368 protein-coding genes, 20 tRNA genes, 2 pseudogenes and 3 riboswitches (2 of these 393 only partly in view) are annotated in these 461,373 nt (G+C 31.0%); of the genes and pseudogenes, 296 read left to right on the forward strand and 94 right to left on the reverse strand.

From position 1 onward, the window contains the following. The 12 genes from CLOCEL_RS05180 to CLOCEL_RS05230 all read left to right on the forward strand — a co-directional run. Positions 1–58 carry the 3' end of a helix-turn-helix domain-containing protein gene (locus CLOCEL_RS05180; protein ID WP_010076355.1) on the forward strand. The gene continues 1,166 nt to the left of window position 1, outside the view, so only the last 58 of its 1,224 coding nucleotides appear in the window; its start codon lies beyond the left edge, outside the window; it ends in the stop codon at positions 56–58. Positions 59–199: 141 nt separating this feature from the next. Beyond that, positions 200–694, forward strand: coding sequence for a hypothetical protein (locus CLOCEL_RS05185; protein ID WP_010076354.1), 495 nt, complete (start codon positions 200–202; stop codon positions 692–694). A gap of 155 nt (positions 695–849) precedes the next feature. Continuing rightward, positions 850–1,200 (forward strand): thioredoxin family protein, encoded by a 351-nt coding sequence (locus CLOCEL_RS05190; RefSeq protein ID WP_010076352.1) that lies wholly within the window; start codon positions 850–852, stop codon positions 1,198–1,200. A 187-nt stretch (positions 1,201–1,387) separates the two neighbouring features. Further along, entirely contained in the window at positions 1,388–2,545 is a 1,158-nt protein-coding gene (locus tag CLOCEL_RS05195; protein ID WP_010076351.1) for a U32 family peptidase, read from the forward strand. A gap of 6 nt (positions 2,546–2,551) precedes the next feature. Further along, complete coding sequence (locus CLOCEL_RS05200) at positions 2,552–3,295, forward strand: DNA-methyltransferase (RefSeq protein WP_010076350.1); 744 nt, start codon at positions 2,552–2,554, stop codon at positions 3,293–3,295. A 51-nt stretch (positions 3,296–3,346) separates the two neighbouring features. Continuing rightward, positions 3,347–4,678: a serine hydroxymethyltransferase gene (locus CLOCEL_RS05205; RefSeq protein ID WP_010076349.1), complete on the forward strand. Its 1,332-nt coding sequence runs from the start codon at positions 3,347–3,349 to the stop codon at positions 4,676–4,678. Between the two features lie 174 nt (positions 4,679–4,852). Continuing rightward, entirely contained in the window at positions 4,853–5,380 is a 528-nt protein-coding gene (ribA, locus tag CLOCEL_RS05210; protein WP_010076348.1) for a GTP cyclohydrolase II RibA, read from the forward strand. Positions 5,381–6,054: 674 nt separating this feature from the next. Continuing rightward, positions 6,055–6,252 (forward strand): hypothetical protein, encoded by a 198-nt coding sequence (locus CLOCEL_RS05215; RefSeq protein WP_029169262.1) that lies wholly within the window; start codon positions 6,055–6,057, stop codon positions 6,250–6,252. A gap of 316 nt (positions 6,253–6,568) precedes the next feature. Next, complete coding sequence (locus CLOCEL_RS05220) at positions 6,569–7,675, forward strand: glycosyltransferase family 2 protein (RefSeq protein ID WP_242655223.1); 1,107 nt, start codon at positions 6,569–6,571, stop codon at positions 7,673–7,675. A gap of 22 nt (positions 7,676–7,697) precedes the next feature. After that, on the forward strand, positions 7,698–9,071 hold the full coding sequence (locus CLOCEL_RS05225; protein WP_010076345.1) for an MATE family efflux transporter: 1,374 nt from the start codon (positions 7,698–7,700) through the stop codon (positions 9,069–9,071). Between the two features lie 169 nt (positions 9,072–9,240). Beyond that, complete coding sequence (locus CLOCEL_RS22725) at positions 9,241–9,318, forward strand: hypothetical protein (RefSeq protein WP_157629760.1); 78 nt, start codon at positions 9,241–9,243, stop codon at positions 9,316–9,318. A 144-nt stretch (positions 9,319–9,462) separates the two neighbouring features. Further along, a complete protein-coding gene (locus tag CLOCEL_RS05230; protein ID WP_010076344.1) occupies positions 9,463–11,661 on the forward strand; it encodes a glycoside hydrolase family 3 N-terminal domain-containing protein in 2,199 nt (732 codons plus the stop codon). A gap of 366 nt (positions 11,662–12,027) precedes the next feature. Here the strand turns inward: CLOCEL_RS05230 and CLOCEL_RS05235 are convergent, their stop codons facing one another. The 3 genes from CLOCEL_RS05235 to CLOCEL_RS05245 form a co-directional block, all read right to left on the reverse strand. Next, positions 12,028–12,336 (reverse strand): hypothetical protein, encoded by a 309-nt coding sequence (locus tag CLOCEL_RS05235; RefSeq protein ID WP_010076343.1) that lies wholly within the window; start codon positions 12,334–12,336, stop codon positions 12,028–12,030. Next, a complete protein-coding gene (locus tag CLOCEL_RS05240; RefSeq protein WP_010076342.1) occupies positions 12,297–12,503 on the reverse strand; it encodes a hypothetical protein in 207 nt (68 codons plus the stop codon). The genes CLOCEL_RS05235 and CLOCEL_RS05240 overlap by 40 nt, the downstream gene beginning before the upstream one ends. Positions 12,504–12,661: 158 nt before the next feature. Then, the gene (locus CLOCEL_RS05245) at positions 12,662–13,603 is read right to left on the reverse strand and encodes an IS982 family transposase (protein WP_010077629.1); all 942 of its coding nucleotides are present in this window, start codon (positions 13,601–13,603) and stop codon (positions 12,662–12,664) included. 351 nt (positions 13,604–13,954) lie between these two features. On the opposite strand from CLOCEL_RS05245, the gene CLOCEL_RS05250 reads away from it, so the two are divergent. After that, positions 13,955–14,473: a GNAT family N-acetyltransferase gene (locus CLOCEL_RS05250; RefSeq protein ID WP_010076341.1), complete on the forward strand. Its 519-nt coding sequence runs from the start codon at positions 13,955–13,957 to the stop codon at positions 14,471–14,473. A gap of 41 nt (positions 14,474–14,514) precedes the next feature. Next, a complete protein-coding gene (locus CLOCEL_RS05255) occupies positions 14,515–15,162 on the forward strand; it encodes a chloramphenicol acetyltransferase (protein WP_010076340.1) in 648 nt (215 codons plus the stop codon). A gap of 178 nt (positions 15,163–15,340) precedes the next feature. Here CLOCEL_RS05255 and CLOCEL_RS05260 read toward each other — a convergent pair whose 3' ends face one another. Continuing rightward, the gene (locus tag CLOCEL_RS05260) at positions 15,341–15,715 is read right to left on the reverse strand and encodes a pyridoxamine 5'-phosphate oxidase family protein (protein ID WP_010076339.1); all 375 of its coding nucleotides are present in this window, start codon (positions 15,713–15,715) and stop codon (positions 15,341–15,343) included. 207 nt (positions 15,716–15,922) lie between these two features. Between CLOCEL_RS05260 and CLOCEL_RS05265 the strand changes: the two genes are divergently transcribed. After that, positions 15,923–16,426 (forward strand): RrF2 family transcriptional regulator, encoded by a 504-nt coding sequence (locus CLOCEL_RS05265; protein WP_010076338.1) that lies wholly within the window; start codon positions 15,923–15,925, stop codon positions 16,424–16,426. Between the two features lie 164 nt (positions 16,427–16,590). Continuing rightward, positions 16,591–17,451, forward strand: a complete 861-nt coding sequence (locus tag CLOCEL_RS05270; RefSeq protein WP_010076337.1) for an effector binding domain-containing protein — start codon at positions 16,591–16,593, stop codon at positions 17,449–17,451. A 369-nt stretch (positions 17,452–17,820) separates the two neighbouring features. Here CLOCEL_RS05270 and CLOCEL_RS05275 read toward each other — a convergent pair whose 3' ends face one another. Together CLOCEL_RS05275 and CLOCEL_RS05280 are read right to left on the reverse strand one after the other, a co-directional pair. Beyond that, positions 17,821–18,765, reverse strand: a complete 945-nt coding sequence (locus CLOCEL_RS05275) for an IS3 family transposase (RefSeq protein ID WP_341271460.1) — start codon at positions 18,763–18,765, stop codon at positions 17,821–17,823. After that, positions 18,732–19,016 carry a transposase gene (locus tag CLOCEL_RS05280; protein ID WP_013291642.1) on the reverse strand — a complete coding sequence of 95 codons (285 nt, stop codon included), beginning with the start codon at positions 19,014–19,016 and terminating at the stop codon, positions 18,732–18,734. The genes CLOCEL_RS05275 and CLOCEL_RS05280 overlap by 34 nt, the downstream gene beginning before the upstream one ends. A gap of 102 nt (positions 19,017–19,118) precedes the next feature. Between CLOCEL_RS05280 and CLOCEL_RS05285 the strand changes: the two genes are divergently transcribed. From CLOCEL_RS05285 to CLOCEL_RS05395, 23 genes are all read left to right on the forward strand, one after another. Then, positions 19,119–19,502 carry an HIT family protein gene (locus CLOCEL_RS05285; protein ID WP_013291643.1) on the forward strand — a complete coding sequence of 128 codons (384 nt, stop codon included), beginning with the start codon at positions 19,119–19,121 and terminating at the stop codon, positions 19,500–19,502. Positions 19,503–19,761: 259 nt separating this feature from the next. Next, positions 19,762–20,214: a GNAT family N-acetyltransferase gene (locus CLOCEL_RS05290; protein ID WP_013291644.1), complete on the forward strand. Its 453-nt coding sequence runs from the start codon at positions 19,762–19,764 to the stop codon at positions 20,212–20,214. Between the two features lie 86 nt (positions 20,215–20,300). Continuing rightward, entirely contained in the window at positions 20,301–20,624 is a 324-nt protein-coding gene (locus tag CLOCEL_RS05295) for a hypothetical protein (RefSeq protein WP_010076334.1), read from the forward strand. 261 nt (positions 20,625–20,885) lie between these two features. Continuing rightward, positions 20,886–21,395, forward strand: a complete 510-nt coding sequence (locus CLOCEL_RS05300) for an AAA family ATPase (protein ID WP_010076333.1) — start codon at positions 20,886–20,888, stop codon at positions 21,393–21,395. A 103-nt stretch (positions 21,396–21,498) separates the two neighbouring features. Beyond that, the gene (locus CLOCEL_RS05305; protein ID WP_010076332.1) at positions 21,499–21,891 is read left to right on the forward strand and encodes a VOC family protein; all 393 of its coding nucleotides are present in this window, start codon (positions 21,499–21,501) and stop codon (positions 21,889–21,891) included. Positions 21,892–21,931: 40 nt separating this feature from the next. Next, entirely contained in the window at positions 21,932–22,393 is a 462-nt protein-coding gene (locus CLOCEL_RS05310; protein WP_010076331.1) for a GNAT family N-acetyltransferase, read from the forward strand. 103 nt (positions 22,394–22,496) lie between these two features. Next, positions 22,497–22,952, forward strand: coding sequence for a GNAT family N-acetyltransferase (locus tag CLOCEL_RS05315; RefSeq protein ID WP_010076330.1), 456 nt, complete (start codon positions 22,497–22,499; stop codon positions 22,950–22,952). A gap of 98 nt (positions 22,953–23,050) precedes the next feature. Next, positions 23,051–23,809 (forward strand): sugar phosphate isomerase/epimerase family protein, encoded by a 759-nt coding sequence (locus tag CLOCEL_RS05320; RefSeq protein ID WP_010076329.1) that lies wholly within the window; start codon positions 23,051–23,053, stop codon positions 23,807–23,809. Between the two features lie 94 nt (positions 23,810–23,903). Beyond that, a complete protein-coding gene (locus CLOCEL_RS05325) occupies positions 23,904–24,596 on the forward strand; it encodes a cadmium resistance transporter (RefSeq protein WP_242655224.1) in 693 nt (230 codons plus the stop codon). A gap of 401 nt (positions 24,597–24,997) precedes the next feature. After that, the gene (locus CLOCEL_RS05330) at positions 24,998–25,321 is read left to right on the forward strand and encodes a PadR family transcriptional regulator (RefSeq protein WP_010076327.1); all 324 of its coding nucleotides are present in this window, start codon (positions 24,998–25,000) and stop codon (positions 25,319–25,321) included. A 2-nt stretch (positions 25,322–25,323) separates the two neighbouring features. Continuing rightward, positions 25,324–25,677 carry a DUF1048 domain-containing protein gene (locus CLOCEL_RS05335; protein WP_010076326.1) on the forward strand — a complete coding sequence of 118 codons (354 nt, stop codon included), beginning with the start codon at positions 25,324–25,326 and terminating at the stop codon, positions 25,675–25,677. Positions 25,678–25,850: 173 nt separating this feature from the next. Continuing rightward, positions 25,851–26,375, forward strand: a complete 525-nt coding sequence (locus CLOCEL_RS05340) for a P-loop NTPase family protein (RefSeq protein WP_010076325.1) — start codon at positions 25,851–25,853, stop codon at positions 26,373–26,375. Positions 26,376–26,680: 305 nt separating this feature from the next. Next, positions 26,681–27,145: a hypothetical protein gene (locus CLOCEL_RS05345; RefSeq protein WP_010076324.1), complete on the forward strand. Its 465-nt coding sequence runs from the start codon at positions 26,681–26,683 to the stop codon at positions 27,143–27,145. 335 nt (positions 27,146–27,480) lie between these two features. Beyond that, positions 27,481–28,335 (forward strand): AraC family transcriptional regulator, encoded by an 855-nt coding sequence (locus tag CLOCEL_RS05350; protein ID WP_010076323.1) that lies wholly within the window; start codon positions 27,481–27,483, stop codon positions 28,333–28,335. 67 nt (positions 28,336–28,402) lie between these two features. Beyond that, entirely contained in the window at positions 28,403–28,726 is a 324-nt protein-coding gene (locus tag CLOCEL_RS05355; protein ID WP_010076322.1) for a YciI family protein, read from the forward strand. 286 nt (positions 28,727–29,012) lie between these two features. Continuing rightward, positions 29,013–29,597, forward strand: a complete 585-nt coding sequence (locus tag CLOCEL_RS05360; RefSeq protein WP_010076321.1) for a hypothetical protein — start codon at positions 29,013–29,015, stop codon at positions 29,595–29,597. Between the two features lie 355 nt (positions 29,598–29,952). Further along, positions 29,953–31,341, forward strand: coding sequence for a 6-phospho-beta-glucosidase (locus CLOCEL_RS05365; protein WP_010076320.1), 1,389 nt, complete (start codon positions 29,953–29,955; stop codon positions 31,339–31,341). 231 nt (positions 31,342–31,572) lie between these two features. Next, on the forward strand, positions 31,573–34,611 hold the full coding sequence (locus CLOCEL_RS05370; RefSeq protein WP_010076319.1) for a TIM-barrel domain-containing protein: 3,039 nt from the start codon (positions 31,573–31,575) through the stop codon (positions 34,609–34,611). A 532-nt stretch (positions 34,612–35,143) separates the two neighbouring features. Further along, the gene (locus CLOCEL_RS05375) at positions 35,144–35,782 is read left to right on the forward strand and encodes a hypothetical protein (protein ID WP_010076317.1); all 639 of its coding nucleotides are present in this window, start codon (positions 35,144–35,146) and stop codon (positions 35,780–35,782) included. A gap of 180 nt (positions 35,783–35,962) precedes the next feature. After that, on the forward strand, positions 35,963–36,607 hold the full coding sequence (locus CLOCEL_RS05380; protein ID WP_010076316.1) for a hypothetical protein: 645 nt from the start codon (positions 35,963–35,965) through the stop codon (positions 36,605–36,607). Beyond that, positions 36,600–37,283, forward strand: a complete 684-nt coding sequence (locus CLOCEL_RS05385; protein ID WP_010076315.1) for a LytR/AlgR family response regulator transcription factor — start codon at positions 36,600–36,602, stop codon at positions 37,281–37,283. Before CLOCEL_RS05380 ends, CLOCEL_RS05385 begins: the two co-directional genes overlap by 8 nt. 158 nt (positions 37,284–37,441) lie before the next feature. Then, a riboswitch (SAM riboswitch) is annotated at positions 37,442–37,544 on the forward strand. A 299-nt stretch (positions 37,545–37,843) separates the two neighbouring features. Further along, a complete protein-coding gene (locus CLOCEL_RS05390; RefSeq protein ID WP_010076314.1) occupies positions 37,844–39,520 on the forward strand; it encodes a C45 family autoproteolytic acyltransferase/hydrolase in 1,677 nt (558 codons plus the stop codon). Continuing rightward, positions 39,514–40,455, forward strand: a complete 942-nt coding sequence (locus CLOCEL_RS05395; RefSeq protein ID WP_010076313.1) for a S66 peptidase family protein — start codon at positions 39,514–39,516, stop codon at positions 40,453–40,455. Before CLOCEL_RS05390 ends, CLOCEL_RS05395 begins: the two co-directional genes overlap by 7 nt. A 132-nt stretch (positions 40,456–40,587) precedes the next feature. Here the strand turns inward: CLOCEL_RS05395 and CLOCEL_RS22220 are convergent. From CLOCEL_RS22220 to CLOCEL_RS05415, 5 genes and pseudogenes are all read right to left on the reverse strand, one after another. Continuing rightward, positions 40,588–40,758: pseudogene (locus CLOCEL_RS22220) on the reverse strand (kinase to dihydroxyacetone kinase); the annotation flags it as partial. A 196-nt stretch (positions 40,759–40,954) separates the two neighbouring features. Then, a complete protein-coding gene (locus CLOCEL_RS05400) occupies positions 40,955–41,344 on the reverse strand; it encodes a bacteriohemerythrin (RefSeq protein WP_010076312.1) in 390 nt (129 codons plus the stop codon). A 352-nt stretch (positions 41,345–41,696) separates the two neighbouring features. Beyond that, a complete protein-coding gene (locus CLOCEL_RS05405; RefSeq protein WP_341271460.1) occupies positions 41,697–42,641 on the reverse strand; it encodes an IS3 family transposase in 945 nt (314 codons plus the stop codon). Further along, the gene (locus CLOCEL_RS05410) at positions 42,608–42,892 is read right to left on the reverse strand and encodes a transposase (protein WP_013291642.1); all 285 of its coding nucleotides are present in this window, start codon (positions 42,890–42,892) and stop codon (positions 42,608–42,610) included. Before CLOCEL_RS05410 ends, CLOCEL_RS05405 begins: the two co-directional genes overlap by 34 nt. A 190-nt stretch (positions 42,893–43,082) precedes the next feature. After that, a complete protein-coding gene (locus tag CLOCEL_RS05415) occupies positions 43,083–43,988 on the reverse strand; it encodes a LysR family transcriptional regulator (RefSeq protein WP_010076311.1) in 906 nt (301 codons plus the stop codon). A gap of 199 nt (positions 43,989–44,187) precedes the next feature. Between CLOCEL_RS05415 and CLOCEL_RS05420 the strand changes: the two genes are divergently transcribed. From CLOCEL_RS05420 to CLOCEL_RS05430, 3 genes are all read left to right on the forward strand, one after another. Beyond that, positions 44,188–44,562 carry an ArsR/SmtB family transcription factor gene (locus tag CLOCEL_RS05420; protein WP_010076310.1) on the forward strand — a complete coding sequence of 125 codons (375 nt, stop codon included), beginning with the start codon at positions 44,188–44,190 and terminating at the stop codon, positions 44,560–44,562. 3 nt (positions 44,563–44,565) lie between these two features. Beyond that, on the forward strand, positions 44,566–44,931 hold the full coding sequence (locus CLOCEL_RS05425; RefSeq protein ID WP_010076309.1) for a NifB/NifX family molybdenum-iron cluster-binding protein: 366 nt from the start codon (positions 44,566–44,568) through the stop codon (positions 44,929–44,931). Between the two features lie 273 nt (positions 44,932–45,204). Then, complete coding sequence (locus CLOCEL_RS05430) at positions 45,205–45,879, forward strand: HAD family hydrolase (RefSeq protein WP_010076308.1); 675 nt, start codon at positions 45,205–45,207, stop codon at positions 45,877–45,879. On the opposite strand, the gene CLOCEL_RS05435 is transcribed toward CLOCEL_RS05430, so the two are convergent. Further along, positions 45,845–46,690, reverse strand: a complete 846-nt coding sequence (locus CLOCEL_RS05435; RefSeq protein ID WP_010076307.1) for an aminoglycoside 6-adenylyltransferase — start codon at positions 46,688–46,690, stop codon at positions 45,845–45,847. The two genes, CLOCEL_RS05430 and CLOCEL_RS05435, sit on opposite strands and share 35 nt — an antisense overlap. Before the next feature lie 238 nt (positions 46,691–46,928). On the opposite strand from CLOCEL_RS05435, the gene CLOCEL_RS05440 reads away from it, so the two are divergent. The 4 genes from CLOCEL_RS05440 to CLOCEL_RS05455 all read left to right on the forward strand — a co-directional run bounded on the left by CLOCEL_RS05440 (position 46,929) and on the right by CLOCEL_RS05455 (position 50,190). Beyond that, positions 46,929–47,393: an NUDIX domain-containing protein gene (locus CLOCEL_RS05440; RefSeq protein ID WP_010076306.1), complete on the forward strand. Its 465-nt coding sequence runs from the start codon at positions 46,929–46,931 to the stop codon at positions 47,391–47,393. A 49-nt stretch (positions 47,394–47,442) separates the two neighbouring features. Next, positions 47,443–47,976 (forward strand): CDP-alcohol phosphatidyltransferase family protein, encoded by a 534-nt coding sequence (locus tag CLOCEL_RS05445; protein ID WP_010076305.1) that lies wholly within the window; start codon positions 47,443–47,445, stop codon positions 47,974–47,976. Positions 47,977–47,990: 14 nt separating this feature from the next. Beyond that, a complete protein-coding gene (locus tag CLOCEL_RS05450; protein ID WP_010076304.1) occupies positions 47,991–48,488 on the forward strand; it encodes a P-loop NTPase family protein in 498 nt (165 codons plus the stop codon). Between the two features lie 343 nt (positions 48,489–48,831). Continuing rightward, positions 48,832–50,190: a DUF6271 family protein gene (locus tag CLOCEL_RS05455; protein ID WP_242655225.1), complete on the forward strand. Its 1,359-nt coding sequence runs from the start codon at positions 48,832–48,834 to the stop codon at positions 50,188–50,190. 269 nt (positions 50,191–50,459) lie between these two features. Here the strand turns inward: CLOCEL_RS05455 and CLOCEL_RS05460 are convergent, their stop codons facing one another. Then, positions 50,460–50,813: a response regulator gene (locus CLOCEL_RS05460; protein ID WP_010076302.1), complete on the reverse strand. Its 354-nt coding sequence runs from the start codon at positions 50,811–50,813 to the stop codon at positions 50,460–50,462. 380 nt (positions 50,814–51,193) lie between these two features. Further along, complete coding sequence (locus tag CLOCEL_RS05465; RefSeq protein WP_010076301.1) at positions 51,194–51,754, reverse strand: DUF6143 family protein; 561 nt, start codon at positions 51,752–51,754, stop codon at positions 51,194–51,196. Positions 51,755–52,099: 345 nt separating this feature from the next. On the opposite strand from CLOCEL_RS05465, the gene CLOCEL_RS05470 reads away from it, so the two are divergent. The 4 genes from CLOCEL_RS05470 (at position 52,100) to CLOCEL_RS05485 (ending at position 56,189) form a co-directional block, all read left to right on the forward strand. Next, positions 52,100–52,537: a MarR family winged helix-turn-helix transcriptional regulator gene (locus CLOCEL_RS05470; protein WP_010076300.1), complete on the forward strand. Its 438-nt coding sequence runs from the start codon at positions 52,100–52,102 to the stop codon at positions 52,535–52,537. Between the two features lie 311 nt (positions 52,538–52,848). Then, a complete protein-coding gene (locus CLOCEL_RS05475; protein WP_010076299.1) occupies positions 52,849–54,219 on the forward strand; it encodes an MATE family efflux transporter in 1,371 nt (456 codons plus the stop codon). Positions 54,220–54,487: 268 nt separating this feature from the next. Beyond that, complete coding sequence (locus CLOCEL_RS05480) at positions 54,488–55,021, forward strand: sigma-70 family RNA polymerase sigma factor (RefSeq protein WP_010076298.1); 534 nt, start codon at positions 54,488–54,490, stop codon at positions 55,019–55,021. Positions 55,022–55,058: 37 nt separating this feature from the next. Then, entirely contained in the window at positions 55,059–56,189 is a 1,131-nt protein-coding gene (locus CLOCEL_RS05485; protein WP_242655226.1) for a DUF4179 domain-containing protein, read from the forward strand. Between the two features lie 195 nt (positions 56,190–56,384). Here CLOCEL_RS05485 and CLOCEL_RS05490 read toward each other — a convergent pair whose 3' ends face one another. Further along, positions 56,385–56,771, reverse strand: a complete 387-nt coding sequence (locus CLOCEL_RS05490; RefSeq protein ID WP_010076296.1) for a VOC family protein — start codon at positions 56,769–56,771, stop codon at positions 56,385–56,387. 260 nt (positions 56,772–57,031) lie between these two features. Here CLOCEL_RS05490 and CLOCEL_RS22730 point away from each other — a divergent pair, with 260 nt between their 5' ends. From CLOCEL_RS22730 to CLOCEL_RS05550, 13 genes are all read left to right on the forward strand, one after another. Then, the gene (locus tag CLOCEL_RS22730) at positions 57,032–57,178 is read left to right on the forward strand and encodes a hypothetical protein (RefSeq protein WP_010076295.1); all 147 of its coding nucleotides are present in this window, start codon (positions 57,032–57,034) and stop codon (positions 57,176–57,178) included. Positions 57,179–57,282: 104 nt separating this feature from the next. After that, positions 57,283–57,852 carry a DJ-1/PfpI family protein gene (locus CLOCEL_RS05495; RefSeq protein ID WP_010076294.1) on the forward strand — a complete coding sequence of 190 codons (570 nt, stop codon included), beginning with the start codon at positions 57,283–57,285 and terminating at the stop codon, positions 57,850–57,852. Between the two features lie 136 nt (positions 57,853–57,988). Next, entirely contained in the window at positions 57,989–60,064 is a 2,076-nt protein-coding gene (gene glgX / locus CLOCEL_RS05500; RefSeq protein ID WP_010076293.1) for a glycogen debranching protein GlgX, read from the forward strand. Positions 60,065–60,084: 20 nt separating this feature from the next. Further along, the gene (locus CLOCEL_RS05505; protein WP_010076292.1) at positions 60,085–62,214 is read left to right on the forward strand and encodes an AGE family epimerase/isomerase; all 2,130 of its coding nucleotides are present in this window, start codon (positions 60,085–60,087) and stop codon (positions 62,212–62,214) included. 338 nt (positions 62,215–62,552) lie between these two features. Further along, the gene (locus tag CLOCEL_RS05510) at positions 62,553–63,032 is read left to right on the forward strand and encodes a hypothetical protein (RefSeq protein ID WP_010076291.1); all 480 of its coding nucleotides are present in this window, start codon (positions 62,553–62,555) and stop codon (positions 63,030–63,032) included. Further along, on the forward strand, positions 63,022–63,888 hold the full coding sequence (locus CLOCEL_RS05515) for a tetratricopeptide repeat protein (RefSeq protein ID WP_010076290.1): 867 nt from the start codon (positions 63,022–63,024) through the stop codon (positions 63,886–63,888). The genes CLOCEL_RS05510 and CLOCEL_RS05515 overlap by 11 nt, the downstream gene beginning before the upstream one ends. Positions 63,889–63,911: 23 nt before the next feature. Next, positions 63,912–65,303 carry an ATP-binding protein gene (locus CLOCEL_RS05520; RefSeq protein WP_010076289.1) on the forward strand — a complete coding sequence of 464 codons (1,392 nt, stop codon included), beginning with the start codon at positions 63,912–63,914 and terminating at the stop codon, positions 65,301–65,303. Positions 65,304–65,628: 325 nt separating this feature from the next. After that, positions 65,629–67,047: a cysteine--tRNA ligase gene (cysS, locus tag CLOCEL_RS05525; protein WP_010076288.1), complete on the forward strand. Its 1,419-nt coding sequence runs from the start codon at positions 65,629–65,631 to the stop codon at positions 67,045–67,047. Positions 67,048–67,226: 179 nt separating this feature from the next. Beyond that, complete coding sequence (locus CLOCEL_RS05530; protein WP_010076286.1) at positions 67,227–68,357, forward strand: DUF2920 family protein; 1,131 nt, start codon at positions 67,227–67,229, stop codon at positions 68,355–68,357. A 227-nt stretch (positions 68,358–68,584) separates the two neighbouring features. Beyond that, a complete protein-coding gene (locus CLOCEL_RS05535; RefSeq protein WP_010076285.1) occupies positions 68,585–69,151 on the forward strand; it encodes a hypothetical protein in 567 nt (188 codons plus the stop codon). Between the two features lie 260 nt (positions 69,152–69,411). Then, positions 69,412–71,046 carry an ABC transporter ATP-binding protein gene (locus CLOCEL_RS05540; RefSeq protein WP_010076284.1) on the forward strand — a complete coding sequence of 545 codons (1,635 nt, stop codon included), beginning with the start codon at positions 69,412–69,414 and terminating at the stop codon, positions 71,044–71,046. A 124-nt stretch (positions 71,047–71,170) separates the two neighbouring features. Further along, positions 71,171–72,262, forward strand: coding sequence for a PRK06851 family protein (locus tag CLOCEL_RS05545; RefSeq protein WP_010076283.1), 1,092 nt, complete (start codon positions 71,171–71,173; stop codon positions 72,260–72,262). A 128-nt stretch (positions 72,263–72,390) separates the two neighbouring features. Continuing rightward, entirely contained in the window at positions 72,391–73,050 is a 660-nt protein-coding gene (locus tag CLOCEL_RS05550) for a suppressor of fused domain protein (RefSeq protein ID WP_010076282.1), read from the forward strand. Between the two features lie 243 nt (positions 73,051–73,293). On the opposite strand, the gene CLOCEL_RS05555 is transcribed toward CLOCEL_RS05550, so the two are convergent. The 3 genes from CLOCEL_RS05555 to CLOCEL_RS05565 all read right to left on the reverse strand — a co-directional run bounded on the left by CLOCEL_RS05555 (position 73,294) and on the right by CLOCEL_RS05565 (position 76,539). Beyond that, positions 73,294–74,388, reverse strand: a complete 1,095-nt coding sequence (locus tag CLOCEL_RS05555) for an SGNH/GDSL hydrolase family protein (protein WP_010076281.1) — start codon at positions 74,386–74,388, stop codon at positions 73,294–73,296. Positions 74,389–74,676: 288 nt separating this feature from the next. Continuing rightward, complete coding sequence (locus CLOCEL_RS05560; RefSeq protein WP_010076280.1) at positions 74,677–75,978, reverse strand: DUF4179 domain-containing protein; 1,302 nt, start codon at positions 75,976–75,978, stop codon at positions 74,677–74,679. Continuing rightward, positions 75,979–76,539: a sigma-70 family RNA polymerase sigma factor gene (locus tag CLOCEL_RS05565; RefSeq protein WP_010076279.1), complete on the reverse strand. Its 561-nt coding sequence runs from the start codon at positions 76,537–76,539 to the stop codon at positions 75,979–75,981. It lies immediately after the preceding gene. Positions 76,540–76,764: 225 nt separating this feature from the next. Here CLOCEL_RS05565 and hsdR point away from each other — a divergent pair, with 225 nt between their 5' ends. From hsdR to CLOCEL_RS05590, 5 genes are all read left to right on the forward strand, one after another. Further along, positions 76,765–80,022, forward strand: coding sequence for a type I restriction-modification system endonuclease (gene hsdR / locus CLOCEL_RS05570; protein WP_010076278.1), 3,258 nt, complete (start codon positions 76,765–76,767; stop codon positions 80,020–80,022). A 17-nt stretch (positions 80,023–80,039) separates the two neighbouring features. Continuing rightward, complete coding sequence (locus tag CLOCEL_RS05575) at positions 80,040–80,774, forward strand: Fic family protein (protein ID WP_010076277.1); 735 nt, start codon at positions 80,040–80,042, stop codon at positions 80,772–80,774. Between the two features lie 137 nt (positions 80,775–80,911). Continuing rightward, positions 80,912–82,330 carry a class I SAM-dependent DNA methyltransferase gene (locus CLOCEL_RS05580; RefSeq protein ID WP_010076276.1) on the forward strand — a complete coding sequence of 473 codons (1,419 nt, stop codon included), beginning with the start codon at positions 80,912–80,914 and terminating at the stop codon, positions 82,328–82,330. 2 nt (positions 82,331–82,332) lie between these two features. Beyond that, positions 82,333–83,706 (forward strand): restriction endonuclease subunit S, encoded by a 1,374-nt coding sequence (locus tag CLOCEL_RS05585; protein ID WP_010076275.1) that lies wholly within the window; start codon positions 82,333–82,335, stop codon positions 83,704–83,706. A gap of 191 nt (positions 83,707–83,897) precedes the next feature. Next, complete coding sequence (locus CLOCEL_RS05590) at positions 83,898–84,917, forward strand: Rpn family recombination-promoting nuclease/putative transposase (protein WP_010076274.1); 1,020 nt, start codon at positions 83,898–83,900, stop codon at positions 84,915–84,917. Positions 84,918–84,929: 12 nt separating this feature from the next. Here the strand turns inward: CLOCEL_RS05590 and CLOCEL_RS05595 are convergent, their stop codons facing one another. Continuing rightward, positions 84,930–85,424, reverse strand: a complete 495-nt coding sequence (locus tag CLOCEL_RS05595) for a hypothetical protein (RefSeq protein ID WP_010076273.1) — start codon at positions 85,422–85,424, stop codon at positions 84,930–84,932. Between the two features lie 284 nt (positions 85,425–85,708). On the opposite strand from CLOCEL_RS05595, the gene CLOCEL_RS05600 reads away from it, so the two are divergent. The 12 genes from CLOCEL_RS05600 (at position 85,709) to lepB (ending at position 95,652) form a co-directional block, all read left to right on the forward strand. Beyond that, the gene (locus CLOCEL_RS05600) at positions 85,709–86,356 is read left to right on the forward strand and encodes a response regulator transcription factor (RefSeq protein ID WP_029169260.1); all 648 of its coding nucleotides are present in this window, start codon (positions 85,709–85,711) and stop codon (positions 86,354–86,356) included. A gap of 106 nt (positions 86,357–86,462) precedes the next feature. Beyond that, positions 86,463–87,329 (forward strand): sensor histidine kinase, encoded by an 867-nt coding sequence (locus CLOCEL_RS05605; protein WP_242655227.1) that lies wholly within the window; start codon positions 86,463–86,465, stop codon positions 87,327–87,329. 360 nt (positions 87,330–87,689) lie between these two features. Continuing rightward, positions 87,690–88,445 (forward strand): ABC transporter ATP-binding protein, encoded by a 756-nt coding sequence (locus CLOCEL_RS05610; RefSeq protein WP_010076270.1) that lies wholly within the window; start codon positions 87,690–87,692, stop codon positions 88,443–88,445. Next, complete coding sequence (locus CLOCEL_RS05615) at positions 88,445–90,439, forward strand: ABC transporter permease (protein WP_010076269.1); 1,995 nt, start codon at positions 88,445–88,447, stop codon at positions 90,437–90,439. The genes CLOCEL_RS05610 and CLOCEL_RS05615 overlap by 1 nt, the downstream gene beginning before the upstream one ends. 236 nt (positions 90,440–90,675) lie before the next feature. After that, a complete protein-coding gene (locus CLOCEL_RS05620; RefSeq protein WP_010076268.1) occupies positions 90,676–91,029 on the forward strand; it encodes an Rpn family recombination-promoting nuclease/putative transposase in 354 nt (117 codons plus the stop codon). A 184-nt stretch (positions 91,030–91,213) separates the two neighbouring features. Next, entirely contained in the window at positions 91,214–91,750 is a 537-nt protein-coding gene (locus tag CLOCEL_RS05625; RefSeq protein WP_010076267.1) for a GNAT family N-acetyltransferase, read from the forward strand. Positions 91,751–92,003: 253 nt separating this feature from the next. Further along, positions 92,004–92,252 carry a hypothetical protein gene (locus CLOCEL_RS05630; RefSeq protein ID WP_010076266.1) on the forward strand — a complete coding sequence of 83 codons (249 nt, stop codon included), beginning with the start codon at positions 92,004–92,006 and terminating at the stop codon, positions 92,250–92,252. Continuing rightward, positions 92,249–92,452, forward strand: coding sequence for a hypothetical protein (locus CLOCEL_RS05635; protein WP_010076265.1), 204 nt, complete (start codon positions 92,249–92,251; stop codon positions 92,450–92,452). Before CLOCEL_RS05630 ends, CLOCEL_RS05635 begins: the two co-directional genes overlap by 4 nt. Positions 92,453–92,631: 179 nt before the next feature. Continuing rightward, the gene (locus tag CLOCEL_RS23060; protein WP_010076264.1) at positions 92,632–92,778 is read left to right on the forward strand and encodes a hypothetical protein; all 147 of its coding nucleotides are present in this window, start codon (positions 92,632–92,634) and stop codon (positions 92,776–92,778) included. A gap of 190 nt (positions 92,779–92,968) precedes the next feature. Further along, the gene (locus CLOCEL_RS05640) at positions 92,969–94,108 is read left to right on the forward strand and encodes a sensor histidine kinase (RefSeq protein WP_010076263.1); all 1,140 of its coding nucleotides are present in this window, start codon (positions 92,969–92,971) and stop codon (positions 94,106–94,108) included. Continuing rightward, complete coding sequence (locus CLOCEL_RS05645; RefSeq protein WP_010076262.1) at positions 94,101–94,829, forward strand: LytR/AlgR family response regulator transcription factor; 729 nt, start codon at positions 94,101–94,103, stop codon at positions 94,827–94,829. Before CLOCEL_RS05640 ends, CLOCEL_RS05645 begins: the two co-directional genes overlap by 8 nt. 274 nt (positions 94,830–95,103) lie before the next feature. Continuing rightward, positions 95,104–95,652, forward strand: coding sequence for a signal peptidase I (lepB, locus tag CLOCEL_RS05650; protein ID WP_010076261.1), 549 nt, complete (start codon positions 95,104–95,106; stop codon positions 95,650–95,652). Positions 95,653–95,899: 247 nt separating this feature from the next. Here the strand turns inward: lepB and CLOCEL_RS05655 are convergent, their stop codons facing one another. Both CLOCEL_RS05655 and CLOCEL_RS05660 read right to left on the reverse strand, forming a co-directional pair. Further along, a complete protein-coding gene (locus tag CLOCEL_RS05655) occupies positions 95,900–96,949 on the reverse strand; it encodes a galactose ABC transporter substrate-binding protein (protein WP_010076260.1) in 1,050 nt (349 codons plus the stop codon). A gap of 96 nt (positions 96,950–97,045) precedes the next feature. Continuing rightward, positions 97,046–98,104, reverse strand: a complete 1,059-nt coding sequence (locus tag CLOCEL_RS05660; RefSeq protein ID WP_010076259.1) for a substrate-binding domain-containing protein — start codon at positions 98,102–98,104, stop codon at positions 97,046–97,048. Between the two features lie 571 nt (positions 98,105–98,675). On the opposite strand from CLOCEL_RS05660, the gene CLOCEL_RS05665 reads away from it, so the two are divergent. The 5 genes from CLOCEL_RS05665 (at position 98,676) to CLOCEL_RS23065 (ending at position 105,239) form a co-directional block, all read left to right on the forward strand. Beyond that, a complete protein-coding gene (locus CLOCEL_RS05665) occupies positions 98,676–102,554 on the forward strand; it encodes a glycosyl hydrolase (RefSeq protein WP_010076258.1) in 3,879 nt (1,292 codons plus the stop codon). A gap of 237 nt (positions 102,555–102,791) precedes the next feature. Next, complete coding sequence (locus CLOCEL_RS05670) at positions 102,792–103,220, forward strand: polymorphic toxin type 47 domain-containing protein (protein WP_010076257.1); 429 nt, start codon at positions 102,792–102,794, stop codon at positions 103,218–103,220. A gap of 22 nt (positions 103,221–103,242) precedes the next feature. Further along, the gene (locus CLOCEL_RS05675; protein ID WP_010076256.1) at positions 103,243–103,671 is read left to right on the forward strand and encodes a DUF6756 family protein; all 429 of its coding nucleotides are present in this window, start codon (positions 103,243–103,245) and stop codon (positions 103,669–103,671) included. Between the two features lie 562 nt (positions 103,672–104,233). Continuing rightward, entirely contained in the window at positions 104,234–104,380 is a 147-nt protein-coding gene (locus tag CLOCEL_RS22735) for a hypothetical protein (protein ID WP_010076255.1), read from the forward strand. Between the two features lie 712 nt (positions 104,381–105,092). Then, positions 105,093–105,239, forward strand: a complete 147-nt coding sequence (locus CLOCEL_RS23065; protein ID WP_010076253.1) for a hypothetical protein — start codon at positions 105,093–105,095, stop codon at positions 105,237–105,239. A 105-nt stretch (positions 105,240–105,344) separates the two neighbouring features. On the opposite strand, the gene CLOCEL_RS05685 is transcribed toward CLOCEL_RS23065, so the two are convergent. Next, entirely contained in the window at positions 105,345–106,373 is a 1,029-nt protein-coding gene (locus CLOCEL_RS05685; protein ID WP_010076252.1) for a hypothetical protein, read from the reverse strand. A 332-nt stretch (positions 106,374–106,705) separates the two neighbouring features. Here CLOCEL_RS05685 and CLOCEL_RS05690 point away from each other — a divergent pair, with 332 nt between their 5' ends. The 5 genes from CLOCEL_RS05690 (at position 106,706) to CLOCEL_RS23860 (ending at position 115,763) form a co-directional block, all read left to right on the forward strand. After that, positions 106,706–107,866 carry an iron-containing alcohol dehydrogenase gene (locus tag CLOCEL_RS05690; RefSeq protein ID WP_010076251.1) on the forward strand — a complete coding sequence of 387 codons (1,161 nt, stop codon included), beginning with the start codon at positions 106,706–106,708 and terminating at the stop codon, positions 107,864–107,866. A gap of 35 nt (positions 107,867–107,901) precedes the next feature. Beyond that, positions 107,902–109,137, forward strand: a complete 1,236-nt coding sequence (locus CLOCEL_RS05695) for an MFS transporter (protein WP_010076250.1) — start codon at positions 107,902–107,904, stop codon at positions 109,135–109,137. 990 nt (positions 109,138–110,127) lie between these two features. Further along, positions 110,128–110,781: a hypothetical protein gene (locus CLOCEL_RS05705; RefSeq protein WP_013291647.1), complete on the forward strand. Its 654-nt coding sequence runs from the start codon at positions 110,128–110,130 to the stop codon at positions 110,779–110,781. 469 nt (positions 110,782–111,250) lie between these two features. Continuing rightward, positions 111,251–113,293: a carbohydrate-binding domain-containing protein gene (locus tag CLOCEL_RS05710; RefSeq protein ID WP_010076247.1), complete on the forward strand. Its 2,043-nt coding sequence runs from the start codon at positions 111,251–111,253 to the stop codon at positions 113,291–113,293. 379 nt (positions 113,294–113,672) lie between these two features. Further along, complete coding sequence (locus tag CLOCEL_RS23860; protein WP_010076246.1) at positions 113,673–115,763, forward strand: carbohydrate-binding domain-containing protein; 2,091 nt, start codon at positions 113,673–113,675, stop codon at positions 115,761–115,763. Between the two features lie 223 nt (positions 115,764–115,986). Here CLOCEL_RS23860 and CLOCEL_RS05720 read toward each other — a convergent pair whose 3' ends face one another. Both CLOCEL_RS05720 and CLOCEL_RS05725 read right to left on the reverse strand, forming a co-directional pair. Continuing rightward, complete coding sequence (locus tag CLOCEL_RS05720) at positions 115,987–116,673, reverse strand: DUF4956 domain-containing protein (protein WP_010076245.1); 687 nt, start codon at positions 116,671–116,673, stop codon at positions 115,987–115,989. After that, entirely contained in the window at positions 116,667–117,422 is a 756-nt protein-coding gene (locus CLOCEL_RS05725; protein WP_010076244.1) for a polyphosphate polymerase domain-containing protein, read from the reverse strand. The genes CLOCEL_RS05720 and CLOCEL_RS05725 overlap by 7 nt, the downstream gene beginning before the upstream one ends. Before the next feature lie 452 nt (positions 117,423–117,874). Here CLOCEL_RS05725 and CLOCEL_RS05730 point away from each other — a divergent pair, with 452 nt between their 5' ends. The 4 genes from CLOCEL_RS05730 to CLOCEL_RS05745 all read left to right on the forward strand — a co-directional run bounded on the left by CLOCEL_RS05730 (position 117,875) and on the right by CLOCEL_RS05745 (position 124,885). Further along, on the forward strand, positions 117,875–118,807 hold the full coding sequence (locus tag CLOCEL_RS05730; protein WP_010076243.1) for an alpha/beta hydrolase: 933 nt from the start codon (positions 117,875–117,877) through the stop codon (positions 118,805–118,807). A gap of 587 nt (positions 118,808–119,394) precedes the next feature. After that, positions 119,395–121,011: a phosphoenolpyruvate carboxylase gene (gene ppcA / locus CLOCEL_RS05735; RefSeq protein ID WP_010076242.1), complete on the forward strand. Its 1,617-nt coding sequence runs from the start codon at positions 119,395–119,397 to the stop codon at positions 121,009–121,011. Between the two features lie 253 nt (positions 121,012–121,264). Then, the gene (locus CLOCEL_RS05740) at positions 121,265–122,587 is read left to right on the forward strand and encodes a cellulase family glycosylhydrolase (protein ID WP_010076241.1); all 1,323 of its coding nucleotides are present in this window, start codon (positions 121,265–121,267) and stop codon (positions 122,585–122,587) included. A 606-nt stretch (positions 122,588–123,193) separates the two neighbouring features. After that, positions 123,194–124,885, forward strand: a complete 1,692-nt coding sequence (locus CLOCEL_RS05745; protein WP_010076240.1) for a methyl-accepting chemotaxis protein — start codon at positions 123,194–123,196, stop codon at positions 124,883–124,885. A gap of 109 nt (positions 124,886–124,994) precedes the next feature. Here CLOCEL_RS05745 and CLOCEL_RS05750 read toward each other — a convergent pair whose 3' ends face one another. Both CLOCEL_RS05750 and CLOCEL_RS05755 read right to left on the reverse strand, forming a co-directional pair. Beyond that, complete coding sequence (locus CLOCEL_RS05750) at positions 124,995–126,368, reverse strand: glycosyl hydrolase family 18 protein (protein ID WP_010076239.1); 1,374 nt, start codon at positions 126,366–126,368, stop codon at positions 124,995–124,997. Between the two features lie 81 nt (positions 126,369–126,449). Further along, positions 126,450–127,733, reverse strand: a complete 1,284-nt coding sequence (locus CLOCEL_RS05755) for a hypothetical protein (RefSeq protein ID WP_010076238.1) — start codon at positions 127,731–127,733, stop codon at positions 126,450–126,452. A 438-nt stretch (positions 127,734–128,171) separates the two neighbouring features. Here CLOCEL_RS05755 and CLOCEL_RS05760 point away from each other — a divergent pair, with 438 nt between their 5' ends. The 10 genes from CLOCEL_RS05760 to CLOCEL_RS05805 all read left to right on the forward strand — a co-directional run bounded on the left by CLOCEL_RS05760 (position 128,172) and on the right by CLOCEL_RS05805 (position 136,882). Next, positions 128,172–128,927 carry a CPBP family intramembrane glutamic endopeptidase gene (locus CLOCEL_RS05760; RefSeq protein WP_010076236.1) on the forward strand — a complete coding sequence of 252 codons (756 nt, stop codon included), beginning with the start codon at positions 128,172–128,174 and terminating at the stop codon, positions 128,925–128,927. A 178-nt stretch (positions 128,928–129,105) separates the two neighbouring features. Beyond that, positions 129,106–129,951: a hydrogenase small subunit gene (locus CLOCEL_RS05765; protein ID WP_010076235.1), complete on the forward strand. Its 846-nt coding sequence runs from the start codon at positions 129,106–129,108 to the stop codon at positions 129,949–129,951. 14 nt (positions 129,952–129,965) lie between these two features. Continuing rightward, positions 129,966–131,366 carry a nickel-dependent hydrogenase large subunit gene (locus CLOCEL_RS05770; RefSeq protein ID WP_010076234.1) on the forward strand — a complete coding sequence of 467 codons (1,401 nt, stop codon included), beginning with the start codon at positions 129,966–129,968 and terminating at the stop codon, positions 131,364–131,366. Next, entirely contained in the window at positions 131,363–131,884 is a 522-nt protein-coding gene (locus CLOCEL_RS05775; protein WP_242655228.1) for a hydrogenase maturation protease, read from the forward strand. The genes CLOCEL_RS05770 and CLOCEL_RS05775 overlap by 4 nt, the downstream gene beginning before the upstream one ends. Next, complete coding sequence (locus CLOCEL_RS05780; protein WP_010076232.1) at positions 131,877–132,119, forward strand: hydrogenase maturation nickel metallochaperone HypA/HybF; 243 nt, start codon at positions 131,877–131,879, stop codon at positions 132,117–132,119. Before CLOCEL_RS05775 ends, CLOCEL_RS05780 begins: the two co-directional genes overlap by 8 nt. Position 132,120: 1 nt before the next feature. Beyond that, positions 132,121–132,900 (forward strand): hydrogenase nickel incorporation protein HypB, encoded by a 780-nt coding sequence (hypB, locus tag CLOCEL_RS05785; protein ID WP_010076231.1) that lies wholly within the window; start codon positions 132,121–132,123, stop codon positions 132,898–132,900. A 357-nt stretch (positions 132,901–133,257) separates the two neighbouring features. After that, the gene (locus tag CLOCEL_RS05790; protein WP_010076230.1) at positions 133,258–133,497 is read left to right on the forward strand and encodes a HypC/HybG/HupF family hydrogenase formation chaperone; all 240 of its coding nucleotides are present in this window, start codon (positions 133,258–133,260) and stop codon (positions 133,495–133,497) included. Next, positions 133,494–134,666, forward strand: a complete 1,173-nt coding sequence (gene hypD, locus CLOCEL_RS05795) for a hydrogenase formation protein HypD (protein WP_010076229.1) — start codon at positions 133,494–133,496, stop codon at positions 134,664–134,666. The genes CLOCEL_RS05790 and hypD overlap by 4 nt, the downstream gene beginning before the upstream one ends. A gap of 37 nt (positions 134,667–134,703) precedes the next feature. After that, entirely contained in the window at positions 134,704–135,708 is a 1,005-nt protein-coding gene (gene hypE, locus CLOCEL_RS05800; protein ID WP_010076228.1) for a hydrogenase expression/formation protein HypE, read from the forward strand. Positions 135,709–135,790: 82 nt separating this feature from the next. After that, a complete protein-coding gene (locus tag CLOCEL_RS05805) occupies positions 135,791–136,882 on the forward strand; it encodes a galactose ABC transporter substrate-binding protein (RefSeq protein WP_010076227.1) in 1,092 nt (363 codons plus the stop codon). A gap of 1 nt (position 136,883) precedes the next feature. On the opposite strand, the gene CLOCEL_RS05810 is transcribed toward CLOCEL_RS05805, so the two are convergent. Then, positions 136,884–138,368: a methyl-accepting chemotaxis protein gene (locus tag CLOCEL_RS05810; RefSeq protein WP_010076226.1), complete on the reverse strand. Its 1,485-nt coding sequence runs from the start codon at positions 138,366–138,368 to the stop codon at positions 136,884–136,886. 453 nt (positions 138,369–138,821) lie between these two features. Between CLOCEL_RS05810 and CLOCEL_RS05815 the strand changes: the two genes are divergently transcribed. Then, a complete protein-coding gene (locus CLOCEL_RS05815) occupies positions 138,822–139,952 on the forward strand; it encodes a S41 family peptidase (protein WP_010076225.1) in 1,131 nt (376 codons plus the stop codon). A gap of 323 nt (positions 139,953–140,275) precedes the next feature. On the opposite strand, the gene CLOCEL_RS05820 is transcribed toward CLOCEL_RS05815, so the two are convergent. Next, a complete protein-coding gene (locus CLOCEL_RS05820) occupies positions 140,276–140,680 on the reverse strand; it encodes a hypothetical protein (protein WP_013291648.1) in 405 nt (134 codons plus the stop codon). Between the two features lie 348 nt (positions 140,681–141,028). Between CLOCEL_RS05820 and CLOCEL_RS05825 the strand changes: the two genes are divergently transcribed. From CLOCEL_RS05825 to CLOCEL_RS05840, 4 genes are all read left to right on the forward strand, one after another. Next, entirely contained in the window at positions 141,029–141,721 is a 693-nt protein-coding gene (locus CLOCEL_RS05825; RefSeq protein WP_010076223.1) for a response regulator transcription factor, read from the forward strand. A gap of 31 nt (positions 141,722–141,752) precedes the next feature. Further along, positions 141,753–143,003, forward strand: coding sequence for a HAMP domain-containing sensor histidine kinase (locus tag CLOCEL_RS05830; protein ID WP_010076222.1), 1,251 nt, complete (start codon positions 141,753–141,755; stop codon positions 143,001–143,003). A 110-nt stretch (positions 143,004–143,113) separates the two neighbouring features. After that, positions 143,114–143,797, forward strand: coding sequence for an ABC transporter ATP-binding protein (locus tag CLOCEL_RS05835; protein WP_010076221.1), 684 nt, complete (start codon positions 143,114–143,116; stop codon positions 143,795–143,797). Next, positions 143,794–146,472 carry an ABC transporter permease gene (locus tag CLOCEL_RS05840; RefSeq protein ID WP_010076220.1) on the forward strand — a complete coding sequence of 893 codons (2,679 nt, stop codon included), beginning with the start codon at positions 143,794–143,796 and terminating at the stop codon, positions 146,470–146,472. Before CLOCEL_RS05835 ends, CLOCEL_RS05840 begins: the two co-directional genes overlap by 4 nt. Positions 146,473–146,758: 286 nt before the next feature. On the opposite strand, the gene CLOCEL_RS05845 is transcribed toward CLOCEL_RS05840, so the two are convergent. Further along, positions 146,759–147,436 (reverse strand): cadmium resistance transporter, encoded by a 678-nt coding sequence (locus CLOCEL_RS05845; protein ID WP_010076219.1) that lies wholly within the window; start codon positions 147,434–147,436, stop codon positions 146,759–146,761. Positions 147,437–147,782: 346 nt separating this feature from the next. Here CLOCEL_RS05845 and CLOCEL_RS05850 point away from each other — a divergent pair, with 346 nt between their 5' ends. From CLOCEL_RS05850 to CLOCEL_RS05865, 4 genes are all read left to right on the forward strand, one after another. Then, positions 147,783–149,021 (forward strand): pectate lyase family protein, encoded by a 1,239-nt coding sequence (locus CLOCEL_RS05850; protein WP_010076218.1) that lies wholly within the window; start codon positions 147,783–147,785, stop codon positions 149,019–149,021. Positions 149,022–149,313: 292 nt separating this feature from the next. After that, positions 149,314–150,366, forward strand: coding sequence for a LacI family DNA-binding transcriptional regulator (locus tag CLOCEL_RS05855; RefSeq protein ID WP_010076217.1), 1,053 nt, complete (start codon positions 149,314–149,316; stop codon positions 150,364–150,366). 523 nt (positions 150,367–150,889) lie between these two features. Next, positions 150,890–152,308 carry a glycosyl hydrolase family 8 gene (locus CLOCEL_RS05860; RefSeq protein ID WP_010076216.1) on the forward strand — a complete coding sequence of 473 codons (1,419 nt, stop codon included), beginning with the start codon at positions 150,890–150,892 and terminating at the stop codon, positions 152,306–152,308. A gap of 40 nt (positions 152,309–152,348) precedes the next feature. Further along, on the forward strand, positions 152,349–153,476 hold the full coding sequence (locus tag CLOCEL_RS05865) for a dockerin type I domain-containing protein (RefSeq protein WP_010076215.1): 1,128 nt from the start codon (positions 152,349–152,351) through the stop codon (positions 153,474–153,476). Between the two features lie 581 nt (positions 153,477–154,057). Here CLOCEL_RS05865 and CLOCEL_RS05870 read toward each other — a convergent pair. From CLOCEL_RS05870 to CLOCEL_RS05880, 3 genes are all read right to left on the reverse strand, one after another. Further along, positions 154,058–156,619: a pyruvate formate lyase family protein gene (locus tag CLOCEL_RS05870; RefSeq protein ID WP_010076214.1), complete on the reverse strand. Its 2,562-nt coding sequence runs from the start codon at positions 156,617–156,619 to the stop codon at positions 154,058–154,060. Between the two features lie 14 nt (positions 156,620–156,633). Next, positions 156,634–157,530, reverse strand: a complete 897-nt coding sequence (locus CLOCEL_RS05875; protein WP_010076213.1) for a glycyl-radical enzyme activating protein — start codon at positions 157,528–157,530, stop codon at positions 156,634–156,636. Positions 157,531–157,648: 118 nt separating this feature from the next. After that, the gene (locus CLOCEL_RS05880; protein WP_010076212.1) at positions 157,649–158,338 is read right to left on the reverse strand and encodes a YukJ family protein; all 690 of its coding nucleotides are present in this window, start codon (positions 158,336–158,338) and stop codon (positions 157,649–157,651) included. 500 nt (positions 158,339–158,838) lie between these two features. Here CLOCEL_RS05880 and CLOCEL_RS05885 point away from each other — a divergent pair, with 500 nt between their 5' ends. The 4 genes from CLOCEL_RS05885 to CLOCEL_RS05900 all read left to right on the forward strand — a co-directional run bounded on the left by CLOCEL_RS05885 (position 158,839) and on the right by CLOCEL_RS05900 (position 170,624). Next, entirely contained in the window at positions 158,839–159,939 is a 1,101-nt protein-coding gene (locus tag CLOCEL_RS05885; RefSeq protein WP_010076211.1) for a response regulator, read from the forward strand. A gap of 226 nt (positions 159,940–160,165) precedes the next feature. Next, on the forward strand, positions 160,166–162,784 hold the full coding sequence (locus CLOCEL_RS05890) for a cohesin domain-containing protein (protein WP_013291649.1): 2,619 nt from the start codon (positions 160,166–160,168) through the stop codon (positions 162,782–162,784). A 139-nt stretch (positions 162,785–162,923) separates the two neighbouring features. Beyond that, complete coding sequence (locus CLOCEL_RS05895) at positions 162,924–166,613, forward strand: hypothetical protein (RefSeq protein ID WP_010076208.1); 3,690 nt, start codon at positions 162,924–162,926, stop codon at positions 166,611–166,613. Positions 166,614–166,730: 117 nt separating this feature from the next. Then, the gene (locus tag CLOCEL_RS05900; RefSeq protein ID WP_013291650.1) at positions 166,731–170,624 is read left to right on the forward strand and encodes a cohesin domain-containing protein; all 3,894 of its coding nucleotides are present in this window, start codon (positions 166,731–166,733) and stop codon (positions 170,622–170,624) included. A 217-nt stretch (positions 170,625–170,841) separates the two neighbouring features. Here CLOCEL_RS05900 and CLOCEL_RS05905 read toward each other — a convergent pair whose 3' ends face one another. The 3 genes from CLOCEL_RS05905 to CLOCEL_RS22585 form a co-directional block, all read right to left on the reverse strand. Further along, complete coding sequence (locus tag CLOCEL_RS05905) at positions 170,842–176,217, reverse strand: OmpL47-type beta-barrel domain-containing protein (RefSeq protein WP_010076205.1); 5,376 nt, start codon at positions 176,215–176,217, stop codon at positions 170,842–170,844. A 95-nt stretch (positions 176,218–176,312) separates the two neighbouring features. Next, positions 176,313–176,403: riboswitch (cyclic di-GMP riboswitch) on the reverse strand. Between the two features lie 574 nt (positions 176,404–176,977). Further along, complete coding sequence (locus tag CLOCEL_RS05910; RefSeq protein WP_013291652.1) at positions 176,978–182,788, reverse strand: OmpL47-type beta-barrel domain-containing protein; 5,811 nt, start codon at positions 182,786–182,788, stop codon at positions 176,978–176,980. 542 nt (positions 182,789–183,330) lie between these two features. Then, on the reverse strand, positions 183,331–183,501 hold the full coding sequence (locus CLOCEL_RS22585) for a hypothetical protein (RefSeq protein ID WP_010076202.1): 171 nt from the start codon (positions 183,499–183,501) through the stop codon (positions 183,331–183,333). Positions 183,502–183,955: 454 nt separating this feature from the next. Here CLOCEL_RS22585 and CLOCEL_RS05915 point away from each other — a divergent pair, with 454 nt between their 5' ends. After that, a complete protein-coding gene (locus tag CLOCEL_RS05915; protein ID WP_010076201.1) occupies positions 183,956–184,363 on the forward strand; it encodes a secondary thiamine-phosphate synthase enzyme YjbQ in 408 nt (135 codons plus the stop codon). A 53-nt stretch (positions 184,364–184,416) separates the two neighbouring features. Here the strand turns inward: CLOCEL_RS05915 and CLOCEL_RS05920 are convergent, their stop codons facing one another. The 5 genes from CLOCEL_RS05920 to CLOCEL_RS05940 are packed head-to-tail and all read right to left on the reverse strand — an operon-like array spanning position 184,417 to position 188,891. Then, positions 184,417–185,121: an ABC transporter ATP-binding protein gene (locus CLOCEL_RS05920; protein ID WP_010076200.1), complete on the reverse strand. Its 705-nt coding sequence runs from the start codon at positions 185,119–185,121 to the stop codon at positions 184,417–184,419. Between the two features lie 2 nt (positions 185,122–185,123). Beyond that, positions 185,124–185,882, reverse strand: a complete 759-nt coding sequence (locus tag CLOCEL_RS05925; RefSeq protein ID WP_010076199.1) for an ABC transporter ATP-binding protein — start codon at positions 185,880–185,882, stop codon at positions 185,124–185,126. A 3-nt stretch (positions 185,883–185,885) separates the two neighbouring features. After that, on the reverse strand, positions 185,886–186,842 hold the full coding sequence (locus CLOCEL_RS05930) for a branched-chain amino acid ABC transporter permease (RefSeq protein WP_013291653.1): 957 nt from the start codon (positions 186,840–186,842) through the stop codon (positions 185,886–185,888). Between the two features lie 9 nt (positions 186,843–186,851). Next, entirely contained in the window at positions 186,852–187,727 is an 876-nt protein-coding gene (locus CLOCEL_RS05935) for a branched-chain amino acid ABC transporter permease (RefSeq protein WP_010076197.1), read from the reverse strand. A 21-nt stretch (positions 187,728–187,748) separates the two neighbouring features. Next, complete coding sequence (locus CLOCEL_RS05940) at positions 187,749–188,891, reverse strand: ABC transporter substrate-binding protein (RefSeq protein WP_010076196.1); 1,143 nt, start codon at positions 188,889–188,891, stop codon at positions 187,749–187,751. 334 nt (positions 188,892–189,225) lie between these two features. Here CLOCEL_RS05940 and CLOCEL_RS05945 point away from each other — a divergent pair, with 334 nt between their 5' ends. From CLOCEL_RS05945 to hcp, 7 genes are all read left to right on the forward strand, one after another. Continuing rightward, a complete protein-coding gene (locus CLOCEL_RS05945) occupies positions 189,226–191,046 on the forward strand; it encodes an ABC transporter ATP-binding protein (protein ID WP_010076195.1) in 1,821 nt (606 codons plus the stop codon). After that, positions 191,039–192,856: an ABC transporter ATP-binding protein gene (locus CLOCEL_RS05950; RefSeq protein ID WP_010076194.1), complete on the forward strand. Its 1,818-nt coding sequence runs from the start codon at positions 191,039–191,041 to the stop codon at positions 192,854–192,856. Before CLOCEL_RS05945 ends, CLOCEL_RS05950 begins: the two co-directional genes overlap by 8 nt. A gap of 254 nt (positions 192,857–193,110) precedes the next feature. Next, complete coding sequence (locus tag CLOCEL_RS05955; RefSeq protein ID WP_010076193.1) at positions 193,111–194,850, forward strand: flavin monoamine oxidase family protein; 1,740 nt, start codon at positions 193,111–193,113, stop codon at positions 194,848–194,850. A gap of 458 nt (positions 194,851–195,308) precedes the next feature. Continuing rightward, positions 195,309–195,542, forward strand: coding sequence for a DUF2249 domain-containing protein (locus CLOCEL_RS05960; RefSeq protein WP_010076192.1), 234 nt, complete (start codon positions 195,309–195,311; stop codon positions 195,540–195,542). An 86-nt stretch (positions 195,543–195,628) separates the two neighbouring features. Then, complete coding sequence (locus CLOCEL_RS05965; RefSeq protein ID WP_010076191.1) at positions 195,629–196,264, forward strand: MBL fold metallo-hydrolase; 636 nt, start codon at positions 195,629–195,631, stop codon at positions 196,262–196,264. A gap of 197 nt (positions 196,265–196,461) precedes the next feature. Continuing rightward, positions 196,462–197,217 carry a DUF438 domain-containing protein gene (locus tag CLOCEL_RS05970; RefSeq protein ID WP_010076190.1) on the forward strand — a complete coding sequence of 252 codons (756 nt, stop codon included), beginning with the start codon at positions 196,462–196,464 and terminating at the stop codon, positions 197,215–197,217. A 203-nt stretch (positions 197,218–197,420) separates the two neighbouring features. Then, on the forward strand, positions 197,421–199,124 hold the full coding sequence (gene hcp / locus CLOCEL_RS05975) for a hydroxylamine reductase (RefSeq protein ID WP_010076189.1): 1,704 nt from the start codon (positions 197,421–197,423) through the stop codon (positions 199,122–199,124). 296 nt (positions 199,125–199,420) lie between these two features. On the opposite strand, the gene CLOCEL_RS05980 is transcribed toward hcp, so the two are convergent. Next, on the reverse strand, positions 199,421–200,362 hold the full coding sequence (locus CLOCEL_RS05980; protein ID WP_010077629.1) for an IS982 family transposase: 942 nt from the start codon (positions 200,360–200,362) through the stop codon (positions 199,421–199,423). 239 nt (positions 200,363–200,601) lie between these two features. Between CLOCEL_RS05980 and CLOCEL_RS05985 the strand changes: the two genes are divergently transcribed. Then, positions 200,602–201,315, forward strand: a complete 714-nt coding sequence (locus CLOCEL_RS05985; RefSeq protein ID WP_010076188.1) for a Crp/Fnr family transcriptional regulator — start codon at positions 200,602–200,604, stop codon at positions 201,313–201,315. Between the two features lie 233 nt (positions 201,316–201,548). Next, a complete protein-coding gene (locus CLOCEL_RS05990) occupies positions 201,549–201,782 on the forward strand; it encodes a DUF2249 domain-containing protein (protein WP_010076187.1) in 234 nt (77 codons plus the stop codon). A 246-nt stretch (positions 201,783–202,028) separates the two neighbouring features. Here the strand turns inward: CLOCEL_RS05990 and CLOCEL_RS05995 are convergent, their stop codons facing one another. Continuing rightward, positions 202,029–203,261 (reverse strand): FprA family A-type flavoprotein, encoded by a 1,233-nt coding sequence (locus tag CLOCEL_RS05995; RefSeq protein ID WP_010076185.1) that lies wholly within the window; start codon positions 203,259–203,261, stop codon positions 202,029–202,031. A gap of 369 nt (positions 203,262–203,630) precedes the next feature. On the opposite strand from CLOCEL_RS05995, the gene CLOCEL_RS06000 reads away from it, so the two are divergent. From CLOCEL_RS06000 to CLOCEL_RS06025, 6 genes are all read left to right on the forward strand, one after another. Then, complete coding sequence (locus CLOCEL_RS06000; protein WP_010076184.1) at positions 203,631–205,319, forward strand: methyl-accepting chemotaxis protein; 1,689 nt, start codon at positions 203,631–203,633, stop codon at positions 205,317–205,319. Positions 205,320–205,493: 174 nt separating this feature from the next. Next, entirely contained in the window at positions 205,494–205,976 is a 483-nt protein-coding gene (locus tag CLOCEL_RS06005) for a QueT transporter family protein (protein ID WP_010076183.1), read from the forward strand. 2 nt (positions 205,977–205,978) lie between these two features. Further along, the gene (gene queF / locus CLOCEL_RS06010) at positions 205,979–206,461 is read left to right on the forward strand and encodes a preQ(1) synthase (RefSeq protein WP_010076182.1); all 483 of its coding nucleotides are present in this window, start codon (positions 205,979–205,981) and stop codon (positions 206,459–206,461) included. Then, entirely contained in the window at positions 206,461–207,129 is a 669-nt protein-coding gene (queC, locus tag CLOCEL_RS06015) for a 7-cyano-7-deazaguanine synthase QueC (RefSeq protein WP_010076181.1), read from the forward strand. The genes queF and queC overlap by 1 nt, the downstream gene beginning before the upstream one ends. Positions 207,130–207,509: 380 nt before the next feature. Next, positions 207,510–207,791, forward strand: coding sequence for a two-CW domain-containing protein (locus tag CLOCEL_RS06020; protein WP_010076180.1), 282 nt, complete (start codon positions 207,510–207,512; stop codon positions 207,789–207,791). Between the two features lie 86 nt (positions 207,792–207,877). After that, positions 207,878–209,131 (forward strand): methyl-accepting chemotaxis protein, encoded by a 1,254-nt coding sequence (locus tag CLOCEL_RS06025; protein WP_010076179.1) that lies wholly within the window; start codon positions 207,878–207,880, stop codon positions 209,129–209,131. A gap of 100 nt (positions 209,132–209,231) precedes the next feature. Here the strand turns inward: CLOCEL_RS06025 and CLOCEL_RS21975 are convergent, their stop codons facing one another. Together CLOCEL_RS21975 and CLOCEL_RS21980 are read right to left on the reverse strand one after the other, a co-directional pair. Continuing rightward, positions 209,232–211,370, reverse strand: coding sequence for an Ig-like domain-containing protein (locus tag CLOCEL_RS21975; RefSeq protein ID WP_013291654.1), 2,139 nt, complete (start codon positions 211,368–211,370; stop codon positions 209,232–209,234). Positions 211,371–211,669: 299 nt separating this feature from the next. Further along, on the reverse strand, positions 211,670–215,320 hold the full coding sequence (locus CLOCEL_RS21980) for an Ig-like domain-containing protein (RefSeq protein ID WP_013291655.1): 3,651 nt from the start codon (positions 215,318–215,320) through the stop codon (positions 211,670–211,672). 336 nt (positions 215,321–215,656) lie between these two features. Between CLOCEL_RS21980 and CLOCEL_RS06055 the strand changes: the two genes are divergently transcribed. Continuing rightward, the gene (locus tag CLOCEL_RS06055; RefSeq protein WP_010076174.1) at positions 215,657–216,241 is read left to right on the forward strand and encodes a nitroreductase family protein; all 585 of its coding nucleotides are present in this window, start codon (positions 215,657–215,659) and stop codon (positions 216,239–216,241) included. Positions 216,242–216,397: 156 nt separating this feature from the next. On the opposite strand, the gene CLOCEL_RS06060 is transcribed toward CLOCEL_RS06055, so the two are convergent. Further along, positions 216,398–217,492: a GIY-YIG nuclease family protein gene (locus CLOCEL_RS06060; protein ID WP_010076173.1), complete on the reverse strand. Its 1,095-nt coding sequence runs from the start codon at positions 217,490–217,492 to the stop codon at positions 216,398–216,400. 365 nt (positions 217,493–217,857) lie between these two features. On the opposite strand from CLOCEL_RS06060, the gene CLOCEL_RS06065 reads away from it, so the two are divergent. The 5 genes from CLOCEL_RS06065 (at position 217,858) to CLOCEL_RS06085 (ending at position 223,425) form a co-directional block, all read left to right on the forward strand. After that, positions 217,858–218,754, forward strand: a complete 897-nt coding sequence (locus CLOCEL_RS06065) for a D-alanine--D-alanine ligase (protein ID WP_010076172.1) — start codon at positions 217,858–217,860, stop codon at positions 218,752–218,754. Between the two features lie 17 nt (positions 218,755–218,771). Continuing rightward, positions 218,772–220,220: an aminotransferase-like domain-containing protein gene (locus tag CLOCEL_RS06070; RefSeq protein ID WP_423200072.1), complete on the forward strand. Its 1,449-nt coding sequence runs from the start codon at positions 218,772–218,774 to the stop codon at positions 220,218–220,220. A 165-nt stretch (positions 220,221–220,385) separates the two neighbouring features. Then, a complete protein-coding gene (locus CLOCEL_RS06075) occupies positions 220,386–221,441 on the forward strand; it encodes a DUF4474 domain-containing protein (RefSeq protein ID WP_010076170.1) in 1,056 nt (351 codons plus the stop codon). Between the two features lie 203 nt (positions 221,442–221,644). After that, on the forward strand, positions 221,645–222,544 hold the full coding sequence (locus CLOCEL_RS06080; RefSeq protein WP_010076169.1) for a metallophosphoesterase: 900 nt from the start codon (positions 221,645–221,647) through the stop codon (positions 222,542–222,544). Positions 222,545–222,858: 314 nt separating this feature from the next. Then, positions 222,859–223,425, forward strand: coding sequence for a TetR/AcrR family transcriptional regulator C-terminal domain-containing protein (locus CLOCEL_RS06085; RefSeq protein WP_010076168.1), 567 nt, complete (start codon positions 222,859–222,861; stop codon positions 223,423–223,425). Positions 223,426–223,833: 408 nt separating this feature from the next. Here the strand turns inward: CLOCEL_RS06085 and CLOCEL_RS06090 are convergent, their stop codons facing one another. Both CLOCEL_RS06090 and CLOCEL_RS06095 read right to left on the reverse strand, forming a co-directional pair. Further along, positions 223,834–224,103 (reverse strand): hypothetical protein, encoded by a 270-nt coding sequence (locus CLOCEL_RS06090; protein WP_010076167.1) that lies wholly within the window; start codon positions 224,101–224,103, stop codon positions 223,834–223,836. Positions 224,104–224,184: 81 nt separating this feature from the next. Then, on the reverse strand, positions 224,185–224,454 hold the full coding sequence (locus CLOCEL_RS06095; protein ID WP_010076166.1) for a hypothetical protein: 270 nt from the start codon (positions 224,452–224,454) through the stop codon (positions 224,185–224,187). 674 nt (positions 224,455–225,128) lie between these two features. Between CLOCEL_RS06095 and abc-f the strand changes: the two genes are divergently transcribed. Continuing rightward, complete coding sequence (abc-f, locus tag CLOCEL_RS06100) at positions 225,129–226,775, forward strand: ribosomal protection-like ABC-F family protein (RefSeq protein ID WP_010076165.1); 1,647 nt, start codon at positions 225,129–225,131, stop codon at positions 226,773–226,775. Between the two features lie 140 nt (positions 226,776–226,915). Here abc-f and CLOCEL_RS06105 read toward each other — a convergent pair whose 3' ends face one another. The 9 genes from CLOCEL_RS06105 to CLOCEL_RS06145 form a co-directional block, all read right to left on the reverse strand. Then, positions 226,916–227,812: an ABC transporter substrate-binding protein gene (locus CLOCEL_RS06105; RefSeq protein ID WP_010076164.1), complete on the reverse strand. Its 897-nt coding sequence runs from the start codon at positions 227,810–227,812 to the stop codon at positions 226,916–226,918. Positions 227,813–227,973: 161 nt separating this feature from the next. Then, positions 227,974–229,695 carry a S8 family peptidase gene (locus tag CLOCEL_RS06110; RefSeq protein ID WP_010076163.1) on the reverse strand — a complete coding sequence of 574 codons (1,722 nt, stop codon included), beginning with the start codon at positions 229,693–229,695 and terminating at the stop codon, positions 227,974–227,976. Further along, entirely contained in the window at positions 229,692–231,503 is a 1,812-nt protein-coding gene (locus CLOCEL_RS06115) for a S8 family peptidase (protein WP_010076162.1), read from the reverse strand. The genes CLOCEL_RS06110 and CLOCEL_RS06115 overlap by 4 nt, the downstream gene beginning before the upstream one ends. 77 nt (positions 231,504–231,580) lie before the next feature. Next, positions 231,581–233,317 (reverse strand): S8 family peptidase, encoded by a 1,737-nt coding sequence (locus CLOCEL_RS06120; RefSeq protein WP_010076161.1) that lies wholly within the window; start codon positions 233,315–233,317, stop codon positions 231,581–231,583. Further along, positions 233,314–235,128 carry a S8 family peptidase gene (locus tag CLOCEL_RS06125; RefSeq protein WP_010076160.1) on the reverse strand — a complete coding sequence of 605 codons (1,815 nt, stop codon included), beginning with the start codon at positions 235,126–235,128 and terminating at the stop codon, positions 233,314–233,316. Before CLOCEL_RS06125 ends, CLOCEL_RS06120 begins: the two co-directional genes overlap by 4 nt. Before the next feature lie 101 nt (positions 235,129–235,229). After that, positions 235,230–236,165, reverse strand: coding sequence for an ABC transporter substrate-binding protein (locus CLOCEL_RS06130; protein ID WP_010076159.1), 936 nt, complete (start codon positions 236,163–236,165; stop codon positions 235,230–235,232). Between the two features lie 49 nt (positions 236,166–236,214). Next, positions 236,215–237,255, reverse strand: a complete 1,041-nt coding sequence (locus CLOCEL_RS06135; protein ID WP_010076158.1) for a galactose ABC transporter substrate-binding protein — start codon at positions 237,253–237,255, stop codon at positions 236,215–236,217. 115 nt (positions 237,256–237,370) lie between these two features. Further along, positions 237,371–238,447, reverse strand: a complete 1,077-nt coding sequence (locus CLOCEL_RS06140; RefSeq protein WP_010076157.1) for a galactose ABC transporter substrate-binding protein — start codon at positions 238,445–238,447, stop codon at positions 237,371–237,373. 121 nt (positions 238,448–238,568) lie between these two features. Beyond that, positions 238,569–239,651: a galactose ABC transporter substrate-binding protein gene (locus CLOCEL_RS06145; RefSeq protein WP_010076156.1), complete on the reverse strand. Its 1,083-nt coding sequence runs from the start codon at positions 239,649–239,651 to the stop codon at positions 238,569–238,571. Positions 239,652–239,948: 297 nt separating this feature from the next. Between CLOCEL_RS06145 and CLOCEL_RS06150 the strand changes: the two genes are divergently transcribed. Both CLOCEL_RS06150 and CLOCEL_RS06155 read left to right on the forward strand, forming a co-directional pair. Then, on the forward strand, positions 239,949–240,848 hold the full coding sequence (locus CLOCEL_RS06150) for a peptidoglycan recognition protein family protein (RefSeq protein WP_010076155.1): 900 nt from the start codon (positions 239,949–239,951) through the stop codon (positions 240,846–240,848). Between the two features lie 165 nt (positions 240,849–241,013). Beyond that, positions 241,014–241,631 (forward strand): cyclase family protein, encoded by a 618-nt coding sequence (locus CLOCEL_RS06155; RefSeq protein ID WP_010076154.1) that lies wholly within the window; start codon positions 241,014–241,016, stop codon positions 241,629–241,631. Positions 241,632–241,711: 80 nt separating this feature from the next. Here the strand turns inward: CLOCEL_RS06155 and CLOCEL_RS22225 are convergent, their stop codons facing one another. The 3 genes and pseudogenes from CLOCEL_RS22225 to CLOCEL_RS06165 form a co-directional block, all read right to left on the reverse strand. Beyond that, positions 241,712–241,846, reverse strand: coding sequence for a cyclic lactone autoinducer peptide (locus CLOCEL_RS22225; protein WP_010076153.1), 135 nt, complete (start codon positions 241,844–241,846; stop codon positions 241,712–241,714). A gap of 3 nt (positions 241,847–241,849) precedes the next feature. Further along, a complete protein-coding gene (locus CLOCEL_RS06160) occupies positions 241,850–242,506 on the reverse strand; it encodes an accessory gene regulator ArgB-like protein (RefSeq protein WP_010076152.1) in 657 nt (218 codons plus the stop codon). 499 nt (positions 242,507–243,005) lie between these two features. After that, positions 243,006–243,946, reverse strand: a pseudogene (locus tag CLOCEL_RS06165) (IS982 family transposase). A 233-nt stretch (positions 243,947–244,179) separates the two neighbouring features. Between CLOCEL_RS06165 and CLOCEL_RS06170 the strand changes: the two are divergent. After that, a complete protein-coding gene (locus CLOCEL_RS06170) occupies positions 244,180–244,725 on the forward strand; it encodes a biotin transporter BioY (RefSeq protein WP_010076151.1) in 546 nt (181 codons plus the stop codon). A gap of 151 nt (positions 244,726–244,876) precedes the next feature. On the opposite strand, the gene CLOCEL_RS06175 is transcribed toward CLOCEL_RS06170, so the two are convergent. Continuing rightward, positions 244,877–246,685, reverse strand: coding sequence for an ABC transporter ATP-binding protein (locus CLOCEL_RS06175; protein WP_010076150.1), 1,809 nt, complete (start codon positions 246,683–246,685; stop codon positions 244,877–244,879). Then, on the reverse strand, positions 246,675–248,528 hold the full coding sequence (locus CLOCEL_RS06180) for an ABC transporter ATP-binding protein (RefSeq protein ID WP_010076149.1): 1,854 nt from the start codon (positions 248,526–248,528) through the stop codon (positions 246,675–246,677). Before CLOCEL_RS06180 ends, CLOCEL_RS06175 begins: the two co-directional genes overlap by 11 nt. 346 nt (positions 248,529–248,874) lie before the next feature. Between CLOCEL_RS06180 and CLOCEL_RS06185 the strand changes: the two genes are divergently transcribed. From CLOCEL_RS06185 to CLOCEL_RS06210, 5 genes are all read left to right on the forward strand, one after another. Beyond that, complete coding sequence (locus CLOCEL_RS06185; RefSeq protein ID WP_010076148.1) at positions 248,875–249,696, forward strand: Cof-type HAD-IIB family hydrolase; 822 nt, start codon at positions 248,875–248,877, stop codon at positions 249,694–249,696. Between the two features lie 250 nt (positions 249,697–249,946). Beyond that, on the forward strand, positions 249,947–250,894 hold the full coding sequence (locus CLOCEL_RS06190) for a glycoside hydrolase family 43 protein (protein ID WP_013291657.1): 948 nt from the start codon (positions 249,947–249,949) through the stop codon (positions 250,892–250,894). A 1,251-nt stretch (positions 250,895–252,145) separates the two neighbouring features. Beyond that, positions 252,146–253,510, forward strand: coding sequence for an ABC transporter substrate-binding protein (locus CLOCEL_RS06200; protein ID WP_013291658.1), 1,365 nt, complete (start codon positions 252,146–252,148; stop codon positions 253,508–253,510). Positions 253,511–253,608: 98 nt separating this feature from the next. Then, the gene (locus CLOCEL_RS06205) at positions 253,609–254,547 is read left to right on the forward strand and encodes a carbohydrate ABC transporter permease (RefSeq protein WP_010076142.1); all 939 of its coding nucleotides are present in this window, start codon (positions 253,609–253,611) and stop codon (positions 254,545–254,547) included. A 26-nt stretch (positions 254,548–254,573) separates the two neighbouring features. Continuing rightward, the gene (locus CLOCEL_RS06210) at positions 254,574–255,455 is read left to right on the forward strand and encodes a carbohydrate ABC transporter permease (RefSeq protein WP_010076141.1); all 882 of its coding nucleotides are present in this window, start codon (positions 254,574–254,576) and stop codon (positions 255,453–255,455) included. A gap of 248 nt (positions 255,456–255,703) precedes the next feature. Here the strand turns inward: CLOCEL_RS06210 and CLOCEL_RS06215 are convergent, their stop codons facing one another. Further along, positions 255,704–256,771 carry a uroporphyrinogen decarboxylase family protein gene (locus CLOCEL_RS06215; RefSeq protein WP_010076140.1) on the reverse strand — a complete coding sequence of 356 codons (1,068 nt, stop codon included), beginning with the start codon at positions 256,769–256,771 and terminating at the stop codon, positions 255,704–255,706. A 47-nt stretch (positions 256,772–256,818) separates the two neighbouring features. Further along, positions 256,819–257,493, reverse strand: a complete 675-nt coding sequence (locus CLOCEL_RS06220; protein ID WP_010076139.1) for a DUF1638 domain-containing protein — start codon at positions 257,491–257,493, stop codon at positions 256,819–256,821. Positions 257,494–257,951: 458 nt separating this feature from the next. On the opposite strand from CLOCEL_RS06220, the gene CLOCEL_RS06225 reads away from it, so the two are divergent. Genes CLOCEL_RS06225 through CLOCEL_RS06235 form a run of 3 tightly spaced genes read left to right on the forward strand, consistent with a single transcriptional unit; the run spans position 257,952 to position 261,332 of the window. Beyond that, the gene (locus CLOCEL_RS06225) at positions 257,952–258,608 is read left to right on the forward strand and encodes a corrinoid protein (protein ID WP_010076138.1); all 657 of its coding nucleotides are present in this window, start codon (positions 257,952–257,954) and stop codon (positions 258,606–258,608) included. A 29-nt stretch (positions 258,609–258,637) separates the two neighbouring features. Beyond that, on the forward strand, positions 258,638–259,660 hold the full coding sequence (locus CLOCEL_RS06230; protein ID WP_010076137.1) for a methylcobamide:CoM methyltransferase MtbA: 1,023 nt from the start codon (positions 258,638–258,640) through the stop codon (positions 259,658–259,660). 4 nt (positions 259,661–259,664) lie between these two features. Then, positions 259,665–261,332 (forward strand): ASKHA domain-containing protein, encoded by a 1,668-nt coding sequence (locus tag CLOCEL_RS06235; RefSeq protein ID WP_010076136.1) that lies wholly within the window; start codon positions 259,665–259,667, stop codon positions 261,330–261,332. A gap of 221 nt (positions 261,333–261,553) precedes the next feature. Here the strand turns inward: CLOCEL_RS06235 and CLOCEL_RS06240 are convergent, their stop codons facing one another. The 3 genes from CLOCEL_RS06240 to CLOCEL_RS06250 form a co-directional block, all read right to left on the reverse strand. Next, positions 261,554–262,459, reverse strand: coding sequence for an ArsR/SmtB family transcription factor (locus CLOCEL_RS06240; protein WP_010076135.1), 906 nt, complete (start codon positions 262,457–262,459; stop codon positions 261,554–261,556). A 211-nt stretch (positions 262,460–262,670) separates the two neighbouring features. Next, entirely contained in the window at positions 262,671–263,729 is a 1,059-nt protein-coding gene (locus CLOCEL_RS06245; protein WP_010076134.1) for an aldose epimerase family protein, read from the reverse strand. 52 nt (positions 263,730–263,781) lie between these two features. Beyond that, positions 263,782–264,882 carry a GntR family transcriptional regulator gene (locus CLOCEL_RS06250; protein WP_010076133.1) on the reverse strand — a complete coding sequence of 367 codons (1,101 nt, stop codon included), beginning with the start codon at positions 264,880–264,882 and terminating at the stop codon, positions 263,782–263,784. A 698-nt stretch (positions 264,883–265,580) separates the two neighbouring features. Here CLOCEL_RS06250 and araA point away from each other — a divergent pair. The 4 genes from araA (at position 265,581) to tkt (ending at position 270,536) form a co-directional block, all read left to right on the forward strand. Continuing rightward, positions 265,581–267,050: an L-arabinose isomerase gene (gene araA, locus CLOCEL_RS06255; protein ID WP_010076132.1), complete on the forward strand. Its 1,470-nt coding sequence runs from the start codon at positions 265,581–265,583 to the stop codon at positions 267,048–267,050. 64 nt (positions 267,051–267,114) lie between these two features. Next, positions 267,115–267,819: an L-ribulose-5-phosphate 4-epimerase gene (locus CLOCEL_RS06260; protein ID WP_010076131.1), complete on the forward strand. Its 705-nt coding sequence runs from the start codon at positions 267,115–267,117 to the stop codon at positions 267,817–267,819. Between the two features lie 69 nt (positions 267,820–267,888). After that, positions 267,889–268,536: a fructose-6-phosphate aldolase gene (fsa, locus tag CLOCEL_RS06265; RefSeq protein WP_010076130.1), complete on the forward strand. Its 648-nt coding sequence runs from the start codon at positions 267,889–267,891 to the stop codon at positions 268,534–268,536. Positions 268,537–268,562: 26 nt separating this feature from the next. Next, positions 268,563–270,536 (forward strand): transketolase, encoded by a 1,974-nt coding sequence (gene tkt / locus CLOCEL_RS06270; RefSeq protein WP_010076129.1) that lies wholly within the window; start codon positions 268,563–268,565, stop codon positions 270,534–270,536. Positions 270,537–270,711: 175 nt separating this feature from the next. Here the strand turns inward: tkt and CLOCEL_RS06275 are convergent, their stop codons facing one another. The 3 genes from CLOCEL_RS06275 to CLOCEL_RS22230 all read right to left on the reverse strand — a co-directional run bounded on the left by CLOCEL_RS06275 (position 270,712) and on the right by CLOCEL_RS22230 (position 271,848). Further along, positions 270,712–271,272, reverse strand: a complete 561-nt coding sequence (locus CLOCEL_RS06275) for a manganese catalase family protein (RefSeq protein WP_010076128.1) — start codon at positions 271,270–271,272, stop codon at positions 270,712–270,714. A gap of 20 nt (positions 271,273–271,292) precedes the next feature. Next, positions 271,293–271,547, reverse strand: a complete 255-nt coding sequence (locus tag CLOCEL_RS06280; protein ID WP_010076127.1) for a spore coat protein CotJB — start codon at positions 271,545–271,547, stop codon at positions 271,293–271,295. Positions 271,548–271,689: 142 nt separating this feature from the next. Then, a complete protein-coding gene (locus tag CLOCEL_RS22230; RefSeq protein ID WP_010076126.1) occupies positions 271,690–271,848 on the reverse strand; it encodes a spore coat associated protein CotJA in 159 nt (52 codons plus the stop codon). Positions 271,849–272,027: 179 nt separating this feature from the next. On the opposite strand from CLOCEL_RS22230, the gene CLOCEL_RS06285 reads away from it, so the two are divergent. The 24 genes from CLOCEL_RS06285 to gdhA all read left to right on the forward strand — a co-directional run bounded on the left by CLOCEL_RS06285 (position 272,028) and on the right by gdhA (position 300,992). Next, the gene (locus CLOCEL_RS06285) at positions 272,028–273,683 is read left to right on the forward strand and encodes a hypothetical protein (protein WP_010076125.1); all 1,656 of its coding nucleotides are present in this window, start codon (positions 272,028–272,030) and stop codon (positions 273,681–273,683) included. Between the two features lie 197 nt (positions 273,684–273,880). After that, complete coding sequence (locus CLOCEL_RS06290) at positions 273,881–274,456, forward strand: hypothetical protein (RefSeq protein WP_010076124.1); 576 nt, start codon at positions 273,881–273,883, stop codon at positions 274,454–274,456. 461 nt (positions 274,457–274,917) lie between these two features. Beyond that, positions 274,918–275,274 carry a DUF6514 family protein gene (locus tag CLOCEL_RS06295; RefSeq protein WP_010076123.1) on the forward strand — a complete coding sequence of 119 codons (357 nt, stop codon included), beginning with the start codon at positions 274,918–274,920 and terminating at the stop codon, positions 275,272–275,274. Between the two features lie 227 nt (positions 275,275–275,501). Further along, entirely contained in the window at positions 275,502–276,128 is a 627-nt protein-coding gene (locus CLOCEL_RS06300) for a germination lipoprotein GerS-related protein (protein ID WP_010076122.1), read from the forward strand. A 7-nt stretch (positions 276,129–276,135) separates the two neighbouring features. Continuing rightward, positions 276,136–277,296 carry an alanine racemase gene (gene alr, locus CLOCEL_RS06305; RefSeq protein ID WP_010076121.1) on the forward strand — a complete coding sequence of 387 codons (1,161 nt, stop codon included), beginning with the start codon at positions 276,136–276,138 and terminating at the stop codon, positions 277,294–277,296. Between the two features lie 115 nt (positions 277,297–277,411). Next, positions 277,412–277,732 carry a hypothetical protein gene (locus CLOCEL_RS06310; protein WP_010076120.1) on the forward strand — a complete coding sequence of 107 codons (321 nt, stop codon included), beginning with the start codon at positions 277,412–277,414 and terminating at the stop codon, positions 277,730–277,732. Beyond that, positions 277,692–278,042 carry a type II toxin-antitoxin system PemK/MazF family toxin gene (locus CLOCEL_RS06315; RefSeq protein ID WP_010076119.1) on the forward strand — a complete coding sequence of 117 codons (351 nt, stop codon included), beginning with the start codon at positions 277,692–277,694 and terminating at the stop codon, positions 278,040–278,042. Before CLOCEL_RS06310 ends, CLOCEL_RS06315 begins: the two co-directional genes overlap by 41 nt. A gap of 498 nt (positions 278,043–278,540) precedes the next feature. Beyond that, entirely contained in the window at positions 278,541–279,365 is an 825-nt protein-coding gene (locus CLOCEL_RS06320) for a transketolase (RefSeq protein WP_010076118.1), read from the forward strand. Further along, the gene (locus CLOCEL_RS06325) at positions 279,365–280,303 is read left to right on the forward strand and encodes a transketolase family protein (RefSeq protein WP_010076117.1); all 939 of its coding nucleotides are present in this window, start codon (positions 279,365–279,367) and stop codon (positions 280,301–280,303) included. Before CLOCEL_RS06320 ends, CLOCEL_RS06325 begins: the two co-directional genes overlap by 1 nt. A gap of 160 nt (positions 280,304–280,463) precedes the next feature. After that, complete coding sequence (locus tag CLOCEL_RS06330; RefSeq protein WP_010076116.1) at positions 280,464–281,330, forward strand: YitT family protein; 867 nt, start codon at positions 280,464–280,466, stop codon at positions 281,328–281,330. A 239-nt stretch (positions 281,331–281,569) separates the two neighbouring features. After that, positions 281,570–282,256 (forward strand): cell division ATP-binding protein FtsE, encoded by a 687-nt coding sequence (ftsE, locus tag CLOCEL_RS06335; protein ID WP_010076115.1) that lies wholly within the window; start codon positions 281,570–281,572, stop codon positions 282,254–282,256. Continuing rightward, on the forward strand, positions 282,246–283,133 hold the full coding sequence (gene ftsX, locus CLOCEL_RS06340; RefSeq protein ID WP_010076114.1) for a permease-like cell division protein FtsX: 888 nt from the start codon (positions 282,246–282,248) through the stop codon (positions 283,131–283,133). Before ftsE ends, ftsX begins: the two co-directional genes overlap by 11 nt. 112 nt (positions 283,134–283,245) lie before the next feature. Next, positions 283,246–284,379: an acyltransferase family protein gene (locus CLOCEL_RS06345; RefSeq protein WP_010076113.1), complete on the forward strand. Its 1,134-nt coding sequence runs from the start codon at positions 283,246–283,248 to the stop codon at positions 284,377–284,379. Positions 284,380–284,650: 271 nt separating this feature from the next. Further along, entirely contained in the window at positions 284,651–285,853 is a 1,203-nt protein-coding gene (locus tag CLOCEL_RS06350) for a S41 family peptidase (protein ID WP_010076112.1), read from the forward strand. Between the two features lie 25 nt (positions 285,854–285,878). After that, positions 285,879–287,132 carry a PDZ domain-containing protein gene (locus tag CLOCEL_RS06355; protein WP_010076111.1) on the forward strand — a complete coding sequence of 418 codons (1,254 nt, stop codon included), beginning with the start codon at positions 285,879–285,881 and terminating at the stop codon, positions 287,130–287,132. Between the two features lie 127 nt (positions 287,133–287,259). Then, positions 287,260–287,895, forward strand: a complete 636-nt coding sequence (grpE, locus tag CLOCEL_RS06360) for a nucleotide exchange factor GrpE (RefSeq protein WP_010076110.1) — start codon at positions 287,260–287,262, stop codon at positions 287,893–287,895. Between the two features lie 19 nt (positions 287,896–287,914). Next, positions 287,915–289,573, forward strand: coding sequence for an Hsp70 family protein (locus tag CLOCEL_RS06365; RefSeq protein ID WP_010076109.1), 1,659 nt, complete (start codon positions 287,915–287,917; stop codon positions 289,571–289,573). A gap of 27 nt (positions 289,574–289,600) precedes the next feature. Next, positions 289,601–291,094, forward strand: coding sequence for an Hsp70 family protein (locus CLOCEL_RS06370; protein ID WP_010076108.1), 1,494 nt, complete (start codon positions 289,601–289,603; stop codon positions 291,092–291,094). A 114-nt stretch (positions 291,095–291,208) separates the two neighbouring features. Next, positions 291,209–292,012 carry a shikimate dehydrogenase gene (aroE, locus tag CLOCEL_RS06375; RefSeq protein WP_010076107.1) on the forward strand — a complete coding sequence of 268 codons (804 nt, stop codon included), beginning with the start codon at positions 291,209–291,211 and terminating at the stop codon, positions 292,010–292,012. 21 nt (positions 292,013–292,033) lie between these two features. Further along, positions 292,034–293,512, forward strand: a complete 1,479-nt coding sequence (locus CLOCEL_RS06380; protein WP_010076106.1) for a hypothetical protein — start codon at positions 292,034–292,036, stop codon at positions 293,510–293,512. Between the two features lie 26 nt (positions 293,513–293,538). Continuing rightward, complete coding sequence (locus CLOCEL_RS06385) at positions 293,539–294,402, forward strand: methionyl aminopeptidase (RefSeq protein ID WP_010076105.1); 864 nt, start codon at positions 293,539–293,541, stop codon at positions 294,400–294,402. Positions 294,403–295,285: 883 nt separating this feature from the next. Beyond that, positions 295,286–298,327 (forward strand): glycoside hydrolase family 98 domain-containing protein, encoded by a 3,042-nt coding sequence (locus CLOCEL_RS06390; RefSeq protein ID WP_010076104.1) that lies wholly within the window; start codon positions 295,286–295,288, stop codon positions 298,325–298,327. 336 nt (positions 298,328–298,663) lie between these two features. Next, positions 298,664–298,852, forward strand: a complete 189-nt coding sequence (locus tag CLOCEL_RS06395; protein ID WP_010076103.1) for a hypothetical protein — start codon at positions 298,664–298,666, stop codon at positions 298,850–298,852. 796 nt (positions 298,853–299,648) lie between these two features. Beyond that, positions 299,649–300,992, forward strand: coding sequence for an NADP-specific glutamate dehydrogenase (gene gdhA / locus CLOCEL_RS06400; protein ID WP_010076102.1), 1,344 nt, complete (start codon positions 299,649–299,651; stop codon positions 300,990–300,992). A 182-nt stretch (positions 300,993–301,174) separates the two neighbouring features. On the opposite strand, the gene CLOCEL_RS06405 is transcribed toward gdhA, so the two are convergent. Beyond that, entirely contained in the window at positions 301,175–303,601 is a 2,427-nt protein-coding gene (locus CLOCEL_RS06405) for a glycogen/starch/alpha-glucan phosphorylase (protein ID WP_010076101.1), read from the reverse strand. A 259-nt stretch (positions 303,602–303,860) separates the two neighbouring features. On the opposite strand from CLOCEL_RS06405, the gene CLOCEL_RS06410 reads away from it, so the two are divergent. Further along, a complete protein-coding gene (locus CLOCEL_RS06410) occupies positions 303,861–304,118 on the forward strand; it encodes a hypothetical protein (RefSeq protein WP_010076100.1) in 258 nt (85 codons plus the stop codon). A 183-nt stretch (positions 304,119–304,301) separates the two neighbouring features. Beyond that, entirely contained in the window at positions 304,302–305,144 is an 843-nt protein-coding gene (locus CLOCEL_RS06415; RefSeq protein ID WP_010076099.1) for a DegV family protein, read from the forward strand. 160 nt (positions 305,145–305,304) lie between these two features. Here the strand turns inward: CLOCEL_RS06415 and CLOCEL_RS06420 are convergent, their stop codons facing one another. The 3 genes from CLOCEL_RS06420 to CLOCEL_RS06430 form a co-directional block, all read right to left on the reverse strand. Continuing rightward, positions 305,305–306,390 (reverse strand): hypothetical protein, encoded by a 1,086-nt coding sequence (locus CLOCEL_RS06420; protein WP_010076098.1) that lies wholly within the window; start codon positions 306,388–306,390, stop codon positions 305,305–305,307. 9 nt (positions 306,391–306,399) lie between these two features. Next, positions 306,400–307,443: a phosphodiester glycosidase family protein gene (locus tag CLOCEL_RS06425; RefSeq protein ID WP_010076097.1), complete on the reverse strand. Its 1,044-nt coding sequence runs from the start codon at positions 307,441–307,443 to the stop codon at positions 306,400–306,402. 234 nt (positions 307,444–307,677) lie between these two features. Then, on the reverse strand, positions 307,678–308,088 hold the full coding sequence (locus CLOCEL_RS06430; RefSeq protein ID WP_010076096.1) for a hypothetical protein: 411 nt from the start codon (positions 308,086–308,088) through the stop codon (positions 307,678–307,680). Positions 308,089–308,357: 269 nt separating this feature from the next. Here CLOCEL_RS06430 and CLOCEL_RS06435 point away from each other — a divergent pair, with 269 nt between their 5' ends. Next, positions 308,358–308,810 carry a DUF6465 family protein gene (locus CLOCEL_RS06435; protein ID WP_010076095.1) on the forward strand — a complete coding sequence of 151 codons (453 nt, stop codon included), beginning with the start codon at positions 308,358–308,360 and terminating at the stop codon, positions 308,808–308,810. Positions 308,811–308,977: 167 nt separating this feature from the next. Here the strand turns inward: CLOCEL_RS06435 and CLOCEL_RS06440 are convergent, their stop codons facing one another. Then, complete coding sequence (locus CLOCEL_RS06440; protein WP_013291660.1) at positions 308,978–309,433, reverse strand: GNAT family N-acetyltransferase; 456 nt, start codon at positions 309,431–309,433, stop codon at positions 308,978–308,980. 375 nt (positions 309,434–309,808) lie between these two features. On the opposite strand from CLOCEL_RS06440, the gene CLOCEL_RS06445 reads away from it, so the two are divergent. Together CLOCEL_RS06445 and CLOCEL_RS06450 are read left to right on the forward strand one after the other, a co-directional pair. After that, a complete protein-coding gene (locus CLOCEL_RS06445) occupies positions 309,809–311,533 on the forward strand; it encodes a P-loop NTPase fold protein (protein WP_242655229.1) in 1,725 nt (574 codons plus the stop codon). A gap of 80 nt (positions 311,534–311,613) precedes the next feature. Beyond that, positions 311,614–312,681, forward strand: a complete 1,068-nt coding sequence (locus CLOCEL_RS06450) for a mannose-1-phosphate guanylyltransferase (protein ID WP_010076092.1) — start codon at positions 311,614–311,616, stop codon at positions 312,679–312,681. A 157-nt stretch (positions 312,682–312,838) separates the two neighbouring features. Here the strand turns inward: CLOCEL_RS06450 and CLOCEL_RS06455 are convergent, their stop codons facing one another. The 4 genes from CLOCEL_RS06455 to CLOCEL_RS06470 form a co-directional block, all read right to left on the reverse strand. After that, complete coding sequence (locus CLOCEL_RS06455; RefSeq protein WP_010076091.1) at positions 312,839–314,203, reverse strand: L,D-transpeptidase family protein; 1,365 nt, start codon at positions 314,201–314,203, stop codon at positions 312,839–312,841. 110 nt (positions 314,204–314,313) lie between these two features. Next, the gene (locus CLOCEL_RS06460) at positions 314,314–315,684 is read right to left on the reverse strand and encodes a L,D-transpeptidase family protein (RefSeq protein ID WP_010076090.1); all 1,371 of its coding nucleotides are present in this window, start codon (positions 315,682–315,684) and stop codon (positions 314,314–314,316) included. A gap of 545 nt (positions 315,685–316,229) precedes the next feature. Next, entirely contained in the window at positions 316,230–316,916 is a 687-nt protein-coding gene (locus CLOCEL_RS06465) for a CpsD/CapB family tyrosine-protein kinase (RefSeq protein ID WP_010076089.1), read from the reverse strand. 9 nt (positions 316,917–316,925) lie between these two features. Next, complete coding sequence (locus CLOCEL_RS06470) at positions 316,926–317,606, reverse strand: YveK family protein (RefSeq protein ID WP_010076088.1); 681 nt, start codon at positions 317,604–317,606, stop codon at positions 316,926–316,928. Positions 317,607–318,207: 601 nt separating this feature from the next. Between CLOCEL_RS06470 and truA the strand changes: the two genes are divergently transcribed. The 4 genes from truA (at position 318,208) to CLOCEL_RS06490 (ending at position 322,057) form a co-directional block, all read left to right on the forward strand. Then, entirely contained in the window at positions 318,208–318,945 is a 738-nt protein-coding gene (gene truA, locus CLOCEL_RS06475) for a tRNA pseudouridine(38-40) synthase TruA (RefSeq protein WP_010076087.1), read from the forward strand. 372 nt (positions 318,946–319,317) lie between these two features. Beyond that, complete coding sequence (locus CLOCEL_RS06480; protein ID WP_010076086.1) at positions 319,318–320,346, forward strand: 3-deoxy-7-phosphoheptulonate synthase; 1,029 nt, start codon at positions 319,318–319,320, stop codon at positions 320,344–320,346. 521 nt (positions 320,347–320,867) lie between these two features. Beyond that, complete coding sequence (locus tag CLOCEL_RS06485) at positions 320,868–321,491, forward strand: PDZ domain-containing protein (protein ID WP_010076085.1); 624 nt, start codon at positions 320,868–320,870, stop codon at positions 321,489–321,491. Between the two features lie 11 nt (positions 321,492–321,502). Next, positions 321,503–322,057: a hemerythrin domain-containing protein gene (locus tag CLOCEL_RS06490; RefSeq protein ID WP_010076084.1), complete on the forward strand. Its 555-nt coding sequence runs from the start codon at positions 321,503–321,505 to the stop codon at positions 322,055–322,057. 62 nt (positions 322,058–322,119) lie between these two features. On the opposite strand, the gene CLOCEL_RS06495 is transcribed toward CLOCEL_RS06490, so the two are convergent. Together CLOCEL_RS06495 and CLOCEL_RS06500 are read right to left on the reverse strand one after the other, a co-directional pair. Continuing rightward, positions 322,120–323,142 carry an LCP family protein gene (locus CLOCEL_RS06495; RefSeq protein ID WP_010076083.1) on the reverse strand — a complete coding sequence of 341 codons (1,023 nt, stop codon included), beginning with the start codon at positions 323,140–323,142 and terminating at the stop codon, positions 322,120–322,122. Between the two features lie 13 nt (positions 323,143–323,155). Then, positions 323,156–324,361 carry an alanyl-tRNA editing protein gene (locus tag CLOCEL_RS06500; RefSeq protein WP_010076082.1) on the reverse strand — a complete coding sequence of 402 codons (1,206 nt, stop codon included), beginning with the start codon at positions 324,359–324,361 and terminating at the stop codon, positions 323,156–323,158. 405 nt (positions 324,362–324,766) lie between these two features. Here CLOCEL_RS06500 and CLOCEL_RS06505 point away from each other — a divergent pair, with 405 nt between their 5' ends. The 33 genes from CLOCEL_RS06505 (at position 324,767) to CLOCEL_RS06660 (ending at position 374,525) form a co-directional block, all read left to right on the forward strand. Beyond that, on the forward strand, positions 324,767–329,533 hold the full coding sequence (locus CLOCEL_RS06505) for a CehA/McbA family metallohydrolase (protein WP_010076081.1): 4,767 nt from the start codon (positions 324,767–324,769) through the stop codon (positions 329,531–329,533). Between the two features lie 431 nt (positions 329,534–329,964). Further along, positions 329,965–335,436, forward strand: a complete 5,472-nt coding sequence (locus CLOCEL_RS06510) for a rhoptry family protein (protein ID WP_010076080.1) — start codon at positions 329,965–329,967, stop codon at positions 335,434–335,436. Positions 335,437–335,845: 409 nt separating this feature from the next. Then, positions 335,846–335,986 (forward strand): hypothetical protein, encoded by a 141-nt coding sequence (locus CLOCEL_RS22740; RefSeq protein ID WP_010076079.1) that lies wholly within the window; start codon positions 335,846–335,848, stop codon positions 335,984–335,986. After that, positions 335,967–341,135 carry an RCC1 domain-containing protein gene (locus tag CLOCEL_RS06515; RefSeq protein WP_242655230.1) on the forward strand — a complete coding sequence of 1,723 codons (5,169 nt, stop codon included), beginning with the start codon at positions 335,967–335,969 and terminating at the stop codon, positions 341,133–341,135. The genes CLOCEL_RS22740 and CLOCEL_RS06515 overlap by 20 nt, the downstream gene beginning before the upstream one ends. Before the next feature lie 222 nt (positions 341,136–341,357). Further along, entirely contained in the window at positions 341,358–341,612 is a 255-nt protein-coding gene (locus CLOCEL_RS06520) for a hypothetical protein (RefSeq protein WP_010076077.1), read from the forward strand. Between the two features lie 375 nt (positions 341,613–341,987). Then, positions 341,988–342,314, forward strand: coding sequence for a hypothetical protein (locus CLOCEL_RS06525; protein WP_010076076.1), 327 nt, complete (start codon positions 341,988–341,990; stop codon positions 342,312–342,314). 130 nt (positions 342,315–342,444) lie between these two features. After that, entirely contained in the window at positions 342,445–343,041 is a 597-nt protein-coding gene (locus CLOCEL_RS06530; protein ID WP_010076075.1) for a hypothetical protein, read from the forward strand. Between the two features lie 538 nt (positions 343,042–343,579). After that, positions 343,580–344,797: an argininosuccinate synthase gene (locus tag CLOCEL_RS06535; protein WP_010076074.1), complete on the forward strand. Its 1,218-nt coding sequence runs from the start codon at positions 343,580–343,582 to the stop codon at positions 344,795–344,797. An 18-nt stretch (positions 344,798–344,815) separates the two neighbouring features. Next, positions 344,816–346,195 carry an argininosuccinate lyase gene (argH, locus tag CLOCEL_RS06540; protein ID WP_010076073.1) on the forward strand — a complete coding sequence of 460 codons (1,380 nt, stop codon included), beginning with the start codon at positions 344,816–344,818 and terminating at the stop codon, positions 346,193–346,195. Between the two features lie 302 nt (positions 346,196–346,497). Continuing rightward, complete coding sequence (locus CLOCEL_RS06545) at positions 346,498–346,974, forward strand: DUF4342 domain-containing protein (RefSeq protein ID WP_013291662.1); 477 nt, start codon at positions 346,498–346,500, stop codon at positions 346,972–346,974. A gap of 236 nt (positions 346,975–347,210) precedes the next feature. After that, complete coding sequence (locus tag CLOCEL_RS06550; protein ID WP_010076070.1) at positions 347,211–347,900, forward strand: response regulator transcription factor; 690 nt, start codon at positions 347,211–347,213, stop codon at positions 347,898–347,900. After that, a complete protein-coding gene (locus CLOCEL_RS06555; RefSeq protein WP_010076069.1) occupies positions 347,890–349,401 on the forward strand; it encodes a sensor histidine kinase in 1,512 nt (503 codons plus the stop codon). The genes CLOCEL_RS06550 and CLOCEL_RS06555 overlap by 11 nt, the downstream gene beginning before the upstream one ends. 217 nt (positions 349,402–349,618) lie before the next feature. After that, positions 349,619–350,041 (forward strand): DUF5104 domain-containing protein, encoded by a 423-nt coding sequence (locus CLOCEL_RS06560; RefSeq protein WP_010076068.1) that lies wholly within the window; start codon positions 349,619–349,621, stop codon positions 350,039–350,041. A 757-nt stretch (positions 350,042–350,798) separates the two neighbouring features. Beyond that, a complete protein-coding gene (locus CLOCEL_RS06565; RefSeq protein ID WP_010076066.1) occupies positions 350,799–351,365 on the forward strand; it encodes a DUF5317 family protein in 567 nt (188 codons plus the stop codon). 119 nt (positions 351,366–351,484) lie between these two features. Further along, positions 351,485–352,120 (forward strand): accessory gene regulator ArgB-like protein, encoded by a 636-nt coding sequence (locus tag CLOCEL_RS06570; protein ID WP_010076065.1) that lies wholly within the window; start codon positions 351,485–351,487, stop codon positions 352,118–352,120. Positions 352,121–352,136: 16 nt separating this feature from the next. Beyond that, the gene (locus CLOCEL_RS06575) at positions 352,137–352,271 is read left to right on the forward strand and encodes a cyclic lactone autoinducer peptide (RefSeq protein WP_010076064.1); all 135 of its coding nucleotides are present in this window, start codon (positions 352,137–352,139) and stop codon (positions 352,269–352,271) included. A 590-nt stretch (positions 352,272–352,861) separates the two neighbouring features. Continuing rightward, a complete protein-coding gene (gene ilvN, locus CLOCEL_RS06580) occupies positions 352,862–353,374 on the forward strand; it encodes an acetolactate synthase small subunit (RefSeq protein WP_010076063.1) in 513 nt (170 codons plus the stop codon). 30 nt (positions 353,375–353,404) lie between these two features. After that, the gene (cimA, locus tag CLOCEL_RS06585; RefSeq protein ID WP_010076062.1) at positions 353,405–355,000 is read left to right on the forward strand and encodes a citramalate synthase; all 1,596 of its coding nucleotides are present in this window, start codon (positions 353,405–353,407) and stop codon (positions 354,998–355,000) included. A gap of 152 nt (positions 355,001–355,152) precedes the next feature. Beyond that, positions 355,153–356,235, forward strand: coding sequence for a 3-isopropylmalate dehydrogenase (gene leuB, locus CLOCEL_RS06590; protein WP_010076061.1), 1,083 nt, complete (start codon positions 355,153–355,155; stop codon positions 356,233–356,235). 5 nt (positions 356,236–356,240) lie between these two features. After that, positions 356,241–357,899 carry a dihydroxy-acid dehydratase gene (ilvD, locus tag CLOCEL_RS06595; RefSeq protein ID WP_010076060.1) on the forward strand — a complete coding sequence of 553 codons (1,659 nt, stop codon included), beginning with the start codon at positions 356,241–356,243 and terminating at the stop codon, positions 357,897–357,899. Positions 357,900–357,916: 17 nt separating this feature from the next. After that, positions 357,917–359,578, forward strand: coding sequence for a biosynthetic-type acetolactate synthase large subunit (gene ilvB / locus CLOCEL_RS06600; protein WP_010076059.1), 1,662 nt, complete (start codon positions 357,917–357,919; stop codon positions 359,576–359,578). 30 nt (positions 359,579–359,608) lie between these two features. Then, a complete protein-coding gene (gene ilvC / locus CLOCEL_RS06605) occupies positions 359,609–360,613 on the forward strand; it encodes a ketol-acid reductoisomerase (protein ID WP_010076058.1) in 1,005 nt (334 codons plus the stop codon). Between the two features lie 345 nt (positions 360,614–360,958). Then, positions 360,959–361,870, forward strand: coding sequence for a branched-chain amino acid transaminase (locus CLOCEL_RS06610; RefSeq protein ID WP_010076057.1), 912 nt, complete (start codon positions 360,959–360,961; stop codon positions 361,868–361,870). A 414-nt stretch (positions 361,871–362,284) separates the two neighbouring features. Further along, positions 362,285–365,530, forward strand: coding sequence for a DEAD/DEAH box helicase (locus tag CLOCEL_RS06615; protein WP_242655231.1), 3,246 nt, complete (start codon positions 362,285–362,287; stop codon positions 365,528–365,530). A 30-nt stretch (positions 365,531–365,560) separates the two neighbouring features. Then, complete coding sequence (locus CLOCEL_RS06620; protein ID WP_010076055.1) at positions 365,561–366,820, forward strand: magnesium transporter; 1,260 nt, start codon at positions 365,561–365,563, stop codon at positions 366,818–366,820. Between the two features lie 127 nt (positions 366,821–366,947). Beyond that, positions 366,948–367,520 carry a serine O-acetyltransferase EpsC gene (epsC, locus tag CLOCEL_RS06625; protein WP_010076054.1) on the forward strand — a complete coding sequence of 191 codons (573 nt, stop codon included), beginning with the start codon at positions 366,948–366,950 and terminating at the stop codon, positions 367,518–367,520. 39 nt (positions 367,521–367,559) lie between these two features. Further along, positions 367,560–368,540, forward strand: a complete 981-nt coding sequence (gene queG / locus CLOCEL_RS06630) for a tRNA epoxyqueuosine(34) reductase QueG (RefSeq protein ID WP_013291663.1) — start codon at positions 367,560–367,562, stop codon at positions 368,538–368,540. Positions 368,541–368,663: 123 nt separating this feature from the next. Next, positions 368,664–369,365, forward strand: a complete 702-nt coding sequence (locus tag CLOCEL_RS06635; RefSeq protein ID WP_010076052.1) for a lysophospholipid acyltransferase family protein — start codon at positions 368,664–368,666, stop codon at positions 369,363–369,365. Between the two features lie 4 nt (positions 369,366–369,369). Further along, positions 369,370–369,999: an endonuclease III gene (gene nth / locus CLOCEL_RS06640; protein ID WP_029169252.1), complete on the forward strand. Its 630-nt coding sequence runs from the start codon at positions 369,370–369,372 to the stop codon at positions 369,997–369,999. 84 nt (positions 370,000–370,083) lie between these two features. Then, the gene (locus CLOCEL_RS06645) at positions 370,084–372,198 is read left to right on the forward strand and encodes an alpha-amylase family protein (protein WP_010076050.1); all 2,115 of its coding nucleotides are present in this window, start codon (positions 370,084–370,086) and stop codon (positions 372,196–372,198) included. 239 nt (positions 372,199–372,437) lie between these two features. After that, on the forward strand, positions 372,438–372,974 hold the full coding sequence (locus tag CLOCEL_RS06650; protein ID WP_010076049.1) for a rubrerythrin family protein: 537 nt from the start codon (positions 372,438–372,440) through the stop codon (positions 372,972–372,974). An 11-nt stretch (positions 372,975–372,985) separates the two neighbouring features. Continuing rightward, positions 372,986–373,954: a hypothetical protein gene (locus tag CLOCEL_RS06655; protein ID WP_010076048.1), complete on the forward strand. Its 969-nt coding sequence runs from the start codon at positions 372,986–372,988 to the stop codon at positions 373,952–373,954. 202 nt (positions 373,955–374,156) lie between these two features. Beyond that, positions 374,157–374,525 carry a hypothetical protein gene (locus CLOCEL_RS06660; protein WP_010076047.1) on the forward strand — a complete coding sequence of 123 codons (369 nt, stop codon included), beginning with the start codon at positions 374,157–374,159 and terminating at the stop codon, positions 374,523–374,525. A gap of 20 nt (positions 374,526–374,545) precedes the next feature. On the opposite strand, the gene pssA is transcribed toward CLOCEL_RS06660, so the two are convergent. Beyond that, the gene (pssA, locus tag CLOCEL_RS06665; protein ID WP_010076046.1) at positions 374,546–375,070 is read right to left on the reverse strand and encodes a CDP-diacylglycerol--serine O-phosphatidyltransferase; all 525 of its coding nucleotides are present in this window, start codon (positions 375,068–375,070) and stop codon (positions 374,546–374,548) included. 251 nt (positions 375,071–375,321) lie between these two features. Between pssA and CLOCEL_RS06670 the strand changes: the two genes are divergently transcribed. Beyond that, on the forward strand, positions 375,322–376,233 hold the full coding sequence (locus CLOCEL_RS06670) for a YegS/Rv2252/BmrU family lipid kinase (RefSeq protein ID WP_010076045.1): 912 nt from the start codon (positions 375,322–375,324) through the stop codon (positions 376,231–376,233). Positions 376,234–376,704: 471 nt separating this feature from the next. Continuing rightward, positions 376,705–376,956: a hypothetical protein gene (locus tag CLOCEL_RS23440; RefSeq protein ID WP_242655232.1), complete on the forward strand. Its 252-nt coding sequence runs from the start codon at positions 376,705–376,707 to the stop codon at positions 376,954–376,956. A 69-nt stretch (positions 376,957–377,025) separates the two neighbouring features. On the opposite strand, the gene CLOCEL_RS06680 is transcribed toward CLOCEL_RS23440, so the two are convergent. Next, on the reverse strand, positions 377,026–379,047 hold the full coding sequence (locus CLOCEL_RS06680) for a YgiQ family radical SAM protein (protein ID WP_049785857.1): 2,022 nt from the start codon (positions 379,045–379,047) through the stop codon (positions 377,026–377,028). 250 nt (positions 379,048–379,297) lie between these two features. Between CLOCEL_RS06680 and CLOCEL_RS06685 the strand changes: the two genes are divergently transcribed. Then, positions 379,298–380,635 carry a GH1 family beta-glucosidase gene (locus CLOCEL_RS06685; protein WP_010076042.1) on the forward strand — a complete coding sequence of 446 codons (1,338 nt, stop codon included), beginning with the start codon at positions 379,298–379,300 and terminating at the stop codon, positions 380,633–380,635. Between the two features lie 122 nt (positions 380,636–380,757). Here the strand turns inward: CLOCEL_RS06685 and CLOCEL_RS06690 are convergent, their stop codons facing one another. Further along, the gene (locus CLOCEL_RS06690; protein WP_010076041.1) at positions 380,758–381,360 is read right to left on the reverse strand and encodes a carbohydrate binding domain-containing protein; all 603 of its coding nucleotides are present in this window, start codon (positions 381,358–381,360) and stop codon (positions 380,758–380,760) included. 248 nt (positions 381,361–381,608) lie between these two features. Between CLOCEL_RS06690 and CLOCEL_RS06695 the strand changes: the two genes are divergently transcribed. Both CLOCEL_RS06695 and CLOCEL_RS06700 read left to right on the forward strand, forming a co-directional pair. Beyond that, positions 381,609–382,688: a transglutaminase domain-containing protein gene (locus CLOCEL_RS06695; RefSeq protein ID WP_242655233.1), complete on the forward strand. Its 1,080-nt coding sequence runs from the start codon at positions 381,609–381,611 to the stop codon at positions 382,686–382,688. 234 nt (positions 382,689–382,922) lie between these two features. Continuing rightward, positions 382,923–383,621, forward strand: coding sequence for a hypothetical protein (locus tag CLOCEL_RS06700; protein ID WP_010076039.1), 699 nt, complete (start codon positions 382,923–382,925; stop codon positions 383,619–383,621). Positions 383,622–383,702: 81 nt separating this feature from the next. Here the strand turns inward: CLOCEL_RS06700 and CLOCEL_RS06705 are convergent, their stop codons facing one another. Further along, the gene (locus CLOCEL_RS06705; RefSeq protein WP_010076038.1) at positions 383,703–385,499 is read right to left on the reverse strand and encodes a MutS-related protein; all 1,797 of its coding nucleotides are present in this window, start codon (positions 385,497–385,499) and stop codon (positions 383,703–383,705) included. A gap of 321 nt (positions 385,500–385,820) precedes the next feature. Here CLOCEL_RS06705 and CLOCEL_RS06710 point away from each other — a divergent pair, with 321 nt between their 5' ends. The 5 genes from CLOCEL_RS06710 to CLOCEL_RS06730 all read left to right on the forward strand — a co-directional run bounded on the left by CLOCEL_RS06710 (position 385,821) and on the right by CLOCEL_RS06730 (position 390,402). Then, entirely contained in the window at positions 385,821–386,672 is an 852-nt protein-coding gene (locus tag CLOCEL_RS06710) for a flavodoxin domain-containing protein (protein ID WP_010076037.1), read from the forward strand. A gap of 51 nt (positions 386,673–386,723) precedes the next feature. Continuing rightward, on the forward strand, positions 386,724–387,011 hold the full coding sequence (locus CLOCEL_RS06715) for a GNAT family N-acetyltransferase (protein ID WP_010076036.1): 288 nt from the start codon (positions 386,724–386,726) through the stop codon (positions 387,009–387,011). A 155-nt stretch (positions 387,012–387,166) separates the two neighbouring features. Further along, a complete protein-coding gene (locus CLOCEL_RS06720) occupies positions 387,167–387,784 on the forward strand; it encodes a DNA-3-methyladenine glycosylase (RefSeq protein WP_010076035.1) in 618 nt (205 codons plus the stop codon). A 238-nt stretch (positions 387,785–388,022) separates the two neighbouring features. Then, a complete protein-coding gene (locus CLOCEL_RS06725; RefSeq protein ID WP_010076034.1) occupies positions 388,023–389,855 on the forward strand; it encodes an LTA synthase family protein in 1,833 nt (610 codons plus the stop codon). Between the two features lie 22 nt (positions 389,856–389,877). Beyond that, a complete protein-coding gene (locus CLOCEL_RS06730; RefSeq protein ID WP_010076033.1) occupies positions 389,878–390,402 on the forward strand; it encodes a hypothetical protein in 525 nt (174 codons plus the stop codon). 92 nt (positions 390,403–390,494) lie between these two features. Here CLOCEL_RS06730 and CLOCEL_RS06735 read toward each other — a convergent pair whose 3' ends face one another. Beyond that, entirely contained in the window at positions 390,495–392,105 is a 1,611-nt protein-coding gene (locus tag CLOCEL_RS06735) for a DEAD/DEAH box helicase (protein WP_010076032.1), read from the reverse strand. A 371-nt stretch (positions 392,106–392,476) separates the two neighbouring features. Here CLOCEL_RS06735 and rd point away from each other — a divergent pair, with 371 nt between their 5' ends. The 11 genes from rd to CLOCEL_RS06790 all read left to right on the forward strand — a co-directional run bounded on the left by rd (position 392,477) and on the right by CLOCEL_RS06790 (position 404,732). Then, on the forward strand, positions 392,477–392,635 hold the full coding sequence (gene rd / locus CLOCEL_RS06740) for a rubredoxin (RefSeq protein WP_010076031.1): 159 nt from the start codon (positions 392,477–392,479) through the stop codon (positions 392,633–392,635). Continuing rightward, positions 392,636–392,815 carry a DUF896 domain-containing protein gene (locus tag CLOCEL_RS06745; protein WP_010076030.1) on the forward strand — a complete coding sequence of 60 codons (180 nt, stop codon included), beginning with the start codon at positions 392,636–392,638 and terminating at the stop codon, positions 392,813–392,815. 560 nt (positions 392,816–393,375) lie between these two features. Further along, complete coding sequence (locus CLOCEL_RS06750) at positions 393,376–394,305, forward strand: ABC transporter permease (RefSeq protein ID WP_010076029.1); 930 nt, start codon at positions 393,376–393,378, stop codon at positions 394,303–394,305. Positions 394,306–394,322: 17 nt separating this feature from the next. Further along, positions 394,323–395,276, forward strand: a complete 954-nt coding sequence (locus CLOCEL_RS06755) for an ABC transporter permease (RefSeq protein ID WP_010076028.1) — start codon at positions 394,323–394,325, stop codon at positions 395,274–395,276. A 10-nt stretch (positions 395,277–395,286) separates the two neighbouring features. After that, on the forward strand, positions 395,287–396,312 hold the full coding sequence (locus CLOCEL_RS06760; RefSeq protein WP_010076027.1) for an ABC transporter ATP-binding protein: 1,026 nt from the start codon (positions 395,287–395,289) through the stop codon (positions 396,310–396,312). Further along, entirely contained in the window at positions 396,305–397,282 is a 978-nt protein-coding gene (locus CLOCEL_RS06765) for an ABC transporter ATP-binding protein (RefSeq protein WP_010076026.1), read from the forward strand. Before CLOCEL_RS06760 ends, CLOCEL_RS06765 begins: the two co-directional genes overlap by 8 nt. A 767-nt stretch (positions 397,283–398,049) precedes the next feature. Further along, positions 398,050–399,696: a peptide ABC transporter substrate-binding protein gene (locus CLOCEL_RS06770; protein ID WP_010076025.1), complete on the forward strand. Its 1,647-nt coding sequence runs from the start codon at positions 398,050–398,052 to the stop codon at positions 399,694–399,696. Positions 399,697–399,868: 172 nt separating this feature from the next. Continuing rightward, the gene (locus tag CLOCEL_RS06775) at positions 399,869–400,981 is read left to right on the forward strand and encodes a metallophosphoesterase family protein (protein WP_010076024.1); all 1,113 of its coding nucleotides are present in this window, start codon (positions 399,869–399,871) and stop codon (positions 400,979–400,981) included. Further along, entirely contained in the window at positions 400,978–403,212 is a 2,235-nt protein-coding gene (locus tag CLOCEL_RS06780) for an ATP-binding protein (RefSeq protein ID WP_010076023.1), read from the forward strand. The genes CLOCEL_RS06775 and CLOCEL_RS06780 overlap by 4 nt, the downstream gene beginning before the upstream one ends. Before the next feature lie 214 nt (positions 403,213–403,426). Next, complete coding sequence (locus CLOCEL_RS06785) at positions 403,427–404,008, forward strand: P-loop nucleotide/nucleoside kinase family protein (protein ID WP_010076022.1); 582 nt, start codon at positions 403,427–403,429, stop codon at positions 404,006–404,008. Positions 404,009–404,387: 379 nt separating this feature from the next. Then, positions 404,388–404,732, forward strand: a complete 345-nt coding sequence (locus tag CLOCEL_RS06790) for a cupin domain-containing protein (RefSeq protein WP_010076021.1) — start codon at positions 404,388–404,390, stop codon at positions 404,730–404,732. Between the two features lie 242 nt (positions 404,733–404,974). On the opposite strand, the gene CLOCEL_RS06795 is transcribed toward CLOCEL_RS06790, so the two are convergent. Next, positions 404,975–405,655: a Crp/Fnr family transcriptional regulator gene (locus CLOCEL_RS06795; RefSeq protein WP_010076020.1), complete on the reverse strand. Its 681-nt coding sequence runs from the start codon at positions 405,653–405,655 to the stop codon at positions 404,975–404,977. Between the two features lie 342 nt (positions 405,656–405,997). Here CLOCEL_RS06795 and CLOCEL_RS06800 point away from each other — a divergent pair, with 342 nt between their 5' ends. After that, positions 405,998–407,341, forward strand: a complete 1,344-nt coding sequence (locus tag CLOCEL_RS06800) for a glucose-6-phosphate isomerase (protein ID WP_010076019.1) — start codon at positions 405,998–406,000, stop codon at positions 407,339–407,341. Positions 407,342–407,390: 49 nt separating this feature from the next. Here CLOCEL_RS06800 and CLOCEL_RS06805 read toward each other — a convergent pair whose 3' ends face one another. Continuing rightward, positions 407,391–407,783, reverse strand: coding sequence for a hypothetical protein (locus tag CLOCEL_RS06805; protein ID WP_010076018.1), 393 nt, complete (start codon positions 407,781–407,783; stop codon positions 407,391–407,393). A 151-nt stretch (positions 407,784–407,934) separates the two neighbouring features. On the opposite strand from CLOCEL_RS06805, the gene CLOCEL_RS06810 reads away from it, so the two are divergent. Further along, positions 407,935–408,375 (forward strand): YaiI/YqxD family protein, encoded by a 441-nt coding sequence (locus CLOCEL_RS06810; RefSeq protein WP_010076017.1) that lies wholly within the window; start codon positions 407,935–407,937, stop codon positions 408,373–408,375. A 113-nt stretch (positions 408,376–408,488) separates the two neighbouring features. Here the strand turns inward: CLOCEL_RS06810 and pulA are convergent, their stop codons facing one another. Further along, on the reverse strand, positions 408,489–410,627 hold the full coding sequence (pulA, locus tag CLOCEL_RS06815) for a type I pullulanase (RefSeq protein ID WP_010076016.1): 2,139 nt from the start codon (positions 410,625–410,627) through the stop codon (positions 408,489–408,491). Positions 410,628–410,805: 178 nt separating this feature from the next. Between pulA and CLOCEL_RS06820 the strand changes: the two genes are divergently transcribed. The 8 genes from CLOCEL_RS06820 (at position 410,806) to CLOCEL_RS06855 (ending at position 422,345) form a co-directional block, all read left to right on the forward strand. Further along, positions 410,806–412,809 (forward strand): triple tyrosine motif-containing protein, encoded by a 2,004-nt coding sequence (locus CLOCEL_RS06820; protein WP_010076015.1) that lies wholly within the window; start codon positions 410,806–410,808, stop codon positions 412,807–412,809. A 5-nt stretch (positions 412,810–412,814) separates the two neighbouring features. Continuing rightward, entirely contained in the window at positions 412,815–413,585 is a 771-nt protein-coding gene (locus CLOCEL_RS06825; protein WP_010076014.1) for a lytic transglycosylase domain-containing protein, read from the forward strand. Between the two features lie 114 nt (positions 413,586–413,699). Beyond that, positions 413,700–414,425 (forward strand): pseudouridine synthase, encoded by a 726-nt coding sequence (locus CLOCEL_RS06830; RefSeq protein ID WP_010076013.1) that lies wholly within the window; start codon positions 413,700–413,702, stop codon positions 414,423–414,425. Positions 414,426–414,742: 317 nt separating this feature from the next. Beyond that, positions 414,743–417,004 carry a DNA helicase PcrA gene (gene pcrA, locus CLOCEL_RS06835; RefSeq protein WP_010076012.1) on the forward strand — a complete coding sequence of 754 codons (2,262 nt, stop codon included), beginning with the start codon at positions 414,743–414,745 and terminating at the stop codon, positions 417,002–417,004. Between the two features lie 32 nt (positions 417,005–417,036). Further along, positions 417,037–419,028 (forward strand): NAD-dependent DNA ligase LigA, encoded by a 1,992-nt coding sequence (gene ligA, locus CLOCEL_RS06840; RefSeq protein WP_029169248.1) that lies wholly within the window; start codon positions 417,037–417,039, stop codon positions 419,026–419,028. A gap of 98 nt (positions 419,029–419,126) precedes the next feature. Then, positions 419,127–419,429, forward strand: a complete 303-nt coding sequence (locus CLOCEL_RS06845; RefSeq protein ID WP_010076010.1) for a hypothetical protein — start codon at positions 419,127–419,129, stop codon at positions 419,427–419,429. A 191-nt stretch (positions 419,430–419,620) separates the two neighbouring features. Next, positions 419,621–420,919, forward strand: coding sequence for an alkaline phosphatase family protein (locus CLOCEL_RS06850; RefSeq protein WP_010076009.1), 1,299 nt, complete (start codon positions 419,621–419,623; stop codon positions 420,917–420,919). A 145-nt stretch (positions 420,920–421,064) separates the two neighbouring features. Then, positions 421,065–422,345: an MFS transporter gene (locus CLOCEL_RS06855; protein ID WP_010076008.1), complete on the forward strand. Its 1,281-nt coding sequence runs from the start codon at positions 421,065–421,067 to the stop codon at positions 422,343–422,345. 50 nt (positions 422,346–422,395) lie between these two features. Here the strand turns inward: CLOCEL_RS06855 and CLOCEL_RS06860 are convergent, their stop codons facing one another. Further along, positions 422,396–422,620 carry a hypothetical protein gene (locus CLOCEL_RS06860; protein ID WP_010076007.1) on the reverse strand — a complete coding sequence of 75 codons (225 nt, stop codon included), beginning with the start codon at positions 422,618–422,620 and terminating at the stop codon, positions 422,396–422,398. Between the two features lie 396 nt (positions 422,621–423,016). Then, positions 423,017–424,264: a hypothetical protein gene (locus CLOCEL_RS06865; protein ID WP_242655234.1), complete on the reverse strand. Its 1,248-nt coding sequence runs from the start codon at positions 424,262–424,264 to the stop codon at positions 423,017–423,019. Positions 424,265–424,527: 263 nt separating this feature from the next. Between CLOCEL_RS06865 and CLOCEL_RS06870 the strand changes: the two genes are divergently transcribed. The 26 genes from CLOCEL_RS06870 (at position 424,528) to tnpA (ending at position 430,206) form a co-directional block, all read left to right on the forward strand. After that, complete coding sequence (locus CLOCEL_RS06870) at positions 424,528–425,502, forward strand: AIR synthase family protein (protein ID WP_010076005.1); 975 nt, start codon at positions 424,528–424,530, stop codon at positions 425,500–425,502. 160 nt (positions 425,503–425,662) lie between these two features. Then, positions 425,663–426,277 (forward strand): XTP/dITP diphosphatase, encoded by a 615-nt coding sequence (locus CLOCEL_RS06875; protein WP_010076004.1) that lies wholly within the window; start codon positions 425,663–425,665, stop codon positions 426,275–426,277. 2 nt (positions 426,278–426,279) lie between these two features. Beyond that, entirely contained in the window at positions 426,280–426,756 is a 477-nt protein-coding gene (locus tag CLOCEL_RS06880) for a metallophosphoesterase (protein ID WP_010076003.1), read from the forward strand. Positions 426,757–426,846: 90 nt separating this feature from the next. Continuing rightward, a tRNA-Pro gene (locus CLOCEL_RS06885) sits at positions 426,847–426,922 on the forward strand. A gap of 4 nt (positions 426,923–426,926) precedes the next feature. Further along, positions 426,927–427,000 (forward strand) — tRNA-Gly (locus CLOCEL_RS06890). An 87-nt stretch (positions 427,001–427,087) separates the two neighbouring features. Further along, positions 427,088–427,164 (forward strand) — tRNA-Arg (locus CLOCEL_RS06895). Positions 427,165–427,171: 7 nt separating this feature from the next. Then, positions 427,172–427,247, forward strand: a tRNA-His gene (locus CLOCEL_RS06900). Positions 427,248–427,254: 7 nt separating this feature from the next. Further along, positions 427,255–427,329: transfer RNA gene (locus tag CLOCEL_RS06905), tRNA-Gln, on the forward strand. 4 nt (positions 427,330–427,333) lie between these two features. Then, a tRNA-Lys gene (locus tag CLOCEL_RS06910) sits at positions 427,334–427,409 on the forward strand. A 9-nt stretch (positions 427,410–427,418) separates the two neighbouring features. Beyond that, positions 427,419–427,502: transfer RNA gene (locus CLOCEL_RS06915), tRNA-Leu, on the forward strand. A gap of 21 nt (positions 427,503–427,523) precedes the next feature. Continuing rightward, a tRNA-Gly gene (locus CLOCEL_RS06920) sits at positions 427,524–427,598 on the forward strand. Positions 427,599–427,679: 81 nt separating this feature from the next. Further along, positions 427,680–427,753: transfer RNA gene (locus tag CLOCEL_RS06925), tRNA-Gly, on the forward strand. A gap of 8 nt (positions 427,754–427,761) precedes the next feature. Beyond that, positions 427,762–427,838: transfer RNA gene (locus CLOCEL_RS06930), tRNA-Arg, on the forward strand. Between the two features lie 3 nt (positions 427,839–427,841). Then, a tRNA-Pro gene (locus CLOCEL_RS06935) sits at positions 427,842–427,917 on the forward strand. Positions 427,918–427,979: 62 nt separating this feature from the next. Continuing rightward, a tRNA-Gly gene (locus tag CLOCEL_RS06940) sits at positions 427,980–428,053 on the forward strand. An 8-nt stretch (positions 428,054–428,061) separates the two neighbouring features. Further along, a tRNA-Arg gene (locus CLOCEL_RS06945) sits at positions 428,062–428,138 on the forward strand. A gap of 7 nt (positions 428,139–428,145) precedes the next feature. Continuing rightward, positions 428,146–428,221, forward strand: a tRNA-His gene (locus CLOCEL_RS06950). 7 nt (positions 428,222–428,228) lie between these two features. Then, positions 428,229–428,303: transfer RNA gene (locus CLOCEL_RS06955), tRNA-Gln, on the forward strand. Between the two features lie 4 nt (positions 428,304–428,307). Further along, positions 428,308–428,383: transfer RNA gene (locus CLOCEL_RS06960), tRNA-Lys, on the forward strand. Positions 428,384–428,392: 9 nt separating this feature from the next. Next, positions 428,393–428,476: transfer RNA gene (locus CLOCEL_RS06965), tRNA-Leu, on the forward strand. 21 nt (positions 428,477–428,497) lie between these two features. Beyond that, positions 428,498–428,572, forward strand: a tRNA-Gly gene (locus tag CLOCEL_RS06970). A gap of 64 nt (positions 428,573–428,636) precedes the next feature. After that, a tRNA-Gly gene (locus CLOCEL_RS06975) sits at positions 428,637–428,710 on the forward strand. A 23-nt stretch (positions 428,711–428,733) separates the two neighbouring features. Then, a tRNA-Arg gene (locus CLOCEL_RS06980) sits at positions 428,734–428,810 on the forward strand. 133 nt (positions 428,811–428,943) lie between these two features. Beyond that, entirely contained in the window at positions 428,944–429,099 is a 156-nt protein-coding gene (locus tag CLOCEL_RS22745; RefSeq protein ID WP_010076002.1) for a hypothetical protein, read from the forward strand. Further along, entirely contained in the window at positions 429,096–429,548 is a 453-nt protein-coding gene (locus CLOCEL_RS06985; protein ID WP_010076001.1) for an RCC1 domain-containing protein, read from the forward strand. The genes CLOCEL_RS22745 and CLOCEL_RS06985 overlap by 4 nt, the downstream gene beginning before the upstream one ends. A gap of 184 nt (positions 429,549–429,732) precedes the next feature. Further along, the gene (tnpA, locus tag CLOCEL_RS06990; RefSeq protein ID WP_013291570.1) at positions 429,733–430,206 is read left to right on the forward strand and encodes an IS200/IS605 family transposase; all 474 of its coding nucleotides are present in this window, start codon (positions 429,733–429,735) and stop codon (positions 430,204–430,206) included. A 140-nt stretch (positions 430,207–430,346) separates the two neighbouring features. On the opposite strand, the gene CLOCEL_RS06995 is transcribed toward tnpA, so the two are convergent. Further along, positions 430,347–431,225 (reverse strand): hypothetical protein, encoded by an 879-nt coding sequence (locus CLOCEL_RS06995; RefSeq protein ID WP_010076000.1) that lies wholly within the window; start codon positions 431,223–431,225, stop codon positions 430,347–430,349. A gap of 437 nt (positions 431,226–431,662) precedes the next feature. On the opposite strand from CLOCEL_RS06995, the gene CLOCEL_RS07000 reads away from it, so the two are divergent. From CLOCEL_RS07000 to CLOCEL_RS07080, 17 genes are all read left to right on the forward strand, one after another. Further along, positions 431,663–432,661 carry a DUF4885 domain-containing protein gene (locus CLOCEL_RS07000; protein WP_010075999.1) on the forward strand — a complete coding sequence of 333 codons (999 nt, stop codon included), beginning with the start codon at positions 431,663–431,665 and terminating at the stop codon, positions 432,659–432,661. A gap of 308 nt (positions 432,662–432,969) precedes the next feature. Next, positions 432,970–434,292 carry an MATE family efflux transporter gene (locus tag CLOCEL_RS07005; RefSeq protein ID WP_010075998.1) on the forward strand — a complete coding sequence of 441 codons (1,323 nt, stop codon included), beginning with the start codon at positions 432,970–432,972 and terminating at the stop codon, positions 434,290–434,292. Positions 434,293–434,437: 145 nt separating this feature from the next. Beyond that, complete coding sequence (locus CLOCEL_RS07010) at positions 434,438–434,878, forward strand: GatB/YqeY domain-containing protein (RefSeq protein WP_010075997.1); 441 nt, start codon at positions 434,438–434,440, stop codon at positions 434,876–434,878. A 159-nt stretch (positions 434,879–435,037) separates the two neighbouring features. Continuing rightward, positions 435,038–435,139: riboswitch (purine riboswitch) on the forward strand. Positions 435,140–435,240: 101 nt separating this feature from the next. Further along, positions 435,241–435,816, forward strand: coding sequence for a xanthine phosphoribosyltransferase (locus CLOCEL_RS07015; protein ID WP_010075996.1), 576 nt, complete (start codon positions 435,241–435,243; stop codon positions 435,814–435,816). 60 nt (positions 435,817–435,876) lie between these two features. Further along, a complete protein-coding gene (locus CLOCEL_RS07020; RefSeq protein WP_010075995.1) occupies positions 435,877–436,986 on the forward strand; it encodes a BMP family ABC transporter substrate-binding protein in 1,110 nt (369 codons plus the stop codon). Positions 436,987–437,227: 241 nt separating this feature from the next. Beyond that, positions 437,228–438,760: an ABC transporter ATP-binding protein gene (locus CLOCEL_RS07025; protein WP_010075994.1), complete on the forward strand. Its 1,533-nt coding sequence runs from the start codon at positions 437,228–437,230 to the stop codon at positions 438,758–438,760. Further along, positions 438,753–439,829 (forward strand): ABC transporter permease, encoded by a 1,077-nt coding sequence (locus CLOCEL_RS07030; protein WP_010075993.1) that lies wholly within the window; start codon positions 438,753–438,755, stop codon positions 439,827–439,829. The genes CLOCEL_RS07025 and CLOCEL_RS07030 overlap by 8 nt, the downstream gene beginning before the upstream one ends. Next, positions 439,829–440,755 (forward strand): ABC transporter permease, encoded by a 927-nt coding sequence (locus CLOCEL_RS07035; protein WP_010075992.1) that lies wholly within the window; start codon positions 439,829–439,831, stop codon positions 440,753–440,755. The genes CLOCEL_RS07030 and CLOCEL_RS07035 overlap by 1 nt, the downstream gene beginning before the upstream one ends. Before the next feature lie 715 nt (positions 440,756–441,470). After that, the gene (locus CLOCEL_RS07040; RefSeq protein WP_010075991.1) at positions 441,471–442,703 is read left to right on the forward strand and encodes an ammonium transporter; all 1,233 of its coding nucleotides are present in this window, start codon (positions 441,471–441,473) and stop codon (positions 442,701–442,703) included. 316 nt (positions 442,704–443,019) lie between these two features. Beyond that, on the forward strand, positions 443,020–444,903 hold the full coding sequence (locus CLOCEL_RS07045) for an LPXTG cell wall anchor domain-containing protein (RefSeq protein ID WP_010075990.1): 1,884 nt from the start codon (positions 443,020–443,022) through the stop codon (positions 444,901–444,903). 723 nt (positions 444,904–445,626) lie between these two features. Then, positions 445,627–446,949: an NHL repeat-containing protein gene (locus CLOCEL_RS07050; RefSeq protein WP_010075989.1), complete on the forward strand. Its 1,323-nt coding sequence runs from the start codon at positions 445,627–445,629 to the stop codon at positions 446,947–446,949. A gap of 689 nt (positions 446,950–447,638) precedes the next feature. Further along, positions 447,639–448,889 carry an NHL repeat-containing protein gene (locus CLOCEL_RS07055; RefSeq protein ID WP_010075988.1) on the forward strand — a complete coding sequence of 417 codons (1,251 nt, stop codon included), beginning with the start codon at positions 447,639–447,641 and terminating at the stop codon, positions 448,887–448,889. A 342-nt stretch (positions 448,890–449,231) separates the two neighbouring features. Continuing rightward, positions 449,232–450,896 (forward strand): O-antigen ligase family protein, encoded by a 1,665-nt coding sequence (locus tag CLOCEL_RS07060; protein ID WP_242655235.1) that lies wholly within the window; start codon positions 449,232–449,234, stop codon positions 450,894–450,896. A gap of 31 nt (positions 450,897–450,927) precedes the next feature. Continuing rightward, on the forward strand, positions 450,928–451,509 hold the full coding sequence (locus CLOCEL_RS07065; protein WP_010075986.1) for an LURP-one-related/scramblase family protein: 582 nt from the start codon (positions 450,928–450,930) through the stop codon (positions 451,507–451,509). A gap of 288 nt (positions 451,510–451,797) precedes the next feature. Then, complete coding sequence (locus CLOCEL_RS07070; RefSeq protein WP_010075985.1) at positions 451,798–452,547, forward strand: ComEA family DNA-binding protein; 750 nt, start codon at positions 451,798–451,800, stop codon at positions 452,545–452,547. Between the two features lie 128 nt (positions 452,548–452,675). Then, positions 452,676–455,252 carry a P-type ATPase actuator domain-containing protein gene (locus tag CLOCEL_RS07075; RefSeq protein WP_013291666.1) on the forward strand — a complete coding sequence of 859 codons (2,577 nt, stop codon included), beginning with the start codon at positions 452,676–452,678 and terminating at the stop codon, positions 455,250–455,252. Positions 455,253–455,318: 66 nt separating this feature from the next. Further along, entirely contained in the window at positions 455,319–457,118 is a 1,800-nt protein-coding gene (locus tag CLOCEL_RS07080) for a ComEC/Rec2 family competence protein (protein WP_010075982.1), read from the forward strand. Positions 457,119–457,308: 190 nt separating this feature from the next. Here the strand turns inward: CLOCEL_RS07080 and CLOCEL_RS07085 are convergent, their stop codons facing one another. The 3 genes from CLOCEL_RS07085 to CLOCEL_RS07095 all read right to left on the reverse strand — a co-directional run bounded on the left by CLOCEL_RS07085 (position 457,309) and on the right by CLOCEL_RS07095 (position 460,209). Continuing rightward, positions 457,309–458,076 carry a tetratricopeptide repeat protein gene (locus CLOCEL_RS07085; RefSeq protein WP_010075981.1) on the reverse strand — a complete coding sequence of 256 codons (768 nt, stop codon included), beginning with the start codon at positions 458,074–458,076 and terminating at the stop codon, positions 457,309–457,311. Between the two features lie 35 nt (positions 458,077–458,111). After that, entirely contained in the window at positions 458,112–459,062 is a 951-nt protein-coding gene (locus CLOCEL_RS07090; RefSeq protein WP_010075980.1) for a polysaccharide deacetylase family protein, read from the reverse strand. A gap of 283 nt (positions 459,063–459,345) precedes the next feature. Beyond that, entirely contained in the window at positions 459,346–460,209 is an 864-nt protein-coding gene (locus tag CLOCEL_RS07095) for a LysR family transcriptional regulator (protein WP_010075979.1), read from the reverse strand. Positions 460,210–460,333: 124 nt separating this feature from the next. Here CLOCEL_RS07095 and CLOCEL_RS07100 point away from each other — a divergent pair, with 124 nt between their 5' ends. Then, positions 460,334–461,373, forward strand: the 5' portion of a protein-coding gene (locus CLOCEL_RS07100; RefSeq protein ID WP_010075978.1) for a hydratase. It continues 1,171 nt past the right edge of the window; the window shows 1,040 of its 2,211 coding nt (coding positions 1–1,040); its start codon is at positions 460,334–460,336; the stop codon falls past the right edge of the window.

Genomic DNA, 461,373 nt, shown 5'->3' on the forward strand with positions numbered 1-461,373 from the left:
TACCCAAAGAACTTATGACTTTGATAAGTTGGAAAGGCAGCTTTTGGGCTGGAGCTAGTAATTTTTAAGGTGCAAAACTATTAAGCATAATATTTACAAAAGAAGAGAACCTATTTTGCTTATTAACCTGGGATAGTTTTAAATTTATGTTATTATTTGTATATATGGATATAATTAATATGAATGGAGGATGGGTTTTATGAGAAAATTATTATTGGTTCTAATTGGTGTAATGTTATCGTGTCTTATAGGGGGTACTGGAAAAGCTGTAGGAGATGAAAAAATAGCAGAAGATTTTGTTAAAGCTCAAGGCTATGATATTATTACCCCAAAAGGAGAAATAAATAAATATGTATTAGAAAAAAGTAAGCTTCATGGAGGAACAGAAACAATTCCATATCAGCAATCATGGGGTGTACAAACTGTAGGACCAGACAGCTATTTTGGTAAAGAAATAATTATATATGGATTTATTGTAAAAAACCATCCTCTAGAAAAGAAAGATAAAAATGTGCAAAATGGAGTAGCGGTAAATATCATGCTATCAGACAGTAAAGTTATTGGAGGTTATTCTTATCCTAATGAAGATATTGTTGGAGCATATAGTTCTTTAGATGGAAAAACATTAGAAGAAGTCACTGGATTAAGTTTTCAGCAATGGCAAGATAATTGGAATAAGAAATATAGAAATTAGACAATGATAACATCTCATATTGCAATGCAGTACATGTTAGATGTTGTCTTTAGTTGCATTTTTAAAATGGATTACGAAAGAAATATTGATTATATACAAAGGGTTAATGATATTATTGATGACAGGGAACTTAATGAGTAAGGAGATGAGCTTTGATGTTGAAAATAAATAGTAATGAAGATATTAAAAAGCTTATTAGTGATAATGAAATAATCATTATATATTTTAGCAATAAGGTTTGTGGAGCTTGTGATGTTATCAGAAATAAGGTTGAAAGTATATTAGAAGCTTATCCTAAGGTAAAACTTATTGATATTGATGGTGAAGAACAAATAGAATTAGCAGCACTAAATAATGTTTTTTCCTTTCCATTATTGATACTTTATGTTGATGGTAAGGAAGTAATCAGAGTTGGAAGGAACGTTAACTTGCTAGAACTAGAGAATACTATTAAGAGATATTATGATTTGGTGTTTTACAATATTAAAAAAGAGAAGAGTTTTTAAAAGCCCCAGGGTGTGTGGAAGTCAGAAATAGCTTTTTAGGATAATCAATTAGACTTTAAGATTCAAAGTATTTACAGTAAAAAAAATACTTGACAGGAAGACTGTTTTAAATTTAATATATTATTGTTATTATTGTCAAAATTTTAAATAATAATAATATTTATACTTTTTATAAGGGGAAATTATTATGAAACTAAGTGTACCTTTTAATGGTGATATTTCTTTGATTGACAATTTGAGAGATAAAGAGATCTGCATGTTTTATGGGCAGATTTCAGAAGAGGCTTTTGGTGGAGGACGATCTAATATTGGTAAATATGACCAGGAAAATTTAAAAAAATTTGTCGAGGAAATCAAACGCAATTCCATTAAGTTTAATTATATATTGAATGGAAATTGTTTTTCTAATTTGGAATTTACAGATGATGTGAAAAGGAAGTTGTATAACAAATTGCAGTGGCTGGAAGAAATTGGAGTGCATATGGTAACATTCAGCAATCCATTTTTTATAAAATTCTGTAAAAAATATTTTCCAAATTTAAAAATTAGCCTATCTGTTATTGCTCGTGTCAACGATTTAAAGCAGTTACTATTATGGGAGCAAGAAGGTGTTGACCATATTACTTTATCGAAAGATATAAATAGAGATTTTGAGACATTAATGAAAATGAAAAAGTACTCAAATATGGAGCTTCAACTATTGGTCAATGATCCTTGCTTACCTTCTTGTCATCTAAATAATTACCATAATCAGATTACTTCATATGCAAGTCAAAGTATTCTTTCAGACGCAAAGATGAATCATGTAAGTTTTTGCACTTCCCAATGTAGGAAAAGTATGCTTGAAGACCCTACAAATATTATTAGGGCTATGTGGATAAGGCCAGAGGATATAAAGGTTTACGAGGAAATTGGCATTAGTTCTTTTAAATTGGTTGACAGAAAAGAATCTGTCAATTGGATTGAAAGAGCAGCGAAAGCATATATAAACAGAAAATATTCAGGAAATCTAGCTGATTTAATGAGTTTTTTCTCTTTGAATAAAGGCAATGGAGAGTTAGAACCTGAGCGCAATTCTGAAAAAATTGATATTGAAAAAATGGATTGGATAACAATTCCAAAGGAACATAAAATAGATTTTAGATTCAAACCTTTTATTGACAATTCAAAATTAGATGGATTTATTGATCGTTTTGTTAAAATGAGTTGTAGAAATCAACCTTGTTCTGTTTGTGGATATTGCTCAAAATTTTCAGAAGCGGTTAGTATAGATTACAATGACCAAGAAGTGGTTTTACACAACCAAGACCATTATATTGATAAGTTACTAGAAAAAAAGAGGTGAATCTAGGTGAAGCAGGATATTTCATCACTTAAAGACAAATTCGAATTAAAGGTTTCATCTAGTGAAAACCTTAATTTCATTTTAAATAATTCTTTAGATCTAGTTATAACATCTCCTCCATATAATATTGGAACAGATTATACAGGTTCATCAGATGATAAAAGCCTCTATGGATATGAAACATTTATAAAAAATGTATTCAAAGAATGCTATGAAAAGTTAAAAATGGATGCATATTGTATAGTGAATATTCCAGAAAATATAAAAACTAAAAACGAAGTCTGGTACTATCCGAAAATTTACAGTTCAATTTTAAAAAATATAGGATTTTCACTTATTTCAGTACATCCATGGTTTAAATTATCTTTAGATGGTGAATTATTTACAAGCAAAAAATGGGAAGAAGGTAAAGTGTGCAAAGATTCTCATGTTCACTCTGTTACGGAATGGTTTATGATTTTTAAAAAATCTAATCAAAAGGAGGAATTTAAAATAGGAGAAGGTTTTACATTTACTCCATATAAGACACCATTGCATCCAGCTGCATGGCCTGTAGCATTAATAGAAGAATTGATCAAAAATTACTGTCAAGTTGAAGGTAAAGTTCTGGACCCTTTTGCTGGCATTTGCACTACTGGATTAGCTTGTGTTAGAAATAATAGATGTTTTATTGGTGTTGACATCTCTAAAGATTATATAAGTATCGGTAGTAAGCTTTTAAATGAAGAAATGTTAAAATTAAAAAAATAAATATTCATAAATTAGAAAAACTATAATAATTGTAGAAAAGGTACTGTTGATATGAAAAACAAAGAGTTATTTTCCAAAATAAATGAATTAATTGCTTCTTATGATCCGATGGTGGCAGAAATTATTTCTGCAGAGAGCTATCGGCAAAGGAATACTATTTCTCTTATTCCTTCTGAAAATTATGTGTCTGCTCAGGTAGCATTGGCATTAGCCTCATCTTTTACAAACAAGTATTCCGAAGGATATCCACATGTTTGGAAAGAAGGTGTCTTAATTGATAAAAATGGAAGGTACTATCAAGGTCAGAAAAATACTAATAAAATTGAAAAACTAGCTATCCAAAGAGCACTTGAATTATTTACAGATATTCCCTCAGATTATCATGCTAATGTACAGGCTACCAGCGGTGCACCTGCCAATCTTGCAGTGATAGGAGCTTTTTTAAAGCCTGGTGACACGTTGATGGGACTTGCCCTTGATTTTGGTGGGCACTTGACTCATGGACACAAAGTAAGTGTTACCAGTCATTATTACAATGCTGTTCATTATAAATTAAATGAAGATGGAAAACTAGATTATGATGAAATTGAAAAATTGGCTGAAAAGTACAAACCAAAGCTTATAATTTCTGGAGCTACTGCATACACGGGAAAGATTGATTTTGAGCGATTTGGAAAAATTGCAAAAAAAGTAGGTGCTATTTTATTAGCAGATATTTCGCATATTGCTGGTCTATGTGTAACTGGCGAGCATCCACATCCGTTTCCACATGCAGATGTAATTACTTCTACTACACACAAAATTCTTAGGGGACCTCGAGCAGGTATTATTGTATGCAAAAAAGAATATGGTCCCCAAGTAGATAAAGCTCTTTTTCCAGCATTGCAAGGCGGACCACATATGAATACAATTGCAGCTATGGCTGTTGCATTTAAAGAAGCTTTATCTGATGAATATAAGGCATATACACAGCAGGTTGTTAAAAATGCAAAGGTATTGTCAGAAAAATTAAAAGAATACAATTTTAAACTGATTTCAGATGGAACAGAAAATCATCTAATTCTTTTAGATGTTATAAACAATAAAAATGGTATTTCTGTAAAGAATGCAAGTTGGTTTGCTGAACGATTAGAATTTGCTGGAATTGTGACTAATAAAAATACAGTTCCTGGAGATGCTAAACCATGGAATCCTTCCGGAATAAGAATTGGAACACCAGCAGTTACTACTTTAGGTATGAAAGAGAACGAAATGGTCAAAATAGCTGAATTGATAAGGTTAACTGCATTACATGCAGAAGATGATTCGAAACTGACTGAAGTAAAAGCTGATGTAGAATTATTAGTTAGCAAATTTGCACAAAATAGTAATTTCATTATTTAAAAAAAATTTTTATTTTCGAGCTAAAATTTCTAAATTCTGATGGTGGAGAATTATTTCACGAATATCAAATAATTCTTTCTACTATTAGAATACTGTTTATTTATAAATAATTGCAACAACATGTATGTTGAAAGTTTATGATTATAAATGAAATAAGATACGAGGATGTTATTAATGCCGAATAATTATTTGAAAAAGTCAGAAATATTTACTTTCCCCACAGAATATGCTCTTTTCAAAGCACAGGTATTTATTTTAAAAGATGGAACAATGCCAGTAGTTGTATCTTTAAATCAAGATCATTTAAGTTTGAATGATATACTAGTACGAATTCATTCTGAGTGCTTTATGAGTGAAGTATTATCATCAATACGTTGTGATTGTGCAAGTCAATTAAAAGAGTCTTTAAAAAGAATTGCTTCAGAGGGGCAAGGAGTGCTTTTTTACCTTAGACAAGAAGGAAAAGGAATGGGGTTATTTAATAAAGCCAAAGCATATTATTTGCAGGAAAAATATCAATTGAGCAATTATGAAGCCGACAAGATGGCAGGTTTTCCTGAAGATACTAGAGATTATGCATTTGTGGTTGAAGTATTGAACGAGATGAATATTCATTCAATTCGTTTACTAACCAATAATGATGAAAAAATCAGATATTTGAAGGAAAATGGTATCAATGTTCAAAAGACTTCTTTGGCGTAACTTGCTGTAAATCCATAAATATCACGATAAGGATTTACAACACTAAATCGATTGGCTTTCATTATGTTTATTAACATCAATCTAATGGACACTTAAATAGTAGGATTTGAGATGATGCCCATGATATAAAAGTCCTCCTCTTGTAATGATTGAGGTTTTGTTAGCCAAAGTCAATTAGAGGAGGACATTATTTATGTATTGTAATGAAAAATTAATACAAAAACAGTAAATTATCAAATCGCTTTATTTTTATTAAGTAATGATAGTAAGTTAAACTTTGCTAACTTGGTACAGATAATAACATTACAAATTTGGGAGAAATTAATAAAATTACTACTATTGAATTTTTGCAGTTTATTGAATGGAATTTTTAGAATATTCAACTCTGCATTCTTTTCTCTGTATCTGGGCCAAAGAAAAAGTTGAGGTAAAAACACTTATGACAGTTGAATCTAGTGCTTTAAGAATCTCCCACCCTCCTAGAAATGAACGTACCCTTTGATGAGTTTTTATTTTAGGAAACATATCCTCAAATACTTTTGGAGCAAGATTGCTATTTGCAAAGCTCTGATAAGTAAATAATTCTCTGATAAAATCAATTCCAAGACTGTATAAAAATTAGATGATTATAAAGGATGAAAGTCACCAATATCAGCAGTTATGGGAGAGTAGAGATGATGGAAATTAAGTGGAAATTAGTTCTAAGGTTCAAGGAAGGTAGTGTTGCTAGGGAGTTCGACATACTGAAAGCACTTGATGGAGATGCAAATAAAAATTGCAAATTGATTAATGAAATCGGCTATAACCACAGGATATTGAATGATATTGAGGCAGAAATGGATGATGATGCTAAAAATAAGAGAGCTGAATAAAAGCATAAAACAAATATCCTCAAGTCTGTTAGAATCGTTACGGACGCGCTTACTAACAACTGCTGAGGATACTCTTAACAGAGTGAGCCGCATGCAAATACGGTTCATTTAATAATATTATTTAATCAGGGTGCTGATAAAAACAAAAGGCTTTTATAAAATTGAAGTTAAAATAGACGGTCTACACATATAAAAATAATGTCATCTTACAAGTCAGACAGAGACTCACTTCCCCATGGTTTGTAGTTATTCGTAAGCCATATGGGCATGATTATAAAATAAAGCTCAAAAGCACCTTTTCATTACGTTCTGTGCATTGAGCGAAGCGAAAGGAATGGTTATAAAAATGAATGATAGACCATTAGTTAGTATCATTATACCAACATATAATAGAGAAAAATTGATATCAAAGGCTATTGATTCAGTTCTAAATCAAACATATGATAAATGGGAATTAATTGTTGTAGATGACAAAAGTACCGATAATACAAAAAAAATAGTTATGGATTATTCAAAAAAAGATGACAGAATTAAATACTTGTTGAACAATGGTAAAAAGGGACCGGCTGCAGCAAGAAATTTGGGGATAAATAATTGTAATGGTAATTTTATAGCTTTTTTAGATTCAGATGATGAATGGTTTAATAATCACATAGAAGAAAGTATTTATTTTCTAGAAAAAGAAGATGTTAATGTGTGTTTTTCACTATGGATTGAAAAAGATCTTAATGGAAATCAGCATAAATATTTAAGTAGTTCTGAGGACTTGGTACGAATAAACAATGCTAAAAAAGCTATGAATCTGGATATTACAAATGAAAGGATTATTTTTCCGGCACCTGATTTCTTTGAATATACTAATATATATGACTTGTATTGTTTTCACACTAACACTATGGTTGTTAAAAAAGATGTTGTAAAAAAGGTTGGTATGTTTAATGAGAGTCTTTTAGCTAGTGAAGACTATGAATACGCTATGAGAATTTTTCACGAGCATTCATTTTGCTTAATTCGAAATTATCATTTTATCTATAATCAAGGCCAAGATAACATACATAATTTTATTGATAGAAGAGCTCTTGAAATTGAGCAACTTTTTAATAAAAATATTGCAAATAAAATAACTTTTTGTGGAATTTATAAGTGTGAAATGATTAAATCAATTAAGAAGTTAGTTAAAAATTCAACTAAAATTTTAAATAAAGATAGATTTATTCAATTTTCTAATGAAAAATTAGCTATGAAGTACTATACTTTAGCAGTTTTAAATAAAAATCAAAATTCATTGAAGTCTATTATATTTCTTATTAAATCCATGTATTATAAATATTCTAGTAGGAAGATAAAGTGTTTGCTACATTTTATTTTCCCATTTATGTTTAAGGACCTAAAATTTACTAAAGATGAATTATGGCTGTACTAATTAATAGAAAAGGATATTGATTATGTTATGTAAAATAGAAACTAATAAAAAATTTTTAAAAACACTTATTGTTATTGTACTCCCGATTTTACTACAAAATGTTATTTCTTCATCACTTAGTTTTATTGATATGTATATGGTTGCACAATTGGGAGAGACTGAAGTAGCAGCAGTAGGTGTTGGAAATCAAATATATTTTTTGTTTTTAATATTAGCTTTTAGACTTGCTGATGGAGTATCGGTATATACAGCACAATTTTGGGGTAAAAAAGACTTAGAAAAAATAAATACAACTTTAGGAATTGGAATAGTTTTTGCAGTTTTAGTATCTATAGTTTTCTCTACATTAATTATTATTTTTAGTAAAGATATTGTTAGTATTTATAGCAAATCACCACAGGTAATAGAGATGGGAACAAATTTTACTAGAATTGTTTCTATTAGTTTTATTATGTTGGCACTAACTCAGGTATATAGTTCGATGCTTAGAAGTACAAAACATATAAAGATACCAGTTATAGCTAGTATCATTGCTGTTGTGTTAAATTCGGTGCTTAACTACTTTTTGATATATGGAAGGGGTATATTCCCTAAGATGGGTGTTGAAGGTGCAGCAATTGCAACTTTAATTTCTAGAGGTGTCGAAACAATAATTGTTTTAGGTTACTGCAAAAAATGTCCTATAATTGGTTCATTAAAAGAAATGTTTAAATTTACAAAAATACAAGTTATAGGATACCTAAAAACTACAATACCACTAGTTGGACAAGGTGTTGGTTGGGCATTAGGAGTTAATATGTACAGTGCAATTTATGGAAATATTAGCACTGAATCATTTGCAGCATATAGCATTGCAGGTACAGTTGAACGTATTTGCTTAATTGTTTTTACAAGCATTGGTTTGGCTAGTTCCATAATAATAGGTAATAGTATTGGTTCAAATAGAAATGATATTGCTAGAAATTATTCAAAAAAGATCATCTCTATTTCAGGCGTATTAGCTTTAGTAGTTTCAGCTTTAGTAATTTTACTAAGGAATAATATTGGTGAGATTTATAATATCAATTTGGAAACAAAAACCTATTTAAATAATTTATTGTTTGTTATGGCTATTATACTAATAGCTAAGGCAATAAATATAGTATTTATAATGGGTATTTTAAAGTCAGGTGGAGACACATTTTTTATTATGTTAGTAGATATTGGAGGAGTTTGGCTTGTTGGTATTCCTATTGCTTTAATTTCAGCATTTATATTTAGGTTGCCAATTTATTATATAGTAGCATTAGTAGCAATAGAGGAAATAGTAAAAATGTTTTGTTGTTTTTATAGATTTTTTTCAAAGAATTGGATTAGAAACTTAACAGAGATTGAACAAAAATCAATTGAAAACTGATAGATAATACTATAAAAGAATAGAATTTTGCTGCTAGTTGCACATTAAAAAAATTGATTGCACTATTATGTTGAAAGGTTGACTTCTAATTTGAGCTCCATTCTATGCATGAGTGAATGGAATGAAATGAAGGAATACAAATATTTAAAAAAGTGAAACCAGTGATCAAGTGCATTTATATGTGAAAGTACCGCCAAAGGTTATAATATCCGATTTTATGGGATATTTAAAAGGGAAAAGTGAATAAATTATATTTACAAGTTTTCGGAATTTAAACAAAAAGAAAAAACACACTTTTAGGCAAGAGGTTACTTCGTTGACACTGAGGAGAGAAATGATGGACAAATAATAAAGAAAATCCCTATTATTATTTATGAAGTGAGGAATCGTGATGCTATCAAATAACAAAGATATTGAAGAATCAAATTTTATAGATTCTCTGATTGGAAAAATGACAATAAGAGAAAAACTAGGTCAAATGTATCAAATATGTATTGAAGCTAATAACGAAAATGTAGCATTTAATTTAGAAGATGATAGATCGTTGGTTAAAAAAGGTTTTGCTGGTTCAGTAATAAATCTAGTAGATCGAAATTTAATACAAGAGTACCAAAAAATCGCTGTTGAAGAGAGCCGATTAGGAATACCGCTTATTTTTGCACGTGACATAATTCATGGCTTCAATTTAATTTTTCCGATACCTTTGGCTCAAGCTGCTTCATGGAATCTGGAACTTGCTGAAAAGGCAGCGGCTATTACTGCAAAAGAGGCTACTATATGCGGGATTAGATGGACATTTTCCCCAATGATAGATGTTTCTAGAAACCCAAAATGGGGCAGAGTAGCTGAAGGCTATGGTGAAGATGCATTCCTTGTATCCTCGTTTGCACAAGCGGTTATTCGGGGATATCAAGGTGAAAATTTGTCAGATCCTTCATCCTTGGCAGCTTGTTCTAAACATTTTGTTGGTTATAGTGCAACTGAAGACGGAAGAGATTATAATGTTACTCCAATTCCTCCGAGAGAACTGAATGATGTATATTTGCCACCTTTTCTCTCCAGTGTGAAAGCTGGTGTTGCAACTATTATGGCAGGTTTCAATGATTTGGATGGGATACCAATGTCCGGAAACAAAGAACTTCTTAAAAAGTTATTACGCGATGAATGGAATTTTGATGGAGTTGTTGTTAGTGATTTTAATTCAATTACTGAGATGATTTTTCAAGGGTTTTGTCAGGATGGTAAGGAAGCAGCATTAAAATCAATTGAATCTGAAATTGATATTGAGATGGTAAGCTTAAATTATATGAATTTTATAGAGAAGCTTATTGAAGAGGGATATATTGACACTGAACTAGTGAATAAGTGCGTTAGACGAATTTTGAACTTAAAACATAAATTAGGTCTTTTCAAAAATCCTTATTCAAATAATAATTTTACTGAAATAAATTCTGATTTTGATAATAATGTTGCATTAGAATTAGCAGAGCAAAGTCTTATATTGCTTAAAAATAACGCATCATTTCTTCCTTTGAAGGATGATGTGCAGAAAATAACTGTAATTGGACCTCTTGCTGATAGTAAAATTGACCAAATGGGATGTTGGTCTATGGATGGTGATATAGATAGAGTCGTTACTTTTTATGAAAGTATTAAGTCATATTGCTTAGAGCAAAATATAGAGTTATATTACGATTCTATTCTTCCAGATTGTCGTGTCTCATTTGAAACCATTGATGATGTGACTGTAGAACATATTCGAAGGTCTGATGTTGTTATTGTGGTAGTTGGTGAAGATTCACTGATGAATGGCGAAAAACATTGCCGTGCATATCTTTCATTACCATTAGGGCAATCAAAGATGCTTGAAAAAATAGCTGAAATAAATAAAAATGTAGTAACAGTTGTATATGCAGGACGGCCATTGATAATTAAAGATATCTTGTCAAATTCCACTTCAGTTTTGTATGCTTGGCACCCTGGTTCAATGGGGGGCAAGGCTGTTACAAATATATTGTTTGGTAAATCGTCTCCTTCGGGGCGCCTACCAATATCATTTCCAAGAGCAGAGGGGCAAATTCCAATATATTATTCTCATAAAAATTATGGTCGACCACCTCTAGAGCGCCCAATCTCAGTAAATGATGGCGATTTTCATAATTCTATAGGGTGGACTTCAGAGTATTTAGATATTAACCATAAACCATTATTCCCTTTTGGGTATGGAATGAGTTATACCAAATTTGAATACTCTGAGATTAAATTGAACAAAATTATTTTAGATATCGATGATTCTTTAGAGGTTTATATTAATGTAAAAAATGTCGGTAGTGTTGATAGTTATGAAGTTATTCAGGTATATATAACCGATGTTGTAGGATCTGTAACAAGGCCTCAGAAAGAGTTAAAAGCATTTGAGAAGGTATTTATAAAACAGGAAGAAATAGTGCAATTAAAATTCAGTATCCCAGTTAAAAGCTTTAAATTCACTGATATAAACGGAGACTTTGTTGTTGAACCTGGTCAATTTAAGGTATGGGTTGGAAGCAATTCTGAAGAATGTTTGAATATGGAGTTTTATGTTAAATAATAATGTTTTGGTCAACTATTTTTGATTGTTAATTCTTAAAAGGTATCGCTCCATCCCAATCTGCGTACTGGGTAAACAGGAGGATAGAGTGAAAGAGGGAACACCCAATGAACAACTTACACAAAAGTATTTTAGGTAAGAAAGAGAATGTGAAACTTTATAGGCATTTGCTAATAATAACCTATTTTGTTTAGTATATCTCGAAAAGCCAATAATACTTTTGTGTCAGGTGTGTATAGTAAAAAAAATGACCACTTTTGTGTTTTGAGTAGAGTAATGTGAAAATTTTTCTGTAAACAACATTATTGAATAGTTATTTTTATGATATTGAGGTTACTAAGGTGACCTTCTACATTTCAATTTTCCCTACATTTTTCGAGATAACATTAACATACAAGCAGGGACCCTTGCCTCAAAAATAGAGTTGTCATATTCAATAAATCCAAAAGTTTCATAAAGATGCTTTTCTTTTTGCAAAGGTTCTATATTTCCTCTTAAAACATTTGCGGTAATATGTTTTGAGCAATCTAATTGTTTTAATGCAAAATCAATTAACTTTGCCCCAACGTTTAAAAAATCAAATTCTTCAAATACTCCCAAGAAAGTTATTCTATTGTAAGTTCGTGAAAAAGCAACTATCCCCATAGATTTTTTTGAATTATCATTAATCGCCATGTATGCTTCATTTTTTTGTATTTTGAATTCATATATAAATCAAAGCCTTCATAGAAAATGTTTATATCTGAAATTAAATTTTCAACTATTTTGTCTGATTCATGAGCAAGATTAAGCCAAGTTTGACAATCAGCAAAAGATAAATTTTGAATTACTATGTTATCCATGTTCGTTACTCCTAATTGTTTATTTGAAATATAGTAGTCCACAGTTTTTTAGTTGGTTAACCTGTTGTGCTAGCAGATAAGTTTTCATTAAAAGGATATTTATACCATGATTTTAGGCAGTCCTATCCTATTGTCTCATATACTGTTTTTGGAAATTATTATCCGAATACTAATTCTTTAATCTTTGATATTTCTATACCTATATTAAAAAATTTATTTATAAAATAGCAAAGATTATGAGCTAATATTTTATTTGATATTCTTGTGGCAAATCCCCAAGTTGATTTTGTAAGAACCCTCTGCATATTTAATTGCTCGGAGAGCTGAGAAAAAGTAGTTTCTACTCTACGACGAGCCTTGAATATCAACTGCCTAAAAGGTTTTAAAAGTTTAGTTTTACTATTGTTACGATTTATTGTTAAAAGACGAATGTACCTTGTTTCTTTTAATTGCGAAGCAACTTTTTGACCTATATATCCTTTATCACCTATTAGTATATCAATCTCTGAATTAGCTGTGAGTTCCCAGACGACATCTCTGTCATCAATATTTGCTGCTGTTACAGTAAAATCTGTGATATAGCCATCGAGGGCTACTAAAGCATGTAATTTGAATCCATAATATGTTTCTTTTTTCGAAGCGCATCGCCCGTAGGCAGCCTCCGGCTTAAAAGCTTTATGGAAATGAGCTCTCCCAAACTTACACACAGGAATTGGCATACTATCTGCAATTCTCATTCGGTCATATTGATAGTTAAGAAATTTCGTTAACTCTTTACGAATTTCATCAATGACTCGAAATAATGACTTTCTAACTCTATGAAACCTCGGCCTACTACAAAAGTTGGGAAATAAGTCTCGTAGGTTTTTAGAGCAAAATCCAAACCATGCTTTTTCAGAGTCAATGGTTAAGAGTTCACCTACTAAAGAAATCGTAATTATTTCGCTATCAGTCATTACTGATTTAGCGATGTTACGACGATTTTTAATAAATGTTGGAGTTACTTTTTGGTAAAAGTCATCAATTATAACATAAGTGACAACAATAAAATCTTTTAAGTCATTTATTGTTATGGTAGAATCTTTATTAAACTCTGGCATATAGGTTAGCCTCCTATCATTAGATTAGTGGTGTTTTTTAATGATAGGTTAGCAAATATGCTGGAGTTTTTCTATTTGTAAGTATTGCCAGCGTATTTAACTAGCACAACGGGTTTGGTTAATTAAATTATATATCAGGTGGTAGTGAAATTGTGGATATTTATTATGAATTATACATTTAATTATTTAGTTTTTCTATAGTAGAGCCTATCTTTTGAGTAGGTTAAAGAATGCTGTTGAAAATAAATATTCTATAAATATACATAAATGGATGTGTGATGTATAATCGAATTATGGCACAATCGTAAGATAAGATGAAGAAAATTTACTTGCTTAATATGGGGGAATAAAGTGGAAAGTAACAAAGTAAAATTAAGAATACCTAAATTTCAAGAGTTAAAATATAGAAAAAAACTTTTAGCAGATAGAGAAACAATGTCCTATAATATAGGATATGGAAATAATGCTGAAACAGGATGTATAGAATTTAACGAAAACGCTTGGAAGGATTGGTTTTCACTATGGGTTGATAATATGCCAGAAAGATATTATGCGTATATCATCAAAGTTGATCAAGGTATACCTATTGGTGAGGTTGCTTTACGCTATGTTAGTGAAAAAAATTCTTACTGTGTTAATATAATAGTTGAAGCAAAATATAGGGGAAATGGATTTAGTGAACAAGCACTAATATTGTTAGTTGATAATGCTTTTAGAGTGTTAGGAGTAGATAAAATCTTTGATGACTTCCCAAAGTCAAGAATATCGGCAGAAAAAGTGTTTAAGAAAGTTGGGTTTAAAAGAGTTGCAGAGGATATTGTAGAGTTAACGAAGCAGGACTACTTAGCTAAAACAAATGATATAAAATAAGTCATATTTTTCTTAATAAAACCTAAGGGAGTGGATAAATTATGGGCTTTAATATAATTGATATGAATACTTGGGCTAGGAAGGAATGCTTTAATCATTTCTTTAATAATGCAAAGTGTACATACAGTATAACCGTCAATATTGACATTACAAATCTTTATAATTATACAAAAACTAATAAGTTGAGGTTTTATCCGACCTTTACATGGGTTGTTTCAAAAGTTATAAATAGCTACCAAGAATTTAAAATGGCATTTGATGAAGAAGGTAGCTTAGGATTCTTTGATGAAATTGGTCCAAGTTATTCTGTATTAAATGATAAGACTAAAGTAATGAGTGATTTGTATACGTCATTTAATAGCATATTTGAAAATTTTTATAAAGATATGGAGAATGCTTTAAACCGTTATAAAGAGGATAATACTTTTACTACAAAGTTTCAAAATAACTTTTTTATTGTTTCATGTCTGCCTTGGTTTAATTACACATCTTTTAATGTAAACAATGAAGGAAGCACTCCTTTTCTGTTTCCAATGGTAACATGGGGGAAGTTCTTTGAAGAGGATGATAAAATTATTATGCCAGTAACTATTCAGGTTCATCATGCAGTTGCTGATGGATACCACTGTTCATTATTCTTTTCAGATCTAAAAGAAATATCATTAAATCCGGAACAATATTTGAAGTAAACTCAAAAACATTTATACAATACCTATTTATATTAAGAGACGGCACATTTTAGATTGATACTAAAAAGATGCGGTCTCTTTTCTTATAATATTTATTAATAACTAAATAACTCTGATTATAGCTCCAAGGCTTATTTTTAAATGTATTTAAAGTACTTTAGTTAATAAATTTAAAAGCTTAAAGCAATTGTTTTGCAGATGTAACTGTTATCTCTAAAACTCTATTTAAAAAGGGGTATTTTTCTTTCATCATAGTAAAATCTGGGCCAGTTGTAAGAAAATTTGCAGTACCACCAACTTGAAAACCTGTTCCTTGGTAATTATTATGGCCCATAACTTCCCTAGCGCCTAGAGTGACCTTCACTTTGTTATTAGAATTTACATCATTTTCTGTACTATGCATTCCAGCTGCAGGGATTAAAATTCTTTCATCATCTGTTACCACTAGATAGGAATTCCAAGTGCAAGTTACATGTGCTTCCTCTGTTCCCCATGATACTATTGAAACTACGCCTTCGTGATTTAATACCTCATAAAATTTTTCTGTAAGCATCTTATATTCCTTCTTTCTGTGAATTGTGGATAAATGTTATCGTGGACAACACTTGTCTTTAATAAGAATACAAATTTCTTCTCGTTTTGTCAATAAGAATATTTTCCCAAGGAATATAGATTTAATGCTGTGTGATTATCTTGAATGATAAAAAATAATAGGATAATATTAATAAAAGGCTATATATTAATCAAAGGAGTATAATAAATGAAATTTTCAGTAGGAGTGGAATATGCAATACATTGCTTATTATATATGGTAAACTCAGAAGAAGGTACATCTGTGGGAATAAGGGATTTAGCTACATTTCAAGGTATCTCGGAAACTTATTTATCAAAGGTATATGCAAAATTAAGTAAGTCAGGAATAGTAAAATCTATACCAGGCGTAAAAGGTGGTTATGCACTAGCTCGTAGTGCAGAGGAAATAACATTTTGGGATGTTGTTGAAGCAGTAGAAGGAAGTGAACCATTTTTTCAATGTGCAGAGATTAGACAAAAAAATATATTATTAGATAAGGATAATTTACCAGATACACACACTAAGTGTCCTTGTTTAATAAAAGTTGTAATGCTAGAAGCTGAAGATGAAATGAGAAAATATTTAAGTAATAAGACATTGGCATGGTTGTACAATCAAGTGTATAATAAAATACTTCCAAAAGAGATGGAAGAAGCAACAATTCAATGGTTTAATAATAAAAAAAAGTAGTGATAAGGTGAACTACACCTTAATAAAGTTTCTTATTTATGATTGTTGTAATTTTCGGAAATGCTTTTAATTCATATGATTAATCCTGCAAATTCTTATAAATAATGTCGGGTAGCTTTCCACTACCTTTGTTATCATTTAATCAGGAAGGAGGTCTTAGGAGTATGGATTTATTAACACAACTGAATCTGGCTATGGATTATATTGAAGAACACATATGTGATGATATTGCACTTGCAGATGTTTCTGAAGTTACGACTTATTCGTCGTATCATTTTGGTAGATTATTTTACTATATTGCTGAAATGCCGCTATCTGAGTATATAAGAAAACGAAAGCTGACACTTGCAGCGATGGAATTGCAAAGCAATGATGTAAAGGTAATTGATCTTGCTGTTAAATATGGTTACGATAATGCTGACAGTTTCACACGGGCATTTGTGAGACAGCATGGTGTAACGCCTACAGTGGGACGGCAAACAGGTGTTATGTTAAAAATATTTACTCCTTTAACCTTTCAAATTAAAATTAAAGGAGTGCAGGAAATGAATTGGAGAATTGAACAAAAAGAGGAGTTTGAGATTTTCGGCATTGAAAGAATTTTTCGGAACGATGATGTAGGAAAAATACCAGATTTTTGGACAGAATGCCAGAATAATGGTAGTTATGAAAGATTATTTGAAGATGCAGGAGGAAATAGAGGGGGTAAAGATGCCTGCGTTATCAATGCTATATGCGGTCATATTGAGCCGGATGCTAATGAGTTCCCATATATGCTTTTTGCAGAAAAAAAAGAGGGTTGCAGGATAGATGGCTATAAAACTGCTAAGATTTCTAAGCACACTTGGGCAGTTTTTCGTTTAGATGGTCTAAAAGACCATGATGATTGCAAGATACCTGAGCTTTTTCAACGAGCATACAGTGAATGGTTACCGTCATCGGGATATGATAAGGCAAAAGGTCCTGATATGGAGATTTATGGTGATGACTTTGAAGAAGTATGGATACCGGTAGTTAGAAAGTAGATTAAATAAACCTACTAATAAATAAAATATTATATAAATTACCTCGTCATCTTCTTATATAACGAACTAATGAAGAAGCCATATAACTTATTGTTATAGGCTTCTTTTTGTTTTGGTATAAAAGTAACATTACTCTTGAAGATATCCTATCTTTTAATTGTGTTTAAGAATGATGATGAAAATAAAAATTCAACAAATATACATAAATAGGTGTTTAATGTATAATTAAATTATGTCACAATCGTAATTAAGTGTGAACTACAGATTATTTATATAATCTGCTTATGAACTTTTTGGAGGAATTGATAAATGGACACTGGTCCTATGTCAAGATTTAGTACAAGTTAAAATGAGAAGTTTATCCTCATATTAACTCGCCAATAGCATTCCTTGCTTTTTTGCTTTTTCATACAGCTTTTCAAAATCATCTGGCGACATATAGTCGCAATGACTGTGAATACGTTGTGTATTATAGAAGGCTTCAATATATTCAAATACTAGGCGATATGATTGTCTATAATTACAGATTTTGAATCTATTCAACCATTCTCTTTTGATTAAGGAATGAAAGGATTCGATACAAGCATTATCCCATGGAAAGGCTTTCTTAGAATAGCTTAGTTGCATTGTTTCAGTAGCTTTCCGGTATTCATTTGAAACGTATTGACTTCCTCGATCACTATGTAAGATAAGTGGTTCCTCAGTATTTCTTCTTGCTTTGGCTTTGTTAATTGTTTCTATCACACATGCTGCTTCCAAAGTTTCTGAAAGCGTCCATGCGATGATTTTCCTTGAATATAAATCCATAATGCTGGTTAGATAAACAAACCTTTCTGTTGTCCAAATATAAGTTATATCACTACACCAGACGGCATTTGGGCGTTCAGGGTTAAATTGTTCATCAAGAATATTTTGAAGTTCATTACTGAAATCAGAATCTTTGGTTGTTACTGTCCAAGGTTTGATCCATTGAGCCTTGATTCCTAGTTCTTTCATATACTTGCCAACAGTACGCTGAGAAATGATTTCTCCATCCTGTTGTAGCTTTTTTGCAATTTTGGGTGCACCATAGTTTTGTTTGGAATCATCGTAAATATCCTTAATTTTTACTTTAACAGCCTCCTTACGTTTTTGCGTATCAGAAGGCATATGTTTCTGCCATGCACGATAACCAGACCGTGAAACACCCAATATTTTCAGCATTCCAGAGACGGAAACCTGGCGGTTTTCTTTCATGGCAGCTTCCGTCTTTTCAGAAACTTCTAGGTAAAGAGCTTCTGTTATTTTCCCAGAATGCTGATGGCTTTTTTTAATACATCAAGAGCATCCTGAGTATCACGCAATTCACGTTTTAAACGAGCAATTTCTTTTGCCTCATCGGAAGAATAATTGCCAGAGCCACGGCTTTCTATATCGCCAGTTTCTCGCAGTTCTTTCTGCCATCTGGAAAGAGTTTGCTGACTAATGCCAAGATTCTTAGCACACCCAACTAGTCCTAATTCTTTGTGATCTTGATAATATTGAATTGCATCAAGCTTAAACTGTTTGTCTAAATGTTTTGCCATAATGAGATCCTCCTTGGATACAATACCATTATTGTATCATATTACATATATAGGATTTTCTCATTTTAATTTGTACTATTTAGATTCTAGCACCACACAAAAATAAATTGTAAATGTTGTAATTATGCCGAAAATTTCAAATGGGTTTTATTTGAGAATGATACCACAGTTTGTGTTGCTGATGAAAATAATATTTTAATCGGTTCTTGTTACATAATACCCAAAAATCATAAGGAAACACCTTTTGATTTATCTGATAAAGAGTGGGCTGATACTAAAAATATGATTAATACTGTTAAGGAATACCTTGAAAGAAGATATAAACCAGATGGATATAATCTTGGTTGGAATGTTGGGGAAACAGGCGGCCAGTTTGTATTTCATGCACATTTACACTTTATTCCACGGTATAAAGATGAACCGTTGGCTGGTAAAGGCATTCGTCATTGGTTCATGCAAGAAGAAAATAAACGTAATAATGAATAGTATAAGCATAATCTACAGTAAACTTAATACACAATATTCTTATATAACGAACTAATAAAGAAGTCGTATAATTTATTGTTATAGGCTTCTTTTTATTTTACTACAATAGAAATACTGTTCTTAAAGGTAGACTATCTTTTGCCTAGGTTAAAGAATGATGATAGAAGCAAATGTTCCATAAGTATTCATAATTAACCACTTAATGTATAATGAAATTACTTGGAAATTGTAAGATAATACGAAGAACGGGGATGATTTAATATTTGAACACCTAGCAGACCATAAAGAATATTTAGATAATGTAATAGAGTGGCTTTGGAAAGAATTTGGTAATGAAGATAACTATGGTTTTTGGGAAAGTATAGTGAAAAATAGTTTGAGAAAAAATCAATTACCCTTAACATTTATTGCACTTATGGATAATCAGTTGGTAGGAACTGTAGGTTTATGGAGAAGTGATTTATTAAGTAGACAAGACCTTTATCCATGGTTGTCAGCATTATTTGTTAAAGAGCAATATAGGGGTAAAAATATTGGACAAGAGTTACAGAGATTTTTAATTGATTATTGCAGAGAAAAGGGATATGAAGAACTTTTTCTTTATACGGACATTTGTAATTATTACGAAAAAACTGGATGGCAGTATCTTGATGATGGTATTGAATACTCTGGTGAAAGTATAAAAATATACAAGAAAGAACTAAGTGAGTAATGGATACAATTTACTGCAATCGTACAGTATTGTGAACTTAAGATTAAACTGTGAAGTTAGAAAACTTATATAATGGGAGGTGTATTATGGAAAAATTAAAACATTCAAAACTCGGAATTGTATCTTTTTTATTAGCATTTATTCCTATCATCTATTCTTTTATTCAAACAATAATAGACGTGTTGTCACCAATAAATACAGATTTTAATAAAGCTTTGGCCATTTCTTATTTTATAATGAATTTTATGTTTGCTATATCTTTGGTTAGTTTTGTACTTGGCATTATTGGAATTACTCTAAAAGGTTATAAGAAAAGCCTAGCAATAAGTGCAGTGATAATAAGTGGATTAACTTTATTGGTACCAATTATTAGTTCGATAAAAAGCATAATAAAAATATTGAACATGTAAGATTTTTTATCAGAAAATTGTAATTTATTTTACAACATTCCTATATAACGAACTAATAAAGAAGTCATATAATTTATCGTTATAGGCTTCTTTTTATTTTGCTATAAAAATAACATTACTTTTGAAGGTAGCCTATCGTTTGTCTAGCTTGAATGATGGTAATAAAAACAAATATATCATAAGTATTCATAATTAACCATTTGATGTATAATAAAATCACTTGGAAATTGTAAGGAATTATATATACGGGAGAAAATAATAATGAAAAAATTAGTGATTTTATGTGCTACTTGTGGAGTAGGAAAATCTACAGTAAAGGACTATTTGAAAGAAAAAAGCACATTAGGGACATTTGTATTTTATGATAGTGATGATATGGGATTAAATTGGCATGATTATAAGGACGAGCCGGATGGTGCAAGAAAATATAATGCAGATTGCTTGAAAAGTGCTAATTATAGGGCAAAAGCCAAGAATATATTATTCTTTAGCTGTATGAACCCATTGGAATACGAGGAGATGCCATCAATTGAAGGCATTACAAAAACTTATTTCATAAATCTTCAATGTAGTGATGAGCAATTATATAAGAGATTAAAGGGAAGACCTAAAGAGAGAATGACTGATAGTGACGAATTTATTGAATCACAAGTTGAGTATATGAATTGGTTTAGAGCTAATCCCCATCATATGGATTGTGTTATTGATAATACGAATCTTGCTGTGGAGGAAACTGCTACATTGATAGAGAATTTTATAAAAAAGTTGTAGAGTTAGTTCTTTAAGGCAGTTGCAATCTTCTTAATGAAATTACTTGGAAATTGTAAGTAGATATTGATGTAAAGATTATTTATATAATAAGAGGGGTGTAGAGATGAAACTGGGAGCAACGTTATATATTAAGAACACAGTTGAAGCCGTAGAGTTCTATAAGGAGGCTTTTGGAATGACTTTGGGATATAATGAGAAATTTCCAGACGGAACCTTTATGCATGCGGCGTTACTTAAAGATGGACATGAAGTATTTGCCGTAAGCGAGTCTAGAAATGATGATTTCCTTAAGGTTATGCTAGCATCATCATTAAAAGAGTCTCGTCCCACTATGAGTTATGGAATTAACTTTGATAACGAAGAGGAAGTAAAAAAGGCATATGCTATGTTAATAGACGGAGGAACAGTGCTTTTTCCCCTAGGATCACTTCCTTGGAGTTCTTGTTGTGCTGAGGTGGTAGATAAATACGGTGTATATTGGTACATAACTGTATAGAGATTTAATTAGGTAAAAACATGAGAAAAAGGTGATTTGGATGTGTAAAGTCAGAAGTGTTACTTTAGAAGATAAGGTAAGCTTAGTTCAATTAGTAAAAACTATGTTAGGAGATGAAAATTTAGAGGAAACTGCTAAGTTAGTGGTAGAAGATTTCTTTAATAATACTCAATACAAAGTTTTTGTAATTGAAGAACTGAATATAGTAAATGGATTTGGAGTTCTTAAGTTTGAATCTTTTGAAGGTGCAAATGCTGTGGCTGAAATCGTCTGGTTAAAGGTAGATGATGAGCACAAAAGAAAAGGCTATGGAAAAACGTTAATTTTATTTATGGAGCAATACGCAAAAGAAAATAATATCAGAAAGATATATTTGAAAACGGGAATTGATAATAAGGCAGCTATCTGTTTTTATATTATGCAAGACTATAAATTTGAAGCTCGAATGTTGGATTTTGGTTGCAAAGGTCATGACAATTATTATTTTGCCAAAGATATATGATCAGTTACAGTCTTTGAGGTATCTTAAAAAGCTAAATATAGTTTAAGTTTGTAACTTTCATATATGACTAAATAAAGAAACTGTATAACAAAGGGGGAGTTTTATGTATCATATTGAACAGTTTGAAAAGAAAATGCAAAGCCAGGTTACGGAATTTTATGAAAAATGTTTACCTGAATCAGGTCGTTTATTTGACCCAGAAGGGGTACATAAAGCTCTTACTGAAATAGAAAAAAACTATGACTTTTTTTTATGTTTATTTGATGGATCTATAATTATTGGAACTATAGCCGTAAATAGATTAGATGAAAAGAAATGCGAACTTCGGTCGGTTTATTTGTTGAAAGAATATCACGGTAAAGGACTGGGAACGAAAATGATGAAGGAAGCAATTTGCTATGCAAAAGCTTGCGGGTTTCATGAGATGTATCTTGATACAATAAGTAGTACAAGTCAAAGAGCAATTAGAATGTATCAGAGCTATGGTTTTATTAATACAGAAAAATATAAAAATACAATACGTTCTGATATATTTATGAAATTAATACTTAAAGAATAGATTATGAGTGATTGTGGTGCATTCTTCATATTGGAAAGCCTAAAGAAAATGCTTTTATGAAAAGCGATCACAATCATTTTCCCTTGGAGGTAATTGTAATGAAAGAAATAGTATTATGTGATGATGGCGAATATTTAAGAGTTGCTAAGTTATGTGAAAAATTTAATGTTAATGTAAATATTGATGCATTTAATGATCCTGAATTTTTTAATAATAATCCAAATGAAATAGAAAAACAATTAAAAATATATAAGAATACAAAGGTTTCCTCAATCCATGGTACTTTTACTGATTTATGTTTTGGGAGTAAAGACAGCCTTATTAGAGAGGTAGCAAAGAAGAGATTTGAATATTCCTATGAAATATCTCGTAAATTAGGTTGCAAACACATAGTTCTTCACCATGGTTACGTACCTGGAACAAGTTATCCGCCAAATTGGGTTAAAAGAAGTAAAATATTTTGGGATGACTTTTTAAGGGATAAAGATGAAGAAACAGTTTTTCATATAGAAAATCTCCTTGAACATACTCCTGACTTGATTTCTGAGATAGTATCAACAGTAGACGATAAGCGGTTGAATATATGTCTTGATGTAGGACATGCTAATTGTAATTCAAAAACATCTGTTTTAGAATGGATTAAAAAACTTAATAAACAAATAGGCTTTGTTCATTTACACAACAACTATGGTGAGCAAGACGAGCATTCAGGATTTGAAAAAGGTACAATTGATTTTTTAGAAATTTGCAATGCTTTAGAGGACTACGCTCCAAATGCAATTTGGGGTATAGAAACCAATATAGATGATATGGAGGATTCTATAAAATGGCTTATAGAAAATAAATATTTAAATTAGTGTGATGAAAGTAATACTTAGAGAATAGCTTAGATGCAAGGAAGATTGGTTATGGAAAACTGCTATTATTAATTAAAACATATAAGTGGAGGGAATGTATTTGTTTAGTACAGTAATAACAGCTTTTATTTCATTTGTAAGTACAAATATTGATGATATACTTGTACTCATGCTGTTCTTCTCACAAATAAATAATATTATGAAGACGCGTCATATCATTATTGGACAGTATTTAGGAATAGGAACTTTAACAATAATAAGTATAGTAGGGGCTTTAGGTATATCAATAATTCCCCATGAATATGTAGGCTTACTTGGATTAATTCCTATATATCTAGGAATAAAAGCATATGCTGACTATAAAAAAGAAAGTAAGTACAAGAAAAATATAGAGAATCAGGAGAATAAAAACGACGAAAATAATAAGTTAGAAGAAACTACTGATATAAAGGAAACGCGTATAATAACTTTTATCAAAAATTTTATTAATCCAAGTGTTTTTAAAGTAGCCAGTATAACTTTTGCTAACGGCGGAGATAATGTTGGAATTTACGTACCACTTTTTACAAGTATGAACTTAATAAGTATTTTTACAACTGTGGTAATGTTTGTATTTCTTACAGCACTATGGTGTTTTATTGGTAAAAGGTTATCAGAATATCCTTTTGTTCAGAGGAATATCGAAAAATACAAGCACATCTTCATTCCAATAATATTTATAGGATTAGGATTTTTTATTCTAATAGAAAGTTGTACAATAACTTTTATTTATAAGAAAATATTTTGAGTTAATGTGCAATATTTTTATATAGCGAACTAATAAAGAAGTCATATAATTTATTTTATAGGCTTCTTTTGTTTTGCTATAAAAGTAACGTTATTTTAACCACTGAGGTAACTACAAGGTATGCCAACTATTTATATTGTTCCTAGAAAATTTTCTTATAATTGTTTCAGTTTCAGTTATTCCAACAGGGAATACTGCATCATACTTCATCCTTGGGTAATAGCACTGTCGTATAAATTATTAATTGATAGGTCAAAATAGAATAATTATATATTACATAGGGAAATATTTTGATTCCTCAAAAAATGCACCTCTTGACAGGTACGCTATTCTGTAATACTATATAGTAGTAGTAAGTAATACTGAATACAAGTTATACAGAATAGCAAGGAGGAATTACATTGGAAAACCTTACAGAAATGCTGAAAGGTGTACTAGAGGGCTGTGTACTTGAAATAATCAGCCACGAGGAAATTTACGGTTACGAAATCACAAGGCGGTTGAATGCTCTTGGATTTTCAGACGTTGTAGATGGGACAGTCTACACTATCTTGGTACGTCTTGAAAAAAATAAACTCGTTGACATAGAAAAAAAACCGTCTGATATGGGACCACCACGAAAGTTTTTCACCCTCAACGACGCTGGGCGTGAGGAATTGAAGATGTTTTGGGAGAAATGGGAATTTGTATCGTCAAAAATAAATCAGTTAAAGGAGGAACAGTAATTATGTTAGAACTATTAAAAAAATTGGTCGGGGATAAAAAAGAGTATAAGCAACAGATGGCAAGGGTAGAAATGTTACCTGAAGACTATAAGTTCGTATTTGAAAAAATCCAAAAATACATGTGGAATTTTGCAGCAGGAGAGGGCTATGATATGTTGAAGATCCATTATGAATTGATAGATTTGTTCGAAGTCGGTGCAGCGGAAGGTAAACAAGTTTTAGAAATCACCGGGGAGGACGTGGCAGCATTCTGCGACGAACTTTTACGAAATGCCAAGACATATACGGAAAACTGGCGCGAGAAGCTTAACAGCGATATAATGAAAAAATTAGGGAAGGAGAATGATTCCAAGTGACTAATTTAGTCATGACCATAAAGTTTTTGAAAAAATCTTATAGTAAAATATAAGTACTAATCCTTTCAAGGGGAATATTTAGTTCTAGTCCAACTTATAGTATTTCTTTAGGTTGGAAAGAGTAAGGTTCATAGAACTTAACAAATGGAACTGATAAAGCGGGAGAGTAATGGATGAAAATTATAATAATTGGGTGTCCAGGTGCAGGGAAATCCGTATTAACAAAAAGGATTAATGATTTTCTGCATTACCCAGTTTTGCATTTAGATAAAATTTATCACACTGGCGGAAAATCGCACATAACAAGAGATGAATTGGTCAAAAGAGTAAGTGATTTTACAAGTATGCATGACAAATGGGTTGTTGATGGAAATTATATTTCTACACTTGAAATGAGGGTTAAGTTAGCTGACACAATAATAGTATTGAATATACCTTCAGAAATATGTGTAGCCAACGCTTGTAAAAGGGCTGAGGAAAATATCAAGCAAGGTATAAATAGGGATGACATGGCGGAAGGCTTTGATCATACAGTTACAGAAGAATTTCTTAATTTCATTAAAAATTTTGAAATGGATACATTGCCGAGAGTTAAAGCTATATTAAAAAATTTTCCTGATAAAAATATAAAGTTTCTAAGCAACTATAGAGAAATAGAAGAATTTACAGAAGATTTGAGAAAAAAATATACCGAATAAATTGCTAAGCAATAATTTAAAAAGAGTTGTTAGCATAGGACTTATGGGTTGATTAGTTTTGAATCTTTGTATAACGAACTAATAAAGAAGTCGTATAATTTATTTTATAGGCTTCTTTTGTTTTGCTATAATAGCAAAATTATTTTTAAAAATAGCATATCTTTTGTCTATGTTAAAGGGTGATGTTGAAAACAAATATTCACAAATATACATAAATATCCACTTGATGTATAATGAAATTACTTGGAAGTTGTAAGAAAATGTGAATCAAAAATTATAAAAATAAAATGCAGGAGGATCTTTGCATGCAAAATGTAAGAATAATAAAGATACCAGAATTAAAAATGGTAAGTTCGGGAGCAATAACTAACATAGAACAATTAGAGGCATTTGATAATTGGTGGTCGTCAATAGATGTAAATCAGTATATTACACCTCGTGACTTTATGTGGTATAACGAGAAAAAAAGATATATGGAATGGGTTTTTGCTATACCTGATAATTGTATAGATTTTGGTGGTTACCAGCTTGTGAATTTTCCAGGCGGTCTTTATGCTGTTGCGACATCGAAAGACGCTGATGAGGACTGTAAAACTGCCAGAGAAGAAATTTGCAAATGGGTATCTGAAAGTGGTTGTTTTCAATTAGCAACAGAAGAAAATGATAATGAAATACGTTATACAATGTCTCATGTGATAACCCCAAAAGTCTTTAAAGAAAAGCTTGGATATCACTTAGCTGATAATTTTGTTCCAATCGTAGTAAAGTAATTTATCACTTTCTTATATAACGAACGAATAAAGAAGCCATATAATTTATTGTTATAGGCTTTTTTGTTTTGCTGTAAAAACAACATTATTCTTAAAGGCAGCCTATCTTTTAGCCATGTTAAATAGTGATTTTGAAAACAAATATTTCATAAATATACATGATTATCTATATAGTGTATAATAAAATTACCTGGCAATCGTAAAAAAGTGCGAACTTGAGATTATTTATAATAATATTCAGAATAATCTTTTAAATAATAACCCACAAATACTTGCAAATATTATCGAGTTTTTATCTTTAACCTATATTATACTTGGTGTGAAAGGATGAGCATATGGATACTCTTGAAAATATGAAAAATGCCATTGATTATATCGAAAATAACCTTAACAACGAAATTGAATATGCAAAGATTGCACAAATAGCATTGTGTTCCCAATATCACTTTCAGCGCATGTTTGGTTTCCTTATCGGCGTACCTCTGTCTGAGTATATTCGCCGTCGTCGACTTACTCTTGCAGCCTTTGATTTGCAGAATAGCAACGAAAAGATAATTGATATTGCTCTAAAGTATGGCTATACTTCACCGGATTCCTTTTCTCGTGCATTTATGGCAGTGCATGGAATAAATCCCTCAAAAGCAAGGGAAAATGGAATATCTCTAAAGGCGTATCCACGTGTAACGTTCTCGTTATCATTAAAAGGAGTTGTCGAAATGAACTATAGAATTGAGAAAAAAAATTCGTTTACTATTGTAGGCGTAAAGGAAAGATTTTCACATCTTGAAGGTTTAGGTGAAAACATCGGAAGAATGTGGAGTGAGACATCACCAGAGACCTTTGGACAAATTGCTGAACTGGGAGACACTGAACCCTATGGTTTATTAGGCGTGTACAGTGGAATGTATGAGGACAATACAACTGACTATTATATCGCCACTACAACGACAAAAAGCTGTCCCGAAACATTGTCTAAGCTTGAAATACCATCTCTTACATGGGCGGTATTCGAAATAACTGGTCCTATGCCTACAGCTATGTCAGAAGTATGGGGACGGATTTTTTCCGAATGGTTCCCTACATCCGGTTATGAGCATGCAGAAGCGCCAGAAGTGGAGTGGTACTCGAAAGGTGATTTGAGTGCAACTGACTACAAAAGCGAAATTTGGATACCAGTTATTAAAAAATGAAGTTATATTACTTCGCAATCGTAAGGTATTGTGTGTTAGTAAAATTATATTTATAAGGAGCATTAATATGAAAGATAAAAAGCATTATATTTTAAAGTCATTGCCCACAAGACCAACTTTTCCACAAGATATGACGGCAGAAGAAAGAGAAATCATGCAACAGCATATCACTTATTGGGAAGACAAAGCTGAAAAGGGGATAGCTATTGTGTTTGGACCCGTTTTTGACCCAAAAGGTGGGTATGGGCTGGGAGTTATTGAAGTAGATGAAGAAGAACAAGTTCATGCTCTTATCAAAGACGACCCTGCTGTTAAAGCAGGTTTACAAAAGCCAGAGTTTTATTTAATGGGTGCAGTGCTTCCTAAATGGTGGCACAGGATTGAGAAATAATAAAAAATATTGATATATAGCGAACTGATAAAAAAGTCATATGATTTTGGGTATAATCAATTGGATTTGGTTTATTCAGTTGCGATAATCCAATGGATACCAGGAGAAATCGATTTTCCCAAAGTGTATAATATATTAAGCATTGAAAAAGGTTAATATGATTGAATAACTTAGGATAATATGATTGAATAACTTAAGATAATATGATTGAATAACTTAAGATAATATAAATAGATGAGCGGAGTTTTTTAGATTCATCTATTTAAGAGAAAGGACGATATAAATTTTGACTAAATTTAAACCAAAGTATAGTAGAAAAAATATAATAGGGTATATAGTTGCTATATTTTTATCTATTGTAGCAATATATCTTTTCATTGATAGTGATTATAAGGAATTTAAAGTATTACTTTTTCCATTAATGATGATAGTTTATTTTATTATTCACACTAGATACATGTTAATAAAGAATATAATATTTGATGATTCTATTCATGTAGAGAGATTTCTATGGCGGGAAACGGTAATTCAGTATGATAAGATAGAACATATTACCTTTGCAAGTTTAAAGGCGGGAAGAAAGAAAGTTCTATTTCAAGGCATCATTAATCAAGATGAATTAATAAAGATTTTAACTGAGAAGGTTAATGAAGGAAGAATAAGTGTTAATAATGAAGAGAATGAAAATGTAGCAACTAAGCAATATATCAATATGAAGCTTGGAGTGATATTGTTTTTATTACTTTTTATAATACAAGGTATATCATCAGTTTTTCCATATCATTTGATTAATAGTCTTATTGATGGATTTATAGTTTGGTTAATAATTTATCTAATATATTACTTTATAACAAATAGAAAAATTGATTAGTTAATAACATGCAAAGGTTCTTGATATCAAGAGCTTTTGTTGTTTTTTGAGAAATATTATAGGAGTGTTATATTAATTATTTCCGGTTAACTTTATAAAGAAGTGCACCATTTAGTTTTTCAATTTTTTCTCTTAGTTTATAGTAGTTTAGTTCTTATAAAAAATCAATTAGTCCTTAATTTCGCAATATTCTTAAAGTAATTTTATCTTTCAAGCAAAAAGTCTCAGAAAGTTTCAAAAAAACTTCCGTAAGATAATAATCTTTAAAAAAAAGAGTCAGAGTAGCGTATTCCCATAGACGTAGGAGGCTTTAATAGATATATTATAAGTAAACGTGGTTTATGGAGGGATTATTATGAAGAAGCAAATAAAAATCGCAACAATCGGAGGGGGAAGCAGTTACACTCCAGAATTGATGGAAGGTTTTATTAAGAGGTATGATGAACTTCCAATAAGTGAAATATGGTTAGTTGATATAGAAGCTGGAAAAGAAAAGTTAGAGATTGTGGGGAAGCTATCACAGCGCATGTGGGATGCAACGCCATATAAGGTAAAGGTGTTTACAACCTTAAATAGAAAAGAAGCTTTAGTAGGTGCAGATTTTGTAACAACGCAATTTAGAGTTGGGTTATTAGATGCAAGAATCAAAGATGAAAGAATACCAGCATTGCATGGAATGTTAGGGCAAGAAACAAACGGCGCTGGTGGGATCTTTAAAGCTTTTAGGACAATTCCTGTGATAAAGGAAATTGTGGAGGATATGAAGGTATTATGTCCTGAGGCTTGGCTTATTAACTTCACTAATCCTAGTGGGATTATTACAGAAGCAGTTATTAAACATTTTGGCTGGAAAAACTGTATTGGCTTGTGTAATGTACCAGTGAATTCAATGATGAGTGAACCTAGAATCATCGGAAAGGATCTTTCACAATTAAACTATCAGTTTGCTGGGTTAAACCACTTTCATTGGCATAAGGTTTTTGATGAAGAAGGTAAAGAAGTTACAGCTCAGTTAATAGATCATATTAATGAAAAAGATGGGGGAACTCCAGCAAATATTTTTGAAGCTGAATTTTCATTGGAATTATTACATTCTATGAACTTATTGCCTTGTGGATATCACCGTTATTATTATTCAGAAAAAGAGATGTTGGAACATAGTCTAGAGGATTTTAGAAAAGGTGGAACTCGTGCGGAACAAATGAAAGAAGTAGAGGCAGCTCTTTTTGAAGTATATAAAAATCCCGACTTGAATAAAAAGCCTGAAGAATTACAGAAACGTGGTGGTGCATATTATAGTGATGCTGCTTGTGAATGTATAAGCGCAATATACAATAATAAAGGAATTCGAATGGTTGTAAGTACAGAAAATAATGGGGCTATACCTTGCCTAGATTCAGATTCTATAGTTGAGATTTCTTCAATAATTTCTGCAAAAGGTGCAGAGCCAATTGCTTGGGGTAAGATGGAGTCCTTTGAAAAAGGATGGCTTCAGCTTATGAAAGCGATGGAAGAATGCACAATAACTGCTGCTTTATCTGGGGATTATGGAATGGCATTGCAGGCTTTCATGGTAAATCCATTAGTTCAAAAGGGAAGTGAAGCAATAGAAGTGTTGAATGAATTGCTGGTAGCACATGAAAGATATCTCCCACAATTTAAAGAAAAGATTGCTGAGTTAAAGAAACAGGGAGTAGAATCAAAGGATTCAGTTGTAGTAGAGCTGATGAAAAATGGATACTAAAAAGTTTTTGACACTGTTTTAAAAAACATAATAAGCTTGTTCAGTAAAACTCTATTATTTTTAATCCTCACAGGAAATAGTTTGCAAAGACCTTGAGGGGAAGGTATACTACGACAATTATACTCTAATAAGAATGGTAAAATAATGGTTAAATTATTTACAAATATTGTAAATTTGGTTATTATAGGATACAATTAAATTCATGCGAGTTATTTATGAAAGGATGTTAATATGAATTTAGTTGAAAGAAAATATCAGTTCGTGAAAGTAGAGGACTTTTTTCAAGGCTACAAGAATTGGCACAGAGTTTTGAAAGCATCACAGGCAAAGGTAGAGGAAAAAGATATCACTGTTTCTGTTACAAGCGACATAGGTACTCATACAATGATAATACAATTTGTTAGAGAAGATGTATTCAGATTAAGATTTGATCCTGGAAAAGCTGACTATTCTTCATACAACACTCGATCAGTTATATTAGATGATTTTGATAAATTAAGAGATGGGCTCCCTGATTATAAATTAAATGTTACAGAGGATTCAAAAGGAGTTCAATGTACTACAGTGAATTCATCTTCAAAATCAATTATGAAAATAACGATAAATTATGAACCTTTCTCAATAGATATCTATGCCTTTGATGAAAAAGGCCAATTTAAAGTGCTCTCAACTGCTAGTGAAGGTTTGTATTTCACTGAAAATGGTTTTCCTGATGAGTACTCCATTATACAAGCAATGGACAAAAGTGTTACAGCTAAGTATATAGGTTTTGGAGAGCATGGAGGAATACAACTTGCAAAAAATACTACACAGCTTACGTACTTTAACTATGATAATATGAAGTACTCACAGATGTATAATAATGGACCATTAGAAAGCAAAGAGCCATTATATCATTCAGATCCATTTTTTATGGAGTTCTATGGTGTACCAGATAAAAAAAGCGTATATGGGATATTTATCGATAATCCTTCAGAAGTCTGTATGGATATTGGATATATGAGATCTACAGGCTATATGTTTGGTACAAGATTTGGGTCTATGGATTATTATTTCATCCTTGGAGAAACAGCTACAGATATTATTGATGGTTTTACAGAAATCGTTGGAAAGTCACGTTTGAAACCTAGATATGCTCTTGGATATCATCAAGGTTGCTTTGGTTATGATAACAGAGAAAAGGTAGAAGCTGCTGTTTCTGCTTATAGAAGCAAGGATATAGACATCCCTCTTGATGGAATTCATATAGATGTAGACATTCAAAGGAACCATAAAACCTTTACTATAGATGCAAAAGATAAATTTCATAATCCAAAAGAGATGTTTTCTAATTTAAGAGCACAAGGGGTTAAATGTAGTACGAATATCACGCCAATCATTAATATGGAAAATCCTGAAGATGCAGGTGATCCTGAAAATAATCCTACGTATAAAAGTTTCTATGAAGGAATAGAAAAGAATTATTTTATTGTTGATAATCGTTCAGAGAGTGAAGATTTTGATGCTAAAAATTATCATTATTATGAATTTGGAAATCTAACTACTTCTGTTGCAGATAATAACTTTAATAATGGAAAACCATATATCGGAGGAATTAATTATGGTGGTGGTATTAGATTCAAAGGCCATTATCCTGATTTCGGAAGAAAAGAAGTAAGATATTGGTGGGGAAAACAATATCAATATTTGTTTGATATGGGTCTTGAAATGGTATGGCAGGATATGACTACACCAGCTATAGCGCCACTTCAACGCGATTATAATTTTAATGAAGAACCTAAATATGGTTATGGTGACATGAAGTCATTTCCTGCAAGATTAAATATCACTGATGATTTTGTAAAAGCCTTTGAAAATGATGATATAGAAACTAATTCATATTCTAAAACTCCATTTATCAAAGCGTGGAATCTATATTCATATAACTTACACAAAGCAACTTATCACGGATTAAATCATTTAAATGGAAGAGAAAATAAAAGAAACTTTATAATCGGTAGAGGAAGCTTTGCTGGAGCTCATAGGTTTTCAGCTTTATGGAATGGTGACAACGCTTCAACTTGGGATTTTATGAGGATAAACATATCTCAATGTCTTGCTTTGGGATTAACAGGTCAAGCTATGTCAGGTCAAGATATCGGTGGCTTTGAAAAAGGAAGTGATGGAGAGAAGTGGATAGATCCTGAACTTTTAATTCGATGGACATCTATGGGAGCCTTTTTACCATGGTTCAGAAATCATTATAATGGAAAAGCAGAAATAGGAAAGCAATTTCAAGAACCTTATAAATTCAAGGATGTAAGTGAAAGTGATAAAGGAAGCTACAAATATATGTATGATGCAGTTCTTCCTATATGTAAATATTTTATAGAACTTCGTTATAGATTAATGCAGCTTTTCTATGATAGATTGTTTGAGAATACTTTAAATGGTATGCCTATTTGTAGAGCAATGTTTCTAGCCAGTGATGATGATTCTTTATTTAATGACAAAATTGATTTTATAAGTAATGAATTCTTTGTTGGAAATGACCTTTTAGTAGCACCAATTACCTCAAAAGGACAAGGGAACCGTGATGTGTATCTGCCTATAGGAAATAGTTGGTATCAGTTTATGGATAGCAGAAAGCCACTTTTGGATGCAATTGAAGGTGGCACTACATTAAATATCGATGCGAGTATAACTGATAAAAATGCATGGGATCCAAATCACATACCTTTTACGGTACCACTTTATGTTAGAGCTGGAGCAATAATTCCTACAATAGAACGCGAAAGATATGTTGGAGAATTAAACAGTAAGGGCCTTCCTAATCCAATAACTTTAAATATTTATCCATGCAATGAAGGGGTAAAAGGAACATATACCATGTACCTTGACGATGGAGTTAGCCGTTCTTCTGCTGCAAAGACTATCAATGGTGATGAGGTTGCCAATGAAGAATATAGACAAACAGATATTACTCATCAGTATATTAGTAATAATGTTAGAGAGATAATTATAGAACGCAAACATGATAAATATACTCCTAAATATGAAACTTATTTCTTTGTGGCAATACTTCATGATGATAAAAAGACTCTTAATAAAGTTACAATAGGAGAAGAAACTATAGCTAAGATATCAAATGGAACTTTAGGTGAAAGGTCAAGTACCTTAAAAACTTCAGCTACTAACAGTTGGTACTATAATGAAGAAAATCATATAAGTTATATAAAGGTTTTTGATACTGATAAATTAATCAACATAACAGTTGAATATATGAACTAATACAAATAAAGACGTAAAATCTCTGAAATGAACAGAATTAATTGTTCATTTCAGAGGTTTTTTATGTAGTAACAATTGAGCAGTGTTACTGTTGATTGTTTCCAGTCAATAAAAAGATTATAGTGATATATTATAATTACCTACTATGTATAACAAACCAACTATTATAGTTCATAAACGAAATCAATTATTTTTCCTTTTCCTAAAACTCTTCCACCAGTTTGAATAAAAAAAGTATTGCCTTTTTAACATGGTCTTTAACCCATTCATATGCTTCTTTATTGATAGTGGGCATTCGAATTAATAATCTATAATTTTCTCCACGTTTAAGTCCTTTAATTTTTTTATCAAATACATATTCTCCTGAAGACAAGAGATTATTTCCATTTGTCCATCCATGAACTAAAGAAAATTGCTATATGTGCTATGAATTTGTAGTTCATGCCAACCTAATTGTGTTTCATTTTATAAGTAATATAATGGGAATATATCAAGGAAATACAATAAAGGATCTATTAAGGAGGATTTAAAAATGGAGAAATCAAAAAAACTATTTGTTATTGGAAAGAGACCAACAAGGACAATGATAATTGTTACAGCTGTATTAGCTATTATTGCAGGGCTAGAAGCAGGTTTCTATTTATGCAAACTATGTAAGGTGGAGGATTATAAAATATCAGCACCTATAGTTATTTTAGCAACTGCGGCAATCTTTTTCTTGATTTATGTTCCAACAATAGCAAACTGTATAAAACATTGGGATATAAGTGAAAAGTATATAGAGCTTTACAGAGTTAATAAGTATGGGACTCAATGGAAGTATGTATATGGCATATTAATTGGTAAAGAAGAAAAGTTTGCAGACAAAATAGAATTAAGTGAAATTAAAAGTATCAAGCTTTATTGGACTACAATGTTTAGTTATATGGTAATGATGATGCACCCTATTTTTTTCCGCGTCACTTTAAAAGACGGAACCGTTATAAAGTTTCTTTCATTAGTAACTTCAAATGATAAAAATTATGTAGCAGCTGTAAAACATTTAAAAGAAAAATGCAATATAGAAATAGAGGATGAGCATGATTTGCTATCTGTAATAGAGGATCCAAATAGAAGCCTTAATGAATATATAGATGAAATTGAAAGAGCAAGTGTTAAGGCTAAGAGGTAATTCAAAGGAACTCAGCGATGAGTTCTTTTTCTTTTTAGAATTTATGGATTTAAGATGCAAGCATTATTGAGAGTTATATATTTTAAGAAATTACAGACATGAGCAAATGTTGCATTTAATGTATAATAAAGAATGAGATTGAATTAAAATACATAAATGCAACTACAAAGGAGTGATTGATTGAAAAAGTCAAAGAAATTATTTGTTGTTGGAGATAAAAGTTCAAAGACTGGAATAATTTTTATTTCGTTAATAACATTTTTTTTCGTAGCAGTACAAATCGGAAATAGTGCCAATACTTTAATAGGATTCAATAAAAATTGGGGCATTTTTGCAGGAATTTTATTTGTGATAATAGGAGTTTTTGAAATACCTGTAGTGGTAGCAACGTGGAAACATTGGGATATAAGTGAAGAGTACTTGGAATACTATGATAACAATGATTATTTCCAGCAATGGAGATACTTAATTAGTATTTTCAAAGGCAGAGAGGATGTCTGTGCATTCAAAATTAGATTAACGGAAATTAAAAGTATTAAAATCTATTGGAATAGGCAGTATGCACATTATTCAACTATAAATTATACGATTTATTTCGGTGTAGCTTTGAAGGATGGGTCGATTTTAACTTTTCGATCATTAATTGGTTCAGATAAAAAGGGGTTTTTAGATGCCTTAAATTATTTAAAAGAAAGATATTTTATTGAAATAGATGATGCGTATAACGTACTAGGTGTACTAGCAGATCCTAACCAAAACCTCCATGAATATATCCAAAAAATCGAAAAGAATAGATTTTTGGGGGAGGGAATGAAGGATGATTAAGATTATTTTAAGTTTAAAAAATCAAGACTTAAAGAGCCTTTTAAAATCTGAAATTCAAAAATCTTTAAGGGATTATCCCAAAAAGATTATTTTTGCTCATGAGGATTATATTAAAGATGATTCAAATAGCGAGAACTTATTATTTTTCTTTGAATTAGTGGATAGCAGTGATATTAAGAAGGCTGAGCTGATGAAGGAAAGAAATGAGGCTGATTGTATTATTTTCTTAAGTGAAGATGAAACTTTAGTTTTTAAATCCCTAAGGGTAAAGCCTATACAGTTTATTCGTCTGAATAATTTTGATGAAGATTTCAAGAATATGATTGAAGTATTAATAGACTACTTACAAAATACCGATAGAGTATTAACTTTAAAATCTGGGACAACTATCTTTAGACTTAATGTGAAAAGTATTATTTTTATTGAATCCTTTGGGCATTATTTATCTTTCCATGCTATTAATGGAAATTATCAAGTTAGAGGTAAGCTATCAGATATTATAGAAGAAATCAATAATCCATATTTTATAAGAACTCATAAGTCTTATATTGTTAATATTAGCTTCGTGGAAAGGGTATTATCAGATAAGTTGATCTTAAAGAGTGATCTTGAGGTTCCAATAGGAAGAAATTTCAAGGATGAAGTTATAGAAAGTTATCATAAATTTGCTACATAGAATACAGGTACATTAACTATTATAAGTAAATGTGAAAACATATTGACAAAATAGAAAAATGTGGTTATAATAAAACACATAAAACATATAAGTTTACTAGAGAAAAGTATTAAGGAACTAAAGTAAAAAAAGCCCTTTTAAAAAAAATGATATTATTAACCTTATCAAGAGAAGCCGAGGGACTGGCCCTAAGACGTTTCAGCAACCACACTTTAAAGTGATGGTGCTAAATCCAGCAGATTAAATTCTGAGAGATGAGGATGAATTTTTAATTAGACTGTTTTTATGAACAATATCCATCTAATTCAGATGTTTTTTTTTTATAAATAACATAAATTCAAATAACGTCTTACATTGAATCCATATGGCGCTTATAAATTTAATTTAGATTTTCAATTTTAATATATAGAATTTCAAAAGTAGTTAAATGTTTTATAAAGATATTTGCTTTAGAAAGAAGTTGTTCCTAAAAGTTTAGATATAGATTCACCTTTCACCAAGGATATTAATATGATATTAGTATGCAAAAAGTGAAAGTGGAGAATCGGGGTGTCTATGGAATGGTAAGGAGCAATAATAATTACCAAGGCAACAGAAACTACCGGAGTAAAAAGGATTATCAAGAGACGAGCGGTTATTCTAGTAATTATCAAAGTAGTAGAAGTTATAAAGGCAATAATGCTCAGCAGAATAACGATGTCCAGCAAAATGGTAATGCTGAGCAAAGTAACAATGCTTACAGAAGTAATAATACTCAGCAAGGCCACAACAATATGCATCAAAGGAACAAAACTAAACAAAGCAACAATACACAGCAAGGTAGTAAAAAAAATCAAAACAATAAACCTTATGAAGGCTATCAGCAACGTAAAAGTAAGAATTGCCCGGACAATATTCATTATTTTGGTAAAGGCTACAGATTTGAGAGAAACGGTTGGATATATATTCACATTGAAGGAGAACCATATAAGCGTGGTTTTCAGCATGGATTCTTACTTGCAAAAGAAATTAAGGAAATTATGGATAACTTAAAGTTCCTAACTTACTGGAATACAGGTAAGGAGTGGAGTTTTTTTGTTAAGGAAGCAGAAAGACAGTTTACGAATAGGCTTGATATAGAGTATTTATATGAAATAAAAGGTATAGCTGATGGCGCATATAAGGCAGGGGTACAAGTAACTTGGCAAGAAATTCTTGCATGGAACGGTTATGGTGAACTTATAGATTTTTGGTGGCCTTATAGGAATAATGGGGTAGTTGGTAGCAATTTAGCAAGAGCCAAAGGCCGTTGTTCAGCTTTTATTGCCACTGGTTCTGCTACAAAAAATAAAAAAATACTTTTAGCACATAACACTTGGGAGAACTTTGAAACTGGGCAGTATCTCAATATAATTATAGACATTGTACCTAAAAGAGGTAATAGGATTTTGATGCAGACGGCTCCAGGATATATAGATAGCTTTAGTGATTTCTTTGTCACAGGTTCAGGACTTTTAGGCGCGGATACAAGTATTGCTGGTTTTATGAAATATAATCCTAACGGAATCCCTCAGTTTGTGAGAATTCGTAAGGCTATTCAATATGCTGATGATATGACTGGTTTTGTTGATATTATGAAGGAGAGAAGCAATGGTGGATACACTAGTATGTGGCTCCTAGGAGATATAAAAACTAATAAAATTCTTCGATTTGAACAAGGTCTAGAGTACTATAATGTAAAAACTTTGGAGGATGGCTATTTCATTGGATTTAATGCACCAGAAGATCCGAGAATCCGCAATTTAGAAGTGGAAAACAGTTGTTATACAGATATTCGTGATCATCAAGGAGCAAGAAGAGTTCGACTTACACAACTACTGGAACATCAGTTAGGAAAGTTGGATATAGAAGCAGCAAAGGATATTTTAGCTGATCATTATGATGTTTACTTAAATCAGAGAATACCGTCTTCTAGAACTATTGATGGTCATTATGAATTGGATGATCAAAAGTATCCAAGTCTTGCAGGGTCACCACCACCATTTTCACCTCAAGGCACATTAGATGGGAAGATAATAGATAGCGATCTCGCTAAGATGATGGCATTTTGTGCTAGGTGGGGAAATTCCAGTGGCATGCCTTTTATTACTCACGATTATTTTGCGAATCATCCTCAGTGGAATCATTTAAAGGGGCATCTTAAGGATAGATTTACTGAGAAGTGGAGCAAGTTCAGGGTTGGTGAAGGTGGATGTTAAAACCTAAAAGACTTAAGACTGGGGATACCATAGGTATTGTGTCGCCTGCAACAGGAATGGATAAAAGTGATATCTGGCGAGCTGTTGAAGCTTTTGAAGGCTATGGTTTTAAGGTGAAGGTGGGGCAACATGCTTACGATAATTATTACTATCTTGCAGGTTCAGACAAAGCTAGAGCAGCGGATTTAAATACTTTTTTTGCTGATCCATCAATCGATGCAATCTTCTGTAGCCAAGGCGGTTATGGTTCCCCAAGAATACTAGATGAAATAGATTATGAAGTTATAAGACAGAATCCTAAGATATTTATAGGTTACAGCGATATAACTGCACTTCATCTTGCAATTTATAAGAAAGCAGGACTTGTGACCTTCCATGGACCTAATGCCACTGGAATTTATGGTGAATATGCCACAAAATACAGAATGGGATATCTTTTCAAGGCCCTTTGCTGTGAGCGGCCAATAGGGAAAATTATAATGGCTGATCCAGATAAATATCTAGTTAAGGTTACTCCAGGAAAAGTAAGTGGAAAAACTATAGGTGGGAATTTATCATTGATCTGTGAGCTTATTGGTACTCCTTATGAAGTTAATACGGAAGGAAAAATATTATTTTTAGAAGAGATTGGCTCGGATATTCAAGATATAGACAGTAGATTGACACAGCTTTTGAACACGGGAAAACTACAAGCAGCATCTGGCATCGTCATAGGTGAGTGTACTGATTGTACTTCAGATATATATGATAAGGGCAGAACTTTGGAAGACTTGATTTTTGATAGAATAGGAAACCTTGGTATACCAGCCATTTGGGGACTTCCAATAGGACATACCCATGACCTGGCTACGATTCCTATAGGAGTAAATGCCACTTTGGATGCAACAAAGGGGGAGTTTATTATTCTAGAGACTGCCACGGAGTACTATTCATAAGATGATAAATAGCCATGAAAAGAATTAATTTTTGTTATGACTGTGGGTATCTATAAAAGCCTAGATAATCTTTTGGTGATTAGCTAGGCTTTTTTTAGGTTCTTAGATTGTAGTGCATGGCCATATTTTGGTCTAACCATGAAGACCATTGATTTGGAGTTCCATATTTTCTATAACAACATCATAAATATCACCTAATGAAGCGCAATATTCAAGGACTTTCCATGGCGTATTTGTGTGAAAGTGTATTTTTATCAGCTCATCATCTCCAACTGCAAGTAAACTATCACCTTCAATGTTTTTGAATTGGGACGTAAAAACACCGCAAAATTCAATTTTTAATAATGCGATGTTTAATAATTATTCGATTTTTATTGTTGTGTCGTTAAATTAAGAATATATTCACTAGATATAGCAAAGCTTTACTATGAATTACTTTTTTCTTTGTATCTGGGGTCGAGGAAATTCTCATTATTGCAAGTGTTAAGCTTGGGGTGAATTATTTTCCTATAAGTTTGTCATTTGAAAAAATATGTTCTATTAACCAATCATTTAAAAGTTGTAAAATATTTATTATGTATTGATCTTGGTTTTGATCAATCTTTGAAAAATCTACATCGTTAATTCTTTTTATAAATGCTTCATGCTCAACTTTTTGAGTAAACATTCTTTTATAGTTAATACTTTTCATGTATTCTTCTTCAGCTTTAAAATGAAAGGCAGTATAATTTTGAAGCTTATGTATTAACTCTACTATCTTATTATATTTATCAACTACATAATCATTTTTTAATAATTCATAAGCTTCATTTGCTATTTCAAAAAGAACTTTATGCTGTTCATCAATGAAAGCTATTTCTGTTTTATATTCATCTTTAAATTCATACAATAGGTATTACCTTCTTTCGATATAATGATATAATGTTATGATTGTATTTTATTAATGATAATATACAAATTAAATAATAAAGACCTTATGAATTATAGGCTCACCTTTTTCTGTTTTGCCAAGAGTAACTTCCATTACACTCTCTTTTTATACCCTTTTATCCTGGTATATCTCTATTCTTATCTACACTTATATTCTTATCTACACTTATATTCTTATCTACACTTATATTCTTATCTACACTTATATTATTATTTACTATCTATACTATAATCGCTAAAGATACATAATTAATCTCTTTGGTCCTATGTCAAGATTTAGTACAAGTTAAAATGAGAAGTTTATCCTCATATTAACTCGCCAATAGCATTCCTTGCTTTTTTGCTTTTTCATACAGCTTTTCAAAATCATCTGGCGACATATAGTCGCAATGACTGTGAATACGTTGTGTATTATAGAAGGCTTCAATATATTCAAATACTAGGCGATATGATTGTCTATAATTACAGATTTTGAATCTATTCAACCATTCTCTTTTGATTAAGGAATGAAAGGATTCGATACAAGCATTATCCCATGGAAAGGCTTTCTTAGAATAGCTTAGTTGCATTGTTTCAGTAGCTTTTCGGTATTCATTTGAAACGTATTGACTTCCTCGATCACTATGTAAGATAAGTGGTTCCTCAGTATTTCTTCTTGCTTTGGCTTTGTTAATTGTTTCTATCACACATGCTGCTTCCAAAGTTTCTGAAAGCGTCCATGCGATGATTTTCCTTGAATATAAATCCATAATGCTGGTTAGATAAACAAACCTTTCTGTTGTCCAAATATAAGTTATATCACTACACCAGACGGCATTTGGGCGTTCAGGGTTAAATTGTTCATCAAGAATATTTTGAAGTTCATTACTGAAATCAGAATCTTTGGTTGTTACTGTCCAAGGTTTGATCCATTGAGCCTTGATTCCTAGTTCTTTCATATACTTGCCAACAGTACGCTGAGAAATGATTTCTCCATCCTGTTGTAGCTTTTTTGCAATTTTGGGTGCACCATAGTTTTGTTTGGAATCATCGTAAATATCCTTAATTTTTACTTTAACAGCCTCCTTACGTTTTTGCGTATCAGAAGGCATATGTTTCTGCCATGCACGATAACCAGACCGTGAAACACCCAATATTTTCAGCATTCCAGAGACGGAAACCTGGCGGTTTTCTTTCATGGCAGCTTCCGTCTTTTCAGAAACTTCTAGGTAAAGAGCTTCTGTTATTTTCCCAGAATGCTGATGGCTTTTTTTAATACATCAAGAGCATCCTGAGTATCACGCAATTCACGTTTTAAACGAGCAATTTCTTTTGCCTCATCGGAAGAATAATTGCCAGAGCCACGGCTTTCTATATCGCCAGTTTCTCGCAGTTCTTTCTGCCATCTGGAAAGAGTTTGCTGACTAATGCCAAGATTCTTAGCACACCCAACTAGTCCTAATTCTTTGTGATCTTGATAATATTGAATTGCATCAAGCTTAAACTGTTTGTCTAAATGTTTTGCCATAATGAGATCCTCCTTGGATACAATACCATTATTGTATCATATTACATATATAGGATTTTCTCATTTTAATTTGTACTATTTAGATTCTAGCACCACTTTTCCTCTTTTACAAATTGTTGTTTATATGTTAGTTAAGTGAAAAAGTCAGGAGATAATGAGTTAAGGTTTGTATGTGGATATCTTGAATTTTTTACAAGTTATCTGGGGATAAAACTAAATCCACAAAGGCATTGGCAGCATGAGAAAGTGGAATATTCTTAAGTTTTACCATGCCTATTGCTCGGTGAGGAATCGCTGGCAATAGGTTTCTTGCAAAAACAGTTTCATTATCAACCATAGGCTCTACAAACTCCATTATTACAAAAGCAACGCCTAAATTTATCTTAGCAAATTTTATTAGCAAATCAGTACTATCAAGTTCTATTGTAGGAGTCAATGTTAAGTTATTTTTCTTTGCATACTGATCTAACAAATTTCTTGTATTGCTGGATTTCTCTAGCATCAATAATGGGTACATCTCTAAAGTTTTTATATCAAATTCCCCATTAAAAAGTTCTTTAAATTTAGTTCCAAAAACAAGGCAATCATGAATAGGAATAGACTTGATAATATCAATATTTTCATCAAGTGGGATAGGTAAATTCACAAAGCCTAAATCTATGACTCCTTTTTTTAACAGCTCAAGAGTTTCCTTTGTGGTTCTATTAATTACCTTTATCTTAATTTTGCTATGAAGATCGTTATATTTATCTAAGTAGGGTAACAAAAAGCCACTTATTATGGAATCACTGGCACCGATATTCACTTCGCCCGAATCTAAATGAATCAATTCTTCGTATTTTTGCTCTGCTGTATCGATAAGGATCATAGCTTTGCTTAAATATGAATAAAAAATTTCTCCTTCACTGGTAAGCCTAACGCCCTTTGGATAACGAATAAATAGGATGCAGCCTAGTTTTTCTTCTAATGCTTTTATTGCCATACTGATGGTAGGCTGAGTTACAAATAATTCTTCAGCTGCTTTGGTAATGCTGTTATACTTAGCTACTGTACAAAATATTTTATAGGAATCTAGTGAAATATTATATCTACTCATCTTAAAACCTCGAATATAAATTTTATTTATGGATTATATAAATAATATCAATTCTATTTATATGAAGCAACATAATGCAATGGGAAATAAGAAGTGTTACCATCATAAGAAGAATTAAATTAATAATAACTTATTGATATATTAGGTTAAGTAATATATAATTTAGTTAAGTGATTACTTAAGTAAAATGGAGGCTTCGATGGAACAAATAGTGAAAGTGTTTAAAGCATTAGGCGATGAAACACGATTAAAAATTTTAATAATTGTGTCAAAAAGAAATATATGTGCAAAAGGGATTGCAAGACATTTAAATATATCCGAAGCAGCAGTATCTCAGCATATAAAAATTCTTAAGGATGCAGGAATAATCGTTGGAGAGAAAAATGGATATTTCGTAAATTATAAACTTCAAAAGTCTGTATTTTTAGATCTGAAAAAATTTATTGATGAAGCCTCTAATGATTTTCATTTAAGCTACTTTAACATTAATGAAAGCTCTTTTGATATTTGTAACAAGTCATGCCAGCGAAAGAAAACTAAATGTTGTGAGAAAATAAAATTTGAAGGAGAATGAAAAATGAAAATTTGTATTCCATTAAAAGAGGATAAAGGATTAGAAAGTATACCATATAACCACTTTGGTTCTGCGCCAATATTTATGATTTACGATAGCGAAAATGCAGAAGTAAAAGTTATTCCAAATAGTGATCTTAATCATCAGCATGGAATGTGTCACCCAGAAAAAGCACTAGGGGGAGAAAAGGTAGATGCAATACTGGTAGGTGGTATTGGTGCAGGAGCATTAAGCAAATTACAAGCTAAAGAAATTAGAGTATATAAAGTTGATGATAGTACTGTTCTAAATAACATTAACTTGCTAAAAGAAAATAAGCTAACTGAGTTTTCAGTAAATCATAGTTGTAATCATGATTGTGCACACTAAAATTTAATTTGTTATTTTTAAAAAAGATAGGTTAAAAACTATCTTTTTTATTTTTAAGCATTTTATATAGATGTTATGATTACAAATTTACGTTTATTTTATCAACATTACATGGATTTAATATAGAAATATTATGAGAGCTTATATAATTTTTAATTTATCAAACTAGATATAAAAGTTACTTATGGATTATATAAATAATATCAATTTTATTTATATGGGGCGACATAATATAATAGCTATTAGAAAATATTTAGCTAGGGGGAATTAAAGTTGAAAGATTATAAATATATACTATTCGATTTAGATGGGACGTTAACAGATTCTAAGGTTGGGATAGCAAAATCCATAAAGTATGCCTTAGCTAAATATAATATAGAAGTAGAGAACTTAGAGTCTTTGGAGTCGTTTGTAGGACCGCCATTAATGGAGAGTTTTAAAGAACACTATTCTTTTAATGATGAGAAAAGTAGAGAGGCTCTTGAATATTATAGAGAGTATTTTTCGAAAAAAGGAATCTTTGAAAATGAAGTGTATCCAGAAATTCAAAGCTTATTAGAGAAGCTAAAGATGAAAGGTAAAATCCTAATTGTTGCTACATCCAAACCGACTATATACGCAGAAAAAATACTTAAGTATTTCAATTTAGAAGGATATTTTGACTTTATTGTAGGTAGTAATCTTGATGGCACAAGAAGTTCTAAGTCAGAAGTGATAAGTTATATTATTTCAGAATTAAATATCAAAGATTTAGGTAAGGTAGTTATGATTGGTGATAGGAAGCACGATGTAATTGGCGGAACTAAAAACCATATCCATACAATTGCCGTTACCTATGGATATGGTTCCTATGAAGAGTTAAAAGAAGCTAAGCCTACATACTTTGCTAATACACCTAAGGAGATACTTGATATTATTCGAAATCCTCAGAAGCCATTCTCTTATTAAAGTATGAAATCACTTGGTCAGCTATTGTATCAGGATAATCAATACCTTTTGTTTTGCAAGTTTCTTTTGCGTCATCTCTGAATAGAATCATACTACTTTTTATGGCAGCTTCTAAATCACTGAAATTTGCATTTGCAAAATATGATGTTAAGTGTTGTTGCTTTTCCTCAGGAAGGCAATGTTTTACTTTGCTTTCCCAGGAACCCCAGTCTAAGGTATCATATTGGCTTAGTAATAAATCTATATGTGAATGAAACAATATATCGATATTTTTTAGTAATTTAAATATATCCTTTCGCTTAAAATATTTTATAAGCATCTCTGTATGAAACCAATATGTATCCATAGCTCTTACTGGGTCAGGGATATAATTTTCTGTACTATAACCTCTAGCGAGAAACTCAGCTACCTCTCCAGTTCTATCAAAAATTATATTATCTTTTGTGCAACCTTTGCAGTGCTGTCTACACATCCATTCCTCAGGATAATCAGCGTTAATTATAAAAAAATCAAGCTGATGCAAGTTAGTCCCTAAGCGAATTACACTACAATAATTTTTGAAGTGAGCATCATTAAAGTCTTCACCCCAGAAAATTAAAAGTTCATCAGAAGCTTCAGCAAAAATCTTTGGAATATCTGCTGCAAATTCTTCAAAGTCTTTATCTGACACCAAAAAAACAGGATCATAATCGGAATAAATATCTTCTGACCCTCTACTTATAGAGCCATAGTGCCAGCCACCCTTGCAGCGGTTATCTTCTTTCAATATTTCTACTACTCTTTCAAAAGCTAACTCTAAATCTTTGTGCATAATCAACTCTCCCCTCAATACGTATATTAATATATTACTACTTTAAGCATTGAAAGTGTTGTGGTTTTTTTACTGGAAATTATAATGATTTTATATAGTAGAATACCTTATTTGCATAAATCGGTATTTCTATTGGTGTGTAGGAATTTATTTGGATTAGTGTTAATATTAACATATAAGCATTTATTTGAATTACTATTAGCGTTAATATATAAGGCACTGAAGGGATCATGATAAAATGATTATAGTTGAGAATAAAAGTGGACATCAATTATTGGAATTCATACAGATTTCAGAAGAAGCGTTATTGCAAAGCAGTGATTACAAACCAATTACTGGAGCTTTTGCATTTATAAAGTGTAAAGATAAGTATTTAGTAGCATATAACAAATGGCGAAAGCAATGGGAGTTCCCAGCTGGTAAAATAGAAGAAGGTGAAACCCCTAAGGCGTGCGCATATAGAGAATTGTTTGAGGAAACAAATCAAAAGGTAAATAACCTTCAGTACAAAGGACTATTTAAGATATATGATAAAAATAAACAACAGATTAGATATAGAGCTACATATTTTGCTGAAATAGATGAAATAAGAACCTTTGCAGAAAACGAAGAGATGAATGAAATTCTTCTTTGGGACTTAAAAACTGATATTGGATATTTTGATGAAGTGGACAAAAGAATGTTAGAGCTGATTCTTATATAAATATTAGGATGTGTTTTAAATATAATCCTTTAATTTGCGAGGAAATATAATGAAAAGTATACCAAATACCCTATCTATATTAAGGATTTTAATATCTATAATCCTATTATTTTTAAAACCCACAACCACATTGTTTTTGCTTGTATATTCTGTTTGCGGCTTTACCGACATTATGGATGGATATATAGCAAGAAGAACTAATTCTGCAAGTAATTTTGGTTCAAAACTTGATAGTCTTGCTGATATTGTTTTTATGGGGGCTGTTATTGTTGTTTTTTTACCAATATTATTGATTCCAATTAAGCTATTAATGTGGATAATAGTGATTGCTTTTGTTAGAATTGCTTCACTATTGGTGGTGTATTTTAAATATCATGCATTTGCTATACTTCATACGTATGCTAATAAGGCAACTGGCCTTTCTCTATTTTGTTTCCCATATTTATATATGGCTGTTGATATAAATATTTTAGGATTTATAATTTGTACTATTGCAAGTGTAGCTGCAATTGAAGAATTGGTGATAAATATAACTTCAAAAGAATTATCAAGGGATATTAAAGGAGTATTTAAAAAACCTTAACTAAGGAGATACCAATGAGTAAAATTTATATAATCGGAATAGTAGCTAGCGGAAAAACTACATTGGCTAGAAGGGTGTCACAAGAATTGAATATACCTCATCATGAATTAGACTGCATTGTATGGAATGAAACTGATGCGGGACGATTTAAACGAACTCCAGAAGAACAAGTGGAAGTTATTGAGGATATCGATAGAATCGGTGCTTGGATTATTGAGGGTACATATAGATCAAGCTGTCATTGTTTATTTGACATGGCAGATAAAATAATTTTTCTTGATACACCTCTCTGGAAGCGAAGATATCGTATTTTATCGAGATTTATTAAGCAGCAATTGGGTATTGAAAAATGCCATTACAAGTCAAACTTAGAGATGTTAAGAGCCATGTACAAGTGGACATCAGATTTTGAGAAAGACAGGCCGGAATTTGAAAATAGGTTGAAGCCATATATGGATAAAGTGGTTATTATAAAAGATTCATCTAGTTTAAATATTAATTTGCTAGGATAGTCATAGGAAAAAGTAGTGTTAAATAAAAAGTTATAAAAATAAATGTATAAACTCCAGCAGTATAAACCTATTGAGGTCATACGGCTGGAGTATTTTATTTAGCTAATTCTAATAGATGAGAATAGTATTTGTTTAATGTCCTTTTAATCAGAATGAAAGTGTTGATGAAGCTGATAGGTCAAGAGTAGAGGACATTGAAAGCATGGTGATGCCTTAAATAGGTATTATGATAATTTTGTACAATAAAATATTAATATTAACATATAAGTGTTTTTCTAAATTACTGGTAATATTAATATATAATTACAAAGGAATATAATAAAATTTACTAATGAAATGGAGAATGTCAAAAGTGAGTGTTTTTGCGATTCCAACAAATAGAATAATTGATACTGCAGTTATTTCTGCATCTAATGAAATATACGCAGCAAAAGAATATATTAATGAGGATATAAAATTAGTTATTGTGGACAATAGTACAAGTAGTATACTGGAGCATAATACTAAGTTTTTAAAAGATTTTAGCAATATTTCACATATGAAAATAATGCATTTAACCTTAGAGAATCAAATAAAAATTATAAAAGAAATTTCCATAATAAGTGGAGTGGAATTGGATGAATTAATGGATCTCCTGTTACCTAAGGGCTGTGATTATGGAAGAATATCAAATATGATATATTTAATTGTTACAATGCTGGGAAGCGATGTTTTCTTTCGTAGAGATTCGGACTGTAATGTTAGAAAGATTCCTAAAGATCAATATCCAATTTTACAAGAGGTTAAGTATTTAGGCAAAAAAATAAATACAGTAAAAAAACATTTAAGCAATTCTATCATTGCAGATTCATTTGGTAAAGAAGAGATATTAGTTGTTGGCGGTGATTACTTTGGTGAATGGAACCTAGATGTAAAGGATCTAAAAGATAGAGATGAAAACATTATAAGAAATTTGGTTAAGTTAAATGATATTGAAGAAGCGTTAATAGACGATTATATTGAAGTAAAATATTCAGAGATGATTAATAAAAATGCTGAAAAGCCTGTATTAATATCTGTTTATAATCAAAAAGGACCTAATAAGTTTTTGTCAAAAGAGATACATCGATATCCAGAGTGTGGTAACATTTCAATGAAAGATGTATTTAAGTGGATTCCAAGCTTTGTTGGGTTAAATGGAATTGCCTTTGATTATAATACTCAGCAACTAAGCTCATTTCTAAAAGTACCTATTTTGTATCATTGTAATAAAATTAATCATGACTATGATAATGGAAGGAAGGAAATAGAGGCTTTGAAACCATATTGGAAAGGTATAATAAAGCAAAATGATCTTAGCTTGCTCACTACAAAATTTAGCCATAAGCTATTTGATAAATTAAGTTTCAATAATAAAATTAGTAATTTTAATCAGATGAAAAAATTAGCAAACAAAGATATACCTGATTTTTTTGAAGAATCTTTTTATAGTATTAGTACAAAAGAAAGAATTGACAGAATTGATGCACTTATAAATGATGTATTGTTATCATCAAAAATTGATAAGTATAAAGTTATAGCAGAATATTTATCGGAAAATAAATTCGATATACTTGACGAGTTAAATAATGATTACCATAAAAGTGTAAAGCTTCATCGATTATGGCCTAAAATAATGGAGGCTTCTACATATGTATTAAAGAAAGGAATGTTATTAAAATAATACATTGAGATTAGAGGTTAAAAGAGTGAAGTGTATAAAAAGGTGTCTTAATGCAAAAATAATAAACACATAATAGACTAATTGAGAAGTAAACTGTACTCTGTAGGAGAGACACAAAAAATAGATTGTGTAGCTTACAGGATACAGTTTATTCTTTTGCTAAGTAAGCCTATTGAGTTGTGTTGACAGAATATAAAAGTCGCGAAGGTTATCTGCTTTAGTTTATTATATAAGAAAATATTTCCTAATAATTAAAAATGATAATATATTTAAATGTTGTTTAAGGTTTTGATTACATGATCCTCTTGAAAAGGCTTAACCAAAAAGGATTTTGCACCAATACTTATAGCCTTTTTTACATTAGATTCTTGCCCCATAGCTGAAACCATAACTACTTTGGAGTTTGGGTCAAGGTTTCTTATTTCCTGTAATGCTGCTAAACCATCCATTTGCGGCATTGTAATGTCTAAGGTTACAATGTCAGGATGTAATTTTTCATATGCTTTTACTGCCTCGGCGCCATTGCCAGCTTCTCCGACTACTTCAAATTGATGCTTTTCTAAAATGTTTTTAAGCATTACTCTCATAAAAAGAGCGTCATCAACTATAAGAACTTTTTTCATTTTTACACCTCATTCATATAGAGTTATTGCATAGAAGGAATTAAATACAAGGACCTGTAAATATATTTCCACTATATTATTTGATTTGCTATTATATATTAGATATCTACAGTTAAAAGAAAAATTATACCTATTATTTTTGTGTTCTATCAGAGATATATGTATATAAGCTTTGATAAAAGTTCTTCAGCAGGTATGTTCATTTTTCAATATGCTATAGAGGTTTAATGAAGTCTAAATAATGGAACCTATATATAACTTATAAAGTTTCGTGGCTATTGCACAGAATTTCAACTGTAGCTTCATTATTAAATGTATATAAAAAACATATAAAGACTGCAACGATAAATTAATAAATAAGGTTACAGTCTTTGAAAATATTAGGAATCAATTTTTTCTTCGTACCAACCGAAGGCAACAGTACCAGCGGTAAGTGTATGCGGTGTTGATGGAGCTGACAAGGAAATAATAAATGATCCACCAGGAGGAAAAATAAATTTGCCATCTTCTTCGTCGGCAACTGTAGAGGAAGCAGGAACGAGTCTATCATAAGCATTAACCCCGCCTGTAGGTGAGCCATTAACATTGCCTGCAGAAAACAATCTTACTCTTGGTTTTGGCGGAGGAGAAATAGTTGTGTTGGCAGGAGTCACTAATGGTGATTCTACAGGACATCCTTTTGGAACAGCATTAAACCATATTTCTGCTAGTAAAGGTGGGCCGCCTAGGTTTGTTGCAGTCCATACATAAAGGTGGAGATTGACACCAGAATTTCTAGGATTTATGAGGCCTGCCCAAGCACTTTTACCGCGACCAAAGGCAATGTTATCTGCGGAGCCTACAAAGTATTTTCCTTGGAGTGAAAGGTATAAAGGATAAGGTATGGTAGTTATTTCAGGGATTAAATTTGTTAAGCCAGGCGTATTTTTTAAATTACTCATTAGTTTCATCTCCATATTGATAGCTATAATCTTTTTTTAGATATAGCATAATTTATATTTTTATCTTATATTAATATATAATTGAAAAATTACTAATGTTACGATTGTTACGGTAAAGTTAATATTTATAAAATATGATGCTCTTTGATTATATGATATTACCGTGATATATTAGTTCATAGGCTACATATTACAGTGGTTGCTTTGAATATAAAATCAAAAAGATTATCATGATATGTTACTCCATAGTCAATGAGATAGAATTTGTTTTTTCCATTACTAGCATTGCAAAAGAATTTTAATGGTGTTATTCTTATATAAGAAACAGTTAGGAGGCTAACTATTATGCTACAAAAACCAGAAATATTTATTGAGTATTGGATTAATAATCTTGGAAGGGCCTTGAATAAGGTTTCAGATAAAAAACTTCATAAGTATGGAATTACATCTTCACAAGCTGCTGTTTTATATCAACTTTGGAGTAAGGAAGGACTTACTCAAAAGGAGATTCAAGAAAGCTTAAATTTGACTGCTGCCTCAGTTTCAGGACATGTGGAAACTTTGCTAAGTAAGGAACTTATATATAGACAGCAAGATAACGAGGATTATAGGTGTAAGAGATTATATCTCACAGAAAAAGGCAAGGAACTTAGAATGTGCAGTTTAGAAACAATAAGAGAAATTGAAGATGCTCTTTCTGTTGGGTTTTCTGAGGAAGAAAAAGTAATTTTCACAATATGGTTGAAGAAGGTATACAACAATATCAAAGCTATAAATACATAGGATTAATAAAGAAAGTGTGTATTTTTTTTGACAAAATACTTAGGTAACTAACTAAAATGACATGTCGAATATACTTCCTAGGTAATTTGTTATCTTTTTTATGAATCCAGGTTTTATAGAAAGTTATTTAATTAAGTGACGAAATTTTAATAGGATAATCTAGCTGCTTAAAACAAATAAATAGATTAAAAGGAAAGCTGTATTCAAAAGTAGTCTTTTCTATGAAGCTATGTAGTCAAAGTAAAAAAATAAGTCGGTGCAAAGAATTTAATGTTCTTATCACTAGATATATAGGAAAGGAAGTAAGTAATATGGACGAATCAAAAGATTTAGGTACGAAAAATATAGGGTCACTTCTTTGGAAATTTTCTATACCAGCGGTTATAGGAATGATGGTAAATGCCTTATACAGTCTTGTTGACAGAATATTTATCGGTAGAGGCGTAGGCTCCATGGCACTTTCAGGAGTAGCAGTAACTTTTCCTATTACTAATATAATTATGGGAGTAGGACTATTCGTTGGTGCAGGCTCTGCTGCGGTAGTCTCTATAAAATTGGGACAGAAAAAGCTCAAGGAAGCTGAGAAAATTGTAGGGAATGCTTTTATTCTTACTATTATATTATCATTGATTGTTACAGTTGTTGGAATTATATTTTTAGACCCAATATTAAAATTATTTGGTGCCAGTGCAGAGACTATGCCTTATGCAAAGCAATTTGCTAGAATATTATTATTAGGTGTAGTTCTTCAAAATATAGGATTTGGTTTAAATCCTATAATCCGTTCAGAAGGTGACCCAAAGACTGCTATGAAAACTATGCTTATAGGTGCTGTACTAAACTTTATAATGAATCCTATATTCATTTTTATATTTAAGTTTGGTGTAGTTGGATCAGCAATGGCAACTATTATTTCACAGGCAGTTTGCTCTATCTGGATATTGAGATATTTTACAAAGGGAAAGAGTCTATTAAAGATTAAGAAAGAAAATATGAAATTAGAAAAACAAGTTGTTAAAGAAATAGTGTCCATAGGAGTGTCTCCACTTATTATGCAGGTATCAGCTAGTTTTGTTACATTTATAATCAATACAAGCCTTATTAAATATGGTGGAGATTTAGCTGTAGGAGCTTATTCACTTATAATGAGTATTGCTACATTGATAATGATGACTATGTTAGGTGTAAATCAAGGAACTCAACCTATAATTGGATATAACTACGGAGCAAAAAATATTAGTAGGGTTAAGAAAACTTTGCTAAATGGAGCTATTGTAAACACTATTATATCAACAATCGGGTGGTTATTAGTTCAATTATTCCCTGTTAAAATAATAAGTATCTTTAACTCAGCTGATACTGAACTTATAGATATGGGATCAAAGGGGCTTTCAATATTCCTATTGATGTTCTTCATGGTAGGTTCGCAGACGTTATTTGTGAATTACTTTCAATCTGTTGGAAAAGCAAAGCACTCTATGTTTATGAGTTTATTAAGACAGGTTGTAATATTAATACCTTTAGTACTTATACTTCCAAAATTCTTTGGTTTAAATGGAATATGGATTGCAGGACCAGTGTCTGACTTTATTTCATCAATAATATCTTATGTGCTTATAGCTCGTGAAATTAAGAAACTAAATGATATAAAAGATATAAGATCAGCAGAGTTAGTTGGCTAAAATAGAATAATTAAATAAAAACTAGTATCCTCAATGTTTAATTAAGGGCACTAGTTTTTTTATTTTTATAGATTCAAATATAAAGCTATCTAAAGATAATATTAAATAAAATTTGTTTACAAAGGGATAAAGTCATGAAAATTGTTTTTTACCCTTTATTAAATGATAATGGAAGAATTGTATAAAATAATATATAAGTTAATGATAGAAATAGATGTTAGTATCCGAAATAGTAAATATAAGAGCGTGTGCGAAAGGAGAAATATTGATGGATGAAGAAATCGTGGCGTTAATAAGAAAGAGAAATGAAAAAGGAATAGAGATACTTATAAATGAATATGCACCACTTATAAAAGCTATCGTAAAAAAACATCTATATAATCTTGGACAATATCATGAGGAGTGTATCAATGATGTTTATCTTGGGGTATGGAACAATATACATAGCTTTGATAAGGAGAAAAATATCCTTAAAAATTGGGTGGCTGCAATAACAAAATATAAAACTATTGATTATAAAAGAAAATATCTAAAAGACATACAGCAGGTAGATATCTCGGAGTTAAATATTGAGAGTAATTTTAATTTAGAAAAGGAAGTATTACAAGATGAGATAGCAGAGGAGACGGAACAGTTACTTAAGACACTTTCACCTAAGGATAAAGAATTATTTATAAGGCTCTTTATGGATGAAGATTCTGTTCAGGAAATAAGCAGAGATTTAAATATGAAGCCAGCGGTTCTCTACAATCGAGTATCTAGAGGAAAAAGTAAGCTAAGGAGTTTATTTTCTAGAACATAGAATTAAGGTTTTGTATTTTTTCACAACATTAGAAGAGATGGAGGTAGTTGTAGTGAAGGAAGAATATAATTTATTAAATGGAGTAGAAATAGATTTTTCTCAATATAAAGAAGAAGAAGTGGACGAGATTGAAAAGAAAAGAATGATGAAGAAGTTTAAAAAAAGTAATAAGAAGGAAGTAAAGTTCAGAAATAAAGCAATTATAACTGCAGTTGTAGCTTTATTGATAGCGGCAAATATGAGTATGACAAAGAACAATGAAAATGTATTTGGTTTTGTGGATAATTTTAAATATAGTATATCTAATTGGCTAGGACTAAAGGATGAAAACAATAAGTATACTGCTAAAATACATAAAACAGTCGAGGAAATTGGGACAAAAGTTGCTGAAGATCAAGTTGTTCCAGAAGAGTCTAAGCTAGTGCTTACGTTAAATGAATTTTTTACAGATAATAATAGGGTGGTTGTAAACTTTGATATCAACATGAATAAAAAAGAGTTGGATAATCAATGTTTTGACCTTGTACCGGATCTATATGTCAATGGTGAGGAGCGGTATAAAAATAGTATCGATAGTTTTAAGACTGTTGGACCGATGGGGTATTCTGTAAAGCTAATTAAGAAGGATGAAAATAGTGGTGAAGAAATAAATAATGTGGGTATAGAATTTTATGTAGATGGACTAAATTTGACAAAGAATGAAAATATAAAGCTAGTATTTTCTATCCTAGCTATTAAGAAGGGCATTGATGAAAAAAAATTCACATTCGATTTTAAGTATGATGTAAGTAATTATAAGAAGGATTGTAAGGTGGTTGAAGTAAATAAAACTATCAATATAAACGGAAGTACACTTCAAATAGATAAAGTTATTGTAGCACCAGATAGAATAAGTATAGAAGGAACTGAGAACGGATTTTCCAAAGCAACTAGCACATTGGATCAAATATGTTCATACGACATTTATGATCAGAATGGCCAAAGGGTTGGATTAAAACTACCTATAGGTTACGGTGCTTTTTTCCATAGAAATGGAAGTGAAATAACTAGCTTAAAGATTGTTCCATGGACATATCAACAGATAGAGACAAATAACATTAAGGTTGATGATGGCGGAAAAACAATATATATAGCAGAGGATCAAACAATATTTGTTGATCTTAAATAGCGTTAATTAGTCCACAGATTTTTGAAATATTTTCAGAAATTTGTGGACTTTTTTATTTTATTTTTAAGATCTGTTAGATAATAATATTGGAATATGGATATGCTTAAAGGATGGATGTAATTTTCCCTCCTTTTAAATTTGCAATTTAGAAATATAACGAAGTAAAATAACTTCTGATAATGCTCATTAGCTTTATCAAATTGCAATCCACCAACACACTCCAAATTTATCTATAACAGTCGCACAACATTTGCTCCATGGAACTTCCTGAATGGGATTAATAATAACACCGCCATTACTCAAAATATTAAAGGCATTACAAACCGCATCTTCGCTTCCCATTTCAAAAACATTAAACGTCATAGTTTCCCATTTCATTTTGTGAACTATGTTTATATCACAAGGATTTGCCGCTTCACTTAATGCTAAAAATCCTTCACCATCTACAGATAATTCACAGTGTGCATAAGCAGTTTTATCATCATTTCTCACTTCAAATGTAATTTCTGCACCAAAAGCTTTGCAATACATTTCTGCCGCTTCAAAACTATTTTTCACATAAACTTGAGTATAGTTTTTCATATTTTCCCTCACAAACCCAATACAAATAATTTATAGTTCGCTTTATATAACTATTGCGAACCATTGATAATGGTAATATTATACATCATATATTTGCTTAATATCAATATCTTTGTCTAACAGAGCTTATTTTTAAAATGGTATAAATAATGAAATTTATAAAAAGAGAAAACGTATTCTGAAATTAAATTGTTAATAATTAGTAAAAACCAGCATTTTTATACTGTCTAGTAAATATATTAACCCTGTAGGGAGTTGCGGTGATTATAGATTTTCAAACCTTTGAAGAAGCTAAAAGTAGGATTAGAAAATCTAAAGAGCATCCCGAAATCAAAGGAATTAACTTTGAGGAAAAATTAATGACAGGAGGGAATTACATAATGGTAAAAAGGTTTTACAGCGGCTAGGTTAACAGATTCATTGAAAAAGTGTTGTAGTTAATCTAGAGAATTAAAGTTAACATACAATTCTTCAAAGGCTTAATAAAAGATTTATGTTTGGAGGACAAATAATGAAGCTAGTAGGAAAAAAAATTGCTGTGCTTATAGAAAGTGATTACTTTGAAAAGGAAATCTTCTATTACCAGTTTAGATTTTTAGAAGAAGGCGCAGAATTACATTTTCTAACACGTCTTTGGGGGCAAAAGCAGTTAGAATTTAAAGGCCATGAATATCAAGTGCCATTTACTTGTAGTGAAAGCTTTGAAGACATCAGTGATGAAGAATTAAGCAGTTATGATGCGATTATCATTCCTTCGGGGATTGTTTCAGATAGATTGAGATATACAGAGGATATAAAGAAAACTCCTTTGGCATCAGATTTTATGAAAAGAGCCTTCGAAAATAAAAATATCTTAAAAGGGATAATCTGCCATGGTATGTGGTTAATGTCTCCTGTTATTGAAGTAATTGAAGGTAGAAATGTTACAGTCCACAACAACTTAATATCCGATGCGAAGAATTACCACTTAAATTATGTTGACGAAGATGTGGTGGTGGATGGTGATCTTGTAACCGGTAGAACTGGTGGTCACTGTCATCTTTTCGCGGCTAAAATAATTGAAATGCTAAGTTTTAAATAAGTTTCATTTAAAAGTAATTCCAAATAATTTTGTTTTAAAGTGGTTGCACATAAGTTTTGGTTAAAAGAGATTTTAAGTAAGCTTTTATTTAAAATGAATTTCAAAGCAAGTTCATAAGGAGAGGAATATTACAGTTATGGAATATGAAATCGACAAAGGGTTTCAATATCCTTTTGGAGCAACGGTTAGGGAGGATGGAGTAAATTTTTCAGTTTTTTCTGAGAATGCTTCTTCAGTAGAATTACTGTTATTTAACTCCAATACGGATATTAAGCCTTTTCAAATAATAACTTTAGATAATAAGAATAATAAGACTTTTTCCGTGTGGCATGTTTTTGTTAAAGGGCTTAAACCTGGTGTCTTTTATGGTTACCGTGTTGATGGACCACAAAACGTTAATGAGGGTCACAGATTCAATAAAAATAAAGTTTTGATTGATCCTTATGCTAAAGGTAATTGTAATGATTTATGGGATCGAGGAAGAGCTTGTGATACTAATGATAACCTTGATGTATCTATGAGAAGTGTTGTAATAGATGTGGATACCTATGACTGGGAAGATGATCAGTTAGTTAACATACCTATGAAGGACACGATGATTTATGAAATGCATGTTAGAGGTTTTACTAAATCTGAAACATCAAAGGTAGAAAATCCAGGGACATTTCTTGGCATAATAGAAAAAATTCCTTATCTCAAAGATTTAGGAATCAATGCAGTAGAATTATTGCCAGTGTTTGAATTTGATGAAAAGGAAGTTTTAAAGGTTACTGAAGAGAGAAAAAAGCTAGTTAATTATTGGGGCTACAGTACTATGGGTTTTTTTGCACCTACATCAAATTATTGTGTAAATCCTGAGTTTGGTAAGCACTTAAATGAATTCCGAGACATGGTTAAAGCTTTGCATAAGGCTGGAATTCAAGTGATTCTTGATGTTGTCTTTAATCATAGCAATGAAGGTAATGATAAGGGGCCAGTAATTAATTTCAAAGGTTTAGATAACAGCATTTATTATTACCTAAATCAAGATTCAAAGGAATATTATTTTGATTATTCTGGTTGTGGCAATACCATGAACTGTAATCATCCAATCATGCAAAAATTTATAATTGATTGCTTAGAATTTTGGGTAGAAAAAATGCATGTTGATGGTTTCAGGTTTGATGAAGGGTCTATCTTATCTAGAGGCGAAGATGGCACTCCGTTAAAGCACCCTCCAGTATTGTGGGGAATAGAATTATCCGAAAAACTAGCCAACGCAAAGCTTATTGCAGAAGTGTGGGATGCTGGTGGTTTAATAGAACAAGGAAATTTCTCGGGATATAGGTGGGCAGAATGGAATGGTAGATTCCGTGATGATGTAAGACGTTTTGTAAGAAGTGATCCAGGCCTTGTTGGAGCTGTGGCAAACAGAATAGCTGGTAGTGCTGATGTATTCCAAGCAAATAGACATAGTCCACTTAACAATATAAATTTTGTGTGCTGTCATGATGGTTTTACTATGATGGATCTTGTTTCTTATAACAATAAGCACAACGAAGCTAATGGAGAAAACAATAATGATGGGATAAATGAAAATTTTAGCTGGAATTGTGGTGTTGAGGGGGAAACCGATAATCAAGAGATTTTAAAGCTTAGAAAGCAACAGGTTAAAAATTACCTTGCCATTTTATATATTTCTATAGGGATTCCTATGTTACTATCAGGTGATGAATTTGGTAGAACCCAAAAAGGTAATAACAACGCTTATTGTCAAGACAATGAAATCAATTGGAACAACTGGGACATTGCTGAAGAAAACAGTGATTTAGTAAGGTTTGTACAACAGATGATTCTATTTAGAAGGAATAATTCCGCTCTAAGAAGAGATTCGTTCTTTACAAGCGAAATTAACGAAAGGGGACTAGCTGATATAACCTGGCATGGAACAAAGGTAAATTCTCCAGGGTGGAATGATCCAGAGGCAAGAGTTTTAGCTTTTACTATTGGAGCTTTTGAAGAAGATCAGCCAGACATACACGTGATGATGAATATGTATTGGGAAACACTTGAATTTGAAATCCCTGATGTCCAGGGGCGACGTTGGTATAGAGTTGTTGATACTGCATTGCCTTCACCAAGTGACATAATCGAGAAGGGTAAGGAATTGCTTATAACTGACGGCAATTTCAAGGTGTTACCAAGAAGTATTGTAATATTAATTTCAAAATAAGGTATGTTAGGAGAATTAAAATGGACAAAATGCATTTCCCTTTTTCAGATACAATTTCAGGATACGTAACAAAATCTGATTGGAGCAAAGACACTTTTACTATGAAAACTTCTGATGGACGTGAATTTGATGTAAAGCTTACTCCAACAGTTTATGCAGAAGTTGTTAGGAATCTAGGTGAACCTTATATAGATTGTACAGGTCAAATTAGAGATTTACTTGTTTCTGAAAGATTTTTACATGTATATGGTGTTTTCTACCCAGAAGCTGGCACATATAATTTTGAAGCAAAACATATAGTTATATTTGATGAAGATGTACAGAAATTTAGATTTGAAGAACAAGATTGGTGGGTAAAGCAGATTACAGCTTTAGGTGACTTTTATTTAAAAGCTGAATTTAATGATGGCGAAGTTGATTATAGCAAATATCAAACTAATTTAAATCTTGAGGGAGAAGAAGTTGGGGATATTAAACGCCAAGAAACCGATACTATCTCTAGACTTGTTTATGGTTTTGCTACAGCTTACTTGATGACTGGTGAAGATCGTTTCATTGAGGCTGCTGAAAAAGGGACAAAATATTTAAGAGATCATATGCGTTGCGTTGATGAAAATGAAGCTGCTGCATATTGGTATCATGCAGTTGTTCTTCAAAAGGATACAGAAAGGAAAGTATTTGCTTCAGAGTTTGGTGATGATTACGATGCAATTCCAGCTTATGAGCAAATCTATGCCTTAGCTGGTCCAACTCAAACGCTAAGGGTAACTGGTGATGTGAATATAGCAAAAGATATAGAAATGACCGTTAACTTTATGGATAAATACTTCCTTGATACTGAAAAAGGTGGATATTTCTCTCACGTAGACCCAATTACCTTTAACCCAAGAAGTGAACGTCTTGGCAAAAATCAATCAAGAAAGAATTGGAACTCAGTAGGGGATCACGCTCCTGCATACCTTATAAATGCATATCTAGCAACTGGCAGTGAAAGATATAAAAAGATGCTTCAGGATACTGGAAATACTATAACTGCACATTTTGGTGATTATGAAAACAGCCCTTATGTTCAAGAAAAATTCCATGAGGATTGGAGTCATGATTCTACTTGGGGATGGCAACAAGATCGTGGAGTTGTTGGACATAACTTAAAAATTGCTTGGAACCTTATGAGATTAAACAGCATAGAAGAAAATGAAAAATATGTTCAGTTTGCAAAGAAAATAGCTGTTGAAATTCCTAAGGTTGGATATGATAAACAACGTGGCGGATGGTTTGATGTAATGGAACGTAAGCTTCATGAACAAGAAGAATTCCATCGATTTGTATGGCATGATAGGAAAGCTTGGTGGCAACAAGAACAAGGGATTCTTGCTTTCTTGATTTTACACGGAATATTAAAGGACGAGGAATATTTAAAATATGCAAGAGAATCAGAAGCCTTCTATAATGCTTGGTTCTTAGATACTCAATCTGGTGGAGTATATTTTAATGTATTAGCAAACGGTCTTCCATATTTAGTAGGTGATGAAAGATCAAAAGGAAGCCATTCAATGAGTGGATACCATTCCTTCGAGCTTTCTTATTTAAGCCAAGTATACACTAATCTCTTAATCACTAAAAAGCCAATGGACTTATATTTTAAGCCATATCCAAATTCCTTTAAAGATAATATTTTACCGGTATCACCAGATCTTCTTCCAAAGGGAAGCATAAAGATTGATAAGGTATGGATTGATGGCAAGGAATATAAAGATTTTGATGCTGAAAATTTAACTGTTAAGCTTCCAGAAAGTGATGAAAGATTAAAGGTTAAAGTAAGTTTAATACCTACCTCAGGAATTGGAGGCTTTGATGCATCTATTGATGAGAAGGGTAGAGAAATTAAAATTACTTTATCAGGTGCTATGAACAGTTCTATTTTAGCCTCCTTTGGTAATACCTTAAAAAATGTTGTAAGAAAGAATCCTATAAAACTTGTTTTTGTAATGGAAGAGGTAACTTCAATTACTCACGACGTAGCAAGAGAAATAGTATTCGCTTGTCAAAAATTAGAAGAAAGTGCTGTAGTTGAAATTATAGATGCTAACAATGAGATTAAAGCTGCTTTTGATGCATTAGAATTTTCAGAAAGAGTTAAATTTATATAATATACAAAAGAACCTTGTAAATAATTAATATTAATGAAAATTTACTTCTTAATCAAAAATTACAAAGAAAAGTTTTAGTTCTAGCCATAAAACTTAATCTTTAGCCCGCAGATTTCATTTATAGAGATTTGTGGGTTATTTTTATAGAGAATACAAGGAAGCTGTTCTAAAATTTTTATTTAAAATTCAAATAAGAGATATTATAATTAATGTAGCTAATATTTCATATATTTATATATTTTAGAATTGCCCTAGAATAAGAAAAATGTTGATGATTATTTACTGGGTTATGTGAGATAATATATAGGACATAAAATTATTGCGAAGGGGAGAAGTGAATGAGAAAAGATCTTTTCAATGAGACCTTAACAGAAGCTGGTGAGAATAAAATAGAGATTTATGATCTTCAAAAGATGTTCTTTGTAGCATTTTTAGGAGGTATAATACCTACTGCTGTTCTTGGAATCCGTGATGCAAAAAAACTAAAACTTAGCAAAAACATAATGATACTATTAAGTGTTTTAGCAGCAATAATACTTATCGGTAAATTAGCAATGTACATAAAATTTCTTGCTAGTGGAGTACAGGTTAATAGGACAGATTTTAAGAGTGGAAGATTATATAGTAAAATAGCTGTTATAATTTTTTATTTGATATATTACAAATTAATTAAAGATAAATACCATACTCATATAGCAATGGGTGGAAAAATAAAACCTATATTAAAGGATGCAATTATTTGGTCCCTTGTTGGAGGTTTAGCTGAAATGATATTTGTTGGGATATTTGTAGGGGGAAGAATGATTTATGGAAGCTAAAGAAAGGTTATATAGTCAAGTATCACATTACATAGAAATCAATAGATATGAAAAAGCAAAAGAAAGCTTATACGAGATACTTGCTATAGAACCAAATTCTCCTAGAGCATTGTTCCTATTAGCTGTTTGTTTATATAATATAGATAAATATGAAGAATCATTTAAGGTTTGTGAAGAAGCACTAAGAAATAATTACAGTAGAGAAGAGTGTTATTTTTTACTGGGGATTAACTATGAAGCCTTGGAGAAATATCCACAAAGTGAAAGGAATTTTCTAGAGGCTTTAAGGATTAATCCACAATGGGCTCAGGTAGTTGCTGCATATAGTTTATTGATGCTTAGGACAGGGAACCATAAAAAAGCAGAAGAACTTATGAAGGAGGCGGCTAGATTAGATCCAAACGGAAATGAAATTATGGATTATAAGCTTAGATATTATTACTATGTAAATAATAAAGAAATGCATAGTGAAGCCTTAAGAAAATATATAAGAGATTCATCGGATGAAATAAAAAAATTTTTACATTTATCTATTAATGACCTTCAGAAAAAAAACTATAAATCTGCAAAAGAAAATTGTAAACAAGCTTTCTTATTAGATCCAACTAATGAATATATTTTGTTATTACTGAAGAAACTTGATTTTCAAAGCAGCAAATGGTATATGCCTATAGTTCTAATTGAAAAAGTAGGTGGTCCAGCTGTGCTATGGGTTGCAATGATAGTAACTTTATTAATTTTAAGAACCTTAAAATTATATTCATTAATGATAGTGGTTGCAGGGATTTACATACTTTTATGTTTATATTCATACGTAATAAGCTTTATATATAATAGGAAAAATTTAAAAATATAAGATATGTGATTATAGGTGGCAATGTGGATAAGATAGATATAATTAATAAGATAATTGAAGAAGTACCTTTAAGCCCATATGCTTGGTATTTGCTTGGTACAGAGCAACTAGAAAAAAATATGACTGGAGATGCGCTTGTTTCCTTTTCAGAAGCGTTAAAATATTGTAATGATAATTTGAAAATAGATATTTTTAACAAGCTAAGTAATTTGAGTAACAATAATAATGTTAAACAAGAAAAGGATACTGTAGATAAGCAGACCATAGAAGAGAATTATAAAGTCAATGAAGAAGCCAAAGGAAGTCCTAATGAAGAAAGTAATTACATAAAAACCGATAATAAAGCTGATGAAGGTAATTATGGTAAAAGTAATTATAATGAAGATAATTACAGTGAAGGCAATTATGATAAAGGCAATTACAATGAAGATAATCACAACGAACATAATTATAGTGATGGTGATTATGATGAAGAAATTGACGAGAAAAACAATGTGATTCCTTTTGACGTTTTCCACGGTGGTGGTGATAATTCAAAACAGAAGAAGAATGAAGAAAAAGTAACCTTTGAAGATGTAGGGGGACTTGAAGATTTAAAAGAAACTATTACAATGAAAATAATAAAGCCTTTCATAAATCCAGGAATTTTTCAAAAGTTCAATAAAAAATCAGGTGGAGGAATTTTGCTTTACGGACCTCCTGGTTGTGGAAAAACTTTTATAGCAAAAGCTACAGCAGGTCAATGTAAGGCTAGGTTTGAAGCTGTAAGTATTACGGATATTTTAGATCCGTACATAGGTATGAGTGCTAGACATATGAAGAATATCTTTGATAATGCTAGAGAACACAAGCCATGTATTCTCTTTTTCGATGAAATAGATACTCTTGCCTATAGTAGAATAAAGATGCAATCAGAGCATTTACGATCCTTAATAGATCAGTTTCTCTCTGAAATGGATGGTATAAATATCAATAAAGATAAACTCCTTGTAATTGGAGCTACAAACATGCTTTGGGATGTAGACAATGCTTTTAAAAGGCCAGGGAGATTTGATAAAACAATTTTTGTACCACCACCAGATGAAAAAGCTAGAGAAATTATATTTAAGTTAAAGCTAAAGAATAAACCTGTGAAAGAAATAGATTACAAAATATTAGCTAAGAATACAGAGCTATATTCTGGTGCAGATATAGAAAACGTAGTAGAAGTAGCTACAGAATTTGTAATAGATGAGATTATTAAAACTGGAGTAGAAAGAGAAATTACTACAAAGGATTTGATGAAGGCAGTGCAAGGCACAACTGCCTCCACTAAGGAATGGTTTAGAACTATGAAAAATTACGTTAAATATGCCAATGAATCAGGACAATATGATGATGTAGAAAAGTTCATAGATAAAAGCAGAGGCTTATAATATAGAAGTGTAGGAAGTTCATAAATAAAAGTAAGAGCTTATAGAATAGGTATAGAAAAGTTCATAGATAGAAGCAGAGGCTTATAATATAATTATATAAAGAAGATTATACATAGATGTATAGAAAAAAGTTACAAATAAAAGCAAAATTGTGCAATATAATGGTATAGAAAAGCTTATAAATGGCAACAAGGGTTTATAATATAATAGTATAAGTTTATAACTAAATATATAGGTTCTAAGACAGAATTATTTTATTAAGTAATTATATAAAGTTGACATAGAAATATAGATAGTTAAAGACATCTGTAAAGGAGAAGAAAGAGTGAAGGATTTTAATTTTTATAATACGCTAACTAAAAAAGTTGAGAAGTTTATACCAAATGAAGAAGGAAAGGTGAAAATGTATACCTGTGGACCAACAGTGTATCATTATGCACATATTGGAAACCTAAGAAGCTATATCATGGAGGATATATTAGAAAAATATCTAAAATATATAGGCTACGACGTAAAAAGAGTTATGAACATTACTGACGTTGGACATTTAGCTAGCGATGCTGATGTTGGTGAAGATAAAATGCTTAAGGGTGCAAAGCGAGAAAAGAAAACGGTATTAGAAATAGCTAAATTTTATACTGATGCATTTTTCGCTGATTGCAAAAAGTTAAATATCGATATCCCTGAGATTATAGAGCCTGCAACTAATTGTATAGAAGATTTTATTAATATGATTTCAGAACTTTTAAAAAAGGACTATGCTTATATAGCTGGTGATAATGTCTATTTTGATACATCAAAGCTTGATAGCTATCATGTTTTATCAAATCAAAGCGAAGAAGAGCTTATGGTTGCAGTTCGTGATGATGTTGAAGAAGATACAAATAAGAGAAATAAGAATGACTTTGTACTTTGGTTTACAAAATCCAAATTTGATGACCAAGAATTAAAATGGGAGAGTCCTTGGGGCGTAGGATATCCAGGCTGGCATATTGAATGTTCAAGTATCAGTATGAAGCATCTTGGTGAATATATAGATATTCATTGTGGTGGTATAGATAATATTTTTCCACATCATACAAATGAAATCGCTCAAAGTGAGGCTTTTGTAGGACACAAGTGGTGTAATTATTGGTTCCACATTCATTATTTAAATGATAAAACAGGAAAGATGAGTAAATCTAAGGGTGACTTTTTAACAGTTTCACTATTAGAAAGTAAAAATTACAATCCATTAATATATAGAATGTTCTGTCTGCAATCTCATTATCGTAAACCATTAGTATTCAGCTATGAAGTATTAGATAATGTAGTTAGTGCTTATAACAAGCTTATAAAACGTGTTGGAGATTTAAAAGATGAAGGAGAATTAGACCAAGCAAAAGTAGCAGAGTATACAGAGCAGTTTACTAATTTCTTGGGAAATGACCTAAATACAGCTTCTGCATTTACGGTTATATATGATTTGCTAAAGGATGACATAAGCGATAAAACAAAGTTACATTTAGTAAAAGATTTTGATAGAGTATTATCTATTGGCTTAACAAATATTGATAACAATAAAATACAAGAAATAGATAAAGACCTTGAAGAATTTGTTACAAGTAAAATCGAAGAAAGAAATGAAGCTAGAAAAAGAAAAGATTTTGCTAGTGCTGATGCTATAAGACAAGAACTTCTTGATAAGGGAATTGTAATTAAAGATAGTAAAGAAGGAACTACTTGGGATTTAATAAATAGCTAAAATAGTGATTTAAAATATAAAAAAGTAGAATGTATAAAGATATATGAGGAAAGAAGCTGTTTCTAAGGTATGAAAAATACTTTAGGGACAGCTTTTATTTTTATGAATAATATTACTAAGCAAATGGAGAGTATAACAGTATATGTGCTACTAATTATTGCATCTGAGGAGGAAGAAAATTGTCTAAAGACTATGAAATTCAGGTAAAAGGACACAAAAGCATTTATGCAAAGGAAGCTGAAAGTGATACAAATGCTTCTAGGAAAATTAAAATATACTTTTCTACTCCAAGTTATGAAATGAACGATGATACAGGGGTTTTGCTTTTGATTTCTGGGTTTGGAGCTAGTACTAACTCAAAGGTATATAAAAAGATGAGGAAAGAATTTGCGGATAAATATAATTTGGTAACTATACAATGTGATTATTTCGGTAATGAGTTTATGCAAACGGAATTTTTAAGTGGGAATTATTCTCTGCAACAGATAGATTTAAATAAGATGAAGAATAGTCTTTCTGAGGAAGATTATAGTAGAATGTTTGATGAAGGGGCATTAGTATTAACGCAGCTTTTAGACGTTAACTTTACACAGGAAAACACTATTGTTTTAAAAAAGATTCAAAATGAAAGTATACATAATTTCAATGATATGGGAATAATGCAAGCTATAGACAATATAACAGCAGTCTTAACTGTATTAGCTATTATTTATAATAATAATGTTAAAATAAACACAAAAAAGATTATAGCTATGGGACAATCACATGGTTCATATTTAGGATATCTAAGCAATAGACTTTGTCCTAATTTATTTCATTATATTCTAGATAATTCGGCTTGGGTGTATCCAAGTTATATTGATGGTGGAAGAAGTTTGGTAAGAAAAAATGGAAATCTCACAATTGTCACAAATTACGAGTATTTTGCCAAGAAAAATAATATTTCTTTTAAGTTTTTAGATTTAAAGAGAATGTATCAGAATTTTAATAATCAGTGCAAAATAGTATGTTATCATGGTGCTGAAGATCCACTTATTACTTTGGAGAATAAGCAGAGCGCAGTGAAGGACATAGAAAATCTTGTATTCAATAAGATAACTCCTGAGAAAGTAGATGGAAAGGTATTTACTAATTGCGTCCATGGACTAGGAGCAGATTTTCTTAATTTATTTGATACCTTTTATAAGAGTTATGTTGAACCAGAAAAATCAAAGGGAGATACCTTGGAATTTGATAATTATGTAGAATTTCAACAATTATCTATTGATTATACATCTGGATTGCCAGTTGTAGAGCTAAGAAATAGTTAATAGTTTAAATAATATTAGCTTAAATAAGTATTATAGTATAACAAGCTTTTACCAGGTGAAAGTATTATAAGCAAAACAATACAATAAGTTAAAAAAGTATTACAAGTTAAAAAGCTATAAGTTAAAAAATATTACAAGCTTAAAATATCATAAGTCAAAGATACTACAAGTTTAGAATATTATAAGTTAAAAAAGTTACAGGCTAGAAAAATGTAAATGGAGGAACTATGAAGAAAAAAATATTTTTAAGTGTATTTATCGCTATAGGGATTTTTGCAGGAGGATGTAGTAATGAGAATTCTAAGGAAAGTACGAAAAATGAAGTCAATCAATTGATAGATACAACAGATAATACTAAAAATAATGATAATAATTCTGAGGATGCAAATAAAGCGCAAGAAAACTTAAAGGTTCAAGAAATTTGGAGTGGTAATTGGCAAAAAGGTCAAGGTGGAACAGAGGGAGCATCTGGAGCAATTACTATATCTGAGGTTAATGAAAAGCAATTTAAATTTTCTCTAAATGCTTCATTTGTAACCAAATCCAAGGATGCAGAGGGCAAAGAATTTTTGAATCCCCATGAAGGTCAAATTCAAGGAATAGCCTATCTTAATTCTAACAGTGAGGCCTACTACACAGATAAAGAATTTCCAGATTATAAGATGATATTCACAAGTAAAGGCAAGACTATAAGTGTTCAGGAGGTTAACACAAAAACTAATGATGATTACGGTAGCTCACCAAATGCTGGAGTAAATGTGAGATTTTCTGGTGACTATTCAAAAAAACAATAAGCATATTTGTTAATAGTATATTTTCTAGTAAGTTTCATTGATGTTTTAGGATTAGCTACTATTTGTTTATATACGATAGGATTTTTGATGGACAGTTCCAAAATGAAAGTTTACATATTCCTCAAGTTGGAATTGCCATCTTGTTTTTTAGTAGGCATATCTCCATTAATTGTGAATTTAGTATATTTATCTCTAGTTTTTTAATATCTTCTTCTATATAATCAGTATATACATAATTGTTTTGGAAGGGAATGATAAATATGGGTAAGCTAAGTAACCTGCTAAAGCTGAAACCTTTTATTAAAAAATATTATTTGATTTTCTGGGCTGGAATCGTAGGTATGATATTTTGTTCTATTATAGCTACTCCAGTTCCATACATAATAGGTACAATAATGGACAAGGTGCTTATTGGAGAGAAAAGCTATAAGGAGTTTTACATTTATATTGGAGTAATAGCTGTATTATATATTTTAAGATACATAATAGCTATTGCATCACAATATATGTTTGTAAAAATCAATAACTTAGTAGTTAATGAAATGAGATATACTGTAATGGAAAAGGTAATAGCTTTACCTATGAACTATTTATCAAATACGGAAAAGGGGTATGTGCAAAGTAGAATAGCTGAATGTAGTTCTATTGGAAATGTTTTTTCGCCTGGAGTTGTAGGAATATTTTTAAGTATATTTGATGCAGTATTAGCAATCGTGACGATGTTCTCTATAAATTATAAATTGGCAATAGTAATTTTAATTTTAGCACCAATATTTTTCTTTGCATCAAAAACTTCAGCTGAGGGTTTTATGAAAAGCACAAAGGATATGTTAGAATCCAGTGCAATTTTAAATGGAGAATCTTTTGAAATAATCAACGGTATCGAGGATATAAAAGTTCTTAACGGAAAAAGACAGCATCTTAGTAAATTTAAAAGCAGGCTTGGAGAAGTTATAAAAAGTAGTATAAAACAAAGTAAATCGATGATTTTATTTATAGAGAATATCACAGCTATAAATGACTTTGGATCACTTTTAGTATTATTTATTTCAGGAATAATGATTTTAAAAGGGAACTTCACCATAGGACTTTATACTTCATTTTCTTTGTATATGGCAAAGATTTTTTCTTGTACTCAAGGGTTAGCGACTATAGGAACCACCTTAAAGCCTGTTTGTTTGAGTATTGAAAGGTTATATGAACTTTTAGATATGAAGGATGAAAATAGTGGTAGATCTGAAAAGTTAAATGGGAAAATAGAAAAGATTAAGTTTGATAATGTTAATTTTAAATATAATGAGAATTCAAAAGAAGTTTTAAATTCTCTAAGTTTACATATAAACAAGGGTGAAAAAGTTCTGATAAAAGGAGAAAATGGCTCTGGAAAATCAACGATTATTAAGTTGTTGCTTGGTTTATATACTCCAGCAAAGGGACAAATATTATATAACGATATAGACTCAGCAGTTATAGATATTAAGAGTATAAGAGAAAGAATAAGCATTGTATCTCAGAATATATTCTTATTTAAAGGAACTGTATTAGATAATATATTGTACGGGCAAAACGAGAAAAATCGTAAAGATGTAGAAAAGCTTATAGATCAATTAAAGCTCCAAGAATATATAAACAGATTTCCGCAGGGTTTAGATACAGAAATAGTTCAGAATACTGCTGGGGTTTCTGGGGGACAAGCTCAAGTTATAGCTTTTATTAGAGCGTTACTTTCTCAGAAAGATGTGATAATACTAGACGAACCTATTTCAAATGTGGATGCTGAAACAAGAGATATAATCTTAGAAATTTTAGAGAAAAGAGATTTCAATGGAATCTTAATTGTTGTATCTCACTTTATCGAGGGAATGGATTTTATAAATAGAACTATAGAAATATAACCCCATGGCTAACATGGATATATCAACTTAAAAATATAAAATTATGGCTATAAGTAACTTAATAGTGAAGCCTCTCATAAAATAATTATGGGTAAAAAAGGATGAAAGCGTAGGAGGATAAGCTATGGGTGCAAAACATTTTTTTGTTTGTGGAAATACAGCTAAGGGATTCTGCAACCTTTTTAACGATAATATAAAAAACTTAAGAAAAATATTTATTCTAAAGGGTGGTCCAGGTACAGGAAAGTCAACTCTAATGAAAAAAATAGGGACTGAGATGGAAAAACTTCAATATGACGTTGAATATATACATTGCTCATCTGATCCAGATTCTTTAGATGGAGTTCTTATTAACAAGTTAGGTGTAGGAATTGTTGATGGAACAGCACCTCACGTTATTGAACCAACAGCACCAGGTGCTATTGAAGAGTACGTAAATTTAGGAATTGCTTGGGATACGGATAAACTAGCAGTTCGTACAAAAGAAATACTAGAGATACAAAATAATATAAAGCCCTGTTATGAAAAAGCCTATGAAGAGTTTGCTAAAGGCTTAAAGGTTCATGATGAATGGGAAAAAATCTATATTGAAAATATGGATTTTTCAAAGGCCAATAAATTTACAGAAGAAATTATTAAAAAGTTATTAAGTGCTATTCATTTAAATAAAACAGCTTCTATTAAGCATCGTTTCTTTGGTGGTTCTACACCTTATGGTGCAATGGATTTTGTAGAAAATATTACAGAGAATATTGCAAAACGTTATTTTATCAAGGGTAGACCAGGTACAGGTAAATCAACTATGCTAAAGAAAATATTGAAAGAATCCGAAAGCAGAGGAATAGATACAGAAGTTTATCATTGTGGTTTCGATCCAGATAGTTTAGATATGTTACTTTTCCCAGAATTAAGTCTTTGTATATTTGATAGTACAGCACCTCATGAATATTTCCCACAGCGTGATGAAGATGAGGTCATCGATATGTATAAGGAATTAGTTAAAGATCAGACAGATATAACTTATGAGATTGAACTTACAGACATTGTTGCTAGATATAAAGCTTGTACAAATGAAGGAACCAAACATCTTGCAACTGCAAAAACTTATCATGATGAATTAGAAAAATTTTATATAGATGCTACTGACTTTAAGAAAATTGATAAAATTTACGAAGAACTCTATGACAAAATTATGAAATATCATAAAGAAGTATAAAATCATCATTTTAATTGGTATTATGTAAAAATACTATGGTTAATCCAACACAAAATAGACATAGTTAATGTGGATTGGATAACAATAAAAATATAACAGAGAGTAAAACACCAAGGGAGATTTTTAAAATGACATTAGATGAATATATGATTCACTTAAAAGAAGATCAGGGTTGGGCACCAGGCTGGGAAAGTATAGATGGAGAGTTTGAAAAAATTTATGGAAACCAAGAGGCGGAACATTTTGCAACAAACCTTACAGCACGTTCACTTTTGGGAGGAAATGAATATTTAGACGGATATAGTATATATAAATCTCCCAAAGGATATAGACATATAGTAACTTATGGTTTAACAGAACTTTATGCTGATGAAAAGGCTTTTGGAGGAGAATATAGTAAGTGGGGGTACGAAATGACTGTAAAACTCCTAGCAAAGGATACGGAGGAATGTATGTGGGCAATTAGTATGTTAAGTAATCTTGCTAGGTATACTTTTACTTCTCAAAAGTATTTTCAGCCATATCAATATATAGCAGGTAATGGAGAGCCTATAAAGATTGGCTCAAATTCAAAGATAACTGCATTGGTAGTAGTTAACGATACGGAATTAACTACTATTGATACAGTTCATGGGAAAGTAGGCTTTATGCAGCTTGTTGGTATTACTGAGCGGGAATTAGAAATCATTAAGGAAGATAGAGCGCAGGTTTTTGAATTAATCGAACTGATGAAAGAGGATAATCCCATGTTAGTAATAGATTTATCGAGGACTAAGAGTTATTTATAATAACATGAAATAATAACTATAAAGTTATAATGACAAACTCAAAGCTACAACAAGAAACTAAAGGTTATAATAATAAACATCAAAGCCACAACAAGTCAGAAGGCTTTCGTGAGAATTTATTAATGTAGAAAATTATAGGATTTAATTTTAAAGTTTTTCATCTAATAAATTTTAAATTTTTTCAATATATAAGAGCTACCTGAACGTAGGAGTGAGTCCTAGAATTCAGGTAGCTCTTGAAATTTACCACTTCATAATTTTTTTAACTTCTTCTATTAAGCGTTTAGACATTTTATCGTGAGTTATTTCAACAGGATGCCAATCAGCACCAATACCATCACTTTCAAGTTGAACTTCAAAACGCATAGAGTGGACTTTTGTATCGTTAGTTTCTCTTGCAAATTCCATTACAGCTTTTTCAACAGCAGGACATAAGTCTTGTCCCATTGCTCCTAAGGTACAGATTATTTCTGAGGTTGGATTGCAAGCTTTTACTTGACTTAGCAAGTTATAATATTCAGTCGTGAACTTTTCAATTCTTTCATCAATGCCTTTTGTATAACTATTATCATTTGTTCCTAGGTTTATTATGATTAAATCAGGAACGTAAGTAGAGTTGTCCCAAACTTCAAAATCAGTTTTCCCCATGTTTCTGTCAAAGGCTGCATCGGTATATTTATATAACATAGGCATTAACCATTCATCGTTAGCCTCGTCAACTTCAGTCCAAGAAGAAATTATACCTATACCACTCCAAGAAACACAACGGAAGTCAGCATCAAAATGTCTAGCTGTTTTTGCAGCATAGGCAGACCAAGGATTTTCTTGTGCAGTAGTAAAGGTGTCTACATTCCAAACTCCTTCAATACCATAGCCACAAGTAATAGAGTCGCCTATAAATTCGATTTTATGTTCTTTGTTTTTTGTAGGCTTTATTGGTTCTACAGCCTCAACTATGATTTCCTTAATGCCTGCATAAGCAAAGGCTACTTCTGATACCTTCATAAGGCGTATTTTAACTGGTTTACAGGTATCGCTATTGTATAACTCATAAACAGCTTCCTCTGTGTCTAGTGGAAAACGCTTACTTGGTGTTTCTTCATCGTCAACGAAAACTGCAACCCAAGCCTTCAGTGAATCTTCCCATTTAGATTTATCAGAACATAAAACAGCACTAACCTTTGTGCCAGTAAATTCAAACTCAACTCCAGAGCAAGAATAATTTATGTATCTGATGTCATCGACACTTTTAGTTCTCCCTAGGATTTTAACGTTGTCTTCATTAGCTTTGAAGGTCATGGTTTTAATTTCTTTAGTATTGCCAAAAGATGATTGCATGTATAAACTCCCCTTATTTATAAAAATGTTTTGGTAATATATATTTTATATAGTCTAAAATGTTGTTTAGTTAAATGTACTCTTGAACTATAATACCATTTAGAAAATTTTTCAATAGTACTTTTTATGGTTTTTTCATGTAGTTTTTTCACTTTTATAATCATTTATATATTCCTGTGATGCTTCAACATTAAATTTATATAATATTGATAAGCTTTTAAATTATAAGATATATAGACTTACTAAGGAGGATTTATAGCATTTGCAAATCTTGGTGTAACATAAAAGTTATTTAAGGTCTATTGTAACTTTGGAAGCTTCATCTAATTGATAAAATTCCTCAATTCGAGATGTACCAATTTTATATTTTTTATTCTTGGAAACCCCTTTAAAGCACATTACAAAGTCATGTTGATTTTCTGGCGATACTTGAATATAAGAACTTTTATTTTTTAAGAAATTTCCTTGACTATCATATAAACCTAAATATTCAGATTGGATTAATGGTATTTTTCCTTCAGCTGTATAGAAAACTTTAAGAGTATCGTCTTCCCATTCAAATTTCTTGACCACTAGTTTTCCAAGTTCTCCTTGGGATAATTCTAATGGTAAGCTATTCATATCATATAGTCTTGGATTAGCTACAAAATCGTCATTACAACTAAATGGTAATAAGGTTAGTGATTTTATATCATCATGTAAAAATGCTTTAAAGTGGAGTTCACTACTAAGTTCATTACGAGAAGTGCTAGTTTCTCTTATCATATTACCTTTATCATCAAATAAAAAGAAGTAAAACTTAAAAAATTTAGTTATTTCTATTTCTATACTAGTTGATAAAGGGGAGGAATTTATGCGTTTAATAGTTAAAGGTTCTTTCCCTAGAGTAATGGTTTTATTTAGTTCATAAGTTTTTGTAGCTTTATGAACTTCTTCTTTATTTACCTGCATGTTAAACTTCCAGCTACCTTTTAACATATCTAGAGCTGAAATATCAAGATCCAAATAGAATATATCAGAAAGGTTACTTCTCATTATATTGAGATGTATTAATCCATCATATTGATTATCATTTATGAATTTTCCATTGCCAAAGTTGTCAGAAGGAATACTTTCTCCATCGACCTTAAAGGTTGCAAGGATGTCTCTAGGATATTGTATTAAATCAGTTAATTTATCATCACTGATAATTGAATATGCAATAAATAACTCATTATCATCACAGACAATTTCCTTTACAGTAAAAGTAACACCTTTATCGTAAGCTGATAAGTTAACATTGCTAGAGTACTTGGCATAATTAACATGATTGCCTCTTAAAGACTGATAAGTCTCGATTATTGATTTTTGTACCACAGAGGCAAAGGTAGAGTTATTTATAGAAAATGTCCCAATGGATATCAATAAAATCGCTGCTGTACCATAGTTAATTAATTTTTTCTTTTTAAATAGCTTTTTATCTATTCTTTGCTTTATCCTTTTTGAGGTGGTTTCGTCTAATTGAAAATCGTCGTAAATATTCTCATCTGTATCAGCATAATTTAATAATTCGTATATATCCTTTTCATCATGTTTAACTGAAGTTCTCATCTAATTACCTCCCATGATTTCGTTCCATTTATTTTTTATAGATTTTCTGCCACGAGTTAACCGATTGTCAACAGCACTTCTTCTTAGCTGAAGATCTTTAGCAATATCAATTATTTTTTGGTCTAAAAGATATCGTCTTATAAAAATTTTTTTATCGGTTTCTTCCATATCGCTGATTAGATTATAAACAGTGTTAAGGTCATTGTTTTGGATAATTATGTCCTCGGTACTCGTATCTCCATTAGTTATAGAATCTTCTAGTTCAACTATCTGAGGATTTTTAGTAGCTTTTCTTAGATAGTCTATTGCTTTATATTTGGAAACAGCTACAAGCCATTTATCAAAGGTAGTGATTTCAGAATTATATTTTGAAGCATTAATCCAAATGCCAACAAAAATATCACTAACGCATTCTTCTATATCCTCATGACTAGTGACGTCTCTTAAGACATTGATTACTATTTTATAGACTAGTCCAATATATTTTGAATAAATATAGTCCAAGGCTTTAGGGTTTCCTTTCTTTAGTTCAACTGCAAAATTATCTTCATTAATCTTCATTGTGTATACCTCCTGAAGAGCTCTTCAATAAATAAATACGAAATATATAGTGATTTCTATCAGATGAAGAAAAAAGTTTTTAATGGAACAAGATTACAAGGAGATTATACTATAAGTTAGAAGTTTTAATTTACATTTATCAAAATATATGGGAACTAGTCTCAATTTAAGATATAATAAAGCTATGTTGTATTATGATAATATTTGTAAAGCGGAGGGGATAGAATGAGTAACTTCACCTTTTTAAAAGAAAAATGGCCTATACTTGAAAACTTAGGTAGGTTAGCAGAAAGAAACCTCTATATAGATTCAAACACTACATTTATTAAATGTGGTATGTTTGGTGAAATTGTGGTTCAGTATATGTTCTCTATGGAAAAGATAGATTATACCTCAATAGCTGATGATAATAATCATAACAATAGAATTAAGTTGTTAAAAAAGGAAGATTTAATTCCAGAAGATATAGATAATATACTTCATATGCTTAGGATAAAAAGAAATAGTGCTGCTCATCAAGGGTACGAGGATGTGGAAAAAGCAAAAGTACAATTGGAGCTAACCTTTAAGTTGGCTGTTTGGTTTATGCAGACCTATGGAGATTGGGAATTTGAACCTAAAGAATTTGAAGAACCAAAAGAAAATGAATACGGTGAAAATATTATTGATATAGCAAAGGCATATGAGGAAAAATACAAAGCTTTAGAAGCTGAATTAAATATATTAAAAACACAAGAAAAGGACAAGGGACAATTAGAAAAGCGTAAAGAACAAGGAAAAAACGCTAGCAAGAAAATTGATTTAACTGAAGCTGAAACAAGAATAATAATAGATTCTCAGTTAAGAAGTGCTGGATGGGAAGTAGACACTATTAACCTTAGATATTCAAAAGGAACAAAACCACAAAAGGGAAAGAACTTGGCTATTTCAGAGTGGCCCACCTATTCAGAAGATAAAGGACATGGAGCTGTAGATTATGCTTTATTCATTGGGGAAAGGTTAGTTGGATTTATAGAAGCTAAAAAATTCTCTAAAGATGTGGCAGGGACTATTATTGAAGCTAAAACTTATGCCAAAGGAGTAAAGGAAGAACATACTGATTATGTAATTTCCAAGTGGAATGAATATAAGGTACCATTCTTATTTTCAGCTAATGGAAGGAAGTATATAAAAGAGATTGAAGACAAGAGTGGAGTACATTTCTTAGATTGTAGAGATAAAAAAAATAATCCAAAGGTGCTTCAAGGTTGGTATTCGCCAGAAAAGCTTGATGATATGCTTAATGAGAATATAGAAGAGGCAAATAAGAGTTTAGATGAACTAAGTTTTGAATTTTTGCAATCAGAAAATAGTATAGGACTTAGATACTATCAAGTGGATGCTATAAAAGCAGTTGAAAAAGCAATTATAGAAGGAAAAGAAACTGCCTTAATAACTATGGCTACGGGAACAGGAAAGACAAGAACTGTATTAGGCTTAATTTATAGATTGATTAAGACAAATAGATATAAAAGAATTCTTTTTTTAGTTGATAGAACTTCATTAGGTGACCAAGCTATGGACACCTTTAAGGAAGTAAAGCTAGAAGATTTAAAAACATTAAACCAAATCTATAATATTAACGGACTTGATGAAAAACTTATTGATAAAGAAACAAAAGTTCATATATCAACTATACAAGCTATGGTGAAGAGAATAATGTATAACGAAGAGGAAACTAATATACCAACTGTTGGAGATTACGATTGTGTAATAGTTGACGAAGCTCATAGAGGTTATACTTTAGATAAAGAAATGAGTGATTCAGAAGTCCAGTGGAGAGATAATAAGGATTTCCTAAGCAAGTATAAGAAGGTAATTGAATATTTTGATGCATTCAAGGTTGCCCTTACAGCGACTCCAGCACTTCATACCTCCATGATATTTGGAACCCCAGTATATAACTATAGTTACAGAGATGCCGTTATTGATGGATATCTTGTAGATCATGAACCACCGCATCTTATAGAAACTGAGCTTACTAGAGATGGAATTCACTATAAAAAGGGTGATAAGGTAGCTAAATATAATAAATTTACTGGTGAACTAATCAATGGAGCAGAACTTGAAGATGATGTAGAATTTGAAATAGATCAGTTTAATAAGAGAATTGTTGTTGAAGCGCATACAAGAGCTGCACTAGAAGAAGTGGCAAAATATATTGATCCAGAAAATGATGAAGGAAAAACTTTGATATTTGCAGCCAGTGATGCTCATGCAGATATGATAGTTAGAGTGCTAAAAGAAATTTTTAAAGAAACCGTTGGTGGCGTGGATGATAATTCTATCCTTAAGATAACAGGAGCTATAAAAGATGCAGACTTAGCTATTAAAAAGTTTAAAAATGAGACTTATCCGAAGGTGGTAGTTACTGTTGATTTATTATCTACAGGAATTGATGTACCTAAGATTGATAAAATCGTCTTTTTAAGAAGGATAAAATCAAGAATACTTTATGAACAAATGCTAGGCAGAGCAACTAGGTTATGTGATGATATTAATAAAACTCATTTTGAGATTTTTGACTGTGTGCGTTTATACGAAGCACTTAAAGATATGACTAATATGAAGCCGGTGGCAGCAAATCAAAATACAAGCTTTAAAATATTAAAAGAAACCTTAGAAAGAACAGATAGTAAAGAAGAAAAAGAACAGACAATAAAAAAGGTAATAGCAAAGCTTCAAAGAAAAAAGAAATTAATTGATGAAAATGAAAAGTTAATCTTTAAGAATCTTTGTAATAATAAAACTCCTGAAGAATTTATAAAGGACCTTAAAGAAGGGGATATTGAGGTTGCAACAAAAGCTATTATAAGAAATAATGCATTAATTGAATATTTAGATGAAAAGTATTCTAGTGATGAAATTATAATTATTTCAGACAAAAAAGATAAAGTTGTATCACATGCAAGAGGTTATGGAAAAGGCAAAAAGCCACAGGATTATATAAATGAATTTAAAAAGTACATTGAAGAAAATAAAAATACTATTCAAGCTTTAGAAGTTGTTTGTACAAGACCACAGGAATTAACAAAGGAATCTCTAAAGCAACTTAAAGCTATATTAGATAAGGACGGTTTTAATGAGGAATATTTAAAGACAGCTTGGAAAGACTTAAAAAATGAAGAAATAGTAGCGGATATCATTGCTTTTATAAGACAACAAGCTTTAGGCAGTCCATTAGAATCTAATGAGGAAAGAGTGAAGAGGGCAATTACAAAAATAAAGAAGGAATATAAATTAACAAAACCTCAAGAAAATTGGATTACTAGAATAGAGAAGGTAATGCTAAAAGAGGTAGTGATAGATAAAGAAACCTTAGACACTGGAAGCTTTAAAACTCAAGGTGGTGGATTTGACAGACTAAATGAAAAGCTGTTTAATAGTAATTTAGGAGATATAATAAAAAAAATAAAAACATATATGTTCGAAAGCATAGGCTAGATGTTGGAAGGTGAGATATGTTAAAAAAAATAGATGATAAAAAAAGTATTTTAGATAGTAAAAGGCCTCTAAAAAAAGAAGTTATAGATAATTTAAAGAAATATTTTGATGTAGAATTAACTTATAATTCTAATGCAATAGAAGGAAATACTTTAACTATAACTGAAACTAAAGTTATCTTAGAAGATGGAATTACTATAGGTAAAGGAAAGACCTTAAGAGAACATTTAGAGGTAATAAACCATAAGGAAGCAATAGATTATATTGAAGATATTGTAAAACAGAACATAGATATTTCCGAAAGAACCATTAAGGATTTACATTATATAATATTAAAAACTATAGATTCTAAAAGTGCTGGGCAATATAGAAATGCAAATGTTCTTATAAGTGGTAGTAATCATAGACCAGTAGAGCATTTCTTGGTTCCTGAGAAAATGAATGAGCTTGTTCAGTGGTATAATGATAATAAGGGAAAATTACATCCAATAGAACTAGCAGCAGAATTTCACTTTAGATATGTATACATTCACCCATTTATCGATGGCAATGGAAGAAGTGCAAGGCTTCTTATGAATTTGATTCTTATGAGAAGTGGTTATCCAATATCCGTTATTAACAATGAGGATAGAGATGAATATATGAAAGCTTTAGAAATAGCCAGTACAACAGGCGATAAAAAAGACTTTATAAACATTGTAGCTAAGGCTGTAGATAAAAGCTTAGATACGTATTTATATATTACTCAATAAGTAATTGCGCTAAATAACTAGTTATGATGGTGTGAAATAATTTATGGATACAAACAGCCGTAATGCTAAAACCTTTAAAGTTGGAGCTACGGCTGTACTAAGTTATGTAAAAGAATAGGAAACAGGAGAAAACAACAATGAATACACAAGAAATAGTAAGCAAACTTTGGAACCTTTGTAATGTACTAAGAGATGATGGGATAACTTATCATCAATATGTAACAGAATTAACGTATATCCTTTTCTTAAAGATGGCAAAAGAAACAGGTGCAGAAGATAAATTGCCTCAAGGCTATAAATGGGATGATTTAAAGACTAAGAGTGGAATAGAGTTAAAAACTTTCTATAAAGAATTATTAAATCATTTAGGAGAAGAAACTACAGGAATAGTACAACAAATATATCAAGGTTCAGCTACTAATATAGAAGAGCCAAAGAACTTAGAAAAAATAATCACAACTATAGATGGTCTAGATTGGTATTCTGCTAAGGAAGAAGGTCTTGGCAATCTTTATGAAGGCTTATTAGAAAAAAATGCGTCTGAAAAAAAATCAGGAGCAGGTCAATATTTTACCCCAAGAGTTTTAATAGATGTAATGGTTAAGTTAATAGATCCAAGACCAGGTGAAAAATGTAACGACCCAGCAGCTGGAACCTTTGGCTTTATGATTGGAGCGGATCATTATCTAAAAGAAAAAACGGATAATTATTTTGATTTAGATACAGATTTAGCAGAATTCCAAAGAACTAAAGCTTTTTCAGGCTGCGAATTAGTTCATGAAACCCATAGATTAGCCCTTATGAATGCTATGCTTCATGGTATAGAAGGTAATATAATCCTTGGAGACACCTTAACTAATGTAGGAAAGCAAATGAACCAGTTAGACGTGGTACTCTCGAACCCTCCTTTTGGAACAAAAAAAGGTGGTGAAAGGGCTACAAGAGATGACTTAACTTACATGACCTCAAACAAGCAATTAAATTTTTTGCAACATATATACAGAAGCTTAAAAGCTGATAACAAAGCAAGAGCTGCAGTAGTTTTACCTGATAATGTTTTATTCCAAGAAGGTGACGGGACAAAGATAAGAGAAGACTTAATGGATAAGTGTAATCTTCATACAATTCTAAGACTACCAACAGGAATCTTTTACGCTCAAGGGGTTAAGACTAATGTACTTTTCTTTACAAGAGGAAAAGAAGATAAAGGTAATACAAAGGAAGTATGGTTCTATGATCTAAGAACTAATATGCCGAGCTTTGGTAAAACAAATCCATTAAAGGAAACACATTTTGAGGACTTTATAAAAGCATACACTGCTGATAATAGAGAGGCAGTAGAAGATGAACGTTGGAACAAATTCACTAGAGAACAAATCAAGGAAAAGAATGATAACCTAGATTTGGGTTTAATAAAAGATGATTCAATCTTAGACTATGAAGACCTGCCAGACCCAATAGAAAGTGCTGAAGAAGCAGTGGCAAAGCTAGAAGAAGCAACGGACTTACTTATGAGCGTTATCAAAGAATTAAGGGCTCTTGAAAGTGAGGAATAGTAATGGCTAAGAAGAATTTGACTTTAGAAGAAAAGCTAGAAGATGCTATTGTTAAGGATGTTCCTTATGAGGTGCCGGAGAATTGGGTGTGGAGTAATTTAAAATCAATTGCTGATTTAGTAACTGGAAATACGCCATCTAAGAATAACGAAGAATTTTATGGAGGTAAAATTCCATTTATAAAACCAACTGATTTAAATCAAGGCAGAATATTAAATTCATCAACAGAGACTTTATCTAATATAGGTGCAACTAAGGCAAGAATATTGCCAAAGGGGAGTACTGCAGTATGTTGCATAGGTGCAACAATTGGTAAAGTTGCTTATCTTAATGTAGAAGGCGCAACAAATCAACAAATTAACTCAATAATTCCTAAGAAGATTTATAATTTATATGTATATTATTACACTTTGTCATCATACTTTCATGATACGTTGATAGAAAATTCATCATCAACTACGTTACCAATTATAAATAAAAGTAGAATGGGTGAATTACTTATACCACTCCCACCATTAAAAGAACAACAAAGAATTGTTAACAGAATAGAAAATCTTTTTGAAAAATTAGATAAGGCTAAGGAATTGATAGAAGAGGCTAGAGAGGGCTTTGAGAAGAGGAAGGCTGCTATAACATCAAAAGCATTTAGGGGAATATTAAATTATAGAAAAGGTGAAAAAGTTAATCCTATAAATGAAGGGTTTTATAAGCTACCTTATAACTGGAAATGGACAAAATTAGAGGATATATGTGAAAAAATAACTGATGGTACTCATAATAGTCCTAAGTCTTACGAATATGGAGATTATAAGTATGTTACAGCTAAAAATATTAAAGAATGGGGCATTGACCTATCAAGTATTACGTATGTAACCAAAAAAGAACATATCCCTATATATAAGAGATGTGATGTTAAATACGGTGATATATTATATATAAAAGATGGAGCCACAACAGGAATAGCGACTATTAATGAACTAACTGAGGAGTTTTCATTACTTTCTTCGGTTGCATTGATAAGAGTAGGGAAGTGTATTGATAACAAATACCTTTATTACATTTTAAATTCTTTTGAAATTAAAAAAAGAATCCTTGAATCTGTAAAAGGGGTAGCAATAACTAGGCTTACTCTTAAGAAGATTAATGATATTATAATACCGTTACCACCATTAGAAGAACAAAAAGAAATAGTAAAAATCCTAGACAAACTTTTAGAAGAAGAATCAAAAATAAAAGAACTCACTCAACTAGAAGACCAAATAAACTTAATTAAGAAATCAATCCTGGCAAAAGCCTTTAGAGGTCAGCTTGGAACTAATTGTGAAGAAGATGAAAGTGCATTAGAATTGCTTAAGAAAATACTAAGCAGAAGTTAAAAGGAGAAAAAAAGTGCTAATCCTGATGAGGGAGCACTTTTTTCTTTATTTTTAACTTCGATATCAAGATAAGGAAAGTTAAGAATAGAACTTTGAATAGTGGTGCGAATAAATGTTCGCATCAATGTCAATAATCATATTATAGCAGCTATTTTAAACAGATATACAAAATGATAAAATAGAGGTGTAATATGAGCCAAAGTAATGAAAAAAATAATAAAGATAAAATTAGAATAGTAAATAAAAAGAACAACCTTCATGATAAAAGCTATAAGGACTTATTTTCAAATAAAGAAACGTTTTTAAGTCTTATACAAACCTTTGTAAGCAATACTTGGGGAAGTAAACTAACGAAAGAAAACTTAGTTTTAGTAGATAAATCTTATGTGCTTTCTGATTATGAGGAATTAGAATCAGATATAGTTTATAAGGCAAGGATAGGTGACCATGAGGTTTTCTTTTATATGCTCTTAGAATTTCAAAGTTACGTAGATTATAGAATGCCAATAAGGTTGCTTTTATATATGATTGAAATTTGGAGAGAAATTCTTAAAAATACTAGTGAAAAGGAATTTAAAAGAAAAAGTTTTAGGCTACCTGCTGTAGTTCCAATAGTAGTTTACAATGGAGAGAAAAATTGGACTGTAGCTAGAACCTTGAAAGAAGTTATAAGTAATAGCGATATTTTTGGCGAGAGTATTTTAGATTTTAGATATGAATTTTTAGATGTTAATAGATTTAAAAAAGATGAGTTATATGAAAATCAAAATATTGCATCAGCAATTTTCCTATTAGATCAAAGTATAAGTAGAATAGAATTTTATAATAGACTAAAGGATATAGTAATAGAATTTAATAAGCTAACCGTCGAAGAAAAAGCCCAATTGAAACATTGGCTTGTTAATGTAAATTCAGAGGAAAATAACTATAAAGAAAATATAGAAAAAATATTCAGTAGTAATAAAAGGGAGGTTGAGATAATGACTTCAAATATTTCGAAAGGGTTAGAAAAGCTAAAAGAAGAGGGGAAGATAGAAGGAAAAGCAGAAGGAAAAGCAGAACTTTTGATTAAACAATTGAATAAAAAATTTAAATTACTGCCAATGGAATATGAGAAAAAAATTAAAGCTTTGCCAGAAAAAATCCTTGATGATATAGCGACGGATATATTTTCTTTAGAAGAAATAGATGAGCTAAAAAAATATTTTTGAGCTCATCATATTTTAGGACATTTGAGAATTAATTTTTTCCTGTAATTCTTTATTTGTTTCAATAGAGTACATCTTTTTTAGATATTTCTTTGGAAATATTACTTTTGACCATGTATTATTACTATCTAAAGGCTCTTTGTGATTCACTACAGAATACATACCCTCTGAGTCCATTTTAACAACAATTACTAAGGGGTTAGAGCCACCAGAATTTCCTGCATGGAATAAGGTTTCTAGGTATACATATTTAAGACCAAAGACTTCATCTATGCCATAAATTTTATGAGCCTCGTACTTTTTCATTGAGACTACATTGCTCCAGTTAAAATAGTTATTTTTTATGTAGTCTGATATAACTAAATCTAAATCTGCCTTGTCCAAATTTTCTGAGTATACAGTTTCATTCCTTGTAGGCGTATAATACCTAAGAAAACATAAGGTTCCCAATGAAATTATAATAACTGATATTATGGTAATTAAGGATATTTTAATAAGTTTTTTATTCAAAATAACACTCCTTATTTTTTATTCCTTGTCGATATCTCTGAGGAGTAAGTTCCACTAACTAAATCGAAGATTTAGAGTGTCACTTAATATAGATGCTTTGCATAATAGAATCTTGAAAGCAATGACATAGTTTTATTGTACTTGCCTATAGAATAAATATCAAGTTTTAACAAAATGTATCAGATGCTTAGTAAAACTATATTGTTGTGTTATAATTTTATAGAAAATCTAACTTGTGCAATAAAATTTTATAAAGAGGATACTATGAGAAAAAATTATTATTAATAGAAGACGATATTAAGCTTATAAAGTACATGGAGGAATATTTAAGTGCCTATGATTATCTAGTAGAAACCATAAAAGATTTTAATAATATCGAGGAAGAAATATATATAGCAGAAAGCGATTTAATTCTTTTAGATATAAATCTGCCTAAATTTGATGGGTTCTATTTTCTAAAGGTTATAAGAAAAAAGCTAGACACTCCTGTAATTATAGTTTCTTCAAGAAGTGAAGAAGGAGAGCAAATTAGAGGGATAGATTTAGGTGCTGATGATTATATAACTAAACCCTTCAGTATGGGAATACTTTTGGCAAAGATAAATGCTGTTTTAAGAAGAGCTAATAATCAAAATGAAAATGTTATAGAGGTTAATGGAATAAAGCTTTTCTGTGAGAGTATGGAGTTAAAGGTAAAGGATAAAGCTATTTCTTTATCAAAAAATGAGTACAAACTTCTTAAGATATTTTTCAGCAGTTACGAAAAAGTTGTTGCAAGAGAGGATTTACTAGAAACCTTGTGGGATGATGAGGAATTTGTTGATGACAATACCTTAACAGTGAACATAACAAGATTAAAGAAACGGCTTAAGGAAAATGGAATACAGTTAACAATCGAAACAAAGAGAGGTGTTGGTTATGTCCTTAGGTAAGCTAATTAGAATTACCTTAAGAAAGGAGAAGGCAGCAATCTCTCTTTATTTATGCAGCTGTATTTCTGTAATGCTGTTTTATTTTTTCTTATATGAAGGTCAGTTTATGTTATATCCATTTTTGATATGTTTATTTTGTCTAGTGGTTTATTTAATATATAAATTTTTAAGCTATAGAACTTTTTATAGAAATGTTAAAGAGATAAAGACAAGTCCTGCTTATAGTAAAGGTGATGATAGTGTCTTTGAAGAGGTCTTTGATGAAATTAGAGATATACATAATGAATACATCTCAAAAATCTATAGTTTAGAGAGTAAGAATGAGGAAAAGGATAAACTGCTTACAGAATGGATTCATAACATGAAAACTTCTGTTGCAGTGATAGATTTAGCTGTAGAAAAGCTTCCAAATAGTGAGGTTGTTAAGGATATAAGGGATGAAAACTCCTTGCTTCAAAAGAATTTAGAAGAAGTGTTAAACATATTTAGGCTTGGAGAATTCTCAAAGGATTATGTGCCAGAAGAGATTAATTTAAAGGCATTAGTGAAGGAATGTATTAATTCTCAAAAAAGAAACTTCATCTATGCAAAGGTGTTTCCAGAGGTGGATATTCCGGAGAATTATTTTATATTATCAGATAAAAAGTGGAGCAAGTACGTTATTGGCCAGATTATAAGTAATGCTATAAAGTATTCAATAGCAGAAAGCAAAGTACGTTTTTATGTAGAAGAAAGTGACGGTAATATTACACTTCATATACAAGACTTTGGTATTGGAATAAGAAAAGAAGAATTATCTAGAGTTTTTGAAGCTTTTTTTACTGGAAGTAATGGACGAAAGGAAGAGAAATCTTCAGGAATAGGACTTTATATGTGCAAATGTATTTGTGATAATCTAAATGAAAAAATACAAATAGATTCAGAGGTTTCAAGGGGTACAACTGTTAGCATATCCTATTTAAACAAGTCTTAGCTTAACATTTTTAAAGAAGTCTTAAGCTAACATTGCTATCAATGTTTATAGTATAAAGTTAACATAAATGAAAGTAGAAACTATTCAAAGGTTGTCTTGGTTGTTTAGTGGCGGCAAAGCTGGTAAGAAAGCCACAATTTCATTACATAGTTATAAATTGCTTATATAGTTTAGAAGGAAACCTTTCAACAATGTAAGGTTAGGTAAGTAAAATCAATTTGAGGATATAAAGAAAGAGAATATACTTTAGATAAATAAAGAAATTGTTATCCAGGGACGTAGTGGCTGTTAACTCCCACTAGGGAGTGTTACGGATAGTAGCCATCGGATAAAGTTTTAAAGAGAGATGAGGTTATTAATATGAAGGTCTTAGAGAGTAAGAAAGTAACTAAAGTATATGATGCATTTAAAGGTGCCCAAGCAATAAAGGCACTTAATGATATATCTTTCAAGGTGGAGGAGAAGGAATTTTTAGGGGTAATGGGTCCAAGCGGAAGTGGTAAGACTACCCTTTTAAATATTCTAGCTGGCATTGATAAAGCTACTTCTGGGGAAATTTTTATAGATGGGAAAAATATTCTCACTATGAAAAAGGATGATTTAGCTATTTTCAGAAGGAATAATATTGGATTCATATTTCAAGATTTTAATCTTTTAGACAGCTTAACAGTGAAAGAAAACATAGGATTTCCATTAACCGTAGATAGAGTAAAACCAAAAATCGTAGAAGAGAAGGTCAACAAGTTAATAGAATATTTTGGTTTAAAGGATATTGCTAATAGCTATCCATATAACATCTCAGGTGGCCAAAAACAAAGAGTGGCAGAGGCTAGAGCCTTAATCAAGGAACCCAAAATAATATTAGCCGATGAACCTACAGGAAATTTAGATTCTAAGTCATCGATGAACATTATGGAAAGTTTTAAAAAGATTAATGAAGAAAAAAATTCAACTATAGTTATGGTAACCCATGATCCTTTTGCAGCGTCCTTTTGTAAGAGAATTATATTTATAAAGGATGGAACCATTAAGCTTGAGATAAACTCTAACGGAAACAGGAAGGAGTTTTTTGACAAGGTAATAGAGGCTCAACTAGTGATAGGAGGGCAAGAATAATGGATTTTTCTTCAATGATAATAAAGAATATCAAACACAATATAAAGAATTATACGGCATACCTCCTTGGAAACACTCTAATTCAGTGGATTCTATTTATGTTTTTTACCTTAGTTTTTAGTGAAGAATTTATGGAAGTTGCCTCAGTTATGAGGTTAAAAGGTAATTTTATATCAGTAGTTGTACTTATGGTAGCTTTTTCAGTAGTATTTATAATCTTTACAACAGTTTCTTTCACCAAATACAGAGGAAAAGAGTTTGGCGTTTATTTTACCATTGGTTTGACATCAAAGGAGATAATAAAAATACTCTGCTATGAAAATATAATAATTTCCTTGTTATCATTTATATTTGCAACTGTTAGCGGAAGTGTATTTTCAAAGCTCTTCCATATGGCTATAGGAAAAATATTAAAGCTTGATAATATATCTATTTCTTTAAGTATAAAAGCTTATGGAACAATACTTCTAATTTCTACTGCAATATTTTTATTTACTACAATCTATCAAATAATATTTTTAAAAAGATACTCAGTTATCAATATTTTAAAATCTAAAGTAAAGAAGGATGTAGGAAGCACCAGAATTATTTTGGGAATCATCGGACTTATAATTTTTATAGCCTCTATTATTACTTTTAAAATGTCTATTAAGCAAATGGTAAAGGATGATGGTAATTTACTAGTTGCGTCTATAATAGGGACAGTTGTATCTGTTTATTTAATAATAGGCTTTTCAATGACTGCGGTAGTAAAGGTACTTAGAAAGTTCAAGGGTATCTATAATAACAACATTTTATTTCTTAATTCTCTTTTACATAGATTCGCATCCTATAGAGCGGTTTTATATGTGGTTACATTAATGGTTTCAGGGGCGATGATTTTTATATCTATTTCTTATGGTATGTATAAGTTAACAGAAAAACGAATTAATGATAACTGCCCTTATGATATAGGTTTTATGGTTGATAATGATACTGCTAAAAATAAAGATATAAAAGCAATAGCTACAGAGCAGTTAGGAGAAGTCAAAAATTATATTCAGCTTGAAGGCTTAAATGTTCTTAACATCGCAGTTTATCAAGATATCTGTTCCGTTAATGATAGTAATATGTGGGTTATAAGTGAAGAAAACTATATAAGCTTAGGTAAAAAGCAGCTTGATTTAAGTAGCGGAGAAGTTCTTTATTCTCATATAGAGGAAGAAGGGAGATTTTTTCATTCAGACATGATTTTTGATTTAGCTAAAAAAGTACCTGGAGATGAGAAACTGCCCGTAAGCCTTCATCAAAAAACACCTTTAGATGAATATAAAAAGAAACGTACAGAAGATCAATATATGTATGTATCAAAAGAAAATCAAAGAGAGCAAGTAGCTGCAACGGTGAATAACTTTCAAAGCAAAATTTACAGTAGATGGGACATTATTGTTGTTAATAACGAAGATTATGAAATGATGAAAGAAAAGCTTGGAGAAGCAGCAGTTACTTATGATGTTTTAATCAATTTAAAGGATAATCAAAGCTACGAGGGGTTAAAGAAGAGTTTAAATAATAAGCTTGGAAAAAAGGTAAGTGATACCTTGACGATAAAAAAAGAGAAGAATCAATATACTGTGAAAGAAAATGGTTTTATGTTGTTCTTGTTTAGTTCTATGGGAATGATGTTCTTAATAGGTAGTGCAGCAGTGCTATATTTTAAGACTATCACTTCTATTGAAGAAGATAGAGAAAGAAGTAAACAATTGATAAAACTTGGCTTAACTACTAAAGAAATCAACAAGCTAGCTATGAAGGAATTAGGAGCAGTATTTCTTGTACCACCAATCATCGCTTTATCATGCATAGGATATTTCTTTTATACAATATTCAGTGTTGTCAATGAAGGAAAGTATATGTGGGAAAATATTCGTGTAGTCTTTGTTGTATATTCCATCATACAAATCATATTTTACATTTTGACTAGTAACAGGTACAAAAAACAGATTAACAAATAGTACACTCATGATTAGGTAAAAATATAGAAAGTTAGAAGTGTTTAAATAATAGATAAGAAATCAGTGCTCTTGTTATGACGGTGAGCACTTTTTTCTTTGCTTTTAACTTTTATAATAATGATATTAATCATATATGGTTGGAGAATGGTGCGAATAAATGTTTGTATTGGTGTCAATAATCATATTATAGCAGCTATTTTAAAGAGATATACAAAATGATAAAATAGAGGTGTAATATGAGCAAAAGTAATGAAAAAAATAATAAAGACAAGATTAGAATAGTAAATAAAAAGAATAACCTTCATGATAAAAGCTATAAGGACTTATTTTCAAATAAAGAAACGTTTTTAAGTCTTATACAAACCTTTGTAAGTAATACTTGGGGAAGTAAACTAACGAAAGAAAACTTAGTTTTAGTAGATAAATCTTATGTGCTTTCTGATTATGAGGAATTAGAATCAGATATAGTTTATAAGGCAAGGATAGGTGAGCATGAGGTTTTCTTCTATATGCTTTTAGAATTTCAAAGCTATGTAGATTATAGAATGTCCATAAGATTTATTGGTTCAATCCCATACCTCTCATACTGACACAAAATTAAAGGATTTTAGGATTAGAGAAGCAATCTATGTATAATACATGTAAAATATTTTAAGTTATACCTCTACATGTTGTATAATAAAGTAAATAGAGAATTGTAGATTTTTGTGGCACAATGGTAAGAAATGTGAAGCGAAGAAAGTTTATATAATATACATCATGAGGAGGAGTTTTATGAAGAACCCATATGAAATATGCCCTACTTTTGAAACAGAAAGTTTTATTTTAAGACTCGTTTCAGAAGAAGATTCCGAAGGTCTACTTAAATGTTATTCTGATAGTAAGGCACAAAAAATTTTTAACTCTGATAGGTGTACAGGTGATTTTTGTATTTACACAATTGAGGATATGTTACAATGTACTAAAGCTTGGCTTTGTGCATATTCTCAACAAGAATTTATACGCTTTGCAATTATAGATAAATCACTATCTAAAGCTATTGGAACAGTAGAAATGTTTGGTTATGCTGGTAAATATAAAATTAAAACGGGAATACTCCGAGTTGATGTTTCTTCTGAATACGAAAATGCAGATTGCTTAAACGAAATATTTAGTGTTTGTAACGAGAACTTTTTTGATTTGTTTGAGGTTGATATGATTGCAACTAAGGCAATACCTCAAGCTGTTGAAAGGCGGAATACATTATTAAAAATTGACTTCTGTGAAGGCAATGCATATGAAGGAGAGCACTATTTTTTGCGTTCAAAATAAACATAATCTACAGTAAGTTTAATACATAATATTACTAATCACTACCAGTAGAATATGAGGAAAAAATTAAAGCTTTACCTAAAAAAATCCTTGATGATATAGCTATAGATATATTTTCTTTTTAAGAAATCTAAGACCTTAAAAAATATTTTATATGTTAACTAGTAATAAGTACAAAAAACAGATTAACTTAAATTAAGGTATAATGAGAATATACTGGGTTGCTGAGGATTTTCAGTGGAAGGGTGAAAATATGAAATGGAGTGAAGTTAGGGAGTTATATCCAAATCAATTTGTTAAATTTCAAATTTTAGAATTTCATGAAGATGAATCCATAAAATATGTTGATGATGTTGCTATAATCAAGGCGATTAAGGATGCTAGAGAAGCTATGAAAGAATTTGCAAAATGTAAAAGTTCTCAATTGGTGTATAGTACAAATCATGAGGAAGTAAGAATTGAAAAAATCAAACATATTGGAATCAGAAGGAGTATAAAATGAAAATCAAATTACAGCAAAAGAATGGACTAATATATACTTCTGTTGATTTATTTTGTGCTAATATTAAGCTAGACAATTTAAAAGTAGATTTTCGAGAGATAGATCCTTATGAAAGAGTTAATGGTTTATTAGGTTTAGACTTTCTTAGAAAAGCAGGAATTATATTAGATTTAGCCGATTGTGTAATGTATAAAAAGTAGTGTTAAAAGTTAAAACAATCTAATTATAGCATAACCGTAAAAATATTTTCCCAACCGTAAACTTTAGGAGCCCTATATTCAATTTAAGCAACATAATTGCGTCATAAGCAAAAAATAAATACAAGCATCTCTTTTAAACTATTATTATATTATAAAGCAGTTTAAAGGAGATGTTTTTTATGATATTTAAAAATGATAAGACTAGAAAAATATTTAGACTTTCTGTTGCTGTTATTTTTATAGTAAGTGGTATCTTTAGTTTACCTAAAGGGTTGTTTCTCATTGGAGCAGGGTGTTTGTATGGATACAAGGGTATTTTTGGTTAATATGGATCAAGCTTTAAGTATCCGATTAGTAGCATGGATATAGGGGTATTTTCCATTAGCACCAATAATAAAAAATCTAATTAATTGTAGCTTCAATATGAGTTTACAATAGGATTATGAGAGTGTTGCTGTGATATAATATATTCTATGGTAATAAAATCCTTATTGACAAATTGGAGGAGAAAAATATATGGCACAGCTCTCTTTAGCTGTTATCATTTTTATACTTATGTATGTAAAGTCAAGAAAATTTAAAATTTCTTTTTTTATGGGAATATTTTTTATACTTTCAGGGCTATTTTCTATGGTTATTTCACAGACTTTACAAGGGCTTACTAATATCCCAGACAACATGATAGGAGTGGTACAGTTTTTATTTACAGCTGGACTTGCTTATGGCATGAGCTTTATAATCACAAAGATATATGATAAATACCCAGTTGAAAATGAAAAACTTATTGAGTATAGTACATATTTTGTGTTTTTGAGTTTTCTTGTGGTTTATATGTTTATATATTTGTTTGCAATTGCAATTATAAAGCTAGATTATGTAAGTATAGTATTTACCATAATATTATTGGCTTTCATAATATTATGTTTGATAATTTACAAGGAAAGTTTAAAAGGTAAATATGAAAAAACTCAGGCTGAAAATGATAATAAGCACCTTGAACAATATTCGGAATTGTTAGAAGGTATGATGAAGGAATTCAGAAGCTTCAAACATGATTACAACAACATATTAACTACTATAAGTGGCTATCTGCAAACTGATGATTTAGAAGGCTTAAAAGAGTATTTCGATAAAGAGATTTATCCATATTCAGCAGATATGAGTAAAGCAAATATACGCCTAGCCTTATTAGGAAATATAAAAATAAAGCCTCTTAAAGGGATTCTTGCAGCAAAGTTAATAGAAGCTATAAACTATGAGATCAATGTATTTATTGACATAGAAGAAAGTATCGATAATATTAATATGAATGTGGTTGATTTATGCAGGATAGTAGGAATCTTACTGGATAATGCTATAGAAGGAGCAAGGTTAAGTGGAGAAAAGAAATTAGATTTTGGCATCATTAATAAGAATAATACTGTGGTATTGATAATAAATAATAGCTGTAAAAAGGATGTTCCAGAAATCCAAGAAATATTTAGAGTAGGTTTTACAACAAAGGGAGAAGGTCATGGCATAGGACTTTCAAATGTACAAGAAATTATAGACTCCAAATATCCAAATGTAACGTTAAACAGTGAGATTGATAGAGATTTAGGCGTTTTTAAACAAAGGCTTTTAATAAGAAATCATAAGGAGAACCATAATGCTTAAGGTGATTATAGTTGAAGATAATGAAAAACAGAGAAAGTCAATTACTGAAATTATTGAAAACACTATTATCAGAGAAAAGCTTGATGCAAAAATAATAGTAAGTACCAGTAAAATTAATGAGGTGACAGCTTGCATTAAAGAGATAGAAGGAAATTTTATCGCATTTTTAGATATAGATTTAAAACAGAACATAAATGGCATAAAGCTTGGGCAATATATCAGAGAAAAGTGGCCAAACTGTTTTCTGGTTTTTATAACAAGTCATTCAGAAATGAGTTATCTTACCTTTGAGTATAAACTAGAAGCTTTAGATTTTATTATTAAGGATAATGTAGCTCAGATGAGAGGTAGAATAGAGGCAGTACTAATGAAGGCTGTAGAAAGAAGTGTAGCAAAAAATCATAAACAAATCCTTAGCGTTGAAACTGATGAAGCTATGATAAATATACCTTTTGAAGAAATAGTGTTCTTTGAGACTGCTACTGCTTCACATAAAATAAGAATTCATGCCAAGGACAGGCAAATTGAATTTTACGGCACTTTATCAGCGGTATTAGAAAAGCTAGATAGTAATTTTTTACGCTGCCATAAAAGTTTTGTTGTAAATAAGAGTCATATAAAAGAGATTGATAAAATAAACAGAAGGATTTTCTTAGATAATGGAGAGGAATGTTTTGTATCCTTTAGATATTTGAGAGAAGTCATAAAGAGTTTGGTATAAGGATGAGTTATAGATACTCATAAACATAGTTTAAATTATTAAAAACCGCATCCCCTGTTCTAAATATATAACCGATTTGTCGGATAGATAGTTTAAATTTTAGTGTTCAATACTTATAAAAAGCTTGAGGTTTGAAATATGGTTTTAAAACATAGTTACAAAATTTATTGGACAACCTGAGAATTATCTATGGTTATCTATAAGCAAAGAAACGGTATTAATCATATATAAATTTCTTTAGGAAGAATAAATTATTAAGAAGGTAGGGATAAATATGGAAAATCAAATACAAAATAGTGTAGAAAAAAGCAAGAGTAAACAGTTTTTATTAGATTGGATTTTGCCAATTACAGCAGCTATAATATTAGCGCTTTTAATAAATAAGTATGTATTCTTTAATATTAAGGTGCCAACAAGTTCTATGTATCCGACTATTATGGAAGGTGATAGACTTATGGTTACTAAAGTTTATAAACCTGAAAAACTAGAAAGAGAAGATTTAGTTGTATTTACTATACCAGAAAATAAGGATAGGCTCATTAAAAGACTTATTGGAAAACCTGGAGATGTAGTAGAGATAGCACAGGATGGAAAAGTTTCTGTTAATGGAGAAAGTCTCGATGAAAGTTATGTAAAAAATCCAGGAGGGATAGCTGGACGTACATATACAGTGCCAGAGGATAGTTACTTTGTATTAGGAGATAATAGGTCTAATTCTCTAGATAGTAGGTATTGGAATCAAAGTAGCTTTGTTAAAGGAGAAGATATTATAGGAAAAGCAAGATTTACTATATATCCTTTTAATAGAATCGGTGGAGTTTAAAAATCATAATCACTAAAATTAAATTTCTTAAAGCAATAGCAATATTTTAAAAAGCATTTCTTTGAAACTAGTATCTATTAATAAGATAAGTTTTGAAGAAATGCTTTGTATTCTTTAAAACTTATCTTACATGAGGTAATTTGAGTAAAACTCGCTGTATTTATATTAAATTTTTTACTAACTATTCAAGGATAGTTTTAATTTTTTCTATATGGCGAGCTTATGTATAAATAAGCTTTACCATTGATTAAGTTGAGGAGAATATTACTCCACGATTAGGTATAGAAATTATGTTTCCCAATGGGCCAATTGTGCAATCAGTGCCTTCAACAGGATTTCGATTGTTAAGCATGTTTATTGTAATCTTGAAGATATTATCAGCAACATAAGCAGTGTCTTGAACGACTGTTCCTGTCATATCTCCTTTTTCTATTAATTCTATAGCTTCTGGTACTCCATCAAAGCCAACTACTGATATATTGCTCATCTTGTTTCCAGCATTATAACCATACTTTTGCAAAGCTTTTATAGCACCAATGGCCATTACATCATCATTAGCAATTATTACTTCGATCCTGTTGCCAAATTGTAAAAAGAAATTGGAAACAGCATCATTGGCTAAGTCTTCTCGCCAATAGCAAACCTTGCTAGCTAGTTCCTGAGTATGTATATTAGAATTATTTATTGCATCAAGGCAAGAGCGAGTTCTTAAGTCTGAATAGACATTACTAGGATCCCCTAGAAGAAGGATATATTGCATAATATTATCTCTATTAGAATCTATCATTCCTCTACTTTTGTTCCAGGCATCCACAAGGATCTGACCTTGCATATTTCCACCTTGTTCTGGATTGGTAGTTACAAAATAAGCTTTATTGTAAGTATTGACCTCAGCTATAGAAGCGTAGCCGATAAAAGCTACGGGGATATTATGAGATTTAATTTTATCCACAGCATATTTAGTATTGCGAGGGTCTACTAAATGTAACACTATAAGATCAACTTTATTTTCAGTTAAGACGGAATTAAGTTGTTCATTTTGTATATTTTGATTTGATTGTGCGTCAAAAAATATAAAATCTACTACAGAACTGTTTACGCTTTCAATTTTTTTTAAATCTTCTTGAAACGATGAAAGAAGATATGCAGTAGTATAACCTAATAATACTCCAACTTTAAAAGGTTTTTCAGTATTTGTACAGGGGATAGTAGTTAAATTAACCTTAGGCTCTGGTATAGCTAATGTTAAGATTAGAAGGCTTAATAAAATTAGTGTTAATTTATGAAATATTTTCATTTTTTTCTCCTTGTATTGTAACTGATGCTGTAGATTGAAAATGATGAATTAATTTGTTAGTGGTGAAGAATTTAATATCTTTATTATGATTTTTTATTATGATTGCAAATAATGTAGATAAGTTATTATCCCATGATTAGGTATATATATTATTTTTCCAGTAGGGTCAATTAAACAGTCCGTTCCTTCAATAAGATTTCTGTTATTTAGTATATTCAAGGCAATTTTAAAAGTATTCATAGCAATATGGTCTGGATTTTGTATAACTGTTCCTGTCATAAGCCTATTTCTTATTAAGGATGAAGCTTCTGGTATCCCATCAAAGCCCACTACAGGAATAACTTTTGTTGGATTTTTATTGTATCCAAACTTTTGCAAAGCCTTAATAGCACCAATAGCCATAACATCATCATTAGAAATTATTACTTCAATCTTGTTACTATAGGTCAATAATAAATTTTCAACAGTATCTTTAGCCATATCTTCACTCCAATAGCAAACCTTTGACGCTATTTCTTGGGTTCCTATATGATGATCATTAAGTGTAGAAAGGCAAGACCTTATTCTTACATCAGTATATATATTGCCAGGAGTACCTAATAGGACAATATACTGCATTATATTATCTTTGTTAATATCTATTTTTGGTTTATCTTTGTTCCAGGCATCCACAAGAATATTACCTTGTAGAATGCCACCTTGTTCTGCATTTATAGTTAACCAATAGGCTTTATTATAAGAATTTATCGGTATTATATCAGCATCACCCATAAAACCTACAGGAAGATTATGACCTTTGATTTTGTCTAAAACATGTTTAGTGTTATTAGATTCCACTAACTCTAATAAAATTAGGTCAATGTTATTTTCTTTGAGTACTAAATCTAGTTGTTGATTTTGTATATCTTGATTTACTTGAGCATCGTAAAAAATAAAGTCAATTTTATCACTATTATCCTTTTCAACTTTTTCTAAGCTTTCTCCTAGTGCAGTTATAATATGTGTACCAGTATGCCCTAATAACACCGCTACTTTAAAAGGTGTTTCCAAGTTTCTACATGGAATACTGTTTGAATTATAAGCCTGTGATGGTATTGTTAAGGCTGAGGATATTAGCAATATATAGATTAAAGTCATCTTATAAAATATTTTCATTTTTATCCCCTTACAGTGTATATATTTCTGCTTACTAAAAAATAATCAATGGAGTATTTATATATAAGTTTAATAAAGAATTTTCATGGGTGTATTGATTTTTTAATATATCCATAGAATTTTGATGAAATTTCAATAATGTAACTTATACATAATAGCTTTATTATACCTAGTTGATAGTTGTGATATACTTTGTGATTTCTTATAACATAAAAGCTTAAGAAAAGATAGGTTATTGCATAATATAACCATATAATTAATTGTACTTTAAGTCCTTTACTCAAATTTTTGTGCGGAGGCTTTTGCATATATGATTCATATAAATACTAAATGTAACAACGAAGTTTACTTAATTTCAGCAAGGTTCTATAGAGGTCAATGAAAATGTTTTCTGAAAAGGTTTAAACACCAGAAAAGATGTTAAGAAATCTGAAAAAACGTTATACTCTTCCTTTTTAAAGTATTTTATAATCATGATAGATGAAAGTTATGGTTTAAAGTGGTATGTAAATGTGTTATAATTTTCATATTAATGTTACTAAAAGAAAATTATATAAAAAGGGGAAAAACAATGGGAATTGGAAGATTTAAAAAGGGTTTAGCAGCACTTGTGGCTCTAGCTTTAACTTTATCTGCAGCTCCAGCTACGGTATTGGAGGTTAAAGCAGAAGGAACTACACAAACAGTTATTTACAGCAATGATTTTGAGGATGCATCAAAACTTCCAGAAAAGAAAACAGCTGCAGATCTTGTAGGTGGTATAAATGGAAGCACTGCATTAGGATTTGATTATACCTTTGATAAGAGCAAAGATTGGGATCAAAAGGATATTCAAATGAATTATCAGTATGCAGATCCTATAACAGCAGGAGCTAAATTATCTGTAGATGTTATATTACCAAAAGACGGTACATATAATGGAACACTTAAGTTACAAGCTGCAACACAATTAGGTGCAAACTGGGCGTGGACAAAAGCCACAGAAGAACAATCCATAGACTTAAGTAAATTTGTTGTTGTTGGTGATTATAAGGTTCAAACTATTCAATTTACATTTGGGGATGAAATTGCATCAATACAAGGATTAAACTCAATTATCGTTCAAGTGGTTGGTAACTATTGTGATTATAATGGTAAAGTTCTTATAGACAACGTAAAGTTAATTGATGGAGTAGCTCCTTCAACTAATAAAAAAGTTTACTATACTAATGATTTTGAAAGTAGTACAAAACTTCCAGAGAACTCAAGTCTTGTAAGTGGTATAAACGGTAGCACTGTATTAGGTTTTGATTATACCTTTGATAAAGGGCAAAGCTGGGATCAAAGAGATATAGAATTTAAATATGAATATGCTGATCCTATAGTAGAAGGTGCTAAGCTTTCTGTTGATGTAATATTACCTAAGGATGCTACTTATGATGGAACATTGGCTTTAAAAGCTGCAACACAAATGGGTCCATCACCTTGGACATGGACTGAAGCTGCTGATGTGCAAACATTAGCTTTGGACAAGTTTACTACTGTAGGTGATTATAAAGTTCAAACACTTACATTTACATTTGGTAGTAAGATAACAGAGAAACAAGGCTTGCATGGAATTTTCCTTCAAACAGTTGGAAAAAATTGCAACTATGCTGGTAAGTTCTATATAGACAATATAAAGCTTATAGAAGGGGAGATTGCTGCACCTACAGAAAAATATGTGTTAAAAACTGTAGAGCCAACTGCGCAAACAAAGGTTGAGCCAAGTAAATTAAACATTCCTAGCACAGTGAGCTTAATTGATTCAAAGTCCATAGCTAATACAGCTAACCTTTATGCTTATTTAAAAGCTGTTGGAGAGTCAGATTATTTAATATTTGGACACCAAAATGATTTACATAGCAAAGCTGGTTCAAGTAAATTATCTAAGTCAGATACAATGGATATGACCGGTTCTATTTCAGGCGTAGTGGGTATAGATTCACTTTCTTTAACTGGGGCAGAACTTCAAGTGCCAGATGGAGATCCAAGATCTGCAGCTACTTATGTAGCAGACCTTAGTGAAAAAGCAGCAAAACAAGGTGCAATCATTACTTTATCTATGCATATGCCTAACTTTGATTTAGTTAAAGAAAAAGGAAAGAAAAAAGATGGTAAATGGGATTTTACCGGATATACACCTAATACAACTACTGGTAATGTAATGCAAAGAATTTTACCAGGTGGAGATTTAAACGAAGTATTCACTAGTTACATGGATATAATTGCTGATTATGCGAATCAATTAGAAGCAAGAGGTATACCAGTGTTATTCAGACCTTTCCATGAAAACAGCGGTGGTTGGTTCTGGTGGGGATCTGCAACTTGTGACCAAGCTGGATTTAGAAATGTTTGGAGATATACAGTAGACTACATGCGTGATGTAAAAGATACTCATAACTTAATATATGTTTATTCTCCAAATGGTACTTTCGAAAATGAAGCGTCTTACTTAGATCGTTACCCTGGTGATGAGTATGTTGACGTAATGGCAATGGATTTATATAATCAAAATCCAACCCTTACGGATAATTTCCCTACTATTTTAGCTGATAACATGAAAATGATAGATGGAATAGCTGCTAAACATAATAAGGTTACAGCAGTTTCAGAAGCTGGTATCCTTTGTACAGGTTTCAATGGTATGAAGGTAACAGGAAACAAGAGAGTTACATGGTTTGAGGATGTGTTAAATACTGTAGCTTCAACAAATGCAGCTTATTTATTAACTTGGGCTAACTTTGGCGAAACATCAGGTATATTTATGCCTTATATGGCTGATGAAACTCATGGTCATGAAATGCTTAACAGCTTTATTAAATTCTATAATGACGAGAAATCAGTATTTGCTGATGGCGTAGGTGATTTTAGTAGTTTAAATGTAACTAATACTGATGCATATACAAATACTACAGGCTTTATGGTTGCTCCTACTTCAGGCTCTCGTATGTTAGAAGCTAGCAAACTGCAAGCTACAGTTAAAAATACAGATAAAGAAGTAAGTTTTGTTCTTAAGAATAGCGATGGAGTAGTTATCAAGACATTAAAAGCTGCAGCTAATGGAACTACTTATACTGCTCAAGTTACAGATGAAATATTAAAAGCTATAGCTCCAACCTTTGGTACTATTGATTTAACTGTAGGTGGACAAGTGTATGATACTGTAAAAGTAATGTTTAACATAAAAGAAGTGCCAGTAAATCCAGCTATGGGTGATGACTTTGAGTACTACTATGGAAATGATGATTTACTAGGAACTCAATGGTCAACTAACTTTGGACCTGGATGTAGCATAACTCCAATGACTACTAACAAAGTTGGAGAGCATAACAACGGAGAATATGGTGTTGCCTTCAAGTACAAAATTTCAACAGAAAAAGCATCTGAAGGTTGGGCTGGTATGACAAAGAATATGGGAAAAGATTGGTCTCCATATGATGCACTACAAATTTGGATAAAACCAGATGGTTATGGTCAAAAGCTAGTAGTTCAAATAACTTCAAAAGGAGAAGATTTTGAAGTTCATCTACCAGAATTTGCTGCTACAAAAGAAGCTAAACTTCTTACAATACCTTTCAGCAAATTTGTTGGAAAGAATAAAGGAATTTTTGATCCAAAGAATATAGATAGAATCGGTGTTTGGTGTAATACAATCATTCCAGAAGGACAAGCGGGAATTACTGTTGATTCAACAATGTACATTGATGACATCAAAGCAGTTAAAACAAATGTAGCTTCAGGAGCACAAGATTTACTAAGTAAATTAGAAGCAGTTAAAGATACAGAAATTATATTTACTCCTGACTCAGATATCATTCCAGTAAATGCTTTCAAGCTTGCAAAACAAAATAATAATAAAATTTTAGTTGTTAAGGATAAAGTTTCTTTCAAATTTGATGATAAAGCAGTATTAGATACTATAATTAATTCAAATTTAGTTGACCTTAAATTAATTTCTAAAGTATTAAAAAATGATACAGTTAAGAAGTTTATAGAAGGACAAGGAGCGAAACTTCTTGCAGGATATAGCTTTGAAAATAATTTAGCAGACGGTAAATTTGGTGGAAAAGTAAATATGAACATCAAGGTTGATCCAGCTTATACCGGAAAAAAATTATTCGTGTATTTTGTTGATAAGAATAGCAAATATAAGCTTGTTGATAGCCCTGTTGTAGCTGAAGGCGGAGATTGTACAGTTTATATAGAACACTTTAGTGATTATGTTGTAACTGATAAAGAGCTAGATCTTTCAGTAGTAAATCCTGGAGTAAATCCTGGATCAAATCCTAGCAATGGTAATGGAATCACAACAACTCTTCCACAAACTGGTTCCCCAGTAGATAAAAATGTACTTTTAGGACTAGGTGCATTAATACTTTTAGCTGGTGCAGCAGTTGTTGGATTAGCAAGAAGAAAAGAAAGAGAATAATTAGGAGAAGTTTTTAAAACTTAGATTGATTTAATATGCCCCCTTTATAGTGGACAGCTAAAATAAGGCTGTTTCTATAGAGGGGGTATTTTATTAACAGTAATATTTTGAGGGTTACATTTCATTATATACCAATGCGGTGGTGGATTAGCGCTAGATTTAACAGGAGTAGGTGCTACTTTTGGAGTATCATTAAATTTAGCTGGTGTAGCCACTGCAATCCATGATGTAGCAGCTTTGGAAGTTTGCGGTACAAATGCAGCTGTTGATATGCAGAAACTGATTTACTTGGCTGAGATGTCAGGTGGGGGAGGAGTTAATACTAAACTAGGAGAAATAACTGGTTATAAATTTAAACAAGGTTCAGATATTGATTTAAGAGGAAATTCAACATTTGATGAAGCGTTAGCGAAAGCGTTTGAAAAAACAGGCTTACAAAAATCGGATTTTAATGTTACTAAGTGGGGAAAAGATAAGTATGGTAAGTCATTTCCAGTTGAATGGAAAGCAAAAAATGGAGCAGAAGTTAGTATAGATATGGGGCATGTTACTGATGGGCCAAATATACCATATATTGGATATAAAACAGGAGGAAAACGCAATAGTGGAGGTGGAACTAGAGGCCATATTTTTGTTGATAATGTTCCAGTAAATAGAGGAAGATAAATTAAAGAAAGGATTAAGGGGAATGTGGACTATTTATGAACAAATCAGAGTCGCGATAAGGGAACTAAGTATTAAAGTTGAAGAATTATCAAAAGAAGAGACAAGTAATATTGTTAACTCAATTATAAAGAAATATGCAGGTAATGAGGAAAGTAAGGTATTCTTATGGGAGAAGTTAACATGTCGCGAATCAATAAACGACAAAGATGCATGGAAATGGATAGATGATTTTATTGATTCAGATGCTATTATGTTTTTTGATCTTGATGATGAAGAAAGATCTTTCTTTTTCTCTAATGGGCATGATATAGTTAATGTGCTGGGAGAAACCTATGCTTTTGAATTTTATATTACAAATAATAAATTTGAATATTTAATATGTTTTAATCATCATGATTATTTAATCTGTAGTGGAACAGCGCAGAATTGGATTCAAGGATATATAAAGTAAATTTTGTTAAAGGAAACCTAGTATTTTATTGATGTAGTACTGGGTTTCTTTTTGTCTTTATAATTATTTTTATGTACAAAAGTAACAAATGGGTACCTTATAAATGTAAGCAGTGGATAAAATAGATTAGTGTATTTTAATAGAATGAATATAGAGTAAAATCAAGAAGAATCTGTACAATGACAAGATACATTAAATACTTAGTATTTTTCATGCTTATAATATATAAATACTATGGAACGAGTGGAAAATTAAAATCTATGTATAGAATTTAATTTTAAAGTATCCACTTAAAGTTAAGTATAAGAAATATACCTTTTATATAGAATCTAAAAATTAACAGTAAGTTAGTGATTAATAAATTAACTTTTGATTGTTACAGGCTTTACTAATTGCTTTCTAATCAATGGCATAACACTTAATGTAACTGATTTCTTCTTTATTTCTTATAATTCTACAATCATCTAAAGAAAAAGTATAGAATTTCAATTAGAAAAAACTATATATAACTATAAATTTTGCTGTTGTAACGTTTATATTAAACTGGCGGAAGAATAGTATATTGCGTAACTATTATGATGTTGTTATTACTAATAAAGATGATGAAGTAGTTACTACAGTGGGAGGCAACACTAAATTATTAAAGAATTGGAAAGATGCCACTAAGATGTTGAATAACAATGGTGGATATAGTTCGTTGCCAGATTAGGAGGTACAATATGCCAATAATTTGCAACATTGAAAAGAATGTTATGTTTGAGTTAGACTTATTAAATGATCGGTATCTGGATATAAAAAAAGAAAGAACAAATTTTGAAAATTGGATCCCCTTTATATTAAAATTAATATTTAGTGATAAAGTCCACAACTATTCTGAGGAACAGGGCCAACATTTACTATTTTTGAAATTGAAAATTTTATAAAAAAACTAGAGGACATAATTGCATTAAAGGGAAAAAACTTGAGTTTAGTAGATATGAATTTTCAAGTAGTGAAGGATATTTTGAGTTTGTAATTTATGACCACTTAAAAGCAAATGAGATTTACATTGAAATTTGGATAAATACTGCATTAAACACTGAAGGCGCAATATTTGGATATGATTATGGGGTTAGATTTGTGACTACCATTGAGTGCTTAGACTGTTTCAAAAAATGAATAAAAAATATATAATCCAATAAAGTTATTTCATAACTTATCAAATTTTATGGTTTTACCACAGTCTTTTAAATGTAGTTTCATTATTGCAACTTATATATATCTAATATAGAAGTAGTAACAACGCAGAGATTAATAATTATCTACAGTAGTAAAAGTAGAAAAAGAAATATATAAGTGGAGAATATCAAAGTAGAATTGATTAGATTTTGAGGATAATATAAAGCCGAATAGTTAAAAATAATCACCGAGAGGTGATATAAATGACTACAAAATACAAAAGTTCAAAAAAGAAAATGGCATCCTTAGGACTTAAGAAAAATGAGAATGGAGACTACACTTATATAGATGAAAATGATAAGAATTCAAAATTTGTGGTGGTAAAAAGAACCCAAGATAGAGAGAAGTGATATCCTCAATTAGCGAGATAAATAAATTTTATATGAAAACAGGGTACCTTTATCAGATTCGATGAAAGGTACCTTTGGTTTTTCTTGAGTATCTTCAGTTAATACTTAGGATGATACTTTTTTGTTTTTCCTAACCACAATAACAATTCCACAAATAATTAGTATCGCAGCTACTGGCAGAATTCCAAACAAACACCAAGAATCACGATTGCTATCGCTATTGCTCATAGGTGTTTGCTCAGCAAACAATAAATTATCTGTTCCATAAGTATGCATATCAATTGCTGTTATAACAGGTAAATTACTTGGATATGGAAGTAAACCATACGGTACATCTTTAGGATCAACATTGGCATATTTTTTTGCATTTTCTTTTTGGAAATCAAGTATAGGTTTTAAATAGTTTTGAAAAATATCACTGACTTTATAAACCTGTGATGCTTTCATGCAATTTGAAACATCCTCAAGAGGAATGAGAAATTCTTCGTTGTTTTGTACAAAATAAATTGAAGTACGCATATCTGTATTCGGTATTGAGGATATTAATTTAATATTTTCAGCCTTTTCAATACCAAGGGATATGATTAAGTTTTTAAGATTTTCATCCTGAGAATATTTTACTAAAGGGTCATCTTTTGAAGTAGCAATTCCAGAACCAACTTCGATCCAACCATTTTTTGCCTTAGCACCTGGCAAGTTTCCTTCTCTTGTAAAAGCTAGTGAATCAACAAATTCATTATTCCCGTTAACATACAGTTTCAAGATACCATAGTCTGGATCAATCATACTTTGCATAGTGCCAGTTGCAATATAAGAATCATACAGCGATTGCAAAATATTTTCAGAGTTTTTAATTCCATAAAGTTTAATGCTTTTACCTCCATGAACATCATTTAGTGATACATTTTTTTTTCTATGTATTGTTGCTGAAGTAACTAACTCTATAAAAACATCATCATTAGCAACGTCTTTGTTAAAAGTTGCATCAGCTTCAGGGGAAAGTGTAATATCACTTACATCAATGGATGTGGAAACCTCCGATGCAGAATTAGATAGTGCAAACGCACTTAATTGACCTGAAAAAGTCAAAGCAAAAACAAGGCAGATAGAAATAATTATTGTAATTTTCTTCATAGTATTTTCTCCTAACATAATATAACAGATTATTTTGTGCTTATATTTATTTAGACTGTAAATTCACTAATATGGTTTTTGTTAAAATACATTTTTACATTTTTGGTTGTTTTTACTTGAAGTTGACCCCGGTGATGGGGATAGAAAAGTAATATGAATAAATTTCAAATGTATATGGAAAAAAGCAAGTAATTAACTATAAAGTATTGACTTAAAGTTAACTATAAGAAGTATAATTTTTATATAGAGGCTAAAAATTAGAGAAGCAGAAAAATTAACAGCAAGTTAGTAATTAGTAAATTAACTAGCTAAGTAGTAAAAGGAGAATGAAGATGGAAAACTTTAGATTTAACGCTTATACAGAAATGTTGTTTGGTAGAGGCCAAATTGAAAAGCTTTCAGAAGTAATAAATAGACATGGCAGAAATGTTTTACTTGTTTACGGTGGTGGAAGCATTAAGAAAAACGGAATATATGATAGAATACAAGAATTATTAAAGGAATCCAATATCTTAGAATTAGCAGGGGTTGAGCCAAATCCAAGAATTGAAACTGTAAGAAAGGGCGCTGAAATTTGCAAAGAAAACAATGTTGATGTGGTTTTAGCTGTTGGTGGAGGAAGTGCTATTGATTGTGCAAAGGTTATAGCAGCTGCACATTATTATCAAGGAGATCCATGGGATTTAGTTACAGACCCATCTAAGATAGGCAAGGTTTTACCGATCGTTACTGTTTTAACTTTAGCTGCTACTGGTTCAGAGATGAATAAAAACGCAGTTATTTCAAAGATGGATACTAATGAGAAGCTTGGAACTGCGTCTCCAAATATGATACCTCAAACTTCAATACTTGATCCAGAATATTTATATACGTTGCCAGCAATACAAACAGCAGCTGGTACTGCAGATATTATGTCTCACGTATTTGAGCAATATTTTAATAAAACAAAAGGAACCTTTGTGCAAGATAAATTTGCAGAAGGCTTACTTGAAACATGTATTAAATATTGTCCTATAGCATTAGAAGAGCCAAGAAATTATGAAGCAAGAGCCAATTTAATGTGGGCAAGTTCTATGGCACTAAATGGACTTTGTGGAAGTGGAAAACAAGGAGCTTGGACTTGTCATCCAATTGAGCATGAATTAAGTGCCTTCTACGACATCACTCATGGAGTAGGTTTAGCTATATTAACTCCTAGCTGGATGAGATACATATTAAATGAAAATACTGTTGATAAGTTTGTTGATTATGCAGTTAATGTATGGCATTTACCAGTGGCTGAAGATAAATATGAAACTGCTAATAAAGGAATAGATGCTACAGAGGAATTTTTTAAAGAGTGTGGAATTCCAATGACTTTAACTGAACTTGGAATTGATACTGCGAACTTTGAACAGATGGCAAAAGCGGCAGTTTTACATGGAGCTTTGCAATATGCTTATGAGCCATTGGATGAAGAGGCTGTAAGAAAGATTTTAGAGATGTGCCTGTAGATACGAGCTGCTACTAAAATTGAAAGCGTGATTATATGATTATAACTAAAGAAGTTAAGGGGAAATTTAATAACCCCTTTATTTCCTTAAAGCACAAGGATTTTAGATATTATTGGATTGGTATGTGCGTTTCTTTGATTGGGACTTGGACGCAAAACATAGCTCAACCATGGCTTGCATATACCTTAACCAATTCACCTTTTTTACTAAGTTTAATCGGAACTCTTCAATTTACTCCTGTACTATTGTTTTCCTTATTTGCAGGAGTAATCATAGATAAGTTTCCTAAGAAACAAATTTTAATCGTTACTCAATTGTCCTCTCTAGTGATTACTCTTGTTTTAGCTATATTAGTATTTACGGGAGAGGTTCAGTATTGGCACATTCTAATTGCTGCGACAGTTCTTGGGTTAGTTAATACCCTTGATATGCCAACAAGACAATCCTTTATTATAGAACTTGTAGGAAAAGAAGATTTAATGAACGCTATTGCTTTAAATTCAATGGTATTTAATCTAGCTAGAATTATTGGACCCGCATTAGCCGGAATAATAATGGGTTATGCAGGAATAGCAATTTGCTTTTTCATTAATGCCATAAGTTTTGGGGCAGTATTAATAAGTTTATTCTTTATAAAGCCAATGGAAACTAAAATCAAACCAACGGATAAAAAGATAATTGGAGAAATAAAGGAAGGGCTTAAATACATCTATAAAAAGAAGATTCTTCTATATACTTTATTTGTTACAGCTGTCATAGGTACTTTTGCTCCAAACTTCAATGTACTTGTTCCAGTGTTTGCTAGAGAAATATTAAATCAAAATGAGACGGGCTTTGGAATTCTTATGTCCTTTATGGGCTTTGGTTCCTTCTTAGGTGCTATGTTTATCGCAACTGTAAGCAAAGGTGGACCTAAAAGATTTATTATTTATGTTGTTCCATTAATTGTAGGAACTTTCTTGGTTATCACTGGCTATACCAATAATTTTTTCATAACTGGAATAGCTCTTGCTGTAACAGGATTCTTTTTTATCACTTATAATTCTAGTTCAAACTCAACCTTGCAACTTAATTCAAGTGATGAATATCGTGGTAGAGTTATGAGTGTTTATACTTTGGTTTTTGCTGGTTCTACTCCTATAGGCAACCTTTATGCGGGATTATTTGCAGAGCATTTTAATGCAAGGATAGGTTTTGCTGCTTGTGGCGGGATAATAATTTTATTAATGATTCCGATCTTTATACATATGAAAATAAGAAGATCAAGTTAATTTTTAGATGCAGACCGTAAAGGTATGCGGTTGGCAACACTCAGCATGCGAATAGCACGGCCAGTAATATGCCCTTATAGGGATAAAGCAAACCACCCGTTTGACGGGTGGTTATGATTTTTATTCAATTTTATTAGCTAAGATTTGTTAATCAAATTGGAGGCAGTAAGAAGATTTTAAACTTCAGCATCATAAATATGACAACTATAATATTTATGATATAGCCAGCTATTAAAGATATAAACTTTTTATAGTTAATTTTTGTTACTTCATTTATATATATAAAGAAATTAATGCCTATTAATATAATAAAGAATATTAAACTATATATAACATTGAATCTAAAATGCTTTGATGTTATAATACTCCAAAAGCCTAAATTGTGTGAATATTGGTGAATACTATATATCATATCATAAATAAATCTGGATATTGCCAAAACAATACCTTGAGTTGAAAAGGTTATAATAATGGTTTTTAAGATATTTTTATGCTGAATAAAATATGAAAATATAATTTGAATAAGCATTGGAATTAAATTATATATAAAAGTGTATATATATAACAGATGACTTAAAACTACAACTGAGAAAATTGTTTCAACACACTCCACGATACTCAACCTCACTTTTACAATGATGTTTGTAATTTTATATAAATTATACCATAAGCGCAAAGCTATAATTGGTAGTTTAAGGATTTATTTTAAATTTATTTCAAAAAGAACATCAAATTCTAAACATGAACCTATGATCTTATTATGAAAAAGTTTGAAAATAAAAAGTTTCTATTCACGACATTGTAAGAATTGATAGATGATAATGTTAATATGGAAAAATAAGAAGGGATTCTCAATGATTATAGATTTGTATTTTTGTTAGATATTTGGATAAATATAGTTTATAATTAATATAACTCCATAGTATTAAGTATATGTAAATGGACGGTAAACAAGTAATATGAAAAAGTGTAAAAGAAAAGGGCGAGAGGATGAAGGCGAAACTAAACAAGGAGTTTATGGATATTTATTCAGCAAAAAAAGAAAAGAAAGAAGTTAGGTCATTAGTACGGTTAATGGTATTCTGTTGCAATTTAATGAATTACATTATTGTGAACACTTTTAACCTAGCTATGTATAATAAATTAATGTCTTGGAACCAGACGATTAACTTTTTTATTATTATGAGCGTGTATAATTTGATTTCTTTAATCTTGTACATTTTTCCAAAAAAATTAGAAGTTTTCATAGATTTATATACAGCTATAACTTACATTGGAACTTCAATTGTATGTTTTTATTTTTCCATGAAAATTTTCATGAAGTTATTAGGCGGAGTAGAAGCCTGTATAATTATTGTTATAAGCATAATAGTATATGTGTTTTTAATTTTTGCAATAATGCGAAATATAAAAGATAAAATGAGAAATGGATTTAGAAAGATAAAAATTAATAAAGGGTTAGTGGGATCAATTACTTCTTTATGTGCAGCTTTAGGAATAATAATTTCAAAAACGACATATAAAGGATCTGATAGATTTACACCAGCTATAGTACTATTAATAATGTCTTATCTATTTACACCTACAATAATAGGAATTCATAAATTTTACTTTAAGGTTAAAAGGCAAAGAAATTGTAAATGATGTTCTGATTTTGTATTTATAAGCATTAATATTCTACTGTTTTATGGTGAAAATTATGTAATATAACGATGATAAGAGCCAATGTTTCTAATGAAGAAGCATTGGCTCTTTTTCAATGCAAAGAAATTGAAAGGTGTAAAGAACAATGGTAAATGAATTTGTACAGAGATTTAAAATGTATCTGGAGGGGACAGTAAGAGTCCTAAAACAATAGAAAGCTATTTATAGAATCATATATTTTCATAATCTTAAAAACTTAAGGTTTCGTTAAGGTTACGATGTTAATATACTTTTAACGGCAAAACATAAGAAGTTAAAAGCCATTCTAAATAGCAAAAAGACATTTAAAACTATAATGATGAAAATGAACAATTATTATAATTGAAAAATATTTGATATCTTTTGTTAGAAAATTGAAGGACTCTTGTACAGAGCTATAAGAGAATAAAAATATTGGAGGAACCAGATTATGAATAAAAAAATTATAACTATATTAATGGCGTTATCTTTATGTATAAGCGCTACAGCTTGTACAAAACAAAGTGCAAATACAACAAGCAATACTCAAGTGGAAGCAACTTCGGCAACTAGCGAAGCTTCAAAGGCTCCAGTGATTTCAAGCATAAATATATCTTCAGGTGAAAGTGAAACTGTGGGAGCAGCAGATACTTTTATAGAACTAAGTGATAAAAGTACAGTCCAAGGAAACGGTGCAACTGTAGAGAATAATCAAATCACAATCACAGCTGCTGGTACTTATAGTATTAAAGGAACTTTGAGTGATGGACAGATAATTGTAAATGCAGGAGATTCCGATAAAGTATATATTATATTAAATGGTGTAAATATAACTTCTTCTAATAGTGCACCAATTTACGTTAAGAATTCTAAGAAAACAATTATTTCATTAGCAGATGGTACACAAAACACTGTTACTGATGGAGCGGAATATAAATTCGAAAGCAATTCTACTGATGAACCTAATTCAGCGATATATAGTAAATCAGATTTAATATTTATAGGAAATGGAGCTTTATCCGTTAAGGCAAACTATAAAAATGGTATTACTAGCAAAGATGATTTAAAGATACAATCAGGTAAAATCACTGTTGATGCTGTAGCTGATGGGGTAAAAGGAAAAGACTCTGTAATTATAGTTAATGGTGAATTAAATGTAACTGCTGGAGAAGATGGAGTAAGGTCAAGTAACGATTCAGATGTTGAAAAAGGCTATGTATTAATCGAAGGTGGAAAAATCAATATAACAGCTACTCTGGATGGTATCCAAGCAGAAACCAACGCTTTAATAAAGGATGGGGATGTTACAATCAGTTCTGGTGGAGGCAGCAAAAATGCTGTTGCTAAAAGCGAATTTGGTATGGGTAATGGAGGTCCAATGAACCAAGGTGAAATGCCAACAGGAGATATGCCACAAGGCGATTTCCAAGGTGAACGTCCAGAACCACCTGAAGGAGGTTTTAAAGGTCAACGTCTAGAGGGAGAAATGCCAGAAGGAGTGCAAGGACAAATGCCACAAGATACACCAAGTGATGATATGAGTAAGCAAGCAGATTCTTCTACTTCAGAAGATGAAACAGTTAGTGCTAAAGCAATAAAAGCAGCTGCAAATATTGTGGTTGAAGGTGGAACTATCACTATAGATTCTTCAGACGATGCTTTTCATTCAAACAACAATTTAGTGGTAAATGCCGGTGATATAAATGTAACATCGGGGGATGATGGATTACATGCTGATTCAACTTTAGTGATTAATGGTGGAACAACAGAAATTACTAAATCCTACGAAGGTATTGAAAGTCAAACTATAACTATAAATGATGGTAAGATTAATCTTGTTGCAAGTGATGATGGTCTTAATGCATCTGGTGGTAATGATGGGTCTTCTGTAAATGGTCGAGTAGGACAGAATAGCTTTGGATCTACAGGAAATGGTTTAATAAACATCAATGGAGGATATTTAACTTTGGATTCTACTGGTGATGGTATCGATTCTAATGGAGCTATAAAAATGACAGGAGGAACTGCCATTGTAAATGGACCAACAAATGATGGAAACGGACCACTAGATTACGATTCAACCTTTGATATGACAGGAGGATATGTTGTATTGGCTGGAAGCTTAGGAATGGCTCAAGCACCAAGTACAAGTTCTACTCAAAATTCTATAAAGGTTAACTTATCAAAGCAAGAAGCAAATACATTAGTACGTATTGAGGATGAAAGCGGAGAAGAACTTCTAACTTTTGCACCAGCAAAACAATATGCTTCAGTTGTTGTATCATCGCCAAATATAAAAACTGGATCAACTTATAAAGCATATATAGGTGGAAGTATAGATTCAACAGCAACCTATGGCTTATATTCAGGTGGAAATTATACAAAAGGAACAGAGGTTGGAAGTGCTAAAGTTTCAAGTGCAGTAACAGAAATAACTCAAGAGGGAGTAACTGTTAGATCTGGTGGTATGGGAGGCAGAGGTCAAAGAAAGTAAACTATAGAGTTTTATAAATAAGTGAGATATGAGAAAAGAGCAAGGTAAATTACCCTGCTCTTTTAGCTTTAAAGAAGTAAAGCTAGAAGTACAATAAAGCCTCACTTAATAATTGGAGTCCATTTTGTAGGCTTCACTTAATAGTTGGAGTATATTGTGCATGCTTTGCTCATTTGTTTATGTATAATTCAAGAGTTGTTAACAGTTTTTTATGTTAAATTTAAGCAAAATTTAAGGAAAAAAAAGTACCATATGTATAAAAGTTGTATATGAGAGTGACTTAAAGATTTCGAAGTCCGAGGAATTGTAAATCTAAGAGCCAGTAACTCATATATTGCTTTTATATTTTAATTTATGAAGAAATTTAGGGGGAGATTTTATGAACAAGAAATTTATCACAATGTTAGCAGCAGCTGCATTAAGCATTACATCAGGGGCAGCACAAGTTGCTTATGCGGCAACAACAAGTACAACGACTAGCACAACTACAACTACTACAGTACCAGTAATATCAAGCATTAATGTAACTTCTGGAAACAGCACTACTGTAGGAGAAGCAAGTACCTTTATACAATTAGGAAGTACTACAACTGTAAATGGTTCAGGAGCAACTGTAGATGGTAGTAAAATCACTATTAGTGCTGCTGGTACATACAGTGTCAGTGGTACTTTAGCTGATGGACAAATAATAGTAAATGCAGGAGATTCAGATAAGGTATACATCATATTAAATGGTGTAAATATTACTTGCTCAAATAGCGCACCTATCAATGTTATCAATGCTGATAAAACAATCCTTTCATTAGCAGATGGCACAACAAATTATGTAACTGATGGATCAACTTATGTATATCCAGATACAACAACTGATGAACCTAGTGCAGCAATCTTTAGTAAAGATGATTTAAAAATTGTTGGTAATGGAGCATTAATTGTAAAAGGAAACTACAATAATGGTATCCAAGGTAAGGATGATCTAAAAATAGAGTCAGGTACTATTAACGTAACTGCTAAGAATGATGGTATTAAGGGAAAAGATTCTCTTGTTATCGTTAATGGAGATATAACAGTTAATTCCGGTGCTGATGGATTACAAGCCACCAATGATACAGATGTGACAAAAGGTTATGTATTAATAGAAGGTGGAAAAATTAATATTACCTCAGAATTAGATGGGATTCAAGGAGAAACAAATACTCTTATAAAGAATGGTAACATAACAATTAAAGCTGGTGGTGGCAATGTAAACGGAGTTGTACATACTGAAAGTTTTGGACCTACGCAAACTACCACAACTACAACCGATACTGTTAGCAATAAAGGTATAAAAGCAAAGGCTAATATAGTAATAGAAGGTGGAACCTTTAACATAGATTCCGCTGATGATGCTTTGCATTCAGATAACAACTTAGTAGTTAGCGGAGGAAATTTTACTATAGCTACAGGAGATGATGCAGTTCATTCAGAATCAACTATAGTTATTAACAATGGAACGATAAATGTAACAAAAGCTTATGAAGGCATTGAAAGCCAAAGCATAACAATAAATGGTGGAAGTTCAAGTGTTGTAACTAGTGATGATGGAGTGAATGCTTCTGGTACTTCACCTATTTTAACTATTAATGGAGGCTACTTATATGTAAATGCCGCTGGTGATGGACTTGATGCAAATGGTTCTATAAAAGTTACAGGTGGTACTGTTGTTGTAAATGGACCTACAGACAATGGAAATGGGCCGCTAGATTATGATGCAACTTGTGTTGTGACAGGAGGATTTTTAGTTGCTACTGGTAGTTCAGGAATGGCACAAGCTCCAAGTACAACATCCACTCAAAATTCTATAAAGGTAAATTTAGCTTCACAAGCAGCTAACACATTAGTTCGTATTGAAAGCAGTACTGGAGAAGAAGTTATTACTCTTGCACCAGCAAAACAATTTTCTTCTGTAGTAGTTACATCCCCATTAATCAAAACTGGAACTACATATAATGTGTATTTAGGAGGCAGTATAACTGGCACTGCAACTAATGGTTTATATACTGGAGGAACTTATACAAAAGGAACCTTAGCAGGGAGTGCCACAATTTCTAGCACTGTAACTAATATAACTCAATCGGGAGCAACAACAGGAGGCATGGGCGGTACTGGTGGCGGAATGACTCGTCCTACAAAACCAGGAACCACCACACCTACAACCACAACATCAGGGAACACAACAACGACAGCACCAACAAACCCTACAACATCAGGTAATACAACAACTACATCATCAGGAACTACAACTACTACAACATATAACCTTGGTGATGTTAATAAGGATGGAAGTGTAAATTCTATCGACTATGCACTTCTTCACAAATTAATTTTAAGTGGTGGAACTAATGCAGATTTAACTGTTTCGGACATGAATAGCGATGGAAAGGTAAATGCACTTGATTTAGCTGTTCTAAAGAAGTTAATTTTAAGTTAATTACAGGAAACTTAAAAATTGTTAATTATTTAATTGTTTAACCTTTATACTAATATTGGCACTTAATTATTTAACCTTTAGGATAATAATAGATAAAAGAAAATAAAATCCTATAAAGTAATACAAAAAGGAGCTAAGCACTAGCAGTTTAACAGCTAACGCTTAGTTCCTTTAGTTATTAAATTATTTGTTTTAATCAATTAATCTATATTAATAATTTTATTTAGAAGGCCTTTTCATTAAAACCAGAAAGTATAAGTGAGATATTTAAGTTTCCATTTCTGCACCTTAGTTCATCGATAAAGCTTTTTTGGTTTATAGTTGGCTTTATATCTATTATGTAATCAAGCTCAAACAATGCACCAAAATCTCTTGTTTTTATTCTTTCTATTTGCCATGAATTTGTATATTTATTTAGAATTTCATTAAATGCGTCATCGTAATTAAGATCCTCAGGAATTGTTATTTTTAAAAGCATAGATTTAGTTTTTGGCACTCCAAAATTTGAGTAATTTAGTATAAACATTAGTGCGCAAAGAACAATTGTAAATAGTGCACCATAACCTATATAGCCCATTCCACAAGCAAGACCTACGCCTAAAGTGAAAAATACATAGGATATATCTTTTGGATCTCCAGGGGCACTTCTAAAACGAATAATTGAAAATGCGCCAGCTAAGCTAAAGGCTCTAGCAATATTGTTTCCAACTAATAAAATGATTATTGCGATTATTACAGGTAACATTATAAGTGTTGTTGCAAAATTGGAGTTATAAGTAGATTTCTTATTAGTTTTGATGTAAGCAAAACTTATTATTACTCCAAGGATAATTGATGCTGCTATAACAAGCAGGGTATTTGTCAAGGTAAGTGATGTTCCATCTGTTGAGGTTAAAATTGTTTCTAACATATTTCTTTTTCGCTCCTTAAGGTAGTATTGTTTTGTGTAGTTAACGAGTATCTCATAAATTCATTACCGTATTTTGAAAAATGAGTATTATAGATCTCGAGTTCAGCAAGGATATTTGTAAACCATATAGGCATTGCTCCAAGAATTTTAACTTCCATTAGATATTGATTATCTTCTAAGATATTATCTCCAAAAAATCCTGCTTCTAAGGTTAAATTGTTTCGTCTTGTAAGAATTTGAGAGTCAAAGGTCAATCTAAAATCATGATCATCTTTACTAAAGAAGGCTTTTCTAGAATAACCAATATAAACTGTTGGGCTAACATCCTTTTTGCTTAGATAGTACTGTATTTCTTTGATTACTTGATTATTAACGTAATCCTCTGATTTAGGGGCTTCTCCTAATTCCAAGAATTTGTGAGCTTCTTCCAAGGTAAGGACAACTCTTCTTTTGTTAACTATCCCATTGATTTTCTTTTTTAGCTCTAAAAATACTTTATCCGTTGGTTTTGTTGGAATTTTGTAGCTTCTTAGTCTAAGTTTTTCTTTATAATAAGGTTTATTGATAGAGTGCCTTATTACATCGCTATTAACGGTATCGTAATAGATGTTATAGATACTGTAATTTTTCCCAGCCTTGCAAAATTCATCTGGATTCATATATTCAAGTAATCTCGGAATCAATTCATCATATTGTTCTTTTGTTAATATAAATTTTTTTTCATAACGTTTAAAAGATTTAATAGCCATATTACCGCCTCCGTCTTTATTTGTGTTATCTATGAACCTAAGTATAATTAGCAAACCTTAAAATTAACTTAATTTAAATATGAAGTTTACATGAACTTAATGTTAATGTGATTTAGATATTTCCTTTGGTGGTTTTTTAGTTAATTATTTTTGGCTTTAACAACAAAGTTAAATATTAAAATAAGCTAAAAGTTTTAATTCTTATATATCTTTCAAATAAAGATTCTTCAAAATGATATACTAATTTTTACAAGATTTTAATAAGTGATGATTTAGTTTCAATAGTGAAATTCGTATATGCGAAAAAATGGGATTAGCTATGAGGAATAAATGAAAAATATAACAAAAACTGTTGCAAGTGGTATAATATTAATTGTATATGAGTTCATAATTTGATACATCTATAAGGTTTTAGCTTAAAATCTTATAGAAAAATTAAGGAGTGTGTAGAGATGAGTAAAAAATATGATATTTATCCAGAATTTCAGAATATGGTTCAATTAGAGATGGAAACAGAGGAAGCAACTTTAGAATTATTTAGACAACTTAATCAAGGTAGTATTGCTCTATTAGAAAACAATAAATCTGATGACGTAATTAAAATAACTAAGGAAAAAATAAAGAGTTATGATGGTGAAGAGATAGAGATTCAAATTTTTGAACCGCAGGATATAAAAGAAAATGCTCCTTGCTTAGTTTATTATCATGGTGGTGGGTTTATGGCGAAAACTTTTGAGCACCATGTAAGACTTATTCGTGAATATACTTTAGGGGTTGGCTGTAAGATTGTACTTGTAGATTATAGAATAGCTTTAGATTACCCATTCCCAACTTGTGTTGAGGATTGTTATTCTGCTTTAAAATGGGTTTATGAAAATGCAGAAAGCTTAAATATTGACACTAATAAAATAGCTGTAGGTGGAGATAGTGCTGGTGGTAACCTTTCAGCAGTTATGTCACAAATGGCACGTGATAGAAAAGGACCAGCGCTTTGTTTCCAAATGCTTATTTATCCTACAACAGCTATTGAAGAAACAGAATCAATGAAGCTGTTTGATGATACACCAGTGTGGAACTGTAACCTTAGCAAATTAATGTGGAAGGTTTACTTAAGAAATGGTGACATGGGAATGAGACCATATTTTGCACCAATAGAAGCAGAAAGCTTAAAGGATTTGCCACCAGCTTATGTAGAAGTAAATGAATTTGATCCTCTAAGAGATGAAGGAATTGAATATGCTAATGCTCTTACTAAAAATGGTGTCAAGGTTGAGCTTGTTCAATTAAAAGGTACAGTTCATGCTTATGATTTAATTGCAGAAAGCAATATCACGAAAGAAAGTGTAAAAAGAAGGATTAATTTACTGAAAGAAGCTTTTAATTAAAAGCTCTATATTGTGATGATAAAAGTGTTACATATACAGTGTTAATCAATATTTACAGCCTTAAGGTTCTATGGTATAATTGATACTTGAATTAGGTATTTTATTTAAAGTTAGTAGCTTGAATGTTCGTATAAAATTCGTATACAGGTTAATTACAGAAATGCAAAATTCGAGTAAAAATCAGTTGCTACAAGAAAAGGTATGTTTGTAAGTAAGAATAGTTAAGAGGGTAAATCTACTTTTATAGGCAGAGATACAAATAAATAAATGCTAAACAATCTTCTATTATGGAGATTGAAATACTAATAACAAGTCAAGAACTAAACCAATAATAAGAACTCTGTTTATTAGTGGAGTAATTGTTATTGGATTTTTTATAAACAGAGTTCTTTGTTCCAGATGGGATCTTTTAACTTCATTTGAAACTTATTAACAGAGTTCTTAGCATCTTTGATGCTTAGAAGTCGTTATCCTTTAGGGGAACTCGCTATCCAGGGACGTAGTAGCCGTTAACTCCCAAGGGGAGTCTTACGGATAGTAAGTCATAGGGTAAACATAATAGATAAAATTTTAAGGGGGCAAACTTAATGAGAAAATATCCAAGATCCATGGCAACGCAGCATCCAGATAATGCGGACAAGTATATTACTATCCAACAAGAACCAGAAGAAGCCATAGGAATGTTAACTCCTCAAGAAAAGGGTGGATTAGGTATTGAAGAAATCATGATAGATTTCGAAGGAAAGCTTACGCCATACCATCAAACATCTCAAATAGCATTAGGACTAATAGGTAATGGGGTAATTCCTGGAAGAGATGTAGCTATAACACCAAGAATACCAAATGCTAAAAAAGAATCTGTTTTTAGACAATTAATTAGCATTATGTCATTGGTAGAAACAAATATTCTTGCATCAGAACATGGCGTAGAGCAAGTTATAAGAGAAACTATTGTACCAATGATTGAAACAGGAGAAGAAATTGTACAAATTCAAGAAAGAATTAATTCTGTTATTGAACTTGGAAACAAAAATTATACTAACAAATTTGATCCAAATAGTATAAGAGTAATTCCTCTTATAGAAAGTGTACCAGCATTAATAGATGTAGATAATATTTTAGATGAATATTATCAAAATTCTCTTAAAAATGGTCATAAAATAGAGAGCCAAAGAGTAATGTTTGCTAGATCAGATTCTGCTATGTCATATGGTATGGTTTCATCAGTTTTATCTGTATTAATAGCAATAAACAAAGCTCATAAATGGGGAGCAAAAAACAGTGTTGATATAGCACCAATTGTTGGTTGTGGTTCATTACCATTTAGAGGACATCTTACTGAAGAAAGCTTAGGAGATTTATATGAAACTTATGCTGGAGTAAGAACTTTCACAATACAATCAGGCTTAAGATATGATTATGGTGCAGAAAAGACGAAAGCTGTTGTAAATAGTTTAAATGAAAATATTCAAAATACTAAACCAAGAGATTTCTCAGAAGAAGATATAGAATTAATGTACGAGATTATAGGAATATTTGCTAAGTATTACCTACAAACATTTACTAAGTTCATTAGTACTGTTGATTTCATTTCAAAGTATATCCCTAAAAACAGAGATAGATTAGCAAGTACTAAAGTAGGTTTACAATATGTAAGAGAAGCAGCTAATGTTAAAGAAATTGCTGACTTAGTTAAAGATGAAAAGCTTAAGGAAGAAATTTTAAGTATAAATACAGAAATTCAATGTAACGTACCAAGAGCTATTTCCTTTACAGCTGCGATGTATACAATAGGCTTACCTCCAGAATTCATAGGTGTAGGAAGAGGCTTACAAGAAGTTAAGGAAAAATTCGGACAAGAAGGAATTGATAAGCTTGTTGAATTCTATCCTCAATTAAAGACAGATTTACTATTTGCATGGAGATACGTAAATGCTGTAGGAGCAAAAGGAATAATTCCAGAAGAAGCTCGTTCAGAGTATAAGGAAGATTTCGCTTTAGCTATGGAATTATTAAATCTAGTAAATGAAATAGATGAAAAAGATAAAAATGAATTCTATCATACATTATTAAAATCAACTAGACCTATAATCATGCATTTAGTGGGAAAAGAAGAAGATATGTTTGATAGTGGTGAAGAAGAGCAGAAGATTTTAAGAGAATGGATTGTTAAGATGGGTAAAATTAGAGGTAGTCTAGGCTAAACCACTAATAGAAACTCTAAATAATAGTTTTTTCAGAATAAAACCGTTAGAAGGTAAAGTTAGAGGAACTGTTGTACTAGTGACTAAAAATGCTAGTACTCAGTTTCTTTTTATATTTAGTTTTTTTCACATAAAAATTTTTAGGATAGAATATGGAAAATATCCATGTATAGTTCTTTTTTCTCCATATTATCAATGTAATCGGTATGATACCATAAAATTGGACAAATAATATATTTTGGAGGATGAAAAAATGAATAAAAGATTATCACGGGGAAAGATATCTCTTTTAGCATCAGTTTTCGTTACCACAACTTTTATGGGGGGAGTAAATGTTCTCGCATCTACAGCTAAGACAGGTATTCGTGACATAACTTCTCAACAAGTTGTTAAGGAAATGAAGGTTGGTTGGAACTTAGGAAATACAATGGATGCTACAGGAGGAGAAACAAATTGGGGGAATCCATTAACAACACATGCCATGATTGACAAAGTAAAAGCAGCAGGCTTTAATACTTTAAGGCTTCCAATAACTTGGGATGGTCATATTGGAGCAGCACCAGATTATGCTATTGATGCAACATGGATGAATAGAGTCGAAGAAATAGCAAATTATGCTTTTGATAATAATATGTATGTTATAATAAATCTTCATCACGAAGATGGATGGCTTAAGCCTTATTATGCCAATGAGGCTGAAGTAAAAGCTAAAATCACAAAAGTATGGACACAAATTGCAAATCGCTTTAAAGATTATGGGGATTATCTAATTTTTGAAACAATGAATGAACCTCGTCCAGTAGGCGCAGCTGATGAATGGTCTGGTGGCTCCTATGAAAATCGAGATATGGTTAATAGATATAATTTAACAGCGGTAAACACTATTAGAGCTACTGGTGGAAATAATGCATTAAGGCACATTATGGTTCCAACTCTTGCAGCAGCAGCACTTAGCACAACAATGAATGATTACATAGTACCAAATAATGATAGCAGAGTTATAGTATCCTTACATATGTATTCACCATATTTCTTCTCTGCAGATCTTACTAGTCAATGGACTACAGCAACTTGGGGAAGTGATGCTGATAAGGCTGCACTAAGTGCTGACTTTGATGCAGTTTATAATAAGTTTGTTAAGAATGGAAGAGCTGTAGTTATTGGCGAAATGGGAACAATCAATAAGAATAATTTAGATTCTAGAGTGAAACATGCAGAATATTATGCTAAAGAAGCAACAGTTAGAGGGATAACTCCTATATGGTGGGATAATGGATATTGTGTTGCTGGAAAAGAGCAAACCTTCGGAATATTTAATAGAAAGAATCTTACTTGGTGTTGTCCAGAAGTTATGCAAGCTTTCATAAGAGGAGCAGGTGCCACACAAACTCAAACTTCTTATTCACTAGGTGATGTTAACAAAGATGGAAAGGTAAATGCTATCGATTATGCAGTGCTTAAATCAATTCTTTTAGGTACAAATACTAACGTTGATTTATCAGTATCAGACATGAATAAGGATGGTAAAGTAAATGCTTTGGATTTAGCTGTTCTTAAAAAAATGCTTTTAAGCTAATGCTTGTACTTGCAAACTTAAATTCTAGTGGGAATATTATAGAATCTTTTAGGTTATAGATGTTAATGGTTATCTTGTATACTGGAGCCATGAAAAACTTTGAAAGTTACTAACTCTACTAAGGTTAAATATATTTGAAAATGAAAAAATAAATATTTTTATTTAAAGAAATAGAGTATCTATAGATTTGATTTTTACAAATCTTAGGTACTCTTTATTTTATTACTGAATACATTACCAAGCACATTTTAAAGAAGTTAAATATAAGTTCTAATAATGTTTATATATTAAATTCATATAAAGTTGATAAGAACAATGTATATATTTAAGTACCAGTATAAAAGATTTTACAATTAAGAAAACATGTATACAAATTTAATAACTTAAATATTATAGAATTTAGCAAAAAAATTCACAAATTTAACTAAATATATCTCTTTCTTAATTGCAACATGATATAGTATAATATTCTAGTGTATCTATAAAAAAATTACAATAAAATATAAAAAATTCGTAAATGTATTAAAATTAACCATATTATTATTTATGGGTGAATTTAAATTTTATATTTAAATTAAATAAAAAACATTATGGAGGGTAAAATTTATGAAATTTAAGATTCGAGGTAAAATTCTGTTAGGGATTATTCCAGCAATAGTATTATTTTGTGTTGCTGTGAATGTTATAATCTTCGTTCAATTTAGTAACTTTATAACTCACAATACCCTTAAGACTAATACAAATTTGAGCATGCAAGTTATCGATGCTAAATATCCTGGAGATTGGAAGCTTAAAGATGATAAGCTTTATAAGGGAGATATTTTAATAAACGATAATTTTGAATTAGTTGACAATATAAAGAAAAGTGCAGGTGTAGAATGTACTATATTTTTAAATGATACTAGAATAAACACTACTATTGTTAAAGATGGTAAGCGATTAATAGGTACAAAAGCCGAAGAGGAAGTATTAGATCAGGTGATTAAAAACGGTAGTGAATATAAAGGAGAAGTAGAGATTTTACAAGTTGAATACAAAACAATCTATGAGCCTATAAAAGCATCTAATGGTAAAATTATTGGTATGTTTTTCGTAGGTATAGAAGAAAAAATAATTGATAAGGATATCGAAGCAATAATATATCCTATCATAGGCTTGAGTGTAGTATTAGTAGTATTAATTTCAGTACTTATTATTCTTTTGACAACTAAAGTTTTAAGTAAACCTATTGATTATATTAAAAAACAGCTTCATATAATATCTACTGGGGATTTATCACAATATGTAGATGAAAAATATCTTAAGAAAAGTGATGAAATTGGAGAAATTGCACATTCTATAAAAGATATGCAACACTCTATAAAGAAGATTGTAAAATCAATATATGAAGGCTCTGATATTACAGATAATCAATCTTCTCACCTAGCGTCTATCGCAGAGGAAATGGCATCTTCTGCTTCAACTGTAAGCAGTTCTATCCTAGATATATCAGGCGGAATAGAAACACAAGCCAGTTCACTAGTTGAAATATCTTCTGTGCTTAATGAATTCGGAAACGGTTTAGACAGCATTATGAATGATATTGAAAATATTAATGGTAGCACAAAAAATATAGGCAGCATGGCTGATTACAGCAATGATAAAATGTCAAAGCTATCAGAAGAAATCAATAACTTTAGCAATTCCTTCAAGAATTTTATGGACAAGATAAAGAGCCTTGGAGATAGCATAAAAGAAATCAATGAAATAACTAGTTTAATAAATAGTATATCAGATCAAACAAATTTATTAGCATTAAATGCAGCTATCGAAGCAGCTAGAGCTGGAGATGCTGGTAAAGGATTTTCTGTTGTAGCAGACGAGATAAGAAAGCTAGCAGAACAAACAAAAGCATCTTCAGAAAAAATAACAAAACTAATAGACAGTGTTAGTAATAATACTAATGAAATGGTAGGAAAAACTTCAATAGATATGGATAACGAACTAAAGAGTCAAATTACAGTAGTAAATGAATCAATAGATTCCTTTAAAAATATTGTTGAGGGTGTAAATAATATATTACCGAGAATGAGTAAGGTGAATGTATCTGCCCATGGCATAAATAAAGAAAAGGATAATATATTAGAAAAAGTTGATGGCATTGCATCCATATCTCAACAGGTATCAGCTTCTTTCCAAGAAATCACTGCTACTGCTGAAGAAATGAGTGCAGCTACTGAAGAGGTAGCAGCTATAGCTCAAAACTTAAGTACGACTACTGAAGAGATGAAGGAAAGTATAAATCAATTTAGCATATAGAATAGAATGTAAAAGAAAAATCCCTGGCAACTTGCTAGGGATTTTTTTGTTGATTAAAGAAGTCTCCTAATTGAATACTGTGAGATTTCTTTAATTCATATCATAATTTTTATCTGTTAAATTTAGTTTTTATGCTTGTCCAATAATCAGCATTTTCAAGTCCAAGTCTCCAGATAGCTATACCAGCTACATCATAAGAATTTACTAAATCAAGTTTGAAGTTTAAGCTATAAGCATTTTCAAACCAAACGCTATGAGATACACCAGATGCATCTGTATAATTGAAGTATGGACATTGAGATACAGAATCCCACTGAATAGTTGCTCCGTAAGTTGTAGCTAAATTATTGATACCATTAATTCCATATGCTTTAGTACCGTTTGAAGACCAATCATAACCATATGCTGCAGTTCCAACTAAGATTTTTTCTTTTGGAATAACTGAAACAGCATATTTAATTACACTTTCTACCCAACCAATTGAAGCCACAGGGCCTGCAGTTCCGCCTGGATAATGTTCATCGTAAGTCATTAAAACCATCTGATCTACATATTTGCCTAGGGCAGCATAGTCGTAAGCGCCAGTCCAAGAATTTGTAAGACTATCAAAAGTTTTTGCTGGAACTGCCATTGAAACATAGAAGCCTTGAGGATGAAGTGTGTTGTATAACTCACTCATAAAGGTTGTTAAGTAGCTTCTGTCAGAAGCATATACACCTTCAAGGTCTATATTTACACCTTTATATCCATTAACTTTTACAATGTTTAAAATATTATTTATAAAAGCTTGTCTATTAACTGAGTTTTGTAATACACTTCTTGCAATATTTCCATCAAAGTTATTTGCAATCATAGCAAGAGTTTTAATGTTGTTGCTATTTGCATAAGTTATTTGATTAGTTGGAACAAGTCCAGTGACATTACCATAAGCATCTGTAGTATAGGTAGCTGTAGCAATTTCATCTAAAGTAGAAGTATTAGTTGTCATTGAGTTATAAGAAGAACTATCTCCAGAATAATAGTAAGTTGTATAGCCTAAAACTAATTTTTTAGCTACTGGAGTAGGTGTTGGTTCTACTGGAACTGGAGTAGGTTCAGGTTCTACAACAATTTGAGCTGTTGTTAAATTTATATGAGTAGAATCTGGGGAAGTTCCATAAGCATTATACGCTCTAACAAAATACCAATACTTTGTGTTTGCTGTTAAAGCTGTATTTTTAAAGCTAGTAGTTGTAACTTTAGTTAATAAAGTATAATTTGAATCATTAGGGGTTGCCCTATATATACTGTAGCCAGTTGCACCAGAAACTCCTTGCCAGGTTAAGGTTGCTTCACTGGTTGTAACTCCAGAATAAGTTAAGGAAGTTGGAGCTGTAGGTGGTGTTCCTGTCTTTCTAGCAGGCTTAGCTGATACAAAACTAGCATTTAGTAAGAACACAGCTATTAGTGAAAAAATCATCATTAGTTTTCTAAAAGATCTCAATATTAAGCACTCCTTTTTTCTCAGAATACTTAATATTTCGATTATCAAAGAAAAAAATGTACAAGAAATTAGAGGAAAAAGTTAATCTATTAAATTCATAATTATCTCGTCTAAAGAAGTATCTCCAAGGGTTGAAGTCAATTTTTTAAATTTTCTATTCATTTTCTTTTTTAAGTTTTTCATATAAATCAACGTAAATGGTGAAAATTCCTCTATAAAATTTATGTAGTCTTTGGAAAAATATTTTCTATTATCTGTCACAGCGAAAATGATTAAATATAAGCAATTATCCTTAATTAAAGTTTTTAATCCATCTACATCAGGGGCAGCAAAACATTCAGCATTGTCTAAGAGCGTTATAATTAGATTAATAAGCTTATTAACTAGAGAATCCAGTGGATAATTTCCCGCTAACTGAGAGAAAATCGTACAATTATTATTTTCTATATCAGATTTTATATCTTGAAGATCATCACAAAGTTGAAGGATGAAGCCATAACCAAAAGCAAAGGTTTCTTCCTCTGTGTTTAGATCCCCCCGTACTAAATAACCATCAGCAAGAACCGAAGTGCCTCCCTTTTCAATAGTTACACTTAAAATGTTTCTTTCATATGGAAGCGATAGCTGTTCTTGTTGTATAAGGCTTTTCCTTTGACCTTCATTAATTGAAAGAAGTCCCTTATAAACCTTTGGGTAACTTTTTCTGCTGAAATTTCTTTCTATATAATCTATTAATTTAAATATCTTTTCTTCATAGGAATTAGCAGTAGAAACATTTTCGCCCTTGATTTTTTTAGTAAGCCTTTTAATAAAAGCTTTTTTCACATCTGTTGAAATGTTTGTATCATCAAGATAATTATCTGTATAAGGATAAAGCATACTATAGCCAAAACTACTAGAAGTAAATTTTATTTCTGAATTAAATATATTTTGAAAAATGTTTACTATCCACATATTCCTAAGGGCTTGGCTTATATCTTTAAAAGAAATATCCTTATCAAAGGTTTTGCTTTCCTTTACAAAGGAGCTTGTGCTTTTAAAGAAGGAATCTGTAATATATTCATCAAAATATTTAAGATTTAATACTGGTTGTGTTCTTATAAGTCTTTTGAAGGTTGCTATTGTATTTTGTTTCCAAAAAGGTCTTTCTTCTAAATTCTTTGGAAAGTTACTTAACATAGACATCACTTGGTCTATTATAGAATCAAAAGCCTTTTCATTACTTTTTTTATCGAAGGAAGATTTTTTAGGAAGTGGCATTTGTGATGTTGTCGGTGTATTCCACCAAATATCGCTGTATAAAGCTATTAGATTATCGATTGTTAAAGATTTATGATTTAAGTTTTTTAAAATTTTCTCTTCCAATTTGAATCTCTCCATTATAAATAATTTGCCTGAATGACTACCATCCGTAGCACGGTAGCGAAGGCTGTTACATCCTTGGATAATGAGGTTTTAATATCAAAGATACTAAGAGTTCTGTTAACCAGCGATTGGTTTATAAATCAATTATATATGAGAAATAAGGAGTTATCTAGCAAATAAAGATTAATTTGCTGTGTACAGCATTAATTATAGCGAAATATAAAGGTATGGAGTTAAATGGAAAACTTAAAGCTGCAATGATATAATGGACTATAATGTAAATATAATATTTAGAAATACTTTTAAAATGTATATTACAATTGAAACTTATATTGAAATTAGTGGGTTTGTAGAGTATCTTACACTAATTGAAGGTGAGGAATTATTGTAATTTATAAGTTATACTAATGTTCATATAAGTAGGAGGGAAATAGTAGTTTGAGAGAATTGTTTAATAAGTATCCAGTAGGTTCCTATTATGTTATTACAATGATAATGAGTTTGATTTTAATATTACCTCATATGATTTTTACCCGTATTGGAGATTATTCTTTTTCCTTTACACAACTTGGACCGTCACTAGCACTGTTAATTTATGTGTATATAACTAAACAGAAGGATATATTAGAAAAGATAAAAAATAATATGATCACTTGTAAGAGTTTAATTTTGTATCCTATTATACTTGTTTCATTTTTTATAGTTATGTGGCTTTGTAATGTTATTTTATCCTTGTATGGTATACCATATAAGCCTTGGAATGGATCTATAATGTTCTACATATTAAATATTTTATCAATGATTATATGTTGTGCTGGTGAAGAGTTTGGGTGGCGAGGTTTTCTATTACCTCTTCTTAATAAAAAGTATTCCTTGTTTACCAGTTCTGTGATATTAGGAGTTATGTGGGGGATATGGCATTTAAACTTAAGCAGTGTGCTAGGATTTTTTATGTATGTTCTTTATATAACAGAGCTTTCAATCATTATGGCATGGATTTATAGTAAGACTAATGCTGATTTGAAGCTTATGATTCTAATCCATTTTTCTTTTAATTTCTTTTCACATGTGTTCACTTGGCAGAGGTTTGTTGCACCTTTATTCGTAATTGAGGCCATAGTCTTTGGAATAATTGCTGGTGTAATTGTGCTATTTAATCTTAAAAGATTTTTTAGTAGTGAAATCTCAGAATAATATTCGATGGTGAAATTTTAAAATAATATTGATAGTGAAATGGCTAACGTTGAAAATAGCGTTAGTCTTTTTGGTGTTTCAAAACGCTGATATAAAAAGAGGATAGATAAATCTAAAGAATAAAAACAACAACTATAAGAATAGAATTAATAAAGTACTAAAATATGAGGGCGATGAAATGTCAAAAAAAATGTGCCCCAAAGAGGTAATTGCAGCTTTAAAAAATACCATAGGCGATAGTAGGCTAAAAAAGATGAATCTTATTTGGTTAGAGGCTTGTGGTTGCTCAGGCAATATTATTTCTCTCTTAAATGCTAATGACCCTGATGTTGGCTATTTGTTAACTGAGATGGTTAAGATAACTTACAATAACAGCATTATGGCTCAGCAAGGTCAGGAAGCTGTTGAGAGTTTTCTTGAAACCCTAGATACAGAATTCATTTTAGTGGTAGAAGGAGCGGTGACTACAAGGGATAATGGAATTTATAACATTATTGCTGAATATAATGGCAAGTTACTTTCAGGCGCTGAAGCAATATCTCTTGCAGCAGGAAAGGCAAAGTATGTAATAGCTGTGGGAACTTGTGCTTCTTATGGTGGCCCAACAGCAACAAAGCCAAATCCATCTTCAAGTACAAGTGTTCCGGATTATTTGGGGACTGAGGTTATAAGAGTTCCAGGCTGTCCTGCAAATCCTCATTGGGTTATTAGTACTATTGCTCATTTAATTTTATTTGGATTGCCAGAGTTGGATACAGAGAAACGACCAGTGTTTTTATATGGAGATACTATACACACTTATTGTTCAAGGAGATCCTTTTTTGACCAAAATATTTTTGCAACAAAGCTTGGAGACAAGGAGTGTTATTTTAAACTTGGGTGCAAAGGACCAATGACAAAGGCAGATTGTCCTCTTAGAAAGTGGAATGACAGGGTAAATTGGCCAGTGGAAGATAATACTCCTTGCATTGGGTGTACAGAGAAGGGATTTCCTGATGAGACAGAACCCTTTGTTAAGTTTTAGATAGGGGTGAGGTTATGAGCGAAAAAATTATAATAAATCCTCTTACAAGAATAAGTGGTTTTTTGCAGATAGAGATTACCATAGAAAATAATCTAGTGACAGAGGCTAAAAATAGAGGGTTCCTTTTTAGAGGTTTTGAAGAAATGCTAAAAGGAAGATCACCTCTTGATGCAATTTATTTTACAGAGAGAATTTGCGGTATATGTTCCACAGCTCATGGATTTGTATCGGCTATTGCTTTAGAAGATGCTTTAAAGGTTAAAGTAGATGAAAATGGAACTATTCTTAGAGAAATAATGCATGGTTGTGAATTTCTTCAAAATCATATAAGGCACTTTTATCAATTCACAATGCCAGATTACGCAAAGATAGATGCTGTTTCAAAGGATGAAGAGAGAAAATATAAGGTAACAAAGGATTATACTAAGATATTTAATAGGCATTATATGGAGTCCTTTAAATATAGCCGAGATGCTCATAAGATGTTGGCAATCTTAGGCGGGAAGGCACCGCATAATCATGGGATTTTTGTTGGTGGCGCAACAATTAATATAGATGCGTCAAGGATAATTGAGCTAAAAGCCTTGCTAAATGGTATAAAAACTTTTGTAAATACTGCAATGTTACCAGATGTAAGAGCTATTTCTTATTATTATAAAGAAGATTTTGTACATGGTCACGGATATACTAATTTTTTGTCATATGGAGCCTTTGACAGTGATGTTCATAGTGATATCAGCTATGTAAAGGCAGGAACTCTTATAGATGATAAATTAGAACCTTTCGATGCAAGTAAGATAAGTGAAGAAATTAGCCATTCTTATTATTCTGATGAAAAAGAAATCTTATCTCAAGGTGATAATAACTGGAAGGTAGATGTAAATAAAAAGAATGCTTATACTTGGGTAAAGGCAGCACGATATAGAAATCTTCCTTTGGAGGTAGGACCTTTAGCAAGGCAATGGATAAGTGGAGAATATAAGAATGGAGTATCCACTATGGATAGGACTATTGCAAGGGTTTTAGAAGCAAAAAAGATATGTGATATATTAGACAAACTTATTGATAGAGTTAAACTTACGCCAACAGTCCAAGAAAAATGGGAAATTCCAGATAGTGCTAAGGGGATTGGCCTTAGAGATACTACAAGAGGAGCCTTGGGGCATTGGATAAATATCGAAGGTAAAAAAATTGCAAATTACAATATAATAACTCCATCGGGATGGAATATTTCTCCAACGGATTTAATGGGGCGTAATGGAGTAGTTGAGAAAGCATTAATTGGGACCTTTGTTGAAGATGTAAAAAATCCATATGAATTAAGTAGGATAATAAGATCTTTTGATCCATGTGTTTCCTGTGCTACTCATATAATCAGTGATAAATATGAAGATTTTATTATGAGGATAGTATGATGATTAAAGTTATTGCAATTGGCAACTTTCTTATGGGTGATGATGGTATAGCACTTAAGGTAATTGATGAAGTTGAAAAAAAATTCTTAAAGGAAAAGGAAAAATTGGAGAACGGAAAGCAACTAGAGGAAATATACTCACAACTAACGTTCATAAAAGCAGAAACAGATTTCAATTTTGCATTAGATAATATTGAAGCAGGGGACTTTTTGTTGATTTTAGATAGCACATTATTAATGTTGGACTACGGAACTATAACAGAAATTCTAATATCTGAATTTCAAAATCATTCAAATTATTCTTTATCAATGCACAACAGGAGCTTACTTTCTTTTATTAAGCATTTAAATATAAAGGTAGAAGGTTTTATTTTAGGGATTGAGGTAGCAAAAGTAGCTTTTAGTTTAGATCTATCTGAAAAATTAAAGGATAAGTTTCAACAGATTTGTGATGAGGCTTATACAATTATAATGGAAAAAAGTTTGGAATATATAAAAAAAGGTAGCAACATTGCATGAAGCGTCAATAGCAGCAGAAATATTAATGATAGTATTTACGAATATTAAAGCTTATAACCTTAAAAGGGTAACTCTTGTCTTAATAAAAGTTGGCACCTTTAACGCTATAGATAAAGAGTCCCTTACCTTTGCTTTTAATGCATTAACAAAAGGAACAGCTTGTGAGGGAGCAACAATCGATTTAGTAACAATTGATGGTTTTGAATTGTTGGTGGAGAAGATAGAGGGGGAATAATATGAAGAGTATAAATATAAATAAGAGGATACTTCAATCTAATACTGAGTTTGCAGAAAGAAATAGAAAGTTTTTTAACGAAAAAGGTATAGTAGCCGTAAATATTTTTGGTTCTCCAGGAGCAGGTAAAACCTCAATCCTTGAAAAAGTAATTAAAGCTATGAAGGAGAAAATTTCTATTGGGGTTATCGAAGGTGATTTATACACTACAAAGGATGGAGAACGAATTGAAGGGCAAGGTATTCCTGTGGTACAGATTAATACTTGTGGAGCTTGCCACTTAGATGCTGCTATGGTAGAAAAATCAGTGGAAACTATGGCTACTTTAGTTAAGAGAAAAGCTATAGAGAAGAGACTTTATGAAGAAATAAAGTATTTTAAAGATTCTGCACCTTATGAAGGTTTAAAGCATTCAAAACAAGAAAAAACTTTTTCACAAGAGGAAGGCATAGCGAATTTAGATATATTGTTTATAGAGAATATTGGGAATTTAGTATGTCCTGCTTCTTATGATTTAGGAGAGAGCAAAAGAATTACCGTACTTAGCATAACAGAAGGTAATGATAAGCCACTGAAATATCCATCAATATTCAAACAGTCTCAAGCTGTGATTTTAAATAAGATTGATATTCTAAAGTTCACGGATTTTGATTTAGAGGAATTCTATAAAGATATATACACTATAAGTAAGGATATAAAAGTATTTTTAGTGTCAGCACGAACTGGAGAAGGAATAAATGAATTGAGTAGTTACCTATTACAGCTTGGCAATGAAGTTTAAAATTCAAATTGACATAAATTTATTTAGATATTTTAGGTGTGGTTAATAGATAATCTTAGAAAATATATCCACACCTACATTTGTTAGTATTTAAGTGTGGAAAGTTATATTTTTAAGAGTAAATATCAATATATTAATTAGAAGCTTTTGGTATCTAATGTCATATCTATTAAGTTTTAAGGATAAGATTACATATGAAGGTAAAGTAGCAAATTATATTTATTGATTAAGTATATCTAAAAATTCAAACGTTTTCAAAGTATGAATATTATTATTTACTCATATAAACCTAAACAATAGATTTATCAAAATAAGAAACTAGGGTGAAAATATAATTTAATAGGGAGGGAATATTTAATGTGTATTGCAGTACCTCTTGAGGTAATAGAAGTTTATAAGGAAGATGCCTTAGTTCAATATAATGGGGTAAAAATGAAAGTAAATATACTTCTGTTGGAAGATGTTAAAGTAGGAGATTATCTTCTTATTCATGCAGGATGTGCTATAGAAAAACTGGACAAGGTGCAAGGTAAAAAGACCCAGGAACTATTCAAGAAGTTATTTGAGGGATCATTTTTTTCAGAGGGCCATCTATGAAATCTTTAGAAATAGATAGAGAAATAAGGATAATGGAAATTTGCGGTACTCATACTACAACGATTTTAAAAAGCGGAATAAGAAAACTCTTGCCACCAAATATAAAGCTAATAAGCGGTCCAGGATGTCCTGTATGTGTAACTAGTCAAGGGTATATTGATGCAGCTATTAATTTAAGTGAAAAAGAAAATTTAATAATAACAACCTTCGGAGATATGCTTAATGTTCCAGGAAGTATTCCCTTTGAAGATAAGGATGGTTTATTAAATAATGAGAATTCAGATAATCCGTCTAATATAAGAAATATTATTCAAGACCAATATGGAGATAAGGGAAATACTTTTATCTTTAAAGATATTAACTTTAATACAAAGGCTAATTCTCTAATGAACCAAAGGGCGAAGGGAAAAGATGTTAGAGTAATATATTCTCCCTTGGAAGCTTTAAATATTGCTAAAAAGAATCCTAATAAAGAAGTGGTTTTTTTAGCAATAGGTTTTGAAACTACTGCTCCTACTATTGCCCTTACTATTGAGCAAGCTTATCAGGAGAATATAAGAAATTTTAGTGCATTTACTTCCTTAAAGACTATGCCAGAAGCTATAAAAGGTCTCATTTCTGATAAAGAAATTAATGTAGATGGAGTTATTTGTCCAGGGCATGTAAGTACTATTATTGGAGAAAATGCATTTAAATTTATGAGTGAAGAACTCCATATGCCATCAGTAATTGCTGGCTTTGAAGATAGGGATGTTTTGATTGCTGTATGCTTATTAGTGGATATGATAAGAGAAAATAAACATGAATTAAAGAATATTTATGGAAGTGTTGTTAAGTTGGAGGGCAATAAAAAAGCTAAGGAATTGATAAACAAGGTTTTAAATGTTGTTGATAGTAATTGGCGGGGCCTTGGAGAGATAAAAAATAGCGGACTTGCTATTTCAGATAAATATAAAGCTTTTGATGCAGTGATAAAGTTTAATATAAAAGTTCAAGAAGCTCTCTCTGCTAGTGGATGTATTTGTGGTTCTATATTGAAAGGTCAAAAGACGCCAGAGGATTGCAAGCTTTTCGGCAAAAAATGTACTCCTTATAGCCCTTTAGGGGTTTGTATGGTTTCAAAAGAAGGGACTTGTGGAATCCACTATAAGTATTTAAATGATCAGTGAAGCTGTACCTAATCTAATATAAGAAAGGAGACTTTATATGGGAATTATTACATTGGCACATGGCAGTGGTGGGAAGAGTACCCACGAACTTATAGGTAAAATTTTTTATAGGTATTTTAATAATGAAGTGCTTCTTCAACAAGGAGATTCAAGTATAGTTAATAATCTAGCTGGAAAAATTGCTGTAACTACTGATTCTTATATAGTAAGTCCTATGTTTTTTCCAGGTGGAGATATAGGCAAATTATCTGTTTGTGGTACAGTAAATGATTTAGCTGTTAGTGGAGCAAAACCACTTTATATAACTGCAGGTTTTATAATAGAAGAAGGCTTAGAAATTAATACCCTAGAAAAAGTAGTTATTTCTATGTCAGAAACAGCAAAAAGTTGTGGTGTGAAAATCATCGCAGGAGATACAAAGGTCGTTGAAAAAGGAAAAGGGGATAAACTTTATATCAACACAACTGGTCTAGGAATTTTTGAAAAGGGTTATGAGATCTCTGATAAAGGCATAGAAGCTGGTGATAAAGTAATTGTAAGTGGTACCTTGGGAGATCATGGAATGACTATACTTAGCCAGCGTGAAGAAATAAATTTTGAAACTGAGATACAAAGTGATTGTTGTTCGCTTCAATGGTTAATAAAAGATATCTTAGAAGTATCAAGCAATATTAAATTTATCAGAGATATCACTCGAGGTGGGTTAGCTACAACGCTTAATGAAGCTGTAGTAGATACAAAGCACAGTATAATTATTGAGGAAAAATCTATTTTAGTGAGAGAGGATGTAAAGTTTCTTTGTGAGATTTTAGGCTTGGACCCTTTGTATATAGCTAATGAAGGAAAGGCAATGGTTATAGTATCAAAAGAGGATGCTGCAAAAGTTCTGTTTACCATGAGAAAAAATCCTCAAGGAAAAGATTCGCAAGTTATAGGAGAAATAGTTAAGGATGATAAAGGTATGGTTTTTGTAAAAACTCATATAAATGGTACAAGGGTTGTGGGAATGGCAGAAGGTGAACTTATACCTAGGATTTGCTAACGTCTATTAAAATGAATTAAATTAGATTCATAATGTGCATAATAAAAGAAAATAACTATTTCAGCAATGAGGAGAACTGAAAATGAGTAAGCTTAAAAATAAAATACTTCTTATTGTGAGTTTAATTATGATTATTACTATATCGATTTGTAATAATGCAATTGTGATAAAAGCTATATCTAATGGTATTAAAACGGAAACCATTGAAGTAGGGGTAGTATTAAATAATTTTTATAATCCGTATAATTTAAGTATTAAGAAAAGCTTAGAAGATATTGCAAAAGAAAATAATAACAATGTTAAATTTACTTTCTTTGATGGAAAAGGTAATGAAGCTATAGAAAATGAGCTTGTAGGAAAGATGTTTAATGAAAACTATAAACTTTTATTAGTTGCTATTGTTGATAAAAGATCAAGTGAACTGGTATCAAACTTTGTTTCCAAGGCTAAAAATAAAAATGTACCAATAATTTTTATTAACACAACTCCTGCTGATATAGATGTACTTAATGGTTATACAAAAGCTCTTGCTATAAATACTGATTCAATACAAGCAGCTACACTACAAGGAAAGTTAATTGTTGATGCATGGAATACCAACAAGAAAAGTATGGACAAAAACAATGATGATATTTTGCAGTATATTTTGATACAAGGGGAACCAGAGAGTTATGCGGCAATTGTACGCAATCAATATGTTATTCAAACAATCAACAATGCAAGAATAAAAACCGAAGAACTTGCAAAAATCTCAGCTAATTGGAATTCAGACATAGCAGAAGCTGCTATACAACCATTATTTTTTAGATACGGTGATAAAATTGAAGCTATAATTTCAAATAATGATTCAATGGCAATAGGTACAATTAAGGCCCTTCAGAAATATGGCTATAACAAAGGCAATAAGATAAAAACTATTCCTGTTTTTGGAATTGGGGCAGTATCAGAAGCACAAGAATTGATAAAAAAAGGTTTTATGGCTGGTTCTGTTCTGCAAAATCCTCGGTTGCTTGCAGAAGCACTTTATACTGTAGGGATGAATTTAATTTTAAATAAACTTCCACTGGAAGGTACAAATTATAAGTTTGATAAAAGAGGGAAAATAATCCTCATACCTTTTGAAGAATATAAAGGTCAAGACAAAAGCCTAAGTCAGATTGATTTAGGCTTTTAACTTATACATTGAATATATTGTTGTTTATGACGTTTTGAAGTTTGTCACTAGAGTCTTTTATTTGTTTTAGAAGGCTATAAATAGTCGCTATATTAGCGTTAAGTTCTTCAGTAGTTGCTAGCAGTTCTTCTGTAGAAGCAGAATGTTCTTCAGCAATGGAAGCTATACTCTCAGATTCCATGTTGATTTTAGAAAATAAGCTAGCCAAGTTATCAATTTTACTAATCTCTTCAGATATAAATTTATTTATATTATTAAAGGAACTTTGGATCATATTAAAGCTATTATTAACCTGTTCGCCATAGGTCTTACCTTCCTTCATGGCTGTATGGCCTTTATTCACCTCAATAAGTACATTTTGAGTTTTTTCCTTTATTTTAGTAATGATTTTATTAATTTGTTCAACAGTACTTCCACTTTGTTCAGCAAGTTTTCTTACTTCGTCTGCTACCACAGCAAAACCTTTACCTGATTCGCCAGCTCTAGAAGCTTCTATCGATGCATTTAAAGCTAAAAGATTAGTTTGCTCTGAAATTTGAGTTATTCCTATAAGAAAATTATTTACCTCATCCATATTATTACTTAGTTCAATAACCGTTTCATAAGATTTTGATACAGATTCACCAATAATACTTATTTGATTAGCCATTATACTAACCTTTTCAGAGCCTTCACGAACCACTTGATTAGCGTTAGATGAAACATCAGCCAGTTGTTTTGAAAAGTTAGTTATTTCAGAGACCTTTCCATCTGCTTCCTTCATCATACGGTTTATATGATTGACGCTCTCAGTCTGACCAACTACACCTTTCGTGATTTCTTGAACAGTTGTTGCCATAGAATTACTTATTTCATGTACTACACCAACATTATCATTACAGTTAGTAATGTCACTATTTAAAGAGTAGTTGCTTGTGAGGATTACATCCATTGTTTTTTCTAATTCCATTAATAGATTTCTAGCTGTTGTTTCTTTCTCATTAGCAGAAAAAATTAATTTTTCACCCCAATCTGTTAAGAAAAATAGACAAAGGTTAATGATAATAATTAGTATCAAGCTTGGTATAAAATCCTCAGGGTTAAATATAGGCTTCACTAAAACTTGCAATATAATTAAAGCAATAAAAATGACAATTCCGTTAATCAGTACTAATAACTTATTTAAATAAAGGGCTATAATACAAAATGATAGCATCAGCAGCAATATGGATGTTGCTATAGAAGGTGCTACTGGAAAACTAGTAAGCGCATAAATTGTAAAAGCTAGTGTTGCAATATACATAACTTTTTTTTCAAATCCCTGCTTTTTAAAAAATGCTATAGATAAAGCGGCGCCTAAAAAGATAGAGATATTTCCTAATAGTGGTATAGGCTTTTTCAATAATATAGTCATTATAAGGGATGTGAGAGCAAAGAAAATCAGTATATATGAAACAATTTTATTAACTTTCTTTACATGAGTTAATAATTCAGGGTTACTATTCATGGTTATCACCTCTAAAACTTTCTTACGGATAAATATTTTCACAAATAGTATGCCCATTATAGACAATTGTACAAATATAATTATAGGCAAGTTTCAATTTTAAAATAAACGTTGATGTACTATATTAAGGAAAATTTATTATGAAGGTAAATTTATATTGATATGTTATAAAAAAGTTAGTATTCTAAACTTATGTATAAATTTAGGTAAAGAATCTTCATATGCTATGTTGATTTTTCAATATGTCAATAGGATTTTGATCAAGTATCGATAATGGAATGTATATTTAAGGAAAAATGTTAAAGGGAATTTAACAGATGTTTCAAAATTGATTCTAAATTTATATTATGTAATGAAAAGCTTGAAAAAAACTTGAAAAAAGCTTTAATTAACATAACAAATATTATTGGGAAAGCATTTATAAGCAATTTGCTAAAAGAGGGGAACATACATATGAAGAATTATAAGAAAATTTTAAAACCTATAACAGCAATATGCATAGTTTTTGCTTGGTTTTTTATTGGATTTAAGGTTCGTGATTATATGATTGGTTCAGATATAAAATATATTAATGAAGCAAAAAGACTTATTGAAAGTAAGTATTATGGGGACATGCCTCAGATGGATTTGAAGTATTTAGCAGTAAGAGGAATGCTTTATAATTTAGGAGATAAGAGAGCGAATCTTCTAACACCAGAAATAGCAGATAGATACCTACAATATATGGACGGAAATTATGGAGTCATAGGGATTTCTAGTGATATGGAAGATGGTTCTTTTGTTGTTAAAGGAGTAAGAAATGGCGGGCCAGCAGAAAAAGCTGGGATTCTTGAAGGAGATAAAATAGTAGAAATTGATGGGTGGAAAGTGCGAAAGGATTCTACATATTCTGAAAATGCCTATAGAATAATCGGTCCTAAAAATACTGCTGTGAAATTAGTAATAGAAAGAGACGGCGAAAATTTAGATTTTCAAGTTAATAGAGTTCAATTTCAGCTACTTGAGGCAAAAATGATCCATGAAAACATAGGTTATATAAAGTTAAGTTCCTTTAATTTGAACGCAGCAGAATTAATGAAAGAAAGTTTACAAGAAATTAAGGAGAGAAACCCTAAGGGAATCATATGGGATTTGAGAGATAATTCTGGTGGGGAGTTAAATACAGCTGTAACAATAATAAATTATTTTCTAAGTAGTGGAAACATAATCACTACTGAATATAAAGATAGGAAAGGAGCAACTTATGCTGCTGATTCTGAAAAAACAATAGTAGATAAGTTTGTGCCAATTGTAGTACTTGTTAATAGCTCCACTATGTCTGCAGGTGAGGTCAGTGCTTCCGCTATACAAGAAAATGAAAGAGGGATTTTAATAGGAGAGAAGACATATGGAAAAGGAACTATAAATTCAACATATCCTTTATCCGACGGAGCTTTAATGGAGTTAACTGACGGTGCTTGGTATTCCGCTAAAATGAATTCCTATAATCTTATCGGTGTTACACCAAATATTGAGCTAAAGGATGAGATAAAAGATAACACTGACGTAATATTGCAAAGGGCTTTAGAAGTACTTAAGAAATAACATGTTATCGTACAAAAATATAAAATCATGTTATAAAAATATAATACTATATATAAATTTTTATAAAAAATCTTCAAGGTTATATTGTTTTTAATATATCTTTAGGATTTTAATGAAGTTTCATTAATGGAACTTATATAAGAAAAAGATTAGCAAAAAAGAGGTTATATAAAGTGAAATAGCTTTATATAACCTTTAATCTATACATAACAATTATATGTGTTCCAATTAAAAATACACATTGATTATATCAAAAGTATACGGATTTAATGTAGAACTAGCATTGTACAATATAGCTTTAAAAAAATATAAAAAATTTAAACCTATTGTCCATCAATTGCTCCGATAGATTCTAATCTGCCAATGGATTCAAGCCTTCCGATAGATTCTAATCTGCCAATGGATTCAAGTCTTCCGATAGATTCTAATCTACCAATGGATTCAAGTCTTCCGATAGATTCTAATCTACCAATGGATTCGAGTCTTCCGATAGATTCTAATCTACCAATGGATTCAAGTCTTCCGATAGATTCTAATCTGCCAATGGATTCAAGTCTTCCGATAGATTCTAATCTGCCAATGGATTCAAGTCTTCCGATAGACTCCAATCTCCCAATGGACTCAAGTCTTCCAATAGAACTTGTTGTGGAAGTGCTTGTGTTTGATAGAGATGTAAATGCTACTACTGATATAAGTGCAGCTCCAGTGAATAAAGCTAATTTTTTCATATGTACCCCCTCCTTTTACAAGTAAATTATATCAAGGGAAATTTGTGGGTTCAATTAAAATTTGTATAAAAATACAAGACTATTTAAGTTTTATAAATTTTTCTCCATTAAATGGGTTAAAAGGTATGAAAAACTATGTCTAAACTTGTAGAGGGATAAATTCATTGTGTAAAGTTATATTGTATTATGTTGTAAAATATGAGCGTTTTTCTATTTGGAAGTATTGTAGAGGTATTTAACTAGTACAATAGATTAAATTAATTTATAATACAATTAGTAAAATATGAGATACTGTATTATGGAGTTTAAAAATGGGATTAAAAGATGTAAACATGAGGAGTGATTTATATGAGCAAGGTTTTATTAGTAGAGGATGATAGTACCTTGGCATTTGGAATAGAATATACATTAAAAAATGAAGGTTTCGATGTTATATTAGCCGATAATTTAGCTAAAGCTAGAAAAGCTTTTGAAACGGAGAAATTAGATATTGTACTGTTAGATGTAACATTACCTGATGGAAATGGATATGAATTTTGCAGGGAAATAAGAAGCAATTCCACAATGGCTATTATATTTTTAACTTCTTGTAATGATGAAGCAAATGTAGTAATGGGCCTTGATTTAGGTGCAGATGACTATATTTCTAAACCTGTTAGGATAAAAGAGTTAATATCAAGAATCAATGCAGTAATGAGAAGAAATGGCAAGGCCGTGGACTATGCAAATATTATTAAATCAGGGAATATAGAGATTAATGTGCTTAAGGGAAAAGTAAAAAAAGCAGGTAAGGAAATCATATTAACTGCTGTTGAATATAGACTTCTTTTAACTTTAATTGAGCATTCAGAGCAAATATTAAGCAGAAACACTATTTTAGAAAAGTTGTGGGATATAGACGGAGAATTTATCGATGATAATACTCTATCAGTATATATTAGAAGATTAAGAGAAAAAATTGAGGATGACGCTTCGGCTCCTGTACATATTCTTACCGTAAGGGGAGTCGGGTACAAGTGGAATTCTAAAGTTAACTATTAAAACAAATCTTTGTAATTGTGGAGGCTTTATCATGGAGGGTATTTTAAAAAATCCTGAGTTAAAATCAGTTGTAATAAAAATGGTTTTATTACAATTGCTTTTAGCAATATTACTATTTTTTGTAGTAAACACTGGATTAGTTTCTTTGAATAATAAAATAATAGATGAAAATGCTGCATTAGTAGGGCATATACTTTCAGAATATCCGCAAATGGAGGATAATATTGCAGGTTATATAACAAAGGGAGCTGATAAAGAGGAAATAGATAATGGAAGACAAGTTTTAAAAGACTTTGGTTATGAAAAGAATATGCCACTTTCACATCAAACAATGTATAAGGATTCATTTATAAATATACCTATTAAGATAGTTTTGTTAGCACTTATTTACCTTATTCCAATAGTACTATTATTGTTTTTTGAATATAGTAGAATATTTAAAAAAGTAAGAACAATTGCTTTTTCTGCAGATAAGGTTGTGGAAGGAGACTTTAGTATAATACGAAAAGAAAATTTGGAAGGTGAGTTTGGAAAGTTAAGCCATAGTTTTGATGTTATGGCTGAAAGATTAAAATTAAATCTTGAAAAACTAAAGGAAGATAAAGTTTTATTAAAAAACATTATTTCAGATATATCCCATCAATTAAAAACTCCTCTTGCTTCTCTTGTAATATTAAATGACAATTTGCTTCAAGATAAAGATATGGGGGAAGAAATTAGGATGGAGTTTTTGAATAGGAGTAAAGCACAGCTAGACAGAATTGAATGGCTTGTTGAAAATCTTCTTAAAATGGCAAGGCTTGAGGCAGATGCTATAGACTTTCGATACGAAAAAATACAATTATCAGCGCCAGTTCAAGCGTCAGTAAATTATTTAAGAGATTTGTGGAAAGAAAAAAATCAAGAAATAAAGATTAACAGTGAAGATAATATGTTTCTTTACGGAGATGAAGAATGGTTAGAAGAAGCTTTAGCCAATATTATAAAAAATTGTGTTGAGCATACAGGTATAGGTGGCAAGATTGATATTGAGTTAAAAGAAACACCTTTATTTAACAGAATAGTAATAAGAGATACTGGGGAAGGTATAGACCCAAAAGATCTTCCACATGTATTTGAAAGATTCTATAGTGGGAATAATTCAGCTAAGGCAAAAAGTGTAGGTATAGGTCTTTCACTATCAAGGCTTATTATAGAAAAGCAAGGGGGCAGTATTTCGGTTAATAGTGTAAAAGGTGAAGGGACGGAGTTTGTGATAACCTTTCTAAAAGGTATCATTTAGAAAAAAGTAATCTTACAAAATAGTAAGGAAGCAATTCATCTTATAGTAAGGTTCATTAGCTATTATTAATGTATAGTAACTTTTAAACTATATGTTAGGAGGAAATAGTAATGGAAATTTTAAAGACTAAAGATTTGTGTAAGAGCTATGGTAGTGGTGATCTAAAAGTAGAGGCCCTTAAAAATATTAATATTTCAGTTAATCAAGGTGAGTTTGTTGCAATAGTTGGAGCAAGTGGTTCGGGAAAGAGTACTTTGCTTCATCTCCTTGGAGGTATCGATAAACCTACCAGTGGAAGTGTAATTGTTGATGGTTCTGATATATATACCTTAGGTGAGAAGGAACTTGCTGTTTTTAGAAGACGTAAGGTTGGGTTTATATTTCAATCCTATAATCTGATTCCAGTATTAACTGCAGAGGAAAATATGGTAATGCCTTTGCTTTTAGACAATAGAACTGCAGATGAAAAGTATTTTGAGGAGCTACTTACTATTTTAGGCCTTCAGGATAGAAGAAATCATCTTCCGTCAGAATTATCTGGAGGACAACAACAAAGAGTTTCTATAGGAAGGGCTATGGTTTATAAGCCTTCAATAATTCTTGCCGATGAGCCTACAGGAAACTTAGACAGCAAAAATAGCAAGGAAATAATAGAGCTTCTTCAGTACTCTGTTAAAAAGTATCATCAAACCTTGATTGTAATAACACACGATTTAAAAATAGCGGCTGTAGCAGATAGGGTAATAACAATTGATGATGGCTGTGTTGTGAAAAATGAGGTGATGAGAGGATGAAGAATTATTCAGAAATCACGAAAAAGTATCTTAAGTTCCAAAAGAGTAGAACCTTACTTAGTATAATTGGTATCATCCTCTCAGTTACATTAATTACATCAGTGGGAACTTTAGCCGTAAGCATAAGAGATAAAATGATTAGAGAAACCAAGCAGGAATATGGAGATTACCATGTGGCGTTTAATGGAATCTCTGGAAATGCTGCAAATAAAGTAATGAATAATTTTGAAGTTCTAAACTATGGTATTATAAGCCGAGAAAATTTTGCAATAATTAATAAAACCAGCGAAAAAGAAATGTCAGAGAACAGATGGGCGGCACCTTATAGGTATTTAAATATTAAAGGCTATGATAAAAATGCAATGGCTATGCTTAAAGTAGAAGCCAAATATGGAAGATTACCCGAAAACTCAAGGGAGATAGCATTAGATCAGTGGATTTTAGAATACATGGAAAACAAACCGCAAATCGGAAGTAAAATAAAATTAACTGTTGGAAAAAGGATAAACACAGAGAATGGTAAAGAAATTGCCGTTAATACACTTGGTGATGTCGATTGGAGCGCTGAAGAAAGATTCCAAGTTGAGGCTGAAAAAGAATATACTGTTGTAGGCTTTTTAGAGAATAAAGGAATATTTCAATCAGATGCATTTATTGCTAAGGCTATAACCTTTGATGATTACAAGAGTATAAGTGATGATAAAAAATATTTCTTATATTTACAAATGAAATCAATGAATAATATAGAAATGAAAGCTGAAAAAATAGCTGCAGGTATTAATATTTCTGATGTTACCAGTGAAAAAGCAGGAAAACTGGAGGCCCCTAATTTTGGAACTAATGATTTTAATATTCAATATAATAATAGTCTGTTAAGTCTATATGGGAAGAGTATATATGAAGGCGTAAATTCTAGTATGTTCTGGGGCTTTATAATTGCATTTGCATTAATTGTTATTTGTACTATAGCTATAATTTATAATTCTTTTAATATTTCAGTTCTTGAGAGGATTTCACAATATGGAACCTTAAGATGTGTTGGAGCTTCAGAAAAGCAGATAAGAAAAATTGTATATAAAGAAGCGTTCTTCCTAAGTGCAATTGGTATTCCTATTGGTCTCAGTTTAGGAACTCTAGTAATGAAGTTTATATTTTATATTATTGGCTTTCTTAGTTTAGGATCTTTTTATGATATTAGAATGGTGATTTCGCCTTTAGTTATTATACTAAGTGGTATCCTTGGAGTTTTTACTGTTTTCATTTCAGCAGTTGGACCAGCTAATCAGGCAGCTAAGGTTTCACCTCTTGAAGCTGTAAAAAATTCAGGTAGTACAAAGGTTGAAAAAATAAAGAAAATCAAAAAATCATTATTTGTAAAATATATATTTGGTATAGAAGGGCAATTTGCAAACAGAAATATAAGAAGGAACAAAACCAGGTTTAGGATAACTGTTTTTTCAATGATAATCAGTATAGTTTTATATATTGTTACGTCTGGAATAATGGGCTATGCCTTCAAAACTGGATTGGCAGAGGTAGGTAAAAGCTATACGTATCATTTCTATAATACTTATGGGTTTTACGATAATCAGCAATCAAATGGTATAGATAAATCAATATATTTAAATATTAAAAATTTTAATTCAGTGGAAAAATCTTATCCCCTTTATATATCTGATTCAACGATACTGCTGCCAACGGAAAAAGTTACCCACAAATATTATGAACTTAGAAAAGATAATTTTGTTGTGAAGGAAGGAAATGCTTATAGGATTGGAGGAAATAGTTTTGTATCTTATGGGGATGAAGGTCTAGAGGAACTAAAGAAAAATCTTAGTGTTGGTACTACTGATAAGGATGTTTTAAATAAAGAAAAGGGAGTTGTTCTAGTAAACACATCTAAAATATATGGAGAAAAAGGTAACAGTGTCGTAACCGATGTGACCAATTATAAAGTTGGAGACGAAATAGAAATAAAGATTGAAAGTGCAGGAGATAATAAGTATAAAAAGGTTAAAATAGTTGGTATAGCTGATAAAAGTATTTTAACTGATAAATATAATGAGAATGCAGGACTAATAATGATAACAACCCCTGAGGTGTATAAAGATGTTACAGGCAAGGATAATATTTCACATATATTTGTTGTAGCTAAGCCCGAGGTTTCACACACTGAAATCACTGAGTATTTTAAGGAAATGCAAAGAAATAATGCGGCTTATGGATATACTGATAATGAGAAAGCTAGCAAGGAAAATAAGGATACAAAGATGATATTAAGTATTTTGCTTTATGGCTTTATATTTGTAGTAGCGTTTATTGGATGCTTAAATATCTCAAACACTATAAGTACCAACTTAATATTGAGAATTAAGGAATTTGCAGTACTTAAGGCAATAGGAATGACCCAGGAGGCTATTAGGAAAATGATATTGTTAGAGGGGTTGTTGTATGGCTTAGTATCTGCATTATACGGAACTATCATAGGAACTATTGTCTACTATATAGTGTTTAAAATACTGGCAGGAGTTTCAGAGATTCCATGGACTATGCCATGGAAAGATATTATAGTGGCTGCAGTTAGCTCTATATTAATAACTGCTATATGGAGTCTATTATCAATGAGAAAAGTTAATTTTGGGATAATAGCTGATGACTTAAGGAAAGAAAACTAAGGTTTAAGTTTAGTTGTTTATAATTTTATATTCAATTTTGTTGTATCTTTCTTTAATAGCGAATAAAAACATGATAAAGACAGCACTAATATATGCGAATATTAGTGTTGTTTTTAATGTTACTTATTATGAGGTTTTCCCGTTTTGTACCTAAAAACGGAAGCAGCTACGCTTTATATAATCCATTTAAAGTAGACAACGTAAATATAAAAACGTGCTACTTGGGAGATAGAGCATATCATTTCTACTTCCATAAATACACTTTAAAAGAATATTATATATAATCTCAAAATATACTCTTATAAATAAAAGTTATTGTACCATTTTCTAGTAGAATAAAAAGTCCTAACCCTATAAATATTATTGGAATGAAGATGTGATTGTATTTTTCGATATTTCTCTGAACAAAAGGATATTCTGCTAAGCTTTTACCAATAAAACACCATAGTGCTGTAAGAAATATAAACATTACTACAGTTACAAAAATACCTATTAAATTCATACTTGTAAAAAGAGGTATATAAATTCCAATGTTATCTCCACCGTTAGCAAAAGTTATACTGGCTACTTTAAAAACACTTGGATTAATAAAGTTTTTGATAAAAGTTATTATACTATTTTCCTTTATATCAGTAGTTTCTTCTAATTTATTATTCTCACCGTTCTGATTTTCTGGATTTTTATTGTCCTTACTTTCTTTTTTATAGTCAGTATATGCTTTTATGCCTAAATATATAGGAACTAATCCAAGTAAGCCTACATATTCATGGGGAATTACTGATATACCTAAAGCTCCCACTATACTTATTGCTGTTAAAGCTCCTATTCCTAAATACTGTCCAATAATGATATGACGTGTATTCATAATACTATTTACTTGTGAGAAAAACAGCATGAGTACAAATATATCATCAATATTTGTACTTACAAATGAAATAAAAGCCGTTATTACTGTACTAAACAAATACTTTCCCCACTTATATGTTTTAGTTAATAATAGCAGTTTTGATGCGTAATAGTTTATAATTGTATACTAAATTATAGCATATGGTAAAATTTATATCACATTTTAATATAGGCTTAAAACATATCTTAAAATAAAAGAGAACCATTGAAACTAAATTAATTTCAAAAGGATATTAGGGATTAGAAACATATTTGTATAACTGCGATTAAAATAGCCTAAGGTCGTTGTTGAAATGTTTTCACTTGTATACAAAATTCACTTTACATATTAAAAAAAGTATATTAATATAAAATTATACAAGAATATATTTACATAAAGTATATTATCTAGGGGGAATGAAAAAATGTTAAAAAGTAAAAAGATTTTAAGTACTATGATTGCGACTCTTGTGCTTAGTGGCGCAATAGTTGGAAACGTTACGACAACTCAAAATGTAAATGCAGCAGTTAGCGGGGAGAAAGCTATTGGTTATGGTGCAAATGCTACTGGTGGTGGAGATACAAAGAATATTTTCTATGTAAACACAAAGAAAGAATTATTAGCTGCAATATCAGCTAAGATAAAAGATGCTAAAGGAACAGTAATAACTGATGCACCAAAAATAATAGTTATACAAAAGGATATTAATCTTTGTAGTGATTCTACAGGTAAAGAATATATTCCAGGAGTTTCAGACCCAAAAACTATGCCATGGAAAAGTGGTTCTGATATGGCTAGCGATGTTATTGTAAGAGTAAAATCAAACACAACGCTTATAGGTAAAGATGGTGGTGTAACACTATCTGGTGGTGGAATAAAACTTGGTACTGGAACAAATAATGTTGTAATTAAGAATATAAGCTTTGAAGATGCTTACGACTTCTTCCCAATATGGAGCAGTAATGAATGGAACACAGAACTTGATAATATGTGTGTAGAAGGGGCTACAAATGTTTGGATAGATCACTGTACTTTTTCTGATGGAAAAAATCCTGAAAAAGCTAAAGGCTGTACAGATAAAAATACTCCAATACACCATGATGGATTATTAGACGTTAAAGCTGGAGCAGATAATGTATCTATATCTCATTGTCTTTTTAAGGATCATTTAAAAGTTGATCTTTTAGGATCTTCAGATAAAGCAGAAAGTAAAGATGGTGGAAAGTTACATGTAACTTTCTATGAAAATTATTATACAAATACTCATGAAAGATTACCAAGAGTAAGATTTGGACATGTTCATGCTTTAAATAATTATTATGAAGCAACTGGACAAGATTCTATTGCTTATGTTTTTGGAATGGGATTAAAGAGTACATTATATTCAGAAGGCAACATATTTAATCTAAATCCAACAGATATGGCTAATAACAAAACTACTGTAATGAGAAGTATGAATACAGGTACACCTACATATTACTTCCAAGAAGCAGGAAGTATCTTAAATGGTAATGTATACCCAACTCAAGTTCTTGGTGCAAGCAAGCCAGCATATGATACAACTGCAAAACCAGGATATAGTTATGTTCCAAAAGTAGTAACAGTAAGCAACTATAAAACTATTGCGCAAGAAATTGTTAATAATGCTGGAGCAGGTAAATAATATATCATTCTAAAGTAACCATAGAATTAATTACAAATGAAGGCCGAGGAGCTATCCTCGGCTATATTATTTTAATTTTAAGAGTATATTCTATAACTTATGAGATGGTGCTATAAATACAAGGTCATCCTCATAGATATTATTTTAAAAGGGGTATATAAAAGTGATAAGCATTTTTGTCTAAGCTAGAAAACAATTATCTATTTTAGAAGGAAAGTATTGAAAAATCGTAAAAAATAATGTAATATTACAATATAAACACGCGTTTACAAAAATAAGAAGGTGAGCTTTGATGAATAGTAATGACATAGCAAAACTTGCAGGGGTTTCAAGGAGCACTGTTTCAAGAGTAATTAATAATTATCCTAATGTTCCAGATGAGACTAGGCAAAAAGTATTAAAGGTAATAGAGGAATATAATTATGTACCACATGCATCTGCTAGAATGCTTGCAGGGGCCCAAAATAGAATTATTGGGCTATTTATTATTGATATGAGACCAGAAATTGATGATAAAGGAAAAAGAATTACAGCATGCCAATATTTTCTCGAATTTACAAGCTCAGTAGTTGAAACTGCTAGTATACTAGGATATAAAGTGCTTGTATTTTTAGTTAATAAGCCAAGTCTATATAAAGAGGTCAAAGAAACTTTTTATGATAATACAATTGCGGCAGGAATATTTATTGGACAAAATAACGATGATCCAATAATTAGAGAAATAATAAGTGCAGGGTACAAAGTTGCATTAGTAGATCAATCTGTTAAATCAGATGAAAGTATCTATAATAAATGCATAATTGTAAATGCTGATAATTATAGTGGAGCTTATAGAGCAACAAAATACTTAATTGATCTTAATCATAAAAGCATTGCTCATATCACTGGCGAAAAAGAAAAAATTTCATCTGTTGAAAGAGTTAAAGGATATAAGCAAGCACTAATAGATGCCAATATTCCTATTGTAAATAGTTTAATTGTTAAATCAGATTTTACAGAACAAGGTGGATATATAGCAGCTAAAAAGTTACTTGCAAAGACACAGCCGTCAGCTATATTTGTAAGTAATGACAATATGGCAATTGGAGCATTAAAGGCTATAGATGAAATTGGATTAAAAGTTCCAGAAGATATTTCAATAGTGGGCTTTGATGACATCGAAGTTGCTAAGTATTTAACTGTACCATTGACAACTATAAAAATTACATTTGCGGAGATGGCTGCAGTTGCTGTAAAGGCGATTGTTAATTTAACTGAAAATAATATAAATTTTTCAGCAAATTATATAGTGCCTGTGGAACTTATAAAAAGAAAATCTTGTATTGAATTAAAAGGTTCTATATAAAAAGCAACGCAGTTATTAGTTTTCTTAGATAAACTTTTTCTGAAAGATCAGCGCAAAACTTGGTTAGTAGTTGAATTAATGCAAAAAGTCTATAGCAAACTTAAGATTTCATCATTTGCATTAATTTAACATATAGCCACAACTTTAAATATATAAACAAGGCTAAAATATATAAACAAGGCTAAAATATATATGTGTTGTTTATTTATAAGAGGTATGCTTAAACTAAAATTTATAGACATATCTTGTAAAGAATATATTTTATCGCTACTTTACACTGGAACATAGATAGAATTAATTTGCTTTAAAATAAACACGCGTTTATAAAAAGTATAATTTGAGTAATTATACTAAGTAGCAACTATGATGAGGGGGATTGCAATAGAAACGATGCAAAGAATATTGCATAAAAGATCGGAGATTCTATCATATTTGTTAATCTATACATAAGTAAGTTAAAAATCAAATTTTATCAAGATTATTATGGATGATTAAGATTAAGAAAACGGGGGTAAAGAAGGATATGAAAAAGATAGGAGCAACACTAGCCATTGCAAGTATAGCAGTAAGCAGTATTTCATCGATAAGTGCCTATGCAGCAGATACTGCAACTAATGGTGCATATTATACAAATACATATAGAAATTTATTTGTTGAATCAGGAAAAACACAAGCACAGGTAGACGAAAAGATTAACAAGATGTTTAATCAATACTTCTATGGAAATGACGATCAAAGGATATATTATCCTGTGGGAACTGACATGGGATACATAAAAGATATAGGAAACAACGATGTAAGAACTGAAGCTATGTCATATGGTATGATGATTGCTGTTCAGTTAGATAAAAAAGATGAGTTTGATAGGATATGGAAGTGGGCAAGAACCTATATGTATCATCCAGATGGACAATTTAAAGGTTACTTTGCTTGGCAGTGTGATACAAATGGTAAAATATTAGACAATACACCAGCTCCAGATGGAGAAGAATACTTTGTAATGTCTCTACTTTTTGCAGCAAACCGTTGGGGAAATGGTTCAGGTATATTTAATTATAAAGCTGAGGCTCAAGGAATAATGGATGCGATGCTACACCAAGCTGATGATGGGGTAGGCGTAAACTTTTTTAATTCTACAAATAATCAAATAGTATTTTGTCCTATTCCGGATGTAGCAACATTTACAGATCCATCATATCATTTACCAGCCTTTTATGACCTTTGGGCTTTATGGGCTGATAAAGATAATGATAGATGGGCTACTATAGCAAAAACTAGTAGAGAATTTTTTAAGAAAACAGTGCACCCAACTACAGGACTTAGTCCAGAATATGCTAACTTTGATGGATCACCAAAGGAAGTGTCATGGATTTCAGGACGTGGAAACTACAGCTATGATGCTTGGCGTACAATCGCAAATAGTTCAGTAGATTACGCTTGGTGGGGAAAAGATCCATGGCAACAAACCTTTGCAAATAATCTTCAGAACTTCTTCTATAGCCAAGGACTTAGCAGTTATGTTGATAAGTATACTGTAAGTGGTACAAAAGTAGGCGTTGACCATTCTGTAGGGGTAGTAGCAATGAATGCTGTAGGAAGTTTAGCAGCTACAAACAGTCATGCTACTGAATTTGTTAATGAATTATGGAATACTTATGCACCTACTGGTACATGGCGTTACTTTAACGGCTCATTATATCTGTTAGGATTATTAGAGTGTAGTGGTAACTTTAAGATATGGAAACCACAACAAGTGAAACCAATACCTTTAGCTGGTGATGTTAATGGTGATGGTAAGGTTAATGCTATAGATCTTGCAGTATTAAAGAGTCATTTATTAGGAAATAATGTAGCTATAAATAAGGATAACGCAAATCTTAATGGCGATTCAGCGATTAATGCAATTGATTTAGCTTTATTGAAAAAGAAGATTTTAGGATAATTATTTTATAAATACCTAAGAGTGTTAGGGGGAAATCTCAATGGTTAAGAAAAAATTATTTATCAAACCATTAATCTTTGCTTTGGCAGTTTCATCTTTAGGAATAAGTCAAGCAGCCTATGCTAATGCAGCAGAACTGAAAATTGGTGCTTGGCCAGGCTCACAGCCAACAGCAAGTAATATTGATACTTTAGAAGCATTACAACAAAGAAATCTAGATTATATACAAACTTTTATTGATTGGAAAACAAATTTTGATGGTGTTAGATCTTGTGCTGATGCAACTTATGCAAATGGTTCTATATTTATGATCACTTGGGAACCATGGCAGTACAATACCGTACAAATAAAAGATGGTGCTGCTGATAGTTACATAAAGAAAATGGCTGATGACATGAAGGCTTATGGTAAAGAACTATGGCTAAGACCATTACATGAAGCAAATGGAAATTGGTATCCATGGGGTATTGGTGATAGTAAAGTTAATACAAATGAAAGCTATATTGCAGCTTATAGACATATTGTTGATATTTTTAGAGCAGAAGGAGCTACTAATGTTAAGTTTGTATTTAACGTAAACTGTAGCAATGTTGGACAAGGTGCTAGTTTTATGGGTCATTATCCAGGGGATGCCTATGTAGATTATAACTCAATAGATGGTTACAATTGGGGAACTACACAATCCTGGGGAAGTACTTGGCAAAGCTTTGATCAAATATTCTCATCTGCCTATAATGCTTTAAAGCCAGTTAATAAGCCAATTTTTATAGCAGAAATGTCTTCAGCAGAAAAAGGCGGAGATAAAGCACAATGGATTACAGATACCTATAATACAATTAAAACTTTCTATGACAAAATATTTTCTGTAATGTGGTTTAATGAGAACAAAGAAACAAATTGGACAATAAATTCTTCAGAGGCTTCTTTAGCCGCTTATATAAAAGCTATTGGAGGCTCAACTCCTACAGCTATTGTTGGAGATATAAATAAGGATGGTAAGATAAATGCTTTAGATTATGCTAAGCTAAAAGCATATTTACTTGGCTCATCTACTGAAACACCTAACATGAATACTTGGGATGTAAATGGAGATGGTAAGCTAAATGCTATAGATTTAGCAATATTTAAGAAATATATATTAGGGCAAATAACTGCCTTCCCAAGATAGGATAAATAAGCTCTCTTCTTTAAATTTAATATAAAATGGGGCTGAAACAAAGTGTTTTTAAAATCTTTGTTTCAGCCCTTCAATTTAATGCTTTTTTAAGTTCTTGGAAATTGGAGTTTCATAGACCATTTGAACTCAGGTAACTGCTTAAACATATATTTTATCGGCTAGTTTTAGTTATCTATCTATTTTTTCTCTCTTGTTTTCTCAATGTCAAATATCTAACTTTACCTATCTTTATGATTTTTCTCTATTTATACATAAAGGTGATTTTTTCTTGAGCTCCTTCTCTCTTTAGGACTCAAATTTTATATTTTTAATTATATGAGCTTGCTAATAATCTTGTACATGATTCATATATACTTATGATTATTGATAGCTTATAAAAACTCTTATCTTTAATACAAGCATCTATACCTAGAGTTCAAATGATTTATCCCTTGTTACTTTATTCGTTTACTTTGTGGTAAGCTTTATAGGTTCAAGATTAATGATAAGGGTTACAGCTTAAAATTACCTATTTTTATTTTTTTAAAGAGATCATAATAAAAGCTACAGATTAGAATTATCATTTGTTATGATTATTCCACAGAAGTAAATGGAAGAGCTCTTTTTATATAATTCTTCTGTTGATCTAAAGTCATTGTTATAAAAGGAGCTTGCCATCCGCCGACTCTAACATTTATATGAGCATATTTTTTCAGTTCTTCTCTAGCATTTTTGTCGCCAGCATTCGCTAAAAGAGATAAATCATAAATTTTTTCATATAGTCTACTGTCACTTAAGGATAAGGTTAACATACCCCCCTTATCTTCTATGAATTGCTCAACTACGGAGGTTAATATTTCATCATCATTATATTCCTCTGCTAAAGATAAATCTGTCATTACACCAGCAGCAAATCTATGTAATTTAAGACCCTTGAATGTAGAAATTACATGACCTATCCCGTTTTTCGCTGTACCAGGTACTGGGCTAAAGTTTGGAGCTAATGGGTCATTACGATCTCTGTCTGCACAAGCTGCTATGCCCATACCTTGTTGTGGATATTGTTCAAAGGTTCCTAAACCAGCAGTAAATCTTATATTGAAATCTTCGCCGAATAATTCTTGAAGTGCTGGGCCATAGTAGCCTGCAACAGTTCTTAATTTTCTTACTTTCATTTCTTCGGCAGGTTCAGGTTTTTTTAGGAATATCATATCTGCGAAAGCTTTTGATGACATTACTGCTTCATAATAGTAATCTAAAATCATCTTAGTTACTTCATTAATTTCTGGATCGTCGTTACCAAACTTTTCACTTTCATATCTAAAGCATTTCTTTATTTGATTATATTTTTCTTGGATTATTGAGTTTTCAGACTTGAAATTCCATCTCATAGCATCTAAAACATCACCTAGTAGGAAATAACCTTTATCAAATACCCATTTCTTTATGGCACATATTGTATTCGCCATGTTAGGTACACCAATTAAAATATTACCTCCTATGCTATATTTAGTACCACCAAAGGATTTATCTCTTCCTTTAGCCATACAAGTTCCAAGTAACGCTGAGAAAAGAGGTGTTGGATTAACAAATTCATCCATTAAGTAGCATTGATATAAACTCATCATTGATTGGTCTACGAAAAATTCTATATGCCCTTTTAATGAAGCTTTTAAATCTTCATAGCTAGTAAGATCTCCAGAAGAGAAACTTAGTTTTCCTCCTCTTAATACACCAGGGTTTGTATCTAAGGTAGCACCTTTGTTTAAAGAACATTCTAAAACAGTCATGCCGTTTATCATTCCAAAGGTCCAATCACTTTCACCGTTTAATATAGGTTCCCAGCAACCGTCAACACAATAGTCATTTGCAAGGCTTTGATATTCATTGATTCTTTCTATAGGTACCTCATTACCAAAGGCATCTCTAGTACCATAAATATGTTTTTCTGTGAAAGCACTTTTTATAGCTGGAATCATTACATCATCATTCAATATAGCTGGGATGTTTTTTGTAGCTTTTAAAGATCTTGCTACTGCTTGGACTAATCTTGGTGAACTATAACTTCCAAGTCTAACATAGATTCCTGGCGTTGAAAGATTTATGTTTTCAAAAGCTTGAAGAATAACATATGTGCAAAGATTAGTAGCATCGTCACCACTTGGAGTTTTACCGCCGACAATGATATTTTGAAGGAAATTATTTAAGCCTGCTCTTTGATCAAGGTAATAAGGATGTGTTCCTAAGGCAGCGTTGTAATCCATATGATCTTGTTCAAGAAGAAACTCTGTAGTAAGATTTAGTCTGCTTGCACACTTTATGATAAAACACTCCATAAGCTCTATTGCGTTTTCTATGTCTGTTTCATGTTCATATAAAAATTTATTTAATACTTGGTCAAGTCTTCCCAAAGAAAGTAAATCTAAGCTACTGTGCAGTGCTACATGATAAAAATAGATACTTTGGAGTGCTTCATGGAAGGTATCAGGCTTTTCCATAGGAATTTTTTTGCAAATTCTTGCTATATCTAAAAGTTCAGCTTGCCTTATTGGATCTTTTTCATAAGCTGCTTTTTCTGTTGCTAATTTTGAAAACTCCTTAGCATATTCAACTACTGCTTCTAAACTCATTTTAACTGCAGTATAAAAATCTATCGAATATTGTTTGAATTTATTTTCCTTATGCTTAAGTTCTTCTAAGTATCTATCACAATCTTCAAGGATTTCTCTAATTCCGCCTTTTAGAAGTCTTTCATAATTAACTGTATTGTGTCCTAGAAGAGAAAGCTCTGTTCTATTAGTGATTGTTGCAGCTCTTTTTTCATCCTCTGTTAAATAGTTTGGAAATACTTTTCCAAGACCATTAGAAGCCATAGGAAGTACGCCGACTATAAGTTCACCATCAGCTATTTCATAACTATGAGTATGCTTTGAAATTTCAGGATTTGTCATGACGGTAAGCATTTCTTTTATGGCATGAGCTCTTCTTATAATTACAGGCTCAGTTGAGTGTTCCTTAGATATGTCTTTTAATTCCTCTTGTCTAAACCATTCCGGAGCTCTGTTTCCCATTGCACGTTGAAATAGTTGGTCTTTGAGTTTTTTTACTCTTTCTGTTGATTTGTATCTTGATAGGTTTGTATGTACTATATTCATTAAAATAATTCTCCTTATAGCCTTGCATTTATATTTGAATTTTTAAAGTAATTCCTTATGGTTTCTAACTGATCTTCTGATGGGGAAGGGTTTCCTTCTAAACCAAAGGGAAGATCCATGGCATTATAATAATGAGGAGCATTTTCGTTGTAAGGTAGTAAATGTATCTCAGGTAGCGAAAATTCCTTCATTAATTCTTTAGTAGTTTTTAATTGTTCCTCAGAGTCTGTATATCCACATATTATAGGGAAGCGAACTAATACTTCTTTATTTATAGATGTGATAAATTCTAGGTTTTCTCGTAGCGTTGAAAGCTTAGGGGAGGTTTTATCTACACCTCGTATGCCGATAAGCCAATAGTCTACAAACTCTGAAACACTTTTATAGTTTTCCAGAGGCAGAAAGCCACTACTTTCTACAGCAGTGTGAATACCTTCTTCTTTGCATAATTTTAAAAGTTCTCTCGCTGCTTTGTGTTGAAGTAGTGCTTCTCCACCACTTAGGGTGATTCCACCAATTTTTTTCAAAAGCTTTAACTGAGGATATATTAGTGAGAATAATTTCGATACCTGAAGTTCTATAGTAGGTAAGAATAAGGGACCTTTTTTAGAACTTAAAGAAGAGTCCATACAAGCTTCTATACATTTTCCACAGCTAACACAGTTTTCTATATGAAGAGTGTGGATTCCATTTGATATTCTGTGAACATCATTTTCGCAGACACTCTCGCAGTTTCCGCAAAGAGAACAACGTTCTTTGTTTAAAAGAACAGGTGAATATTTTCTCCAAGAATGTGGGGAATGACACCATTTACATTTAACATTGCAGCCTTGAAGAAACACTACTAGTCGCGTGCCAGGTCCATCAAATTTGGAAAGCCATGCTATGTCAAAGTATCTTATAGTATCCAAAAGTTAATCAGCTCCTTGTGGTAGTAAGTTTTCTAAAATAGGAATTCAGTCTAAGCTGATTTCCATATGTATTGTTTAATAGGAATTCAGCCTAAGCTCATTTCCATATGTATTAAGTTTAATAAGAATCAAGTCTATGACCATTTCCATCTGTATTAAAAGACTGAGATTGGAATGCAAAGAACATAGCTGTCCATTTATCTGTAGATAAGTCATGGATAAAAAGAGCACCATCTTGATAAATATGATCTTCATTTGAGAAATTTGGTTCGTTTCCTTGATTCATATGGATTTCATGTATCCCATTGCTGCCATCTGGATCAGTATAGGCCATTCCAAAGGCATACACATCAGCATTAGAGGAAATAGCCTTTTGTACATATCCATCGATTATCTTATTTAAACTATCTTCATTACCATTTATGTAGGTTTCTGTGCTCATCTTTGAAGGGTCAAAGAGATTTTCTTTTACATAGTCTAAAGCAATTTTGTATGAAGTATCAGCAGGATGAATAGATGTATGATTATCTCCGAAGGCATTAACAAGATTCGAAGTAATAGGATTATCATAATTTTCATCAATGTAATATAGAACCATTGGAGAATCAGTATCTCTTGATTCTATATTAATTACAATAGTATATTCTTTGTTATTATCAGTATTTGCGATTAAGTGATAGTGTGGATAAGCGTGATGATAACTTTGTCTTACATTATGGGAAGGGCTAGAATTTTTGTAGCTCCAAGGAACTCCTTGAGTTGGTTTACATTTAAGCACAGAATAAATTTGAGTTGATTCACTATACATAATTAGCACCTCTTTTAAAAATTAGATTGAAATGTTCTAAGTTACACATAAAATTCTAAATTTATATCATTATAGATCCCCGTAACATGGTTAAAGATATTTTTGTTACTACCACAAAGAAATAAGGCAATAAATTTGGCAAATAACTTAAGGATAAGGGGAGTCTATAGATTTTTAAGATAAAGTTAAATATTAAATTATTTCAAGCAATTACATTATATTATACTAAAGTAATCTGAACATAATCTGAACATATAACATAAAAATGTTATAATAGTTATAAAAAGATAAAAAATTACGAAACCCATAACAACGAAGATGCGTAATAAAATGAAACTTATATGGTTTTATTTAAGTATCCAATTAAAGCTAAATAAAAAATTATTATTATTTAATGATGGAATACTAGAATTTATTAGTTGAAGTTTTTAAAACTATAGAATACAAGGAACAGATAGTAAATTTATGATGTTATTAGGATTATGAGGGGGCTAATAATTATGATAAGAGCTATTATAGTAGATGATGAAGTTCCAGCTATCGGAAGAATGGCTAATATGCTTGGTGGTACTGGAAAGGTTGAAGTTAAGGGGACATTTACAAAAGCAAGAGAAGCATTAGAAGCAGTTAAGACTATGGATATTGACGTTATATTTCTTGATATCGAAATGCCAGAAATAAATGGTATTACTTTTGCAAATCATATACTGCAATCTCATAGTAATATCAAAGTTATTTTTGTAACAGCTTATATGGAATATGCTGTAGATGCTTTTGATGTAAATGCTGTGGATTATTTGCTAAAGCCAGTGACTAAAGACAGACTTAATAAAGCATTGGCTAAAATTAAGATTACGAATATTAAAGAAGAAGTACATAAGTGGGAAATACAAGTAAGGTGTTTTGGAAAGTTTACTGTAACTAATAAAGAAGGGGTACAAGTAAAGTGGAGGACGAAAAAAGCAGAGGAGTTTTTTGCTTATTTAATTGATAACAGAGGAAAAGCAATTAGTCGTGATAGGATTATGGACGTGCTTTGGTATTCTTTTGAAATGGAAAAGGCGATGACACATTTAAATACAACTACTTATAATATGAAAAAAGCTTTTCAAAATATAGGAGTAAATGATATAGTGAAATATTCAGCAGGTGGCTATCAATTGGATGAAAGCCGAATTGACTGTGATTTATGGAAGCTTCAGGATTTGGTAGATAAAATGGACAAGAGTAGTGTTAATAGTATTAGTGATTATGAAAAGATCATTGATATTTGCACTGGAGGATATTTAAAGGAAAATTATTATGAATGGGCAGAAGAGAAAAGTAATTTTTTTCAAGAACTATATCTGGATATGTTAATCCAATTATCTAAGAAATATGAAGAAGATAAGCAAGGTAATAAAGCTTTAGAGAGCCTTAGAAAAGGAATTATCATGGAACCTTTGAATCAGAGAATCAACAAGGAAGTGGTTGAATTATATTTAAGGATGAAGGATGAGGTTTCTGCTACAAAGCATTACGATACATATAGGAAGAAACTAAAAAAAGAATACGGGATGGATTTTGAAAAAGAAGTTTTTTATGAGTTTGAAAATAATTAAAAAGTACTAGTCAATAAAATAATTATAAAGGTGGTAATCCCTCTGCAGAATTGCAGGGGGATTATCATTTTTTTAGATAAGTATTAATGGAATGTTATTCAAATTTTTACAATATACAACCTAATAAATCTTGAATTTACCATATAGTACATATACAATAAAAAGGTATTGTACCTTAAAATTACAATATTGTAGAAAAAAGAATTAAAAAACGGAGGTAAAATCAATGAAAAGTAAAAAACGCATTTGTACATTACTAGTAGCGATGTTTATGTTTCTAGTTTTTGTAAGTCCTAATGTTGCTTATGCTGAAGTTGGAACTACACAAGCAACTCCAACATTAACTGCAACACCAAATAATGAAGGGAACTATATATCCCTTAAATGGACTGCACCAGATCCATCCAAAAGTTACTCTTATATGATTTATTCAAAGAAATCGACAGAAGCAGAGTTTCAATCTATACCAGCAAAAGGAACAGTTAAAGCTTTGAATATTTATCCCAATCCTGTAAGCAATACAGGGCTATCTGGTGGAGAGAAGGATTTAGATGGAAATTCTATTCCTGATAGTGGTATCCTCAAAACATGGTTAGCGAAAGAGAACATAAATACAATTACTATAGAATCTGTTTCTTTAACGAGTTTTAATAGTAATCCATCCAAATACTTAGCAAAATCTAATGGCAAGTGGAATTATGATTCAGTATTCTATGGTATGTGGAATTTAGATCCACAAAATATGTATCCAAATGATACTGCTATAGAATATTTAAGAACATTTATTAATGATGGAGGAGGATTTATGACTTCACATCACACTATAGGATATATGGGATTAGATAGAGGTGTTAATAAGCTTGCTAAAGAACTGGGAGTTGAAATATTTGGACGTGCTCAAGCCAATATTATTCAACCGTATACGTGTAGAGATGCTAATGGACATTTATTTCCAACCGTATCATTTGAAGTAGATGATCCATCAAGCACTGCTAATGCAGATTGCACCAGTTATTGGAATTCATCAACTAAAGTGCAGTTAGGGAAGAGTGGATTGCTTAACAATTATCCTTTTAAAGTTGGAAACATAGGAGATACCTTTGATATACCTTATCAACATGGGCTTTCTGTTTTTGGAAAAGGCGATATTTGGATGACATCTGTAAATCCTTTAGGGTTTGTTGGGATACCATTCAAAGAAATAACTATATCACCTTCAACAGGAGCAAAAGGAACAAATAACTTCTATCTTCATACTTATAATAACACTGCAATCATTAATAGTGGCCACAGTTTCCCACAAATAACTCAAGCAGAAACTAGAATAATAGCAAATACATTATACTATTTATCTCAAGTAACAAATCAAACATCATGGGATGATCATAAAGGACAAGATGTAGATTCTCCTACTAAGCCCAATATAACAAGGGTTGCAGTTGATAAAGCTGCAAATAAAACAAATATAACCTTTGAGCCTTCAACAGATAAAGGTACTATATATGATTATTATATCCAAGCAAAAGAGTTGATAACTAGTAATAAAACTAATTCAGAAGTAAAATCAACTACTATAACTAGTGGATTAAAAGGATACTCTATAGTAGTAGATAAAAATCCAAGTACAATTCCTGGAAATACTATTACTACTACTTCTCCAAGCTATTCTGTAAATGGAGCATTTACAGAAGATTGTTACATACATGTAGCGGCTGTGGACAATGTTGGTAATGTATCGGAAGTATCACATTACAAATATACTAATCCAGTATTATCAATGACGTTGACACCAAGTACAACAGAGCTTCAAAGAGATCCAGTGACAATAATAGCAGTAGCCACAAGTACTAATATTGCAATTGCAAAAATCCAAACACCAGATGGAAATTGGGTTGATGGAGCAACTGCAAACTATGATGTAAACGAGAATGGAGATTATAAATTCACTGCAGTGGATGAGCTTGGTAATCAAATTACTCAAAGTATCACAATTTCTAATATTATTCCTAAGCCAGTATTATCATTAGCATTGACTCCAAGTATAACTGCTGACACAAATGGTCCAGTGACTATTTCAGCAACAGCAACAAGTACCAATACTAAAATTATAAAAGTCCAAACACCAGATGGTAAATGGGTTGATGGTTCAACTGTAGATTATGTTGTAAGTTCCAATGGAACTTACAAATTCACAGCAGTAGATGAGCTTGGCTATGAAGTTACTGAAAGTGTTGAAGTTAATAATATTTTTAAGGTAGTTTTAAATGTAGAACCAGAAAGAAATAGAATACACTTAAATGAGACAGTAACTGCTAATTTAACTATAGACAATATTAAAGAAATCGCAGCAGAAGATATTAGAATTAAATATGATACAACTAAGCTTCAATTTTTAGGATATGAACAAGTTGACGGAATAAAGTTAATGAAGAGCAGTTCTCAAAATGGTGAATTGAGATTTATTTTAGTAAGTAAAGGCTTATTAAATGTAGTTAACTCCAAAACAATATTATTAAAGTTAAAGTTTAAAGGTATAGCACCAGGAGATGGATTAGTAGATGTTACAAAAGGAAGAGTATCGGATGGTATTTTAATGGAGAAAAACCTTAAGGATGTAGAATGTGGACAAGTTAACATCAATGTAGCAGATGAAGAGTTAATTGACGTTAATGCTGATGATGAATTCTCTCTTCTTGATTTAGGTATCTTAGGAAGACATTTAGGAGAAGACCCAGCAGATCTTCCAGAATACAATGCAGATGTAGTATTAAATGATGCTATCGATGATGAGGATTTAGCAGAAGTAGTTAAATTCATGCTTTTAAATCCTAATTATAATTTCTAATTATAATTTCTAAATTAAAACTCTTACCAAATAAATAGAGTAAATCCTTTTGAATTAATTATTATAGTTCAAGGATTTACTTTATTAACATTCTAGATAAAAGCAAATAAAATAATTATTATTTTAGGAGGTTAATTTAATGAAAACTAAAAAACGTATTTTTACATTGCTAGTGGCAATGTTTATGTTTCTAGTCTTTGTAAGTCCTAATGTTGCTTATGCTGAAGCTGTAACTACACCAACAATTCCAACATTAACTGCAACACCAAATAATGAAGGGAATTATATCTCTATTAATTGGAATATGGCTGATAAGGCTCAATACTATTCTTATATGCTTTATTCTAAAAAATCAAATGATTCACTATTTCAAAGTATACCTTCTAAGAGTAATGTTAAAGTTTTAAATATATATCCTGGCTTAGGAAATAACCTGAAAACATGGATGGAGACTAATGGTTATGGTAAAGGTCTTATTTCTGTCGATCAGGTTGATATAAGTACATTTAACTCAAACCCAAATGATTATCTTAAGGATAGTAGTGGAAATTGGAAATATGATGTTGTATTCATAGGAGCGTGGAACGCAAACGCAACCCAAGATATAACTCAACAGGGGGCTGATTTAATAAAGCAGTTCATTCAATCAGGAAGAGGTTACTTAGGGGGACACGATACAATATGGAGTAATTCTTCTGCCCAGAATACAAGGCAGTTTAGAAATTTCGTTAATATAAAAATTGGAAGTTATTATGAGGGAAACTACTATTATCCTACTGGAGCTGTAGATTTCCCAAGTGCTACTACTTATCCAAGTAATGTAGTTGGTAATCAAGTTGAGATAAATAAAAAAGGGTTATTGACTTCGTACCCTTGGGATATTGGAAGCGTAGGAACAGTATTAAATGTTCCAATATCTCATACTACAGCTGAATTTGCGTATGGAGATGTTTGGTTAAAATATGCAGGTAAAACGGAGACATTATCGACAGATGGATTAGGTGGAACAAACAATTTCTATTTAACAACTTGGAATAACACAGCTCAAATCCAAACAGGACACAGCAATGGTGAAGCTACTCCAGATGAACAAAAAATTTTAGCTAATACATTATTCTATCTAGCTCAAGTAACAGAAGAAACAAATTGGGATGATCATAAAGGTCAAGACTTAGATGCACCTACTAAACCAAATATAACAAGCGTTGTTGTTGATACAGCTAATAATAAAACTAAAATCACTTTTGATTCTTCAAGAGATAACGGTACTACATATGATTATTACGTTGAAGCAACAGGAAAAACTACTGGAACTAAGATGAAATCGGATATTAAAACTACACCTATAACATCTGGATTAAAAGGATATGCTATAGTAGTAGATAAAAATCCAAGTACAGTTCCTAAAGATATTATTACAACTACTTCTCCAAACTATTCTATAAATGGAGCATTTACAGAGGATTGCTACATACATGTAGCAGCTATTGATACTGTTGGTAATGTATCTGAAGTATCACATTACAAATACGTTAATCCAGTATTATCAATGACATTAACTCCAAGTACAACTGAACTACAAAGAAATCCAGTGACAATAACGGCGGCAGCAACAAGTACTAATACAAAAATTACAAAAATTCAAACACCAGATGGCAAGTGGGTTGAAGGAGCAACTGCAAACTATGTTGTAAGTGTAACTGGAGATTATACTTTTACAGCAGTAGATGAACTTGGTAATGAAATTACTCAAAAAATAACAGTTACTATTAAATCTAAACCAGTTTTATCAATGATATTGACGCCAAGTACAACTGAATTACAAAGGAATCCAGTAACAATAACAGCAACAGCTACAAGTGATAATACAACAATTACAAAAATTCAAACAGCAGATGGTAATTGGGTTAATGGTTCAACTGTGAATTATATTGTAAACCAGAGTGGAACTTACAACTTTACTGCTATCGATAGTGATGGAAACAAGATTACTCAAAGTATAGCGGTCACTATTATTCCTAAACCAGTTTTATCAATGCTATTGAAACCAAGTACAACTGAGCTACAAAGAAATCCAGTGACAATAAAAGCAGTAGCTATAAGTAATAATACAGTAATTACAAAAATCCAAACACCTGACGGTAATTGGATTGACGGTAAATTTGCAAGTTATGTTGTAAGTCAGAGTGGGACCTATAGCTTTACTGCTGTTGATGATCTCGGTAATAAAGTTGTTCAAAGTATGACTGTTAATATTATTCCTAAACCAATTTTGTCAATGACATTAACACCAAGTACAACAGAGCTTCAAAGAGATCCAGTGACAATAACAGCAGCGGCTACAAGTGATAATACAAAAATCACAAAAATTCAAACACCAGATGGTAAATGGGTTGATGGTTCAACTACAAGCTATGTTGTAAATGAAACTGGAAATTATATTTTTACAGCGGTAGATGAGCTTGGAAATGAAATTATTCAAAGTATAACAGTTAACATTATACCTAAACCAATATTATCAATGCTATTGACACCAAGTACAACTGAATTACAAAGGAATCCAGTGACAATAACAGCAACAGCTACAAGTGATAATACAACAATCACAAGAATTGAAACACCTGATGGTAAATGGGTTGATGGAGCAACTGCAAACTATACTGTAAGTGAAACTGGAAATTATACCTTTACAGCAGTAGATGACCTTGGAAATGAAATTATTCAAAGTATAACAGTTAAGATTATCCCTAAACCAGTATTATCAATGACATTGGCACAAAGTACAACAGAGCTACAAAGGAATCCAGTGACAATAACAGCAGCCGCAACAAGCACCAATACTAAGATTGTAAAAATCCAAACACCAGATGGTAATTGGGTTGATGGAGCAACTGCAAACTATGTTGTAAATGAGACTGGGGATTATACTTTTACAGCCGTAGATGAATTAGAAAATAAAATAACTGAAAAAATAACAGTTACAATTATACCTAAACCAGTATTATCAATGACATTGACACCAAGTACAACTATCGATACAAACGGTCCAGTGACAATAACAGCAACAGCAGCAAGTACCAATACTAAAATTGTAAAAGTCCAAACACCAGATGGTAAATGGATTGATGGTTCAACTGCAGATTATGTTGTAAGCACCAATGGAACTTACAAATTTACAGCAGTAGATGAGCTTGGCTATGAAGTTACTGAAAGTGTTGAAGTTAATAATATTTTCAAGGTAGTTCTAAATATAGAACCAGAAAGAAATAGAATACACTTAAATGAGACAGTAACTGCTAATTTAATCATAGACAATATTAAAGAAATCGCAGCAGAAGATATTAGAATTAAATATGATACCACTAAACTTCAATTTTTAGGCTATGAACAAGTTGACGGAATAAAGCTAATGAAGAGCAGTTATCAAAATGGTGAATTGAGATTTATTTTAGTAAGTAAAGGCTTATTAAATGTAGTTAATTCTAAAACAATATTATTGAAATTAAAGTTCAAAGGTATAGCGCCAGGAGATGGCTTAGTAGACGTTACAAAAGGAAGAGTATCTGATGGTATTTTAATGGAGAAGAATCTTAAGGATGTAGAATGTGGACAAGTCAACATCAATGTAGCAGATGAAGAATTGATTGATGTTAATGATGATGGTGAATTTTCTCTTCTCGATTTAGGTATCTTAGGAAGACACTTAGGCGAAAATCCAGAAGATCTTCCAGAATACAATGCAGATGTAGTGTTAAATGATGCTATCGATGATGAGGATTTAGCAGAAGTAGTTAAATTTATGCTTTTAAATCCTAACTATAATTTCTAATTAAAACTTTTACCAATAAATAAAGTAAATCATTTTGAATTAATTATCATGGTTTGAGGATTTACTTTATTTATATTTCACATAAAGATAAAATTAATATTTCGGGAGGTCAATTTAATGAAAAATGAAAAGCGTATTTTTACGTTAATATTAGCAATGTTTATGTTTCTAGTTTTTGTAAGCCCCAATGTTGCTTATGCTGAAGCTGTAACTACACAAGCAGCTCCAACATTAACTGCAACACCAAATAACCAAGGAAACTATATATCTCTTAAATGGACTACACCAGATCCAACTAAAAATTACTCATATATGATTTATTCAAAAAAATCAACAGATACGGAGTTTCAAAGTATCCCTGCTAAGAGTAATGTTAAAGTTTTAAACGTATATCCTGGTGTGGGAAATAACTTAAAGACATGGATGGAGACTAATGGTTATGGAAAAGGTTATATATCAGTAGATGAAGTTGATATTGATACGTTCAATGCTAATCCGAATAGTTACTTAAAAGATATTAATGGAAAATGGAAGTATGATGTTATATATGAAGGTGCGTGGGATTCTAATAACTTTAAAGATTTATCTGTAAGTGCTACAAATGCTATAGAAGAATTCATTAAGGCGGGAAGAGGTTATTTAGCAGGGCATGATGCTCTTTATCCTTATATGCCAGCAAGAAATCAGTTGGCTAGCTATTTGAATATTATTCCAACTGACTATTTAATGTATGGAAGCACTTCTGTAAAAATTAATAGAAAAGGGTTGCTTACAAATTACCCTTGGGAAATCGGCGATATAAATACAACGCTATCTGTACCTCTTTCACATACTGGTCAATATGCATCAGGCGATGTTTGGATTAAATACAGTTCAAACTCAATGAATAGTAATGCTGAAATAACTAGTTATAATGGGAAAGCTACTAGTAATAATTTCTATCTAACTACATGGAATAATACAGCAATGATTCAAACTGGGCACTCTAATGGTGAGGCTACTCCTGATGAACAAAAAATCTTAGCAAATACATTATTTTATCTAGCTCAAGTGACAGAAGCAACAAGCTGGGATGATCATAAAGGCCAAGACTTAGATGCACCAAGTAAGCCAAATGTAACAAGTGTTGCAGCTAATAGAGTTACAAATAAAACTAACATAACATTCCAACCTTCTATAGACAAAGGTACTACATATGACTATTATATTGAGGCAAAAGAAGCAACAACTAGTATTAAAACTAATTCGCAAATTAAAACAGCAACTATAACTAGTGGATTAAAAGGATATTCTATAGTAGTAGATAAGAATCCAAGTACAGTTCCTACAAAGACTATTACAACTATCTCTACAAACTATTCTATAGATGGAGCAGTTACAGAGGGCTCTTATGTACATGTGGCATCTATTGATAATGTTGGTAATGTATCTGAAGTATCACATTACAAATACGTTAATCCAATATTATCATTAACATTAACTCCAAGTACAGCAGAATTACAAAGAAATCCAGTGACAATAACAGCAGCAGCAATAAGTACTAATACGACAATTACAAAAATTCAAACACCAGATGGTAATTGGGTTAATGGTTCAACTGCAAAATATGTTGTAAGTAAAACTGGAGATTATACTTTTACAGCAGTAGATGAACTAGGAAATAAAATTACTCAAAAAATAACAGTTACTATTAAACCACAACCAGCATTATCACTAACATTAACTCCAAGTACAAGAGAATTACAAAGGAATCCAGTGACAATAACCGCAACCGCAACAAGTACAAATACTAAAATTGTAAAAATCCAAACACCTGATGGTAATTGGGTTAATGGTTCAACTGCAAGTTATGTTGTAAGTAAGAATGAAGATTATGAATTCACTGCAGTAGATGAGCTTGGTAATGAAATTACTCAGATTATAAAAGTTACAAATATAATTCCTAAAGCAGTATTATCAATGATATTGACACCAAGTACAACTGTGCTACAAAGAAATTTTGTAATAACAATAACAGCATCCGCAACAAGTACGAATACTAAAATTGTAAAAATCCAAACACCTGATGGTAATTGGGTTAATGGTTCAACTACAAATTATATTGTAAGTGAGGATGGGGATTATAAATTCACTGCAGTAGATGAACTTGGCGATGAAGTTACTCAAAGCATAAGAGTTAAAGTTCCTCCTAAACCAGTGTTATCAATGACATTGACACCAAGTACAACTGAGTTACAAAGAGATCCAGTGACAATAACAGCATCCGCAACAAGCACTAATACTAAGATTGTAAAAATCCAAACACCTGATGGTAATTGGGTTAATGGTTCAACTGCAAGTTATGTTGTAAGTAAGAATGAAGATTATAAATTCACTGCAGTAGATGAGCTTGGTAATGAAATTACTCAGATTATAAAAGTTACAAATATAATTCCTAAAGCAGTATTATCAATGATATTGACACCAAGTACAACTGTGCTACAAAGAAATTTTGTAATAACAATAACAGCATCCGCAACAAGTACGAATACTAAAATTGTAAAAATCCAAACACCTGATGGTAATTGGGTTAATGGTTCAACTACAAATTATATTGTAAGTGCCAGTGGATATTATAAATTCACTGCAGTAGATGATCTTGGCGATGAAGTTACTCAAAGCATAAGCGTTGAAGTTCCTCCTAAACCAATATTATCAATGAAATTGACACCAAGTACGACTGAGTTACAAAGAGAGCCAGTGACAATAACAGCATCGGCAACAAGTACTAATACAAAGATTGTAAAAATCCAAACGCCTGATGGTAATTGGGTTAATGGAGCAACTGTAAGTTATGTTGTAAGTGAGAACCGAGATTATATCTTCACAGCAGTAGATGAGCTGAATAATGAAATTACTCAAAGTATAAAAATTACAAATATAATTCCTAAACCAGTATTATCAATGACATTGACACCAAGTACAACAGAATTACAAAGAAATCCAGTGACAATAACAGCAGTAGCAACAAGTACTAATACAAAGATTGTGAAAATCAAAACACCAGATGGTAATTGGGTTAATGGAGCAACTGTAAGTTATGTTGTAAGTGAGAACCGAGATTATATCTTCACAGTAGTAGATGAGCTGAATAATGAAATTACTCGAAGTATAAAAATTACAAATATAATTCCTAAACCAGTATTATCAATGGCATTGACTCCAAGTATAACTGCTGACACAAATGGTCCAGTGACTATTTCAGCAACAGCAACAAGTACCAATACTAAAATTGTAAAAGTACAAACACCAGATGGTAACTGGGTTGATGGTTCAACTGTAGATTATGTTGTAAGCGCCAATGGAACTTATAAATTTACAGCAGTAGATGAACTTGGTAATGAGATTACTGAAAGTGTTGTAGTTAATAATATTTTCAAGGTGGTTCTAAATGTAGAACCAGAAAGAAATAGAATACACTTAAATGAGACAGTAACTGCTAATTTGATTATAGACAATATTAAAGAAATCGCAGCAGAAGATATTAGAATCAAATATGATACAACTAAACTTCAATTTTTAGGATATGAACAAGTTGACGGAATAAAGCTAATGAAGAGTAGTTCTCAAAATGGTGAATTGAGATTTATTTTAGTAAGTAAAGGCTTATTGAATGTAGTTAATTCTAAAACAATACTATTAAAGTTAAAGTTCAAAGGTATAGCACCAGGAGATGGATTAGTGGATGTTATAAAAGGAAGAATATCTGATGGTATTTTAATGGAGAAAAACCTTAAGGATGTAGAATGTGGACAAGTCAACATCAATGTAGCAGATGAAGAGTTAATTGATGTTAATGATGATGGTGAATTTTCACTTCTTGATTTAGGTATCTTAGGAAGACATTTAGGAGAAGACCCAGCAGATCTTCCAGAATACAATGCAGATGTGGTTCCAAACGATGCTATCGACGATGAGGATTTAGCAGAAGTAGTTAAGTTCATGCTTTTAAATCCTAATTATACTTTCTAATTAAAACTCTGATCAATAAATAGAGTAAATACTTTTGGATTAATTATTATAGTTCAAGGATTCACTTTATTAATATTTCAGATAAAAAATAAAATAGTAAATAAGTTTATTGATTAAAGAAAACCCTCTGCAGTTTTGCAGAGGGTCTATTTTTTTAGCTAATATTATAATCTAACATTGCCAGTTGCTTCACTATTATTGTAAAGCATATAGAATATTATAATTTAACATTAACAGTTGTTTCACCAATTACAAGGTATCCATTTACATAGCAGCTGAATTGGATTACTTGTACTGGAGATGTCCAACTAAAGTCTGAACGGTTAAATTTGAATTGACCGTGTTTAGCTTGGTTGTAATAACCATTGTTGCTGTTAAGGGCACTTACACCATTAACTTTTGCAGTGTCAAGGTCAAAACCAAGACCTGCGTATTCCGTTGGCATATCTACACGAACAGTAAATACTCCATTGTTAGCTTTAATATTTTGTGCAGTTACTTGGATGTTAGCTACAATGTATACTGAGAATTGCTTTTCAATTTTAACAGTGTTTCCAGCAGCATCAGTTGCAGTAACAATTACCTTATAAACGCCTGCTTTATCAATTTGGATTGTTGAACCATTTAAAACTTCTTTTCCAAGAGTATCATTTGGAGCAAAAACAAGCATTTTTTCGCTAGCTATACCAGAAAGGTTGTCTGATACAACATAAGATAATTTTAATGTTGAACCAAGTTTATATAAGCCATCTAAGTTCATTGATATTGTTGGAGCAGTTCTATCAATTTTAACGTAAGTTGTTGTAATTGTTTCGATGTTACCAACATTGTCTACTGAATAGAAGCTTACTTTGTGGATACCTTCTCCTTTTACTATGAAAGAAGTTCCTTCAAGGTAATCAGAACCATCGATTGAGTAGAAAGTCTTATAAACACCACTTAAAGCATCAGTAGCAGTTAAGTTTACAGTTACATCATTTTTTGACCAAGTTGTCTTTAAATCTGAAATAGTAACTGGAGCTGAACTATCGATTCTTACATAAACAGTTGTAGTAGGTTCAATATTTCCAGCGTTGTCAATTGAATAGAAGGTTACTTTGTGGATACCTGAACCACTTACTGTCAATGAAGTTCCTTCAACGTAATCAGCATCATCAATTGAGTAGAAAGTCTTATAAATGCCACTTAAAGCATCAGTAGCAGTTAAGTTAATAGTTACATCATCTTTAGACCAGTTATTATTTAAATCTGAAATAGTAACTGGAGTTGAATTATCGATTCTTACATAAACAGTTGTAGTAGTCTCGATGTTTCCAGCGTTATCAATTGAATAGAAGGTTACTTTGTGAACGCCTTCTCCGCTTACTGTGAAGGAAGTTCCTTGAGCAAAGCTTGAATCATCAATTGAGTAGAAAGTCTTATAAACGCCACTTAAAGAATCAGTAGCAGTTAAGTTTACAGTTACATCATCTTTAGACCAGTTATCATTTAAATCTGAAATAGTAACTGGAGCTGAATTATCGATTCTTACGTAAACAGTTGTAGCAGTTTCGATATTTCCAGCCTTATCAACTGAATAGAAGGTTACTTTATGAATGCCTTCTCCGCTTACTGTGAAGGAAGTTCCTTGAGCAAAGCTTGAATTATCAATTGAGTAGAAAGTTTTATAAACGCCACTTAAAGCATCAGTAGCAGTTAAGTTTACAGTTACATCGTTCTTTGTCCAATTCCCATTTACATCTGAAATAGTAACAGGAGCAGTTCTATCAAGTTTAACATAGATTGTTTTTGTTGCTTCGATATTTCCTACTTTATCAACTGAGTAGAAAGATACTTTTGTAATACCTTCAGCACTTATAGCAAATGAAGTTCCTGCTATAAAGGCACCATCGTTTATTGAATAATAGGTATTTGCAACACCTGTTTCAGTGTCAACTGCTGATAAAGTAACATTTACAGAATTTTGGTTTGTCCAATCTGTTTGTGCATTAGCACTTGTAACTGGTGCAGTAGTATCAACAATAAGTTTTGCTAAAACAGTGCTAGATGGTGCTGATTCACCAAAAGAGTTACTGTAAGCGCTAACAAAGTATTGATGATTTGCGTATGAAACATTGTATAGAGTATATGATAAATTATTTAGGTTCTTAACAAGTAGAACTGGGTTACCATCAATAATTTCATATATATTGTATCCATTAGCGTAAGTGATAAAGTTCCAAGAAAGCTGAACTGTTGTTGGATTCACGATCTTAACAGTTACATTTGGAGCTTGCATATCTGGGTATATGATAGTTTCAGTTATTTGATTTGAAGCAACTGATTCACCGAAACGAGTGCTATAAGCAGTTACTATATAGTTGTGAGTAGTTTCTGATACATTGAACGCAGTATAAGTTAATGCTGTTCCTTTATATAGTAATTGATTAACACCGCCTACTACTTCATATACACGATATTCATTTGCCCAAGTAATTTTTTGCCAAGTTAAAGTAATGTTATTTACGTTATAAACATTTCTAGTAACCGTTGGTGCTTGAACTACTGGCCAGATTACTGAAACTTGTATTTGGCTACCTACTGGTGATTCTCCAAAACGAGTAGCATATGAATATACTTCATAAACATAGTCATCAGCTGGAAGATTTGTAAAAGTTACTGCATTAGTAGTAACTGTTTGTTTGAATACTTTTTGTCCGTCTATAATTTGATAAATATTGTAAGCTGTTGCATAAGGTGCTGCAGTCCATTTCAAATTAATGTCATTTCCGTTTAAAATAGTACTAGTTAGGTTAAGTGGAGCTTGCATTGTTGGGAAAACTAAAGTGAAGCTTAAATTACTTCCTGCTGAAGATTCACCAAAACGGTTGCTGTAGGAGTATATTTCGTAGCTATAATCTCCTTCAGGCATATTACCAAATGTTAAAGAAGTAACAGTGTTTGTTAAAGTATATTTTAACACCTTTTCTCCATTTATGATTTGATAAATTTTGTAGTTTGTAGCATATGGTACTGTAGCCCAGCTTAAAGTAAAATAGTTACCGTTAGAGATGACATAAGCAAAGTTAGCTGGAGCTTGCATAACTGGGAAAACTATATTTAATGAAACTGTACTTGCTTGTTGTGATTCGCCAAAACGATCACTAGCAGAAGTTACTTCAAAGGTATAGTCTCCTTCAGGCATATTTGAAAAACCTGCTGTTGTGCCTGTAACGGTTTGCTTTAATACTCTTTGTCCATCAATTATTTGATAAACATTATAAGATTTTGCATAAGTCACTGGACTCCAATTTAGAGTGATGTTATTTCCGCTTGTAATAGTATAAGTTAAGTTATTTGGGTTTAACATTGTTGGGAAAACAACTGAAACAGTTGATTGGCTTCCTTCTACTGTTTCTCCAAAACGAGAACTTACAGCAGTAACATAGTAGTTATGGTCTCCTTCTGAAACATTAGATAAAGTTGCAGATGTAGCAGTTACTGTTGTTTTTAAAACATATTGTCCATCTACTAATTCATAAAGCTTATAGCTATTAGCGTAAGGGACAGCTGACCAAGTAAAAGTTATGTCATTTCCATTCTTAATAGCATAAGTTAGGTTTCCTGGAGCAGCAATAACTGGATGAGTTAATGAAAATGTTGTTTCAGCTCCAACTGGAGATTCACCTAAAACTGCGGATACTGAGTTTACTACGAAATAGTAATCACCTTCAGGCATATTAGTAAATGCAGCAGCTGTTGTAGTAACAGTCTTTTTCAAAACTAATTCGCCATTAATTACTTGATATATTTTATAACTTGTAGCATATGGAGCGGCAGTCCATTTTAAAGTTATATCATTACCATTTGTTATAGTGTAAGTTAAGTTTGTTGGTGCTTGAAGAACTTGTCCGTTCAATGTGAAGGTAAGAGTAAAGCCTTCTGCAGATTCTCCAAAGCGAGTTGAATATGAATGAATTTCATATATATAGCTACCAGCAGTCATGTTTGTATATGATACTGAAGTTGTAGTTACAGTACTTTTTAAAACTTTTTGTCCATTAACTACTTGGTAAACCTTATAGCTTGTAGCATATGGTACTGCATCCCAAGTTAATGTGAAAGATGTAGCACTCTTAATTGCTTGTATAGCGCTTGTTGGTGCCTCCATAACTGGAAGAATTAAAGAAATGTTTGTAGTGCTGCCAGCTGGTGTTTCACCAAAACGGTCACTATATGAAGTAACTTCATAGGTATAATCTCCAGCAGGAAGATTTGCATAAGTAACTGCAGTTGTTGTTACAGTGCTTTTTAAAACTCTTTCTCCATTTACAATCTGGTAAACCTTGTAGCCTTTTGCGTAAGGAATTGCTGTCCATTTTAATGAAATATCATTTCCGTTTGCAATTGAATAGGTCAAATTTTCTGGGGCTTGCATTACTGGCCAAACTAATGATAGGGATGTTTGGCTTCCAGTAGGAGATTCGTTAAATCTACTACTATAAGAGTATATTTCAAAAGAGTAATCACTTTCTGGTAGATTGCTATAAACTGCAGTAGTTGAAGTAGTTGTACTCTTTAAAACTTTTTCTCCATTGATAATTTGATATACATTATAAGCTGTTGCATAAGTCGAAGGACTCCATTTTAGGGTAATGTCGTTCCCGTTTGTAACAGTATAAGTTAAATTACTAGGAGCTTGCATCACTGGTAAAGTTAATGAAAGTGATGTTGCACTTCCAACTTGTGATTCACCAAATCGATCACTAAAGGAATAAACCTCAAAAGCATAATCGCCAGCAGGCATGTTAGTGTAAGAAGCACTTGTAGTTGAAACTGTGCTCTTTAATACTTTTTCTCCGTTAATAACTTGATAAACCTTGTAGCTTGTAGCATAAGGTGTACCAGTCCATTTAAGTGTAATATCATTTCCGTTTGCTATTGTGTAAGTGAAATTACCAGGAACTGACATAACTGGATAAATAACATCTAATTTAGCTTCACTTGATGGAACAGATTCTCCATAAAGAGCGTTAACAGCAGAAACTGAATAAGTATAGCTTCCAGCAACTACATTTGGAATAGTGTAAGAAGTAGTTTTTACTGAAGTAACTAAAGTTTTATCCCCGTTTGTAGAAACTTGATAAACATTATAGCTTTGGGCATATTGAGAACTTGTCCAACTTAATGCTATATCATTTCCATTTTGGATTTTACCAGTTAAAGTTGCTGGTGCAGCCATAGTTGGATAATCAACAGTAGCTGATACTGGTGCACAAGGACCAGACTCACTATCACCACTTGAAGTTGATACAACATAGCTATAAGCACCTTCTGCTTGGTTATTGAAAGTATAGGATGTTGATGTTGTAGTAGCAAGTTGAATAAGCTGACCATCAATAATCCCATATATAGTATAGCCAGTGGCACCATAAACTGAGCTCCAAGTAAGCTTTACATCGCTAGGGGTAGTAAGCTCAAGAGCAAGGTTGCTTGGTGGCAGAAGGTTGGTATTGATAGTTGCTGCAGATACGGTTACAAAAGGGAAGACCAGTTGTAACGTTAATAGCAGTGATGCCAAGAAAAGGCAACTGCTAAGATAATATTTTTTCATTATTGACCCCGCCTTTCTTTGTGAAAAAGGGAAAAGGAAAGGAAAATTTTTCGTTGCAAAAAAATGTATAGTTATCCAACGATAGCTATATTCCTCGTGGTAACCGGCTGCCATCCAACATATAATGTGTGGTACAGGCCCATGGCTTTGCGTCTCATGATTTCCCATGATTTGCCTTTTTCACTTTTTCTTAAGTTTGATATACGGGTTTAATAACCTATATTTTAAACTCCACAATTCTTAATTTTTGTAAGGGCAATAAGGTTAAATAGTAAATTGATTATTTATTCATCTAATGTTTTGATAAAAAAAACACCTTTTAAACATTTGAAATATCAGAACTTCTGGTATTTTAATTCTAATGAATAAATTAAGTGTTTACTAAAGAACCTTATATTAAGTAAATGTCTTGTTAAAAAAGATACGCTATAACTTCGTATATCTGATTATAATTATACAACTGTTTTATACAATAAACAATCAAAAAAATACAAAGTTCGACACGAGGTTTTGGGGGGGGATAATTATTTCAAATGTGACTTGAAAATAGACTCAAGAAATTAAGTGGTTTCAACCTATTATTATAGTAAAAGAAGATGTATTTTTAAGTTTATATTACCAATAAAAACTTTAGGGTCCAATGATTTTTACAATAAAAAGGGGATGCCTATTTGGCACCCCCTTTAATAAAGTAGTATGGAATTACTTGTTAAAAACAAATTATTCCAACAACCTTTCAACTAAGTTTAAATATTTAATTTTAGAAGAAAAGTTTTAAAATTGCCTTTTTAGAAATTTGTTTAGGAAGTTTTTGGGAACATGAAGATTTATTATAATTAGAGTTCCAACCAAATTCTAAAGTTGCATGGAAGTTATAATTTTTATCCCAACAAACATCTATAGTGAAGTATAAGAAGAAAATTTGTACTTCAAGTCTGAAATGTCCACAGCAATGGTCATGGTAAGGACAATCAGGTGTAGTTGGTGTTGGTGGAGTAACTGGAGCGCTAACAGTTACTGTTTTTTCAACAGTAGTGCTGTTTCCAGCTGCATCAGTAACTATAACAGTTACTTTGTAAGTACCAGCCTTATCAAGTTTAATGCTTCCGCCATTAGCAATTTCTGTTGCAACTGTATCACCAGGTTTTAAAACAAGAATCTTTCCACTTAATACTCCAGAAAGAGCATCTTGTGCTGTATAGTTTAATGCTAGTGTAGCATTAAGGTCATATTTATCATTTAGATTCATTGTTACTGTTGGTCCAGTTTTGTCGATCTTAACATAAGTTGTAGTAGTAGTTTCAACATTACCAGCATTGTCAACTGAGTAGAATACTATTTTGTGAGTTCCTTCTCCAGTTACTGTGAAAGAAGTACCTTCAACAAAGTTAGCACCATCAATTGAGTAGAAAGTTTTTGAAACGCCACTTAAAGCATCAGTAGCAGTTAAGTTAACAGTTACATCATTTTTTGACCAACTATCTTTTATATCAGAGATAGTAACAGGTCCTTTGTTATCAAGCTTAACATAAGTTGTAGTAGTAGTTTCAACATTACCAGCATTGTCAACTGAGTAGAATACTATTTTGTGAGTTCCTTCTCCAGTTATTGTGAAAGAAGTACCTTCAACAAAGTCAGCACCATCAATTGAGTAGAAAGTTTTTGAAACGCCACTTAAAGCATCAGTAGCAGTTAAGTTAACAGTTACATCATTTTTATACCAATTGTCAGTTAAATCTGAAATTGTAGTTGGACCTACGTTGTCGATCTTAACATAAGTTGTAGTAGTAGTTTCAACATTACCAGCATTATCAACTGAGTAGAATACTACTTTGTGAGTTCCTTCTCCAGTTACTGTGAAAGAAGTACTTTCAGCAAAGTCAGCATCATCAATTGAGTAGAAAGTTTTTGAAACGCCACTTAAAGCATCAGTAGCAGTTAAGTTAACAGTTACATCATTTTTATACCAATTGTCAGTTAAATCTGAAATTGTAGTTGGACCTACGTTGTCGATCTTAACATAAGTTGTAGTAGTAGCTTCAATATTACCAGCATTGTCAACTGAGTAGAATGCTATTTTGTGAGTTCCTTCTCCTTGTACTGTGAAAGAAGTACCTTCAGTAAAGTCAGCATCATCAATTGAGTAGAAAGTTTTGTAAACGCCACTTAAAGCATCAGTAGTAGTTAAGCTAACAACTACATTATCTTTTGACCAGTTATCACTTATATCGGAGATAGTAATTGGAGTTGAATTGTCTATTCTTACATATACAGTATTAACTACTTCAGTATTTCCTAAGTTGTCAATTGAGTAGAAGGTTACTTTGTGAACACCTTCTCCTTGTACTGTGAAAGAAGTACCTTCAGCAAAGCTTGAATCATCAATTGAGTAGAAAGTTTTTGAAACACCACTTAAAGCATCAGTAGCAGTTAAGTTAACAACTACATCATTATTTGTCCAATTTCCATTTACATCAGAAGTTGTAACTGGAGCTGAACTATCAATTCTAACATAAGTTATAGTAGCAGTTTCAGCATTTCCTGCATTATCTACTGAGTAGAAGGATACTTTATGAACACCTTCTCCTTGTAATGTAAAAGAAGCACCTTCAACAAAGCTTAAGTCATCAATTGAATAGAAAGTCTTAGAAATTCCACTTAGGGAATCTGTAGCACTTAATTTAACAGGTACAGCATTCTTTGACCAGCTTGCATTTATATCTGAAGTTGTGATAGGTGTTACTCTATCAATTTTTATGTATATTGTTTGAACTGCTTCAGTATTACCTGATTTATCAACAGAGTAGAAGGTAACTTTTGTAATACCTTCTTGAGTTATTGCAAATGATGTTCCTTCTACATAAGCACCACCATTTATTGAATAGTATGTTTTTGCAACGCCTGATAGAGCATCAGCTGCTGATAAAGCAACTGTAACTGAACTTTTATTTGTCCAGTTTGCTTCTGCAGTAGCACTTGTAACTGGTGCAACAGTATCAACAATAATAGCTGTCGCTTTTGCAGTAGATAGTGCTGATTCACCAAAAGAATTACTATATGAAGTAACAACATATTGATGAGTAGCAAGTGAAGCATTAGTTATTGTATAAGTTAAGTTGTTTAAGTTTTTTACAAGTAGAACTGGTTTGCCATCTATGATTTCATAGATATTGTATCCATTAGCATAGTTGATAAGATTCCAAGTAAGTTTAACAGAAGTACCATTTACTACTTTTGCAGTTACAGTTGGATTTTGCATAATTGGATATACAATTTTTTCAGTTATTATATTTGATGCTACTGACTCACCAAAACGAGTACTGTATGCAGTCACTTTGAAACTATGAGTAGCTTCAGTTAAATTGTAGCCAACATAAGTTAAGGCAGTCCCTTTATATAATAGTTGATCAACACCGTTTACTATTTCATATACACGATATTCAGTAGCCCAAGTAACTTTTTGCCAAGCTAAAGTTATGTTATTAACATTAGATATAGTTCTAGTTACTGTTGGTGGCTGAACTATTGGCCAAACTAAAGAAATATCTATTGAACTACCTACTGGTGATTCACCAAAACGAGGACAGTAAGAGTAAACCTCGTAGGTATAATTGCCAGCTGGTAAGTTAGTGAAGGTCGCAGTTGTAGTAGTAACAGTTTGTTTTAGAACTTTTTGTCCATCAACAATTTGATATACATTATATGCTGTTGCATAAGTTGATGCATTCCAAATTAATTTAATGTCATTTCCATTTACAATGGTATTAGTTAAATTAGCTGGTTCTTGCATTATTGGGAAAACTAAAGTGAAATCTACTCTGCTTCCGTCTAGTGATTCACCGAAACGGCTACTATATGAGTAAATTTCATAGCTATAATCTCCTTCAGGCATATTAGAGAAACTAGCTGAATTAGTAGTAGCGATTGATTTTAATACTTTTTCGCCATTTACAATTTGATAAATTTTATAGCTTGTAGCATATGGCACGATATCCCATTTTAAGTTGATATAGTTTCCGTTTGTAATGGTATATGCAAAATTGCTTGGTGCAACCATAACTGGGAAAACTAAACTAAGAGATACTTGACTTCCTTCTTCTGATTCGCCAAAACGATCACTGTTAGAAGTCACTTCAAAGGTATAATCACCTTCAGGTGTCATATTAACAAATGATACAGATGTGCCTGTTACTGTTTGATTTAATACTCTTTGTCCATCAATTATTTGATAAACATTATAAGATTTTGCATAAGCAACTGCATTCCAGCTTAGCGTAACATTATTTCCACTTGCAATACTATATGTTAAGTTTTCAGGTTTAACCATAGTTGGGAAGTCAAGTGTAAATGATGTTTGGCTACCTTCTTGTGTTTCGCCGAAACGAGGGCTTACAGCGGTAACAACATAAGTATGATCCCCTTTTGACACATTAGTTAAAGTTGCTGTAGTAGTAGTTACAGTTGTTTTTAGAACATATTGTCCATCTATTAGCTCATACACTTTGTAGTTTATTCCATAAGTCACAGCTGACCAAGTAAGGACTACATCATTTCCATTTTTAAGAGTATAAGCTAGATTTCCTGGGGCATCCATTACTGGAAGGACTAATGAGAAAGTAGTTTCAGCTCCAACTGGAGATTCACCTAAAGTTGTTGATATAGCGTCTACAATAATATCGTAATCGCCACCAGCCATATTTGTAAGAACAACACTTGTAGTGGTAACAGTTTTTAATAAAACTTTTTCTCCATTAACCATTTGATATACTTTATAACTTGTAGCATATGGTACTGCTGTCCATCTTAATGTAATATCATTACCATTTGTTATAGTATAAGTTAAATTTCCAGGAGCATCTAATACTTGTCCATCTAAATTAAATGTAACATTAGCTCCATTAACTGATTCGCCGAAACGAGAAGAAACAGAATAAATTTCATAACTATACTCACCTGGAGTCATGTTTGAAAAAGATAATGTTGTATTAGTTACAGTGCTTTTTAAAACTTTTTCACCATTAACTATTTGGTATACTTTATAGCTTGTAGCATATGGTACTGAATCCCAAGTTAACGAAAAAGAGTTAGCACTCTTAATAGTTTGTATTGCATTTGCTGGTGCTTCCATAGTTGGAAGAACTAAAAATACATTAACAGTGTTGCCTGTTTGTGTCTCACCAAAACGATCACTATAGGAAACAACTTCATATGTATAATCTCCAGCAGGAAGATTTGCATAAGTAACAGTAGTTGTTGCTACAGTACTCTTTAAAACTCTTTCTCCATTTATAACTTGGTAAACTTTATATCCTTTTGCATTAGGAACTGATGACCATTTTAAATTGATATCATTTCCGTTTGCAATAGAATAAGTTAAATTGTCAGGAGCTTGCATTATTGGCCAAACTAATGAAAAAGATGTTTGAGCTCCAGTAGGAGATTCATTAAATCTATTACTATAGGAATATACTTCAAAAGAATAATCTCCTTGTGGCATATTGCTATAAGTTGCAGAAGTCGAAGTAACTGTACCTTTAAGCACTTTCTGTCCATCGATAATTTGATATATATTGTAAGCTGTTGCGTAGGTTGAGGCATTCCATTTTAATGTAATATCGTTTCCGTTTGTAACAGTATAAGTAAAATTGGTTGGTGCCTGCATTGTTGGTAAAGTTAATGAAAGTGATGTTGAACTTCCAACTTGCGATTCACCAAAGCGATCACTAAAGGAATAAACTTCGAAATCATAATTACCAGCAGGCATATTAGCAAAAGAAGCACTTGTGCTTGCAACGGTGCTTTTTAGTACCTTTTGACCATCAATGATTTGGTAAACCTTATAGCTAGTAGCGTATGTTGTAGTAGTCCATCTAAGTGTAATATCATTTCCGTTTACGATAGAGGAGGTTAAATTAGTAGGTGCTGCCATTGTTGGGTGAATTACTTCAGCTTTGGTTTCAGTTGAAACCACAGATTCACCGTAAAGAGGATTAATAGCAGAAACTACATAAGTATAGCTGCCAGCAGGTAAATTAGCAGCAATGTATGAATTAGTATTCACTGAAGATACTAAAGTTTTTGTGCCATCCGTGGCAAGTTGATATACCTTGTAGCTTTGAGCATATTGAGAACTTGTCCAAGTCAAAGATATATCATTTGCATTCTGCACCTTAGAAACTAAGTTTGTTGGTGCAGCCATTGTTGGATAATCAATAGTTGTTGAAACCGGTGCGCAAGGACCAGATTCGCTATCACCACTTAATGTTGATATAACATAACTATAATCACCTTCTGCTATGTTATTTATAACATAGGAGGTTGACGTGGTGGTAGAAAGTTTTGTAATTTGACCATCAAGAATACCGTAGATATTATATCCAGTAGCACCATAAATCGGGCTCCAAGTAAGCTTTACATCACTAGGTGTAGTTAACTCTAATGTAAGATTACTTGGTGGTAAAACTATGGTATTAGATGGGGAACCGAATACGTTTACAAAAGGAAAAACCAGTTGTAACGTTATTAGCAGTGAAACAAAAAATAGACAGCTGCTAAGACGATGTTTTTTCATGATAGATCCCACCTTCCAAAAATATATTTTTTAGATATTTAAAAAAATCTGTCATTATACAAAACTTAATAAATTTAAAATTCTTCATAAAAGTATAATATTTTTTAATGAAGCTTTTATAAAGAATATTGTAATTAATTGTTTTGATATAAATGAAATGTAATTAAATTAAATATCTAATTTAATTATACAATATTTGTATTATATAGACAAACAAATAATTGATGAATATGTGAAAATGTTTACAAATTTTAATCAGATATTAAATTTAGTAATATATGTGTAAATATGGAGAATAAATATATGATTATTAAAAATGAGATAAAAAATATTAAAGGAAAAAGTAATAGAAAATAAACAGTATCATTTAAATTAAAAATGATACTGTTTATTTTCTTTATCAATCAATTTGTGTTGTGGAAGTAATTAGTGTTTAAAATGAGAAAATAATGTGTACTTCAATTTCCACAGATCATTTTGAAAAAAACTTGTTTATAATTTTTATATTTAATATGCAGATGATATTTATGAACTTGATGTGTCTACTTATTGTGGGATAATTTAGATCTCTTCGTATATTTCTTGCCATTAGAATGAGAGCCTAATTTTTCACCATGATCCATGGCTATTTCTGAGCCTACTTCAGAATACATTTTTCTTCTTTCTGCATTAGATTTCGGTCTGTCTTTGATTCTATTTTTGTTATTATCCATGAAAATCCCTCCTAAGAAGTTATAAATTTTAATGGATTAACTTATAGCAGTAGTAGTATTAGTAAAACTACAATTCTGATAGCTTGTAGTGAGGGAAGTTAAAAAAGAACTTTATATTGATACATATAGTTTTTATTTGCTATAAGCTAACATTACTCACTACAGAAATCATTAAATAGTATTCGATTTTAGAATGCATTTTAATCGCTTTTTAGCTTAAATTTTTAAAGAAAATATTCTCAATTTTTATTCGATGTTCACCAGTGATAACACACATATCCTACAAATTGGTGTTAGAAGTTGGTATGCTCTTGGATAACGATTTCTAAGCATCAAAGATGCTAAGAAGTCTGTTAATAAGTTTTAGATTAAGAAAAAAACTTCCCTTGAACATAATAACTCTATTTATGTTACAATAAAACATAATATTACAAAAATAAGGAGGAGGTTTTATATGAAGAGTAATTTGTTCCAGTTTTCAGTATCAACGTCAAAATTTCAAGAATTTGTTGATATTACATATTTGATTAAAGATGCTATAGACAAGTCTGCTATAGAAGAGGGTATAGCAGTTATTTATTGTCCACATACAACTGCAGGTATAACTATTAATGAAAATGCGGATCCAGATGTAGTTAGGGATATGATAGTGACACTGGATAAAGTATTTCCTATAAAAGGAGACTATAGACATTTTGAAGGGAACTCTCATGCACATTTAAAGTCTTCTTATGTCGGTGCAGAGAAAACAATTATTATAAATGATGGAATGCCGATTTTAGGAACTTGGCAGAGTGTATATTTCTGTGAGTTTGATGGTCCGAGAAATAGAAAGGTTTTTGTTAAAATTATTGAAGGATAAAATAAAAATATAGGACTACTGAAAATATTATCAGTTAGTCCTAGGCTTTTTAACTAATCTCCAAGATATGCATTTTTAATACTTTCATCATCAAGAAGAATTTTTGCATCACCAGATTGAACTACTTTACCAGTTTCAAGCACGTAAGCTCTGTTAGCAATAGCCAGTGCCATATTAGCATTTTGCTCAACTAAAAGTATTGTTGTACCAGATTTGTTTATTTGTACTATAGTATTAAAGATTTCTTTTACTACAAGAGGAGCAAGTCCCATAGATGGCTCATCTAAAATAAGCATCGCTGGTCTGTTCATTAAGGCTCTGCCTATTGCAAGCATTTGTTGTTCACCACCAGATAAGGTGCCAGAGCGTTGTTTTTCTCGTTCCTTTAATCTAGGGAACTTTGAAAAAACCATTTCCATATCCGATTTTATAATACCTTTATCTTTTCTTAAATAAGCTCCTAATTCTAAATTTTCTCTTACTGTTAAGTCAGGAAAAACTCTTCTGCCTTCAGGGACGTGAGAAAGACCTAGAGAAACAATTTTATTTGCAGAAATTTTATTTATTTGAGAGTCTTTAAAGGTAATTGCACCAGATTTTATTTGCTCCAGTCCGGAGATTGACCTTAGAATAGAGGTTTTTCCAGCACCATTAGCTCCGATTAAGGTTACTATTTCACCTTGAGAAACTTCAAGAGAAATATCTTTTAACGCATGGATTACACCATAATATAGATTAACGTTATCTAATTTTAGCATTGTTATTCCCCCTCTCCTAGATAAGCTTCGATTACCTTAGGATTATTTCTAATTTCCTCGGGAGTACCTTCCGCAATTTTTTTTCCGTAATCAAGTACTGCAATCCTATCACAAATACCCATTACCAGTTTCATATCATGCTCAATCAATAAAATAGATATATTAAACTTATTTTTGATCCAATTTATAAGATTCATAAGTTCTATGGTTTCTTGAGGGTTCATACCAGCAGCTGGCTCATCCAATAATAATAGAGATGGTTCTGCTGCTAGAGCTCTAACTATTTCGAGTTTTCTTTGTTCTCCATAAGGAAGGTTCTTAGCATACTCATTAATTTTGCTATCCAATGAAAATGCTTTTAATAGTTCTATGCTTTTATTAGTAATTTCAGCTTCCTCTTTTTTATATTTTGGAGTTCTAAAAATAGAATCTAAAAGGTTGTACCTAATCATATAATTGAAACTAATCTTAACATTATCAAGTACTGTAAGGTCAGAAAATAATCTTATGTTTTGAAAAGTTCGTGCTATTTTCTTTTTAGTAATATTAAAAGGTTTAAGACCATTAATATTTTCGCCAAGATAAGTAATGGTTCCGCCAGTTGGATTATAAACTCCTGTTAACATATTGAATACAGTAGTTTTACCAGCTCCATTAGGTCCAATTAAACCAACAATTTCTTCTTTTTTCAAGGTTAGGTTGAAATCAGATACTGCTTTTAATCCACCAAAGGCAATTGAAAGATCTTTTATATTCAACATCTATTAATTCTCCTTTCCAGCTTTAGCTTTTTTCAAGTTCTTAAATATTTTCAAGGATACTTCTTTGTTTCCAAGTAATCCTTGAGGTCTAAATATCATAAGGAGTATTAATGCTAACGGATATATAATCATTCTGTAATCATTTAGGTCTCTTAGGAGTTCTGGTAAGAAGGTTAATAATATTGTTGCAAGAACTGAACCTGAAAGCGAGCCCATGCCGCCAAATACTACAAAGGTTAAATAATCTATTGATTTATTAAAATCAAATAGAGTTGGTTGAATATAACCTATATAATGAGCATAAAGTCCACCAGCTATTCCAGCAAAAAAGGCTGCTATGATGAAGGCGAGAATTTTATATTTAAAACTATGTATTCCCATAGATTCTGCAGCAATTTCATCTTCACGTACTGAGAGCATGGCTCTTCCTTGTGATGAATGTATTATATTATAAATAACGATAATGGTAATTGTCATAAAAATCAATATAATCAGTAGATTAGATTTTAATGGTATACCTGTTAGGCCACGTGCACCTCCAACAAAATCAATATTCATAATTATTATTCTTATTATTTCACAAAAAGCTAAGGTCGTTATGGCAAAATAATCTCCTGTAAGCTTTAAAGTAGGATATCCAATTAATGCAGCAATAATACTAGCGACTATGGCTCCAGCTATAATTGAAATTACCAATGGAGTTCCTAGTTTTATAGTGATTACTGCAGAAACGTAAGCACCAATTGACATAAAGCCTGCATGTCCCAAACATAGTTGACCTGTGAAACCAACGATTAAATTAAGAGAAACTGCCAATATAATATTAATTAGTGTAAGATTAATAATCCCTGCATAATAATTACTTATGATTTTTGATTTAATGAGTCCAAATAAAAGAAAGTATATTACTATAGAAGATAATAAAATTAACAGAGGTTTGTTCTTTAAAAGCTTCTTCATATCCATCACCTAAACTTTCTCTCTGTTTTTTTTGCCTAGCAAACCAGAGGGTTTAATTAAAAGTATTGCTACTAAAACTCCAAAAACAATTGCATCTGAAAATTTTGTTGATATATAACCTTTAGAAAAGGTTTCAAGAAGTCCTATACAAATCCCACCAAGAAGAGAACCAGGAATACTCCCAATACCTCCAAGAACTGCTGCTACAAAGGATTTAAGACCTGGCATAACGCCCATATAAGGAGTAATACTAGGATAAGATATAGCAACCAGAACACCAGAAATTCCTGCTAGAGCAGAACCAACAGCGAAGGTAAAAGAAATTGTATTGTTAACATTTATACCCATCAAGGAAGCTGCTTCCATATCTTGAGAAGAAGCACGCATTGCTTTTCCTATTTTAGTTTTATAAACAATGAATTGAAGAACAATTACAAGTAAAGAAGAAACCACAAACATCAATATTGTTTTCCATTCGATTTCTATAGGTCCTATAGATAAAACTCCTGCATTAATTAAATCAGGAAAGGGCTTTGGATTTGAACCTACTAAAATCCTCATAGCGTTTTGTAGCAATAAAGATATTCCTATTGCGGTAATCAACAAAGTAATTCTCGGTGAATTTCGTAAGGGTTTATAAGCAATTTTTTCGATTATTATACCTGCCAAAGCAGATACTAACATTGCGATTAATAAAGTTGGTATCAGTGGTAAACCTAAGGTAGTAGCAGAATAGAAGCCTGCGAAGGCTCCTATCATATATATTTCACCGTGTGCAAAATTAATAAGCTGGATAATACCATATACCATGGTATATCCTAATGCAAGTAAAGCATACACACTACCTAAAGCAAGTCCATTTACAAGTTGTTGTAAGAATTCCATCACATAATTCTCCTTATTATCTTAAGAATTAACTTTTGTAACTAAAACTTTTTTATCTCCATCAATTTTGATGATAGCAGCTGTTTTTATAGCACTTCTATCGCCACCGAATTTAATGTTTCCAGTAACACTGTCTAACTCTATAGAAGCTAATGCATTTTTGATTGCTTCTCCGTCAGTATCATTAGCCTTTTCAATAGCTTTTACTAGGATTTTTGATGAATCATATCCAAGGGCTGCAAAAGCATCAGGTTCTTTGTCGTATTCTTTTTTGTAAGCATCTACAAAGGTTTTTACTTTTTCATCTGTATCAGCAGAATAATAATGGTTTATATATAATGCACCATTAACAGAATCCCCACCGATTTTAATCAAATCTTCTGATTCCCATCCGTCTCCGCCTAAGAATTGAGATTGTATTCCTATATTTCTTGCTTGTTTTGCTATAAGACCAACTACATTATAATAATCAGGTAATACTAGGACATCAGGATTTGCAGTTTTAATTTTTGTTAATTGTGCTTTAAAATCTGTATCCTTATCATTATAAGTAAGGAATTCTGATACATTTCCGCCTTCAGATTCAAACTTTGTTTTAAAGGCATCAGCTACGCCTTTCGAATAATCTGAACCAGAGTTATATAGAACAGCAGCTGTTTTCTTTTTTAAGGTTTCCGAAGCATATTTACCTAAAACTTCTCCTTGGAAAGAGTCAATAAAACAACCTCTGAACATATATTCTCCGCCTACTTTTGTAATAGTTGGCTCAGTTCCTGTAGGGGTAAGCATTGGGATTTTTTTTGCTGTTGCATTTGGCGCTATAGCGAGAGTTGCACCAGAAGTAACGCCGCCAAGAATAGCGACTACCTTTTCATCATCAACAAGTTTATTGAAAGCTTGGGTCGCAGAATTTGGTTCTGCTTGATCATCTTCAAAGACAAATTGAATTTTTTTACCATTGATGCCCCCTGCATCATTGATTTCTTTTTCAAGTAAAGATGTTCCTTCCTTAACGGATATACCATAAGTTGAAGCAGCACCAGATAGAGGTCCAATTGCACCTATTTTAATTAAGCTGTCGTTAGATTTTTTTTCGCCACAACCTGCTAATAATGTCATTGTCATAGCTGAGATCAAGATACCAGCAACTATTTGCTTTTTCATAATAATTCCTCCTTATTTTACAGCACTATAATTCCTTGTTTTCAACTTATTTGTTATAATGGAATATGAGTACTTAAAATGAAAATTTTGTGTTATGGACATAATAACATATTAAGGTGTAAACTACAATAAATCAAAATAAAGGTAATGTTACAAAATTGACTGGTATTTTTATATTAACTATTTACTTAGTTAATATAAAAATTTATTATAAATATTAGTAATGGAAACTTAGATAATAAATAAGTATTTATTTTTATAGATATAAGAATTGAATTTTACATAAAAGTCAAATTGATAAGATGAAGATGGAGTTGAAAAGGGTGGTGATTTTATGAAAGAGAAGAATGAACAAAAGGTTAGCAATTTTAATAATATAGGCTATATATTAAAATTGCTTTGGGAAGCATCTCCTTTTCGAATATTCGCAACAATTTTTAGGATAACAGCAGAGCAACTTTTTTATGTTTTCTTTTTTGTTTATTTGACACAATACATATTTACAGCTATTGAAACTAACTCTAGCTATTATGAATTAATTCTTTTTATTGGCTTTGGATGTATATGTCACATAGGAATACATATACTTTCTGCTTGGTATACCTACTATACTGCAAGGAATGATCCTAAAATCTATAAGCACATATTTGATAAGATTATTCTAAAGGCACAAGATATGCCTTTGGTTAAATTTGAGCAACCAGATTTTTATGATAAATTTACAAGAGCTTTAGATGAAGCAATAGACAGAGCTTTTAAAACTCTTGATTCTATAGCAAGAATATGTGCTTCAGCAATCGCTGTATTATGTACATCGATGATAATTATTAATGTTGATTGGATTTTATTGCTTTTTGTATTTTTTCCAGTGGTAAGTAGTCTTTTGGTTGCAAGAGCTAGTAGTAAGCTTTGGTATCAGATGAGCTTAGAAAAAACACGTTCAAATCGTGTTGTAGGATATACAAAGAGAATATTTTTTGAAAAGAAATATGCTGGAGAAATAAGGCTCTACAATATAAAAGAACTGCTTTTTAGAAAGCATAGAGAAGCCTTTGATAATCTATATGAAATAGACGTTAAGATTCGCAAAAAGTTAGCAATTTATTCAATTATAAATCAGTTAGTTTTCTATGTGCTTATGTTCTTTGGCTCAATAATTTATATTGCATATCGAACAACTAGTGGTAATGATGTTTTAATTGCCCCGTATATTGCTATGATTAATGCTATTGGTGCAGTTTCTTATAATATTGAAGGAGGAATAAGAGAAGTTATTGAGCTTACAAAGCAAGGTGCTTTTATACAAAATCTTCGAGAGTTTCTTGAATATCAACAGGAAAATAAACAGGGAAGATTGATTCCTATTGCAGAGCCTATTGACGACATTGAATTAAGGAATGTCAGCTATACCTATGAGGGGGCTAAGGAGCCTGTAATAAATAATCTTTCTATGCATATTCACAAAGGTGAAAAAATAGCCTTAGTTGGACATAATGGTGCAGGGAAAACTACTATTGTAAAATTATTAATGGGGCTTTATCAAGTAACTGACGGAGAAGTTATTGCTGGTGGTAATAACATTTTAAACTATGATAGTAATGAATATTATCAGCGTTTTGGCGTTGTTTTTCAAGATTTTCAGATATTCGCACTACCCCTTGTACAAAATGTTTTAATGAAGTCTCCTATAAATGAACAGGAAATAAAAAGAGTGGAAGAGGCTCTTGAAAAAGCTCAGTTTGGAGAGAAGCTTCGAGAATTGCCTAAGGGGCTTGATACAATGCTTACAAAGGAATTTGATGAAGAGGGCATGGGCTTATCAGGAGGAGAAGCGCAAAAGATTGCAATCGCAAGAATATTTGCTAAGGATTATGATATGGCAATTTTAGATGAACCTTCAAGTGCATTAGATCCAATTGCTGAGTTCAATATGTACAACAATATGATGGAGGTTGCTAAAAATAAGACGGTAATTTTTATTTCTCATAGATTATCCTCTGCAAGAATGGCAGATAAAATATATATGCTTGAAAAAGGAAGAATAATTGAGCAAGGAACCCATGAAGAATTGATGACTTTAAATGGGAAGTATGCAGAAATGTTTAATTTGCAAGCAGAAAATTATAGAGAAGAGGAGGCGATGAAATATGAATAATCATATAGAACGAGAAAAAATTCCTTTTAAAAAGATTATTTCAAATAATTTATTCGTATTTCGCTATGCCTTGTCTATGAATCCAAAGGTAATTATCTTTAGCTTTTTTACTAATATCATAACAACGGTGGGATTTTCTTTATTCTCTACCTTAATGCTAAAAATGGTGATTGATGCAGTAATGGCTAAAAAGACCTTTAGAGAAATATTGACGATAATTCTAATTGGAATGACAGCAATTATAATTTTAGAAGTGTTTAATATTTGTACAAATCAATATTTTGAGGCAAAGATAACTAATATTTCAGGAAAGATTCAGAGGGTTTTTATTAAAAAGGCGGCTCGTATTGATCTTATGTGCTATGATAATCCTAAATATTTTGATGACTATGTAATTGCCGCAGCTCAAGCTGAGGAAATGCTAGGGCTATGTGTTACTAGTCTTTCATCATTGATTTCATCCTCTATTGCAGTGTTAACTATATCAGGAATCATATTTACTATTAATCCTATCATTACAGTTTTTCCTGTTACAGGGTTCTTTGTAAATCTATTTACTAGATATCAGATTATTAAAACAGAATATGAAATGAATATGGCAAAAAAGATTGTAGCTAGAAAAAGTGATTATTCTAAACGTGTATTTTATCAGCCTGAATATGCTAAAGAAATAAAATTGTCTGGAATAGCAACGCCCTTGCGAAATCAATTTGATGAGTCAATTGAAGAACAAAGAACCGTTGCAAAAAAATATGGAATAAAGATAGCTGTGTATTCTTTAATTAATTGGATTACTGTATTCACTTTTTTATCCTTCTTTTGCTTGCCTGCTTATTTAGGGTATCTAGCACTTGTTAGAAAAGAGATTGCTCTTGGCGATGTCGCTTCAATGAATACAGCAGCAAATTCTGTTCGTGGTCGTTTAGATCAATTAAATTATGTTTTTGCTGACATTCAAAAGGTTGGATTATATGCTGAGAGGTTTAGAAAGTTTGTTGAATATGAGGTTAACATTGAAGAAAGCAAAGGTACAAAAGAATTACCTTCAGAGCTTTCAATCATTGAGATAAAAAATATGAGCTTTAAGTATGATGGCAGTGAAAATTATGCTTTAAAAAATATTAATATTACAATTAATCCAAAGGAGAAAATAGCCCTTGTAGGTCATAATGGCGCTGGAAAGACAACCTTCGTGAAATTGTTGATGAGACTTTATGATGTAACAGAAGGTGAAATTACATATGGAGATTCTAATATAAAGGATTTTTCTATAAAAGATTATCGTGATAATATCGGAGTTGTATTTCAAGATTATCAGGTCTATGCTGCAACCCTTTCTGAAAATGTAATAATGGATAATCTAAATGAAAATAGTGAGGAAGTGGCATTAACTTCTCTTCAAAAGGCTGATTTTTCTAAAAAACTTCAAAGCTTATCTATGGGAATAGATACAGAGTTAACAAGGGAATTTTCAGATGATGGTACAGCTTTTTCTGGTGGTGAAGCTCAAAAGCTTGCTATTGCTAGAATGTTTGCAAAGCCATTTAAGGTTGCAATTTTGGATGAGCCTTCAAGTGCTCTTGACCCTATAGCAGAGTATAAGCTTAATAAGAGCATGATGGAAAATGCTGAAGACGCATCGATTATTTTTATTTCTCATAGACTTTCAACAACTAAAATTGCAGATAAAATCTATATGTTTGAGAATGGAGAAATTATTGAAGAGGGTACTCATGCTCAATTGATGGAAAAGCAAGGTAAGTATGCAACAATGTTTGAAAAGCAAGCGCATTATTATGTTGAAGAATAGTTCTAATATTAAATTAGAAATTACAATTTAATAATCCATGACATACAATAGAAATCAAAAAATTAATGAAACAGCACTTATAAGCTTAAAGAACTTGTAGGTGCTATTTTTGTATTAATTTAAAATAAGAGCTCTAATATATGAAATGGAGTTCTTGTTTTATAAACTTAACAATATAATTATCTTAGAATTACTGCTATAAATGGTAAAGGAATAATATTTATTGGGATTAATTTTTGAGGAGATGAATTTATTTGGATACAGATAAAAAATTCAAACAACCTAATAATCCCACAGATGAAGAAAGACATAGGATGATGAAGATAGCATTGGAAGAAGCTAATCATCCTGAAGATTACGAGAATTTACTTGAATTACTTAATCCTCCTAAAGACATAACAACTATTGTTGAGCCAGATAGGTGTGAGGGAATAAAAATCGGTATAATTGGTGGCGGACTTGCAGGTTTATCTTCAGCATTTGAGTTAAGAAAACTTGGCTTTGATATTACTATCTTTGAGACTGAAGATAGGCGTATTGGAGGGAGAGTTTATACTCATTATTTTGATAGGGATAAAAAGCTCTATGGAGAACTTGGCGCTATGCGTATTCCAGCAAGTCATGGGACAACTTGGCATTATATAAATTTATTTGGCTTAGACACAATACCTTTTGTTCAAAATAATGAAAATACTTTAATTTATATAAGAGGAAAGCATGCGAGAAATGATCCTCAGGGTCTCAGTGTTATGAAAAATATTTATCCAGAATTTAATCTTACGGAAATGGAAAGAAGTAGCCCGTGGCAAAAAATTGTAGGCAATGCATTAGCAACTCCATTCTTAAAGGTTGATCCTGAACTAAGAAAAGAACTTCTGCAGAATAAGGAACATTACTCAACTCCTATACGGGCCTTGGGAAGCTATAGTATAAGAGAGGTTATGAAGAAAATGGGGGTAAGTGAAGGAGCTATTGAGATGATTTCAGGTATTATTCCTTTTCTTGGTGCTTTCTATAACAATAGCTATTCCGAAAATATGCAAGAAGAGTATACTGTTGATTCTGCTTTTAGATATGCAATAGTAGGCGGAGCAGTGAATCTTCCTTTAGCTTTTTATCGCTCTCTTATGAGTAAAACCCCAAAAGAATATTCAGAACTAAAGAATAAAAATATTAAAAGAGTAAGCTGGAGATGCGGAAAGACTGTTACTGGTATATATAAAGAAGATATAGGTAATAAGGTTACTCTTAAGTATATAGATGAACGTTCAGCAGAGGTTGGAAAGCAAATCTTTGACTTTGTTATCTGCACAATTCCTTTCTCAAGTCTTAGGAATGTAGAAGTTAAACCATATTTCACTCCAGAAAAGATGCAGTCAATAAAAGAAGTTTACTACGTATCATCACAAAAAACTGTTTTTATGTGTAATGAGCGCTTTTGGGAAGTTGGAGATGCTAAAAATAGAATTGTTGGAGGTGGTTCATCCACAGATTTGCCTATTCAAACTATCTGGTATCCATGCTGTCCAAGTGTTGATAGCAATATTGTTTTAAATAATAAGAGAGTTGTTAGTAAAAAACACAGTTTTTATGATGCTGGAGTTCTCTTAGCTTCCTACAATCTTGGACAAGATGCATTAAGGCTAGGAAATTTACCAGAGAAAACTCGTATTGAAAATATAAAAAGACAGGTTGAATTAGTTCATCGCTTAAAGCCTGGATATCTTGATTCTGTAGTTGATGATTATAAATCTGTTTTATGGGATAGTGAGAAAGGGTTTTATGGAGGATTTTGTTACTTTATGCCAGAGCAACAACAGCTTTTTTCTGCTGCTATGATAAAACCAGAATATGATAACAGAGTATATTTCGCTGGAGAGCATATAGGTCTTGCTCATGGATGGATAGAGGCATCAGTAAATACTGGAATGAAGGCGGCAAATGCTATAGCAGAATATTGTAAAAATATATTAGTAAGCCACGATGATATTTAAAACTGCTCTTAAGATTTTCATTAGGTTGCTTATGTTGGTATAAATGAAAATGATTGAGTAAGATTATGTGTATAAATAGATAAGAATTAAAAGACTGAGTTGCTTTTTACAGTAGCTCAGTCTTTAGATGTGCCAAGCATAGGAGACAGCTTGACAGCAAAAGTTTGCTATGAAGGTTGATATTAGAAACCATTAGCTACAGCAAGGTGGCCACCGCCAGATAGAACCTAAAGGAAGCTTACGGCAAAACTTTGCTCTGAGGAACAGAAATTACATATAAGTCTTATTTAAATCAGGTGATTTTGCATAAAAGAACAAAGACAAATATATTTTAATTCTAATGAAAGTACTTAGAGAATTTATAAATAAAATATATACTTATCTACTTAGATATAAGCCATACTAATTAAATGAAGTAAAAGTATAATATTAAAAGGTTTACGAAGGAGGAATTAAGAATGTTAAGCTTTGCAGCAACAATAGATGTTAGGACTTATCAGCGAGAAGAGAAGCAACCTATGATTTTTGGAACTTTTGAAAAATTATTATTAGGTGAAACCATGGAACTTATAAATGATCATGATCCTCAACCACTTTATCAGAAGTTTATGATATGCTACCCAGAACAATTTTTATGGGAATATTTAGAGCAGGGACCTGAGGTATGGAGAATAGGAATCACAAAGAAATAAATTTTTCTTGAAGTATTAGTAGTTTTAAATTTAATATAGAAGTATTAGTTGTTTTAAGTTTAATATAAAGGAAAGAGGTTATTTATATGCAAATTGCTAATCAAGATTTATATCAGTTTAGCACGTATATTCCACCGATTGATCTTTCATTTCATCAGTATTTATTAGCTACTGATGAACCGTTATTAGTGCATACTGGCAATATTAATCAAGCTGAAGTTCTTTTACCACAGTTGAAAGAAGTTCTTAATGATAAAGAGTTAGGGTATATTTTTATTTCACACTTTGAAGCAGATGAATGTGGTGGTTTGCCAATAATATTAAAACAATTTCCAAGGGCTAAGGTAATTTGCTCAGCAGTTACAGCACGTCAATTAAATGGTTTTGGAATAAAAGCTGAAGTTATTGTTAAAAAAGATAGGGAAAAGCTTAGTACTGCTGACTACGAACTTGAGTTTTTTGTATATCCTTCAGAAATGCATCTTTGGGATGGGCTATTAGTTATGGAGAATAAGCGCAAAATATTCTTTAGTAGTGATTTAATGATGAATAATGGAGAAGAAATAGGTACAATAAAAGAAGCTAACTGGCATGATGAAATAAATAATATTAGCAAAGAGCAAGTTCCCGACGCGGATAAACGGAAACAGTTGCAACAAAAATTATTGCAATTGAAGCCTAACTTTGTAGCTACTGGTCATGGCCTGTGTTTAAAAGTGTAGTAAATATGCTGTATTTGTAATGATCGTAGAAGTATTCTAAGAAAATAGAGTAAGTATAAAAAAGGGACTTAATTTAAGTCCCTTTTTTATACTTTTTGAAATTTGATTTAAATCACATAATTAAGAATGAAAATCAAATACAATTAGTACATGGAGATATGAACTGTGAAAATTAAAGGTTATGGGAGGAATTAATAATGGATAATAAAAATATACAAAACTTAACTGAGGTTTTGAAAAAATTAAATAAGCACGGGGTTACAGAAGAGCTAAGAAAAGAAGCTATTGCAATTGTTTCAGATATAAATCCTATTGAACTTTCAATTGCGGAACAAAACTTAATTGAACAAGGTATGAATCCAGAAGATTTAAGACATCTTTGTGATGTACACATGGAGGTTTTAAGCAGTGAACTTGATAAGATAAAAAATGATATTAATCCAGGGCATATTGTTGATACATTTATTGCTGAACATGATAAAATTCTTGGATTTTTAACAGAGCTTGAGGAACTAAATTTTGAAATTCAAAAAATTCAAGACTATAAAGATAATTTAGAAGAAATTAAAGCATTAAATACAGTTATAGATAATATATTAGATGCAGAAAGTCATCATCAAAGAGAAGAAAAAGTATTATTTTTGGAGTTAGAGGATAGAAAGATTACTGGACCAACTCGAATTATGAGAATGGAACATGATGATTTAAGAACTAAGAAAAAAGCTTTAAAAGAAGCAGTAGAAAATGTCTCAAGATTAGATTTTAATGAATTTAAGGAGATGGTTGATAAGGCATCAAAATATATTATTTTCAATTTAAGAGATCATATATTTAAAGAAAATCATATTTTATACCCTACAGCCATAGAATCTATAAAAGAGAAGGAAACATGGGAAGATATGAAGCGAAGATGTGATGAAATAGGATATTGCAGCTTTACCCCTAACATATAATTCAGATAGTAAAACTTTTTTTAGGTTAGTAACATATGTTACAGAGGGATTGATAAAGATATAGTAAACTTTAAATCACCAAGGATAAGAAGTAAGAGAAAATGTAGAAAGTTATAAGAGATATAAAAAGTTATAAGAGAAATAGAGAGTCATAAAAATATAAAAATTATAAAAAATAAAGTAAGAAATAAGGAGTTATAAATATGTCAATGTTTTGTTATCAATGTCAAGAAACTGCTGGTTGCAAAGGCTGTACTAAGGTAGGGGTTTGCGGTAAAGATGAATATGTAGCAAAGGCTCAAGATTTATTAATATATGTAACTAAGGGACTAGCTATAGTAAGTAATGAAGGAAGAAAAGTTGGAGTTACGGATGCTGTAGTAGATAAATATATAGTAGAAAACTTATTTACAACAATTACAAATGCAAATTTTGATAGAGATTCTATTTTAGATAGAGTAAAAGAAACTTTAAAAGTAAGAGAAGACTTAAAAGCTAAAGTTGTTAAAGCTGGTGGTAGTGTTGGTGAAGTTAAAGTAACTGGCGGTTTCTTCAAAAAAATATTTGGAATGCAAACTACAGAAATGATAATGCCAGAAGCGGCTACTTGGACAGCTAATAATACAATAGAGTTCGATGCAAAAGCTGAAACTGTTGGTGTACTTGCAACAGAGAATGAAGATATAAGAAGCTTAAGAGAACTTATTACTTATGGCTTAAAAGGCTTATCTGCTTACATGAAGCACGCTATGAATTTAAAATATAATAGTGAAGAAGTTCATGGATTTATGGCAAAGGCATTAGCAGCAACAATAGATGATACATTAACTGTTGATGAATTAGTTACATTAGCTTTAGAAGCTGGTAAGTTTGGTGTAGAAGGTATGGCATTACTTGATAAAGCTAATACTGAAAGCTATGGACATCCTGAAATAACAACTGTAGATATAGGTGTTAGAACTAACCCAGGAATATTGATTTCAGGACATGACTTAAGAGATTTAGAAATGTTACTTGCACAAACAGAAGGAACTGGAGTAGATGTATATACTCATGGAGAAATGCTTGCTGGTCAATATTATCCAAAATTCAAGAAGTATAGTCATTTTGCAGGAAACTATGGTAATGCATGGTGGAAACAAAAAGAAGAGTTTGAAAAATTTAATGGTCCAATAGTTATGACTACAAACTGCATAGTTATTCCAAAGGATTCTTACAAGAATAGGTTATTTACAACTGGGGCTACAGGAATGCCTGGATGTGTTCATATAGAAGCAAAGGCTGATGGAACAAAAGATTTCTCACAAGTTATTGAAATGGCTAAAAAATGTAGTGCACCTACTGAAATAGAAAAAGGACAAATCGTTGGTGGATTTGCTCATAATCAAGTTTTAGCTCTTGCTGATAAGGTTGTAGATGCTGTTAAAACTGGTGCTATAAAGAGATTCTTTGTAATGGCAGGTTGTGATGGAAGAGCAAAATCAAGGGATTATTATACTGAATTTGCATTAAAATTACCAAAGGATACGGTTATATTAACTGCAGGTTGTGCAAAGTATAAATATAACAAATTAAACTTAGGGGATATTGGTGGAATTCCAAGAGTACTAGATGCAGGTCAATGTAATGATTCATATTCATTAGTAGTTATAGCACTTAAGCTTCAAGAAGTATTTGGATTAAATAGTGTAAATGAATTACCTATATCATATAATATAGCTTGGTATGAACAAAAAGCTGTAATAGTATTATTATCATTATTGTATTTAGGTGTTAAAAACATTCACTTAGGACCAACACTTCCAGCATTCCTTTCACCAAATGTTGCTAAGGTATTAGTAGATAACTTTGGAATTGGTGGAATTACAAATGTAGAAGATGATATGAAAATGTTTATGGAGGCTTAATCTATAAGTTCCATTAATGAGACTTCAATGAAATCTTATAGATATATTGAAAATTAATACCACACTATGAAGAGCCTTTATCGAAACTTATATAATTTAATATTAAAAGCCTAACTAAATAATGCTATGCTCTCATTATAGTAACAGTTTAAGTAGTAAAACTGTTACTATGAAGGGAGTATATTTTTATTATATAAACCTGTTGTGCTAGCAGATAAGTTTTCATTAAAAGGATATTTATACCATGATTTTAGGCAGTCCTATCCTATTGTCTCATATACTGTTTTTGGAAATTATTATCCGAATACTAATTCTTTAATCTTTGATATTTCTATACCTATATTAAAAAATTTATTTATAAAATAGCAAAGATTATGAGCTAATATTTTATTTGATATTCTTGTGGCAAATCCCCAAGTTGATTTTGTAAGAACCCTCTGCATATTTAATTGCTCGGAGAGCTGAGAAAAAGTAGTTTCTACTCTACGACGAGCCTTGAATATCAACTGCCTAAAAGGTTTTAAAAGTTTAGTTTTACTATTGTTACGATTTATTGTTAAAAGACGAATGTACCTTGTTTCTTTTAATTGCGAAGCAACTTTTTGACCTATATATCCTTTATCACCTATTAGTATATCAATCTCTGAATTAGCTGTGAGTTCCCAGACGACATCTCTGTCATCAATATTTGCTGCTGTTACAGTAAAATCTGTGATATAGCCATCGAGGGCTACTAAAGCATGTAATTTGAATCCATAATATGTTTCTTTTTTCGAAGCGCATCGCCCGTAGGCAGCCTCCGGCTTAAAAGCTTTATGGAAATGAGCTCTCCCAAACTTACACACAGGAATTGGCATACTATCTGCAATTCTCATTCGGTCATATTGATAGTTAAGAAATTTCGTTAACTCTTTACGAATTTCATCAATGACTCGAAATAATGACTTTCTAACTCTATGAAACCTCGGCCTACTACAAAAGTTGGGAAATAAGTCTCGTAGGTTTTTAGAGCAAAATCCAAACCATGCTTTTTCAGAGTCAATGGTTAAGAGTTCACCTACTAAAGAAATCGTAATTATTTCGCTATCAGTCATTACTGATTTAGCGATGTTACGACGATTTTTAATAAATGTTGGAGTTACTTTTTGGTAAAAGTCATCAATTATAACATAAGTGACAACAATAAAATCTTTTAAGTCATTTATTGTTATGGTAGAATCTTTATTAAACTCTGGCATATAGGTTAGCCTCCTATCATTAGATTAGTGGTGTTTTTTAATGATAGGTTAGCAAATATGCTGGAGTTTTTCTATTTGTAAGTATTGCCAGCGTATTTAACTAGCACAACGGGTTATATAAACAACCATATATCAACGAGAGTGATTATATTTAATTAAGCTAAGTAGAACTATAAATATTTATATAGATAAACATATCCCTAAAGTAGCAAACTAAAGGAATACAGGAGGAGAAAATTATGAATACTCACTGTGGTAATTGTTGTAATAATTGCAGAGGAGAACTTTGTGCAAGTAAGGTTCCGATATTTGAAAATTTAAATGATGAAGAGTTACGAGAGATTGTAGATACTATTAATCATAGAGAATATATTAAAGGTGAAGTTATCTTTACTGAAGGGAATGTGGCTAATACCCTTTATTTTATAAATGAAGGCAAAATAAAATTATATAAATATACTAAGGATGGTAAGGAACAGATATTGCATGTACTCTCAGAGGGAGATTTTTTTGGAGAGTTAGATCTTATAAAACTTTCTAAGTATGGGTTCAATTCTAAGGCCATAGTGCACTCCAAGATATGTACTCTTTCTAAAGATGAAATGAGGGAAATAATGATGAGAAAACCAGCTATTGGGATAAAATTGTTAGAAACTGTAGCAGAAAGATTAGCAAAGGTAGAAAATCTTGCACAAAATCTTGCAACTAATGATGTTGATTCAAGGATGGCTTATTTATTAATTGACTTAATGGAAAAGTACGGAGAGAGCATAAAAGGCAATATATCTATAAAGTTGCCACTATCAAGAGAAGACATGGCTAATTATATCGGAGTAACACGAGAAACCATAAGTAGGAAGTTGAAAAAATTTGAAGATGAAAAGTTAATAAGAATAGTAGGGACAAAAACTATCGTAATTTTAGATAAAGATAGCTTAAAGGATTATATATAGGGCAAGATAAGCTACTTAAAATAGAAGTAAAACTCTATTTTAAGTAGCTTATTTTTCGCCAAATACACTTTGCTAAATTAGGATTAGTTAAGGATAATAAGATAAAAAGTATAGAAAGAAATATTTATGATGATTGATTTAAATCACATTTTATTAAATTAAATGAAGTTATAATATAGTCATAAGGCAAGCAGAAAATATTAAAAAATATACTATCAAAGGAGGATTTAAATATGACAAATTATACTGCAACTGTAGATGCAAGAATGTACGAACCAAGAGATAAGCATCCTATTATATTTAAGACTTTTGAAGGGTTAGGTGCTGGTGAGAAAATGGAACTTATAAACGATCATGATCCTAGGCCGTTGCATTACCAGTTCATAATGGAACTGCCAGAACAATTTGAGTGGGTTTATATAGAAGAAGGGCCTGAAGTTTGGAGAGTTGCTATTACAAAAAAATAAAGTTTAAAAATTGAAAGAATTTGAGTTCTTTCAATTTTCTTCATTATATCTTAAGAGGAGAAAATGATGTTTATTGATAGGCTTTTTAAAGAATAGAACTGTATACTTTCGAGAAAAATTATGGCTTATTTAGATATCATAGAAAGAATTAACAAAGCACAAAACCATTTCACAGTGCAAAATGGTTTTGTGCTTAATTATATAAGGGTAGCAGTTTATGATGATAATTAATCCTTTTTAATATAACTAAGGTCTGCTCAGTAGTAAATCAGAAGTATAAATAACTAAATCCTCAATTGCTTTTAGGTTGTCCTCTTTAGGGGAAAATCTAATTCTTAATGGTAATTCTATATTAGTCATACCAGTAGATTTAATTATGTCAGAAGTATTTAACACACTGAAATTAGTTTCAGTTAAATAGTCCTGCATTACCTCTATAGCTTCTCCACTCCAACCGTAAGAGCCAAAGGCAGCACCTAGTTTCTGTTCTAAGGTTAGACCTTTTAAAGCTTTTAATATATCTTCCATATTTCCAATCATATCACCATATCTTGTTGAGGTTCCAAAGAACACTGCATCAGCTTCATCAATAGCCTTCATCACTTCATCCATTTGTGCTTTATTTACATCCATTACTTCAGAGACTATATTTTGTTTTTCGAAGTTTTCCTTAAGCAGATTTGCAATTTTTCTTGTATTGCCAGTGATAGTGGAATGTAAAATTAGTGACTTTTTCTGAGTATCTGTGTTTTTGCTCATGTAATCATAAATGTTTATGAGACTTTCAACATTATCTCTAAGGATAAAGCCGTGAGATGGAGCTATCATTTTGATATCTAATTCTTTTATTTTTTTAATCATATCTTGTACATATCTTCTATGTGGATGCATGATCAACTTATAATAACCTATAAAGTCATCCTTTATATCTTCTTTTGATAAATCATTAAAGTATTCATTGGTAGCAATATGAGTACTAAAAATATCGCAAGGAAATAGAATTTTATCTTCTTCACAATAGGTGACCATTGTTTCTTCTGTATGAAGATATGGTGTTTCTATAAACTTTAAGGTTTTACCACCTATATCTAAAGTGTCACCGTCACCTACAACTATAAATTCTCTGTTGTGAAGTTTATACATTTCCTTTAGTTCTTCTACAGCTGGTTTTGTGCATACTATTGCTGCATTCTTAGCTTTAGAAGCTAAGCTTCCAAGGGCACCAGAGTGGTCAGGTTCAGTGTGATTAATTATAATGTATTTAATTTTATCAAGGTCTATTAGCTTTCTTAAGTTTTCTACAAATTCTCTTCCGAAACTTATATCAACAGTATCAATTACTGTTGGTTTTTCTGTCATTAATAAGTAACTGTTATAAGTAGTTCCTTTAGTTAAAGTTAATCTATGAAAAGGCACATCCCTATTATCAACTTTACCAACCCAATAGATTTTTTCATTTAACATAATGGTATTTTCCATAATATATCCCTCCAGCATTTTAAGTGTTTTATAGTTGTATCTTTCTATGGGTCTATTTTATATCTAGAGGATTAATAAAAATATGATTCAAATCAAATGGCTATAAATTAAATCAATATTAAAAGTTAAATGTAAAATTGATAAAATTTACTTTGATAAATTAGATGAAATATTATAAAATGGATAAAAAAGGAAAAATGTTTTTAGTATATAAGTAATAAAAATAATGATTATAAAATAAATATATTTAAGACAAAAGATTAATTGGTAGTAATGAAAATTTCTATTTATAAGATTTTGAGGTGAAAAGGCTTATTACTAGGAGGATCTAAAAAGAAAGAATTTAAATTTTATTTAGGAGGGCAAAAAATGAAGCTTAAGTTAGGTTCTAAAATATTCGGTAGCCTATCTATATTAGTTTTACTTATAATGATAGTCAGCTATTTGGGGATTTCTGGGATAAACAAAGTAAAACGAGAATATTCCACATTAGTTAAAGAAAATATGTCTTTATTAACACATGTTGAAAAGGCGAGAGCTTTAAAACTAGAGCAAGTATCAACGGTGAGAGGATATTTACTTTTTAAGGATGAAAGTTTTCCAGGGATTTTTGAAGATCTAAAAGGGCAAATTGAGGATAACTACAGGGATATTGAAGCAGTTATAAAAACTCAAAGTGATAAGAATTTTCTAGCAGAGCTTAAGAAGGAGGATGATGATTATTATTCTACTGTGGAAGAAGTCTTTAAATTGACTAGGTTAAAGAAATTTGAGGAGGCTACAACTAGAGCTGTTGAGGGGCGTCAACATGTAGAAGAAATAAAAGCTATTACATATAATTGGAGTAATACTGTTGAAAAAACAAATGAAGAAGCTGTGACTATAGTAAATGATCATATAAAGCATAAAATTATATTATCAACAACCTTAGTGATAATATCAGCTATTATTAGTGGTATTCTGTGTGTGTTACTAATCAAATATGTTTCAAGACCATTGGTTAATTTAGTGAAAGCTTCACAAAAGGTTGCACAGGGAGATTTATCGCAAGAAATAAGAATATTTAGAACTGGTGATGAAATACAAGATTTAACTAGTAATTTTTCTATTATGGTTAAAAATTTAAGACAAATGATCATTAAGTTTAGTGAAACTTCAGAACAGCTTGCAGCTTCTAGTCAAGAACTATCAGCGTCCTCAGAAGAGGTAGTGAAAATTTCAGAGCAGATAGCAAATAATATAGCTGAATTGGCAAAAGGAACTACAGAACAAGCTCAGTCAAGTGAAGAAGGAAATATTAAAATATCAGAGATATCTAGTGGATTGAAGAAAATTACTTTAGATATGAATAATTCAGAAAAATTGACAGATAGTTCATTAGAAAGAGTTAGTAAAGGTGAAGAATCGGTTAAATATCAAGAAAACAAAATGTATGAAAGTAAGGAAGTTACAACTAATGTGAAAGAGGTCCTAGTATTACTTGAAGAAAAATCAAAGGAAATCGGGAACATTGTTGGAGTAATAAAAGAAATATCCGAGCAAACTAACCTATTATCATTAAATGCTGCTATAGAATCAGCTAGAGCTGGTGAACATGGAAGAGGCTTTGCTGTTGTTGCAGATGAAGTGAAAAAGCTAGCCGAAGAAACTAGTAATTCTGTGATACAAGTTGGAGAGATTATAAATAGTATACAAGCTTTAATCAATCAGTCTGTTTTAGAAGCAAATAGAGCAGAAAAAGCTATAGAACAACAAGAAAGAGCACTTGCAGAGACTGTAGAAGTATTTAGAGGAATTCAAGAAGAATCAGTTATTATATCAAGTAATATTAAAACAGTTACGAATTTTTCGGAAAAACTAAGTGAAAATGCCACTGAAACAGGCGATGCTATAAATAATATTGCAAGTATAGCACAAGAAACTGCAGCGAATACAGAACAAGTATCTGCTGCAACTGAAGAGCAAACAGCTAGCATACAGCAGATCGCAAGTTCAGCTGAAGAACTTGCAAAGCTTGCAGAAGAACTTCAAGTAATTGTTAAAGAGTTTAACCTATAAGCTATATTGTATTATAATATATAAATTACCTTGCAATAAAAGAATAATTAATCTATAATAATTTGTAGAATTAAATAAGACAGTTCGTCGACCATCCTGTCTATAAACAAAACTAGGAACATGTTTTTTGAGGTGGAGTGTTCTCCGCCTTTTATTTTTTTGGAGGTGATTTATATGGAATTAAGAAGCGGTGTTTCAAAAACTAAAAAACTAGCTATTTCAGGTATTGTAATGGCTTTGTATGTTGTAATAATGATAGTAACTCAAGGTTTTGCTTTTGGACCTATACAGGTGCGAATTGCAACAACTTTATATGCGCTAGCTTATATATATCCATTCCTAGTTTTGCCCCTTGGTCTATCAAATGTCTTATCTAATATGTTAGGAGGACTTGGGCCCTTTGACATTATAGGTGGTGGCTTAGTAGGAATAATTGCTTCCTTATTAGTGTATAGTATCCGTAGGTATAGAATAAATACATTTGCTATAATACTTCCGATAATATTTGTACCGGGACTTGTAGTGCCTATTTGGTTAACTGGATTAACACATGTACCATATAAGGCTTTAGCAATTAGTCTTTGCTTAGGTCAAGTAATACCGGCAGTGTTAGGAGCTGCTTTAGTAAAAACATTAAAAGGTAAAATAGGAGAATAACTATGAGAGAAGATTTAGATTTAAACTTATTAGGAAATCAAAATGTAAATTACAGTTTTTCTTATGATCCAGAAGTCCTAGAAACTTTTGATAATAAGCATCCTGAAAATGATTATTTTGTTAAATTCAACTGTCCGGAATTTACAAGCCTTTGTCCAATAACAAGTCAGCCGGACTTTGCAACAATTTATATATCTTACGTACCAAATATAAAAATGGTAGAAAGCAAATCCTTAAAGCTTTATTTATTCAGCTTTAGGAATCATGGGGATTTCCATGAAGATTGCATGAATATAATAATGAAGGATTTAATAAAGTTAATGGATCCTAAATACATAGAGGTATGGGGAAAGTTTACTCCAAGAGGTGGAATATCAATCGATCCATATTGTAACTATGGAAAGCCAGGTACAAAATGGGAAGAGGTAGCTTTTAATAGGCTAACAAACCATGATTTATATCCAGAAAAGGTGGATAACAGATAATGAGTAGTAGTTTAAAAGAACAAGATATATTAGTTGTTTTAAGTGGGGGTCAAGATAGTACCACTTGCTTATTTTGGGCAATAAAGAATTTTAGAAATGTAAAAGCTATAGGCTTTAATTATGGTCAAAGACATGAGCTTGAGCTTCAATGTGCAAGAAAAATTTGTGAAGAAAACAATGTATCCTATGAAGTTTTAGATATGGGATTATTAAATCAGCTTACAACAAACTCTTTGACTAGAAAAGATATCGAAGTGCAGGCTGCTAAAGAGGGTGAATCTACTCCTAACAGTTTAGTTGAAGGAAGAAATATGATTTTCTTAACTTTCGCAGCAGTTTATGCTAAAACTCATAACATTAAGCATATAGTTACTGGAGTATCACAAAGTGATTTTAGTGGATATCCTGATTGCAGAGATACTTTTATAAAATCCCTAAATGTAACTTTAAATCTATCTATGGATTATGAGTATGTAATTCATACGCCATTAATGTGGTTAGATAAGTGTGATACTTGGAAGTTAAGTGATGATCTAGGCGTTTTAGATACAATTAAAGATAGAACCTTAACTTGTTATAATGGAATTATTGGTGCTGGTTGCGGAATTTGTCCTTCATGTCTTCTAAGAGCTAGAGGATTAGAGGAATTCTATAAAAAGTATAGATAACTAAATTAATGGAATCTCAAAGTAAATCTGTCCTTCTTACATATTGTAATTGAAGGATGGATTTTTTTATTGTTTCTATATAAGCTCCAATAAGGTTTCTATGTCAAATATAAATGCCATTTAATAAATCAATGTACAATTTTGAAAGATACTCATTTAGTAGGATAAGTTTGTTGCTTGGTGAAATTGTCCACTATAACGGTAGGTAAAATAAGTTGTAGTGAGCAATTTGCAAAAACTAAAAGGCTTAACAATTAATTTAAAGAAAATAATGATATTTATTCAAAAAATAAAGGTAAATAGCTTTATATTGACTTAAATTGAAATTAATAGTAAAATACTAATTAAAATTGTAATCAATTGTGAAGGGTGGAATAATAATGGCAAAACAAAATTGTTGGGAATTCAAGAAATGTGGAAGACACGTTGGGGGAGAAAAAGTAAAAGAATTAGGAGTATGTCCAGCAGCAAATAATAAAGTCACAGATGAAATAAATAATGGAAGTAATGGGGGAAGAATTTGTTGGGCTATTGCAGGAACTTTGTGTGGAGGTAAAGTTCAAGGTTCATATGCAGATAAACAAATATCTTGTATGAGTTGTGATTTCTTTAAAAAAGTTAAAAATGAAGAAGCTGAAGAGTTTGAATCAATGCCAGATTAAAAAAAGGATAAATAGGTTTCAATTATATAATTTTAACGGTAAATCTTTTTATTAAATTTATGTGATTAACTTGGAGGATAACCGTGATGAAAAGTAATAAGATAAAAGGACTTGGTTTATTATTAGTTTTAATTATTATACTTGTAGCGTCTTATGTTATGACTAAGGCATATTTTCCGCAAATTTTTGTAGGAATTGTTGCTTTAACTGTAGCAACAATTGTAAACTGGGTATTATACATAAAAAAGGTATCAAAGGTTAATGATATATTGGCTGCTATTGAAGAAGTGCATAGTACAAGTGAAGAAGCTTCCAGTAAATTAAATTCTACTGATAATAAATTAATAAGGATTGAAAAATTAATTTATAGTTATATTGGTAAAGTAGATGATTCATTTTTATATATAAATAAAAATTCATTGAAGGTTGCTAAAATAGCAGAAAAGTTGTTCATGGATGTATCAAAGGTAAACAGTCGAATTCGAAAGATAAACAAGAATATAAAAAGTATTAAAAGTGATACTGAAAATATAAGTGATTTGATTAGTGAAATAACTGTAGAAATAAAGGAAAACTCAGAGGTATCAACAAAAACTGCAACAGAAGCAGAAGAGATATCAAATATTGTTAATAATATTAGATATTATATAAACGAAAGTGAAAAGGGTGCATTAGAAGCAAAAAATCAAATTAAAAATGTAGAAAAAGTTTCTGAATATACTATGGATATCACAGAGAAGCTAGGAACAGAAGCAGAAGAAATAGAGAATATTATATATACCATAAAATCTATTACAGATCAAACTAATATTCTTGCATTGAATGCAGCAATAGAAGCAGCAAGAGCTGGTGAATATGGAAGAGGTTTTTCCGTAGTTGCAGATGAGATAAGGAAGCTAGCGGAAAGTAATAGTCAATCAGCAAAGATGATAGAGGAGCTTATTAGAAGCATACAAGGAAGAATAGCTGAGACAATTAGAAGTACAGCTGAGATAGGAAGTAATATTAAAGCTGGAAGCACAAGTATAGAGGGTCTTCATGGTGAGCTAAAAGGTATTTCAGAGGGTATAGAGGATATTGATAATAGAATTTACAATGTTTCAGAAAGTATTCAAGAACAAAGTGTATCTAATGAGGAGATTTCAAAGGTTATGGAAGATATCAATAATAGCAATATGGAAGTTACCACTTCAATACAACAGGTAGCAGAAAATATAGCTACACAATCTTCAACAATTGCTGTATTGAGTAATACTTCCTTTGAATTAAATGAAGCTTCGGAAGAGTTGTTTAACACTGTTAATAATAATTTGAATGTCCAATTAGAGAAATGTAGTTAATATCAATTGATAATGGTTTATAAGTGAGCTTATAAAGGATAAGTTAAATTAAAAGCCTCTCGATATAGAAAAATATCGAGAGGTTTTTAATTTGTTTATATTAGTTTGTTACTGTAATAGTACATTTAGCTATCTTAGTAGGGTCCTGCTCAGAAGTTGCAGATATTACAACAGTACCTGCAGCAACTGCATGGACAGTACCATTAGAATCTACTGTAGCAACATTAGGATTACTGCTTTTCCAGATTAATGTTTTTACCGTAGCATTAGTTGGGTTAATGGTAGGAACTAATGTCAAATCTGTTCCGCCAACCTTTAATGTTGCAATAGTTTTATCAAGAGTTACACTAGTAACACCATATACAACGTTTAAGGTTTTTGTAGAAGTAAAACTTCCGTCAGTAGTTTTGGCTGTAATAGTAACAGAGCCAATAGCTACAGGAGTAACAACTCCAGTTGCACTAATTTTGGCAATTGCTTCATTGCTACTAGACCAAGTTACAGTCTTAATAGTAGCATTAGTTGGAGCAAAAGCAGTAGTTAAAGTTAAAGGAGTACCCATCTTCACATAGTTTGAAGTTGAGTTAACAGTTACTCCAGTAACAGGAACAGGCACTGTAACAGTACATTTACCAATCTTAGTTGGGTCTTGTACAGATATTGCAGAAATAATAGCAGTACCATAAGCAACAGCATGAACTTTACCAGTTGAATCAACAGTAGCAATAGATGGATTGCTACTTGTCCATTTTAACGATTTATCAGTAGCACCAGTTGGTAATACGCTAGGTGTTAATGTAACATCAGTACCACCTAATTTCACATAGGCAGTAGTAGGCGTAAAAGTAACGCTTGATACTCCTTGAGTTACTGTAATTGTGCAAGTTGCAGTAAAGCCTCCATCTGCTGTTTTAGCAGTAATTGTAGCAGTACCACCACCAACAGCTTTAACAACACCGCCAACAACAGTAGCAACAGCTGTGTTGCTTGAGGTCCAAAGAATTGTTTTGTTGCTAGCATTGCTTGGAGAAACTGTAGCTGTTAAAGTGCTAGATAAACCAGCAGCAAGTGATAAGTTATTATTTGAAACACTAACAGCAGTTACACTTATAGGATCATAATAAGTGAAGGATAAAGTAAGAAGTATATCCCCTGTAAGACTGCTTCTAACATAATCAGTCTTAGAATATGAATAAGAAGTTATATTTGATATTCCTTTTATAGCTGTTGAAAGATCTGTAGTTAAGGTACTTCCTTTCATATATCTTACTTTAATTTGAACTAAATGGTTTTTTATTGCATCTTGTATTTTTGCATTAAGTTCAGTTGCATCGTTAACTGTGTTTTCAGCTGATAAGTAATTTAAACCTAATGCTGTTGATATTTCATTGTAAACTGTAGCATTGGTAGGATCACTAGTGATTTTTGAGGTTATAGTATCAGCGAAATTAGTTGTTGCTGCAGGGTAAGATTTTGTCCAAGTATGGTTTGTCTTAATTTGAGTATCTGTAAGGTTGTAATAATTATATACAACTCTTCCTGCTACATCAGGTACTGGATCATCCCAAGTAGCATCAAAATGGTACCATGCACTATCAAGATAAACTAAATTCCAAGCGTGTGCTACGCCACTAGCAGTACCTTCAATAATTTTTGTTTGAATTCCTGCTGCATTAAGCATTTTATAAGATAGAAGTGCATAGCCTTGGCATACTGTTTTAAATGGAGAAACAAGCCCTGCATAATCAGAATGTTGAACTAATGTTGTATCATAAGCTACATTAGTAACTATCCAATCATGAATAGCCTTTTGCTTTTGAAAATCACTCATTCCTGTAGTTATAATTTGACTAAGTACTTCAGAAACTCTGGTATCTACAAAAGCATCTTGTGCTAAGGTGTTCCAATAATTAAAGTTAAAAGTGATATTGGTGGTTACGCCGTTACTTGAATAGGAATAGGAGTACCCTTTTGCAGTATACCTAATATAATCATCGGAGTCATAAATACTACCGATTATAAGAGCTATATCTGTTTTAAGAGTAAGATTATTACCAGTGTATGCCACTGAATAAGATGTTTGTCTTTCTTTAAAAACTGAAGTAAGATTTGTTTTTAATTCTTCAGTGGTTGCAGCCGTATTGCTCACAGCATAGGTTGTTAGAGTCAGTGAGAAAAACGCCATAAGAAAGAATAAAGCAATCTTGATAAAACTAGATTTTAAATATTTTTCTGACATAGAAACCTCCTTTTTATCGATGTTTATTAAAGAAACTATATAAGCTTCAAAAAATATATAGTTCTTGATTAATATATCGAAATTTGCAAAGAGAACTTCACTGAAAAATAAGGAAATTTTAATTTTAATTTAAATTAAACAGTATATTTCATGGTGAAAATCACGAAATAGAAATAAGAAATGTAGAAAAATCAATAATTTTGCGATGGGATAATATAAATAGGAGGATAAACTTATAAAAAATAAAAGCAACCTCAAAATAGGTATAACACTTATTTTGAGGTTGTTATTTTTATATTTTATTTTGTTATTGTGATTGTACATTTGGCTATTTTAGTAGGGTCTTGAGCAGAAGTTGCAGTTATAACTACAGTTCCTGCGGCAACAGCATGAACTACGCCATTTGAATCAACCGTTGCAATATTAGCATTGCTACTAGTCCAATTTATTGTTTTTACAGTAGCATTAGTTGGATTAATAGTAGGAACTAATATTAAGTCTGTATCACCAACTTTTAATGTGGCAGTTGTTTTATTAAGAGTTACAGTTACAACTCCATATACGACGTTCAAAACTTTAGAAGAAGTAAAACTACCATCTGTAGTTTTAGCTGTAATGGTAACAGTACCAGGAGCTACAGCAGTAACAACACCAGTAGTGCTAACTTTAGCAATAGCCTCGTTGCTACTAGACCAAGTGACAGTCTTGATAGTAGCAGTAGTAGGAGCAATTGTAGCAGTTAAAGTTAAAGGAGTACCTATTTTTACATAAGTTGATGTGGAATTTATAGTTACTCCAGTAACTGGTACAGGTACTGTAACAGTACATTTAGCAATCTTAGTTGGATCCTGTACAGAAGTTGCCGAAATAATAGCAGTACCAACTTTAATAGCATGAACTTTACCAGTTGAATCAACAGTGGCAACAGCTGGATTACTACTAGTCCAAGTTACTGATTTGTAAGTAGCAGTAGCTGGGTTAACTGTTGGAATCAACGAAATATCATTCTCTCCGACTTTTAAGATAGCGGTAGTTTTATTAAGAGTAATAGTAGTAACACCGTATATAACTTCTAAATTTTTAGAAGCCGTGAAACCACCATCAGTAGTTTTAGCAGTAATAGTAACAGTACCAGGAGCTACAGGAGTAACAACACCAGTAGTGCTAACTTTAGCAACAGCTTCATTACTACTAGACCAAGTGACAGTCTTAATAGTAGCAGTAGTAGGTGTAACAGTAGAAGTTAAAGTTAAAGTGGCGCCCATTTTTACATAGCTTGATGTAGCGCTAACAGTTACGCCAGTAACAGGTGAAGCTACAGTAACAGTACATTTAGCAACTTTAGTGGAATCCTGTACAGAAGTTGCTGAAATAATTGCAGTACCAGTTTTAATAGCATGAACTTTACCAGTTGAATCAACAGTGGCAACAGCTGGGTTGCTACTAGTCCAAGTTACTGATTTATAAGTAGCAGTAGTTGGATTAACCGTTGGAATTAATGAAATATCGCTACCTCCAACTTTTAAAATAGCAGTAGTTTTATCAAGAGTAATAGTAGTAATACCGTATATAACTTCTAAATTTTTAGAAGCAGTAAAACCACCATCAGTAGTTTTAGCAGTAATAGTAACAGTACCAGGAGCTACAGGAGTAACAACGCCGGTAGTACTAACCTTAGCAATAGATTGATTGCTACTAGACCAAGTGACAGTCTTAATAGTAGCAGTAGTAGGTGTAACAGTAGAAGTTAAAGTTAAAGTGGCACCCATTTTTACGTAGCTTGATGTAGCGCTGACAGTTACGCCAGTAACAGGTGAAGCTACAGTAACAGTGCATTTAGCAACTTTAGTTGAATCCTGTACAGAAGTCGCTGAAATAATGGCAGTACCAGTTTTAATAGCATGAACTTTACCAGTTGAATTAACAGTGGCAACAGTTGGATTGCTACTAGTCCAAGTTACTGATTTATAAGTAGCAGTAGTTGGATTAACCGTTGGAATTAATGAAATATCGCTACCTCCAACTTTTAAAATTGCAGTAGTTTTATCAAGAGTAATAGTAGTAACACCGTATATAACTTCTAAGTTTTTAGAAGCCGTGAAACCACCATCAGTAGTTTTAGCAGTAATAGTAACAGTACCAGGAGCTACAGGAGTAACAACACCAGTAGTGCTAACTTTAGCAACAGCTTCATTACTACTAGACCAAGTGATAGTCTTAATAGTGGCAGTAGTAGGAGCAATAGTAGAAGTTAAAGCTAAAGTACCACCCATTTTTACGTAGCTTGATGTAGAACTAACAGTTATGCCAGTAACGGATACTGGAACTGTCACAGTACATTTTCCAACTATAGTAGGGGCTTGTACTGAAGTTGCTGAAATAATAGCAGTACCAGTAGCAATCGCATGAACTTTACCAGTTGAATCAACAGTAGCAACATTTGGATTACTGCTTGACCACGTTACAGATTTATTAGTAGCACCTGCTGGTAATACATTTGCTGTTAATGTAACATCATTACCGCCAAGTTTCACATAAGTTGTTGTTGGATTAATAGTAATACTTGAGACATTTTGAGTTACTGTAACTGCGCATGTCGCAGTAAAGCCACCATCAGCTGTTTTAGCAGTAATTGTAGCAGTACCGCCTCCAACAGCTTTAACAACACCATTTGTAACTGTAGCTACGTTTGTATTATCTGAGGTCCAAATAATAGTTTTATTAGATGCATTACTTGGTGTAAATGTAGGAGTAAGAGTAGCGGAGGCACCAGCACTAAGAGCTAATGTATTATTAGAAATACTAAAAGCTGTTAAACTGATAGGATCGTAATAATCTAAAGTCAATTCAAGAATAACGTCATTTGTATCAGCAGTTCTTGGATAATCAGAAGATGAACAGCTATAACCTGTTAAGTTAGTTATTGCCTTCTGTGCTGTTGCAAGATCAGCGGCAAATGTTTTCCCAGGTATATATCTAACGGTTAGTGCAACTTCATGATTTTTCATAGCATCCTGAATCTTAACGATAAGCTCTGAGACATCATTAACTTGATAGTTAGTACTTAGGTAATCTAAACCTAATTCTGATGATAAGGTATTATAGAATGTAGCATTTGCTGAATCAGTAGCAAGTTTATTCTTTAGAGTATTAGCAAAATCAGTAGTTGCTGCAGGATAAGTAAGAGTCCATGCATGATTTGCTTTAATCTGCGCATCTGTAAGGTTGTAATACGTATGAATAGCTCTATCTTTTACATCTGGAACTGGGTCATCCCAAGTTGAATCAAGATGATACCAAGCACCTTCAAGGTAAACTAAATTCCATGCATGAGCAGATCCATGACCAGTTCCCTCAATAATTTTTGTCTGGATGCCTACTTGATTAAGCATTCTATAAGTTAGAAGAGCGTAACCTTGACATACTGTTTTATATGGAGAAACAAGTCCAGCATAAGCAGAATGTTGAACTAATGTGGTATCGTAGGCTATGTTCTTAACTATCCAATCATGGATAACCTTTTCTTTTTGAAAATCATTCATTCCTGGAGTTATGATTTGGCTTAGAACTTCAGTGATTTTCTGAGTTACGTAATTATCTTGAGTTGCGGTATTCCAATATGTAAGAGTAAATGTAAGATTGGCTACTCCAGCACTGGAAGACCCAGTGTAACTCCAACCTTTAAAGGTGTAATGTAAATAATCATCTGAGGCTAAAATATTATCTATCAAAAGAGTAAGATTTGTATTTAGCTGAAGATAATCGCCTGAGTACGTTACTGTATAAGTAGTTTGTTTTGCTTCCATAGCAACTTTTAATTTTGTCTGAAGTTCTGCTTCAGTTGATGCAGTATCAGTAGCTGCATAAGTAGTAATAGTTAGAGTTAGGAAAGATAGAAGAAAAAATGTAGCGATTTTAATGAAATTAAATTTTAAGCTTTTTTCTGACATAGAAACCTCCTTATTTATATTTAAAATTTAGTATGAAAATATATACATACTTGTTAATCGTAATATCGTACGCTTTTTAAATATCTTCACTGATACTTGAAGAAAAACAAGTATATAACAAATTATACAATATGTAAGCGGGAATTTGAAATAAAATTCTTAGCAAATTTGTACATAAATAGCATACTGTAAATGATTAGTAGGAAATATACAGGAAATATTGAATTTATATTAAAAAATATAGAGATATTGAGAGGTTAATAATTTTTATGTGGAATCTTTATTGAAAAAAATATATATTTATAATATATAAATACATATTGTGGGAGGTAAATTATGGATATTATAATAGAAAATATCCTTACAAGAAGAAGTACTAGAAAATTTAAAGTTGATCAGATTAGAGATGAAGATTTAAGTACTATTTTAGAAGCAGCAAAACATGCACCAAGTGGTGGAAATTCTCAATGTTGGCATTTTACTGTGATTCAAAACCAAGAAATCCTTAAAAAGTTAAACTATTTAGTAAGAGAGGCTTTTGCTAAGGTGGTAGTTGACGAAAATACATATAAAAGTATTAGAACTGGTAAAGCAGCAGCACAAAATGAAAATTATTGCTTTTACTACAATGCACCAACCTTAATTATAGTATCTAATGAAATAAATTACGGAAATGCTATGGCTGATAGTGCATGTGCTATAGAAAATATGCTTTTAGCAGCAAATGCCTTAAGTTTAGGCTCATGTTACATAAATCAAATAAGATGGTTTTATGAAGATGAAGCTATGAGAAAGGTTTTAACTGAAATAGGTATACCAGAAAATCATCAGGTTTGTGGTTCTGTAGCTTTGGGGTATAACGATGGATTAATACCAGCCACTAAAAAGATTAAAGAAGGTACTGTTACTTTCATAAGATAATTTTTGTTTAGAGTTATATATAAATTTTGAACAAGAATCTTCATGAGTTATATTGATTTTTTAGTATTTCCATAGATTTGGGTGGAGTAAAGGTGATGCCTGAAATTCTATTTTTAGGATTTACAGGCATCACCTTTTAATAAACATAGTTTATATTCATTTTTCATAATCATTATATAATAGTTTGTTAATTGATTTATCAAGAGCTAAACTACTTTTAGAATATAAAGCTTTTTCTGAGATGATAGCATATTTGCAACTATCACCTTTGGTTTTTATATAAGAATGTATTATCTGAGCTTCATCTAAATTTTCTTTATTAATTTCCCAAGGTTCTTGTAATAATTCTTCCTTAAAATAAAAGAGAATATTATTTTTTATAGTAGCTTTAAGTTCATAAGAATGGCAATGGTTAAGATTAAATTTTTCACTAAAGACAATTCTATTACCTTTGATAAGAAAAATCTTTGCAAAGGAATCATCTAAATATTCTATAAAAGCTATGTTCCTATTCTTATTCATAAATTCTACAGTGTTCTTTTTATCCAAAATATAATTTATAGAACTTATATAATCTCTATATTTTGCAGCAGTTTCGAAATCAAAACTTTCAGCAGCATTATTCATCACTAGATTCATTTCCTCAATAATGCTTTTATCGGAGCCATTTAATAGCTGAAGTATTTTATTATAAATTTCAATATACTGATTTTGAGATACTTTATTCATACACATACCCATACAAAGCTTTAATGAGTAATTTATACAAGCAGAGCCTTTGCGAGAGTTATTTGTACAGGCGATTTTTAAATGGTTCTTTATTCCTAAAATTCCTCTTTCAACTATGTTTCTACTGGTATATGGGCCAAAATAAATACAATTATCATCTTTCACTGCTTCACTTTTAAGGCTAATATCTAGACAATTATCACCTAAAGCAACCTGGATATAGCTGTAGGACATAGGACTTTTCATTAATCTATTATATGGAGGCTTTATTTCTTTGATCAATTTGCATTCAAGAATAAAGGCTTCAAATTCAGTATCAGTAATTATATAATCAAAGTCCTTAAGGTTCTGAACTAACCTAATAACCTTTGAGGAATGATTTTTTGAATTCTGAAAGTAGGAAGATACCCTATTTTTGAGGTTCTTAGATTTCCCTATATAGATAATATTTTCAAGGGAGTCTTTCATTAAATAAACACCTGGAACTGATGGAAGTCCTTTGATTTTTTCCTTTAGATTCATAAGCTTTTCTCCAAATATATGTTTCATCATTAAGTGATGGATATCAACATTAAAACTTGGTAATTTTAATGTCAGTTATAATTGCAGGTTATCATTAAGTAATATATACCTATATTCAAATCTTGAATTTGTAGCAAAATCTTCATTGATAAAATTAGTACTGAGGTTAATAAAATTTAGAATAAGTTGTAGGTATCTATATATTATAAAAGCACTTTAATAAAAAAGGAACCACTAGTTAAGAAAATCCCATAGCTAGTGGTTCTTTTTTATTATTAGCTATATTCATATAATGAAATCAGAAGGGGGCTAAATTAATTTTCATAGAGGTATAAAAAATAGAAATAATAGAGGAGATATATAATATGAAAGTCGGAGTAATTATGGGTGGAATTTCATCAGAAAGAGCAGTATCACTAAAGTCTGGGGAAGAAGTAGTAAAATATTTAAATAGAAATAAGTACGAGGTTATTCCTATAGTAATAGATTCTAAAAAGCAGGTAGTAGAAAAAGTTCAAGGAATTGATTTTGCTTTTATAGCTTTGCACGGAAAGTTTGGGGAGGATGGTACAATTCAAGGAATTCTTGAAGCTTTAGAGATTCCTTATAGTGGCTGCAGCGTATTAACTAGTGCCATTTGTATGAACAAAGGCATAACAAAGAGTCTTCTTCAAAATGCTAATATAAATACAGCACCTTGGATTACCGTTAAATCTGTAGAGGAAATCGATTATGAAAAGATAAAAAGTCTTGGATATCCTGTATTTATTAAACCTAACAATGGAGGATCTAGTGTTGCAACCTTTTGTGTAAAAGATGAAGGGGAAGTAGAAAAGGCTGTTAAAGAAGGTCTAAAATATGATACAGAGGTAATGATAGAAAAGTATATAAAAGGAGAAGAAATCACTTCTTTTATATTGAATGGAGAAGTTTTTCCAACAGTGATGATAGAAACGAAAAGCTCAGGATTCTTTGACTACACAGCTAAATATGATGATAATGGTGCAGAGGAAAATGTAGTATATTTAAAAGAACAATTGCAATCACAAGTAGCGGAGATTTCTAAGAAAATTTGGGATTTGTTATATTGCAGAAGCTACTCAAGAGTTGATATGATAATAAGTAACGGAATTCCTTATGTTTTAGAAGTTAATACCTTGCCGGGACTTACTCCTCACAGTTTAATTCCCAAAAGTGCTAAAGCAAAGGGAATGGAATTTAGTGAATTGTTAGATAAAATTATAAAATATTCCCTTGTTTAGGAGTTGAAATTATTTTGATATTTTCTTCAATAGAATTTAATGATAAAGAGCCGATATATTTGCAAATCGAAAATTATATAAAGATCATGATAAAGAATGGAATGCTAGTTACTGATGGGAAACTCCCTGCTACAAGGGAACTTTCTACAATCTTAGAGGTAAGCCGTAATTCTGTAATTACAGCTTATGAAAACTTAGAGGTAGAAGGAATTCTTTATACGGTAAAAGGAAAAGGCACTTTTGTAGCTAAGAATAAAATTCTTAAAGGTGAGCAATGGAAGGTTTCTTGGGGTGAAAGAACTAATAACTATGGCAGACTTTCGGAAGAACTAGACATAGTTAAGCATGAAATTCCATGGTCAAAGAATTTGATTTCTTTTAAAAGCATTTCACCAGATGGAGAACTCTTTGATATGGAGGAGTTTAAGAAAGCTTTTTTAAATAGTATTTCTATTGAAGGACATAAAATATTAAATTACGGATATGCAAAAGGATATAAACCTTTGATGGATTATCTGAAAGCTTATATGAGGAAAAAAGGAATTGAAACAGAGGACAAAGAAATAATAATAACCAATGGTTTTACAGAAGCATTGGAAATATTACTTACTGCTTACACAAAGCCAGGAGATAAAATCCTTTGTGAAAATCCTACCCATAATACTGCCATAAAAATTATGAGAGTTCATGACCTTGATATCATTGGTGTAACAATGAAGGAAGATGGTATTGATTTAAGTGAATTAGAAACCAGATTAAAGTCAGGAAAAATAAAGTTTGGATACTTGATTCCTTCTTATCATAATCCTACTGGTATAGTGATGAAGGCGGAAAAAAGGCTTAAAGTATACAAGTTATTTAAGAAGTATGATGTTCCAATAATAGAAGATGGCTTTAGTGAAGAACTATTATACAATAGTACTCATATTTCACCAATGGCTGCTTTAGATAAGGGCGGAACAGGGGTAGTTTATATAGGGAGTTTTTCAAAAATATTATTTCCTGGGATTAGAATTGGGTGGATATTAGCTGATAAAGAGCTTATATCAACAGTTGAAAGCGTTAAGAGATGTAAAAACATTCATAGCTCCTTTTTAGATCAAGGAGTTTTATATGAATATCTTAAAAGCGGAGCCTTTGAAAAGCATGTAAAAAAAACTAGAAGGTTTTATAAAGAAAAATATGAATTAGCATTAAAGTGTATAAATAAATATATAACCCCAAGTTTTATATATGGAGAAGGAGCACTTCATGTATATATAGGGCTAGACGGAATATCTTCAAGGGAATTGCTTGATAGATGTTATAAAAGAGGTGTGATATTTACGACCGGGGATATCTTTAGTATAGATGATTCGTGTAAAAATACTCTAAGATTGGGATTATCAAGGGTTACGCTAGAGGAAATTGAAGAAGGAATTAAAATAATCGGGCAATGTATAAATGAACTTCAAAGTGAAGGGTAGATTAGATAAAAAGAGATATGCTTAAGTAGAAAGTTACTACTAAGGCATGTCTTCTTTTATTTCTTATAGAAAATGCAATTATAGAATACAATAATAGGATTTAGCTTTAACAAAGTAGATGTAGAAGGAATACTATAGAATACGACAAAATTTGAGGTGAATTTTATGTTTGCTATGGGAAAGCTTAATTGCTTAGAAAGTGTTGTATTTGAAAATAAACAGCTTACCGAAAATATAGTTCAACCAAGCTACTATGCACAATTCGAGAAGTTTCCTGCATTAAGGATTGGTTTGGTAATTATAATAGTAGCTTTAATAATATATTTAATTTTTCAAAAAGAAATTAAAATTTCAATTTTAAGATGGAAAAAATCTATTAGTAATACTAAAAACAATAGACGCCCCAAGGAAGCTTTATCAAAAAATGATATAGATAGAATTATGAGTACTGCTGGATATGCCTATAATCCAATACAGGATATATTCTATTCAATAACACATCCTTGGCAAAGAGAGATGGGATATTGTCATTTCTATGATGAAGCAGCACCAATTTTAGGATTAGTTATTGATTGTGAACCAATTAAGTTTATGTATAAAGGGGAACTTTGGCTAATTGAACTTTGGAAAGGTCAGTATGGCATGACTACTGGTTGTGAAATAGGGGTATACAAGAAGGCTAAAATGCAACTAGATATACCAAGAGTTTTTAAAGGAAACTTTTATGATGCTGTAGAAGATTTTGAAAGGTTAGATATGAAAATGAGTTTAATAAAAGACAATAAGGAGATATTTAGAAGAGAAGGTATAAGTTGGTGGCTAACAGGCTTCAAGTTAGGGATGTTTTCTCATCCTTCAGAGTTAATAGTGGATTTGAGCATTACCTTAAAAGATCTAGAAATGCGAAATGCTTTTATAATGGCTTTGATAGATATAGGATATTTAGAAGATGAAATTTATTTAGACAATAATACTGTAACTTTTCAATTTAATAAACCAAGAACAAAACAGCCAACTTCAAAAAAGAAAATATTTCTTTCAATTGTTCAAAGTTCAAATAAGTTGAATTGTAGAAGGTATCAAAAAATAGCAGGTAATCATAAAAATTTTTATGATGCAATTAATGCTATCGAAAAAGAAACACCAGATTTATTTGATAAGATAATAAATTTAAGGAAGTTCAACGAACTAAAGAATATGTTGGGTATTAAAAGAAAATAGCTCATCATTGTTATAGCTTAGAATAATCACTTTTCTTTTTTAGTGGTTAATTTTTTATGTGTAGGATACCTCTGATAGTAGTTAATTATATTAATATCAGAGGTTTTAGTCATGGATTTTTGAACTTTTCAAACCATGAGACATTTTTATCTTTGTAACATAGAATGTTATGAATAGTATTTTATAACATAACGAGGATAATCATGGATGCGATAAATCGTATATCAGAAGTTTTTAAAAAATCAAAGGAAGTTTTTATCGATGATAGCTCTAGATTAGCATTAATCAGCGATTGCCATAGAGGTGATGGGACTAGTTCAGACAGCTTTTATAAAAATGAAAGATTGTATTTTACAGCTATAAATCATTATTATCAGGAGGGGTATACTTATGTAGAAGTCGGTGACGGTGATGAACTTTGGGAAAATAGAAATTTTTATGATATTCAAAAGGTTCATAGCAACGTCTTTAAGTTTTTGTCTAAATTTTATAATGAAAAGAGACTTTATTTTATTTATGGAAATCATGATATGATTAAGAAAGATGAAGAGTTTGTTAATAGAAATTTCTATAGATATTTTGATCAAAGAACAAAGAGTGAAATTCCTTTGTTTGAAGATATAAAAATTCACGAAGGATTGGTTTTAAAGTATAAAAGAGAAGAAGATAAAATTTTGGTAATCCACGGACATCAAGCAGATTTTTTAAATGATGATTTATGGGTGGCAAGTAAGTATATGGTTAGATATCTATGGAGACCACTTGAAATGTTTGGAGTTAAAGATCCAACAAGTACAGCTAAAAACTATGAAAAAAAACTTGCCGTTGAGAAAAAGCTTGTTGAATGGGTAGAAAAAGAAAAACATATACTAATTACTGGACATACCCATAGACCTATGTTTCCAAAAGTGGGGCAACCACCGTATTTTAATGATGGAAGCTGCGTTCATCCAAGATGTATAACTGCTATAGAAATAGTAGATGGTTATATTACTCTTGTAAAATGGAATATTAAAATTAGAGAAGATGGTGTATTGTTTGTTGGAAAAGATATTTTAGCAGGGCCATGCAAGTTAGAGGATTATTTTAATAGCTTCAATTGATTTATATTTTTAAGTTCACATCACTGATTATTTGAACCAAAGGATTTTTGAAGCTAGTCTTTATAACTTGTTTATCATCATATAAATATTAAGAATAAATAAAGCCGACAAAAGTGTTAACTAAGAAGGGGGGGTGTATCTTTTAAAAAAGTAAGAGCCCCTTTATTTACATAAGCTGATATTTTAGTAATAAATATAAGTTTTTGATGTTGATGTATTATTTTTCCTATGATAAAATCAATCTAGTTAATCAATGGTATTAATAAGTATTTTAATATTAATTGGGATATGATTACATAAAGGAGCTAAAGTATATGAGTAATTCATCACATACAAAACAGTTAATGGCAGAATCTCTAAAAAAACAGATGGAGAAAACCCCAATTAACAAGATTTCTATACAAAATATTGTTGATGGCTGCGGATTAACAAGACAATCCTTCTATTATCATTTTCAAGATGTCTATGAATTATTAGGGTGGATTTATAGTAATCAAGCAGCTAAATGGCTGGAAGAAGAAAGTCGTTATGAAAATTGGAAAGAAGGATACTTAGAAGTTTTCAAATATATAGAAAAGAACAAAACATTCTGTTTAAATACCTTGCATTCAGTTGGTAGAGAGCATTTAGAAAGGTTTCTTTTTGCCAGTGCCTCAAAGCACTTAATAGGAATTGTAGAAGAGATATCTGGAGATATGAAAGTTCCAGAGGAAAAGAAAAAAATAGTAGTGGATTTTTATACTCCAGCTTTCATAGCATTAGTTGGAAAGTGGATGGAGGGAGGAATGAAGACAAAACCAGAAGAAATTATCGAAGCTATTGGGGTTTTAGTGGATGGAACTATAGAGAAAGCATTAAAAGAATATTCAATAAATAAGTAATATAAGTATATATCAGTGTTAAATTGTAAAAAGTATGCAAAATATTTAATGAAAATTCAGTTGCATTTTGATACAAAAATGTCATAATTAAAGTGTATAATAAAAACATAATAAAATGTTTTTTCATAAATCCTCTTACAATTTAGATGAACACTGGTATCCCCGTGCCAGTGTTTTTTCTATTTGCAATTAAAAATTCCATAATAATAAATTAAAATTATCGATTAAAGCTTCTTTAATAAATATTTGTTTTTGACACAGAAATGACACAATTGACACCTATAATCAAACTAAAGTAAAAAATCTTTTAAAACATTTTTTAATATTTTCCCTCTCCCTATAACATATAGAAAAACATTGGTATCCCCGTACCAATGTTTTTTACGTTATTATGTGAAAGTTTTAATGTTATACTATTCTTTCAATGTTAATTAGAGTTGGTTCAGCTCCAGCGGGTACTGCTGAAATATAAATTTTTGCTAAACCAGTTTTTGCGGCTAATGCTGAAGGGGTAGCTTTAGCTATAAAAATGTAATTAACTCCATTGACAATTTGACTAGCAACTGCAATAGGGGTGTAGTTTACTCCTACAATTCCTTGCAGCGCAGTTTCAAATACTTCTTTGTCTTCATCGGTTATAGTTTCATGAACAGACCATCCGCCAGCGATTGTAGTCATAGAAGTTCCTCCTTATAGAATATTTTGATTATAGTTATTTATTTACAAGATAGTATTTTAAGAAAACATATAGGGACGTAATTATATCATTGAATTTATTGCTATTAGTTCCGGTTCTGAACCAGCAGGTACTACAGAAACATAGATTTTTACTAAATCTGTTCTAGGATTTAAGGTCACTGGAGTAGATTTTGCAATAAATAGATAGTTTACTCCATTTACTGCTTGAGAAGCAACAGCCACAGGCTCATAATTTGCAACTAGGTGGCCTTCTAGTGCAGTAGCTAATATTTGTTTATCCTCAGAGCTAACAGTTTCATGAACATTCCATTCTCCATCTACTGGTGACATGTAAATTCCTCCTCATAGCGCAATTGTGCATAACTTGAAGGGCGTGATATATTACTATTAATGGGAGACTAAGTACTATATAGTCTTCATAATTCTAGAAGTTATTTAATTTGAACCACGACCTAATGAGTTACAAGCATATTTATCTATATTCTATTTAGATGTAAATAATTCGTGAAATATTGATATTACTAATAGTTGGTAAATGAGTTTGAGGTTTTAAATGGTATATGGTAATTTAAGTAATAAATGATTCTTGACAGAACAATTAAAAAAATATATAATCTTGCATAAACAAAGAATATGAAAGGGCAAGGTATTTGCAGAAATGAGAATATAATTCACTTATAAGATTGTAAAAAATTAACACAAAATTCAAACCTTTATTTAAGGTTTTATTGTTCTGGATTTTATGACTGTGAGTGGATAGCGTTTCCGACTGTAGATAGCTTGTTAAATGTGTGTTGTTATAGCTAATTTGTGGATAAAATTTCATAGTGTGTGGATAAAATTATTATTTATGGTTTAAAATTCACATATACTGAGTTTTGTGCGCTGCTTTTATTAATTTGCTTTTGTTTTGGTTTATGATCCGAGGCTAATTATATAGGTGTATTTTTGGCTATTAATAGTTATGACGCTATCCCCTCCAGGAGATTTCAGGAGGGGTTTTTATGTTGTTAATTGAATGTAGAAATTTAAAAAAGTATTATGAGGACAGATTAATATTAGCTATTGAAAATTTGAATATATATTCCGAAGATAGAATTGGGATCGTAGGGGTAAATGGTGTGGGAAAAACAACCTTGATTAATATCCTTAGTAAAAGGTTAGAGTCAGATACTGGTGTTGTTAAACTTTATGGTAAACATTCCTATATATCTCAGCTTCAAGAACCAGAAGGTAAGACTATAAGTAAAGAAATGGCTGAGAAGTTTAGAGTTGCAAGTGTTTATAATGAGAATAGCAGTGGTGGCGAGAAGACTCGATTTAAGTTAGCGAGAGCTTTTGATGATGAGAGTCAGCTTATTTTTGCTGATGAACCTACTAGCAATTTAGATATCGATGGCATTGAATTATTAGAGCAGAAGTTTCAGCAGTATAAAGGGGCACTTGTTATAATTTCTCATGATAGAAGCTTTTTAGATAAGATTTGTAATAAGATAATGGAAATAGAAGAAGGAAAGATAAAAATATATAATGGTAACTTTAGTGATTATATAAATCAAAAGCTTATGGAAAGGCAACGAGCAGAATTTGAGTATAGTCAATATACTAAGGAGAAGAGACGTCTTGAGAATACTATAATTGAAATAAGTGAAAAGTCCAAAGGGATGAGGAAGGCACCAAAGAGGATGGGCAATTCTGAGGCAAGACTTCATCGTAAAATGGGAAATCAAAAGTCTAAGGCTAAGTTAGACAAAACTGTAAAAGCTATAGAATCAAGGATTGATCATTTAGAAGTGAAGGATAAACCAAGAAATCAAGAGATTATTAAGCTAGATTTTTCGGATTCAAATATGCTTCATAGTAAAGTAGTAATTGAAGGTAAAAGTATAAATAGGAAATATGATAAGAAGGTTATTTTTAAAGATGCAGAATTTTATATTGAAAATAATTCTAAGGTGGCATTGATTGGACCTAATGGTTGTGGAAAAAGTACGTTAATAAAAATGATAATCAACAATAAGCAGGAAATAAAAATATCAAAGGCTGCAAAGATAGGTTATTTTAGTCAAGATTTAAAAATTTTAGATGAAAATTTAACTATAATAGAGGATGTTATGAAAACTAGCATTCAGTCAGAAAATTATGCAAGATTATTGCTAGCAAGATTGCTGTTTAAAGGTGATGCAGTTTATAAAAGGATAGGGGTTCTAAGTGGTGGTGAGAAGGTTAAGGTGGCATTTGCAAAAGTACTACTGCAGGATATTAATTTACTAATTTTAGATGAGCCAACAAATTATATGGATATAACTTCTCTTGAGGTAGTTGAGGAAGCACTTTGCGATTATGATAGAAGTATACTGTTTGTTTCTCATGATAGAAGTTTTATAAAAGCTGTTGCTGATAATATAATGACTATTGAGAATTACAAAATAAAAGTATTTAAAGGGAACTACAATGAATATTTAGCCAAGAAAAATAACCCTGTAAAGAAAAGAAATGAAATAAGTGAACAGATTCTTATAATGCAAAATCGCCTTTCAGAAATAATGGGGAGGTTATCAATGCCGAGTAAAAAGGATGATGTGATTCTTTTAGATAAAGAGTATTATGAGGTTTTGAAAGAGCTAAATACATTAAAGGCTAGGTTATAAAGGAAATAGAGTAGGGACTCAAAATAGCTATTATGCATTTGAGTCCCTTACGCATATTTTTATTTTTGGAAGCACCATTAGAGTATTTATCATATTTTAAGTTTTCATAAGTATCATTAGATTATTTAATTGTAAGGAAGTTATCTATAGAAAGTGGCATAAGCATCACTGTCTTTAATCGGAACAAAATAACTTTCATCAAGTCCATATTTATCTAGAATCTCCATTAGGGTTTTATCTTTTTTCATATTATCAATTTCTTTGTTTATTGCTTTTGCTAAGCTAATATCACTTTTTCTTACAGCTGCTGCTATTTTTCCAAGAGTTTCTGGTTCGTATGGAGATAATATCTTTAAATATAATTTACTGTCCTTTGATAATAGATAAGTTGAAACAATAGAATTAGTTATAGCTGCATTAATTTTCCCCTCATTAACTGCACATAATAATGTATTTTGATCATTATATATAACAACATCTTTGACTAAATTATCTTTTTTCCAGTTTTCAGCTAATTCCAAGAAGGATGTTCCTTCTAAAGCACCAATTACTGCGTTTTTTAAGTCCTCTTTACTATTAATCCTTGAAACCTTAGGAATGAGAACTGCTTCTGATTCCTTATACCATATATTCGTAAATAAGACTTCTTTTTTACGGTCCTCTGTAACATACATTCCATTAGCAATAATATCTATATCAGCATTAGTATTTAAACAGTCTATTAGATTGCTGAAAGGAGTTACACTCTTTATTTCAACCTTATTGATTCCAATGCGTTTCGCCACTTCTTTAAGAATGTCTGCATCTATTCCAGAGAATTCATTTGTTTTTGGATCAGTAAAAGAAATAGGTATATCATTTGATGAACATACCCACAGTACGCCTCTTTCCCTTATTAATTCTAACCTATCTTTTTTCTTAGTGTTTCTTATAGTATAGGTATTAGTTGCTTTTGTAGGTACTATAGAAAATATTCCAATAATGTTTATTATAATAATTGATAAAAGGAATGTTTTCTTAAAAATAATTTTACTCATAAGTTCTCTCTTTTCATAAATTTTTAACCTAGATCAGGTAGCTAGAGGAGTAATAATTAAATTTACATAAGTCACTGTATAGTTATTATTTGTATTTGAAACTGGAGTTATTCAAGAATTTTTAAATTATAGAATTAGCTTCACAGATGAGATTATTTTCTTCATATAATGTATTTAAATAACTGTAGTATATCTAGGATTCCATAACCCCATTGAGGATTAGGATATATATCACCTTTTCTTTTAGTTGTTCCTCTTGAAAGATATGTGCGAATAGTTTGTGCATGTATATATGGGTCATTACCATTAATTATAGCCCATTCAAATAACAAAGCACAGACTCCAGCAACGATAGCAGCAGCGACGGAAGTTCCATTAACAATTGCAGTTTCATTATTAGGCGCTACTGTTAGTGCATTTACTCCTCCAGCAGCAATATCTATTATATCAGTATAAGTTGATAGGAAAGCTCTGCCGGAGTATTGTAGTATAGTATTATTATTTTGATTATATGCCGCAACAGTTACAGTATAAGTTGATCCACCGGGGGCAGTAATTGTTCCAAAATCATCACCTAGAGTAAATTTTGTCCCACCAACGGTAATTCCTTCTTGAGCAAGCCAAGCATCGTATCTTCCATCTAAAATGTCATTTGCTTTAAGCATTATGCTCCAAATACCTGGTTGAATATTATATAATCTAATTCTTATTAATTCATCACCTGTATTTTCTTCTGGCAGATAGTATACAATCTTTATTAAAGTGCTTTCAAATACATAATTATATTGCATAACCTTACTTAGTCTAACAGGTATTATATCAGTATTATCTCCTGAGGGGGATGTTATTGATAAGGACATTATATTTGGTAAAGCTGTCCAGATTTCAAGCCATAGATCCTGCTGTTTTGGGGACACATCTATTTCAATAATACCTGTTTCACCAGCTTCAGATATTATTCCTGAAGTATGAAGTCCTTTTCCGCATTGATTTCCTGTTCCACAAACAAATACTATACGGCCACTCATTGAAATAAAATCTATAAATTGGTCTAAAAGACTATAGCCTTTGTGATTACCAAAATTAGTTCCAAGTGGAAAATATACAACTAAAGGGTTATTATTCACTAAAGTATATTCATATAAAAATTGCAAGGCTGCAATAATATGAGTTGTATTAAAAACGGGAACTTCTGTATGAAAGCGATCTTCGAAGGCGTAATCCTTTAGTAGCTTTATGATTATATAATTACATTCATAGGCAAAGCCCTTTAGAGCAGGATTATCTCCAGTAGCACCGATTATTCCTGCCATTTTTGTTCCATGTCCTATTTCATCTTTACTAGGAACAATTTCATAGGGATCTTTACCTTGGCTATGAGCAAGTAGAGCTCTATTGATTTCTTCTTTAGAATACACAGTTCCAATGGGAACAACGTTAGCTTGATATTCTTTACTTGAAATTATTGTTTGATCCCAAATAGCTTCGATTCTTGTTTCACCAGTAGCTGTCATAAATTCTTTGCTTAAGTAATCAATACCTGTATCAATAATTGCTATAGTAACTCCTTTGCCAGTTAAAGGCAGGGGTAAGTCTAATTGTGAAATTTCAGATTTATAAGTTTCTAGTGGTGAAATTTCTTGAAGAGTATACATTTCAGTTGGTTTAACATATACAATGGAGGAGAGAAATGGATTTTTAATATCAGGTTCTATTTGCTCTTTTGGCACTTCTAGTATTGCATACATATCATTGATGATTGTTGTATAATATCCTGATTCCGATGAAATTGTATTTTCTATATCACCTTCATATTGAACTAGGTAGGGAAAAAAGTTTACATTTTTTAAAATATCTTCTGGGAATGCATTATTTTTTTTCATTTCAAATTCCTCGTAATATGCTTGTTGATTCTGATGAATACTTTGTTAATATGATATTCAATAAAATCATTGTTTGTACTTCTTGCTTCAGTATAAGTTTTATTTATAGTATTAAAGGTATTTAATAAATCGAAAAAACCGTAACCGACCTTTCTATTAGGATATCTTAAGGTGAGATTACTTCTATCTGCACCGTGAATTAGATAACTTCTAACCTTTGCAGCATACATTGTTGGGTCATTACCTTCTATTATTCCCCATTGTAATAGAAGGGCACAAGCTCCCGCAATTATGCCTGTTGCAATAGAACTACCTGAACTGACAGTAACGTCGCCACCTGGTTTTGTTGTTAGGATATTTAATCCAAGAGTAGTTATATCGGGATTAATTAAGTTGTTACTATTAAAACCTTCACCGGAGGCAGCGATTAAAGTATTATTATCTCCTGAGTAAGCTACTGTAACAACTTTTCTAGCTGTACTTGGTGTTGTAAGAGTAGTAAAAGGATCAGGATTAAGAAAACCTATGCCTTTAGAGAGTGTTTTTTCTGGCGGAAGCCAGATATCATATCTTCCATCAGTAAGATATTCTCCTTTTAATTCAAATTTCCATATTCCTTGTTTTATGTCTTCAAAAACAACATTTATTACTTCATGGCCTGTAAAGTATTCTGGAGAGTAGTATTTTACACTAGCTTTGGTATCTAAAAGTACGAATCTAATTTCGGTAGTTTTATTGGATTTTGCTTTAATAAAATCAGAGGTTTCTTTGCTAGGTGGAATTATTTTTAGTGATGCTACATTTGGTTTTCGAACCCATATATTAAAAGAAAAAAAGTCGATGTCTCTAGGTATCTTTAAACTGACGGAAGAGATATCTTCTAAATTGTGTATATATCCAGAAGTATGTCCACTGGATGCACCTTCATTGCCGACGCCTATAACGGTGATTATACCTTGAAAACTTCCTAAGGAGGATATATATTTTGAAATTAAATTATTTCCATCATGGCCTCCTTCTGTAGTTCCGACACCTAAGTAGATTACCATAGGTTTTTTTGCCTTAATAGAGAAATTTTTTAGATATTCTATTCCTGCTAAAACTTCAGCACCATTATAGGTAGGCGTATATTCAATTGAATTTTTCTGTAGTTTATTTTTAAAATTAATCGATTCAAATAATTTTACTATAACAAAATCACAATCTGGTGCAATTCCTTGAAAATTTGGGTTAACTCCTCGAGCACCGATGACCCCAGCCACGTTAGTACCATGTCCAATAGAATCTTTTGATGGAACTATTTTATAGGGATCTCCATTATTTTTATAAGCGGTAATTGCATTATTGATTTGTTCATTGGTATAAGTATCTCCAATGTATACGGAGGTATCTTGCCCATCTTGAATCGATTGGTCCCAGATACTAATTATTCGTGAGGTACCATCGTCTCGTATAAATTCTTCATTAAGATAATCAATCCCAGTGTCTATCATGCCAACAAGTACGCCTTTACCTGTTAAGCTTAAGTAAGGATTGCTTTTGATGGCATTTATATTATCTACACTTGTAGGGGAAGTATCTTGTAATACATACATATATCTTGGGTCAATAAAAGTGATTGTAGGTACATCTTTTAAAAGCGTATCTAGATTTTGTTCGGGGGTTGATATAACTCCAATGCTGTTAGTAATCGTATCACCACAAGCATAGGAAACCTTGTCTATCTGTTTTTTAAAATTTCCCCTAAATTGAACTAAGTAATTAGGTGAATCTTCATAGTACAACTTACACTTATTTAGATTATCCAAGGGTGCCTCCTTAAATATTGCTAAAACTTAACATGTTTCATTTTTAAGTTGATTAAAGTAGTAAAGGAAAGAGAGAGTTAAGTGATATTTTCAAAAAGTTTAGGTATGTTTAAAAAACCATATCCCCAATAGGGATTAGGTGAAACATCTCCACTTCTTGTAACTACGCCTTTTTCAAGATATGCTCTAAGTGTTTGGCAAAACATATATTTTTCAATTCCATTAATAATTCCCCAGTTGAATATCAGAGCAGAAATTCCAGCAACTATAGCCGCTGATACGCTAGTACCATTTACAACTGAAGTTGTGTTGTTAGGAGCTACTGTTAATGCATTTACACCTCCTGCTGCTACATCTATCCTATCAATTATTGCAGTTAAAGAGGTTGTTCCTGAATAATCAACAACAGTATTATTATTTTGATTATAAGCTGCCACAACTATTGGATATATTGAATTAGCAGGATTAGTTACTGTTCCAAAGGGATCTGCGAAAGTAAATCTTGTACCATTAGCAGCTATTCCTTTTTGGGACATCCAAGCATTATATCTTCCGTTTAAAACATAAGATGCATTTAATCTAATCTTCCAGAGGCCAGGCTGTAACTTAGAAAATCTAAGGCGTATTAATTCATCGCCAGTGTTTTCTTCTGGAATATAATAATTAACTTTAACGATTGTTTTCTCAAAGGAGAAGATATAGGTGTTAGTGCGATTTAAGGTAATAGGTATTGCATTAGTAGATTCGCCAGAAGGAGATACTATCTCTACAAGTACTACATTAGGGTAATCGCACCATACTTCAATCCACAAATGCTTTTGTTCAGGAGCTACTTCTAATTCAATATTACCAGCAGCGGGAACGTTAACTGTACCTATTTCAGCTAAGAATCCAGAAGTATGTCCCCCTGTATTTCTTTCATTGCCAGTTCCAGTAACTAATGCTATACCGTTATTAGTAAGAAGTGAGTCTATAAACTGTTCTAATAAACCGTTTCCGTCATGGTTTCCTAAGGGGCTCCCAAGTGGCAAATATATAACCAGTGGAGTATAATTGCTTTGGTAATATTCATATAAAAATTGCAAGGCTGTAAAAATTGAAGATATATTGAAAACTGGTACAGTAATATCATCAAATTCGGCTTTATAGGAAAGAGCTTCTATTAACTTAACTACTACAAAGTTACATTCAGGAGCAACTCCTTTAAGCTTAGGATTTTTTCCTGCTGCGCCAATTATTCCGGCCATGTTTGTTCCATGACCAATTTCATCTTTACTTGGTACTATTTCGTAGGGAGACTTTCCTTCTTTAGAAGCTGTTATAGCATCGTTTATTTTATCTCTTGTATATAAAGTGCCAAAGGGAACAGGATTGTTTTCTGATTGTTCAGAAGAAATTATTGTTTGGTCCCAAATACAATCAATTCGAGTTTTACCATTTAAGTCTAAAAACTCTTCACTTAGATAATCAATACCTGTATCAATAATCGCCACATTAACACCTTTCCCTGTTAAGTTTAGTGGAGTGCCCAGTTGTACAGCACTAACTTTGGATGCTTCAATTGGCGAGATATTTTGTAGGGTAAACATTGCGGGGGGATTAACATATTCAATAGTCCTAAAATAGGAAGTTTTATCTAGGTTGATTTCTACATCTTTTTTTACTGATACTATAGCGTATTTATCATTAATTATTATTACATAGGAGTCTTGGTATCCAGATATTTCTGATTCAATATCTCCTCTGTATTGAACAATATAATTATCATAATTTATGTCATGTAAGATTTTATTTGAATTTATACTGCCTTTCATTTAAGATCCTCCATAATTTCTTTTGGAATCCTTATGAATAATTTTTCGTGATAGCATTGAGTCAGATTATTATCTAAAGTTAAATTTATTCTATAACTTGTACTAATAAGATTGAAGGTGCCTACTAAGTCTAAAAATCCATAGCCGATATCTTTATTTGGATAGCTTGCAAGAAAGCCATTTCTTCTAGCACCGTATATCAAATATACAGCGATTTTTATCGAATACATAACTTTATTATTACCATCGACAATTCCCCACTGTAGTAAAAGTGCAGAGACTCCTGTCACTATTGCAGTAGCAACTGAAGAGCCTGAAACAGTTTTTACTCCACCTGAGACTGTAGTTGTTAGAACATTTTCTCCAACAGTGGCAATACCAGGACTAATGGATACATCATTGGAGTTAAATCCTTTTCCAGAGGTGGGAAGTAAATTGTTGTTAATTCCACAATAAGCTACTGGAGATATATTTCTAGTGGTAGCTGGTATTGTTAGTGTAATATATGGGTCAGGTTTAAGAAATTCAGTATTAGGGGGTAGAGTTTGGTGCGGAGGAAGCCATATATGATACTTACCGTTAGTTATATAGTCCCCTCTTAACAAAAGTGTCCATATTCCTACTTTTATATTATTAAAGGTGACATTTATAACTTCATGCCCTGTAAAATATTCTGGTATGCTATATTTTATATTAACTTGGGTTTGGTAAGAAAAATAAACAAAGGATTCCTCTTTGTCATGCTTGGCTCTAATAAAATTAGACTGTTCTCCGTTTGGTGAAATAACATTTAAAGACATTTTATTAGGTTTAAAAATCCATATATTAAAAGAAAGCTTTTTAATTTCCTTTGGTATCTTTAATTCTATTGAAGCAGTGTCATTTACTGTTTTTATATTTCCTGAAGTATGACCTTTTGAGGCACCTTCATTTCCAACACCTGCTACTAAGGCAATGCCATTGATAGTACCTATAGAGGTAATATATCTTGAGAGTAAGCTAAGGCCATCATGGCTTCCTTCTGTAGTGCCGACACCTATATATATGACCATTGGTTTGCCTTCTTTTAGAGAAAAATTTTTTAAATAATTTAGTGCTGCTAAAATTTCAGAATCATTATAGATAGGTGTATATTCAATATCATTTTCTAGTAGTTCATTTTTAAAATTAATTGATTCTAAAAGTTTTACTATTACAAATTCGCAATTTGGAGCAACTCCCTGTACAGCTTTATTAATGCCTTGTGCTCCTATAATTCCAGCCATTTCAGTGCCATGACCAACTTCATCCTTTGATGGCACAATTTTATAAGGATCTTCCTTGTTTTTATAAGCTGAAATTGCGTTATTAATTTCCTCATTTGAATAACTTCTCCCTACATATAGAGATTCTTTAGGTTCACTTTCAATGGTTTGATCCCATATAGTGAGTATCCTTGAGGTATCATCATCTCTTATAAATTCTGCATTTAAATAATCTATTCCAGTATCAATCATACCAACTAATACGCCGTTTCCTGTTAAGTTTAGGTAAGGATTCAATTTTACAGTATATATACTATCAACCTCTGAGGGTGAAATATCCTGGAGCACATACTTTTTTCTAGGATTAATATAGGTAATTGAAGGTACATCTTTTAATAGTTTATTCAAATATTGTGGGGAAGTAGATACTACTCCAATGTCATCAGTAATTATATCTCCACAAGCATAGGATAGTTTATCTATTTCTTCTTTAAAATTTCTTCTACATTTAACTAAATAGTTAGGCGAGTTTTTATAATATAAATCACATTTTTTTTGATTTTCCACGGATAACCTCAGTAACCTTATATAAGTGCTTATACTATAGATAGTATTTCAAGTTATCTTCAATTATTCATAAAGAATTTTGTTGGAAAAGTTGAAATATATTACTGATTTATTCGTTCTTTTTCTAACAATTGATATTTAAGATTTCTCTTTGATGTATTATTGTATATATGACCATCTTCAACTGAAACAAAGTTATTTGTTCCCATGCCATATTTACTAAGGATAGACATCAGTGTTCTATCTTTTTTCATTTCATCAATTTTCTTATTTATTTCATTTGCTAAGGCTACATCACTTTTTTTTAGCGCTATTGCAGTCAGGCCAGCAAGTTCAGGTTTATATCCATCCATTGGCTTTAAATAAAGACCTGTATCTGTTGATAATAAATATGATGAAACAATAGAATCAGTCATACATGCATCTACTTTTCCTGTATTTACTGCTTTTAATAATTCATTTTGGGTATTGTAATATTTTACAGCTTTTATTAAGTTTTCTTGATACCATTTTTGGACTAATTCTGAGTATACAGTTCCAAGTTGTACTCCTAATGTTGCATTTTTCAAATCTTCTTTAAAAGTAAATTTTGAGACTCTTGGTGTAACAATAGCCTCTGACTCTTTATATATTATGTTTGTAAACAATACTTGTTTTTTTCGTTCTTCATTAACATAGATAGAACTTGCTGCCATGTCTGCATTATCATTAGTATTTAATTCGGTTAATAAATTTTCAAAAGGAACTTCTTCCATTTTAACTTTTTTAATACCTAGACGCCTTGCAATTTCATGGATGATTTCTCCGTCAACGCCAGTAAATTCCTTTGTTACAGGATCTATGTAAGCAATTGGAGGATCGTTTGATGAAAGAACATTTATTACTCCTCTTTCCTTTATTAATGCTAATCTATCATTTGTATCACCAGCAGATAGATTTTCTGCATTAATAGTTTTGGTCTGATGAATAATAAATATCTGAGCAAAAGTACCAATAAGAATAAAGATTAATGTTTTTTTTAAAACATCTTCGAACATAAACTTCCTCTTTTCAGATATATTAATTAATTATAAGGTGTGTGATTTTTTATTTTAAAAATTTTTCATGTGGTATGATAATAGTTCCAGTTGGATTAAGCTTATATTGAGTACCTTCAATAGGGCTTTTACCTAAAGTTAAATTTACTCCAACGTTATAAAGCATTTCTGCAAAAGTTTTAGCGTCATTTAAAACTGAACCAAGCATTATTCCTTTTTTTATTAATTCCTGAGCTTCAGGTATTGCATCAAAACCTACAACAGCAATGGATTTGTCTTTATTTCCTTTATTATAGCCAAATTTTTGAAGGGCTTTGATAGCACCTATTGCCATAGCGTCGTTGTTTGAAATAATTGCTTCAATACTATTTCCATAACGTAAAAATAATGATGCCATTGTGGTTTTTGCTAATTCTTTATCCCAATAAATGTTTATTGAAGCAAGTTCATCTATTTTAATTCCTGCATTAGTAATTGTCTCTAAGGCTGCATTTGTTCTGGCGGTAGTTACTATAAGGGTTGGATCGCCTTTTAACATAATATATTGCAATTTATTATCTTTATTTTTGTCTATAGAATTTTTATCAGTATTCCAAGCATCAACAAGGATTTGTCCTTGAGTAGCACCAGGATTTATTAGAGAGAAGCCTACAATAGCAGCTTTTTTATAATTAAAGATTAACTTTTCGCTTACTTCTGAAATGAATAGGACAAAAGGAATATTTCTACTTTTTAAGCTAGAAATAATTTGTTCTGTATTTTCAGGTGAAGGTGTCATTAGGTTCATTAATAAAAGATCATAATAACCTTGAGATAATTGAATAGCAAGTTCATGAGTTATAGTTGTATTTCCTTTTCCATCAAAGAAAATGAAATTTAGTTTATCTTCATTATTTCTTTGAATATTTTCTAAATTTTTCTTTATCAGAGATATAAATAAATCGCTTTCGTTATATAGTAATACTCCTACATTAAGTGGTCTACCTGGTGGAGGATTAAAGTTGGCATTTGCTATTGTTGAGTCATAAGAGGTTACTAGAAAAATTATTAGAGTGATTATAAGAATAAGTTTTTGGGGTATAATTTTCATTTTTGTCTCCTTAAAACAAATGCATAAAATCCAAGTCTTTTTATTATTTAGTATGTTCATTAATATGGAAAGTATATATTTATACGATATATTTATATTACATATTATATAAAAATTATTGACTGATTTCTGATAGAGTTTTAATCGTGTATTCTTTGAAATTTATGTTTACAATAACTCCTGATGGGTCAATTTTATAATCTGTCCCTGATGTGATGCTTTTGCCAGAAACTAAATTTAATCCAATATTATATATAGCATCTGCCATTGTACTAGGATCGTGAAAAACAGAGCCAAGCATATATCCTTTTTTTATCAATTCTTGTGCTTCTGGTAGTGCATCAATTCCAACAACAGGAATGGTTTTTAATTTATTTCCTTTGTTATATCCTAAGCCTTGTAAAGCATCTATAGCACCTAGAGCTAAGATATCATTATTTGCAATTATTGCTTCAATTTTATTACCAAATCTTATGAACAGCGAACGCGTAGACTCTTTAGCAATTTGTCTACTCCAGTTACAGGATACTGTAGCAAGTTCTTCAGTTTGTATTCCTAGTGTGTTAATTGATTCAACAGAGTATTTGGTTCTTGAATTACTTAAGACACTATCGGTTTTACCTTTTAACATAATATATTGCAGTATATTATCTCCGTTTTTATCAATAGCTTTTTTATTTTCATTCCATGCATCAGCAATAATTTTTCCTTCTAGAATTGCTGGTTCTTTTGTATCAGCAGGAATAAAAGCAAGTTTTGAATAGGTTTTGACAATATCGATATTAGGAATTGTCGAAATGAAAATTATCAATGGCAAGCTTTTCTGTTTAGCTTTATTGATAATTTCCTGTAACGTATTTTCTTTGGCTTCAAAAATATTCAATAGGAGAAGATCGAAGTTATCATTAATCATATTATTTATAATTTCGTATTGTATAGCGGGATTTGCTTTTCCATCAAAAAAAGTAAATTCAATTTTATCAGGATTTTCCTTTTGAATATCCTCTAAATTTTTTTTAAGAAGTAACAGATATGAATCTTCAAAGAAATATAATAAGACCCCTGCTCTAATAGGTGTTCTTGAAATTTTGTTTGTTTCAGTGGTTATAGCCTTTGGACTAGGACTTGTTAATGTAACGACTATGAAGATTATAATAAAAGTGAAAGCAAGTATTCTTCTAAAAAAGTTCATTCTATCACCTCATGGTTTATTACTGAAAAAGTTTTTCAGTAATTTTTTTGATTGTAGTAAGGTTAGTGCTTAATTTATCTTGTATTTTATACAAAATTATATATAAATAGAAGTCGAAAGTTTAAGGAAGAGGATTATTATCAGATGGCAATGTTTTTTTCGTAAATTCTTGGTAAGGAAGAATCAACTTAACTCCTGTTTCATCAAATTTGTAATCTGTACCTTCTGTAGGATTTCTACCATCAACTAAATTCATTCCTACTTTAAAAAGAGTTTCTGCCATAACGTGAGGATCCTGTATAACAGAACCAAGCATCACACCTTTTTTTATTAGGTCTTGTGCAGGTGGGATTGCATCTATTCCAATAACAGCTATGTTTTTGTTATTGTTTTCTAAGTTATAACCAAATTTTTGTAGAGTTTCAATAGCACCGATTGCCATGGCATCATTATTTGCAATAATTATATCAAGTTTGTTGCCATATCGTAAAAATAATGAGGAGATAGAAGTTTTAGCACAATCTTTTTCCCAATTACATACTATTGATGACAGTTGCTCAGTCTTTATTCCTGCATCATTGATTGTTTTAATTACAGATTTTGATCTTACTATAGCTGCATAACTATCAGGGCTTCCTTGTAACAGTATATATTGCAGAATATTATCTTTATTTCTGTCTATAGATTTTCTATTAGTATTCCAAGCATCTATGATAATATTTCCTTGTTGAATACCAGATTGCTCTACATTAGTATTTATAATAATGGCTTTTTTATATGCTTTAATAACATTTGGATCAATGGTTGCGTTAAAGAAAATTATTGGAGTGTTTTTTTGCTTGATTTTATTAATGATATTTTCTAAGATACCTTCTTTTTTATCATCAAAAGTTGTAATTATTAGATCAAAATTCATATCAATTATTTTTTGTATAAGTTCCTGCTGTATTGATAAATTTGCTTTTCCATCAAAAAAAGTAAATTTAATTTTATCTGGATTTTGATTTTGAATTTTCTCTAAATTTTCTTTTATAAGAGCAGTAAATATATCATCAAAACTATATAAAAGGACTCCTACATTAATAGGATTACTTGCTTTTATATTTAAATTAGTAGTTATGGAATTTTTATTACAACTCGATAGTGAAATAGTTATTAGAACCATCACTATAGAATTGGCAATAATTTTTCTGAATATTTTCATTATATATCTCCCGCATAACTGATATTTGTCAAAAGTATTGTAGAATTCAATAATGTCTCTACATTCAAATGTTGTTTAATAAAATTAAAAGAAACTTAGTTTTCATGTAGAAAATTAATTACAATCTCTTTATATATTTATAGAATTTTTATATAGCTTTAACCATGAAACTTATATATAAAATTAGTTAGAATAGTATCTAATTTTAAACAAAAATTTACAAAATAAGTAACATAATATTATATGTTAAATATTTTATAGTGAGGAAGTGATTAATTATAGTGGGAAGTGAAATATGTGGTACCAATAGTTAAACAAATAAGTAATTACAATTATTCAAGTGGAAATAATGTTAAATATATAGTATGTCATTTTACCGGTAATTATAATGATACAGCAAAGAATAATGCGGATTATTTTGGCGGTGGAGATAGAGGTGCATCAGCTCATTATTTTGTAGATAATAATGAAATAAGACAAGTTGTAGAGGATTATAATGCAAGTTGGCACTGTGGCGATGGTGATGGAATGTATGGTATATCAAATTTCAATTCCATTGGCATAGAAATGTGTGGAACTAATGGTGATATATCTGAAGCAACGGCAAATAATACTAGAGATTTAATTAAAATGCTAATGAATAAATATGGTGTTACTTTAGATAGAGTTATGAGACATTATGATGCAAGTAGAAAGAATTGTCCAAGCCCTTATAGTAATAATAACTGGGCTAGATGGTGGGATTTCAAAAAAAAACTTGCTAGTGGTGCACAGGAGGAAGAAGAAATGAAGATAAGAACATTTAGTAAAACCTGGTATATGGCACAATATCCAGATGTTGCTAAATCAGGAATAGAGCCATATATCCATTATATAAATTTTGGAAAGAAAGAAGGGAGATTGCCATTACCACCAAAGCCCGCCGACTTTACTGATGCTGGATATTTAATATGCAATCCTGATGTGGTAGAGGCAGTTAATAAAGGTGACTATGTTAGCGGACTAGATCATTATTATGAATATGGATGGAGAGAAAATAGAAAATGGAATTGTTCTCAAGGGGCTATTAAGCCATCAGGAGAATTATTCTATAGAGTTGTAGCTGGTTCATTTAAGGATAAATATGGAGCAGAAAAAAAACTAGAGGAACTTAAAAAAGCTGGTTTTGATGGCTTTATTGGAAGTTTTTATAAGTAAATAAAAAATATAGGGGGGTATTGCTACTTCCTCCCTTTTTATGGCGTTGGCAAAGGGTTTTATGGATATATAATTAAAATCAAGGTATAATTACAGATATTTATAAGCGTATTTTATTTTGTAGAAACAATAAAGTTTATCTTTATATAAATGAGAGGAGTAGCTATGAAAAAAATAATAGATTTATCTTGTGAGATAATGGACAGAATGCCGGTGTACCCTGGGGACGAGGAGGTTCGAGTTTTTGAAGATAGAACCTTAGATAAGGACCAATATTACAATACAAGAGTAGAAGTAGGTATGCATATAGGAACCCATATTGATGCTCCAAGACATCTTATATATAATGGCAAATATATTAATGAATATAATTTAGAAGCTTTTATTGGTAATGGATGTTTGTTAGATGTTAGAGGAGAAGAGATAATAACTATGAAAGATGAATATAATGATGTCATAAAAGAAGCGGATATTGTTTTGTTATATACTGGGTTTGGGGACAAATATGGAAGTGATATCTACTATAAAGATAGTCCTGTTATTGATATAAAAATGGCGGAATTTTTAGTTCAGAAGAAAATAAAAATGGTTGGAATGGATATGCCATCACCAGATAAATATCCATTTCAAATACATAAGTTGTTATTTGAAAATGATGTATTTGTATTGGAGAATCTTACAAACTTACATGAATTGATTAATGTGGAGAAGTTTGAAGTGATTGCATTACCTCTTTCAATTAAGGCAGAAGCAGCTATTGTAAGAGCTATTGCAAGAATTTAATAAAAAATATAATCCTAATTCTATGAGTAAAGAATTAGGATTATATTTTTTATCAAGTATTTTTCTGTTACTTGATGTCTTTATTTCTTTTGTAACGATTTTGGTTCTTTTGGTTGATATAAAGCTGTAACACAAGTAGAATTAGAAAGATCTTCAGCAGCTTTAGTTGTTATTGCTGATATTAATGATAGAACTTTTTTGTTTGAGTTTTTCATGTTTTACCTCCTAATAAAAAAAATTAACGTTTTACTTAAAAGTGAATCTATTTTATTTATAAATAGATGCCCTAAAGGAGTTAATGTGAAAATTTGAAATGTTATACCTGCATAAATTCCTAAAGTGTATATAAGACCGTATTTGAAGTTCATGAACTTATATAGAAAAATAAGTAATATTGAAATACTTATGCAGATCTCAAGAAAAATATTAGCTTTCTTTCTTGCCTCTATTTTTTTAATTTCGCTCCTTATTGGTTTATTTGGATCTTCGCAAGGAGCAAACTTTTGAACTAAAAAAAATGAAAATGAGAAAATTGAAAATCCTAATATGACCACTAGATTTAAGTCTATAAATTTACCTAATTTTTGTATTAAAAAGGTATAAGTGATACATATTATTGTACCTAATATAAGACAATTTAAAGAGTTACTAGCATGAACACCTCCAGTATATTTTCTTAAAATACTCCAACTTAAATATATAATTAATGATAATACTGGGGCATTGAAAACAATTCCTAAAAGTAATATTAAAAGTATCGAAATAAATGTTTGTAGTATGGCAAAGGTACCATATGCTATAACTTCTTCAGCATCTTTATCTAAATTTAAGCTTAAAGATACTCTCTGTGCTATGTAATTCGAAGTTTTTTCCATTGTATTTCATCTCCCATTTTAAATTAACAGTGATTTTGTATGAATTATATTAATACAAAATATAAAATAATTATTAACGGTGTACAAATATATATTAATATGTGATAAGTAAAAAGATGTATTATATAACATATTATATCATATATTTACCTAAAAACATATAAAATTATATAAAATTATATATAATATGATAAAAATAGTTTGTCTTACAAATAATTGATATTTTTTTAGTTAAATTTAATATTATAGATAGAGAGAAATGCAAACAATATTCATTAAATTTACAAAAAATATAAAAAATACAAATTATATTTTTATAACTATAAAGTTTGTCACTAGTTTAATTTCTAGGTACATCTACAGTGGTATATTTCAATAAATTAATTTATAACGTAAATTAACCTGTTGTGCTAGCAGATAAGTTTTCATTAAAAGGATATTTATACCATGATTTTAGGCATTCCTATCCTATTGCCTCATATACTGTTTTTGGAAATTATTATCCGAATACTAATTCTTTAATCTTTGATATTTCTATACCTATATTAAAAATTTATTTATAAAATAGCAAAGATTATGAGCTAATATTTTATTTGATATTCTTGTGGCAAATCCCCAAGTTGATTTTGTAAGAACCCTCTGCATATTTAATTGCTCGGAGAGCTGAGAAAAAGTAGTTTCTACTCTACGACGAGCCTTGAATATCAACTGCCTAAAAGGTTTTAAAAGTTTAGTTTTACTATTGTTACGATTTATTGTTAAAAGACGAATGTACCTTGTTTCTTTTAATTGCGAAGCAACTTTTTGACCTATATATCCTTTATCACCTATTAGTATATCAATCTCTGAATTAGCTGTGAGTTCCCAGACGACATCTCTGTCATCAATATTTGCTGCTGTTACAGTAAAATCTGTGATATAGCCATCGAGGGCTACTAAAGCATGTAATTTGAATCCATAATATGTTTCTTTTTTCGAAGCGCATCGCCCGTAGGCAGCCTCCGGCTTAAAAGCTTTATGGAAATGAGCTCTCCCAAACTTACACACAGGAATTGGCATACTATCTGCAATTCTCATTCGGTCATATTGATAGTTAAGAAATTTCGTTAACTCTTTACGAATTTCATCAATGACTCGAAATAATGACTTTCTAACTCTATGAAACCTCGGCCTACTACAAAAGTTGGGAAATAAGTCTCGTAGGTTTTTAGAGCAAAATCCAAACCATGCTTTTTCAGAGTCAATGGTTAAGAGTTCACCTACTAAAGAAATCGTAATTATTTCGCTATCAGTCATTACTGATTTAGCGATGTTACGACGATTTTTAATAAATGTTGGAGTTACTTTTTGGTAAAAGTCATCAATTATAACATAAGTGACAACAATAAAATCTTTTAAGTCATCTATTGTTATGGTAGAATCTTTATTAAACTCTGGCATATAGGTTAGCCTCCTATCATTAGATTAGTGGTGTTTTTTAATGATAGGTTAGCAAATATGCTGGAGTTTTTCTATTTGTAAGTATTGCCAGCGTATTTAACTAGCACAACGGGTTAAATTAGTTTATTGAAATGCATTTATTAACTTATATACATATTGACAATAAATTAATAAATAGTTATACTATCGTAAAAATAAAATTATTCAATTTCAAGTTTGTATGGAGGAGTTTGATGAATAAAAAATTATCAGTAAAAGATATAACTACTGTTTCATTGTTAACGGCATTATTATGTATTTCTTCTTATATTGCCTTTGTACTTCCTTTTACCACAGTGAAATTTACAGCTCAAACAATTGTAATTAATATAACTGCGATGATATTAAAACCTAAACATAGTGTTTTAGCAATGGTTATATACATATCATTAGGTATAGTAGGTATTCCAGTTTTTCCAGGGGGAAATTCAGGTGTGGGATATTTATTTTCAGCAGTAGGCGGGTTTTATATTGGATTTTTAGTGGCAGCTGTTATTATGTCAGTAATAAAAGGAGACAAGCTAAGTTATTTACGCTATGTCATAGTTATGATTGTAGTTGGTATGCCAATTATTTATTTATTTGGGACGATACAAATGTCTTACATATTAAAAAAAGACTTCTATGATACTTTAAAAGTAGCAGTATTCCCATTTATACCTTGGGATGTGGCAAAGTGCTTTTTATCAGCTTTTATTGCAATAAGAGTTAATAAATATTTAAAGTATAAACGTAGTTGAGGTTTTAAATTTATAAAATAGATAGTTAATACTTAAATGAAATTTATGTATTAAGAGACAAGTTTTTGAATTTCATATAGTTAAAGAAAAACAGTGTATATAGATACTTCGGATGAAACCTATATACACTGTTTTTGTAATAGTTTGCTGATTAGCTATTAAATTGATTTGTATATAGCTCATAATAGTGGCCTTTTAGCTTTAATAAATCTAGATGATTACCTTCTTCAATTATTGCGCCATTTTTTAAAACTAAAATTCTATCAGCATTAACAATTGTTGATAAGCGATGAGCTATTATAAAACTCGTCCTATTGGATAACATTGTTTCTATAGCATCTTGAATTAATTTTTCTGTTTCAATATCAATAGAAGCAGTAGCTTCATCCAAAATTAGAATAGAAGGATCTGATAATATTGCTCTTGCGAAAGAAATTAATTGTTTTTGTCCTGTAGAAAGGCCGTTTCCACCTTCTCCAACTGTTGTCTCGTAACCGTCGCTAAAAGTAGTTATAAAGTTATGAGCATTTACTAACTTTGCAGCAGCAATAATTTCTTCATCTGTAGCATCAAGTTTTCCATAGCGAATATTTTCTTTGATAGTACCTGAAAATAGATGGGGTGTTTGAAGCACATATCCGAGATTTGAGTAGAGCCATTCTTGACTTCTTTCTCGATAATCTAAGCCATCTATTAATATTTCGCCTGAGGTAGGTTCATAGAAACGACAGATTAGATTTACTATAGTACTTTTACCTGCTCCTGTAGGACCAACTATGGCAATCTGTTCTCCTGCATTTACATTAAGATTGAAGTTTTCTAGGATAGTTTCTCCAGTTTTATATTTAAAACCAACATTTTTTAGTTCAATATTTCCTAATATTTTTTCGAAATTTTCTTTCTTACTATTTCCTATATCTCCGTATTTTTCTATTACTTCTTTTGTATCAATGATATCTGATTCACTTTGTATTAATGATATTACACGTTCTGCTGAAGCTTGAGCATTTTGAAAATCTGCAATTCTTTGAGACATTATACGAACAGGTTCAAAGAATTGAGTTGCATATCCAATAAATAGAACAAGCGTACCAAAGGTGATTTGACTATTTAAAACCTCCTCTCCTCCTAAAGTTACTATTATTGCTACAGCTATGCTACCGATGATACTTATTATTGGATAATACAAGGCAGAAATTACTGCAGCACGGACTGAGGAATTGTTCATTTTTTCTGTAAGGATTTTAAACTCATTTAAGTTAGTCTCTTCTGTAACTAAAGTTTTTGTGGTTACTGTTCCAGTGATACCCTCATTAAAAGCTCCAGTTATTTGAGAATTATGTTTACGTACTTTACGATAAGAATTTAGAATCTTATTTTGAAAAAAATAGCTGATAAAGAGTAAAATTGGTATTGTAGTAAGGATAATTATAGCTAGCTTCAAATTTACAGTTATCATAACTATTGCTACAAAGAACATCATCATTCCACCCCAAAGCATATCCACAAGTCCCCAAGAAAGTATCTGACCAAGTCTTGTAGTATCGGAGGTTAAACGAGACATTATCCAGCCTACAGGAGTTACATCATAATAGGAGAAGGAGAGCTTTTGAAGCTTTTCAAAAGCATCTCTTCTGATATCGTGAGTTATAGTTGTTTCTATGGTTCCAGCGTATTTTATAAATCCAAACACAAATACAGCGAAAAATACAATTAACAGCATATAAATAATTGCAAATGGTGCAAGTCCATCTATGGAACCCTTTGATATAAAATTATCCATAGCATAGCGGTTAAATAAAGGAAGTATTGCGTCACCAATTGCGAGGGCGGTGGAACAGATAACAAGTTTTATTGCTTGTGGTTTTAAGACTTTTAAATAAGCGAATACATGCTTCCAGGTTCCACTAGCTGCTTTAGGGGAGTCTTCTTTTATATTTGTCGCTAAGTTATTTTCCATCAATATTTTCCTCCTTTCCAACTGTTATAAGATTGATAAAATCTTCTTCTTTTTTGTTTTGTATATCCCAGAAGTTACGATATAAGCCATCTACATTGAATAATTCTTCATGAGTACCTATTTGAAGTATTTTACCTTCATCTAAAACAATTATTAGATCAGCGTCTTTTACAGTGCTCATTCGGTGAGCTATGATAAAGGTTGTAATTTCCTTAGCTCTTTCAGTTAATGCAGCTCGTATTTTTAAATCCGTTTCCGTATCTACAGCACTTAAGGAGTCATCGAAAATTAAAATTGGATGCTTATTAATTAAGGCACGGGCTATACCTATACGTTGTTTTTGCCCTCCTGATAGAGTAACACCTCTTTCGCCAACAGATGTATCATAACCTTCTTCGAAATCTAGAATAACATCATGAACAGAAGCAATTTTCGCGACGTCGTATACTATTTCATCGGAAACAGTACGGTTAGCTATTCTTATATTATCTTTTATTGACTTTGAATAAAGGAAAATTTCTTGCATAACTACGCCAATATGACTACGAAGCCATGTTTTATCTATGGTATTAAGTTCTGTTCCATCAATTGTAATTGACCCTTCTTTGTACTCGATGAGCCTCAATAAAGCATTCATTAAGCTAGTTTTGCCAGAACCAGTTTTTCCAATGATGGCAACTGTTTGTCCTTTTTTTACTTCAAAGGATATATTTCTTAACACGGGTTCTTCGTCACTATATTCGATTGATACATTTTTAAAAGATATATTTCCTAAAATTTTAGGTTTTTGTTTAAGGGACTCATCTTTAAGTTCAAATTCTTGCGTCTCATCAAAGACCTCTAAAATACGGCGAATAGAGATGATTGTTCTTCCTGCCTCAGTAATTACTCGGCCAAGTTGTCTTACAGGCCAGATCATCATAAACTCATAAGATAAAAAGGTTTGAAACATACCTAAAGTAATAGAACCTTTATAAGATAGAAATGATCCGAATAAAACGACTAAAAGAACTTGAGATATGCATATAAAATCTGAGGTTGCCCAGAATTTTGCGCTAACCATAACTTCCTTAAAATGTGCAGCCTTAAAATTAGCGTTCTTCTCTGCAAATTTTTTAATTTCATATTCTTGATTAGCATAAGCTTTAACTACACGTACTCCAGTTAAAGTTTCTTGAAGACTTGTTGATAAAGTGGCTTCAGCTTCATCCTTTATTAGATATGCTTTTTTTACTTTTTGAAAGAAAACATATGAGTATACGATCAAAATAGGTATTAAAATTACTCCGACTAAAGCAAAAAAAGGATTCAACATAAGCATAATTACAAAGACTACGATAAATACAGAAACAGCGTAAAAGATTTCTAGGATTTGAACCTGGGTAAATTGGCGTATTGTTTCTATATCTGTGGAGCAACGTTGAAGTAAATCACCAGTCTCTACTTTATTATGATAGCTAAAGGAAAGTCTTTGTACATGATCATAGATTTTATCCTTTATACTTTTTGCAGTTCCTTCAGCGACTTGTGCAGATAACTTACCTTTCAAATAATTTGCTCTAGCAGCTAAAAGAGTTAAAATGATAATGAATATACCAGCTGCTAGAAGTTGGTCCTTTGAAGTATCAAAGCTTAGGATAATTTTTGATATAATAGTACTTTGGGATTTAGTAACAGTATTTTCAGAGTAGATATCAGTCTTTAGAACATAATCTATTACTGTTGATGTTACTAAAGGAACTATTGTGGTGAGTATAATTGCAGCAATGGTATTGAATAAGGAGCGTATAAACTTAAATTTATACTTTTCCATCCAACCATACAGGGTTTTTAATTCCGACATCTTCTTTTGTCCTTTCTATAGTACTTTGATAGTTAATGATAATCATTATAAACCTAAAATGGTTTTTCGGCAACGAACAAAAAAAGTATTAACGTTCTATTGTTATTGGAAAAGGAATTTTCCTATGGTATTCTGTAGTTAGTTTTATTGAAAAACATACATAAAGGCAAAAGGTTATTAAAATAGAGCTATTAGTGGATGTTGAGAATTAAATAAAATATAGAGTTTATAAAAGAAAACTATTAAGAATAAAATATCAATGAAAGGGTAGAATTATATTGGAGAAATTTATAAGTTATGATCATATAAAATTTTAATTTCTCTATATAATTTAAGGGAATTACTTATGATTAAATTATTAGTATCAGATATGGATGGAACATTAACCTATGACGATGAAGCTACAGAAGCTTTTCATATTATGACTGCTAGGGTAAATCAAAAAAATAGGGATGCAATTAGTGAACTAATAGAAAATGATATAGTTTTTGCTGTAGCAACAGGGAGATTACTTAAGGATGTAGGGTCTAATTTCCCTGAAGAGGAGCTTGACTTTCATGTTATTTCCCAAAATGGTTCATATACCTATGGTTTAAAAGGAGAAGTTTTAAGACAGGATACATATAGTGAAAAACAAATAAAGGAAGTAGTAGATTATCTTCATAAAGAAGGATTGAACTTTATATGTAGTGTAAAGGATTGTTATTATAGATTTGTCTATGATAAAGATAATGTAGATTTTGAAACGAAGGTTAGTGAATTCACTAAATATGTACATAATGTTGAAGAGTTATATGGTTTAGAAATATGTACTATTACTGCTTTAGGCCACGGTTATGAAGAACTAAATGAAATTTATGAAAAAATTATTAGAGACTTACCAAATGATTTAAATATAGGAATAACAGGGCCTACTACAATAGACATAAATATGAAACATATAACAAAAGGAAATGCTGTACTTCAACTGGCAGAACTTTTAGGTATAAAGAAAGAAGAGGTTGCTGTAATAGGCGATTCATTTAATGATTTAAGTATGTTTGAAATGTTTGAAGAATCATATGTAATGAGTCATGGAAATACTGAAGTAAAGAAACATGCTAAATATGAAGTAGATGTATTTTACCAATGTGTAGATAAAATACTAGCTATGAAAAAGAAAAGTTGAGTTACTAAATCGAAATTTTTATTTGAAACTTTTGTGAAATGTTTAGTTTAAACGTAAATAAAAACAAAAAAATGAGCTGTTGATAGACTTTAAACCAAAATTTTATCAACAGTTTTGTTCATTTTAACAAATATTGAATTAAAGGTGTACTAATTTATAAAAATATGATATATAATGATGATAGGCTAAAACATTTTAGTAAAAACTAAAATATTTTAAACTACTGACATATTTCTTAGGGGGAATACTAATGGACACAAATAATTTTATACAACCTTTAATTGAGCAGAGGGCGGATCCTTATGTTTACAAACATATAGATGGATATTATTATTTTACTGCTTCAGTACCAACATATGATTATATTGAACTTAGAAGAGCGAAAACCATTGAGGGTTTAAGAACTGCAGAAACAAAAGCTGTTTGGAAAAGACACGAAAATGGACCTATGAGCGAGCACATATGGGCTCCTGAAATCCATAACCTAGACGGAAAGTGGTATATATATTTTGCGGCAGGTGAAAAGGAAGATATTTGGAAAATTCGTCCATACGTTTTAGAATGTATTGGTGATGACCCAATGAATGATACTTGGATTGAAAAGGGTATGATGCAAAAAGCAGATAATGATCCTTTCTCATTTAAGGATTTTTCTTTAGATGCAACAATATTTGAACATAATGGAAAAAGATATTATGTATGGGCGCAAAAAGTTGGTGGAGAAGGTGGAATTTCTAATTTGTATATTGCAGAAATGGAATCACCTATTAAGTTAAAAACTGTGCAAGTATTATTGACTACTCCTGATTATGACTGGGAAAGAGTTGAGTTTTGGGTAAATGAAGGTCCTGCAGTCATAAAAAGAAATGGTAAAATATTCATTACTTTCTCTGCTAGTGCTACTGGTGCTTGTTACTGTATGGGATTATTAGAGGCTGAAGATACTGCTGATGTATTAGATCCTAAGGTTTGGAAGAAATCAAGATATCCTGTTTTTGCAACAAATCCAGAAAAGAAAATATTTGGACCAGGCCATAATAGCTTTACAGTTTCTGAAGATGGAGAGGACTTAATGATTTATCACGCTCGTCCGTATGAAAAAATTGTAGGTAACCCGTTATACGATTATAATCGTCATGCAATGGTAATGAAATTAAAGTGGAATGAAGAAGGAAGACCGGTTTTTGAATTAGATTAAAAGAAAACACTTAATTAAAATCATGTATTTTAGGAAAAAATAAAAAAAGATAATTTACATGAAAAAAATCTACGATGCTATATCGTAGATTTTTTTATAATTCGACTAGTTAGCTTTAGAAATAAAGATAGATTTTTTTCTCCAAAAAATACGAGAAATTATATATATTATCATTCCCAAAAAAGCGTAAATGGAATGAGCGACTATATACGAATAAATAAGTTTGTTTTGTGGAACAATACAAAGGTCAAGTACACATTCCAAAGGTAGATGATTAAAAACTATCTCACTTAATAACTCACTGATTAATAATGTAATCATTAATATTATAACAGTTAAAGCTGACTTAATAAAACTAAGCTTATAGAAATAGCTACATAGAAAAATAAACACGCACATATTAAAGAGCATAGCCACAAGAGCATGCATAGGAAGTTGTTTTGTAGTAAATATTAAAATTGTTAAGCAAGTACAAAATAAAAAGTAATTTTTCGTTTCAAATTTTTTGTTTTGTATTGCAGGGATTAGAAAACCAATAATAAGAGATTCGATAATCCCAAATATGAATAATAGCATAAACTTTAGCATAGTATATCCTCGTTTTTTCTTTTATTATACTATCCAGTTATTCAGTTGTAAATGCTAACAATAAATATACAATTTTAAAGTTATACAAATTTTTTCTCTATACTAATGTAAAATATTTATAGGCATATAATGTTTTACTCCTTCTATTTAGATATATATATATATTACTAATAGCCAGAAAGGATATAAAATTACATTTTATTCTAAAAAAACGGTAGAAATTGTTTAACTATGTTGACAATCGATTAATAAATATATACTATTATATTATAGTAGTATATAAAATGATTCAAAAACATTTAAAGCAAAATGCTGTGATTATTGAAATAATTAGTGAGTAGGTAGAAAAAGTAATGATATTCAAAAAAATAACTGGTAAGTAAACGATTTTAAGACAGTTGAAAGGTGATATAAAAGAGTTTGTATATAAAATATTTGAAAAAAGTATAAAATAATGTAAGCTGTCTTTAATAAAATATAAAATAGTTTGCATTTTTTTAAAATAATATTGACAAGAAGGATAAAATTTAAGATAATATACTTGAAAACGGTTTTAAATCACAGTGGTTTCAATTAAACATTAAATGTTATAGAAAAATCTAAAACATTATTGGTATTGAAAAGATGATAAAAAGCTAAAATATAAAAATGGGAGGGTTTACTATGTTAAAAACATTTAAGAAAAAGCTTGGCCTAGTGTTAATGACTACAGTTGTAGGAACTAGCATGATTTTAGGGGGATGTGGTGCTAAGAAGGAAGCAGCAGCGGATGGAAAGGTTGAAATCCAAGTTATGCTTAAAGGACAACCACATGAACTAGAAGCTTACCAAAAAGTTATAAAAAGTTATGAGTCAAGTCATACAAATGTAAAAGTAAAAATAATTTCAACTTCAGGAGATGAATACACAACAAAGATTCAAGCAGCAATTGCAGCTAAAAATGTTCCTGACGTATTCTATGTAAATCCAGGAGAAGTTAAAGCTTGGGTTAATTCAGGAGTACTCGCTGATATTACTGAATATGTTGAAGGCTCTACTGATGTTAAATTAGCAGACTTATGGGAAAAAGGTGTAAACAAATATAGATTTGATGGTGAAACTCTTGGTAAAGGTGCTATATATGGTCTTCCTAAAGATTTAGGACCATTCGGATTTGGATATAACAAGACTATGTTCAAAGAAGCTGGAATACCATTACCAGACAAAGATAAGCCATATACTTTCCAAGAATTTATCGATGTTTGTAAAAAGATTACTAAAGATAAAGATGGAGATGGACAATTAGATCAATGGGGTACTGGTTTAAATGTTAACTGGTCATCACAACAATTTATTTGGAGTAATGGTGCAGATTTCATTGATAGCACTGGAACTAAAGTTACTGTAGATACAAAAGAATTTGCTGAATCAGTACAATACTTCGCTGATATGCAAAATGTTCATGGAATTACACCTTCTGTAGAACAAGCACAAACTCTTGATACTTACCAAAGATGGATTCAAGGACAACTTGGTTTCTTCCCAGTAGCGCCTTGGGACTTAGGAGCATTTGAAGAATTAAAATTTGAATACGATGTAATTCCTTGGCCAGCAGGTTCAACTGGTAAACCAAGTACTTGGGTTGGTTCTCTAGGATTTGGTGTATCAAAAAATTCAAAGAATGTTAAAGAAGCTACTGAACTTGCAATGTACTTATCAGGTGATGCTCAAGGACAAAAAGAATTAGTTGACTTAAAAGTTCAAGTACCTAACAACAAAGAAGAAGCTAAAAGATGGGCTGCTAACACTAGCATCAAACCAGAAAATAAAGAAGAATACCTTCAAATTATAAATGAATACGGAAGAAACTTCCCAGCTGATGCTACTTACAATGCTGAATGGTATCAATATTTCTTCTCAAATATTCAACCAGTATTAGATGGCAAACAAACAGCTGCTGATTACTGTAAAGAAGTTCAACCAAAAATGCAAGAACTTCTTGATAAAGCTATAGAACAAGAAAAAGAAGCTAAAGCAAATAAGAAATAATTAATCCCTTTAATAATTTTATAAATGAGGATGTTCTCGTTACCTAGAGAGCATCCTCTAGCTTAAAGAAACTATGGTAAAAGGAGATGGAAAGTTCAATGGCAAAGCTAAAAACAAATGTGTCAGAAGAATTAACGAGTGAATTAGTATATACGCCGTCGGGTAAGTCGAAATTATATGGAAATGAACGCAAAGCCGCATTTTTATTTATCCTTGCACCAATTCTTCAGTTTTTCATATTTATCTTAGGACCAGCATTATATTCTTTGTATGCATCCTTTACAAACTGGAATGGTCTTGGACAGATGAGATTTACAGGATTAGAAAATTTTAAAGAAATGGCCAAAGATGAAAGATTCTGGAAGGCTCTATATAATACCATATTCATGATGGGTGGAATACCAGTCGGTCTTATTTTGTCATTATTATTAGCTATGGCATTAAATAGAGGCTTAAAAGGAACAAAAGCTTTTAGAGTTATTTACTATATACCAGTTGTATCATCTTTAGCTGCTATATCAATATTATGGCAATGGGCTTATAATGGAGACTTTGGACTTGTAAATCAAGTTCTAGATATATTCGGAATAAAGGGTCCAAACTGGCTTCAAAATGAGCATACAATAAAGCCAGCGATAATGGTTATGTCAATTTGGAAAGGCTTAGGATATTCAATGCTTCTATATTTAGCAGCACTTCAAAATGTACCTAAAATGTATTATGAAGCAGCAACGCTTGATGGTGCTAGTTCATTCCAATTATTAAGAAAGATAACTATACCAATGGTAAGACCTGTAACTTTCTTCTTAGTTGTTACTTCTATTATAGGTGGTTCTCAAATGTTTATCGAACCAAATATAATGACTGTAGATGGAGGTCCAATGTACAGTGCCGGAACTATTGTATACTATCTATGGCAAAAAGCCTTTGGAAACTTCCAAATGGGATATGCTTCTGCAGTTGCTTGGGTACTTGGAATATTCATATTTATAGTAACTCTTGTTCAATTCAAGTTAAATGAAAAATTCGATAACTAACATAGATAGGGGAAGGAGTTGTAAGTATGGAAGGTAATTTAAAAAAGAACGTAGAAATTAAAAACACTTCAGTAAAAACAAAAAATAAAATAATTAATATAATCCTTTTCTTGATCTTATGTTTAGGTGGAATTGTGATGATAGCACCATTGATATGGATGATTTCCACTTCAATAAAATCAAAGATGGAAGTATTTTCGATACCACCAGTATGGATACCTGAGAAAGCTAACTGGGGAAAATACCTAGAAATTTGGGAAAAGGGTCCACTATTAAGTGGTATTATAAACAGTTTGATGGTTGCAATACCAGTTACTGTTGTAGGAACTATTACATCTAGTATGGCTGCATTTGCTTTTGCTAAATTAAAGTTCCCACATAAAAAAGGTTTATTCTTAATGTTATTAGCTTCAATGATGATACCATATCCAGTAGTTATGATACCTCAATTCGTTTTATTCTCAAAAATCGGTTGGGTTGATACACTGTTACCACTAATAGTGCCAGGCTTATTTGGTAATGTAACAATGATCTTCTTTATAAGACAATATTTAAGTGGAGTTCCTGATGAAATAATCGAGGCAGCTAAAATTGACGGATGTTCATATTTTAAGATGTACTACGGAATCATTTTCCCACTTATAAAACCAGCTATTGTGGCACAATTAATTTTGTGGTTTATGGGAATTTGGAATGATTATTTAGCACCAACTATTTACTTAAATACACCTGAGAAAAAGACTTTGCAAACAGTAATTGCAAGCTTTAACTCAACTTATGCAATACAAACAGATTATCCACTTATCATGGCAGCGTCAGTAGTAGCTATGATACCTATGTTAGTTGTATTTATGGTTTTCCAAAGACAAATAGTAGAATCGGTTGCTATATCTGGAGTTAAAGGCTAATAAGTGGACTAGCTTGTAAATAAGAAATATAAATTTGATTATTATATAAAAATAATTTAACGCTGTAGGAGATATTCTTACAGCGTTATTAATATTATAAATTGTGATAAATAGCTTAAGTCATTTATAGTTATTGGGTAGAAACATAAAATAAGGTTAATAAACTAAGATAAAAGTTGTCTATAATACGTATGAATGTATTGAAGACAACTTTTTATTATGTAGAAATGATTTAAAACTATGTAATATTAGTATTTATAGGTTTTAGATGCATTAACCATGGCAATCGCACTAAGAAGATTACCGTTAGGAGGAAATTCGCAACCTGTAGAAAGAATAAAGCCAGCATTATTTTGCCTAAATAAATCAATTTGGCTATGACAGTCTTTAATTATTTCTTTTGGTGTCATTATGAGGCCTGTATTAGCAGGGTCAGAATAGCCTATTGTAACAACTTTTTGCCCCCATTTTTTAGCATGTTCTTCCCAATTGTTACATCCGTATGCTGGATGAGCTACAGAAATAGAACCTGGATTCATCCATTTGATTACCTCTTCAAAGTAAACACCATTTCCACAGTTATGAACAGATACAAGACCACCAGCTTCTCTAATAGCATCTGCTATACGTTTAACATAAGGTCCTTCAAAGGTTTCCCATTGTTTTTTGCTTAATACTGTTGGTGAAGAATAAAGAGGATCAATTACTACTGCGTGAGCACCTGTCTCTATTTGTGCTTTAACATAGTCTACAAGTACATCTGTAATTATCTCTACAGCACCTAAAACTTCTTGAGGATGTTTAATTAAATCTCTAAACAGTTCTTTATGACCTCTAATTTGAGATAAAACTCCTAATGGACCATATACAAAGCCAAGAACTCCAACTTCTTTTCCTTTAGCTTTTGCAAGGCCACCACAAATATCAATTACACTTTTCATTCTTGTGCTTTCACGAGGATTAACGTATTTGATTTTATTATATTCATCAGCATTTTTTATGAATTGGTTATCAAAGTTAGGATACGCAGTACTGTTTTTAGGGAAGATAATTTCTTGACCAAAGTCGGCTGCTTCTATAGAAAGATCAACTAAGGTTAAAAATGCATCATGTCCGATTATTTCTTGTGCAGCAAGAAGGCTTCTTGTTGCTAAATCACTATCAGTTGACCATTTATCATAGGTAGTTCCAAGTACACGATGTGAAGCACCACAGACTAGTGGAGCTACTGCAGGTCTATCTGTTTCTTTAAATTGTAGACTTAATACAACTCTTTCTAGAGAGGTTAATTTATCTTTGTTTTGTATTGAACTCATAATGTACACCTCCATAAATTTTAAAATAATTTTTTAAATGTCTATCTTTAATCACTTATCCTTTCACCAATACCAAAATCCTCTTCTGTAACAGTTCCAAAAGGAGGAATATTTATAAAATCTCCTTGATCCCAAGGACCAAGGACAATTTTCTCAAGGAAATTATTGGTTCCATCTATAGTTTCATAGTTTACCTTTAGAAGCCTAGCAATTTCCTTGGATTGCTCCTTGATTTGTAGATCACAATCTCGGCTAGTGTTTATAAATAAAACTCTTTTATAATTGTTATACATTTTATCAATTACCTTTAAAGCTTTTCTTTCGCCAAAGCGTTCACAAATACGTTTATGCTCAGAAAGTATGGATTTTTCTGTTAACATCCACCCACCGCTTAAATAGAAAGTTCCTTTTTCTTCATCTTTTAGCTTATAATATTTCTCTTTAGAGCCTAAAAGTATTGGAATGCAATCATGCACTTTAGGAATTGTCAAAATGCTATTTTTTACTTTTACATTTTTAATAGATCCACCACAAAGACCAAAAGCTAAGATAATTCTGGAATAATTTAATGATTTATCTAGTATTGATTGTATTTCTTTTTGCAGTTTATTCGGATAAAGGTGAAGCCCCATAGAAATAAATTCAAAATCAATAGCTGCTTTAGGTTTAATAGATAATAACTCTTCTTTCATAACCTCACATGCAATTACCTTTATTGACATAAAACTCCTCCACAAACTCATTTTGGAATAATTAATTTATTTATAAGATATATGAATAAATCTGTATGGTACATTACGAGAAAGATAAAACCTACTAAACATATAAGAATTATTATAAAGAACCTGTATCGGTATGTCAATATATTAAATAAAATACAAAATTAAAATTAATTAACTGTTATTGTTGACAATGTTAAAAAAGTATACTAAGATGTCTATATAAACTCCTTAAAACCTATTGGAATAGTATGAAATGCTGATAAAGTTAAAGAATAGAACAATTTTTTTATTGTTTCTAATAATAAATATATTGCGGAAAACATTTTAATTAAAAATTTGGTGCTATATATCATATGTGTACAAGCAATACGAAAAATCTTTAGGGTAGAGGCCTATTTAAACATAAATCTATTTTTCTTATTCAAATGATTAAGAAGTTAATTTTAGGAGGATATCTTATGTCAACAAATAAAGAGGAATTATTAAAACAAATTGCTGAAGCTGTAGTAGAAATGGATGAAGAAGTTACAGTAACTATTGCTGAGGAAATAATAAAACAAAATTTCGATGCCTATGAAGCAATTGATAAAGGGCTGTCAAAAGGGATGGAAAGAGCGGGGGAACTTTTTGACGAGGAGGAATATTTTATTCCAGAGCTTTTGTTATGTTCAGATGCTATGTATGCAGGAGTAGATGTTCTTAAACCACATATAAAAGTTGATGAGTCTGCAGAAAAACATACTGTTGTAATTGGAGTCATGGAAGGTGATACTCACGATATAGGAAAAAATCTTGTGAAAATTATGTTAGAAACTTCTGGGTTTGAAGTTGTTGACTTAGGAAGAGATGTTGCACCTGTAGATTTTGTAAATAAGGCTAAGGAAGTCAATGCTGAAATTATAGCATTATCTACTCTTATGACAACTACCATGGAGGGAATGCAAACAGTTATTGAGCTTCTTAAAAGTGAAAATATAAGAGATAGATTTAAAGTTATGATAGGTGGAGGACCTATTTCACAGAGTTTTGCAGATAAAATAGAGGCTGATGGATATTCTACAAATGCTGCTGAAGCAGTTAAACTTGCTAAAAAACTTATAAATGTAGCTATATAATGATCTGTTATTAAGAAAGAAGTGATTAAATGAGTGTATTCACACCAAAAGAAAGACTAAAGAGAGTATTGAATAAAGAAAAGGTTGATAGACCACCAGTAATTTGTCCTGGTGGAATGATGAATGCTGCTATTGTTGAAGTAATGCAAAAAACAGGTAATACTTTGCCAGCAGCGCATAGTGAAGAAAGTTTGATGACTGATTTATCTGCTGATATACAAAGCAATACTGGTTTTGAAAATTTTGGTATACCGTTTTGTATGACTGTTGAAGCAGAAGTATTAGGAAGTCCAATCGACTTTGGGACTTTAGAATGTGAGCCGAAAATCCAGAGAGAAATTTTTTCCTCTGTGTCTAAGGTAGAATATAGGAAAATAGATGCTATGTTGAGATCTGGCAGAGTTGATACGATAATACAAACTGGATATAAGTTGTCCAAGAAAAATTCTGATGTTCCGGTTATTGGAAGTCTTACTGGACCTATAAGTACTGCAGCATCTATAGTAGATCCCATGACGTTCCTGAAAGAATTGAGAAAAGATAAAAATAATGCTCATAAAACTATAGACTATATTACAAATTTTCTAATTGAGTATGCAAAATTGATGATTGATAATGGCGTGAATGTTATATCAATAGCCGATCCAACAGCTACTGGAGAAATTCTTGGACCTAAAGTTTTCGAAGAATATGCACTTGCTTACCTAAATAAAATCGTGGATAGTGTTCATGAAGCTGGTGCTCAAGCGATTATTCATATTTGCGGGAAAATGGATTCGGTTAATCATCTGATTCCTAAGATGCGAGCTAATGCTATTAGTACTGATGCGTTTGTTAATTTAAGAGATCTTAAAGGGCAGTATTCGTCGATAACAACAATGGGAAATTTGAGTACATTTGCTCTAGAATTTGGAGATGATAAAAAGGTTTCTGAATTAACTAATAAGTTATTGAGAGATGAAATAGATATTATTGCTCCGGCATGTGGATTAAGCACCTCTACTTCATTAAATAATATTTTAGCGATGACTAATACCGTGAAGGAGAGTTGATTGAATGCCAACAGTAAGATTTTATCCGGATAATAAAGAGATAGAAGTTGAAGAAGGCAGTACTATTTTAAGTGCAGCAAGAAGTAGTGGTGTTACCATTGAAGCTCCTTGTAACGGTGTAGGTGTATGCGGTAAATGTAAGGTTAAGCTTTCAAAGGAATCTGTAGGTAATGTTCTTCAATATGGTAAACATAAACTTAAAGCAGAAGAGGAAAAAGAAGGGTTTGTATTAGCTTGTGATACAAAAATATATGGGGATATATCTGTTTATATAAATGATTTCGAACAAAAGGAGTCTATACAAATTCTTAGTGAAGGGAAAAGCTTTAATGTAGAAATAGATAGTTATATAAAAAAGAAATATACGGAAAAAAAGAATGTTACCAAAGTATTTGCAAATGGTGTGTTGCTCACGGAAGAAGTTGGTGACACTTCGGGGGAGAATTATGGGGTTGTTATTGATATAGGAACCACTACATTAGTTGCTTCTTTGATTAACTTAAATAATGGTGAAGAGTTAGCATCCACTTCAGCGTTAAATCCTCAGAGTGTCCATGCGCAAGATGTATTGTCTAGAATTAAATTTGCATCAGATGAAAATGGACTTCAGCTTATGTACTCTGAGTTTATAAATGAAGCAAACAGTATGATTGGCAAGGTAATTCTTAATAGTGGTAAAAATAAAGATAATATATATGAAGTTATTTTTAGTGGTAACACCTGTATGATACATCTTGCAACCAACGTAAACCCATATTCTCTTGGAAAATATCCGTATACTCCACTAGTGGATGGAGATATATATTTATCTGCTAAAGAACATAAATTGAATATCTCTGATTATGGATTAATATATTTACCTAAAATCATTTCATCCTATGTTGGGGCAGATATAACTTCTGGGGTTCTTGCAGCTGAGATTCATAAAGAAAAAGGAAAAATTCTTTTTATTGATATAGGAACTAATGGGGAGATGGTTTTTGCTGATAATGGAAAACTTTCGGCTTCTTCAACAGCAGCAGGACCAGCTTTTGAAGGGATGAACATAACTCATGGCATGAGAGCAGGAAATGGTGCTATAGAATATTTTGATATAAAAGAATCGGGGAATATTGAAATTAAGACTATAGGCAATGTTAAGCCTACAGGAATATGTGGTAGCGGACTTTTGGATATTGTTGGAGAACTAGTAAGCTATAATATTATCAATGAAAGTGGAAGATTTGCAGTTGGTAAATCTGAAGAACCATTAACAAATGAAAGATTAGTTAAAGTTGATGGAAAGAATGTCTTTATGCTTACGGATAAAGTATATTTATCACAGAAAGACGTACGACAAGTTCAGCTTGCAAAGGGTGCAATAAGAACAGGAATTGAATTTTTACTTAAAAGCAAAAATGTAAAGGCTGATGAAGTAGATAAAGTTCTTATTGCAGGTTCATTTGGTTACCATTTAAGAGTGAAAAGTTTACTTAACATAGGGCTTTTACCTAAGGCATTTGAAGGCAAAATAGAGTTTATAGGTAATACCTCTAAAAGTGGGGGACAGGTGTTATTAGTTAATAAGAATTATAGAAAAGAAATAAGTGAGGTTGTAAAAGAAATTGAAGTTATAGAACTTTCAAATTATGAGGATTTTGATAAGGTGTTTGTAAAAAACATCAAATTCTAAAAATATTTTAATTCTATTTATAGAAAGCTATTCTAAATTGATTTTATAAACTTTATTTTACGGTCCCTTATTTAGTAAATAAAAACTATCCTAAAAAAACTAACCATACAAATGTGATTAGTTTAGGATAGTTTTTATTTTTAGCGTTACACACACATTGAAAGTTATAATGTGTGTGCAATATAATCGCTGTGTCAAGGTAAATGATGTGTACAATAAAATTATTCGTAAATTACCCTTATGTTTATTCCTTGGTTGTAGTTCCCGAAGTTCTTTCCGAAAATTGTTAAGCCGCCTATGTTTTTAGTGTCTTCTGGAACTGATAATTTTATTGATAAATCACTTTTGTAGTTTAAGTTAATATCACTTATTGTTACATCAGAAATTTTTAGTCCGTCGATAAAAGTACCGTATTTATTGATGTAAAGTAACTTTAATAACCCATATTGATTCCAATTTGGAAACCACCAAGAAGGTGTTAATATACCTTTACTGTCTGCATAATCTCCTGGGCTAGTCCAAGCTCCTAAATGCATATCATTTAAGCTGAAATGAATATCGGAAGGCCAAATAGAACAATTTCCAGGAGCTTCTGAACTAATCTCCATAGAGATTTGTATTTCTGAGAAATTTTGTCCTGGTTTCAAGTAGTTTGGAATTCTATATTCGATAAAACCTTTAGTAAACCAAAGAATATCGCTGTTAATTCTTTCAGGATCAGCGAAATAACTTGGATTGTCTACTTCACCTATAAGTTTATCTTTGGTTGCAATACCGCAAGTTGGATAAATGTCGTAAGAATTATAGTGACCTATACCTATTTCTACTTCGTAGGAATTAGGGACTTCATCTTTAACTATATCGATAACGAATTTATCCTCGTGAAGAGCACAAATTTTTTGAGTACCGTGCTTTGCTGTTAAAGTGCTAATTTTAATTAGACCACATTCTTCTAACTTTTTTACGTGCATAGTTATAGCACCATTGGATAATTCTAACTTTTCTGAGAGTTCATTCATGTTTAGTTGCGTATATTCTGATAAAAGTCCAATTATTTTTATTCTTATGTCAGAACTTAAAGCCTTAAATAATGGCAAACCTTCATTAAGATCTGTAATATGAATCATATATATAATACTCCTTTGAGGTATAATAATTAAATATTAGTAAACTATTTATAGTATACACCAAATGAGAGATTAAATAAATATATAATTTTAACTGAATGTAAAATGAAGAACACAACTGTATATAGAAAATGTTAACAAAAACTACACACAAAATATATATTAGGAAATCAAATAAAGGATAGTTAAAAATAAACTATCCTTCTAAATATTATTTCGTTGAAAATTTATAAATTGTGGTGTGAGTGTATTTTTCATTAGCTTTTAATATAGGGGAAGGAAAAGAAGGGCAATTTATAGCGTTAGGGAAGTATTGAGTTTCAAGACATAAGCCATCCCCTTTTTGATAAGCAACTCCGTTTTTGCCTTTTTCTGCACCATCTAGAAAATTACCGCTATAAAATTGAATTCCTGGTTTAGTTGTAAAGATATCCATTAATCTTCCAGTTTTTTCATCTAAAACTTTTGTGGCTAAAAGGGAAATGTCTCCATTTGTATTTAAAACCCAATTATGATCATAGCCGTTAACAAAAGCAATTTGTTCAAAATTATAGTCAATCATTTTAGAAATTTGTGAAAGAGTTCTAAAGTCCATTGGTGTTCCTTCGACTTTTTTCAACTCACCAGTAGGAATAATATCTGGGGCTATTGGAGTGAATGTATCTGCGTTAATTTGTAGTTTATGATTGAAGATAGATCCACTGTCATGACCACCAAGGTTAAAGTAGGAATGATTAACAATGTTAACTACTGTATCTTTATCTGCTACTGCCTCAGTATCTATCTTTAAGGAATTATCTTTTGTTAAGGAGTATGTAACTTTAACATTGAGATTTCCAGGATAGCCCTCTTCACCATCTTTACTTAGATATGTGAATTCAACAGCATCATAATCTGGAGTTTCAATTATTTCTGAATTCCATAAAACTTTTTTATAGTTATTAAGGCCTCCATGAAGAGAATTTTCTCCATCATTTTTTGCTAGTGTATATTTTATATCATTAATATAGAATTCTGCATCTTTTATTCTGTTCCCAGTTCTTCCTATAGTGGCACCTAGATTTTGTGGATTTTCAAGATAGCCTTCAAAATCATCATAACCTAAAACTATATCTGCAAAATTGCCATTAGAATCAGGCGTATTAAGTGCAACTAGTATAGCACCGAAGTTAGTTAATTTAGCGGTTATACCATTAGAATTTTTAACCGTAAAGATGTATGCATCTTCACCATTGTGTGTTTTCCCAAAAAGTTCTTTTGTAATTGACATATAATAACTCCTCTCAATTATAATAATTTGAACGGTGATACATATAAATTGATCATTGATATATATTGATACATGATTTCTTTATTGAAATATCACTTGTTAAAATAATATTCTCTAGCTTTGCATTATCTTCTACCATAGAAATAGCATTGCTAGCAACCAATTTCCCTAACTTTTCTTTAGGATGGACTACTGATGTGATGTTAGGGGAAGAGGTGTAGGCTAAAGTAGAATCGTCAAAACTTAGTACGGATATATCCTCTGGACATTTTAAGCCACATTCATTAATAGCTCGGATTACATCAACGGCAATTTCGTCGTTATAGCAGATAAAAAGTGTTGGATGTGTATTGTTTTTTATTTGGGTTTTAACATAATCTAAGGGTACAATATGTTTTGTCACCGTGGTATAAGTTACAGTCCTATAATTTTCTAGATTTTCACTTTCTTCTATTGCTTTAAAAAAACCAGCTTCACGCCTGATTCCTTGAAGGTCGTCTTTTTTAAATATTCCATGGATAGATTTATGGCCTAGATTTATACCTAATTTCGTTAAATCATATGAAAGCTTCTCATCATCTAACCTAACAAAAGGAGCTGAAATGTCGGAATATTCAGCGTTAAGAAATATAACTTTCACACCTTTATTTTGAAGTTCTTGTATTAATGCTGAATTAGCGTTAGGATCTGCACTTCGTGTTGGCTCTATAATTAAAGCTGCAATATTTTGAGTGAGTAGATTTTTTAAAATTTGAGCTTCTTTTATCTTATCGTTTTGAGTACAAGCAACCATCATGTTATAGCCTCTAGCTGTCAATTCTTTTTCTATTCCAGAGATTACAAATGGGAAAATATAATCAGATATATATGTTGTGAGTACCAAAATAGTTTTGCTTTCGTGACCTTTATCAGCTATATAATTACAAAACGAACCTTTGCCATGCTCTTTTCTAATAAAATTTTCCTTTTGTAGGTTTAGCAATGCCATACGAACTGTATGTCTGCTCACATTATAGTATGTCATGAGCTCTGTTTCAGAGGGGATTTTGTCGTCGTATAATATATCATAATTAAGGATCTTATTTATAAGATCTTCTTGTATTTGAACAAATTTCGGTGCTTTACCGTTTAAAACTATAGGTTTTTTAAACATTTGGATCTCCTCTCGATGATCTGTTATAGATAAAGATTTTCATTTTGAAATTAAAATTCATTAATAGCTGAATTTTTTATTATTGAAGTATTTTTGAAAATCTAAGTTATCACTAATGTAATATGGTTTTTATTGAACATAAGTTATGAAACTTACTGTAGTTCACTTTATTGAAACAAGGATAAGAGTTGTAGAAACGTATTTGATACAAAATGATGAAATTATAGTAATATTATATGCCACTTGTACTTATAAGTAAAGTGTTTGAAAATATTTATATACTAAAAAGCTATTTATAGAAGAAACAAGGATATATTCAGTTGAAATGGAGATAATATTAGGGTAAATGCCTGAGTTTATAGATTTTTTTTTCATTTACAAAAGCAAAAATAGTAACTTGAAAACTATTTCAAGGGATATTGACAAGGAATGTGCTTTAAGTATATTATTAATATAAGTCGGTGATGTATGTAAAAACAAACAATGTGTTACGTACAAGTTTAGAACTTAAAAGGGATCTAATAGTAATGAAATGGCTTTAGGAGTGGATTACTGTAGCTTGGTATAAAGAGTTGTATTTAGAACGTAGAGCAAATGATGTTATAAAAGTTATAGAAAATACAGAGTAAATATTTGGAAATGACTTAAAGAAATGAATCAATGCTTCAAAATAAAAAATATTAAAGGAGATCTTAGTTATGAAAAAATATCAATTTTGGTTTTTAACAGGAAGTCAACATTTATATGGTGAAGAACCATTAAAAGAAATATTAAATCATTCAGAAATAATGGTTGATGGATTAAACAAAAGCGCTAAAATCCCTGGAACAATTGTTAATAAGGGTTTAGTTACAAAAGCAGATGAAATTACAAAGGTTATGTTAGAAGCAAATAATGATCCAAATTGTGCTGGTGTAATAACATGGATGCATACATTCTCTCCATCAAAGATGTGGATAGAAGGTTTAACAAGACTACAAAAACCAATGTTACATTTCCATACACAATTTAATAAAGAAATTCCATGGGAAACTATCGATATGGATTTCATGAACTTAACTCAATCAGCCCACGGTGATAGAGAACACGGCTTTATTGCAACAAGACTTAGAAAACCACGTAAAGTTGTTGCGGGATATTGGGAAAATGATAGAGTACGTGAAAGAATCGGCGGTTGGATGAGAAGTGCTATAGGTGTTATTGAAAGCCAAAACTTAAAAGTTGTACGTTTTGGAGATAACATGAGGGAAGTTGCTGTAACTGAAGGTGATAAAGTTGAAGCACAAATAAAATTTGGTTGGGAAGTTAATACACAACCAGTAGGAAAACTTGTTAAATACATGGATGCAGTTACAGAGGCAGAAGTAGATGCACAAATGAAAATATTCACCGAAAAATACGACATTAAAACAGATAATATCGAAGCTGTACGATACCAAACAATAGAATATATAGCAATAAAGAAATTATTAGCTGATGAAGATTCTAAAGCATTTACAAACACTTTCCAAGATTTGTATGGAATGAAACAATTACCAGGTCTTGCTTCACAAGAACTTTTAGGTGAAGGCTATGGTTACGGTGGAGAAGGTGACTGGAAAACTTCTGCTATGACTCGTATCATGAAGGTAATGGCTGAAGGCCTTGAAGGTGGAACTGCCTTTATGGAAGATTACACTTATCATTTAGAAGAAGGTAATGAATTAGTTCTTGGAGCACACATGCTTGAAGTTTGCCCAACTCTTGCTGCTGGAAAACCAACAATTGAAGTTCATGAACTTGGAATAGGCGATAGAGAAGCACCTGCTCGTTTAGTATTTAACGGTGGTAGTGGAAGTGCTATACAAGTATCATTAATAGATATGGGTGGACGTTTTAGATTAATCGTTGCAGATGTTGAAGCTGTAGCTCCATTGAAAGATATGCCAAAACTTCCAGTTGCTCGTGTTATGTGGAAACCAATGCCTAATTTAGAAGTTGGAGCAGAAGCTTGGATATTAGCTGGTGGTGCTCACCATACAGTTATGTCTTACTCATTAACTGCAGAACATATGCGTGACTTTGCTGATATGATGGGAATAGAATTTATCCATATCAATAAAGACACTACTATAGCAAAACTTCAACAAGAATTAATCCTAAGCGATATGGTTTGGAAGTTAAAATAATATTTAGAAGATGAATATTTTGCTTATATAATTTATTTAAACTTTATAAGAAGGGGGAAATTTAATGCTTGAAGCTTTAAAGAAAAGAGTTTTTGAACAAAATTTAGAATTAGTCAATAGAGATTTAGTTTTATACACTTGGGGGAACGTTAGTGGTATAGACAGAGAAACAAATCTCGTTGTTATAAAGCCTTCAGGAGTTGATTATGACACAATGTCTGCTGAGGATATGGTTGTAGTAGACTTAGAAGGTAATGTAGTTGAAGGCAAATATAAGCCCTCATCAGACACAGCTACTCATCTTGAAATCTACAAGGCATTCGAAGAAGTTGGTGGTATTGTTCATACTCATTCAACTTGGGCAACAACTATGGCTCAAATTGGTGTGGATATTCCAGCGCTTGGTACGACTCACGCAGATTATTTCTATAAAGAAGTACCATGTACTAGACCAATGACTAAGGAAGAAATAGAGGGAGAGTACGAGAAAAATACTGGTACTGTTATTATTGAAACTTTCAAGAAACGTAACATAACAGCAATCGAGGCTCAATCTGTATTAGTTAATGAACATGGACCATTTTCTTGGGGTGAATCACCAGAAAAAGCAGTTTTCAATGCTGTTGTTTTAGAACAAGTGGCTAAAATGGCATACAATACTATGCTAATGAAGAATCTTCTAAATAAGCCTTGTGGAATGGATCAAACTTTATTAGATAAACACTTCCTTAGAAAGCACGGTCCTAACGCTTATTACGGACAAAAATAAATAGTATTGTTTTAATTAAGTCAAATAAAAGGTATGATACCTAAAATATATATAAAAGGAGAACAAATTATGGAATTCTTTATTGATACAGCTAACGTTGAGGAAATTAAAAAAGCAAATAAAATGGGGGTTATCTGTGGTGTTACTACAAACCCATCATTAGTTGCAAAAGAAGGAAGAGACTTTAATGAAGTTATCACAGAAATAACTTCTATAGTAGATGGACCTATAAGTGGAGAAGTTATATCTTTAGAAGCTGAAGGCATGATTAAAGAAGGTCGTGAAGTAGCAAAAATTCACAAAAATATGGTAGTTAAAATCCCTATGACAATAGAAGGTTTAGAAGCTGTTAAGGTTCTTTCTTCAGAAGGAATAAAAACAAATGTAACATTAATATTCTCTGCTACACAAGCACTTCTTGCAGCAAGAGCAGGTGCTACATATGTATCACCATTCTTAGGAAGATTAGATGATATAGGTTCAACAGGTATAGCTCTTATCGAAGATATAGCAGAAATATTCGCTGTTCATGATATAGATACAAAGATTATTGCTGCAAGTATAAGAAATCCAATCCACGTAATAGATGCAGCAAAAGCTGGAGCTCATATTGGAACAGTTCCATATAACGTAATAGTTCAAATGACTAAACACCCATTAACTGATAACGGAATCGAAAGATTCATGGCTGATTGGAATAGTGTTTACAATAAATAATATTTCATAAGAAAGGTGGAAGTTAAATGAACATATCGCAAAAATCTATTAGTGCTATTCGTGCATTAGGAATAGATGCTATAAATAAGTCTAAGTCTGGCCATCCAGGGGTTGTGTTAGGAGCAGCCCCAATGGCATACTCCTTATTTACAAACCATATGAATATTAATCCAAAGAACAGCAATTGGTTTAACAGAGATAGATTTGTTTTAGCTGCTGGACATGGATCAATGCTTTTATACGGAATGCTACATTTATGTGGTTATGATGTATCAATGGAGGACCTTAAGAACTTCCGTCAATGGGGTTCTAAGACTCCTGGGCATCCAGAATTTAAACATACAGATGGAGTTGATGCTACTAGCGGACCATTAGGACAAGGTATCCCTATGGCAGCAGGTATGGCTTTGGCATCAAGCATTTTAGCTAAGAGATACAATAAGGAAAATTTCAAGGTTATAGACCATATGAACTACGCTATTTGCGGAGATGGAGATTTAATGGAAGGGGTAACTTCTGAGGCATCTTCATTAGCAGGAAAATTACAGCTTGGTAATTTGGTAGTTTTATATGATTCAAATGACATATGTCTAGATGGAGATTTATCAAAAACTTTTAAAGACGATGTTTTAAAGAGATATGAGTCTTATGGATGGCATGTTCAAAAGGTTGAAGATGGAACTGATATAGTTGCCATTTCAAAAGCTATTGAAGAAGCTAAAAAAGAAACAGAGAGACCATCAATCATAGAAATAAAAACTATAATTGGACATGGTTCTGCTAAGCAAGGTACTTGTGACGTACATGGTGCACCATTAGGTGAAGAAGACGGAAAATTTGCTAAAGCATCATACGGATGGGGTTATGAGCCTTTCTTTGTTCCTGATGAAGTATATGCTGATTTTAAAGAAAAAGTTGCAGATAAAGGTGCTTCTGTAAACAAAGCATGGGGCGAAATGTTAGCAGAATATAAAAAAGAATATCCAGAACTAGCTGCTGAATTAGAAACTGTTATGAGCGGTGACTTACTTGTTGATTTAGAAGCAGTTATGCCAAAATATGAAGTTGGACATAGTGATGCAACACGTAACACAAATAATGAAGCAATTAATGCTATCGCTAAAGCGCTACCAAACTTCCTTGGAGGTTCTGCAGATTTATCACATTCAAATAAAACAAATATAAAGAATACAAGTGATTATTCAAAGGAAACACCAGATGGAAGAAATATAAACTTTGGTGTTCGTGAATTTGCTATGGCATCTATGTTAAATGGTATGGCACTTCATGGTGGTTTAAAAGTATTCGGAGGAACTTTCTTCGTATTTAGTGATTACTTAAAACCAGCTGTACGTATGGCAGCTATAATGGGCTTGCCAGTAACTTATGTATTAACTCACGATTCTATTGCTGTAGGTGAAGATGGACCAACTCACGAACCTATCGAGCAATTAGCAACACTTAGAGCACTTCCAAATATGGTTACTTATAGACCAGCAGATGCTACAGAAACTGCAGCTGCTTGGAGACTAGCTGTAGAATCTAAAGACCACCCAACTGCATTAGTATTAACAAGACAAAACGTTACTACTATGGCAGGAACTAATTATGAAGGTGTTAAAAAAGGTGGCTATATAGTAAGTGAAGCTTCAGGAGAATTAGATGGTATTTTGATAGCTTCTGGTTCAGAAGTAAATCTTGCAGTAACAGCTCAAAAAGCTTTAGAAGCAGAAGGAATCTACACAAGAGTAGTAAGTATGCCTAGTATGGAAAGCTTTGATAAACAATCAAGTGAATACAAAGAAGCTGTGTTACCAAGAAACACAAGAAAGAGACTAGCTATAGAAATGGGAGCATCTTTAGGCTGGGATAGATATACTGGTCTTGATGGAAAAGTACTTGCTATAGATAAGTTTGGAGCTTCAGCACCAGCAGAAAAGGTTATTGCTGAATATGGTTTCACTGTAGAAAATGTAGTAGGACTATATAAAACTTTATAATTTAGTGAAATCAAATATATATGTTTCAATTAAAGTTTTTACATAGAACTTATTGATGCTTTAAAAATCATATAAGCTATTGCTGAAATTTTAATAATGAAACACTGAAAAAGTCTGCAGGATAAACCTTGCAGACTTTTGTTTTGAACATTATGGTAAATGGATTTGAAAGCTTCTATGGTAAGATTGCGTCTTGAATGCTAACTAAAGCTTCCCCAAATCTTTGATAATGAACGATTTCTCTTTCTCTTAAGAATTTTAAAGCATCTTTAACATCTGGATCATCGGTTTGAAGAATTAATCTATCATATGCAGCTCTTGCTTTAGCTTCAGCTGCTAAATCTTCATTTAAATCAGCTATTGGATCACCAGTAGCTTGAATATAAGTTGCGGTCCAAGGCACACCATTGGAATCAGCAGGATAGCACGCTTTTCCATGTACTGAGTAATTTGTATCTAATCCAGCAGCTTTTAATTCTCTTATGCTAGCACCTTTTGTAAGCTGATATAACATTGTACAAATCATTTCATAATGAGCTAATTCTTCTGTACCAATATCTGTTAATAAACCTTTAGTCTTTCCAGTAGGCATTGTATATCTTTGGCTTAAATATCTTAAAGAAGCACTAAGTTCTCCGTCAGGTCCTCCAAGCTGAGTTAATAAAGCCTTAGTAAATCTTAAATCCGGTTTTGATATTCTTACAGGCATTTCTAATCTTTTTTCGTAGTACCACATTTTTTTATCCTCCGTTTATATTAATTAAAATCTTTTTCCCATGGCCAAGGTGAAGAAATCCATTGTTCCCAATCTTCTGCACTTTGAAGACCAAAGTTTGTTAGCGGACCAAATTTTTTTTCATATTCTTCACGAAGTTTAGCTAGCTCTCTACTATATTGATTTAATTCATCAAGGGCTTCTTCACTATCTACGTGTGTATCTAAATACAGATTTAAGTCTACTAAATAGAAACCAACGTCATATATTTTATCTAACAATTCCTTGCGTTCCACTTTTTATTCCCCCTCGTAGCATATCTAATAAATCTTGCGTTTCTTAAATTTTTATATATTAAAGTCGAAGACTACATTAATTAAAATAGATTTCATTATAAGCAAATTAATTATTTATAATGGAAAAATATTTTAATTTAATCTAGAGTAATTGTATTGATTTTGGTTTATCTAGAGCTTTAAAAATAGTTCCTCTTTTAAGAGCTGTTTTAAGATCATACAAGTCTCTAAAAGGTTGATATTTTACATATGCCTTTCCATAATCTAATTCTTTAGCTGTTTTCTTTGGCAAATTATCCATAAAGCAATCCTCCTTAGTACGTTATATTAATTGAAGGTCGTACAGAATATATTATGTTTTTACAAAGAGTATTGTTACTTATTAGCTAATGATAGTGTTTAGTAAATGATATAGTTAGATAGACTAATGTAGTGTAAAATGAAGTTAGAATCAAATTTATACAAAAGAGGAGAGAAAATATGAAAAAGATTATCAAAATAGTACTACCAATAATAATGATTATTATTTTGAGTTTTGCACTTTATTATCTCTTATTGCCAGCAGCAACAATTCACTCAGTAAGTACTGCTATTTTTATCCTATTTATTCTTGTTATAGTTTTGATAGCATCGGTAACAGCTGAAATGATAAGAAAGTCATCTAGAACTGAGAAGGTTATTAATAATGTGAAAGTATCTGTTGGAAAAAGTGTAGGTGGTAGCAGTATATCGGTTAGTAGTATATCTGCTTTAGCGTTTCTCATTGTAATTATAATTTTAATTGGAGGATTAATTTCTTCTGCAAGAATTTTTAATGCAAAAGCTTATCAAAGTTTACTAACAGTTAATGAAGGAGACTTTTTAAAAGACGTACAATCAATTTCCTATGATATGATTCCTGCTCTAGATAAGGACTCATCAGCTAAGCTTGGCGAGCGTAAAATGGGTGAGATGTCTGATTTAGTATCTCAATTTGAGGTGACAGACATGTATACACAAATAAATTATAAGGGCAGACCTGTAAGAGTTACACCTCTTAGATATGGCGGTTTTTTTAAATGGTTAAATAATAAAGAAGTTGGAATTGCTGCCTATATAATGGTAGATATGGTATCACAAGAAGTGACATGTGTAAGACTTAATGAAGGGATTAAATATTCTCCATCAGAATTTTTTAGTAGAGATTTAAAAAGATATATAAGGTTTAAATACCCAGATATGATTTTTGATGAACCAGAGTTTGAAATTGATGAAAATGGAGACCCGTTTTGGATAATATCGCATGTAAATACGTCCATTGGGCTATATGGAGGAAAAGATATAGCTGGAGCTGTAATTTTAAATGCTGTAACAGGGGAAACAGCTTATTATAAATTAGATGAAATACCAACTTGGGTAGATAGAGTATATAACTCAGAAAGAATTATAAATCAATATAATGATTATGGTTCTTTAACTCATGGATTTTGGAATTCTATATTTGGTCAACGAGATGTAAAAAATACTACTGAAGGATATAATTATATTGCCTTAAATGATGATGTATATATGTACACTGGTGTTACTTCAGTGGGTAAAGATGAGTCTAATATAGGATTTATATTAGTTAATCAAAGGACAAAGGAAACTAAGTTCTATAATATATCTGGAGCTGAAGAATATTCAGGTATGGCTTCAGCAGAAGGGTTGGTTCAACAATTTGGATATAAGGCTACCTTTCCTTTATTGCTTAATATAGACAATCAACCAACTTATTTTATGGCTCTTAAAGACGAAGCAGGGCTTGTTAAGCAATATGCAATGGTAAATATAAATCAATATCAAATTGGGGCCATTGGTGATACTATTGCTGAGTGTGAAAAAGCATATATTTCCGCTATTTCTAAGAATGGTATTGCTGGTAATAGAAATAACGAAACTGAGGTAGTAAAAGGAACTATAGCAGAAATAAGAACTACAGTAATTGAAGGAAACTCATACTATTTTATTGTTTTATCTAATAGTGATAGAGTATTTGTAATATCCTCTGAAAAAGATAGAAGTGTAGTAATGCTAAATCCTAAAGATAATGTAGAAATAACATACAATCCTTCAGATAGTTCCATTATAGATGTTATAGAAATTTCAAAAGAATAGATTTTAAAAGAATAGATTTGAAAAGTATAGTAATACTTTACTTTAAAAGATCAACTAAATAATTTGGATTATACCTACCTAGGGATAAGTTGTAATGTAGCTAAAATAAAAATGAAAGTATAAATTCATTTAAAGTACATAAGCTAGTTTTATAGGATTAACTCTAAGAAAAAAATAGAATACGAGATGGTGCAGCTATGAAAGATAATAATATTCAGAATAAGTATAAAAACTTTATGCAATTTTTAGAGCTCGTTTCTGCTAATGAATTGAACTATTTTATTTTAGATTCAAAATTTAAAGAAGGATTTAATCAAAGGATGAAGGGGTTAAGTAGAGAAGTTAAAGAAGCCTTTGATGGAGAGTTAAGAATAGTTTTTAATACTAATGATGAAGTAGCAATAATAGATTCAACAGTGTTGTCTACTTATATAGCTGATCTTTATAGACGGTCAATGGAAGCTAAATATAAAGGTAATAGGATTGATGAGATAATAAAAAAAACTTGTGATAGTGGAGAAATGGTTAAGACGTCTTTTTTAAAGGTATCCTATAGAAGTTTATATGAGAGTTTTGATAGTGTCTACAAGGAGATAGCTTATAGAAAGCAACATCTTGAGAATAATAAAAAGTATTTTGGAGTAGAAAATTATAAAAAGTCAGATGCAGCAATTGTAATTTTAACTTTGATGGTTTTAGAAGACATATCAAAATATATTTCTGTGAAAAGAAACGTGCTTATGGATGTAATAAAGGAAGTAGTGGATTACTAATAAAATTGGTAAATTAATATCAAGAACTATATATAAGTGAAGAAAGGTAGAGTTTGTTAAATAGGATCTGTTTCAGTTAACAAGCTCTACCTATGTTTCTAAACGGCATAAACTATATCAAATTGAATATAACTAATTATGATAAATAAATTGTATTAGAATATAATTAGCTAGTTTTTTAATAAAAAAAATATAGGGTTTTCAAAAAAAATAACTATTTTTTTATACATTATATTTTTTGATTCGACAAAAATGTAAATACTTAATATACCATAAAAAACAGTAAAAATACTTGTATGTAAATTAGTGTTATCAGAATGGGTAGTTTCTAAGATATAATGTCGCAGTAAGTCATACGATTATACGATCAAAAAACAACAAAACGACAATTTATACTTATTCATTGTGATAATATTAAAGCATAATATTTGTGAAATTAATTTCACAATGGGGGGTTGCTTGTGGAAATTGTACAAACATTGAGTAAAAGTCATATGGAAGGCACAATTGAATATGCTTACCAATACAATTTAATAAGAAATACTATTGAAATTGAAGTTTGTGGAAAAAATATTGAGGTTCAAGGATATGGTATAAAAGCTATTAGAACCCATTCCAATAGTGAAGGAGTAGTATTTCAAGAAGAAGATCTAGTTAAAATAATCAGTCCTCAAAGACATAAGGTACAAAGCTTACTTAAGCTACTTTGGGACAACGTTGTATCACCAGTCCATTTAATAGATGTTTTAGGTGAATACATAGATGAATTTATAGGTGATTTTGATCAAGTAGATCTAGAAAATGTAGCAACAAATTAATGTAAATAGTATTATATATAAGATGAATTCGTATCTTCTAAGGGTGCGATTTCATCTCTTTTTTTGCGTTAAAATTAATAATTAAAAGCGTTTCTATTTAGTTTATAAAAGTTGTTATATAAATAAGGTGTGCTAGTTAATTGAGTAATCATATATATATTTTATATCATATTTAGAATACTTTGATAATAATAATAACTTGAAGCTATTTATTTTTGGAGGTCTTGGTGAAATATATAAAGGTTATACTTATAGTATTAACTGTTCTTGTGATTATAGCAGGTTCAGGATTAGCTTTGTACAAGTATATGGATACCCCAAAAACAAATGAAGAAGTATTAGATTATTTAAAAGATATAGATGGATACAGTTCTGATGTTACCATGGAGTATAAAAATTCCAGACAAACAAGTAAAGATAAATGTAAACAATTTTATTTAAAGAATTATGGATATAGGGTTGAAATCAATGGTGAAAGAGTATTATTATTTAATAAAGAAAAGTTAATAGTGAATAATTTAAAAACTGGACATAGTTTTGAGACTTCTAAGGAATTTGATGAAATATATAGATATACTTTTTTTAAAGATTTTATAAACTTGCTTTATACGGAACAGGAAATAAGGACATCCATAGTTAAGGAAGGAACTAAAGAATACATAAAACTTTCCTTGATTATGCTTAGGAATAATAACAATATTAATAGTGGAGATTTATTTATTGATAATGATTCTTTAGTGCCATATAAGCTAGTTATTTATAATAATAAAGGTGAAATAACATTAACTGCAAAATATGATAATTTTGTTATAAATAAAGAAGTGGACAAAAACTTGTTTATAGTTGGAAGGTAGGATGAACATGTTTAAACATATCAGACCAGTTTGGGCAGAGATAAATTTAGATAATTTAGCTCATAATATGAGAGAGATAAAGAAAATAACAAGAGCAAAGGATATTATTGCTGTAGTTAAGGCTGATGGATATGGTCATGGAGCTATTGATACTAGTAAGATACTTTTAGAGAATGGTGCTACAGCTTTAGCTGTAGCTGTAATAAGTGAGGCTGTAGAGCTAAGACGCAATGGTATAAAATGTCCTATAATGATACTTGGATATACTCCAACTATCTATGGAGATAGCCTTGTTAAATATGACATATCTCCTACTGTTTTTACTTATGAATATGCTAAGGAACTTTCTGATATTGCTAAGGCGGAAGATAAAATAATAAAAATACAGGTAGCTTTAGATACTGGTATGGGGAGAATTGGATTTATGCCTGATAAAAATAGTGTAGAAGAGGTATATAAAATCTCCAAGTTACCTAATATATCGATAGAGGGTATTTTTTCACACTTCTCAACTTCAGATGAAGCTAATAAGAAATTTACCTTAGAACAGTTAAAAAAATATGAAGATTTTATTCATAACCTAGAAGAAAGAGGCATAAATATTAAAATAAGACATATTGCAAATAGCGCTGCAATAATAGACTTAAAGGATACGCATTTTGAAGCAGTACGCTCAGGGATAATAATGTATGGCTACTATCCTTCAAAGGAGGTCAATGTATCAAAACTGTTGCTAAAACCCGTTATGACTCTAAAGACAAACATAATACACGTAAAAAAGTTACCCAAAGATTATTCAATTAGTTATGGAAGAACCTACAAAACACAAAAAGAAGAGATAATAGCAACACTGCCAGTAGGTTATGCTGATGGTTATACTCGTCAGCTATCAGATAAAGCACAAGTAATAATCAATGGGAAATTAGCTCCAGTAGTTGGGAGAATTTGCATGGACCAATGTATGGTTAATGTCACAGATATTGATGATGTTAAGATTGGCGATGAAGTCATACTAATGGGACAGTGTGATAATGTGAAAATGGATGCTGACGACATAGCAGGACTCTTAGAAACTATAAATTATGAAGTGGTATGCATGATAGGGAAACGTGTTCCACGAGTATACATACAAGATAATAAAGTCATAAAAATAAGGAATTATGTATAGTTAGAATTATTTAAGGACAGTATTAACATATAAAGAGTTTTAATTACACAAGGATTTTTTTAAATAATATAGCTATACATGGTTACTGTAGGGTTAGTAGGAGGTAGTGATTGTAATGTTGGAATCTAAAAATATGGTGGTAGACCTCACTGAAATACTTTTTGAAGAAGTTGAAAAAACTTTGGAATATGATGGAAAAAAGAAAACGGAATTTATAAAGGAAGCAATAATACATTATATTAATGAGAAGAAAAGACTAGCAACAATAGAAGAAATGAAAAAAGGTTATATTGAAATGGCTAGACTAAATATGGAATTTGCAGAGTTAGGAATTCAAGGTGAACTCACAGGATTAATAGATTATGAAGTAAGTCTTTCGGAGAGTGAGATACGAGATGACAATGGTAGTGAAAAGAGGAGATATATATTATGCTGACTTGAGCCCAGTTGTCGGATCAGAACAAGGGGGTATCCGTCCGGTTCTCATTATTCAAAATGACGTAGGCAATAAATATAGCCCTACAGTAATCGTTGCAGCAATAACTTCGCAAATTAACAAAGCGAAACTTCCTACACATGTTGAAATTTCGTCTGAAGAATATGGCCTCAACAAGGACTCAGTAGTTTTGTTAGAACAAGTAAGAACGCTAGATAAGAAAAGGCTAAAAGAAAAAATCGGTCATATGTCAGATGTTGATATGAAAAAAGTCGACGAGGCAATAGTGGTAAGTATGTCTCTAGTATGAAGAAAGAGGATGTCTCAAAATGATTGAAGAATTAGTTTGAGAGGCATCCTCTTTTATATTAATAATTGTTAAAAACAGCTTTATCTTAAAGTTGTTTTTTTATGTTCTTATGGGTATTAGTTTCTATTAATAAATCTATAATTTAGCTACTCTAACTGGTTTATATAAATGTATGAAAAATGTTGATAAATAAAAAATTATTTATATTTTAAAATATATTATATTTAAAGAAACTATAAAGATCTAATTGCAAACGTATAAGCAGATAAAAAAAACCTAGTGTTGTAAGAGTTATGATATATATGATAGAATAAGTAATGTGCTACACTATATTTAAATGTGTTACACAATAAACGTTATTATGGGAAAAAACTAATAAGAAATCGATAAAAATTTTAACTATAAAGTTTGGATATAATAACGGTTTTATGTTAATATAAACGTATTGGTAAAATAATTTCCCAAAATTAAATTACGAAAATTCAGGAGGTAAAATTCATGTCTTACAATACTAATGAGCTTAAGGCAATCTCAACAAATGTAAGAAAAGATATCGTGACTATGATTACTGAATCAAAATCAGGTCATCCAGGTGGATCACTTTCAATAGCAGATATAATGACAACATTATATTTTGCTGAAATGAATGTAGACCCTAAAAATCCAAAGGATGAAAACAGAGATAGATTTGTTTTATCAAAGGGTCACGCAGCACCAGTACTATATTCAGTACTTGCTGAAAAAGGATATTTCCCAAAAGAAGAACTTATGAAGCTTAGAAAGATTGATTCAATACTACAAGGTCATCCAAATATGAACTATGTTCCAGGTGTTGATATGTCAACGGGTTCATTAGGGCAAGGTATTTCTACAGCTGTAGGTATGGCTTTAGCTGGTAAACTTGATAACAAAGAATACAGAGTTTATACAGTATTAGGTGATGGAGAACTTGAAGAAGGTCAAGTTTGGGAAGCAGCAATGTGTGCAGCTCAATATAAATTAGATAATTTAACTGCTTTTGTTGATTATAATAAATTGCAAATAGATGGTAATCTTTGGGATGTTGTATCTCCTGAACCAATCGCTGATAAATTTGTTGCTTTCAATTGGCATGTTATTGCTATTGATGGTCATGATTTTGATGCAATAAAGAATGCTCTTGAAGAAGCTAAAAATACAAAAGGTAAGCCAACAGTTATCGTTGCAAACACAATAAAAGGTAAGGGTGTTTCATTTATGGAAAACCAATGTGCATGGCACGGTACTGCACCAAGCGCACAACAATGTAGTGATGCTTTAGCTGAACTTGGAGGTGAAAATTAATGGGTAAGATAGCAACTAGAGAAGCATATGGTAAAGCTTTAGCAGAATTAGGTAAAGTAAATAGTAATGTAGTTGTATTAGATGCCGATTTATCAAAATCAACTAAAACAGCTGATTTTAAAAAGGAATGCCCTGATAGATTCATAAACATCGGTATTGCAGAAGGTAACATGATGAGTGTTGCTGCTGGACTTGCAGCTTGTGGTAAAACCGTTTTTGCAAGTACTTTTGCTATGTTCGCTGCAGGAAGAGCTTTTGAGCAAATAAGAAACTCAATAGGATATCCTCACCTAAATGTTAAGATTTGTGCTACTCATGCGGGCTTAACTGTAGGAGAAGATGGAGCTTCACACCAATCTATTGAAGATTTAGCACTTATGAGAACTATACCAGGTATGGTAGTATTATCACCAAGTGATGGTGTAGAAACAGAAGCAGCTATAAAGGCAGTAGCTGAATATCAAGGACCATGCTACGTAAGACTTGGTAGAATGGCTGTTAACACTATAAATGATTTTGAAGGTTATAAATTTGAAATTGGAAAGGCTGTTACATTAAAAGAAGGAACAGATGCTACTATAATTGCAACAGGAATAATGGTAGATGCTGCTTTAGAAGCTTATGAAAAGCTTAAAGAAGAAGGTATTAATGTAAGAGTATTAAATATACATACAATCAAACCAATTGATTCAGAAGCTATAATAAAAGCTGCAAAAGAGACTGGATTAATTGTAACTGCTGAAGAACATACTGTTTTAGGCGGTCTTGGATCAGCAGTAGCAGAAGTTGTAGCAGAAAATCATCCTGTAATGGTTAAAAAGGTAGGAATAAAAGATACTTTCGGAGAAAGTGGTACTCCTGATAAGTTGATTATTAAGTACGGATTAACTAGCAAGGAAATCATTGATGCAGTAAAAGCTGGAATAGCTAGCAAATAGTTTGGATGATTTGCAATTAAATATTACAAAAACAATAAGAAAATATGCAGTAGTATCTCCTAAAGTTAATTTTAGGAGATACTACTGCTTTTTTAGTTTATTGAAAAAGTTATTGCAAATAATAATATTAGATTTATATTTTACAAGGAGGAAATTCAAAGTGAATGATAAGATAAAAAAACAAACGATGAGAATTCTTAAAACTATTATAGGAGTAATAATTGTATCAATATCGATTAAGTTTTTTTTAGCTCCAAATAAAATTGCTGCAGGTGGAATCTCTGGTATAGCAATTATTTTAAATAATTTTTTCAGTAATATTCCAGTAGGAGCTTTTATGCTTGTTATGGATATGGGGTTATTCTTAATAGCATTTATTATATTGGGAAAGAATTTTGGTGGAATTTCTCTTTTTGCAAGTATATCTTTAGCTGGTTTTACGTGGGTTTTAGATTATATTTTTCCGTATAATGTTGCACTTACAAATGATCTTTTGTTAGCGACTATTTTTGGTACTATTATTTCTGGAATTGGTATGGGGATTGTGTTCAATCAAAATGCTTCAACAGGTGGAACTGATATCATTGCCAAGATAATAAACAAGTATTTGCACATAGATATGGGAAAATCTTTACTGATGGTGGATTTGATAGTAACTATCGTAGCGGGGATAACCTTAGGATTTGATCAAGGGTTAGTTGCTGTTTTAGGGGTTATATTAAATGGATCTATAATAGATAAAACAATAGAAGGACTAAATATCTCTAAACAAATAATAATAGTGAGTAAAGAAAAAATTAAAATAAAGGAGTTTATTTTAAAGGATTTAGATAGAGGTTGCACCATTATATCAGCCAAAGGTGGTTATACTGGAAAAGAAACAGAATTAATCTATACTGTTTTGGGGAGAAAAGAATTGATAAAGTTAAAGGAATATGTAAGAGAGATAGATAGATACGCTTTTATCAACGTATCAGATTCTCATGAAGTATTAGGAGAAGGGTTTAAAAATCTTTTAGAAGAATAATTTAAGGATATTAGATTTTAAGGTATTATTATTGCACAACTTCATTAATAAGCCAGTACTAAGTGAGATTTGAAAAATATACTTAGTTGACTATGGAAAATTATCATGTAATAATATATACTTATATAGGAGTATCAGAGGAGTATCATATGACAATAAAGTATTAATCTGGGAAAAAATTTTAATTTTTTGTTGTTATGTGTTATAATCAATGAAAAAACGAATAAGGAGTTGTGCAAATGATAGAGTTTAAGAATGTTTCAAAGATTTACGGGAATAATGCACCTGCTTTATCGAATATAAATTTAAAGATTGAAAAGGGCGAGTTTGTATTTTTAGTAGGACCCAGTGGAGCCGGAAAATCTACATTTATAAAACTTTTAATGAAAGAAATTAATCCAACTAGTGGAAAGTTGATTTTTAATAATGAAGATATAACAAATATTATTCATAAGGAAATTCCTTATCATAGAAGAAAGATTGGAATGGTATTCCAAGACTTTAGGTTAATTCCTACGCTAAATGTTTATGAAAATGTTGCTTTTGCTATGAGAGTTGTAGAGGCTAGTGAAAGAGAAATTAAGAAAAAAGTACCTGTAGCGTTAGGGCTAGTAGGTTTGAATAAAAAGTATAAGAGCTATCCAGGAGAACTTTCTGGTGGTGAACAGCAAAGAATAGCCATAGCAAGAGCTATTGTTAATAATCCATCAGTAATAATTGCTGACGAACCAACTGGAAACTTAGATCCTCAAACAGCTATTGAGATTATGGAACTGCTTAAGGATATTAATAAGGGTGGTACTACAATCCTTATGGCGACTCACGCAAAGGATATAGTTGACTCTATGAAAAAAAGAGTTATAGCTATTGAAAAAGGAAAAATAGCAAGAGACGAACAAAGGGGTATGTATAGCAATGAAGAATAATTCTATAAAATTATTTTGTAACGATGCATTAAGAAGTCTTAGAAGAAATAGAACATTAACAATAGCATCTATATTAACTGTTGCATTGACATTAGTTATATTAGGATGTTTTATGGTTATTTCTAGAACAGTGGACAAGGCGTTTGTTGGACTTCAAGGTAAATTAGATATTCAAGTTTATTTGAAGACTGATATAACAGAAGCGCAGCAAAGTAGTATTAAATCTAAAATTGAAGATATAGAAGGAATAAAAGAGATTACCTACATATCTAAAGACGAAGCTTATAAAAAAATGGAAGAGATGATGGGTAACAGTAAAGATATGTTGATAGGTCTTGAAGATGCAGATGTATTTCCAGCCTCTTTTTCTGTAAATGTTGGTAGTACAGAGCAACTTAATGAACTAAAAGATGCTGTTGCTGACATGGATGGAGTGGAATCCATTAAAGAAGGCGATGATACTGTAGGTAAGTTTGAAAGCTTTAAGAAGGTTACTATGTGGATCTTGTTAGGCTTGTCAGTTGTCTTATTTGCTGTTTCTTTATTCTTAATCGCTAATACTATAAAGCTTACGGTTTTTTCTAGAAGAAGAGAAATCGCTATAATGAAAAATATTGGAGCTACTGACTGGTTTATAAGATGGCCATTTTTAATTGAAGGAATGATACTTGGCTTTTTAGGAGATATCATTTCTGTAATAATCTTATTTGCTGGATATTCTGTTTTATACAATAAAGTATCAAGTGCTGTTTTAGCAGGAGCTTTAATAGAACCAACATATATACTAACCAATATTTTACCTATATTCACTTTATTTGGTATAGCTTTAGGAGCTGTTGCAAGTATCATATCAATGAGGAAATTCTTACACGTATAGTGTTTTTCAGAAGGTGTAAGTGTTAAAAGGACTGTCTCATGCATGTAAAATGAGACAGTTTTTCTTTTTTACGGTTTTGTTTAATAAAATCAGGTATAGGGAAGTTGATTACATGAAGAAAAAAGTTTATACATTTACAAAGGAACACACATCAATTGCAAAAGGGGTTGCAATTGTACTAATGATAATACATCACCTTTTTAGAGTTCCTGAGAGAATTCAAAATGTATCATATATATCGGTGGTGCCTTTTTGGAAGATTAATTTTGAATATTGGTTTGCTGACTTTGGAAAGATATGTGTTGCTATCTATTTTCTTTTGAGTGGATATGGTTTGTATGTAATATATACAAAAAAGCAGCAATTCACATTTAAGGATTCAATTCAAAGAGTATTTAATTTCTTAATTAATTATTGGGTTGTATTTGTTATATTCATACCAGTTGGATTAATTTGGTTTGAAAGTAACTCTAGATATCATTGGGATCTAAAGATATTCTTGGAAAATTTCTTTATTTTGAGGAATAGCTATAGTGATGAGTGGTGGGTTGTTAAAGTATATATAGAATTAGTATTAATCTTCCCTATAGTAAAGTATATAGTGAAGAAAAGCACTATAGGTTCATTTGTCTTAAGTTTGTTTTTATATTTTGTATCGATATATCCAAGTTTATTAAACAATATTATTTTCCAACCACTTCATATAAAAAATGAGCTATTGATTGCGGATATAACGAATTTAATGTATTGGCAAATTGTATTCTGTACAGGGGCATTGATAGCAAAATTGGATTTCTTTAAGGCTGCAAATAAGTTTTTAGATAGAATAAGGATCAGTAACAAGTTTATTTGCATTATAGGAATTTTAATTATTGCATTTATTAGGATAGTTGTTTCAAGGGAATTTATTTTAATTGGAAGAGCTTATTCTACCTACATTGATTTTATAATAGCACCATTTTTTATATTATTTTGTACTAATTTGATTTTCAGTACGAAGTTTAAGAAGGTATTTCTTGTTTTAGGAAAGCACTCAACAAATATTTGGCTTACACATACCTTCTTTGCTTATCATTATTATCAAAAGCTTGTTTTTATGCCTAAGTTGTCAGTGTTGATTGTAATTTGGTTATTAATTTTATCTTTAGCTTCTTCGATAGTAATTAACTATATAATAGCAGGATTTTATAATCTCGGGTCAATGGTAGAGAGTGTAAGTAAGAGAAAGTCTATATATGAACAATAGGTAAGATTATAGGAGTTGCTGTAGAAAATTACATACAATAACTTCTATTTTTGTTCATATTAAGAACTTTTAGAAGTATGCTTAAACAAAAATATAATCTTTCACTTGGATACAACATACACTTAAATGATATAATAATAGAATAGCTAGAATATATATGAGTTAATACATAAAGTTCAATTTATCTGTTAATTTCTATAGTTAAAGGATAGTTTAAGTATCATAAAAATTAAATCGATTTCAATAAATAATATAGAACTGGGGTGAAAAAATGAAGAATAGAAAAATTAAATCTTTAGTAATTGCAAGTTTAATAATCACCAATATGTGTACATTTCTAATTGCTATTTATATACCAATAAAGCTGCCTAATGGAACAGTAACTCTTAACGGGAAAGATTATAAGAATTACATAGATTTTCAGCAATTGATTAAAATAAAGAATATAATAGACACTAGATATGCTGGTGATATGGATGAAGAAAAGATGGTTGAAGCATCAATTAAAGCTATGACGTCTGCTCTTAAGGATCCTTATACTACATATATGAACAAAGAAGAATATAAAAAATTTAAAGAACAAACTGAAGGGGTATATACAGGAATTGGTGTAACAATAGCAGCTAATGAAAAGGATGAAATAAAGATTCTTTCTGTTATGGAGGATTCTCCTGCTGAGAAAGCAGGTATTAAAAGCGAAGACATACTTAAAGAAGTTAACGGAATTACAGTTACATATACAGAAAAAAGCCAAGCGATTGAGATTCTGCAGAAGCAAAATGAGGATATCTCAGTTAAGATTATAAGAAATGGTAATGAAGAGCTAAATCTTACTCTTAGAGCATCAAGATTAGAAAGAACTGTTGTAACGAAAGAGATGTTAGAGGATGATATAGGGTACATAACATTAAAAGAATTTGATACAAATTGCTCACAAACCTTTAAAACATATATTAAAGAGCTTTCAGATCAAGGAATGAGAGGACTTATCATTGATTTAAGAGATAATCCAGGAGGACTTCTATCAGAGGTATTAAAAATATCTGATAATTTTGTGGAAAAAGGCGATATTATAACTTATACTGTTGATAAATATGATGACAAGAAAGAATATAAGGCAGAAGATAGTGACGTTTTCAATATGCCGCTGGTATTGCTTGTAAATGGGGGTAGTGCGTCTGCTTCTGAGGTGTTTACAGGAGTAATAAAGGATTATGGAAAAGGAATCATAGTTGGAACAACGACTTTTGGTAAAGGTATTGTACAATCAATATATGAAACTGAGGGAGATACTGCTATTAAGATTACCACTTCAAAATATTATACGCCAAATGGAATAAACATACACAAGATAGGTATAAAACCAGACGTGGAAGTGGAATATCCAAAGGAGCTTATGGCAAAAGAGTATAATAGAAATGAAGATCCTCAGTTCATTAAAGGATTAGAGATTTTGAAAACAAAGATTAAGTGATAGTAAAGAGGAGTTTTTAGTTATTATGAACGTTTTTTTTGAAACATTAACGGCCGTTTCTGGAGCAATAGTTAAGTATCCCTATGCATTAGTGTTAATAGTGATTTCTTTAGTTTTTTTCAAAAGGAATCTTAATATTGTAGCAACCCAGAAGGTTATTATTGGGAATGCTAATAAAGGAGCTATAGAACTTACTGCATCTCAAATGGTCTATGGAATATTTGGCGGTTTATTGGTCAGTCTTATTTTGGCTGCTCTTGGTATAACTTTTTCGGTAGATAGTTATATAGAGCTGATTTTACTTATATCCCTATTATTAATGCTTATAAAACCAAGATTTATATGTTTTTCTTATTCTGGTGCTGTTTTAGGGATAATATCATTAATCGCTAAGGTTTTAGGCTTTGATATTTTTAATTTAAATATAGTGTCATTAGTATCATTAGTTGCAATTCTTCATATTGTAGAGGGAATACTTATAACAATTGATGGTAGTTCAGGAGCGATACCTGTATTCACACATAAGGATAATAATATAATAGGTGGCTTTGCTCTTAAAAGATATTGGGCTATGCCTATAGCATTGATTTTCTTTCAGTCTAATGGAGCTTTTGTTTTTACTCATAAGATAAATGCAATTCCTCAGTGGTGGAGTACTGTAGCTTCAGAACCAATTTCGTTGCTTTCTTTAGCAGTTCTAGGTTTTAGCATATTTTATGGTGCCATAGGATATAATGCAATTACTTTTACCAAAGGTAAAAAAGCTAAAGCTGTTAGTTCCGGAGCATATGTAATTGGATATGGAACAGTGATGCTTATATTAGCTCAAATAAGCAAAAATAATTTCTTTCTTCAAGGGGCACTTCTTATAATAATGCCAGTACTACATGAAGGTATGTTGTTGTATCAATCATTAAAAGAGATAAATGGTAAGCCTAAGTTTGTATCCAATAATGAGGGGATTGTTGTGCTAGATGTAGCAGAAGGTTCACCAGCAAAAAAAATGGGTATTAAAAGTGGAGATGTAATATTAGAGATAAATAATAGAATTATAGAAACAGAAAAGGATATTTTTGAAGCTATTGCAGAAGTAAAAGAAAATATTCTTATAAAGGTAAAAGGTGTCGAAGGTATATTGAGGGAAGCTACCTACAGAAATTATATCGATAAAAAAGGTGTCGGAGTAGTTATAGTTCCTAAAAGTGTTGGCGAAGAAAATATGATGGCATTTAATAAGAATACTTTTAAAGATACATTAGATAAAATGATGAAGAAATAGGACATTTTAAAACACTTAATTAAGCGAAAGTTATCTTTGGCTTAGATTAAGTGTTTTTTATTTTACTCATATTTTTCAGGGTTTTATCATAATAAATAGTTGTAGGCAATATGTGTAAGGAGGGGCCATGGAAGAAAATAGAGATTTACCAATACAAGAAAGAGAAAATGACCCTTTGTTTATTAATGAAGAGGAGGAAGAAGAGCTTTATTCGTCTATTTCATTACTTGATGTAATTAATGATGGATTTGAAAGCGTTGATAAACAGTTAAAGCTACTGATGAGAGAATTTAATAGCAAGCTTAAATATGATGTAAAGAAAGATGAACAAATAGACAAATTATATAAGGAACTGAGAGGGTATAGGGAGAATCTCTTGATAAAATCCATAACCCCGATGATAGAGGATATGATTTTTGAAATTGAAGCTAATAAAAAAAGAGTACAGCAACTAAAGCGTAAGGAAATATCTGAACTTAGTCCAGAAAAGCTTTTAAAGACCATTGAGGACTATTCAGAGGAAATTAGTAATATTTTATATAGACAAGGTATAGAAAGCTATGAAAGCCTAGGAAAAATTTTTGATGGTAATATTCATACTATCAATAAGCTAGTGGAAATTAATGATAAGTTAATGCACAATACCATTGCAAAATCCATAAGGCAAGGATATCGATGGGAAAATAAAATACTAAAAAAAGAACTGGTAGATATTTACAAGTATAACAGTTCTGTTGAAGAGAATGGCGTAGAGACAAATTAAAATAATGGAGGAATGATTAATGGATAAGATTTATGGGATTGATTTAGGGACTACATATTCATGCATATCGTATGTGGATGAATTTGGAAAGCCTGTTGTTGTTGCTAATGCTGAAAATGAGAGAACAACCCCTTCTGTCGTTTTCTTTGATGAAGACAAGATTATCGTGGGAAGTGTTGCAAAAGAAAGTGCAAAGTTGTATCCAGATAGAGTTGTATCATTTATCAAGAGAAATATGGGCAACGGAGAATTTGTATTTAAGTATGATGAAGAAAATGAATATAAGCCAGAAGAACTTTCAGCATTTGTTCTAAGAAAGCTTGTAGGAGATGCGGAAGAAGCTCTAGGAGAAGAAATACACGATGTAGTAATAACTTGTCCTGCATATTTCGGTATTAATGAAAGGGAAGCTACAAAAATAGCTGGAGAAATAGCTGGGCTTAATGTTAGACAAATTTTGAATGAACCTACTTCTGCTGCTTTAGCTTATGGCCTTGAAAATGGTGAGGATAAAGTGGTACTTGTTTATGATCTTGGTGGTGGTACTTTTGATATATCGATGATAGACATAAAGCAAGATTCGATAAGAGTTATATGTACTGGCGGAGATCATAACCTAGGTGGTAAAGATTTTGATGATAGAATAATTTGTTATCTTCAAGAACAATTCGTTGAGCAAACTGGAATTAATGAAGATATACTAAGTGACTTGGAAACAGCTCAAGAACTTCAAAATAGCGCTGAGAGAGCTAAAAAGATATTGTCTACGAGAGAAATGGTACCTATTTCTGTTAACTATAATGGAGAGAAAGCTAAAATTAGTTTGACTAGAGAGGTTTTTCAAGACTTAACATATGACTTGTTAGAAAGAACAATGAGTTTAACTCATGAAATGCTAGAAGAGGCTAAAGAGAAAGGTTACTATTCTTTTGATGAAATAGTATTGGTTGGTGGGTCAAGTAGAATGCCTGTTGTAAGAGAGGCGATATATAGAGAATTTAATATAGAACCACGATTGTTTGATCCAGATGAAGCAGTTGCAAAGGGAGCTGCTTTATATGGGAATAAATTATCTATAAATGATGAACTTATAAGAAGAATAGCTGAAGACAGCGGTGAATCTTTTGAGGAAGTAAGAAGTAATCTTGAAGAAAATAATATTGATGATGATATATTAGAGAGAGTTCTTCAAGATATAGCTGATGACACAGGATTTAAGCTTGCAGCAGTTAAAGGGGCTAATATAGAAATTAGCAACGTTGTAAGTAAGAGTTTTGGAGTAGTTGCTATTGATAGTAAGGGAAATGAAATAGTATCTAATTTAATATTTAAGAATTCAACAGTACCATGTGAAGTTACAAAAGGATATGGAACAAATGAAGAAGGACAAGAAAGTGCCCTTATAAGAATAATGGAAAGTGAAGTATCAGAATCAGTAATAGAACTAGAATTAGCTCAGGAGATAGGTGTGGCAGAATTAAGTCTACCACCAGGACTTCCTTATAACTCACCTATATTAATAACATTTACTTTAAATGAGGATGGAAGATTAGAAATGAGGGCCAGAGAAACTCGGGATAATAAGAATGTAGAAATTGCTATAGAGACTACCTGCGTTATTTCTGGAGATGAATTAGTTGAAGCTAAAGAAAGAAGTAAAAATATAATAGTATCATAGAAAGTAACAATGATGGAGGGGAATACTTTGAAATATAGTTTAGGAATAGACTTTGGTACAAATAATGCAGTTATGGCTGTAGCTAATAGTATTGGCCAAGTTATGGTATTAAGGAATAAAGAAGGTAAAGTAAACACCCCCTCTGTCATTTACTTTGATAATGATGATATGGTTGTTGGAGATGAAGCAAAGGAACTTCAAGTATTGGGCGAAGGGAATATAGCTTTTTCTTTTAAGCGGAATATTGGAAATCAGTATTTTAAGGAACAACATAATGGAAAGCAATATAAAGCAGAAGAGTTTTTCTCATTAGTTATAAAAAAGTTAAAGGAAGATGCGGAGCTTAGACTAAACACTGAAATAAGCAAAGTTGTAATAACGGTGCCTGGAAAGTATAAAAGCTTTCAAAGAGAAGCTATAATAAAAGCCAGTAAAAATGCTGGATTTCAAAGTGTAAAATTATTAAATGAAACTACTGCTACGGCGATTGCATATAGCATTAAAACCTTTCAAAGAAATAAAAAGATTTTAATATATGATTTGGGTGCTGGTACATTTGAAGTAGCTCTTGTAAATATTACTTTAAAGAATATAGAAATACTAGCAACAGAAGGAACTACGGATCTAGGAAGCAATGAATGGGATGAAAGGATAGCTCTTTATCTTGTACATAAATTTAACGAGGATCATGGAATTTGGCTTTTGGACAGCCTTGACTTTTATAGAGATCTTTTGATAAAAGCAGAAAAAATAAAAAAGCAGTTAACTATAAGAAATTCTGTTGAAGTCAACCTTAGTTATGCCGGTGAAAAAGGTTGCTATAAAATAACTAGACAGGACTTTGAAAGGCTTACAGAAGATTTACTTAATAGGACCCTTATTCTAACAAAAAAAATTTTTTCTAATGCGAATTTTTCGATAAAAGATGTAAATGAAGTGATTTTAGTAGGCTGTGGCTCTAAAATGCCCATGGTTATGGACGGAATTAATAAGCTTTTTGGTAAGATTTCAAAGGTGTTTTGCAACCTAAAGGAATCAGTAGCTATAGGGGCAGCTATTCATGGGAGTACACATTTACCATGGAAGGTTAAGACTATTCCTACAGGAAGAAAAGTTATTTCAGCTGCTGTTCACGGTATAGGAATAATATCTGTAAATGAAGAGGGAAACAAGCTTATAAATAAAATAGTTATACCTAAAGATACTAGAATACCTGTAGTAGTAAGAAAAAGTTATAAGTTAGCCACAAAAAAGCATCAAAATAATTACATAGAAATATATGTACTTCAAGGGGATAATGAAAGTCTACAAAGATGTACTATCGTAGGAAAGTATATTTTTACTGACATAAAGCATATTACTGAAGATGGGGCAATTATAGATATTGAATATAGTTATACGGAAGAAGAGATAATTAATTTAAGAGCATACCAAAGAGAGACGGGAAAAGTACTTTCTTTAAAGATTAAGAATGTTGAAACGGATATAGGACTGCTTAAACAGGAATTATTTATCCGATGACTATTATTATAAAAAATAATGAAATATAGATTATAAAATATGATAAATTATAGCATTGTAAGGTTTTTATCAGTTATTATATAGGTATATAATCGATAAAAAGGAGATGCTAAAATGGAAAAACATTTATATGGATTAATAGGAGAAAAGCTAGGACATAGTCTTTCACCTCAAATACATGAAAGAATAATAGACCACTTGGGAGTAAAAGGGCATTATGATTTATATGAACTTGAAAGGAATCAAGTATGTGATGCAGTAAAAGCTTTTAAACTTTTAGGATTTAAGGGCATAAATGTTACTATTCCTTATAAGATAGATGTAATTGAGCATTTAGATTGGATTTCAAAAGAAGCTGAGACAATAGGGGCAGTTAATACTGTTCATTTTAAGGATAATAAAGTTTTTGGATATAATACAGATTACTATGGCTTTGGAATGATGCTTGATGCTTTTGGAGTTTCAGTAGAAGGAAAGACTGTTGCAGTTCTTGGAACAGGTGGTTCAGCAAATAGCGTTATTTGCTATTTTAGGGATAAGGGTGCAAAGGAAATTGTACTAGTTAGCAGAGAGAAGAAAGATGGATGTATAACCTATGAAGAATTAGCCTTGTGTGGATCCATGGATGTAGTAGTAAATACCACACCAGTAGGAATGTTTCCTAAGGTAGAGAATTCGCCTGTAGATAAAGAAATTTTATCTAAGTTTAAAGTAGCTGTTGATTTAATATTCAATCCAATGGAAACTTTATTTTTAAGGCATGCTAGGGAAGCAGGATTAAAAACGGTTAATGGATTATATATGCTTGTAGGACAGGCGATAAAAGCACAAGAAATATGGAATAATACAGTTATAGAAGATAAGGTTGTGGAACAAATATATCAATACATTTTAAAAGAATTTAGTCAGAAACTTTAGCAATTTATTTTAGGGGGGCGTATGAAGAACTTAAATTATTTTACCCTTCTTGGTCTTTCCTTTGAACCTGTTGAAGAGGATGAAGAAAAGATAAAAAAAGCCATTGAAGTAAAAAGAGCATATTGGTCGTCTATGATTAATCATCCTAGTAAAAGTTTCGAAGCAAAGTTATTTTTGGAGAAGCTTCCAGAGATACAGAAAATAATGCTCGGAAATAAAGAAGAACGATTAAAGTATGTCAAGGAGGCAAAAATACAAAGGGATAAGATATTAAGAGATGCAAAAATACGCTTAAGTAGAACTATATCAGTGTTATCAGCAAAGGGATATATTACCTATGAAGAATTTGAAAGTATAGTTTCGAGATATCCGGAGCTGGGAAGAAGTTTTGTTTTAGCAAAGACTAAAATCCATCTAAAAGAAGCACCGAGAAAGCATAGTTTTGTTGAGCCATTGCTTTATAAAAAGATAAGAGTAAATTTAGATATTCTCAATATTACTTCATTATATAACTTTTTGAATATGAAAAATACTGCTACAATAGTAGAGCTTCAAGAAGCAAATGCTAGGATTTATGAGGAGATAAGACGTATTGGGAAAAAAGATATGAAGGCTACAGCAAAGGGAGAACTTCACGGACTTTGCAAAATAGTCTTTAAAACAAGAAGTACAAAGGAAGAATATGATCAAATATTAAGAAAAGAGAAGCTTAATTACATAGATGAAATTTTAGATATATGCGCTGTTAAAAGGGTAATATATGAAAATGAATATTCTATTATTAAAGAAATTATTATAGAAGATGGATTTTTAAAGGAAGAAGCAAAGGATTATATCCTAGGATATTGTATAAGAAATAAAGTTTGTCTTCTAGTTGGAGAAGAGATAAACAGCAAAGGATATATGGAGAAAAACGCTGAAAAAAATCAAGTAGAAGCAACTAAAAATAAAGCAGATGGATATAAGTATAATGAGGATTTTATTGAAGTTACAAAAGATCCTTTAATTTATAAACAGAATAAAAGTAATTATACTAAGGCTGAAAATAGAGGTAAGGAAAATACTGAAACGCAAAGTTACAAACATGAGGTTTATGATGTCTTGACTAAGGTTGGAGATCGATACATTAAGGTTTATTGGAAAAATCCAACTATTCCTCATTACATAGAAGTGTGGAAGAAAGAAGGAGATATCCCTATGTTTAGAGGTGATGGTCAGCTTATAGCTAAAACAAAAGCAATGGAAGTTATAGACTATCAAGTTGAAAACGGAAAAACCTATGGCTACTTAATCAAAGTTATATATACTAAAGATAATAAAGAGTATGAAACGGAAGGAAGAACTTGTTTTGATACTCCGAAAGCTCCCAAAAATATAGATGAAACAAATGATTATAAGGAGTATACTTATAATAAGAATGTAAGTAGTAGTCAATCAAGAAATAAAGGGAAAAACACCTTTTTTGAAAGAGCTAAAAGCTTTTTTCAAGGATGGGTTTAGATAATGAAATAAGGAGATAAAAACAGATGAAATTAAATAGAAACGATGAGTGCTGGTGTGGATCTGGAAAGAAGTATAAAAAGTGTCACATCGATATGGATTTGAAGTTGGAAGAGATGGAGAAGGTTGGTTATGAAATACCACCAAGAAATATAATAAAAACACCAGAACAAATCGAAGGAATGAGAAAAAGTGCAAAGATAACAACTGGAATACTTGATTTAGTTGAAGAAAAAATAAAAGAAGGAATGTCAACAGAGGAAATAGATATTCTTGTCTATAACTACACTATAGAACATGGTGGGATCCCAGCAGATTTAAATTATGATGGATATCCTAAGAGTGTATGTGTGTCTAGGAATGATATAGTATGTCATGGAATTCCAAATAAAGAGGAAAAGCTCTTAAATGGAGATATAGTCAATGTGGATGTATCTACAATATTAGATGGATACTATTCCGATGCTAGTAGAATGTACTTGATCGGAGAGGTTTCAGAAGAAGCACAAAGACTAGTTAGAGTATCAAAAGAGTGTTTATATAAAGGTATAGAGGCTGTTAAACCATATAACACATTAGGCGATATGGCCAATGCAATTCAAAGCCATGCAGAAGCTAACGGATATTCTGTTGTAGTTGAATTTGGAGGGCATGGAATAGGACTAGGATTTCATGAAGATCCATTTGTACCCCATGTAGGAAAACCAGGAGAAGGAATGGTTATGGTACCAGGAATGACTTTTACTATAGAACCAATGATCAACCAAGGAGCACCAGACATAGCTATCCTAGACGATGAGTGGACGGTAGTAACAGATGACGGTTCATTAACCGCACAGTGGGAACACACAGTCCTAGTAACAGAAACCGGCGTAGAAATATTAACATAAGTGACGCTCTAAATCTTCGATTTAGCTAGCGGAACTTACTCCTCCGAGGAATCGAGGAGGAGTTTCCTTTAAGGAATGCTCTAAATCTTCGATTTAGTCAGCGGAACTTACTCCCCTGAGGAATCGAGGGAGTTTTTTTATGTCCATTTTAATTAGAGCACTCCAGTTAGGTATACTAGCGTATCTATATTATAGAATATATTACTTAAGGCATATAAAAGATGATTACTAAAGTAAGTATAAAATTATGGAATTTTAAATTAACATTTAAATATAGAGAAATAAATTGGATATATGTAAGTATTATCAAGATTTCTTTCGCATAATAGGGATAAACACTACTGTCTGTGTAAACGTTTATGAATATATATAAATACTAGATTTGTAGTAACGTGATGATACTATCATCTATAGGAGCTGTGTTCATTGTTTCTTTTCTATTTTTGATAAGTAATTACTTATGGTTAAGTTATTGCATTTAATTAAACTGAAAAGATCAATGTTCATATAAAATAACAAATCAAAGAAATGGAGTAGGGGGAGATAGGCGAAATCAATGTTTTTTTAGATTATTTATTTAAGATGAGAGAGAGAATACTATTTTATGGGGGTGAGAGTAACTAAGAAATGTTAACAGTTGTACTGCTATAATTTTATCTGTGCATAGCTAAATGAAAGTGTGTCTTGGTTTGAAAACGATTACAAAAGAGGTGGTCTTATGAGCACATTTACTTATGCAGGTACATACATTAAAACCATAAGTTTATTTTGACATGAGGATTTTAAGACAAGATTCAATATAAGCTTACTGGAAACGATACAAAAAAATATCTAAAAATAAAGTATATTTAGACTTAGTCTATAAATTAATGAGGTGAATTTTATGAAGATCAAAAGATTCTTTGCTATGCTGATATCTGCAGTAATGATGATCAGCATGATTTCTTTCCTTCCCTTTGAAGGAAAGTCAGGTGCTAATAAATCTGGCATTTTAGGTGGAATTGAAGCATTGGCGAATCAGTCATTGAACATTACACCACTTACAGCTTATGCTGCCACAACAAGTAATCTGCGACGCCCTGTGTCATCGGAACAACCAATGCTGATTGTACATATTGACACATGGAATTACGCGGATCCAGCAAAAATAATTGACTTAATTCCGGAGGATATTTTGCCATATGTTGTATTCAACATTTCCCTCTCCATTAACTGGGACAGTACAAACAATAAATGGTTAATGGTTCAAGATGGATATCAAACTGCAAAGTCATGGCTAAAAACATGCTCTGATAAAGGTGTGTGGACAATGATTCAACCTTCAAGTGGTGGACAGTGTCACTTCCCTGATTATTCTGCCAACTATGATTTTGAAAATACGCTTTTTGCAGAGTTTTTCAGAGATTATCCAAGTTTTATCGGCTATAACTACAGCGAACAATTTTGGGGGTTTCAATCTGAAGATTTTCCTGTAACGCCTCTCCAACGTTATCAGCATTTTGCAGGACTTCTGAAATTATGTAACAAATACGGTGGATATCTCAACATCAGTTGGTGTGCAAATCAGTGGAGCTCGCCGCTGAATCCAATTGCAATGCTAAAAAAGTGTACTGAATGGAGAGAAGCGTGCAGTCTATATTCTGAAAACTATATCCTTGAAGAAAAATACACACAAGGTAGCTTTATTGAGGATGTAGAAAGTGAAGTGCTTGGAGCCTATCTTTCTGGTAACTGTGGTAATTTTGGAGTAAGATACGATGAAACAGGCTGGACTGATCGCTCAGCAGATGATAAACCACTTTCTTCGAAAAATCAATACAGAGTATCCACAGGTCTTCCGATTGTTCTTGAAAGAATGGCCTTCAATGGTGCTACGATAATTGATGGACCAGAACTTATATGGGCAGATGATTTCAAAGAAGTTGGGGGCGTTAAGGATAGCGAGGGCTACAATGTGCGTTCATGGGCAATGCATGACCAGTACCAGAATGATTTTCTTGATGTATTTCGTAAGGTAATTAGCGGAACCATAAAAATCCCAACCCGTCAGGAAGTAATTGACCGTACAAAGGTTGTAGTGATTCAGGATAATACTACTGGTGACGACCATAACAAATATAGCACTTATGCGACTTTATTTGAGGGCTTATATAGAATGCCTGGTGATGGAAATCTCAAGGATAATACCAATCTATACAAAAGCACTGGACGATATCCTACAATTCCTACTGTATATGCACTTAATGATGAGTTGGCAAAATCATTTGATGTGCAGCTAAGACAATCTCAGCTTTCCTCTAGATGGACAACTATTGCCGCTAAACAAAATGAATTTAATAAGCTATTTCCATCAGAATATTCGGGAAATTGCTATGCGGGAAGATATGAGAATACATGGGTGACATATAATCCGAATAAAATTGGTACTGCAGCAGGTGGCTATCTAGCTTTGAAGTACAACACCTGTAAGCAGATGGAGGTTACCTACTCTGAATATGCATCGGGTTTGATTAATGAATACAGTGATCATATTAATATCTACCTCAATAACTATGATGAGGACAATAAGACAACACTGAAAACAAATACTTTCAAATTTTATGGCTGTACTTCTAACCCTACTTTTACATATAAGGACAGAGGGGTCAATCAGGCGAAAAGTATCGTTTCTGGAAGTTTGAGTAGCGATGGCACTTATACGCTGACTGTTCAGCATAATGGCCCACTTGATTTGACTGTTAATTGCTCTGGTGCAGAAACCAATCGTTTGAAAAACTATTCAACTGCTACAGTGACTAAGCCAGCAAGTGCTTCTTTTTATACTGGTACTCGTCAATACGAAGGCGAATTCTTTGATACTAAGAATGTTGAGGGTAATGTAGCAAATGGATGCAGTAGTGGAATTACAGGCTACTGGGGACAGGGCTTTATGAAATTTGGTACAAAATCCACGGCTGCGGTTAAGGATACAGTAACAACCACCAAAGCTGGTAGCTTTGATTGGACACTTCGCTATGCTGTTACTTCTGACATCAATTGTGTTGATTTGTATGTAAATGGAACTAAGGTAAAGACTCTCTCTCTTTCTAAGGGAGCGTCCCTCAGTGATTGGAAAACCATAAAACAGTCCATTTCATTGAACAAAGGTGATAACAAGGTAGAAGTGAAAGCAACGGCAACTTTAGCTAGCACATTGTATTTGGACAATTTTGTTGTATCAGGTGATTTCGGAGATGCAACAGTGACAGCGCCAACAACACCAACAGTACCAACAATGGGAAATACCGTAACATTAAACGATGGATGGTATTGCATTAAAAATGTTAATGCACAGAAATACCTTCAAGTTGCAAAGAATATAGGACAAGCAGCTCAAAATGTTGAACTTGGTACAGGTTCAGGAGCTATTGGCCAAAAATGGTACCTGAAAAATGTGGGCAATGGTTATGTAACCTTAAAAAGTGCATTAGGTGAATTTATGGTTGATGTAGCCAATGGCGAAGATAAAGATGGTACAAATATTCAGATTTACAATGCATATTCAAATAATGCACAGAAGTTTTCTATCAAAGCTCCGTCAACAGCGGGGGCATATGCAATTGCAACTATGGCTAGTAATCAAACTAAAGTATTAGATGATTATAACTTTGAAACTGCTGAGGGTACAAAGGTATGTCAGTGGACTTATGGAGGTAAGAATAATCAATTGTGGACATTTGAAGAAACTAAATATTCTAATACAATAATTGGTGATGTTAACGATGATGATAAAGTTAATTCACTAGATTATGCATTATTAAAAAGTTATTTACTTGGAAACCCAACTAATATAAATACTGAAAATGCTGATTTAAATAGTGATGGAAAGATTAATGCTCTTGATTTTGCTAATTTGAAAGTTTTTATATTGGGTAAAGTTGCATGATTTTCTGAAGCGGTTAATGTGAAAATAGATTCAATAGTATATGTGAAAGCAGTTAACACATCCATTGTAGATGCAGAACCAAGCAACGCGACAGTAGATTAATCAAATGTATCACACGATAAATATGAAAAAATTTTCTACTCAAACAGATGTAAAAGGAATAAGGAGATAAATGTTTTTTTGTCGGTAGGTTACAGCAAAAGTAAGGAATATCCTATATTATACGTACTATATTGATATTGGGGAAATGAAGACGCACTTCTTGACTCAGGTGACGCTTAACGTAGACTTTACCAAATTATCGTAAATATTATTGCAGCTGGTCAAACTAAAGACATGATTGTAGTATTTCCAGATATATATGCCAGTGCTATACAGTATGATTTTAGGAGGGGATTTGATGCGGCTGATAATACTACATATGATAATTTCATCAATTTGATTGTCAAAGAAATTATGCCGTATATGAAGAAGAATTATTCCATAAAAAAAGGTAAAGACAATACTGGAATCACTATTTTTTAAATGGGCGCCAGAGAATCCTTGTATATAGGATTTTCTCGTCCAGATTTATTCAGTTATGTCGGTGCAATGTGCCGCTCCAGGACTTACTACGGATCTGAGTTCAGACAGCAATACAGGTACAAGCATATCACCGTATCTACTTATGATAAGCGCTGGTTTGAATGATACCATTATCATACGACATTGAATAAAAATGGAGTTTCCTTTAAAACATCCACAATATTTAATTTAGTAGGAATAAATGCATATCAAAACGTGTATATATATTAAGAAGGCTTTACTAGAGGTTTCAAAAATGACAAAAAACTTCAGTTAAAGTTTTTTGTCATTTTTATATGTTTTCAATTTTATTACCTTAGAATGAGTAAATAAGGAAAGAAACTTCAAAAGGAATGAATTGTAGAAAAACAACAAAAAAGCCATAGAAATTTTGAAGATAAAATAGGTATATGAGGATAAAAAAATGGAAAAAATATAGTTCTTTTTGCGTTTATAAGAACAAACTTAAGTGTGTTTATACGTTTTCAGCCACAGTGTTTTAGAGAACAAGAAAAGAAAAAAAGAAGTCTGGAAGAAGAAGAATTGTGGAAAAATAACAAAAAAACAATGAAAAAACCATAAATCAAGCTAGAAGTTGTTGATAATTATTAATATAATTATACAAATGGTGATTTGTTATTATTATTATGCAAATTGTGAGAAAATTTTTTAAATTATCATAAAAATATAGGTTGAATTATGGAAATAGAAATGTATAATTATATATGTAGATATATTACAAAGGGGGCAATTATTAATGGATTGCAAAAAATATATAAATGATATTATTGAAAAACTAGAAAGGGAAAATCCAGGTGAAACTGAATTTCAGGCTGCTGCTAAAGAAGTTTTAATTTCACTAGTACCTGCACTAGAAAAAAATCCTAAGTTTATTGAAGAAGGCGTGGTAGAAAGAATAATCGAGCCTGAAAGAGTAGTAATGTTCAGAGTGCCTTGGGTTGATGATAATGGTAAGGTTCAAGTGAACAAAGGCTATAGAGTTCAATTTAACAGTGCTATCGGACCATATAAGGGTGGACTTAGATTACATCCTTCTGTAAATCTTAGCATAATTAAATTCCTAGGTTTTGAACAAATATTTAAAAACTCATTAACTGGTCTTCCTATAGGTGGAGGAAAAGGTGGATCAAATTTTGATCCAAAAGGAAAATCAGATAGAGAAATCATGAGATTCTGCCAAAGTTTCATGTCTGAGTTAGCTAGACATATAGGACCAGATACAGATGTTCCTGCTGGAGATATCGGTGTTGGTGGAAGAGAAATCGGTTATATGTTTGGTCAATACAAGAAAATCCGTAATGCTAATGAAGCAGGTGTTCTTACTGGTAAAGGACTTACTTATGGAGGTAGTCTTGGAAGAACAGAAGCTACAGGCTATGGTTTAGTATATTTTGTAGATGAAATGTTAAAAGATAATGGATTATCCTTCCAAGGAAAGACTGTTGTAGTATCTGGTTCAGGTAACGTTGCAATTTATGCTACTGAAAAAGCTACAGAACTTGGAGCAAAAGTTGTTGCTTGTTCAGATTCAAATGGTTATATCTATGATAAAAATGGATTAGATTTAGAATTAATTAAGAGACTTAAAGAAGTTGAAAGAAAGAGAATTAAAGAGTATGTAGCAGTTCATCCAGAAGCAGAGTATCATGAAGGTGGAAATATTTGGAGTGTGCCTTGTGATATAGCACTTCCATGTGCAACTCAAAATGAAATTGATGAAGCAAGTGCTGAATTATTGGTTAAAAATGGATGTATAGCTGTAGGAGAAGGTGCTAACATGCCTTCAACTCTTGATGCTATTGAAGTATATAGAAGAAATAAAACATTATTTGCTCCAGGAAAAGCAGCAAATGCTGGTGGAGTTGCAACTTCAGCTTTAGAAATGAGCCAAAACTCTATGAGATTATCATGGACTAAAGAAGAAGTAGATGCAAAATTAAAGAACATCATGAAGAACATATATGTAAGTTCTAAAGCTTGTGCTGTAGATTATGCTGATGGAAGAGACCTTGTAATAGGTTCAAATATTGCAGGATTCTTAAAAGTTGCAGAAGCTATGGTTGCACAAGGAATAGTGTAAGATAAATGAATAAAAAACGAGTTCAATTGAACTCGTTTTTTATTATATAGAAATTCAAATATATGATCCATTAAAGTTACGTCATGACTTATAGTAATTTCTTAATGTTAAATAGAGTCTTAGAGGTAATTTTACTTTTACAGCGTATATATTTAAACAAATCAAAATACATACATAAAATTCTAGTGAATTTCCTTGGGGCTTGTGTTCCAAATCTCCCTTGAATATTCTGTAATAGTGTTGTCAGAAGAAAATCTCCCTGATTTTCCAATGTTGACTATGCACATTTCGTTCCATTTATCTTTATCTCTAAAAACTTTGTCTATTCTTTCTTGAGCTTCACAATAACTATCAAAGTCTTTTAATACAAAATATTCATCTCTACCTAGAAGAGAACTATGGATATTTCTAAATTCTGTAGTAGCGACACCTAAAGAACCATCAACTAATTGGTCAAGAACTCTCTTGATTCTAGAATTAGTGTTGTAAAAATGTCTTGGAGAATAGCCGCCGTATTTTAAATAGTTAAGAACTTCATCTTTGCTCATTCCAAATACAAACATATTTTCATCGCCAACTTCGTCATGGATTTCAACGTTTGCTCCATCAAGAGTACCAAGAGTTAATGCACCGTTCATCATGAACTTCATATTGCCAGTTCCAGAAGCCTCAAAGGTTGTTGTTGATATTTGTTCAGAGATATCGGCACATTTTATTATTTTTTCAGCTAGAGAAACTCTATAGTTCTCTAAGAATACAACCTTTAGCTTACCTTTTATTGAAGGATCATTATTGATTTTATCTGCTACAGTATTAATAAGCTTGATTGTTTCCTTAGCAAGATGATAGCTTGGAGATGATTTCGCTCCAAAGAAGTAAGTTCTAGGAGATATATCAAGGTCTGGATTATCTTTTAACCTATTATAAAGATCCATTATATGCAGTATGTTAAGAACTTGTCTTTTATAAGCATGCAGTCTTTTAACTTGTATATCAAAGATTGAATTTGGATCTACATCTATATCGTAATCTTTTTTTACCATATCGGCTAACATTTGTTTGTTATGAAGTTTAATTTCTCCAACCCTTTTTCTAACTAAAGGATCTTTAGATAACTCAGCAAATTGAGCTAAATCCTTTGGTCTCTTTTTCCAACTGTCACCAATACATTTTGTTATATAGCTTGTTAATTCTTCGTTGGATTGAATTAGCCATCTTCTATGAGTTATACCATTAGTTTTGTTGTTAAACTTTCTTGGATAGAATTCTGAGAAATCTCTTAACTCTTTGTTAACTAATATTTCAGTATGAAGTGTAGCAACACCGTTAACTGAGTGAGAACCTACAATGGCAAGGTGTGCCATTTTAACCATTCCGCCTTCAATAATAGACATTCTTCTTACTCTATCGTGGTCATTAGGATGCTTTTGGTAAATTTCGCCTACAAATCTTCTATTTATTTCTTCAATAATCATATAGATTCTTGGTAGTAATTTATTGAATACCTGGACAGGCCATTTTTCTAGGGCTTCCGAAAGTATAGTATGGTTTGTATATGCTAAAGTTCCAGTTGTAACGGACCAAGCATCATCCCAACCCATTTCTTCTTCATCTACTAATATTCTCATTAATTCAGCAACTGCCACTGCAGGGTGGGTATCGTTTATTTGAATAGCAACATATTTATCTAGATCATATAAGGAATGACCAGAATTTTTAAAGGTTCTCAATATGCTGTATATTCCTGCACTTGTAAAGAAATACTGCTGTTTTAATCTTAAAATTTTTCCTGTTTCAGCAGAATCATCTGGGTATAAAACTGATGATATTGCTTCTACTGAAGTCCTATATTCTACAGCCTTTGAATATTCACCTTTGCTGAAAATTTGAAAATTAAATGCATTGGTTACAGGTTCAGCACTCCATAATCTAAGAGTATTTACTGTGTTATTTTCATAACCAATAACAGGTGTATCATAAGGAACAGCCTTAATAGCTTCATAATTTTCTAGTTCAAAATTTAATCGACCGTTATTTTGAACAGCTTTTGGAGTTCCATAAAATTTTACAATGACAGATTTATCCTCCCTTTTTGTTTCCCAAACATTACCTTCTTTAAGCCAATTATCAGGTATTTCAACTTGATATCCGTTTACAATTTTCTGTTCAAAAAAACCATATTGATATCTCATTCCATTGCCATGACCAGGGATTCCAATTGAAGCAATAGAATCAATAAAACAAGCAGCAAGTCTTCCAAGACCACCGTTCCCAAGTCCAGCATCAACCTCTGTTTCTTCTAACTCATCTAAGCTTACATTAAGTTCAGCTAAAGCTTCCTTAACAGTATCCCTTATTCCTAAATTAATAAGATTACTTTGAAGTAGTCTACCTATTAAAAATTCCATAGAAAAATAGTAGACTTGTTTATCTCCATCTTTTGAATATTGTTTCTTAGTTTTAGACCAGTTTTTTGCGCTATATTCTTTTACTAAACTCCCTAAAGCTAAGTATTTATCTAAGGTGCTTGCTTTATCAATTTCTTCGGTAAATAGACTCATTAATTTTTGCTCATAGTCTTGCTTAAATCTTTCCCTTGTAATATTCATAACAATGCTTACCCCTTTTATATTGATAATAGTTTACAAAATAACTATGTAATAAGATAGATACTCATTTTATATTTTAATGAATAAAATACTTATATATGTATAATTATATAAAATTTCCAAAGTACCATAAACTAATATTATAATGTATGGATATTAATGTCAACAGCCATATTAATTCAAAAATCCGTTTATACTAAAGATAATTTATGTTATAATAACGGAAAGTTTCAGGTACTTATAATATGAGGTGTAGATGATGAGTAAGAAAAATATATTTATTTCTATAATAGCTATAGTGGTAATATTATTCTTAGCTATTTATATCCTTCCATGGATTATTGTAATAGCAGCATTAGTATATGTATTTTTTAAGGTGAAGGCATATATATTCGGAAGAAAGGAGAAAGATATTTCTGCAGAGGATAGCAAGGTTTATGTAGGAGATAAGAATGCTTCAGAGAAAATGAAAACAAGAGAAGAAGTTATCGATGTAGACTATAAACCTATTGACTAAAGGACTAGCAAGTATTTCACTTATTAGAGTCCATAAAAAATATTTATAGATATATTAATTTTTAATAGATCTATAGAATTTTCGTGAAAGTTCAATAATCGAACTTATATATGAAAGTTATAATATGGTTTTTGATCTAGTATAGTGATATAATAAACACAAAAATATTTGGAGAGATATAAAATGGCTATAAAAATTATTACAGATAGTACTAGTTATATTCCAAAAGAAATAAGAGAATCATTAGATATAAAGATTCTTTCTTTAGAAGTTAACTTTGAAGATATGAGTTTTAAGGAGACAGATATAGAAAACTTTGAGTTTTATAAGCTCCTTGAAACAAAAGAAATTCCAAGGTCATCTCAACCGCCAATTGGTGAAATATATAATGAAATGAAGAGGATTATCGAAGAAGGTAATGAGATAGTTGGTGTTTTTTTATCCTCAGATATGAGTGGTACCTATTCAACAGCTAACCTTGCAAAAGAGATGGTATTAGATGAATATCCAGAAGCTAAAATAGAGATAATTGATTCTAGGTCTAATTGTATGCAGTTAGGCTATGCTGCAATAGTTGCTGCAAGGAAAGCTAAAGAAGGACAAAGTATAGGAGAGGTAAGACAGGCAGTTGAAGAGAATATAAAAAGAAGTAGGTTTCTATTTATTCCTGAGAATCTCGTATATTTAAAAAAAGGTGGCAGAATAGGTGGAGCAGGAGCTTTAATCGGAAACATATTAAAGATAATACCAATATTAACAGTGGAAAATGGAGTTACATCTGTGAGAGCTAAGGTTAGGACTAAAAATAAAGCAATCTCGGCAATGGTTGATATGATGCAAAAGGACAATGAAACTTTTAAGATAAAAGAAGTTATGATTCATCATATAAATTGTCCAGAGGAGGCACAGAAACTCTCATTACAAGTAGGTGAGTTACTTCAAATGAAGGTTGAAATTTGTGATATTGGTCCTGTAATTGGACTTCACGTTGGACCTGGAGCTATTGGCATAGTTTATTATAACTAATGGTAGTAAAATAAATTAAAGGAGCAAAGAGTGACAAGCTTGTCCTCTTTGCTCCTTTATTAGCATAATACAAGTTTTTAATTGTTAGAATGTGTGAACGTCTTTGAAAATAACTTTCTATGTGATTACTTGCAAAATATCTTAATAAGTACATGTAAGATTATTTTGAAAAAGGTTTATCAATTAAGGTATTGCCATCAAGTGATATGATACCTTTAGAACATATACTTATAAGCTTACCTTTAAATTCGTAAGTAGCTTTTGAATTTAATTCATTAACAGTGTTAGCTTGTGAATCTATAACATAGATTTCACCTTTTAATCCAATAGATATATCTTCAGCTTTTACTGGTTTTGATAAGTTTATTAAAGTCCAAGAATTTGCATCAGTATTTTTTTGTCCATAATACACAGAAGTAACTAGTCCATTTACAACAGAACCAATATATATATTAGATTTATCATCCACGTCTAAAAGCAATAAAGAATTAGCACCATTTATAGATAAATAACTTCCGTTATATTTAGTGGTTTCATTTTTGTCTGTAAAAGATTCTATTTGATATACAGAATTATCTGCTTGATATACTATAGCAGTATCTCCAGGAATAACATCTATATTTCCAGTTACCGAAGCATTTTCCTTCATGATATTTTTTTTACTCATAACATCAAAGGAATATAGGTTAGACTTACCATTTGGCTTAGCTATTTGTACGCACATATAAGTGTTTGAAGAAGAAAATGATATGTTACTTACGTGCTCTTCTATATTGTCTAAAGCAATATGACAATATACATTATCAAAGTCTATAAGTTGTTGTTTGCTTTTCTTTTTTACATCATAAGAAAATAGATAAATGGAATAACTGTTGGACATATTTGATGGTCTTTCAGTAATTATTAAACGGTTATCATCTGGTAACCATTCATAATAGTCAAACTTCATATCATCATTAGGAACAACGTTTTGTATCTCTTTTGTAGATAAATTCATTATCTTTAGAGTTGAATCCTCCATGTAAGAAATATAGTTACCATCAAAAGAAGCATTTATTTTTTCAGTTTTTCCGGATAAAGTAGTCTTATTAGAATTATCTGTTTCAGCAATTTTAGGACTCTCAATTTTTACAATATTTATTTCCTCCGTAGGTTTAAAATAATTTTTATTCAAATAATACAATGCTCCATTTTCTAAAATTAATGCAATTGCAGTTAAAATAAGAATTCTTTTAAAAAGTTTCATTTGTGCAACCTACCTTTCCACGATAAATGCTGTGGCAACAGTTCTTTCACCGCTCCATGCATTAGGGGAATTTATAATCTCACCGTTAAAATACATAGTAGAAGAATAACCACCATCTAGGTTTCCTGCATTTACGACATTTAAGTCTTTGAATATTTGTTGCACATCGTAAAGGGTTGCCCCAGGCATACTTAGAGTTCGTCCATCTATAACTAATAAAACAACAGTTCCATCAGCCTTTTGGCCAATAGCTGTTCTAGGGTTTGTCCCATCTTGTAGCTTGTCCGTTATTTGAGCAACACCGTCAATAATGATAGAAGGTGGTCTAAAACACATAGCTTCAGTTACGCCCATAGCCATAAGGTCATTTATGCAATAATCACCAACTACTAATTTACCTTCTTTTGTGAAAGCCACTACGTTTTGAACATCATATTTATTTACATTTTCTTTTGGGTATACTATAGCCCCATTAGTTATTACGAAACCACCAGGAATAGCCCCATTACCAGCCCATTTTTGGCCAGAAGCGGATACATCAGCAAAAGCACCACCATTGATTGCTGCTATTGCATCATAATCCAAAGCCATTTCACTAGTCTTTTGACCATTTTTCCCTACATATTTAGTCATAACAGCTTTTATTTTAGTAGGGTCTTTTATTTCAAGAATATGAGCAATATATCTATCATGTTCGATTTTATATTGATTTATTTCGGTACTATTTTTATGCTTAATTTCTATATCTGTTGTAGGTGTAGAAGAAGTTGCTGGAGATTTAGTAGCATTTTCAGGTGTTGATGAAGCAACAACTGTTTGTTCTTTTTTTCCTAAAAGAGCATCAATATCAGCTTGAGATAAGAACGTGGTTATAAGATATTGATGTCTTGTTGCCATTACTGTAGAAACTACTAATTGTTTCAAGGTGGAGTAAGGCCCATAAAATAATATTAAAGGGGAGGTTACCCCGATAAAAATACCAATATATAAAATACTCAAGATACCATTTCTGATAGGATGACGTTTTTTTACAGGTTGATGTTTCCTAGACATAAAGTTCCCTTCTTTCTCAAAAGGTTAGTTGGTTTTACACACAAATTCTATGTAGTATATCAAGATGAATGGAATACTAAAAATCATAGAAGTAACATAAGTTAATTTTTATCAACAGATTACTGAACTATAGAAGCATTGATTCAAACTAACGATATTAACTTTAAAACCCAATTAACCACGAAATTTTTTTATTTAACGTATATGCATTGATTTTTTAATATAGATAAAGGACTAAGATGACTTTTTTAATGTAACAGAGGTCTTAAAGTTAAAGAAATCATCTTTACTTACTTCAAGGACCAAGTTTCCATTATCATTTTTAACTTCAACTTTTGGATAATTAGTTTTAATATATTCATTTAAACTATTAAGATCATTTTCATTTAAAGTAGATAAGTCAATTCCATTTTGCTGTGCATAAGAGTTAATTACATCTTGTACATTAGGAACAACTGAGCTTGCATAGTTTTTTAAATTCAAAGTTGAAATACTTCCACCGGTTATAGCGGCAATCCCCAAAATTAAAAGAATAATTTTAACAACTTTTTTGAGTATATTTTTAAGTATAATGAAGGCTATAAGTATGGCTAAGCCGATAAGTATCACTGGGTTTATCCCCTGAATAAAATTCATAAAGTCCATAGCTTCATACATCTCCTTTGAAAAATTTAATTCTTTGTAAGTATACTATAAATTCTTATAAGTTTCTAGATTAGTGAATGTAAAAAATAAAAATAATATACGGTTTTAGCTATTTTTTTTAGGAAAATTAGTAATATGATTATAAGAAGTATGGTTAATAACCAAATATAAATAAAAAAATATATACATATTAAAGAAAAATAGTAATAATAAAACATATAAGTGATAAAATATAATATAGAATTTATTAATAAGGGGGACCTATTTTAATGAAAAGAGATGTTAAGAAAAGCTTAGAAAAAGTTGTAGATACTGTAGAGACTACAGCTAAAAAGACTGCAGAAAATCTTGAAACTGTTGCAAAGGAAGTGGGATCAGCAGCTAAGAAAACAGCTCAAGAGGTAATGGCAAATGACACGGTTAAAAAAGCAGTTAACACTACAAAAGCAACTGCTAGTAAGGTGGCAAAAGAAGGGGAGGCTGCTGTTAAGAATACAGTTCAGAAGGTTGCAAAGAAAAAAGTATTGTCTGATGGGGAATTTTATATACAGAGCTGCAATAATGAAATTTCTTATAATGACATAATGAAAAGTATAAGCAAAGAATTAGAAGAGATTGTTGACTTCGCTAAGGTTAAGGAATTTAAGGTATATTATAAGGTTGAGGAAAAAACTGCTTATTGTGTAGTAAATGGTACTGACACATATAAGGTTGCCTTCTGACAACATAGAAATATTTAAGTCGCTTAAGAAAGGAAATAGTTGTCCTTTCTTAAGCGACTTTTTTGCATAAATAATATATTTGTTAAACAGAAACTATTGTTAAATTGTGATTAAGCTTATATATCAAAGTTTTGAATTTTTATTCAAAGGAGATCTACAAAAAATAATTATGAATTTATATAAAAAACCATTTTATTCAATTCTAAACCACTTGTTGGCGAAACTATAATCTCATCAGTATTAACGAACCCAAGCTTCTTATAAAAATCTACAGCATCAAGCCTTGAAAATAAAACCAATTTATCTAAGGATTTTTCACGACATTCCTCTAATAAAGATTTTATTGTCTTATAGCCTATACCTGTCCCTCTATACTGATCCTTTACAAAAATACGCGAAAGCTTAGCAGTATCACCATTAATATAAAGGCGAACATATCCAATGAGATTTTCACCTTCAAATGCACCATAGTGATAACTTTGTAGGTCTTCTTCTAGATCTTCTAGATAAGAATAAGGTGAATTAGTATGAGAATTAAAAAGCAGCCTAGATCTGCAATTGATAACTTCTTGGTAATACTTTGAAGTTGTAAAAGATTCTATAAAATTGAAATCTATTGCCATTTTAATCTCTCCCCATTTTTAAAACATAAACAGAGTTCTTTGTTTCAGGTGGAGTTTTACTCTATCTGAAACTTAGAAATCATTATCCAGGGACGTAGTAGCCGTTAACTTCCACTTTGGAGAAGATGGGAGTGCTACGGATAGTAGTCATCGGATAAAAATATAGTAACATAGAAACTTTAGATAGTAAAGGAATAATTATGCAAGATATATTATAATTATTCAAGTTTGTTTAGCAGAGAAAATAAGGCTTATAATTATTTGTAGAACTTTTTTTAGTGAAAACATATGTTATTGTAGAGAAATTTTCAAAGTAGCTTTAGATTCTCATTTTACTAATGAGATAGTATAGAGGGCGATTTTAATATGGGGATAATGTCGGAAACAATATTGAAAAGTGTAAACTATTATATATATATCTACCAAAATGCACTAATAGTTATTGGGGTAATAGGTAGCATATGGGCTATAGTAAGTAACTTTAAGAAGTATAGTTATAGAAGAGAATTTGCAATTTTCGTAAAGACAACTATTCTGATGTTCTTATCTTCGCTAATTCTTGAGGGGATAGGCATAGCTAGCATTACAGCAATTGAGGAAAAGATTTTTCATGATATTTCAGCAATGATGATAATAGGTTTTTTTATATTATTTGTTGTTGAGAAGCTATTCTTTTATAGAATAGATAATAAAGGTTATCATATTGAACAGGATTTTATAGGGTATCTAATTTATTTGGTATATTTTCTTATGGTCATTGCAATGGGTTATGGTCTAAAATATCTCTTATTCGCTTTATCTTGGCAGATAGTTTTAATAAGCCTTAGATTTAATATGAATACGAAGAAGGTAGAAGTGAAAAAGAAAGACAGGCTATATCCTTCTAGAAAAGAACAACTAAAAACTGTGGAAAAGATAATTAATGAAAGCGAATATAAGAATTTTGCAATTGCAATAAGTGGTAAGTGGGGTACAGGAAAGTCTTTATTTCTTGAAGCTCTTATGGCAAGGACAGAAGAAAATTCAAACTATTGTATCTATATAAAACCAATGATAACAGATACAAGAGAAACTTTAATTAGTGAGTTTCAAAAGCGTTTATCGAACATTATGATAAAAAATGGGATATATTGTGGTAGATATAGTGCTCTTGAAAGTTACTTTAAGGAAGTACTAGGACTTCTAACTGTTAGCGGTAAGGCTTCTATAGTGAGTTTGATAAAGGGAGTAGAAGAGAGTAAATCTTATAGGGATTTTAAGGAGGAGGTTCAGAGGGATATTGATGCGTTACTTTCTGAATCTAATAAACTTGTGGTAGTTATTGATGACTTTGATAGAATAGACGAAAAAAAACAATTAGATGTGCTGACCTTTATAAAGGAAGTAATTGATTTTAAAGGCTGTATTGTTATATTTGCTTTTGATTATAACAATATTACTGATACTAAATTTATTACTGCTGAATATTTAGAAAAATTTATAGCAACAAAGATTAATTTGATTAATGTTTCCTTTGATGAATTGATAAATTATCACAGAGATGAAGGACTTTCGGTTGATAATATTAAAAGTAAGTATGTTAAGGATATTTTAACTAATATATATGATAATTCTATTGACTATTTTAATGAACAATATGAGTATTTTGTTCAGGCGATTAATAAAAATCATGAAGTTTATTTAATAAATGATGATTATGAAACGCAGCTAGTAGAGTTTAAGATACGTTTAAGAGATAGTATTGATAATTCAGTAAGAGTTATACACTTTCTTAAGGAAATTTTAACTTCTCTTATAACTATAGAAGCTACCAACAATCAAGATAAAAGCATAGAGAATTTTTTTTTAGCAGAGGAAGTAGCTAAGCTAGTTTTTACTGTGAATTTTATAAAGGTATTTCAGAGGAAGATATACGATGAAAAGATTGAAGTTCAGGGAATGAAAACTTATCTAGAAAGTAATACTAGCAAGTTTAAATCTATAGATGAAGCTTATGTAAGAATTCTTCTTAGTCAAGTACTGATTTGTAATGATGATAATAAGGATATGAATGCTAAGAAACGTTGTGTTTCTTTGGCAACAAAATTTATGAAGATATAGATGTTGAATTTATAAATTTCTTGTCAATAGAAAAAGGCCTCTATCATATAATGTTAATAGTAATGATAGAGGTGATATTTTTGTTATATGCACTAATACTCGCTGGGGGAAAGGGTACTAGGTTATATCCTTTATCGCGAGAAGAGAATCCAAAGCAATTTTTAGAGATAATTAACGATAAAAGTTTTTTAAGAAATACTGTAGATAGAATTCTGAAGCTTATACCAAAGGAAAATATATATGTAGTCACTAATGAAGCCTATAAGGAAAAAATATATTCTAACCTTAAGGAATTGCCAAAGGAGAACATATTTATTGAGCCATCAAATAAAGAAACTGCTACATGTATAGGATTATCTGCGGTGAAGCTATTAAAAAAAGACAAGGAAGCAGTTATGTTGGTGCTACCATCAGATCATTATATAGATAAAGAAGATGAGTTTCTTGAGACGGTAAAACAAGGGGTTAATATAGCGGAAAGAAAACGTGGACTTGTAACCATAGGTATAAATCCTACAAGACCAGAAACTGGTTATGGATATATCGAGATGGGACAAAGAGTGCCTTCAGCAATTCCAAGTTACAAGGTAAATAGATTTGTTGAAAAACCAAATTTAGAAGTGGCACAAGATTTTTTAGCTAAAGGAACCTATCTATGGAATAGTGGTATGTTTATTTGGAAAGCCGACGTGTTCTTAAGAGAAATGGAGAAATATTTGCCTAAAATGTATAAAGCATTGATGGAGATATATCAAGTTGCTGGTACTGAAGCAGAAGATGAAACCATAGAAATTCAATACAACGTAATTGATGGTATTTCTGTAGACTTTGGCATAATGCAGAAAACTCGAAAAGCTTATGTTGTAAAAAGCGAATTTGGTTGGGATGATATTGGAAGTTTTAAGGCATTATCAAGATTCTTGAAGGATGAGCAAGGAAATAAAGCTCAAGGAAATACATTTCTTTATAGTTGTGAAAATTGTAGCGTTTTTGGAGAAAAAAAGTTGATCATTGGATTTGGAATAAGTGATTTAGTGATTGTAGATTCTGGAGATGTGATTCTTATTATGGATAAAAACAAGGACCAAGAAATTAAGCAATTAGTTAAGGGCATCAAAGATAAAGAGGGGTTAAATAATTATCTCTAATATAAAAGTCTGGTATAGTATCATACAACTGCTCACTAGTTACATTATTAAATAATTATCTGTAATATAAAAGTGGTATGAAGATTGATTCATACCACTAAAAATTTAGAACTATTAATGCTTTAGCTTTATATATTTATAGTTTTCCAGTTAACCACTAGTAAATAACAACAGGAGTTCCAGCATCGATATTCTCAAAAATTGTTTGAACTGCTCCGTATGGGGTATTAATGCAGCCATGAGAGCCATCGTAGGTATAGATATTCCCACCAAAAGCAGAGCGCCAAGTTGCATCATGAATTCCTACACCGTCCCAAGTAAGTGGCATCCAATAGGATACAGGAGCAGCATAACCAGGACCACGTAGAATCGCAGGAGATTCTTTATACAATACATAATGGACACCTACTGGTGTATCATGAACACCATCAGTAGTTCCAGTTACAACATCAGTATCGACAACTAAAGACCCATTTTTATAAAACCACATATGTTGAGCAGCTTTATTTACTTCTACATAGGTATTTCCTATATCATTAGAACTGTTTGTAATTCCTGTACCTTCAATAAGAGGAGCTCTTGAAATAGGGTTACCTTGTGATAATAAATTGTATAATTCCTCAGTTTCTGAATCAGTTAATATGTAAAAACCATAAAGGCCTCCACTGACATTTATAACTCCATTGGTTGTACTTTGAAAACTTCTTGTACTTCCACAAGTATTATATTTATTCCCTAAGGCTACGATATAAGTTCTAATTTTTTCTTTATCAAAATCTACATTAGTTCCATTAAAGGTGAGCCATGACATTTTATCAGCAGTTGATACTGTTTCAACCCTTGTACCAAATAAATAATCAACTTTTATATCTTTCATTTTATTTGCTTTTGTTAAAGATGCTATAAGATTAGCATTATTTTTCAAAATTGAAGGTTTGATATAGCAATCTGCTATATCTATATTAGTTGTATCATTTAGAATAGATTCTTTAATTTTATCAGTGGCTGATTTTACATCTATAGTGTTACCATAAATTTCTTCTATAATAGTGAAGCTGTCGTTTGTTTTATCTATATATGCATCTTGAGAAGTGGTTCTAGTACCTTGATTAAGGTTAATCTTGCTTAAATATGTATTAAAAGCTTCATCATTAAAAATAACATTGCTCAATTTATCATATTTATCTTTCCTACCTAGGGAATTTATAAACCATCCTAGTGAATTTTGATTATCTAAAATGTTTTTCAATTGGTCAGTAAAATCACGATTTAGACCTATTTCAGAAGCACTGAAGGAGAAGTTTTCAACATCATTTTCTTTTACGGAATAAGTTGTATTTGAAAGTTTATCTCTAAGTAGTGAATTTGCTTCCTCTGGTGTTTTTGAACTGCAGTTGATTCCATATATTGTGGTATTAGGTAAGAGTTTGTTGTTAAAATATACTACGTTTCTTATGTATATGCCTATAAGAATTAATGATGCCGCAGCGATTACGGATAATAAAGCTTTTTTATGTTTCATTTAAGCTTTCCCCCCTTAAGATTTTATTTACACAATGATTAATATGAAGGGGGGAATAAAAAAAGAACATAAAAAAACTAGGAAGTATAATTCCTAGTTTTTATGGAAAATTAGAATACTATTACAGGTGTTCCTATTTCTACGTTTTCATATATAGTTTTTGCAAGGATTAATGGTGAATTAATACATCCATGAGAGCCGTTTGTTAAGTATGTGTTTTTACCAAATTCAGCTGGATTTCTCCAAATAGCATCATGGATTCCAACGCCTGTCCATTCTATAGGCATCCAATATTCAACACGAGTTTCATAATCTTGACCTTTAAGAATTGAAGGTGATTCTTTGCTCCATACATAGTGAACTCCTTTAGGAGTATCATGACCGTTAGAAGCATTACCAGTAACTACGTCACCTTCTACCAAAAGGGCTCCATTTTTATAAAACCAAAGGTGTTGATTTAATATATCTACCTCGATATATGTACTACCTATATCGTTATCTTCATTCTTTATTATTGTGCCATCATAATTAGGCACTCTTGAAATGTCATTACCTTCAAGAAGTTGATTATAGAGTTCTTCTGTCTCAGATTCTGTTAGTATGTACCAGCCATAGACACCGCCAGTTACATTTACTACGCCTCTTCTTGTAGATTTAAAGGATCTAGTACTACCATAAGTGTCATATTTTTGGGCTAAAGAAACTACATAATTATTCACTTTTGATTTATCAAAATATACGTCGTTTCCATCATAGGTTATCATGTCCATTTTATTTACATCAGATGCAACTTCTCTTCGAGTTCCAAATTTATATTCTATATTAATCTTTTTTAAATCATTGGCCTTTGCTGCTAGAGAAATAAGTTTTTCATCATTTTTTGTTACTTTAGGCTTCTCATAACAATCAGATATATCGATTGTATCAGCCCCATTTTTTATGTTTTCTTTAATCTTATTTATAGCAGTTTCAACATTAAGTGTATTTCCATAGACTTCTTCTGTAATAATAAAATTAGTATTATTCCTATTTAAAAATGCATCATTAGACTGAAGTCTATTCCCTTTATTTAAATTTACTGAACTAAAATAAGTATTAAAAGCGTCTTCGTTAAAAAGAAGATTTGATGTTTCTTCATCAAGTGCCTTTTTAGAAATTAGACCTAATGGCCATGTAAGGGAATTTTGTTTTTCTCTTACTTGCGATAATTCATTAGTAAGATCACGGTCTAATCCGATATTAGAACCGGTAAATGATAATGACTCACTAGTACCTTCCAAAATGGAAAACTTAGTATTCTTGTGTTTGTCCATTAATAATTGATTAACTTCATCAATGGTTTTATAACTGCAATCTATTCCTTCAATATTAGTGCCAGGCAATAGCTTGTCCCTGAGGTATAAAGCATTTGCAAGATAAATTCCAAAGAGTATTAGTGCGACTGAAGCAGCTGACCCAATTATAATTTTTTTGCGATTCATTCAAGAAAGACCTCCTTTATTAGTATATTATAATCCTTATTGGTTCAATATGCTAGTAAATATCTTAAGCTTTAGATATTTTTGATAATACATATACAGCAGAAAGAACTAAGTATTTATTGAATCTAACTTATTATCGAAAGAATATATATTTTTATTAGTAGAAAATTATATATGGGCCAATAAAGAATTCTCACAAGTTGTACTTATCTTTCAATATATCTATAGACTTCTAATATAGTTTCAATATACATTATCGTGTTTATTATAAAAAAAATAAAAGGATTTGCACGAATTTCAAAAACCAATAATTACCATAATATACTGGATTATATCATGAAAGATTATTGTTTTAAAGATTTTGTTGCAAATATTTATATAAAATTTATAAATGTTAGAGTCTATACAAATGAAAAAAAATGTAGTATTGGGATGTTGTAGTGAATGATTGTGAAGGTGGGAACGCGTTCTAGCGTATAATTCAAGAATGCCATGTTTTAGGTATTGCTATAATAAAAAAATGAAGAAGGATGCAATATGATGGTTTATTCATCATCATCTTCTTCACTGTAATAGTATGAATAGTTTTCTTCAATTTTTGGGGGTTTTGGAACCTTTGTGATAACTACTCCTAAAGTATTTGCATTGACTGAATCTAATGTTTTTTTTGCTTTAACTAGAGCCTTTTTTTCTGTCTTTCCGTAGCAAGTTACAAGAAGAACTCCATCTACTTGGTTTGCAAGAAGTTGAGAATCTGTAACTAGGAGAATAGGTGGTCCATCTATAATTACCATATCAAAATTATTTTCTACAAGATCGATAAGCTTGGACATTTTTTTTGAACCAATAAGCTGATGAGAGTTAGTTTCTATTTTTCCTCCACACAGAATATGAAGATTATCAACTTCAGTTTCTTGAATCGCATCCATTAGATCACATTGATTTGTTAAAACTGTTGTCAATCCTGTCTTATTAGGAAGAGAAAAAAGTTTATGGATATATGGTTTTCGGATATCAGAATCGATTATCAAAACTTTTCTTCCAGATTGTGCAACAGTAATAGCTAAATTAGCGGTAGTGGTACTTTTTCCTTCAGCTTTAGAAGCAGAGGTTACTAAAAGGGTACGAATATCATTATCTATATTTACAAATTGTAATTTTGTTTTTAGGGTTCTATATATTTCGGAAGTTATAGAGTCTGGATCTCTATATGTAATTAGGGATTTAAACATTGTACACCTCTATTCGTCTATTTCGAAATTGGGGATTGAGCTTAAAACGGGCAAACTTACTAATTTTAATACGTCATTTTCAGATTTAATAGTGGTATCAAAGATCTCAAGTAAAAAACAAAGAACAACGGATAATGAAAAGCCTGCACCAAAGCTAAATATAATATTAAGCTTTAAGTTTGGACTTGAAGGTGATTTTGGTACTTGTGCTGTATCGAGAATTTTTACATTATCAGTTCCTTGGATTTCTTTGCTTATTTCTTTTAAGGAAAGAGCCCATTGATTGGCGATTAAAGCTGCTTCTTCAGGATTTCGCAACGTCACACGAATTGTCATAAATTCAGTCTCGCTAGGTGTAACAACTGCAACAGAACCTAGTAATGCACTAGGGGAATAATTAAGTGACAATTTATCTATTACATCAGAAGCTACTGTTCTTGACGTAGCAATCTTACCATAAGTCTTAACAGCTTTTTGATACATAAGGATATCACTATAAGTAGCTATTGAACTTTCGCCTTCAGCAGGGTTTCTGTAATTTTTACCAATTATAACAGAAATGTCAGATGTATACAACTTATTAATAAATAGTGTACTAAATATCCAACCTGAGGCGCCAATGACCAGTGTTATAGATACCATAAGTACCATCCGCTTTTTAATTATATAAAGAAGCTCATGTAAATCCATAGTTTCCTCCGTTGAATTCTTATATGATTCTAATTATACAGATGCCATAAAATGCTGTCAATTTTATAATAAATGTAATAAAACGTCGAAAAAACGTCATTATATTAAGTGGTTTTATGTGAAACTAGTAATATTTTCTTTGGTAAATGGAAAAAAATACAATAAAATACGAGAAAATGAAAATGAAAATAATGTGGAATTAAAATGAATATTATAATGATGCTTTTTTAATAAAATTACATTTTTAAAATATAAATTTATTTAAAATAAATGGGTATTAATTGCAGAATGAAAAGGTGAAAAAGTTATATTAAATAGTTGATAGTTTTCTTATATTTAACGAAAGTTAGAAATATAAGAGAAAATATTTCATAAGGAGGAAGCATCATATGAAAGAGGTTAGGGCTTTTATAGAATAAAGTTATTTTATATAGTATAATTTGAAACAAATATATAGACTATATACGCTAAATAATATTTAAGGAAGAATTTAAACTATTTATGAAATTTGTTGACTTTTATTTAGAGGACAATAAAATTTTTTTATAATTTAGATGTTGAGTTTATATATTAATTAAAGAAGATAAAAGGTGAATTATATATGAGAAATTTAAAATTAACTATTGAATTTGATGGAAGTCGATATAAAGGATGGCAAAATCAAAAGGATAAAGAACAGACAGTTCAAGGAAAAATTGAAACAGTCTTAAGTAAAATGACTGGGGAAGAGATTGAAGTAATTGGGTGTGAAAGGATAGATACAGGGGCTCATGCTGATGGGTATATAGCAAATTTCAAGACTAATTGTGAATTAAGCTGTACTGCAATTAGCATTTATTTATATGAGTTTTTGCCAGAAGATATATTGGTGAAATTTATTGAAGAAGTAGATGAAAGATTTCATGCAAGATATAATGCCAAGGCAAAGGTTTATGAATATGTAATTAACAATAATAATCTAAGGAATGTTTTTAACAGAAAATATTCATATCATATCGATATTGATCTTAATATAGAAGAAATGTTAAAAGCTGCAGAAGCTTTTAAGGGAAAACATGATTTTAAAGCATTTACAAATTTGAAATCTTCAGCAAAGTCAACAGTAAGAACTGTAGAAGATATATTAATTAAAAAAGACAATGGGTTAATTAAAATAGAGTTAATTGCAGATGATTTTTTACTCAATATGGAGAGAATTATAGTAGGAACACTTATTGAAGTTGGTAAAGGAAATGTAAAAGCTACAAATGTTTTTAAAATGTTAAAAGATGGAAAGAAGATAGAGACTATTCCTATGGCTCAAGCAAAAGCTTTATTTCTAAAGAAAGTTATATATTAGCATGTCATTTTGAAAATGTGTTAAAATATTGGTTAATTAACTTTAGATTCCAGGAGTTTTTTGATAAATGCAAATTTAATGATGATTGTTAAATTAAAATAGAGAATCTTGATTAAATATAATGTTATAATGAAATGTCTATGTTTATTACTAATTAATTAGATAATGCATGGAAAAATTTAATATCTTGATAAAATGCAGTTTATTACAAAAGTATACAAAATAAGCTATGCGTTGATCCATTGACATAAATGTAAATTTAATGATATAACTAAATTGTATGACGATATGGGTAGAAAAAGATAGATTTAACATCCATAAATGACAAGAAGCGGCAAGCAAATAAAATACTATAGAAATGGAGTAGTTACGATGAGTTTTGAATATTTAAACAAAATGCCTAGTGGAGAGGAGATAAAAGAATTATATCCTCTATCTAGTAAGTTGGTAGAAATAAAAAGACAAAGAGATGAAGAGATAAGAAAAGTTTTTGAAGGAAAATCAGATAAATTTGTTTTGGTAATTGGACCTTGTTCAGCTGATAAAGAAGATTCTGTATGTGAATATGTTTCAAGACTTTCAAAAATTCAAGATGAAGTTAAGGACAAGGTTATACTTGTTCCACGTGTATATACTAATAAACCACGTACTAATGGCGATGGATATAAGGGAATTATGCATCAACCAGATCCTCAAAGAGAGCCAAATATGGCAGAAGGCGTAGTAGCTCTTAGAAAAATGCATATTCGAGTAATGGAAGAATCAGGATTAACTGCGGCAGATGAAATGCTATATCCAGAAAACTATGCATATTTAGATGATATTTTATCATATGTTGCAATAGGAGCTAGATCTGTAGAAAATCAACAACACCGTCTTACTGTAAGTGGACTTGATATACCAGTAGGTATGAAAAATCCTACTGGTGGAGACCTAAATGTTATGTTTAATTCAGTTTATGCTGGACAACATGCGCATACTTTTGAATATCAAAAGTGGGAAGTAAAAACTCAAGGGAATCCACTTACCCATGCTATTTTACGTGGATCTGTAGATAAGAATGGTGGTAATCATGTGAATTATCATTATGAAGATTTACTTCAAGTAACAGAAATGTATGCTCAAAAGAAACTTATAAACCCAGCAATTATAGTTGATACTAACCATGCTAATTCTAATAAGAAGTATGATCAACAACCAAGAATTGCTATGGAAATATTAAATAGCTGTAATAGTAACAGTGATATTAAGAAGATTGTTAAAGGTCTTATGATAGAAAGTTATTTAGTTGGAGGTACTCAACCAGTTACAGGTGATGTATTTGGTCAATCTATTACAGATGGATGTATAGGATGGGAAGAAACTCGTAGCTTAATTCTTAATATTGCTGAAAGAGTATAGCCAGTAAAAAAAGAATAATACTTTGAGTTATTGTTATAATTTAAAAAATTCATTTATAAAAGTAAGCTGTTGTGCTAGTGCTAAGCTAGTACAATGGCTTTTTGTGTTTTATCTATTTTGATTTATAGATACTTAGATTAAAAAACTATATTGTTTTTACAAACAGTATATAGATTTAATGTGAAAACGTTATTGGAATTTATATATTGAAAAATGTCTTGAAAAGTAATTATATATTAAATTTATAGATTTCAATAAATGGTAACAAATGATACAGAAAAATGCACTGTTATAGTATAGTATTGAAGTATAAATACTGTAGAAAAGCTTAAAACTATCTTTAAGGAGATATCTTATATAACGGTCATAATTCAAAAAAATTGATAAATTTATTTTTAGAACATTGTAGCAATGAGTAATTTCTAAATAATAGGATTCCATTTAAATTTATCATAAACGAAAATCTAAGGATAAGTGAGTATATTAAAAAAAATAAAGACTATATTAGGGAGGATAATTTTATGAGTAGAGTCTTAGGAAAAATACATTATTGGTTGTTTAATAAAATACAGTGGTTTGAAGGTTTAGAAGAAGAAATTGCAGATATTTCAAAAGAGAAAGGGATTATCACTGAACAATGGCAGTTAGAACTTTATAATAAATATGGTGAACCCACTCCAAAGATACCATTAGAGGAGATAATTGATACTGATAATATCCATGGATGGCTGCAGGAGAGGATACATTCCGCAGAGGGAAGGCAAGCTGAGTATATTACTAAAATACTAAAAGAGGAACCTAAAAATATAGAATTCTTAATGGATATTTATAAAAAGCAAGGTTTAAAGGCTGGTGCATTAGAAGTAGTTGATAATGCTATTGCGATTTATAAGGAATTAAATAATTACATTCTTGAGGGAATGCCTTGTGATAGAGTTATTGAACTTATAGAAAATTCAGAAGAGATTGTTAGCTGGAGAATAGTAGAGGATTTACATGGACATTTTTATGATTCTATAGGTGGAGATGTAAATAATTTTCATAATCTAAGAAAAATGTGGATTAAGTCTTTTGTGGAAGGTACTAATAGTGGATATACTTATATGACTACTGAAAATGGAGACCATGTAATAGAAAGAGTATAGGAGTGATTAATATGAATGCAATAGAAATAATGGTAGATGAGCATAGATATATTAAAAGAATGTTAGTCGTTGTTAGGAAACTTTGCATAAAGATTATGAACGGAGAAGACGTGAATTTTAGTGATTTTTATAGAGTAATGGATTTTGTGAAAAACTATGCAGATATTCATCATCATGGAAAAGAAGAACAACTGCTTTTTAATAGAATGTTAGATGAAACTGGTAAAGTTGCTGAAAAGCTTATTAAGAGTGGGATGCTTGTGGAACATGACTTGGGAAGATTATATATGGCTGACCTAAGAAGTGCTTTAGAAAAGTATGAAAAAGGTGATGAGGAATCAAAGCTAGATATAATATCAAATGCTATGGGATATACCTACCTTTTGAAACGGCATATAGAAAAAGAAGATGAAGTTGTTTATAAGTTTGCTGAAAGAAGCTTATCAAAAGAGACTTTAGCAGAAATTGAAGTTCAATGTATAGAGTTTGAAAAAAAGCAAAGTGCGGAGGGAATACAAACTAAGTATATAGCTTTATTAGAAGAACTGGAAAAGAAACTGAAGTAAATAGAGAAATAAGCAAGGTATTTGTTGATAAAATACCTTGCTTATTTTTTATATACTGGAAGTTATTTATATATAAATTCGTGAATTTTTTCAATATTACTTGGCTGATCCCAACCAAAGTAATTCCAGCCATTTACGAATATTGTCTCAGCATCATAAGGAAAAGCTGATTGAGCTATTCCATTAGGTGCATAGCTTATAGCAGATTTAACAAGATTAATTAAATCCATTGAAGAAAGAGTGGTTTCAAAGTATTGTGATATAGAATCATATAGTGATAGATATTGAGATATTGGCATAGAAATTATTTTATTTAGTACAGCTTCCATAAATGCTCTATTTCTATCAGTTCTAGCATAATCACCTGAACTAGTTCTATATCTTACATAAGCTATGGTTTGGATAGTATTTAATTCTTGTGGTCCTCCTTGTGATAAATAATTACTTGATGGATCTGCTGAAGGATAATCATTTTCACAGATAAAATCTATTTTTTTATTTATAGCCCATACATCCTCTGTTGGAACATTTAAGGTAACACCGCCAATGCTGTCAACTACGTTAAAAAATCCTTGAACATCAACATTTACATAGTCACGAATATCTAATTTAAAATTTTCGTTTATAACCTTAACTGTATTTTGAATTCCTCCGTATTTATGGGCATAATTAAGCTTAGGTACTTGACCTTCAGGTGTATTTTCGATGTAAGTATCTCTATATATAGAAGTCATTTTTATTTTATTAGCAGTCTTATCTATAGAAACTACTATCATTGTATCTGTAGCATTTTCAACATGATCAATACCGGTTAAAAGTATATTTTGAACTGAGTGATAAGGAACTTCTTTTCCAGTATTTTCGTCAACAAATTTATTATCTAGTAAACTTTTGACGTCGTCGGTAATTCCAAGATCTAAATCGTTATTTGAAATTGCAACTCGATTAACTTGGTTAAGTTTTGTATAAGCAAAGCTTACGACAATACCTATTATAAAAATGAGTATAGAAACTATTGCAATAATGGTGATTTTGAGAGCTTTTTTCTTTTTTCTTTTTTTTATGCGAGAAGTTCTACTTTCCATAATTATATTCTCCTTAAATTGTAAGTGTATTTTTAATATTCATAAAAGCGTAGTCCATGCAAGATTGGAGATTGCCTATATTTTTACCTCCGCCTTGGGCAGAAATATTACTCCCGCCTCCATTTCCATCTATTAGCGTTATCGCATCCTTAAGTAATGTACCCATATTTAGGTTCAAAATATTTCTAGAGCACATAAATAGAAGTTTTGCCATATCACTGGTTTTCACTGCAAAAAGAACCACAACATTATCAAAGGTTGTAAGTTTTGAAGCTAGAAGATTAACATATTTAAAATCATCAGTATCATGAATAGTTTTTATTATAGTTATATCTTTTACTTTTTCTCCGTTATCTATCATGGTTTTTACTTCATAATCAGCTATAATTGATTTTAATTCTTTATTTTCTGCTAAAAGATTTTTTATATTAGTTGATTGCTTCGTAATATTTTCTAATGCTTCTTCGTGATTACACTTAAGAGTTCTACATAGTTTAGTAACAAAATCTTCAATTATGAACGAATCTTTGATACCTCTATTGCCACATAAAAATTCAAGCCTTATTCCTGTTTTATGTTTTTCGTACTTCTTTATCTTTATAATCTGAACTTCAAGAGTCGAATTAGGATGTAAGCCACAACATGGATTTATATCAAAGTCATCAATTTTAACTATTCTTATAGCATCATTAGTTTTTGGTATAGTTTTTTTTATATGAAATTTTTTAAGTTCTGCCTTTGATGGGAATAGGAATTCTACGTTTATATTTTCTAAGATTGTTTTATTGGCAAGGCTTTCTGCTTCTCTTATCTCCGCATCAGTCAAGGGTTTGTCTAAATCAATTGTACAATTTTCACTGCCTAAATGGAAGGCTATTGTATTAACGTTGAAAAGCTCGAGAAAAGCTGCGGAAAGTATATGCTGACCTAAGTGTTGTTGCATATGGTCAAAGCGTCTATTCCAATCAAGTGAGCACTTTGTTTTTTTTAGCTTAATAGGTTTTTTATCAACTACATGATATATGATTCCTTGGTCTTCATAAACATATGTTACTTTACTAGTTTCTATAAATCCAGTATCACTAGGTTGTCCGCCACCTTCAGGATAGAAATAAGTTTTATCTAATTCAACGTGAAATTCATTATCTTTTTCTAATATATTTATAATTTCAGCTGTAAAGTCCTTTTTATATTGATTTTCATAATAGAGTTTATTCATTATTAAAATTCTCCTTTGAGTTATGAACTAAGATAGTTTATAAAACTTATATATAGGAATATTGTATATTAAAATTAAATATAAGCATATTATTTTTTTAAACTTAATTAAAAATATATTTTAGGCAAAAGGGTTTATATAATGATTATAAAGCAAAGTTACATATAGGTATATAAAACAAAATGAAAATTAGGAAATTAAAGGTAATAAATTTAGTGAAATTAAAAAAATACAAAAGAAATTTTAATAAACACTTAACAAATGGACAATAAATTGATAATATCATATTAATAAAATAAAAATTAGACTATTGAGTGTATGTCAAGAATTTATGGATTTTGTTGTAACGGGAGGTGCAATTAAAATACCTTTTTGATTTATTAGAATACAATAGGAGGAAATGAGATGAAAATAAGAAAAAATAATAGAATATTAAGTTTATCATTAGTACTAGCTTTAGTTTTTACTGCGATATTTCCAGGAATAAGTGCTAAAGCTGAGGGGACGAATACAGTTATTCTAGAAGAACGCTTCGATGGATTAAGTGGAACATCGTTCCCTAATGGCTGGACGCAAAATGCTTTGTCATATTACGACAAAGCTGCTAGTAGTGGGAAAACACCACCATCTGCAAAGTTTGGTACAATGGGTTCTAGTCTTACTACTAAAGAGTTTTCTTTATCAGGAAATGCTGAATTAAGCTTTTATATTAAAGGAAATAGTACTTCAGCAAATAGTGCTCTTTTAATAGAAAAGAAAAGTGCTGAGGTTTGGGCAACTTTAGAAAACATTATTCCAATTCCTACTAGTGGAGAAAATAAGAAAATTCAATTAACGTCAGATGTAACAGCAATAAGATTTACTTATACTAAGGATGTGGGGAATGTTGCTCTAGATGACATAGTTATAACTCAAATTGCACCAGTTCAAGTTATAAATGTAATAAGCATAACTGTTCCAGAAAATATTGCTTTAATAGAAGGGCAAAATAGCCAAATTGAAGCTACAGTGCTTCCAACAAATGCAACTAACAAAAATGTTAAATGGGCATCTGAAGATGCGACTATTGCAACTGTTGCTAATGGAAAGGTTACAGCAGTAAAAGAAGGAACTACAAAAGTAACAGCGACAACTGAGGATGGTAGTAAAGTGGCTTCATGTTCTATTACTGTAAGTAAAAAGCCTATAGTTATAGATACAAAACCTCAAATTGCACATGTTACTCCTGTAAAGGGTACATATACAAATTCAGAATTTAAACCAACAATAAGTGCAAAATATACTGCAGTTAATGGAATAGATGTTACAGCAGTTAAATTAACTGTTGATGGAACAGATGTGACTTCAGCGGCAACAATAAATGATAGTGAGATAGTGTACAAACCTTCGACTAATCTGGTAGAAGGAGAACACAAAGTTACATTGACTGTAAAAAATAAAGAGTCCGTTCAAGAATCAGCAGAAGAAAGCTGGAATTTCTTTGTGGGACAACAAACAAAGGAAAATTACAACATATATTATGGACAATTACATAGTCATACAACAGATTCAGATGGACAAGGTACACCACAAGATGCGTATACATATGCAAGAGATGAAGGAAAGTTAGATTTCTTTGCAGTAACTGACCATTCTAATTCTTTAGATAATGATAGTGCTTGTAACATAACAAACGGAAGTGCGAGTACTGAATGGACAAAACTTCATCAAACAGCAGATTCATTTAATCAAGATAATAAATTCGTAGCTATAGCTGCATATGAAATGACTTGGAGTAAAGGTACTGGCGGATACGGACATATGAATACTTTTAACAGTGTGGGCTTTGAGTCAAGAAATAATTCAACTATGGATTTAAAGAAATATTATGATACTATCGCAGCTCAGCCACAAACTATTTCTCAATTTAATCATCCAGGAAATACCTTTGGAGATTTTAATGATTTTTCACTTTATAGTCCAGCGGTTGACAATGTTATCAACTTAATTGAAGTTGGTAATGGTGAAGGTCCTGTAAGGTCAAGTGGATATTTCCCAAGTTATGAATACTATACAAGAGCTTTAGATAAAGGTTGGCATGTTGCTCCAACAAATAACCAAGACAACCATAAAGGAAAATGGGGTACTGCTAATGATGCTAGAACTGTTATTTTAGCAAAAGATTTAACTAGAGATAGTTTTTACGATGCAATAAGACAAAATAGGGTATATGCAACAGAAGATAAGAATTTTGAAGTAAAATATTATGTTAATAATGCAGTAATGGGATCTACTTTACCAAATCCAGAAAAATTAGACATAAGTGTATCTTTTAAAGATAATGATTTAACTGATAAAGTAAGTAAGGTTTCAATTATAGCAAATGGTGGAACTGTAGTAGAAACTAAAAACTTTGATACAAATGAAGGGACTTGGGATTTACAGCTTGATTCAAAATATAGCTATTACTATGTAAAGGTAGAACAAGCAGATAAAGATATAGCTGTAACAGCTCCAGTTTGGACTTCAGAGGTTACTCCAGTTGGAATATCTAAGTTAGAGGTATCTCAAAATCCACAAATAGTGAATAAGGTTACAGATTTTACTGCTACTTTATATAACAATGGATCACAAGAGTTGAATAATGTAAAAGTTGAATATTTTAAGAATAGTATAACTCAAGAAAACAAACTTTCAGAAGAAACCATAGCTTCTATTGCACCAGCGGGTGTTGTTAGCTCAAAATTGGCGTGGACACCAAGTAGTGCAGGAAATTACAATATTTATGTTCAAATGACGGTAAATGTTAGTGGAACAGATAAAGTATTCTCTCAAAGCATTCCATTTAATGTGTTTAATGAAGGTGAAATAGCAAAAATAGTAATAGATGCAGGACATTATAATCAATATGTATCTGGTCAATATAAGAACAGCATCCTTGGGCTTGATAAGCTTGTTAAAGCAAAGAATATGATGCTTGTTCAAAATACTGATGAATTAACATCTTCAGATTTAGAGGGAGTTCCAATGCTTTTAATCACAGACCCTCAAGGTTATATCGATACAAAAAATGCATTGACTAGTTCTAAATTTACTGCTGCAGAACTTGAAGTTATAAAGAATTATGTACAAAATGGTGGTACTGTAGTTATAACTTCTAGAGCAGACTATGACGATAAGAAAGTAAAAGACGGTGATGAATATCAAAACTCAGTACAAGGAAATAGTGTCTTAGAAGCAATCGGTTCTAACTTGAGATTTAACGATGATGAAGTTGTAGACGACACTGTAAATGGTGGACAAAACTATAGATTATACTTCAAAAATTATCTATCATCTAAATTTGGCTTAACAAATAATATTGTTGATGGATACACTTACAGTGCATATAGTGGATGTTCTGTAGTGCTTAAAGCTGGTGGAAATGATGCAAATGTAGATTGGCTTGTAAAAGGTCATGATACAACATATAGTTTAGATTCAGACGGAGGCCTTGATGCAGTTGCTGTTAATAAGGGTGATATATATTCTTTAGCAGCAGAAAAATTACCAAGTGGAGGAAAGGTTGTTGTTGCTGGTACAACTTTCTTCTCAGACTTTGAAATACAAGCAACAGATAATGCATATTCAAATTCAACTATCTTTAACAATGTGTTAGCTTGGGCAACAATGCCAAAACAAGTTGATATAGCTGAAATAAGAAAAGATGAAAATAAAGATGGCGTATATGATAATTTAGGAAAGCGTTTTGTGGTAGAAGGTACTGTTACAAGTGCATCAACAAAAGCTGTAAAAAATACTGCTTTCTTTGATTGTATGTATATCCAAGATGCAACTGGTGGTACAAATATCTTTGGATTAGCTAAAAAGGCAATACCACTTGGAGCAAAGGTTAGAATTACTGGTACTGTAAAAGAATATGAAGGGGATTTAGAACTTGGCATTAATGATGAAAATACAGATATCACAGTTATTGATAGCAATGTTCAATTAGTAAATCCTACTGAACTTACAACAAAAGCAAGTATGCTAAAAGAAAATCAAGGTTTATTGATTAAAGTGCAAGGTAAAGTTACAAAGCTCACGGATAATGAAATTTTCTTAGACGATGGAAGTGGTGTAGCTAGAGTTTACCTTAATGGATATATTGGGGACGAAACTGACAATCCAACTGGAAAATGGGATAGTACAATTAAAGTTGGAGATACTGTTAGTGCTATAGGCTTAGGTTCAGAAGATACAGTAGGTACAAGATTGAGAGTTAGAAATAGTTCTGAAATTAAGAAAGTTTCTTCAGGAACAAAGCCAACGGATCCAACGAACCCAACGGATCCAGCAAACCCGACGGATCCAACAAACCCGACGGATCCAACAAACCCGACGGATCCAACAAACCCGACGGATCCAACGAACCCGACGGATCCAACGGATCCAACGAACCCAACGGATCCAACAAATCCAACAGATAAACCAAGCACTGTTACTATAGATAATAATGTTGACAAAAATGCAGTGATTGAAGCTATAAAAGATGCTACTACAATTTATGTTAAAACTTCAAAAACTCCAGTAGTAAGTAAAGACGTATTTAACTTAGTTAAAGGCACTAATAAAACTATTACATTTATTGGAGACAAGGTAACTTGGACAATGAAAGGTTTTGACATAAATGCAGAAGTAGCAACAGATATAGATTTATCTTTAAAGACTATTACAGATGATTTAAAGAACAACATGATTAAAGCTTATGGTAAAGGTGCAAATATATCACCATTCTCTTTTGCTTATGATGGTGCTCTTCCTGCAATGACATCAATAAAAGTATATGTAGGAACTGAGTGGAGCAATAAGGTTGTTAATGTTTATAGATACTATCCAGGAGATGATAAAGTAGAATTAATAAAGGAAAAGGTTACTGTTGATAGTGAAGGATATATAACTTATGAAGCAAATCACTGTAGTGATTACTTTGTAACAGAAGTTGGAACAAAAATTCCGGACGAAAACAAAAATCCAGGCGTACAAAATCCAACACTGGTAGCACCAGTGACAATCACAACTAACGTAGCAGAAGGACTTCCACAGACTGGTTCAAGCTTTAATGAAGCTGTGCTTGTTAAATTAGGTGCATTGCTTATGATTGGTGGTGCATTAATAGTTCTTTATGGAAGAAGAAAAAAAGAAACTAATTAATTCTTTGACACAAAAATGACATAATAACGGGATATAATGAAAATATGATAGATAACATTTTTCATTGATCCCCCTATAAAAACATTGGTATCCCCGTACCAATGTTTTTTTGCGTGGAATGAATTCTTCTAAAAGAAGTTTTTATTAACCAACAATTACAAGCTCGTAGGTTTTGTATATTCGAGTTTGGTGGAATAGTATAAGAGGCTTATTTTGAAGTAGGTTATTTCCAGAAAACCTAGATAGTTAGTGGGAAATATCTCCTTTTTTCTAAAGTTTAAAGAGTTAAAATTTAATTCAATGCGATTTTCGACATGTGTTTGGTAGAAACATATAAAATTAACATGTTATATATTGATATAAATTCAATGCTAATGTAAAATGAAGGAGAAATAACAAATGGATTAGAAGAACGAAAGATGGGGGGCAAAATGGAGAATTTATGTGAAAATAAAAAGTTTCAATTTATTGATAATAGATATATTAGCGCAATTATATTTGTAATATCACTTACATACATCCTGATTTTTAATGGCATGCTTAATGTTAATGCTGCGGAAGTTATTAAGAATAATGGATTGGAATCTAGACATATTTGTTTAGGACCAGATAATGCAGATTATTCATATAGCGACTCTTTCCAATCAAACGATATTAATGTTTGTGTGTGTGGTCATAATTTTTGTGGACAACTGGGAACATGTGATACTAATAGGCAAGGGTTAGCATTAGCAGTACAAGCTCACAAAAGCAATGTAAAGCAAATTATGAGTAAATACAGGACAATTTTTTATATGAAAAGAGATATAATCGCTTGGATTACTGGTTATAATTGTTTTGGCAAGTGCGGAATAGGTAAGGAGTGTCATTGTAGACCTATCCCAACAATAGTCACTAAATTAACACAGTTCCAAAAGGCAACAAATGCAGTGGTGAAGGCAGAAACAAGTAAGAAGCAAACAGATGTGATTATAGCACAAAGTCTAGTGAATGACTTGTTGGCTTCAGCAGATAAAACTAATTTGAACAATAGGTTAATAAACCTTCGAAACTCAATAAATTTGGCTATTGCCGAAGATGCAGTTCTTAAAGTTGGAGAAAGTTTAAAACAAATAGATTTTGAGCATGCAAAATTTCTAGTTGATGAAGTTTTGAGTTCTACAGATAAAGATAGCATGTTAAATCAATTATTTGTTTTTCAAACTTTGATAGATACAAATAACGCAACAAATTTAGTAATTAAAGCAGAGGAAAGTAAAAAACAAATAGATGTAGCTAGAGCAAAAGACTTGGTAAATACGTTACCGGATTCTACAGATGTAACTAGTTTACTAAATCGGTTAGTAAAGGTTCAGGATGATATAGATTTAATTAACGCAACAAATGCAGTAATCAATGCAGAAACTAGCAAGCAACAAGTAGATATTATTATAGCAACAAGTTTAGTGAATGATTTGCCGAATTCTGTAGGTAAAACTGATTTAGCAAGTAGGTTAGCAGTTGTTCAGAAAAATATAAATAAAGAAATGAGTTTAACTAATGTAATAAGTACAGTGATTAAAGCAGAAGAGAGTAAGGTACAAGAAGAGGTAGATAAGGCGAGAAATTTAGTGAATGCCTTACCAGAAATTGCAGAAAAAGTTAGACTATTAGATAGATTAGTTGTTGTTCAAAATGCTATAGATTTAACTAATGCAGAAAATGCAGTAACTAAAGCAGAAGAAAGTAAGCAACAATTAGATGTAGATAGAGCAACAAGTCTAGTTAATGCTTTGACAGCTTTAGCAGATAAAACAGACTTATCAAACAGACTAGGTGCTGTGCAAAAAATTATAAATGAAGAAATAAATTTAACAAACGCAAAATGTGCAGTGGTTAAGGCGGAAGAAACTAAACGACAAGAAGATATAGATTTGGCAATGAGATTAGCTAATGCTTTGCCAGAGTATACAGAAAAGACTAGTTTATTAAACCGATTAGCAAGTGTTCAAAATGAAATAAATAAATCAATAAATTTAAACAATGCAATAAGTGCAGTAGTTAATGCAGAAACAAGTAAGCAGCAAATAGATGTGGATAAGGCAATAAAGTTAGTGAACACTTTATCAGATCCAATAGATAAAATCAACCTGTTAGATAGACTCACCATTGTTCAAAATAATATAGATTTAACTAATGCAACAAATGTGGTGGTTAAAGCAGAACAAACTAAGCAACAAGTAGATGTTAGTATAGCAATAAGCTTAGTGAACGCGTTACCAGACTCTGCAGAAAAAACTAGTTTATTAAATCGATTAGCAAGTGTTCAAAACGAAATAAATAAATCAACAGATTTAGCCAATGCAATAAGTTCAGTAGTTAATGCAGAAACAACTAAACAGCAAGGTGATGTCAATAAAGCAATAAGCTTAGTGAAGATTTTATCAGAATCAACAGATAAAAATAATTTATTAGATAGACTGGTGAATGTTCAAAATAATATAGATTTAACTAATGCAACCAATACGGTGGCAAAAGCAGAAGAAAGCAAACAACAATCATATGTAGATAGGGCAATGAGCCTAGTAAATTCTTTACCAGACTCTGTAGAAAAAGCTAGTTTATTAAGCCGATTAGCAAATGTTCAAAATGAAATAAATAAATCAACGGATTTAACCAATGCAATAAGTGCAGTGACCAAAGCGGAAGAAAGTAAGCAACAAGTAGATGTAGATAGGGCTAAAAGTCTAGTGAACACTTTACCAGACTCTGCAGAGAAAAATAGCTTACTAAACAGGTTAGCCAGTGTTCAGAATTATATAGATAAATCAATAGATTTGATTAATGCAACAGATGCAGTAGATAAGGCAGAAACAACTAAACAACAAATAGATGTGGATAAGGCAAAAAGCCTAATAATAGCTTTATTAGACTCTACAGAAAAAACTAACTTGCTGGGTAGACTTGCGATTCTTCAAAATAGTATAGATTTAAATAATGCAACAAATGCGGTGGTTAAAGCAGAGGAAAGTAAGCAACAGGTAGAGGTAGATAAATCAATAAGTCTAGTGAAGACTTTACCAGACTCTGCAGAAAAAACTAGTTTATTAAACAGATTAGCAAGTGTTCAAAATGAAATAAATAAATCAATAAATTTAACTAATGCAATAAGTGCAGTAGTTAATGCAGAAACAAGTAAGCAACAAATAGATGTGGATAAGGCAATAAATCTAGTGAACACTTTATCAGATCCAATAGATAAAACCAACTTGTTAGATAGACTCACCATTGTTCAAAATAATATAGATTTAACTAATGCAACAAATGTGGTGGTTAAAGCAGAACAAACTAAGCAACAAGTAGATGTTAGTATAGCGAAAAGCTTAGTGAACGCGTTACTAGACTCTGCAGAAAAAACTAGTTTATTAAATCGATTAGCAAGTGTTCAAAACGAAATAAATAAATCAACAGATTTAGCCAATGCAATAAGTGCAGTAGTTAATGCAGAAACAAGTGAGAAACAAATAGATGTGGATAAAGCAAAAAGTCTAGTGAATTCTTTATTAGACTCAATAGAAAAAACTAATTTGTTAGATAGACTTGTAGTTGTTCAAAATTATATAGATTTAATCAATGCTAAAGGTGCTGTTATTGAGGCAGAAGGAAGTAAAATACAAGCTGATGTTGATAGGGCAATGAGCTTAGTGAATCTTTTAGTAGACGCAACAGAGAAAATAGAATTATCTAATAGATTAGCAAAAATCCAAAGTTCAATAGACTATGAAATAAGTTTGGATAATGCAGTAAAGGCAGTAATTAGAGCAGAGGCTAGCAATCTACAGTGGGATGTGGATAGAGCAACAGCTTTAGTAAAGGCTTTATCAGATTCTACGGATAAAACTAACTTATTAAATAGACTAGCTGTTGTTCAAAATATTATGGATGATCCTGTAATTGCAGTGGAGAAAGCTGAAACAACCAAGCTACAAGCAGATGTAGATAGAGCAACAACTTTAGTTAACCATATACAAAATTCTGAAGATAAACTTAAATTACAAGACAGATTAACTACTGTTCAAGATATAATAGACTTAAATAATGCGACAAAGGCAGTAATTACAGCAGAAGATAACAATGCACAACTATATGTAGATAAAGCTTCAGTAGTAGTAAATAATCTAAAAGATTCTGCAGAAAAAATCAATCTTATAAAAAGATTAACAGTTGTTCAAGAAGCTATAAATCTAAATAATGTACAAATCGCAGTAACAAATGCAGAAGCTAGTTTGCAACAAGCAGATTTAGATATGGCCAGAAGTTTAGCTACTGCATTGCCAAGTGGTGCAGAAAAAATTAACTTATTAAATAGGCTAGTAAATGTTCAAAATAGTATAAACTTGGTTAATGCCAGGATTGCGGTGAATATAGCAGAAGGAAGCAAATTGCAGGCAGATTTAGATACTGCGGAAAACTTAGTGAATATTTTACCGAATACAATCAATAAAACAAGTTTATTGATCAGGTTGGTGACACTGAAGAGTACAATAGACTTAGCAAATGCAACCAATGCAGTATCAAAAGCAGAAGCAACTAAAGTACAAGCAGATGTAGATGCGGCAAAAGTGTTAGTGATTGCACTTTCAGATTCTACAAGTAGGACTAGTTTAGTAGACAGATTAACAACACTTCAGGCATCAATAAATTTGACAAATGCAATTAATGCAGTGTCGAAAGTAGAGGCAACAAAAACACAAGCTGATGCAGATATAGCAAAAGTTTTAGTAAGTGATCTACCGAGTTCTACAACTAGAACCAATTTATTGAATAGGCTATCAGTTGTTCAAAGTGATATAAGTTTAACTAGTGCAATAAGTGCAGTATCAAAAGCAGAAGCAACTAAAGCACAAGCAGATATAGACATAGCAAAAAGCTTAGTAAATGTACTTCCTGCTTCCACACTTAGGACAAATCTATTAGATAGGTTAGTGATTCTTCAAAGTGATGTTGATTTAAATAATGCAATTAATGCAGTATCAAAAGTAGAAGCAACAAAAACGCAAGCAGATTTAGATATAGCAAAGAGTTTAGTAAATCTGTTACCAAGTTCTACAACTAGAACAGCTTTCTTAGATAGGTTGGCAATTGTTGAAAGTGATATAAATTTAACTGCTTCCATCAATGCAGTATCAAAGGCAGAAGTAACTAAAACACAAGCAGATGTAGATACAGCAAAAACTTTAGTAATTACGCTTCCAATTTCTATAGTTAGAACAGCGTTATTAGATAGGTTAGCAATTGTTCAAAGTGATATAACTTTGACAAATGCAGTTAATGGAGTATTAAAGGTAGAAGCAACTAAAACACAAGCAGATTTAGATATCGCAAAAACTTTAGTAAATGTTCTTCCAACTTCTACAGTTAGAACAAATTTATTAGATAGGTTAGCTATTGTTCAAAACAGTATGAATCTAATCAATGCAACAAATGCGGTATCAAAAGCAGAAGCAACTAAGCAGCAAGCGGATGTAGATATTGCGAAAAGTTTAGTTATTGCGCTACCAACTAATACAGATAGAGTTACTTTATTAAATAGATTAATTAATGTTCAAAACATGATAGACGTAACTAACGCAACAAATGCTGTTACTAAGGCAGAGGGAAGTAAACTACAAACTGATGTAGACGGAGCAATGATTTTAGTTAATGCATTAACAAGTTCTACAGCTAAAACTAATTTATTAAGTAGACTAGTTACTGTTCAATATAATATAAATTTAACCAATGCAACAAATACGGTAGTGAAAGCAGAAAGTACAAAAGCTCAAGCAGATATAGATTTAGCACAAAGCTATATTAATAAACTACCATTAAATGATACAAATAGAACGCAACTTCAGCAAAGACTTGATATAGCAAAGGCCTAAAAGTAAAAAAAATTAAGGGCTAAAAGATAAAAAATAATCAAAACTTTATAAAAATAGAACAGATATTATTTCATAAAACCTATTTGGGGTTAAGAGATAATATCTGTTTTTATATTTTTCAAATAATTGAATAGTAACAAAGCTTATTTTGGGAATACAGAGCTAAAAAGAATCAAAATTAATATTATATAACAAAATCTTAGAGTATATCTAATAGGATAAAATTTTATTAGTTTATTCTGTTGAATTATGCCGAACATTGAACAAATTTTGGAATTGATATATACTATAAATGTAAAAATAAAACAAAATGCACATAAGGAGGTAAAGATCAAAAAATAAAAAAGTACATCGAAAGAGTAAATTTGATAAATTAATTAGAAAAAATCTAAATTATCTAACAGATTCTATGACTAAGATTAATTTAATAAAAAAACTAACGATTGTTCAAGATGCTATAAGTCTAAGCCGTGATAGTAAATACGCAATAATGCAAAAATATATGAAAATTATAAAAGAGGGGGAAATGAATGATGAGAACTTTAGATAAAAGTAAAAGATCTCGACTTATTACAAATATATATATTATGGTAAGTATGTTTGTAATGTTAAGCGGATACAATTTAGTATTTAACAAACCTACTACGGTTAATGCGATGTACACTATCGATTCATATACAAATGGCATTAGTCAAGTTTCTGGTAGCAATGGTTTACAAAATGTATTTATGAGATATGATGGAAGTGTTTGGGGGAGTGGTTACAATGTTGATGGACAATTAGGACTTGGAAACTGTACAAGTCGACAGTCGCTAGCTCAAATACCTATTACTAACATTGAGAATATAGAATGTAGTTCGTTAAATACATATTTTGGGAAATGGGATGGAACAGTTTGGGGTTGTGGCGATAATAGTTATGGGCAATTAGGAATTGGAAATACAACAGATCAGTATACACCAGTACAGATTTCAATAACTAAGGTTAAGGCGATTAAAAGTAGCAATGGTCACACAATATTTATAAAGTATGATGGAACAGTTTGGGGTTGTGGCGATAATAGCTATGGACAATTAGGAATAGGTAGCACTGCTAAGCAGTCTACAATAGTACAAATTCCTATAACTAATGTAGATCGTGTCTATTGTGTTGGAGATTCTACAATGTTTATAAAGTATGATGGAACAGTTTGGGGTTGTGGTTTGAATAGCCAGGGACAACTAGGAATAGGTAGCTTTTCAAATACACTTTCACCAATTCAAATACCAATCAATAATGTTAAAGATATTGATGGAGGTTGGCAGCATACAATATTCTTAAAATATGATGGAACAGTTTGGGGTTGTGGTGATAATTCTTTAAAAGAACTAGGTGTTACAGGTGTTACATCTTCATCATCCATAATACAAATACCTATTAATAGCGTTGATGATATTGAATGTACAACTTACAGCACTATGTTTTTAAAAAAAGATGGAACTCTTTGGGGATGTGGTGACAATAGCGATGGGGAATTGGGAATAGGTACCACTGAGAAAAAAGTTTCACTAATGCAAATTCCTATAACTAATGTAAGTAGGATTGGTCAAAGTTTACGTACCACTTATGTTATAAAGAATGATGATTCTATTTGGGGATGTGGCTACAATTCTTCTGGATCATTGGGAATAGATGATTATCAAGATAAATGTATATTTGTGAACCTATCTGGATACTGGGTAACTACAGATGATAGAGCAACAAATACAGTGGTTAAGGCGGAAATAAGTAAACTTCAATCTGATTTTGATGTAGCACTAAAAGTAGTAGATGCGCTACCAAGCTCTAAAATAAAAACTGACTTATCTAATAGATTAATCGCTATGCAACCTTATACAGATGTAGCTTTAGCTATAAAGGCAGTAGTCGATGCAGAGGAATATCAATGCCAACTAGATTTAGAGCAGGCGGAGGATCTGGTGCACAGTCTACCAAATTCTGCATGTAAAACTGATTTGATAAATAGATTAGAGGTAGTTGAACACAATATATATTTAAATAAAATAAAAAGCGTAGCAGATGTAGTGAGTGAGGCAGAAGCAAATAAAGACAAATTAGAACTACGGGATCTATACGACTTATGGAATAAGGTGGACAACTTGCCAGGGTTACCAGAAAAAAAGGTTGTAATGGATAGAATGATTGCCCTTGATTATGCAGTGAAATTAGCTAAAGCAACAGCGTATGTGAGGTCAGCAGAACTTTATCCAGACCAATCGGATTTATGGAATGCACAAAGTGTCTTAGAGATTATGACAAATACACCAGAAAAAGCAGCTTTATTAGATAGAATTGCAGTTGTTCAAGCGCGACTAAATATAAATGGTGTAACAAATTTAGTGATTTCGGCAGAAGAAACTAAACGACAAGTAGATATAAATATCGCAAAAAGGGAAGTGGAAGCCCTACCAGACTCTATAGATAAAACAGAATTATTAAAAAGATTGGCAGCAGTTCAAAATACAATAGATGTACTTTATGGATTAATTGGAATGAATAATGAATTAAAGGCAGTGACTTATGCAGAAGCAACTAAAGAACAGGTAGATTTAGGTAACGCAAAAGTTCTAGTGGATGCTCTAACAGATTCAACATATAAAACAGATTTATTAAATAGATTAGCTGTGGTGCAAAATCAAATAAATATAAATAATGCAGCAGCTAAAGTGACTTATGCAGAAAGAACAAGAGAACCAAGTGATTTAAGTAATGCAAAAGCTGTAGTGGATTCTCTACCAAATTCAACAGCAAAAAATGATTTAGTTAATAGGTTAAAAGTTGTGGAAACATACATAAATAAATTAGCTGATGCTACGGCTAAAACAAGAACTGCGGAATATGAAAAAGCTAATATAGAGCCAGCTCAGTCTGCGATAAACTTGTTACCTATAGGTGATACTAAGAGAATACAACTTCAAAATAGATTGGATGTAGTTAAATTATACATAGCAACAACTGCAGTGATTAACGCAGAAACAACTAAAAAACAAGTAGATGTGGGTAAAGCAAAAGTTCTAACGGACATTTTACCAACTTCAAAATATAAAACAGATTTATTAAATAGATTAGTGGTAATTCAAAACACAATAGGTGTACCTAATGTAATTAATGTAGCAATTAATGCAGTTACTAATGCAGAAACAAGTAAAAAACAAGTAGATGTAGATAGTGCAAAAGTTCTAGTGACCAAGTTACCAGATTCAACAGATAAAACTAACTTATTAAACAGATTATCAGTAGTTCAAAAGACAATAGATTTAACTAATGCAATAACTTCAGTAACTAATGCGGAAACAACTAAAAAACAAGTAGATGTAGATAATGCAAAGGTGCTAGTGAACAAATTGTCAGATTCCACAGCCAAAACGGATTTATCTAATAGGTTAAATGTTGTACAAACATACATAAGAAATATAATTGATGCTACAACCCTAGTAGTTAGGGCAGAAGTGAGTAAGCGGCAGTTAGATGTAATAAGAGCAACAAGTTTATTGGACACTTTAGCAAATTCTATAGGTAAAACTAATTTATTAAATAGGCTAAATGTTGTTCAGGATGTTATAGATTTAAATAATGTTATAAATATAGTGGTTAAAGCAGAAACTAGTAAACAACAAGTAGATGTAAATAGGGCAATAACATCAGTAAACTCATTATCAGCGTCTACAGATAAAACTAGTTTATTAAGTAGACTAGCCGTTGTTCAGAATTCTATAAATTTAACTTATGCAACAAATGCGGTAGTTAAAGCAGAAACAAGCAAAAAACAAATAGATGTTAGTATAGCAGCAAACTTGGTAAATGTTTTACCAACATCTACAAATAAGACTAATTTATCAAATAGGTTAATTAATGTTCAAAATACTATAAATAGTAGAATAAATTTAGCTGATGCAACAAATGCCGTAGTTAAAGCAGAGACAAGCAGAAAACAATTAGATGTTAGTATAGCAACAAGTTTGATAAATGTGTTACCTACATCTACAGATAAAACTAATTTATCAAATAGGTTAATCAATGTTCAAAATATTATAAATAGTGGAACAAATTTAACAAATGCAACAAATGCCGTAGTTAAAGCAGAGACAAGCAGAAAACAATTAGATGTTAGTATAGCAACAAGTTTGATAAATGTGTTACCTACATCTACAGATAAAACTAATTTATCAAATAGGTTAATCAATGTTCAAAATATTATAAACAGTGGAACAAATTTAACAAATGCAACAAATGAGGTAGTTAAAGCAGAAACAAGCAAAAAACAAATAGATGTTAGTATAGCAACAAGCTTAGTGAATGCTCTACCAGCATCTACAAATAAGACTAATTTATCAAATAGGTTAATCAATGTTCAAAATACTATAAATAGTGGAATAAATTTAGTAAATGCAATAAATGCGGTAGTTAAAGCAGAAACAAGCAAAAAACAAATAGATGTTAGTATAGCAACAAGCTTAGTGAATGCTCTGCCAGCATCTACAAATAAGACTAATTTATCAAATAGGTTAATCAATGTTCAAAATACTATAAATAGTGGAATAAATTTAGCAAATGCAATAAATGCGGTGATTAAAGCAGAAACAAGCAAAAAACAAATAGATGTTAGTATAGCAACAACCTTAGTGAATGCTTTACCAGATTCTAAAGATAAGACTAGCTTATCAAAGCGGTTAGAAGATCTTCAGAGTGAAATAAATAATCCACTGTATTTAATGGAAGCAACAGATGCAGTAACTATAGCAGAAGAAGTTAAAACACAATTAAATGTAGATAAAGCAGCAAAATTAGTAAATAATCTAAGGGATTCTATGGGTAAGGTTAATCTCGTAAAAAGATTAACAATCGTTCAAGGTGCTGTAAGCTTAACTAATGCACAAGCTGCAGTATCAAAAGCAGAAGCAAGTTTGCAGCAAGCAGATGCAGATACTGCGAAAAGTTTAGCTATTGCATTGCCAAGTAGTACAGAAAGAAATGCTTTATTGAATAAGTTAATAAATATTCAAAATATTATAAGCATAGCTAATGCAAAAACTGTAGTAAATAGGGCAGAAGGAAGCAAACAACAGGCAGATTTAGATGCAGCGGAAAAGTTAGTAAATACATTACCAAGCTCAACAAGTAAAACAGATTTATCGAATAGACTAACAACACTTCAGAATGTAATAAATTTAACTGATGCAACAAATGCAGTATTAAAAGCTGAAGTAACCATAGTCCAAGCAGATATAGGTGTGGCAAAAGACTTAGTAACTAAGATACCGACTTCTACAAGTAGAACCGATTTATTAAATAGATTGACAATTGTTCAGAACAATATAAATTTAACAATTGCAACAAATGCAGTATCAAAAGCAGAATTAACTAAAATACAAGAGGATGTAGATGTAGCCAAAAACTTAGCCCTCGCATTGATAACAAGTACAGAGAAAAGTAATTTATTAAATAGATTAGTAAATGTTCAAAACAGGGTAGATTTAACTAACGCAACAGATGCTGTAGTTAAATCTAAAGAAAGCAAACGACAAGTTGATGTAGATAGAGCAATGAATTTAGTAAATGCATTACCAAGTTCTACAACTAAAACTAATTTATTAAATATACTAGCTACTGTTCAAGATGCAATAAATTTAACCAATGCAACAAAGGCAGTAGTAAAGTAGATATTTTATTGGTGGGGAAAGTAATGATTTAATGTATAGTAGCATTTAAAAGAAAATTAATTCTTTGACACAGAACTGACATAATAAAGGGATATAATGAAAACATGATAGATAATCTTTTTTTCATTGATCCCCCTATAAAAACATTGGTATCCCCGTACCAATGTTTTTTTGCGTAGAACAGGTTATAATAATAGTTATAAGTACAAGGGTGAATTTTAAATGGATACTGTAGCTGCTAAGATTTTGAGATTTGGAGTGAAGTATAAAATGAAAAATAATCAAGAACCTTCAAGGAAACTATATTTTATTTACTCTTTGGCAAGCGTAGCTTTAGCCATTAGACTCTTTAAGGATAGTATAATTCTTCAAAAAGCTTATGTCATGATTGTTGGGGTGATGACCTTATTGGGGATGGCATTTATTTGTGCTAGATATGCAGTATTAAAAAAAAGATCGATAATATCACTGCACTAGAGGTTATAGATCTTTTTGGAATGATTATAGTTTTCATTGTATTAATTTTAGCTTCTGTTATTGTATTAATTTTAGCTTCTGTTATGGTAAGCTAAGATAAAAATAAGAGCTACATATTATTACTACTGGTATTATTTATGTATATGATAGTGTTAAGTATGAGGTGGATAGTAAGTGAGGAAAATATTAAAATATATATGCATTTTTGTTATGCAGTAGTGATTTCATACTTTTTAAATTTACTTAGAGAACAGGTGTTTATGCAGAAAAATTTTTTGTATGCAATTGGCAACTTTCTGATAACAATACTTGGATAACTTGGGTTTAAAAATATTTTTAACACAAATAAAAAATATTTTTGAGGAGAGCGACTGCATGGAAACAAAAGAAGAAAATCAAGAGAAGTTCTATATTTCTACAACAAGAATTATTTATGCACTAGCTGTATTGTCCATTGCGTATATATTGTTTGTTGATACAGTTTTAAACCAAAAAGCGTGGTTTATGATAATAATAATTGTATTATTATTATTATTATTATTATTATTAGGTTTCGCTATATCTTTTATTGAGAGAGCCATTGGTATATACATAAATGATCCTTATGAAAATGATAGTTCTCGCGATAAAAAAGGAGATTTTATAGGATTTGTATTGGTTTTAATGTTGCTTTTAGAAGCCTGTGGAATAAATACAATTTAGATTAATAATAGTATTTAGCTGAAGTTAGGAATGATCTAAGAATGTGTAACTAGGATTACAAAGCAAGTAAAAATTTTAATTGCATATAGACGAAATTTTTATTAATTTAACGTAGTAGGAGAAAAGATTAATGAAACTTGAGCAAGTGTTTAAACAGTGGGGATATGAGGTTTCAGATGAATTTAGAGATTTTGATTATTTATGTTCAAGGGAACCGGAAAAATGTTTTTATATTGATCGATTTCCTCAGTTGATTAATGATTTTAATAAATATCAACAGGAAGAAATGTTTTATGAGCAAGTGAAAAATAATAAGATATCAGAAAAAAGGTTTTATGCTGAAGAACTTAAGTTTATTAATATACTTAAGAAATTATGGCTTTATAATTCTGTAATTGGTGAAACAAATTTTTGTGAGATTGAAGACAAGATTATAAAAGAAGCTTTAAATTACGGATCAGATAATAATATGAATTTGTTTAAAGATAAACTTATGAGAGGTAAGGAACAGAGTTTTACATTAGAAGAAAATAACTTACTAGAGATTATAGCAAAACTTGGAGTGCGTGAATGTGTTTATTCAACGTTGATTTTTTTAGATTATAAGATAGTTATTAATGTATATAGTATGTGTTTTCAAGTGTATATAGATGATTTGTCAAAGTTATCTTTGATAAGAGAAGTAATCTGTACAGAAGGATTATATTTACGTTCATATATAATATAGAATAAGTTTTGGTTGCTGACACAAAAATGACATAATAAAGGGATATAATGAAAACATGATAGATAAACTTTTTTTTCATTGATCCCACCGCAAAAACATTGGTATCCCCGTACCAATGTTTTTGTTTTAGGATAAATATAGTGAATTTATAGTACTGAAGTAATTTTTTTAGATTTGATCTTAGTAGCGGATATAACATGTGAAGTTGATAGAGTAGCATTATTTTTATGATACATACTAACTTTGAAAATCTTTGTTATTTAATAGCCAATAATTTTGATGATGTAAATATTGGGTTGTTTCAAGTTAAATTCATAAAATGTATATTTATTAAATGCAAATCTTATAAATATGCATTAATGATGAATAATTATAAAAAAACACTTGTAATAATAACATTTATACAGTATAATTAGTAAATAAAAGTAAGAAAGATAATCATGCGATAGCTGTTAAATCTCAGTAGTCCTATAATGTAAGCTTAATTAAGGGATTCAGCTTAGGTGTGTAAATATAAAGATGATGGAGGCGTATTTTTATGGATAAAGATAAAATTAAGAAGGTTGTATTAGCCTATTCAGGAGGACTTGATACCTCTGTTATAATCACTTGGTTAAAAGAAAACTATAACTGTGAAATCGTAGCAGTATCAGGGGATGTTGGTCAAGGTGATGACTATGAAGTACTTAAAGAAAAAGCTATAAAGACTGGAGCTTCAAAGTTATACATAGCTGATCTAAAAGAAGAATTTGTTGAAGAATATATATTCCCAACATTAAAAGCTGGTGCAGTCTATGAAAATAAATATTTCCTTGGAACTTCCTTTGCAAGACCAATTATTGCTAAAAAGATAGTTGAGATAGCTAAAGCAGAAGGTGCTGATGCTATTGTTCATGGATGTACAGGAAAAGGAAATGACCAAGTTAGATTTGAACTTGCAATCAAAGCTTATGCACCAAATATGAAAATAATCGCTCCATGGAGAATTTGGGATATCAAATCAAGAGATGAAGAAATTGATTATGCTGAAGCTCACAACATACCTTTATCATTTACAAGAGAAGAAAGCTACAGCAGAGACAAGAATATTTGGCACTTAAGTCATGAAGGTTTAGATTTAGAAAACCCAGCTAACGAGCCTCAATTTGATAAAATTCTTCAATTAGGAGTTTCGCCAGAAAAGGCTCCAGATGTTCCAGAGTATGTAACAATATCCTTTGAAAAAGGTATACCAACTAAGATTAATGGTGTAGAATACAAGCCAGTTGATTTAATATTAAAATTAAATGAATTAGGTGGAAAAAATGGTGTAGGTATCGTTGATTTAGTTGAAAACAGATTAGTTGGAATGAAATCAAGAGGAGTATACGAAACACCAGGTGGGGCAATTTTATACTATGCTCACAGTGCTCTTGAAACATTATGTCTTGACAGAGATACTCAACATTACAAGCATTTAGTTGCTCAAAAATTTAGTGAGTTAGTTTACTATGGACAATGGTATACTCCACTTCGTGAAGCATTAACAGCTTTTGTTGATGAAACTCAAAAGACAGTAACAGGTGAAGTAAAGGTTAAGCTTTATAAAGGAAATATAATAACTGCAAGTATAACTTCTCCATATTCATTATATGATGAAGAAATAGCTACTTTCGGGGAAGATAATGTATATGATCAAAAAGATTCTCAAGGTTTTGTAAATCTTTTTGGTCTTCCTATAACAGTTAAAGCTATGTTAGACGAAAAGAGAAAATAAAAATTTGGAGGTCAAAGGATGAAGCTTTGGGGTGGAAGATTTTCAAAAGAGACTGATACACAAGTTAATGACTTTAATTCTTCTATAGCTTTTGATAGTCGTATGTATAAGGAAGATATCTTAGGTAGCATAGCACATGTAACTATGCTGGGGGACCAAGGTATTATAGAAGTTGAAGAAGCAAATGAAATAAAAAGTGGGCTACTTAATATATTGACAGAGATTGAAGAAGGAAAAATTGAATTTTCAATAGACGCAGAAGATATTCATATGAATATTGAAACAAAGCTTATTGAAAAAATTGGTGATGTGGGCAAGAAGCTTCATACTGCAAGAAGCAGAAATGATCAAGTTGCTTTAGATTTAAGAATGTATCTTAAAAAAGAAGTTGAGGAGATAAGTGGATATCTTCTTGATATAATTGAGACCTTGGTTAATAATGCCAAAGCAAATACAGAAACTATAATGCCAGGTTATACACATCTTCAAAGAGCACAACCTATTACTTTCGCTCATCATCTCATGGCTTATGTAGAGATGTTTAGAAGAGATTACGGAAGAATTAAGGATTGCTATGAAAGAATGAACTATATGCCTTTAGGAAGTGGAGCTTTGGCTACCTCTACTTATCCTATAGATAGGCAAAAGGTTGCTGATATTTTAGGCTTTAATGGTATTACATTAAATAGTTTAGATTCGGTTTCAGATAGAGACTTTACTATAGAGCTTGCTTCTGCTATTTCAATCATAATGATGCATTTAAGTAGATTTTCTGAGGAGATAATCCTTTGGTGTTCATCAGAATTTGCTTTCATAACTCTTGATGATGCTTATAGTACAGGAAGTAGCATAATGCCTCAAAAGAAAAATCCTGATGTTGCAGAGCTTGTTAGAGGAAAAAGTGGAAGAGTCTTTGGTGACTTAATGGGTCTTCTTACAATGATGAAGGGAATCCCTTTAGCTTATGACAAGGATATGCAAGAAGATAAGGAAGCTATTTTTGATGCAGTTGATACTGTTAAGCTTTGTTTACCTGTTTTCACGAAGATGGTTGAAACTATGACTGTTAACAAGGAAAACATGAGGAGAGCAGCAGGAAAGGGCTTTACTAATGCTACTGATGCAGCAGATTATCTTGTAAAGAAGGGTTTACCTTTTAGAGAAGCTCATCATGTAATTGGAACAATAGTTGCTTATTGTACAACAAATCAAAAGGAAATAGAAGAACTTACCTTGGAAGAGTTTAAGAGCTTCAGTGATATTTTTCAAGAGGATGTATATAAAGCAATTTCACTTGAAACCTGCGTAAATGAAAGAAAGGTTCCAGGTGGACCTAGCTTTATAGCAGTGAATAACCATATAGCCTTCGTTGAGGAATACTTAAAGGGCTTAAAATAATTTAATTAAGATATATAGCTGTTTTATAAGAGAGAAATCTTTTATGAAACAGCTTTTTATTTATTAATATAAATTCCAATTATGTTTCTACATTAAATCCATATACCGTTGATAAAATCAATATAAGTTCTTAGTGGGACATCTATATAAACTTCAATTGCAATTTTCTAATCTAATTCTAATCTTCTACTAAGTTTTATATAATTTTAGCTGTTTATAATAAAACCATAGATTAAATCAGTTGACTAAATTAATCAAATCAATAAAGTCAATTAGAAACAAATTAAATGGAGGAATTAAAAATGATAACAATTGAAAAAATTGATGAGCTAAGAGCTAGAGTAAATGTAACTTATGAAGAGGCAAAGGAAGCTTTAGAAAATACAAATGGAGATATCTTGGAAGCGATTATATACATTGAGAAAAAGAATAAGAGTTTAAGTATAGTTGAGAAAAAACAAGAAGAAAGTGGAGAAGCAAAAGTGTCAGAAGGATTTGCATGTTTTATTAAATGGTGTAAAAGTGTAATTAAAAAAGGTAATAGAAACAAGTTTGTAATCAAAAAGAAAGAACAAACAGTTTTAAAATTCCCTATAACATTAATGGTACTAGCAGTATTCTTTGCGCCATATATAGTTGTTCCACTATTGATAATAGCATTGTTTACAGGACATCAATTCCTATTTTCAGGTGAAGACGTAGAAAAAACAAAGGCAAATGTAGTTATGGATAAAGCTTCACAATTTGCAGAAGATATAAAGGTTGAGTTGCAAAAATAGAGAAAAAATTCTAAGACTTAATTAACAAGTGTTTTCAAGAAAATTTGATTACAATGGTAACATCAGCGAAGAAAAGCATATTTGATTTCTTGATATAGGTATAGAATTTAAGTATATGCCCCTTACTAATTTTGGTGAATATGACAAGCTCATGTTATACTAAAATAGGTAAGGGGCATATTGATTAATAGAAAAAGAATAGTTTTTGTAAAAAAAGTAAGTTTTGGAGGAAATATATGAAGGGGAAAATACTTGTTATAGAAGATGAAGTGAAAATTGCAAGATTCATAGAACTTGAGTTGAATTATGAAGGGTATGAGGTTGAAAAAGTTCATGATGGAAGAGATGGGTTTAAAATGGCTAAGGAAAATGATTATGATTTAATACTATTAGACATAATGCTTCCTTCTATGAATGGTATTGAAATACTGAGAAGACTAAGGGAAAGTTCTGATATCCCTGTAATCATGCTTACAGCTAAAGATGAAACTATGGATAAGGTCATGGGACTTGACATGGGAGCAGATGATTATGTGACTAAACCTTTTGAGATTGAAGAGTTGTTGGCAAGAATAAGGGTTGCTTTAAAAAGAAAGATAGTAGTTGTTAAAGAAAATACTTCTAACCTTATCAAGATTAAAAATCTTAGTATAGATTTAGAAAAGTATTCTGTTACTTTTAAATCAGAAGATATTGAATTAACTAAAAAAGAATTCGATTTATTATTATATTTAGTAGAAAACAAAAACAAAGTATTGTCTAGAGATAAAATATTAGAAACTGTTTGGGGTTTTGATTACTTTGGAGATACAAATGTTGTTGATGTATATATAAGGTATCTTAGAAGTAAAATTGATGATAAGTATAAGGAGAAATATATCTATACCGTAAGAGGTGTAGGATATGTTGTAAAAGATGAGAAATGATTTTTATAGTAAAAGAGAATTAGTTAATTTTATTGCCAAGGAAATAAAAAAAATCTATGCTATTCTTTTTAAAACTATTATTCAATATATAAAAAAATGGTGGAATACTGGAGTATCTAAGCTCAGGTTTTCTTTAGTTTTAAGACTTAATGCTTCTTATGTGTTGAGAACTATTAGCATAATATTTTGGATAAATATCCTTTGTATAGGTATCAGTGCTTATTATATTAATGAAATAGTTAAAGAGAAGATCACTTATACTTCAGAAGTAATTATAGAGGAGTTAAGTAATTCAAAAGAATTGAACAAAGATAATATAGATATTATTGGTAGAAGTAGTGGGTTATATTTGAAAATATATGATAAAGATAATACTGTTTTGTATTCTAATACAGATGACACAGACACAGAAATAATATCTGAAATAACAGATGGGTATACTTTTGAAAAAGATAGCCAAGGTGACGATGTAATTTCTTTTAAGAAAGAATTAGAAGGTTATAACTATGGAATTAGACAGAAGGTGGATAGTGAGCAAGGTGAATTAACAGTTGTATTATACGATAAGCCTTATAATAATTATAAAAGTTTACAAGGACCATTCTTGATGTTACTTGCCTTTGAAGGGCTTATAATACTTATAACTATACACAAAGGTGCTAAAAAAACAAGGAAAATACTTAAACCTATAGATGTTATGACGAATACAGTTAAAAAAATATCTGTTGATCAGTTAGATACAAGACTTAATATCAGTGGATCACAAAATGAACTAAAAGATTTAGCTTTGACCTTTAATGAAATGCTAGATAGACTTCAAAATTCCTATGAAATACAAAATCAATTTGTATCTGATGCTTCTCATGAATTAAGAACACCTATATCAGTTATTCAAGGCTATGCAAAACTTCTTGATAGGTGGGGAAAAGAAGATGAAAAGGTGCTTTTAGAATCGATAGAAGCTATAAAAACTGAGGCTGAGGATATGAAAGATTTAGTAGAAAAGTTATTATTTCTAGCTAGAGGAGATAAGAATACTCAAGAAGTAAAAATGGATAATTTTGATTTGAAGGAGCTTATGGAAGAGGTTTATAAGGAAACAAAGCTTATAGATAAAGAACATATTATAAATCTAGAAAGTAGTGATTCAATTGTTATTAAGGGTGACAGAAAGCTGTTAAAAGAAATGCTCAGAATCTTTGTTGATAATGCTGTTAAATATACCAAAAGTGGAGGAAATGTAACTTTAGGATTTAGCAAGGAGTTCACTAAGGTTAACATTTTTATCAGTGATACAGGTGTTGGGATTAGCCAAGAGGATCTTCCTAATATATTCAACAGATTTTATAGAGCAGATAAATCTAGAACTAAAAACACTGGTGGCACAGGACTTGGTTTATCTATAGCAAAATGGATAGTGATGAAACATAGAGGTTCTATTGTTGTAGAAAGTAAGATAAATGAGGGGACGAAGTTTATTATAAGGTTGCCGATAGATTAACTTAATATTATGGAGGAGGTCTAATTTCTGTATTTTAGAGAGTGATATGTGTAGTAGTGGTAATTGGATATATACATCAATGGAATGAGATTTTTAGTTGGAGTTCTAGAAAAAATAACTGATGAATAACTAGAATTAACCTTAGTTATGAGACTGGATGAATAGCTGATTTTAAGGTTCATGGAATAATAGCTTAGAATTGCTGTATAACGAGTGTATGGTATTTGAAACAAAACTTAATCAAAAGGAAAAAATCATGAATGTTAAGAAATTATTATCAGTTGCAACCATTATTTCACTTGTTATAGGTCTATCAGCATATAGCAATTTTAAAATTGCACGATTTTCGGAAAATGATGAAAAAACCGGTGAAATACGTTTTCAGAAAATCATAGAGGCATTAGACAAGAAAGACACAGAAGGACTGAAAATGATGTTCTCTCCTCAAGCCTTGAAAGAAGCCAAGGATATTGATGGAGGTATAGAATATTTAATGCACTTCTATAAAGGTGAGATTAAATCAAAGATTGACGCACGTCAGGTATTTGAATCAAAGAGACCTGGGGAAAAGACAAAAGAACTGAAATGCTTCTATGAGAGTTATAACGGAGTAAGATACGTATATAGTATTTTTTATTGACCAGTTAGTTGATACTAAAAATAATGATAATGTTGGGATTTATATGTTACAAATAATAAAGGAAGCGAATGAAGAAAAAGAGTTTGACTGGGGAAACAAGACAAGGTGTGAGGGTATTTATCGACCAGATGCTGAGAAATAACAAGTTTAGATCTGGCTTCTGGAACTATGACTAAAGATAGTTTAAATAAAAATATTCATGCTTGCTAGATGGCTTTCATATGGTTTAAGGGTGTATAAAGTGATAATAGTTTTTGTGAGATGAAATAAAATGTTAATTCAAGATGAAATACCTTGGTTAAAGATGTAAAATTACACTAAGAATAATTTAGTTGTAATAATGGCTAATACTGATGAATTGATTCTTATCAAGTAGATAGGGAAAAGTTCAAAAGTATTAGCCTTTCTTAATGTTGAGAAGTTTTGAAAAGAGTACAGATCTACTGTAAAGGAAATTGAGTGGAAGTTTAAAATGTATCTAGAAAAAATGAAAGAGTGAGGATTTAATTGAAAGTTAAGTATAAATTATTAAGTCATAAATGGTGTTAAAGATATTATCGATAAGCGTAAAAAGTTTATAGAAAATATAATATAATTTTAATAATATATTACACAAAATAAATAAGATGCAATAAAAGTAAAAAAAAAGGTGGAAAATGTAAAAAAGATATGAAATCTTTGAAAAATCATGTATTATTATAGGTTAAAATGTTATAATGATATAAAAATAATTACATAATAGGAATTAGGTAAAAATATGATAGGTGCTATTTTAATTGCGTTTTTGGCTGCCAAGTTGAAAGGTTATAAGATCAATTTATTGTTTAAATCTTGGGCAATATATCCGATACTGTTTTGGGAACTGCTGTATTGGTATATGCAGTTAGCAATTATGCAAGATGATTATAGTTTTGTACAATATTCAGAAGTACTTCAAAAATTTTATCTTTTGAGTTTTATAATATTGATTATTAAGTATAAGCAATATTATAGTGCAATAGTAGGATCTATATGTATATTTATTGGAAGCATTCTGAACTCAATTGTTATTAAAGTTAACGGAGGTAAGATGCCTGTATTTCCTAGCATATCCTATTTAACTGGATATATTGAAAATAATGATTTTTATAAGATTGAAAATATACATATACTGGGGAGTGATTCAGTGAAACTTAAATTTCTCACAGATATTTTTGATACTGGATTTAGTGTTCTAAGTATTGGAGATATATTTATTAAAGCTTTTGTATTTATTATGCTATTCAATACAATAAAGTATTTAAATTCTAATAAGATTGATGGTGCAAATGCATATATTGATTAATTAAGTTTCTGACATATGCTGGGTTGAAAAATTAAAATTGATATATAGTTTCATTATTGAGAATACAGCGAAAAATTACAGTGGTATTATTTCAAATTTTCATAGAGAAGAGTGAGAAGGTGCTTGTAGAGAAAGTTACAGCCAGGATTGTCGATAACTTAGAGGTTGAATTAAACCTAGATAAAGATAGGAAAGCGGTTATATACTATGGTACATTTGCCTTGGTGCAAATGATATTATCAATTCTATTGGTTCTTGTATTAGGATTTCTAATAGGTGTTCCTACATATGCAATTACATTATCTATAGTTACAAGTACCCTTAGAAAATATTCTGGTGGAGCTCATGCTGAAAGCTCTAGAAATTGCATTGTTCTTGGAACTATTATTTGTCTTTTACAAGCGATGTTGATAGAATGGTTTGTTCCACATATGCAGGAAAATATAATTGCAGTCATAGGGATTATAATATTCATAGTCTCGTTTTATTTAATATATAAAATAGCACCAGTAGATAATATAAAAAAACTTATAAAAAAAGAAGAAAAAAAGAAAAAGATGAAAAAGAGGTCTTTAATAGTCCTATGTATATATTATGTTATAACTTTAGTTTTACTTAGCGGAAACAATTCTGTTTTTTTCCCATATGTAGGGTGTGTTTATATGGGGATCATTTGGCAAGTATTCACTATAACTAAATTAGGACATTTAGCTTTAGGAAAATTAGATACTCTTTTAAATATATTTTTAGGTTAATTGAGGGGGACAAAAAATGAGAAAAACAAAAAGTAAAGTTCTATCTTTATTCGCCGTACTTACGACCGTGATAGCATCAATGGTTGCATCTTCTGCGTGCTTTTGGTACTACTATCAACCAGAAGAACCAGAAATATTAAGAGATAAGTAAAATAGGTTGCAAGAAATTTTTAAATTTTTTCTAAATAAGAAAACTATATTTAGAAAAAATATGACTATAATATGTCAGCCTGTATATGTCATTAGGATACAAAAAAACTAACACAATATGAAAATCACCGAAATAATTACATAGAAATATGTAAAAAAAAGAATTTGTAAAGGGTTTCTTTGAAAAAATGATAAATTTTCAAAAGAGTATTGATTGATTTCGTAAAAAGTAGTACAATTTCATTAAATGAGAAAATGCTTTGATGGAGACTGTTGTTTAGTATATATAAAGCTTAAGAGAGTCGATGGTTGGTGAAAATCGATGCTTTAACTAAATAAGAATCACTCCTGAGCAGAGTCCACGAAAGAAAGTTCAAGTAGGGGATTTCCGGTATGCTCCGTTATTGGCAAGGGTTTGTTGGAACCTAGTGATGTAATAAAAGGCGGATTTCCACCTCTTAGTTTTATCGCTAAGGAGTGGTTTTTTTATACACTTTTTTAGTGGTCATTTACGTTGAAAAGGCTCTAGCTTAACCTTGACGTAGTGACCATTTTTCGTATTTGCTTAAAAATAGAAAGGGGGCAATTTTTATGGATAGGCACATAATATCTGTTTTAGTGAAAAATTCTGCCGGGGTTTTGAGCAGAGTAGCAGGTCTATTTACAAGAAGAGGCTTTAACATCGAGAGTTTAACAGTTGGAAGTACAGAGAATCCAGAATTTTCAAGAATGACTATAACCATGGTTGGAGATAATGGAAATTTAGAACAAATAAAAAATCAGCTTAATAAGCTTTATGATGTTGTTAAGGTTGTAGAATTAAAGGCAGATAATTCTGTTATTCGAGAATTAGTGTTGATCAAGGTAAATGCTACTGATGCTGAAAGAGGTGCAATTAATGAAGTTGCTAAAATCTTTAGATGTAAGATAGTGGATATTTCAGAAGATACGTTGACTATTGAGCTTACAGGAGATGAAAGTAAAATATCTGCATTAATTAAGCTTATGGAGAAATACGGAATTAGAGAAATCGTTAGAACTGGAATTGTAGCTCTTGAAAGAGGCGAGAATGATATCCAAAGTTACGAAGAGGCTTGGGTATAATTTAATTCATAATCTTAAGGCGGTGAGAAATTGAACAAAAAAATAACCATCTTCGATTCTACCTTGAGAGATGGAGTTCAAGGTCAGGGAATATCTTTTTCTGTTGAGGATAAACTAAAAATAGTTAAGTGTCTTGATAAATTAGGGGTTGAATATATAGAAGCAGGGAATCCTGGTTCAAATCCAAAAGATATAGAATTTTTTAAAAGGATTAAAGAATTAACCCTTAAAAAATCTAAAATTGTTGCTTTTGGAAGCACTAGAAGAGTCGGGGTAGAAACTAAGGATGATAATAATGTAAAGAATCTTTTAGCTGTTGAAACAGATGCTATATGTATATTCGGAAAGAGTTGGGATTTTCATGCTACTGAGATATTGAAAACAACATTAGATGAAAATCTTCAAATGATAAAAGATACTGTAAGTTATTTGAAGGGTAAAAATAAGCAAGTGTTTTTTGATGCAGAGCATTTTTTCGATGGATATAAAAACAATAGTGAATATGCTATGAAAACAGTGGAAGCAGCCAAAGAAGCAGGAGCAGATGCAGTCGTTTTATGTGATACTAATGGCGGAACTTTGCCACAGGAAATCTATGAAATAACGAAAGCTGTACAAGATGCTTTTAAGGATATTAGTATAGGTGTTCATGCACACAATGATATGGGAATGGCTGTTGCTAATTCAATAATGGCTGTTGAAGGTGGAGCAAATCATATTCAAGGTACATTTATTGGTTTTGGAGAACGTTGTGGAAATGCAAATTTAAGTACGATAATTCCAATTCTACAGCTAAAAATGGGTTTTAATATAGTAGACAGTGAAAAATTATCAGAGCTTACGTCTTCTGCTAGATTTATATCAGAAGTTTCAAATATTACTTTAAATGATGATGCACCCTTCGTTGGTAATGGAGCTTTTGCTCATAAAGGTGGTATGCATATAGATGCAGTTTGTAAGGATCCAGTTTCCTATGAACATATAGAACCTACGTTGGTAGGAAATAAAAGAAGATTTTTAATTTCTGAGGTAAGTGGGAAAAGTACTGTATATAGTCAAATACAAAAAATTTCTCCAGAGCTTCCTAAGGATTGTGAGGAAACAAAGATAATTACAGAAAGATTAAAAGAGCTAGAGTTCCAAGGTTATCAGTTCGAAGGGGCTGAAGGCACTGTGGAATTGATAATGAGAAAAATTCTTGGCAAATATAAACCTTTCTTTGAATTAATAGATTTTAAAGTTATTGGTGAACAACCTTCGTTAGATTCAAACTTTAAATCCACTGCTATGATGCATATTGTAGTAGATGGAAAGAAAGAGATGACTGCGGCAGAGGGAGAAGGACCTATAAATGCTTTAGATAAAGCTTTAAGAAAGGCTTTAGAAGTATTTTATCCAGAACTTCAATCTGTTCGTTTAGTTGATTATAAGGTAAGAGTTTTAGATACAGGATGTGCTACAAAAGCAAAGGTTAGAGTTCTTATAGAATCTACAGATGGTGAAGAAAAGTGGAGCACTGTTGGAGTTTCTACAGACATTATTGAAGCTAGTTGGGTAGCTTTAGTGGATTCTATTGAATATAAATTAATAAAAAACATAGAAAAAAAATTGAAGGCTTATTTTTAGCTAGAACAATAAGGAGGAGTGCAGTAAGAATATAACTATTACCCAAGATCCTTAAGTTCACACTAAATTAAGCTTAACAATGAAGAACATAGGATTAATTGGATAAAAACAAATAGTAAAAATTATATTAAATAAATTGGGGGTTAATTTACATGATATATAAAATAGCTACAATACCTGGAGATGGAATAGGACCAGAAGTAATCGCTGAGGCAGTAAAAATATTAAACGTTATAGGTGAAAAATACAACCATGAATTTGAGTTCAACTATGTAACAGCTGGTGGTTGTGCTATAGATGAGTTTGGAGTTCCACTTCCAGAAGAAACATTAAAAGCTTGTAAGGAAAGTGATTCTGTACTTTTAGGGGCTGTTGGTGGTCCAAAATGGGATGATCCAACTGCAAAAGTAAGACCTGAGCAAGCATTGCTTGGATTAAGAGGAGAGCTTGGTTTATTTGCTAATTTAAGACCAGCTGTATTATACGAACCATTAAAGGATGCAAGTCCTCTAAAACCATCACTAGTAGCAGAAGGAATCGATATAATGGTTGTTCGTGAACTTACTGGTGGTATCTACTTCGGAGAAAGAGGAAGACTTGAAGAAAATGGAGTAGAAGCTGCTTATGATACAGAAAAATACAATGTTAACGAAATAGAAAGAATTGTTAAGCTTGGATTTGAAACAGCAATGAAGAGAAGCAAGAAGTTAATGTGTGTAGATAAAGCAAACATATTAGAAAGCTCAAGACTTTGGAGACAAGTGGTTGCAAGATTAGCTAAGGATTATCCAGAAGTTACTGTTGATCATATGTATGTTGATAATGCAGCTATGCAATTAGTAAGAAAACCAAGCCAATTTGACGTAATAGTAACTAGCAATATATTTGGTGATATATTATCAGATGAAGCTAGTATGGTTACTGGTTCAATTGGAATGTTACCATCTGCAAGTCTTGGATCTACTAACCTTGGAATGTATGAACCAATTCACGGAAGTGCACCAGATATCGCAGGTAAAGGAATAGCTAACCCATTAGCTACAATTCTTTCAACAGCTATGATGCTTAAATATAGTTTTGGACTTGTAAAAGAAGCAGAAGAAATAGATAATGCAGTTCTAAAAGTTTTATCTGCTGGCTATAGAACTGGCGATATAATCAGCGAAGGAAAGACACTAGTTGGTACTGTAGAAATGGGTAACTTAGTTGCTGAAGCTATAAAAGAAGGGAAGTAATTATTATGAGAAGCGATAAAGTGAAGGCGGGTCCTGAAAGAGCACCACACAGATCTTTATTAAAGGCTGATGGTCTTTCAGATGAAGAACTAGCAAGACCATTGATTGGTATAGTTTCTTCTCAAAACGATATAATACCAGGACATATTAACTTAGATAAGATTGTTCAAGCAGCAAAAACAGGAGTATTAATTGGTGGAGGAACACCGATTGTATTCCCTGCTATAGGTGTATGTGATGGTATTGCAATGGGTCACGAAGGAATGAAATATTCTTTAGCTTCAAGAGAGCTTATTGCTGACTCAATAGAATGTGTTGCTAAGGCTCATAGCTTTGATGCTTTAGTATTAGTTCCAAACTGTGACAAAATTGTTCCAGCAATGATGATGGCAGCTTTAAGATTAAATATTCCATCAATAGTAATCAGCGGTGGACCAATGCTTGCAGGTAGATATGAAGATAAGAGTGTTAGTTTATCAACTTTATTTGAAGCGGTAGGTGCACACAAAGTTGGAAAGATGACTGATGGTGAACTTGCTTGCCTTGAAAATAGTGCTTGCCCAACCTGTGGCTCATGTTCAGGAATGTTTACTGCTAATTCAATGAATTGTTTAGCAGAGGTACTTGGACTTGCGCTTCCTGGAAATGGAACTATTCCAGCTGTTTATTCTGAGAGAATAAGACTTGCGAAAAAAGCTGGAATGAAGATCATGGATCTTTTAACAAATGACATCAAACCAAGAGATATCGTTACAGAAAAGTCAATAAGAAATGCTCTTACTGTTGATATGGCTCTTGGATGTTCTACAAATAGTGTTCTTCATTTAACTGCCATTGCAAATGAAGCTGAAATTAAATTAGATTTAGATATTATCAATGAAATATCAGGAAAGACTCCAAACCTTTGTAAGCTAAGCCCTGCAGGAGAATCTCATATTGAAGATTTATATTGGGCTGGTGGAGTACAAAGTGTGCTAAATGAATTGTCAAAGGCTAATTTATTAAACTTAGATTGTATAACTGCATCAGGAAATATTGTTGAAGAAAATATCAAAGATGCAAAGGTTAAAGATTATAAGATTATCAGACCAATTGATGAACCATATAGCAAAACTGGTGGAATTCAGGTTTTAAAAGGAAATTTAGCAGTTGATGGTGCTGTTGTTAAAAAATCTGCTGTAGTTCCGGAAATGATGTATCATGAAGGTCCAGCTAGAGTTTTCGATTCAGAAGAAGAAGCTGTTGAAGCTATAATGGCAAAGAAGATTAAAGAAAATGACGTTATAGTTATTCGTTATGAAGGACCAAAGGGTGGTCCAGGAATGAGAGAAATGCTTTCTCCAACTTCTGCAATTATTGGAATGGGTCTTGATAAATCTGTAGCACTTATTACTGATGGAAGATTTAGTGGAGCAACAAGAGGTGCTGCCATTGGTCATATATCTCCAGAAGCAGCTGAAGGCGGTTTAATAGCTTTAGTTGAAGAAGGCGATATGATTCAAGTAGATATTACTAATGGAAAACTTCAATTACTAGTTGATGAGGATACTATACAAAGTAGAAGAAGTAAGTGGGTACCTAGAGAACCTAAAATTAAGACAGGATATTTATCAAGATATGCTAAGCTTGTAAGTTCTGCAAGCAGTGGAGCTACCTTGAAATAGATAATTGGGGTGAGTAAATGATTCTAAATGGGGCAGAAATTTTAGTAGAATGTTTAAAAGAACAAGGCGTAGATACTATTTTCGGGTTTCCAGGTGGAGCTGTTTTAAATATCTATGATGCACTTTACAAATATCAAGAGGATATAAACCACATATTAGTAAGTCATGAACAGGGTGCTGCTCATGCTGCTGATGGTTATGCAAGAGCCACTGGTAAGGTTGGAGTATGTCTTGCTACCTCTGGTCCTGGTGCAACAAATTTGGTTACAGGGATAGCAACAGCTTATATGGATTCAATACCTATGGTTGCTATAACAGGTAATGTAACTAGACCTTTGATAGGAAGAGATAGTTTCCAAGAGGTAGATATAACTGGAATTACGATGCCAATAACAAAGCATAATTTTATGGTTAGAGATGTAAAGGAATTGCCTAACATCATTAGAGAGGCTTTTCATATAGCTAGAGAAGGACGTCCAGGACCAGTTCTTGTGGATATACCTAAGGATGTTACAGCTCAAAAAGATAGTTATGAGAGAAAAGAACCTAAAACCGTAGAAGTAAGCGATAAATATATAACTGAACAAGCAATAGAAAAAGCAGTAAAACTTATAAATGAGGCTGAAAGACCATTAATATATGTAGGTGGAGGAATAATTTCTTCTGGGGCTTCAGAAGAAATTATAGAATTTGCAGAAAAAATCAATTCTCCAGTTTCATCTTCATTAATGGCATTAGGAGGTTTTCCAGCAAACCATAGACTTCATACTGGTATGATAGGTATGCATGGAACAAAGGCTTCAAATTTATCTGCAACAAAATGTGATTTATTTATAGCGATAGGAGCTAGATTTAGTGATAGAGTTATAAGTAATGAAGCACATATTGCCAACGCTAAAATTATCCACATTGATATAGATATCGCGGAGATTAACAAGAATATCAACGTAGATTCTTATATCATTGGTGATTTAAAAGAGGTATTAAAAAGATTAATACCAAAAGTTACACCAAAGTGTTGCGATGAGTGGTTGAAAAAAGTTGAGGAATTACAGAAACTTTCCATTCCTCAATATGAAAATTCAGATGCTATTACTCCACATTATGTAATAGAAAAGTTAAATGAACTTACTGAAGGTGATGCTATCATTGCAACAGATGTTGGGCAACACCAAATGTGGATAGCACAATATTATAAATTTTATAATCCAAGAACCTTTGTAACTTCTGGAGGTCTGGGTACTATGGGATTCGGTCTTGGAGCAGCTATCGGTGCAAAGGCAGCTAAGCCAGATAAAAAGGTAGTTTGTGTTTCAGGCGATGGTAGCTTTATGATGAATTGTAATGAACTTGCTACAGCAGTATCAGCTGATTTGCCAGTTGTAATATTAGTTATGAATAACCATGCCTTAGGAATGGTTCATCAATGGCAGCAATTCTTCTATGAGGAAAGATATTCTCATAGTATCATAGAAAAGAAAACTGATTTTGTTAAATTAGCAGAAGCTTATAGTGCTAAAGGATTAAGAATAACTTCAAAAGAAGAAGTTGTTGATGTCTTAAAAGAGGCTTTAAACAGCGATGTACCAGTTGTTGTCGATTGTTTAATAGAAGCAGAAAGAAAGGTACTACCAATGGTAGCACCAGGAGCACCAATAGATCAATTAATATGCGAATAAAAAAACTATATATAAAAGGAGGCCAATAAAATGGCAAAGTTATATTACGAAAAGGATGCAAATTTAGAATTATTAAGTGGAAAGACAGTAGCAGTTATAGGTTATGGTAGCCAAGGACATGCTCACGCGTTAAACCTTCATGAAAGTGGAGTTGACGTTGTTGTTGGTTTATATGAAGGCAGTAAATCATGGGAAAGAGCTGAAAAAGCAGGTTTAAAAGTTGCTGTTGTAGCTGATGCTGTTAAAGCTGCTCAAGTTATAATGATATTATTACCAGATGAAAGACAAAAATTTGTTTATGATGAATCAATAGCACCATACTTAACAGAAGGTAAAGCTTTAGTATTTGCTCATGGATTCAACATACATTTCCAACAAATAAATCCTCCAGCTGATGTTGACGTATTTATGGTTGCTCCAAAAGGACCTGGTCACATGGTTAGAAGACAATACACTGAAGGATCAGGAGTTCCATGCTTAATAGCTATACACCAAGATGCTACAGGAAAAGCAAAAGACATCGCTTTAGCATATGCTAAAGGAATCGGTGGAGCTAGAGCTGGTGTGTTCGAAACTTCATTTAAAGAAGAAACTGAAACAGACTTATTCGGAGAACAAGCAGTTCTTTGTGGTGGAGTTAGCGCTCTTATCAAAGCTGGTTTTGAAACTTTAGTTGAAGCTGGATATGCTCCAGAAATGGCTTACTTCGAATGCTGCCACGAAATGAAATTAATCGTTGACTTAATATTCCAAGGCGGAATGTCAACAATGAGATACTCAATCAGTGATACTGCTGAATATGGCGATTACTGCACTGGTAAGAGAATAATAACAGATGAAACTAAGAAAGAAATGAAACAAGTTCTTAAAGAAATCCAAGAAGGTGTTTTTGCAAGAAACTGGTTAACTGAGAACTATGTTGGAAGACCAAACTTCAGTTCAACAAGAAGAATTGAAAGTGAACACCAAATAGAAAAAGTTGGAGCTGAACTTAGATCAAAAATGACTTTCCCAGTTGTAGGAAAGATAGAGTAATTACTACATAAGGAGCTGCCGACTAGGCAGCACCTTTTCTATAGTGTATAAAAGAATAAAGATTGGAAATTACTAATGACGGTAGAGGATTGAATATTTCATTCTTTTCGTGTATTGGCCAATAAAAATTCTAATGTTTTTAAATATTAGAAAAAACACTTTTTAACTCTATGGAGCCCTTGCTCCCTAAGGAGTCTTAACTCCAAAAGGAATTACAATGTCTAAGGGATTTAATTTCTTAAGAGTCTTAACTGCTTAGGAGTATTTACTTCTTTAGAGTTAGTACTCCTTAGGGAGTTCTTCTTTAACTTTACGAAGATGAAAAAATGGATAGGAGGAAAATAAATGAGTACAATTGCTTTTTATGAAGGAAAATTCGTTGATGAAAATGACATAAATATAAGTGTAAGAAGTAAAGCCTTTAACTATGGATTAGGTTGTTTTGAAGGTATAAGAGGTTATTATAATAAGGAAGAGGATCAAGTATATATATTTAAACTTAGAGAACATTATAAGAGATTTTTACAATCTTGTAAAACTTTAAATATTCAGCTTCCATATACTTTAGATGAATTATGCGATGCTACAGTTGAATTAGTTAAAAGAAATAACTTTAAATGCAACGTATATTTGAGACCATTAGGATATAAAGATTCAAACAAACTTTCACCAAGCTTAGTTGATAATTCTTGTGATAGACTTGTTATATATGCTATGGAATTAAACAGCTATGCAGGAAAGGAAACTCTTGATACTATGGTATCATCTTGGACAAGAGTCCATGATAATATGATCCCACCAAGAGCTAAGACTACTGCTGCTTATTTAAATTCTGCTTTAGCTAACTTAGAAGCAGTACAAAATGGCTTTGATGAAGCTATTTTCTTAACTAGTGAAGGTTATGTATCAGAAGGTCCAGGAGAGAATATTTTCCTTGTTAGAGATGGTAAGGTTATTACTCCAGCTGCATCAGAATCTTTACTTGAAGGTATTACTAGAGCATTAGTAATTGAACTTGCTAAGAATGCAGGCATAGAAGTTGTTGAAAGAAGGGTGTCAAGAACTGAATTATATTGTGCTGACGAAGTGTTCTTTAGTGGGACTGCTATGGAGATAACACCAGTTGTTAGTGTAGACAGAAAACCAGTAGGTGATGGAAAAGTAGGACCTATATACTGGAAGATTAAAGAGCAATTTAATGGTCTTACTATTGGAAAGAATCCTAAATATGTAGACAGCTGCACAAAGGTATACTAGTTCTCGTTAGATTAGTATATTTAAGTTGATTCAAAGGTCTTATAAGGCGATTATCGTGCGCCTTATAAGGCTTTTTTTATATAAGAATTTGAACTTCCTTAAATGCAAGAAATGTTGGCGAAATTTTGGAATCAATAGGTTCTTTGATAATATAAAAAAGTGGAATGGACAAACGAAGAGTATCTTCAATGCCTATTCGCCTAAAAACTTAATTTTATTATTCTCAGCAAAAGGTGGTTTATTCACTACAATTTATGTTAATATTTAATGTATACATATATAGATTTTAAATTTGGATTATTGAAAATTTTGATAGTTTAAGTATTTCATAAGTTTATTTTAAAAAACATTATTAAGTATGAGAGAGTTATTTATGATAAATTTTTGTTTTAAGTTGGAATTCTTTAGACCGAGGTGTTTACTTTGAGAATTAATGAAGAGTTTATACAAGAGATTGCACAAAGAGGAGCCTTTGAGAAAGGTAAAAACTACTATTCAAAGGATTTAATAATATTTTTTGATTTTGGAATTTTTAAAAATAAATTTCAAGAAGATATAGGTGAAATTTCAGCTGTCGTAGAGAGTGATAAGTTTGCTACTACCTATGAGATAGAAGTGAATTTTGGAATATACTCTGGTGGTATAAACTATAGCTGTGATTGCCCTGCTTACAAAGAAGCATATGGAAGTAGTAGATGTTGCAAACATATTGTTGCAGTGTTGCTAAAATACATTTATGATGGTCATCAAGAAAAATTAGAGAAAAAGATAAAGTTAAAACAAGAAGTTCAAGTAGTAAACGATATGTTTAGATTTCTTGATAATAACACTAGTAACATAAGTAAAGTTCCTCTAAAATTTGATATAACCTTAAAAAAACATAAAACAGACAATAAAGGTTATTTTGAATTTAAAGTAGGAACAGATAGAACCTATGTAGTAAAAAATATTATTGATTTTGCAAAAGCTATAAAAAATAAGAAACCTTTGGGATATGGAAGTAGCTTTATTTTAGATATGAATAAGCAACGATTCCAAGATGCAGATTTAAAAATAATAGATATTATTCTTGAATATGCAGAAATTAAAGCAGATATCGAGGCGATGATGTTCTATAGTAGAAAATTCCAAGGTACAGATAAAAGATTAATAGCATCTAACAGTATGCTTATAAAAATGTTAAAAGCTCTAACTGGAAAAGTTATAAATTTTTCATTTATTGGCCAGGAAACGAATTATCCAGTGAAAGTTGTTTCAGAAAATCTTCCTATTAAAATTGATATTAACGAAAGTAATGAAGAAATAGCCATTTCTAAAAGTGACGATCCAATAGCACTAGATAAAGAAAAGACTATATATTTGTATAACGATAAAATATATATACCAAACAAAGAACAAGCTTTAATTTTAGGCGCTCTAGATTATATTCCCAAGAGCAGTAATAATAAGCTTAGGGTTAAAAAGGATCAAGGTGAAAGTTTATTAAAAGTAATGATACCTCGATTAGATAATAATATAGAAGTTAATATTACAGGTGAAATTAAAGATAGAATAATTAAGGAAGAGTTAACAAAAGAGATTTACTTAGATAAAGTTGGAGGAACTATAGTTGTTAATATAGTCTTTAATTATGGGGTTGAAAAGATAAATCCATTAAAGCTTTATGAATCAGATTTCATTGTCTATAGAGATTTGAAACAGGAGAAAAGTATTATAAATAGGTTAGAAGCTTTGGGTTTTAAGGGAAATAGCCAAGGATTTCTTTTAGATGATGAAGAATCTATAATTAAGTTTGTTGAGGAAGGCATTGAGGGAATAAAAAATGAAGGACAGGTGTTTTATTCTGATGCTTTTAAAAACATGAAAATTCATAAGATTTCATCTATAAAAAGCTCTGTACGTATTAATAATGAAGATCTACTTGAAATATCTTTTGATATTCCAGAAGTGGACAAGAAAGAATTAAAAGGGGTATTTGAAGCGCTAAGGGAAAAGAAAAGGTATTATAAGCTTAAGGATGGAGCTATAATTATTTTAGATAACAAGGAACTTTCAGCGCTGCCAGACTTCATCGATAATGTAGGTGGGAATAAGTTATTAAGTAATGGAAATATGGTTGTAGCTAAAAACAACATATTATATGTAAATGAAACTATGAATACTAGTGGAATAAAGAGTTATTCCAAGGATGAGGCAGTAAATAAGATTATAAAAAATATAAAGGAAGTTAATGAACTAGATTTTGAAATTCCAACTTCATTAGAAAAAATAATGAGAGAATATCAAAAGGTTGGTTTTAGGTGGTTTAAAACTTTAGCAGTTTATGGCATGGGCGGAATTTTAGCTGATGAAATGGGGCTAGGAAAAACACTTCAAAGCATTGCATTTCTTGCATCAGAAAAGGAGAAGGGCAAATCTTTGGTAGTTGCTCCTACTTCTCTTATATATAATTGGGAACAGGAAATTATAAGGTTTTGTCCTGAACTTAAAGCTATTGTTATAGCAGGAGATAAAAAATCTAGGTTAGAAGCTATTAAGGAAATGGATTATTATGATGTTATAATAACTTCATATCCTACCTTAACAAAGGATATGGAGATTTATGAGGACATTTCTTTTGAATATATGATAATTGACGAAGCTCAGAAGATAAAAAATAGAGATACACTTACAACTAAAGCTGTTAAAGATATAAAAGCAAAGATTCGTTTTGCACTTACAGGAACACCAATAGAAAACTCCTTAACAGAATTATGGTCAATATTTGATTTTGTTATGCCAGGATACATTTTTTCACATAGAAGGTTTAGTGAGCTTTATGAAGTACCAATAATTAAAAATGGAGATAACAAAGCGCTAGATAATTTGAATAAGAAAATAAAACCATTTATCTTAAGAAGATTAAAGTCTGAAGTTATAAAAGAACTTCCAGAAAAGATTGAAAAAAGGTTATATGTAGATATGACAAAGGAACAAAAAAAGTTGTATTTTGCTTATGTTAAGCATATACAAGGAGAACTTGATGATGAAGTTAAGGAGAAGGGCTTTAACAATAGCAAGATAAAAATTTTAGCTGCCCTTACAAGACTTAGACAAATATGCTGTGATCCAGCTTCATTTTTAGACGACTATAAAGGTGGAAGTGGAAAATATGAAGCACTTTCTGAAGTACTTGCGGAGGTTTTAGCAGGAAATCATAAAGTATTGCTGTTTTCACAGTTTACTTCGGTGCTTAAAAATATAGAGAAGCTTTTGACTAAAAATAAGATAACATATAAATATTTAGATGGTTCAACAAAAAGTCAAGAAAGACTAAAAATTGTTGATGAATTTAATAATGATGATTCCCAAGTTTTCTTAATATCCCTAAAGGCTGGAGGTACAGGGCTTAATTTAACTGGAGCTGATGTGGTAATACATTTTGATCCGTGGTGGAATCCTTCAGTGGAGAATCAAGCCACTGATAGAGCTCATAGAATAGGACAAAAAAATACTGTAGAGGTTATTAAGTTGATTTCAAAAGGAACTATCGAAGAGAAAATTGAAAAACTGCAGAGAAAGAAAACTGAAGTAATAAAGAATGTTTTAGATGAAGATTTAAATAGTAACAATGTTTTATCCTCCATGAGTTACGAGGAAATAAAAGATTTGTTTTTATAGTTAAGAAAGCTTTACTAGGGAGGAATGTTTATGGAGAAATTATACAACTTCTTTTGGAGTAAGGTTCGAAACACCAATGTGTTCGATGAATATGGAGATTGTATTGGAAGACTATACGACATGTATGTTATGACAGAAGAGGGATATCCAAAGATTATTGGATACAAAGTAAAAAAAGATGGAGAAATACTTAATTACGAGTTCAAAGCTATAGATTTTAAAAGAGATAAAAACAAAAATATATATGTATCAGTAAAAGGTGCAAGAGATATATTACCTACAACATATTCGTATCTTTTATCGAGGCATCTTTTAGATCGTTCTATAGTAGATATTAATGGAAAAAAGTTAGTCAGAGTAAATGATGTAAGGCTTGCAGAGATGGCTGGAGATATAAGAATTGTTGCAGTAGATGCAGGTATAAATGGTGTTCTAAGAAAATATAAAGTTTATAAAATGTTTAAGATGATATCTAAGATTTTCAAACATAAAACTGACACAGAGTTGATTTTATGGGATAATCTAGAATCTATTGATATGGTTCAAAATAGAAGTATAAAATTGAATGTTCCATATAAAAAGATATCAAAACTTCATCCAGCAGACCTTGCAGATATAATTGAAAGCATGGATATTGAATACAGAAATAAGATTTTTGAAAACCTAGATGACGATTTAGCAGCAGAAACTTTAGAGGAAATCGAGCCAGGGGTTCAAGCTGAAATTTTAGAGCATCTAAGCGAAAGTAGAACCACTGATGTTTTAGAGAATATGCCTAATGATGAGATTGCTGATATTTTAGATGAAGTAGATGATGCTACAGCTGAGAAAATATTAATCAGTATGGAAAAAGAAGATGCTGAAGAAATCAGAAATTTAATGAAATACAGTGAGACCACTGTAGGAAGTATAATGAATAAAGATTTTATTTCTTTCAATATAAATGTTACTGTAAATGAAACCTTAGAAATATTAAAAGAAATGGAGATCGATGAAGAGGTTGCTTATTATATCTATATAATCGATGAAGATGGAATTATTGAAGGTTCTGTGAGGTTGATTCAGTTATTACAGGATGATAAGAACAGTACACTTCGTGATATTATGGATACTAATATAATAACGGTTTCTGATGAAGATCTTAGGGAAAATGCCTTTGAAGCAATAGTAAAATATAACTTGTTTGCGGTGCCAGTAGTGGATAAAAAGAATAAGTTATGTGGTATAGTAGTTATTCATGATCTTTTAGATGAGTATTTCCAAGGTAATACACGAAAAATATTTAAGTAGCATAAAATACCTTTAGATAAGGATTTTTATAGTTATAGTTATTGACAAAGTGTAATTATAAATTATAATATAAGATATCCTACTATTTTAGTAAGGATTATCTAAAGGTGTGGAGGAGGTTGCATTAGTGTTTAAAAATATAAGATATGATATAAAAAGAGTTATGGAACAAGATCCAGCAGCAAATAGTAAACTTGAGGTTTTCTTTTTATACCCATGTATTCATGCTATGATCGCATATAGAATAGCTCATGTACTCTATAAAAAGAGGATATTTTTCTTAGCTAGATTGATATCACAACTTTCGAGATTCTTTACAGGGATAGAAATACACCCAGGAGCAAAAATTGGTAAAGGTTTAGTTATTGATCACGGTATGGGTGTTGTTATTGGTGAAACGGCAGAAGTTGGGGATAATGTTCTTTTATATCATGGAGTTACGCTAGGTGGAACAGGAAAAGATAAAGGTAAAAGACACCCTACGGTGGGAAATAATGTGATAATAGGAACTGGGGCTAAAGTTCTTGGGAATATTGTTATTGGTGATAATGCAAAAATTGGAGCTAATGCTGTAGTTTTAAAAAGCATTCAAGCAGGTGCAACAGCAGTAGGAATCCCAGCTAAGGTGATATTACCCAAGGAGCCACCAAAAGGAGACGTAATTAAGTTTGAGGATATAACAAAAAAGAGTTGCTTTTAGAGAAAGGAGTTATTCTTAAAAGGATAATTGTTTATAAAAATGGATATAAAGGAAGAAATAAAACACTTTTGTAAAAGTCTTGGACTAAATACAGTGGGATTTATGAGAGCAAGAATCTTTCATGAGTTAAGGCCATTTTATGAAAGACGAAAAGAACTAGGAGTTTTTAATAGTTTTGAAGAATCAGATATTGAAAAGAAAATAAATCCTTTTTTATATTTGCATGAAGCAAAAACAATTATAACTGTTGCATTTCCTTATAAATATAAAGAATCCTTTGAAGATAAGGTATATTTCTCTAGATACACTAGGGGTAAAGATTACCACAAGGTAGCGTATACTTATCTTCAGAGGATTTGTGAATTTATAAAGAGTTTTGGTTATGATGCAGTGGCTTTAGTGGATAGTAATAGTTTGCCTGAAAGATATATCGCAGCAGAAGCTGGAGTTGGATTTATAGGCAAAAATAATATGCTTATAACCGAAAAGTATGGCTCTTATGTTTTTTTAGGAGAAATAATTACTGATGCATTAATTGATCCTGATGCAAAGATAGAAAGTAAATGCGGAGAGTGCAATTTATGTATAAAAGCATGTCCGGTAAAAGCTATTGGTGAAGAATATAATGATTCCAATAAGTGCTTATCTTACTTGACTCAAAAGAAAGATTTAACTGATGAAGAAATGGAGTCATTGAAAGGAAGGCTTTTTGGTTGTGATACTTGCCAGCGGGTTTGTGAATTTAACCAGTATACTGAAGAAGCTAATTTAAAAGAGCTTAATCCCTATGAGTTTATGGAACATGTAGATGTGAAAGAAATTGCACATATAGATAAAAAAATATTTAAGGATAAGTATATCAAAACCTCTTGCGGATGGAGAGGAAAAAATATACTCCAAAGAAATGCACTTATAGCATTATTTTCTCAAGGAAATGGTGAAGAGGTAGATTATGAAAAAATTACTTCTGACTACGTTAAAGAGTACTATAATAGACTTTTGAACAGGTATAAACTATAATTAAATTTAGACATTAATTAATGGATAAAAATCATCTATGCAGGATGTAATCTTGTTATTTGGTTTATTAGTCCTTATTTTAATGTATATAAGCTTTTGCATTTAATTTAAGGGGGAGTCATTTTGGTTAAAGATATTATAGGAAAAATAGTTACAATGTTACCGAAAAGTGTCGGAGAAAAAGTTGCAAGGTTTATGTTAAAGAATTTTATATTAAACAAAGCAAATATAAAGGTTGAAGGTATAGACACTGCGAAAAACGTAAGCGGACCTATAATTTTTATATGTAATCATTTAAGTAATGCTGATGGACCAGTTTTAAGTGGTGTGTTAGAACCCTATGATCCTACTTTTGTGGCTGGGGTTAAATTGTCTCAGAATAATTTTACTAAGTTGGGCATACTAGCTGTAAAGACAACTCCTATAAAGCCAGACACTGCTGATAAGGTAGGGTTATCAAATATAGTTTCTATTGCCAAAAAAGGAGGGAATATTGTGATATTCCCAGAAGGTACTAGGAGCAGAAATGGTAAGATGATTAAAGCGAAGAAGGGATTATATCTTATTGCTAAGCTTACAAAAGCAACTATAGTTCCTATTGGTATGTGGGGGACAGAAAAATTCATGCCCATAAATGATAATGGTATGGAAAAGGAAAAAGTAAATAGAACAGATATACATATAAAAATTGGAGAACCATTTACTTTAAGACCAAGAGCTGCTGAGGAAGATAAGAAGCAATATGAAGAAGCTGTTGTGGAGGAAGCAATGACTAAAATCGCTGAACTTTTACCAGAAGAGTACCGTGGAGAATATAGCATATAAGGATATGGATAAAGAAAAGTCAAAAATAGTTATAGATAAACTAAGTGAGATGTATCCAAACGCTAAGTGTGAGTTGAATTTTCACAGTGCTTATGAATTGTTAATAGCTACTATGATGTCAGCACAATCTACTGATGTTAGGGTGAATATAATTACTGAGGATTTATTTGAAAATTATTATACACCAGAGCAAATGGTAACTTTAAGTGAGGAAGAATTGCAAGAAAAAATAAAATCCTGCGGATTGTATAAAAGTAAAGCTAAAAATATATTGGCTACAAGTAGGATATTGATAGAAAAATATAATGGACAGGTACCAAAATCTATTGAAGAGCTTACAACACTACCAGGGGTGGGAAAGAAGACTGCCAATGTAGTAGCTTCAAATGTTTTTGGAATACCTGCAATAGCGGTAGATACTCATGTTTTTAGAGTGGCAAATCGTATAGGTATTGCAGAGGGGAAAACTCCAGAAAAGGTTGAAGAACAGCTAATGGAGGCAATTCCTAAAGAAAAATGGAGCGACTCACATCATTACTTAATTTGGCATGGACGCAGAATTTGTAAAGCAAGAAAGCCAGAGTGTGAGGTTTGCAATTTGAAATATGAATGTAATTATTACAATAAAAGGTAAAATTTACTACACAAATTACTTTTTTTGGGTTATAATATTATGAAGATTAGTTTCACATTTACACTATAAGGGGGGAACTTATTTATGGGTAAAGAGAGTAAACTAATAAAACTCATGAATATTTTGAAGAAAAAGTCAAAAATTGGAGAGGGTATTAGCTATGCAGTACCAGATCTATGGAATTGTTTTGATTATTCATCCAAGGAAAGTAATTGCAGAGAAGATGGAGTTTTATTTGTTAACCCATATGATTTTTATTCGGAATGTATAGAAAAATATATTCTGAAGTCGAGAAAGAGCAGCATAGATTATTCAAAATCATTATCAAAAAATGTGGCTACAGTTAATGGAAGTGTTGGAGTAATTGGAGGAGACTGGATAAAATCCAGCATAATATATTCTATGCAGATAAGGACGTCTACCTCTTGGGACCATGATTTAGACGGGTATCTCTCAGACTATAGTGCAAATGGTTTTAAGGAAACTGGGACGTTTGTAAAGAGTATCGCACTTCTTCCGTTGTTAAAAAAAATGGGGATTACTGCTTTGTATTTATTGCCAATATCCCAACATAGCTATAAGTATAAAAAAGGAGAACTGGGCTCACCTTACGCTGTTAAGGATTTTTTTGCTTTAGATGAAGAATTGAAAGATCCTATGACTGGGGACGAGATGACTGTAGAGGATGAGTTTTCAGCTTTTATTGAAGGTTGCCATATTTTGGATATAAGAGTTATGATTGATATAATTCCGAGAACTTGTTCTAGGGATAACAATTTGATTTTAACTCATCCATATTGGTTTTACTGGATTAATCTTGAGGAGGTTTCAGAGTATGGACCACCAAGGGTAGAAAGTATTGGACAGAATGTTAAACCTTCAGAGGAACTTTTACCATTAATGTATCAATCAGAAAATGTTAAATCCTTGCTTAAGAAGTTTACAGTATCTCCTGATAAATATGATGCTGTTAAATGGAGAGAAATTCAAACAATGTGTGCAGTAAATCCCCGATTAAACGTTCTTGATTTAATCGAAGAGTATATGGGAATTACTACAGCACCTGCTTTTTCTGATTGTATAAATGATCCACAGGCTCCTTGGGAGGATGTTACATATTTAAGGTTATATTTAGACACACCTACGGCGAGCAAAAGGTATATGAAAGATATAAATCAGCCGCCATATATATTAAATGACACTATTAAGTGTAATTTATTTCAGGGAAATGAGCCTAATGAAGCTTTATGGAGTGTTTTAGCAGACATAATCCCTTACTATCAAAGAAATTTTGGTATTGATGGGGCTAGAATAGATATGGGGCATGCATTGCCACAGGACCTTGTAGAGATGATAATGAGAATGCCTAGAGCTATTGATAAGGATTTTTCATTTATAGCAGAGGAACTTGTGGATTTAGGTGCAGCAGCAGCAAAGAAAATGGGATATAATATGATAATTGGTGATGGATTTTATAAGGAGCCAAGATGGCAGGAACATAAAATTCATGGATTCATATATGATTCTAGGAATTTAGTTTGTCCTGTATTTGCTGCTGGAGAAATAGCAGATTCTTCTAGGCTTGCGGCTAGATATGGTGGAAAAAACTTAGTTAAGTGTGCCACAATGTTAAACCACTTTATGCCTAATGGAATACCTTTTATAAATTCAGGTCTCGAGCTTTATGAAACTCAGCCAATGAACACTGGACTCGATGCAACATCAGAGGAAAGATATAGATTGGATATAAACGATAAATATTATGGAAAGCTTGCATTTTTCGATAAATATCAATTGCATTGGAATAATAAAGATAGATGGGAGATGCCAGGAATCCTATCTAACATTTCAAAGATTAGAGAAGAGTATAAGGATACCTTTACAAATCTTGATAATTTCTTTCCCGTGAGTTGCGGAGATTGGTCTAGTCCTGCAATTGCACTAGGGTGGATAATTAATGGGAAAAGAAGATGTCAGCGAGATAATTTAATTTTAGTTCTAGCTAATGCAGATATGTCTAATTACAGGGATTTATATTTTGATTTAGATGGAATTAGACGAGAATCATATAATGCTTCAAGGGAAGCATATTTATTATACTCACCAAACGAATTGAGTAGGTACATATATGAGTTTGATGATAGATGGAATCTCAAATTAGGATTTGGGCCTGGTGAAGTTAAGATAATTAAGATGTGATAAGGCTATTTGGTTCTTGATATAAATATTTATATAGAAGCTGCTTAATGGGAAAGTACCTGTTAAGCAGTTTTTTATCTAAAATTAGTATTTTATTCTAGATTCATTAAAGGATACACCGTGGTATTATATTTGTTTTGATAAAACCAGTGGAGTTGGCATTTCTTAAAAACTATGTGTAACCAAAAAAAAGAATATGGAATAAGCTGATAGTGTAAAAATATCACGGAGGGTTAACTGTGAAATTACAGGGAAGCAAAACGGAGATTAATGTTTTAAAGACTTTCGCTGGCGAATCAAGAGCGAGTGTTGCATATATGCTATTTGCAGAAAAAGCTAGAAAGGAAGGATATGAATATATAGCATCTATCTTTGAGTCTACAGGAAGAAATGAATTAGCTCATGCTAGAGAAACTTTTGAGGCGTTAAAGCTTATAAGAACCACTAGCGAAAACCTAAAATATGCCATTGAAGGTGAAAAGGAAGAAAGTGAGAGCATATATGTCAAATATGCGAAAGAAGCTAAAGAAGAAGGCTTTGAAGAGTTGGAAAATTTATTTAGTGAGTTAGCTGAAACAGAAGAACATCATGAGAAGAGATTTAAAGCTATTAAAGAGTTGTTAGATAGTGGAAGACTTTTTAAGAATCAAACAAGTATAAAATGGCAATGTATGAATTGCGGATATATTCATGTAGGAAAAGAGGCACCAAGACGTTGTCCACTATGTGGTCTTCCTCAAGGTTATTTTAAGCGATATAGCGAAGACTTTAAGTAGGGGGTGTAGTTATGCATATAATGTATCCACAGAACTATCCCTTTAGACTTGAAGAAGAACCTATAAATAATTCTTGTGGCGATGCTGAAAAATCGGAGAATAAGGAAGAAAATATAGAAAATTCTCAAGAGGAAATAAAAGTTTCTAAAGAAGAAAGAAAGAATTATAATGAGGAGTATATAGATATTCCAGAGCCATATAGAATGGAGCAAGACAATTTATTTGAGAACTGTGATTTGACCTATGATATGAAAACAGGCCAGTATCTACTTATGGGCGCAAAATGCAACTTTATGGACGGACTAGAAAACTTTAATAAAGCAAAAATGGAATACAAGGAAAAGGAAAATGAGATAGATATTATTGATCTTTTATATGATAATCATGAAGAAAAACCTGATGGTGATGATAAAAAGATTCATATGAATGATAAAGATTTTGATATCTATGAGGATGAGCCTTTTATGAATAATGAAATGTCTTATGTTGATGACAAAAAACTTAATATGATTAATGAGATGTATGATACTTATGAGGAAAAGCCTCATAATGACGAAAAAAAATCTAGTATAACTGATGGAATGTTTGATATTTTTGATAATATAGATTATACAAAAGAAAAAGATGAAATCCTTGAAAATGAAAAGCTTGATATATTAAAAGATGTAAAAAAAGAAATAGTAAGAGAAACTAAAGAGAATGATGAAGAATCGAAGCGAAAGGTTCGTAATAAGGTGAAAATAGTAAATATAACACCAGATCAGAATCAGAAAATTATCATAACCGATAAAAAGGATGATAAAAATGTTATTATCATAAAAGATAAACCTGGTGTTGATATAATTAAATTAAAGAAGCATTATGATAAAAAGCTAAATTCAATTGATTCAATATATATAAAGAAAATGATGACTAATGAATTTTTGCATAAACCTAAATCGGCGAAGAAGAAATGTAAGAAATGCAAAAAGAAAAGATAATATTTAAACTCCTTTCAGTTTTGGGAGGAGTTTATTATATAATCACTAGTTTAAAGTGGAGTTTTTAAGGGGTTAATAATTGAAATGTTAGTTTCTACATTTTGATATTTTGGTTTTAAATTTTTCACTAATACAAAAGGTATGAATGAAACCGATAATAATTAATATAAATATATAGATAGTAATTACTTGGGTGAACATAGTGGGAGATATAATTGGAAATAGAGAGTTCCATTGTAGGCAGTTTATTGAAAGTTGGTACTATGATCTTAATAATCAATCAGATATGCTTTTTAAGCTTACTAATTCATATAGATTGCTTATAGGAGGCGCTGACGATTTTAATAAAATAGCTTTATCTAAGAAAAAAGATGTGAAAAATGCGCTTAATAGAGCAGTTGAATTGGGAGAAATAATTGATGAAGTTATTAAAAGCATAGACAGAAGCAAATGTGTGATATTAAATTATAATGTACTTAAGGCTGAAGCACTTGAGAAAATTTTAGGAACTATTGTTGCTGAGGAAGTAGCTCACATAATAGAAAAAAATGGGGTAATAAAAGAACTATGACTAAAGTCATAGCTCTTTTATTATATTTTCGTAAAACGAAATTTACTAATCATTAAGTAAGCTAATATAGCCATTATGAATAGCGTTAACCAAGATAGCCTTGCAATATTTCCACCTAACATAGTGAAAATTAAAGAATATAAGGCTAAGAAAGTTCCAGCAAGCGTTATTGGGACACCAGTGTATACTCCGTCAAAATCGGAAATGTTATATCTTGCTAGTCTAAAAGCACCCGCTATTGGGAATAGTACTAAAATTACATATCCTAATATAGGAAGATTAATTAGTTGGAATAATAAAAATGCAACAAAGGCTGGAGCTACTCCGAAAGATACTAAATCTGCCAATGAGTCCAGTTCCTTACCTATTTCAGAATCTACATTTAAGAATCTAGCAATCCTACCATCATATCTATCTATGAGTCCCGCTAAAAGAATAAACAAACAAGCTATATTATATTCATAATTTAAAGTAAATAATAAAGAAAAAATTCCACAGCTAAGATTAGCAAACGTAAATAAATTTGGTATATGACTTTTTTTCATAACACCTCTCCTAATTGATATATCGTGTGACTATATCATTATACTATACTTTTAACAATAGTTTAATAAGTTTTTTATTTTATTATAAGAATTATTAGTGAGAGTGAAGAATTTACAAGTAAAAATAATGCAGAATACTAAAAATATTCATAGTAATATTTTGTATGTCTATTGTGAATAAAAGAAAATATAGTATAATTATTTAATATGAACAGTTAATTAATAAGACTATATATTGGGAGAGCATTCATATGAGAAGAGTAAAATTGATATACAATCCATTTTCAGGAGATAATTTAATGGCACAAAAACTTGATGATGTTATAAGGATACATCAAGAATACGGATATTCTGTAGTACCGTATAGAATTAGTTTTGAAAGTACTATGGATGCAGCTTTTACAGATATTAATGAGGGGTATGAATATATTATTGTTGCTGGTGGGGATGGAACGGTAGATACAGCCGTTAATTGCATGAAAAATCTTAATATTGATTTACCTATAGGTATTATTCCAGTGGGTACTGCTAATGATTTTGCAAAGTTTTTAGGTATGTCGTCAGATGTATTAGAAGCTTGCGAACAGATAATTAATAGTGATATTGAATTAGTGGATTTAGGAAAAATAAATGATAAATATTTTATAAATGTGGCGAGTACAGGAATGTTTACTGATATATCTCAAAAAATTGACGGAAACTTTAAACATTCTATGGGGAAAGTTGCTTATTACATAAAAGGTATCGAAGAAGTTGTAAATTTAAAGAAATACAAAATCAAGGTATCTACAGATGAGATTGTTTTTGACGACTATATGTATTCTATGTTAGTTTTTAACGGTAGAACAGCAGGAAATCTTAATTTGGCATATAAGGCTGAGGTACAAGATGGAATGTTTGATGTTATAATAATTAAAGCAAAACCATTTACTAACGTAGTAAATTTATGTATAAAAATTATTAAAGGTGAACACTTAGATAAAAGTGAGGAATTAGTATACTTTAAAACTGATAAGGTATATATTGAATGTGATGAAGAGATTGTTACAGATATAGATGGTGAGAGAGGACCAGATTTTCCAGTAACAATAACCTGTGAAAAAGGTTCACTTAAGATATTAGGACTTAACAAAAGTTTAAAGGAACATCAAAACAACAAGTAGTTTAAAAATAAAAAAGAATATTTGCAAGTGTTTTATAATAGACATTAATAGTATCAATTAATAAGGATGGTGCATATGGCTGAAATTTATGCTCTTTTGTTATTTATTGCCATGTCTATTATATTTTCTTGTTTTATAAGAAACTTTGAGGCTCCTTTTAAAATCAAAATCATCAGTTTAACTGCTTTATTTTTTTTAACACTTAGATATATTTCACTGCTTTTGTGCTTTTTTAGCAAAAGTATACTGTGGCTCTATTCTTTAAAGTATATTTATTTCCTATATATTCTAGTTATACCAATAATAATCATGGTAGTACTTTATACAATTCTTAGGAATAATACAATATCATTTAATTACATAATGATTACATCAGTTGTTTGTTATATACTTTACCCAATATTAATTACCATGAACTCGGAAGTATTTTCAATAGAAATATTTTCAAATCCTAATTTAGGGTATCATATCTTGCATGATAATAGTTATATAAGTGTTTTTTATGGAGCTGTTAATTTACTTGCACTTTTATATATACTTATTGTTCTAAATGATAACCATAATATTATAGCTGTGATGCTTGGAACTAGTGCTTCTCTAATATCTATAGTAGAGACTGTAGCTGTAATAATTAAAATACAAGTTTTCCCTCAATATCTTTTAGGTGAAATTTTTTGGCTTATAACATTTAATTATATGCTTTATAAACTTAAAAGGAGATAGCAGGAAACTGAAAAGGAACTACACTTACTAAAAACATCTGGTTTTGCGAGTGTAGTTCCTAATTTTCTTTTATCTTTTTTTTGCTTTTGCCTTTGAAGCTAGTGGAGATTTATTATTATCAGCTTTTTTACTGAAGGATGATTTATTGTTATTTTTACTTTTGTCTCTAGAGGGTGAATTCCCTTTGGCTTTAGAGCTAGTTTTCTTCATTCCCTGTGATTTTTTCGAGGAATTAGTAGAAGTGTTTTTATCTTCTTCGGAGCTCTTCTTACTTCTGCTCTTAGGTGGTACTGGTGGAATCAAGGCTTTATCGTTATGGCCTATTAAATCTGATCTACCAGCTTTAATTAAAGCTTCTTTTACAAGAGCATGATTTTCTGGTTTTGAGTATTGCAGAAGTGCTCTTTGCATAGCTTTTTCTTTTCCGCTTCTTGGGACGTATATTTTTTCACCAGTAAAAGGATTTACTCCAGTATAATATATAGTGGTTGACAAGCTACCAGGAGTAGGATAAAAATCTTGAACTTGCTCTGGCATATATCCCATTTCTTTTATAAATAAAGCTAACTCTATAGCTGCCTTTAAATCACTTCCAGGGTGACTAGACATAAGATAAGGAACTAAAAATTGATTCATTCCCACCTTCTTATTTATTTCATAATATTTTTTCGTGAATTTATCATATACTTCTCTTGTTGGTTTTCCCATTTGTTTTAGAACTGCATCAGAAACATGTTCTGGAGCAACCTTAAGCTGTCCACTTATATGATGTTTACAAAGTTCTTCGAAGAATTTTGTGTTCTTATCGTATATAAGATAATCATATCTTATACCAGAACGAACAAATACTTTTTTCACCTTAGGAAGTTCTCTAAGTTTTCTAAGCAATGATAGGTATTCCATATGATCAATCTTAAGGTTTTTGCAGGCACTAGGGAAAATACATTGTCTATTTTTACATACCCCTACTTTTTCTTGAATACTGCAGGCTTTATTTCTAAAGTTAGCAGTAGGCCCACCAACATCATTTATATAGCCTTTAAAGTCAGGAAATTCTGTCATTTCTTTAGCTTCATCTATAATTGAGTCTTGGCTTCTGTTTTGAATTACTCTGCCTTGATGAAAGGTAAGAGCACAGAAAGAACAGGAGCCATAACAGCCTCTATGACTTGTTATTGAAAATCTAACTTCTTTTATAGCAGGTATACCACCTTCAGCTTCATAGATAGGGTGATAGGTTTTAGCATAAGAAAGCTTATATACTTCATCCATTTCTACTTGAGACATTGATGTGGCAGGTGGATTCTGAACTAAATATCTGTCACCATGCTTTTGAACTATAGTGTTGCCTCTAATAGAATCCTGTTCTTCAGATTCGATTTTAAAAGCTTTATTATAAGCAGACTTACTTTCAGATACTTCTTCAAAGGAAGGAACCTCTATGTAGTCTTTTAAGTTTTCTAAGCTACTAGTTATATAGGCTGTACCTCTAATACCTCTAATATTTTTTACGTTTTTACCAAAACTTAGATATTTCGCTATTTCAGTTATAGATTTTTCGCCCATTCCATAAGAAAGAAGATCTGCTTTAGAATCTACTAAGACACTTCTTCTAATCTTATCACTCCAATAATCATAATGAGCAAATCTTCTTAAGGATGCTTCTATACCACCGATTATTATTGGCACATCTTTATAAGCTTCTTTTGCTTTATTAGAGTAGATAATCACAGCTCTATCTGGTCTTAAGCCTCCTTTTCCACCAGGAGAGTAGAAATCATCATGACGTCTCTTTTTAGAAGAAGTATAATGATTAACCATAGAATCGATATTTCCTGAATTAATTAGGAAGCCAAGTCTTGGTTTCCCAAGAATCTTAAATGAATCAAGGGTTTTCCAATCTGGCTGAGGAATAACCCCAACAGAATAACCTTCTTTTTCTAAAATTCTCCCTATTATTGCAGTACCAAAGGATGGGTGATCTACGTATGCATCACCGGTTATTATAATAAAATCTAATTGATCTATATTTCTTTCTTTTAGATCTTCTTTGCTAATTGGCATAAATTTTGATCTTTCCAAAGTAAGCATCCCTCCAAACATATAAATAATCTTATCACAACTAGTGTAAAAAACAACTTTTTTTAATTTATATTACTGTATTTCAGTGGTTTAATATTAATTATTAAGGTAAGCTACTTATCAGAAATTATTAATTCTCATGAAAAACTTTGGAGATAATGTGAATTTTCAGTAGACCTTTAATAAGGTATAATTTTATGGATAAGAAGCTATACTAACAAATATTGGATTTAAAATAGTAAGAAACGGAGGCGAAAGAATGGAAAAGCTAAGATTTCCCAAAGATTTTATTTTTGGAACAGCCACTGCAGCATATCAAATTGAAGGAGCTTACAAAGAAGATGAGAAAGGTGAATCTATTTGGGATAGGTTTAGTCATATACCAGGAAATGTAGCTAAAATGCATAATGGTGATATTGCTTGTGATCACTATCATAGATATAAAGAAGATGTTCAGCTATTAAAAAGCCTTGGAATTAAAAGTTATAGGTTTTCAATTGCTTGGCCTAGAATTTTCCCAAAAGGTTTTGGCGAGATAAACCAGAAGGGAATTCAGTTCTATAGGGATTTAATTGATGAACTAATTAAAAATGATATAGAACCAGCTATAACAATTTATCATTGGGATCTTCCACAAAAGCTTCAGGATATTGGAGGGTGGGCAAATCCGCAAGTTGCTGATTACTATGTTGATTATGCAAACTTATTATTCAGAGAGTTCGGAGATAGAGTAAAAACATGGATAACTCATAATGAGCCATGGGTTGCATCATATCTTGGCTATGCTTTAGGAGTTCATGCTCCAGGAATTAAAGATATGAAAATGGCATTGTTAGCTGCACATAACATATTATTATCGCACTTTAAGGCAGTTAAAGCTTATAGAGAATTAGAACAAGATGGGCAAATAGGTATAACATTAAATCTTTCAACCTGTTATTCAAATTCAGCTGATGAAGAAGATATTGCTGCAGCCCATAGAAGTGATGGATGGAACAACAGATGGTTTTTAGATGCTGCATTAAAAGGAACTTATCCTGAGGATATGATAAAAATCTTTAGCGATACAAATATTATGCCTGAACTACCTAAAGAGTTATTTACTGAGGTATTTGAAACTTCTGATTTTTTAGGAATAAATTATTATACACGACAAGTTGTAAAGAATAACTCTGAAGCTTTTATCGGTGCTGAAAGTGTAGCAATGGATAATCCTAAAACAGAAATGGGTTGGGAGATATATCCGCAAGGGCTTTATGATTTGCTAACGAGGATACACAGGGATTATGGGAACATAGATTTATACATAACAGAAAACGGTGCAGCTTTTAATGATATGGTTAATAGAGACGGTAAAGTTGAAGATGAAAATAGATTAGATTATTTATACACTCATTTTGCTGCTGCATTAAGTGCTATAGAAGCGGGAGTACCTTTAAAGGGATATTATATTTGGTCTTTCATGGATAATTTTGAGTGGGCTGAAGGATATGAAAAAAGATTTGGAATAGTACATGTAAACTATAAAACTCAGGAGAGAACAATAAAGAAGAGTGCTTATTGGTATAAGGAGCTTATAGAAAGATCTAATAAGTAATAATATTTCCTGGAATTTTATAGATGTAAACCTTAAACATGTGTTGTTTTTAACAATTAAGAGAAAAAGAGCTGATGTTTATTATTTATATCAGCTCTTTAAAAACGTCAATCTAGATATCATTAAGAAGACAAGTTCAATTTTATATCAGTAAAACTTATCTTACCCATAGTACGACCTAGGTAAAAACGAAGTACTGAAAGAGGTTCAGTATTCTCTGAGACGACAAAATCGTAGGTATAATCAGTCCATTTATCAGATATAGAATATGTAGCAGGTTTTGAAAAAGATAACACATCCATTCTATCTGATATGAAAACAGTGATGCTTTTAGGAAGTGTTGATTTTGCCTTAAAATTCAAAGTATACTTTTTACCAGGTTCAATATTGTCTATAGTTTGGCATAGCTGAATTGCATCTTCACTGTTACCACAATCCTCAGGCTCTAAAGAAAAAACGTCATTGCTATTTTCATAGGTACAAATAGCAATATTATCAACTACTACTCTCCAGTGTTTAAAACATTCGGGTGATTCGCTGAAAGTACCATATTTCACTAGGTTTTCAGAAATATCTTCTATTTTTTCTTTACTATAGTCCATAGATTCTAAACTAGACTTTTTTAGATCTAAAGCGACGATATCGTCTTCTTTTGCGATATTATATCCTGTAACAGAGCTAGCTAATACTACTGCTGCAACAGCTGTTTTAAATTTCTTTTTCATAAATTGTAACCCCATAACCCCATAAAATTATTTTTAAATTAAGATAATTTAATTATACAAGCTATTGTATAGGTTTACAATAGGAAAATGATACTAATGAGAAATTTGGAATATTATACAAAAACATAGATATTCTGATAGGTTCTAAATTATTATATAATTTGATATAATGATTATTAAGAAATTATTATAGTATATTTTTATGTAGGGATGGTGGAAGAATGAATAAATGTCCCATCTGTAATACTTTGAATGAGGCTGAAGCTAATTTTTGTACAAGCTGTGGTCAGAAATTAAATATAGTATCAATTGAGCAAAATAAGAATTACAGAACTGTAAGGAAAAAAAAGAAAAGTAAAGTTGAAAAAATCTTAATAGCTATAATTTCGATTTTAATAGGCGTTTCAGTGATTTATTTTACTATGAGTATTAGAGAAGTTATTATAGAAACTAGTAAACAGGTAAAAGAAAGTATTGAATCGGGAGTAAACAAATCTCAGGTAGATGATGGTTTAAAACCTATAGAAGGAGTAGAGGAGAGCCAAGAACCAAAGGAAGATAAAGAAATGGACTATATTGTTGATAACAGTATGGTACCGTTCAATTTAGAACTTTCAGCTAAAAAAAGATGGGTTTGGTTCAGTGTTGCAAAAGATGGGAAACAAAAGGACTATGTGCTTCCTGTTAGCAATGGAAGAATTGATACAAAGGTGTATCTACCATTTAATGTTGGCGATTATGTTGTCACAGTTTACACTTCTACCTTGGAAGATGCGTCAGGGACTTATTTCGTTCATAAGAAATATAACGTAAGAAATAATGATGCGAGAGATTTAACCTTCCTGTTACCAGATACCTATGTTGAGAGTGATTCTGAGGAGATTATTCAGTTAGCTAATAGCATCGTTGCAGGTATCCAAACGGATTATGAAAAAACTTTAGCTATTCATGACTGGGTTTCTGCAAATATTGCATATGATACAGATGCATATTTTAGCAATAATATTAAAGAATATAGTGCGTTAGAAACATTGAGAGGTAGAAAAGCGATATGTAACGGATATGCTAATTTAACTGCTGCGTTAAATAGAGCTATAGGAATTAGAACTAAAATAGTAGGTGGTACAGCTACTACCGAAAATAGATCTGAATCTCATGCTTGGAATGAAACTTTTGTAGACGGAAGATGGGTGATACAAGATACTACTTGGGATTCGGGATTTGTAGATTATAATAATAACAAGTTTGTTCCAGGATTGACACATGATTATTTTGATGCTAATGAACAAGTATTTTCTCAAAGTCACAGCAAAGAGAATGAAAAATAGATTATGTTCAAATTTATTCTCGATAAATCTTATTTTAAGATAATAAAATCAAAACCATAATAATATAATTAGAATAAGATACATTAGCTTATATCACATAAGTTAGTGTATTTTATTTTTTAGACATTTTTAGCATTTCTAAGGAGGCGGGTATTTTCTCATAATAAACTGATAATTCTAGTGCTATTTTGATTATTGTCATGAGGAAAGCAAGAGGTTGTGAGGAGATAGTTTATGAAAAATACTGAGACTAGAAAACTTATTTTTTTCTTTGGAGTGGGAGTTCTGGCTATATTAATAGCAATACTGACAGATACTTTTAGTAACTCTGGAGAATCGGCCTTCGGAATAACCTTTTTGTCAGGATTTATTGGAATTGCCTTGATTGTAATAGGTCTCTTTGTTTTTATCCCTAGGTATTTGTACATGAAAAAAATGATAGAAGGAAAGGAGCTTATTGCAGCTTGGGAATTACCTCAAGAGGATGTACTAGAAAACGCAGTTGATATCAAAAGTAGAAAAAAACAGATATGCTTTGAGAACTTTGTATTTATAGCAGTAACTTGTTTTATAACTAGTATAATCTTTTTATTCTTTGAAAATGGAGAAGATTTATCTTTCGTAATGTTAGCTGCTATATTAATAGCATATATCATATATATATTTTCGCCTAAAATAGCATATTATAATGCTGTTAAAAGTGGTAAAACTGTGTATATTGGTAAGAATGCTATTTATGCGAATGGTACTTATTATAGTTTAAAGGGTGTAGGAGATAACTGTGATAATGTGAAAGTTTTTCGAAGTGATAATCACATGAAATTGAAATACATGTACTATTCAAATATAGGAAAAGATTATATGAATATTACCGTAAGAATCCCAAAAGATAATATGGAAGAAGTGGAGAAGGTTATAGACTACTATAAATAAAAAAAGTGAAAGGGCTATTTTGATGAGTAATTTTCATTAAAATAGCCCTTTTATAAGTAATTTTTACTTTCGATAGTATTCTTATAGCTCAAGTATAGGAATTCCAACTAGATTCATTAGATATTTTGCATTAGTAGTAGTAGCAGACCCTTCTTTTAATTTATAGTCAAAGCAAATTTTGTTTTCCTCATAATATTCAGAGAAATTGTAATTCTTTATTCTATGATATTTATTTAAGGCTGTCAATTCTAAATCATGGGTAGTTATAGCTCCTATAATCCCTAAGGAATTAAGGTTGGATAGTACATTTTTAGCACCGATTATTCTGTCATTTGAATTGGTACCCCTAAAAATCTCATCTATTAGGAAAATCATATCGTTATTTTCTTTTCCACGGATAATTATATTTTTTATTCTAATTAACTCTGCGTAAAAGGTTGAAATACCGCTTTGCAGATCATCAGTAATTCTCATAGAAGTAAAAATATCCATTTGAGAACAGGTCATTTCACTGGCAAAAACTGCTGCTCCAGCATAAGCAAGAACGAGATTTATACCTATAGTCCTTAAAAAAGTAGTTTTTCCGGACATGTTTGAACCAGTTATAACGAAAATCTTATCATCCATATCTAAGTCATTAGTAATTCTTGAGCTTTTAGCTAGAAGGGGATGACCTAAATTTTTTGCTGTTACCTTTAAGTTTGAATTATCTATAGTTGGGAAAATAAGAGTTTCATCAATATGATTAAGCGTAGAAAAACTTATTAGACTTTCTACCTCTCCTATAGCATTAATCCAAAGTTTAAGTTTTGAGCCATATTGTGACTTCCAATTTTCTAATGAAAAGATACATTGGTAGTCCCATAATAATACCGCATCTAAAATAATTGCTAACAAAGCATTATATCTTAGGTTTATTTTATCAGTAATTTTTTTTAGTTCTTTCACAGCTTTAAGTGCAGAATCATCATTAGAGAATAATTCCGACTTAATATTAATTAGTCTTCTAGATTTAAAGGATTCCTTCTCAAGAACATTGAGAATTTTCATATAAGTGTCTAAATTACTTTTGAATTCATGAGCAAGGTATAAGGTTTCGTTAATATATTTTAATTTTAAAAGTACAAACATTCCTTGCAGAAGGATTAGCAACTTCAAGATATTGTATAAAAAAGCTATTTTAAATATTAAAGTAAATGCAATTAGTACAACTGAAAACATTGGAAGTATATAAAGAAAAGTTTTTATATACTTAGAACCTACGATAGTAGAGTTGTCTTCAGCAAAAGCTATTAATTTTAAAGGATTTTTAAGGTTCTTTTTGTTCCTAATGGTACTTAATTCTACTTTTAGGCAGAAATCTAAATTTTCCTTTAGTTCCTTTATAGATTCTTGACGCAATAATAAATCTTCCTTTGAAAATTTATTTTCTGTTAAGTCTTTTTTTAAGATTTTTCTACCATGAAAAGTATTTGCTATGTTTATTAATTGGAACAATGAACGCTTACCAAATATATCTAAGTCGGAAGAATAGCTATGCTCTTTATCTATAAATTCTTCGCCAATATCTTCAAAGTTCTCCCAGCCTCCAGTTATTCTTGATATGTATCTATTATTTATATTTATCAATTCCTTTGAATTCGTAAGCTTTTCTTCAGTATTTCTATGTAGTATAACCTCTATAATAAATATTAGGTACAAGAAGGTATTGAATAATACATATGTGGGATTAAAGCTTATCCTTGCAATATAGATGCTAAGTATAATTGCTGCTAATAAGGTTACTAATCGTAGCTTGCTTATAAGGTTAAAGGTTTTATTGTATTTTTCTAGTTTTATTTTTTCTTCTTCAATTCTCTTCGTAAAATTTTCAATCATGATACTCTCCTAAAAATTATTATCTAAAATATATAAGTTACAATAAAGTGTCTATGATACAGATTATTAAAGTCAATACAGATTTATGGTCATACCGTATATAAATTTTAATGTTAAAACTTCGTCAAAACTCTATAGGCATATTAAGAAATTAATGTAACCTATGAAGAACTTTTATCGAAACCTATATATTTTAATAATATTATTATGTTCTTCATAATGCTAGTGTTTTATAAGTTTTCTTCAAAATATATAAAAAAAACATATAGGTGGATAAAATTCCATAATATTATATAGAAATAAGTAGCTAGGAGTGAATCTATGAAAACCTTAATATTGTTTGAAAAAGCTTATGAATCTACAGAAGAGATAGCTAAAAGGCTAGCACTTATATTAGGACCTGCGAACTATTGCGATATCAGCGAGTTTAAAGAGGAATATAAGGATTTCGATATATTAATTTTTGGAATTGCCGTATACAGAAAAGGTATTAGCAAAAAGGCTTTAGAATTTATACAAGCTAATAAACAATGGATTAAAGATAAAAAAATTGCATTGTTTTATACAACTAGAGAAGAAAGAAGACAATATAGCTATACCATAAGAGTAAAGGAGCAGGTGGGAGAAGCATTATTTATGTCAAAGGCTTTTAGAAATGGAACTGAAAATATTAAGGCTTATGCAAGAGCTTTGAAAGAAAAATATGAACTTCTCATAAAAAAACCAGAGAATGAAAGTTTGTTTTCTTCAATAGAGGCATTTATTAAAGAACATAACACTCTTGTATTAGGTACAGGTTACGGCAAGTCAATAAGAGTTACACCATTGGAGTATGTATATATTGATAAGACATTTTATTCCGTTACAGAGGGTGGAGAAAAATTTTCTAATCTTATAGTAAACAACGAAGTAGCTTTAACTGTTTATGATAAGTTTACTAGCTATGATAAAAGAAGAGGTATTCAAATAACTGGTAAAGCTTTTCTTATCCCAATAAATTCTGAAGAATATAAAGCAATATTAATGGAAAAAAATATAGAAGAGAAAGAGAACATCAGCTTCTGTGGGAGTATGCATATCCTGAAGATAAAACCTGAAAAAGCAGAATTTCTAAATTATGAATTTGAACAAGAAGGATATGATATAAAGCAAGTATACTATTTTAACGGATAAAACTAAAAAAAAAACACAAAATAAGATTAGAAATTACGAAGGAGGATTAATATGAGGATACTTCATGATAAGGGAAATCATACGTTTTATCTTGCTGATACTGATGGAGAAAGAATAGCTGAAATGACATATATTATAAAAAATGGTATAATGGATATCAATAAAACTTATGTGGATGAGCATTTAAGAGAAACTCAAATTGCTAGATATTTAGTAGATATGGGGGCATCATATGCAAGGCATGAGGGATATAAAATAGATGCGTCATGCTCTTATGCTAATAAGGTAATACAGCAGTACTATCCTGATTTGGCTGCTCATCCAGTATTAACTGTATAAAACATAAGCGAGCATATAATGTTATTATTGAAATTTAAGTAGTGTTGTAAAATATACTACAAGAAAGGGTAGTGGCTAAGCTATTGAGAAATATTTCTTGGTAGCCTAGCCATATATTCTGATAAAAATTAATAGCAGTTTATTAAGGAGATCAAATGAAAAATAAACTAACAAGAGAGTTTTATGACAGAGATTCATTAATTGTAGCAGAAGAATTGCTAGGAAAATATTTGGTGAAAAAAGATAATAACACAGAACTTATTGGAAAAATTGTTGAGGTTGAAGCTTATAGGGGGCCGGAAGATAAGGGTGCTCATAGCTATAACAATAGAAGGACAAGCCGAACTGAAGTAATGTTTGGAGCCCCAGGCTATAGTTATGTGTATTTGATCTATGGTATGTATAATTGTTTAAATACAGTCTGTGAAAAAGAGGGAATTCCTCAAGCTGTATTAATAAGAGCTATTGAACCTTTAGAAGCTGTAAATGTTATGTTTAAAAATAGGTACGGAAGAGAAGCTGAAAATCCTAAAGAAAGTGAAATTAAAAATCTTACTAACGGTCCTGGGAAACTTTGCAAAGCACTTAATATAACTAAGGAGCATAATAAATTAGATTTACTTGGAGAAGAGATATTTATAACAGAAGGCGAAATTATTAAAAAAGAGCAAATAATAAGAAAACCTAGGATTGGGATAGATTATGCTGAAGAGTATAAAGATAAGCCTTGGCGATTTTATGTTGAAAATAATAAATTTGTATCGAAGTTATAAAACATCGTAGTTAATTTTACGGTGTTTTTGTTTAAGAAAAAATAAAAAAGCTGTTAGGGAAAAATTACTATCAGTATTTTCCTAAGAATTATTTTAATTATACTTTCTCAATGGTACAATGATTTAGAACAATTTTAGATTAAGATTAGATTAAGAGATGGACAAGTTTTCTTAAAATATTAATTGTTATTGCCAAACAAGTGATTTATAGGAAGTTGTATGAGAGGAGAAAAATATTTTGCACGAAAAGTTTAATTCATTAAAGCAACAAATGAAATCTTTGATTCGAAACTCTTGCTTTTGGTTTGTCACCCTTATGATTTTTATTAAGTCTGTGATATTTATGTGGGTGGTGGGTTCTAACTATGCAGCAGGACTCAGTATAGGAGGTGGATTCTTTAGTATTCCGCCATATATGACTTTTATAGCTTTTGCTATAGCTATGACATCCTTTGCATTATTATTTAAGGGTAGAGGGCAGTTGTATTCATTACTTATTATAAATATTTTATGTACTGTAATTTGCATTGGGCATCTGTGGTACTATAGAGGTTTTTCAAGCTTCTTAAATTTCTTTCTATTTTCTATGACATCGAACTTAGAAAATTTAGGAGCAACAATAGTTTCGCTTATTAAAGTTGTAGATATGCTATTTATAATAGATATATTCATTTCGATTTTCTATATTATCAAGAACAAAAAAGCATATAAAGGTGTTAAAAGAAATGTACCTGCATTTATAATTGTGTTTTTTACTTCAATAATCTATTTAGCTTTTGCACATATAAAAATAGATAATTTTGATAGAAGTATAAATGGGCAATCACTTTTCCTACAAAGTTGGGCGCCAACAGAAACTATGTCTAATTTAGGACCAGTAGGTTATTTAGTTTATGATGGTTATAAGTATTATGAAAATACTAAGCCATATAATTTAACTGAAGAGGAAAAGGTAAATATCGAGAATTGGTATAAAGAAAATAATGAAAACCTTGAAGATAATAAATATAGCGGTATATTTAAGAATAAAAACTTGTTAATAATACAAGTTGAATCTTTAGAGAATTTTGTTATAAATCAAAAAATTAATGGTCAAGAAATTACTCCGAATATAAATAAGTTGTTAAGTAATTCAATATATTTCGATAATTACCATGAACAAGTGTGGAATGGAACTAGTGCTGACTGTGATCTTTTGGTAACAGCTAATGTATTTCCAGTTAGAAGTGGAGCGACTTTCTTTAGATATCCAGGAAACTATTATCCAAGTTCATTGCCTAATATATTTAATAATGCAGGCTATGAAACAGAATCCCTTCACCCTGATAAAGCACAGTATTGGAACTATAAATCTGCATTGACTTCTATAGGCTTTAAGAACTTTATTTCTGAAGAAAATTATAATGTAACTGAGCAAATTAACATTGGTATTAGTGATAAAAATTATTTTAGTGAGGCTATAAAGTTTATTACAGAGTTAAAGGAACCTTTCTATGCCCATACTATAACTTTAACAAATCATGCTCCTTTTACATTACCAGATAAAGAGAAAAAATTAGATTTACCAAATAATCTAAAGGAAAATGTACTTGGAGACTATTTTCAAACTGTTAGATATAGTGATGAACAAATTGCTACCTTCTTAAATAACTTAGATAAGGCTGGAAAATTAGATAATACAGTAGTAGTAATCTATGGCGACCATACAGGGGTTCATAAGTACTATGATGATAAGGTTAATGAAGTGGAAAATAGAGAGCCTTGGATGGATAACAATAATTGGAGAATTCCTTTTATAATATATTCAAAGGATTTAGCACCAGAAACCATCAGTGTTACTGGCGGTCAAATAGATACACTTCCAACTCTTGCTTATTTATTTGGAATTCCAAAGGACAATTATTACTACACTATGGGTAGGAACTTGCTTAATACAAAGAGAGATTCTACAATTCTTGCAGACTTTACTGTAATAGGTAACGCAACGGAAGCCGAAAAAGAACATCTAAGAAAAGGTATGGAAATTTCAGAACCTATAGTGGAAAGTAACTATTTTAAGAATTATAAATAAACGTAGGGATGGGAGAGAAAAAATGTTAACTTGGACAGTTGAATATAAAGGGCAAAAAGAAAGAATAGCTCTTTTTATTAATAAAGTCTTAGGACTGGGAATAGTTTTAAGAGAAGGAAAAATAATAAAAAAAACCTTTAAAATTTTTAGGGAAAACACTGTTGAATTTGAGTTTAACAATAATCTATATAGCATACAAATAACAGAGGATAATTTTGAATTTTCTGGTGTTCTTAAGGTGAATAGAGAAGTTGAATTTCAGAACGAAATAGAAGTTAAGGAAGAAATTAAGGCACCATGGTATGGTTATATTCTAATGATATTCACTATAATTATACCTATTGTTTCTGTTGAAAGCATAACTACATGGGTTATAGGAATTTTATCCTCATGTGCTGTATTTAAGGTTTCAAAGCTTAAGGATAAAGGGATAAAACAAAAATTAATCTATTCCATAATAATAATATTAGTTGCATGGTTTTTATATTATTTAAAATACCAAAAGATGAAGAGTTTTGGTATTTCTGGTGGATTTATAGCTTGGTAATATAAACGTGAAACTAGAAAATAAAGATCGAAAGGCTCCCTAAAGGATATCTTATAGGGAGCCTTTCGATTTCTTTTTAAGAATTTTATATGCTATCTTCTTTCTTTTGCAACTTCAATATTAATTTTTCTACCTTTTAATCTTTTACCAGATGAAAACTTTAGTATATCATCTACTATGGAAGTATCTACATTTACAAATGAAAAGTTTTCCATTATTGCAATATCACCAATTTGTCTTGGTTGAATTCTAGATGAATCCTTGAAGAATTGAACTAATTCTTTTGGTGATACATTATCACGTCTTCCTGCAGAAACGAATAGACGTTTTTGTCCTCTAGAAGCACCACGTGCACTTGAATTTCTCATTGGTTCAGGTACTTCTAAAGCATTGGTAGTGTATTCGTAAGCTAATTCATTTGAAAAAGCTATTTTCATTAATGCTGCAGCAACATCTACTAAGCTATAGTCATCATCAAGTTCTGTAGCATAAGGGATAAACTTAGATAAATCTTCATTTTCTATAGTGTCTCTAACTTTGTTTAAGACGTTTTTGTATTTAACATCATATATTTCATCCACTGTAGGGACAGAGTTTCTTTTGATCTTACTTTTTGTTGTTTTTTCAATTTGCTTTAAGACAATATATTCTCTTGGAGTAACAAGGGTATAAGCTTTACCTTCTTTGTTAGCTCTTCCAGTTCTTCCGATTCTATGAACATAACTTTCAGCATCTTGAGGAAGGTCGTAATTTATAACATGAGTTACATTTTCAACATCAATACCCCTTGCAGCTACGTCTGTAGCAACTAAGAAATCTAAGTTTGATTCTTTAAATTTCTTTAAGGTATTCATTCTTTGATTTTGGTTCATATCTCCGTGCATGCCTTCAACAACGTATCCTCTTCTTTGCATCGAAGAAACTAATTCGTCAACACCTTTTTTTGTTTTACAGAAGATAATAGCAGCTTCTGGTTCATCAGCATCTATTATTCTACATAAAGATTCAAAACGGTCAGAATTCTTAATTTCATAATAATATTGAGTTATTGTTGATGCAGTAACTGTGTTTTTCTCAATAGAGATTAATTTTGCATCTGATTTCATATAGCGTTTAGAAAGTCTTTTTATAGCGTCTGGCATTGTTGCTGAGAATAAAAGGGTTTGTCTATCTTCGTTAAGTGATTTCATAACCTCTTCAATATCATCAATAAAGCCCATGTTTAGCATTTCGTCAGCTTCATCAAGTACTAGAAACTTAACAAATTCAGTGTTTAATGATTTTCTTCTTAAGTGATCAAGAACTCTTCCAGGTGTTCCTACTACTATATCTACACCGTTTCTAAGTGCTCTTAACTGTCTGTCTATTGGTTGCCCACCATATATAGGAAGAATATTTAATCTCATGTTTTTAGCTATTCTTACAAGTTCTTCATTTACTTGAATAGCAAGTTCACGAGTAGGTGCTAAGATTAAAGCTTGAGGTACTCTTCTCTTTTCACTCATATTGTTAAGGATGATGCTTCCGAAAGCGGCAGTTTTACCAGTACCAGTTTGTGCTTGACCTATAAGATCATAGCCTTCTATGCCCACAGGTATACTTTCACTTTGAATTGGTGAGGGCTCTTCAAAACCCATGTCGTTGATTGCCTTAAGGATTTCGTCTTTAAGGTTTAATTCATTAAATGTTTTAATTTTGGTCATTCTTATCCTCTTTCTATTGTTATTTGGTTAATTTATTGGTAAAATATAATTACTTCATAGAAGTTTATATGCGAACTTTATATATGATTTAATATATAAAATAGGATTGCTGCTTTACTTAAAAAGTCAGTACTTTGTTGAAAAGCAATAGGATGGTTTTTAAGTTTACAGTTAATAATACCACAGTCTTAATTTAATATCAAATAAAGTTCACAGTTTGGCTACATAAATATTTTAACCATTAGCCAGCTAAATAATTTATTAGAAATTATATTTTTAATAAAGAAAATATATTGTAAGATTAATTACTATCAAAAGTTTGATAGTAATAATATATTTCAATTTAACTATTAGTAAAAGGAGGAATTATTATGAAAAAATACGTTTGTACTGTATGTGGATATATATATGATCCAGAAGTAGGTGATCCAGATAATGGTGTTGATGCAGGTACATCATGGGAACAAGTTCCAGAAGAGTGGGTTTGCCCATTATGTGCTCAAGGAAAAGATGCTTTCGAGGAAGAATAAATGGAAAAATTAATAGCTAGAATAAATGAGCTTTATAATAAAAGCAAGACTGTCGGGCTAACAGAAGAAGAAAAAGAAGAACAAGCAACTTTAAGAAGACAATATATCGATGGTATTAAAGGTAATGTTAAAGCACAGCTTCAAACTGTCGAATATAAAGGCCCAAAGAGAGTAAATTAAAAATTAGAAAAACTAATCTAAAAAAGAGATATATAAATTTATCTTATAGATGAATTGTTTTAGAGAAGAACCAGAAGAGATATGTTATCACTTCTGGTTCTTTTATGTTTAATTGCAAGCTTATTAAAATAGATCATAAAGAAATTGAGTAGTTTATAATTTTCTGCACAAACTAGTATAGAAAATATAATAAGAATCTCTAAGTAATTACTGAATAAGTTAAAAATCACATGGTTTTTAACTGAAGCTTTTAAAGAAATATATATATATTGAAAATATAATTTGTGAAAAACAACCATTTTAATTATTTACAAATTATATGTATACTTTTTTAAGATTTGTGTTAAAAAAATTCTTAAGTTATTCTAAAAAATGCAGTGAAAATAAAAGTTATTGACATAAACTCAAAATGGTATTATATTATAAAATAATGATTAGTTAAATAACTATAGGGATAATTACAAAAGTGTTTAAAATACTATGGATAAAAGTTGAAATTGTCAGAGACTCTAGATTTGATTTAAACATAGTATTGTAATCAACAAAGGAGGAATTTTTAGGTGACAAAGTACATTTTAAAAAGGTTAGTGGGGAGTTTAGTGACATTATTTATCGTAATTACAGCTACGTTTTTCCTCATGAGGTTTATGCCTGGAGGTCCATTTACGGGGGAGAAGAAACTAGATCCAGCGATACAGAAAAATCTTGAAGCTGCGTACGGATTGGACAAACCATTGCTTACACAATATGGTATGTATTTAGAAGGAATTGTTCATGGAGATTTAGGTCCGAGTTTAAAATATAAAGGAAGAGACGTTAGTTGGATAATAACAAATGCATTCCCAAGATCAGCTAAATTAGGAGCTGTTGCTGTAATATTATCACTAGTAGTTGGTGTGTTTATGGGAATTATATCAGCGCTAAACTATAAAAAATGGCCTGATAAAGTTACAATGATATTAGCAACTTTGGGAGTAACTCTTCCAAGTTTCGTTATTGGAACATTATTTATGTATTTATTTGCATTAAAGTTAAGATTGTTACCAGCTACAGGGCTAAGCACATGGAGACATTATATTATGCCAAGTGTAGCATTAGCAGGATCATCTATAGCATTTATATCAAGATTATCGAGATCAAGACTTGTGGACGTTATGAAGTCTGATTTTATAAGAACTGCAAAAGCTAAAGGACTAAGCAAAAACAAAATAATTTATAAGCATGCTTTGAGAAATTCTTTAATTCCGATTGTAACTTATTTAGGACCACTAGTAGCAGGAATATTAACTGGTAGCTTTGTTATTGAAAAAATATTTGCAATTCCAGGATTAGGTGGCGAATTTGTTACAACAATAACAAATAGAGATTACACTACAATCTTAGGAGTAACTTTGTTCTATAGTGCTTTCCTAATTATCAGTAACCTAATAGTGGATATACTCTACGTTGTAATCGACCCAAGAATAAAGTTAGATGATGTAGAGGCATAAACGGAGGAGTAAATATTATGGAAACAAAGGATAAAATTCTTTTAAATGCGGATTCAAAAATAGATAAAGAGCTTTTTGCTCGCCTTTCTCCAGAGGAACAAGTTCCAGAAGAGGTAATAAGACCATCTGTAACATACTGGAGAGATGTATGGAAAAGGTTAAGAAGAAATAAAATTGCTTTAACAGGACTAATTTTTATAATAGTAATTACATTACTTTCAATTTTTGTACCAATGTTATCATCTCAAGGATATTCTGATAACAACCTAGCGCTTACTAATAAAGGACCATCTTTAAAGCATTGGTTTGGTACTGATAAACTTGGTAGAGACATGTTTGTGAGAGTTTTTTATGGTGCTAGATATTCATTAATTATTGGATTTGTAGCATCCATTCTTAACTTAATTATTGGTGTAGTATATGGTGGAATAGCTGGTTATTGTGGTGGAAGAGTTGATACTATAATGATGAGAATAGTTGATATAATTTATTCAATACCGATGACAATTTATGTAATATTACTTATGGTAGTATTAAATGGAGACCCTCTTATTAATATAATAATTGCTTTAGCAATTTCATATTGGCTATCAATGGCAAGAATAGTTAGAGGAGAAATACTTCAATTAAAGCAACAAGAATTTGTTCTTGCAGCAAGAGCACTTGGTGGAAGTGGAAGAAGAATATTGTTTAAGCATCTTATACCAAACTGCTTAGGACCAATCATCGTAACCTTAACACTTCAAATTCCATCGGCAATTTTTACAGAAGCTTTCTTAAGTTTTATAGGCCTTGGAATTGTACCACCTAAAGCTTCTTGGGGAACACTTGCTAATGATGCAATTGAAACTTTAAAAGTTGCACCATATCAGCTTTTCTTCCCAGCACTTGCTATAAGTCTAACAATGCTTGCGTTTAATTTACTTGGTGACGGACTTACTGATGCTTTAGATCCAAAGATGAAGGGATAGGTGGTATTATATGGAAAAAACGCTATTAGAAGTTAAGAATTTAAAAACCTCTTTCTTCACAGAGGTAGGAGAAGTAAAGGCTGTAGGAGGAGTAAGCTTTGAACTTAAAGAAGGAAGAGTTTTAGGGATAGTAGGTGAATCAGGTAGTGGAAAAAGTGTAACTATGATGTCACTTATGGGCCTTTTAGATAGAAATGGTAAAGTAGTTGATGGAGATATTCTTTTCGATGATAAAAATCTTCTAAAAATCGGGGAGAAGGAAATGGAGAAAATTAGAGGAAATCATATAGGTATGATATTCCAGGATCCTATGACTTCATTAAACCCAGTTTTAACTGTTGGAGACCAATTAACAGAACCACTTATTAAGCATAAAAATATGAAAAGATCAGAAGCTTTTGCTGAGGCTGTAAAAATGCTTTCTTTAGTAGGTATTCCAAGCCCAGAAAAGAGAATGAAACAATATCCTCATGAATTTTCAGGTGGTATGAGACAAAGAGTTATGATTGCTATGGCCCTTACCTGTAAGCCAAAGTTATTAATCGCTGATGAACCTACCACAGCTTTAGATGTTACAATACAAGCTCAAATTTTGGAACTTATGAAGGATTTGAAAGAAAAATTGAATACATCAATTATACTAATAACTCACGATTTAGGAGTAGTTGCAGGAATATGTGATGATGTGAATGTAATGTATGGAGGTCTAGTTGTTGAACAAGGCCCTAATGATAAAATATTCTACAATCCAAGACATCCATATACTTGGGGTCTTCTTGAGAGTATACCAGATACATCAAGTGACAATAAAGAAAGATTAAAGCCAATTCCAGGGACACCACCGGATTTATTAAAACCACCAGTTGGATGTCCGTTTATGGCTAGATGCAAGTATGCAATGAAAGTATGTAAAGAACATAGACCTCCACTTTTCGAAGTAGAGCCAGGTCATAAGGCTGCTTGTTGGTTAAATCATTCCCAGGCTCCAAAGGTTGATGCCCCAGTAGGTAGAGGAGGTGTAAAGGTAAATGAGTAATGAACAAAAACTTATAGAAATACAGAATTTATCTAAGTATTTCAAGGTAAAAAAAGGTATCCTCAATAGAAACGCAACTTACTTAAAGGCAGTTGACAATGTTTCACTATATATAAATAAAGGAGAAACTTTGGGACTTGTTGGTGAATCAGGTTGTGGTAAGAGTACACTTGGAAGAACTGTTATGAAACTTTATGAGCCAACTAGTGGTAAAATCCTTTATAAAGGTGAGGATATAGCTGGATTATCACAAAAGCAAATGATACCTTTTAGAAGAAAGATACAAATGATATTCCAAGATCCGTATGCATCATTAGATCCAAGAATGACAGTTGGAGATATTATTGGAGAAGCTATTGACATTCATAAGTTATCAAGAGGGAAAGAAAGAGAAGAAAGAATTAATTCTCTTTTGAAAACAGTTGGACTTAATAGTGAACACAAAAATAGATATCCTCATGAATTTTCTGGTGGTCAAAGACAAAGAATAGGAATAGCAAGAGCATTAGCTGTTGAACCAGAATTTATCATTTGTGATGAACCGATATCTGCACTTGATGTATCCATTCAAGCTCAAGTTGTAAACATGTTAGAAGATTTGCAACAAGAATTAGGTTTAACATATTTGTTTATAGCTCATGACTTATCAATGGTAAAGCATATTTCTAATAGAATTGGAGTTATGTATCTTGGTAAGCTTGTAGAACTTGCAGATAGTAATGAAGTGTACAATAAACCGCTTCATCCATATACTCAGGCATTGCTTTCAGCAGTTCCAATTCCAGATCCAGAAGTTGCACAAAGCAACCAAAGAATTATTCTTGAAGGCGAACTTCCATCCCCAATAGATCCACCAAGTGGATGTAGATTTAGGACTAGATGTAAGTACGCGAAAGATATTTGTGCACAGCAAGAACCAGAATTTAAAGAAGTGGCTAAGGGACATCATGTAGCTTGTCACTTATACTAAAATGCTACTAAAGATAAAATTTATATAGATTAATAAACTAAAGATAAGGTCTTATAATTTTCAATACTAAAAGAGTGCTTGAATAATGAGATACTAAAGATTAAAAATACTAAATTACAAAAGATTACTAGAATAACAAAAGATAAAGATAGATTTTCATGATAAAACTAAACTTATACAGATGAATTTCACAAAATACTGTTTTAGGGTATGTGAGTAAAATTATGAAATCTGTTAAGAGTAGACTGTGGGTATCTTAGATAAGAGGATATCCACAGTGAAAATTATACATTTTTAAGAATGCTTAAAGTTTGTTTATTAGTAGATAAAGGTGAAATCACTATTTATAATCTGATAAATGTTGTGGAGATCTAGTTGAATGAAATAAACAAAAGATAAATAGTAAATTAATTACAAAAAAACAAAAGATGAGAATTATGATTTATTATAGTAGACAGTTTTACTAATGAAAAATAGTTTTTTAAAGATATACTAGTATACCCTAGTTAATTTGAGGTGAAAATATATTATGAAAGGCTATTGTTTAAACTAAATATTACATGTATATTTTCGAAGCATTGATTAAATTTGTAGTTACTTAAATACTTTTCTATTGAAAGTATATTTTGTGTAGAAAATTTAATACTAGGAAATATGAGTTTTAGTTTAAAAAGATAAACGATGGATAAGCTTAAGAAAAAGTGTTGATTTATAAGTATGTTTATGTACTATAAATAAATATTATTTTAAGGGAGGAACGAAAGACTATGGGAAAAATGAAAAGAGTTTTATCTTTAGTACTTGCATCAGCTATATTAGCTACAACAATAGCTGGTTGTGGTAAAGAAGATACGTCAAAAAAAGATCAGTCATCAGTTGAGCAAGTAGTTAGATACAATTTAGGTGCAGACCCAAATACAATTGACCCAGCATTAAACAATGCTGTAGAATCTGCAACAGTTATTTCAAATGCGTTTGAAGGATTAATGAAACTGGATGAAAATGATAAGCCAGTTCTAGGAGTAGCAAAGGAACATAAGATGTCCGATGATGGATTAACTTATACCTTTACATTAAGAGAGGATGCTAAATGGTCAGATGGAGAAAAGGTTACTGCAAAAGACTTTGCTTATGCATGGACAAGAGCATTAGACCCAGCAACTGCAGCTGAATATGCATCACAATTATACTATATAAAAAATGGAGAAGCTTTTAATAAGGGAAAAGCTACGAAAGACCAATTAGGAATTAAAGTTGTAGATGATTATACTTTAGAAGTGAAATTAGAAGCACCAACAGCTTATTTCTTATCATTAATGGCATTCCCAACTTATTTTCCAGTAAGAGAAGATATAATTTCAAAAGATCCTAACTGGGCTTTAAATGTTGATACATATGTATCTAATGGACCATTCAAAATGACAGAATGGAGTCCAAAAGAGTCAATGACTTTTGTTAAGAATGAGAATTATTGGAATAAAGATAAGGTGACTTTAGATAAGATAGTTTATTCTATGATAGACAATCAAAATACTTATTTAACTTCATTCTTAAATGGTGAATTAGATATGATCGAATCACCACCACAAGCTGAGACTCCAAACTTATTAGCTGATGGTACAGCTCAAACATCAAAATACCTTGGAACATATTACTATTGTATAAATGTTACTGATTCAGTAAAGCAACTAAATCCAGAAGGTGCTGCTGCTTTATTAAATCCTAAAGTAAGAAAAGCATTATCATTAGCAATTGACAGAAAACAAATCGTTGAAAATGTAGCAAAAGGTGGTCAAAAGCCAGCAACAAGCTTTGTACCACTTGGTGTTTTAGATTCAGCAGGAAATGACTTCCACACAGATTATTTAAAGGAAACTGCAGATGTTGAAGCTGCAAAGAAGCTATTAACAGAAGCAGGATATCCAAATGGCCAAGGTTTACCACCATTTGAAATTACTTTTAATACAAGTGCAGGACATCAATCAATTGCTGAAGCAATACAAGATATGTGGAAAACTAACTTAGGAATACAAGTTACACTTAAAAATGAAGAATGGAAAGTATTCCAACAAACAAGACAAGATAAACAATATCAAATCGCAAGACATGGTTGGGTTGCTGACTACAATGACCCTATGACATTCTTAGATTTATTTGTTTCAGGAAGCGGAAATAATGATGCTGGCTTCAGTAATAAAGAATATGATAACTATATAGCTGCAGCTAAAAAAGAAATTGATGATGCTAAGAGAACAGAATATCTTGAAAAAGCAGAAGCTCTTTTATTAGATCAGATGCCTATAATTCCAATATACTATAATACAAATATAGTTTGTATTAATCCTAAAATATCAGGAATAGTAAAATCATCTCTTGGTTTTGTATTCTTTGATAAAGCTGTAGTAGCAGAATAGAATATAAAAGTATTTTTAGATATATATAAGTATATCTAACTTTAAGTAGTCTTTCTTAAAAAGGTAACTTTTTAGGAAGGGCTACTTTTTATTTATTGTTATATACGATTATATGTTCCCATGGTATAATGATTTGGTAAAAACTTTTTAGGAAAAAAGAGGTGAAAAAATCATGCCAGTTAGAGTTTTACATTGTGCAGATATACATTTGGATACTGCATTTTCGTATTTAAGTAATACTTTGAAAGAGAATAGACAAGAAGAACTGCGAGAGGTTTTCAGCAATATAATAAAGATAATAAAAGAAAGACAAGTTCAGATATTTTTAATAGCTGGTGATTTTTTTGACGTTGAAAATGTGACTTCTAATACGTTATATTTCTTAAAAAGAAAATTATCTGAAATAAAAGATGTACATGTTTTTATTACACCAGGAAATCATGATCCATATATGTTGAGTAATGGACATAAAGACTTAGAAACTTTAGATAATGTTCATATATTTAAAAATGAAATAGAAAAAATCTATATTGAAGAACTAAATGTTAATGTTTATGGCTTTGGATTTATGGAAAAGTACAGCAATAAGCCGATGTTAAGAGATTTTCAAATAGAAGATGAAAATAGTATAAATATTATGGTAACTCATGGTGATATATCAAGTGACAGTGTATATAATCCAATAACTCTAGAGGATATCAAAAATTCTAAATTAGATTATTTAGCATTAGGACATATACATAAAGGAACAGGGCTTTTAAAAGAAGGAGATAGCTATTGGGCATATCCTGGGAATCCTCAAGGGCGTTCTTTTAATGAGGTTGGAGAAAAAGGCGTTTTACTTTTAGATATAACTAAAGGATATTGCAGTTGCGAATTTATAAAAACTTCTGTTAGAGATTACCTTATCTATGATATTGATATCTCTGATATGGGTGACTATGGTGAAATCACAGATAAAATAATTAAAGATATTGATAATATGGAGTATGATAAAAATTATTATAGAATAATCTTAAAAGGTAAGATTGAAGAAGGTTTCAAAATAAGTATGAAGTCATTGTTTATAAAGCTTCAAAATCATTTTCATCATATAGAATTAGTCGATGAGACAAAATATAAGATAGATATAGAGAAGATTAAGGAAAGCAAAACACTAAAAGCATTGGTTATAACAGAATTATTTAAACTAAAGCTTGAAGATCAATTTGAGGAAGAAATAATAGATCTTGCTGTAAAGTATTCTTTAGATGCGTTAGACAATGGGCAGGTGAATATAGAATGATAATTAAGACTTTAAACATACATTCGTTTGGAAAACTTCAAGATGTAATGTTAAACTTAGAACAAGGGGTTAACTTGATCTATGGAGAAAATGAAGCAGGAAAAAGTACGGTGCAAAAATTTATAAAAGCAATGTTTTATGGTGCTAAGGGTAAGGACAGAGAAAAAGTATTTCCATGGAATGGAAAAATTCCAAAAGGAGAGATTAGCTTTATTTTAAATGGAAATGAATATATCCTACAAAGAACTTTTAATGCTAGCAATGCTAAGGATTTGATAGAAGTTAGAGATGCTATAACTGGAGAAATCAAAAAAGAATTTAATTATAGAAATTTAGGCTATACTGTATTTAATATGGGGGAGGGAGCCTTTAATAAAACCGCATATATCTCACAAGTAAGTTCATCATATATAAATGGTGGAGAAGAAGAATTTACAGCTAAGCTTACAAATTTAGCATTAAGCGGTGAGGAAGATGTTTCGTATGAAAAAGCTGTAATTGCGTTAGATGATAGAATCAAGAGTATTGAAGGGAAAAATGGTTTTTTACTGAAGTTTAGAGGGGAAGAAGAAATTCTTAATAGAAAATTGTATGAAATATCTCAAATAGAAGAAGAAACAAAAGATCTATCTATGCAAATTATGAGCTTAGAAATTGAAAAAGAGAAGTTAAAAAATGATGAATTGAAAAGTGCTAATAAGTCGATAGAATCAGAGGAGATTGAAATTTTAAAAGCCAATCTTAAGAAATTAGAAAAATTTAAAGATTTAACTAGCGAAAAAATATTAAAATATAAAAAGGCTTATAATTATGTTCAGGAACTAAGAAAGCGTATATTAGAGATTAAAGAGATTGATTATAGCATATTAGATTTGAAGGAGAGTTTAAAGGTTCAAGAAGAACTTTTAGGGGATTTAAAAGCCTTTAAAAATGTTACAGAAGGTTACGAGGATAAACTTTTCTATCTTAATGAAGAAGTTAGCAGAGAAATATATTCAAGAGAATCTTTAGATAACAAGAAGGAACTCGAAGTAAAATATAGGAAAATAAAAAATAAGAATAATTATCAAGTAGGAATATTAGTACTATTCTTTTTAGCAATAATCTTAATTACATTACTTTTTAAGGAGAATAGAATTTATATAAATAGCATTCTTATAGTACTTTTTATAGCTATGATTATAGAGTTTTATAAAAGTTCAGCTGAAGTTAAAAAAATAGAAAAAAATATAAAGACAGTTGAGGTCAAAGTAAAAGTTTCTGATAACATGAAACAATTAAAGGTTGAGCTAGAGAAATATTCTTGCGGAGATTATAAGGATTTCTTAAAAAAATTATCTTTATATAAAGAACATAAAATGGATTTGGAAATTATAAATAGTAAGATTGAAGAAAAGGAATTACAATTAAAAAAGTTAGATGAAAATAGAACTAAAAGAGAACTAGAGCAATGCGAAAATTTGATTAAGGATCTACTTATAGATTATGAAATAAATGATTTTCAAGAACTAGAGGAAATGTGGCAAAGTTACACTACCCTTAATAATGAAATCATAAAAAGGGAATTCCAAGGAAAGTTAATACAAAAGGAAGAGTCAGAGGAAAATTTGAGAAAAACATCAGTTAGATTGATAGAATTAGAAAAAGATATTTTAACTTTGAAGAATGATAATAAGGAGTTGTTGCAAGTATTAGAAGGGAAACTTGATACTCTAGAAAGACTAGAGGGAATAAAACAAGATATTCAAGTATATGAAAAGAAACTCCATGCTTTAAAGTTAGCAAGGAATGTTATAGAGCAATCTTTTTCAAAGATTCAAAAGGATTTTGGACCAAGATTAAATAATGAAACAGAGACTACCGTAGAGAGAATAACAGAGGGAAAATATAAGGAAGCAATGATTGATAAGAGCATGGATGTAGTCATTAGAAGCGATAAGGATAATGGAATTAGGAATATTGAAGATTTTAGTGTAGGAACTAAGATGCAAATATACCTTTCTGTAAGATTATCATTATTAAAACTTCTCTACAATAATGATATACCTATATTCTTTGATGAAGCTTTTTCTTATTATGATTATGATAGATTATATAATACACTTAAATATCTGAAGGATGAATATAAAGACAAACAGTTGGTTATTTTTGCATGCCAAAACAGAGAAAAGGAAATATTAGACAGATTAGAAAGCTTATATAATTATGTAGTATTAGGGAAAGAACTTTAGTATAATTTTCATATTTTTTAGATAGTTATTGTTTACTAATTTTTTATTAAAAATTAAAGTAAACTTTTTATAAATATAATTAATTTTAATCAATGTAATCGGTTTTAATCATTGACAAGTTTTTAACATTCTAATAAAATTATTAGTGTGTTATTTTGATTTGATTCGACAAGGATATTTATTTGAGATATAACTTTCAAAAGGAGATGCAATTATGAAGAAAAAGTTAATATTAGTAACTTCCCCTCCAGCTAGTGGAAAAACTTATGTATCAAAACAACTAGCTAAAAACCTAAAAAATTGCGTTTATTTGGACAAGGATACATTAATCGTTTTGTCTAAGAAAATTTTTGAGGTTGCAAACGAAGAATTTAACAGAAGTTCAGAATTCTTTGAAGCAAATATTAGAAATGAAGAATACTATGCTATCGTTGATTTAGCAACTGAAGCTATTGAATACAATGATACAGTATTAATTAATGCACCATTTACTAGAGAAATAAGAGATGATCAATACTTAAATTCATTAAGAGAAAAATTAGCTCAAAAGGATGCAGAACTTTCAGTAGTATGGGTACATACTGATCCAGAAGTTGTTCATCAAAGAATGATTGAAAGAAATTCTGATAGAGATACATGGAAGCTTCAAAATTGGGACGAGTATATTAAGACTCAAAATTTTGACCCACCAAACAATATACCAGAACTTATTATTTTTAATAACTCTTCAGAAGCTGATTTCAATGAAAGCATTGAGATGATAAAAGCTGCTTATGGAAAAGTAGAAATCGCTTAAAACATAGACAAGCTCAACGATTAGTTGGGCTTTTTTTATTGTTATAACAAAATTTCTATGAGAGCTTATTAGAATTTGAATTTTCACGTAGCAGAAAATATAAGATTCATATTCACATGAAAAGCTTTTGTTAAAGTATCGAAAATATTAATTGATGTTAGTTGGTTGGACATTTGTGGAAAAATAATGTGATATTTTCCCTTAAAATATTGTATAATGATATTAAAGATTTCCAAAATAAGATTTGTAGTAGTAGGGGTTTGAGGAGATATCTTTTTAAAATACATGGACTACAAGTTGTATCTAGACTTTAAACTTTTTGAATAGTCAAGAGTATAATTAGGGAATTTATAAAAATATCTTTATGAGGAGGTTAACTATGGTTGGAAATATAAAAGATATTAATGAGGTTGAAGTAAAAGCTGAAGGCGCTGAAGGTGCTAAGAAATTAACCCTTATAGGACCTAAGGAAGGTTGGGAAGGATATGTTATGAGAGAATTCCATTTAGAGGTTCATGGTCATACTCCAAAGCATACTCATCCTTGGCCACATATAAATTATATATTGAAAGGTCATGGGATACTCCACTTAGACGGTCAAAATTATAAAATAAACGAAGGTTCTTATGCATATGTTCCTAGTGGTGCATTACATCAATTTCAAAATATAGGAGAAGGTACTCTTTCGTTTATATGTATTGTCCCAGAAGAGGGCGATAAATAAAGTAAGATATTGTTTACAGCAAGTTATGCTTGTATAAAATTTCTAGGTTTAAATTAAAATATACCTTTGAGAAAAAATTATCAAAAGTTGAGATAGTAGCAGCAAAGAAGTTTTAATATTTTTTAATTAGTTAAGGTTTAGATTAGGAAACTTATAAGTAAATCATATAGTTATGAATCTAGGAGTTCCTTAGGGATAAACTTAAGGAACTCCTCAATTTTAGATAATATATTCATATGAAACTAAAAGTTTAAAATTTCACATAAAGTTTCAAGATCTAAAATTTCTAGGTTGTTTTTGTTGTAGGAGATTAATCCTTCGGCTTTTAATTTCATAAATTCTCTAGAGATAGAGGGACGAGGAATCCCTAGATATTCTCCTAAAGCAGTTTTGTTATGGGGAAGCGTTAATGAAAGATTCTCTTGTTTCTTATGCTCTTCTAATATATAGTTAACTAGTTTTTGGCGAATGGAACTATAAGATAAGTTTTTAAGCCTTCTACTTAGCATAAGAATTTTATTTGATAATAGACTCATGAAATTTGTTAAAATCACTGAATTTTCACTACAGAGCCTGGTAATTTCTTCTTTAGAAATAAAGATAATTTTGCAATTGCTCGAGGCTATTATGGTAGATGGATATTTTCTCATTTCAGAGTATATTATAACTTCACCAAAAATGTTGCCTTTTTTAAAGTTTTCAATTGTTATACTGCTACCATTCTCAAGAAGTTTTTTAATAATAACTGTTCCTTCTATAATGATCCCTAGAGAATTGCAAGGATTACCTTCTAATGCAATTAGTTGATCCTTAGAATATTCTATTACTCTGTAGGTAAGAGAGTCTAAAATCTCTTTTAAGGAGTCTTCATTTACGTTATTAAATAGAAATGTTGATTTTAGTGATTTTAATAATTGGTGCATTTATAATTACTCCTTTAAATAGATGTTTATAATGTTATATAAATTAATATAATATATTTCGTGAGAGAAAGATACTTATATTACATTATATCTGCTTTGTTGATTTATTTCGTTAATTTTGAGATGTATTTAACAACAATAACTGATTGAATAATACATAAAAACTGAAAAAGTCTAAAAATATTAATAAAATATAAAAAAATAACTACTTTCATAAAAAAATATGATAAATTAATGATAAATATGTGATATAATATCATCGTTATAGAATTCACAAAGATGTTAATGCACATATTAAATTAAAAGGTATTAAAATTTACATATATTTTAGGAGGGTAAACGATGGCTATTAAACTTGATATCACTAAAACAATGCCATATTTAACAGAGGAAGAGGTCTTAAGTGTTCAACCAATGGTAGATGTAGCACATAAAATGTTACATGATAAAACAGGTCTTGGTAATGATTTTTTAGGATGGATCGACCTTCCAGTAAACTATGATAAAGAAGAGTTTGCGAGAATACAAAATGCAGCTAAGAAAATCCAAAAGGATTCAGATGCTTTAATTGTAATAGGAATTGGTGGTTCATACCTAGGTGCTAGAGCTGCTATTGAAATGCTTACAAATAACTTTCATAATGCACTACCTAAAAATAAAAGAAAAGCTCCAACTATATTTTATGTAGGAAATAACATAAGTTCAACTTACATGGCTGAATTATTAGAACTTGTTGAAGACTTAGATATATCTGTAAATGTTATTTCTAAATCAGGTACTACTACAGAACCTGCCATTGCTTTTAGAATATTCAAAGACTTGTTAGAAAAGAAATACGGTAAAGATGGTGCTAAAGAAAGAATATATGCTACTACAGATAAAGCAAAGGGTGCACTAAAAACTTTATCAGATGCTGAAGGTTATGAAACTTTTGTAGTTCCAGATGATATAGGCGGAAGATTTTCAGTATTAACAGCAGTTGGACTACTACCTATAGCTGCTGCTGGTGTAGACATTGAAGAAATGATGAAGGGTGCAGCTGATGCAAGAGTTGCATATAGCAATCCAAGTATAAAAGAAAATGATGCATATAAGTATGCAGCAGCAAGAAGTGCTTTATATAGCAAAGGTAAGAACATAGAAATGCTTATCAACTATGAACCAAGTTTACACTATTTCAACGAATGGTGGAAACAATTATTTGGTGAATCAGAAGGAAAAGACAATAAGGGTATATTCCCAGCAGCAGCAGATTTTTCAACAGATCTTCACTCAATGGGACAATATATTCAAGAAGGTTTAAGAACTATATTTGAAACAGTTATCAATGTTGAAACACCTAAACACAAAGTTTTCATTGAAAAAGCTGAAAATGATTTAGATGGATTAAACTTCCTAGCAGGTAAAGATATGGATTTTGTAAATAAGCAAGCATTTGCTGGTACATTACTTGCTCATAATGATGGCGGAGTTCCAAACTTTGTTGTAAATGTTCCTGAGTTAACACCATACTACTTTGGATATTTAGTATACTTCTTTGAAAAAGCTTGTGGTATAAGTGGATATTTATTAGGAGTTAATCCATTTAACCAACCAGGGGTTGAAGCATATAAGAAAAATATGTTTGCACTACTTGGAAAACCAGGATTTGAATCAGTAAGAGAAGAATTATTAAAGAGATTATAATAAATATTAAGAAAGAGGATGTATTCCATCCTCTTTTGTTTTTAGATTTTTAGCATGGGTTACATTCTTTAATATAGCTAAAGTCAATTTTCTTAATTCTAACATCTATTTTAGTAAAACAAGGATTTCCAACTGGAACTAGAAGATCATTACAGATTGTTACGCATTGACAAGAATCATGTGGTTTTCCAGGAACTAAAACTCTTGAGAATTCGGTATATTTTAAGCATTCAACTTTTTTATGGTCGTATGCTATTAAAACTTCGTATACAGTTTTAACTACTATTTCTCTTCCAGGACAAAGACCTTTTAATTCATATATTGTGTGAACTGTTGCAAATTCTTCACGAGGTTTGATTACTCTAGAATCAACTGGAAGAATTTTAGTAACTTCATTGCATAGATTTTTTTGAATATCGCAACCATGTTTATCCATATCCATAAAGCAATACACTCTCCTGTTTTTATACTAAGGTTTTATTCTCACTATATATTATTCTATGATAAATTAATCAGTTACAAAAAACGTATAATAATGTCGTAATGTTCACATTTTTGCGAACAAATAAAATATTGTAAAGGTAGTGATATAAATGCGAATATTAGTGGATGGAGATGCTTGTCCAGGTAAGAGCTTTATAGAAAAGGCCGCAAAAGAATATAATATAGAGGTGATAATTTTTTGCAATATAAGCCATAGAATAGAAAGTGATTATAGTACGGTTATTTATGTTGATAATATTTCACAAGGAGTGGATATTAAGATAGCAAATGAAGTAAAGGTTGGCGATATAGTAGTAAGTCAAGATTATGGAGTGGCTACCATAGCTTTAGGAAGAAAAGCATATGCAATAAATCCAAGAGGTTATATATTTACTAATGAAAATATTGATAGGCTTTTGTTAGAAAGACATATAAATAAAAAAATACGAGATTCTGGTGGGAGAACACAAAATCCTAAGAAACGAAATCAAGAAGATGATAAAAGGTTATATGATAACTTAGTAAAATTGATAAATGCTGAAAATCCCTAAGATATCTCACTTAGGGATTTTCAATGTTTAGCAATATTATAAATCAATGGGGTAGGGTTTTTCCAATTAAACAACATATATTTTTAGATTACATACTATATAGATAAAGGTAGTTATCTATATAGTATTGCAATTCCTATAGAGTTTACATTGAAGTTACCAGAAATATTATTAGCTAATGATTTCAATTCAACAGTATGCTTATTACCAATAAGATTCCATTGACCCTCAGGTAAATACATATTTACATCATACCTATTAGCGTTATAAATTATTAGTATATCTTTCCACTTGTCGCCGTTAGCATTATCCTTTAAAATAAATGCTACAGTGTTTTTAGGTGAATTAATAAAGCTTATATGATTATTTAATTTATTGGCATCAGAAAATCTAAAGGCTAGGTGATATTTTCGAAGTCTTATTAGTTCACGAACATAATCAACTACTGATGCAAAATTAAGTTTTCTCTCCCAATCCATCCAGTTAATATAATCTGGAGAACTAAAGGTATTTTCAATTCCATTTTTGGTTCTACAAAATTCACAACCACTGTGAATAAAAGGAATTCCCTGAGCAGTTATAATAATTGCAAGAGCAAGCTTATGCATATCTAAAATTTCTGATTCTGTTGCATTTTTAGCTGAAACTAAAAGTTTATCCCATAATGTATGATTATCATGACAGCTTACATAATTTATTGATTGTTCCAAGGAGGAGAAATGAGGATTGTTAAACCCGTCAATTTTTACACCACCGACAACACAATGTTTAATGGTTTCTTCTAAGCCATTTTTACCACTGACAAACCCAAAGTCTTCTTCTAAAAAAACAGCTCCTTTTAAAGCATCTCTTATTATATCGTTAAAATATCCTACTATCGGGGTTTTAAAAGCATTAGCAATTTGTGCTTTTTCAGAACTATCAAGACCAGTATCTAGGTTCCAACCTTCACCGTACATCATAATTGGTCTATCTAAGTTATTAAGCTCAGCTCTTAGTTCATTTATGGTTGTTATATCGTGGAGTCCCATAAGATCAAATCTAAACCCGTCTAGATGGTATTCTTGGGCCCAATATAAAACAGAATCTTTTATAAACTTTCGCATCATTAAGTGTTCACTAGCAGTATCGTTACTACAAGCAGAACCATTCCATGGAGTTCCATCATCTTTGTATCTAAAATAGTAGCCAGGGAAGATTCCATGGAAAGAAGATTCTTCAATTTTGTAAATATGATTATAAACTACATCCATATTTACACAAAGTCCATGGGTGTGAAAACTTTGAATCATGGTCTTCATTTCTTTAATCCTAATTATAGGGTTGTAGGGATTTGTTGAATAACTTCCTTCCGGGATATTATAATTTTGGGGATCATATCCCCAGTTGTATTTAGCTCTAGGATTTTCTTCATCAATACTTTTGTAGGAAATGTCATACATAGGCATTATTTGTACATGGGTAACACCTAGAGATTTAATGTGTGCAAGTCCTGTAGAATTATTCAAATTAGAGCAAGTATTATCTTCACAAAGACCTAAAAATTGCCCTTTATGTTTAATTCCACTTTGGGGATGGATGGACATATCTCTTATGTTTATTTCGTATATAATTGCATCAGTAAAATTTTTAATAGTACTTGGACTTATATCTTTATCCCACTTATCTGGATTTGTATCATTTATGTCGATAATTGCTGCCCTATAACCATTTATGCCTGATGAGATAGCATATGGGTCAATAACTTCTGTGGTTTTGTCATAAACTGTGACTTCATAGGTGTAAAAATAATGTCTTAAGTCATCTTCAAATTCAGCAGACCATAAACCTTTAGATTCAATCATTGAAATTTTATGAAGTGGATATTTATTGTCAACTGGATCACCATTTATATAAAGTAACACAGAAATGTTTGTGGCAACAGGTGACCAAACTTTGAACTCAGTTTTACTAGGTGAATATGAAAAACCTAGTTTCCCCGGATAATAGTACCTATCATTAAATTCTTTTTGTTTGAATAATCTGTTATAATTTACTTCTATCATCGATTCATCTAAAAAAAGAATAGTCTTCTCTTTAATGTTTATTTCTTCTGATAAGTGAACCTCAATTTCATTAGGGTTTAACGCATTTATTGTATATGGAATGCTTTTTTTACCATTCATAACTGAAGGATTAAAGCTTTTTCCGCATTGTTGAAACTTTACCAATATAGTGGTGAAAGTCGTTAATACAGCACTTATTAAATTCAAAATTGATTCCTCCTAAATTAAAGATAAAATAACTATTATTTCAATATTATCATAGATGAATAAGGATAAAAAGTAAACTAGTATCTGAAAAAGAAAATATTACAAATTTTCCTATATTACAAAATATGGAATTGTGATATAATTGTGTTAGTCTAAAAGTTATGAGGTGTAAATTAATATGAATGAAATCAACTTAAAATTCCAAGTTAACAAAAATAAGGGACAAGAATCTAGGGTAGATATTATAGTTGCGAATCCACCAAAAGATAATCTTTTATATAAATTTATAGCTGGATACAATGGCACATGGGATACCATAAGAGATTTTGCACCAGAGACCTCAATAGCTTGGGAACCAAAAGAAGAAGGAAAGTATACAATTATGGTACAAGCTAAAGAAATTGAGTCTCCGAAGCCTTTTAATTATCTTGCTAAGGTTGAGTATTTAGTCGGTGATTACAAAGAATCTTTAATAAAAGGTGCTTACATTGATAAAGATAGACTAACTGTTGGTGAAAAAGTTAATTTGATTGTAGATGTAACAAATCTACAAGTTGTATATAGATATTTGATAAAAGAAAATAATCAGTGGGCCATGGTGAAGAATTACAGTTCAGAAAACACCTTATCTATAACTGCTAATAGACCTGGAGAATATGAACTTTTAATTGAGTGTAAAAGTATAGATTCCACAAATAATTGTGATGACTTTAAGGTTGTAAAATTTCAAGTACAAGAACCTAAAAAGACAGAAATTACAGGAATTAGATCTTTAAATCCTTTACTTATAGCTAATGAAGAGATGATTTTTGAGATAGATTCAAGTGTTGAGGATAATAGGTTGATTCTATATAAATTTTTAAAGATAGATGAAGAGGGAAGAATAAAATGTCTTCAAGATTACTCGTCTAAAAAAATTCTTTCCTATCTAGAGAATAAACCAGGAAAGTACAAACTCTTATGCTATGCAAAGGATATGTACTCAAGCAATGAATTTGATGATAGGGCAATATTAGTATATGAAGTAAAACCTTATAAGAACATTAAAATTGAAAATTTTACTTCTGATTTAAGTTCACCTCAAATTGTAAATAGAGATATAACCTTCAAAGCAGTGGTTAGCGGTGGGCATAGATTAAGATATAGGTTTCTTATAGAGGGAAATGAAAGTATAGATTCAGGTTATATTTGTGAAGATTATTATGAGTGGAAGGCAAAGAAATCAGGGCTTTATAGAGTGGATTTATTAGTAAAAGATATATCGTCAGATCGTGAATATGAAGATACCTGCAGTATGGATTTTATCATTGAAGAAGGCTCAAGTATGCCTATTGTAATAAAAGATGTAGTATGTGATAAACATACAAATATGCTCGTTGGTGAAACTATAAATATGAGGATTATCGCTGATGGAGGTCTAGAACTAAAATATAGATACATTGTAAATAAGGGGAATGCTGAAGTTGAAAGAATAGAGTATGGAGATATTGAGTGGGTAAACTTTACCCCTGAAGCTAGTGGTAATTATGAAATAGAAATTCAAGTTAAAGATAAGTATTCTTTAAGAGAATATGACTGTCATTATTTTGTAAGAATAAAAGCCATGAATTTCATGCCAGCAAAAATAGAACATATTTTATTACCCCCTAAAGAAAAATATATTTTGGGCGATATACTAAAAGTAGATGTTATTACGCAAAACACAAAGGAGACTTTGCTTAGGTATGTGACTAAAATAGAAGGTCATCTAGTTGAAGAAACTGAGTTTATAAAAGAACAACAAATAGTTGTTGCTCCTAAATGCAGTGGAAGATACACTGTTGAAGTTTTTGCTAAAAATATAAAAAGTACCAATGAGTATGATGATAAGAAAGTTGTGAAGTTAGATATTCATGATGCTTATCCTATTACTAATACAAAGATAAAAGCCATGGATGTTAAGCACCTCGTTAACAATGTAGCAGAGTTTTCTGCTGATTGTGAAGGGGGTAAATCAGTAGCATATGAGTTTTATCTTTATGAACAAGAGGAGTGGACATTGGTACAAAATTATTCGAGAAAAAATTATTATAATTTTATGCCTTTTAAAAGTGGAAATTATAAGCTGTTAGTTTTAACTAAAAGCCAGCATAGAAATATAGGATATGAAGATTACGATATTTTAGAATTCGAGGTGGAATGATTAAAATGACAGACGTAAATAACATATTAAATTCTTATTTATATAGTGGTACAAATTCTTTAACTGGAAATAGTGGGGTTAGTAGTTTAATTCAAAGTGGGTTAACTGAAGGCACTAAGAGTACAAATAGTACTTCTTTTAATTCAGAAATGCAATCACAGCTACTTGTTTCAATGTTTAGTGAAATGATGAAAGGTTCTGGTGATTTTAGTAAAATCATGACAAGCTTAATACAAGCATATGCAAGCAATGGAACTTTAGATGTTTCTAAGATAGCTGGAAATAATACAAACGCTAGTTTTAAATACAACCCTATAAATGTATCAGATATAGTATCGTCAAAAATGACATCAACAGGAAACATGACTATAGATGAAGCTATACAAAAGGCTAGTAAAAAATATGGCGTTGATGCTGATTTTATAAAAGCATTGATTAAAGCAGAATCAAGTTTTAATCCTAATGCAGTATCAAGTGCAAATTGCGTTGGATTAATGCAATTAAGTCCTCAAAACGAACAATATCAAGAGTTATCAAATCCTTTTGATATAGAACAAAATGTTGATGGCGGAACAAAATTCTTAAAAGGTCTTCTTGATAGCTATGGACAAAATAAGCAGTTAGCATTAGCTGCATATAATGCAGGACCAGGGGCTGTTAATAGAAGTAATGTAGCAAACACTGGAGACTACAGCAGGCTACCAAAGGAAACACAAAATTATGTGCCAAAAGTAATGAGTTATTACAATCAATATAAAAATGGAACTTTAGTTTAAAAAAATGCCTCTTCGTAGTTACGGAGGGGCAATTTTTTTATTTAAACACTCTTTTAGTTGAATTTGTTTTATTGTAAAATAAGCTATATTATGTGAATGCAAAAGGAGAAGAAAATGGAACGATTAGATAAGGTTCTTGCAAATTTAGGATACGGTACTAGAAAAGAAGTAAAGGTTCTAGTTAAAAAAGGTGCTGTAGAAATAAATGGAGTGCAAGCCAAGAATAGCGATGTAAAAGTTGATACTAATGAGGATATTATTAAGGTAAATGGAGAAACTATAAATTATAGAAAGTTTATATATTTGATGATGAATAAACCAGCAGGTGTAGTGTCAGCAACTTTTGATAATTATGATGAAACTGTTATAGATTTACTCGATCCAGAAGAACAAATCTTTGAACCTTTTCCTGTAGGAAGATTAGATAAGGATACTGTAGGGTTATTACTATTAACTAATGATGGAGAATTAAATCATAAGCTTATATCGCCAAAATATCATGTGGATAAAGTTTATTATGCAGAGATAGATAAGCCTGTAGATGATAAGGATGTAAAATGTTTTGAAAAGGGTATTGTTTTAGATGATGGGTACAAGACAATGCCAGGTAAACTTGAAATCTTAAAAGCCACAGAACATGGGTCTGAAGTTTATGTAACAATACAAGAAGGAAAATTTCATCAAGTAAAAAGGATGTTTGAATCTCTTGGAAAAAAAGTGGTTTTTTTAAAAAGAATATCTTTTGGTGGAATAATCTTGGATGAAGATTTGGAAGAGGGACAGTATCGAGAAATATCAGAAGATGAACTTTTAGTGCTGAAAAAAGAAAAAAATGTCTAGAATCATTGAAAAATAGATATATATTTTCGAAAAAGTTAATGAAATTAATATAGTTATTAAAAAAATATTACTATACTATGAAAGTTGATGTAGTATTGTTGCTTTTTAAAATCAACGATAATATAATTAATGTGCACGATAAATAAAAAGATATTAGCCCCCTTTTTATTTATTAAATGAAACAGTCCCACCCCAAGGACTGTTTTTTATTTTTTGTAATATAGATTAACTTCGAGTTTTTTCGTTAAGAATTAATGATATACTATAAACAGCAGTTGTGGTAAAATAAGAACTGATGTTTTGTGTGAGGTGAGACAATGGATTTAAGAAAGTTATTAAATCAGGAACAATATAAGGCTGCCACAACCATAGAGGGCCCTTTACTAATATTAGCTGGTGCAGGCAGTGGGAAGACTAGAGTTTTAACTTATAGAATAGCGCATATGATAAAGGAATTAGGAATATACTCCTCCCAAATTTTAGCCATAACCTTTACAAATAAGGCGGCACAAGAAATGCGAGAAAGAATTAGGGGGATCGTAGGAGATGTTGTAGATAACATGTGGGTTTCTACATTTCACTCAAGCTGCGTAAGAATATTAAGAAGAGAAATAGATAAGATAGGATATAATAAAAACTTTACTATATATGATACCTATGATCAAAAGACATTGTTAAAGCAATGCATGAAGGAACTTAATATAAATGATAAGGAAATAACTGATAAAGAAATATTATCGAAAATCGGTGGTGCTAAGGATAACCTAATTTCTGCAGAAAGCTATAAGCGAATTAATGAAAAAAATTTCAGGGAGAACAAAATAGCTGATGTTTATTTGTTATATCAAAAGAAGTTAAAGCAAAACAATGCTTTAGATTTTGATGATTTAATTTTTAAAACTGTAGAGTTATTTGAAAAGTCTTCGGAAGTTTTGGAGTTCTATCAAAGAAAGTTTAAATACATAATGATAGACGAATACCAAGACACCAACTATAGCCAGTATAAGTTTGCAAAACTACTTGCTGCTAAAGAAAAAAATATCTGTGTAGTAGGAGATGATGACCAATCCATATATGGTTGGAGAGGTGCAGATATTAGAAATATTTTAAATTTTGAAAAAGATTATGATAAGGCTACTATAATAAAGCTTGAAGAAAACTATCGTTCTAAAGCTAATATATTAGAAGCTGCAAATTCAGTTATTAAAAATAATCCTCATAAGCATGAAAAAGTTCTTAGAACAACCAATGAATCAGGGGATAAAATAAGGATATATCGTGGATCAAATGATATTGATGAAGGAAGATTTGTAGCAGTTGAAATAGAACGCCTTAAAGAGATAGACAGTAGGAGATATAAGGATTATTCCATTTTATATAGAACCAATGCACAATCTAGAATTTTTGAAGATATTTTTGTGAAAGCAAATATTCCATATAGAATAATTGGAGGATTAAAATTCTACGATAGAAAAGAAATAAAGGATATAATGGCTTATCTAAAGCTTATAAACAATCCTTCAGATGATGTAAGTCTTCAAAGAATAATAAACGTTCCAAAGAGAAGTATAGGTGATACAACAGTTAATAAACTTGTTGATTTCGCTGCTTTTGAAGAGGAACCAATATACAGTATATTATTAGATGTAGATTTAGTACCAGGACTTACTCCAAGAGCTGTAACATCATTAAATAAATTTACTAGTTTAATAAATAGCTTTATAAGAAGAAAGGATTCTATATCTGTATCTGATTTAATTAAGGAAATACTAAATGAAAGTGGATATTTAGCTGAGCTAAAGGATTCAAAAGATGTTGAAGATATTTCAAGAATAGAAAACTTAAAGCAACTAGTATCTGCAGCTGTAGAATTTGAAAGAACAGAAGAAGATACGTCTTTAGCTGCTTTCTTAGAAAAAACTACTTTAGTAGCAGATGTAGATAATTATGATGAAGATGCAGATACTGTTACTATGATGACAGTACACTCAGCTAAAGGATTAGAGTTCCCAGTAGTATTTATGGTAGGAATGGAAAATGGTATATTTCCAGGTTCTGCATCCTTTAATGAAGATAGTGAGATGGAAGAGTCAAGAAGACTTTGCTATGTAGGTATAACTAGGGCGAAGGAAAAACTATATATGACTTCCGCTGAATCTAGAAATGTATTTGGTAGAACTGTTTTTTATGCTCCTTCGGACTTTTTGACAGAGATAAAAGAAGATCAGAAAGAATATTTAAATTCCATACCAGCTTTTAATGATGGGTATAGGATGCAACAAGAGAAGCCTCGTATTGATTACTTCAGTAAATTGAAATCTGAAGATAAGACGGATGTTTTTGGTTCTCTTGAGTATAGTAAATCCTTTGATACTGCTTCACCAATAAAGAAAAATGAAGTAAAGACTTTGACAGAAAATGAAGCTAAGATGGGGATAAAAGTAAAGCATTCGAAATTCGGAATCGGAACGATAATAACAGTCCTTAAAAAGGATGGTAAAATAAATTTAACTATAGCATTCCAAAATAATGGAGTTAAAAATTTAAGATTAGATATGGCACCATTAGAGGTTGTATAAGTTTTAATGAATCAAAGGTGATAATTATGGAAATAAGCGATTCTAAAAAAAGAATAGAAGAATTGATAGAACAGTTAAATAAATTTGCCTATGAATACTATGCTTTGGATAATCCAAGTATTTCAGATAAGGAATATGATAAGCTATATGATGAATTAACAATCTTAGAGAAAGAAACAGGTTATATATTATCTTATTCTCCAACTCAAAGGGTTGGAGATGGAATTCTTTCACAATTTTCAAAATATATTCATAAGGGAAGGCTTTGGAGTTTAGATAAGGCACAAAGTTTTGAGGAGATAATCGAATGGCATAACAGAAATGTTAAAGCTGTAATGCAATATAACAAAGAGAATGCAGATAAGTTACCACCACTTGAGTATGTTATTACAAAAAAATTCGATGGACTTACTTTAAATTGTACTTATGATAATGATGGAATTATGATAAAAGCTGCCACAAGAGGAACTGGAGAAATTGGTGAAGATATAACAGCTCAAGCTAAAACTATAAAAGCATTGCCTTTAAAGGTTGATCACAAAGGTTTATTTGAGATTCATGGAGAAGCTATCATGACAAAAGAAGCCTTTGATGCTTATAATGAAAAGGCTGAAGTTAAGCTTAAAAACTTAAGAAATGGTGCTGCTGGAGCCTTAAGAAACTTAAACTTAAAAGAAACTGCTAAAAGAAATCTTTCTGCGTTCTTTTATGATGTAGGCTATAACGAAGGAGACCCCTTTGAGTCCTATATAGATATGATGAAATTTATTAGGGAAAAGAATTTTCCTATAGATGATTATATGAAAATAGCAAGGGATACAGAAGATATTAAAAATGAGATAGAGTATATAAATTCTATAAGAGCTGATTTAAATTATGATATCGATGGTATAGTAATTGTTATTAATGACATGAGGACTAGAGCAGTTCTAGGATATACTATTAAGTTTCCAAAGTGGGCTATAGCTTATAAATTTGAAGCAGAAGAAACTACAACAGAACTTTTGGATGTAGAGTGGAATGTTGGAAGAAGCGGAAGAGTATCACCTACAGCATTGCTAGAACCAGTAGATCTTGGTGGTGTAACAGTAAAAAGAGCTACTTTAAATAATATGGATGATATAAAAAGGAAAAATGTTAAAATTGGTAACAGAGTCTTTGTAAGAAGATCTAATGATGTTATACCAGAAATAATGGGTGTTGCTGAAGAACTAGAAAACGCAAGAGAAATAATAGCTCCAAGCAATTGTCCTTCCTGTGGTAGCGAACTTATGTTAGTTGGAGCACACTATTTTTGTGAAAATACTTTATCCTGCAAGCCTCAGATGGTAAAAAGTATTGTTCATTTTGGAAGTAGAGAAGCTATGAATATTGAGGGGTTTAGTGAAAAAACTGCTGAACAGCTTTATGAGAAGGTGGATTTAAAAACTCTTAGTGATCTGTATAAACTTAAAAAAGAAGAATTGTTGAATTTAGAAAAATTCGGTGATAAAAAGGCACAAAATCTTTTAGACGCTATAGAAAAAAGTAAAGAGTGTGAGTTAGCTTCATTTATATATGCGTTAGGAATACCTAATGTTGGTAAGAAAACTGCCAAGGATTTGTGCAAAAACTTAAAGTCACTTGAAGGAATAAAGAAAGCTACATATGAAGATCTTTTAGCAATAGAAGACATAGGAGAAATTGTAGCAAAATGCATTATAGAGTTTTTTAGTGATGAAAAGATTTTAAGAAGTATAGATGAACTTTTAGCCGTTGGAGTTTCTCCAAGTTATGAAGAAACTCTAGTTAATGATCAAAGTTCATTTATGGATAAAACAGTTGTAGTTACAGGAACGCTAAAAAACTTCTCAAGAACTGAGATAAAAGATAAATTAGAAGCTTTAGGAGCAAAGGTGTCGGGAACTGTAAGCAAAAAGACAGATTATGTTATAGCTGGAGAAGCAGCAGGATCTAAATATGATAAAGCGATTTCTCTTGGTATTAAAATATTATCTGAAGAAGAGTTCCTAGCTATGATATAATTTCTAAACAATTTCTAAAATATTCATATTTAAATCAGAAATGTCTTTACAACGTTTATAATTAATAGTATTATAAAGGTCGTAATGGAGGGGAAAAAATGAACCAAGTTAGTATGTATACATATAAAAAGAGTTTTAAGAAGGTTATAGACTTTGTTACATGGATTTTGGTTGCTATAACTATGGTAACTTTGATATTTACTGTGTTAACTACATATCAGTTTGTTTACATAAGAAATTTCAATGATTATCATATTTTTCAGACTTCGCTTATGATAACTATGATTTTTTCAGGATTTTCAGTTTTTGATCGTAAAGATAAAGCTATGAGTATTTTTTATTCAATTTGTTGTTTTGCTATAGCTATTGGAGCATTTTTCTTTAGATTAACTACGTTCTAAGAAGTTTTTCATGCAGTAAGACTATATAAAAAAGTAAATTTTAAATTTTGTATGCTAAGACTATAAAAAATGTTTATTCATTTTTTATAGTCTTTTGTAATATTGGGACTAAAGTCATAAACCTACATTTAACAAAGTTTAAATAAACACATAATATAAAAGAGATATATTAATATCAAAAGGAGATAAACATGAGTAAATATTTAATAGTAATATCCTTTGATGCAGTATCAGCTGAAGACTATAAAATATTAAAAAGCCTACCTAACTTTAAACTTCTTATGGAGCAAGGTGCTTATGTAAAGGAAGTAGAAAGCGTTTATCCAACCCTTACTTATCCTGCTCATACGTCTATAGTAACTGGAAAATATCCAAAGAACCATGGAATAGTAAATAACTTAAAGGTACAGCCAAGAAGGAGACATGAAGATTGGTTTTGGCATAGAAAACATATTATAGGAAAGACTCTATATGATGTAGCAAGAGAGCAAGAAATGGTAGTAGCTTCACTTCTGTGGCCTGTAACTGCTGGAGCAAAGATAAAATATAATATTGCAGAAATATGGCCAAATAGATCTTGGCAGAATCAGGTGATGGTATCTCTGATTAATAGTTCTCCTAAATATATTTTAGAGATGAACAATCGTTATGGACATATAAGAAAAGGGGTACATCAACCAGAATTAGATGATTTCATTTTAGCATGCACAATCGATACTATTAAAAATAAAAAACCCAATTTGATGTTAATACATTTGACGGATGTGGACTCTAACAGACATATATATGGTTATAATTCTGAGGAAGCACGAGAAGCTATTCTAAGACAGGATAAAAGATTAGGTGAGATAATCAAGGCACTAAAGGAAGCTAGTATTTTTGAAAGTTCAACAATTGTAGCTTTGGGTGATCATAGTATGTTTGATGTGGATAAGGTTATAAATATTAATTCTTTATTTAGAGAAAATGGATTTATAGTAACAGATAAAAATGGAAAGATAAAAGATTGGAAAGTATTCTTCAATACTGCTGATGGAAGTGGATATGTTTATTTAAAAGATAAAAAAGATGAAGCATTAAGAAAACAAGTAAAAGAACTTTTGCTAGACTTTGCTAAGGATTCTAACAGTGGTATTGATTATGTTTTATCTAGTAAAGAAGCTGAAGAATTTGGTGCAGATCCAGAATGTGATTTTTTATTAGAAGCTAAAAAAGGGTATTATTTTTTAAATTCTGCACATAAGGATATAGTAGAGGAGGTCACAAGAGAAAAACAAAGAGAGGATAAGGACTATACATTTGCAACTCACGGTTTTTCACCTTCAAAGGTAGGATACTCAACGATGTTAATAGCCTATGGCCATGGAATTAAACCTGGAGCAATAGTAGAAAAAGCTAGGTTAATTGATGAAGGACCAACCTTTGCGGAATTATTAGGTATAAACCTTGAACAATGTGATGGAGAAGTTATTAAGGGGATTCTATTGTAAAAATATATGGACAATTGGAGAATTTCTCATTGGACTTTTTCAAAATATAGCTTGTAAAAATTTAAAACTATCATTAAATATTTTGAATGGTGAAAATTTCGGCTAGTAACTTTATATGATTATAGGTGGTAGGAGGATAAAATAGATGACAAAATTAAATAGAGAAGAAAAAAGTTGGGCTTTATATGATTGGGCAAACTCTGCATATTCTATTACTGTTACCTCGACAGTTTTGCCACTGTATTTTAAGGGTATAGCAAATAACTCCGGGGTAGCAGCTACAACATCCACTGCTTATTGGGGATACGGTATATCAATTGCAACTTTAATAGTTGCAATTTTAGCTCCAGTTCTTGGGACAATAGCTGATTATAGAGGCTACAAGAAGAAATTTTTCAAGTTGTTTTTATCATTAGGTTTAATTTTTACTGCTTTGCTAGCGGTGGTTCCGGAAAATCAGTGGATAGTTTTACTTGTAATTAATTGTTTCACTATAGTTGGATTTTCAGGAGCAGAAGTGTTTTATGATGCGTTTTTAGTTGATGTAACAGATGATGATAAGATGGATAAGGTATCAGCTACAGGATTTGCTTTAGGTTATATAGGAAGTACTATACCGTTCATAATATGTATAGGATTAATTGTTGCCGCTCAAACAGGCGCAGTTCCTTTTGGAGTTTCAGCAGCTTCAAGAATAGCTTTTGTTATTACTGCTATATGGTGGGGAATTTTTTCTATACCTATGCTTAAAAATGTAGAACAAAAATACTCAATAGAACCAGAAGAAAAACCTATAAGGAAAAGTTTTGTAAGATTATTAGAAACTTTTAAGAACATAAAAGAACATAAAATTGTATTTATGTTTTTGCTAGCATACTTTTTTTACATAGATGGAGTACATACTATTATAGGTATGTCTACTTCATACGGCAGTGATTTGGGGATAAAGTCTACTACTTTACTTGTTATATTATTAGTTGGACAGTTTGTAGCATTTCCATGTGCTTTGATTTTTGGAAGGTTAAGTAGCAGGTTTAGTGGTAAAAAAGTTATCTTATGTAGTATAGCTATTTATACTGGTATATGTATATACGCTTATTTTTTGAAGACGGAACTTGATTTCTGGATTTTAGCTTTATTAGTATGTAGCTGTCAAGGTGGGATTCAAGCTATAAGTAGGTCTTACTTAGGAAGGTTAGTACCCAAAGAAAACTCCAGTAAATTTTTTGGCTTCTACAATATATTTGGTAAGTTTGCATCAGTAATGGGACCAGCTTTAATAGGGGTAGTTTCTCAAGCTACTGGAAAAACAAATAATGGGGTGTTTAGTTTAATAGTTTTATTTATAATTGGCGGGTTATTTTTAATGAGGGTTCCAGATACGGAAAAAGAATCAAAGGTGTTAGGTGTAAAAGCAGGAATATAATAATGAAAGGACTATGGCTCTCCAATGAGTATATGGAGTGCCTTAGTCCTTTAAGCTTTATCATCAAAAAAGTTATTTTTCTCTGAAGGTTCCCCTAAGAGTAATTGAGAATCTTTTTTTTCCTTAGACAAAGCTGCGCAGATTTTTTCAAGAATATAATTATTATATTTTATCTGAGAATAATATTTTTTTAAAATTACAAAGCTCCATATACTGAGCACTATAAAAATTGCTAATGCTACCAAGCTTACGATTTGGACTGCAACAGTAAGCATTCCTATAACCTCCTGCACAACTATGATTTATATTATTATCTCTTAAAATTATGTAAAAATTTTTGATTATCATTAGTATACAAAAATTGCTTAAGCTAAATAAAAAAATAACAATGGAGTATACCAAATAAATTATAACATAAAAATACTGAAATGAGCGAATCTTAATAGTAATATTTTAAAATTACGAAAAAATGCAGTAAGTTTTCTTTTCAGCACATTAATTCCCCTTTATACAATACTTATTAGAGTTTTAAGATGAGAGTATTTAATTAAAAAGATGTTGCCACTAAAGTGACATCATCTTTTTAAGTTTTATACATACGACTATATGGTTGTTAGATAAAGCTTATTTTTATAGAGATATAATATTATATTTATATTCTTAAACTAAGGTTACTGATTAAGAAATTGTTTTTTGTGTTTGGGTTTTTGATAGTGAAGTAAAATGTAATATAGAAATAAATTCTTTTTTGAATCAAAGCTGTTGCTATATTTTTTAAACTTTTTCCTTTTCTTATTGAACTTAACACGTTTAATGAATATAGGTGCAAAGTTGGTAGACTCTGGGGTACCCATAGACATCATTTTATAATTCTCTTCCTCTATCATATCCTCAGACTTCATAGACTCATTTATATATCGTTCTGGACTATCGAGGTTAGGGGCATCTGGCCAACTAAGAATAAGTCCTGAATCTAAAAGAAGATTTCTAAAGACGTTTGATATAATATATTCTTGTTTCTCAGTGCAATTACGAATACAGTTTAGAAGATAAAGGACACTTTCTTCACAATTATATTCAAGGTCATCATTCTTTTTCATAAAAATAGAGTTTTCATCATCATAGTAATCTAAAAGCCTCTCATAAAGAGTTTTATTTAATTCTTTATATTTATCTAGATCTGAATAATTTGATAAATCTGTTGTATTCAGAAGTAATTTGTTTAAATGATTAAAACTGTTATCTATCACATGAAGATAGTTATCACAAATATATTCTTCAAGATCCATAGATAAATTTAAGGTATCTTTGTTTCGAGATAACTCGTAAAAAAGATTTAAGGCAAAACAAATATCAAGAAGTTCTTCACAATCTTGCGGATATATTTCTGATTTATAATCTAAAAACATCTTTAAGATATCATAAGAAAAATCTCTATACATTGAAGAATCTTCTTCAGAGGATAAATCACTGTATTTATAATAAGCACACATCAAAAGTGCTTGATCAGAAAACTTAAAAGAAGATCTCTTTTGTTCAAGTTTAAATTCATTAGAAATACTATCTGACAAATCCTTTTTATCTACAAAAACTCCTTGAGAATTTCTTAGGTGTGATGCATAAAAGTCTAATTGATCTTTTGCCATAGAAAGATAAAGCTTGTATAGATTTTGTAGATCGTTATCTTGAAAATCTCTATAGTATTCACATAAATCTAAAAGGCTTAAGGTCATAAAACCATTGGCTCTTATTATAATCTCACGCTTAAAGGTTTCATCGTTAAAAGTAAATCTTTTTCCTTCAAGTTTTAGTCTACTACTAGATTTTTTATATACGCAGAGTAGTGGAGAAATGTTGTTTATTATGTTAATATCATTGTTAGATATGTTTTTAACGGTCAAATCCTTTGGTTTAATCATAATACCGCATTTTGAGTATAGAACTATATGCTTTAAAGATTCCTTAGAAAAGTGAAAGAGCTGGTTGCTAATGTTTGATTTGTTTAGTGTATTAATTCTTAAAAATGGACCTATATATTTCAAATACGTTCACCACCAAAACAGAATTATATAAAAGTATATGAAGCAAAAGGCGAAAATAGTTCAATTTAGGAGATTAAATTTTTGTTATATATGTTTTAATAATGAAGTCATACATATTAGATTTTTGAAAGGAAAGTATTATGGAAGTTGGAAAATTAGATTGGGAAGATCTTAAAGGTATCATAGAGGGAAATAGAACTGTTGAGAGAGAAGATGTAAGAATAAGAAGTGGCATTGGAGAAGATTGTTCTGTAATAAATTTTGGTGATTATGAAGCTGTATTATCTACAGATCCTATTACTGGAGCAGCTAATAATATTGGTAAAATTGCTGTTCATATAAATGCAAATGATATTGGAAGCTGTGGTGTTGAAGTAATAGGGCTTTTAGTAACCATTTTGGCACCGACAACAGCTACTCTTGAAGATATTAGAGAGGTAATGAGAGAAATAAATGAGGAATGTACTAAGCTGAATATAGAGATTTTAGGTGGGCATACAGAAGTTACAGATGCAGTGAATAGGATGGTAGTTTCGTGTACTGCCTTAGGAAAAGGAAAAAAAGGGGAAGCTGTGGCGACTTCATCAGCAAGGAGTGGTGATGATTTAATTGTTACAAAGGATTTATGTCTAGAAGGAACTTCAATAGTGGTTAATGACTATTATGAACGTATAAAGTCGATTTTAACAGAAGAAGAGGTTCTAGAGGCAAAAGGATATAGTGATAAGCTGAGTGTTGTTAAAGAGGGGAAAGTAGCTTCTAAATTTGGGGTGAATTCCATGCATGATATTACGGAGGGTGGAGTATTAGGAGCAGCTTTTGAAATTGCTGTTGCTTCAGGAAAAGGTTTTGAGCTTTATAAGGATAATTTACCTATTACAGAAATAACTAAAAAGATAGCAAAAGAACTAAATATAGATCCATTAAGATTTATTTCTTCTGGAAGTCTTTTAATAAGCTGTGATAATGGGAATGCGTTAGTTAAGACTCTTGAAGAGAATGGCATTAAAGCGAGTATTATAGGGAAAATTATAGATAAAGGTAAATTTATTGTGGATAGTAATGGGAAAAGCATTGTAAGTCCTCCGACAAAGGATGAGCTATTTAAATTATAGAATCATTACATCATAGAAGTATTTTCGATTAAGAATTAAGAAAGAGATGTTGTAAATAGGAGCAGATTTTAATTTTTTAAAGTTCTATGTTGGAAATATGTTAGATTAAAAACAAAGTTGTTTATTTATAATGCTGTTTTAATAGAATGGAGGAGTTGCTTTGAAAGATATAATAGTTGCCAGTAACAATAAGCATAAAATAGAGGAAATTCAAAATATATTAAGAGAATTTCCTGTAAGGGTTATTGGATTAAAAGAAGCGGGAATTGATGCAGATATTGAGGAAAATGGTGAAACTTTTATAGATAATGCGTATATTAAAGCAAAAGGAATATATGATTTGTTAGAAGATAAAGAAAATTTTTGGGTTCTATCAGATGATTCAGGACTTTCCGTTGAAGCCTTAAATGGTGAACCAGGTGTATATTCTGCAAGATATGCAGGAAAGCATGGAGATGATAAAGCAAATAATGAAAAACTACTTAGTGTGATGCAGGAAATAAAAGATAAAGGTAGAGCAGCTAAGTTTGTTTGTGCAATGGTGCTCATTGTGAATGAGCAGTTAAGTATAAAAGTACAAGGTGAAGTTAAAGGGGTTATTACAGAGGAATATAGAGGAAAAGGCGGCTTTGGTTATGACCCATTATTTTATGTTGAAAAATTTAACAAAACCTTTGGAGAACTTTCAAATGATGAAAAAAATTCTATAAGTCATAGAGGAGAAGCTTTAGAATTATTAAAAAAAGAAATGAGAAAAATTAAATTGGAGGAATAACTGTGAAAATAGGAGTAATTAGCGATACTCATAGGATTGAAAGATGTATATTTAAGGCATTAGATACTTTAAATAGGGAAAATGTAGATGTTTTATTTCACCTCGGAGATAATGTTTCTGATGCAGAGATTATCGAAAAAAATACATCAAAACCTGTATTTTACATAAAAGGGAACTGCGATTTCAATGTTTCAGCTCCATCAGAACGAATAGAGGTTATAGAAAATAAAAAAATTTTAATGACTCATGGGCATCTTTATAACGTTAAGTACACCTTAAATAACCTTATATACAAGGGATTGGAAGCAGAAGTGGATATAGTTCTTTTTGGACATACTCATATTGGAGATATTTTTTTTGAACAAGGAATATGGTTTATGAACCCTGGATCAGCTGGTATGTCTAGATGTGGACACAATAGTGTGGGTGTAATTGAGATATCGAATGGACAAATAAATTCTAAAATTGTCCCTTTATAAAAATAAATTTGAAAAAACTGTTGACTATTCTTAGAGATTAGTGTAGAATAATTTTTGTCGCTGAGGGGAACAACCTCAGAAACTGTCAATCGGGGTGTAGCTCAGATGGGAGAGTGCGTGGTTTGGGACCATGAGGTCGCAGGTTCAAGCCCTGTCACCCCGACCATCTTGCGGGTGTAGCTCAATGGTAGAGCCCTAGCCTTCCAAGCTAGTTACGTGGGTTCGATTCCCATCACCCGCTCCAGTTTAACTAAGTTTAGAAAACTTTAAAAAAGTTTTTAAAATTAGTTGACAAACATTAAAACATGCTTTAAAATAGCATATGCAGTAAGCGTCTTTAGCTCAGCTGGATAGAGCAACGCCCTTCTAAGGCGTGGGCCAGGGGTTCGAATCCCTTAAGACGCACCATAACTTGGTGGACGTAGTTCAGTTGGTAGAGCGCCAGATTGTGATTCTGGTTGTCGTGGGTTCGAGTCCCATCGTTCACCCCATTAATATAGGGATATCGCCAAGCGGTAAGGCACCACACTTTGACTGTGGTATTCGTAGGTTCAAATCCTGCTATCCCTGCCAATATGCTCCACTAGCTCAGTCGGTAGAGCACATGACTTTTAATCATGTTGTCCGGAGTTCGATTCTCCGGTGGGGCACCAAATAAATATGCAGGTGTGGCGGAATTGGCAGACGCACTAGACTTAGGATCTAGCGCCTTCGGCGTGCAGGTTCAACTCCTGTCACCTGCACCATTTATTTAACTTACATAATAAGCGGGAGTGGCTCAGTGGTAGAGCGTCACCTTGCCAAGGTGAACGTCGCGAGTTCGAATCTCGTCTTCCGCTCCATTAAAACTAATGATGGTTTGTTAGTTTAGTATAATTAACTAACAATAAATGATTTACCAAATCTGTTTTAAAAAGTTTCATGCGGGTGTAGCTCAATGGTAGAGCCCTAGCCTTCCAAGCTAGTTACGTGGGTTCGATTCCCATCACCCGCTCCATTAAACATGCGTCTTTAGCTCAGCTGGATAGAGCAACGCCCTTCTAAGGCGTGGGCCAGGGGTTCGAATCCCTTAAGACGCACCATTTCGGGGTGTAGCTCAGATGGGAGAGTGCGTGGTTTGGGACCATGAGGTCGCAGGTTCAAGCCCTGTCACCCCGACCATACTTTATAATTGATTATAAAGTGCTTTTGGAACAACTAAGTAAACAATTTGGAATTTCTATGCGGGTGTAGCTCAATGGTAGAGCCCTAGCCTTCCAAGCTAGTTACGTGGGTTCGATTCCCATCACCCGCTCCATCAAACATGCGTCTTTAGCTCAGCTGGATAGAGCAACGCCCTTCTAAGGCGTGGGCCAGGGGTTCGAATCCCTTAAGACGCACCATAACTTGGTGGACGTAGTTCAGTTGGTAGAGCGCCAGATTGTGATTCTGGTTGTCGTGGGTTCGAGTCCCATCGTTCACCCCATTAATATAGGGATATCGCCAAGCGGTAAGGCACCACACTTTGACTGTGGTATTCGTAGGTTCAAATCCTGCTATCCCTGCCAATATGCTCCACTAGCTCAGTCGGTAGAGCACATGACTTTTAATCATGTTGTCCGGAGTTCGATTCTCCGGTGGGGCACCAAATAAATATGCAGGTGTGGCGGAATTGGCAGACGCACTAGACTTAGGATCTAGCGCCTTCGGCGTGCAGGTTCAACTCCTGTCACCTGCACCATTTATTTAACTTACATAATAAGCGGGAGTGGCTCAGTGGTAGAGCGTCACCTTGCCAAGGTGAACGTCGCGAGTTCGAATCTCGTCTTCCGCTCCATTTTAAACTAATGACAAAATCAATTTAATAGAGAAGAGCATATAATTAATTAAAGGCTCATTACGCGGGTGTAGCTCAATGGTAGAGCCCTAGCCTTCCAAGCTAGTTACGTGGGTTCGATTCCCATCACCCGCTCCATTTTATTTTGGGCAAAAGATTAAGCGCCCATAGCTCAGCTGGATAGAGTGACAGACTTCGAATCTGGAGGTCGTGGGTTCGACTCCCTCTGGGCGCACCATATAATAGGCATTACGTAAGGCTTTGCGGCATATTGCAAAGCCTTTTATTATGCAAAAAATAAATTAAAAGCGATTTTGCCTTAAGTTGTTTGATAATACCCTTAAGAATTTCTAGACAAGGGAGGAATGATATTGAATAAGTTAGTTAAGAAAATTGTAATACATATTCTAAGTATAGTAATAATGATATCTTGTGTTCTAAATTTTTCTGTTGTAAAGGTTGAAGCTAAAGAGGCTGAAGTTAAAGTTGTGGCTATATCTGCTGGGGTTATTTTTCTGTTATTTTGAAGGATGATGGAACAATTTGGAATTGGGGAGGTAATTATAGTTCACAATTAGGTGATAGCACAAATATGGATAGGTACGAACCAGTGAAAGTCAGTGGATTAAATGGAGTAACTGCTATTTCTGCTGGATTTATGCATACATTAGCATTAAAAGATGATGGTACAGTTTGGAGTTGGGGATGGAACCATAGAGGACAATTAGGTGATGGGACTAAAAACTATAAATCAGGATTTGTCACAGTAATCGAAGGTCAGAGAGTCACTAATGATATAGCTGAAACTAATACTAAAATAAAAGAAGTAGCTGAAAGTATAAAAAAACTTCCTACTACAACTATAAGTATGTTTAAGGGATGGAGCTTAGAAATCAAAGGACTAGCATTCTCAATTGGTGGATTCTTTGTTGTAGCTATTCTTTTAATAATTAAAAAAATGAGAAATTTCAAATAGCGTATAAAAAGAAATCTGATAGGCATTAAATGCTTATCAGATTTTTTTGTTTTACGAATACCACAGGTTTTACCTGTGGTTCTAAAAAGCTTCTAGCGATGAGTAGAAAAAAAGAATACCTCCAATGTAAAATGGTAGTAGGTTTGCCGACCACAACCAAAAGTACAAAGGAGGTATATCCGTAATGGATAATAGTAGTTTAGCACATAGTAAATGGAATTGTAAATATCACATAGTCTTCGCACCAAAGTATAGGAGACAAATCATATATGGAAAAATAAAAGCGGATATAGGGGTAATACTTAGAAAGTTATGTGAACATAAAGGAGTAGAAATTATTGAAGCAAATGCATGTAAGGATCATATACATATGCTTGTAAGTATACCTCCGAAGTTAAGTGTCTCTCAGTTTATGGGGTATTTGAAAGGTAAGAGTTCATTGATGATTTTTGACAGACATGCAAATTTGAAATATAAATATGGGAATAGGCAATTTTGGTGTAAAGGCTATTACGTTGATACAGTTGGAAGAAACAAAAAGATAATAGAAGAATACATAAAGAATCAAATACAGGAAGATTTAGCATATGAACAAATGAGCTTGAAAGAATTTATTGACCCGTTTACGGGTGAATCAGTAAACAAAGGCAAAAAATAAAGCACCTTTTAGGTGCAGCCAGTAAAGGTATGCGGTTGGCAAACCGCTCAATGTGCGAGTAGCACGGCCAGTAACATGCCCTTATAGGGCTAAAGCAAACCACCCGTTTGACGGGTGGTCCTGATTTAGCAGTTTAATTACTAAGAATAGTCAAATAGATCTGTTACATCGTATTTGTAACTGACATTTAATTTAACATTAGTCATAGTTGATTTTGCTGTTGCTAAAGCATTATATTTAAAATGCCATACTTGTACTACTGGTAAATTAGTTGTTTCAGAAATGTTATAAGTACCCTTAGTAGCACTAGAAACTGTTGAAGTGTACCAAGTATTACTAGCTTCATTCAAAAGTTTATGGTGAACATTACCTTGACTTGGAGATTGAGTTGATGATGTAGTGACAGCGGTTACTATAGCCCTTTGAGGAACTGTAGTATTACTTCTTAGGTCTAATTTTAATTCAGTTGAGTCAACTCCAGCAGAATTTAATCCAATGTTACCAGGATTAGAGGCTGTCCTAGGAAAGGTAAAAGTACTATAGCCAGTTTTTATTCTATCATAGAAAGATAAAGAGAAATACATATCTCCTGTATAATACCCTCTCCTAACTTTTAAATAAAACGTCTGATTGTTAGAGGTACCATCACATCTAACACAAATAAATGGTAAAGAAGAATTGCGATCAACAATTGAACCGAAACCAGTTTCCCATTGTGAACTGTTATACAAGCTTGCAGTCATTCCTGTATAACTGGTGTCATAGGAACAACGAGCATAAATTTTCTCTCCAGCATTTACTGTGAAACTAAAATAAGCTTCGTTTTGATCTGCTGGTAGTATTACTGTTGGGACTGAAGTTGCATATTTCCAATATCCTAAGTTTGCTGCTGTTGAAAAACTATTATTACCTGTTATTGTTGTAGCAGCTTTAGTTTCTGCAGAAAAAGATAATGAGCAGAAGCTGATCATAAATATTAATAATAGAGAAAGTGGTTTAGAATAGATTTTTTTTAACATAATATAATCTCCTTTTAAATTAAATTTATATACCACAGGATGATAAAAATTCAAAATTTACGTCTATAGGTAGATTATAGTTTTTGAATAAATAAAAGTCAAATATAGAAAACAATAACATAGGTCTGCGTACCTTTATTTGAGTATGATTAGAATCTAAAATACAATAATATATACTTAAAGAAAATCTTGAATAAGATTATGTAAAGAAATTACATTAACAGTACGATATAATATATAATAGTAATAATATTAAGTGACTATATAAAAATCAATGGATTTGCTTTTACAAAATGTATGTATATATTTTAGTTTATGAAAGCAATTAATTGCTAAAGTATCAAGCGAGAGAACATATGAAAATAAGAGAGTTTAATAGATTGATTATAAAGCGGGTTTAGAATATTGATTATACAAAGAAAGGAATGTGAGTTATTATGAATATCAATAGTATAAGTACAGGCTATGGATATGCAGAGCAAAGTAAAAAAAATGATTCTTCCAAGGATAAAACTAATAATGGAGTGATAAATAGTAATAATAAATACAGTGGAGAAGAAGAAAGACAAATAGGAATATTAAAAGACAAATATAGTAGGTTAGCGGAAGCTAATAAAAGGCGTCAAAATCCAAGACAGTACATATTTGATAAATACTACAATCAGAATTCTCCAAGCTACATGAAAGGCTTGACAGAACAACAAAGAGACTATGGTTATACTACAGAAATGAGAATGACTTTTCAAGGTACAATGGATTATTTTTTTGGGGATGATGCCTTAGGTAGTGAACCAACGATATATGATGATATTGAACAAGCAAATAAGAAGTTATATAATAGACAGGAAGTAAATAATCAATTGAAAAGCTTATTTAAGGATAATAACGTGATTATACCAGATAATTTAAAACTAACTTTTAAAATAGATCCATATACATATAACTTAGCTGTTAGCGGTACAGAGGATTCAAATCTGATTAATACAATAGAACAATTATTAAATAGTGGAGATAATTCAAAAGAGTTATTTTTACATATTATAAAAAGTAGGTCTGATGATTCAGAGCAGTGTACTCAAGAAAAACTTGAAAAATATAGGCTTAACTTAGAGATAAAAAAATATACAGGTTATGATTTGAAAGATTTAAAAGTAGCTAATGGAAAGTTTACTACAGAAGAAGGCGCAGATATAGCTGGAGTTTATTCTGAGGCATTAAAATACAATTATTCTATTGCTGCAAAATATAAAGGGGATATTTTAGCTTATTATAGTACACAGCTAAATAGCTTAGCTAAGAATGGTTTTGATTCAATTCAAGACTTAGTCCTATCAATTGACTATAAAAATGGCTCTTTATATGATGTTGGTCAAATGTATAATTTTGGAGAAGGTAAGACTCAGTGGATTGAAAAATTAAAAGAAAAAATAGTATAGTTATAATATATAAATTGAATTTTAGGGGAAGCTTAGATAGTCCACCAATATATGATTTGGTGGACTTTTAAATTTTAAGACTCTTTAACTATAATACTAAATCTTATCGAAATAGATTTATGGAATAAATTGAAAATAAGATGTATAAATAGTATATTTAAATAATAAATCCATTTATTATTAGGGAAATAATTTATTATATAGACAAGAAAACTTGAAGCAATTAATATTTAGATAACAAACAATTATATATTTTAGAATGAAAACTCAAAAACGTATATAATATCTGATACATAAGGGGAGACATAATGAAAAAAATAGACTTGACTGAGGGAAATGTAATTAAGGTATTAACTTCATTAGCGATACCGATAATGGGGAGTTCATTATTACAATTTACATATAATTTAGTGGATATGTTATGGGTTGGAGGAATTGGAACTGATGCTGTTGCAAGTGTTGGGTCATCGAGTTTTTTTGTGGGGCTTGGAAACTCTATAATTTCATTTGTAGTTATTGGAACAGGTATAAAGGTAGCTCATGCTTTAGGGAAAAAAGAAGAAATTGAAGTTAAGGAATATATAAATGCAGGACTTATATTAAACACAATAATGGGTATTATTTTAGGTGCTATTGCTATTTTTTGTGGTAGGAATCTTATAAGCTTTTTACACCTTAATAATTTACAGGTTGAAAAGGATGCGTATTATTATTTAGCATCTAGTGGACCTACTTTGTTTTTTAGTTTTTTTAATATGTTATATACAAGGATATTATCTAGCTTTGGCAATAATAAATTGGCTTTTAACATCAACGCTGTTGGTGTGATATTGAACATTATTTTAGATCCATTATTTATATATGTTTTTAAGCTAGGGGTTTTAGGTGCATCAATAGCTACCTTGATAGCAAATATAGTGATGTTTATGTTGTATCTAATAAGATCTTCAGGAGTACTTAAATATAACATTAATGTTAAAGTTCATTTTATCAAAATAAAAGAAATAGTATTTTTGGGAACACCAATGGCTGTACAAAGAGTCTTGTTTACTGTTATAAATATATGTCTTGCAAGAATCATTGCTATATTTGGTTCTGATGCAATTGCAGCTCAAAAAATAGGACTTCAAATTGAATCTATTGGATTTATGGTTATCGGTGGACTTCATGGAGCAGTAGCAGCTTTTACAGGACAAAATTTTGGAGCTAAAAAACATACTAGAATAAAAGATGGTTATAATTCTGCATTAAAAATAGGAATAATGTATTCGTTATTAATGGCAGTGATATTTTTCTTCTTTAGCACACCTTTTATTAAATTGTTTGTAAGAGAGCAAGAAACAATTATTATTTCAAAGGCTTATCTACAGGTTGTAGCCTTCTCACAAATATTTAGTACAATAGAAGTTATATCAAATGGATTTTTTACTGGTATAGGTAAACCTAAAGTTTCTTCGATAATCAGTGTTATATTTACAAGTTTAAGAATTCCTATGGCCTTAATACTTATTAAGCCTTTTGGACTTACTGGTATATGGATAAGTATTTCTGTTTCAAGCATACTTAAAGGACTTGTGGCTTATTTATTATATTTAATAGAAGCTAGAAAAAATCTTTCTCAAAAGGTATAGGTATAACAATAAGGTAACTTAATTGGTTTATTACTAAAGGTTTCTCTTAAGATGTAAAGAGTTAGATTAAGGAATCTACAGAAATTTGACTTAAGAAAATAATTGAGTGATAATTAACTTATATAAAATTTGGAGGATGATGTAAATGTTAAAGGATACAATTAAAAATGATATGGTAAAAGCCATGAAAGAAAAGAATAAAGTTATATTGACTGCTATTAGAACTCTAAATGCGGATATAAAATATAAAGAATTAGATTTAAAAAAAGAACTTGAAGATATAGAAGTTATAGGAGTAATTGAAAAAACTATAAAGCAATTAAAAGAAACTTTAGAGTTTGCTGTTCAAGCTAATGATGAAACTACAATAAATGAAACAAAAACTGTTATCGAATTCTTTACAGGATATATGCCAAAACAGTTGACTGATGAAGAAGCTAAAAAGGTAATCGAAGATACATTAAAAGAAAATTCAATAGAATCAAAGGCTGATATGGGAAAAGCCATGCAAATTGTTATGGCGAAGTTAAAGGGACAATATGAAGGAAAGAAGATAAGTGGTATTGTTTCACAAATCTTAAAATAACATCTCTGGAAATATATTTATATAGAAGAACATTGATGTAAAATGTATATATAGCTTTACGTTAAAAGAATGTGAAGAAAAAGATATTTTTTTGTTGACATAAGTAGAAGATTAAGATAGTATACTGATAGAGGACAAAACACGAACGATAGACACAAAAGATAAAGATAATATTTGGCTCATATAACCTTGATAATATGGTTCAGGGGTTTCTATCAGATTGCCGTAAATAATCTGACTATGGGTATAACGGGTATTTTTACGATGCATATTTTTCATATGCGTAATATAAATTAAGTTATATTCCTAGGTTAGTTTTAACCTAGGTTTTTTTGTGCCAAAAATTTGTAGAGGTGAATAATTTGAAATTACTTAAGGACAAGATTTTGAATGAAGGTAAAGTGATAGACGGAAAAATATTAAAAGTAGACTCCTTCTTAAATCATCAAATGGATGTACGATTGTTTAATGAAATTGGTAAGGAATTTAGAGAAAGATTTTCAAACGACGTTGTAACAAAGATAGTAACAATAGAAGCTTCAGGCATTGGAATTGCTTGTATGGCAGCTGAACATTTTGGAAATGTTCCAGTAGTATTTGCAAAAAAAACTCTTGGAGCCAACATTGTAGATGAGACCTATAGTTCAGATGTTCATTCTTTTACGAAGAATCAGTGCTATAAGGTTAAGATAGCGAAAAGATTTATAGACAACAGTGATAAGGTTTTGATAATTGACGATTTTCTAGCTAATGGCTGTGCCGCACTTGGACTAATTGATATTGTTAGACAAGCTGGTGCTGAAGTTGTAGGCGTAGGAATAGTAATAGAAAAAGGGTTTCAGCCAGGAAGAAAAGTTGTTGAGGAAGCTGGAGTAAGGGTTGAATCTTTAGCTATTATTGAGAAATTTGATAATGACCGAGTAATATTTAAAGAATAATTGAATAAAAAATAATAAAAATTCAAATATAAATTTTCGTTATTCAATGGAGGAGCTAAAATGAAAAAAAGTTTAAAAAAGTTAGTAGGATTAGTATTAACAGGTGCGTTAGTGTTAACTGGCTGTAGCACTGGCGAGACGAAGACAAGTAAGAGTGCAGACGGTAAATTAGCAGCTAGTGATATTAAGGTAGGATTTATCTATGTTGGACCAGTAGGCGATGGTGGGTTTACATATTCCCATGATCAAGGAAGAAAATATCTTGAAGAAAAAACAAGTGTGAAAACTGTAATCAAGGAAAGTGTTCCAGAAGATAAAGCCGAAGTTGAAAAAGTTTGTGAAACTATGATAGAAGAAGGTTGTAATGTTATAGTTGGAACAAGCTTTGGATTCCAAGAAGGCTTAATAGCAGCTGCAGAAGAACATAAGGATGTTAAATTCCTTCATTGTTCGGGTTATGAAACAAGAGATAATTTAGGACAATACTTTGGTAAAATAGAAGAAATGAGATACTTATCAGGTATAGTTGCTGGTATGAAAACTAAATCAAACGTTATAGGATACGTTGGTGCTATGCCAATTCCTGAAGTTATAAGAGGAATTAATGCATTTACTTTAGGCGCACAATCAGTAAATCCAAATGTTAAAGTTAAAGTTACATGGACAAAAACTTGGTATGATCCAAGTTTAGAAAAAGAAGCAGCAATAGCTTTAATAGATGCTGGTGCTGATGTAATAACGCAACATCAAGATACAGCAGGACCACAACAAGCTGCTGAAGAAAGAGGCGTATTCTCAATAGGATACAACACAGATATGAGCAAAGTTGCACCAAAAGCTAATATGACATCAGCTATTTGGAATTGGGGTCCATATTATGTTGATCAAATAAATGCTATCATCAATGGAACTTGGAAATCAACTCAATATTGGGGAAATGAAATAGTTGATTTAGCACCCCTTACTGCTAATGCTCCAGAAGGTGCAAAAGCAAAGGTTGATACTGCTCGTGAAGATATAAAATCAGGAAAATTAAAGGTATTTACTGGTCCATTGAAGGATCAAGATGGTAAAGTAAAGATTGAAGCTGGTAAGGCAATGTCAGACGATGAAGTTTGGAATATGGATTGGTTTATACAAGGAGTAGAAGGAACTATTCCTAAGAATTAATAAAATGATAAAAGGAACTGAGGGCTTTTGCCTTCAGTTCTTATTCATAGATATATGTTTAAATAAAATTACTACAAGAGTAGTTTGGTATAGGTTGTTTTGAAAAGTATACGAAATAAATATATTATAGTGTTAGGATTTTGGGCATCTTTAAATGAATAAATGGTCAGTATTAAATGTGACTTCTTATTCAATTTTAGGTGCTTTATTGATGAAAATAAGCACATATCAGGAGGAAATAATGAATAGCAAGCAAGCTTTTATTAAGATGACAAATATAAAAAAGATATTTGGTAATGTCGTAGCCAGCGATGATGTAAACTTATCTATAGAATCAGGAGAAATTCATGCTTTGCTTGGAGAAAATGGAGCAGGTAAGAGTACATTGATTAATATTCTTTCAGGAGTATATACACCAGATGCGGGAGAAATATTTATAAAAGGTGTAAAGACTAAGTTTTCTTCTCCTAAAGATGCTATAAAAGCTGGGGTTGGGACGATATATCAACACTTTAAATTAGTTGATGCTCTTACAGCAAGAGAAAATATATTATTAGGACAAAAACATGGACTTTTCAGCTCTAAAAAAGATACAGAAAAAAAGATTAATGAGATAAAAGAAAAGTTTTCAATTACCGTTGATTTAGATAAATACGTTGCAGATATGACTGTTGGTGAGAAGCAGTATCTTGAAGTACTTAAGGTTTTATATAGAGGTGCAGAGCTGTTAATTCTAGACGAACCAACTTCTGTATTTACACCACAGGAAACAGAAAAACTCTTTGAAATAATGAGAAACTTAAAAAATCAAGGAAAGGCAGTTATTTTTATTACTCATAAAATGGACGAAGTTATGAGTATATGCGACAAAATCACTGTTCTTAGAAAAGGGAAAACTATAGAAACTATAAATAAAGCTGAAACAAATTCTAAGGAATTGACTGATTTAATGGTTGGGCGAGAAGTGGACTTATCTATAGAAAGAATAGAGATGAAACCAGGCAAAACGATGTTATGTGTGAAAAATCTAGTAGTAGAAAATGATGAAAAGGTTGAGGTTTTAAAGAATATATCCTTTGATATAAAAGCTGGAGAAATACTAGGGGTAGCTGGTATAGCTGGTTGTGGACAAAAAGAATTATGCGAAGTTGTGTCAGGAATAATCAAAAGTAAAAGTGGAAGAATCTTTTTTGAAGATGAAGATATTACAGACAAGAATGCTAGGTACTATATAGATAAAGGTATAAGTATGAGTTTTATTCCTGAGGATAGATTAGGAATGGGACTTGTTGCATCCATGGATATGGTAGATAATGTTCTGTTAAAATCCTACTACAAGAATAAAGGCATGCTTATAAATAGAAAGCCTGCTGTAGAACTTTCTAAGGAATTAGTTAAAAGATTAGAAATAAAAACTCCAAGTATAAGTTATCCTATAAGATATCTTTCTGGTGGTAATATACAAAAGATACTTTTAGGCCGTGAGTTAAGTACTAGTCCAAAGGTGCTAATAATGGCTTATCCTGTTAGAGGGCTTGATGTTAATACTTGTTACACTATATATGATTTAGTTAATGAAGAAAAGAAAAAAGGCAATGCAGTACTTTTTGTTGGTGAAGATTTAGATGTATTAATGGAGCTTGCTGACAGAATTATGGTTATATGTGCTGGAGAAGTTAGTGGAACTATAAAAGCAGAGGATGCTACAAAGGAAAAACTAGGACTGATGATGGTTGGTCAAAGGCTAGAAGAGGAGGATAAGAAAATTGATTAGGTTTATAAAAAGAGAGGATATAAAAAAAGGTACAGAATTAAAGATAAGAGCTGTAGCAATTATATTAGCACTTCTATTAGCGGCGATCTTCTTAATCTTCTTAAACTTTAATCCAATTAGTGTTTTTGCGGCGATGTTTAAGGGAGCATTTGGATCACCACGTAGAATTGGAGAAACAATAGAAAAAGCAATCCCAATTTTGATTGCAGCTTTGGGTTGTGGTGTAGCCTTTAAAATGAAGTATTGGAATATTGGAGGAGAAGGACAAATCCTTATGGGAGCAGTAGGGGCAACATTTTTTGCTCTTAACTTTTCAAACCTTCCAAGTATAATTCTTATACCAATCATGATGCTTGCTGGTATTCTTTGCGGTGGCTTATGGGCTTTAATTACAGGTGTTTTGAAGGTAAGGTTTAATACAAATGAAACTATTATGACACTTATGATGAATTATGTTGCTTTAAAGCTTGTAACATATCTTCAATTCCAGCGTTGGAAGGATCCATCTGCAAAGGGTATGCCTAAAATCGCTAGTTTTGAGAAAAGTGCTATACTTCCAGAAGTCTTTGGTATTCACATTGGTTGGATAATAGCAGTAGGGTTAGTAGTGGCGTATTATTTCTTTATGAAGCATAGTAAAAAAGGTTATGAGATAGCTGTTTTAGGAGAAAGTGAAAATACAGCTAAGTATGCGGGTATAAATATAACTAAAACAGTACTTTTTGCAGTGTTTTTAAGTGGAGCTATTTGTGGTATTGCAGGGGTAATTCAAGCATCAGCAGTATCTCAAACCTTATCAACACAAGTAACTGGAAATGCTGGAAATACAGCAATTATTGTATCGTGGCTTGCAAATTTAAGTGGACCAGTGATAGTAGTTGCTTCAATCTTATTTGCTGCTTTAGTTGAAGGTGGTTCTTATATTCAAACTGCTTTTGGAATTCCTGATGCAGCTGCATCTGTTATACAAGCACTTATTTTATTTTTCGTTTTAGGAAGTGAATTCTTTGCTCGGTATAAGTTAGTATTTACTAAAAAACAACAATTAAAAGAGGAGGTAGCAAAATAATGGATTGGATAGCATTTTTAACTCAAGCAGTAGTAGCAGCGACTCCATTGTTATTTGCAACCCTTGGTGAGATAATAACAGAGAAGTCTGGACACTTAAATTTAGGTGTTGAAGGTATGATGCTCATGGGGGCAGTTACTGGCTTTATAGTAGGATTTAAAACTGAAAGTGCAACTCTTGCAGTTGTTGCTGCCATGGTTGCAGGAATGTTAGGAGCTTTGATTTATGCATTCTTAACTGTATCCTTAAGAGCAAATCAAACGGTAACAGGACTAACATTAACAATATTCGGAGCTGGTTTCTCAAGCCTTCTTGGAAAAAATGTAGTAGGTCAAGCGGTTCCAGATAAGGTTAAAGAAGTTTTCGCTATTAAAGAAATTCCTTTATTATCTGATATACCTTTTATCGGTGATATTTTCTTTAAGCAAGGTACATTGGTATACTTAGGGTATTTATTTGCTATTGGTTTAGCTATATATCTATACAAGACTTCAAAGGGTTTAAACTTAAGAGCAGTAGGTGAAAATCCAGCAGCAGCAGATGCTTCTAGTATAAATGTTAAGTTATATAAGTATGTTCATATAGCTTTAGGTGGAGCTTTATGTGGCCTTGGTGGGGCATATTTATCTTTAGTGTCTGTTCCTGCTTGGCAAGATAATATAACTGCGGGAAAAGGGTGGATTGCTGTAGCGTTAGTTATATTTGCATCTTGGAATCCTCTAAAGGCTATATTTGGAGCGATTTTCTTTGGTGGACTTGATATAATAGCATTTAGAATAACAAATGAATTTATTTCTCCATACTTCTTAGCAGCAGTACCATATATCGCAACAATGATTATTCTTGTATTTATTTCAGCTAGAAAATCTAGAAAAAATGCACCACCTAAGAGTTTAGGTTTATCATATTTCAGAGAAGAAAGGTGATTAATGGAGTATATATTAAAGGTTACTTCATAATTTATAAAACCTTGTGTCTATGCTAGAAACTTTATAAATAGTCTTAATTTTGAAAGTTATATTAAGTTTTTGTATTTAAATTTGAAATGTAAGTCTGTAAAATAGAAAAATTAGTTGTAGAATACATTTATATAGGCATTCCACAAAAGGAATGTCTATATAAATTACAGAACATTTGAAAATCCCCCCTTATAATTCCTAATTAGTAGTCTATAAAATATTTAAATTGCAATTATATATGTATTAAAAACATATGAATAATGAGATTATTAAAGATATAAAGTAATAAGTTTAAATATTCACCTGAAATGTGGCGAAATGATAAAATATCAATTAAACAGCTCATAAGATTAAAAATATTCACTGTAATAATTAATTTTATATTAAACTATCATATAAATATCGAAAAATATGATAAATTAATATTGACATGTAGAAACTATACAATTATAATTAAAAAGGTGTTCAGGTGAATTACAAATAATTATAGGAAACAACGGCGTTTTCAATCCTAAGGAAGTTATATTAAAAGATAGGTACCTTCTTTAGTAATGAATGCGCTTTTTTGATTTTTATCATTATTCAGTTCTAGGATGAATAGGAGCTCAATTTACTGGAACTATACTTATGAACCAGATTAACAGTAACTACAATTTTAAATTATTCAAGGGGGAATAAAAAGATGGACATGTTGAATGGTGCAGATATGGGTTTTGTAATCTTCTCTGCTGCGTTAGTAATGTTGATGGTGCCAGGTTTGGCTTTATTTTATGGAGGTATGGTTAAAAGCAAGAATGTATTAAGCATAACGATTCATAGTTATGCAGCTCTTGTAGTTATATCCATACAATGGATTATATTAGGTTATACAATAGCTTTCGGTCCAGATATAAAAGGAATAATAGGCGGACTTGATTGGATCTTTTTAAATAACATAGGTATATTACCTAACGCAGATTATGCAAGTACAATACCACAATTGGAATTCGTAGTATTTCAATTAATGTTTGCAGCAATAACTGCAGCAGTTATTTCTGGTTCTGTGGCAGAACGTATGAATTTTCCAGCTTTTTTAGTTTTAATAGTTTTATGGAGTACCTTAGTATATGACCCTATTGCTCATTGGGTATGGGGAACAAACGGATGGTTAAAAAATTTAGGAGTCCTTGATTTTGCTGGTGGACATCCTGTTGAAATAAATTCAGGTGTTTCTGGGTTGGTTGCAGCTATATTTGTAGGAAAAAGAAAGAAAGCTAGAACAGAACCACATCACATACCTATGGCGATATTAGGTGGAGGACTTTTATGGTTTGGATGGTTTGGTTTTAATGCAGGCAGTGCTCTTGCTATGAATTATACAGCGGTTAATGCTTTTGTTACAACCAATACTTCAGCAGCAGCTGGAGCAGTTGCATGGGTAGCTTGTGAATGGATTTTACACAAGAAGCCAACAGCGTTAGGAACAATAAGTGGAGCTATTGCTGGACTTGTTGCAATAACTCAAGGTGCAGGTTTTGTAAGTCCAATGTCTGCAATATTTATAGGATTAATTGGAGGAGCATTAAGCTTTTTCGCAATAGCTATGTTGAAACGTAAGCTTGGATACGATGATGCATTAGATGCATTTGGATGTCATGGTGTTGCGGGGATATGGGGTTCAATAGCTACAGCCATTTTCTCATCAAAAGCAATTAATTCAGCTGGTGCGGATGGGTTAATATATGGTAACTTTTCATTATTAAAAGCTCACTTAATTTCAACTTTAGCAACTGGCTTATATGCAGCAGTAATGACTTTCTTAATACTTAAGGCTATGAGCTTTGTAATGAATTTAAGAGCAACTTCTGAGGAAGAAACAAGAGGCTTAGACGTTTCACTTCATGGAGAAGAAGCTTATTCAGGAGTAAATATGTAATAATAGCTTTGAAAATAAAAGCATCTTAGAATAAATTTTTGGATTATTCTAGGATGCTTTTTTATTAATTTTAGATTTTGTTAAAATACATAAGATAACATTAGTTCCAATTATATAAAAAACTTTAACTCTATTTCAAGTATATAAGATAAATTACTTGTTTTAGTAAAAAATACATATATAACTTAGATATATTAAAAATTATAAAATAAGTATAAACTATAAATTAAATCGTGGAGAAGTGAAGACTTTTATGGTATTCTAAGCAAGAGAAATCATGTTATATGTTATTATAAAAACAAAGGTGGAGATGAGGATGAAACTTAAAAAAAATTTTAGTTTAATGTTAGCATATCTTTTGCTGATAACCATGTTGCCTACAAATTTTTTGGCGCAGCAAGTTAATGCAACGGAGAATGGGTGGATTGAAAGTTGTGATGTAGATGGGAACAATCAATGTTTAAATTATCAATATAATAATTTATTTGATTATATCGGTAATTATGGAAGCTGTATTACATATAGGGAAGGAAACATAACGTTTTTATTTTCAAATGGTAAAATAATTCGTGTTAATTCAGATGGTACAATTAAAATAGTTAAAGATAACCCTAAAGATGCTTATGCAAATATTGACGATTATATTAATAGTTGTACTAAATTCCAAAATGGATATATATGTTCAGAAGGTGGAAAAGGATACTTCTATAATTATGGTTCAAATGGTGGGAATATTAGCTCAATAGATTTATATACAGGGGCAGAACAAAAAATATATGATGTTCAAATCCCAGAAGGCTATGGCATAACAGATGTTCGTGCTGCAGCAGGAAAAAATGTAGCAAAAGGTGGGACTATTGTTTTAAAGTGTTTTACCCAAATTAGTGAATTTACATGTAATGGATTTTTTATAAAAATAAAAGATGGAAAACAAAGCTTAATAGATCTTAGAGGAAATGGCGTAGAGTTTATACCTAGATTTGCAATAGATAGCAAGGAAAATATTTGGCTTGATTGTATAGGGGATATTCCACTAGCGAAGGTTGATGCCAAGAATAATATCGAAAAACTTTCTGTAAAGCTTGATGGAGATAAGTTAAATCCATTTAATGAGCTTTATATAGATAAACAAGATAATATATGGACACAAACGCAAGGAAATAATTTAGTTAAGATATCACAAAGTGAAAATGGGCTCATAGCGAAAAAATACTTTAACTCTCAAGAGCCAGTTGCAATTTGTACTGATGATAATGGACAAATGTGGGTAAGTGATTCTTACTCACTAATGAAACTTGAAAGTGATAAGTTTGTAACAAAGTATATGATTTATGACTGGGGTCAAAAGATTTATGACTGGAACAGAACTAGCATAAGTGTTATAGATGATTATCATCTTATAGTGATAAAGAATACATCGTATATATATATAAATAATGAATCAGCAAAAGATAGAAAACCAAAGATAGATAACATTTCTTATACAAAGGTTAATCTTAAAACTGAAAGAAGCAAAAATAGTGATGGATCAGTACTTATTAAAGTTCATGAAAGCGACATTGATGATGATGCAATAAATGTAATAGAATTTGCCAACTTAACAGATACATCGGTAATAGAGACAAGAATAGGTGTTGAAGCTATCAAGGATGGTAGAGGAAAATTGCAATTTAAAGCGCCTGGTGTTGATGTATTACTACCAATAAAAGCAATTGATTTTACTGGAGCTGGAGAAGGTGCTTATTTATCCTTTAAAGAGATTTTGAATAAGGATAGCTTATTAACAACAAGTAAAGGCGTAAAAAAGGTATTCCAGTTTGAAATTGCTATTTACGATAAAGATGGAAAAAAGATAAAGGATATGCATCAATTTAGTAATGATAGTAAAGCTAAAATTTCTATAACCTTAACTGATAAAGAACTTGAAGGAACGGATATAAGCAAGTTATCAGCATTTAATTACAATGAAGAAGCTGGAACAGTAGAGAATTTAGGTGGAGTATATGATCAGCAGAATAAAACTTTCACCTTTGAGACTCCACATTTTAGTAAGTTTATATTAGGGGAATCTGATGTTTTTAAGGGGATTTTACCACAGACTGGTTCAAGTATCGATATGAACTCTTTAATAGCATTAGCTTCACTAATGATTGTAACAGGTTTGGGTCTAATCTTAAGAAAAAAAGTTAAAGCTGAATAGCGTTAATTTGTAATGAAAAAATGTTTTTAAAAGCGGAGATAGATGTATGTCTCTGCTTTTTATTTTTGTGTTTATTAAAAAATAGAGTTCAATAGTGGAGATGGACGGGGGTTAGATCTTTGTATGAGTTTATTTTAATGACAGAATAGTGATGAATAAGAACAAATGAAATGCAGCATTTTAGCTAGAATAAGCTCAAAGATAAATAAATTATAAAAGATTATAAACAAAGTATAAATTAGTATAAAGAGAATATAAAAAGTTAAATAATTAGTAGATAGGTTAATTGAAGTTTGATACTATAAATATGTGAAATTCATAAAGAAATAAAGATTCAAAAGATAGAACCAGATAAAAAAGATAAATTTGGATTTTAGATAGGGATTATGTAAAGAAACTACAAAGGGATGAATTTGTTATAAAGTATAATTTTAATATAGAATATCCTGTAGAGGTTATAGTAATAGGCTATCATAATCTTTTAGTGCCAGATTATAATGGGTATATGTATATTAACAAATAGAAAAAATAAAAGGAGTAGAGATAAATCTATTAAGCACTACGCTTTTACCATATTATTAATAGATTAAAGCCTAATTATATAAGGGGTAATTTTTAAAATTATATCTTAATCTTTTATAAGTTTTTTTAAATTTTAAATAGAAAATATGAGGTTATTGAAGAAAATAAGTTATAGTTATATGGGAAGAGTGGAGGAGTAAAATGAAATTAAAAAGAAATTTAAGTTTAATGTTGGTATACGTGCTATTATTAATGTTATTACCAATGAATTTTATAGCTATCCAAGTAAAAGCAGAAAATTTGTCTGGTGGAAATAACGAATGGAACGGTGTCAAAAATTATAATTTAAACTACGATGCTCAAAATTTTTACGTACAAGATGTACAAAGAATGGATAATGCAATTGTAGTATTTGGAGATAATCCGAATTATGGTGGCAAGGAATTAATTGTTTTGAATGAAGATGGAACAAGCACTATAGTCAAAACAAATATGAAATTTATGCAAGACTACTATCTAGGAGTATATAATGGAAAAGCATACTATAAAAAAATAGGGAATGCAAGTGAATTGGGAGAAATTTACAGGATAAATCTAAATGATGGTACTGAAGAAAAAATATATAATATACAGAAACCTGCCATTCCTGGAATTAAGGATGTGGCTTTTGGAAGTGTATTACTAAACAGTGAAGGTTCAATTATTATAAATTACACATTCAGTACAATAGATAATCCAACAATGAAACAAAGTCTGTTAAAGGTTAAAGACCATAAAGAAAGTAACATAAATTTATATGATAAAGGTATACAGGAAGTAATAGGACTTTACTCTGATAATGAAGGTAATACTTGGGTGGCAACATCTGATAATACAAAGATTGCAAAGGTAGATAGTAATAATAGTGTTACTGTTTATAGTGTAGATCTTGAAGGATATTCAATTATAAGTGGAGTAATGCACGATAGCAAAGGTAACCTATGGGCAAAAGTTGATAAATGGGATTCTGCAACAACGACATTATTTACAGCAGTTGCTAAGCTCTCAATAAGTGGAAATACCTTTGTAGGGCAATTGTATGGTAAGAATCAAGGAATATCAGATTTGAAAGATATTACAGTTGATGAAGAGGGATATTTTTGGATTTTAGATGGAACTACCACAAAGAAATTTGTTAATAATTCCTTTGTAGATAGGTATAAATTTGATTCTTATGATTTAAATTACTTTGACGTTGTAGATGAAAATCAATTGGTAGTTGCAGAGTCTATGAAACAATATGCTTATATTAATAACAAAGCTACAATATTAGGTGTAAGTAAGATAGTAGGTCCAAGTACGTCAGTAAAAGATGTTACAGCTAACGGAATAAATGGGGATAATTTAGGTGAGGTAAAAACCGAGAAAGATGTTTTGCCACAAACTGGTTCTCCTGTTGACATGACAGTACTGTTTACGGTATCGATGTTAATGATTGCTTTTGGAACTACCTTAATTTTTCGAGGAAAAAGAAAAATAAATTAAGTAAGATGTAGCTAGTAGTGAAGTTTAAATATCACTACTAGCTACATTTGTTTTGTAAAAGTATGCTAATTGCAAGATGTGGACCATAGTGAAAAATGATGTATTAGATGCAAAATAATTTACAATTTGGAGGTACATAAATATTAAAATATATTAATAACAAAGCAAAAATCTTAGAAGTTGATAAAGTATTTGGAAAAATTTTGGTTTTAAGGAATGTACAATAAAAGCGGATAATCAAAATAGTGGTACTATAACGAAAAGTCCAATTTCAAAATCACTTTTACCACAGACAGGATATTGGGCTGATATGGCTTCTTTAGTAGCTTTAGTTTCGATAATGATGGTGGTAAGTTGTATCTCAATAGCAAAGAAAAGAGAAAAAATAAAATAAAGTTTTTTAAATTTAAGTAGTGGCTAAGAAAAGTCGCTGCTTTTTTGTCGTAATAGCAAAAAAATTAATATTTATAGTTAGTCTGTTGGTATTTATATATCAAATAAATAATGACAAGGGAATATAGTCTGCTCAGATGAATATAAACAAAACATAAACAAATATAAAGAAAGTATAAAGGTCTATAAACAAAGTATAAAACATAGCATAATTGGTAGATATATCAATTATGCTGTGCTACTATAAAGGTGTGAAATTCATATAATTAATAAAAAATTTTAAAGGAGGAATTTTTATGAATGTGAAAAAAAGTCTCAGTATGTTGTTAGTATATGTTTTATTATTAACAATTGCACCTATAGACTTCTTAGTGAGTCAAGTTCAAGCAGAAGGAAAGTTTACAAGTAATTATCAAAGTGGCGGAATCATAAATTATAATAACAACTATGGAACACAAAATTATAATGGCAACTATGGATTTGGAAATTATAATCTAAATTACCTTTATCAAAGTATGTATATTCATAATGTTGATAAGGATAAGGATTCAATTATAGTAGTTGCAAGTGATGAAACAAAAAATTATTTAACTAAAAAGATTGTAAAAATTAACGCCGATGGAACAAGTAAAACAATTAGTACAAATATACAAAATAAATATGATAATTATATTGGTGTAAAAAATGGAAAAGCTTATTATTACAGTCAAGGTCATAACTATGGATATAATGTAATCACTAATTACGGTTATAATTATAGTTACAACTTTAATTATAACTATAATACCTATGATTATAGTGGAATTTATGGAAGTATAAAATCTATAGACTTAAAAAATGGTAAAGAGAAAAAAGAATATGATGTTAAGATCCCAACCTTAAATAATATAACTTACCTATATCTTAATACCAATGAAGCATTGCAAAAAGATGGAAGCATAGTAATTGGATTGTACTATAATACAAGTTTTTATGAGAAGTTTGCTGGAGGAAGTTATTTATTAACATTTAAAAATAATAAGGAAAGTATAATAAACTTAAAAGAAAAAGGAATACCTGAAGTAAGAGGTTTTGATACTGATAGCAAGGGTAATATCTGGACAAGTTCACCTAGCAACTATAGCCTTGTAAAAATTGATAAAAATAATAATGTAAGTACATATAAAGTAGATATGCCTAATGACTATGCATTTGTTTATAGTGGGCTTAAAATAGATAACCAAGATAATATTTGGTTAACTGTTTATCGCTATGACTATTCAAATTGGACATATAATAGGGGAGTTATGAAAGTTTCAATAAAAGGTGATAAGGCCACTTCGAAATTATATGGTTCAGATAATGGCCTAAGTAGAGCAACTAAAATAGACATTGATAAAAAAGGACAAATTTGGATTTTAGATGGTGGTGCTGTAAAGAAACTAGAAAAGGATCAATTTATTACAAAATATAGATTTAATACTGAATATGCTTCAGACTTTATAGTAATAGATGATAAGCATCTTCTAGTGGTAGATTATACTGGATATATGTATATCAATAAATAGATAGTTTAAAATAAAACTCCTACATATAGAGTTTTGATTAAGTGCCAACAATGTAATTTACATATACAAAATAAACATAAAAGAGTGGTGAGAAATATAGGAATCTCCGCTCTTTTATTGTATTATTAACATATACAATTCTTATAGACTTAAGTTTTTAGAAAATGCTAGAAAGGTGGTTTTTATTTTATGGGTGAAAGCTTAATAAAAAATCGAAGCCTATTAGTATTAATTTTAATAACAATATTAATACCATATAAGCTTCTGTTTCAGGATTATGCCAACTCATTGATACTTTTAATAGGTGTCATATATTTATTAGTGTTTATAAAAGAGGTAAAAGTGAATAAAAAATATTTTTTCATACTTTTATCTATTTCAGTTTTTGCAATTATATCTTTATTTTTTACAAATAGTTTAACCCAGTCAATGCAGGGTCTTGCAATTTATGTTGGTAGTGTAATTTTTTATATTATTTTAGAAGATGGGAAAGAAGAAAAGGCTAATATAATTAATTGGTCCACCTATGCATTAGCTCTTAGTTCATTGTTTTATATTTTTATTCAAGGAGCTATCTTAAAAGGTGGAGTTCTTGCAAATAGAATTGATGGTAATATAGGGTATGCAAATACATATGCTTTATTACTTTTAGTAGGAGTGTATTTTAATAATATTAGAGAAAATAAGTTTTTAAGCGATATCATAGAAATCATTTTAATTATAGGTGTTTTATTTACTGGATCAAGAAGTACGCTTTTTTACTTGGGGATATATGTATTGTTGATGATAATAATTAACTGGAAGAAAAAAGAGCAAAGATTCCTTAACATACTAAACTTAATTATTGCTGCTATTATTTATGCCCTTATTGAAAAGGGTGGAGTTGGAGTTGTATTTATACTTCCTATAGCTCTTATCATCATTTATCCAGTATTGAATAGTATCCATGCAAAGTATAAAAATATTGCTGCTATTGTTTTAGTTGCTTTAAGTGTTCCAGCTATGTTTTTATTTAATACAAATTTTGCTCAAAGACTAAAAGGAGTTTCATTACATACTGGAGAATTTCAACAAAGAATTTATTATTTTCAAGATGCTACAAAACATATCTTGAAGAATCCTTTTGGTTCTGGAATAAATTCCTTCCAGTATAGGCAAGTAGTAGATCAATGTGCTTGGTATGATGTAAGATATATACATAATTCTATATTGCAAGTTGGATATGATATTGGAATAATAGGGATGATACTTTTTATTTCCTTGGCAATATTCGGTGGAATAGTGGTATTTAAAAGTAAAGATAAGAATAAGTATCTCTATTTATCTATATATATAACTATATTTCTTCATAGTTTATTAGATTTTGATTTTGCTTATAGCATAACTTTTATATTAATTTTAATGATTTTTGTTTTTAATAATGATTCTACTGATATATTAAATCTAAAGAACATAAAATTAATAATTTCAGTGCCTACTTTAATTTTTAGTTTTTATATTTCTTTTGTAAGTAGTTGCTACTATATTGGAGATAAACTAAGTAATACTGGCTCTTACCTTGGCGCTATAAATGTTTATAAGATTGCTAGAGGGGTTATGCCTGTTGATAGTGATATATATTTAAAATTGGGAATCTCCTATAATTATCAATATAGACAAACGGGCGATGAGAACATGGTTAAGGAAGCAATAGATAGTTTTAAAAGGGCTGAGGAGCTTAATCCAATTAATCCAGTTGTAATAGCTAATTTAGCTTTTACCCATGAAGCTATAGGGGATGAAGAAAATACAAATTACTATTATCATAAATTAATAAGTACAGAAAAATATAATTATGATGCATATAAAGCTTATTATCAGTATCTAAACAAGAGGTTTAACGATACAAAAGATGAAAAATATAATAAGAAAATAAGCGAACTACAACAAGTATATGCGGAAAATATAAGTACCATTAGGGAGGTAGTTAAAAAATATTTTGGTGAAATGCCAAGGTCGATAAGTTAAGATGAATCAGGTTAAATTAGGGGGAAAATTAATGTTACAACAACGTTATAATTATGATTTATATATGATAAGAAGAAAGGTACTTAGATTTGTAGGAGCTAGCTTTCATATCTACAATCCTGATGGAGAACTTCAATTTTACGTAAATCAAAAGGGTTTTAAATTGAAGGAAGATATAAAGATTTATACAGGAGAAGATATGCTGGAAGAATTGATTTTTATCAGAGCTAGAAGCGTTATAGATATCTCTGCAATTTATGATGTTTATGATAGTATAACAGGAGAAAAGATTGGAGCTCTAAAAAGAAAAGGATTAAAGTCTATACTAAAAGACGAATGGCTAATTCTTGATTGTAATGATAATGAAGTTGGAAATATACAAGAAGATAGTACAGCTTTGGCCATTGTAAGAAGATTTCTAACTAATCTAGTTCCTCAAGCTTTTATTGGAACCTTACAAGGGCAAATGGTTTTTGAATTTAGACAAAAGTTTAATCCTTTTATTCAAAAGATAGATATTGATTTTTCCTTAGACAAAAATAAAATCTTAGATAGAAGATTAGCAATAGCAACATCTGTTTTATTATGTGCAATTGAAGGAAGGCAAAACTAAATTTTATTAAAGTAGATTTTTATATTGATTTAAGAGAGATGGCGTTGAGAATTTATGACTACAACTCTCTTTTTTGTTTTAATTTATGTACAGTGCACATGAAAATATAATGAAACTCAAAACATGTTGCATAAAATAGTTTATTTTTAAGTTAAGTCTGTTTGAAACTAAAGGGAAATGGAGATATATAAAGATATACTCGTTGGATTAAAAGTACAAGTAAAAATTCACAGTTTATGTATATAATTTTAGTTCAACTAATATAAGCTTAATTTGAAAGGTATATTTATGGACAAAAATAAGAAATTAATAGGATCTATTACAGTTGTTATATTGTTAGTGATTATGATGGCTGTTGGTTATAAATTATCTCAGCCTAAGGTTATTACAGATAAGGATATGGAAGTAATGATAGATACTTCAGAAGATTCTTCATTTCAGAAGGAGAGTTTAAATGTAGAAAATCAACAAGAGAATAAACAAGAAAATAAAAGAGAGAATACGGAAGAAAGCCAAAGTAAGGTTGATGATTCAAAAAAGCAAGGTTCATCAAAAATTGTAGTTCAAGTTCAAGGTGAGGTGAAAAATCCAGGAATATATGATTTGGATGAAGGAAGCAGAATTAGGGATTTAATTGAGGCAGCAGGAGGATTAACTGAAAATGCTGATAAAACTATTAATCAAGCTTTAAAGTTAAAAGATGAAGATAGCGTTGTCGTATACAAAGTAGGAGATCATATAGAAAATGCTGTTGCTGTAAATAATATAATTTCAAGTAATAATAGTGCTGGAAGCAATAATAAAAAAGGTGACGATAAAGGCACTAGTACAGAAAAAACCGATGTAAAAGTTGATATAAATACAGCAACAAAGGAACAATTAATGTCTTTAAAAGGTATAGGAGAGACTTATTCTGAAAAGATTATAGAATATAGAGAGAAAAATGGTCCTTTTAAAACCATTGAAGAATTAAAAAATGTTAGTGGCATAGGTGAAAAGACTTTTGAAAAAATAAAAGATTCCATAGAAGTGAAATAGATACATATAACTAGCTTTATGAAAAAAAGCTAAACTTCAATGAAGGTGCTAAATACATTAATAAAATCAACGATAACTAATATGATATATTAGTAATATGAAAAATTATTTGACTGGGGGGAAAGAGTTTGGGAGAATGGTATCGACTTTCCTGGAATAAAGTTGTTGAAAAAATTGGAACAAGTGAAATCTATGGTTTATCATCAGGAGATATTGGAGATAAGCGAAAAATCTATGGAAGTAATGAAATAAAAGTGGTCAATCCTAAGAATTTTTGGAAGTTATCCTTAAAGATTTTATTTAATAGTTGGGGTATTGTATTTATATTGTTAAGTTTTTATTCTTTTTATAAGAATGATTTAATTGCTGGAGGCATAAGTACTGTTATCTTTTTAGCTATAATAGCATTTATATTAAAGGATGAAATTAATGAGAAAAACAATTATAAAATCTTTAATAAATATAATGATAATGAAATTTGGGTTCTTAGAGATGGTGTAGATATAAAAATCTCTGCTAAGGATGTTGTTGTTGGAGATATACTTTTATTGAGGAAAGGCGATATGTGTCCAGCAGATGCAAGAATTATTTCCTCAGAAAAATTGAGAGTAAAAGAAACTCTCTTGACTGGAGAAAATGAACTTGTTGAGAAGTATCATACGAGAATAGATGAAGAAGTATTCACTTTAAGCGAGATAAAAAATTGTTTATTTAAAGGGTCTTTTATTATTGCTGGTGAAGTTACTGCAGTAGCAGTTGCCGTAGGTGATGCTACACAGATGGGAAGTATTTTGACACACCTTAATAGTTCAACTGAGGAAAGTGAGAGATTTTTTAAGGGGATCTTTGATGCTACCAATATTATTGCTCAAATAACACTAGCATTAGCTATTATAGAAGTTATTATTAGTTTTATAAGAACTAAGGATATTTTCGGTGTTACAGCAAATACTCTTTACAGCTATGCACAACCGTTATTATTATGCGTATTTTTACTTTGGTTTCTTTATGATAGACATTTGAAAAAAGATAATGTACATATGAGTAGACTATCTTCACTATTAAAATTGACAAGTGTGGACGCTATGATTATAGATAAGGTTGGTTTTTTAACGGAAGATTTTGCTATTGCTTTGCAATATTATAGTGATGATGAATTTCATCAACATTTCACTAGAAAAGATGATGATTATAACCAAATGCGTCTTATTGAAATAGGGGTTATTTGTAATAATGCAAAGATTTCTAATATAGAAGATGAACTAAAATTAAATGGTAGTTTGTATGATGTGGCATTAATAAGACTTTGTAAAAAATTAAGAATTGATTGGGAAGAGATTCAATTTAGAGGCCCAAGAGTATTTTATATACCTTATGATAATGGTAAAAAAATAGATACATCTGTAGATAGAATAGAGAATAATTGTAGAGCACATACAAAAGGCTCTGTAGATGAAATTCTTAAGAGATGCAGATTTATAATGAAAAAAGGTATAGAGGTAGAAATAACGCCAAAGGACATAAATGAAATAAAGCTACATAGTGCAAAGATGGCAGCTAATAATCTCGAAGTAATAGCTTTTGCATATAGAAATTTTAATTATCAACCAACTGTAGAAGAAAATATTGAGTCTAATCTCGTGTTTGTTGGGATAATCGGTTTTGAAAATCCAGAAAAGCCATATTTAGATTATCAGCTAGAACAAGGTGAGATTGCAGGGATAGAACCTATCGTCGTTTGTGACAACAATAAGTTATCTGCTTTTTCCTTTGCAAAATCTGTAGGTCTTGCAACTTCCGTTGATCAAGTAGTAAGTGGTGTAGAACTTGAAAACAGTGATGAAGGTGAATTCCAAAGAGTTATAGAAAAAACAAAGGTTTATTGTAAGATAAACCATAATCAGAAACATTCTATAGTGAAAATATTAAAGGGTGTTGGTTCTAATATCGCAGTTACTGGTTCAGACCTTGCAGATATTCCGGCTTTTCAAGAAGGAAATGTTTCATTGTCTGTAGGAAATAATTGCAGCTTTATTGCAAAAAAATTAAGCGATGGTTTTATAGGTGAAAATAGCTATAGCAAAATAATAGATCTTATAATAAGCTCTAAAAAGGTTTTATGTTCTTTGCAGAAATTATTCTTGATTGCGTTTTATATAACTATTTCTAATACATTGTTTAATTTTATTGCAAACATGGTTTTAGGAATAAAGTTTCCTAGTGCAGCAATATTCTTTTTAGGAATATTCTATTATTTATACTTGTGTATTAAGCTTATACGAAATTATTCCAGCGCAGAAATTATTAATCATAAAAAATATGGTATTGATAAAGGGTTGTTTTCTAATGAAAATACTATAAGAATCATATCATATTCTGTGGTTTCTGTTCTTAGTCCAACGTTAACTATGTTCTTAATAAGTGCAGATGATAAGTATAAAGCTATTGTAGGACTAATAATGCTTTTAATGGTTGAACTTATAATGGAAAATAAGTTTTCTATTATAGGCAAAGGTAAGAGATTTATGTATTTCTTATTTAATATACTCATGATTTCTATTTGTACCTATGTTATTGGAATGATTTTAGGTGTAGATTTTATTAATCTTTATGAAATATTAATTAATCATGCTGTAAAGTTAGGATTAATGCTTGTTTCTGTAATTTTCCTTTATATTATACCTAGGTTCAAAGAAAACTTTTAAAAAATATATAAAACATTGTTTAACCTCTAAGCAAGTGGACATACTCTTGTTTAGAGGTGTTTTTTTATGTATAAGGATCAACTAGAGAAACCATTATGTTATTATGCGGTTTCTTTTATTATTGGTATAACTACATATTGTCTTTATTTAGAGGATTTAAGGCTTTTACTAATTTTACCTATGATATTTTTAATACTAGCTTTTTGGGTTATAGAAAAAAGTTATGCATTAATTATGTTAGCTTTTTTTATTCTTGGATTAGTTTGTTCAGGATATTATTTTAATCCTAAAGTAGAAAAAGATTTTATAAACCAAGTTAGGATTGAAAGAACTTATGGAAACAATGCTATAGCAAGATATAATGGAAGGACTTTAAAACTCTACAGCATTAAAGAGGAGAAACTTTTAATAAATAAAACCTATATTATAGCTGGAGAATATAGAAAAAACATAGAGGTAAAGGATGGAATAGTTGGTTTTGTAGTTGTAGATAAAATTGCTAAAGGTAAAGAAGATTTTATATCAAAAATACAGGATTATAAATATAATTTTTATAAAAAGTTAGCTGATGCCATTGGAGAGAGGAATAGTGGCTTAGTTGTTGGATTGTGCCTTGGTGATAAAGCGTATATTGAGGATAAGGATATAGATCAGTTTAATGAATTTGGGATAATTCATATTATGTGTGTCTCAGGTTTTAATCTTGCTATAATTTTTTCCCTTTTGAAAAAAATCAAGGGGGAATGGTTTGCTCTTTTGATTGTGTTCTTTTATACTTTTTTATCTGGAGCCAATAATGCCACGATAAGGGCTTTTATTATGATAAGTATACTGACACTATCAAGAAAAGCTTTTAAGAATTATGACGGTGTATCTTCTATATCTTTAGCAGCGATTTTAATTTTACTTTTTAAGCCTTATGAAATCATAGGAGCAGGATTTAACCTGTCTTTTTTGGCTACTTTAGGAATAATAATTTTTAATAGTAAAATTGAAAGATATTTATATAAAGTTCCAAGTCCAATAAGGGAATCTTTGGCATTAGATTTTAGTTCTCAAGTCACAACGATACCGTATATGCTAATGGTATTTAATAATATTGCAATTGGTTCAGTTTTAGCAAATCTAGTTTTAGTACCAGTTTATTCCTTGATTATTATTGTGGGGAATTGTCTTATTGTAGCATATTTTTTGACTCCAGTTTTTAATTGTATAGCTTACTTGGTCCAAGTGCTATTTTTTTCAGTAAGAGGTATCAGTCATTTTTTAAATATGATAATGCCAAGAAAACTGCATGGAGGTTATTTCGAAGGCATATCAATGTTACTAATCTATACAAGTTTTATTCTTTACAAGAGAGGGTATAGAAATTTTAAATGTCTCCCTGTTATTCTTTGTTTAATGATGATAATTAGAACATATTGCTTTATTCCAACCTTTGAAGTAATTCAATATAAAAGTACTTGTGGAATCATCGCAAAATATAAGTTTTATTCAGAATTATATTTAGATTCTAGGATAAAAAGTACAAAGGAAGAAAATCAAATAAAGGAGATTATGCAGGTAGATATGGTTAAGGATAATACGGAGAAGGGGAGTTTAGAAATAGGAGAGTTTAAATTAAAAATAGATAACTTGGATTGTATCTCTAAGGACGAATTTGGCGAAAAAAAAGCCATAACTTTATCATTAGAAGGTAGTACAAAAGATTTTTCTTATAAGTTCTCAGAGGATAAAAATATCAAGAATAAAAACAAAGGTGAAAAGCTAGTTGTATTGCCAACTAGTTATATAGAAGGTTATGAATACACACCAAAAACTATTTATACAATATCATTTTTGGGAGGCAAGGCTTTTTTATATTAAGGCGTAGAGGCCTTGTGATAGCTAAGAAATGTTCTTTGGTTAATAATTTTAGCTTATTATATTTTGTGAATGAAAAATAGAGACGTATATGAAATAAAGCTGTAAAATCCATTAAGATAGATGTGGTTCTATTATGTTTCGTAAATAAAATATCTCTTAAGCTAATATATTATGCTTAAGAGATAGATATTTAAGAGTTTATTAATTCATTAAATTTGTTGCTACTTCTTACATTGTCGAAGTCAGACTCTGTTTTAGCTTCTTCCTTTACTTTATGGTCTAACTTTATAGCGTCTGACATATACTTAATGGTATTTTCTACATCACCATATCTTCCATAAATACTAGCGATACCGTAATAGATCCAAGGGTTGCTTTTGTCAACCTGTAGAGCTTTATCATATGCCTTTAAAGCGTCCTCATAGTAGCCAAAAAGCTCTAAAGCTAATGCTTTATTAAAGCGTCCATAAGGAAAGTCAGCTTTTAGTTCAAGGGATTTATCTATGTTTTTTATGCCTTCTTGAAAATTTCCTTTATAGCAAAGGGCAATTCCTTTTATATTGTAGGCCATATAATAGTTTGGATTTTGTGATAATATTTCATCTGCGATAGCTATGGATTTTTCATAGTCATTTGCAAAGAAAAGATTGAAAGCTTGTTCATACTTTTCAGCAGAATCATCCTTTGTTGTATTGTCTTCTTTCTTTGTAGCAGAATTATTGCCTTGAGAATTGTTTATTGCAGCGTTGTTATCGGTATTCTCTGTTGAAGCATTAGTGATATCCTTAGCTTTTTCAGTTGAAGTATCCGTTGTATTTTTTGTTTTTTCAATTGATGTATTGCTGTTAGAGTTATCACTAATAGTGTTATGTTTAAAAAACACTACAGCAAGGACAATTGTTATTACTAAAATCGCAAATATAAGAAGGTTAAAAAAAGGGATCTTCTTTTTTTTCATAGTTATGCTACCTCGCTATTTAGGTATTATAGTTTTTAATCTGTATTATCATAATTTGGGTCAGTTATTCTAGTAATGAATTTTTCTAATGGTGCAAAACCACTGATATATACCCTATCTAGAGTTACTAAACCATCAGATTTTTCAGACCATCTGCCATCAGTAGTAAAGGCAAGGGAATAGCCTAACTGCGATACTAATGAGAGAGTATCTTGATTATAGCCACCATAAGGGTAAGCTATGTATTTTACTTGTTTGTTTAATAACTTTTCGATAGCTTGTTTTGAATTTTCTAATTCTAATTTTTGTTGATCAACAGTTAATTGGTCAAGATGAGGATGATCAACTGTATGACATTCTATGGACATGCCGTTTGCATTTAATTCTTTTACTTGGGTCGAATTTAAATATCCAGGCATTTTATCAATAAAATCTGATATTAAAAATATTGTAGCTTTAAAACCGAATTGTTTTAATATTGGGTATGCTGATGTGTAGTTGTCATCATAGCCGTCATCAAAGGTTAAAACTACAGATTTTTCTGGAATAGGATAATCTTCGGTGTAATATTTATAAAGTTCATCTAAGGTTAAAGTTGTATAGTTATTATCTTTTAAATACTGCATTTGTGCTTTAAAGTTTTCCACTGGTAATCGTGCTGGATTTCCTTCTTCGTAAGCAATTGAATGATACATGATTACAGGAACACCTTGATTTGCTGCTTTGTAAGTTGTGGTTACTGTAGGATTATTTACAGTAGCGTTATCGTTAATTCCAGGATTGTTAGCAGGTTTATCAGTGTTTTTCGTGGAGTTTTCTTCAATTTCTGTGTTGCTATTCTCTGACTTTTCTTTGTCTATATTAGTATTGTTTTGTTTTTCTTTTTTTACAACTGTGCTGTCAGTATTCTGAACTGTTGGGCTATTTGAACAACTACAAAGAAGTAAAAAGGATAATAGTACGGGAAAAATAATTTTTTTTTGCAAAAAGAGTACCTCCTAAGAATTTATTCACTAAATGTACTGTTTTATAATACTATTATTTATTGGATAAAAAAATAGTATTATAAATAATTTAAAAGAAATTTACTATTATACCTATTAAAATTCTTTATTGAAACCTATATAGCATAAAAATACTACCTAAAATATAGCGTGCTAGAGTTAAACATTAACTTATTCATTAAGTTTATTAACATGGGGAATAGTGTTAAGAATAAAAACTTTTGCATTCAATATAGATTTCAATGATATATCTATATAACGGGAGCTATATTATATCAATAATATGTTTTGTATAGGAATCAACAGAAGGATTCTTTATTTTAGATTTATCAACAAATACATAACCGTTAACTATATAAGGGGAATAGTTATTAATTTTGACTTCTTTCAATTTGCCTTCAAAAATTAAATCTTTAGTCAATGATCTTAACATAAATGCATATCCAAAGCCCTCATATAGAAAATCCACAAGCTCAAGCATTTGGTCAACATAAAGCCTGTAATCAAGCTTTCGCTTTAGCTTAGTCTCCAGCCATTGATGAAAGTCGTTACCTAAGTCTGCTAGAAGTAAATTTAGAGTAGGTAATTGTTCCAAAGAAATTGTATCTAAAAATTCAGGGGAATTCTTTGTTACCAATATAAAATCATCACTAAAAGTACCAATGCAATGTAGTTTAGTTGATTTTGGTTTTTGGTATACAAAGCCTATGTCAATGAGGTTATCCTCAAGCATTTCCATAAGTATATTTGAATGGTTAATAACCACCTTTACGGAAGTGTCGTGGTTAGTGCCCATAAAGGATTTTGTTATCTTTTCAACATATCTATAATAGAGGGAATGAACAGCTCCTATTTTTATGGTGTTCTTATAATTATATTTGTGTAAATGAGAAATTCCTTCTTCTTCAATAGCTATTACTCTTTTGGCATAAGGTAAAAAGTTAGTTCCAAATTGAGTAAGTTCAACGTTTTTATTGGTTCTATTAAATAATGGGACTTGAAGATATTTTTCAAGCTCACCTATTCTATTTGATACTGTTGATTGAACAATATTAAGTTTTTTAGCTGCTTTTGAAAAGTTTCTTGTTTCTGCTAGAATTACAAAGGTTTTGTAAAAATCGTAATTCAAAAACATTTCCTCCTTTACTATCGAAAATATGAATTAATATTATTCAAATAATTCACTATACAAATTAAAGTCTTTTATTTATAATAACAAGAGAGTGATTAAAATGTAAAGGAGAGCTTTGAAAATGGTAAATTTGATTAAGCAAGGTGTTTATCTTTGTAATGGTGAATATAGAGAAGATTATAAAAGTGACATAAATATAGAAGAAGCTAAGAAAAATACGATAGCATATAGTATTTTAAATAAACACAATACATCAGGAAATATGGATAACTTAAAAATTAAGTTTGATGCTATGGCTTCCCATGATATAACATATGTAGGAATTATTCAAACTGCTAGAGCTAGCGGAATGACTGAATTTCCATTACCTTACGTATTAACTAACTGCCACAATAGTCTTTGTGCTGTAGGTGGAACTATCAATGAAGATGACCACGTATTTGGTCTTTCAGCAGCAAAAAAATATGGTGGTATATATGTACCTGCTCACATAGCTGTTATTCATCAATATATGAGAGAGATGATGGCTCAATGTGGAAATATGATACTTGGATCAGACAGCCACACTCGTTATGGTGCTCTTGGAACTATGGCTGTAGGAGAAGGCGGACCAGAACTTGTAAAACAATTACTAAACAAGACTTATGATATAGATTATCCAGAAGTTATAGCTGTTTATTTAGAAGGCAAGCCTGCACTAGGGGTTGGACCTCAAGACGTTGCTCTTGCAATAATAGGTGCAGTATTTAAGAATGCTTTTGTTAAGAATAAAGTTATGGAATTCGTTGGTCCTGGAATAAAAAATCTTTCTGTAGAATTCAGAAACGGAATTGATGTAATGACTACAGAAACTACTTGTTTATCTTCAATCTGGGCTACAGATGAAAAAGTTCAAGAATATTATAAGACTCATGGTAGAGCAGAAGCTTATGCTAAACTTGAGCCAGGTAGTGTAGCTTATTATGATGGTATGGTTAGAGTAGATTTAAGTAAAGTACAACCTATGATAGCATTACCTTTCCATCCAAGTAATGTATATACTATAAAAGAATTAAATGAAAATGCAGAAGAAATTTTAAGAAATGTTGACGGAATCAGTTTAGCAGATAAAATTGTCGATGGTAAAATTTTAGTTGATCAAGGTATCGTAGCAGGATGTTC

The organism is Clostridium cellulovorans 743B (assembly GCF_000145275.1).
Lineage (GTDB): Bacteria > Bacillota > Clostridia > Clostridiales > Clostridiaceae > Clostridium_K > Clostridium_K cellulovorans.

Bases quoted from the DNA above. Each gene is read 5' to 3' on its own strand.
- CLOCEL_RS05510 (WP_010076291.1), top strand. From the start codon at position 62,553: ATGAGAAAAGATCTTTTCAATGAGACCTTAACAGAAGCTGGTGAGAAT.
- CLOCEL_RS06140 (WP_010076157.1), bottom strand. From the start codon at position 238,447: ATGAACTTTTTTAGAAGAATACTTGCTTTCACTTTTATTATAATCTTC.
- CLOCEL_RS05375 (WP_010076317.1), top strand. From the start codon at position 35,144: ATGGAGAAATCAAAAAAACTATTTGTTATTGGAAAGAGACCAACAAGG.
- CLOCEL_RS06275 (WP_010076128.1), bottom strand. From the start codon at position 271,272: ATGTGGTACTACGAAAAAAGATTAGAAATGCCTGTAAGAATATCAAAA.
- CLOCEL_RS06025 (WP_010076179.1), top strand. From the start codon at position 207,878: ATGAAAAGTAATAAGATAAAAGGACTTGGTTTATTATTAGTTTTAATT.
- CLOCEL_RS06325 (WP_010076117.1), top strand. From the start codon at position 279,365: ATGGGTAAGATAGCAACTAGAGAAGCATATGGTAAAGCTTTAGCAGAA.
- CLOCEL_RS06110 (WP_010076163.1), bottom strand. From the start codon at position 229,695: ATGAAAAAAAATAATGCATTCCCAGAAGATATTTTAAAAAATGTAAAC.
- CLOCEL_RS06555 (WP_010076069.1), top strand. From the start codon at position 347,890: ATGAGAAATGATTTTTATAGTAAAAGAGAATTAGTTAATTTTATTGCC.
- CLOCEL_RS07010 (WP_010075997.1), top strand. From the start codon at position 434,438: ATGTTAAAGGATACAATTAAAAATGATATGGTAAAAGCCATGAAAGAA.
- CLOCEL_RS06415 (WP_010076099.1), top strand. From the start codon at position 304,302: ATGGCTATAAAAATTATTACAGATAGTACTAGTTATATTCCAAAAGAA.
- CLOCEL_RS06855 (WP_010076008.1), top strand. From the start codon at position 421,065: ATGACAAAATTAAATAGAGAAGAAAAAAGTTGGGCTTTATATGATTGG.
- CLOCEL_RS06575 (WP_010076064.1), top strand. From the start codon at position 352,137: ATGAGAAAAACAAAAAGTAAAGTTCTATCTTTATTCGCCGTACTTACG.
- CLOCEL_RS05730 (WP_010076243.1), top strand. From the start codon at position 117,875: ATGAGTAAAAAATATGATATTTATCCAGAATTTCAGAATATGGTTCAA.
- CLOCEL_RS06710 (WP_010076037.1), top strand. From the start codon at position 385,821: ATGAAAACCTTAATATTGTTTGAAAAAGCTTATGAATCTACAGAAGAG.
- CLOCEL_RS06120 (WP_010076161.1), bottom strand. From the start codon at position 233,317: ATGAAAGGCAGTATAAATTCAAATAAAATCTTACATGACATAAATTAT.
- CLOCEL_RS05300 (WP_010076333.1), top strand. From the start codon at position 20,886: ATGAAAAAATTAGTGATTTTATGTGCTACTTGTGGAGTAGGAAAATCT.
- CLOCEL_RS05965 (WP_010076191.1), top strand. From the start codon at position 195,629: ATGCAAATTGCTAATCAAGATTTATATCAGTTTAGCACGTATATTCCA.
- CLOCEL_RS06405 (WP_010076101.1), bottom strand. From the start codon at position 303,601: ATGAATATTACAAGGGAAAGATTTAAGCAAGACTATGAGCAAAAATTA.
- CLOCEL_RS06365 (WP_010076109.1), top strand. From the start codon at position 287,915: ATGGATAAGATTTATGGGATTGATTTAGGGACTACATATTCATGCATA.
- grpE (WP_010076110.1), top strand. From the start codon at position 287,260: ATGGAAGAAAATAGAGATTTACCAATACAAGAAAGAGAAAATGACCCT.
- CLOCEL_RS06130 (WP_010076159.1), bottom strand. From the start codon at position 236,165: ATGTTCGAAGATGTTTTAAAAAAAACATTAATCTTTATTCTTATTGGT.
- ftsE (WP_010076115.1), top strand. From the start codon at position 281,570: ATGATAGAGTTTAAGAATGTTTCAAAGATTTACGGGAATAATGCACCT.
- CLOCEL_RS05610 (WP_010076270.1), top strand. From the start codon at position 87,690: ATGAAGGTCTTAGAGAGTAAGAAAGTAACTAAAGTATATGATGCATTT.
- CLOCEL_RS05410 (WP_013291642.1), bottom strand. From the start codon at position 42,892: ATGGCAAAACATTTAGACAAACAGTTTAAGCTTGATGCAATTCAATAT.
- CLOCEL_RS05440 (WP_010076306.1), top strand. From the start codon at position 46,929: ATGATTATAGTTGAGAATAAAAGTGGACATCAATTATTGGAATTCATA.
- ppcA (WP_010076242.1), top strand. From the start codon at position 119,395: ATGAGAAAATATCCAAGATCCATGGCAACGCAGCATCCAGATAATGCG.
- CLOCEL_RS07065 (WP_010075986.1), top strand. From the start codon at position 450,928: ATGTTACAACAACGTTATAATTATGATTTATATATGATAAGAAGAAAG.
- CLOCEL_RS05605 (WP_242655227.1), top strand. From the start codon at position 86,463: ATGTTATATCCATTTTTGATATGTTTATTTTGTCTAGTGGTTTATTTA.
- CLOCEL_RS06355 (WP_010076111.1), top strand. From the start codon at position 285,879: ATGAACGTTTTTTTTGAAACATTAACGGCCGTTTCTGGAGCAATAGTT.
- CLOCEL_RS05775 (WP_242655228.1), top strand. From the start codon at position 131,363: ATGATGATTAAAGTTATTGCAATTGGCAACTTTCTTATGGGTGATGAT.
- CLOCEL_RS05915 (WP_010076201.1), top strand. From the start codon at position 183,956: ATGAAGAGTAATTTGTTCCAGTTTTCAGTATCAACGTCAAAATTTCAA.
- argH (WP_010076073.1), top strand. From the start codon at position 344,816: ATGAAGCTTTGGGGTGGAAGATTTTCAAAAGAGACTGATACACAAGTT.
- lepB (WP_010076261.1), top strand. From the start codon at position 95,104: ATGGAAAATCAAATACAAAATAGTGTAGAAAAAAGCAAGAGTAAACAG.
- CLOCEL_RS06240 (WP_010076135.1), bottom strand. From the start codon at position 262,459: ATGATTCATATTACAGATCTTAATGAAGGTTTGCCATTATTTAAGGCT.
- CLOCEL_RS06285 (WP_010076125.1), top strand. From the start codon at position 272,028: ATGAAAAAGATTATCAAAATAGTACTACCAATAATAATGATTATTATT.
- CLOCEL_RS05695 (WP_010076250.1), top strand. From the start codon at position 107,902: ATGATTATAACTAAAGAAGTTAAGGGGAAATTTAATAACCCCTTTATT.
- CLOCEL_RS05985 (WP_010076188.1), top strand. From the start codon at position 200,602: ATGAATACTCACTGTGGTAATTGTTGTAATAATTGCAGAGGAGAACTT.
- CLOCEL_RS06320 (WP_010076118.1), top strand. From the start codon at position 278,541: ATGTCTTACAATACTAATGAGCTTAAGGCAATCTCAACAAATGTAAGA.
- hsdR (WP_010076278.1), top strand. From the start codon at position 76,765: ATGAGTAACTTCACCTTTTTAAAAGAAAAATGGCCTATACTTGAAAAC.
- alr (WP_010076121.1), top strand. From the start codon at position 276,136: ATGTTTAAACATATCAGACCAGTTTGGGCAGAGATAAATTTAGATAAT.
- CLOCEL_RS06235 (WP_010076136.1), top strand. From the start codon at position 259,665: ATGCCAACAGTAAGATTTTATCCGGATAATAAAGAGATAGAAGTTGAA.
- CLOCEL_RS05945 (WP_010076195.1), top strand. From the start codon at position 189,226: ATGAAAGAGAAGAATGAACAAAAGGTTAGCAATTTTAATAATATAGGC.
- ilvD (WP_010076060.1), top strand. From the start codon at position 356,241: ATGAGAAGCGATAAAGTGAAGGCGGGTCCTGAAAGAGCACCACACAGA.
- CLOCEL_RS06245 (WP_010076134.1), bottom strand. From the start codon at position 263,729: ATGTCAATTACAAAAGAACTTTTTGGGAAAACACACAATGGTGAAGAT.
- CLOCEL_RS05450 (WP_010076304.1), top strand. From the start codon at position 47,991: ATGAGTAAAATTTATATAATCGGAATAGTAGCTAGCGGAAAAACTACA.
- ilvN (WP_010076063.1), top strand. From the start codon at position 352,862: ATGGATAGGCACATAATATCTGTTTTAGTGAAAAATTCTGCCGGGGTT.
- CLOCEL_RS06830 (WP_010076013.1), top strand. From the start codon at position 413,700: ATGGAACGATTAGATAAGGTTCTTGCAAATTTAGGATACGGTACTAGA.
- aroE (WP_010076107.1), top strand. From the start codon at position 291,209: ATGGAAAAACATTTATATGGATTAATAGGAGAAAAGCTAGGACATAGT.
- CLOCEL_RS06430 (WP_010076096.1), bottom strand. From the start codon at position 308,088: ATGGACTTTATGAATTTTATTCAGGGGATAAACCCAGTGATACTTATC.
- CLOCEL_RS06565 (WP_010076066.1), top strand. From the start codon at position 350,799: ATGATAGGTGCTATTTTAATTGCGTTTTTGGCTGCCAAGTTGAAAGGT.
- CLOCEL_RS05460 (WP_010076302.1), bottom strand. From the start codon at position 50,813: ATGAAAAAAGTTCTTATAGTTGATGACGCTCTTTTTATGAGAGTAATG.
- araA (WP_010076132.1), top strand. From the start codon at position 265,581: ATGAAAAAATATCAATTTTGGTTTTTAACAGGAAGTCAACATTTATAT.
- CLOCEL_RS05385 (WP_010076315.1), top strand. From the start codon at position 36,600: ATGATTAAGATTATTTTAAGTTTAAAAAATCAAGACTTAAAGAGCCTT.
- CLOCEL_RS06435 (WP_010076095.1), top strand. From the start codon at position 308,358: ATGAAAAGAGATGTTAAGAAAAGCTTAGAAAAAGTTGTAGATACTGTA.
- CLOCEL_RS06485 (WP_010076085.1), top strand. From the start codon at position 320,868: ATGAGTAGAGTCTTAGGAAAAATACATTATTGGTTGTTTAATAAAATA.
- CLOCEL_RS06470 (WP_010076088.1), bottom strand. From the start codon at position 317,606: ATGGATTTACATGAGCTTCTTTATATAATTAAAAAGCGGATGGTACTT.
- CLOCEL_RS07080 (WP_010075982.1), top strand. From the start codon at position 455,319: ATGTATAAGGATCAACTAGAGAAACCATTATGTTATTATGCGGTTTCT.
- gdhA (WP_010076102.1), top strand. From the start codon at position 299,649: ATGGATTGCAAAAAATATATAAATGATATTATTGAAAAACTAGAAAGG.
- CLOCEL_RS06200 (WP_013291658.1), top strand. From the start codon at position 252,146: ATGTTAAAAACATTTAAGAAAAAGCTTGGCCTAGTGTTAATGACTACA.
- glgX (WP_010076293.1), top strand. From the start codon at position 57,989: ATGGAATATGAAATCGACAAAGGGTTTCAATATCCTTTTGGAGCAACG.
- CLOCEL_RS05630 (WP_010076266.1), top strand. From the start codon at position 92,004: ATGAAATGGAGTGAAGTTAGGGAGTTATATCCAAATCAATTTGTTAAA.
- CLOCEL_RS06645 (WP_010076050.1), top strand. From the start codon at position 370,084: ATGGGTAAAGAGAGTAAACTAATAAAACTCATGAATATTTTGAAGAAA.
- leuB (WP_010076061.1), top strand. From the start codon at position 355,153: ATGATATATAAAATAGCTACAATACCTGGAGATGGAATAGGACCAGAA.
- CLOCEL_RS05515 (WP_010076290.1), top strand. From the start codon at position 63,022: ATGGAAGCTAAAGAAAGGTTATATAGTCAAGTATCACATTACATAGAA.
- CLOCEL_RS06525 (WP_010076076.1), top strand. From the start codon at position 341,988: ATGGAAACAAAAGAAGAAAATCAAGAGAAGTTCTATATTTCTACAACA.
- CLOCEL_RS05205 (WP_010076349.1), top strand. From the start codon at position 3,347: ATGAAAAACAAAGAGTTATTTTCCAAAATAAATGAATTAATTGCTTCT.
- CLOCEL_RS06705 (WP_010076038.1), bottom strand. From the start codon at position 385,499: ATGATTGAAAATTTTACGAAGAGAATTGAAGAAGAAAAAATAAAACTA.
- CLOCEL_RS05255 (WP_010076340.1), top strand. From the start codon at position 14,515: ATGGGCTTTAATATAATTGATATGAATACTTGGGCTAGGAAGGAATGC.
- CLOCEL_RS06670 (WP_010076045.1), top strand. From the start codon at position 375,322: ATGAGAAGAGTAAAATTGATATACAATCCATTTTCAGGAGATAATTTA.
- CLOCEL_RS06065 (WP_010076172.1), top strand. From the start codon at position 217,858: ATGAAAGTCGGAGTAATTATGGGTGGAATTTCATCAGAAAGAGCAGTA.
- CLOCEL_RS06310 (WP_010076120.1), top strand. From the start codon at position 277,412: ATGTTGGAATCTAAAAATATGGTGGTAGACCTCACTGAAATACTTTTT.
- CLOCEL_RS05850 (WP_010076218.1), top strand. From the start codon at position 147,783: ATGTTAAAAAGTAAAAAGATTTTAAGTACTATGATTGCGACTCTTGTG.
- CLOCEL_RS05445 (WP_010076305.1), top strand. From the start codon at position 47,443: ATGAAAAGTATACCAAATACCCTATCTATATTAAGGATTTTAATATCT.
- CLOCEL_RS06825 (WP_010076014.1), top strand. From the start codon at position 412,815: ATGACAGACGTAAATAACATATTAAATTCTTATTTATATAGTGGTACA.
- CLOCEL_RS05580 (WP_010076276.1), top strand. From the start codon at position 80,912: ATGAATACACAAGAAATAGTAAGCAAACTTTGGAACCTTTGTAATGTA.
- pcrA (WP_010076012.1), top strand. From the start codon at position 414,743: ATGGATTTAAGAAAGTTATTAAATCAGGAACAATATAAGGCTGCCACA.
- CLOCEL_RS05295 (WP_010076334.1), top strand. From the start codon at position 20,301: ATGGAAAAATTAAAACATTCAAAACTCGGAATTGTATCTTTTTTATTA.
- CLOCEL_RS22225 (WP_010076153.1), bottom strand. From the start codon at position 241,846: ATGAAAAACTCAAACAAAAAAGTTCTATCATTAATATCAGCAATAACA.
- CLOCEL_RS05495 (WP_010076294.1), top strand. From the start codon at position 57,283: ATGAAGCTAGTAGGAAAAAAAATTGCTGTGCTTATAGAAAGTGATTAC.
- CLOCEL_RS06260 (WP_010076131.1), top strand. From the start codon at position 267,115: ATGCTTGAAGCTTTAAAGAAAAGAGTTTTTGAACAAAATTTAGAATTA.
- CLOCEL_RS05340 (WP_010076325.1), top strand. From the start codon at position 25,851: ATGAAAATTATAATAATTGGGTGTCCAGGTGCAGGGAAATCCGTATTA.
- CLOCEL_RS05830 (WP_010076222.1), top strand. From the start codon at position 141,753: ATGGAGGGTATTTTAAAAAATCCTGAGTTAAAATCAGTTGTAATAAAA.
- CLOCEL_RS05770 (WP_010076234.1), top strand. From the start codon at position 129,966: ATGAGCGAAAAAATTATAATAAATCCTCTTACAAGAATAAGTGGTTTT.
- CLOCEL_RS06800 (WP_010076019.1), top strand. From the start codon at position 405,998: ATGGCTATTAAACTTGATATCACTAAAACAATGCCATATTTAACAGAG.
- CLOCEL_RS06860 (WP_010076007.1), bottom strand. From the start codon at position 422,620: ATGCTTACTGTTGCAGTCCAAATCGTAAGCTTGGTAGCATTAGCAATT.
- fsa (WP_010076130.1), top strand. From the start codon at position 267,889: ATGGAATTCTTTATTGATACAGCTAACGTTGAGGAAATTAAAAAAGCA.
- CLOCEL_RS05240 (WP_010076342.1), bottom strand. From the start codon at position 12,503: ATGGATAACATAGTAATTCAAAATTTATCTTTTGCTGATTGTCAAACT.
- CLOCEL_RS05980 (WP_010077629.1), bottom strand. From the start codon at position 200,362: ATGCCAGAGTTTAATAAAGATTCTACCATAACAATAAATGACTTAAAA.
- CLOCEL_RS06760 (WP_010076027.1), top strand. From the start codon at position 395,287: ATGGAAAAAACGCTATTAGAAGTTAAGAATTTAAAAACCTCTTTCTTC.
- CLOCEL_RS05615 (WP_010076269.1), top strand. From the start codon at position 88,445: ATGGATTTTTCTTCAATGATAATAAAGAATATCAAACACAATATAAAG.
- CLOCEL_RS06105 (WP_010076164.1), bottom strand. From the start codon at position 227,812: ATGAGTAAAATTATTTTTAAGAAAACATTCCTTTTATCAATTATTATA.
- CLOCEL_RS06460 (WP_010076090.1), bottom strand. From the start codon at position 315,684: ATGAATCGCAAAAAAATTATAATTGGGTCAGCTGCTTCAGTCGCACTA.
- CLOCEL_RS06785 (WP_010076022.1), top strand. From the start codon at position 403,427: ATGAAGAAAAAGTTAATATTAGTAACTTCCCCTCCAGCTAGTGGAAAA.
- CLOCEL_RS05815 (WP_010076225.1), top strand. From the start codon at position 138,822: ATGAAGAATTATAAGAAAATTTTAAAACCTATAACAGCAATATGCATA.
- CLOCEL_RS06210 (WP_010076141.1), top strand. From the start codon at position 254,574: ATGGAAGGTAATTTAAAAAAGAACGTAGAAATTAAAAACACTTCAGTA.
- CLOCEL_RS05245 (WP_010077629.1), bottom strand. From the start codon at position 13,603: ATGCCAGAGTTTAATAAAGATTCTACCATAACAATAAATGACTTAAAA.
- CLOCEL_RS06425 (WP_010076097.1), bottom strand. From the start codon at position 307,443: ATGTCTAGGAAACATCAACCTGTAAAAAAACGTCATCCTATCAGAAAT.
- CLOCEL_RS06795 (WP_010076020.1), bottom strand. From the start codon at position 405,655: ATGCACCAATTATTAAAATCACTAAAATCAACATTTCTATTTAATAAC.
- CLOCEL_RS05470 (WP_010076300.1), top strand. From the start codon at position 52,100: ATGCTACAAAAACCAGAAATATTTATTGAGTATTGGATTAATAATCTT.
- CLOCEL_RS06190 (WP_013291657.1), top strand. From the start codon at position 249,947: ATGGACACAAATAATTTTATACAACCTTTAATTGAGCAGAGGGCGGAT.
- CLOCEL_RS06090 (WP_010076167.1), bottom strand. From the start codon at position 224,103: ATGACTACAATCGCTGGCGGATGGTCTGTTCATGAAACTATAACCGAT.
- CLOCEL_RS06225 (WP_010076138.1), top strand. From the start codon at position 257,952: ATGTCAACAAATAAAGAGGAATTATTAAAACAAATTGCTGAAGCTGTA.
- CLOCEL_RS06690 (WP_010076041.1), bottom strand. From the start codon at position 381,360: ATGAAAAAGAAATTTAAAACAGCTGTTGCAGCAGTAGTATTAGCTAGC.
- CLOCEL_RS05420 (WP_010076310.1), top strand. From the start codon at position 44,188: ATGGAACAAATAGTGAAAGTGTTTAAAGCATTAGGCGATGAAACACGA.
- hcp (WP_010076189.1), top strand. From the start codon at position 197,421: ATGTCAATGTTTTGTTATCAATGTCAAGAAACTGCTGGTTGCAAAGGC.
- CLOCEL_RS05660 (WP_010076259.1), bottom strand. From the start codon at position 98,104: ATGAAAATATTTTATAAGATGACTTTAATCTATATATTGCTAATATCC.
- CLOCEL_RS07025 (WP_010075994.1), top strand. From the start codon at position 437,228: ATGAATAGCAAGCAAGCTTTTATTAAGATGACAAATATAAAAAAGATA.
- CLOCEL_RS05540 (WP_010076284.1), top strand. From the start codon at position 69,412: ATGGGTAAGCTAAGTAACCTGCTAAAGCTGAAACCTTTTATTAAAAAA.
- CLOCEL_RS05805 (WP_010076227.1), top strand. From the start codon at position 135,791: ATGAGTAAGCTTAAAAATAAAATACTTCTTATTGTGAGTTTAATTATG.
- CLOCEL_RS05920 (WP_010076200.1), bottom strand. From the start codon at position 185,121: ATGCTAAAATTAGATAACGTTAATCTATATTATGGTGTAATCCATGCG.
- CLOCEL_RS05940 (WP_010076196.1), bottom strand. From the start codon at position 188,891: ATGAAAAAGCAAATAGTTGCTGGTATCTTGATCTCAGCTATGACAATG.
- CLOCEL_RS23065 (WP_010076253.1), top strand. From the start codon at position 105,093: ATGACTACAAAATACAAAAGTTCAAAAAAGAAAATGGCATCCTTAGGA.
- CLOCEL_RS05195 (WP_010076351.1), top strand. From the start codon at position 1,388: ATGAAACTAAGTGTACCTTTTAATGGTGATATTTCTTTGATTGACAAT.
- CLOCEL_RS05925 (WP_010076199.1), bottom strand. From the start codon at position 185,882: ATGTTGAATATAAAAGATCTTTCAATTGCCTTTGGTGGATTAAAAGCA.
- CLOCEL_RS05675 (WP_010076256.1), top strand. From the start codon at position 103,243: ATGTGGACTATTTATGAACAAATCAGAGTCGCGATAAGGGAACTAAGT.
- CLOCEL_RS05990 (WP_010076187.1), top strand. From the start codon at position 201,549: ATGACAAATTATACTGCAACTGTAGATGCAAGAATGTACGAACCAAGA.
- CLOCEL_RS07040 (WP_010075991.1), top strand. From the start codon at position 441,471: ATGGACATGTTGAATGGTGCAGATATGGGTTTTGTAATCTTCTCTGCT.
- CLOCEL_RS06700 (WP_010076039.1), top strand. From the start codon at position 382,923: ATGAAAAATACTGAGACTAGAAAACTTATTTTTTTCTTTGGAGTGGGA.
- CLOCEL_RS05585 (WP_010076275.1), top strand. From the start codon at position 82,333: ATGGCTAAGAAGAATTTGACTTTAGAAGAAAAGCTAGAAGATGCTATT.
- CLOCEL_RS05480 (WP_010076298.1), top strand. From the start codon at position 54,488: ATGGATGAAGAAATCGTGGCGTTAATAAGAAAGAGAAATGAAAAAGGA.
- CLOCEL_RS06155 (WP_010076154.1), top strand. From the start codon at position 241,014: ATGAAAAAAATAATAGATTTATCTTGTGAGATAATGGACAGAATGCCG.
- CLOCEL_RS06135 (WP_010076158.1), bottom strand. From the start codon at position 237,255: ATGAAAATTATACCCCAAAAACTTATTCTTATAATCACTCTAATAATT.
- CLOCEL_RS06620 (WP_010076055.1), top strand. From the start codon at position 365,561: ATGGAGAAATTATACAACTTCTTTTGGAGTAAGGTTCGAAACACCAAT.
- CLOCEL_RS06820 (WP_010076015.1), top strand. From the start codon at position 410,806: ATGAATGAAATCAACTTAAAATTCCAAGTTAACAAAAATAAGGGACAA.
- CLOCEL_RS05620 (WP_010076268.1), top strand. From the start codon at position 90,676: ATGAGCAAAAGTAATGAAAAAAATAATAAAGACAAGATTAGAATAGTA.
- CLOCEL_RS22585 (WP_010076202.1), bottom strand. From the start codon at position 183,501: ATGGATAATAACAAAAATAGAATCAAAGACAGACCGAAATCTAATGCA.
- CLOCEL_RS06205 (WP_010076142.1), top strand. From the start codon at position 253,609: ATGGCAAAGCTAAAAACAAATGTGTCAGAAGAATTAACGAGTGAATTA.
- CLOCEL_RS06500 (WP_010076082.1), bottom strand. From the start codon at position 324,361: ATGAATAAACTCTATTATGAAAATCAATATAAAAAGGACTTTACAGCT.
- CLOCEL_RS06865 (WP_242655234.1), bottom strand. From the start codon at position 424,264: ATGATTAAACCAAAGGATTTGACCGTTAAAAACATATCTAACAATGAT.
- CLOCEL_RS06505 (WP_010076081.1), top strand. From the start codon at position 324,767: ATGAAAATAAGAAAAAATAATAGAATATTAAGTTTATCATTAGTACTA.
- CLOCEL_RS06530 (WP_010076075.1), top strand. From the start codon at position 342,445: ATGAAACTTGAGCAAGTGTTTAAACAGTGGGGATATGAGGTTTCAGAT.
- CLOCEL_RS05890 (WP_013291649.1), top strand. From the start codon at position 160,166: ATGAAAAGTAAAAAACGCATTTGTACATTACTAGTAGCGATGTTTATG.
- CLOCEL_RS06060 (WP_010076173.1), bottom strand. From the start codon at position 217,492: ATGAATCTAAAGGAAAAAATCAAAGGACTTCCATCAGTTCCAGGTGTT.
- CLOCEL_RS06455 (WP_010076091.1), bottom strand. From the start codon at position 314,203: ATGAAACATAAAAAAGCTTTATTATCCGTAATCGCTGCGGCATCATTA.
- CLOCEL_RS05550 (WP_010076282.1), top strand. From the start codon at position 72,391: ATGACATTAGATGAATATATGATTCACTTAAAAGAAGATCAGGGTTGG.
- CLOCEL_RS06350 (WP_010076112.1), top strand. From the start codon at position 284,651: ATGAAGAATAGAAAAATTAAATCTTTAGTAATTGCAAGTTTAATAATC.
- rd (WP_010076031.1), top strand. From the start codon at position 392,477: ATGAAAAAATACGTTTGTACTGTATGTGGATATATATATGATCCAGAA.
- CLOCEL_RS06095 (WP_010076166.1), bottom strand. From the start codon at position 224,454: ATGTCACCAGTAGATGGAGAATGGAATGTTCATGAAACTGTTAGCTCT.
- CLOCEL_RS06440 (WP_013291660.1), bottom strand. From the start codon at position 309,433: ATGGCAATAGATTTCAATTTTATAGAATCTTTTACAACTTCAAAGTAT.
- CLOCEL_RS05900 (WP_013291650.1), top strand. From the start codon at position 166,731: ATGAAAAATGAAAAGCGTATTTTTACGTTAATATTAGCAATGTTTATG.
- CLOCEL_RS05305 (WP_010076332.1), top strand. From the start codon at position 21,499: ATGAAACTGGGAGCAACGTTATATATTAAGAACACAGTTGAAGCCGTA.
- pssA (WP_010076046.1), bottom strand. From the start codon at position 375,070: ATGAAAAAAAGTCATATACCAAATTTATTTACGTTTGCTAATCTTAGC.
- CLOCEL_RS06390 (WP_010076104.1), top strand. From the start codon at position 295,286: ATGAAGATCAAAAGATTCTTTGCTATGCTGATATCTGCAGTAATGATG.
- CLOCEL_RS06000 (WP_010076184.1), top strand. From the start codon at position 203,631: ATGAAGCTTAAGTTAGGTTCTAAAATATTCGGTAGCCTATCTATATTA.
- CLOCEL_RS05860 (WP_010076216.1), top strand. From the start codon at position 150,890: ATGAAAAAGATAGGAGCAACACTAGCCATTGCAAGTATAGCAGTAAGC.
- CLOCEL_RS07045 (WP_010075990.1), top strand. From the start codon at position 443,020: ATGAAACTTAAAAAAAATTTTAGTTTAATGTTAGCATATCTTTTGCTG.
- CLOCEL_RS06380 (WP_010076106.1), top strand. From the start codon at position 292,034: ATGAAGAACTTAAATTATTTTACCCTTCTTGGTCTTTCCTTTGAACCT.
- CLOCEL_RS22740 (WP_010076079.1), top strand. From the start codon at position 335,846: ATGACTAAGATTAATTTAATAAAAAAACTAACGATTGTTCAAGATGCT.
- CLOCEL_RS05565 (WP_010076279.1), bottom strand. From the start codon at position 76,539: ATGAAGATTAATGAAGATAATTTTGCAGTTGAACTAAAGAAAGGAAAC.
- CLOCEL_RS06720 (WP_010076035.1), top strand. From the start codon at position 387,167: ATGAAAAATAAACTAACAAGAGAGTTTTATGACAGAGATTCATTAATT.
- CLOCEL_RS05535 (WP_010076285.1), top strand. From the start codon at position 68,585: ATGAAGAAAAAAATATTTTTAAGTGTATTTATCGCTATAGGGATTTTT.
- CLOCEL_RS06250 (WP_010076133.1), bottom strand. From the start codon at position 264,882: ATGTTTAAAAAACCTATAGTTTTAAACGGTAAAGCACCGAAATTTGTT.
- ilvC (WP_010076058.1), top strand. From the start codon at position 359,609: ATGGCAAAGTTATATTACGAAAAGGATGCAAATTTAGAATTATTAAGT.
- nth (WP_029169252.1), top strand. From the start codon at position 369,370: ATGGATAAAGAAAAGTCAAAAATAGTTATAGATAAACTAAGTGAGATG.
- CLOCEL_RS23860 (WP_010076246.1), top strand. From the start codon at position 113,673: ATGAACAAGAAATTTATCACAATGTTAGCAGCAGCTGCATTAAGCATT.
- CLOCEL_RS05230 (WP_010076344.1), top strand. From the start codon at position 9,463: ATGCTATCAAATAACAAAGATATTGAAGAATCAAATTTTATAGATTCT.
- CLOCEL_RS05365 (WP_010076320.1), top strand. From the start codon at position 29,953: ATGAAGAAGCAAATAAAAATCGCAACAATCGGAGGGGGAAGCAGTTAC.
- CLOCEL_RS05315 (WP_010076330.1), top strand. From the start codon at position 22,497: ATGTATCATATTGAACAGTTTGAAAAGAAAATGCAAAGCCAGGTTACG.
- CLOCEL_RS05855 (WP_010076217.1), top strand. From the start codon at position 149,314: ATGAATAGTAATGACATAGCAAAACTTGCAGGGGTTTCAAGGAGCACT.
- CLOCEL_RS06020 (WP_010076180.1), top strand. From the start codon at position 207,510: ATGGCAAAACAAAATTGTTGGGAATTCAAGAAATGTGGAAGACACGTT.
- CLOCEL_RS06810 (WP_010076017.1), top strand. From the start codon at position 407,935: ATGCGAATATTAGTGGATGGAGATGCTTGTCCAGGTAAGAGCTTTATA.
- CLOCEL_RS06075 (WP_010076170.1), top strand. From the start codon at position 220,386: ATGTTTGCTATGGGAAAGCTTAATTGCTTAGAAAGTGTTGTATTTGAA.
- CLOCEL_RS05235 (WP_010076343.1), bottom strand. From the start codon at position 12,336: ATGGCGATTAATGATAATTCAAAAAAATCTATGGGGATAGTTGCTTTT.
- CLOCEL_RS06790 (WP_010076021.1), top strand. From the start codon at position 404,388: ATGGTTGGAAATATAAAAGATATTAATGAGGTTGAAGTAAAAGCTGAA.
- CLOCEL_RS06290 (WP_010076124.1), top strand. From the start codon at position 273,881: ATGAAAGATAATAATATTCAGAATAAGTATAAAAACTTTATGCAATTT.
- CLOCEL_RS05425 (WP_010076309.1), top strand. From the start codon at position 44,566: ATGAAAATTTGTATTCCATTAAAAGAGGATAAAGGATTAGAAAGTATA.
- CLOCEL_RS06765 (WP_010076026.1), top strand. From the start codon at position 396,305: ATGAGTAATGAACAAAAACTTATAGAAATACAGAATTTATCTAAGTAT.
- queG (WP_013291663.1), top strand. From the start codon at position 367,560: ATGGATATAAAGGAAGAAATAAAACACTTTTGTAAAAGTCTTGGACTA.
- CLOCEL_RS05455 (WP_242655225.1), top strand. From the start codon at position 48,832: ATGTCAAAAGTGAGTGTTTTTGCGATTCCAACAAATAGAATAATTGAT.
- CLOCEL_RS05310 (WP_010076331.1), top strand. From the start codon at position 21,932: ATGTGTAAAGTCAGAAGTGTTACTTTAGAAGATAAGGTAAGCTTAGTT.
- CLOCEL_RS06160 (WP_010076152.1), bottom strand. From the start codon at position 242,506: ATGGAAAAAACTTCGAATTACATAGCACAGAGAGTATCTTTAAGCTTA.
- CLOCEL_RS05335 (WP_010076326.1), top strand. From the start codon at position 25,324: ATGTTAGAACTATTAAAAAAATTGGTCGGGGATAAAAAAGAGTATAAG.
- CLOCEL_RS23060 (WP_010076264.1), top strand. From the start codon at position 92,632: ATGATATTTAAAAATGATAAGACTAGAAAAATATTTAGACTTTCTGTT.
- CLOCEL_RS05185 (WP_010076354.1), top strand. From the start codon at position 200: ATGAGAAAATTATTATTGGTTCTAATTGGTGTAATGTTATCGTGTCTT.
- CLOCEL_RS05355 (WP_010076322.1), top strand. From the start codon at position 28,403: ATGAAAGATAAAAAGCATTATATTTTAAAGTCATTGCCCACAAGACCA.
- CLOCEL_RS05995 (WP_010076185.1), bottom strand. From the start codon at position 203,261: ATGGAAAATACCATTATGTTAAATGAAAAAATCTATTGGGTTGGTAAA.
- CLOCEL_RS06180 (WP_010076149.1), bottom strand. From the start codon at position 248,528: ATGTCGGAATTAAAAACCCTGTATGGTTGGATGGAAAAGTATAAATTT.
- truA (WP_010076087.1), top strand. From the start codon at position 318,208: ATGAGAAATTTAAAATTAACTATTGAATTTGATGGAAGTCGATATAAA.
- CLOCEL_RS06770 (WP_010076025.1), top strand. From the start codon at position 398,050: ATGGGAAAAATGAAAAGAGTTTTATCTTTAGTACTTGCATCAGCTATA.
- CLOCEL_RS05225 (WP_010076345.1), top strand. From the start codon at position 7,698: ATGTTATGTAAAATAGAAACTAATAAAAAATTTTTAAAAACACTTATT.
- CLOCEL_RS06610 (WP_010076057.1), top strand. From the start codon at position 360,959: ATGAGTACAATTGCTTTTTATGAAGGAAAATTCGTTGATGAAAATGAC.
- CLOCEL_RS06185 (WP_010076148.1), top strand. From the start codon at position 248,875: ATGATTAAATTATTAGTATCAGATATGGATGGAACATTAACCTATGAC.
- CLOCEL_RS05560 (WP_010076280.1), bottom strand. From the start codon at position 75,978: ATGAGAACTTCAGTTAAACATGATGAAAAGGATATATACGAATTATTA.
- CLOCEL_RS05390 (WP_010076314.1), top strand. From the start codon at position 37,844: ATGGTAAGGAGCAATAATAATTACCAAGGCAACAGAAACTACCGGAGT.
- CLOCEL_RS06745 (WP_010076030.1), top strand. From the start codon at position 392,636: ATGGAAAAATTAATAGCTAGAATAAATGAGCTTTATAATAAAAGCAAG.
- CLOCEL_RS06535 (WP_010076074.1), top strand. From the start codon at position 343,580: ATGGATAAAGATAAAATTAAGAAGGTTGTATTAGCCTATTCAGGAGGA.
- CLOCEL_RS06850 (WP_010076009.1), top strand. From the start codon at position 419,621: ATGAGTAAATATTTAATAGTAATATCCTTTGATGCAGTATCAGCTGAA.
- CLOCEL_RS05280 (WP_013291642.1), bottom strand. From the start codon at position 19,016: ATGGCAAAACATTTAGACAAACAGTTTAAGCTTGATGCAATTCAATAT.
- abc-f (WP_010076165.1), top strand. From the start codon at position 225,129: ATGTTGTTAATTGAATGTAGAAATTTAAAAAAGTATTATGAGGACAGA.
- CLOCEL_RS06410 (WP_010076100.1), top strand. From the start codon at position 303,861: ATGAGTAAGAAAAATATATTTATTTCTATAATAGCTATAGTGGTAATA.
- CLOCEL_RS05260 (WP_010076339.1), bottom strand. From the start codon at position 15,715: ATGCTTACAGAAAAATTTTATGAGGTATTAAATCACGAAGGCGTAGTT.
- CLOCEL_RS05475 (WP_010076299.1), top strand. From the start codon at position 52,849: ATGGACGAATCAAAAGATTTAGGTACGAAAAATATAGGGTCACTTCTT.
- CLOCEL_RS05465 (WP_010076301.1), bottom strand. From the start codon at position 51,754: ATGAGTAATTTAAAAAATACGCCTGGCTTAACAAATTTAATCCCTGAA.
- CLOCEL_RS06085 (WP_010076168.1), top strand. From the start codon at position 222,859: ATGAGTAATTCATCACATACAAAACAGTTAATGGCAGAATCTCTAAAA.
- CLOCEL_RS06655 (WP_010076048.1), top strand. From the start codon at position 372,986: ATGCATATAATGTATCCACAGAACTATCCCTTTAGACTTGAAGAAGAA.
- CLOCEL_RS05745 (WP_010076240.1), top strand. From the start codon at position 123,194: ATGAAATTTAAGATTCGAGGTAAAATTCTGTTAGGGATTATTCCAGCA.
- CLOCEL_RS06805 (WP_010076018.1), bottom strand. From the start codon at position 407,783: ATGGATATGGATAAACATGGTTGCGATATTCAAAAAAATCTATGCAAT.
- CLOCEL_RS06005 (WP_010076183.1), top strand. From the start codon at position 205,494: ATGGAATTAAGAAGCGGTGTTTCAAAAACTAAAAAACTAGCTATTTCA.
- CLOCEL_RS05655 (WP_010076260.1), bottom strand. From the start codon at position 96,949: ATGAAAATATTTCATAAATTAACACTAATTTTATTAAGCCTTCTAATC.
- CLOCEL_RS06395 (WP_010076103.1), top strand. From the start codon at position 298,664: ATGATTGTAGTATTTCCAGATATATATGCCAGTGCTATACAGTATGAT.
- ilvB (WP_010076059.1), top strand. From the start codon at position 357,917: ATGATTCTAAATGGGGCAGAAATTTTAGTAGAATGTTTAAAAGAACAA.
- CLOCEL_RS06755 (WP_010076028.1), top strand. From the start codon at position 394,323: ATGGAAACAAAGGATAAAATTCTTTTAAATGCGGATTCAAAAATAGAT.
- CLOCEL_RS21975 (WP_013291654.1), bottom strand. From the start codon at position 211,370: ATGTCAGAAAAATATTTAAAATCTAGTTTTATCAAGATTGCTTTATTC.
- CLOCEL_RS06080 (WP_010076169.1), top strand. From the start codon at position 221,645: ATGGATGCGATAAATCGTATATCAGAAGTTTTTAAAAAATCAAAGGAA.
- CLOCEL_RS06510 (WP_010076080.1), top strand. From the start codon at position 329,965: ATGGAGAATTTATGTGAAAATAAAAAGTTTCAATTTATTGATAATAGA.
- CLOCEL_RS05790 (WP_010076230.1), top strand. From the start codon at position 133,258: ATGTGTATTGCAGTACCTCTTGAGGTAATAGAAGTTTATAAGGAAGAT.
- CLOCEL_RS05825 (WP_010076223.1), top strand. From the start codon at position 141,029: ATGAGCAAGGTTTTATTAGTAGAGGATGATAGTACCTTGGCATTTGGA.
- CLOCEL_RS05265 (WP_010076338.1), top strand. From the start codon at position 15,923: ATGAAATTTTCAGTAGGAGTGGAATATGCAATACATTGCTTATTATAT.
- CLOCEL_RS05415 (WP_010076311.1), bottom strand. From the start codon at position 43,988: ATGAGTAGATATAATATTTCACTAGATTCCTATAAAATATTTTGTACA.
- CLOCEL_RS05270 (WP_010076337.1), top strand. From the start codon at position 16,591: ATGGATTTATTAACACAACTGAATCTGGCTATGGATTATATTGAAGAA.
- CLOCEL_RS06490 (WP_010076084.1), top strand. From the start codon at position 321,503: ATGAATGCAATAGAAATAATGGTAGATGAGCATAGATATATTAAAAGA.
- CLOCEL_RS07070 (WP_010075985.1), top strand. From the start codon at position 451,798: ATGGACAAAAATAAGAAATTAATAGGATCTATTACAGTTGTTATATTG.
- CLOCEL_RS05705 (WP_013291647.1), top strand. From the start codon at position 110,128: ATGAAGGCGAAACTAAACAAGGAGTTTATGGATATTTATTCAGCAAAA.
- CLOCEL_RS05370 (WP_010076319.1), top strand. From the start codon at position 31,573: ATGAATTTAGTTGAAAGAAAATATCAGTTCGTGAAAGTAGAGGACTTT.
- CLOCEL_RS06735 (WP_010076032.1), bottom strand. From the start codon at position 392,105: ATGACCAAAATTAAAACATTTAATGAATTAAACCTTAAAGACGAAATC.
- CLOCEL_RS05950 (WP_010076194.1), top strand. From the start codon at position 191,039: ATGAATAATCATATAGAACGAGAAAAAATTCCTTTTAAAAAGATTATT.
- CLOCEL_RS05485 (WP_242655226.1), top strand. From the start codon at position 55,059: ATGGAGGTAGTTGTAGTGAAGGAAGAATATAATTTATTAAATGGAGTA.
- CLOCEL_RS05765 (WP_010076235.1), top strand. From the start codon at position 129,106: ATGTCAAAAAAAATGTGCCCCAAAGAGGTAATTGCAGCTTTAAAAAAT.
- CLOCEL_RS05710 (WP_010076247.1), top strand. From the start codon at position 111,251: ATGAATAAAAAAATTATAACTATATTAATGGCGTTATCTTTATGTATA.
- CLOCEL_RS05840 (WP_010076220.1), top strand. From the start codon at position 143,794: ATGAAGAATTATTCAGAAATCACGAAAAAGTATCTTAAGTTCCAAAAG.
- CLOCEL_RS06775 (WP_010076024.1), top strand. From the start codon at position 399,869: ATGCCAGTTAGAGTTTTACATTGTGCAGATATACATTTGGATACTGCA.
- CLOCEL_RS22230 (WP_010076126.1), bottom strand. From the start codon at position 271,848: ATGGATAATTTGCCAAAGAAAACAGCTAAAGAATTAGATTATGGAAAG.
- CLOCEL_RS06870 (WP_010076005.1), top strand. From the start codon at position 424,528: ATGGAAGTTGGAAAATTAGATTGGGAAGATCTTAAAGGTATCATAGAG.
- CLOCEL_RS06345 (WP_010076113.1), top strand. From the start codon at position 283,246: ATGAAGAAAAAAGTTTATACATTTACAAAGGAACACACATCAATTGCA.
- CLOCEL_RS07005 (WP_010075998.1), top strand. From the start codon at position 432,970: ATGAAAAAAATAGACTTGACTGAGGGAAATGTAATTAAGGTATTAACT.
- CLOCEL_RS05885 (WP_010076211.1), top strand. From the start codon at position 158,839: ATGATAAGAGCTATTATAGTAGATGATGAAGTTCCAGCTATCGGAAGA.
- tnpA (WP_013291570.1), top strand. From the start codon at position 429,733: ATGGATAATAGTAGTTTAGCACATAGTAAATGGAATTGTAAATATCAC.
- CLOCEL_RS05720 (WP_010076245.1), bottom strand. From the start codon at position 116,673: ATGTTAGAAACAATTTTAACCTCAACAGATGGAACATCACTTACCTTG.
- CLOCEL_RS05625 (WP_010076267.1), top strand. From the start codon at position 91,214: ATGAAGAACCCATATGAAATATGCCCTACTTTTGAAACAGAAAGTTTT.
- CLOCEL_RS05810 (WP_010076226.1), bottom strand. From the start codon at position 138,368: ATGAATAGTAACCCTGAATTATTAACTCATGTAAAGAAAGTTAATAAA.
- CLOCEL_RS07000 (WP_010075999.1), top strand. From the start codon at position 431,663: ATGAATATCAATAGTATAAGTACAGGCTATGGATATGCAGAGCAAAGT.
- CLOCEL_RS05690 (WP_010076251.1), top strand. From the start codon at position 106,706: ATGGAAAACTTTAGATTTAACGCTTATACAGAAATGTTGTTTGGTAGA.
- CLOCEL_RS05870 (WP_010076214.1), bottom strand. From the start codon at position 156,619: ATGAATATAGTACATACAAACCTATCAAGATACAAATCAACAGAAAGA.
- CLOCEL_RS07055 (WP_010075988.1), top strand. From the start codon at position 447,639: ATGAATGTGAAAAAAAGTCTCAGTATGTTGTTAGTATATGTTTTATTA.
- CLOCEL_RS07050 (WP_010075989.1), top strand. From the start codon at position 445,627: ATGAAATTAAAAAGAAATTTAAGTTTAATGTTGGTATACGTGCTATTA.
- CLOCEL_RS06550 (WP_010076070.1), top strand. From the start codon at position 347,211: ATGAAGGGGAAAATACTTGTTATAGAAGATGAAGTGAAAATTGCAAGA.
- CLOCEL_RS06465 (WP_010076089.1), bottom strand. From the start codon at position 316,916: ATGTTTAAATCCCTAATTACATATAGAGATCCAGACTCTATAACTTCC.
- CLOCEL_RS06845 (WP_010076010.1), top strand. From the start codon at position 419,127: ATGAACCAAGTTAGTATGTATACATATAAAAAGAGTTTTAAGAAGGTT.
- CLOCEL_RS06230 (WP_010076137.1), top strand. From the start codon at position 258,638: ATGAGTGTATTCACACCAAAAGAAAGACTAAAGAGAGTATTGAATAAA.
- hypE (WP_010076228.1), top strand. From the start codon at position 134,704: ATGGGAATTATTACATTGGCACATGGCAGTGGTGGGAAGAGTACCCAC.
- CLOCEL_RS05545 (WP_010076283.1), top strand. From the start codon at position 71,171: ATGGGTGCAAAACATTTTTTTGTTTGTGGAAATACAGCTAAGGGATTC.
- tkt (WP_010076129.1), top strand. From the start codon at position 268,563: ATGAACATATCGCAAAAATCTATTAGTGCTATTCGTGCATTAGGAATA.
- CLOCEL_RS05575 (WP_010076277.1), top strand. From the start codon at position 80,040: ATGTTAAAAAAAATAGATGATAAAAAAAGTATTTTAGATAGTAAAAGG.
- CLOCEL_RS05905 (WP_010076205.1), bottom strand. From the start codon at position 176,217: ATGAAAAAATATTATCTTAGCAGTTGCCTTTTCTTGGCATCACTGCTA.
- CLOCEL_RS05740 (WP_010076241.1), top strand. From the start codon at position 121,265: ATGAATAAAAGATTATCACGGGGAAAGATATCTCTTTTAGCATCAGTT.
- CLOCEL_RS05320 (WP_010076329.1), top strand. From the start codon at position 23,051: ATGAAAGAAATAGTATTATGTGATGATGGCGAATATTTAAGAGTTGCT.
- CLOCEL_RS05395 (WP_010076313.1), top strand. From the start codon at position 39,514: ATGTTAAAACCTAAAAGACTTAAGACTGGGGATACCATAGGTATTGTG.
- CLOCEL_RS05665 (WP_010076258.1), top strand. From the start codon at position 98,676: ATGGGAATTGGAAGATTTAAAAAGGGTTTAGCAGCACTTGTGGCTCTA.
- CLOCEL_RS06145 (WP_010076156.1), bottom strand. From the start codon at position 239,651: ATGAAAATATTCAGAAAAATTATTGCCAATTCTATAGTGATGGTTCTA.
- CLOCEL_RS06715 (WP_010076036.1), top strand. From the start codon at position 386,724: ATGAGGATACTTCATGATAAGGGAAATCATACGTTTTATCTTGCTGAT.
- CLOCEL_RS06680 (WP_049785857.1), bottom strand. From the start codon at position 379,047: ATGCTTACTTTGGAAAGATCAAAATTTATGCCAATTAGCAAAGAAGAT.
- CLOCEL_RS05725 (WP_010076244.1), bottom strand. From the start codon at position 117,422: ATGGCTATTAAATCTTTTAAACGTTATGAAAAAAAATTTATATTAACA.
- CLOCEL_RS06175 (WP_010076150.1), bottom strand. From the start codon at position 246,685: ATGGAAAATAACTTAGCGACAAATATAAAAGAAGACTCCCCTAAAGCA.
- CLOCEL_RS07020 (WP_010075995.1), top strand. From the start codon at position 435,877: ATGAAAAAAAGTTTAAAAAAGTTAGTAGGATTAGTATTAACAGGTGCG.
- CLOCEL_RS06055 (WP_010076174.1), top strand. From the start codon at position 215,657: ATGGATATTATAATAGAAAATATCCTTACAAGAAGAAGTACTAGAAAA.
- CLOCEL_RS06560 (WP_010076068.1), top strand. From the start codon at position 349,619: ATGGTATTTGAAACAAAACTTAATCAAAAGGAAAAAATCATGAATGTT.
- CLOCEL_RS06995 (WP_010076000.1), bottom strand. From the start codon at position 431,225: ATGTTAAAAAAAATCTATTCTAAACCACTTTCTCTATTATTAATATTT.
- CLOCEL_RS05640 (WP_010076263.1), top strand. From the start codon at position 92,969: ATGGCACAGCTCTCTTTAGCTGTTATCATTTTTATACTTATGTATGTA.
- CLOCEL_RS05835 (WP_010076221.1), top strand. From the start codon at position 143,114: ATGGAAATTTTAAAGACTAAAGATTTGTGTAAGAGCTATGGTAGTGGT.
- CLOCEL_RS05190 (WP_010076352.1), top strand. From the start codon at position 850: ATGTTGAAAATAAATAGTAATGAAGATATTAAAAAGCTTATTAGTGAT.
- CLOCEL_RS05880 (WP_010076212.1), bottom strand. From the start codon at position 158,338: ATGTATAGTGAATCAACTCAAATTTATTCTGTGCTTAAATGTAAACCA.
- queF (WP_010076182.1), top strand. From the start codon at position 205,979: ATGAGAGAAGATTTAGATTTAAACTTATTAGGAAATCAAAATGTAAAT.
- CLOCEL_RS05970 (WP_010076190.1), top strand. From the start codon at position 196,462: ATGGATAATAAAAATATACAAAACTTAACTGAGGTTTTGAAAAAATTA.
- CLOCEL_RS06445 (WP_242655229.1), top strand. From the start codon at position 309,809: ATGTCGGAAACAATATTGAAAAGTGTAAACTATTATATATATATCTAC.
- CLOCEL_RS06480 (WP_010076086.1), top strand. From the start codon at position 319,318: ATGAGTTTTGAATATTTAAACAAAATGCCTAGTGGAGAGGAGATAAAA.
- CLOCEL_RS05435 (WP_010076307.1), bottom strand. From the start codon at position 46,690: ATGCACAAAGATTTAGAGTTAGCTTTTGAAAGAGTAGTAGAAATATTG.
- queC (WP_010076181.1), top strand. From the start codon at position 206,461: ATGAGTAGTAGTTTAAAAGAACAAGATATATTAGTTGTTTTAAGTGGG.
- CLOCEL_RS05820 (WP_013291648.1), bottom strand. From the start codon at position 140,680: ATGAAAAAATTAGCTTTATTCACTGGAGCTGCACTTATATCAGTAGTA.
- CLOCEL_RS06780 (WP_010076023.1), top strand. From the start codon at position 400,978: ATGATAATTAAGACTTTAAACATACATTCGTTTGGAAAACTTCAAGAT.
- CLOCEL_RS06545 (WP_013291662.1), top strand. From the start codon at position 346,498: ATGATAACAATTGAAAAAATTGATGAGCTAAGAGCTAGAGTAAATGTA.
- CLOCEL_RS06420 (WP_010076098.1), bottom strand. From the start codon at position 306,390: ATGAAACTTTTTAAAAGAATTCTTATTTTAACTGCAATTGCATTAATT.
- CLOCEL_RS05645 (WP_010076262.1), top strand. From the start codon at position 94,101: ATGCTTAAGGTGATTATAGTTGAAGATAATGAAAAACAGAGAAAGTCA.
- CLOCEL_RS06170 (WP_010076151.1), top strand. From the start codon at position 244,180: ATGAATAAAAAATTATCAGTAAAAGATATAACTACTGTTTCATTGTTA.
- CLOCEL_RS05350 (WP_010076323.1), top strand. From the start codon at position 27,481: ATGGATACTCTTGAAAATATGAAAAATGCCATTGATTATATCGAAAAT.
- hypB (WP_010076231.1), top strand. From the start codon at position 132,121: ATGAAGAGTATAAATATAAATAAGAGGATACTTCAATCTAATACTGAG.
- hypD (WP_010076229.1), top strand. From the start codon at position 133,494: ATGAAATCTTTAGAAATAGATAGAGAAATAAGGATAATGGAAATTTGC.
- CLOCEL_RS05490 (WP_010076296.1), bottom strand. From the start codon at position 56,771: ATGAAAAACTATACTCAAGTTTATGTGAAAAATAGTTTTGAAGCGGCA.
- CLOCEL_RS05505 (WP_010076292.1), top strand. From the start codon at position 60,085: ATGGACAAAATGCATTTCCCTTTTTCAGATACAATTTCAGGATACGTA.
- CLOCEL_RS05590 (WP_010076274.1), top strand. From the start codon at position 83,898: ATGAGCCAAAGTAATGAAAAAAATAATAAAGATAAAATTAGAATAGTA.
- CLOCEL_RS05910 (WP_013291652.1), bottom strand. From the start codon at position 182,788: ATGAAAAAACATCGTCTTAGCAGCTGTCTATTTTTTGTTTCACTGCTA.
- CLOCEL_RS05345 (WP_010076324.1), top strand. From the start codon at position 26,681: ATGCAAAATGTAAGAATAATAAAGATACCAGAATTAAAAATGGTAAGT.
- CLOCEL_RS05930 (WP_013291653.1), bottom strand. From the start codon at position 186,842: ATGAAGAAGCTTTTAAAGAACAAACCTCTGTTAATTTTATTATCTTCT.
- CLOCEL_RS06520 (WP_010076077.1), top strand. From the start codon at position 341,358: ATGGATACTGTAGCTGCTAAGATTTTGAGATTTGGAGTGAAGTATAAA.
- CLOCEL_RS06215 (WP_010076140.1), bottom strand. From the start codon at position 256,771: ATGAGTTCAATACAAAACAAAGATAAATTAACCTCTCTAGAAAGAGTT.
- CLOCEL_RS06495 (WP_010076083.1), bottom strand. From the start codon at position 323,142: ATGGAAAGTAGAACTTCTCGCATAAAAAAAAGAAAAAAGAAAAAAGCT.
- CLOCEL_RS05635 (WP_010076265.1), top strand. From the start codon at position 92,249: ATGAAAATCAAATTACAGCAAAAGAATGGACTAATATATACTTCTGTT.
- CLOCEL_RS06385 (WP_010076105.1), top strand. From the start codon at position 293,539: ATGAAATTAAATAGAAACGATGAGTGCTGGTGTGGATCTGGAAAGAAG.
- CLOCEL_RS05685 (WP_010076252.1), bottom strand. From the start codon at position 106,373: ATGAAGAAAATTACAATAATTATTTCTATCTGCCTTGTTTTTGCTTTG.
- CLOCEL_RS05215 (WP_029169262.1), top strand. From the start codon at position 6,055: ATGATGGAAATTAAGTGGAAATTAGTTCTAAGGTTCAAGGAAGGTAGT.
- CLOCEL_RS05895 (WP_010076208.1), top strand. From the start codon at position 162,924: ATGAAAACTAAAAAACGTATTTTTACATTGCTAGTGGCAATGTTTATG.
- CLOCEL_RS06315 (WP_010076119.1), top strand. From the start codon at position 277,692: ATGACAATGGTAGTGAAAAGAGGAGATATATATTATGCTGACTTGAGC.
- CLOCEL_RS06515 (WP_242655230.1), top strand. From the start codon at position 335,967: ATGATGAGAACTTTAGATAAAAGTAAAAGATCTCGACTTATTACAAAT.
- CLOCEL_RS05865 (WP_010076215.1), top strand. From the start codon at position 152,349: ATGGTTAAGAAAAAATTATTTATCAAACCATTAATCTTTGCTTTGGCA.
- CLOCEL_RS21980 (WP_013291655.1), bottom strand. From the start codon at position 215,320: ATGTCAGAAAAAAGCTTAAAATTTAATTTCATTAAAATCGCTACATTT.
- CLOCEL_RS05325 (WP_242655224.1), top strand. From the start codon at position 23,904: ATGTATTTGTTTAGTACAGTAATAACAGCTTTTATTTCATTTGTAAGT.
- CLOCEL_RS05935 (WP_010076197.1), bottom strand. From the start codon at position 187,727: ATGGAATTCTTACAACAACTTGTAAATGGACTTGCTTTAGGTAGTGTG.
- ribA (WP_010076348.1), top strand. From the start codon at position 4,853: ATGCCGAATAATTATTTGAAAAAGTCAGAAATATTTACTTTCCCCACA.
- CLOCEL_RS07035 (WP_010075992.1), top strand. From the start codon at position 439,829: ATGGATTGGATAGCATTTTTAACTCAAGCAGTAGTAGCAGCGACTCCA.
- CLOCEL_RS05555 (WP_010076281.1), bottom strand. From the start codon at position 74,388: ATGCAATCATCTTTTGGCAATACTAAAGAAATTAAAACCATGACCTTC.
- CLOCEL_RS05960 (WP_010076192.1), top strand. From the start codon at position 195,309: ATGTTAAGCTTTGCAGCAACAATAGATGTTAGGACTTATCAGCGAGAA.
- CLOCEL_RS06220 (WP_010076139.1), bottom strand. From the start codon at position 257,493: ATGTCAATAAAGGTAATTGCATGTGAGGTTATGAAAGAAGAGTTATTA.
- CLOCEL_RS06730 (WP_010076033.1), top strand. From the start codon at position 389,878: ATGTTAACTTGGACAGTTGAATATAAAGGGCAAAAAGAAAGAATAGCT.
- CLOCEL_RS06685 (WP_010076042.1), top strand. From the start codon at position 379,298: ATGGAAAAGCTAAGATTTCCCAAAGATTTTATTTTTGGAACAGCCACT.
- ftsX (WP_010076114.1), top strand. From the start codon at position 282,246: ATGAAGAATAATTCTATAAAATTATTTTGTAACGATGCATTAAGAAGT.
- CLOCEL_RS07085 (WP_010075981.1), bottom strand. From the start codon at position 458,076: ATGAAAAAAAAGAAGATCCCTTTTTTTAACCTTCTTATATTTGCGATT.